The sequence below is a fragment of the Nonomuraea terrae genome (assembly GCF_044465245.1).
GTDB classification, from domain to species: domain Bacteria; phylum Actinomycetota; class Actinomycetes; order Streptosporangiales; family Streptosporangiaceae; genus Nonomuraea; species Nonomuraea terrae.
The window spans coordinates 394,819-846,942 of sequence record NZ_JBITLL010000001.1 but is presented as its reverse complement, the minus strand read 5'-3'; the positions used below and the strand labels follow the sequence as shown (position 1 = coordinate 846,942).

The following is a 452,124-nucleotide window of genomic DNA, read 5'->3' as shown; positions in this document are numbered from 1 at the left end:
AGGCGGGACAAGACGGCGTCGTCCAGCTGCCCTGGAGCGAGTGACGGCCGGGTCAGCGCTCGCGGTAGAAGATCATGCCGCCGTGGTGCAGCGTGTCGGCGTCGACGAAGACGCCGTCGGCGGTGAAGCCGGTGTCGTCGACGTAGTCGATCTTGTTGCCGGTGACGGTGTACCGGCCGGTGTAGGCGCTCTTGCGGGTGCCGCGCGCCTCGTCGTAGCGGCCGTCAGAGGTCAGTCCCTGGCGGATGTGGCCGTCGGCGGTGACCCACATGCCCACATACGGGTGGGCGGTCTGACCGGTGGGCGTCATGGAGGGCTCCTGAACGATGATGGCGGTACGGGGTGGGGCCGCGTCCCGCTGTGCGGAACACGCGGCGAGGGCGAGGGCTGAGGCGGCGGCCAGCGTGACCGAAAGGCCGCCCTTCATGCCTGCCGTTCTTCCGCAGGGCGGGCGGCCGGGAGCCGGTAGCTGCCCAGCACGGCCAGGGCGTCAGCCGAGGGGCTGCCCGGTTCGGCCTGGTAGACGAGCAGTTGCTGGCCCGGGCTGGAGTTGACGGTCAGCGACTGGTAGCTCAGTTCCAGGTCACCGACGAGATGGTGGTGGAAACGCTTGACCTCCGCGGTCTTGCCGCGCACGTCGTGGCGAGCCCACAGGCGGGCGAAGTCCGCGCTCTTCAGCGACAGCTCGCCGACCAGGGCGCGCAGGGCCGGATCGTCCAGATCGTCGCCGGCGGTGGCGCGCAGCGCGGCGACGCAGTTCTCGGCGGTCAGCTCCCAGTCGCGGTAGAAGGTCCGGGCCGCGGGGAGGAGGAACACCGAAGTGACCACGTTCGTCTCCTCGCCCATCCAGTCGAACAGCGCCTCGCCCAGCGGGTTGGCGGCCAGCTGGTTGAGGTAGCGGTCGAAGATGAGCGCCGGGGTGGTGTGCCAGCCGTCCATGAGGCGGATCAGAGCGGCGTCGGCGTACTCCGTGCGCTTGGCTCGTCTGCGCGGCGGCGCCGGGCCGGCCAGCGTGCGAAGGTGGTCGGCGGCGTCCGCGCTCAGGCCGAGCGCCCGGGCGAGCGCTTCGACGACCTGCGGCGAGGGGTGCTTGTCACGGCCTTGCTCCAGCCGGATGTAGTAGTCGGTCGACACGCCGGCCAGCATCGCCACCTCTTCGCGGCGCAGCCCAGGTGTGCGGCGCTGACCTACGGGCAGCCCGTGGTCCACGGGGTCGGCTGCGGCGCGGCGTGCGCGCAGAAATTCCCCGAGCCTGTTGGCGGTCATGAGAAGTCCTTCCGGTAATGCGCCGTTTCGACAGGACCTGATGACTTCACCGTACGAACGGCCGGCACACGCCGGGTAGCCCTGGCACTCCCACCCTCTCCCCGACGCTCGGCGGCGAAAACGGGCGACCTACACCAACGGCGGCGGCTCCCAGCTTCGCCCCCCACGCGGTCACTTCCTCGGAACGCCCGGCGCGGACGCCGTGGTCGTCGGCCCTCGTCCCGGCCAGAGCGGGCTAGCGCTCCGCGCCGAGCGCCCAGGAGGCGAGGATCCGCAGGCCGTCGTGGGAGGGCGTGCCGGGCTCGGCGGTGAAGGTGACGAGCTGCTGGTCGGGGTCGGGCGCGAAGGTGAGGGTGGACCAGTCGAGGGTGAGGTCGCCGGCGACCGGGTGGCGCAGCACCTTGGTGCCCATTTCCCGGACGGCGACGTTGTGGGAGCCCCACCACCGCCGGAAGTCCTGGTCCTGCACCGACAGTTCGCCCACCAGGTCCATCAGCCGTGGATCCTTCGGGTCGCGGGCGGCCTCCATGCGGAGTTGCGCCACACCGGCCTTGGCCATGTACTCCCATTCCGGATACAGCGCCCGCACGGCCGGGTCGGCGAATACCAGCCTCACGAAATTGCGCTTTCTCTCTGGAATCCGCGAGAAATCGGTGAACAATGCGGCGGCCATGGGATTCCACGCGAGAATGTCCGTGCGCCTGCCCAGGACCACGGCCGGGGTGGTGGCGAGGTCGTCCAGCAGTCGCCGCAGCTGCGGCTGGACTTTCTGGGTGACCCGCCGGCGCGGCCGGGCCGCGTCCTTGCCGGACAGCTCGAACATGTAGGCGCGTTCGTCGTCGCTGAGCCGAAGGACGCGCGCGATCGTGTCGAGCACCGGCGCAGAGGCCTGACGACGCCCCTGCTCCAAGCGGGTGTAGTAGTCGGTGCTGATCGAGGCGAGCATGGCCACCTCCTCCCGGCGCAGGCCCTTGACCCGTCGCCTGCCGCCGGCGTCGGCCAGCCCGACCATGGCGGGGCTCAGCTCCGTCCGCCGGGCCTTGAGGAAGTCGCCCAACTCGCTGGGGTGCGCGTTGCTGCTCATATGACCCAGTATCTCCACCGGGTGAACCTCTGAAGGGGGGCCCGGCCTGTCCCAGGACAATGCTGTCAGAGGACGAAAGTCTCCCCTTTTTTCCAGCGTGTGGCGCGTGCGAGCCTCGGATCGATCGCCCGAGAAATCCGTACCTGCCCGAGAATGCACGAGGACATGAAGACGAACGTCACCTTCCCCAGCAACGGCCTTGCCGTCGCCGGGATTCTGTTCACCCCCGACGACCACACCGGCGGCCCGCTGCCGGCCGTCGTGGTCTCCCATCCGGGGGGCGGCGTGAAGGAGCAGACCGCGAGCGTCTACGCCGAGCGCCTGGCCCGTGCCGGTTTCGCCGCGCTCGTCTTCGACGCCGTGTACCAGGGTGAGAGCGAGGGCGAGCCGCGCGGCCTGGAGAGCCCCTTCCAGCGCGCCGAGGACGTCAAGTCCGCCGTGACCTACCTGGCGGTCCGCGACGACATCGACGCGGACCGCATCGGCGCCCTGGGCATCTGCGCCTCCGGTGGCTACGTTCCCTACGCGGCGCAGACCGATCACCGCATCAGGTCCGTGGCCACCGTCAGCGCCGTGGACCTGGGCGGCGTGTTCCGTGACGGGCTCGGCCGTACGCAGGGGCCAGAGGTGCTCCAGGCGATGCTCGCCCAGGCCGGCGCCCTGCGTACGGCGGAGGCCCGCGGCGAGGCCCCGCACATGGTGCGCTGGATCCCCGAGAGCGCGGAAGGCGTGCTGAACACTCAGCTCCGGGAGACCCAGGAGTACTACCTCACCCCGCGTGGGCGGCATCCCCGCGCGAACAACGCCTGGTTGCTGCGCAGCATCGACCAGATCGCGCAGTACGACTCGTTCGCGTTGATCCGGCTCATCGCGCCCCGGCCGCTGCTGATGATCGTCGGCTCCGAGGCGGAGACCGCGTACTTCAGCCGTGAGGCGATCGACAAGGCCGGGCAGCCGAGCGAGCTGTTCGTCATCGACGGCGCCACCCATGTGGATCTGTACGACAAGGACGAGTACGTCACCCCGGCCGTCGCCAGGCTCGCAGACTTCTTCGGCGAGCACCTGACTCGCGCTGCCATGGAGGGCGTACGAGGACTCCGACGGCCACGCGGCGTCCGAGGCCGCTCTACCGGGAGTCCGACGCGGATCGGGTCCGCTTCCGCCGGCAGCTTCACGCTGCGGGGCTGACCAGCCGCCGGGCGCCTGACGGGGTTCAGCCGTCGAACCTGCGGCGCGACGCCTCGATGTGACCCAGGTACTGCTGGGTCCAGCCGCACATCACGTCGACGGTCGCGCGCAGGGCGCGTCCGGGCCCGGTCAGCGTGTACTCGACCCGCGGCGGCACCGTGGGGTGCACCTCCCGCTCGACCAGGCCGTTGCGTTCCAGCATCCGGAGATTCTGGGTGAGCATCTTGTGGCTGATGCCCTCAAGCCCGTTACGCAACTCGCTGAACCGCAGGGTGCGGTAACCCAGCGTCTCGATGATCAGAAGTGCCCACTTGTTGGCGACGTCCGAGAAGATCTCGCGCGCCAGGGAGTCCGCGCGGGAGATGTCGGCGTCCTGCGCCGAGCCGCTGAACTGCGTGGTCACCATGAGGTTCCTCCGTCACCGAAAAGTGCGTTCTTCCACGTCAGCGTTCACTCTCCTACGGTTTCCCAGTAACCGCAAGAAACCGCTGCCGAGGGCACCCGGCCCAGCGGTCACGGCATCGAGGAGACACCCATGGCCATCACCCTGATCAACCCCGACAGCCTCCCCCAGGTCGATGTCTACCGGCAGGTCGCCGTCGCGACCGGCACGAGGCACGTCTTCGTCGCCGGCCAGGTCGCCTGGGACGCCGACGGCGTCACCGTCGGCGCCGGCGACCTCGCCGCCCAGGTCGAGCAGTGCTACCTCAACGTCGCCACTGCCCTGGCGGGGGCCGGAGCCACCTTCGACGACGTCGTACGTCTGACCGTCTACGTCGTCGGCTGGACCCCCGACAAAATGGCCCCGTTCCTCGACGGCGTGGCCCGCGCGGCGGATCGCCTGGGCACGACGCCGGTGCCGCCCGCGACACTGATCGGCGTCGCCGCGCTGCACACCCCCGAGCACCTGGTCGAGGTGGAGGCGACCGCCGTCGTCGACTGACCGGGCACACGACCCCGCATCTCCCGGCACCCGGCCGACAGCGCGGCCCGCTGCTCTGAATCGTACCGGCTATATTCGGTTGACTGGTAGCACGTATGCATTTACGTTCGTGCTCAACAAGGGAAACCACGATGGTCGGCGCGATCTGGCTACCCTTATGACGCCGGACAGTGGTGGCCCGACCGAGGAGGCAGCGTGCGAGATCGATTCGGAAGCAAGACGGCGATCCTCACCCTGATCGCCCTGACCCTGGCCGTGTTCCTCTACGTGACCACCGAGGCGCTGCCGATCGGCCTGCTCCCCCTGATCGCGACGGACCTCGGGACCAGCGCGTCAGCGGTCGGGCTGCTGGTCACCGGGTACGGCTTGATCATCGTGGTGGTGTCCCTGCCACTCACGCGGCTGACTCGCCGGCTGCCTCGACGGCGGCTGCTGTGCGTCCTGTTGGCCGTATTCGTGGTGGCGACCCTGGTGTCAGCCGTGGCGTGGGACTACTGGCTGCTCATGGGTGCCCGGATGGTGACGGCGCTGAGCCAGGCGCTGTTCTGGGCCGTCGTGACGCCGGCCGTCGCCGGCCTGTTCCGGGCCGAGGTGCGCGGCCGGGCCCTGTCGATCCTGTACGCCGGCGCCTCCACCGCCACGCTGGCCGGCATCCCGGCCGGCACGTGGCTCGGCCAGCTGACCGACTGGCGGGTGGCGTTCCTGGCGCTCAGCGGCCTGGGCCTGCTCGTACTCGTCACGGTGGCCGCCGTACTGCCCGGCACGCCGCCCGGGCAGGGGGCGGCCGACCGGGGCAGCGCACCCGATCGCGGCCGGTATCTGTCGATCGTGGTCACCACGGCGGCAGCGATCACCGGCGCGTTCACGGCGCTCACCTACATCAGCCCGTTCCTGACCGGCGTGACCGGCTTCGCCGAGTCGTCGATCGGCCCGCTTCTGCTGGCGCGCGGGATCGCGGGCCTGGCCGGCGTGCTCGCGGTCGGCTGGCTCATCGACCGCCACGGCTGGCTCACCATGACGGGGCTCATCGGCCTGCAGGCGCTGGCGCTCGCCGGGCAGTACGCGTTCGGTGCCTCCCAGGTCGCGACCGTCATCATGATCTCCCTGTCCGGCTTCACGCTGGCGGGGCTGACCGCCGCACTGGGCTCGCGGGTGCTCGTGTACGCGCCGGGCGAATCCGTCATGGCGAGCGCCGGCAGCTCCACGGCGTTCAACGCGGGCATCACCGCGGGCGCGCTCTTCGGCAGCGTGCTGCTGGCCGGTCCGGGCGTGCACAGCACGGCACTCGTCGGGGCGCTGCTCAGTTCGGCGGCCTTCGTCATCGCGCTGGCCGAGCCACTCTTCTCCAGCCGGCGGAACACCGCGCCGGCGACCACCGCCGAGCCCTTGACCGAGGACACCCGGGTCACGTGATCCGATGCCCAGCTCGGCAACCTCCATCAACGCTTTAGGTGGTAGCGTTCCTGGTATGCCACTCGACGTGTGCCGGCTGCCGCTGGTCGGCGGGCACCCCGCACTCGACCTGGTCAACACCCTCGAACGAGGGTCACCGCTCGACGGCGACCCGCCCCACGACTTCCTGTCCGACATCTCCGCCCTACTGCGCTGGACGTCGAGGGTAGGCCTGATCAACGACGCGGAGGCCGACCGGGTGGGTCAGGCTTGGCGCGACGATCCCGCAGCGGCACACGCCGGACTCGCCGCCGTGCGAGACATCCGGGAGCAGCTGCACCTCGTCATGCTCGCAGCGATCCGCCCCGCCGACGGCGGAGCGACGGATGACCCGGGCTCCCCCGCCGAGGGCGACCCGATCGCCGCCGGTGCCGCGCTGGTCGGGCTGCACGAACGGTGGTCCGGGGCGGCCGCCCGAGCAACGCTGGTGCTCGACAGGGGTGACCCGCCGCGGATACGGCTCACCTACGGCACCGTACCGGCCCTGCTGATCCCCGACCGGGCCGCCGAAGCCGCCCTCGACGTGCTGCGGACGGCCGACCTGACCCGGGTGCGCCGCTGCCCCGTGGCCGAAGGCGGCTGCGGGTGGCTGTTCCTCGACCAGAGCCGCAACGGTTCCCGCCGCTGGTGCCGCATGGCGGACTGCGGCGCCACGGCCAAGGCCCGCCGTCTCACCGAACGCCGCCGCGCCGCGCGCACCGCCCCGTCAGCGCGTGCCGGCTCACCGGACAGCGGCCGGTGAGTCAGCCGCGGGTCTTCCGGTAGGCGTCCTTGAGGCAGATCTTCCCGTCGCTGAAACGCCACAGGTCGATGCCGTGCTCGCAGTACGGCGAGCCGTCATCGGCCACGAGGTGGTACGTCCAGGTGCACACGGCCCATTCGCCGTTCACGAGCGGCTCGCCCTGCTCGATGACCGCGCCGGCATCGTGCTCGAACATGGCACGGAAGCCGTCGGCCAGCTCGGCATGGCCGCGGAAGGTGCGGCCCGGCTCGGGGCCGACGGACGCGGCGTAGACCGCGTCCTCGGTCATCAGCTCCAGCAGACCGCCGACGTCGCGCCTGGCCCAGGCGTCGGCGAAACGTTCCAGGCATTCACGCGGGCTCTTCTCAGACATCGTCGTCGTACTCCTGCGCGAGGTAGGCGTCCAGGTCCGGGCCGCGGGGGTTGGCGAGGACGTGCGTGATCCAGGCGCGCCGCTCGAAATCGGTGACGCTCAGCTCCCACACGCACCCGGCCGCCTCGCTCGGGTGCGGCGCGAGGTGCTCAGGCCGGTCGGCCGGCGCGGACAGGATCCGCTGGTGGACCTCGTTCCGCTCGGCCCACCAGCAGGCCAGCGCATAGCAGAGCCGGGGCGCGTCATGGGCGATGACGAACCCGACGCCGTACCGGTCGGGCGCGACGGCAGGCGCGGGGAGCACCTCCCGGGCGGCACGCAACGCGGCCTCGGCGACTTCCGTGCGGGCAGGCCGCCCGTGCGGCGCGATCGTGTACAGCTTGACCACCCAGTCACCCAGCTGGACCCGGCGCTTGAAACGCACGCTGCGCGGCTGGTACGGAAGATCAGGCGATGGCGGGTGCACGCCGGCCTCCTTATTTAATAAGGTATTTTCAGATATATTCCTTATGTTCAGAGGCTAGCGGAGGATCCCATGTCTGTGCAGCCCCTCGACGCCATCAACCGCGTCCTGCTGGCGGAGCTCTCCCGCGACGGACGCAAGACGGTCCGCGCGCTCGCCGCGCTCGTGGGGCTGTCCGAGCCCTCTGTACGGGACCGGCTGGACAAGCTCTCCCGGGACGGAGTGGTCACCGGCTACCGCGCGATCGTCGAGCCGGCCGAGGTCGGCGCGGGAACGGCCGCGTTCGTCGCCCTGCGCTTCAGCTCCGTGGCCAAGGCGGAGGTCAGCGCGGCCCTGGAGCGGGAGCCGTGCGTACTGGAGGTGCACGAGGTGGCAGGTGAGAACTGCTACCTCATCAAGGTCAGAGTGGGCACCACCGTCGAGCTGGCCGACGCGCTCGACCGGATCCGCGCGATCCCGGCGATCTCGCACACCAACTCCACGGTCGTCCTGCGCACCATCTTCGAACGGCCCATCACCATCGAGACCGGACAGCCCCACTGAACAGAACCCTGGGACCCGATCAAAGGTCCTCAGCAGTGGCACGGCCGTGCACGCGAGCCGGCTCGTTCCTGGAGCGCTCACGGCGTCCGGAACTCGACCGATCGTCAGGGGACGCTGTGGGGGACGGTGACGACCAGGTGCCAATCGTCGTAGTAGGGGCTGCCGTCCATCCAGGCGATCACCGGTCGGCCACGTCCGTCGAGTGTCATGGCCAGGCCGAAGCCCGGGGAGTTGCGCATCTTCGCCACCGGCGTGTGCGTGCAGCGCGTCCCCGTGCAGGCGGCGACGACGAGTTGTTCGCGGTCCAGGTCCTGGTAGGCCACCAGCGCGCGCTCGGAGGCGTCCAGCACGAGGGCCGGTGCCAGGTGGTCCTGGCCGGGCGCGGACAGCACGGCCGTGTCGGCCTGCGAGCACGCCTGGTTACGGCAGTCGAGCAATCTGATCGATCCGTCGGCCGAATCCCGGTAGGCGATCACCGGGCGGCCGTCGTACCGGATCGCCATGGTCGCGCCGGAGCGATCGCGGTGTTCCTCGTGGCGCCAGGTCTCACCGCCCTTGACCGGCTGCTCCACCCGCATCCTGGCGCACTCGTGATCCTCACAGGTGATGACGGAGATGGCCCCCGTGTCCTCGTCGAAGCGCAGGACCACGGGATCGGCCACGGGGGCCACGCCGATCACGAGTCCGCGATCCTGGTAGGACGAGGTGCTGAAGGGCAGCTTGGCGACGTCCTTCGTGCGCGGGCTGGTACAGGCCGGATCGTCGCACCTGGTGACGGAGAGCATCTCGCCGTCCTGCCCCGGCAGCGGGCGCACCTGGGCGAGCATCAGGCCGCCGTAGGGATGTTGCGTCATCGCCACGATCCTGTCCTCGGTGTCCTGCGTCGCCTCCGCGATGGGCCTGCCACCAGGGGCCGGGACGCACCCGGTCGCGTCGCACATCAGCAGTCCGAGCCGGGCGCGCCAGTCCTCGTCGAACGGGTCCCCCTGCTGCGCCCACGTCGCGACGACGAGCCGCCCGCCGACCAGCCGGGCGGCGGGCGCCCTTGGCGTCTCAGCGGCGCCGACCGGCTCGGCCCAGGCGTAACGGGTGCGTGCGCAGGTGCTGTCGGTGCAGGTCAGCAGCTTGGCCTGGGCGAAGGAGTCCATCAGCATGACCATCCGCCCGCCCTCGCCCGCGTGAATGGCCTGCAGGTCCCACCCGCTGATGGCCGGCTTCGGACGGCCGTCCGGCTGCGGTTCCGCTGCCCCTTCGCGGCTCCAGGAGGCGGTGACGACCGTCTGGGTGACCTCCAGCCAGCCGAACGGATTGACCAGCATCGTGCCGCCGTACAGCAGGCCGGGCAACAGCAGCGCCGCCACTACCCGCACCGGCCTGAGCGGGCTCGGCCCGCACTCGGGCAGGCGCTCGACGATCTGCCCGAACTCCGTGACCAGGCGCCGGATCGCCAGGCGGTGCAGGAGCAGGCGGGCGATCACCATCCCTTGGAACGCCGGGGTGGCCAGGCCCAGGACGGAGGTCGCCACACCGTGCGCGAGGGGGTGTCCCGACGCGCCCCACAGCACCGCTTGCTGGGCCGCCGCGGGAAGGATCAGCACGCCGAAGGCCAGCGTGAACGCGCCCGACCAGAGGCCGCCGTTCGTCGGCCCCACCGCGCGCAGCAGCCGGTAAGCACGATGGAGCGCGCTCCCCGCGGATGCTCCCTCCAGGACCACGATCGCCACGGCCACCAGGCACGGCATCGCGAGCAGCGCCAGGGGCACCATCACGAGGAACGCCCCCAGCAGGTGCTCGATCCACAGCAGCATGCCGAGACCGGCCGCCGCGATCACCACGAACACCAGCGCGCCCAGCAGTGTGAGCGACAACAGCGGCGACCATCGCCGCATCGTGGCCCGCATCGCCGCGGACGCGGTGACGGGCCTTCCGGTCAGCAGCCCGGCGGCGAGCACCACGGTCGCGGGCACGACCACGGCCTGCCCGGCCAGCGAGGCGAGCAACGTCACCAGCGTCCACACCAGCAGGGGCCACCCCGGCTCGCCGAGCAGCTGGAACTCGCCGTTGACCTGGGCCGCCGACTCATCCGTCACCATCGCCAGCCCGGCCAGGCTGAGCACGCCGATCGGCACGAACACCAGCAGGCTCGGCACGACGAGCCGGAACAGGTGCCGCGCCGCGCCGGCGTAGGCCCGCCAGACCACCCCTGCCCGCCGCGCGGCGGCCATGGCTTCGTCGTGGCGGGTTTCGGTCCGTAGCGCAGCCTCGGACATGAAGGCCTCCAGCGCGGGGGGATCGCCTTGTGGCCATGAGCGTAGGGTCCTCGGCCTGCGGGGAAGGGAGGCAGGTCCAGGTCGGCATGGGATCGAACCCGCGGTGGAGCTCGCTGCGTACTCGTCGCCGAGCGAGGAGAGCGGCGCCGGCGAGTGGCGGCCGCCACGCGCCGACGCGTGGCTGCCGCCACCGTGGGCCGCTGCGGCTGATGCCGAGCGGCCGCGCCACGGCTCAGGGGTCGCCCACGCGGAGGGCGGCGTCGAGGTTGCGGCGGCGGCTCATGGCGGTGTGCGCGTACGCCCCGAGCACGGCGCACAGCCCCAGCCCGGCCGCCAGCGCCACGGGCGTGAGCAGGCCAGGCGGATGATCGGCGACGGGCAGGTCACCGGCGAACGCGGACATGTCCACGCCCGGCCCGAGCGCGGCCGGCAGGGCCAGCCCCAGAGCCAGGCCCACCGGCGCCGTGACGAGGACGACGGGCAGCGACTCCAGCAGGGTCAGCCGCCGGGCCTGCCGGTCGGACAGCCCGAGCGTACGCAGGAGTGACACCGCCCTGGCCCGCCCGGCCGCCCCGACGGCCAGCGACAGGACGATCGCGACCAGCGCGTACGCCCCCAGCGCCACCGTCACCACCACCATCGTCGTGCGGACCGTCCCGGTGAGCGGGTCGGCCTGGATGGCCGCCAGCGCCGCCTCCTGCGTCTCGACGGCGCCCGACGGGACCAGCCGCGCCAGCTCGGCGGGCGAGATGTCGCCCTTGATCAGCAACGTGTCAGCCGCCGGCCAGGGCAGCACCTCCCGCGACACGAGGACGAACTGCCCGCTGGAGTAGAAGCCGGGCACCGCGTCGATCACGCCTTGGGCGGTCAACCGCACCGGCGCCAGCCACATGATCTCGAAGGCGCCCCGGCTGCCCACGGCGGGCGAGAGCAGCGCGGAGGTGTCCCCGGACAGCGCGGGCAGGCTGATGGGCGCGCCCTCGTTGACCCGCCGCCACTGCTCCAGGTCCACGGCGACGGCGTACGGCCGCTCCCCGGTGGCCCCGATCTGCACCCGGCCCGTCAGCGCGAGCGCCACCTGCTCGACCCCGGGGGCCCGGCGTACCCGCTCGATGGCGTCGGGCGGGATGTTCGCGACCGACGTCAGCTTGATCGGCGCGCCCACCTCCTGCCAGGACGCGAGCCGCTGCGTGCTGGTGATCCCGTCGTGGACCACCGCGGCGAACACCGACAGGCTCAGTGCGGGCAGCAGGATCAGCACCGGCAGCGCGCCCGTGGACCGCTCTCTGGCCGCCCTGGTCAGGCCCAGGAACGGCAGGGCCGCCCGCCCCCGCGCGGTCAGCCGGACGAGCAGCCGCAGCGGGTACGGGTAGCACCGCAGGGTGATCAGCGCGGCCGCGAGCGTCAGCGCGACCGGGATCAGCAGCAGGAACGGATCCTGCTGCGCGGTGCCGGACGGCCCCCTGGCCCTCAGCAGGTACGCCCCCGCGAGCGCGAGCACGACGACCAGCGCCTCCACTGTCACCCGCCGCGCGGACGGCCGGGCGGTGACCAGGTCGGCACGGCGCTCCCGCAGCGGCGTGCGATGCGCGAGCGTCAGGCGTGCCATGGCGAAGGCCACGGCGGTGACGAGCACGAGCGCCGGTCCGAGGTGCACGATCGGCAGCACGGGCCCGGGCAGGAGGAACGACAGGGCGTACCCGGCCAGGGCCGCGGGCCCCACCGTGAGCGCGGTCAGCCCGGCCCCGGCCGCCGCCACCTGCCACAGCGAGGCGCCGCGCGCCCGCGCCAGGGCCATCGTGCGCTCCATCCGGTCCGTCAGCAGCCGCACGCCCAGCGCGATCACGCCGAGCGCGACCGTCAGCAGGCCGCCGAGCACCAGGTACATGACGGTCCGCGCGGCGGACGACGCGACCAGGAATGCGGCGAGCAACTGGGGCAGCCCGGTGACGAGGCGGTAGCTGGTGCTGCCCGTCCCCCGGATGTCCACCTGCCGCCGGAACTCGGCGACCGCGGCTTCGACGCCCAGCACGTCCAGGGCGCTCGCGGCCCGCCCGTCGAGGGGGAGGACCCAGCGGTAGGCCAGGGTACCGGCCTTGTTGGTCAGCGCGCTCAGCCCGTCGTCCGACATCAGCGTCGTCGTGTGGAACTCCTCCGGCCCGTCCACCGGCACGACCCTGGTGACGTGCAGGACGTCGGCGTCGTGGCTCCAGGAGCGGTCGGCCGGGTTCTTGGCCCTGAAGACGCCGACGATCTTCGCGGCGGTGTGCACGCTCTCGCCGAGCATCTTGGTCTGGCCGACGCGCAGCCCCATCCGGGCCACGGCCTCCTCCACGACGCCCACCTCGATGACCGGGATGGTCGTACCCAGGTACCGCATGGTGGACGGCTTGCCGGGCGCGCGGCCCCGCACCCAGTCCACGCGCCGGCCGGCGTCGGACAGCCAGCCGAGGTTGACGAAGGCGCGGGTCCAGCTCGTCTCGTTGACGGGCGTGCGGGCGGTCTTGGCGCTGATGTGGCCGCCGGGCCCGATCAGGGGCCGCAGCGCCGCCGGGAGGAGCCGGCGCCAGCCGAGGCCGCCGCCCTCGAACTCCGCGCGTGAGTGCAGCTCACCGGGGGGCAGCGCCGGAGCCCCGGTGACGGTCAGGTCGGTCCGCACCGCGGCGGCCTCGGTCAGCGACCGGCGCAGCGCCTCGTCGAACGACGCCTGCATCGTCCTGGGCAGCCCGGCGACGAGCAGGCAGGCGACCGCCGTCAGCACGACGAGCAGCGTCAACGTGCCCGCGTGCGCCCGGACGCCCAGGGGGATTCTCACCGCTCCTCCAAGGTCTGTCCCCGCCACCCGCGCCGGGCCGGCCCGGCGACGATCGCGACCAGCACCGCCGTCACCAGGGCCAGCGTCGCGGCGACGGCCGCCCACGGAATGTGGAACAGCACGCCCGGCGTGACCGCCGACGCCTGCCCGGTCAGTACGACGCGCGGGACCACCAGGTTCCCGACGACCGCGGCGAGCGCGGTGCCGGCCACGAGCGACGGCCCGATGACGAACGCCTGCTCCGTGGCCAGCATCCCGAGCACCTGGCGGGAGCCGGTGCCCAGCGCCCGCAGCACGGCGAACTCGGCCCGCCGCTCCCGCGCCGCGACCACGGCGTTCATCAGGAACCCGAGCAGCGCGAACCCCAGCGCCGCGGCGAACCCCAGGGTCAGCGCCCCCTGCAGCGCGCCGGCCAGCGGATCGTCGCGCAGCTTGGCCGCCAGCTCCCGCCGGTCGACCGCGGTCACGTCCCATTGGGGGTTGCGGCGGAGGATCTCCCGCGCGGGCGCGGTGTCGGCGGCGGCGAGCCACCATTCGGTGGCGGGCCGGGACGGCTGCGCCGCGGCCAGCTCGTACGCCTGCAGCGCCTCCCAGTCGGCGAGCACGGCCTGCTGGTCCGGGGCGCTCGTGGGCATGCTCGTCACGATGCCGGCGACCTCGACCCGCACGACCCGGCCGGCGAGGCGGACGGGCCCGCTCTGCCCGACGTCCAGCTTGAGCGTGGCGGCCAGGCCGGAAGTGAGCACCACGGGCAGCGGCCCGGGCTCCCGCGACGGCCCGAAGGCGATCACGCCCCGCGGGTGAGCGACGGCCCCGGCCGCCGGCACGTCCCGGCCGTCCGCGCTCAGCCCGGTCAGCCTCAGGCCGGCCTGCTCGCCCGCCACGAGGCCGCGTACCGACAGCGGGTAGGTGATCGTGCCGGCGCGTCCGGCCAGCGGGGCCAGGTCGAGCTCGATCCGGTTGCCACCCTCCCGCAGGTCGCCGAGCGGCAGGTCGCGCCAGACGCCCAGCGCGTCGGACAGCACCAGCCGGGCCGGCACGGCGGCGCGTGACTCGACCCGCACGGTGAGGGCGCGCGGCCGTCCGGGCAGCTCCAGCCGGCGCGCCCGATCTCCGGCGAGCGCCGCGGACAGCTGCTCCACCATCCGCGCCGACAGGTCGGGGCGCAGGCGGAACAGCTCGCCGAGCCTGCCCGCGTCCAGGGCGAGAAGCAGCGCGCTCTCGCCGCCCACCGCGGTCGGCGCCCGGAAGGCGGGGGAGGCGGCGGTGACGCCGGGCAGCGTCGTGAACGCCGTGCCCCGGCCGAGCGCCCCCAGCTCGGGCCCCTCGGACGGCCCCGACAGGCGCAGGTCGGCCGCCGCCTGGTGATCGGCCTGGTCGCGTTGCGAGGCCTGCCAGGTGGAGGTGGTGGCCATGGAGACGACGCCGATCGCGATCGCCATGGTGAGCAGCAGCGCGGGGCCGGCGTACGTGAGCGGCCGCCTGCTGACCTGCCAGGCGCCCAGCGCGGGGGCGAGGGTGGGCCGGCGCGAGGTCAGCCGCTCGGTCAGCCGCGACACGCGCGGCACCAGCCGCAGCCCCAGCAGACCGCCCGCGAGCAGGGCCAGGGCCGGGCCGGAGATGATCAGCGGGTCGATGCCGAGCCCGCCCGCCGCCGTCGCGGTGACCGGCGCGCCGTAGCGCTGGAGCTGCCAGATCGCCAGCGCGGCCACCGCCAGCAGCGCCAGGTCCGCACCCGACCCTTGGATCAGCCCGCGCCGGCCGCCGCGCCCGCGCGCCGACTGCTCCTCCACGTACGTGCGCCGCGCGCCCGCCACGGCCGGCAGCGCCAGCAGCACGGCCGCGGCGAGCGCCACGCCGAACGACACAAGGAACGTGCCGAGATCGGCCGCCGGCGTCAGGCGTACCCCCGAGGCCCTGATCCAGGGCAGCAAGCCGATCAACGCGAGCAGCGGCGGCCCGAGGAACGGCGCCACGATCGCGCACGGGACCGCCACCAGCAGCGCCTCACCACCCGCCAGCGTCGCCAGCCGCGCCGTGCCCGCGCCACGCGAGCGCAGCAACGCCACCTCCATGCGGCGGTGGTCGGCCAGCAGCCGCGCGGTGAGCATCAGCGCGTACGCGGCCAGCAGCAGCAGTTGCAGCACCGGGATCAGCACCATGGAGCGAGCCACCAGGGACGCGGTGTCGAGCCGGCTGAGATGCTCGGGCAGGTCGCCGGCGATCAGGCAGTTCACGCAGCCGGCCGTCGCCAATCGCTCGCCCACCCGGCCGATGGCCTCGGCCAGCGGGCGCAGCCGCTCGGGCGTCAGCGCGCCGAGATCCGGCTCGGCCGCCCAGACGGCCCTCACGCCGGTGGCGAAGCGCGCGACGAACGTCTCCTGCGTCACCATCACAGGCCCGTACGTGGTGTACTCGCCGCGCTCCACGCCCCTGCTCAGCAGTTCCTCACCGGCCCAGCGCTCACCCACGGGGTCGTCGAGCCGGAAGACGCCGACGACGCGGACCTGGACCGCGCGCCCGTCGAGCCGCGCCTTCGTGACCAACTCCCCGCCGAGCTCGAACCCGGTTGCCGCGGCCGCCGGCTCCGAGATCGCCGCCTCGACGGCCTGCCCGCCGGTCCGCGGCCACCTGCCCGCGACCAGCCGGGCGTGCCGCTCGAGCCCGTCGTGGCTGCCGAACCGCAGCAGCTCGGGCAGCTCCTTGCCGTCCTGCCCCGGCATGACGTACGAGTCCGAGCGCAGGCTGGTGGTGACGGCCGGCGGCGCTCCGTAGGCCGCGGCGAGCTCGTCGCGCACCATCCGGTCGTACCGCGGGAAGGTCTCGGCGTCGACATGGGCGCTGATCGTGGTGGTCGTCTGGCTGTACGAGGCCGTCTCCATCGCCCTGCGCACACCGGCGCCGGCGATGGAGGAGGCGTACATCGTCAGCGCCACCAGCGTGGTCGTCGTCAGCAGGATCGAGCCGAACGCGGCCAGGAGGAGCAACGGCTCGCCGAGCGCCCGCTTGACGACCAGCGGCCCCCGCATCGTTCGTCTCCTTCCCCGATGACTAGACCTTCGGGCCCGGCAGGACTGAGGGCAAGGGTGACGACGCACCTGATACGCGCATGTGATCCGCCGAGGGCGCCGCGGCCGAGGTGTGGAGTGGTTGCAGCGGGCACCTGCGGCGCACCCGTCTACTGCGGACCGGCGTAGCCCGCGGAAGACCGGGAGCAACGCAGGGCGATCATGGCCACGTCGTCGTCGGTCTTGCGCGGCAGGAAGCTCAGCAGGTCGTCGCAGAATGTGTCCAGCGGCACCGGGCCCAACGCCGAGGCTCGCTCGCGCAGCCGCTCGAAGCCCTTGTCGAGATGCTCTCCCCGACGTTCGACCAGGCCGTCGGTGTAGAGCAGCAGCGTGCTGTCCGGGGGCAACGGCTCCCGCGCCGACATGCACGGCGTGTCGTACGGGACGCCGAGCAGCGGGTTGCAGGCGGCGTCCAGCAAGCGCGTCTGGCCGCCGGCGGTGACCAGCAGCGGCGGCGGATGCCCTGCCACCGAGTAGTTCAGCTCGTACCCGCCCTCGCACCGCTCGACCCGGGCCAGCACGCACGAGGCCGTCTCCTCCGCGTAGAGGGCCTTCATCGCGGCGTTCATCCGGGCCAGGATCTCGCCGGGCGGCTCCTGACGGTCCACGACCAAGCCCCGCAGCATGTTGCGGAGCTGGCCCATCACGACGGCGGCCCGCAGGTCGTGGCCCGCCACGTCACCGATCACCAGCACGGTGGCGCCATCGGGCAGCACGAACGAGTCGTACCAGTCGCCGCCCACCTCCGCGGCGGTCGGGCTGGCCCGGTAGCGTGCGATGATCTGCAGGCCCGGCACGCGCGGCGGCTCCACCAGCAGGCTGTACTGCAGCGCCAGCGCGATCCGGTGGGTGCGCTGAAAACGCATCGTGCTGCTCAGCCGGTCCTGCATCTCGTCGATCAACTCGCGCAGCAGAGCCAGATCGCCCTTACTGATCGGCGGCCGGTCACCGGTGGTCGAGACGGTGAGCACCGCGGCAACCGTCCCGTCCACCACGACGGGGACCACCGCGACGCAGTTGCCTTCAGTGGCCTCGATCCACGTCCGGGTGCCCGTGGGCAGGAGGTCCGCCGGAGGCTGCCCGCGAGGGAAGGTCTCGTGGAACAGCCGGCGGCGGCGGATCGCCCGCGCCATCCCGCCGCCCGGCGGGTGGCGTTCCCCGCTGAACGGCGGCCACCGCGGCAAGCCGGGACGTACGGCCGTGGCCACGCGTTCCAGCAGGAAGTCGCCGCCCCGCGACAGGTCCTCCGACAGGTCGATCACCCAGTAGAAGCCGCACCCGTCGGCCAGCTCGGGCACGACGACGTTCGCGAGCGCGTCCAGCAGGTCATCGACGTTCGTCACGTCTGTGGTCGCCGCGGCGGCGGAGTCGAGCAACATCCTGCGGCGCTGTCCCCGCCATTGCTCCTCGATGTCGGTGACTGTGCCCACCCACTCCACCATGTGACCGTCCTGCCGCACCGGGACGCCCCGCGCCTCGAAATGCCGGAAAGAACCGTCCTCAGTACGTACGCGGTAGACGCACTCCCAGCACTCGGCCTGATCGCTGACCGCTCGCCGCCATGATGCGATGGTGGCCGGGAGATCGTCGGGGTGTATGGCGTCCAGCCAGCCGTGGCCACGGCTCTCCTCCCATGACTGGCCGGTGATCCGCTCCCATGCGCGGTTCGGCTCGGTCACCCTCCCCTGATGATCGGCCACCCAGATGACGTCCGCGCTGACGCGTATGAGGCTCTGATAGCGGCGCAGGAGGCGGCGCCGCTCGTCGGCGACCTGTTGCAGCCGTCGCGCCGTGGTGACCTGCTCGGTCGCGTCCATGACGATGATGAGCAGCCCATGCTCGCCGTCGTCGAAGGAGACACGGGAGAGGCTGGAGGTGATGTACTCCTCTTCCCCGGTCCGGCGGTTCGGCGCGGCGAAGATCGGTGCCCCCGTGCGCTCCTTCGGTGCGCCTGTCCTGTAGACCTCGTCGAAGACGGCGAAGTCGGCCTCCTTGGAAGGCCCGGCGTACGCCCGCCTGATCGGCGTCCCCATGGGGAACGTACCGACCCGCGCCCGGAGCATGGCGTTGGTGTACACCAGCCGGTGCTCAGGCCCCCTGGTCACCGCGATGGCGACCGGCACGGAGTCGAACAACTCCAATGCCGGCCCGCTGATGCCCGCGTCGTGGACGTCTTCCATGGCGTCTTCCCCCGATGACACCTCTTCACCGTGGTCGTCACTGTCCCCTGCCCCTCACCCAAGGCGGGAACCCGACAATCACGCCAAACCGGCACGAACGGCGCGGTCGGGGAGAACACCGGCCAGCTCAGCGGGTCGGGGCTCGCCAAGTAACCGATCTTCCCGTCTCAGCCCATCCGCACAGGTCGATTGCCTGGAAGGCCGACACCGGCCTACCTCAGGCCACCGACGGACAACCCTCCGCGCCAGTGCCGCTGAAGCGTGAAGAAGGCGATGACGAGGGGAACGACCGACACGAGCGCGCCCATGATGATGAGGCTCCAGAGGGAGGTGCTGCCCGCGTTGTTCGCCGAGGCGATTCCCTGCCAGAGGCCGAGGCCGAGGCCGAGGCCGACGGTGACGGGGAACAGACGGTTGTCGGAAAGCATGGCGAGAGGCAGGAAGTAGTTGTTCCAGGACGCCACGGCGGACAGGAGCAGCACGGTGACCACCGCGGGCCGCATCAGCGGGAATGCGACCTGCAGGAACGTTCGCACCTCACCCGCGCCGTCGGCCCGCGCCGCGTCCAGGATCTCGTCGGGAACCGCGTCGCGCGCGTATACGTGTATCAGGAACTTGACCTTGTGCAGCGGATTTGCCGAAAGCTCTGCCAGCTCCACGGCGTACTCAAGCGGCGGCGCGGCGCGCCGCCGTACACCCGGCCCTCCGCCCGCTGCAGTCCGTGCGTGCGGCCTGAGGGCCGGTCCCGGACGGCGGCGGGGACACCGGGCCGGGCGCCGCACGCCCGCCGCACCGCATGCACCGAACGCTCCGACCGAACGCCGCATGACCAGGTCAGTCGTCTGCATCGAGCGGGCGGTGATCCTCCCATCACTGCTCAACCCGTTCGGCGTCTACCGCAAGGCCGAGGTGAGCGGCGAGATCGATCGGCGCTCGGTGGTCAGCCCCAGGCAGGCGCGTGAACTGCTCACCGCGGTGACCTACATGGGGCGGTCACGAGCGCCGACGTTGGCCTGCGTGTACTTCGGCGGTCTTCGCCCTGCAGAGGTGGCAGGACTGGGGCAGAAGGACTGTCGGCTTCCAAAGAGGGGCTGGGGGCTGCTGACACTGGAGAAGACCAGACCACAGAGCAACAGGCGGTACCGACGCGGGGCAGACCCACGACGAGCGCGGGCTGAAGCACCGGGACGCGAAGCACACGCGCACCGTGCCCATCCCGCCCGAACTGGTGGCCGTCCTCCCGGAGCACATCGCGGCGTTCGAAGTCGGCGAGGACGGCCGGCTCTTCCGTACGCGCACGGGAGGCGTGATCTCGGGCTCGGCGTATGCGAAGGTATGCGGGATTCGAACCTGCGACCGTCGGATGAGAAGTCTGCCGTGTTGCGAATCGGATGATGTCACTCTCCGATGTCCGGGCAGATAGGCGAGAGCAGGTCGCATCGATCGGTGTCGGTCGTCCGGGGCGGAGCGCGAGACGTTCAGATCTGCCGGTTTCCCCTCGCTCTTCCACGAGTGGCCGACGGCACGGCGTCTCTACGCAGCCCTGGTCGGTCTCGAAGCGCCGCCCGTGTCCCCGGCCCACTGGGTGATTTCACAGCATGTCTGCAAGTGCCCCCGTGGTCGGGTTCTCAGCTTCGTGAGTCAGCGCCATGCACCACATCGACGAAGGCGGTGAGCGACATCATGAGCACGACCTCTCGCGGCCGGCCCCGTAAACGAGTCGTGGAGACCGAGGAGTAAGTCGCGATGCTTCACCGCATGGTGGACGCACTCACCCGGCGACTGGCCGATGACCCCGTTGGACTCGTCCACATAGAGCCGTTGCTGCAGCATCCGCGACGCGATGAACACCGCCATCGCGATCAACCACGACAAGCCACGCGGCTACTCCTTCGGCGAACCGGCACAGATACTCGGCATCACGCGGGAATCCGTCTACGAACGAGCCGTCAATGGCCGCACTACTCGCCGAAATGCGCACCCGCCTCGGTGTGGTCAGCCTGCGCGAGCGCCGTAAGACGCAACTCGATCGAACGGGTGTCCCCGAGCGTGGCGCCCAGGGCATCGGCGGCCGCCTTCACGAACTCCATCCCTTGGAGCAGGCCACGCCCGCGGCCGTCGCCGACGACGTCGAAGCGGTGGCGGAGCCGCGGCAGCCGGTCGGTGAGCTGACCGCCCGGCCGCGCGGCACGTTCCACCAGCTTGTCGCGTTCGATGACGTCGAGGACGGTCAGCGCGACGGCGGCCCCGGATGCGCATGACTTCCGCCGCACGTTCACCGGCGAACTCCTGGACGCCGGGGTGGACCTGGCCATCGCGCAGGCGCTCACATTGGTCCGTCCCCCATGGCCCGACGTACGCCAAAGCGGTCAGGCCACGAGCTCGAGGCGGACCAGGGTGCTGGCGTAGTCGCCGGTGAGCTGCGGAGTGATCCCGTGGCCCATCAGCAGCGCGCCGGACAGCACCGCGCCGCGGTCGATTCGGTACCTTCCTTCGGGGGCCAGGCCCCGCAGCCGGATCGGTGCCGGGTTGCTGTCGTACTGCTGGGCCTCCTGGTAGATGAGCACGACGGACTGTTTCCGGTCCGCCGTCACGTACTGCACCGCGGACGCCGACCTGCCTGGTTCGCCCAGCCGGTGCAGGCGGCCGTGCTGGACGATGTGGCGCATCTCCTTGTACTGCGCGATGAGCCGCCTGGCCTCCTCCGCCTGCTCGCCCGTCCAGGCGTTCAGGTCGCCGCCGATGCCGAGGACCCCGGCCATCGCAACGTGGAAACGGTACGTGAGCGGCACCCGGCGCTTGTTGATGAAGGTCGGCAGGTCCGTCACCCAGCACGACATGGTTCGCGCCGGGTAGAGGTGGCTGAAGCCGTGCTGAATGTGCCGCCGGTCCAGCGCGTCGGTGTTGTCCGATGGCCAGAACTGGTCCGTCCGCGCCATGATGCCGAAGTCGACCCGGCCGCCACCGCCCGAGCACGCCTCGAACGCCACGCCGGGATGCTTGCGGCGCAAGGCGTCGATCACGCCGTAGACGGCCGTCACGTGGTCGAGCCACAGCCGCCCCTGCCGGTCCGGTTGCTCCGGCCAGCCCGTGTCGGTGAACGGCCGGTTCATGTCCCACTTGACGAACTGGATGTCGTTGGCCGACAGCAGCGCGTCCAGTTGGCCGAATACCCACGCGGCGACGTCCGGCCGGGCCAGGTTCAGCACCAGTTGGTGCCGCATGGTGTGCGGTTCGCGGCCGGCGTAGTGGTAGGTCCACTCCGGGTGGGCGCGGTAGAGGTCGGAGTCGGGATTCACCATCTCGGGCTCGATCCACAGCCCGAAGCCCATGCCCAGCGCGTGCACCTCGTCGATCAGCGGCTTCAAGCCGTCTGGGAAGCGGTCGGTGTTGACCCACCAGTCGCCGAGACCGGCCCGGTCCCCGGAACGCCGGCCGAACCATCCGTCGTCGAGGACGAAAAGCTCGCAGCCGAGGTCGGCCGCCTTACGGGCCAGTGCCCGCTGACCCGCCTCGTCGACGTCGAAGCCGGTGGCCTCCCAGGAGTTGAACAGCACCGGCCGCAGGTCGCCGGAGTTCGGCAGGACGTGGCGCAGTGCGTATTCGTGCCACGCGTGGCTCATCGCGCCGAACCCGTCGGCGGTGAACAGGCCTGAGCTGACGGGGGTCCGTAGCACCTCCCCGGGTTCGAGGCGGCGTGGGCCAAAGCCTTCGTGCCCCCAGCCGAACAGCACCTGGGCGGGTTCGTCCAGTTCACGCTGGGCGAGCATCCGCCACGAACCGCTCCAGTGCAGCGTCGCGCTGTAGACGCGGCCGCTCTCCTCCGTGGCGGTCCCGTCGTCGATCGCGAACCAGGGATTGGCGTGGTGGCCGGTGATGCCGCGACGGCTCTCCAGGACGAGGTGGCCGTCCGTGAGGTCGGTCCGGCGTACCTGCGTCTCCGCCGCCCAGCGGCCGGTGAGGTGGGTCATCCGATGTCGCGGCTGCTCGGGGGTCACCCATGCGGCGGAGTCGAGGCGGTGCACGTCGACGGTGTCCACGGTCGAGTCGTTGCGCACGGTCACCCACCGGTCGATCACGTCGCTGTCGTCGTAGACCCGGTAGTGCAGGGTCACCGTCAGCTCCTGGTGCCGCGCCTGGAACCACAGCGCCAGCTCCTGGTGGCCCGGCTCGACGGTGATCTCGTGCCTGGCGAGCCGCCACGCGACGGTGCGCACCGCACCGGGGAACTCCACCGACAGCGCGGCCCGGCCGAACTGCAGGCCGCCGTGGAGGGGGTACTCCTCGTGCCGGTTCGCCGCCGAGCGGAAGCACACCCACTCCGACGCCAGCCGTTCGGCGGTCGAGGCCGACAGATAGGCCGCGTCCTCGGCGGTGATGGGCGGGCCCCAGTAGGTGTGGACAGGGATGTCGTCCTCGCGCCCGACATACGCCGAGTACGACGTGTGGGGGGTGTCGAGCAGCAGCACTCCGGTATCGGCGTCGAACGTCACCGCGGACGGGCGGGCCCTCACTTCACCGATCCCGCGGTCAGGCCGGCCACGAACTGCTTCTGCAGGGCCACGAAGAACAGCAGCACCGGAAGTGAGGCCAGGAACGAGAACGCGTACAGGGTGCCGAAGTTCGTGGAGTACTCCCCCACCGAGCGGTACACACCGACGGTGACCGTGGTGCCGGACTCGGGGCCGAGGATCACCAGGGGGCTGAGGAAGTCGTTCCAGACCCACACCCCGAGAAAGATCATCACGCTGGCGGCGGCGGGCCGCAGCGTCGGGAACACCACCTGCCAGAACATCCGCAGCCGGCTCGCGCCGTCGATGCCGGCCGCCTCCTCGATGTCCACCGGCACGGTGCCGATGAATCCGGCGAAGACGAACACGCCGAACGGCAGGTAGTAGGCGACATTGCTGAGCACCACGCCGGGCAGGGTGTTCATCAGGCCTACGGCGTCGAGGACCTGGGTGACCGGCTGCAGGATCACCGCCGGCGGAATCATCAGGCCGGCCAGCAGCATCAGCATCGCCGGCTTGGTCCAGCGGGCCTTCGAGCGCACCAGGTAGTGCGCCAGCATCGCCGAGGACAGGGTGAGCAGGAGCACGGAAAGCACGGTGATCTGAACGCTGTTCACCAGCGACGACCAGAACAGTCCGTCCGCACGCCCGAAGACGGCTTCGAGGTTCTCCCCCGTGAGCGGTGCGGGCAGCCCGAGCGGCGAGGACTGGATCTCGTCGGCGGGCTTCAGCATGCCCGTGACGACGATGTAGATGGGAAAGAAGAACAACGCGGTCAGCGCGACGGCGAACACCGGCCGCACGACCTGGAACCGGGATATCAAACGTGTACCTCTCGACGTTGCAGCAGCCGTAGGACGACACCGGTGATCGCGACGATGACGGCGAGCATGATCGTCGCCTCGGCCGCCGCAGCGCCTATCCGGTCGCCTCGCACGCCCTTCTCGATGACGTCGAAGGCGATGGACGCGGTGGCGTTGCGCCCGGGGCCGCCGTTGGTGAGCACCAGGATGTGCTCGTACACCTTGAAGCCGCTGATCAGCAGCATGACGGTGTTGATGGTGACCGAGGCCGCGATCATCGGCCAGGTGACCGATCGGAAGCGTCGCAGCGGGCCGGCGCCGTCCATGAGCGCCGCCTCGTGCAGTTCCTTGGGGACGGAGTTGAGGCCGGCGATGTAGACCACCACGCAGAAGCCCAGCATCTGCCAGCAGAGGATGCCGCTGATCGAGTACAGCGCGAGGTCGGGATCGGACAGCCAGCGCGGGCCGCTGTCCACGCCGAGGTCAACCAGGATCGCGTTCAGCACGCCGTCGGGCCGCAGCAGGCTCTGCCAGATGACGCTGACGACGATGCCGCTCAGAATGACGGGTGTGAAGAACACCGAGCGCAGCAGCCGGTAGAGCAGGCTCTCCCGGTTCAGCAGCAGGGCGATTCCGAGCCCCAGCACGTTCGGGACGATCACGACGATCAGCGTGACGACGAAGGTGTTCTTCAGCACCAGCCAGAACTGGTCATCCTGGAACAGCCGGCTGAATTGTGCTAACCCGGCCCAGCCGGTCTGCGGCTCGAACCGGGTCCGGTCGGTGAAGCCGAGGACGATGGTCCACACGATCGGCACCAGAACCAGCACGCCGTACAGGAAGAGTCCAGGCAGGGCGAATCCGGAGAACTCACGCGCTCTGCGCAGCCAGCCACCCTGGAGAGGGTGGTGGCGGGGTGAGCCGGGCATGGGAGAAGGGACCTCTCAATGAAAGGACGAGTGAGGGCGTACGGGGTTGTCCGCCCTCACGGGTGGTCGCCTACTGAAGAGCGGCGTATTCGTCGTTGAGCTTCTTCGCCACGGTGGCGGCGTCGGAGGTGCCGTCGAGGAGCTCGACCGCGATCTGCTGGATGGGCACGGTGAACTCGGCGGGCAGGCCGTTGTCGCCCTGCTCGATCGAGAAGGCCGGGGTCACCGTGCCGTCCTTGACCGCCTTGTCGTAGACGGCCAGCGTCTCCTGGAAAAGCGGGCCCATGTCCGCCGGCGGCTTGTAGCCTGCGACCGTGTTGAACGTGCCGTCCGCCTTGGTGAAGGCGTCGGCGGTCTCCTTGTCCTTGGTCCACTCCAGCGCGAACTTCTTGGCGAGGTCGAGGTTCTCGGCCTTCGCGCTGACGCTGATGCCGCCGCCGGTCAGGTTGGGCACCACGGCCTTGCCGTCGTCGCTCGGCCAGGCGAAGACGCCGACCTCGAACGGAGGCTTGTCGTTGTCCACGGAGGTGGCGAACCACGAGCCCATCGGGTACATCGCGGCCGAGCCGGCCCGGAAGGCCTTCTCGTGGTCGGCGTAGGACCGGCTGGTGCCCTCCTTGTCGAGGTAGCCGAGCTTGGACAACTGCGCGATCTTCTCGGTCGCCTTGACGAAGGCGGGGTCGGTGAAGTTCCTCGCCCCGGACTTGATCTCCTTGTTGAAGTCCGGGTCCTGCAGGAAGACGTCGGTCGCGAGGACGCCCGCCCACGCGTACATGCTGGCGAAGGTGTCCTGGCCGCCACCGCCGACCGCGATCGGGGTGATGCCGGCGGTCTTCAGCTTGCCGCAGGCGTCGAGGAGCTCGGCCCAGGTGGTCGGCACCTTGCCGATCCCGGCCTTGGCGAAGTCGTCCTTGTTGTAATAGAGGAGCGACTGGGGCTGGGCGTTGGTGGGCAGCTGGTAGACCTTGCCGTTGATCGCGCCGGACTCCGGATAGGCGTAGTCCTTCAGCTCCTCCGGGGTGAACTCGGCGAGCTGGCCGCCTTCGGCGAATCCCTGCGGGTTGACCGCCATCATGATGTCTGGGAGCTGGCCCGAACTGGCCAGCTGCTTGGCGTAGGTGGTGCGGTCCACGTTCGGGGTGACCAGCTTCTTGATCTTGATTCCCGGGACCTTGGCGGACACTCGCGCGATCGCCGAGTCCCACAGCGAGGCGGGCAGGTTGGGGGTCTCGAACGTGAGCATCGTCATCTCGACCGTACCGTCGGACGAGGATTCCGCGCTCGTACCACCGCTGGCGCAGCCGGCGAGAGCTAGCGTCGTGAGCGTCGCAGCGGCGACCGCTCCTCTCCAACGTGCTGCCATGAGTGTCCCTTCGGTGCTGCTGTCGCCGAGCGGTGGTGTTCCAGCGTCGTTGATCGCAAAACTGTAATATGAAGGCAAGTTAGCATTATTGCCGCCGCGAGCATAAGGATCCCTGATCGGATGAGTCAAGACAGACAAGCAGCCGCCCGGCTCGGAGACTCGTCGTTGTTGCGACGGCTGAACATGGCCGCCGCCCTCGGTGCCTTCATCAAGTCTCCCTCGCTCACGCTGCGTGAGCTCAGGGCGGTCATCGGTGTATCACGGCCGACCGCGGAGGATCTCCTCGCCGAGCTCCTCGAGAACGGCCGCGTGGAGGAGACCGTGCCGCCGCGGCAGGCGAACAGCAGGGGGGCGGGGCGCCCGGCCCGCCACTTCCGCTTCCGCGCCGAGTCCGGGTACGTCAGCGGGATCGACATCGGCGCCCACAAGACGCTGGCCGTGGTGACCGACCTGCGCGGCAACCCGCTGGCGTCCCATCGGCGGGAGCTGGACCCGGACCTGGACGCGCCGCAGCGACTGCAGGCGGCGGTGGAGACCGCGCGGGAGTGCTGGCGCGACGCGGGCCTCGACCCCAGCGAGATCACCGGCGCGGCCTGCGGCGTGACCGGAACGCTGCGGGCGCCGGAGGGCGTCCTGGACGTGGCCGCCGGCCAGGCCGGATCGGGGCTGACCCCCTACTCCCTGCCCGGGTTCACCGAGGTGGACGTCGCCGCCACGCTGTCGGAGGGACTGGGGCTGCCGGTGGCGGTGGCCAACGACGTCAAGCTGGCCGCGCTGGCCGAGCACTGGAAGGGCGCGGCCCAGAACCACCGGGACATCGTCTACATGTTCGCAGGTCACCGGGCCGGCGCTGGGGTCCTCCTGGACGGTCAGGTGCACCAGGGCAGGCACGGCGCGGCCGGAGAGATCGGAGCCCTGCCCATGCTCGGCTGGGAGTCGGCGGTGGCCCGGCTGCACGCTCGCGGCGCCGAACTGGCGGCGGGCAGCGCCTCCGCGGCGGGCCGCGAGGGCGAACTGGTCATCGCCTCCGCCGCCCGGCAGGATCCCGAGAGCCTCGCGGTGCTGATCGAGTTCGCCGAGGTCCTCGCGCGCGGCGCCGCCGTCCTCGCGCTGGCGGTGGACCCGGAGATCGTCGTGCTCGGCGGAGGCATGTCGCGCGGCGGAGCGATCGTCGCCGAGCCGTTCCGGCGCGAGCTGGCCAAGCTCACCCTGTTCCCGATCGAAGTGGTCACCTCCACGATGGGCGCCGACTCGGTGGCCCTCGGAGCAGCCCGGCTGGCCCTCGACACGGTGGTGAACTCGTTGCTGGGAGTGCCCGGGATTGATCCGAGGTCTTGACCGTCGGACACCGCCGTTGGATCATCGGGATTCCGATTAGGCAGTGTTGTTGACATTATTCGCCTGATCGTTCCAACGAGAAAGCCGATGGTCATGAACCTCCCCCCACCTACCCGAAGCGCCCCCGGAGGCCGGTGGTCGCCCGAGATCGCGTCCGGTCCCCGGCGCTTCGCCGGGATCGCCCTCGCTCTGGCCCTCTCCCTCGTGGCGGCGCTCTTCAGCGCGGTGCCCGCCGACGCCGAGGTCGAGCACCCGCGCCAGCAGTGGATGCGTGACAGCACGGCCGGACTGTTCCTGCACTGGGGCATGTTCACCGCTCCGCGTCACACCGACTGCGCCGCCTGGGAGCGCGACGTGACCGACGGCGGCTGGACCGCCGACTACTGGATCGACGAGGCGAAGAAGCTCCGTGCCTCCTACATCGTGCTCGCGACGTTCCACAGCCGGCTCGGCTATGCCCGGCCGTGGCCGTCCGAGATTCCCGGCAGTTGCTCGACCAAGCGGGACTACCTCGGCGAGCTCGTCGAGGCGGGCAAGGCCAAGGGCGTCCACATCCTGCTCTACATGACCGACGACCCGCAGTGGCACAACGAGGTAGGCGTCGAGACCCTCGACTCCGCCGCTTACTCCGCCTACAAGGGCCGGCAGGTGGACCTCACCACCCGCGACGGCTTCGGCATGTACAGCTACGACCTGTTCCACGAGGTCATGGACAAGTACCCCGACCTGTCCGGCTTCTGGATCGACAACGACAACGCCTACTGGGAGCGCAACAAGCTGTACGAGCAGATCCGTGAGAAGCGGCCGACCTGGTTGTTGAGCAACAACAACGAGGACACGCCGATCATGGACACCGTCAGCAACGAGCAGAAGACCGGCATGACCCCGGCCTACGACTATCCGCAGGCCACCTACACGCCGATGCCGCGCCTCACCGAGGCCGACTACAAGCTGCCGACCAGTGGCCAGTGGTGGTACGACGGCAAGGACAACGCGGTCGACTTCCCACTGAGCATCGGCCGGTACGTCTCCAACGCCGGCTCGTCCATCAAGTCGCTGATGGCTGAGACCGCGATGGTGAACGGCAAGTTCCCGCCGAGCCAGGAGAAGTTCAACACCTTCATGGACACCTGGCTGCCTCCCGTCTGGTCCTCCATCACGGGTACCGAGGGCGGCGGCTACATGTACGGCGGCATGCAGCCGGGCTTCTGGAACGACGGCGCTCATGGCGTCATCACCGTCGATGACGAGGCCAGGACCCAGTACGTGCACGTGCTCACCAAGCCGAAGAGCCAGGACATGGTCAGGCTGCGGGACAACGGCTACCGGGTGACGCAGGTCACCGACGTCCGGACCGGCACGCCCCTGCGGTTCACCCAGTCCGGCGGTTACCTCACGATCCTCGGCGTCACCGACTGGGACACCTACGACACCGTCTTCAAGGTCCGCACCTCCGGTCAACAGCACTTCCTCGCTTCCTCCGAGGTGAAGGCCACCGCCTCTGCCGAGAAGGAGGGCTTTCCCGCCTCCAACAGCGTGGACGGCGACTACACCACCTACTGGGACAGCGACGGCAACCAGCCGGTCTCGGTGACGCTGGACCTCGGTAAGCGCCGCAAGGTGGCCTACCTCACCGTCAACCAGACCGAATGGTCGCCCACCCACGCCCGCGAGTCGTTCGGCCGGCCGGAGGACTCCGCCCGGATCATGAACTACAAGGTCTACGCCGGCATGGACGGCAAGACCTGGGGCGAGCCGGTGCGCGCCGGCGCGATGCGCAGCGCCCGCGGCGTCCAGTTCATCGACCTCGGCAAGCAGAACACGCGCTACCTGAAGCTCGAGGTGCTGGACACCTGGAGCGGTCCCCAGGCGAAGCCGTTCTTCAAGCAGCTCAAGATCGACGAGATTCGGGTGGCGTCGGACTACCCGACCCGCAACGCCGACGGCATGCCGCTGGAGGCGGAGGCCTGGAACAACGACCAAGACGGCAGGGCGCGGGTCACCACCTGCGACGCCTGTTCCGGGTCCAAGCAGGTCACCCTGCTGGGCGGCGGCAGCGGCAACGCCGTCACCTACCGCGACGTCAAGGTCGCCGAAGCGGGCACCTACCGGCTCGAGCTGGACTACACCGCCGCCAGGGCCGGTTCCTTCTCGGTGAGCGCCAACGGCGCCGCGCCCCTCAAGGAGAACGTCGCCGCCACCGGCGTGGACGTCCCCATGGACGCCTCGATCGCCGTGCCGCTCGCCGCCGGAGCCAACACCATCAAGGTGTTCAGCGACGACGAGCAGGGCCCCGGCCTGGACCGGATCGCGGTCGGGCCGATGCCCTCGGTGTCGTACGTGCCCAAGACCACCATGACGGTGAACCCTTCCGGTGTGGTCTGGGTGGGTCCCGGCCGGCAGTCCATCACGATCTCCGCGAAGCTCCGCCTGGACGAGGACACGGTGGACAACGTCCAGATGTCACCCGTGGCCCCGGAGGGCTGGACCGTCGAAGGCGCGCCGGTGACTGCTGCCAACCTCCGTCTTGGTCAGTCGATCGAAGGCACCTGGACGCTCACCGGTCCGCCCGGCGGTCAGCAGGGTCCCGCCCAGGTGCCGGTCGAGGCGGACTTCCAGACGGTCGGCCTGCCGCACAGCGTGTCCAAGGTGGTGCCGGTGCAGGTCCGCCCCGCCGACCGCCTCTTCATGCGGGAGGCGGAGAGCTCGCAGAACGAGATCGGCAGCGCCGGTATCACGAACTGCTCGCGCTGCTCCGGCGGGCAGAAGGTGCGCAACATGGGCGGTTCCGCCGACGCGTCCGTGCGGTTCGACGACGTCGTGGTGGACCGGGCGGGCGAGTACCAGCTGTTCATCGACTTCACCGTCAACGGGAACCGCTCCTACTTCGTCACCGTCAACGGCAGCACCCCGATCGAGGTGCCGGTCAGCGGCGTGGGCAACGACACCGTGTACACGGTGGCGGTGACCGTCCCCCTCAACGCGGGAGGCAACAGCATCACCATCGGTAACGACGACGACTCCGCTCCCGACCTGGACAGGATCTCCCTGGGCTCGTAGCCGAAGGGCCTTCGGGCCGTGTACCCCAACCCGCGGCCGTCCGGTGGGAGCAGCAGTGCACCCACCGGACGGCCGCGGAAGACCCGCGGTCACTCGCCGGGAAACGCGACGCCAGCCGGCTTGTTGTACGTCATTGCCGCATAGCTCCGGCAAGCCCGCAAGCACCTACGGCTCTGGAGGATCCGGCCTCGCGGTGGCCTGAAGGGTGGGTAGGGGCCGGAGCGCATCGCCTGGCGCCACTCACGTTCGTCCATACGACGGCGCCGCAACTCGTCGACCTCACGAGCGGCCGCGGCCGCCCGCTGCGACCGCGACGGCACGCCTGGCGGTCCTCGCCCAGCCACGGGCCCAGCCGGAACGGCACCCAGCCCGGGATGTGCCGCAGTTCGTCCGCGCTCCCCCACGTGTGCGCTGAGGTGGTCGACCAGAACAGGCGTGATGTCGCGTCACCCATACGGCCGCGGTTGCCCAGGCCGTCGTCTTCCAGGCCCGCTCTGGTCACTGTGCGGTAGCGGACGGGTGCTGCCTGCTCGACGACGCCGAGCCAGCCGTGCTCACGCAGCCCGGCGTTAGGTCGTCTTCGTCTCGGAAACAGGAATGGGTGCACGAGATGGCGGACGCCGCAGTTGACCACATGTGGAGCCTGTGCGGTCCCGGTCCCTGAGCTGGTGAGGGACCGGCCGTCAGCGGATATGACCTCTGGCCGTGTGGACACGGCTCAGGGCAGACGCTGCGTCCGCAAACGGCAAGGGGGCAGCACGACCATGGAAATCCAGCGAAGCGACACTGGGGTCGTCTTCATCGACCCGCAGAACGACGTGCTGAGCGAGACCGGGACGACTTGGGCGATGGTCGGCGCGAGCGTCACCGAGAACGGCACGGTCGAGCACATGGAGCGGATCTTCAGGGCCGCGAAGCAGGAGGGCTATGAGGTGTTCATCTCCCCTCACTACTTCTATCCCACCGACAATGGGTGGATGTTCAACGGGCCGCTGGAGGCCGATGAGCTCCGGACCCGCACGTTCGCCCGGAGCGGCCCGCTGGATCTGACCGGTTTCACCGACTCCGGCGCTGACTGGCTGGATCGGTTCAAGCCGTACATCGACGACGGCGCGACGATCGTCGCCGCCCCTCACAAGGTGTTCGGGCCGCAGACCAACGATCTGGTCCTGCAGATGCGCAAACGCGGGATCAGCAAGATCATCCTCGGTGGCATGCTCGCGAACTTGTGCGTCGAATCCCACCTGCGCGAATTCCTCGAACAAGGCTTCCAGGTCGCGGTTGTCAAAGATGCCACCGCCGGCCCCCGGCACCCCGACTGGGGCGACGGCTACCAGGCGGCGATCATCAACTACCGGTTCCTCGCCCATTGGGTCCCGTCGACCAAGGAAGTGATCGACCGCATGGTCCACTAGCCAAGGCGGTGAACCACAGTCGCGCCTCGGCGACGTCGCCCGTCCGCATGAACAGGCCAGCGGGACGCCGGCGAACAGGTCCACGGTCGAGTTCGGCCTTGGAGGTGAGCCTGAGCTGCCGATCACAGTGAGCCCGCGCTGCGCGTCCGGCAACGAGATGTTCGCGAAACTGCAGCTCATCGTCGCCGAGATACTCGCCGGGCGGCACCACTACCGCCTGATGCCGCACCATCCACCCGAGCAGGCGTTGCAGTTGCACACCGACGTCACTCACGCGATCCAGCGACGCGACGGCGACGGGGCCCGGCAGGCCATGGTCGAGGTCATGGAGCAGGGCTTCGCCGAGATGAAGTCGATGTGGGGCAGGACCGCCGAGCCCGGCGGCGGGTGACCGGCACACGAAGGGTGCGGCCCCAGTGGGCCGCACCCTTCGGCTGTGGACGGCCGGGCGTCACGGGCGGCGACGAGGACGGGCCTGGATCGACGGTTACGAGCAGCGGGTGCGCGGGCGTTCCAGGTTGGCCACCAGACGGTCGAGCAGTGCGGGGTCGGTGGGCAGCAAGCCGTGGTTCACGCCCGGGTTGTCGGTCAGGCTGAAATGGTGGCAGCGCATGGCCCGCCAGACCAGGATGGCGGTGTTCGTGATGTCCTCCTGGTTGCCGTCGCCGCTCCGGTAGATGAACCCGTCGGGGTCGGCGATCTGCCCGGTGGCCAGGTTCTCCAGCCGCGCGCCGACGACCGTCGGCAGGCCGGAGCCCCGCTCCCCGTAGACGTCGACGTTCGGGAACGACCGGCGGTCGGCGAACTTGACGAAGCCGATGTAGTGGTCGGCGAGCCGCCTGGCCGTGCGCAGCCCGGCGTCGGCGAACAGGCGCGGGTAGTCGCGCGGGGTGTAGGAGCGGCCCGTCGAGGAGTCGTGGACGACCACCTCGCGGTCGCCGAACACCGCCGGGTCGGCGGCGCTCATGTAGGTGGAGGGGGCGCTCTGGTACATCAGCGCGCTGCTGCGCGCGTTCGCCCTGGTCGTGGGGTAGCTGAAGTCACGGATGTTCTGCCCGGTGAACATCAGCGAGTACATCGAGCCCTGCCCCGGCATGTTGCCCGCGATCGGGGTGAAACCGTGGATGTACCTGTCGCGCCACGCCTGGCTGGAGTGCGTGAGCAGGTACTGCGCGTACAGCGGGCCGTTGGAGTGGCCGACCAGGTGCACCGGCCGGTCGCCGTTGTCGTGGTAGGCGTCCTCGATGAGTTCGCGGGTCCGCTCGAGGAAGCCGCCCATGTCGGGGGTGAGCCGGGCGTCGTACCCGGCGACCCGGATGTCCTTGTCCCTCTTGTACCCGGCCTCCTCCAGCCTGCGGTACATCGCCTGGTAGTACGGCGCACTGCTGGTGCTGCCGTAGTCCATGATCTCGACGGTGACGCCGGGCTGCTCGGAGAAGCGCGCCGGCATCGGCACCGACGGGTCGTGGCGGTAACGCATTGTGAGCAGCTTGTCCTGGCAGACCTGGCTGAACCTGCTCGGCTGATTGTTCTGGAACCAGTCCTGGAAGGTGCCCGAGCGCGGGCAGTCGGGCGCGGTCGTCTGGTCGCGTACGGTCACCAGGAGCTTGGTGAAGTGGAATGCGGGAAACAGCACGACAGGGGTTTTCGCAGGCGGTGGAGGGGGTTTGGCCGGGCCCGCGAACAGCCCCAGCGGAAGCAGCGCCGCGAGGACACCGTGCATGTAGCGACCACCCACCATCGAAACCCCCTGAAGAGATCGTCACGCAAGATCCGAAGCGACCGTGAAGCACGATCACTCTCTGTGACCATCAAGGTAGTCCCGTTCTCCAGCTGTCGGAGGGAGGGCGTCGCTGGTGTGTCCCGAGCGCGCTGCTGCCGGCGTGGCGCGAGGTCGCCGCGTACTCCAGCCGGAGGTCAGTACCCGGGCAGCCGCCCCTCCCAACCGAGCGACCGCTCCACCAACCCCAACCGCTCCCGCGCGCGATCCTCCAGTGCTCTACACCCACGTAATAGAGGCACTCGAACATGCCACTAAGACTCTCGTCGCGGGTGCCACAGCCGCGACGACAGGAATCCGCTTCGAGCGCATCAGCGACCCACTTGCCCGCGGCACGAACTAGCCCAAACCACCGTTCCTCGCCCACTCATCGCAAGAAGAAGGCAGATTGATATGAATCTTGACAAGCTCATGAGCAAGCACCTCACCAGGTACTTCGACCCCTGCAAGACCATTCCGGAGGAAACCCTTCAGCAGCTGCTGAGGTTCCTGCGCTCCACGCCGTCATCGACGAACGTACAGCCCAACCACTTCTACGTCCTCGCCACGCCCGAAGGCAAAGAGCGGCTCGCCAACAACCTGGGCGAACGATTCCAGGACAACGCCGAGAAGATCCTGAACGCGTCGCACACCATCATCCTCACCACCCGGGCAGATCTGCCTGACAGCCACATCGAGGCGGTGTTCACGAAGGAGAGGGTCGACGGCCGGTTCCCTGACCCGTCAAAGCAGGAGCTGTGGGAATCAATGACCCGAGACTTCCTCAACCTGCGCAACTACGGGTACAAGGACCTGAACCACTGGATGGAGAAGCAGACCTACATGGCGATGGGCCTGACGATGATGGCGGCCGCTGAGCTCGGCGTCGAGGCAACGCCGCTGGAAGGGTTCGACCCGACCAGTGTCGACAAGGCGTTCAAGATCCGCGAGACCGGACACAGCACGACGGTGCTGCTGGCCCTCGGCTACCCCGACCCGGAGAGGGTGTACACCAACCCGATCTCGCGATTCGACGCCGACCAGCTGTTCACCTTCATCTGAACACCCACCCGGAAATCAAACCCACGCAAGAAGGGGGCAATCTCAATGAAGGCCATTGTGGTAACCGACCAGGCCGCGGGAACGGCCGGGATGACGCTGACGGAGCGGCCTGAGCCGGCCGCGGCGATCAACGACGTCATCGTTCAGGTTCATGCGTCGGGCTTCGTCCCGACTGAGATGGAGTGGCCATCGACCTGGACCGATCGCGCCGGCCGTGACAAGACACCGTCGATCCCCGGCCACGAGCTGGCCGGAGTGGTCACCGCCCTCGGCTACGGCACGACAGGGCTGTCGGTCGGGCAGCGGGTGTTCGGCCTCGCCGACTGGCACCGCGACGGCACCCTTGCGGAGTACGTGGCGATCGAAGCACGCAACCTCGCACCGCTGCCCGGCGACGTCGACTTCACAGTAGGCGCGTCCCTGCCGATCTCAGGTCTGACCGCGTGGCAGGGGCTGTTCCAGCACGGCCGCCTTCAGGCCGGCCAGACCGTCCTCGCCCATGGCGCAGCCGGGGCAGTCGGGACGATGGTGACCCAGCTCGCACGTGAGGCCGGCGCTTACGTCATCGGCACCGGACGCGCCGCTGACCGTGAGAAGGCACTCGACTTCGGCGCGCATGAGTTCGTCGACCTCGAGAACGACGCGCTGAAAGACGTCGGGGGCGTCGATCTGGTCTTCGATGTCATCGGCGGCGACGTTCAGAAGCGGTCCGCTGCCCTGATCAAGGCCGGAGGAACGCTGGTGTCCATCGTCGGCCCGGTCGAGGCACGGCCCACTGACGGCCTGGCGGTGGACTTCGTTGTCGAGGCCGATCGTGCCGAACTGGGCGAGATCGTGCAGCGGGTGCGGGACGGACGGCTGCGGACGAACATCGGTGACGTCGCGAGCCTCGATGATGCCATCGGTGCCCTCAACCCGACCACGCGACGCAACGGAAAGACAGTCATCCGCGTATGCCCGTAGGGAGCGGATGGCCGTAGGGAGCGAATGGCCGCAGTCCGACTGTCGGGGCATGCGCCGCCGTTCGTGGCGGCCATGCGGAAGACGTCACCTGGGTCCTTGGCCGGGCGGTCAGGGCACTCGGATCGATAGAGGAGCTGATCACCTTGGACGGACAGGGCCTGCAGAAGATCGCGGGCGACTGTGGTGTGGGACTGCCCGGCGCGGACCTGGAGCATCGTTCCGGCCCCGACTGGCACCTCTACAAGGTGCGCGGCAAGGTCTTCATGCTCATGACCGACCTGCCAGGGCGCCCCGTCGTGATCCTGAAAGCTGATCCGGACGACGCCGCAGCCCTGCGTGAGCAGTACGCAGGCATCACCCCCGGCTATCACATGAACAAGAGGCACTGGATCACGGTGGAAGGCGGGGGCACCGTCGACGAGAAGCTGGTGAAGGAGCTCGTGATCGACTCCTACCGTCTCGTGGTCGGCGGGCTTCCCCAGTCCGAGCAGCCCGTGGATCCGCGCACCTACGGCCGCCGCGCCTGACCTTCGTCATGTCCATCAACGGCGAGAAGCTCCAGGGCAGAGGGCGCGACCCGGCACTGGCGCGGCCCGGGGTCAGCCACGGGCGCTCGCTCACCGAGCAACTGGAGTACGGGCGGCTGCTGCAACACGAACACCCATCGATCGCCCCGGGCCTACCAGACATGGAGCGCGAGTACATCCGCGACCGCACCCTTGAAGGGCATGAGAGCGCCCGCAAGCGCGGCAAGATCTTGGGCGGCGCGGGCGTCACCGACAACGTTCTGTCCATGGCTCTCCACCTGCGGGGTCAGGACATGAGCCTGCGCGACCTCGACAACCGGCTCGTCATGACAATCGGCAAAAGCTCCTACGGGTACGACGGCCCGATCGGCGGAAACGTCAACCCGGAGGCCGAGGCCGCGTTCGCGCGCTACCCCGATGCCCTTGGCGACTACAGCTTGTGACAGCTGGCCGGGCTGTCACGGGGTGGCCCCGCGACAACCCGGCTGGGCGCGGGTCAGCACAGTCCAGTGCTCGATGAGTTCATCCATGCCAAGTGGCGGACGTTCCATACCCATAGGTCCGCGCCAGGCGCTTCGGCATTACAGAAGGTCAGGCTAGGGATCTTCGCGGTTTGGCGGCCCGTGACACATCGGTCAACGGCACCCCACCTCGACGAGCGCGCTGGCCTCATCACGATCTGGGTGGGCGCCCCGTAGCGGAAGTGCAGCAGCCCGGGCCAGTCCGGCGGCGGCCTTGACGGAGGCGTCTCTGCCCTCCTGGTCGACGGATCGACCGAACTCATCGGGCCAACCACCCGCGGCAACTCGAGGACGGAGCACACAGGAGCCGTCAGCCGCTGAACCGACTGCGCCGATGCTGAAGTAAGGCGGCGCGACGGATCTGACACTAACCAGGCAGAACAACCGTTCACGCACAAGAATCCGAGGAGGGCTGTCACGGTTAGTGAGCAGCTGGGCTTCATACCGAGTTCGCCAGTTACCAGCCTGCCCTTGAAGCCGTTCTCTCAAGACGAGTGGTCCAGTCAAGCCCTGGCCTCGTTCGCCGCGTCGGCCGCGCCGATCCTCACCTGATCGACAAATCGCAACCTTGCACGCCGGCACCGCGTACACGGCGCCTGCGGTGAACGCCGAAACTCGCAGAGAAAGAAGAAGATAGTGAACGACACCAAGCAGTCCAACAAAGATCCGGGCATCGGAAGAGGAAGGAACAACAGGTCCATCGCGCTCATCACGGCGTTGGCGGCTCTCCTGGTGGTCCCCGTGGCTTTGAGCTCTGGAGCATGGGCCGAGAGTCGCGAGCATGGCTCAGTGGCGGCGCAGTCGCCGTCGCCTTACCCGCAGTCTCGACCACCCGCTGGTTTTCGGTCCGAGTATGCGGAAGTAAATGGCTTTCGCATGCACTACGTGCGGGGTGGCAAAGGTTCACCTGTGGTAATGGTCCACGGGTTCCCCCAGGATTGGTCCGAGTGGCGGCAGGAGATGGTCCCGCTCTCCAAGACCCACACCGTGATCGCCGTCGACCTGCGTGGTGCCGGCAAGTCCCAGGTCACCAAGAGTGGTTACCAGGCAGCGCAGTTGGCGAAGGACGTGCATCAGCTGCTGACGCAGCTGAAGCTCAACAACGGCGTCCAGGTGGTCGCCCACGATATTGGCGTGTGGGTCGCCTACGACTACGCGGCGCAATATCGGTCGGAAGTGCGGAGCATGGCTGTGATGGAAGCTCCCATCCCGGATGAGAGCGTCTACAGCTACCCCGTGCTCAACGCCGACCCGAACAAGCCCGCGGCGTGGCACTTCGGCTTGTTCCAGCTGCCCCTCGCTGAACACCTCATCGCCGGTCACGAACGCGTCCTCGTCCACGACATGATCACCGAATACCTGGCGGGCAACAAGTCGCCGTTCACGGCGTCGGATTTTAATTACTACGCTCACTTTCTGAAGGAGCCCGGCCGCACGAAGGCCTGGATGAGTGTATACCGTGGGCTCCGCGCAGATGTTCAGCAGAACAAGGAATTCCTGGCTCAGGGCAAGTTGAAGATGCCCATCCTCGCGATCGGTGGCCAGGATTCCTTCGGTTCAATGGTCCCCGACCAGTGGCGTGAGTACGCCGAGAACGTCCAGGGACAAGTCCTGAAGAATACGGGCCACTTCGTGACGGAGGAGAGGCCGAAGGAAGTCACGGCCATGCTGCAGTCCTTCCTGCAGAAGTAGCTTTCACCGTCTAGGGATGAGCAACGACGATCCCTACAGACGGCGGAGAGCATTTCCGTAGATAGGGTCGCGCTGGTGGTTACGAGGATCTCCACCGGCGCGATCCGGCTGTTAGACGACCACGGCGCGGTGTAGGCCGGCAGCCAGCCGTTGCCCTCCATCAGCTCGCCGGTGGCGATCACCGCCAGCTTGCGTTGTGAGCCGTCCGGCCGCTTCAGCCGGGTGTTCACCGTGCTCTTGTGCGCCTCGGCGGCCAGCTTGCCGGCGCTCGGATGACGCCGCGCCGCATCGGGGGTGATGCGCGCGATGAGGTACTAGCGCAGGTCCTGCGGCAGGGCGTTGTAGGTGCCGTCCTGCGGGCGGGCCTCGGCCCGCTCGAGCGTGGCCTGGGAGGTGGGCGGGCGGGGTGTCGCCGTCGGTTACCTCGACGAAGCGGTAGTCGTTGGCCGGACGACCGAGGCCGACGAAACCGGGATCCACCATCACCGCGCTCCCGCATGATCGAGACGAACGCCGGCCACCCAACCACCGACGAGGTGGCAGGTAAGACCTGCCGTGAGCCCGTCACTCACCAAGACATACCCAGCAGGATCTCTGGTTCAGACGCCAACTGCGGCACGAGCCGCATCGCAAAGGAGTGAAGAAGCATGGGCGCTTTCGAAGGCCGCAAGCTGATCGCCGTCGGCGGCAGCAGCGGCATGGGACGGCAGAGTGCTGAAGACGTCGTCGCAGCCGGCGGCTCGGCCGTCATCATCGGCCGCGACCAGGCCCGAGTCGACGACACCGTCAACACCTTGTCCAAGAACGGGGAGGCATGGGGCATCACTGCCGATCTTGCCAACCGCGACGACGTCAGGCGGGTCCAGGACGCGCTGGCGGCCGAGCACGCTGACGCCACCCTCCTGGTGAACTCAGCCGGCTTCTTCATCCCCAAGGCTTACCTCGCCTACGAGGGCGCCGACTACGACGCCTACCTCGAGCTCGCCAGGTCAGCCTTCTTCCTCACCCAGACCGTCACCCGAGGCATGATCAGTGCCGGTGGAGGCGCCATCGTCAACATCGGCTCGATGTGGGCACACCAAGCCATCGCCGCAACCCCCGCGACCGGTTACTCGATGGGCAAGGCGGCCCTCCATGCGCTCACCCACAACCTGGCCATGGAGCTCGCGGAGCACCAGATCCGCGTCAACGCCGTGGCGCCCGCCGTTGTCGCGACCCCCTTGTACGAGGCCTTCGTACCCAAGGACCAGTTCGAGGCCACGCTCAACAGCTTCAACGGCTTCCACCCGCTCGGCCGTGTGGGAACGCCCAAGGACATCGCCTCTGCGGTGACCTACCTGCTCTCCGACGATGCCGGCTGGGTCACCGGCGCGATCCTCAACGTCGACGGCGGTGTCATGGCGGGCCGGAATTAGGCCTCACCCGGCCACGCGAGGTCCGGGCGCAGAGCAGCACGGACTCCTTGGCGAACAACACGAGAAGGCAACGCTCACAGCGAGGAGCTAGAACGATGGCACAGTTATACGAGCGCACGCCCGAGGCAGTCGAGCGACCGACGCCACGACAGCGGGCGCTCACCCAGGACGACGTCACTGAGCCGCGCTTCGAGAACGAGTTCTGGAACTCAAAGGAGCCGGGCGTCTACGTCGACGTGGTCTCAGGCGAACCGCTCTTCGCGTCGGTCCACAAGTTCGACCGTTACACGGGCGGGCCCAGTTTCACCATCCCGCTTCGAGCCGGGCAACATCGTAGAGCGCACCGACACCAGCCATGGGATGGCCGCACACGGCGACAGCCACCTGGGCCATCTTTCCCAGACGGCCCAGTCGATGCGGGTGGCATGCGCTACTGCATCGATTCTGCCTCGCTGAGTTTCATCGCCGCCAAGGACCTCGAGGCCGAAGGCCATGGCCAGTACGCGCACCTGTTCGACGCGACTCCCGGCCCGGCGGCATCCGGGGGAGGCGTCGCATGATCAACCAGCCCCAGACCGCGATCCTCGCCGGCGGTCGCTTCTGGGGTAGGCAGGACCTGCTGCGCAAGAAGGACGGGGTGTTGTCGACTCGGGCGGGATGCACTGGCGGCGAGAACACGTACCCCACCTATCGGAACCATCCCGGCCATGCCGAAGCAGTCGGGATCGCCTGAGTACCAGGACTACTTGATCAAGCATCCCCCGTTCGACCTCAGTGGCAGTTGCCCCACCAAGAACACGCCAGCTGATAGAACGAATTGCCCTTTGAGGAGGATCTGCATCCCGCTGGGCGCTGTTGAGGCAGACAGTCCAGCTGGTGTTCCCGGATGGAAGCCGTTGGGTAACCAGCTGGTGCGGCTCCTGAGTGCCTCACCCCGAGATCACTGCAATCGACAACCCCGGAACGACCAGGCCAGGAGCAGACTCCACGAAGATGCGGAGTGCTTCTCGTTGGCTGGACACTCTAGCTAGGCATCCAAGGTATGAGTCAACCAAGGTGGACGCGTGGAAATTGAAGCGCAGAACGCATCCGACGATCACCGGAGTGATCACTGGGCTCGACTGGACGCCTTTCTCCAGACCGATCCGCGCGACGCGGGCTGTGACGAAGCCATGGAGATGCTGGACGTCTACGTGGAGCTGCTTGCTGCGGGCAACGACCCGAGCGAGCGGTTCCCGGGCGTTCATGCGCACTTTCTGGCCTGCGGCCCATGCGCCCAAGACTTGGCGGGCCTGCTATCGGCGCTCACAGAGCCGGCCCCTTCTCGGCCCGACTCGCCGTAAGCACGAGTTGGTCTATTTAGTCCAAAATCCTCCTCAATCGAGGCGTAGTGGCGCATTTGTGTGGACTTAATCGTCCAGTATACGGTGACGTAGGCGTGATGTCGGGGGTGACCTGACCAGCGCGTACAAAGCTTGTGCTGCTCTGACGAAAGAGGTTGCAGTGGACGACGCGGAGATCGATCGAGAGAATCGCCGGTGGGTGCGGGATCTCGCCGCTGCGGGCCCACGGAGAGAGGCGACATGCGCCGAGTTGTATCCCCTGCTGCTCCGCGTCGCGACTTCCGAGGCTCGTCGACGCGCCCCCCTCCTCAAGCTGGACGGCCCAGAACTCGAGGACATCGCCCACCAGGCCGCCGCTGACGCGCTGATGGCGATCACCGAGCGTTTGGACAGATTTCGAGGTGAGGCACGGTTCACCACGTGGGCGAGCAAGTTCGCGATCTTCAACGTGGCCGCCATGATGAACCGCCACTTCTGGCGTCGCCACGAGGTCCCCTACGAACAAGAGGATTGGTCCAAGATCGCTTCGCGGTTCGACGTCGGCCCCGAGGACGAGGCACAAGTCCGCGAGTTCGCGGCCGCCGTCTCATCTGCGGTGAAAGAGAACCTGTCCGATCGCCAGCGGCTTGTGTTCGTTGCGACGGTCCTCAACGGCATGCCGATGGATGTTCTGGCCGACGAGCTGGGCTCCACCCACAACGCGCTGTACAAGGTGCTCTTCGACGCCCGGAAGAAGCTCCGCGTCGCGCTGGTGGCCGATGGCTACCTGCCCGAGGCATCTGCGGTTCGGTCGGCCTGAGTCGCCCGTTTCCGGACGCGACATCAGGTTGCCGACGGCCTCCGAGGGTGTCATGCCTGTCGGCGTCTTCTGGGCGGGAGCGAAACGCTCGCCACGGCGTTGCCGGTGCGTGAGCGGGCTCAGCGCGGAGGTGTAGCCATCTTGCTCGAGAACGACCAGGCGTGAACCGGGATCAGCGTTCGACGGGGCCTGGCTCAAGCGCGGAGGTGTCCAAGTCACCCTTGCGGAGCCGAAAGACCTGAAGACGCAGGTTGTAGTACTTCTCCGTTTCTCCGACCCACTCCATCCCGATGCGACGGGCGGCGTGTGTACCGCGATCGTTCTTGGGCCGTACAACGGCGAAGACCTCTTCCTCGCCGTTGCTGAAGGCATAGTGGGCCAGAGCGTGACCCGCCTCGGCCGCCAACCCCCGGCCCCACGCCCATGGAGCGAGCTGGTAGCCCAGCTCCAGGTCGTCGCCCTCCGGCGGCAGCGGAAGGATCTGCCCCGAGCCGGCGACACGCCCGCTCTCGGTCTCCTCGATCACCCACCGGCCACTCGGGCGCCCTTCGGATCCCACAGGTGCGGCGATCCATCGGGTGATCACCGCACGCATCTGGTCGAGATCCTTGACGCGATCCATTGCCGGGGCCAGCCACCGGGAGACCTCCGAGCTGCCGTATATGTCGAGCGCCTCGGCTGCGTCATCTTGATGCCACGGACGTAGCCGCAACCGTGGTGTGCTGATGGTCGAACCGACGATGGTGACCTCGTGAGTCAACGCTGCTCCTCGATGGGGACGGGACGCGCCCGATGGGGCGCCTAGCGGTTGATTACCCTACGCCGTATCGGACGAAGTGGTCCATCTTGACTCCCAGCCGAACTCCTGAGCACCTTCTCCTCCTCTCCCGTGAATGCTCCGGGCCCGAGGCAGACCCGAGGCATGGGGCGGACCACGAGCACACGCTTGCCATACGGTGCCGCGATAGCCTAATTTGGACGAAATCGTCCTGTTATCTCCTTGTCGACGGATCGCCCGAATTCATCAGGCCAACCATCCGCCGCAACCCGAGGATGGAGCACGCAGGAGCCATCAGCCACGGAACCGACTGCGCCGATGCTCGAGTAAGACGGCGCGACGGACCTGACACCAACGAGGCGGAACAACCGTTCACGCCGGCACCGCGTATGCGGCACGGAAACGGCAGCCCAGCCGCGGTGAACGCCGAACCGCATGAAGAAGGAGCGGGAGATGAACGACACCAAGCAGTCGGCCGAAGACCTGGCGATCCTCGAGCGACTCAACCTTGACTACAACCGTTCGGACCAGGCCGGCGACGCCAGGCGCCTCAGTGAATTCCTCGCTGAGGATTTCATCGTGCAGACACCGGGCGTCACTCGCAACCGTGAGGAGTACCTCGCATACATCGCCAAGCCCCGACCCTTCAAGGATCTGGTTCTGCGCGAAGCCAAGATCCGCATCCTCGGCGATGTCGCGCTGATCCACGGCAGGGCGACATACACCATGATCGCCGATGGAGTGGAGCAGGAAGCTCTGTACACGGACGTGTACCAGAAGCGTGAGGGCGCCTGGGTCTGCGTCTCGGCCTGCGCGATTGCCCCGGGCGCCTGACCCGCCGCCGCCATGTCTGATACTGCAGCCCGGGCGCGCTACGAACACTTCGTCGAACTCCACCGTGGCCCCGACACATTCATCATGCCCAACGCGTGGGACGGCCCGTCGGCCCTGCTCTTCAAGGAGGCCGGGTTCAAGTCCATCGCGACCTCTTCAGCGGCTTTCGCCGCGACACTGGGCCGGCTCGACGGCATCCACGCCGTCGGCCGTGACGAGCACCTGGACCATGCCGCCCTACTCACGACCATGAGTGGCCTGCCGATCAACGGCGACTTCGAGGACGGCTACGGCGAGACTCCGGAAGATGTCCGGGCGACTGTCGACGCTGCCGTTGCCCGCGGTCTCGCCGGCATCGGAGTCGAGGACACCACTGGTGACCCCTCCAACCCGATTCGTGACTTCGATGACGCGGTTCGCCGTATCGAGGCTGCCGCCGCAGCCGCGCACGGACGGATCGTTCTGACCGGTCGTACGGACAACTTGTTGTGGGGGATTTCCGACGTCGATGACACCATCCGCCGCCTCTCCGCTTACGCGGAGGCAGGAGCTGACGTCCTCTACGCACCGAACCTGCCGGACATGGCCTCCATCAGCGCAGTCATCAGGGCTGTCGCCCCCAAGCCGGTCAACCTCCTCGTCGGCCCCCAAGATGCGGCTACCTTCGCGGAACTCCAGACGATCGGTGTCCGCCGGATCAGCCTCGGGGTCGACCCCTACACGCACGCCCTCGCGGCTACACAGGCGGCTGCGGCGAAGCTTGCGAACGGAGACCTGACGGCACTCGCATCACATCTCAACTTCGGCCACATCATCGACCTCATCAAGGGCTGACACGGCCGCGCAGCCGCGCACCGGGCTCATGGAGCTATGACTGCCCGCGTGACTCGCGCACATACACCCTGGGGTGCTTACAGAGCAGATCCCGGCCAAGAGCGTGCAATGAGCGAGGAAATTACATGATCGAAAACGAAGAGGCGACGCTGACACACCGCGCACCGCAGGTGCGCGTGGTCACGGCATCGTCGTGCAGCGCGGCCGTCCCGACCCAGCCGGCAGCCACCCGCGCTGCCGCCGCTGCTGCGGAGCCCGGTAGCAGGCGGGGCTGGGCGTCCGTCGGTGCGGTCGCGCTCGGCGCGTTCGTCATCGTCATGACGGAGACGCTGCCCGTGGGGCTGCTGCCGCAGATCGCCGACGGACTGGATGTCTCGCTCGGCCTCGCGGGGCTGATGGTGCTCGTGCCGGGCTTCAGCGCCGCGGTGTCGGCGCCACTGTTCTTCCTCGGCTCCGGCCGCTTCAACCGGCGCTCGGTCATCGTCGTCCTGGGTCTGACAGTGCTGGTGTCGAACGCGGCCGTCGCGGTGGCGCCGAACTTCGTCCTGGTGCTGATCGCCCGTATGCTCTTCGGCGCCACCCTAGGAGCCTTCTGGACCGTGGTCTCACCGGTCGGACCCAAGCTGGTGGGCTCGGCCGGCGGCACCCGCGCCATCACCATCATCGCGGCCGGTATTTCGGGTGGGACGGTGGTGGGGCTGCCTGCGGGACAGTTCCTCGGCAACCTCGTCGGCTGGCGTGCCACTTTCGCCATTGCGGCGGCGGCGACACTGCTTGTCGTGGTTGTGCAGGCGGTCGTGCTGCCGGGTATTCCGCCGGACGGGCGTACGCACCTGCGTGATCTCGTGGGAGTCGTGAGGCGGCGGGCCGCCCGGTTCGGGATGGCGGCGGGCGCGATGGTGTTCATCGGACAGTTCGCCGCCTGGACCTATGTCACTCCGTTCCTGATGGACCACACGCGTCTGTCCAGCGGCGTGATCTCCCTGCTGTACGTCATCTACGGCTTCGGTGGCATCGTCGGCTCACTCATCGCCGGATCGCTGTTCAAGCGCGGAGTGATCGGCAGCTTCGCCGGGGCGGCGACGGTGGTGGCCGCATTGCTCATCGGGCTGGCGAGCTTGGGCACCATGCCCTGGCCGGCTGGCCTGTTGCTCGTGCTGTGGGGCTTGTTCTGGGGAATCGTGAACCCGGGAACGCTGGTCTGGATACTCGACGCGGCCCCGGAAACCCCGGAGGCCGCGTCGGCGGTGAATGTGACGAACCTTCAGGTAGCCCTGGCGGCAGGGTCCGGCCTCGGCGCGATCCTTGTTTCGTCGACAACCTTGCAGACGGTGTTCCTCACCGCGGGCTTCATCGTTCTCGCCTCCGCCGCGCTCGCCGCGGTGGCGGGGCGGTTCGTCACACTCGTCCGGAGGGGATGAGGAGACCGAAGCGAGGCAAGGGGGGTCGGGCGCTCAGCCCCCTGGGCACACTCGGGAGCCACAGTGATCGGGCTCGCTGGAACGGATCTCGCTGTGCACGACGTCAACATCCGCAGGTGACGTTGCTCTGATCCACGACCGCCGTACCTGCACGATGCTCGCGGATGGAGTGGAGCAGGAAGCTCTGTACACGGACACGTACCGGCGTAGCCGCCTCCTCGTGATCCTCCCCGGCACGCCCGGCTCCGGACGGTGGAACACCTCCCGAGGACTCAGCTGAGGAAGCGCGCAGGCGTGATGTGACGCCAGGACGCGCTCAAGCATGCCTGAGGGATCGCCTCAGTGCGGCCTGGCTCACCGCACGGTGCGCGGCTACGTCGACGTGCGCACCCCGAAACCTCCAGAAGCGCCGGCATGGTCCAGAACGAGAGAAAGACGGCTCGATGCAACACGTGATCCCAGCGACCAGCCTGGGCAGCCGGGACAGAACGCTCCGGCTGGCATTCGTTTCCGCGGTGGTCTCCCTGGTGGCCGTGTTCGCCGCAGTGGGCTCGACGATCCCTCTTTTCAACGTTTACCGAGCCGAGGACGGGTTCACCAACGCCGGCATCTCGCTGACCGTCGTCGCCTACTCCGCCGCCACTCTTGGCACACTGCTAGTGCTGGGACGACTGTCCAATCATGTGGGCCGACGGCCCACCGCGATCGCCAGCCTCGGGTTGCTGGTACTGGGTTGTCTGCTGCTCTTGAACGTGCACGACATCGGCATCTTGATCGCCGGTCGGCTCCTGATGGGGCTCGGCGCCGGGCTGGCCAGCAGCAGCCTCACCGCCTACATCGTTGACGCCGCACCCGCCAGGCCGGCCTGGCTGGCCTCCGTCGCCTCCAGCCAGACAGTCATGCTCGGTCTTGCCGTCGGCGCCATCGCCTCCGGAGCCCTGGTCCAGTTCGGCCCCTGGCCGCGCGAGCTCGTCTACCTGGTTGCCGTCGGTCTGCTCCTGCTGTCTGCCGCTCTCATCGCCATCAGCCCGGATACCGTCACTCCGGCGCGGGGCGGTTGGCGATCACTGCGCCTCAGCGTTCGCGTACCGGTCCGAGTCAGGCATCTGCTCCCCGTCGCCGCCGCGGTGTTCCTGGCCACCTGGGCGACCGGGGCGTTCTACCAGGCCTTCGTGCCCGCACTCGTCGGAGATCAACTTCGCACCACCAGCCCGCTGATCCTCGGACTGGTGTTCGCCGCCTACATGGCCCCCAGCGCCCTCGGCGCCCCCCTCGGCAGCCGGTTCACACCCGCGGCAGCCCAACGCCTCGGCATGATCGGCTTCCTGGCCGGATGGATCGGCATGATCACAGCGATCACCACCGGCGCACTGCCGTTGTTCATCGCCGCAACCATCGTTGCCGGGGCCGCTCAAGGCATCGCCATCAGCGCCGCCACCCGTGGCCTGCTCAGCGGCAGCAGGCTGATCGACCGTGCCCCGATCTTCGCCGTGGTCTATCTCCTCAGCTACAGCGGCGCGACCATTCCCAGCCTCATCTCCGCTCAACTCTCCAACGTCTTCTCAGTGCCGCACATCGCGCTCGGGTACGGCGCACTTGCCCTCATCGCCACCCTGTTCACCGTCATCGCCGCACGCGACCCGCACACGGCCACGACCAGCCCGCCAGATGAGTAAGCATGACAAACCTCACCGTCACTCAGACGTCACTCGACGCCGAGCAGCGCGCCGCCCGCACTCGTCCACGTTCGTCCATCGTCGCGCGGATCGCACGGGGCATGGCGAGTTTGCAGCGGAGTCAGCCGGCTGATGCGCCGGTTATGTGTCGCTTGAGGAACGTGTGCTCTTCGCGTCGGGCAGCCGGAGCACCCATTCGCCTTTGCCCTGATTTTCTGGGCCCTTGCGCAACATCGTCGTCTTCGCCGGGTAGGCAGCGCTGATGAGCACCACGCCCATCGCCGACCTCGCGTTGGTGTCCGATCGCCATTCCGCCGGCCTGATCAGCCGGGACGGATCGGTCGAGTGGCTCTGCTTTCCCCGGTTCGACGGGCCCTCCGTCTTCGCCCGACTGCTGGACGACGAGGCCGGGCACTGGGCGATCCGCCCGGCCGTCCCGTACGAGACGACGCGCCGCTATCTACCGCAGACGATGGTGCTGGAGACCACCTTCCGCACCAGGAGCGGCACGGTGGTCCTCACCGACGCCCTGCTCACCGGCCCGGACGACGGCGGCCACCGGCTCGGCGCCGGGGTACCGCACCTACTCGCCCGACGGGTGTCCGGTGTCGGCGGAGAGGTGCCGATGGAGATCGAGTACCGGCCACGGCCGGAATACGGCCTGATCCACCCGATCCTGTCCGTCGTCGACGGCGGCGTGACCGCCCGCGGGGGCGCCGAGTGGCTCGTGCTGACCACGCCGGTCCCCCTCGCCATCGGCGACTGCGGACACGGCGTGTTCACGGTGCGAGAGGGCGAGACACGGCACTTCGGGATGCACCGCTCGACGCTGCAGGAGACCCCCGCACGGGTGTGGGGCCAGGCGGAACTGGCGGCCCGGCTGGACGACACGATCATCGCCTGGCAGTCGTGGTCCAGCCTCCACCAGGCCTACGACGGGCCGTGGCGCGACCTGGTGCACCACAGCGGGCGGGTGCTGCAGGCGCTGACCTTCCAGCCCAGCGGCGCGATCGTCGCGGCCGCCACGACATCGCTGCCCGAATGGGCCGGCGGTGAGCGCAACTGGGACTACCGGTACACGTGGGTACGGGACGCGTCACTGACCATGTACGCCCTGTGGGTCGCGGCCTGCCCTGACGAGGCGAGCGACTTCTTCGCCTTCCTCACCACCGCGGCCCCGTCCCTGGGCAAGGACCGCGCGCTGCAAATCATGTTCAGCGTCTGCGGCGAGCACGACCTGAGCGAGCGCATCCTGCCGCACCTGCGCGGCTGGCGCGGCAGCCGACCGGTACGCGTCGGAAACGACGCGTGGGGCCAGCAGCAGATCGACGTGTACGGCGAACTGCTCGATGCGGCCATGCGCCTCGAACACCAGATCAGCGACATCGACGACGACGTCCGCCGCTTCCTCCTCGTCTGCGCCGACACCGCGGCCGAGCGCTGGATGGAAAAGGACCGGGGCATCTGGGAGATACGCGGAGAGCCGCAGCACTTCCTGTACTCCAAGCTCATGTGCTGGGTGGCGCTGGACCGCGGCATCGCCCTCGCCGGCCTTCTGAGGGGGCAGGAGCGTGTCGAGTCCTGGCGGCAGACCCGCGCCGAGATCCGCGAAACGCTGCTGTGCGAGGGCTGGAACGACCGAGTGGGGGCGTTCACGCAGGCCTTCGGTTCCGACGAGCTGGACGCCAGCGCGCTCATGGTGCCGATCACCGGTTTCCTTCCCGCCGACGACCCGCGAGTGCTTTCCACGATCGACGCCGTCGCGGACCGGCTCGCCGACGGCCAGGGCCTGATCTACCGCTACCGCACCGCGGGCGGCATCGACGGCCTCGCCGGCGAGGAGGGCGCCTTCCTGCTGTGCTCGTTCTGGCTGGCGCAGGCGCTCGCCATGTCCGGGCAGGTCGGCCGGGCCAGGGAGGCATTCGAACGAGCCGCCGCGCGCGCCAACGACGTGGGCCTGCTGTCGGAGGAGGTCGACTCCGGGAGCGGCGAGCTGCTCGGCAACTTCCCGCAGGCGTTCAGCCACATCGGGCTCATCAACGCCGCCTGGGCCATCGACGAAGCCGAACGGACCGCGCGGGCCGGCGCGGGTCGCGGGAACGGCAATGATCGGATGGCGTGAGGTCACCGCCGAGTTTGCCGGGACGGCGCTCCTGCTCATGCTCGTCGTCAGCGCGATCGTCGCAGGCTTCGCACCCGGCTCGCCGCTCGTCGATACGGTGCCGAACGAGGACCTGCGGCGGCTCGTGACGGGCGTCCTGTCCGCTACCGCGGCGGCGGCGATCGTCTACTCGCCGCTTGGCCGGATCAGCGGCGGCCACCTGAACCCCGCGGTCACGGCCGCGTTCTGGTTGCTGGACAAGATGACGTCCGGTTCGGCGCTGAAGTACGCCGCGGCACAGGTGGCGGGCGCGATCACCGGCGCGCTGGCGGCGCTTCTGGTGTGGGGCGGCGCGGCGGTCAGCGTGCGGGTCGGCGCGACCGTACCCAAGCTCGGCGGCGCGGCCACCGCGCTGGTCGTCGAGGCCGTGATGACGTTCCTGCTCCTCACGCTGATCCTCACCTTCGTCGACCGGCCGAGCCTCATGCCGTACACCGCGGCCGCCGCGTCATCGCTCGTGGCCGTACTGGTGTTCACCGAGGCGCCGGTGTCCGGCACCAGTCTGAACCCCGCCCGCAGCATCGGCCCCGCGCTGGTCGGCGCCACCTGGACGGGACTGTGGGTATACCTCGTGGCACCGACACTCGGCGCGCTCACCGCGGCGCTGCTGCACCGGCGCCTGTGGGGGACCGTGGCCTGCGCGAAGCTCATGCACGACCCCACCTACCCATGCCGCTTCCTGAACTGCGCCTACACCTCACCCGACGAGCGCATCCGGCGGCCCGTCCGCACCCGCTCCGCAGCTCTGTCGCCCCTCCTCGGCATCGGCCGGTGGCGACCGCGCGCCCGTCACCACCGCTCACGGAGGCACCGAAGATGAAGCCGATCGCCGTCTATCCCGGAAAGGTGAACAACACCCACGTCAGGGACGCCACCTGCCTGCAGACCAAGGCGGCACACGGCCAGGACGCCGCACATCGGGCGGCCCAGCGCTGTTCAAGATGATCGGAGGTTCCGACCGGCTGGGAACCGATTCCGAATGGTCACGATCACCTTCGTATCGGCGGGGAGGTGCCCGGTCGTGCCCACGTCGCCACTTCGGGGTCAAGGGTTGCGATCAGCAAAGCCAGCGCGGCTGTTCGCCGGCGGCGAGCGTAACCGGCTGAACCTCGCGCTCATCCTCAAGCAGGCGGCAATGTGCTGTTGCCAACGAGCCGGCCACCGCCCGCACCGAGTCATCCACCGTAAGCCGACCCGCTGCAACAGCCCGTGAAATCCGATAGCCGACCAGCACGGTGGTCGAGGGCCGATCCCTTGAGGACGAAGGCAGGCCCCCGCTTTCAGCACGGGGGGGCCGGCGGTTCGCCGGCTCATCCGCCGGGCACGCGAGCGGGCGCGGACCTTCAGGCTCCACCCTGTCCCTTGACGCCACGGCGCTGTACGGCTTCCGCCTGCGCGCCGCGGTGGGCGGACGAGTGCAGCCGGGTGAGGACGTCCTTGGCGGACGTGGCGTTCCGGGGCGTGGTGTCAGCGAGGGACGGGATCGGGACGCGGCCGGCGCTGCGCCCGGCCCACTCCCCCAGGGCGACGGCCATCAGCGAGGCGCCGGCGTTCACGAGTTGCCCCCGGTGAAGCGACGTCGCTTCGGGGCCCGCGATCACCAGCAGGCCGCCGACGACGGCCGCGGCGGCGCCGAGCCGTACGCCGTTGCGGCTGACGCGAACGGCTCTGGGCAGGCAGCTCAGGAGCAGATGGGCGCCGGTGAGGTCGCCGGCCACGTGGGCGTCCCAGGGCACGGTCCCTGACTGGTCCATCACGCCGACGCCGATGTCGGCATGAACCAGGCCCTGACAGGACCCTCGTGACACCACGACGACGCAGTGCCCCTCGGACTGCAGCTCGACAACCGCGTCACCGAGCTCGGGACCGCCGGGAACCAGCCGCTCGATGGCGAGCCGCTGGGCGAGCGCTTCGTCGTCTCCCGCGAGCATCACGGTCGTCGCCGCCTTGGCCATGTCGACGACGGCCTCCGCCATGGGGTCGATCTCGCGGGCCAGTCCGGCGACCGCGACCAGGCGGCCTTCCCTGGTCACTCCGATCGGCAGCAACCCTCGCGCTCGCCACTCGGGAGCCTCCGCCGGGAGGTGCTTGTCCAGATCGACGACCGGTTCGACAACCGCGTCCTCGCCGGTCCGAGTCCCGGACGGGTCGGCGAAGTCGATCAGCGAACAGCACCGGGCGTAGAGCTCGCCGGTGTCCAGGCCGGCGCTGAGAGGCACCAGCCGGTCGATCGTCCACGAACCGGTGGTGATGGCGTCGGCATCGAGGATCACCGTGTCGACGCGGTCCATGTGGCGCAGCGTTTCGGTTTCCAGGACGATGGAGCCGCGCCGCCCCAGCGCGCGGCTGACCGCGCACGCGAAGGCGTCGCGGCTGACGGCGGCGACCGTTGGCGTGGCCGAGATCAGGATGGCCAGAGCCCGCTGCTTGCTGCGCGTGGCGACCCGGGTGACGGCGTACCCGCCTGCCGCCGCCGGGCTCGCCACGTCCGCGTAACGCTCGATCGGGCCGTGGGGCCGGTGGCACGGCCGTGGCGGCGCCACCGTCTTGATGTGCCGGTAGGCGCCTGCCTGATGAGCGAGCCGCTCCTCCAGCAGCTCCCAGGCCTGCCGGCCGGCTCGCGCCTCGACGTAGTGGCCGGCGGACACGAGCGCGTTCACGACCAGCCCGACCGGACGCAGCGTCAGCGTCTGCGTGATCATGGTCGCCGAGGTGAACAGGGCGTTCGTGGCGCGGCGGCCGAGGAGCCGGTCCAGTTCCTCGCGCAGGATCGGCGTGGAGTCCGCCAGGTGCAGCAGCGCGGGGACGGCAGGGGTGAGACGCGGCAGCCTGGCTGCCCTGCCCGCGAACGCCAGTCCGATCCCCGTCACGCCGGCGGCCAGCCGTATCGTCGCGCGTACGTGCTCCTCGGCCAGCCGGATCGGCGTGTGGCGCGCCCGCTCCTCCTGTTCGTCGAGTTCGGCGACGATCGCCATCAGTTTGTCCTGGTCGACCTCATCTGGATCGCAGCCCACGAAAACGCAGCCGAGACGCCCGTTGACCTCCGCTCGATCGACTCCGGGTTGTTCGAGCAGCATTTCCTCGAGTCGCCCGGCCGCGGTCTCCGTACCGGGTCCGCCGATGCCGTGCAGGTCGATATGGAGCCCTCCAGGGCAGGTGGCCAGCCGCCGCGGGCAGGGGACCGCACCCCGCAGAGGGTCGGGCAACACCCCACGGAGCAGCGTCGCTGACGTCATGAGAACGCGGGTCAGCAACACGCTGTCATCCTCCTCGCGGACGAGGGGGGCGTCCTGATGTGCGTGATGGTGCCGCCGGCGTGTGAGGCACCTCTGGTGTGCGGCCTTGCCGCCGTCCCTCATAGCTCTTCCTCGATCAGGTACGCCGGAAACTCCAACGGCCCACAAAGAGGACAAGCGGGTCAATGCTTATGGGCGGCCACCGGTCGGCGTCGGTCGGTTTGCCAGGCTGGTCACGGTGACCAGCATGCCCACCGCGTACCTGATGCTGACCATCCCGATGTCGACCAGGCGCGAGCACGCTGCCGGTGGCCGGTCGTCACCCAAGCGTCGACCCATGGCACCGCCGGACCGCACCGGGATGTCGGGGGTACGCGACCTGCAGACGGTGCCCCCGCCCACGACAGCGAGCACGGCGGCTCCCGAGAAGGATCACAGACCTCACGATCCGTCTGAAGATTCGAGACGAGGCATCCCTCAACGCCGAGAAAACCACCATCAGGTGAAGCGGGCGAGGACGGGGCGAGCAACTGGCACACCCCGTCCCCGCCTTCGCCGGCATCGATCTCCTCCACGTGCGGACATGGCCGTGAGCACTACTCGTGCTCGGCGGTGACCGGATGGAGGGGAGCGGCGACGCGCTCGGAGCTTCCCTCCAGCAGTGGCAGCCGGAGAACGAACCGGGCGCCGCGAGGAGAGTCCTCGACGCGCAGAGTTCCCTGGTGGGCGTGGGCGATGTCGCGGGAGATCGCGAGCCCGAGGCCGCTGCCGCCGGCCTCACGACGACGTCCGTCCTCCAGACGTACGAACCGCTCGAAAACTCGCTCACGGTCGGAGGGTTCGATGCCGGCCCCGTCATCGGCCACCACCAGGACCGCTTGGCCATGGGTCCAGGTGACGCACACGGCGACGTGGGTCTCGGCGTGCCGCCGCGCGTTGGCCACCAGGTTGCTCACCAGCCGGATCAGTTGGATCCGTGAGCCACTCACCCATACGTCACCGACCACCCGAACCTGCACCGGCACATCGTGCGAAGGCATGCCCGCCTCCTGCTCGACCAGCGCACCGAGGTCGATCGGCTCGTACGGCGTCGGCTCACCGTCATGCAGCCGGGCCTGCAGCAACAGGTCCTCCACGATCGCCTCGAGCCGGTCGCCGGTCGACAAGGCCCCGCGAATCGCGTCACGAGGATTGACACGATCGGGGTAACGGAGCGCCTCCTCCAGTTGCAAGCGCAGGCCGGCGATCGGATTCCGGAGCTCGTGGGCGGTGGTGGAAGCGAGTTGGTACTGCTCCTCCACCTGGTGCAGAGCCCGGCTCGTCATCCGCCACGTCAGCCGCCCTCCCACTACGGTCATCATGAGTGCGGCCACCGCGATGACGTATTCGAGATCATGCGTCATCAGGTAGGAGGGCTCAGCCGCTCCCGCGTAAACGACGGAGGCGCCGGCAGACGGTGAGATCCTGTCGGCCATCAGCAGGACACACCTCTTCCTCGAACACTCGGTCCGCCGCTGCAGCGGATGGGTGGGCGTCGGCCTCAACCCGCTCAGCGGCGGCCGACCCGCCGCCTGAGGGCTGGAGCCGACGACTTTGCCCCGGGCATCCACCAGTTGGATGAGATCGATGCCGGCGGAAGGAGGGATGGGGTGCGGCAGCTCACCAGCCCGCGCCTGGGCACTCCACCGGTCGGCGACCTGCTCGGCGTTGAGGAACACCTCGTCCCGAACCTTGTACCGGATCGCCAGCTCCAGGCTCATGCCGACCACGGCCGCGACCACGAGCACGAGCAGCGTCACCGCCGCTGTGTAGCGCACCCGCATGGAGCGCAGCGGCAAGGTACTCGGCACCGCTCTTCCGGCGCGGCCGATCAGCCTGTCGGAGCGACCAGGGCCCTGCGGCCCGGGGCCGGTCTCGGCCTGCCGGCACATCCACGGCTTCGTCTTCCCAGTTGATCGCTGGCCCATACCGGCGTCGATGGACTCAGGAACAGCCATCTGCGAACTCCTTGTCGGGTGGCCGCCACGCACAACATTCCGAGGAACCGCCTGTCGGCCGCGTCAGCCTGGATATGGGCTGGAGGTCCGCCGGGGACATCTGTCAGAGCTGCGTGGTCCTGACCACAGAGGCGCCCTCTCACCTGGTCGAGGCATCGCACCAGGTTACATTTTGGACGATTGCGTCCAGTTTGCGCGATTTACCCAAACATGTCAAATGGAGTCAAGGTCGAGGCTGTGACGCGCCAGAGCTGCGCTGATGCGACGAAGGCCTCGGCAAGGCAGCTGGAGAGAACCACCCGTTGCTCGACCGCCTGCCCGACAGGCTGAACGGGGGCGTCGTAACGCGGCCGGCGAGAAGACAGGGTCGATCCCATCGCGCCTAAGACATCTCGATTCACTCGACCCCGGATCGCCCGACAGATCAGGACGAGCAGAATCGGAGCGGCGGGCGAGCTCGTCGGTCGACTGGGCATCGGTAGCCACCCTGGCCGTCGTCAGGTCGGCGACCAGCGCATCACGCCACTTCTCGAGCTCCTGCATCGAGCGCAGCTGCTCAAGCATCTGCTTCCGTGCACCCGGATGTATGCAGCCGTACGCGGCCTCCTTGGCCGGTGGTCCGATCCGCCCTCAAACTGGTCCAAATCGTCCCTTTTTACTCCAGAAGCGGTACAATCCCTGAAGCAAGTTCGCCCCTGCCGCGTTGAGGCATACGTAGCTGACACGCCGTGATGCTCGAGGGCAGCCGCCAAGGACACGTTGCCTGGCCAACCACGCAACATATGCAAAGGAGACCTCATGGACGACTACGTCCCAGGACTGCTGCCACCAGATGAGAGTCTCGATGACGAGGAACTCGGCGAGGACGGCGACGGCCCGGGTTACCTGCCGGTGGATCGCCCGATCGGAAGCCTGGCCTGGGGGTTGACCGCTGACGAAGCTCGCACCCACGAGCCCTTCAGTCAGAGGCTTGCCCACGAGGTTCCCGACATCGCGGCTGATGAGGTCGGTGACGGGATCGGTGACGCATCCGATACTGATGGTGAACTCATCGACGACCAAGTCGGCAACTGGAGGGCGGGTCGGCTCGTCTGGGCCATCCAAGATGCCGGCGACCCGTCGTCGGATCTTCGAGCCGAGGACGTCGGCATCGATCGGGCGGGTGCTTCCGCGGAGGAGGCGGCGATTCATATCGTCTCCGACGACCCGTTCGAGGTGTAGGAGCTCAGCGCAGGGTCGACCGGATCCGCCAGAACGACACATGAGCTGTGGACCATCGCTCGCGAATGGGAGAACATGACGTCCGGCACCACCCGAGGATTCGTCGGGAAACGGCGGGATCGCGGCCAGGATCTTCCACCGGGACAACACCTCACAGAAGCATTCCCGGTGCTCTCGACTGGACCCACGCCCCGAGTGAACAAGAATGATTGGGAGCTCTTCATTCGCACGGGTCCCGACACCTCGATGCGATGGACATGGCACGACTTCATGGCACTGCCCATCAGCGCTATCGTCGCCGACATTCACTGCGTCACAAGCTGGTCAAAACTAGAAACTCGATGGCGCGGAGTCTCGCTTGACGTACTCCTGAAGGATGTACAAACAAGTGATCACTACGTGATGGCGCACTCCTACGGCGGTTACAGTACGAACCTCGCGCTGGACGATCTTCGCGGCGACAAGGCATGGATCGTCTTCGAACACGATGGCGCTGATCTCACTCCTGAACATGGCGGACCGGCGCGACTTCTCGTACCGCATCTCTACTTCTGGAAGAGCGCGAAGTGGATTCATGGATTCGTTACGCAGGAGCGCAATATGCCCGGACTTTGGGAGCGTAACGGCTACCACCTGCACGCTGACCCATGGCGAGAGGAGCGGTACTCCCGTTGGTCGTAGAATCACCGCCGCCATCAGAGCTGGCACTGTTACACACCCTCCAGCGTTACGGCGGTAGCAGATGAACGGACACCCGACGAGAGGATCAAGCACATGGACGAAGGCTGGGATCAGGAGCTCGACACGCTGGTGAGGACGATCCCGGAGGGCTGGTCACGTGCGGAGATAACTGGACAAGCTTGGGGCGTTACGCGTACTACGCACGCAGGAGGCAAGGTGATCTCGCTTAATGCGGAGCGACTCAGTGACACCGAGCAACTCGGGGCAAACGTGTGGATCACCTCTGAGGGGCCGGTCCTCAGGCCGTGTGAGGTGCCAGCAGAAAAGGTCATGCGGTTCCTTCGTGCTGCGGCGAAGGTGTACACCGATTAGGCGACTGGGTCCCCCGAGTGGCCGCTACGATGCCGCGTCCCGCTTGCCGCTCAGCATGTGCAGGTGCGCTATGGCCATGTCGATGGCGGAAGCCATTCGTGTGACGTCGCGGGATGCTTGCGCTATCAGGTAGCCACCCTGTACGGCTGCCAAGAGACCTGTGGCGAGTTGTGCAACGTCGGCTTCCTGCGGAAGGATGCCCGCCTTCTGAAACCGCCGGAGGAGATCTTCAAAGAGTTCCTGCCACGCCGCAAACAGGTCGTCGAGCTTCTTGCGCGCGATCTCGTCCTGATCAGAAACCTCGTTGGCCAGCGAACCCAATGGGCACCCGTACCTGCCCTCGTGCAGGGCGTTGTTCTCGACGAGGGCATCCCGCCAACGCCGCAGGCCTGTGAACGTCATCACCTTGTTCAGGCGTTCCCGTTCAACGGCGATCGTGCGCTCCCCCACAAACTCGATGACCGCCCGCACCAGCGCTTGCTTGTCTTCGAAGTGTCGGTACAGCTGGGATTTGCTGACGTTGCTCGCAACGACGACGTCGTCGAGGGTCGTGCCCCCGACACCTCGTACGCGCATCAGGTCGGCTGCCGTAGCGATGATTCGAGACCTCGTCTTCGCACCACGCGCCGTCAACCGCGCGACCGCAGTCTCGCTCGACCCCTCCTCCACAGTGTCATGCTACTGAAAGTTCTGGTGTACGAATCAGTCCAGTCATCGGTACCGGCCGTTGTAGCGGACTCCGCTCCGGATATCAGTGAAGCTGACACCGACCGGCACTCCGGCCTCGACGATCCACTGGACCATGTACGTCGCCCGGTACGTCGGCGGCCAGAATGATGCGAAGGTCCCGTCACCTACGACAGACCACTCGCCAGCTGATGACAGACCCCTGTCGACGTAGGTCGTTCGCCCCTCCGCCGTGAACGTTTGGGTTGCACCGTCGGAGAACACGAACTGTGACGAGGTCAGGGCGGCGATCATGTCCACCGCATCGACCGGCTGGCCATCCGCAACGTTCCCATGGGAGGGAATGCAGTCCATCGAACTCTCCTGACATCGGGCACGACATGGGCTGAAGGGGCAACACGGGGCCACCCGGTTACGCGATTATCTTTGGACGATATCGTCCATTATATGCTTCGAGGAGGCGCCGGCCCGGACACCAGCGCATATGACGAGACTCCTCCTTGCTGGCGTCAAGATCTCGAACCATACGATGCTTGCCGAAGAAACCACGGCAGCCCACTTCGGACTCAATAGTCCGATTTGTAACACGGGCGCAAGCGTGGAAAGGTGTGGATGGCGGGAGCGCCCAGCCCAATGACCTCCGAGTCCGCAGGGTTGAGCGAACACGCCTCTATGAGGCCGTGCTCGCGGGCGAGGTGGTCGGAAATCGGCTTACGAGAGTGCAGGCGGAAGTCGGCCATGCCCTCCAGCACCTTGTCGGTGGATGATGGAGATGGTCTGCTTGGACACCTCGGCCCCATAGACCTCGGCCAGGGGCGCAGAGACCTCCCCGGTGGTCAAACCTTTGGCGGCCAGCGAGATGACCATCTGCCGCCTGCGCACGGTCTTCGGCTCGAAGCTGCCATCTCGATCCCGCGGAACGATGATCTCGACCGGGCCGACGTCGGTAGCACGGTCTTGGACCGACTGCCGTTACGGGTGTTGCCGGTCTCGCTGCCGGCCGGCCCAGCAGCACGGTCTATGTGCATCGCTGTGGAGGAGTGCACACCCTGTGACGCTCATGGTCCCTCTAGGAGCCGCTGATGTAGTCGGCGAGCCGACGCTCGAGCTCGGCCTTCGGGTGAGCGCCGAGGATCGTCTTCGCCAGGCTGCCGTTGTGGAACACCGCGATAGTGGGGATGGCCATGACGTTGTAGCGTGCGGCGGTCTTCGGGTTCTCGTCGACGTTGAGCTTGGCGACGGTGAGTTTGCCCGCGTGCTCGGCGGCGATCTCATCCAGGATCGGCGAGATTATCCGGCACGGGCCGCACCACGCAGCCCAGAAGTCGACGACGACAGGGAGATCTGCCGCCAACACCACCTTCTCGAACGAATCGTCGGTCACCGTGATCACCTGCGTTTCCATCAGGGTCTCTCCTCCGTTTCGGCCTTGGACATCTGCGGTGCGCAGAACCTCTACCTCGCTCGAATCTCACCGAGACGACACCTGCCGTTCGAGCGTGGCAGCGGGATCCGCGTCGCCCGCCTAGTTGGTGGCTGCGAGCTTGGACGGTCTTTCGTCCTGCGCCGCTTTCGTTGGCCGGGCTATGTCGCCGACAAACCACGCACGCCAGGGTCACGCCTTGTCGCTGGTCAACGCGAATGCCCGTCTCAGCCGTGTGCGGGATGAACGTCAGCGACTCCTCGAGGTAGAGCTGGATCTGCTCGGCGTCTGCTGCCCCAGTGCGAGTCGATACCGGCACTGTTGCTGTGACGCCGACTGATTGCTCGTCCGTCGTCGCGGTTGGTGGCAAGCAGAGCAACTGATGCATAACCCGAAGCAGAGGTCGGGACGGGTGGCTTGGATGTGGAAGAGCAGATCACCAGGAGGATCGCCTGGGCGAGGTTTTGGAGGTTCGCCTGTCGCATGTGCTGTTCGGTCATCGGCGTGGTCGGTCAGACCTCGATCCGAACCTGGCGCCCATCGAAAGCGACATAGCCACTGAAGTCGCGGCCAACACGAGCCGCCGCCGACTCGTTGACGTCCGGATAGGACCAAGCCCCGTCATTGAGCACCGTCTCGCCAACCAGGACGTCGTGATACTGCGCCCTTCCCTTCCAGGGACAGGTGTAGGGCGTTGCGCTGTCGCGGAGCACACCGGCCACAACTGAGTTCGGCGGGAAGTAGACATTCCCCTCCATCATGACTACCGCCTCGTTCGCGGCCTCGGCCACGACGGTCTCCCCTGCCACTGCCTTCATTCCGTTTCCCCTCATCGATCCATTCGCCCGCGTGACCGGCCGAGTGGACATCGGAAAGCACCCACCCCAGACCCCTCGATGGGCCTCTCCAAGTCGAGACCATCGCCGGAGGCGACAGGCCGTAGCCGAGCGCTCGAGTCACTGCAGTCAGAGTCAGCTTGCGCGTTCGACCTGACGTTGGTGTCGGAAAGGGCTCTCCTTCTTACCCGCGTCTTGAGAACGCGCAACCGGACGGATGAGCTCATCGCGTTGGCCGGCCGGCAGTCCCGATTAGACCGGACCTGGGGTGCGCGGAAACAACCACGAGCTGGAGCCCGAGATGTCGAGCCATGTGCCCCGTGGTGTGCGGGCCACTCGGGCGACCATCGCCTCACACTCGCGACAGCGCAGCACGGTTCCCGGTCCGCCCAGATAGGCCGGCAGCTGTCCGAATGCTTGTGTGGCGCCGCAGCTGCCGCAGCGGACAGTGACGGTGGTCGGGTCGCTCGCGAGGAGCCCGGCGAACTCGCCGGCAGCGGCGTTGCCGTCCAAGACTCCGCCTGAGTCAGCGCCGCCATCGGGCACGGCCGGGGTCGAGAGATCCGAGGTCATCGATCAACTCCTGTGGGTCCGAATCGTTCCGTACGTAGGCGATCGTCGGGGTATCCCGCCTCGTGGAGCAGGCCTGTGGCGTGGTCGACGAAGCCAGAGGGGCCGCACACGTAGACCCGGGCCGCCAAGGGCTCCGGCCACGCGGACGGAGGTTGGATGTCCTCGACCGCGAGATGTGAGGCGGGACGGAGGTGCCCGTCGGGGACCTTGCGCGTGTAGACGAGACGCACTTCGGCGGACCCTCGCGCGGACAGATCGGCCGACATCTCTTCCAGTTCAGGCCCGTACATGAGGTCGCGAGGGCCGCGAAGCGAATACACGAGCATCGTCGGCGCCGCATCGCCCGCTCGCTTCCGGGCTCGCAGCATGGTGACCAGCGGCACCACCCCTGATCCGCCGGCGATCAGCAGTACCGGGCCGTCCCCGATGGATGGGTCCCCCGGCTCCCAGACGAACCATCCACCGATGGGCCCGCGTACGTCGAGTTCGTCACCGATCTCCATGCTCTCCACCAGGTACGGCGAGACCTCGCCATGGGGTAGGAGGTCGACGGTGACCGCGACGCGGTCGGGCGTGGCAGGCTCAGCCAACGAGTAGCTCCGTTGGGCCGAGTAGCCGTCCGCGGCTGTGAGACGTATGTCTACGTGCTGACCGGGCAGATGTCCGGTCCAGCCGGGGACACGTAGAACAAGTGTCCGGGAATGCCAGGACTGCGAGTGCAGACCGATGAGCGTTGCCTTGCGCCAGTGATTCCCGGCTGACGGAGTCTCCTCTACGGAGCTGTCGGCCGGGTCGTCGGTCGTGTTCGTGTCAGTCACCGGCGTAACGCTCCTCGCGCCACGGGTTCCCGTAGTGGTGATAGCCGAAGCTTTCCCAGAAGCCCGGCTCGTCGAAGCGCTGCATCGTGATGCCGTTCACCCACTTCGCGGACTTCCAGAAGTAGAGATGCGGCACCAGTAGCCTGGCCGGACCACCGTGCTCGACGTGAAGCGGCTCTCCCTCGTACTCGTACACGATCCAGGCCTTGCCCCCCACCAGGTCCTCCAACGGGAGGTTCGTGGTGTAGCCCCCGTACGAATGCACCATCGCGTATTCGTTGTTGGTTGCGATGTCCTCGAAGAAGGTGTCGAGCGACACGCCCCGCCATTGGGTCCCGAGTTTCGTCCACCGGGTCACGCAGTGGATATCAACGTTGATCTCCTCGGAGGGCAAGGCCCTCATCTCATCCCAGCTCCACCGCCTCGGATTGCCCATCTCAGGCGTGATGGTGAAGCTCCATACGTCCGTCGAGATCAGCTGCGTCGGCCCAGCCGTCAGCACGGGAAATCCGTGGGTCAGATGCTGGCCGGGCGGCAGATCGACGGCACGCGGATCGTGATGGCCGAAGAAGCCACGCGAGACTGTCACCATGTGCTCTCTTCCAGACCCAACGGTCTCTAGTGGTGGGCGTCTCACGGTCGGGTCGAAGGGGGCAGCGACCTTGTAGTGGACGATTTCGTCCAACGTAAGGTTCCGCTGCAACTGGTGTCAACGCGCGCGCAGTACGTCGAGAGCTGCTGAACATCATCGTGCGCGACGCGGAAGCGGTCGGGCCGATCGTCGACCTTGAGGTTCAGGCCCGCATAGCCGCGGTCGCGCAGCCGGCGCTGCAGGACGTCGACGTTGAGCCCCGACGTAAGGCTCCGAGTGCACGCTCGGGCCACAGACGTTTCCCTCGCCCCGATCGACCACGAGGGGTCGTTGCGAGCGTGTTGGATTGCGAAAGTGGACTACATAGACCAGACTCCGGCAAGGCGACCGGGAGGAACAGGCCGTCGCCGTCAGCGGGCAATGTCGTGGTGCGACCAGGCGAACCGAGAAGGTGACCTCCATGGCTGATGGCAGATGTCCCGACGCGGTGCGATTCGGCGGCGACCTCGGACTGGCACCTGAACACCTTCAGGATTCGTTGGCCGCCCATCGGGCGGCGACGCCGGGAGCGGCGCCCTCCCGTCAGAAGCGCAGCCACATGCACCGGGCCTTGCTATGTAGATGCAGACCGTGTGAACGAGCAGAGCACCATCCGACCCGAGGAGGAGCATGTCATCAACAGCATCCGACCTTGAGCGTATCCGCTCCGAGATCACCGCGGATCCCGACAATGCCTGGGCTGCGGCGGCGAACTACCAGCCGATATACGTTGCCGACACCGCGGCACGCATAGCGATTGTGGGACAGGCGCCAGGACGCAAGGCACAGGAGTCGGGCATCCCGTGGAACGACGCAAGTGGAGCCCGTCTCATCGACTGGCTGGGAGTCGACGAGACAACGTTCCGCGACCCATCACGCTTCGCTCTCCTGCCGATGGACTTCTACTACCCCGGCAAGGGGCGCCACGGTGACCTTCCTCCCCGCCGGGACTTCGCAGCCCGATGGCACCCGCGGATCCTCCAGGCGATGCCCCACATTCAGCTGACACTGCTCATCGGCAGCTATGCGCAACAGCACTACCTGGGCACTCGTGAGTCGCTCACGGCGACAGTTCGACGGTTCGCGGACCATCTCCCGGCAGTCCTGCCGCTGGTGCATCCGTCCCCGCTCAACTTTCGATGGCTCGCGAAGAACCCCTGGTATGAGGCAGAGGTCCTCCCCCAGCTACGTCAGTGCGTACGAGCGGCCCTGGCGTAACAGGTGATCCAAGACCGGGCTGTCTCGGATCTCTGCGGTCGAGAGCCGCCGAACGCTCGGCGGTCTTCAGGCAGCCCTGTGCGTGGCCGCGGATGCCGTAGGCGTCCAGTGCGGTCTCGTGAAACAGGATCGCCTCGGGCACCCGAGTCCAGCTCCCCGGTGACCGGGTGCCCGGGTGCCCGGGTGCCCGGCAGTCACACGAGCATGCAGGCGTACGACGCCACCAACAGCACGGCACAGAAGGCGCTCAAAACTCGCTGCCCAGGGCGGAGACGGCTAGAGGTTGATCATATGGCCGGCGATGCCTTCGACGGCTTCCTTCATCGCCTCCGACAGTGTCGGGTGAGCGAAGATGTTGCGGGCCACCTCGTCGGCCGTCAGGTCCCACTGCTGGGCCAGCGTCAACGCCGGTAGCAGCTCGGTGACCTCCGGGCCGATCATGTGCGCACCGAGCAACTCGTTGTGAGTCGCGTCTGCGACGACCTTGACGAATCCGACGCCTTCAGCCATGCCACGGGCCTTGCCGTTGGCGGAGAAGGGGAATTGCGCGACCTTGACGTCGTATCCCTTCTCCTTCGCCTGGGCCTCGGAATATCCGAAGGAGGCGATCTGCGGCCGGCAGAACGTCGCCCGCGGAATCATGTCGAAGTTGATCTCCATGGTCTCCATGCCGGCGATCGTCTCCGCGGCGACCACTCCCATCGCCTCGGCGGTGTGAGCGAGCATCAGCTTGCCGGTGCAGTCACCGATCGCATAGACGCCCTCGACGTTGGTGCGACCGCGAGCATCGACCGCGATCGCACCACGGTCGGTGAGCGCGATGCCGGCAGCCTCCAGGCCGAAGCCCTGCGTCCGCGGCGCGAAACCAAAGGCTGCCAGGAACTTGTCAGCCTCGATCAACCGCTCGTCGCCGCCGCCGGACGGGGCCACCGTCACCCGCACGCCGGAGCCGGTGTCCTGGACACCCTTGACCGTCGTGGACAGCAGCACGTTGACGCCCAGCTTCTTGTACGCGCGAAGCAACTCCTTGGACACATCGGCGTCCTCGGTCGGCACCATTCGGTCCAGGAACTCCACGATGGTGACGTCGACCCCGAAGTTCTTGAGCACGTAGGCGAACTCCACCCCGATCGCGCCCGAACCGCCGATGACGATCGACTTCGGCAGCTGGTCGGTGAGGATCTGCTCCTCGTAGGTGACCACGTTCTCGGAGAGCGTCACCCCCGGAACCAGTCGCACCGTGGCACCAACGGCGATGATCAAGTTGCCGAAGGTGTACGACGAGGTCTGACCGTCCGTGGAAACGTCGATCGACGTGGGCCCGGTGAGCGTTCCCCAGCCTTCGATCTCAGTGATCTTGTTCTTCTTCATCAGGTAATGCACGCCCTTGGCGCTCGCCTCCGCGACACGGCGGCTGCGCCTGTGCGTGACGCCGAAATCCATGGTGGCATCACCCGTGATGCCGAAGGTGTCCTTCTCCTGGGTGATGATGTGGGCGATCTCCGCGTTGCGCAGCAGCGCCTTGGACGGAATACAGCCGACATTGAGGCAGACACCGCCCCAATACTTTTCCTCCACGACGGCGACCGACTTGCCGAGCTGCGCGGCGCGGATGGCGGCGACGTATCCCCCCGGGCCGGCACCGAGGACAAGGACATCGAAATAGGTCACGAGCTGAAGCCTAGACTGCCGCCGTTCGCACCATACGTCGCGCTGGCCCTCCGACGGCGATCTCTCGATGCATCGGGAACGGCAGCTCGGTGACGACGTGGCCGAGGTTTCGCAGCGCAGGGGATCGCCGCTGCCCCACCTACTTGGCCGCTGACTCACGTTCCTTGCCGGCGTCCGACCGGCCACGATCCTGACCACCCGCCGAGCCTTCAAGCCACCAGACGGGCCACCGAAGGGCAGGCAGAGCGGCGGCGACGCCTGGCCTCGAACCCAGCGCACCGGGGCCGCACTCCACGTCACAGATCGTTCCGCTCAGCCGGGTAAGAAACCGACATCCGGCGTCACTTAACGGGAGAACCGAAGTGCCGCCTCGGCGAGCGACTGATACGGAGAGGCGACCCAATGAAGGCGATTGTGGTGACGGATGAGGCCGCGGGAACGGCCGGGATGACGCTGGCGGAGCGGCCCGAGCCGGAGGCGACGGGAAACGATGTGCTCGTTGAGGTTCATGCGTCGGGATTCACCCCGGGCGAGCTGACGTGGCCCGGAACCTGGACCGATCGCCTCGGCCGCGACCGCACGCCTTCGATCCCCGGACACGAGGCAGCTGGCGTGGTCACCGCGCTCGGCTATGGCACGAGGGGGCTGTCGGTGGGACAACGGGTGTTCGGCCTCGCAGACTGGACTCGCGACGGCACCCTGGCCGAGTACGTGGCCATCGAGGCACGCAACCTAGCGCCGCTGCCGGGCGACGTCGACTTCACGGTGGGCGCGAGCCTGCCGATCTCGGGCCTGACCGCGTGGCAGGGGCTGTTCGTGCACGGCCGCTTCGAGGCGGGCCAGAGCGTCCTCGTCCATGGTGCGGCCGGCGGAGTCGGCTCGATGGTGGCGCAGCTCGCCAAAGAGGCCGGCGCCTACGTCATCGGCACCGGACGTGCCGCCGACCGACAGACCGCCCTCGACTTCGGCGTGCAGGAGTTCGTCGACCTCGACAACGACACGCTGGAAGACGTCGGCGAAGTCGATCTGGTCTTCGACGTGATCGGCGCCGACATCGCCAGGCGGTCCGCGGGCCTGGTCCGAGCCGGCGGAATGCTGGTGACCATCGCCGGTCCGCCCGAGGCGCAGCCGGCCGAGGGTCTGGCGGTCGACTTCGTCGTCGAGGCCGATCGCGCTCAACTGAGTGAGGTCGTCCAGCGGGTCAGGGATGGGCGGCTGCGGACGAACATCGGCACCGTCGCGACCCTCGACGACGCCGTCGCCGCCCTCAACGCGACCGAGCGAACCAGGGGAAAGACGATCATCCGTGTTCGCGCCTGAAGGACTCGGAACAAGACGAGCGGGCCCCGGCCGGCGAACGAACAATCAACGAATGGACACCCCCATGATCGACCCAACCCGCTACGCCTTCGAGCACTCCGATGGGAAAGACAGCCTCAGTAAGGACCAGGCCGTACTCATCGACGAGATGATCGACGACCCCCATGCTCCCGCGTTCGACTTCGCAGTCGTCAATGACGAGAAGGCCGGCATCTACGAGGCCATCGTCGGCGACCGCGAGATCGCCGGCCTGCCATACAGTGTCGCCGGCGACGACCGGCTGGTGTTGCTGGCGACCTCGGTGTACCCCGAATTCCGCAAGCGGGGCATCGCCACCGAGCTGATCAGACGCGTCCTCGACGACGTGCGCGCGCAAGGCAAGACGGTCACCATCATGTGCCCGGTCGTACGCACCTTCATCGAGCACAACCCCGAGTACGCCGACCTCATCGACGCCAAGCACCCAGGAGTGACCAAAGGCCACCGATGACCTCGGTTGCTCCGGGCCGTTGGTGGTCGGCGCCGTCGACGCTCACCAAGGTCTCCGAGTGCGCTGCGGGTGCTCGGGTTCTATGGCTGGTGCCGGCCACGTTCCGGCGCTGTTGGCCTCAGAGTGGCTGCTGAACCAGCGGGACCAGGCGCAAAAGGCTCATCTACGCGCTCGGCACTGGCAGCAGGAGTGACGCGTTGGCTCATGTGAGCAGGTGTTGAGCACGTGCGACTGGGCCGAGCCGCACGTCAGGCGTAGCCGTTCTGTCGCATTCCGATCGCTCCGTCAGAAGACCGAGTGGATGCGCACAGCCTTCGCCAAGCGGTCGCCGATCCGCTTACCAGCGAAGTTCGGTCAGTAGTGTCGCCCGAAGCATCACCCTCATCGGACCGGCTCGCGCCGACCCGCGCGGGCGGGTCGGCCGCGCCTGTACGCTTCCGTCCCGGAAGATCGTTGTACCAGTTCAGCGACACCCTCTCAGGGCCGAGAAACCGTGCCGGTGAGGGCACGCCCATGCTGAGATGCGCGCACCCTCTCAGCCGGGCGTTCAATCGGTGGTGGCGGTGCGTTTGGGGAGCACCCAGCCTGGGCGCGGGAAGTGGCAGGTGTACCCGCTCGGATACCTGATCAGGTAGTCCTGGTGCTCGGGCTCCGCCTCCCAGAATGGCCCTGGGGACTCGATCGTCGTGACGGCCTTACCTGGCCACAGACCCGACGCATCGACATCGGCGATCGTGTCACGGGCGACCTGCTCCTGCTCGGGAGTGAGCGGGAAGATCGCGGAGCGGTAGCTCGTACCGATGTCGTTGCCCTGCCGGTTCAGGGTGGTCGGGTCGTGGATCTGGAAGAAGAACGCCAGGATGTCGCGGTAGGTCGTCTGCGCGGGGTCGAAGACGATCTCGACCGCTTCGGCGTGGCCGGGGTGATTGCGGTACGTTGCGTGATCGTTCTCGCCGCCGGTGTATCCGACGCGTGTGTCCAGTACGCCTGGCTGCCGGCGAATGAGGTCCTCCATGCCCCAGAAGCACCCACCGGCCAAGACAGCCGTCTCGGTGCCCGGTTTGCGGGTGATCTGCCCGGTGTCATGAATCCCGTTGGTCACGATGCACGCTCCTCTGTGCTGGTGGTGTCGATGGTCTCGAACAGCGAGCGGTACTCGCCGTAGCCCTGCGTCTCGAGCTCGGCGACCGAAACGAAGCGCAATGCGGCCGAGTTTATGCAGTACCGCTGGCCACCGGCGTCGGCAGGACCGTCATCGAACAGGTGCCCGAGGTGACTGTCCGCCCCGGCGGACCGCACCTCCGTGCGGGTCATCCAGAGTGATCCGTCGGTCTTTGTGCGAACGGCATCAGCCTCTATCGGCTTGGTGAAGCTCGGCCACCCAGTGCCGCTGTCGTACTTGTCGGTCGACGAGAACAGGGGCTGGCCGGAGACCACGTCCACGTAGACGCCGGGCTCGTGATTGTTCCAGTACTCGTTGCGGAACGCTGGCTCCGTCCCGTCCTTCTGAGTGACGTCGAACTGGCTGTCGGTGAGACGGCTCAACGCCTCCGGAGTCTTGCGGTAGTCGTGCGACACGGTATCTCCTCTTCTGACGTCGGTGATTGCGGCAGGCGCTGGAAACAACACCGCACAGATACGATTTGGTCCTAGGTCCTGAGAGCTCACGGTGACTTTGATCTCAGGCTCGGATTGGCGGGTCAGGTTCGGAAGTCACGTGGGCGGGCACGTCGATGAGGTAGCTCTGATCACCCGAGCCCCGTAGCTACAGATCATGGCGCCGCACAGCGCCCGAAAGGCAGTACGCCCCCTCTGCGCACGTTCCGCACGCAGCAAGGTGCGATGCCGATCCCGGATAGTGTTCGGCGGCATCGGCTCCGGCCCGAGTAGCTCGACGTAGATCGCCACTACCTCTTGGTCAGTCGGCAGGGCAGCCATCGGCTCCCCTCCTGGATACCCGTTAGTGGTCAGGAAAGCGCGGATCTTACGGCGCGCATCGAAAACGGTCTTGTAGATCGCTCCCCCGCTTCGACCCAGACAGAGACCGCCGACAAGGGCTACGTCACCGCCGAACTGGACACCTTCCTGGCCGAACACGGGGCACGCCTGCTGCGCCCGTCCTACCGCAACCGCACACCACGTCCCGGCGAACACTTGCTCAAGCCGATCGGCCAGCTGATCGAGTCCGTCAACGACACCCTCAAAGGCCAATTCGACCTGGAATTCCACGGAGCAAGGACCGCCGACGTGGTCGATGCTCGCATCGCCCAGCGCATTCTGGCCTGACCGCGGCCATCTGGCACAACCGCGCTACCGGACAGCCCGTCACCCGGTCGCTGATCGCCTACGACCACTGACCCGACATAGGACTTACTCGTCTAGGTCATCACGTTCCGGTCCCCCGATACGAGCGCGCCGATGCGCCTCAGGGATCGCGACCAGCAACATCCTCCTCGGGATGGACATCTGCACCGGCGCGTAGCCGACCAGCCGGGCTCGCCGTCGGCGCGCCCGGCGGAATAGACGACCGCTTTCGCCCGTTGACAGGACTAAATAGTCCATTTATGGCCAGGAGCAGCGCCATGAAGTGTGGCGCCGATATCCGAGGGACAGAGATGTCGCACCAATATCGCAAGAACCCAGAGGCCGTCGCCCAGCTCACCGCCGAGCAGTATCGGGTGACCCAGGAGAACGGAACGGAATCCCGGTTCAAGAACGAGTTCTGGCACCACAAGGAGCCAGGCCTGTACGTCGACGTCGTGTCCGGCGAGCCGCTGTTCGCCTCGGTCGACAAGTACGACAGCTTGTCCGGCTGGCCCAGCTTCACCGCTCCGGCCGAGCCCGGCAACGTGGTCGAGAACTCCGACACCAGCTACGGCATGATCCGCACCGAGGTCCGGTCGAAGCACGGCGACAGCCACCTCGGGCACGTCTTCGACGACGGCCCCGCCGCGGACGGCGGACTGCGCTACTGCATCAACTCAGCCGCCCTGCGGTTCGTCCCTCTCGACGACCTCGAGCGCGAGGGCTACGGAGAGTACCGAAGGCTGTTCGACAACGCCGACGAAGGAGCATGACGATGACCACGACGCAGAAGGCCATCCTCGCCGGGGGCTGCTTCTGGGGAATGCAGGACCTGATCCGCAAGCTCCCCGGAGTGATCTCCACCCGTGTCGGCTACACCGGCGGCGACGTCCCCAACGCGACCTACCGCGACCACGGCACCCACGCCGAGGCCATCGAGATCGTCTACAACCCCAACCGGACCACCTACCGCGACCTGCTGGAGTTCTTCTTCCAGATCCACGACCCCACCACCCTCGACCGCCAGGGCAACGACATCGGCACCAGCTACCGCTCAGCGATCTTCTACCTCGACCAGGAGCAGAAGCGCGTCGCCGAGGACACCATCGCCGACGTCGACGCCTCCGGCCAGTGGCCCGGCAAGGTCGTCACCGAGGTAAGCGCCGCCGGGCCGTTCTGGAAGGCCGAGCCCGAGCATCAGGACTACCTGGAGCGCTACCCGGCCGGATACACCTGCCACTTCGTCCGCCCCGGCTGGAAGCTCCGCCGCGGGGACGCCCCCGCCGTCAGCTGACGTGCAACCGCCACAAGCGTGCACCTTGTCGCGTGTGTGGCTGTCTGTTTCCGCGGGTAGTGGTACGCCTCAAGATGGACGCGCACTCCGCACAGCGAGCAAACGTCGCGCCACTTCACCCCGTCGCACCACTTCACGCCGGGGACCGACAGCAGAAATGAAGCTGACGGCAGCGATCCCCCACGAATTGCCAGTGCGAGATCGCAAGGAAGCACCCAGCCCGCAGCGCCTTGACACCCGGAACGGAACCGATCATGAGTGAGATCTTGCATAGGCTTTCCGCCCAGGGCGTCTCCATCTGGCTGGACACCATCAGCCGGGAGCGCCTGCGCAGCGGCCATCTCGCCGCGCTGGTCCGCGACAAGAACGTGGTGGGGGTCACGTCCAATCCGACCATTTTCGCCGCGGCGCTGAGTGAGGGCGACGCCTACGACGACCAGTTGCACGATCTGCGGGTGCGCGGCGTCGGCGTCGGCGAGGCCGCGCGCGCCATCACCACCTACGACATCCGCTGGGCCTGCGACGTGCTGCGCCCCGTCTACGACGCGACCGGCGGCGTCGACGGCCGCGTGTCGATCGAGGTCGATCCACGCCTGGCCAAGGACACCGAGCGGACCGTCGCCGAGGCCCGCGCGCTGTGGTGGCTGGTCGACCGGCCCAACCTGTTCATCAAGATCCCAGCGACCGTCGAGGGGCTGCCCGCGATCACGGCCGCCCTGGCCGAGGGCATCAGCGTCAACGTGACGCTGATCTTCTCGCTGGAGCGCTACCGTGGGGTCCTGGACGCCTGGCTGTCCGGCCTGGAGGCCGCCAAGGCCAAGGGCGTCGACCTGTCCAGGATCGAGTCGGTCGGGTCGTTCTTCGTGAGCCGGGTCGACACCGAGGTGGACAAGCGCCTCGAGGCGATCGGCACCGACGCCGCCAAGCTTCTGGCCGGCAAAGCCGGCGTGGCCAACGCGCGGCTGGCGCACGCGACGTTCAACGAGATCACGGCGAGCTCGCGCTGGCAGGCCCTCAGTGCCGCCGGAGCGCGGCCGCAGCGCCCGCTATGGGCCTCCACCGGGACCAAGAACCCCGCCTACTCCCCGACGCTCTACATCGACGACCTGGTCACGTCGGGCGTCGTCAACACCATGCCGGAGAAGACCCTCGACGCCGCCGCGGCGCAGGCCACGGTCAACGGCGACACCGTCCGCCCCTTCTACGAGGACGCCTGGAACACCATGGCGGCCCTCAAGGAGGCCGGCATCGACTACGACGACGTGGTAAGGGTCCTCGAGGAGGAGGGCGTGGAGAAGTTCACGGCGTCCTGGAACGAGCTGATCGACACCGTGTCCGCCGAGCTCAACAAGGCGTAAAGGTAGGGCCTCATACAGTGCGACGACATGCCCACTCGCCGGTGAGGACCTGCCGGCGAGGGGCGCGGCCACCGAAAGAGGCCGGCGGCCCTCAGGCCGCACGGCCTGCCGCGGAGCGAATCCTGTACTGACCGCTTCGACGATGGTCGAACCATCGCGATTCGCAACATTTCTGCAATGCCACGCGGAAGCTCGGGCAAGACCCACCGGTTCCGGCGCCGGCGTTGCTCACACTCGGAAGGTTTCATCATGGCCCTCGTGTCACGAGGATTTTCTGGACGTCGCCGTGACGACGACGTGAAGCTGCCGCCGGGACAGTACCTCACCGAGGACTTCCCCGTGCTGTCGGCCGGGCCCACGCCGCAGGTGCGAACCGAGCGGTGGGAGTTCACGATCACCACGGAGACCGGCGAGGAACACCGCTGGGACTGGGCGGCCCTGCGCGCGCTACCCGCCGAGCATTTCACCACCGACCTGCACTGCGTCACCAAGTGGTCGAAGCTGGGCACCATGTGGGAGGGAGTCTCGCTCGACACGCTGTTCGCCGACGTCGAGACCACCGCCGACTACGCCCTGGCGCACTCCTACGGTGGCTACACCACCAACCTGCCGCTGGAGGACCTGCTCGACGGCCAGGCGTGGATCGCCTTCGGCTACGGCGGCGAGGACCTCACCGCTGAGCACGGCGGTCCGGCCCGGCTCCTGGTGCCCCACCTGTACTTGTGGAAGAGCGCCAAGTGGCTGCGGGGGATCCGGCTGGTGAACGAGGACACGCCGGGGTTCTGGGAGGGCGTCGGCTACCACAACTACGGAGACCCATGGCGCGAGCAGCGATACTGGGGCGACTGACCTGGCCGGTCGCCACGGTGACGGCCCTCCGCGAGGAGAGCCCGACCGCACGCACCATCGTGCTCCGCGTGCCCGGCTGGCCCGGCCACCTCGCCGGTCAGCACGTCGACCTGCGGCTCACGGCCTCCGATGGCTGCTCGACCCAGCGTTCCTACTCGATCGCATCGGCCGCCGACGGCGAACGGGTCGAGCTCACCGTGGAGGAGATCCCCCGGCGGAGAAGTCTCGCTTACCTCACCCGGGGTTTTGGAGGTGGGCGACCCGCTGGAGCTGCGCGGGCCGAGCGGCGGGCGGTTCCTGTGACGGCCGGGGCCGCCCACACCGGTGCAGCTCATCGCGGGCGGCTCGGGTCTGGTGCCGCTGATGGCCATGATCCGCGCCCGGCCCGCAGGGCCCGATCCCGGCATCGCGCCGTTTCGGCTGCTGTACTCCGTGCGCGAGCCTGGAGCTCTGCTGTATGCCGGGGAACTGGGGGAACGCGCCACGGACGGCACCGGCCTGGAGAGTGCCTACGCCTGCACCCGGCGGGCTCCGGAAGGGCACGAGCGTCCCCCGGGGCAGGTGGACGCGGCCCTGGTCCGCGCCGTCACCTGGCCGCCGGAAAGCATGCCGCTGACCTTCGTCTGCGGCCCTACCGGCTTCGTGGAGAGCGCCGCCGGCTTGCTGGTCGCCGCCTGCTACGACCCGGCCTTGATCCGCACCGAACGATTTGGCCCCACGGGAGGAAGCCAATGAGCACGAACGACGACCACCTCGACGCCAACGCGGCGGGCGGGGCGCTGCGCGAGCTCTTCAGCGTCGACCTGACCGCGGCCGGCATCTTGTGTGCCACCTGCGCGCGCAGCTTCACCTTCGCGGAGGCGCTTCTTTACGCGCGGGCCCCCGGTCTGGTGGGCCGCTGCCCGGCCTGCGGAGAGGTCGTGTTCCGCCTGGTCCGCGGGCCCGGCCGGGCCTGGCTCGACCTGCGCGGCAGCACCTGTCTCGCCATCCGCATGCCTGAGGGGCGGTGAGATGTGCGCGATGGGAGCGGATGTGATGTGCGAGGATCCGGCCGACGGCGCATGGGGTGGTTGAGGCGTCGATCCCGACGGCCCTCATGGGCCGCGGAGCGGCCCGGCTTCGAGTGGGTGGTGGGCATCCGCCCGCGTAAGGTCAGGCGTCACTGCTGCCGGCTTCATGTCCTGGCTGCAGGTGTGGATATTTCATGTCGAAGGCGGGCCGCTCGGACCTGACCCGGGGCAGCGAAGAGAAATTGTGCCGCGGCGGCGGGCAGGACGTGGCCCACTCCAGCGAGTTGCCGAACTCCCAAGGGTCGTCGACCGTCACCTTGGCCGCCACCCGGGACGTGCGCCAGATGTTGAAGAGGAACACCAGCGTGGAGGCGCCCAGCAAGAACGAGCCGGCCGAGGAGATCATGTTCAGGTCGGTGAACCCGTCGGCCGAGCCGTAGTCGGCATAGCGGCGTGGGAACCCGATCGCCCCGAGCCAGAACTGCACCAGGAACGTCGCCTCGAAGCCGATGAACAGCGGCCAGAAGTGCAGCTTGCCGAGCCGGTCGTTGAGCATCTTGCCGGTCATCTTCGGCCACCAGAAGTAGAACCCGGCGAACATCGCGAAGACCACCGTGCCGAAGACGACGTAGTGGATATGGGCCACCACGAAGTAGGTGTCGCTGACGTGGAAGTCGAGCGGCGGCGAGGCCAGAATAACGCCGGTCAGGCCACCGATGAGGAACGTGACCAGGAAGCCGATGCAGAACAGCATGGGCGACTCGAACGACAGGTGGCCGCGCCACATGGTGCCGATCCAGTTGAAGAACTTCACACCAGTGGGCACGGCGATGAGAAAGCTCGTCATCGAGAAGAACGGCAACAGCACCTGGCCCGTGACGAACATGTGGTGCGCCCACACGGTCATGGACAGCCCGGCGATCGAGATGGTCGCCGCCACCAGGCCGATGTAGCCGAAGATCGGTTTGCGGCTGAAGACGGGGATGACCTCGGAGATGATGCCGAAGAACGGAACCGCGATGATGTACACCTCCGGGTGGCCGAAGAACCAGAACAGGTGCTGCCACAGCATGGCTCCGCCGGTCTCCGGGTCGTAGACGTGCGTGCCGAACTTACGGTCGATCTCCAGTGCCAGCAACGCGGCGGCGAGCGTGGGAAACGCCAGGAGCGCCATCAACGCCGTGAGCAGGGTGTTCCAGGTGAAGATCGGCATCCGGAACATCGTCATGCCGGGCGCCCGCATGCAGGTGATGGTGGTGATGAAGTTGACCGACGTGAGGATCGTGCCCAGGCCGGACAGCACGAGCCCCATGATCCACAGATCGGCCCCGATTCCCGGGGTGAAGGTGGCGGTCGACAGCGGCGTGTAGGCGACCCAGCCGAAGGACGCCGCACCGCCATCCGCGAAGAAGCCGCTGACCACCATCAGCCCGCCGAGCAAGAACATCCAATAGCTGGCCGCGTTGAGACGCGGGAAGGCCACGTCGGGCGCGCCGATCTGCAGCGGCATGATCACGTTCGCGAACCCGGCGAACAGCGGGGTCGCGAACAGCAGAAGCATGATGGTGCCATGGATGCTGAACAACTGGTTGTACTGCTCGCGCGTGACGAACTGCAACCCCGGTCCGTACAGCTCTGCCCTTATCACCATCGCAAGCAGGCCGGCGAATAGAAAGAAACTGAACGACGTGGCGAGGTAGAGGTAACCGATCATTTTGTGGTCGGTCGTGGTCAACCAGGAAACGACCAGTCGTCCGGCGCCGCTCTGCCCGCGTGGCACAGGCATAGGCCGATCCCGACGAGGCTCGGTCCTAGCCATATACATATCTCCTGCCACTGGACACGCTAAGGGGATCTCAAGCCGGTTTTCCCCGTCCACTGTGTCGCCAACCGATCCGGGTGCGCCGGTTCCTTCACAAGTCCCGTACGGCGCCCCGCTCATGAACCATGAACGCCTGGCCGAGGGTGAAGTTGGTCCGTAATGGCACGCCCAAGGATCGGTCATGTGATTGCCATCCGCGAATCTCTTGAGTTCCTCCCGCCGGCGGTCAGGCAGCTCAGGAGCAAGCCGTTCCATCTCTCGTCCTGCGCGAGCACCTCGGTTTCACGCTTATTTTGAAACAGAGTTTGTGCCCCAGGTAATGACGCCTGAGCCGATGGGGCTGGGGCCGACTTCGGGGAACCGCCGACGACACGCACACGCAGACATTTTGCCAACGGTCGAAGCTCCCGTATCCCACACTAGAGCTACAGGTGCGCCGTGGATGATACGTTCGGCGGACGACCGTTTCGTTTCGCAGAACGACAAGCGTCCACGCCTTTTCAGGAGAAGAGAAGGCGGGGAATCGGCTTTGCGGGATTCCGACCCGCGATCGTGCGAAGACAACGAGGCAGAGCGAAGCGCGGAAAACGTCACCAACTGCGAGAGGGGATCGCAGCATGGGAACATGTCGCGCCACAGCCGACCGCATCCAATGCGCGGCCGCTGTGACACTGAGATACGGGCTGGTGCTCAACCTGCTGCTGATCGGGCGGCTCAAGTTCGAGGACTACGAGGTGGACAACATCCGTCCACTGCTCGTTGCCAGCCCTCCGTTCAGCCGTCTGGCTCGAAGATACGGTGAACGAAGGCTCGCCAGGTTCATCGGCGTCAGCGAAATCCTGATCGGTGCGCTGATCGCTGCCCGGCCGCTGGCTCCCAAAGCCTCCGCGCTCGGTAGCCTTGCCGCTACGGGGATGTTCGCCACCACGTTGAGCTTCCTGGCCACCACACCGGAAGCATGGCACCAACGCCGAACGGAACCCAAGCTGTCCCCCGCCGGACAGTTTCTGATCAAGGACATCGTGCTGCTGGGAGCGGCGCTCTTCACCGTCGCGGAATCTCTGCGGAACATCCGACAGCTCTGACGCCCCGCGGCACGCCGACGCCGGGATCGACCGTCGCCCTGCCCAGCGGCCGCACACGGCTGATCATCAGCACCTCGCTGGCCACAGAGGCCATCAGGCGGCACCGCCCACTTCGACTGGGCGGCGAGCCTGAAACTTCCCCGTGCCCGTCATGGGGCAGGCGGGGTCGGGTCCCCGCGGTGGCCGCACCCACCACGGGCACGGCAGCCCGAGAAAGGGACGATGATGAGCGACCGGTCGGCCCTGGATCCCCGCCGGCGAGGTAGGAAAGGGCGACCACACGTCCACCAGGCCGTGTCCTGGTCGCCTGGCTGACCACGACCGGCCACAAGGGTGATCAGGACCTTTACCTGATCACGTCAGTGGCCCTTTTTTCTGATCGGCGGCATGCTCGCGCTGGTGATGCGGGCGTTCGCCCGGCCCGGACTGCAGTCCGTGACGAACCAGCTCTTCACCACACACGGCACGATCATGCTCTTCCTGTTCGCGACTCCGCTGTTCGCCGGCTTCACCGACTCGGGTGGCGCGAGGTCATCCGGATCGCCCACGACCTGGGTCTGGACCTCGATCAGTTCGAGAAAGAACTCATCTCGGCCGAGGTCACCGGCCGGGTGCATGACGACATGCTCGACGCCGAGCCCTTGAATATCACCGCCGTTCCTACGCTCTCCGTCAACGGCTGGAGGCGCGTCGGCCCGTCCGACGCGCAATCGCTGCTACGAGCGCTGACGACCGCGACCGACCCACCGGTCGCCGAGACAACGGATGCCGTAGTGGCCCCACGATCTACGGCCACCCACGACCGGGCAGGTGATTCGCCTGCCGCTTTCGTGGATCGCGACTCACCGGACAACGCTTGCGTGCAGTCATCTGCGCGTAGCGGACTGAATCAAATTATGGACTAAAAAGTCCATATTACTTCGGGTCGCAACCTGCCTACCTGCTGCCCAGGCGGGCACATGGAACCTTGTCTAGTGGACTAAACAGTCCCATGACCGTGGCAGAATACGTGAGCGGTTCGACTGGCCGGGAGGGATCGATGAGGACATGCTTCGCGGAGGTCTTGGCCCGCGAAAGCGCTTCTCTGGCTGAAGTCACCGACGGGGTGATGCTGGCCAACTGGCGTCGCCGCGTCGTCAAGGAGCTCATGACCCCGCGATCACCGTACGCGTTGGCACTGCGACAATCGGGTGATGTGCCTGAGCGAGCCGACTTGCTCGATCGCTGGCGCGAGCTCATCGCCGAGACTTTGGAACGGTTGCTGAAGTCCGGCGCCGCAGGGAACGCACTCTGCTCTTCCGCGCAGACGCCGAGGGCCGACATCGACGCCCAGAAGGCTGCTGTGCTGATTCTTGCGGCGCTTCATGGAGGCAGCACCCTGAGTCAGATCGCACGAGACCCTTGGCCTCTCAACGCCGCGCTCGACTTCGCGCTCGCGCCCTTTGCGGCAACCGAGGATGACGGCCCCACAAGGACGAGGAACGAGTAGCCCGATATCAGTAACATGAATGTGTGATGACGACCGCTGACTCGCAGACTGGCAGACGCCTGACGGCGCGCGGCGCAAAGACGCGGGCAAGGATCGTCGCCGCAGCAGCCGAGCTGATGTACGTCCAGGGAGTCGGGGATACCACGCTCGACGACGTGCTCGCGGCGAGTGGAGTGAGCAAGTCGCAGTTGTACCACCATTTCGACGGCAAGGACGCACTCGTACGGGCCGTCATCGACCACGTGGGAGAACGCGTCATCGAGCGTGAGCGCGATGCCCTCGGCCACGTCTCGACGATCGCAGGCCTGCGACGCTGGCGGGATTCCTTGGTCCAGAACAACGCCCTTCGGCATGGCGCCTACGGCTGTGCACTCGGCTCGTTGGCCTCCGAGGTCACCGATCATGACACTCTCGCGCGCCAGGCCCTGTCCCACCTGTTCACCGAATGGCAGGGACTGCTGGCAGGCGTGTTGCGCAGGCTTCAAGACAGTGGTGTGCTTGCGCCCGAGGCGTCGGTCGACCAACTGGCAACGGGGCTCATGGCCGCCCTCCAGGGCGGGTACATGCTGGCCCAGACTGCGCGCGATGTCACACCGATGGCAACCTCAGTTGACATGGCACTCGCGCACATCGAGAGCCTGTCTGCCGGTTGAGTCCACCTTGCCGCTGGGCAGTTGGAGCGGTGCACCCACTCACCAAGAGCTTGGATTTGGTGTCGGAGTTCGAGTCAGAGGGCAGTCCGTGAGTCAACTGTCCCTTTGATCGGTTGCGCTGCATGTGGAGGGCTGGTCACGGGCTCAGCGTCCACACCCCTTCCAGCTTGCGGCGCGCGCGGTTGGCCGCCGGGACGAGCCGCCCGTTGACCCGGCCATCGACCGTAGTCCGGAGATGGCGTCGTCGTCGAGCTCACCAGTCGTCCAGCCCGTCTGGGTCATAGGAGTAGTCCAGCGAGATTCCGGGTCGGATCTTGTGGAGGTCGGCCCGGCCCATCCGCAGCACCTCGAGTCTTACGCCGTGGTGCGCCCAGTCGAAGTCATCGACGACTGTCATTCCGAGACGTTTGGCAACGGCGAGGCTGCCGGCGTTCTGCGCCGGCGCCGCAACGAAGACCTCATCGACGTCGGCGGTAAGAAATGCCTGGTGTGCCAGAGCATGCCCAATCTGGCCAGCCACACCGTGGCCACGGGCCTCGGGCCGCAGATGCCACCCCATCACAAGCTGGGGATCGCGCGGACTGAAGGGAAGCAGAGTCGCGCCGCCGAGGAGCCGGCCATCGTCAGCCGCCTCCACTGCCCACAGACCCTGTGGCACAGGGCTCCGTGACGACTGCAGCTCCCAGTCTCCCAACAACTCCCGCATCTCGGCGAGGTCACGCACAGGCTGTCGCCTGCCGATCGCCTTGGCAATTCTCGGATCCCCGTAGATCTCGAACGCCCCTTGGGCATCTTCGGTAGACCAGGACCGCAAGATGAGGGTCGGAGTGACGATGCGCTCAGGCTCGATGGAGACGTGCAGGTCGTCCATGATGTCAGCGCCCGCTGTTCGCGTCTCGTGCGGTGCGGGTGGCGGTGAAGGCCGAGCGACTGGTGTCGACGGTGTCGTTCCACCCGGGATGGGCCCGGGCGTAGTCGGCAGCAAACCCGCAAGAAAAGCCAACCTTGGTCCGACTCCGGCTGAGGTCTTCCAGGGCATGGCGGGCCAGCGCCGAGGCGATGCCCCGATGCCGTTGGTCTGGGTCCACGTACGAGTGGGTGAGCGTGACCCGTCCGCCGGGCGTCTCGTAAGCCAGCGTGCCGTCGGCCCGACCATCGGTCAGCGCCTCGTGGAGGCGGGTGGCCTCGTCCTTGCACACCTCAACGGCGGCTGGTGATGGCTCCATGTTCTCTTCTCACCTCGTCAGTCTTCGGTCGGTGGCCCGAGCAGCCTTCCTCAAGGGCACTAACGGACTATCAAGTCCAACGTATGCTACTCACGCTGCGCCACACACCCTGCAATGGGACTAAATAGTCCAATCAGAGCGTAGTGCGCGGTGTAATTACACGTTGGAAAGGGTGAGCCGATGAGCAGCGAAGAACAGGTGCCGGCAACCGAGGCGCTGATGGACAACACCGATCAAGGCCGCTTTGAGCTCCACCGCGACGGCGACCTGGTCGGCTGGCTCTACTACACCCACCTGAAGCCCAACCGGTATGCCCTACTGCACACCGAGGTGGAGTCGAGTCATCGACACCAGGGCGTGGCGGGCGCGATGGTGCGGCAAGTGCTCGACGAGATCCGTGCCCGCGCAGGCACGATCACCGCTATCTGCCCCTTTGTGGCCGACTACCTCTCGCGAACGACCACATATGCCGATCTGATCGACGCCCGACACCCCGGCTACTCCGACCGTGCTGCTGCCGAGTCAGCGCGCGAGAAGGGCGGCGGCTGAGACCACCAGACCGCGCTCAGCAGAGCCCTCGAAGGAGCACGCGCGCCGGCCCAGTTCCTCGATCGTTATCGAGGTGAGGGCCGTCGAGGCCACGGTCAGCCACCTGTGGTTCGCCACTCCCGTCTCCGTCCGTGCATGATCATGGCTTCTCATGTGAAGTGACAGATTCCGGGTTGATGCGCTGAACGGCGGGGTTGGGAGCGGCGGGCATACAACTCGCTCTTCGATGGAGGGCACCGCGAAGAAGGCTGAGCTTCTCGTCCGGTTGTGCCCGGCCGGTGGTACTCCGGTTTCCGGAGTACCACAACGCCGATGACGACGATCAAGATGTACACCGCCGGCGCCTCCCGGTCCAAACGTGGACAGGGTCGCCAGTGCCATCGCGGCCTGCATGACCGGCTCGTTCCTGATCGCTTATGTACGTGGCAATCGATCATTCTCACGTACGGCGGAGGCGATGGCAGTGGCACTGGTGAACGTGGACGTGCGAAGCCATCCAGCCGAGTCCGGACGATTCCGTCTCCTTTGGTCAACCGTCGATGTCCCCTGAGGCGCCCTGTCTGTCATCGTGCGCATTCACAGCGTCAGGCGTACCAGCCGCTGATCTCACCGCCAGGCGCTCGCTGATTGCCGGGCGACACGGCTAGGACTATTCTGGACGAATTCATCCAGTTGTAGTTGGGCCGTCCATGCCGCGGAGGCAAGGACTGGATGCAGGGGGTGCCGGATGAAGGCGATCGTGGCGAAGGACGAGACTGCGGGCACGGCGGATGACGCTGGTGGAGCGGCGCGGCCGGCGGAGTCGGATCGAGGGTTACCCACCTCGCGCGCGAGGCCGGCGCCTATGCCATCGGCACCGGACACGCCGCCGACCGTCAGCCGGCACTCGACTTCGGTGCGAAGAAGTTCGTCGACAACGACTCACTAGTAGACGTCGGCGGAGCCGATCTCTTGCCGGCCCGCCGGAGGCGCGGCCCGCGGACGGCCTGGCGATCGAGTTCGTTGTCGTGTGCGATCGTGCCAACCGGGTGAGATCGTCCAGCGGGTCGGACGACTGCGGACGAACATCGGCAACGTCGCGACCCTCGACGACGCCGTTGCGGCCTTCAACCCGACCGAGCGGATCGGAGGAAGACGATCATCCGCGTTCGCCCGTGAGGACTTGGCACACCTCAGCACGAAAATGACCTCGCAGAGCGAGAAGTACGTCGATGGCCCGGCCTTCACCTCCGTCGACGACATGCGGCGGAGTGAGTACGACTACCGCCACGGCCCGAGAGCGATCTGATGACCATCAACGAAGGGACACCCTCCATGATGGGTTCGGAGATGTTGTCCAGGGGCAAGGTTTTGTTGTCCAGGGGCATAACGTTGTTGTCCAGGGGCATGGCTTTGCTGCCCAGAGGCATACGTTCGGGCTCCTTCAACTCTGCTCTCGTGGGCGTGGCCGTGACCAGTGGCTCCGCTCACCGGCTGATCTACATGAACCATGAGTGCCGGAAGATCTTCGGCGAGGGCAAGCTCGGAGTGCCGATCAGGGAGGCGTTTCGTGACCTGTGTCAGCAGAGCTTTTTCGCACAGCTCGACCGGGTCCTGGAAACGGGCGAGGCCGTAAGCCTTGAGAAACTCCCGTTGGAACTCGGCGAGCGAGACCCGTCGGGACGCGAGAGTTTCGCCTCGGTCGGCATATCGAAGCTCTCGCTCGGGGACGGCGATGCAGGCCTGCTGATCATGACCATGGATGTCACCGACCGGGTCGCCACCGCCCGGATGATCGAACCCGTCAGCGAGGAGCGGCGCAGGTTCCTGCACCGCTATCAAAGTCTGGCCCGGCTCGGGACACAGGCGTTCTGGGTGAATGACCCCCAGGGCAGGCTGAACGAGCCGAGCCATGGCTGGGAGCGGTACACCGGGCAGAGCTGGGAGGAGTACCGCGGTCACGGCTGGCTGAAGGCCGTACATCCCGACGACCGCGAGCACACCGAGGAGAGCTGGTTCAAGGCGGTGGAGCAGCTGAGTCTCTGGAACTACGCCTACCGTTTGAAGGCGCCGGACGGCACCTACCGGCATGTCCGCGCGCGCAGCGTGCCCATCGTCGAGGGCGGCCAGGTCGTCGAATGGCTCGGCACCCTCGCTGACGTCGAGCAGGAGTGGCAGGAGGAACGGCGCAGGAAGCTGCTCGACCAGGCCGCCGCGGCGACCGCGGGCCTCGCGAGCCTGGACGAGGTACTGCGCGCGCTCTCCGAGGTGATCGTGTCCACCCTGTCCGACGGGTGCGGCATCTATGTGCTGCCGGAGTTCGAGGACCAATCGATCCCGCTGTCCTTTGTCGCCGAGCTCCTGGTGAGTATCGCGCGGACGCGGGAGGAGCCGCCGCCAACAGGCCACAAGGCGTTCGGCTCCGACTACAATTTCGGCCAGGTGGTCAGAACCCGTCGGCCGGTCCACTGGGAGTTCCCCAAAGGGAAGCCGCCGCCGGGTGTCGCGCCACCCGGCGTCATGGAGTGGTTCGTCGCCGCTCAGGTCAACAGTGTGACCCTGGTGCCGGTGGTCGTGGACGGCGCGGTGGCGGCGGTGGTGGCCGCCGTGGTCTGCGGGGATCGCGAACCGCTCTGCGCGGCGGACGTCGACCTGCTGGGTCAGATGCTGGATCACGCGCATGCCCATCTCAGCAACGCGATGCGCTTCCAGCGCACCCAACGCGTGGCCCTGGCACTGCAGAACTGCCTGCTCCCCGATCCACCGGAGGTGCCGGGAGTGGAGATCGCCGTTCGTTACCGGGCGTGTGCTATCGCGGTGGAGATCGGCGGCGACTGGTACGACTCCTTCGTGCTGCCTGACGGCTCCACGGTCTTGAGCATCGGGGACGTGGCCGGTCACGACCTGGCGGCAGCGGTCATGATGAGCCAGTTGCGCAGCATGCTTAGGGGGCTGGCGATGGACCGAAACGAGCCCCCCGGCGACACCCTGCGCCGCCTGAACATCGCCACCGAGTCGCTCTGCCTCGAATGCATGGCGACCTGCATCCTCGCCCGCCTGGAAGGCTCAGACGACGACGATGGCTGGAGGCTCAACTACTCCGTGGCCGGCCACCCGCCGCCCCTGCTCGTCACCCACCACGGCGAGGCACGCTACCTCGAAGGCGGCGCCAACCCGCTCCTCGGGGTGACCTACGACACGCCGCGCAGCAGCGCCGTCGCGGTCCTGCCGGCGCGCAGCACGCTGCTGCTCTACACCGACGGCCTGGTGGAAGTGCCCGGTGAGCACCTCGGCATAGGGCTGGAACGACTGCGCCGCAGCGGCGCTCGTCTGGCCCGCGAGCCCCTCGAGGCCTTCTGCGACAAGCTGCTCACCCTGCCACCCATGCCGTGCAAGGACGACATCGCCATGATCGCCGTGCGACTGCCGGCATTCTGAGCCCCACGGCTCCGGAAGCGGGGTGTCAATGACGCTCGTGCCGTCCCTCCGCGAACCTGCCCAGCGACGCGCTCGTCATCTTGAGTTGTCAAGCGAACCAGCTGGCGATGACTGCCGGGCCATGATCTTTGACGGTGGAGATTGCCCGGCGGGCCGAACTCGTCGAAGGCGAAGTTCCGCTCGGGGGCGTATTCCATCCAACCGGCACGAACCCGGTGATCGTTTCCGGTCACAGCACTAGAGCGAAGTGTCTTCCGCTGGGAGCGGGCGGACGGTGGCGCGGACGACGATGTGGGTGCCGAGCATCACGTGGTCGGCCACGCCCGACTTGGTGCGCTTGTGTTCGAGGGCCATGCGTACGGCGGTGCGGCCCAGCTCCTCGTGCGGCACGTGGACGGTGGTGAGGTCGATGTCGGCGGCCGTGGGCAGGTCGTCGAAGCCCACCATGGAGACGTCGTCGGGGATGCGCAGCCCGTGCTCGCGCAGCGCCTGGCGGGCGCCGGCGGCGATGAGGTCGTTGCCGGCGAAGACAGCGGTGAAGTCGCGCGGCCCCGCGTCGAGCCGCTCGCGGATCATGCGGTAGCCCTCGTGGCGCTCCATCGTGCCGTCCATCTCCAGACCGGGATCGTAGGGCACGTGGAAGTCGGCGAGGGCCTTGCGGTAGCCGGCGATGCGGCTGTCGGGGGTGGTGTAGCCCTCGCGCCGGCCGAGAAAGAGGATGCGCCGGTGGCCGACCGAGAGCAGATGGCTGGTGATGGCGTGGGCGCCGCCGGTGTTGTCGTACTCGATGACGAGGGCGGGCACGTCGGGGCCCAGCGCGGGGCGCCCGCACAGGACGAGCTGCGAGCCCGCGAGGGCGAGTGCACGGGCGTATTCGGCCATGCGCTCGCGGTAGGCGTCGTCGTTGACGACGTTGCCGACGAGGATCACGCATTCGGCCTGCTCCTGCCGCATGAGCTGGACCGTGGCGAGCTCACGCTCGGGGTCACCGCCGGTGGTGCCGACGATGCAGAGCTTGCCCTCGAGCGCGGCCTGGGCCTGGACGCCCTGTGCGACGTGCGCGTAGTGGGGCGAGACGACGGAGTTGACGATGATGGCGACGCTGCGACTGCTCGCGCCGGCCAGGCCGCGGGCGTTGGCGTTGGCCACGTAGTCGAGCTCGCGGACCGCCCGCATGACCTTGCTACGGGTGGCGGGGGCGCTGGGGTAGGTGCCGGACAGAATCCGCGACACGGTGGCGACGGACACGCCGGCGTGCGCCGCCACGTCGCGGATCGTGGTCGGCCGCCGCCCTTCGTCGTCGGACACCGCACGCCGAGCCATCCCGCCTCCACCTGACACTCGACTTCACTGGTAAACCGCTTACACGCGATGCTGCCGCTGTCTGACGTACCTCTTCGACACTGTACATGTGCTCAAAGCCGATGAGGAGCCACATCGGAGCGGTCTGCGGGGGGACACCTGTGGAAACGCATTCTGCGAATCACTGATCCTCTTGACAGTTCGATCACGTCATGCTGCCATCGGCGTTAGGTAAACGGTTAAACACCTGACCGTTTCCACCGCGTTACGCCAACCCGAGTGGAGCCCCCCATGGCGATGATGTCCCGACGGAACCTGCTCTTGAGCGCGGCGGCGGTCGGCGCCGCCGGGCAGATCGGCTGGTCCTCGAAACAGGCGCATGCCGAGGTCACCCGACCGGCCCGGGCGAGCGGCCTCCTCCAGGACGGCGTCCAGCTCACGTGGCTGGAGGGCGGCGCGCCGCGGCAGCTCGCCGGCGGATCCACGTGGGGGGTGGCGTGGCCGAAGGGCACCGTGCCCAAGGAGCAGGCCTTCGCGTTGCGCACCGCCGCCGGGCTGCAGGTGCCCGTCCAGACGTGGGCCACCGCGTACTGGCCGGACGGGTCGCTCAAGTGGACGGCGCACGCCATCGGCCCGGAGGTCCCCCCAGCCGAGCAGTACGTGCTCACGGCCGGCGCTTCCGCCGCCCCGGCGACGGCCGTGACGGTCAAGGACGGCCGGAACGAGGTCGAGGTGGACACCGGCGTCATCCGGTGCCGGATCCCGAAGAAGGGCGACCAGCTGGTGAGCTCCATCCGGCGCGGCGACACCGAGATCGCCCGCGGCGGCGAGCTGGTCTGCCTACGCCAGGACGATCCCGGCGACGACGAGGGCGGCTCGGGGAAGACGGAGAAGTTCACCGGCCGGACGGGCAAGGTGACGGTCGAGCAGTCCGGCCCGGTCCGCGCGGTGGTCAAGATCGAGGGCGAGCACCGGCACGGCAACCGGTCGTGGCTGCCGTTCACCGTGCGGCTGTACTTCTACGCCGGCGGCGACGGCATCCGCGCTGTGCACAGCTTCGTGTACGACGGCGACGCGAACGAGGACTTCATCCGCGGCCTGGGCATCCGTTTCGAGGTGCCGATGCGCGACGAGCTGTACAACCGGCACGTACGGTTCGCCGGCCCGGGCGACGGCGTGCTGTCCGAGGCGGTGCGCGGCATCACCGGGCTGCGCCGCGACCCTGGTGCGGCGGTCCGTCAGGCGCAGGTCGCCGGGCAGGCCACCCCGCCGGTGGAGACGTGGGACACCCGGGTCAGCTCCCGGCTGCACCTGATCCCGGCTTTCGGCGACTACTCGCTGCGCCAGCTCAGCGCGGACGGCTTCCAGATCCGCAAACGCACCAAGGCCGGGCACAGCTGGATCCCCGTCGACGCCGGCGGGCGGGCCTCCGGTCTGGGGTACGTCGGCAGCCCGAGCGGCGGCTTCGCGTTCGGCATGCGCAATTTCTGGCAGCTGCACCCCACCCAGCTCGACATCCGCGGCGCGGCGGGAGACAAGGCGGAGGTGACGGTGTGGCTGTGGTCGCCCGAGGCCGGTCCGATGGACCTGCGCTTCTACCATGACGGCCTCGGCCAGGACACCTACGCCGAGCAGCTCGAAGGGCTGGAGATCACGTACGAGGACTACGAGCCGGGCTTCGGCACCCCGTACGGCATCGCGCGGACGACGGAGCTGATGTTCTGGGCCCTGGAGGCCACTCCCGCCGCCGCACGCGTCGCGGAGCTGGCGGCGGCCGTGCGCACACCGCCGCTGGTCGTCGCGCCGCCCGCGCACCTGCACGCGGCCGGGGTGTTCGGCGACTGGGTGCCGGTGGACCGCTCCTCCCCTGCCAAGGCGCTGATCGAGGACCGCCTGGACCTGCTGTTCGACTACCACAACAAGCAGGTCGACCAGCGTTCGTGGTACGGCTTCTGGGACTACGGCGACATCATGCACAGCTACGACGAGGACCGGCACGTCTGGCGCTACGACGTCGGCGGCTACGCCTGGGACAACTCGGAGCTGTCCACCGACCTGTGGCTGTGGTACCACTACCTGCGCACCGGCCGGGCGGAGGCGTTCCGCTTCGCCGAGGCGATGACCCGCCACACGGGCGAGGTCGACGTCTACCACCTGGGCGAGTGGCGTGACCTGGGAACGCGGCACGGCGTGCAGCACTGGGGCGACAGCGCCAAGCAGGCCCGCATCAGCAACGCCGGCTACCGGCGCTTCCTCTACTTCCTGACCGCCGACGAGCGGATCGGCGACCTGCTGCACGACCTGGTCGACTCCGACAAGGCATTCCTCGTGCTGGACCCCCTTCGCAAGCTGCGCACCGAGCCGTACGAGCCTGACCCGCACGCCCTCCTGGTCAGCACCGGGACGGACTGGAGCGGCCTCGCGCTCGCCTGGCTGACCGAGTGGGAGCGCGGCGGCGACCCCGTCGCCAAGGAGAAGCTGCTCAACAGCATGCGCACCATCGCGGCGATGCCCAACGGATTCGTCCGCGGCAGCGGCCTGTACGACATCGACGACGGCACCTTCAGGCCGGACGACACCGCGGTCAGCGTGGGCTCGCTCAGCGCGGTGTTCGGGCTGGTCGAGGTGTGCAGCGAGCTCATCGGCCTGACCGGGGACGAGGCGTTCACCCGGGCGTGGCTGCAGTACTGCCGCCTGTACAACGGCACCGCCGAAGAGCAGCGCGCCGAGACGGGGCAGTCGTTCGGCAGCCAGAACCTGCGTCAGGCCCACTCCAGGCTCACCGCCTACGCCGCCGTCAAGCTCGGGGACGACGACCTGGCCGCGCGGGCGTGGCGGGAGTTCGACACCGGCCACGCCGGCTACCCGAAGAATCACACGTTCGAGTCCGTACGGATCGAGGGCTCAAAGGTGCTCAAGCCGGTGGACGAGGCGAACCTTTCGACCAACGCCTCCGCGCAGTACGGCCTGGCCGCCATCCAGTGCCTCGCCCTCATCGGCGACAAGCGGTAGGAGGAGGGCGGCCCGACTACTTCCAACGGCGCGGGCATGATCGAGCTGCGCCGGCCGAACACGAGAAGCTGATCCCAGGAGTCCCGCCATGCCACTGCGCCTCCCCCCACCCGACGAACGACTGTCCAGCCACACCGGCTGGACCCGGACGCACTGGGAAGCCCTGGCGGATCACCTGCTGGACTCCGTGGTGCCGTACGCCACCGACGGCTTCGCCCAGTTCCGCCTGCCGGGCAGGGCGAGCCGGTCGGGGCCGGTGAGCGACGGGCTGGAGGGTTTCGCCCGCACGTTCCTGCTGGCCGCCTTCCGCATCGCCGGCGCGGGCGGCGACGTGCCGGGCGCGCTGCTGGAGCGCTACGCCGCCGGCCTGGCCGCCGGGAGCGACCCGGCGCACCCGTACGCCTGGCCGGCGCTGACCGACATGTCGCAGCAGCTCGTCGAGGCGGCATCGGTGGCGCTGGCGCTGCACGAGACCCGTCCCTGGCTGTTCGACCGGCTGCCCTCGGCGGAGCGGGAGCGGGTGGTGGCGTGGCTGGCCGGGTTCGTCGGCCGGCGCACGCCGGACAACAACTGGGTGCTGTTCCGGGTGATCGTCGAGCAGTTCCTGGCCGAGGTGGGCGGGCCGTACGAACCGGGCGAGATCACCGGCGGGCTGGAGCGGATCGAGGACTGGTACGCCGGCGACGGCTGGTACTCCGACGGCAAGGGCAAGAACTTCGACTACTACGGCGGGTGGGCGCTGCATCTGTACCCGTCGCTGTGGGCGCGGATGGCCGGCGACGCCGCCCGCCAGGAGGTGTACGCGACGCGGCTGCGCCGCTTCCTGGAGCAGTACCAGCACTTCTTCGCCGCCGACGGCGGGCCGGTGCACCAGGGGCGCTCGCTCACCTACCGGTTCGCCACGGTGGCGCCACTGTGGCTGGGGGTGCTGACCGGCGCCTCTCCCCTGCCGCCCGGCCGGACCCGGCGCATCGCCGGCGGCGTGTTGCGCCACTTCGCCGAGCGCGGGGTGCCGGACGAGCGCGGCCTGCTCACCCTCGGCTGGTACGGCCCGTTCCGGCCCATCGCGCAGGACTACTCGGGCCCGGCGTCGCCGTACTGGGCGAGCAAGGCGTTCCTGGGCCTGCTCCTGCCTGCCGACCACCCCGTCTGGACGGACCCGGAGGAGGCGGCGCCGGTCGAGCTGGCCGACCAGGCGCTCGCCATGCCCGCACCCGGCTGGCTGCTGCACGCCACCCGCGCCGACGGCGTCGTACGGCTCGTCAACCACGGCAGCGACCGCGACCGCGTCCAGGACCCGAACGGCCCGCCCGATCCTCACTACCTCAAGCTCGCCTACACCAGCCACACCGGGCCCGAGCTCGGGGATGAGGCACAGGGTGTGGACAACCACCTGGCCGTCATCGCCCCGGACGGGACGGCCTCGCTCAGGCGGCGCATCGAGCCCCTGGCGGTCTCCGACCGGTTCGCCGCTTCGGCCTACCGGGACGGCCCCGTCAGGGTGGTCACCGCCTCGGTGGTCGACGGCGCCGCGGAGATCAGGATCCATCAGGTCACGGCCCCCGCCGGGCACCGGGTGCGCGACGGCGGACACGCCCTGGCCGCCGACGCCCCACTCGACCTGCGGCAAGGCGACGGCGTCGCGCTGGCCCTGCGTCCGGACGGACTGAGCAGCGCCGTGCGTGGCCTGCACGGCTACACCGGCTCGGGGCTGGTGACGGCCGAGGGGGCCAACGCCTTCGGCACGCGCTCGGCCACGCCGTACGTCATCGCCGGCGCCCACCCCGGCGGCACCGCGATCTACGTCAGCCTGGTGCGGCTCGCACGGACGGCGCAGGAGCCGCCCTCGCCGGGCGTGTGGGTCGAGGGTGACGTGGTCGTCCTGGCCCTGCCCGGCGGAGAGACGGTGACGGTCCGCCTGGGCGACGTCCCCGTGTGCGAGCGCCGTCGATGACCGGGGCTTCGGCGGCGGGCAGGCCACCGAAGCCGATCACTGGGCCGCCGCGTGCTCCTTTGCCAGTTCCTCGGCCATCCGGTCGCCGCCCGCCTGCCGCCACTGGGTGACGACATCCTTCCACGCCGACAGCGGCTTGCGGCCGAAGGCGATCGCCGCGATGCCGTCGCCGATGATCTGGTCGAGCTGGGCGCCCTTGCTCACCTGGATGGCCGAGCGCAGCCCCTGGCCTGGGTTGGCGACGCTCTTGGGCAGGCTCGCCTTCTGCCAGTCGTAGACGGCCTGCGCCGTGTCGGGGTAGCCGGGCAGGTAGAGGACCGACGGCGCGGCGCCGAGGTACTTCACGGGCAGGGAGGAGTTGTTCTCGGTGTCGAACAGGTCGGTGGGCTTGATGCCGTCGTCGTCCTTGGTGAAGTGCACCCCCTCGACGCCGTAGTTGGCCAGCTCGTACTCCTTCGTGCCGAAGGGCGCGCTGAGGTAGTTGCAGATGCGCAGCAGCAGCTTGATCCGCTCGGGGGACGCCTTTTTGAAGGTCACGTAGCCGAACAGGCCGGCGCTCCGCCAGGGCGTGGCCTGCGGGCCGTAGGGACGGCCCAGGTCGAGCTCGAACCTGCCGTCGATCTTGGAGAGCGTGGCCGGCGCCACCGAGCCGAAGCCGTCCTGGATCGAGGCGACCGTGCCGTTGTGGAAGTGGCTCTGCATGTCGGTGGAGCTGACCGTGAGGCTGTCGGGATAGACCGTCTTGGCCTCGACCAGCTTGCGCATGGTGTCGACGGCCTGCTCGAACTGCGGCGTGCTGATGGTGTGGACGAACTGACCGCCCGTGGCCGTCCAGGTGTTCGGCGCGCCCAGCGAGCCCGCGTGGTAGGTGATGGAGCCCAGGCCGCCGAAGAGGGTCTTGTACCAGCCGAGCCCCCACTTGCGGTCGCCGGTGAGCTCCCGCATCGCCTCCAGGTACTGCTCGGTCGTCCAGTCCTTCGGGATGCCCGCCTCGTCCATGGCGGTGCGGTTGACGAACAGGCTGTTGGCCGGGGTCGGCCGCTCCAGCGGGACGCCGTAGAGCTTGCCGTTGATCCGGCCCATGCCCTTCCAGGCGTAGGTCGGGATGTTGGCGAGGTTCGGGTACTCCTTGACGGCGTCGCCCCCGACGAACGCCGACAGGTCGGCACACTGCGCCTGGATGAATTCCAGGGAGTGCGGCAGCGCGAGGTTCGTGAACATGATGATGTCCGGCAGGTCGCTGCCCGAGGCCATCAGCGTGGTCATCTTCTGGCCGTACTCGGGGTCCGGCACGACGGTCACCTGGAGGTCGACGTTCAGCGCCTTGTTGATCTCCTGCCAGAAGCGGTTCTGCGCGACCGGCGCGGGCGGCGGCCCGAACGTCACCACCAGCGCGGTCACCCTGGAGCCGTCGCCCACGGTTTCGTTCACCGACTGCGTCAGCGTCTCGGGATACTTCAAGTAGAGCGGCTGCACGCCGGTCTCGTCGCCTGGGGCGTCCGGCTTGGGCCCGGCGAAGGGCGCGTACGTGGGCCACGGGACGAGCTGCTTGCCCGCGTTCGAGACGCTGCCGGTGGCTCCGCCGCTTCCGCCCCCGCAGGCGGTGATCAGCGGCGCGGCGGCCACGCCGAGCGCGCTCATGCCCGCCATCCTGAGCAGGCCGCGGCGGTTGATGCTGTTGTCCATGGCAATTCCTCGCTGGGGGGTCGGTGAGGTGTCACGCCTTGAGTGCGCCGGTGAGCACGCCCTTGGCGAAGTAGCGCTGCAGGAACGGGTACACGCACACGATGGGCAGGGTCGCCAGCATGACGACGGCCATCTGCACGGACTGCGGAGAGGCTGCGGCCAGCTCCCCGGAGGTCTCCGCGAGCGAGGCGCCGCCGGTGACGTACTGGCGCAGGACGGTGCCGATCGGCCATTTGGTCTGGTCGTTGAAGTAGATGATCGCCTCGAAGAAGCGGTTCCAGTACGCGACCGCGTAGAACAGGCCGATCACCGCGATGACCGCCTTGGACAGCGGCAGCACGACCTTGCGCAGGATCGCCAGCTCGCCGGCGCCGTCCATGCGGGCGGCGTCGAGCAGCTCCTGCGGGATCGACTGGAAGAAGCCCCGCATCACGACCAGGTTGAACACGTTGACCAGGAACGGCAGGATCAGCGCGGCGTACTGGTCGACCAGGCCGGTGCTCTGCACGACCAGGAACAGCGGCACCATCCCCGGCGGGAACAGGAAGGTGAACAGCACCAGCAGCAGCATCGGCTTGCCGCCGTAGACCTGCGGCCGGCTCAGCGTGTACGCCAGGCCGATCGTGCACGTCAGGCTCAGCGCCGTGCCCACCAGGGTGATGCCGGCACTGACCAGCAGCGCGCGGGTGATGATCCCGCCCTGGAGGATCTCGGCGTACGCGCCGAAGGAGAACTCCTCCGGCCAGATCACCCAGCCACCGTTCTCGATGACGTTCTGCGGGCTGGCCAGGCTGGTCGCCAGGACCGTCCACAGCGGGAAGATGACCAGCGCCACCACCACGGTCAGCGCCACCGCCTTGGCGGCGCGCACGGCCGGGCCGGGACGGCCCATCCAGGCCGGTGCACTCGCGCTCATGCCTTGTAAACCCCCTGCTCGCCCAGCCGATGCGCGACCTTGTTGGCGGTGTAGATGAGCACCACGCCGATCACGCCCTTGAACAGCCCGACCGCGGCCGCGTAACCGAAGTCGCCGCCCGCGAAGCCGGTGAAGTAGACGAACGTCTCCAGCACCTCGCCGGTTTCGGGGCCCACCGACTGGCGCTGCAGGAAGAACTGCTCGAACCCGATCGACAGGAACTCACCCAGCCGTAGCACCAGCAGCAGCACGATGACCGGCCTGATCGCCGGCAGCGTCACGTGCCACAGCCGGCGACCCCAGCCGGCGCCGTCCAGCGCCGCCGCCTCGTACTGCTGCTCGTCCACCTGTGACAGCGCGGCCAGGAAGATGATCGTGGCCCAGCCGCATTCCTTCCAGATGAGCTGCGCGACCACCAGCGGGCCGTAGGCGTCGGGGTTGCCGATGATCGAGATCTGGCCCGCGCCCAGGTCGGACAGCCAGCCGTTCACCACGCCCGCGCCGCCCAGCATCTGCTGGAAGAGCGCGATGACGATCACCCAGGACAGGAAGTGCGGCAGGTAGACCACGCTCTGCACGAACCGCCTGAGGGTGTCGCCCACGATGCTGTGCAGCAGCAACGCCAGGGCCAGCGGGGCGGGGAAGAAGAACACCAGCTGCAGGGCGGCGATGATCAGCGTGTTCTTGACCGCGTTCCAGAACGCGGGGTCGCCGAACATGCGCTCGAAGTGCGCCAGGCCGACCCACTCGCTGCCCGAGACCCCGAGGAACGGGATGTAGTCCTGGAAGGCCAGGACGTTCCCGGACAGGGCACCGTAGTGGAAGACGAGGAAGTACAGCAGGCCGGGGACCGCGAGAAGCAGCAGGACGCGGTCGGCCCTGATGCGCTGTAAGCGGCCGATGCGGGGGCCGCCGCCGACGGGCGGGCCCTGGGTCTTCTCGGTCGGAGGGCTGGTGCCACCAGCGCCGCGGCGGACCCGCGTCATGCTCACGTCCAAGGCCTCTCTTGCGGTGCCACGCCCGAAACAGAATGTTCATCAACATAAAACGGTTACATGCCTCCGTCAATAGCATGGCCGGGGGCGCGAATCCCGGATAAGGCGTCAGTTCAGCGGTAACGTCACAACGGTGGTCTCGCATGCGGCCGCCTCCTGTGGTGAAGTAGCCTCAGCGACGGAACCGTTTTCATCGCGCTCACTCGACGGATAGGAGCACACTCCGTGGCTCGGCGACCCGTTGCGGTCTTCGCCATCGCCCCCTGGGCGTTCGGCGGCGTCTTCCCCTCCGACCTCGTCACCCGGTTGCGGCAACTGGTCGACATCGACCCGGCGACGACGTTCACCTCGTTCGAAGGACCGGCCGCCGCCGCGGCGCTTGCGGAGGCGGAGATCCTGGTCACCGGATGGGGTTGCCCGCGCATCGACGACCGGGTGCTGGCGGCCGCCCCGCGGCTGCGCGCCATCGTGCACGCCGCCGGCACCGTCAAAGCCGGCATCGACACCGTCGTGTTCGAACGTGGCCTCGTCGTGTCGTCGGCCGCCGAGGCCAACGCCGTCCCCGTGGCCGACTACACCGTCGCCATGCTCGTCCTGGGTGCGAAGCAGGTCTTCACCCGCGCGCGGCGGTACGCCGCGGCCGTCGAGGGCGAGCCCAAGGACTGGCTCTCCGGGGACGGCACCGGACTGAACGGCCGCACGGTCGGGCTGATCGGCGCCTCCCGGGTGGGCCGCCACGTCCTGCGGCGGCTGCGCGCGTTCGACGTCGAGATCCTCCTGTACGACCCGTACGTGAGCGCCGCCGAGGCCGCGCGCCTCGGCGCAGAGCCGGTGAGCATGGACGACCTGTGCCGCCGCAGCGACCTTGTCACCGTGCACGCCCCCGCCCTGCCCGAGACCCGCCACATGCTCGACGCCCGCCGGCTGGACCTGCTGCCCGACGGCGCGATCGTCATCAACACCGCCCGTGGATCGCTGATCGACACCGAGGCCCTGACGCAAGCGTGCGCCACCGGCCGGATCTCCGCCATCCTCGACGTCACCGACCCCGAGCCGCTGCCGCCAGGCCACCCGCTCTTCGCCATGCCGAACGTGCTGGTCACCCCGCATCTTGCGGGAGCGCAGGGCCGCGAGCTCCGGCTCCTCGGCGAGTTCGCCGTCGCCGAGGTGAGCCGCCTCCTCGGCGGTGCGCCGCTGCTCGGACGCGTGGAGCCGGAGCAGCTCGCGTACATCGCCTGACACCCCGTCTTGCGGTCACCACTCCGGGTCACGAGATGACCACACCGCCACGGCAGAACACCGAGTACACCGGCTGCAGGGCTCGTACGGCGGCGGCCTTCGCCGCCAGAGGGGGAGTGCGAGGGCGGAGGCAAGAGCAAAGGCCGAGGTGGCAGAGGTGCCCGAGACCCGCGGTCTCCCTTCGGTCTCCCCTGCGGCCGTCGTTCCGCCGCCGTCGGAGCCCCGCCGAGAAAGGCCAGGAGCTTGAAAAAGGCGCGCCCTGCAGGATTCGAACCTGCGACCGTCCGATGAGAAGTCTGCCGTGTTGCGAATCGGACGGTGACGGAAGATGTCACTCTCCGACGTTTATGCAGAGAGGCGAGAGCAGGTCGCATCGATCGGTGTCGGTCGTCCCGGGCGGAGCACGAGACGTTCAGATCTGCCGGTCTCCCCTCGGTCTCCCACGAGTGGTCGAGGGCACGGCATCTCTACGCAGCCCTGGTCGGCCTCGAAGCGCCGCCCGTGCTCCCGGCCCACTGGGTGATTTCACAGCAGATGTCGCAAGCCGGGGCGGGCGCGGGCCGTGCAAGCACGTGCTCGCGACGCGCATGGTCCGGGAGATGACGGAAGAATCTGCCCAATGAACCTGATCGAACTCGTGGAGGCCGGCGACGTCGCGGGGGTGCTCAAGGAACTGGACGCGCTCACGCCGGAGCAGCGCGTCGCCCACGGCGCGGAGCTGACGGCTCGCCTGGACCCGATGAGCGGGCAGGAGTGGCACGAGCACACCAACGAGCAGAAGACCGCCCTGCTGACCGCCGAGCTGGGGTGTCGTGAGACGCCGGAGGCCGCGGCGGCCCGCATCGTGTGGCACAAGTTCAGGAACGACTACCCCAGATCGGCGACCGCCCCCATGGACTGGATGGTGGACGTGGTGAGCCTGCGTCCCGTCGAGTGGCAGGTCGAGCTGGTGGCGCGGATCGGCGAGCGGTCGGAGGAGATCGCCGTGGACAACGGCTGCTTCATCCTCACCGACGACCTCGTTCGCACCACCGGCGCTCCGGTGCCGACCTCCGACGCCTACATCAACGCCTGGCTGGAGGACCGCCGGTGCTACGTGGGTTCCCAGCGGCCGATGCACGCGCTGGACGGGGCGCGGGGCACGGAGCTGGTGGAGCGGCTGCGCAACGACGACCACAACGCCGCGCTGCTCCCACTGATCGTGACACGGCCGGGCGTCCGCATCGTCTCGGTGGCGGCGCTGGCGAGCCTGGCCGCCGAAGGCCTGGTCGACCGTACCGCGCTCGTCCGCCGCGTCTTCTCGGAGATCGACAGCCCGCACTACGGCAAGAGGGCGCTGGACGAGCTCGGCCTTACCCCGGACGAGCACGCCATGATGGCCGCGGAACGGGTCGCGTTGGCGGAGCCCGTGGTCGCGCGGCTGCTCCTCGGCGGCAGCAGGCACGAGCTCGCGCCGCACCTGGCGTTCCTGCATGCGCTCGCCCTCACCCCGGCCGAGTACGCGCCGTTCCTGCGGGACCACGTGGCCATGCTCGACCTGTCGCTGCCCGTGGCCGCCCACGGCCAGGAGGTCCTGATCGCGCTGGACGGGGCGGGGCTGCTGGAGGAGGACGTGCTCACCGAGGCGTGCGAGCGCGTCTTGCTGCGCCCGGAGAAGAAGCTGGTACGCGCCCAGCTCTCCTGGCTCGCCCGCGTCATCCGGCGGGACCCGGCGCGGGCCGGCCAGATCCTGCGCGATGCGGCGATCACCTTCCAGCACCGTGACGCGGACCTGCAAGAGCGCGCCCTCGACATGATCGCCAAGCACCTGCGGACGGCCGGGGACTCGGTGCTGCCGGAGCTTCGCGAGGCCGCCGAATCGCTCAGCCCGGGGCTCACCGCGCGGGCCGCTGAACTGTTCGGCCCGCCGGCCGCCGACGACACCGCCGAACGGTTCGAGGAGGTGCTGCCCGTCGTGCCGGTGCCCCTGCCGGTGCCAGGCCCCATCGAGACGGCCACCGAGGTCGCGCAGGAGGTCGCGGCGGTTTTCGCCGGCGACCTGAGCGTGGTGGTGTTCGAGCGGGCCCTGGACGGGCTGGTCCGCCACGCCCGCCTCGACCGGGCCGCGCTGTCGGCGGCGCTCGCAGTGGTCATGCGCAAGGAGCCGCACCACGGAAGGGACTACCTGCCGGCCGACCTGTACGACGTGGCGACGGCGGTGCGGGGCTCGGAACAGCGGCCATGGCACATCCGCCTGCGTGCCGAGCACCCTCTCGCCGTCCGGTGGCCCGAGTACGGCCCCCGGCCCTCGCTGGCGGGGGCGATGCTCAGGGCGCGCCTGGACGAGGCGATCGACCTGGTCGAGTCCGGCACGCAGCCGTTCCTGCTGGCCGTACCGACCCACTCCACCGGCGCGCTGGACGCGGCCGTGCTGGTGGAACGGATCGCCGAGCTGGAACGGCTGGGCGTCACCCCCGCTCCGATCGACCTGGCGCAGGCGTTGCTGCGCGTCACGCCGGAGGCGGACGATCAGGTACGGGCCGCGGCCGAGGCACTCGGTTCCGAGGCCGGGCGGCGGCTGGCGCGGTGGCTGCGCGAGGGTGGCCTGCCGCATCAGAACTCGACGCCGGAGGGATGGCCGGTGTGCGATCCCACGAGCGCCGCCCCGGGATGGTGGTACGCCGCCCACCCCGGCCCGGACCTCGACCCGGACCTTCCGCCGGTGGCCGCGGCCCTGGTCGGCCCGGACAAGTCCCCCGCATCGGCGGACACCTACGCCGCGCCCTACTGGGTGGCGCAGTTGCCGCATCACCGCGACGAGGTGGCGGCGCGCACGCACCATGGCGAGGTGCTGAGCCCCCGCCTGTTTCCGGCCCTCATGGAGTCAGGGGGTCCCGCGGGGTTCGCGGTGCACAGGCACGTCGCACGCGCCCTGCCCTATCGCGAGGAGGCGGTGGACGCGCTGCTCGTGCTCGCCGCGCAGGGACAGCTCGACAGCCGACTGCTGGCGGGGCAGCTACAGGTACTGATGCGCTACGGAAAGGCGAAGCGCTACGCCGACTCCCTGCGCGCGGCGGCCGAGACGGGCGCGTACGCCACCGTCTGGTCCGTGCTGGAGGCCCTCCTGCCCGCGTCGCTGCGCGACGAGCCGGTCCGGGAGGCGGGGGCGTTCCTCGCGCTCGCGGTCGAGTGCGCCTCGCGGTGCGGCGCCAAGGGGAGCATCGCGGAAGTCGACGCGATGGCGGCGCGTCGGGGGTCGAGCCAGATGGTGAAGCAGGCCAGGCTGCTGCGCGACGTGCTGCGCTGAGCCGTCCCGGCGGAGGGGCGGGACTCCTGGCACGAGCCCATAAAACGTGCTCGCCGAACCCGAGTGCGCTGCTGCCGCTCGTCGGGTGGTGCTGGTCGTTCTTCGTGGCCCTCGTCTTCTCCATCCCGATCATCCTGCTGGCGCTCAAGCTGCCCGAGTTTCCGACGTTCCTGGCCGTCAAGGAGGTCAAGCTCCGCCAGGAGCTGGGCGACCACGCCGGGGCGCGCGCCGCGGAGCAGGACCTCACCGAGCTCGTCGACGACAAGGCGAGCGGAGGTCTCCGCGCCGTACTGGCCCCGGGGCTGCGCCGCCACACGATCAGCCTGTCGCCGGCCTGGCTCACCAACCGGATGGGCATCCAGGTCTTCTCCGTTCTCGGCACCACCGTCCTCGTCGGGGCGAAGGACGTCTTGTTCGAGAGCGCGCTCATCGTTCTCGTCCTGTCCAACATCGCCGGCTTCGCCGGTTACCTCTTCCACGGCTGGCGCCGGCGGCGTCATCAGCATTTTGATGCTCTTCACCAAGACCACCAACCGGTTCGGGGAACGTTCCATCGAGGACAAGAAGGAGGCTCTGGCATGAACAGGGACGACGAGCTGGAAGGCAAGGTCGCCGTCATCTCCGGCGGAGCCAGCGGCATCGGCCAGGCTCTGGCCGTGGCCTACGCGCGGGCGGGGGCGCACTCGGTCGTCGGGTACTACCCCGGTGACCCGCACGACGTGGGCGAGACGGTCGCCGCCGTCGAAGCGGAAGGCGGCAGGTGCGAGGCCGTCGAGCTCGACGTCCGATCGTACGAGCGGACCGAGCGGCTCGCCCAGACCGCGCTGGACGCGTTCGGGCGGCTCGACATCGCCGTGGCCGCCGCGGGCATCCTGCGCCGCCAGTCGCTGTCGGAGATGACCGACAGCGCCTGGGACGACATGCTCTCTGTCGACCTCAGCGGCGTCGTCCGCGTCTTCCGCTCCTGCGCCGCGCGCATGGACGCGGGTGGGGCGATGGTGGCCGTCTCCTCCATCGCGGGCGGCGTCTACGGGTGGCAGGACCACAGCCACTACGCGGCCGCGAAGGCCGGTCTGCTCGGGCTGTGCCGCTCCCTGGCCGTAGAGCTGGCGGACCGGCGCATCCGGGTCAACGTGGTGATCCCCGGCCTGATCGAAAGCCCGCAGTCGCTTGACGAGGTCAACTCCCTCGGGCCCGAAGGCCTGCGCGAGGCAGGCAAGATCATCCCTGGCGGACGCGTCGGCACCGTCGACGAGGCGGCCCGGGTGATCCGGTTCCTCACCTCCGCCGACGCCGCGTACGTGACGGGCCAGAGCATCGTGGTGGACGGCGGCCTCACCGTGCGGTGGCCCAGCTGATGAGGGAACGCGAAATGGGAAAGCTCGAAGGTCAGGTCGCGGTCATCACGGGAGCGTCCGGCGGGATCGGGGCCGCGACGGCGCGGCTGTTCGCCCGGGAAGGGGCCCGGCTCGCGCTGCTCGACGTGGCGCCCGTACCGGAAGAACTCCAGAATCTGGGGACCGCTCACGTCGTGGACGTCACCGACGCCGGCGCCGTCGAGAGCGCGACGGCGAAGGTCGTGCAGGATCACGGCCGCCTCGACATCCTGGTCAGCGCGGCCGGGATCCTCGACGAGGTCCCGTTCCTGGAGATGTCTCCGGAGCGCTTCGACAGGACCATCGCGGTCGACCTGCGCGGCGTCTTCCTCGCCGCGCGGTTCGCCGCGCCCCACATGGTCGCGGCCGGCGGAGGGCGCATCATCAACATCGCCTCCCAGCTCGGCATCAAGGGCGGTACGAACCTCGCCCACTACGTCGCGGCCAAGGCCGGGGTCATCGGCCTGACGAAGGCGCTCGCCCTCGAACTCGCGCCGAAGGGGGTCCTGGTCAACGCGATCGCGCCCGGCCCGATCGTCACGCCGCTCATCGACGGGCTGTCCGAGGAGTGGAAGCGCAGCAAGTCCGCGGAGTTGCCCCTGGGCAGGTTCGGCCGACCCGAGGAGGTCGCACCGACCGCGCTGCTGCTGGCCGGTTCACCCGACGGCGACATCTACGTCGGCCAGACCCTCGGCCCCAACAGCGGGGACGTCATGCCATGAGCGGGTCGTCCCGCACCGCCCGCGTCGTGCTCATCGCCACCGGCGGGACGATCGCCTCCAGCAGCGGCCCCGACAGCGCCGCCGTGGCCAGCAGAACCGCGGGCGAGATCCTCGGCTCCGTCGGCCCGACCGACGTCGAGGTGGAGGGACGCGATCTCCTCAACGTCGGTTCCTACCTCCTCGGCCACCGCGAGCTCCGCGTCATCGCCGAGGCCGTGGCGGAGGAGCTCGCGCGGGACGACGTGACCGGAGTCGTCGTCAGCCACGGCACCGACACGATGGAGGAGACGGCGTACCTCCTGGACCTCGTGCACGACAGCGACAAGCCCGTGGTCCTCACCGGCGCGCAGAAGGCGGCGGACCGCCCCGACAGCGACGGGCCGCAGAACCTCCGTGAGGCCATCGCCTTGGCCGCCGCGCCGCAGGCGCGGGGCTGCGGCGCGCTCATCTGCTTCGCCGGCCGGATCTTCCCGGCCGGTCGGACGCGCAAGCAGCACACGATCGCGCCGGAACCGTTCCGGGCCGGCGACGGAGGGCCCATCGGACGGGCCGGCGCATCGGGGGTCCAGCTGACGGCCCGGCCGGTACGGCCCGCGCGACTCGACCGGCCAGGCCCCGCGTTCGACGAGACGCGGGTCGACGTCGTGACCGCCCATCCCGGCGCGGACGCCGCGCTCGCCCGCGCCGCCGTCGACGCCGGGGCCATGGCGGTCGTGCTCGCCGGCACCGGAGCAGGCAACGGCAACCACGCCCTGCTGGCGTGGGTCTCCGAGGCGGTGCGTACCGGAACGATTGTCGGCCTGTCCACGCGGGTAGCCGAAGGACCCGTCGTGCCCATGTACGGCAACGGCGGTGGGGCCGACCTCACGCGCGCCGGCGCGCTGAACCTCGGCGGCCTGCCTCTCTACCACGCGAGGCTGCTGCTGGCTCTGCTGCTCTCGCAAGGCGTCGCCGTCACCCAGCAGACCCTCGAACCGTACATCTGAGAAGTTCACCCGCAGAGAGGATGCATTGTGGCCAAGGAAATCTTCGTGGCGTTCGGTATCGACGTCGATGCCGTCGGCGGATGGCTCGGCTCCTACGGCGGTGAGGACTCCCCCGACGACATCTCGCGCGGCCTGTTCGCCGGTGAGGTCGGCGTCCCGCGGCTCAACGCCCTGATGACGAAGTACGACCTGCCCTCGACCTGGTTCTGGCCCGGCCACTCCATCGAGACCTTCCCCCAGCAGTTCGACGAGGTCGTGGCCGCGGGCCACGAGATCGGCGTGCACGGCTACAGCCACGAGAACCCGATCGCCATGACCCGGGAGCAGGAGTCGACGATCCTCGACTACTGCATCGGCCTCATCGAGCAGCGCACCGGCAGGCGCCCCACCGGCTACGTCGCCCCCTGGTGGGAGTTCTCGCCGGTGACCAACGAACTGCTGCTCGAACGCGGCATCACGTACGACCACTCGCTCATGCACCGCGACTTCGAGCCGTACTACGTGCGGGTCGGCGACACCTGGTCGAAGATCGACTACGACAAGGGCGCTCACGAGTGGATGAAGCCGCTCGTACGCGGCCACGAGACCGACCTCATCGAGATCCCGGCGAGCTGGTACCTCGACGACCTGCCCCCCATGATGTTCATCAAGACCAGCCCGAACAGCCACGGCTTCGTCAACCCCCGTGACATCGAGCAGATGTGGCGCGACCAGTTCGACTGGGTCTACCGCGAGATGGACTACGCGGTCTTCACCATGACGATCCACCCGGACGTCTCCGGCCGCCCGCAGGTGCTGCTCATGCTGGAGCGCCTCATCGAGCACATCAACCAGCACGAGGGCGTCCGCTGGTCCACCTTCGACGCCATCGCCGAGGACTTCAAGACCAGGAAGCCCCGGCAGTAGTCATCAGGAGAGGGGTGCGGTCGCATGTGCGGAGGCTGTGGAGGACTTCCCGCCGACTGGGCCGTACCCCTCGTCTCCGGGCACCGGCGGCGGTCGGCCATCGCCCGCTACGTCAGCGCCGTGTGCTCGGGGGTGGCCGTCAGGCCCGTCCCCCAAGGTTGGCTGGTCACCGGCGCCACCGGGGCGTCACGGGGTCGCCCTGGACGTGACCGAACGCGAAACGCCCTTCCGCCTGCTCGCGTCCTGGGCACCGACGGTGGGTGCCGTCACCACGGCCCAGGAACGACCCCGCACAGGTAAGTGGACTCCTCCAGCAGCTGCCGTGTCAGCCTGATCCCGGTGAGGCGCTCGGCCAGGACGAAGTGAAGGTCGCCGAGTGACGAGCATGTGGGGCCGACCCGCGCCATGGTCTCCACGAGTTCGTCCGGCAATCTCTCCGAGTAGCCCTCGTTGTTGGACTCGTACCGGATCGTTCCGTCTTCCACCCAGTAGAACCAGTCCAGCATCTTGACCTCAAGAAAGAACTGGGACACGAGGCGGGTGCCTGCCGACAACGGCACGATGATCTCTTCCGTGATGCCGGCCAGCCCGTTGGCCTCGACCATGAGCACCCAGTCTCCGACGGCGCCGGCGCCGACCATGCCGTTGCCGAAGCCCGCCTCCGTCAGCTCGCCAAGCGTCATACGAGAGCAGTCGTCAGCCCCGACGCCCAGCCGCGTCATCAGCTCTGCAGGCGTCAACCCGCGGACATAGGTGAAGCAGTAGGCATCCGCCAGCTCGGGGTAGCGCTCGCGGGAGAACCAGGCGTAGTCGTCCATCACCCCGCCATGTTTGCAGCCTCCACCGACACAATCGTTCCGGCACCTAACTCTCCTGATCAGTTAGCTGCGTGATGGTAGCCGCCACCGGCGAGGCGCCGTCTTCCTCCCGGCCGCTCGACGCGGCAGAGCGGTACGGGTCGCCTTCGGGCTCGTGCGGCCTCACACGCCGGCGGCGCCACCCTTGTTACGCAGCCATGGCCGACGACCGGTCTCCCATCTGCGAGACGGGGTTGCACCGGGGATCTGCGGCTTGGCGGGAAGTTCGAGCTGGACGGTGGTGAGCACGGTGAGATCCTCCGGTGCGAGGCGCCGCGTCTGCTGAAGGTGTCCTGGCTCTACGGGCCGGATGCCGACGCCTGGCCCGGCACGAGCGAGGTGGAAGTGCGCCTGGTCCCGGGCCCGACCGGCGACACCGAATTCGAACTGATCCACGCAGCGGCCGTCGAGGAGCCTCTCTTCCCGACCTACGGCCCCGGTGCCGGCGGCGTTGGCCGGGACCTGGCTCTCCTCGCTCTGGCCCGGCTGTTGGCCGGTGGCGAGACCGCCGACCACGAGGGGGTCCAGAAGTCGCCCGAAGGGCGCGAGCTCATCCGGCGCAGCGCCGCGGCCTGGGGCGAGGCTCACCTGGCCCCGGTGGCGAACCGGAGCATGTCGCGGCCACCACCAAGTTCTACTTGCCCGACCCGATCTGACATTCCTGCCGCGGTGGACTGACCGGCATCCTTGGCGCTCGTACCGCCGATGCGAATCGTCGATCGCGAGACGGATGGGAGATTCTCCGTCGAGGAGCAGACGAGTAGCACAAACGCCATGTTGTCCCACACCTGGAAGGAATGCGCGTCATGAAGTACACCAACTCGATCGAGATCGCCCTGCCGCGGGAGAGGGTGGCTCAGCTGCTCGCCGACCCGGCACACCTACCGAATTGGCTGCGGGGCTTGGTGCTGCACGAGCCGCTGAGTGGGATTCACGGGCAGCTCGGTACCAAGTCGCGGGTCGTGATGCAGTCAGGGCAACGGAAGATCGAGTGCACCGAGACGATCACACGGCGGGAGCCGGCAGACCTGCACGGGATCCCCAAAGGGATCGTCGTTCACTTCGACCGCGAGATCGTCGGCGCGGGCATGTGGAGCGTCGTTCGCGATCGGCTGACCGAGGCCGATCCGGAGACGACGCTCTGGGAGAGCGAGAGCGAATACCGGTTCAGCGGCCTGCTGATGCGGCTGGTGGGGCTCATGATGCCCGGTGCCTTCCACAAGCAGTCGCAGCAGCACATGCAGGATTTCAAGGCGTTCGCCGAACAGGGGAAGGATGTCCGCGAAGGGAGGAACTGACTGCCGCAATCATCAACGAGAATCTCCGACGGCGATCGGCGAACCGAGCAGCCGCTCCTGGCTGCGTTGCACCGTATGGGAGATCCTGCACGTCGCCGGGCAGGCCCGACCTGGCGGCAGTTCCTGACCACTCAAGCCCACGCGATCACCGCCTGTGACTTCCTCATAGTCGAGCCGATGCTGCTCAAACGGCTGTATGTGCTGGTCTTCACCGAGCACGGCACCCGGCGCCTGCACCTGGCCGGAGTAACCACACACCCGACCGGAGCATGGACCACGCAGCAAGCCCGCAACCTGGTCATGGACCTGGATGATGCTGCGCCATTCGCACGACCACTGCCTTGGCCGGCCGGCGGGTGCAAGGGTGTCCTGACAGTTCAGCGCGGATCAGCACGGTCAGCAGGCCGAACAAGCCCCTCACCAACCGGTGAGCCAACGACAACAACACCTCGAGATGGTCGCAGCCACCGCCCGTATCATGCAGCAAAACCCCAGCTCACAGCACGAAACCGTATTTTCGAGCGGGACAGGATCCGCCGGTGTGCCTGTACGTTCCGTGAGCGCGTGTCCGCCGCGTTCGCGGGGTACGGCGAAGCGAGAGGGGCATGCCGGTATCGGTGGATCGGCCGAACGAGTGGGGAGGGGCGATGGACGATGCCCGCGGGGAGGGCACCGCCAGGTTCGCTCTCGAGGCGTTGGACTCCGTGCCGGTCGCTGTCGCCTTGACCATCGGACAGGACCACCGGCTGGCCTACACCAACGCCGCCTACCGGGCGTACTTCGGTGACCGTCCGCTCGGCGAGCCGATCTCGGAGGCGTTCCGCGACCTGTTGCAGCGGGACCACCTTGGCCACTTCGACCATGTGCTGGCCACCGGGGAGCCCGTCACTCTCACCGAGACGCCGGTGACCTTGTCCCACCCCGCGACCGACGATGAGGAGCGCTTCTTCTCCTTTCGCCTCTCCCGGTTCACTCAGGAGCCTTCCGGTGTGCTGATCACCGCGGTGGACGTCACCGGGCAGGTCACAGCGGCCAGGCGTGCCACCCACACCGCCGAGCAGCAGCGCCGGATCCTGCGCAGGTACCAGAGCCTGGTCCAAGTGAGCGCGCAGCTCGTGTGGGTCACGGGGCCGACGGGTGAGACGATCGAACCGAGCCCGGACTGGGAACGGGTGACCGGGCAGAGCTGGGAGGAGTTCCGCGGGACGGGCTGGACGCGGGCCCTGCACCCCGACGACCGTGAACCCACGATTCGAGCGTTTGGCGAGGCGCGCCGGTGGCGCCGCCCCACGCGGCATGTGTGCCGGCTGCGGACCAAGGACGGGCAGTACCGGCGCTTCGAGATCTCCTCCACGCCGGTGTACGAGAACGACGTCGTCGTGGAGTGGTTCGGTACGTACACCGACATCGAGGAGCAGTGGCAGCGGCAACGCCGCCGGGAGCTGCTCGATCGCGCCGCCGGCGCGGCCGCCCAGCACACCGGGCTGCCGGAGACGTTCGGCGCGATCGCCGACGTGCTCGTGCCCGCTCTTGTCGACGGGTGCGGCATACACCTGCTGTCCGGATTCAGCGACCGGCCCAAGGGCGCACCAGTCATCGCCAAGCGCGTCGCCACGACCACCGTGCGTGAGGGCCTGGGGCCGGACCTGCCGTTCCGCGAAACCAAGTTCCCAGCCGACAGCGGGTTCACCCGCGCGGTGGAGCAGCGCCGCCCGCTGCACCGCACCTTCCCGCCGGGCGAGCCACCGGCCGACCTGCTGCCCGGAGAGTCGACGGCCTGGCTGACCGAGGTGGCCGCCAACAGCGTCGTGCTGCTGCCGGTGATGGTCGATGGGACCGTGGCGGCGGTGGTGACCGCCGCCACGGTCGGGGACCGTCCGCCCCTGAGCCCGGGCGACGTCGACCTCATCGGCCAGATGTTCGAGCACATCCACGACGCGCTGAGCACCATCGTCCGGTTCCAACGCACCCAGCAGGTGGCCCTGGCCCTTCAGCACAGCCTGCTCGCCGAACCGACCGACCACGCCGACCTGCGGATCGTCGCCCGCTACCTGCCGAGCCCCGCGGCCGCCGAGGTCGGCGGCGACTGGTACGACTCCTTCGTTCTCCCCGACGGCGCGACCGTGCTGGCCATCGGCGACGTGGCCGGCCACGACCTGGAGGCCGCCGTCCAGATGAGCCAGCTGCGGAACATGCTGCGGGCGCTGACCGTCGACCGCCCCGGCCCACCCGGCCAGATCCTGCGGCGGCTCAACATCGCCATGCAATCACTGGCCCCCGACGCGACCGCCACCTGCGCCCTGGCCCGCGTCGGGCAACCCCAGCCCGGCCAGTGGCAGCTCAACTACGCCGTAGCCGGACACCCGCCACCGCTCCTGGTCGCCCGCGACGGTGACTGCCGCCTGCTGGAAGAAGCCGCCAATCCCCTGCTGGGCGTGGTCTTCGACCAGCCCTACGACAGCGCCGTTGAGCCCCTGCCGCCGGGCTCCACCGTACTGCTGTACACCGACGGCCTGGTCGAACGTCCGGGCGAGGACCTGGGCCGGGGGCTGGAGCGGCTCCGCGAACAAGCCTCGGCATTCGCGCGTCGTCCCCTGGACGGCTTTTGCGACGGCCTCCTGAACACTCTCCTCGCCCCCACCAGCACCGACGACATCGCGTTGATCGCGCTCCGGGTACCCACCGGCTCCAAGCCAGGCCCCTGACGCGGCCGCGGACCCACGCCCGAGCACGAGCGGCCCACCCCGCTGGAGCACGTGGCCAGCCTTGACGCGCTGGTCGCCCGCTACGACACCGAGACGCACGTCCTGGGCCGGCTGCACGAAGGGGAACAGCGGTTCATGGCCGCGACCGAGGATCTGCGGCAGCGGACCCTGGCCACGCGAGACGGCCGCGCGGGACGACGCCGCGCGGCAGGCCGAGGACAGCCCGCGCGCGGTCCGGCAGCGGGCAGAACGCCGGCGTGAGCACGAGTCGGCCCGATCGAGAGATCGCGACGAGGAGGCGCGGGGCCGATGAGCCAGGAGCAGCCGGACAACGGCACCACGTTGGCGCATGCGCCGAGCGAGTTCGACCATGGGGCGAGTACTGCTTTCGCGACACCAGCTGGTCCGGTGACCCGCTCAAGGTGTCGCTCGTCTGCAAGCGGCGAGCCGGATTTCTTCGTGCTGGTCAAGCGCGAGGGGATGCCCGCCGCCGGCCTGTCGATCGTGAGCGCTCAGGCGTTGTCGGCGATGCTCGCCTTTACGGTGCCGTCGCCGCAGACGGCCGTTCTCGGCGTGGTGCTGCTGCGCGCGGCGGGGATCGCCTTCCGGCTGCTGGGACGGCCGGAGGTCGGCCCCGCCGAAAACGCGATCAACCCGTGGAAGTCCGATTGCTGAGAACACCGTCCCGGCGGGGCGCCTCGATTACGGCACTCGCGCGGGCCCATGGGGCCGGCTGGCGGCCATCCGAACCGCATTCGGCGATCTATGCCCGATGAGAGGATCCCATTCCTCGATCGTCCTCATCGCGAGAACACCCTGCTGGCCTATGGCAGTCCTTTGGAACCGTGTGGGTTCAGCGGACTCGGTCGTAGACCAGGGCCATCGCGCCGAGTTCGCCGGTCTCCTGGTGGGTGAGCTTCCACTTCGACGGCGGGAGGCCGTCGTCGAACAGCCGCAGCCCGCCTCCGGTGATCTCCGGGATGACGGTGAGGTACATCCGGTCGAGCAGGTCGGCCGAAAGCACCGCCTTGGTGACGCTGGGGCTGGTGTTGACGAGTATGTCGCCCTCGCCGTCGGCCTTGAGCTCGGCGACGAGATCGGCGACGGGGCCGTTCACCACGCGGGTGCGTTCCCACGGTGCCTCGGTCAGGGTGGTCGACAGGACCACCTTCTCGGTGTCGACCAGCCACTTGGCATAGGCGCGGTCGCGCGGATCGGCGTTGTCGTCGGCGGCGACCGATGGCCAGAACGCCATGAACCCTTCGGCGAGGACCCGGCCGAGCAGGGCCGTGGTCGCGTTCTCCCGCATCCGGGTCATCTGGTCGCGCGCCACGTCGGTGGTCGCGTAAGTGGCGAACGTGGCGAAGTCGGCGGGTCCGCCGGCGCCGTGGTAGCGCCCGTCGAGGCTGATGACCAGGTTGGCGGTGACTTTGCGTCCGGTGGTCTGCCCGGTCATTTCGTGCTCCTTGTGTCGGTGTCGTGCTCGGTGCTGTCGGTGGTGTGGGTATCGGCGGCGAGGGCCGCCGCGAGTCGGTCGAGGCTCTGGCCGAAGCCGATCTCGATGCCGGCGATGAAGTCGGCCGAGTCGGTGGTGCTGTCGGTGATCCGGTAATGGACCTCCAGGTCGGCGCCGGTGTCGGTGTGCCGGAGGTCGAAGTCGAGGTGGCCGGTGAAGGCGAGGCCGCCGTCGGGTAGCAGGGGGGAGAGCCGGTAGGCCAGGTGCTCGCCGGGGCGTACGTCGTCGACGACACCCTGTGCGCGCCCGACGACCACGTCGGAGCCGTCGAGGTCCTCGGTATCGCGGTATTCCAGGACGATCCGCCCACCCGGTCGCGCCTCGAACACGAACTCCGAGACGCGCAGGCCGTCGGGCGCCCACCAGCGGGCGAGCGGTGATGCGTCGGTCAGGTGGTGCCAGATCAGCTCGGGGGGCCCTGTCAGAGAGCGGCGGAAGCGGAACGCGCGGCCGTCGGCCCACCCAGGCTCCTGTGCGGCGTGCCGCTCGGCGTGGAGGCCGGCCCCGTAACGGTCATAGGTCTCGCGTGGCCCGCCGTCCCGGTCTGCGGTGTCGGCGAGCCGATTGAGCGCAGCCGCCAGATCCCGCAGGGAACCGGGCTGGAGCGCGTACACGCGACGCTGGCCGGTGCGCTGAGAGACGACGACACCAGCACGTTCAAGGGTCTGCAGATGCTTGGTCGTCTGCGGCTGACGCGCCTCGGCGAGCTGGGCGAGGACGCCGACCGACCGGGGCCGCTCGGCCAACAAAGTCACGAGCCGCCAGCGGGCCGGGTCGGCCAGTGCGGTGAGGAGTGCCTCCATGGAGATAAGTATTCTCTCTGGCGAATATTCGTGTCAAGGAATACTTTGACCCGCGACCACGAACCGCAATCGTGACCTTGGGGAGCGGAGGGCCGGTCGGGTTGTAGACGCAGGCATCCAGACCGTACTCACCGGTATCTGGATGCCGCGGATGAATCCGATCATGGAGCGATGGGTGCAGTCCTGCCGCCACGAACTCCTGGACCGCTGACCGATCTGGAACGAACGCCACCTGCGGCGCGCCCTACGCCAGTACGAACGGTTCGACAACCGGCATCGAGCCCATCAAGTCTGAACCAAGCCGCCCCGCTGCGTACCGTCCCGGACCCGATCACGGATCCAGAGCGAATGACCGGCCTGAACATACGCCGACGAGACCGGCTTGGCGGCGTCCTTCAGAGTACTTACATGCCGCTTGACCTGCATGGATGGATTTTCCGACAGGCGCCTACTGCACATTACCCAGGTCGAGGACGAGCGCCTTTTGTCGATTGTCAGGCAAAACTAGGACCCTGTCCGTCTTATCCTCCCGCGTTCAGGCCGTCACCGCCTGGTCGACCACATCGGGCGCCAATACATGCTCGATGACCATGACGGCCGCGCCGGTGACGCCGGCGCGGTCGCCGAGTTCGCTGGCCAGGATGCCGAGGTGCTGCGTGGCCAGGGGCAACGACCTGCTGTAGATCACCTCGCGGACCCCCGCGAGCAGATGCTCGCCCGCCTCGGCGATGTCGCCGCCGACGACGATGAGCGAGGGGTTGAAGAAGTTGACCACCCAGGCGAGCACCATGCCGATCTCCCGGCCCGCCTGCCGGACCGCCTGGACTGCCTGGACGTTGCCCGCGCGCACCAGGTCGACGACGTCGCGGCTGACGGAGGCGTCCTCGCCCGCCTCGCGCAGGCGGGCGGCCAGAGCCCCGCCGCCCGCCACGGCTTCGAGGCATCCGATGTTGCCGCACCGGCAGACGACCTCCTCGAACGACGGGACCCGGATGTGCCCGATGTCGCCGGCCGCTCCCTGGGCGCCGCGATGGATGCGGCCTTCGCTGATGATCCCGCAGCCTACGCCGGTGCCGACCTTGACGAAGATCATGTGTTGGACCTGCGATCTCACCGCCCAGTACTCACCCAGCGCCATGATGTTGACGTCGTTGTCGACCAGCACGGGGACGCCGAGCCGGGCGCTCAGCCACTGGGGCACCACGAATCGGTCCCAGCCGGGCATGATCGGCGGGTTGACCGGCGTGCCGGTGCCGTGTTCGACCGGCCCGGGGAGGCCGACGCCGATGCCGCAGACGTCGGCGAGGCTGCGGCCACATTCGCCGAGCAGCTCGCGAAAGGTCTCGATGAGCCAGGTCAGCACGGGCTCCGGGCCCCGGTCAATGGGCATCTCGGCACTGCGTTCGGCGAGCGGGATGGTCGCGAGGTCGGTGACGGCGAGCCGGGCGTGAGTCACGCCGAGGTCCGCAGCGAGCACGACCCGTGCGCTCTGGTTGAAGGTGAACGTGGTCGCGGGACGCCCGCCGGAGTGGATCGCGTCGTCGGTGGGCGCGACCAGGCGCTGGTGCATCAGGGCGTCCAGCCGAAGCGAGAGCGTCGAGCGGGCCCATCCGGTGAGCTGGGCCAGCTCGGCGCGGGTGCGCGGCCGCCCGTCGCGCAGGATCGAGAGCAGGGCCCCTGCTCCGGCGGCCGAGCCGCCGGCGTCGATCAGCGTGCTCTCAGTCAACACCTGCTCCGTTCGTTGAAAACCGGATCTTTCCGGTCACATCATAGTTATGCCGAAGCTACCCGCCAGTTTTGCTTGACCGTCGACATAAGGCGCCTTTAGCATCCGGCAACATGAGGGACATAAGCCAGAAACCGCCCGATGATCGGAGGATGCGCATCGTTGGGACAGGTTTCCTGGGGCGGGTGCAGGTCGGAGCCCCGCAGTCAGCAGGTGCGGCCACTCTCCGATTAGCCGGGTCGCCAGGCGAGAAGACGCAGCAGGGTGGTCTCGCCCGGACGGCGAGCCGGAGGTGGAGCCCGTGCTGAACATGCGCGGCATCGGCAAGAGCTTCCTCGGCGTACGGGTGCTGTCCGGCATCGACCTGGACGTGACCGCCGGCGAGGTGCACGCCGTCGTCGGAGAGAACGGCGCCGGCAAGTCCACCCTCATGAAGATCGTCTGCGGGGTCCACGCTCCGGACGAGGGCACCATCGAGATCGACGGGCGGCCGATCTCCTTCGGCCACCCCCTCGACGCGCAGCGCTCCGGCATCGCGATCATCTACCAGGAGTTCAACCTCCTGCCCGAGCGCACCGTCGCCGAGAACGTCTTCCTTGGACGCGAGCCGGTCCGGCGCGGCCTGGTCGACCGGACGGCGATGGAGCAGGCCACCGAACGGCTCCTCGACGAGCTCGGCGAAGGCTCCTTCGGTCCGCGCGAGGCCGTCAAGAGGCTGTCGGTGGCCCAGCAGCAGGTCGTCGAGATCGTCAAGGCGCTGTCGGTGAACGCCCGGCTCGTCGTCATGGACGAGCCCAGCGCCGCCCTCGCCGAGCACGAGGTCGAGCTCCTCTACCGGCTGATCGGCCGGCTTCGCGAACGCGGCGTCGCGGTGCTCTACATCTCCCACCGGTTACGAGAGGTGTTCGACCTCGCCGACCGGGTCACCGTGCTCAAGGACGGCTCCCGCGTCACCACCCGCCCGATCGGGGAGGTGACCTCCGACGAGCTGATCCGCCTGATGGTCGGCCGCGACCTCGGCACCTACTTCCCGCCCCGCTCCTCGGGCGTCGGCGAGACCCGGCTCAGCCTGCGCGGAGCGGGCAACCACAAGCTCCGTGGCATCGATCTGGAGCTGCGTGCCGGGGAGATCGTCGGCATCGCGGGCCTCCAGGGCTCCGGACGGTCCGAACTGGCCAAAGCCATCTTCGGCGCGGAGCCGTTCACGGAGGGCGAGATGACGCCGTCGCGGCCCCGATCGGTACGCGAAGGCGTGGCCCTGGGAATCGGGCTCGTGACCGAGGACCGCAAGGCCGAAGGGCTCGTCCTGCGCCAGTCGGTGCGGGACAACGCGCTGCTCGTCGCCCGCGCGGTGGGCGGCAAGGACCGCGACGGCGTCCGCGACCTGCTCGAACGCGTACGTCTGTCGCCGCCGCGCCAGGACCAGGAGGTCCGCTACCTGTCCGGCGGGAACCAGCAGAAGGTCGTGCTGGCCAGATGGATGATGATGGCGCCGCGCGTGCTGCTGTTCGACGAACCGACCCGGGGCGTCGACGTGGGGGCCAAGGCCGCCATCCATGATCTGATGCGCGAGCTGGCCGATGACGGCATGGCCATCATGATGATCTCTTCCGAGCTGCCCGAGCTCATCGGCATGAGCGATCGCATCGTGGTCCTGCGCGACGGCCGGATCGCCGGCACGTTGCCCGCCGGCCCCTCGGAGGAGGCCATCATGCGCCTGGCCGCGGCGGAGGTGGTGGCATGAACGGCATCCCGGTGGCGGCGCGACTACGCGAGCCCACCCAGGTGGTGTTCCTCGCGCTGCTCGGTCTGATCGCGCTCGGCTGGGTCCTCGTCGCGCTCGACGGCGGCCAGTTCCTGACCATGGAGAGCATCGTCGGGATCCAGCAGCGTTCCGCCGCCCTCGGCATCGTGGCCGTCGGGCAGACGCTGGCGATCCTGGCCGGGTCGCTCGACCTGTCGGTGGCGTACCTGATCAGCCTGACCTCGCTGGTCGCGGCGGAGATCATGGCGGGCCAGGACGGGAACATCGTCCCCGCGATCGCCGCGGTTCTGGCCGTCAGCGCTCTGGTGGGGCTGGTCAACGGGCTGGTCATCACCCGGCTCCGGGTCCACGCCTTCATCGCCACGCTTGGAGTCGCCCTGATCATCCGGGGCATCCTCGACCACCTGTACGACGGGCCCGCGGGCAAGGTGCCCGAGTCGTTCCAGGTCCTCGGCTACTCCCGGATCGGGCCGGTCCCCGTCTCCGCGCTGCTCTGGGCGGGCGTGGCCGTCGTGGCCTGGTTCCTGCTGAGCAGGACCCGGCTCGGATACCGGATCTACGCGGTCGGCGGGAACGAGGAGGTCGCCCGCCTGTCCGGGATCCGTACCGGGCGGATCGTCGTGCTCACCCATGTGCTGTGCTCCGTCTGCGCCGGCGTCGCGGGCCTGCTGCTGGCGAGCCGGCTCGGCGCCGGAGCGCCCACGGTGGGCACCGACGGCGGTTACGACCTTGAGTCCATCGCCGCGGTCGTGCTCGGCGGGACCGCGCTGGCCGGCGGCAAGGGCGGCGTGGCCGGAACCGTGGGCGGGGTGCTGCTGCTGGCCGTGCTGGACACCATCTTCAACCAGCTGGAGGTCAACTCCTTCGTCAAGGACGTGGTCCGCGGCGTGGTCATCGTCATCGCGGTGGCCGTCTACGCCCGGCGTGCCAAGGGGCGGTCGGCATGAAGCGGGCACTTCCCATCCTGGCGGTCCTCGTGGTGCTGCTGGCCGCGATCGCCTTCGTCAATCCCTTCTTCCTGGAGCCCGCCGGATTCCTGGCCTTCGCCAAGCGGGCCGCGCCGCTGGTGATCCTCGCGGCGGGGCAGTACTTCGTCATCGTCTCCGGCGAGTTCGACCTGTCGGTCGGTTCGCTGGTGACGGCCGAGGTGGTGATCGCCGCCCGCCTCATCGACGGCGAGGAGTCCGCGACCTGGCCGGTCATCGCCCTGCTGATCGTCATCGGGCTGCTCGTCGGGCTGGTCAACGGCGTGGTCACCACCAAGTTGCGGGTCCCGTCGTTCATCGTGACGCTCGGCATGCTGCTCGTCCTGTCCGGAGCGGTGTTCCTGTGGTCGGGCGGCGCGCCGCGCGGTGCGCTGTCGGAGGGGTTCCGCGCCTTCGGCCGTGGCGGGCTCGGGCCGGTGCCGTGGTCGGTGTTGATCCTCCTGGCGGTCGGCGCGGCGGCGATCTGGCTCATGCGCGCCGACTTCGGCAAGACGCTGATGGCCGCCGGCGACAACGAGCGTGCCGCGGCGCTGTCCGGGGTCCGGGTCCACCGGGTCAAGATCTTCGCCTTCATGCTCTCCGGCCTGGCGGCGGCCGTCACGGCGATCCTGCTCGGCGGCTTCGCCGGCGTCTCTGCCCAGGTCGGCCAGGGTCTGGAGTTCTCCGCCATCACCGCGGTCGTCCTCGGCGGCGTGGTGCTCGGGGGCGGACGCGGCTCCGTGCTGGCCGCCATGGCGGGGGCCTTCACGCTGGAGGCGCTGTTCACCCTGCTCAACCTGTACGGCATCTCGGGGGCACTGGAGTTCACCGTGCAGGGCGTCATCATCATCGTCGCGGTCGCGGCGGGAGCCGTCCGACTTCCCTGGAAGTTCACCCCCCGAAAAGGAGACGCACATGCCGCGTCGTAAGGCCACGGTCGCCGTGTTCGCCGCACTCGCCCTCGCGGGCTGCACCACCGACAAGCCGCCCGCCACCCAGAGCAGCGCGCCGGCCGCGAGCACCGACCAGACCGGCCAGGGGTCGGGCACGGGCACGCAGTCGAAGTTCTTCGTGCAGGCCGACTTCGACGCCCAGCTGGCCATGCGGTCGCAGACTCCGCAGGGCCCCGACGGGAAGCCGTGGGAGCAGGCCATCACCCCGCAGATGACCGACACCAAGGCGTTCAAGAAGGACGGGCCGTACCACCTGTGCTTCTCCAACGCCGCGGTCAACAACCCCTGGCGGCAGGTCGGCTGGAAGACCATGCAGGCCGAGGTCGGCCTGCACAAGGAGATCACCGAGTTCACCGCCCTGGACGCCGAGGGCAAGGACGACAAGCAGATCTCCGACATCGCCGAGCTGCAGGCCAAGGGCTGCGACGCGCTGATCGTCTCGCCCAACACGACCGCCACGCTGACGCCGGCCGTGAAAGGCGCCTGCGGGAAGGTGCCGGTCATCGTGTTCGACCGGGGTGTGGAGACCGACTGCCCGGTGACGTTCATCAAGCCCATCGGCGGCTACCTGTACGGCGCCGACGCCGCCGACTTCCTGGTGGAGAAGGTGCCGGACGGCGGCAAGGTCCTGGCGCTGCGCATCAGCCCCGGCGTTGACGTGCTGGAGACCCGCTGGTCGGCGGCCAAGACGGTCTTCGACAAGAGCCGGCTCCAGGTCGTGGGCGTGGAGTTCACCGACGGCGACGCCGCCAAGACCAAGAGCATCGTCAACGACTACATCCAGCGCTACGGCAAGATCGACGGCGTCTGGATGGACTCCGGAGGGACCGCCGTGGCCGCGGTCGAGGCGTTCGAGGACGCCGGCCTGCCGGTACCGCCGGTCACCGGCGAGGACCAGCAGGACTTCCTGCAGAAGTGGAAGGACGCGAAGCTCACCGCCATCGCGCCCACGTACCCGACGTACCAGTGGCGCACCCCGATCATCGCCGCACTGAAGATCCTCAACGGAGAGGAGGTGCCCAAGGTCTGGAACCTGCCCCAGCCCAAGATCACCGAAGAGACCCTGCCCACCTACCTCCAGCCGAACATGCCGCCCCTGCACTACGCCCTGTGCGGCTGCGAGGACCTGCCCGGGTTCCCGGAGAACTGGGGCGGAAAGCAGAGCTGAGCCGAGACGACGACGAAGAGGGACGCCATGTTCTCCATCGGAGTGAACACCTGGGTCTGGGTCTCCCCGCTGACCGACGACGACCTGGCGCGGCTCGCGCCGCGCGTCGCCGGGTGGGGCTTCGACGTCATCGAACTGCCCGTCGAGTGGCCTGGCGACTGGAACCCGGACAAGGCCGCGGCGGTGCTGGCCGAGCACGGGCTGGCCGCGTCGGTGGTGCTGGTCATGCCGCCGGGGCGGGAGATCGTGGCCGCGTCCCCGGAGGCGGTCCGTGACACCCAGGACTACCTGCGGCACTGCGTCGACGTGGCGGTGGCCGTCGGCTCCCCGGTGATCGGGGGGCCGGCGTACGCCTCGGTCGGGCGTACGTGGCGGCTCTCGCCGGACGAGCGCCGCAGCGCGTACGCCGAGCTGCGCGAGAATCTGCGGCCCGTCCTGGACCACGCCTGCGAGCGCGGGATCAAGCTCGCGGTCGAGCCGCTCAACCGGTACGAGACCAGTCTGCTCAACACCGTCGAGCAGGCGCTCGACGCGCTGCCGGAGGACTGCTACCTGGCACTGGACGTCTACCACATGAACATCGAGGAGAAGGACCCCGCCCAGGCGGTACGGGCCGCGGCGGGCCGGATCGGGCACGTGCAGGTGTGCGGCACCGATCGCGGCACGCCGGGGGCAGACCACTTCGACTGGCCCGGCTTCACCCACGCCCTGCGGGACGCCGGCTACACCGGCCCGCTCGTCATCGAGTCGTTCACCGCTCACAACCAGACCATCGCCACCGCGGCCTCCATCTGGCGGCCGCTCGCGGAAAGCCAGGACACGCTGGCCGTGGACGGCCTCGCCTACCTGCGCACACTCTGACGCCCGCCGGCGCGCCCCCCGCCGGGGCGCTTCCGGTCACCCCCTTCTCCCCACCCCGGAGATTCGCCATGCGACGATTTCTCGCTGCCCTCTTACTCCCAGCCTTGTTACTGGTGCTGTCGCCGGCTCCCGCCCAGGCGACCGGTGCCCTTCACGGGTTCCGCGCCCTGCTGTTCACCAAAGCGGTCGGGTACGTGCACGGCTCCATCCCGGCCGGCATCCAGATGGTGAACGACCTGGCCGCGGCCCATGCCTTCGAAGTGGTGCAGAGCGCCGACTCCTCCGTGTTCAACGACACCGACCTGGCCGGGTTCGACGTCCTGATCATGCTGCAGAACTCCGGCATGGTCTGGGAGAACGACGCCCAGCGTCAGGCGCTGCAGAAGTTCGTCCGATCGGGCAAGGGCGTCGTGGCGATCCACAACGCGCTCGACATGGGCGTCGAGAACGAGTTCCCCTGGTGGGACGATCTGATCAACGGCGGCGCCCACATGCCGGCGCACTCGCCGGGCGTCCTCCAGGGCCTCGCCAAGGTCGTCGACCGGGTGCACCCCTCCACGAAGAACCTCCCGCAGCGGTGGCAGCGCCCGGAGGAGTGGTACAACTTCTCGCCGAACCCGCGTGGCAACGTGCACGTCCTGGTCGCCGCGGACGAGACGACCTACGACCCCGGCTCCTCGGCCATGGGGGCGGACCACCCGATCTCCTGGTGCCGCCAGGCCGAGAGCGCCCGGGTGTGGGCCACCGCCATGGGACACGACGCGGGCGCGTACGCCGAGCCCGAGTTCCGCGAGCACGTACTCGGCGGCATCGAGTGGGCGGCGGGCGCCCAGCCGGGCGACTGCGGCGGCACTGTATGGAGCAGCTTCGAGAAGGTCACCCTCGACGACAACACCAGCAACCCGATGGAGCTGGACGTCGCCCCCGACGGTCGCGTGTTCTACGTCCAGCGCCAGGGCGAGGTGAAGATCTACAAGCCCGACACCCACCTGACCGTCACCGCCGCCACCCTCAACGTCTACACCGGCGGCGAGGACGGCCTGGTCGGCATGGAACTGGACCCGAACTTCGCCCAGAACGGGTGGATCTATGTGTACTGGTCACCGGCTGACAGCGCCGAGGACGTCAACAGGCTGTCCCGGTTCACCGTGCAGGGCGACACCATCGACCTGAGCACCGAAAAGAAGATCATCGAGGTCCCGGCCTATCGTGCCCGGACCTTCCCCGAGCCCGGCCACACCGGCGGCGCGGTCGAGTTCGGCCCCGACGGCAGCCTCTACCTGAGCGTCGGCGACGACACGCCGCCGAACCTGTCGCCCGACTGGCAGGGGTACGCGCCGCTCGACTGGCGTCCCGGCCAGCAGATGCTGGACGCCGCCCGTACCGCGGGCAACACCGACGACCTGCGCGGCAAGATCCTGCGGATCAAGCCGAAGGCCGACGGCGGCTACGACATCCCCGAGGGCAACCTGTTCCCGCCGGGCACCGCCAAGACCCGCCCCGAGATCTACGCCATGGGCTTCCGCAACCCGTTCCGGTTCACCGTCGACGCCAAGACCGGGTCCCTGCACGTGTCCGACTACGGCCCGGACCGGGGCGGCGCCACCACCGACCGGGGACCCGAGGGCCTGGTGGAGTACAACGTCATCAAGAAGGCGGGCAACTTCGGCTGGCCGTTCTGCCACGGTGACAACCAGCCGTACGCGCCGTACAACCCGGACACCAAGGAGATCGGCGCCAAGTTCAACTGCGCCGCCCCCGTCAACGAGTCGCCGAACAACACCGGCCTGACCGAGCTGCCGCCGATCGAGAAGCCGGTCATGTGGTACGGCTACGACACCTCTCCGGCCTTTCCCGAGCTCGGCTCAGGCGGCGCGGCGCCGATGAGCGGCCCGGTCTACCGGTACCAGGCCGACAACCCGTCGGAGACCAAGTTCCCGGCCTACTTCGACGGCGTGAACCTCTTCTACGAGTGGTCGCGCCACTACGTCAAGGAGATCCACCTCGACGCCGACGACAATGTCTTCAAGATCAACAGCTTCCTGGGGAACACGCCCTTCCTCAAGCCGATGGACATGACCTTCGGCCCCGACGGCTCGCTGTACCTGCTGGAGTGGGGCACCGACTTCGGCGGCGGCAACAACGACTCCGGCCTCTACCGGATCGACTACGCGGCCGGCGCCCGCTCGCCGGTGGCGAAGGCCACCTCCTCGCGGACCGACGGCCCGACCCCCCTGAGCGTCGAGTTCGACGCCTCCGGCAGCTACGACCCCGACGGCGACGCCCTCACCTACGCCTGGGACTTCGACGGCGACGGCACCGTCGACTCCACCGAGGTCAAGGCGAGCCACGTGTACCAGACCGCGGGCGAGTTCACCGCCCAGCTCAAGGTGAGCGACAGCAGCGGCAAGGAGGGCTTCGCCAACATCGACATCATCGCCGGCAACACCCGGCCCACGGTGACCATCGAGACCCCGCTGAACGGCTCGCCGATCCAGTTCGGCCAGGACGTGCCGTACAAGATCAAGGTCACCGACCCCGAGGACGGCGAGATCGACTGCTCCAAGGTGTTCGTCAACCCGGCGCTCGGCCATGACGACCACGAGCACGAGACCGTGGAGATCCCTGGCTGCGAGGGCGTCGTCAACACCGGCAACCTCGGCGGGCATCCCGACGGCGCCAACCTGTTCTACGTGCTCAACGCGCGCTACACCGACGGTTCGCAGGACATGCCGCTCACCGGTCACGCCAAGGCGATCCTGCAGCCGATGCGCAAGCAGGCCGAGTTCTTCAACGCCCAGTCGGGCGTGCGGGTCATCGAGGAGCAGGGCGCCGAGAGCGGCAAGCGCATCGGCGACATCAGCAACAACGACTGGATCTCGTTCACCCCGATGAACCTGCACGCCGTCAAGGGCGTGAACTACCGGCTGTCCAGCCCCACCGGCGGCGGGGCGATCGAACTGCACGCCGAGTCCCCCACCGGCCGGCTCCTGGCCAGGACCACGGTCCCCGGTACCGGAGGCTGGAACAACTACCAGCAGACCCAGACCGTCCCGGTGGCGGCGGACGCGACGACCTCGACGCTCTACGTGGTGTTCAAAAACTCCGCCGCCAACGCCTTCGACCTGGACGCCGTCCAGTTCGTGGGCGAGGCTCCGCCTCCCGTGATCGAGCCGGGCGTCTACACGGTCACCGCCCAGCACAGCGGCAAGAACGTGACCACGCAGGACGCCTCGACCGCCGACGACGCCCCGCTCGTCCAGTCGGGCGCCACCAGCGATCCGATCCAGCAGTGGGAGGTGATGCCCGCGCCCGGCGGCTACCAGCTCAAGAACGCCGGCAGCGGCAAGTGCGCGGACGTCCCGGGCGGCACCACCACACCCGGTACCCAGCTCGTCCAGTGGACCTGCCACGCGAGCGGCACCGGTGACGCGCCCAACCAGTACTTCACCCTGGTCCCGGCCGGCGGTGACGGCCTCTTCCAGATCGTCTCGGCCAAGACCGGGCTGTGCGTCGACGTCTTCGGCGTCTCCCAGGACGACGGCGCCGCGGTGATCCAGTGGAACTGCACGCTCGCCCCCAACCAGACCTTCCGCTTCACCAAGGCCGGTGGTGAGGCCGCCGACAAGACCGCGCCGACCACGACGGCGAAGCCGAACCCGGCCGAGCCGAACGGCAAGGAGGGCTGGTACGGCACCGCTCCGGTCGAGATCACCCTGACCGCGGCCGATGAGGAGGGCGGCTCCGGCGTGGCCGCCAGCGAGTACCGGATCGACGGCGGCGCCTGGACCGCCTACAGCACGCCGTTCACCGTGAGCGGCGACGGGACGCGCACCCTGGAGTACCGTTCGCGGGATGGCGCGGGCAACGTCGAGCAGGCCCGCTCGCTCACCCTCAAGATCGACGCGACCGCCCCGCAGACCACCGCGTCGTTCGCCCCACCCAACGAGAAGGGATGGAGCAAGGACTCGGTCCCGGTCGAGCTGGCCGCGCAGGACGCCCACTCCGGCGTCAAGCGCATCGAGTACGCGCTCGACGGCGGCGCCTGGACTCCCTACGCGGGAACGCCCGTGGTGGTCGACGGCGACGGCGAGCACGAGCTGCGCTACCGCACGGCCGACGCGGCAGGCAACGTCGAGGAGGAGAAGGCCGCGGTGTTGAAGATCGACGGCACCAAGCCAACCCTGTTGGTGTCCGGCGTGGCCGACGGCGAGACGTACGGCGACCACCAAGACGTGGCGATCACCTGGGAGGCCGTGGACGCCACCTCGGGCGTCCGCAGCACGACCGGCACCCTCGACAACGCCCCGTACACATCGGGTTCGGTGCTGCCGCTGTTCACCCAGACGCTGGGCACGCACACGGTCGCGGTCACGTCCACGGACAACGCCGGCAACGCGGTGACCACGTCGGTACGGTTCGGCGTCACCACGTCGCTGCAGGACATGCAGAACCTGCTCGACAGGTTCCGTGCCGGCGGCTGGCTGTCGCAGGGCGCGCACGGCAAGCTGACGAAGAGGCTCACCCAGGCCCGCAAGGCCGAGGCGTCCGGCAAGGACGACCAGGCGGTGCGGTTCCTCGATGAGTTCAAGGAACGCGTCGCGGACGCGACGCTCGTCCCCCGCGCCGACGTTCGTCAGGTGCTCACCCGCGACGCCGACAAGGTGATCTCGGTCATCCGTGGCTGAGAGAGCTGAACACCTCCCGGGCCGCCGTCTCGCCACACGCGGGGCGGCGGCACGGGCCTGCCTTCACCGAGAGACCGAACGCCGGCCACGTTGCCGGCCTGGCGTCGCAAACTCGCGGCGAAGAAGTGGGACTACAGCAAACGTCGCAGTCCCGGACGGCCACCCACCGCCGCTGCGGTCAAGGCCCTCACCCTGCGCATGGCCGCGGAGAACCCTCGCTGGGTCACCGGCGTATCCACGGTGAACTGCCCCGCCGCGGCCACAAGATCTCGGCTTCTACTGTGTGGAACATCCTGAACCGGGCCGGGATCGACCCCGCTCCGCGCCGCAGCGGGCCGACGTGGAAGGAGTTCCTGACAGCCCAGGCCGAGCACATCGTCGCCGTCGACTTCCCGCACGTGGACACCGTCAACCTCACACGCCTGTATGCCCTGATCATGCTCGAACACGGCAGCCGCCGCGCCCACCTGCTCGGCGTTACCGCCAACCCCACCGGCCCATGAACTTCCTGATGAACACTGACATCGACACGACAAAGCTGAAGGCCCGTTCACCGATGCCTTCGACGCGGTCTTCGTCAACGCCGGCCTACGGGTCATCAAGAGCCCACCGCAGGCTGCGAAGGCGAACGCTCACCGCTACCTGGCGCACTACAACACGGCCCGACCTCACCGCGGCATCGGGCGGTGGTCCCATCGCAAGCCGAAACAAGCCCGCCAACCCCGATTGACCTGGCCGACCACCGAGTCCACCGCAGAGCCATCCTCGGCGGCCTCATCAACAAGCACCGGATCGCCAGCTGATCAGATGGCCAGCTGACACCACCCGAGAACCGGCAGGTCAGACACCGCATCCCATCGATGAGCCCCACAGCATAACCGCAGGTCAGGCCATGATCAAAGCGCACCCTGCAGGATTCGAACCTGCGACCGTCGGATTGTGGAACGCCTTCTGTACGGCGCATGCGGTCGCGGCCTGGGGTTTTGTTACTCGCCAGCCATGACAGGCGGAGCCCATTCCGTGCATGTTCCGGATCTTCAGTCGTTGGTCACCGAGAACAGCAGCCACTCGACGCCGGGCACCACGAAGCGAGCATGGGCCGTCTTGGCCGCGATTCCTTCGAACTCAAGACGATCATCTTGCATCTGGCATCCAACGGACCACGGGCCACCGAGCCGCCGAACGGCGAGGAGTGTACGGAACACGGCATCCTGCGGCTCCCGAGCGCCGAGAGGAGAGGTCAACCGCACTTCGGCCAGTTCGGGGATCTTCCAGTAACGCTCGTAGGACAGGAGCGTGAAGGTGTCCCCCAGAACCCGGCCCATCCTGTTGATCACTCGCTCGGCTCCTACCTGCTTGTTGACGCGCAGGTAGCCTCTCCAGTGGATCAACTCGAACATGGCGTCATCGTGGCACGTCCTGAGCAAATGTGGATACCTGGATCGAGCGCAAGATAGGCGCGTGAGGCCGTCAGACGATCCCGAGGGCGGCGCTGTCTACGGAGACGTAACCCTTGGAGTGACGGGCATCCGACTATCAACGGTTTTACAGCTCGTGCCCGATCGGACTGTGGGCCGGCCTCCCACCTGCGGCGCGACCACATCAGGGGAGCAGGGGAGTCATGATCATTGCACGCATATTGCACGCCATGGCGGACGTTGCCATGGATCCAGCCAACGCGCAATCTGCTCTCACTGGCCGACCACCCCGGCCGGAAGAAACGCAACCGGGCAACGCCACCTCGATGAGATGATGCCCATCATGGTGGCAGACATCGAGTTGATCGGCGGACAGGAGAAGCGCGACATCAGAGTCGTCCCGTACGACAAGGCGTGGCCAAGGCGCTTCGCACACGAGCGAGACCGCATCAGCGCCGCTCTGGGACCGCTGGCCTGCCGTGTCGACCACATCGGCTCAACCGCGGTTCCCGGCCTGGCAGCCAAACCGATCATCGACATCGACCTGAGCGTGCCCAACGCCGACGATGAGGACACTTACCTTCCACAACTCATCGCCGCCGGCTACCACCTGCGCATCCGCCAGCCCGGCCACCGCATGGTGCGCACCCAGGACCTCGACGTCCACGTCCACATCTGTACCGCTGGCAGCGATTGGGAACGCCGCCATCTCCTCTTTCGTGACTGGCTGCGCCACGACGCCGACGACCGCGAACTCTACAGGAAGCTGAAACAGCAGCTCGCCAGTCAAGACTGGCCGGACATGAACGCCTACGCGGCAACCAAGAGCCCACTCATCGCCGAAATCACGGAACGCGCTGAAGCCTGGGCCCACTCCACCCAGTGGGATTTTAACCGGCCAAGGGCTTAAGACCTGGCCTGGAAAGAGGCGGTTGGCCTGGTAGGGGCCCCCACGATTCGACTACCGAACCTACGGATTAAAAGATCCAGTTCGAGCCGTTCCAGATCGTTCGATGCAGGCCAGTGGCCGTGTGCGGTCTTCCCTTAACGATCCTGGACGACATGGAACTGCAACGGAAACTGCAACTGGCGACGCCCTACCCTTCACGCCGCCCTGATTTTCATCTACTACACATCGAGCATTGCCCAGCTGGTGTTGCGGCGCCCTACGCCTCACGCAAAAGGTCAGTCGTGGCGGATACCGTCACCCTCCATGAGTACCGCGTACGCATGGTCGAATCTCTTACCGGAGGATGAGCCGGTGGCCGAAGGCCCCGACCGTCCGCCGTTGCCGCCGGGTCACGGTCTCCACCCTCCGGCTAGTGAATTTGCAGTCAGTCAGCTCGAAGAGCGGTTGGGTGTGAGCCTGCCGCCGAGCTATCGGCAGTTGCTCCTGTTCTCCAACGGCTGGGGCGTCGAGGAGTACTCCCTGGCGCCAGTCGCGGAAGTCGGCTGGCTCCGTGACGTCTGGCCCTCAGCGGTCGAAGCCCGGACCTCGCCCATGGATGAAGAGCGCCCGAGCGTGCCCGATGACCTCTACTTCGTCTACGGAAAGGAGCAGAGCAGCCACGACATCAGAAGCGAATATATGCCTGACACCCTTCTGGTCGGGCTGTGGGACGGACTCCTTCTTCTCAACCCCCACGTTATGACCTCTGATGGCAAGTGGGAGGCCTGGCTTCTCGCGGGCTGGCTGGCCGGCGCTAATCGTCACAGGTCCTTCAGGGACCTGATGAAAGACCGTTGTACCCCTTGAGCCCTCCGGCGGCAGGGAAGGATGGCATCCATCCCCACCCGGCTGCACCTCTCCACACGCGCTGATGTAAACCCGGCGAGCGCGGCACCCAGAGGCGCTTCGGCGGAGTTTGGCATCCGAGAGCAACCACGTTGCTCGGTGCGCCAGGGTTAGGCACGAACCCTGGATCGTCGATCGCCCCCGACCACGTATGACGACCGGCCATGCAGTGGCGATCGTAGGGCTGCATCTGTGCGGCGGCGCGGCAACCCCGGTCGGCGCGTTCGGTTGGTAGGGCGGGGCCGGCGTGCGGTGCCCGACCCGGTGTCCCGCCGCCGTCCGAGACCGGCCCCCAGGCCGCACGCCCGGACGGCGGGCGGGCGGAGGGCCGGTGCTACGGCGGCGCGCCGCGCCGCCGTGCGTGACTTCCGCCAGAGCCAACCGGTATGGCTCGCGTGGCCATGTGACCTCTCCGGCTTCCCAGCGGCGTATCCGTTCCTCGTCGCAGCTCAGGCGGTACTTGATCCCGCTCTTGGTGAGGTTGACGGTCCCAGCAGGGCAAGGGCCGGTTCGTGCGCGGTCGTCCTGCGACGGCGTCGGTGGAGTCCAACCGGCGTGGGCAGGCGTACCTGACCAACCCTGAAATCGACTCCCCCGGCGAGTTGGTAGAGGCGGGCGCGGTCGCGCTGCCCAACCGTGTGGCCACATTGCTGGACGCACAGCCTAAGAGCAGAGCGTTCCTGCGCCGACACATCGTCATCCGCGATGGCGAGCCAACCGAGTTGGTGTCGCTGTGGCTGCCCTTGGAACTGTCGGAAGGCACTGATCTCACCAGCGGCGAGCCGCTGCCACAAGGCATCCGTGAACATTTGCAGGCGCGCAAGAGCGTGCGCTTCGATCACATCGTGGAGCAGATCACCGCGCGCATGCCCACCGCTGGCGAGGCGAAGCAGCTCGGCATGCCGAAGAACGTCCCGCTCCTGGCGGTGTTCGGGGCCGTCCGGAATGCCTCCGGCCGGCCTCTGGTGGTGGTGGAGGCGCTGCTTCCAGCCGATCGTCACGAGCTGGAGGACGCCTACCCCGTTACGTGACCGTGCGGGCGTCTATGTGCAGCTCAAGTTCCAGTCGCTGGGGGTGATGTCACTGAACTCCACAGTGACCTCTCTACTGTTCCTGTTGTCCTCGCTGAAGCGCAGAGAGGCCCGTACCCGATCTTTGTTGTCGGGGCCTGCGATGGCGGCCCTGCCGTAATGGGCATGGATGTCCTTCTGCGACAAGACGGTCTCAAGCTCCAGCCGGACGCTGTACTCGCAGTAGTCTCCGCTTCCGCCGGAGTTCTTGCCGAAGGTGGCGCTGTCGCCCTTGATGCGGGTCTCCGGTGGTAGCGGAAAGGCCAGCACTCGCTCATGGAAGTCATCGAGACGGGCATTGTCCCGCCACATCGGGATCATGATCAGCAAGGCAAGGCCGACGAGCGGGACAACCACAACAGTGGCTAAGCAACCCACAAGGGTCCGCATGAGATCCTCCCGACACTCCCCCGTCACATTTACGGATGACTGTCTATCGGACCAGTGACACCGAAGTCACCTTTACCCGGACACTTGACCCAGCAAGTCAGCAACCTCCTCTCGGAGAACCATTTGATAGGTCAAGTGGCATGAGAGGAAAACCGTCATGGCTCTGCAAGGACCCATCCCCGTCACCTTCGCCATGGTCTTCCTGCACGGCTGCTACATCGTCGGCGAGGTGGAGCCGGTCAGGGACTCCGACGCCTCGTCCAACGGCCGGTTCGTGCAGGCCCGCGACAAGCAGACCGGAGAGCTGGTCTGGCAGGTCGCGGTCATGGACGGTGACCGGACCCTCAAACCCGCGCAGAAGACGGTCGCGGTCAAGATCCTGGCCCCGGTCCAGCCGGTGCCGCCGCAACCGATGCCGGGCCTGCCGTTCACCCCGGTCGCCTTCGACGGCATCACCATCACGCCGTACGTCAACGCCGCCGGCCGTCTCGCGTACTCCCCACGCCCGAGAATGCCTGCGTCACCGGTACAACATTCCTAGATTCGGTGGGAGTGGGTCGCCGCGTTGCCGATAGCGGATGGTCAGCGCTTTTGGTGAAGCTGCCGGAGATCGGACCAGGCCAGGACGTGATCAATGGCATTGGCGGCTCCTCACGATCGAGGGTGTAGTTGCGGCCTGAATCCTCCGGTCTCGAGCAGTGGCCGTTCTTGAAACGGCCGGACTGAAATCCCGTCTGATCATTGCGATCGGGCGGGATCTTGTCGTTTCAGAGGTTTCCGAATCGGGTTCGTCCTGGTTTTGGAACCGCAGCGCGGGTGTCTGGGAAGGCCCGGGTGGTGTCAGGCCGCGGTGGAGGACCGAGATCCGGCCGTTGGCATGGCGAAGCCGATGGTGGGCTTGGAGCGGGCCGAGGAGGCCGCACGGCAGCAATCGCTGAGCTATCCGGGCAGATGGAGGAGCTGCAGGAACAGCTGGCCGTGGCGCAGCGGCGCCTGGAACGGTTGTCCATCGCGTGCGAGGAACTGACCGCGCTCTCCGACCTCCTTGTGGTCGCGCACGCGCCTCCCGCTTAGGAAGCTATCGCGCCGGCCTCGGACCTCGCGTCGTGCTCGCTGCCCGGCTCGCTGTGCTTCTCGATGTCAGCTGGCCAACGTGATCAGCGTCGATCGCTACTGGGTGCCTGTTCCCGAAGCCGGAGGGCAGCACCGACCAGCCAGCCGCTTGCCCTGGCCGGCTTGCCGTAGCGTGACTGGCGTAGTTGCCGAATGCACGCAATCAGCAGTGTATGAGACGAAGTGATCCCCGCTGAAGCCTTGGCACTGGACATGCTGGCGGGCGGTTTCCGTTCCTACGCCTGCCTTTGTGGTCAGGTGCTTGCTGACTGCGCCGCCGCTCAACTTCACGCCATCGAGACAGCGCAGTGCTCGGTATGTCTGCGGCGGACGCGGTTCTCGCTGGTCCCTGAACTGAGCACGGCTCCCGCTCCTGCTGGGACATCTGACCCTCCCTCCCGCCTGCCTCACGGGACGCCCTGCCGGGTGCAGCGGAATTGAGCGAGGCGGGGCAGGGAGGTGAGACCTCCATGGCTTGCGCCGGAGGGCCCATCTCGTACCGCGTTCAGCGCGAGGCGCCGCCTCCAGCGCGGCCGTCGGTCCGGCCTCGCTGCGCCACCACGTCGATCGCCGTCCACGCCAGCGCCGTCGCGGCGTCGCGGATCGCGTGCTCGGCCGCCGCGCCCACGCAGTGGGCGGCGAACTCCTTCTGGTGGTTCAGGGCGGGCAGCGAGCCGATGCCGATGTAGGGGTGGATGGCCGGCACCACCTGCGACACGTTGCCCATGTCGGTGGAGGCCCGGTTCATGCGGGCCGCCATCCCGTCGCTCGCGAACTCGCGTCCCAGGGCCACGGCGTTACGGCGGTACGCCGCCAGCGCGGCCTCGTCCGCGCGGAACTCCGCGTACGGCTTGCTCTCGGGGACGATCTCCAGCTCGCACCCGGTCGCCAGCGCGCCGGCCTCGAAGCAGCGCCACACTCTCGGCTCCACCTCGGCCAGCTCGGCCAGCGTCTCGGCGCGGACGTACCATCGGCCCTCGGTGCGCTCGGGGATCGCGTTCGGCGCCTCGCCGCCACGGGTCATGACCCCGTGCACCCGCACCGTGTACGGGAGCTGCTGGCGCAGCAGGCCGATCGCCACCTGCGCGACCGTGAAGGCGTCGGCGGCGTTGACGCCCTGCTCGGGGTAGGCCGCGGCGTGCGCTGCCTTGCCCTGGTAGGACACGTGGGAGTGCGAGACCGCGAAGGGACGCGCCTCGGCGACGTCCACCGGCGCGGGGTGTGCCATCATCGCCAGGTCGAGGCCGGCGAACGCGCCGCGGTCGAGCAGCTCGATCTTGCCGCCGCCGCCTTCCTCCGCCGGGGTGCCGTAGACCTCGACGGTCAGCCCCAGCTCGTCGGCCAGCGGCGCCAGCGCCGCCGCGGCACCCACCGAGGTGGCGGCGATGAGGTTGTGCCCGCATGCGTGCCCGAGCCCCGGCAGGGCGTCGTACTCGGCGCAGATGCCGAGCCGGAAGGGGCCGGACCCCGCGGTCGCGTGGAACGCGGTTTCCAGGCCCAGGTAGCCGGCGGTCACCTCGAAGCCCGCCTCGTCCAGCGCGGCCGCGACCCAGCGGGCCGCCTGGTGCTCCTCCCAGGCCGTCTCGGGGTGCGCGTGCAGCCGCTCCGACAGCTCGGTGAGCCCGTCATGCCGCCTGGCGACGGCGGCCGCGGCCGCCTCCTTGACGCTCATTCGTCTCCCGGCACCCCGTAGCTCGGCGCGTCCTGCGGGCGCAGCGCCCGGGTCACGTAGTCGTCCCGCTGCGGCAGCCACAGCTCCACCAGGCGCCGCAGCTCCGCGATCGGCTCGTCGCTCCAGTCGACGCGCAGGTCGGTCTCGCGCCACGGCACCGCCCGGACCACGGACAGTCCCGCCGAATGGAGCGGGCCGGCCTCGCCGCCGGCCGACAGCCCGGCTTCGAGCCCGGCGAGGAGCCGCAGCTCGAGCTCCCCCTCCGCCGACTCGAACCCCCGGACCACGGCGTCGACGACGTCCGGCGTGGCGAGCATGTTTCCGGCCGCGACCACCGACCGGCCGCGGCGCTCGGCGACGACGCCGAGGGCCCGGGCGCCGGAGAACACCGCGGACTCTCCCGCCAGGTTCAGCACCGTCAGCTGCCGGTGGGCGGCCTCCGGGGTGGCCGCGACGACCTCGGCCAGCGCCTTGTCCGGCGCGAGGCCGCTTTCCAGCGCGTCGAGAAGCGTCGTGCCCAGGCGGGGGTCGGTGACGTTCTGCGACGCCGCCCCGCCGACCCCCGCACGGAGATGAACGCAGCGCGCCGCCACGGCCGGGCTGGAGGAGCTGACGGCGATGCCGACGGCGCTGCCGTCGGTGCCGAGCACGGAGAAGGTCACCGCTCCTCCTCGGGAATCACGGCGAGGGCGTCCACCTCGACCAGCCACTCGGGGCGGGCGAGCGCCGAGACGACCAGACCGGTCGAGATCGGGTGCACGCCCCGCGTCCACCGGCCGATGGCGCGGTAGACGGGCTCGCGGTAGCGCGGGTCCACGATGTAGATCGTGAGCTTGACCAGGTGCTCCATCCGGCTGCCCGCCTCTTTGAGCAGCAGGTCGATGTTCGCCATGGCGCGCTCGGTCTGGGCCTCGACGTCGCCGATGCCGACGGACTCGCTGGTGTCGAGGTCCTGCCCGATCTGCCCCCGGACGTAGACCGTGTTGCCGGCCACGACGGCCTGGCACAGGTCGTTGTCCAGGTTCTGCTCGGGATAGGTGTTCTTCGTGTTGAACGGCCGGATACGGGTGTGCCCGCCGGCGACAATGCGGTCGCCTGTCGTGCGCTCCCCCGCGACGGGCTCTCCGGCGCCCTGGCCCGCCCGCGGAGTCGGGTGGCTCATCGGAACCTCCTTGTGGTCACTGCCTGGGACAAGTCCATCGGAGGCCAGCCCATCTGTCCAGCGAATGATTCCGGCCCAGGGCATCGGAATCATTGATGCCAGGAGGTGCCCCGGATGAGGTCGGCCGCGCGTTCGGCGATGAGCATGACCGTCACCACGGGATTGACCGACGGAATGGTGGGGAACACCGACGCGTCGGCCACGCGCAGCCCTTCCACGCCCCGCACCCGCAGCTGCGGGTCCACGACGGCCGCAGGATCGTCCGGGGCCCCGATCCGGCAGGTGCCGCAGACGTGGTAGACGGTCTGGTGCGTGGCCCGGGCGATCTCGGACAGCTGCTCGTCGGTGACGACGTCAGGGCCGGGGAACACCTCGCGGACCAGGTGCGAGCGGAACGGCTCCTCCTGGGCGACGCGCCGGGCGGCGCGCACGCCCGCGACCAGCATGCGCTCGTCGTGCCCGCCGGGGTCGGTGAAGTAGCGCGGGTCCAGCAGCGGGGGCTCGTCGGGATCGGCCGAGACGATCGCGACCCGGCCGCGGCTGGCCGGCTTGGCCACGTTGGGCGCGATCGAGACGATCCGCTCGGGCAGCTCGGCGCCGTGGTTCTCGGCGTGCACCGCCCACGCCTCGACGGGGAAGTGCATGAGCACGTCCGGCCGGCGCGGGTCGCCCTCGAGGGTCAGCATCGCGCCAGCGTCCCATCCGCTCGCGCAGGTCGGGGGCGGCGAGTCGCGCGACTCCCACACGACGAGCCCCTCGGCGTGGTCCTGGAGGTTCTCCCCCACCCCGGGCAGGTCGGCGACCACCTCGACGCCCGCCTCGTCGAGCACCCGCTTGGGCCCGATGCCGGACAGCTGCAGCAGCCGGGGCGAGTCGATCCCGCCGCAGCACAGCACGACCTCGCGGGCGCAGCGGATGATCCGCCTCTCCCCGCGCGCGTCGCGGGCCTCCACGCCGGCCGCGCGGCCGCCCTCGATCAGGACGCGGACCACGCGCAGGCCCGTGAGCACCGACAGGTTCGGCCGGTCCCAGGCCGGATGCAGGTAATGGTGGGACGTCGAGCCGCGCTGGTTGGACTCGGGGGTGTAGCCGACCTCGAAGAAGCCCGCTCCCTGCGCCGCCTCGTCGAGCCGGCCGTCGTTCCACCGCTCCCGTACGGGCACGCCGAGGGCCTTCGCGGCGGCGGCGACCACGTCGGCGACGTACGGATTGCGGTCCTGCGGCGCGACCGGCTGGATCGGCACCTGGAGCCGGTCGTAGTAGGGCAGCACGGTCGCGGCGTCCCAGCCTTCCGCGCCGAGCGCGACCCACTCCTCCAGATCGGCCGGCAGGGGTCGCCAGGAGATCATCGTGTTGGCGTTCGAGCACCCGCCGAGGATCCGCATCCGGGCGTGCCGGATGTCGGAGTTGCCCCTTTCCTGCGGGGCGCTGCGGTAGTCGAGGTCGTACTCGCCCTCCAGCATCTCCGCCCAGCGCCGCAGGAACCGCGCGCGGGGCTCCTCGCGGTCGTCGGGGCCCCACTCCACCAGCGCGACGCTACGGCCGGCGTCCTCCGACAGCCGGGCGGCGATCAGCGAGCCCGCGGTGCCGCCTCCGACGACGACGTAGTCGTACTGCTCGCCGTCGTGCTGGCCGGGGCCGTACTGCGAGCCGTCGTGCTGCCCGCTCATGCGTACCTCACCCAGGTCGTCTTCAGCGCCGTGAACTTGTCCATCGCGTGCGGGGACAGGTCACGGCCGAAGCCGGACTCCCCGAAGCCGCCGAAGGGCGTCGTCACGTCGAGCGCGTCCACGGTGTTCACGGAGACCGTCCCGGCCCGCAGCCGGCCGGCGACCCGGTGAGCCTGGCGCAGGTCGTCGCTCCACACCGACGCGGCCAGGCCGAAGGCGGAGTCGTTGGCCACCGCCACCGCCTCCTCCTCCGAGTCCACGCCGATCACGGCCAGGACCGGGCCGAAGATCTCCTCGCGGGCGATCCGGGCCGTCGGCGCGACCTCGTCGAACACCACCGGCGCCACGTAGGCCGCGGTCGGCGCGCCCTCGACCGGGCCGCCTCCGAGGCGGAGCACCCCCTCGCCGCGGCCGACCTCGACGTACGCCCGGACCCGGCCGGCCTGCTTGTCGCTGACAAGGGGCCCCATCGCGGTGGCCGGGTCGAGCGGGTCGCCGGGACGGATCGCGGCCGCGCGCTCCAGCACCTTCTCCAGCAGCTCGTCCTTGACCGAGCGGTGCACCACCAGGCGGGAGTTCGCCGAGCAGACCTGGCCCGCGTTGGTGAAGACGCCGAAGCAGACCCCGTCGGCGACGGCGTCGAGGTCGGCGTTCCTGTCGAGCACCACGTTGGCGCTCTTGCCACCGCATTCGAGCCAGACCTGTTTCATGTTGGAGGCGCCGGCGTACTGCAGGAACAGCTTGCCGACCGGGGTGGAGCCGGTGAAGGTGACCACGTCCACGTCGGGGTGCAGCCCGAGCGCCTTCCCGGCGACCGGGCCGTCGCCCGTGACGACGTTCAGCACGCCCGGTGGCAGCCCGGCCTCGGCGGCGAGCTCGGCCAGGCGCAGTGCCGACAGCGGCGACTCCTCGGCGGGCTTGAGCACCACCGAGTTGCCGGTGACCAGGGCCGGCGCGAGCTTCCACATGGCCATCTCAAGCGGGTAGTTCCAGGGCACGACGGCCGCGACCACGCCGAGCGGTTCGCGGGTGACCAGGGCCAGGTCGCCGGTGCCGGTCGGCGCGATCTCGCCGTACGTCTTGTCGGCGGTCTCGGCGTACCACTGCAGGATCGCGGCCGTGCCGGGGACGTCGACGGCCGAGGTGTCGGTGACGAGCTTGCCGGCGTCCAGGCTGTCCAGCACGGCGAGCTCGTCGGCGTTCGCGCGGATGAGCTCCGCCAGGCGGAGCAGCACCTGCTTGCGCTCGCCCGGCGCCTGGCCGGCCCACCGGCGGTCGGCGAAGGCGCGCCGGGCGGCGGCCACCGCGCGGTCGACGTCCCGCGCGTCGCCGGCGGCGACCTCGGCGAGGACGCGGCCGGTCGCCGGGTCGATCGTCGGGGACCGGCGCCCGGAGAGCGCGTCGGCGAACCCGCCGTCGATCCAGAGCCGGTCGCGGGGCGTGATCGCGGCGGCGACCTTGCGCCAGTGTTCCGCGGTGGGCGCGGCGGCGGGCTGGTGGCTCACTTGGGCTCACCTCCGGCGAGTACGGTGTTCGTCGCGGGCACGGGCGTGCGGACCGGCATCTTGCCTGCCTTGCGCATCCAGGCGTAATAGAGCGGGCAGATCACGACCAGCCCGACGATCCACGAGATGTCCACCCCGCCGATCGCCTCGGCGATCGGTCCGGTGTAGATCGTCGTGCTGAGGAACGGGACCTGCACCGCGATACCGAGGAAGTAGCAGGCGATCGCGATGGGGTTGTACCGGCCGTAGACGCCGCCGTCGCGGCGGAAGAGCGCGTCGATGTCGTAGTCGCCGTGCCGGATCACGTAGTAGTCGACGAGGTTGACCGCGGTCCACGGCACCAGCACGCACATCAGCAGGAGCATGAAGTTGGTGAAGTTGACCAGGAAGTTGTCCTTGCCCGCCAGAGCCATCGCCAGCGCGCACAGGAACAGCGCCGTGGAGACCACCGCGCGGACACCGGCGCGGGGCACCCACCGCGGGAAGATCGTCTGCCCGACGGTGATCGTCGACAGCGCGCCGCAGTAGAGGTTGAGGGAGTTCGTGCACGCGATGCCGATGCCGAACACCGCGATCACCAGGCCGCCGATGCCCTTGGTGATCGAGCCGAGGCCGGTGACGGTGTCGGCGTCGGGGAAGGCGGCGCCGACCAGCGTGCCGAGCACCATCGGCAGCAGCGAGCCGAGCACCGCCCCGGAGTAGGTCGCCCAGAAGGCGGGGCGCACGCCCGTGTCACGCGGCATGTAGCGGGTGTAGTCGGAGACGTACGGCGCGTACGCGATCTGCCACAGGGCGGCCAGGGACAGCGTGCCCATGAACCCGAGCCAGCTGAACTCGCCCGACGACAGCACGCCGGCGGGCAGGCCGTTGACCGCGAAGGCCCAGATGAAGGCCAGGACGAGGGTGACGCCGGCGATCACAGTCATCAGCGAGGCGAGGCCGTGGATCAGCTTGTACCCCACGCTGGCGCCGGCGACGCTGAGGAGCCCGATCAGGATGATCGCGACCGTCTCCGGCACGCCGAACAGCGTGGAGATCGCCTGGCCGCCGAGGACCATGTTGGAGGCGAAGAACCCGACGTACATGAAGACCACGAGCACGACCACCAGCAGGCTGCCGAACGAGCCGAACTGGGCCCGCGTCTGCAACATCTGCGGCACGCCCATCTGGGGGCCCTGGGCCGCGTGCAGCGCCATCACCACGCCGCCGGCGATGTTGCCGAGCGCCAGCGACAGCAGCGCCGCCCACAGGGGAAGGCCGTAGACCGCGGTCGCGACGACACCGGTGGCGACGGTCAGCAACATGATGTTGGAGCCGAACCAGATCGTGAACAGGTTGCGCGCCCTGCCATGGCGCTCGGTCACGGGTATGTGGTCGATCGTCCGTCGCTCCAACTGGAACGGTTCAACGCTCATAGGCTCAGCCATGGAACGGTGGCCTCCTCGGGGTGCAACTAGCTGGCCGGCGCTCCAGCCGACGACAGCAGTCTCGACGGGGCTCTGACCACACGACAAGCGCAGAATGCTGGCGCAGGTCATCAACAAAAGCGATGCAGCGGCCGTATACGTCCGTTCCGGCTCATGCCATTCTCGAACTTCCCACCAGCCGTTCGCGCCAGCCCCAGCGAGGAGGAGCCGATGACCACCCGCCGCACGGCCCGGATCGGGATCGCCCAGTGGCGGCCGGAGCCGGGGCGGTCGCTGTCCAACGCGGCCACCGCCGGGCGCCTGGTCGCCGCGCTGGCCGCGCGGGGAGCCGACCTCGTGGTGCTGCCCGAGCTGTGGCCGTCCGGGTACGACGCCCGCACGCTCGCCGCGGATGCCGGGGCCGCCGCCGAACCGCTCGACGGGCCCCGTGACCGGCTGCTGCGTGACCTGGCGCGCGAGCACCGCCTGTGGCTGTTCGCTGGGAGCGTGCCCGAGCGCGCGGAGGGTGTCCTCTTCAACACCGCACCGGTCTACGCGCCGGACGGTGAGCGCGTCGCGGCGCACCGCAAGGTGCACCTCTACCCCACCACCGGGGAGGCCGCCGTCTTCGCGGCCGGCGCGACGGCGACCGTGGTCGCCACCCCGTGGGGGCCGGTGGGGCTGAGCATCTGCTTCGACGGCGACCATCCCGGCTACGCGCGGGCCCTTCGCTCGCGCGGGGCCCGCGTCGTCGTCTCGATCTCGGCGTACGAGACCGGCGCGGCCCGCTGGTGGGACCTGCTGTATCCGGCGCAGGCCCTGGCGAACGGGCAGTGGTGGCTGATGGCGAACCAGTGCGGCGGCGCGGGCCCGTCCGGTCTGCTCGGCGGAAGCCGGGTGATGGCGCCCGACGGCCGGACCGTCGCCGAGGCGCCGCGGGCCACGACCGGCACGGCACCGGCACCGGCACCGGAGGAGCATCTGCTGGTCGCCGACCTCGACCTCGCGGCCGGGATCGAGGCGGCCGACCGGGACGCGGCTCCCCTGTGGGAGGGTGCCCGCCCGGAGGTCTACGCGTAACGGCCACCGGCCGACGAACCCCGAACGAAGGAGGCGCCCATGGCGGGCGGAGGAGCAGCGGACTGGATCTTCTACGGCGGCCGGATCCACCCGATGGACGGGACCGCGGCGACGTCCGCGCTGGCGGTCCGCTCGGGGCGCATCGCCGTGCTCGGCCCCGGCGCCCACGAGCTCCGCGGGCCCCGCACGCGGGCGGTGGACCTGCGCGGCGGCGCCCTCCTGCCCGGTTTCCAGGACGCTCACCTCCACGCCGTCGCGGGTGGGCTGCAGCTGCTCGGCTGCGACCTGTCGCACGTGCACGACCGGGACGGCTACCGCGCCCTCGTGGCGGCCTACGCCGAGCGGAACCCCCACGTGGAGTGGATCCAGGGATCGGGCTGGTACGGCGACGTCTTCCCCGGGGGCTTCCCGCACCGCGCGGACCTCGACGCCGTGGTTCCCCACCGGCCGGTGGTGCTCACCAGCCATGACTTCCACGGCGTCTGGGTGAACTCCGAGGCCCTGCGGCGCGCCGGCGTCACCGCCGCGACTTCGGATCCGGAGGGCGGCCGGATCCACCGCGGAGCCGATGGCGAGCCCACGGGGCTGCTCGTCGAGGCCGCCGCCGGGCTGGTCACCTCGCTCGTCCCCGCGCCGGACGCCGCCCGTCTCGACGCGGCGCTGATGGCCGCCCAGACCTTCCTGCACCAGCTGGGTATCACCGCGTGGCAGGACGCCGCCGTGGGCGAGAGCGCGCTGTTCGACGACTCCTACGACACCTACCTCTCGGCGGCGGAGTCGGGGAGGCTGACCGCGAAGGTGACCGGCGCTCTGTGGTGGCGCGCCGACGAGGGGCCCGCCCAGCTCGACTTCCTGCGCCGGCGTCGGCGGCGGGCGGGCGGCCGGTTCCGCGCCACCGCGGTCAAGATCATGCAGGACGGCGTGTGCGAGAACCACACGGCCGCGCTGTTGTCGCCGTACCGGGGGCTGGGCGAGGAGGTGGGGCTGAGCTTCATCGCGCCCGGCGAGCTGGCCGAGGCCGCCGCGTGCCTGGTGGCCGACGGGTTCGACCTGCACATGCACGCGGTCGGCGACCGCGCGGTGCGCGAGTGCCTCGACGCCGTCGAGGCGGCCGGGCCGGCCGCCGGGGGCCGGGCCGCGCGGCACCAGCTCGCCCACCTCGACCTGATCGACCGCGGCGACATCGACCGGATGAAGCGGCTCGGCGTGCTCGCCAACGTGCAGCCCCTCTGGGCGCGCGAGGACAAGGTGCTGGTGGAGACCAAGCTGCCCTACCTGACCGACGATCAGCGGGCCCGCCACTTCGCGTTCGGCAGCCTGGCCCGTGCCGGGGTCGAGCTGGCGATGGGGTCGGACTGGCCGGTCTCCAGCCCTGACCCGCTGTGGGGCATCCACGTCGCGGTCAACCGGACCGCTCCCCCTGCGGACGTGCACGCCCGTGACGAGCACGCCCGGACGGTGCCGTTGCTCGCCGGCGAGGCGATCGGCGTGCGGGCCGCCGTGCACGGCTACACCGCCGGGGCGGCGCTGGCGAACCGGACGGAGCACGACAGCGGCACGCTCACCCCTGGCAAGGCCGCGGACCTCGTGCTGCTGGACGGCGACCCGGTCGCGGTCGATCCCCGGGAGCTGTCGTCCCTGCGGGTACGCGCCACGTTCGTCGACGGCGTGCCCGTGCACGAGGCCTGGTAGCCCGCTCCCCCGGGCCGGAGCCGGTCAGCGGCCCCGGGCGCGCCTGGCGGACCTGATGAAGGCCTGGGCGCGCCGGGTCAGGCGCACGCCTCGCATCGAGGCCAGGACGACGTCCAGCGGCTCCAGCTCGTCGAGGATCTCCAGCTCGGCGACCTCCTCGCCGTCGTACGTCGTGGGCGAGGCGGGCTTCTGGTTGAGCACCGACCAGCCGAGGCCGTTGGCCACCAGTGCCCGGACCGTCTCGAACCCGGTGGTGCGGTGGCGCACATCGGGCGTGAATCCGGCCGACGCCACGAGATGCTCGAAGTAGTCCCTGCTGTGCGGCAGGTCGAGCAGCACCATCGGCTCCCCCGCGAGGTCGGCCAGCCGGACCTTCCCGTGGCGGGCCAGCGGATGGTCCTTGGCGACCAGCGCATACGCCGGAGCCGTGCCCATGCGGACCGACTCGATGTCGTCGTCGAGGTCGTAGCCGTACATCAGCGCGAGCTCGCAGCGGCCCGCGCGCAGCGCCTGCTTGAGCGTGGCGTGTTCGGCCTCGATCACCGACACCTCGATCTCGGGGTGGTCGCGCTCGCACGCGCTCAGCAGCCGCGGCAGCTCGAAGGGCCCGAGCGTGGCGAAGCAGCCGATGGTCAGCCGGCCGATCAGGACCTGGCCGGCCGAGCGGGCGGCCTCGGCCAGCTCCTCGGTGTGGGCGAGGTAACCGCGCAGCTCGCGCAGGAACGCCGCGCCCGCCGCGGTCAGGCTGAGGCCCCGGGCGTGGTGCCGCAGCAGCAGTTGCACGCCGAGCTCCTTCTCCAGCTGCGCCACCGCCGTGGAGACCGCCGACTGGGACACCATCAGCTCGCGGGCCGCGCTGGTCATGCTGCCCAGCTCGGCCGCCGCCGCGAAGTACCGCAGCTGCACCAGCGTGAAGCCTGGGTCGCTCATTCCCGCATCTCCGCCCTTCCTGGTCCGGGCCGCCGGGCGGGCCTTCCCCGCCCGGCGTGCCACGCTTCGAGGTCGCAGCCCGTCACGGCCGACAGGTAGGCGCGCACGAGCCGTCTCGCTTCCAGGGGGGCCACCGCGGGGTTGCGGCCCACGATGTGCAGGCCGTAGGCATCCTCGAGCGCCACCGCGTTCATCGCCACGCCCCGCAGGTCGTCGATCGGGGCGAAGACGCCGCCGCTCACGCCGAACGCGAGCACCGTCGCGTAGAGCGACACCTCGCGATCGTAGAGGCCCGACATCAGCACCGCGTGCGCCTTGTTCCGGGAGGCGTTGAGATGCAGCTCGTAGAGCACGAGCCCCATCCCGTCGGGGGCGTCGTCGGGGATGCCCTGCTCGACAAGGCCGAGCAGCTTGTCACGCGGGTCGTCCGACTGCTCGACCACCCGCATCCGCAGCCAGTAGTAGCGGTCGACCGCGTGGTGGTGGACGTCGAGCAGCAGGTCGTCGAGGTCGGGGAAGTAGTAGGACACCGAGCCGGGCGAGAGCCCGGCTGCTTGCGCGACGTCCCTGACGCGCAGGCCCGCCAGGCCGCGCTCGGCGATGACCCGGGCCGCGGCCTCGACGAGCTGGCGGCGGCGTTCGGTCTGGTTACGCGGACGTGCCATGTCACAAATTTTGATGCCGGTCATCAAAAAAGGCCATGACTTATCCTCTGGTCAGAAAGCACGTACCCGACCATTATTTCACGTCAATCGCAAAGAATAGCTCCGGGCCCGCGCGCCCGCCCCCCGGAAGGCATCTCGCCCATGAGCGATCGCCAGCGGACCGACCTGCTCGACGAGCAGACCGGCCGTCTCCAGAAGGCCCTCAAGAGGTTCGACATCCTCTTCCTGATCATCGCGGCCGTGATCGGTCTCGAGACCCTCGGCCAGGTCTCGGTCTTCGGGGCAGAGGCGCTCACCTGGCTGGTGATCCTCGCCGTCACCTTCCTGATCCCGTACGCGCTGATCTTCGCCGAGGTGGGTGCCGCGTTCAGCGAGGAAGGCGGCGCCTACACGTGGGTCCGCAACGCCTTCGGCCGGGTCGCCGGGGCGATCGCCGCGCTGCTCACCTGGGTCACCCAGCCGATCTGGGTCGGCGGCTCGATGGCGTTCCTGGCCGCGGAGACGGTGAACACCTACCTCCTCCACCTGCCGCACGGCTCGGCCGCCGACTACGTGTTCAAGATCGCCTTCATCTGGTGCACCGTGCTCGCCGCCATCGTCAGCCTGCGCAGGGGGAAGTGGCTGCCCACCAGCGGCGCGATCCTCAAGATCGTGCTGCTCGCCTTCTTCGTGCTGACCACCGTGCTCTACGCCGCCCAGCACGGAGTCGAGGGTCTCAGCGGCAGCGGCTTCAGCCCCACCCTGGCGGGCCTGCTCGGCCTGGCCCCGGTCCTGCTGTTCGCCTTCCTCGGCTTCGAGTCCTCCAACAGCGCCGCCGGAGAGATGGAGAACCCCGCCCGCGACGTGCCGATCTCCATCGCCCGCTCCTCGGGCGCCGCGGCCCTGTGCTACATCCTGCCCGTGCTCGCCATCCTGCTCGTGGTGCCGAAGGACGACATCACCGGTATCTCCGGGCTGCTGGAGGCCGTCGGCGTGGTGTTCAGCGTGTACGGCCCGGCCGCCGAGACCCTGCGCACCATCACGGCGATCGGGTTCGTCTACATCCTGATGAGCCAGGGCGCCGCCTGGATGATCATCTCCGACCGCATGCAGGCGATCGCGGCGGCCGACGGGGCCTTCTTCGGCGGTTTCTTCGGCCGCTTCCACCCCCGGCTCGGCACCCCGGTCCGCGTCAACCTGCTGTCCGGGATCGTCTCCACCCTCTTCATGCTGGCGGCGATGCAGGTGACGGGAAGCAGCGCCGCGCTGTTCACCGTGGTCCTGACCATCTCGATCTCGACGTTCCTGCTCAGCTATCTGATCGTGATCCCCGCGGCGATCCGGCTGCGCACCACGTACCCGCACGTGGAGCGGCCGTTCCGGGTTCCGCTGCCGGACCGGGGCTACGCCGTGCTTGGCGCGATCGCCTTCGCGTGGGTGCTGCTCGGCTCCTGGGTCGCCGTCTTCCCCGGCACGCTGGAGGGGCTCTTCGGCCTCCCGTACGACTTCGAGGAGACGTGGGGCGTCAGCCACCTGCAGTTCCAGGTGCTCACCCTGGGCACCCTCGCCGTCCTGCTCGTCCTCGGCGTCATTGGCTACGTACGGGGGGCCAGGGTCCGCGCCGGCGGCTCCGCCCCCGCCGAAGGCGGCGTCACCCCGGTCATCGCTCCAGAAGGGACCAGCTCGTGACCCCTCACCCGCTCGACCGCCTCACCTCGGAGGAGATCGCCCGCAACCGCGACATCCTCCACCGGGCCGGCCTGATCGGGCCCGCCACCCGCTTCCCCCTGGTGATGCTCGTGGAGCCGCCGAAGCATGAGGTGCTCGCCTGGAAGGAGGGAGACCCGTGGGACCGGTGCGTACGCACGACGCTGCTGGACCGCGACACCGGCGAGGTGTCGGAGGCCGTCACCTCCCTCACCCACGGCAAGGTCGTCTCGCGGCGCGAGGTGGACGTCTCCGCCGAGGGACAGCCGCCGATCATGGGGGAGGAGTTCGCCCTGGTCGAGAAGATCCTTTGGGGGGACAAGGCCTGGTGCGCCGCGATGGCCCGGCGCGGGCTCGACCGGCCCGAGCGGATCCGGGTCTCCGCCCTCAGCGCCGGCTGCTTCGACCTCCCGGGAGAGCAGGGCCGGCGGCTGGTGCGCTGCCTGTCCTTCCTTCAGCTCGACGACAGCGACAACGTGTGGGCGCATCCCATCGACGGGGTGGTGGCCTACGTCGATCTGATCACCGCGGAAGTGGTCGAGCTCATCGACGACGGCGTCTTCGAGCTGCCGACGGAGCGGGCCGACTTCGAGCTCCGCGCCGAGGACCGCCCGGTGCGCGACACCCAGCGGCCGATCGAGATCATCCAGCCCGAGGGGCCCTCGTTCACGGTCGAGGGCGACGTCGTGAGCTGGGAGAAGTGGCGGTTCCGGATCGGCTTCGACCAGGTGGAGGGCCTGACCCTGCACCAGATCGGCTTCGAGGACGGCGGCCGGCTGCGGCCGATCGTCTACCGCGCCTCGGTCGCCGAGATGGTGGTTCCGTACGGCGACCCCTCCCCCGTGCGGTTCTGGCAGAACTACTTCGACGCCGGCGAGTACTCCCTCGGCAAGGACGCCAACGCGCTGGAGCTGGGCTGCGACTGCCTGGGCGAGATCCGCTACTTCGACGCCGCCGTCGCCGACGACGACGGCTGCCCGCGGACGATCCGCAACGCGATCTGCATGCACGAGGAGGACTTCGGGGTGCTGTGGAAGCACACCGACATGTACAACGGCAGCAGCTCCACCCGCCGACAGCGCCGGCTGGTGATCTCCTTCTTCATCACCGTCGGGAACTACGACTACGGCTTCTACTGGTACCTCTACCTCGACGGCACGATCGAGCTGGAGTGCAAGGCGACCGGCGTCGTGTTCGCGTCGGCCTACCCCGGCGACCGGCCCGACGGCACGCCGTACCCGTGGGCCTCGGAGATCGCGCCAGGCGTGGGGGCGCCGTTCCACCAGCACCTGTTCTGCGCGCGCCTGGACATGATGGTCGACGGGGTGGGCAACGCCGTCGACGAGGTGGACGCCGTCCGCGTACCCGTCGGACCGGACAATCCCTACGGCAACGCCTTCACCCGCAGGGCCACCCGCATCCGCCGGGAGCGCGAGGGTGCCCGGCTGGCCGACGGCGCCGCCGGCCGCACGTGGCACGTCGTCAATCCCGGGCGCGCGAACCGGATGGGGCAGCCGGTCGGCTACGCCCTCCTGCCGGAAGGGCAGCCCACGCTCCTCGCCGACCCCTCCTCGTCGATCGCCAGGCGCGCGGCGTTCACGACTCGGCACCTGTGGGTCACGGCGCAGGACGATTCCGAGCGCTACCCGTCGGGCCAGTACGTCAACCAGAACCCCGGCGACTCGGGGATCGACACCTGGATCCGGGCAGACCGGGACCTGGACGGCCAGGACCTCGTCCTGTGGCACACCTTCGGCCTCACCCACTTCCCCCGGCCCGAGGACTGGCCGGTCATGCCGGTCGACCGCACCGGCTTCGTGCTGAGGCCGGTGGGGTTCTTCGACCGGAACCCGGCCCTTGACGTACCGGCTCCGAAGGCGAAGCACTGCCACACCGCCGCGGGGACCTCTGCGGGAGGCTCCCCGACGTGCTGCTCGACCGGGACGCCGGCGGCGGCCCGCGACGGCGGCGCTTGTCACTGACCGGCGGACGGCCTAAGGGCGGCCCGCGGGCCGGGCACGGCCTCATGCATCAGCAGAACAGATGTAGAAGGTCGACAACATCTGTTGGACACGGCTTCGGCGACGCATGAGGATTTCACGGACACGGTCCTGCGCGTCACGAACATCAGGACATTTCCCCATTCGGAGCAGGAGGTTCGGATGTCGAGCGAAGAGATAGAGGTCCTCGTCGTCGGCGGGGGCCAGGCCGGCCTGGCGATGAGCGAGCACCTGAGCGCCGCCGGCGTCCCGCACCTCGTCCTGGAGCGGCAGCGCATCGCCGAACGCTGGCGCTCCGAGCGGTGGGACTCGCTGGTCGCCAACGGACCCGCCTGGCACGACCGTTTCCCCGGCCTGGAGTTCGTCGACCTGGACCCCGACGCCTTCGCCTCGAAGGACGAGGTGGCGGACTACTTCGTCGCCTACTCCGAGAAGATCGCCGCGCCGATCCGGTGCGGCGTGGAGGTGACCTCGGTACGCAAGAACGCCGGCCATCCCGGCTTCCACGCCGAGACGTCCGACGGAGTGGTGAACGCCCGTTTCGTCGTCGCCGCGACCGGACCGTTCCAGCGGCCCGTCATCCCGCAGGTCGTCCCCGGCCAACCCCGGCTCGTACAGATCCACTCCAGCGGCTACCGCAATCCACGTCAGCTCCCCGACGGAGCCGTCCTGGTCGTCGGCGCCGGGTCGTCCGGGGTGCAGATCGCCGACGAGCTCCGGCGATCGGGCCGGACCGTCTACCTCTCCGTCGGCCCGCACGAGCGGCCGCCCCGCAGATACCGCGGCCGCGACTTCGTCTGGTGGCTCGGAGTCCTCGGCAAGTGGGACGCCGAGACGCCTCCCCGCGGCGCCGAGCACGTCACGATCGCGGTCAGCGGTGCCCGCGGCGGCCGGACCGTCGACTTCCGCACGCTGGCCGCCCAGGGCGTCGAACTGGTCGGCATGACCGTCTCGTTCGACAACGGCATCCTGCGGTTCGCCCCGGACCTCGCCGAGAACATCGCCCACGGCGACGCGAGCTACCTGTCGCTGCTCGACGAGGCGGATGCCTATATCGCCCGCAACGGCCTCGACCTCCCGGAGGAGCCGGAAGCCCGCGTCCTGGGACCCGTCCCCGCGTGCGTGACAGACCCGGCGCTGGAGCTCGATCTCGCCGCGGCCGGCGTGCGCTCGATCGTGTGGGCCACGGGCTACGCGGTCGACTACGGCTGGCTGCAGGTCGACGCGTTCGACGAGGCCGGCAGGCCGAAGCACCGGCGCGGCGTCTCCCCCGAGCCGGGCGTCTACTTCCTGGGCCTGCCGTGGCTCTCGCGGCGCGGATCCAGCTTCATCTGGGGAGTCTGGCACGACGCCAGGTACGTGGCCGACCACATCGCGACCCAGCGGGCCTACCTCACCTACGGGGCATAAGGGGCACTCGCGTAATCGCGGCCGGCGAAAGCCCTGGCAGGGCGGCCCTCTGCCGGGGGACGAGCGGACGACCGCCTGGCCCGGAGCCCGGAAAATCATCTTGCGGGCGGGCGCCAGCTCCGGCTAGACCCGTTTTCCGCATGTGAGTGATCTTCAGCGGAGGTCTCGTGGATCGATGCTGCCGCGCTTCAGCACGATCGCCCTGTGATGCTTCATCGCGGTCGCCCTCTCCTGGACGACCAACGCCTGGGTACGCATGCGCTCGGTGAGCGACCTGTGGAGCATTCCTACGGGCAGTTCGTGCTGGCCAAGACTGCGGTGTTGGGAGTGCTCGCCCTCTTCGACTGGAACCATCGGCGCCGTACCGTGGCTCAGGCCGGGCTGCATCCCACGCGGCGTACTTTCACCCGCCTGGCGGCGGGCTCGGCGGAGCACGTCACGACCTCGACGCCCGCATCGACCGGCCGGCCACACCGCGCGCTTCGTGGCCGCCGCGCCTGCTGCTCCTGGCCCTCGCCCTGTCGGTGGTGAGCACCCCGATCAGCCTGTTCCTGCTCCCGCTGTGAACGTCACAGCAGCACGGTGGCCACACCGAGTACGGCGCAGATCCCGAGGATACGCAGCATCGGCCACTCCAGGACGAAGGTCATGACGAGCGCGGCCACGGTGATCACTAGCGCGATCGGGCTGATCGTCCCCGTCTCAGGGAGCTGGATACTGAACGGGCCCCAACCCCAGGTGAAGGTGCGGGCGAACATGGTGTGCTCGGCGAAGTAGAGGGCCAGGTTGGCGATGACCCCGACAACAGCGGCGGTGATACCCGTCAGCGCGGCGCTGATGGCGATTTTGTGCCGCAGCCGCTCGACATAGGGGGCGCCTGGAAAGATGAAAGACAGTGCGTGCCACGGACGAGGCCTGCGTCTCGTCGACCAGATGGCGCAGCGGTGGGGCGTACGCCTGAATGCTCGCGGGTGGAAGACCGTATGGGCAGAGGTACTCACAACGGAGGATTCCCCGATCGGGCTGCTGGACGCAGCGTCGTACCTTGAGGAGTTGCATTGATGAGCGAACTCCGGGGAGTGGGGAGGCCGAGTCGAGATCTCACGGCTGGATCGCCAAGGGGTGCCTGCGTGTTCAGGCGCGTGCTGGGGGCAGCAGCGCGGCGGCGGCCACGATGAGCGGGTCCAGCCGGCCGTCGGCTGTGCCGGCGTCGGCGAGCAGCCTGGCGCGCATCCGTGGATCCCAGAAGGCGCGGATGTGCTCGGCGATCTGCTCGGCCGCCCAGGCCGGGTCGCGGTTCCTGAACTGCACGGCGATCTCGTTCGCCATGCGGATGTGCGGGGGCGTCTGCGTCGCGGTCACGTGATCACCTCACCACCGCGGGGGCCGGGTGCTTCAGCGACACCTGGACCGCGGTCACCTTGTACTCGGGGCAGTTGGTCGCCCAGTCGGAGTTCTCCGTGGTCACGACGTTCGCGCCGGTCACCGGGTGGTGGAAGGTCGTGTAGACCACCCCGACCGGCATCCGATCGTCGATCTTGACCCGGAGGCTGGTCTCCCCGACCCGGCTGGTCAGCGCCACGGTGTCGCCGTCGCGGATGCCGCGCACCTCGGCGTCGTGCGGGTGCATCTCCAGCAGGTCCTCCGGATGCCAGGCGGTGTTGCCGGTACGCCGGGTCTGGGCGCCCACGTTGTACTGCGACAGGATGCGTCCGGTCGTCAGGATCAGCGGGTACTTGCGCGTGCTGCGTTCCCGGGTCGGCACGTAGTCGGTGAGCATGAACCGGCCCTTGCCGCGGACGAACTCGTCGATGTGCATGATCGGGGTGCCTTCGGGCGCCGCGTCGTTGCACGGCCACTGGACGCTGCCGACCTCGTCGAGCTTGGCGAAAGACACCCCCGCGAAGGTGGGCGTGGTCATCGCGATCTCGTCCATGATCTGCGCGGAGTCGTCGTACTTCATCGGGTAGCCCATCGCCTGCGCGATCTCGCAGACGATCTCCCACTCGTGCTTGCCGGTCCGCGGTGCCATCACCGGGCGGACCCGGTTGATCCGGCGCTCGGCGTTGGTGAACGTGCCGTTCTTCTCCAGGAACGAGGTGCCCGGCAGGAAGACGTGCGCGTACTTCGAGGTCTCGTTGAGGAACAGGTCCTGCACGACCACCAGCTCCATCGCCGCCAGGGCGGCGGTGACGTGCTGGGTGTTCGGGTCGGACTGGACGATGTCCTCGCCCTGCACGAACAGGCCCATGAACGTGCCGTCGATCGCGGCGTCGAACATGTTGGGGATGCGCAGGCCCGGCTCGGGGTCCAGCACCCGGCCCCACAGCGTCTCGAACGTGCCGCGCACCACGTCGTCGGAGACGTGCCGGTAGCCGGGCAGCTCGTGCGGGAACGAGCCCATGTCGCACGAGCCCTGCACGTTGTTCTGCCCGCGCAGCGGGTTCACCCCGACGCCGTCGCGGCCGATGTTGCCGGTCGCCATGGCCAGGTTGGCCATGCCCATGACCATGGTGGAGCCCTGGCTGTGCTCGGTGACGCCGAGGCCGTACATGATGGTGGCGTTGCGCGCGCTCGCGTACAGGCGGGTCGCGGCGCGCAGCTCGGCCGCGGGGATGCCGGTGATCGACTCGACCGCCTCGGGGCTGTGCTCGGGCGCGGAGATGAACCGCTCCCATTCGGCGAAGTCCTCGCAGCGCTCCTCGACGAACTCCCGGTCCACCAGGCCCTCGGTCACCACCACGTGGCTCATGGCGTTGATCAGCGCCACGTTGGTGCCGGGCTGCACCCGCAGGTGGTGCTCCGCCTGGATGTGCGGGGATCGGACCAGGTCGATCCGGCGCGGGTCGGCGACGATGAGTTTGGCGCCCTGGCGCAGCCGGCGCTTGATCCGCGAGCCGAACACCGGGTGGGCGTCGGTCGGGTTCGCCCCGATGATCAGGATGACGTCGGCCTTGTCCACGGACTTGAAGTCCTGGGTGCCGGCCGACGTGCCGTACGTCTGCTTGAGGCCGTAACCGGTCGGCGAGTGGCAGACGCGGGCGCAGGTGTCGACGTTGTTGTTGCCGAAGGCGGCGCGCACCATCTTCTGGACGACGTACACCTCCTCGTTGGTGCACCGGGAGGAGCTGATCCCGCCGATCGCGCCGGCGCCGTGCCTGGCCTGGATCCGCATCATGCGGCCGGCGACGTAGCCGATCGCCTCCTCCCACTCCACCTCGCGCCAGGGGTCGGTGATCCGCTCGCGCAGCATCGGCTTGAGCTGCCGGTCGGGGTGTGAGGCGTAGCCGAAGGCGAACCGGCCCTTCACACACGAGTGTCCCTCGTTGGCCTTGCCGTCCTTGTAGGGCACCATGCGGACGACCTCGTCGCCGCGCAGCTCAGCCTTGAACGAGCAGCCCACGCCGCAGTAGGCGCAGGTGGTGAGCACGCTGCGGTTCGGCATGCCGAGCTCGACCACCGACCGCTCCTGCAGCGTGGACGTCGGGCAGGCCTGCACGCAGGCGCCGCAGGAGACGCAGTCGGACTCCATGAACGTGCCGCCGGCGCCGGCGGCGACCTTCGAGGCGAATCCGCGGCCCTCGATCGTCAGGGCGAAGGTGCCCTGGACCTCGCCGCAGGCGCGCACGCAGCGGGAGCAGGCGATGCACTTGCTCGCGTCGAAGTCGAAGTAGGGGTTGGTGCTGTCGGTCGGCAGGTCGAGATGGTTCTCGCCGTCGAAGCCGTAGCGGACCTCCCGCAGGCCGACCACGCCGGACATGTCCTGCAGCTCACAGTCGCCGTTGGCCGGGCAGGTCAGGCAGTCCAGCGGATGGTCGGAGATGTACAGCTCCATGACGCCGCGGCGCAGCTCGGCGAGCTTCGGCGTCTGGGTGCGCACCTTCATCCCGTCGGCCACCGGGGTGGTGCACGACGCCGGGGAGCCCTTGCGGCCGTCGACCTCGACGAGGCACAGGCGGCACGAGCCGAAGGGCTCCAGGCTGTCGGTGGCGCACAGCTTCGGGATGTCGATGCCGCACTCGGCGGCGGCGCGCATCACCGAGGTCCCCTCCGGGACCAGCACCGTCTTGCCGTCGATCTCCACGGACACGGTCGCCTCGCCGGAGCGCGCCGGAGTGCCGTGGTCCTTCTCCTTGATCAGGCTCATCGCCGTTCCTCCGTCGTCACTCCGAAGTCGCCGGGGAAGTGGGTGAGGGCGCTCTGCACCGGCATCGGTGTCAGGCCGCCCATCGCGCAGAGGGAACCCTCGGTCATCAGGTGGCACAGGTCGTCGAGCAGCTTCAGGTCGGCGGTCCTGTTCTGGCCCGCGACGATGCGGTCGATGACCTCGACGCCGCGTACCGCGCCGATCCGGCACGGGGTGCACTTGCCGCACGACTCGGCGGCGCAGAACTCCATGGCGAACCTGGCCTGCCCCGCCATGTCCACGGTGTCGTCGAACACCACCACGCCGCCGTGGCCCACCATCGCGTCCGCCGCGGCGAACGCCTCGTAGTCCATGGGCAGGTCGAACCGGGACGTCGGCAGGTAGGCGCCGAGCGGCCCGCCGACCTGCACGGCCCGCACCGGGCGGCCCGATCGGGTGCCGCCGCCGTACTCCTCCACGAGCTCGCCGAGGGTGATGCCGAAGGCGGTCTCCACGATGCCGCCGCGGGCGACGTTCCCGCCGAGCTGGAAGACCTGGGTGCCGCGCGAGCGGCCCACCCCCAGCGCGGCGAACGCCTCCGCGCCGTCGGCCATGATCATCGGCACCGAGCCCAGGGTCAGCACGTTGTTGACCACGGTGGGCTTGCCGAACAGGCCCTCCAGCGCCGGGATCGGTGGCTTGGCCCGCACCATGCCGCGCTTGCCCTCCAGGCTCTCCAGCATGGAGGTCTCCTCGCCGCAGATGTACGCTCCGCCGCCGACCCGGACGAACAGGTCGAAGCTGAAGTCGTGGTCGAGGACCCGCTTGCCGAGCCACCCCTTCTCATAGGCGGCGTCGATCGCCGCACGTAGCGTGGCCACGGCGTCGGGGTACTCGGAGCGGACGTAGATGTAGCCCTCGCTCGCCCCGACCGCCCAGGCGGCGATCGCCATGCCCTCGATGAGGGTGAACGGGTCGCCCTCCATCAGCATCCGGTCGGCGAAGGTGCCGCTGTCGCCCTCGTCGGCGTTGCAGCAGACGAACTTGGGCTCCGACGCGGCGCCGAGCACCGTCTTCCACTTGACGCCCGCCGGGAAGCCCGCGCCACCGCGGCCGCGCAGCCCGGAGTCGGTGACCTCGGCCACCACCTGCTCGGGGGCCAGGGACAACGCGCGCCTCAGCCCGTCGAGCCCACCGTGCGCTACGTAGTCGTCGGGGGAGAGCGGGTCGACCACGCCGACCCGGGCGAACGTCACCCGCGTCTGGTCGCGCAGCCACGGGATCTCCTCGGCCGGGCCGAGGCACAGGCGGTGCTCAGCGCCGTCCAGCAGCCCCGCCGCGAGCAGGTCCTCGACGTCGTCCGGGGTGACCGGGCCGTACGCCACCCGGCCGGCCGGCGTCGCCACCTCGACCAGCGGTTCCAGCCACAACATGCCGCGAGATCCGTTGCGCACGACGCGGGCCCTGGGGCCGGCCGTCTCCGCGATCCGCTCGGCGACCTGGTCGGCGCCGACGGAACGGGCGGCCGAATCCCGCGGGACGTACACGGTCATCGGCTCGCCCGTCACGCGGCCTCCCCCAGGAGGCGATCGAGCTCCTGCGCCCCCACCCTGCCGTACAGCCGGTCGCCGACCTGGACGGACGGGCCGAGAGCGCAGTTGCCGAGGCAGAAGACCTGCTCCAGGGTCACCGCTCCGTCCGGTGTGGTCTCCCCGAGGCCGACGCCGAGCCGGCTCCTCGCCCGGTCGACCAGCTCCGCCGCGCCGACCGCCTGGCACGCCTCCGCCCGGCAGATCCGCACCGTCGTACGCCCCGGCGGTGTCTGGCGGAAGTCGTGGTAGAAGGTGACGACGCCGTGCACGTCGGCTCTCGACAGGTTCAACGCGTCGGCCAGGATCGGGATCGCCGCCGGATCGATGTGACCCAGTTCCTCCATGAGGCTGTGCAGGATCGGCAGCAGAGCGCCCCGGTCGTCACGGTGCCGCGCGACGACCGAGCGCACTCGATCTTCAAGAGACTGCGCAGACGACGACGTCATGACCAGCCTTTCGGTGGGGGGATCTATCTGCACGGTCGTGCATCCCCGGCCGGCGCGTCCAATCGTTTCTTTCTCTCGCTTGATAGGCGGCTTCTATCAGTGCAGGAGAGCGATCGACCGCCATCGGCCGATCAGCACCGTCGAGGCCGCGACGAGGTAACCGTGGCTCGCGGTTGATCTACGATCTCGTGGATCCGTGACAGCGCAGGCTGGGATGTGGAAGGCAGGGTGAACGTTGTGGCGACGTTTCGGATCAGCGAGGCCGCGGCGTTACTCGGGGTCAGCTCCGACACGGTTCGCCGGTGGGTGGACGCGGGCCGTCTGCCGGCCGAGCGGGACGAGCACGGCCACCGGCAGGTGAACGGCGCTGAGCTGGCCGCCTTCGCCCGAGCTCAGGTGCACGTGGTCGACGACGCTGGCCGTTCGTCGGCGCGTAATCGCTTCCGCGGGATCGTCACCGAAGTGATCCGGGACGCGGTGATGGCGCAGGTGGAGATCGCCGCAGGACCGTTCCGGGTGGTGTCGCTGATGAGCCGCCAGGCGGCTGACGAGCTGGGGCTGGAGGTGGGAGTGGTGGCGGTCGCGGTGATCAAGTCCACGAACGTCGTCGTGGAGATTCCCGGTCACGAGCGCACGGCCGGGTAATGTCGTCGCGGCGCCGAAGACCTGGATGACGCTGCTTGAGCTGCACTTCGTCGGCGCATGGGCGCAACATGAACGCGGCTGTCGGCATCAGGCAGATGGCTGCTCGCCCACATTCCCTCGCGGCGCAGTCTTGATCGGCTGCCCGAAAGCGGTATCTCATGGATCCGAACGCTCGCCGTACATGGAACGCCGCAGCGGGCGGCGTAGGCCAGGCCGGCGTTGTCGGAGCCGAAGTTGTTCGGCCGTGAAGCCCGTCCACAGGAAGTCAGGGCGCGGTCGATGCCGGGTGTTCGCATTTCCTGAGCAGGAGTGACGATGACGTATGAGCAAGCTCCGGAACTCCCGGGACACCGCGTGCCGCCGACGGGCCTTAGCCGTCGGGAAGGCGCGGTGAAGGTGCGCCCGGGTCCGACGACCCCTGTTCGGATCAGGCGGTTCTCCGGCTCGACGGCCAGGGACCGCCGCGACGACCTGGCCACGGAGGAGCCGCTGGAGATCCGCATGTCCGCCCCGGACGGCTCGCGCCGTACGGCGGCCATCACCATGCGCACGCCGGGGCACGACTTGGAGCTGGCGGCCGGGTTCATGAGCGGGGAGGGCCTGGCGGGGCCGGGGGACATCGCCGCGATCGCGTACTGCACCGACGACGACATCCCGCCCGAGGCCCGCTACAACACGGTGACCGTGCACCTGAAGGGGCCCATCCCCGACCTGCCCGCGCTCGACCGCCACTTCCTCACCTCCAGCGCGTGCGGCGTCTGCGGCTCGGCCAGCCTGGAGTCGCTGCACGACCGCTGCCGCTCCCTGCCTCGGGGCGAGCTGGAGCTCACCCCCGAGCTGCTGTACGGGCTGCCGGGCGCGCTGCGTGACGCCCAGGGCGTGTTCGGCAAGACGGGCGGGCTGCACGCCGCCGGGCTGTTCTCGGCGTCGGGGGCGCTCGTGGCGGCGCGCGAGGACGTCGGCCGGCACAACGCCGTCGACAAGCTGGTCGGCTGGGCGGCGATGAGCGACCGGCTGCCGCTGAGCGACCACGTGCTCATGGTGAGCGGCCGGACCAGCTACGAGATCATGCAGAAGGCCCTGTCGGCGGGCATCCCGGCGGTGTGCGCGGTGTCGGCGCCGTCCTCGCTGGCGGTCGACCTCGCCAGGGAGTTCGGCATGACGCTGGTCGGCTTTTTGCGCGGCGAACGCTGCAACGTCTACGCGGGTGGGGAGAGGGTCGTCGGCTCCGCGGAGGGATGCAGATCTGCTGGTGCCGGCCAGAAATGATCACCGGATCGGGTGATGTCCCAGGCTGCACGTGCGAGTCATAGGCGGCGTCCATGCCAGGTGCTGCCCGCCCGCGAAGGCCGCTCCCAGCGGCTCGCCGACCTTGCGTGGGTGACGGGCGCGACAACGTACCTGTGCGGAACCGGCGGGATGAGGTACTTGGATCTGGACCTGTTCCGGGGCTGCGCGATCGATGTCATTCCGTTTCAGGTACCCGGCAGCGGTCTCTGGAGCTCTGCGCGCGAGGTGAGCGCTGTGGACGCCCTACTGCTCGTCGGACCACGCACCCTACGACGGGAGCTGATGGCTCTACGCCCGGCTCGGAACGTGCATTCAAGGCCTGGTGCAGCGTACCCGACTGGTCTGCTGCCCCAGGCCTTAGCAGAGCCGCCGAATGTGTGAATACGCCGGCCGGCGACTGGCCAGTCGCCGGCTCCGCCCACACCATCACCGAGCGGCTTGACCAAGACCACCGCTGGCCCCTGACCGCGGCGAGCGTCAAGCCCTCCTCCAACTCGGTGCTCTCAACGAACGCACCGGCCACCACGAACGCGCCCTCGAGATCTATGACCAGGCCAGCTCCCTCGACCCCGACCAGGAAAAAGCTGCCAGATCAGCCATCCGCCTGCTGCTCCACCTCGACCGCACAGACGAAGCCGCCTACGCCCCACCAGCTCAAAACCCGCCTCGACGCCCTGAGCCTCAACTGTTCCCCAGAAACCCAGGCTGTATTGGATCTCATGTAAGACCCACTAAGAGGCCTAACAAAATGATCTTTGTCCATGCCCGGGCAGGCTGTTGAGCGTCGACCTGCACGTGAGGAAGGGTGAACAGCCGCCATGGAAATGCAGGTCCGCGTACGGCAGTTCGGTCTCGCCCTCGACGCCATAGGCGTGCGGCGTCCGCCGGCCGCGCGGGCTCGGTCAGCGGCCGCTCGGTGGTGGCCAGTCCCTGTCGCGACAGGCTAAACGTGGCATATGCCGCGCTGTAGCGATCGGGGAGATGTATGGCTTCTCGGCCGGTTCGCCTCAGGAGGGGGCAGGGGCCGCGAGCATCCCGGCGGCCATGACGCGCAGCGACGCAGCCAGCCGCGGCGCCTCTCCGCGCTCCAGAAGCCGCAGGACCGGTTCGCTTTGAAGGCTGCCCAGCAGAATGTGCGCCAGCAGCTCCCCGTCCAGGTCGGGACGCCGCGCGGCGATCAACGCGCTGGTATGGCCGTGCCAGAACCGGTAGACGGGATGGTCGTCCCGCGAGTCCGGAACGTGGTAACCGCCTTCGCCCCGGTGCTCACCGCGCCCCTTCCACTCCGGCCTGGGCGCCGCCGTAGCGGCGTGGCCAAGCGCCGCGAGGAGCCCTTTGTTACGGCCGACGACGTCGACGATCGCGTCCAGAAAGGCCATCAACCGCTCCTCGGGTGGGGCGCCGGGCCCCAGCGGCGGAGGTCCGCTCGCCACGGCCTCCTCCAGGGCGTAGGCCCGCTCCTGCATCAGCGCGACCATCAGCCCCATCCGGCTGCCGAAACGGTGGAACACCGTGCCCTTACCGACCCCGGCCGCGGCGGCGACCTGTTCCATGGAGATCTGCTCGGGCCGGTGCCGGGCGAGAAGGTCCTCGGTCGCCCGCAGAATGGCGCGACGGTTGCGTGCCGCGTCCGCGCGTTCGCGACGCTCCTCGATCATCGGCTCCTCTTTCCCGTGGACAACTGGACCAGCGGTCAAGTACGCTCTCATCGAACTTGACCGCAGGTCCACTTTAGCCTCAATGCAGGAGGACGACATGCGCCGAATCCGTTACCACGCCTACGGCGGCCCCGAGGTGCTCACCATGGAGGAGACAGAGATCCCCAGCCCGGGCCCCGGCCAGGTGCGCATCCGCGCCGAGGCGATCGGCGCCAACTTCGTCGACGTGAAGTTCCGCCAAGGACCGGAGACCGGCGGGATCTACCGGCGCAACCTGCCCGCCGTACTCACCGGCGACGTGGTCGGCACGGTCGACGCGGTGGGGCCCGGCGCCGACCCCGGCCTCACCGGCCGGCGGGTCGCCGCGCTGGCCGAGGACGCCTTCGCCGACCACGTCCTCGTCGACGCCGAATGGCTCGCACCCGTGCCGGAGGGAATCGACGACGCCACCGCGAGCATGCTGCCGATGGGCGCCCCCGTGGCGCTGGGCACGTTGCGCGCCGCCCGGCTGGCTCCCGGCGAGACCGTGCTCATTCACGCCGCCGCGGGAGGCATCGGCCACCTGGCCGTGCAACTCGCCAAGATCTCCGGCGCCGGCACCGTGATCGCCACAGCCAGCTCCCCCGCCAAGCTGGACTTCACCCGCACGCTCGGCGCCGACGCGGCCGTCGACTACTCCACGGAGGACTGGCCCGAACGAGTGCGCGAAGCCGCGCCAGGAGGAGTCGACGTCGTCCTGGACTCCGTCGGCGGCCGCATCCTGCTGCGCAGCCTCGACCTCCTGGCACCGTTCGGCCGGGCCGTCGTCTACGGAGCAGCCGGCGGCGAGGCAACCGACATCCCGCTGACCAACCTTTTCGCAATGAGATCGGTAGCGGGGTTCTCACTGCTCGCCTGGCGCGCCGCCGCACCGAAGCAAGCACGCGAGGACATGGACCAGGTCACACAGCACGCGGTCGAGGGGAGACTAGGCGCCAGGCTGCACGCCCGGCTGCCGCTCGACAAGGCGGCCGAAGCGCATCGGATCATGGAAAGCCGCTCCCAACTCGGCCGCGTCCTCCTCATGCCCTGAGTCCACCACGAACTTCCCACTAAATCATCAACGCGTACCAAGCCCGGAGCCGTGCGGGGTGCGACGGCGGGGCCGTTCGCTTACGCCCCCGGGGGCGGCGCTGCCGCTCCACCTTCGGCAACAGCCGCTCGATCTGCTCCCACAACTCGTCCGGCACGATCCACGGCGGCTGTTCACCCTTACGCGCAGATCGACGTTCGGCAGCCTGCCCGGGTACGGGCAGAGATCATTTTGTTAGGACCTCTAATACTCCAGCATCACTTTGTGATCTCTGGCTGTCTCCGGCGGTAGTGGCTGATCTTGGCGGTGTGTTGGTGGCGACGACGCCAATGCGACCACGCCCGGATTTGATCAAGGTCCGATGGGCGTGTGATCATGTGTGCCAGTAGACGCCGGACCTCTCCCATCGAGAGGGGGACGAGGCCGTCCTGATCCGTTCCGGTCGACTGTTTGCCGCAGTCACGGCGAGATAGGCGTGGGCGAGCATCGCCAAGGTGACCTGCCGATACCAGGCGTCATAGCGGCGGACTTGGTACTGATCCAGGCCAACCTCGGTCTTGGCGCTCTGGAAACACTCCTCAACAGCCCAGCGGCTCCCGGCGACCTTCACCAGCTCGTCGATGGTGGTGTCGGCCGGGCCGAAGCCGAGATAGAAGGCCACCTCCTCAGGGTGGGCGATGCTGCGGCGGATGAGGATCCACCGCTCATACCCCTCCTCCGGTTCGCGAATGATGGGCAAGGTGGCCATCGCCCAGTCATACAGGCGCGGCCCTTTGGCGCCCTGGCCGGCCGAGATGCGCTTCCAGCCGGATGCGGGCACCTCGGCCACCAAGCTTTCGGCACGTGCGCGTGGACCGAGGCCCCCGCTGATCGCCTGACTGCGCGGTACCGCCACCACGTAGCCAATGCGGTACTGCTCGAGAAAGACGCGGAACTTGTAGTCCTGGCCGTAGGCCTCATCGGCGGTCACCCACGCCGCCGGCACCCCCGCCTCTAATGCCCGCGTCAGCATCCGGCGGGCCAGCACCTGTTTGGTGGCGAACTCCACCTCGGGACCGATGCCCGCCTCGGCGCACCGGTCGCGATCGGCGATCCACGACTTGGGCAGATACAGCTCCCGATCCATCAAGGTGCGGCCGGCGCTGGTCGCATACGCCAGGAACACCCCCAGCTGGCAGTTCTCGATCCGGCCGGCCGTTCCGGAGTACTGGCGCGGCACCGGGGTGAACACCTCACCGGCGAACGTTTTCCAACTGTCGGCGGACGTGCGCGAGCTGTTGTGGGGTCACACCCGCATCGGAAAACCTTCCGAACTGGGTAGACCAGCCACAACAGGCTGACCTAACAAAGCACTGATAGGGCGTGTTTCCTGGATCTTGAACTGGCTGTCCTGCAAGTCCTGATGTGTGCTGGATCGACATGACCTCCTGGATGAGGAGTGGGAGCGGTTGGAGCCGCTGCTGCCGCGCAATCCGGGCCGTGGCGGCCGGTGGGCCGACCACCGGCGCACGATCAACAGGGTGTTGTGGCGGACCCGGACTACCAGGGAACCATCGACGTCGCGTCCATCAAGATCTGGCTCCGCGACCCGGTTCGGCGATCAAGAACATAACCTGAACCGCATGAGTGTGTGCCCCGGGTGCCGCCTTGAACTGCCCGACGAACGACGGACGAGCAACGAAACCCGATACAACGCCTCGCCCGAGTGCTTGCGGCTTTCTGGCGAGGTCGCCGCGTTCAACCATGCCCATCCCGCCCGGCTCGCCATCTGGCACCAAACTTGTGTGGACGCCTACGGCGCCCAACACGTCAGCGCAGGCACCAAACCGATCGCCGTGGCGTTCGCGCTGAACGGCCTCTACCTGGTCTTTGAACGCGGATTCACCGGTCTGCAAGCTCGCAACGCCCACGGCTACCTGGCCAACACCGTCCCGTCTTGGCCCCGCTTCACCCCGCCAGACAACGTCGGCAAGGTCACGGTCTTCGACGTCACTATGGCCTCCTCCGTGGGCGAGCACATCGACCTGGTCCAAACCTGGGGCCGCAGCGTATGGGCCGCCTGGAGCCACGTCCACAACGAGATCGCCACCATGACCGACGCCCAGCTCGGTTCCTGGCACCCACACTCCTGATCCGAGCAGATCCTGCACAGAGCCGAATCCAGCCACCGTCAACTCCGGGAAACACGCCCTGAGGCCGTATCGTCTACTGGGACCATGCCGGTCCAGGATGATCGCTTGATGGTCATGGTCTCCCTTTCTCAGGCGTGGATCGGGAACGGTGGCTGGTGCCGGTGGCCAGGTCCCGGACGGCGCCCTCGAATGAATAGTCCGCCGAGCGCTTCGACTTGCCGCGGGTGCGCTCGTCGTAGGCGATGTGCCGGTAGTCGCTGCCGAGGTCAGCGATGACGCGCCGCCGGTGCGACTGGTCGGCATAGGCGCCGTTGAGGTAGACCACCGGATGGCCGGGCCCGCCGGTGTCGCGCACGTACAGCGCGGTGTCATCTACCGGCGCCATGCCGGTCCAGGTGGATTGCTGGCTGGTCATGGTTTCCCCTTACTCGCAGAAGACACGCAGATGGCCATCGGGCGCCTCCATTTCCACGATCGTCTCGTCTAGGTGCTCCACGAGCGCCTCGAGCTGTGCGGGCTTGAGCTGGGTCAGGTCGATCGGAACGCCCGCCTTGACGAGCTCGGCGTTGGCCCGATCCAGCGCCCGCGGCGGGATCAGGGCGACGAGTTGTACACCGGCCCGCAGCAGTTGCAGCGGCACCCGCACGTTGAGCCGCCCTGACTCGCCGTCCTCGAGGAACTCCATCTCCAGCCGCAGGTACTTCGCCCTGCCTTTCGGCCGGGGCGCGAGGCGCGAAGCCGCCGGCGACTGGTCTCGTTCGAGCGCGACGAGGAGCCGCTCCGCTTCCTCTGCAGTGATCTTGCCCTCGACCAGCATGTCGAGGACGTCCTTGCGCTGTTCGTTCATCGAAGCCTCTCCTACTGGATGGATACGAGCACCGTCGTACGGCTGTATTCGACGTCGACCCGGGTGCCGGGCAATGCCGAGACGATGCGCCAGCCGGTGCCGAGCGCGCGCACCAAGCTGATGCTGAACACGAGGCAGGCCACGGCCGCACCCAGAACGGCTAGGACCATGACCGGTGAAAGGACGAGTACCACGGGCAGGACCGGCACCCAGATCCGGATGGCACGATGGTCTGGGCGTTTGACCTGTACGGTCACCAACTGCGGCATCACGCGGGCCCTTCCAACTCGGACAGTGCCTGCTGTGCGGTGATCTCGCCGCGGCGCAACCGCTCGATGATGTCGGCCCGCGACGGCGCCGGATCGGTCTCGACGAAGTCAAGCATCTGTGTGATCCGGTTCAGCCGCGCCTTGATCGTCGGATAACTCACCCCGAAGATGCGTTCCATCTCCTTGATGGAGCCGTGGCACCGTACGAACGCCGTGATGAAGACCTGATCCTCGACGTTGAGCTGAGCCAGTTGTGGTAGCTCGAAGTCGCCTTCGATCGCGACGCTGCTGCCTGCCAGGCGCACCCGCTCGACGACGAAGGGCTGGCCTTGGGTCAGGTTTGTAAGTTCCTGCCAATCCATTCCAAAGATATACCTGACAAACCTTCATTATTTCAAGATTAATATCAATTTTCTTAAGCTGGAGCTCGTTTGATCTCAATCAACTCGCGCGAGGGTTGACAACTACGGAGGGAGGGGTCGGTGGGCGGCTGCGCGGACGGCGACTTCTACGTCTCACTAGTCGCCACATGCTCGGCGTCGACCTGGATTCCGAACTGCAAGCCCTCTCCCAGGTCCTCACCGCCGCCGGATGTGAGGTGGCCGCCGGGCGTCATCGCCCGCCTCGCCCCCGCGGGCTGACCCGGCAGTCCGGCCTGTCGGGATTGGGCGATTTCCCGACACCCTGCCGGCCCAGCCCTAGACAGCCCGGAAACCCTGCGGCGCGGGGCGGCTTGTAGCGTTGCCTTCGGGCTCGACGAACGCGCCGAGAGTGGGATCCACGGTGTCCGGCAGGTGGTGCAGGGCCGTGGCGGGCACCGCTCGCTGCTCGGCCAGCGCGCCTGGGGGGCCGATCTCGGCAAGGTCGGCGCACACGTGGTGGCCGGCTCGGCAGCGGTCGCAGTGACCGCAGCCGAGCATGCGTCGCCGGTGACTCGCTGCCCGAGCCATGAAGGGTCCACGCCCTCGCTCACCGCGCTGACGTGTCCGCACCACTCGTGGCCGGGACGGAGCGGGTACCAGAAACGGCCGCCGGTCTGTTGATCCCGGTCGCATACATCTGCGGGATGCTCGTGCAGCTCAGGACGCCGCCCAGTCCCGTGCTGGAGATCGTCTTCGCGCCGCTGGGCCGGATGGCGCTGACCCAACTACCTGACCGCCACCGTGCTCGTGCTGATGGCCGCCCCGCTGGCGGGTGGGCCGCCGCAGGAATGGCCCGCCGCCACGGTCCCGATCATCGCGGCCGCCATCCTCCTCGTCCAATGGATCTGGTCCACCCTCTGGCTCAACCGCTACCTCCAGGGACCGATCGAGTGGCTGTGACGATGGGTCACCTGGGCCCGCCCTCCGTCCTGCGCGCATCGTGACGGCGACCGACCACCACCCGATCGACGAGCTGGCCGCTGCCGCCCGGCCGCTCATCACCTGAGCGGCGCTCCGCCTCACGGCCACCAGGTCGCAAGGACTGTTTCCGACCCGCACTCTCTGCCCCAGGCCGCGCGAGGGCTTCTCCTCAAGCCGGCCTTCCCACCGAAGAAATGGACACCTTCATGAGTCATACGCCCGAGCCGAAGAGCGCGGCACGCCGCAGATGAGAATCAATGGACCACAGCTCCTCGCCGAGCAGGGCCAGCACCACACGCCCGCCCGACGGGACAGGGCCGATACGGCGCCGTCCGATCCTTCGCGGCAGCCTGTCCGCCGCCGCCGGGCTGGTCACCCTCACCGCGTCCGCCTGGTTCACACCCTTCCCCGGCGGCCAGGGCACCACGTGGGATCGTGACTGGAAGCACCTGGCCGGGTGGAAACGCTGGCTCGTGGTGCAGGGCACGGTGCACCCGTCCTTCACCGACCTCGACATGCTGGCCGGCCAGATCGGCGTCAACCTCAGCGGCGGCCTGACGGGAACCCGCTCAGTGGACATCACCCGCCGGTACGTCGCGGCCTTCTTCGACCTGCACCTGCGCGGCAAGCGGCAAACCCTGCTCGACAAGCCCTCCCCGCGCTACCCCGAGGTTGCCTTTTGCTCACCGCCGGCGGCGACCTGCCACTAGCAGATCGCCCGCACGAGTCATCCCACCGATCAAGAACCTCACCCCCCTCCTGGGCGGGCTGGGCAACACTTCCTGACTTGGTATCGCAGAGCGGGAGGTCGAACTCCAGGCCACCCGGCGCACGATCGGATCCATCCGCCAGGCGGCGCCCTCAAAAGACGGTTCGAGCCCATTGAGGTGCCGGCTGGCGCAGGCCTCCGAGGCGAAGTTGCCCGTTGGGGTGCCGGCGGTGTCGGTGCCCGGTTACTGCGCTTGGGGCGCCCGCCCGTCTTCGCCGCAGGCGATCCGGCACGCCGGACTGACCTGCCGGATCGGGCAGCTTCTCCGCAGCACTCCCCGCTCAACGACCTACGAGCCGTCCGCCGGAACCCGTAGCCGCAAGCGTCATCGTTGGATACCGCCACGCCGCCTTACCACAGCTCGGGCCACGTAGCTCAGGATGCGGGCCGGACAAGATCTCCAGTTGTAGCGCTTTGACACTTCGCTTGGATAACCGCTATCTATGGACTAACCGTTAGGGAGTGCCGTGCAAGACGCAGTGCTGGCGATGCTCGCCAAGGAGCCGTCGCATGGGTACGTCCTGCGCGCCCGGCTGCGCAAGAGCCTGGGCCCGCTGGGCGAGTCGATGAACCCCGGCCAGATCTACGTGACCCTGTCCCGGCTGGAGAAGGCCGGGCTGGTCGTCTGCGAGCGCGCTGACGGCCTGCCCGAGCGGCCGGACCGCAAGGTCTACGCGCTGACGCCGGCCGGGCAGCAGCGGGTGACCGCGTGGCTGACCGAGGTGGGCTGGCCCAAGCCGGACCAGGCGGAGTTCCATCTCAAGCTCGTCGCGGCGGCCGCGGCCCGGCTCGCCGACCCGGTCGAGCTCGTGGCGGCACAGCGCCGTGAGCTGCTGCGCCGCCTGCGCGAGGTGCAGCAGGCGATCCTCGCCGAGCCGGCGGGCTCGAAGGCCGTGCTCCTGCTGGAGGGCGTCGTGCTGCGGCTGCAGGCGGACCTGCGCTGGCTCGAAGCCTGCGAGCGAGCCTGGTCCAGGGCCGACGACCTGCGGGCCGACGACAGAGTTGAGGGTGCGTGAACGAGTCGAGTGCCGTGGTCCGGATCCGTGGCCTGGTGAAGGAGCACGGTCAAAGGGAGAGCCGGGTCCGGGCGGTCGACGAGGTCGACCTGGAGGTCCCCGAGGGGCAGATGCTGGCGGTGATGGGGCCGAGCGGCTGCGGGAAGTCGACCCTGCTGCACCTGCTCGGCGGCCTGGAGCGGCCCACCCGCGGGGAGGTGTGGCTGGCCGGGCAGCGCATCGACACCTTGAGCGAGCGCGCTCTGGCGCGCATGCGGCGCCGGTCGGTGGGGTTCGTCTTCCAGGCCTTCCACCTGGTGGAGGAGCTGTCGGCGGCGGAGAACGTGGAGCTGCCCGCGCTGCTGGCCGGCCGTTCGCTGCGGGAGGCCAGGCGGCGCGCGGGCGTCCTGCTGGAACGGGTGGGGCTCGCCGGCCGCGCCCGACATTTGCCTTCCGAGTTGTCCGGCGGGCAGCGCCAGCGGGTCGCCATCGCCCGCTCGCTGGCCAACCAGCCGCTGGTGGTCCTGGCCGACGAGCCGACCGGCAACCTCGACAGCGCGGCGACCCTCGACGTGCTGAGGATCTTCGAGGAGCTGCGTTCCGCAGGGCAGACCCTGGTCATCGTCACGCACGACGAGCGGGTCGCGGCCACGTCGGATCGACTGGTCTCGATGCGTGACGGGATGTTCGTCGACGACACCAGGCTGGCCGGCTCCCACCCGCGCGGCCTCGGCGGGCTCGGCGGGCTGGAGGGCTGAACGGCATGGGCTCCATCGTGCTCATGGTGCGCCTGGTGCTCGCCGACCTACGCCGGCACCGGGCACAGGCCATGATGCTCCTGCTGGCGGTGACCATCGCCACGGCCACCCTGGCCCTCGGCCTGTCCCTGAGCGGGGCGAGCCGGACGCTGTACGAGCAGACCCGCGCGGCCACCGCCGGTCCGGACGTGGTGGCGCTCTCCGGCGACACGGGCGCCGCCGTGACCTCGGCCCTGTCCGAGCTGGCGGACGCTCCCGACGTGGTCGGCCACCACGGCCCCTATCGCATCGTCTACGCCGAGCTCACCACGGGCGACGCCACGGCGTCCCCGGTGGTGGTGCACGGCTTCGCCGAGAAGCTCGGCGCGCTCAACCGGCCGCTGGTGACCTCGGGCCAGTGGGTACGCTCCGGCGGCACCGTCCTCGAACGCGGCTTCGCCACCGTGCTGGGCGTCGGCGTCGGCGACCGCGTCACCATCGCCGGCCGGCGGTACCCCGTCGTCGGGATCGCCGTCACCGCGGCCACCTCCATCTACCCCTGGGCGGCCCAGATCGGCCCGGGCGGCGGCCCCAGCGACTACACCGGCCTGGCCTGGATGACCCGGTCGGACGCTGTCGCGCTGGCGTCGTCCCAGGATCTGCCTGTGACCACGGCCCTGGACCTCAAGCTGCGCGACCCGGCCGCCACCGAGGCCTTCCGCGAGGCCCACCGCGACTCCGACGTCAGGATCAACTTCCATTCCTGGCAGCTCAAGGCCGAGCAGGACGCCGTCATTCTCAGGGGCACCCAGCCGATCCTGTTGCTCGGAAGCTGGCTGCTCAGCTTCCTGGCCGTCGCCGGGGTGGCGGCACTGGCCGCGGGCCGTGCCGTCCAGCAGACCCGGCGGGCCGGGCTGCTCAAGGCCGTGGGCGCCACCCCCGGTCTGATCGGCGCCGTCCTGCTCACGGAGTACCTGGCCGTGGCGCTGCTGGCCGACGTGCTGGGGCTGGTGATCGCCCGCCTGACCGCGCCCGTCGTGGCCAGCCCCACCGCCAGCAGGATCGGCGACGTCGGGGGCCCGACCGGCTCCGTCATCGCCGCGACGACCGTCCTGGCCGTGGCGGTGGCGGTGCTGTCGGCGCTGCGTCCCACGCTGCGGGCCCTGCGCACCGCGACCGTCAGCGCGCTGGCCGACACCGCTCACCGCCCCCGGCGCCGCCCGTGGCTCACCGCGCTGTCCGCGCTGCTGCCCACGCCGTTCCTGCTCGGGCTGCGGCTCACCGCGCGCCGTCCGGGCAGGGCCGCGTTGCAGGCGTGCTCCACCGCCACCACGCTGATCGCGCTCACCGGCCTGCTGTCCCTCTCCTCGCAGCCGTCCAGGGGCTACGGCCTGAACGGCTCCTCCGCCCTGGCGAACCTGCGGGCCGAGAACGCCGGCCACCTGCTGATCGCGGTCTCCGCCCTGCTGATCGCGCTGGCCGTGGTGAACACCATCACGTTCACCTGGACCACGGCCATGGAAGCCCGGACGAGCATGGCCATCGCGCGTGCGCTCGGCGCCACCCCCGGGCAGGTCTCCGCGGGGTTGTCCATCGCCCAACTCCTGCCCTGCCTGCCCGGCGCCGCCATCGGCGTCCCCCTGGGCATCGGCGTGTTCTCCGCCTTCAGCGCCAGGAACGCGGTCCTGGCGCCGTTCTCCTCGATGCTCGTCGCCGCGCTCGCGACCTTCCTGGTGACGGTGGCGCTCACCGCCCTGCCCGCCCGCCTGGCGGCCCGCCGTTCCGTGGCGCCGGTCCTCAGTGCCGACACAGCGTGATCGGCCGGCAGCGTACTGAGCCACCAGCCTTGCATCGGTTCGTAGAGATCGACGGCGAGCGCTGACGGGCGCCCGGCGCACCGGCCTTCCGGCATGAATCGAATTGATCGACGCAAAGGAATCTCGAAGTGGCATCTGACTTCGCCGGCACTCGGCGACTCATGGCCGGCACGAAAGAGCCCCGCGCGTGGGTGTCTCCCCGGACGGACCTGGTGACGGCGCTGCTCGGCGTATGGTTCGGGGTCGGCCTGATGATCGACGCCTGGGCGCACGCCAACCTGGCCGAGCTGGAGACGTTCTTCACCCCCTGGCACGCGGTGTTCTACTCCGGGTTCGCTGTGGTCTCCGGCTGGATCATCTGGCAGGTGTGGCGCAACGTACGCGGCGGACGACAGGGGCTGGCAGCCGTCCCCACCGGCTATCTCGCCGGGCTGTTGGCGATTCCCGCGTTCGCCGCCTTCGGACTCGCCGACCTGACGTGGCACACCGTCCTCGGCATCGAGACAACCCTCGACATCTTCTTCAGCCCCTCCCACCTCGGCCTCATCGTGACGATGATGCTCATCATCACAACGCCGCTGCGCTCGGCGTGGAAGGCCCCCGACGTCGGCACCCGGCCGCGGCTCGGCCGCCTGCTGCCCACCCTGATCGGGCTCGCCTTCGCCACCGCCCTGGTGTCGCTGTTCCTGTCCTACGGCGACGCCTTGCAGTACCGGCCCCACGCCATCGTCCAGGCGTTGTCCATGGCGCGGGACTCGGGCGCCGCGCCACGGGGCGCCGGTCCCCGGCCTGTCGCTCTCGGTGCCGATCGAGTGGCCGTCGCGATGGTCGTCACCAACGTCGTGATGCTCAGCCCGGTGCTGTTCCTGCTGCGCCGCTGGCTGTTGCCGTTCGGGTCGGTGACGATCATGTATGCCGTCATCGCACTCATGCCGGCCGCCCGGACAAACTTCGGCAACGTGCCGATCCTGCTGGCGTTCCTGGCCGCCGGGCTCGTGAGCGACCTGTTGATCCGCTGGCTGCGCCCGTCGGCCGGGCGGCGGGCCGCCTACTGGGCCTTCGCCGGGCTGTCGGCCTTCGTCACCTGGTCGCTGTACCTCGCAGTCGCCTCGGCCACCGGGGGCGGCCTGCCCGCCGTGCCCGAGCTGTGGACCGGCGCGCCGATCGTCGCCGGACTGATCGGACTGGCGCTCGGGGCGCTGTTTCTGCCGAACGCGGCCACCGCCGAACCGGACGCGCCCGGCACTGGGCGGGCATGATCCGAGTCCTGTGCCTGGCTGCCGCCCTCGTGCTGGCGCTGGCGCCCCCGCCGCTGGTGGCTCATGGAGAGCGCCGAGCGTGTGCACCAGCAGGAAGAGCCAGGCCCGGCAGATGTTCCCCGACGCTCACGCTCGCTTCCAGACGCCCTGCAGACGCTGCCGCCGGACATGCGGGCTGATCGTTTGAGCTGGGCGAGGGCGGAGGCGTCCCAACCTCCGTAGAACCGTCCCGCAAACCGTTTCCGGGACGGCCCTTTTTCCGGGTCGGCACCGCCGGGGCGGCCGTCTCCGGGCGGTCTCGGCCTCGGTGGCGGTCTCGGTGGCGGTCTCGGCGGCGGCTGCCTTCGCCTTCAGCGCGGCCTGCTTGGCCCACAGCTTGGCCAGCCCGCGCAGGCCGGCGTTGACGTCGCCGCGGTCCCACTTGGCCGGGTCCCACCGCGTGGAGCCGAGAACGTGCTTGGCCACCCGGTACTTCCAGCCCTTGCGGTGCCGCAGGGGCGCGCATGTGCTCGGCGTATCCTTCCGGGCCTCCGCGGGAACATGAACATCACCGATCTGGCCGTGAACGACGACGTGGTCGACATGATCACCTGCCCGCAGACCACCTTGGACGTCGGCGACACGATCACCTGCCGCGGCACCTACACCGTCACGCAGCAGGACGCCGCACGCGGCTCGGTCACCAACACCGCCAGGGCGACCGGCATGGCGGACGCCAACGAGGTCACCTCACCGGAGGCGTCGGTCACGATCCGCGTCACCGATGACGGCGACGGAAGGCTCAAGCTGGTCAAGAAGGTCGACAACTCGCACCCCTACCAGCCTGGCGACACGGTCACCTACCGATACCTGGTCACCAACAACTCCTCCGGCACGGTGAACGACGTGCGGATCGAGGACAGCCGCGTACCGGGCGTCACCTGCCGACCCACGACCCTGGCCCCGGGCGCCTCCGCCACCTGCACGGGCACCTACACCGTGCCCGAACGCTCAGCAGGCAAGGCGAAGTGCAAGGGGGGAAGCTGTTACTTCTCCATCACCAACACCGTCGTGGCCAGCGCTGAAGACCTGACCTCCGCGCCGGATACGGTCACGATCAAGGTGGTGCAGAAGCCGCATCACTGCCGGCCGGGCAAGAAGAGCAGCACCACCCCCGGATGTCCGGCCAAGGCACGGGATCGGGGTGTGGTCCGGTAGCTGGGAACGAGAGCCGCGATGCTGATCGTCGGCTCTCTGGGCCTCGCCCGCTGGACGTTATCGGCTGGTAAGAGCCACCTCGCTGGCGAGGCGCTGGCTCCAGACCTTTCTCTGTATCTGCTGCCCATGCCGTCGCTCGCCCCAGGTCCACGCAGTTCAAGGTTGACCTCAAGTGCAGTTGAGCTTCTAGGGTCGTCACCAACGAAGGGAGATGAACGGTGACGACACTGGTTACGGGGGCCACGGGGAACACTGGCCGGCACGTGGTGGCGGAGCTGGTCCGCCGAGGAGAGCGTGTCCGGGCGCTGACGCGGAATCCGGCCGGCGCCGAGGGCAGGTTTCCGGCCGAGGTGGAGCTGGTGGCAGGCACGCACACGGAACCGGAGAAGCTGGACGCCGCCCTCGACGGCGTCAGCCGGTTACACATCACGGTGACTGCGGGGCTCGCCGAGGTCGCGCCCGAGCTGGTACGGCGGGCGGTCGGCGCGGGTGTGCGACGCATCACCGTGGTGTGGGGTGGTGACCTGGGGCCGGCCGAGCAGGCTGTGGCGGACTCGGGTGTGGAGTGGACGCGCCTGGAACCGCAGGAGTTCATGTCCAACACGTTGACCTGGGTCGAATCCATTCGGGCCGAGGAGGTCGTGCGGGAGCCGTACGACTTTCGCAGCGCGATCGTCCATGAGGCCGACATCGGGGCGGTGGCGGCGGTCGCGCTGCTCGACGACGGCCATGCGGGGCGTGTCTACAACCTCACTGGGCCCGAATCGCTTACCCCGCGGGAACGGATCGCGATCCTGTCCAAGGCGATCGACCGCGACATCGCCTTCGTCCAGATCACGCACGAGCAGGCCGTCGACAGGCTAACGGCCACCGGTGTCTCCCGGGCGGACGCCGAATATGTCATCGGCTGGTACGCCGCTCCCGACGACGCCTCCGCAACCGTCGTCGACACCGTCGAGCAGGTGACCGGCCGCCCGGCGCGCACGTTCGCCCAGTGGGTGGCCGAGCACGCGGAACGCTTCTAGACAAATCGCGCCGGACTGGGCAGGGGTGGTCCGGAAAGCACCGCCTCCGCCCATGTAGGCCCTCCACTCGGGTCGACGCCACCAGCCGCAGAGTAGCTACGAGTGATCGACTTCGTTATCTAGTGCCCCGTCAGGCCACGTTTGCCTTGTTGACGATCCTGCGTAGCCGCTCGTCGTTGGTGTGGCGGTTGCGCCAGGCGATGTAGCGGCGGATCATGCCGCGCTCGGGGTCCTTGTTCTTTCCGCCGACGTCGGTCCACTGCTTGTCCGAGCGCGGTTGCAGGTTGAGCGGCCCGAACTCGTCCACACAGAAGATGGCCGAGGGTTCGCCGTCGTCGGGGATGACCTGACCGTCAGCGATCGCGTACAGATGCTCGATGCGGGCCTTCTGGACCGCATAATCCGGATCGCGAGAGCCCTTCCACGTCTTTATGGCTTGAAATGACACCATTTCCGCACGCAGAAGCTCGCGCAAGCCCTCATGGCTGATGTCCTCGACCACCCCCTCGGCCACCAGGAAGCCGGCCAGCTTGACCAGGCCCACCGGGAAAACGGCAGGCCGTGCTCGGCAGGCTTGGACTTGGCGATCTTCTTGATCTCCACCCGCTGGGCCAGGGTGAACTTCGGCTGCCGCCCGCCCTTGTATTCGGGATACAACGAGCCGAACCCGTCGGCGTTGAAGTTGTGGATCACATCGCGAACCCGGTCTTCGCTGGTGAATGCCAGCTCCGCGATCTTCTGGACGGTCATGCCCTGCGCGGACCACAGCGCCATCTGCGCCCGCCGCCAGGTGACCACGGAATTGGAGCCCCGCCGCACGATCCGTAGCAACCGGTCGCCTTCGTCATCATCGATCTCGCGTACGCGAACTCGCTCAGCCATGCCCGCATTCTGAAGTGATCACGCCCGACGACCCGGGAGGCCGGCCTCGCCGCTCTCCGCGAACCACTCTGGACAGGAGAGTGACGAGGGCGCGCGAAAATTCTCCGGTTCCGGGCGAAATGATCGGGGCGCCTCCATCCATGAAGAGAGCGTTCGTGCCCGTACCGGAAGTGGAGGATGTCACGATGGGAACCGCCTGTGTCAGATGACACTCACAGGTTCGAAGCGGTCTACCGGGCGACCTACGACCAGATCACCGCCTACGCCGGACGCCGCTGCGACTCGCCGCAGGACGCGGCCGACGTGGTCGCTGAGACCTTCGTCATCGTCTGGCGCAAGATCGAGGGACTGCCCCCGGGCGCGCAGGCGAGGCTCTGGGTCTACGGAGTAGCCCGCAACGTGCTGGCCGACCACCGCCGCAGCGCGCTGCGCCGCCAGGCGCGGCACCGGTACCTCGACGCGGAGATGGCCGACCTCTACGGTGATCTCGCCGACCGCAGCGTCGAGAGGAACGCGATCGCCCAGGCGTTTGCGACGCTTCCCGAGGACGACCGCGAGCTGCTCGCGCTGGTCGCGTGGGAGGGCCTAGACCGCGGAGAGATCGCCGTGATGCTGGGGCTGTCCCGCAACGCCGTCCGTATCCGGCTCCACCGCGCGCGCAGACGCCTGTCCCGTGCGCTCGAAGTAGCCGACGTTCGATTCACGCCGACCGACGCGGTCGTTCCCACGGGGAGATCACTATGAGGGACATCGACGAGATCAACGAGCTGCTGAGGCCGCTGGCCCGGATCAGTCCGGACGAACCAGGCGGGCGTGCTGGCGGCGCCCGCGCGCAGGCGCTGTTCGCCGACATCATCGCTCAGGAGCGGGACACGACGACGGCGGCGGCGGCGCTCCTACGCCGCCCGCGCGGGCGGCGCTTCGGGCATCGCGCGCTGCTCGGGCTCGCCGCCTCCGCCGTCCTCGCCCTCGGCGTCGTCCTTGGACCGAGCTTGCTCGGCGGCGTCGCGACCTCCTACGCCAACTCCGCGGTGGAGATCCACGAGGAGGCCGACACCTACGTCGCCCGGATCAAGGATCCCTACGCGGACCAGCGGAGGTTCTCCGAGGCGTTCCGTTCCCTCGGCCTCAACGTCGAGCTCAGGGTGATCCCGGTCTCGCCCAGCGCGGTCGGCGAGATCGTGAGCCTGGGTGGCGGCAACGCCCCGGTGAACGTGCCCATCGGGGCCCGCAAGGAGCCGGCGGACTGCGATCTGGCCGACAGCGGCTGCTTCATGGTGGTGACCGTCCCGGCGGCGATCAAGAACACGCCCGAGGTGGTGCACTTCGAGCTGGGCAGGCCGGCCAAGCCGGGGGAGTCCTACGAGAACGACTGGCAGTCGGCCACCCGTCCCGGAGAGCCGCTGGCCGGCGTCAAGGTGAGCGGCCGGACCGTCGACGATGTGCTGACCGAGGTCGGCAAGCACGGCCTGAGTACGGAGTTCCGCCGCGTCGTGGTCCATGAGGGCGGGTACACGGTCGAACCACTAGCCGCGGATCAGGTGGGCGGCGACTGGATCGTGTTCAAGGTCATACCTGCGCGTGAGGGCGTGGTCGGCCTGGAGGTTACCGCCGAGCGCCAGACGGGCCTCGAGTACGCGGACTGAGCACCGGAGCGCCGCCGTTCCATCGCCTGGCGCAACCGCCACACCAACGACGAGCGGCTACGTAGGATCATCGGGAGGCAACATGGCCTGACGCAGCACTACGTGCTGGACGGCAGTCGCTGCTGCCTGACGTGCTATCGCAAGTCCAACTCCGCGCCCTGCGGGCACTGCGGCAAGGAGAGGGCGGTCGCGACCCGACACCCGGATGGGACCCCGCTGTGTTCGGTCTGCATGCGTCACGAGGCCGACCGGGTGATCACCTGCGTTCTGCGACCAGGTCCGTCCCGTCGGGTGACGGACCAAGGACGGTCCCCTCTGTCGCGCTTGCTTTCGGCCGACCCTGCGGATCTGCTCGTTCTGCGGCAAAGGGCCGTGACGCTGCTACCGGCCGCGACCGAGATGCCCCGCTGCGACACCTGCTCACGCGCCCCCGGACCTGCCTGGGCTGCGGCAAGAACAAGCACGCCGCGGCCCGGACCGAGGACGGTCACCTCTGCGAGACCTGCTGGCAGAAGAACCCGATCTCCTTCAACCCCTGCCGGATCTGCGGGACGGTCGAGTATCTGCACAGCTACGGCCGCTGCCACTCTTGCCTCCATGACCAGCAGGTCCGTCAAGCGCTCTCCCGCGACGAAAGACGCCGGTCACCTCGACCCAGGCGACAGCGGTCCGGGCCAGCATCCGCGCCGCTGTCGCCCTGCTCATCTGGCTGGGCGAACATGGCACCGACCTCCAGTACTGCACCAAGGTTCACCTGGACGAGTGGATCGACGGCGGAACCACAACCCGCTACGACGCCCGCGGCTTCCTCGAGTGGTGCCGCAGGAACCGTCACATCGGCAAGGGCCTGCAGCTTCCGGCCCGCGAGAAGCTGAGCCATGTCCGGCCGACAGACGAAGACGAACGCTGGGCGGTCAGCCGTCGCCTGATGCACGACGACGACCTCGCGATCGAGGACCGGGTCGCGCGGGCTCCTCATCCTGCTCTACCACCTGACCGTTCACCTCCCCGTTGCCACCCGATCGGGACGAATGCGGCAAAGTAGGTCCTGGTGTGGACCAAACCCCGCGTCGAGGCGTTCAACCAGGCCTTCCAGGAACGCCTCCGAGCGATCCGGGCCGACCCCGAGCTGCCGCCGATCTCAGCCGTCAGGGTGTGGGTCGCCACCGACCTGCGTCCCTCCCCTGTCATGGTGTGGACGCCCGCCCAACTCGGCGCGTTCCTGGACCACGCCGTCAGCGACCGCCTGTACGCCCTGTTCCACCTCATCGCCTTCCGCGGCCTGCGCCGGGGCGAGGCCTGCGGCGCCCGCTGGGTCGACCTCGACCTGGACGAACGCGTCCTGACCGTGGCCAAGCAGCTCACCATCGTGGGCCGCCAGATCGCCCAGGGCGGCCCCAAGACCGACTCCTCCGACGGCGTCGTCGCCCTCGACACCGGCACCATCGCCGTCCTGTGCATCCACCGCAAACGCCAACTCGCCGAGAAACTGCGCTGTGGGGCGGCCTGGCGCAACACCGGCCGCGTCTTCACCCAGGAGGACGGCTCGGAGCTGCGGCCGGACTGGGTGAGCGAGCACTTCGAACGGCTGGCCTACGCCGCCGGCGTGCCACCCATCCGGCTGCACGACCTGCGCCACGGCGCCGCCACCTTGTCGCTGGCGGCGGGCAACGACATGAAGATCACCTCGGCCATGCTGCGGCACTCCAGCCTCGCCATCACCTCGGACCTGTACACCGCCGTGCTGCCGGACGTCGCCACGCCGCGGCCGAGGCCAGCGCCAGTCTGGTGCCGCGGGCGGCCGAGGTGGCAGAGGTGTCCGAGACTCGCGGTCTCCCTTCGGTCTCCCCTGCGGCCGTCGTTCCGCCGCCGTCGGAGCCCCGCCGAGAAACACCAGGTCAGAGGCCCGAAAAAAGCGCGCCCTGCAGGTTCGAACCTGCGACCGTCGGATGAGAAGAATGATTATATCATTGTCGGCTCGGGCAGCCCGAACTCTTGTTCGTAATAAGCGCTCGCACATTGAGGATCAGCAACGCAGCCCGCACCGGCAAAGACGAAGACCAGATCGCCCAGGGCGCCTAACGCATTGCCTAGCCAGGGACGGTTGATGCAAGCAGCCGCACCGGACGGGGACCCCGCCCCGCTGACGGGCTTCAGCGACGCTCAGCGCCTGGAGGCGATCGAGCGCTGGCGGCTGCTGCGGCCCCACCTCGAAGACCATGTCCCGCTGGCCCAGGTGGCCGGGTTCTGCGGGGTCCCCGAGCGGACGTTGCGCCGGTGGCGTGCCGCCTTCCAGGCCGGCGGCCTAGGCCGTGTCTTCAAATGATCACAGCCAGAGCATCAGGCACGCGATAGTGACGACCGCGGTGTAGGACGTCGCGGTCTTGTCGTAGCGGGTGGCCAGAGCGCGGAACTGCTTGAGCCGGTTGAAGCAGCGCTCGACGACGTTGCGGCGCCGGTAGAGGGCTCGGTCGAAGCGTGGTGGCCGGCCACCACGGCGCCCGCGCCGCTTCCGGGCTGCGATCTGGTCGCTGCGCTCAGGGATGGTGTGCCCGATGCCCCGCCGGCGCAGGTACGCCCTGATCTTCCGGGTGCTGTAACCCTTGTCCGCCACCACCTGATCAGGGCGGGTGCGGGGACGGCCGCCGGCGGGGCGGGGGACACGGATGCCGGCCATGACCTGCTCCAGCTGGGTACAGTCGTTGACGTTGCCGCCGGTCAGGCAGAACGCCAGCGGTCGTCCGGCGCCCTCGCATGTCAGGTGGATCTTGCTGGTCAGGCCGCCGCGGGATCGGCCGAGGGCGTGATCCTCCTGCGAGCCGAGACTGAGCCCCCTTTTCGGGCGCCGGCCGCGTGCTGGCGCGCACGCACGATGGTCGAATCCACCGCCACCAGCCAATCGATGTCGCCACGGGCATCGGCCTCGGCCTGCACCGCCTGCAGCATCGCGGTGAACGTGCCGTCCTTGGCCCAGCGCCGAAACCGCGTGTACAGGCTCTGCCAGGACCCGTACCGGGGCGGCACATCCCGCCATGCCACACCGGTACGAATCTTCCACACGATGCCGTTCAATACCCGCCGGTCATCCTCACGTGGACGACCTAACCGCGAGACAGGCAGAAACGGCCGCAGCCTGTCCCACTCCTCATCAGTTAGCTCATGACGCCGGATCACCACACCATGATCCACCACCTAGATCAATTTGAAAACACGGCCTAGGAATGTCCTGAAGATCTTGGTGGTCTGGCCAGATCGGGCTCGGGACTTCAGACTCGGGTCATGATGGGGGTGTTCACGAATGCGTGTGGCATGCGGTTAGACAGAGGGCTGGAAGATCGCTTCCCGACGACGCGTTGATCGTTTCCCGGCAAGCGAACGGTGTTTGCGGTCACCCGGCGGCTGGGATACGGGTGAGTTTCCAGAGCCATCCGATGTTGCGAAGCCCGAGTCGTTCGGCCACACGCTGGGAGGAGCGGTTATCGGCGCTGGTGCTGTAAAACAGAAAGGGGCAACGAGATAGCAGGTCCACCCAGGCTGCGGTGGTGGCAGCGGCGTAGCCACGACCACGGAACGGCTGAGCGGTCCATGTTCCCGCCTCGGCGCCAGCCGACGTTCTACTCGGGGTGTGGCAGATAGAGACCACCTGATCGCTGTCGACAATCATCGACCAGGGAGCCCCCGCACCGCCGCCGATGAGTTCCTCCCATTCCTCCAGTTGCCAGTTGCTGGGCCGCATCGGGCCGACACGTTGGGCGTCGTTCAGGTTGTCCGATCGAAGGACTGCGGTGGAAAGGTCGAGCTGCACGGGTGGAGATGCCAGATAGCTGGGTCCTGCAGACACCGTCGAGGGCCCCCGAATGGACTGATCCAGGAGTGTTTGGCATTCCTGGGTGCGGCTCTCCCTCAGTGAGTGCCTGAGCTGGGCTTTTGTAGAAATGACTGTTTGATCCGGGAACCGCCTTTTACTGTGAGTGCAGACCCGTGAGGCGGTGGGACGATGAGCTCGTTGCTCGAGGAACTGGCACGGCGCGAAGCCGCTGCCCGCCAGCGAATCGAGGAGATCCGCGAGCAGATCGCCGCGCTCACCTCACAGATGCAGGACAAGCAGGATCGCTTGTCATGGCTGACGATCACACGGGAGACCGTCGAGGAAATTCTGGGCGAAGCGGCCCAGCTGCTCGATGAGCCCGATGGACAGGCCGAGGTCGCCAACGCGGGCGGCACCGCGTCGTCGGCACAGCCGCCGGTGCTGGGTGTGGTGACGGTGCCGCACTGGCAACCCGGCATGAATACGGCGGTGCTGCCGCGCGCGTACCGGGACGCGGTGGAGATCATGGCCGATGCGGGGCGGGCGATACGGGCCGGGCAGATCGCGGTGGCGATGGGACTGCCGGATGAGGCCGCCAAGCGGGAAGGGCTGCGCTCCAAGCTGAAGCGGCTGGTGGAACGCGGCTGGGCGAAGGAAGAAGGGCCGGGACTGTTCACGGTGACCGATCCGGTGGCCCGCGAGATGGCCGGGCAGGATGGCGTGGCGTCACGGGACGCAATCGCGTCGTCACCGGGCGGGTGATTGTGGCGGGGCTCTCCCGCCGTCGGGTTCGAAGGTGCCACCCAATCGACCCCGGCGAAGGAAGAGCCCTGTGCAGGCACCGTACGACACCGACGCCACCGCTGACGTCTTTGCGAAGGCGAGGAACAGCTTCAACTGGCTCATCGGACACCTCACCGATGCGCAGACCGGGACGCTTGCCCATAACCGTCTGGAGGAGACCATCACCGAGCAGGGCCGGGAGCTGCAGCGCCTGCTGCTGCAGGCCCACCTTGACCTGCGCGCGCTGGGCGAGCTGGAGCAGGTACGCCACGCCCGCCACCAGGACGGTGGCGCCGCGGGTGTGATCGGTGCGGACGGGGTGCCGCGGCGGCGGGTGGAGCTCGGGCACCACCGCCTGCTCGCCACGGTGACCGGGACGGTGACGGTCACCCGGTGCGCGTGGCGGGCCCCGGGCGTCCGCAACGTGTATCCGGCGGACGCGGCGTTATCGCTGCCGGCGGTGCGGCACTCGGCCGGGCTGGCGGAGCTCGCGGTCATCGAGACGGTGCGTGGCTCGTTCGACGCCGCCCTGGCGGCGATCACCACGCGGTGCGGTCAGGTGATCGGCAAACGGCAGATCGAGCAGCTGGTCGCCCAGGCCGCGGCCGATGTCGACGCCTTCTACGCCGCGCGGACCGTGCTGCCGTGCACGGCGTCCACGGTGCTGGCGATCAGCGTGGACGGCAAGGGCATCGCGATGCGCCCCGAGGCGCTGCGGCCCGCGACCGTGAAGGCCGCCGCCCGCGCCCGGGCCACGTTCCGGACGCGGCTGGCGGCCGGGGAGAAACCGGCGCGCAAACGGATGGCGACGCTAGGGGTGGTCTACGACGCCGAACCGGCGCCGCGGCGGCCGCATGATGTGATCGCCGTCCCGGGCGGGCGATCCGGCCGGCGCCTGCCACGGGCTCGGCCGAACGCGACGCGCAAGTGGCTGTGCGGCTCGGTCGTCACCGGCCCCGGCCCTGTGACCGCCAAGGTGTTCGACCATGCCGAGGCCCGTGACCCCGCGCACGCCCGTCCCTGGGTCGTGCTCGTCGACGGGGCCCGCCACCAGCTCGACCTGATCACCGCCGAAGCCGCCCGGCGCCGCATCCGCGTCCACATCGTGATCGATTTCGTGCACGTGCTGGAGAAGTTATGGGCTGCTGCGTGGAGTTTGCACCCGCCCGCGGCGCCGGCCGCGGAGGACTGGGTCGCCGGGCATGCCCTGGCCCTGCTGGCCGGGCACACCGGCCAGGTCATCACCACGCTGACCACACAGGCCGCCACAGCCGGCGCGCAGCACCGTGACGGCATCGACGCGTGCATCCGCTATCTGTCCAACAACGCCGGGCATCTGCGGTATGACCAGGCGCTGGAGGCGGGATGGCCGATCGCGACCGGGGTGGTCGAGGGCGCGTGCCGTCATCTGATCGCCGACAGGTTCGACCTGGCCGGGGCGCGGTGGGGCCTGGCCGGAGCCGAGGCGGTGCTGAAGCTCCGCGCGCTGGCCGCCAACGGCCATCTGGAGGAGTACTGGACTTTCCATCTCGCCCGACAACACGAACGCGTCCATCAGACCGGCTACCAGGACGGATACGCCCTTACAGCTTGATCGCTTCAGTCACTCAGGAGGAGCCGCCCCTTCAATTTCGATGCCACAGCCATGGCTGAGCCGCCAACAGGCCGAACACGATCACCACCCCAGCGGCCACGGCGTACGCCAGGTGGTGGCCGGTCAGTACCCGTTCCGGGCCGACGGCCGCGGCGATTCCGGCCAGCACCGCGGGGCCGACGCCGCTGCCGATCTGCAGCGCGGTGACCGTCACCGCAGAGGCAGTGCCGTGGGCGGCGACGGTGACCTGTCCCAACCCCGAGGAGGTGATCGCAGGGAATGCCAGTCCCTGTCCGATCCCCGTGGCGATCAGTCCGGCCAGGACCGGCCACCAGTAGGAGGTGTGCGTACCGGTCAGGCACCACAGCAGCACGCCGCCCCCGGTCGCTGCCATCCCTACCACCAGCAGGGGACGCGGGCCGAACCTCGGCAGCAACCGCCCTGAGACGAGCGCGGTACCGGCCACCGCGAGACTGACAGGGAGCACTCCGAGGCCGGAGGCCGCGGCGGACATGCCCTGTACTCCCTGGAGATAGAGCGGCAGGAAGAACAGGGAGCCGCTGACGCAGAAGTAGAAGGCGACGGCCGCGAGAGCGGCCAGCCGCACCGTGCCGAACCTGAGCAGCGCCGGATCCAGCAAGGCCGTGCCATCAGCGCGGCCGCGCGCCCGAAGCCACCACACGCAGCCGGCCAGCAGCGCACCCGCGCCCACGGCGGCGGCGAGCAGGCCGTTGCCAGGCCGGGCCGCCAGATCCGCGCTGAGAATCAAAAGCGCCATCATGGCCACGAGCGCGCTTGAGCCGACCAGATCCAGGCGCCGCGTCCGGTCCGACGACCCCGCCGGTAGCCGGCGGATGCCCGCAAGGGCCGTGAGCACGGCCGCCAGGATCTGCACGACGAACACCCATCGCCACCCGGCCACACTGGTCAGCACCCCACCCAGCACCAGACCGAGACCGTAGCTGCCGGCCTGGGCGGAGGCGAACACGCCGAGAGCCCGCGCGTGCTGACGCCCGCTCGGATACACATCTGCGAGCAGGGCGGTCGCCGCGGGCATCGTGATCGCCGCGCCCGCCCCCTGAACGACCCGCCCCACCGCGACCAGCCAGAAGTCGCCTGCGACGAGCGCCAGTGCGCCGCCGGCCATCAGCACCGTCAGCCCGGCGGTAAGGACGCGCCGCCGAGGGAATCGGTCGGCCATCGCTCCTCCGCACAACAGCAGTCCAGCGAAGGCCAGCGCGTAGCCGGTCACCGCCCAGGACAGGTCCTGCGGGGTTGCGCCCAGTTCGGCGCCCATCGCGGGCAATGCGCTGTTCAGTACAGCGACGCTGCCCGCATCCAGCCCGGCTGCCGCGCTGAGGACGAGCAGCGGCATGCAAGCGAGCGCCGGTGGTGGTGGCTGCATGATCGACTGGACAATTTGGGCATGGGGAACTCCGGGTTCGGCTGAGTTTCGGGGGCTCTGGATGTACGGCTTGGCACCCAGCTTCGGTGAGTTCCTGACGCTCCACCAGACACCGGCTGGGGGTGGCCCTGGCAGGGCCCCCAGCCGGTGAACAAGGGGGGATACTCGAGAAGTGACATCACCTGACACGCTGCCCGAGCTGGCACACTTCCTGCGGAGCCGCCGAGCCAGGTTGTCTCCGGAGAGCGTCGGCCTGCCACGCACCCAGACACGGCGGTTGCCGGGCCTGCGGCGAGCGGAGGTTGCCGCACTGGCGGGCATCAGCCCCGAGTACTACACCCGGCTGGAGCAGGGAAGGCAGCGCCGCCCTTCCGCGGAGGTCGTCGCGGCCCTGGCGGGCGCATTGCGGCTGGATGCTGACGGCCGTCGGCACCTGCATCGGCTCACCACATATCCGGTCCGCCCCGCCATACCTTCGGACAATCCGGGCACCGCCTTGGTGCCCGACGCGACGCGGCGGCTGCTTCGCTCGATGACCACCTGGCCCGCCTATGTGGTGAGCCCGATGCGAGACGTCCTGGCCTGGAACGAGGCCGCGGCCTGGCTTCTCACCGGGTTCGCCGCCCTACCCGAGCATCAGCGCAACCTGGCCTGGTTCGCCTTCTGCGCTCCAGAGGCGCAGGAGCTCTACGCCGACTGGGCGGGCGTGGCGCGCGGAAATGTGCACCGGCTACGGGACGCGCTGGCCGCCGATCCGCACAACGCGCGGGGCAATCGGCTGGTGACCGAGCTGAGCGCACACAGTGCCAGGTTCGCCGAGAGCTGGGAGGAGCACGACGTGCGCGGCCCGAACATCGGGGGCAAGAAGTTGACGCACCCGCAGGCAGGCGCCCTCACCCTGGACTACGCCGGTTACGTGCTTCCGGGGCCGCACCGGCTCGAACTGGTGGTGATGACGGCAGAGGAGAATTCTCCGACGCATCAGGCGCTCGTACACGCCTCGGAGAGCCGGACCTGATCGGCAGCTCTTCGCCCGTTCGCCAAGACGACCGGCGACCGACGAGGGACCTCGCGGTGCCCGCGCGCGAGAATGAACTCTGCGGGTACCATCGGTGGCCACCAGCGGCCCCGAAGAGATGGTGCGCCAGGCAGGGCCGGTGGTCTTGTTGGTGAAGGAGGAGGCGGCTACTCCCTCAGAAGGAGCCGCACCCGGCATTCCTTCAGCACATGTGGTGGTCGGTCGGGGCTCGATGGCGTGTTCTGTGTGACGAGGTCGAGCAGGTGGCTGGCTAGGTCGTCGGGCACGGTGTGGGCCACTGCCGCAGTGATGCCCTCAGTGGCCACGGCGAGAACCAGTTCTTCAGGGCCGTGGAGGCGGCCGTGGTCATCCTGATGCCACAGAACTTTCATCTCGATTTCGAGAAGCTCGAGATGCCAAGGGCCGTTCACGAATAGGCCCGACCTTGGGAGGAAGAGGGGGTGAGAAGATCGCTTCCCGGATTCGATGTGATCGTTTCCCAGCCGATCCTCTGGGGATTCAACGTGCCGCGTCGGGTATGCGGACCGAGTTTCAGCGGATCTCGTCCGGGACTCGCAGGTCGGCGCTGTGGTACAGCCGGTCGACGTCGCTGGGGATGTCTGCCGCGCAGGTTGCCGCGACCTCGTCGATCAGCAGGTCGTAGTCGGTGTCGGTCTTGCCCTCATAGGAAGCGGTCATCCGCCCCCACTCATCCCACGGCAACGTCTCCATCTTCATCAGCGCCGCCAGGTCGCGGATCGCATTGCCGCGGATCTCGGCCGCTCCCCAGGCGTGTGTCGTGCCCGCGACCCCGAACGTGTTCGGATCCGCGGCACCTTGCCGATACAGGCTCCACGCCTCTCCACCGGTCAGGAACTCGCCAGGGGCCAAGTCTTCTGGCTGTGCGGCCCGTTCATCGCCGAGGAGTTGGCTGTCGATGCGGACCCACCGCTGCTCGTCGACGTGCCAGTATTCGGTGATCCAGTGGTCGAGGTTTTGCCCCGCGGCGAAGTAGGTGGCGAACCCGCATCGCGCCCGGGCCCGGAAGCCGCGCAGCCGGAGTAGGGCACAGCTCAGCGTGGCGAAGTGGCGGCAAGTGCCTACCACCCGCTGATGCGCCGGGCGAGTGAGGTGCAGCGGTGCCGAGTCGAGCCGGAGCAACGCCCGAACGATGGCACTGGTGGGACGCAGGTTCTTCTCCGCCATGCGTTCTTGGGGCAGTGTGGCCGCGTCGAATGGATGGAGGAGGAGTCCGTTGGCGGCGCGGCAGATCTCCACTGGGTCAGTCGGCAGATCGGCGGCCAGGGGGAACTGATCGGTGTCCAGAGTGGTGAAGACTCCGGGGCTGGCGTAGTCGATGACCATGCCGCCGACCTTACAAAATTGGTCGGCCGCAGGCCCGTCGATGATTCCCGCGACTATGGCGCCCGGCGGTCGGTATGACTGGCCCCCTGTGTTGGTCATACTGTCGCTTTCCCCGCCGCTGTCGGGCGGGTCGGAATTCGCTGGAGATCTTGCGGTCTTGCGGGCATGCAGTGATCCCGCATCCTACAGTGTGGAGTTGCACACATACGTGGAGTGAATGCAGCAGTACTGCGGGCGCTGCTGCGCACTGGGGAGGCGATGATGTCGCCACTGTTAGAACGGCTGGAACACAAGGAAGCGGCCGCCCGGCAGCGGCTGGAGGAGCTGCTGGAGCAGGTGGAGGCGGCCCAGCAGGACGTGGAGCGGTTCCGCATCACGCGCGAGACCATGGCCGCGCTGGCGGCCGAGGACGACGAGGACGGTGTGGTCGACTCCGGCGACGACACATCTGATGATCATGATGGTGCGGAGCGGCCGCGGCTTCGGGGGTTGCGGGAGCAGGCGGTGGTGCTGCTGGCCAGCGCCGAGGAGCCGATGCGGGCGCGGGATGTGGTGCGGGCGATGGGCAAGCCGGATACCCGCTCGCAGGTGGAGGGGATGCGTTCGCGGCTCAAGCGGCTGGTGGAGGACGGCTGGCTGGCCGAGCGTGCGCAGGGTCTGTACACGATCGCGTCCGGGGTGAACGGCTCGGCCGGGAAGGGAGCCGCGCCCAGGCGATAGAGCGTCTGCGGTGGGCATGGCCCCAGATGAGAGGTGCCGCCGAGCGGGAACTCGACGGCACCGGGTTGCGTGAGCACCCAGCAGGCGTTAACTGACCGTTGCTCGCGCGCTTCTGAGCGTAACGCGCCATGTGGTCGCTTGGGGGCCGTCGAGCCTATTTCGCCTGCCCCAGGGACGGACAGCCCGCCCGGGGCGGGAGGCAAGGACGACGATGTCGCGCACGTCTTCACCCCGCCCCCAAGCTCTTGCCCCGGTTGCCGGTCGGCGCGGTGACCGGCCACAGCCGAACCCCGAGGTCGGCTTCCAGCAGGGCGATGGTGGCCACGTCGGGCCAGGAACGGCCGGCCAGCAGGTCGGCGATGGCTTGGCGGTTGACGCCGGAGCGGGCGGCCAGGCCGCGCAGGCTCAGCCTTCGGTCGGCCAGGATGCCCGCCAAGGTGGCGGCGATGTCCTGCACGACGGCCGCGGCCGGGTGTCCGGCGAGGTTCGCGTGGGGCCAGGCATCCGGGTTGTCGGCCAGTTGCCGCGGGGCGGCCGAGCGGGCGCGTCCTCCCACCATGACGAAGTTCTCCTATCGGTGGATGTCGTCCAGCACCGTAACGGCTGCTTGTCCAGCCGCTATGTGTGGGGTGTGACCCTCGACGCAGGCACCTCGGCGACGATCACCAGCTACCGGCCGCGCCACAACCCGCCCGGCTGGGACACGGTGGCCGAGCAGGTCCAAGCGACCGTCGCGGCGGCCGCGCCGATGGCCGGTTACCGGGTGGAACGGCTGCTGCATGTGGTCGGCCGGCTGGCGCTGTGGTGTCAGGGCCGCGGGTTGCCCGCCGACCCGGAGGTCTGGCTGCGGCACGAAACCATCGACGCGTTCGTGCTGGCTGGCTGCGCCGGCCTGTCGCCGCGCACCGCGCAGACCTACCGCTCCTGGCTGCGCCAGGTACGGGCCGCGCTGGCCTGGGCCGAACGCGGCGAAGCCACCCCGCCCGCGCTCAGCGCACCCGACGAGCGCACCGCCCCCTACACCAGCGCCGAACTGGCCCGGCTGACCGACTGGGCCGACCAGCAGCCCGGGCAGGTCCGCGCCGATGCGCTGGCGCTGCCCTCGGCGCGAGCCTGATCGACCAGCCGGGCCACCAACTCCCGGTCCGACTCCTCGGCTTTGGTCTCCTCGGGCTTGCGGGCCACTCCGGCGTCCTCCAGGTCGATCTCCGTCGATGCCTGGATCCACAGTACTCATCAGGTGCGTTCTTCTTGATCAGGAGTTACACCAGCGACCGTACAGACCCTCGTGGCCCTGTTCACGAGAATCGGATCTGGCATCGCCGAGGGCAGGCGCGCGCGATCACTCGCGATCGGTGGCCGAGGTCCGGAATCCATCCAGTCCGAAGGCCAGTAGCCGCTCTCCCTGGGGTGGGGAGCTCTGCTCGCCCGCCCATGCCGCCGCGTTGACCAGCGCGTACAGGTCCGGGGCGGTGACATCCGGCCGTACTTCACCGGCCGTTCGCGCCCGGGCCAGCAACTCCTCTCCGGCGGCGAGCACCGCTTTGCACGCCGCGTGCAGTTCGGAGGTTTCATCCTCGACGGCCTGCATAAGCGTGGCGCCGAGCCCTCGGTAGATCGTCGTGTGCACCATTGCCGCCCGGGCCCAGATGGCCAGGCCATCGAAGGGTGAGCACGCGGTGAGCAGTTCAGCGCCGGTCGCAGCCAAGGCCTGCATCCGATCACCCATCAGCGCCTCCAGTAGGGCCCGGCGGGTGGGGAAGTGGCCGTAGAGCGTGCCGTTGGCCACCCCGGCCCGGCGCGCGATCGCCTCCAGGGGGAAGTCCGCGCCGTGCTCGGCGAACGCGGCCGCCGCCTCGGTCAGCAGCCGTTCGTAGTTGCGGTGTGCGTCGGCCCGCATGCGACGGCGGGGTGGCGGTGTGCCGGCGTTCATAAGCAGAACCCTCGCTTGAAAAGTTGAGACTATCTCGATATTTTTCTCGGGACAGTCTCAACTTTACCGTTTCCGGAGGTCCCTCACATGACCACACCCGTGAAGCATTCGCTCTCCTCCACCGCCGCCGCGAGCAGGGCCGGCAAACCTGTCCTGGTCACCGGCGCCACAGGCCGACAGGGCGGAGCCACCGCCGCACGCCTGCTGGCCGACGGCTGGCCGGTCCGCGTTCTGGTCCGGGAGCCCGTCGCCACGGCCGCCCGCGGACTGGCCGCAACGGGCGCCGAGCTGCTGGCGGGTGACCTGGACGATACCGGCAGTCTCAAGGCGGCCATGGCCGACGCCTACGGCGTCTTCGCCGTCACCCCCGACGACCTGGACAGCGAACGCGAGATCCGGCGCGGCCGTCACCTGGCGGAGGCTGCGGCTGCGGCTGGTGTCGCCCACCTGGTCTTTGCCTCCGTCGGCGGTGCCGAGCGAGGCACCGGTATCTCCTACTGGGAGAGCAAGTGGGCCATCGAGCAGCACATCGCTGCCCTCGGACTGCCGGCCACCATCCTGCGACCGGTGCGCTTCATGGAGAACCACGCCATCCCCGGGCTTGAGCTGGGCGGCATCTCCACCGACGGAGTCCTGCGCCACCTGTTCGCCCCCGATGTGCCCGTGCAACTCGTCGCCGTGAGCGACATCGGCGCCTTTGCCGCCCTCGCCTTCGCCGACCCCGCTGCCTATCTCGGCCAGGCCCTGGAGCTGGCAGGCGACGAACTGACTCCCGAGGCCACCGTGCGCCTGCTCAGCCGGCATCTCGGGCGCCGGATCACCTACCAGCAGGTCGCCGGCGAGGAGTTGAACCTGAGCAAGGACGCCACTCGGGCCTTCACCGCCCAACGCGGCCTATGGCGCGCCGACATCCCCGCCCTACGCCACCGCCACCCGGACCTGCTGGACTTCCCAAGCTGGCTGGACCAAGGCGGCGCCGAAGCCATCGCCACACTCCTCGAAGGCTGACCCGTCCGATCCGCCAGGAACCGGTGCGGCCGCTCGTCTGCGCGTCGAACTATGAAATCGCGATCACTCACGATCGCGACATGACCACAGTTCGTGAAGCGGTTACGGATGGTGGTCCAGGGTTGGAGGAGCAAGTGACTGGTCAGCCTGCGTCCTGGCATCCGGCCGTCCCCTCCGATCCAGTCGTCAACCTTTGCAACGGCTCTCGGCGTGCATTAGCCGGCAACATCGTTGATTCTGCGTTACCGCGATGCCAAGCTCGCCGCGCATGACCACGATCAAGAGACCGCGCCGTACGAGTGGTGCGGAACTCGTGAACATCCACCCGCACCTGATCCGGGCGGTGCTCGGACTCCCGAACATGTGGCGCCGAAACTCGCGGACGAAGCCAAAGCCACCCTCGCCGCGGTTTAGGTGAGAGTTCGGCGGCCTGGGTGATGTGTTCGTGGGGGAACTACCGGGATGGCGGGCCCGCCTGGACGTGCCGTCAGGTGTTCAGGCCAATCCGGCCGCAGAGCTACCGGGCCTTGTCGCCGGCGTTCATCAACAGCATGGTCGCGGCGTAGCGTTAGCAGACTTGGTCATGTGGTGATTGGTCCCACAGTGTTCGTTACTCGCCGGCACCGCCAACGACTCCTGCCAGTCCCGAACACCTACTTTGGGGCTGGGACCAGCTTCGGGAGCGGAGGGCCGGGTCAGCGAGCGCGGCTTGCGCCGCCTGCGGGCGACCAAGCCGAGCTCGGCCATCCGCGCCGCGACCGTGTTCTCCGAGACCCGCCGACCCGCCTCGTGCAGGTCACGGGTGATCCGGGGGCGAGCCATAGGTTCCGCCGGATGCCTCGAAACAGCGGGTGATCTCGGCGTCCAGGCCCGCCGTTGCTGACGAGCGGTGGGTGCGTCCTGGCCGATGCGGTTCTTCCACTTGGAGAACCACGCCTGCGACACCCCCAGCGCCCGGCAGGAGGTGCTGTGGTCAATGTCGTGCTCGGTCTTCTGGGAGCTGATGAAGGCCGCCACGCTTACCGGCCCATCGCCTCTTTGACCCACAAGACCACGGAACGCTTGAGGACATCACGCTCGTCTTCCAGCTGGGCGCGTTCCTTCTCCCACGCCGTCCGCTCCTTGGGCGTGCTGCTTGACCAGCTCGGCCTTCTCCCGCCGCAGCCGGGCCAGCTCCTCCTGCTCGGACTCCTCCAGCGTCTTGCCTCCGTCGCCGTTGTACTGCTCGTTCAGCCGGTTCATCTGAACCCAATTGTGCAGCGTGTACGGGTTGATCCCCAGATCCCGCGCACCTGGGCCACGGGCTTGCCAGTCTCCTTCACGATACGCACCGCACCCGCCCGGAACTCCGGATCAAAGCGCCGCCGCGTGACTCCTGCCACGACCAAACCTCTCCCAGTTCGGTCTCCACGCTACGAGGGGAAGCGCATCGAGAAGCACCGTCATCACCATGTATTGCGTCGTGGAATGTGGTGTGGGGCGGCCAGGCCGGGTGGAACGCGTACTGTGCCGCCAGGTCGGGATGACCAGGTCGGCAAGCACGGCATCGAGCGTCGTGATCGCTGCGACAGCCGCCCTTACGATTGGTGCGCAGGAGGCGCGGTGCTGGTGGCGCCGGGGTTGAGGGCGGTGGATGCGGCGTCGCGTACCAGGTCGATCAGTGCGCGGTCCGATGCGCCGGTCCTCAGAGCGCGGTCAGCAACGGCGAGGATCGCGCCGATGACGGCACCTGTCAGGACGTCTGCCGCGAAGCCGTCGAGTTGCTTCGGAAAGGCCGCCACCAGGTCGGCGCTCCAGCGTTCTTGCAGCTCGGTGATCTCAAGCAGGGAGCGGGCGCGCAGCGTGGGAACGGAGGCGACGATGCGGGCCCGTGCCAGGACGAGGTGGCGGGCTTTGGGGTCCATGGTCCACGAGGTTGACTCCAGAATCTCGTGCACTGCCCGCTGCAGGCACTGTGCGGGCGTCTCCCCGGGACGTCGCTCGTTGAGGCTGCCGGCCAGCGCCTCCGCCTGCACCAGCCGATCCGGGAAGATCACGTCTTCTTTACTCGGGAAGTAGTTGAAGAACGTGGCGGGTGACACCTCCGCGGCGGCCGCGATCTGGGCCACGGTCGTCTGCTCGTACCCCTGCTTCTCGAACAGCAGCAGCGCCACCTCCATCAGTGTGCGGCGTGTCCGGATCTTCCGCTGTTCTCGCAATCCCATAACGCTATCTTAGATGGTATCTAAACTTAGAGAATCTCTAACTTCGTGTTACGATGCGGGCATGGAACTCAGCGGAGCCACGTCTTTCATCACCGGCGCAGCGCAAGGCATCGGCCTCGGCATCGCCCGCGCTCTGGCTCGCCAGGGCGCCAAACTGGCCCTCACGGACATCGACGACACCCCCCTGAGCGAGGCCGCCGCCGAGCTGGCCGAATTGACCGAGGTGGCCGCCTTCCATCTCGATGTACGTGATCGAGCGGCCTACGCGAGGGTGGCCGAGGAAGCCGAGGAACGACTCGGCCCGGTCACCGTGCTGTGCAACAACGCCGGCTTGGCCTTCCCCGAGCAGCCGCAGGACATGAGTTATGAGCTGTGGGACCTCGCCCTGGACATCAACCTCGGCGGCGTCGTCAACGGCGTCCAGAGTTTCCTGCCCCGCATGCTCCGCCACGGCCGGCCCGCGCACATCGTCAACACCGCCTCCGCCGCCGGGCTGATCGGCGCGGGCGTGGGTCCCATGTACACCTCGTCGAAGTTCGCCGTCGTCGGCTTGTCGGAGTCGCTGCGCCACCAACTCGAGGCCGCCGGCCACCCCATCCGTGTCACGGTCCTGTGCCCCGGCGCCGTTGCCACGAACATCGCCCGATCCTCTCAATCCCTGGTCGCCGCCCAAGAAGGCGGCCCCGAGCTGAGGCGGGCGCAAGCCGGCATCGAACAGCTGACTCCCAGAATCGATGCCGCCGTTGCGCACTTCGGTATCCCCGCCGACACTTTCGGCGAGCTCGTGGTCGAGGCGGTCAAGGCCGACCGCCTCTACGTGCTCAGCGACCGCGCCGGGATCGACCTCATCACCGCCCGGACACAGGCCATCCTGTCGGCCATGCCCGAGCACCATCCCGTCGAGGTCGAGGGCGAGGGCGAGGGCGAGGCCGATCTGGAGGAACTCCGCCGCGCGGTTCGCAAATCGTGAGCATGTATTCCAGCTCGGGTGCGGCCGATCTCCAGTCGGCGGCCCGCGCATCGCGGCGCGTACGTTCTCGGGGGCTCGCCACAGCTCCACACGCGTGAGCGCTGCGTGCTCACGTCCAGTCGTCCATGAGCTAAGCGGGCGCGTGTCCAGGCGTATCCCGTCACGTGCCGAGCAGTTCCGCGGCGTCCGGGTTCAGGGCGGTGCCCAGTTCGAACTCGGCTTCGAAGCTTGCTTCTCCGAGTGCCGCGCGTAGCGCCGCGGTGATCCGGTCCACGTCACCGCGTTCGGCAGCCGGCAGCGGCGCGTCCACCGAGACGCGGGCCGCGGAGGCCACACCGAGCAAGCGTGTGGCCCGCAGAGGGTGGCCGGCGAGTGCCCACGCCCCGGCGAGGCCCTCCAAGGCCAGGGCGATCGCCCGAGGATCGCCGGTGTCCCGGGCCGCGACCAGCCCTTCCCGATGCAGCTCCAGCGCCGTCTTCGCGTCCCCGCGCAGTTCCGCGACGAAGCCGAGCTCGGCCAGGATCAGCGCCGCCCCGTACTCTGCGTCGAACTGCCGGTTCCACTCCAGCCACCGGCGCAGATACGACTCCGCCCGGTCGAGCCGGCCCTGCCGGCGCGCCCCCAGGGCGAGCCCGAGCTCGGCGTACTCCTCGGCCGGTTGGTCTCCCTGCTCAAGGGCGAGGCGCCTGGCCCGCTCGTGGAATTCCTCGGCCCCGGCGTGGTCGCCGGTCAGCAGGGTGATCCTGCCGAGCTCGGACCAGCGCATCGAGGCGTCGGTCCACAGCCCCAGCTCCTCCGCCATCCGCGCCCCCTCCCGGTGCAGGCAGGCGGCCCGCGGATAGTCGCCCTCGATCTCCGCCAGACGTCCCAGCACGGCCGTGGCCTGCAGTTGCCCCCACCGGTCACCGGCCTCGTGGAAGAGCTCGAGACTCTCCTCGCCGTCACGCCGGGAAGCGTTCAGATCGCCGCAGACGTAGGTCTGCATGCCCCGGGTGCTGAGCCCCGCGGCGAGGCCCCAGCGATCGCCGAGCGCACGGGACTCAGTGAGCATCCGGTTCAGCAGTTCCGTGCCCACCGCGGAGTCGCCGAACCTGGTGACCGCGTAAGCGAGCAGCCAGCCCGCCCTGACCCGCTCATGGGGGTCGCGGATGCCCTCGTACACTTCTAGGACGGCCTGACTGTGGCGTGCCAGTCCGTCCGGGGCGCCGGACAGCAGGCTCATCCCGGTGTGCCAGGCCACGGTGCCCGACCGGTCCGGTACCCGGCCGGCCGCAGAGTCCGCCTCGCCCTCACCACCGCCGGAGGAATCGCCGGGCAGGGCGAGGGCTATGGCGAGGTAGCGCTTGGCCTCGCTGAGACGACCGCGCAGGAACCAGTACCAGGCCATCGCGTGGACGAGCCGGCGCATCAGGTGGCCGTCGCCGTCCGCGGCGGCGCTGTCGAGCGCTCTGCGGATATTGGCGCTCTCGGCGTCCAGAAGCCGGAGCCGGCGCTGCTGATCGGCGCCGCGCAGTAAGGGATCCGTCCATTCGGTGAACGCCACGTAGTAGTACGCGTGAGCGCGCCGTACCCGCTCATGCTCGGTTTCCCGCAGCCGCTCCAAGAGGTACGCCGACACCGACTCGAGCAGCCGGTACCGGGTGCCGTCCGCATCGTGGGCGACCAGCACAAGAGAACGGTCGACCAGACGGGTCAGCAGGTCCAGTACCTCGGCGGGCTTCACACCGGCACCGGCGCAGACTGCCTCGGCGGCCTCCAGCGTGCAGCCATCGGAGTGGACGGCGAGCCGGCGCAGCACTGCCTGCTCGGCCGCGGTGAGCAGTTCCCAGCTCCAATCGATCATCGCGCGCAAGGTCTGCTGCCGTGCGGGGGCGCCCCGATGACCGCCGGTGAGCAGCCGGAACCGGTCGTCCAGACGCTTGGCCACCTCACGCACCCCGAGGACCCGGACCCGGGTCGACGCCAGCTCCAGGGCCAGCGGAATGCCGTCGAGCCGGCGGCAGATGGAGGCGATCGCACGGGCGTTGTCGTCGGTGAGGGCGAAGCCGGGCGAGGCCGCCGCAGCGCGGTCGACGAACAACCGCACCGCGCTCGACGCGAGCAGTACCGCCTGATCATCCGAGTCCGGGGGCAGATCAAGCGGGGGCACCGGCCAGACCTGCTCGCCCGAGATGCTCAGCGGTTCCTGGCTCGTGGCGAGGATCCGTACGCCCGGGGCGTCCCGCAGCAGCGCCTGGGCCAGGCCGGCGGCGGCCTCGATGACGTGCTCGCAGTTGTCGAGGACCAGCAGCAGGCGTTGGGTGCGGAGCGCGTCGGACAGACGGTCGGGCAGCGTGCGCGGCAACGGGCCGGAGCGGCCAGCGTCGTCCCGGACCCCCAGCGTCGCGGCCACGACCTCGGCCAGTTCGTCACCCGTGGTGGTGGCGCCGGACTCGGTGGAGAAGGTATGGGCGGCCAGCTCCACCAGCCAGACACCGTCCGGGTGGGAACCGGTCAGGCCGGACGCCACCTCTACCGCCAGCCGCGTCTTGCCGACTCCGCCGGGCCCGGTCAACGTCACCAGGCGGCCCGCCGCGACCAGGGCGCGGACCTCTGGCACGGAGTCCGACCGCCCGACCAGGGCGGTGGCCGGGACAGGCAGGTTGGTGTGGCGGTGCGGCGCGGACATGGGTGCCGGGACGGCCCGCAGGGTCGGGTCCTGCCGCAGGATCTCCCGTTGCAGGGCGGCCAGTTCAGGACCCGGCTCAAGGCCCAGTTCCTCCTCCAGGCTGCGGCGCAGATCCTGGTAGCTGTCCAGGGCCTCGCTCGCCCGGCCCGCGCCGTACAAGGCTCGCATATGGGCCGCGCGCAGCCGCTCCCGGAGCGGGTGACGGCGGGTCAGGTCGCCGAGCTCCCCGGCGAGAAGACCGTGCTCGCCCAGTTCGAGGCGGGCCTCGGCCTGTTCCTCCAGGGCCAGCAGGCGCTGCTCCTCCAAGCGCGTGATAGCCGGGCGCGCGAACTCCTCGTCGGCGAAGTCGGCGAAGGCGGGGCCCCGCCACAACGCCAGCGCCGCGGTGAGCAGTTCGGCGCGTTCGCGGGGGTCCGTGGCGGTACGGGCCCGTGTGGTGAGTGCGGTGAACCGACCTGCGTCCATGGCGTCGTCCGCCACGTCGAGGACGTAGCCGAGGGCCCGGTGCACCAGCACGCCCTGGCCCCCGGCACGGCCAAGCACCCGCCGCAGCCGCGACGCCAAGGTCTGCAGGGCACCCGTGGGATTCGCCGGCGGCGCCTCTCCCCACAGTTCGTCCACGAGCCGATCAGCGGAGACCACCTGCCCCGGGGCCGTCAGCAGAGCAGCGAGCAGTGAACGCACCTTCGTCTCCGGCACCACCACGGCTTCACCGTCCGGCGACCAGACGGCCAGAGGACCCAACACCCCGAAACGCATGAACTCACCGTACGGCCACGCGGTCATCCTCCGGCGTGTCAGCGCACCGCAAGCAGACCGACAGAAAACCGCGAGCCCAGGCCCGCACTCTCTGTGGTGCACCGGTCGGAGCCGGCGCACCACACACCCTTGTAGGAGTCAATGATGAGCAAGTTCGCAGGCAAGAGCGCCGTCGTCACGGGCGGTACCCACGGAATGGGCCTGGCTATCGTCGAAGCGCTCTTGGACGGCGGGGCCGAGGTCGTCCTCACGGGCCGCAATGAGACGAACATCGAGGAAGCGCGTACCGAGCTGAAGCCGCACTCCGCGCACGTCGTACGCTCCGACGCGGGCAGCATGGCCGACATCCGAGCCCTCGCCGGCACCGTGCGGGACAGGCTCGGCCGGATCGACTACCTGTTCGTCAACCACGGTATCGCCGAGGTTCAGACGCTTGAGGAGGTCACCGAGGACTCCTGGGACCGGCACTTCGCCGTGAACGCCAAGGGCGCCTTCTTCACGGTGCAGAGCCTGTCGCCGCTGATCAACGAGGGCGGGGCGATCGTCTTCACCACCGTCGCCAACGATCTGATCTTTCCCGGCCTGAGCGCCTACTCCGGCTCCAAAGAGGCGGTACGGGCGATCTCCCACGTCCTCGCGGCCGAGTTCCTGCCTCGCAAGATCCGCGTCAACGCCGTGGCCCCCGGCTACATCAAGACCCCGACCATGGGTGTCGCGGGGCTGACCGAGGAAGAACGCCGCGAGTTCGAACGGCAGGGCAGCCAGACCACTCCGCTCAAGCGCAACGGCACCGTCGAGGAGGTCGCCGCGGCCGCGCTCTTCCTGGCCGCCGACGCGACCTTCACCACCAACGTCGAGTTCCCTGTCGACGGAGGGTTCGCCCAGGGCCTCAGCAGCGCGCACTGAGGCAAGCCCCGCTTCCACCGCTGCCCCGCCCATGTGCGGGACAGCGGCCCATGAACGAAGAACCGAAAGGTCAGATCCATGACGTCGAGTAGTGCCGTCGGCAGCAAGGCATCAGGGCGTGAGCTCGCGGTCGATGCGGGGTTCGCCCAGGGCATCACGGCGGGAGACCAGTGATGTGGGACGACGCCGCTGACAGCCCCGACCGCTCGGTCGCCGAACATGTCCGCCGCTACCTGGCCACGGACGGCCGTGACGGTCACCTGGAAGGAGGGGTGACGAACCTTGTCCTCACCGTCAGGGGCAGGAAGTCGGGCCGGTGGCTGCGCACGAGGCTGTTCTTCGGGGAGGACGACGGCCGCTACAGCCTGGTCGCGTCCGACTCGGCCGTCACGCAGACGCATCCCGCGTGGTATCTCAACATCGTGGCCAACCCGGAGGTCGGCGTGCAGATCCTCGGCGAGCGCTTCACCGCCCGCGCGCGTACCGCTGAAGGGCCGGAACGGGAGCGGCTCTGGCGCATGATGACCGAGCTCGCGCCGGTCTACCACACCTACGAGGCCAGGAGCCGCAGGCAGATCCCCGTGGTCGTCCTGGAGCACATCTGACCAAGGCAGGCGGATCCGGCCATCCGGCGACAGTGAGCACGATCTTTCCGGTGGTGCGGTTGTCTCGCCGAGCTCAGGTGCCTTGGCCGCTTGCTCGAACGGCAGGACGGTGCCGACCTCGACGCCAGCTTTCCTGCCTCGACCAGCTCGGCGATCGTCGCCATCGCGGCGTTGTCCAGTTCTACGAGGACGAAGCCCACCCAGATGCCGCGCTCCCCGGCCTGGCGAAGGGCGTCCTCGTCAGGCTCCGGATTGAGCCGGGCAAGAGTGCCACCGTCCGGGAGCATTCAGCGAGTCCTCCGGGACTGGCTGGGTGCCGACCCCGAAGCGCATCTCGGGACCGTGTCGGCCGAAGACATGGAAGCCGTACGCGACATGCTCGCCGCTGTCTTCGACCTGTAGAGCCTGGATCCGCGTTCCCAGGGGAAGGAGAACCATGACCTCCAGCAAACAGCGGACGCGGCCTGGCTGTACTACATTGACGAGCCGCTGGTCGACTGAGCCGCGCACAAGCTCGAGCTCCATCCCGACCTCGAGGGCGAAGGCCTTGGCTACTGCTTCGGCACCTGCTCGTGCGGCGAGTTCCTGACGCTGGCCAGCCCGATACGGCTCCACCTGATGTGGCTGATCACCCACGCCTCCTACGACGTCAGCACGCTGGCCACGCACGCGGGCATCAGAATCGCCACGGTCTCCCAGCACCTGGCCAAGCTCCGCCTGGCCGGCCTGATCATCGCACGCCGCAACGGCCGCCGGACGCTGTACGCGGTGGAGAACCCCCACGTGATCACGCTGATCGGCCAGATCTTCGATCCCATCGCCCCCGACGGAAGCCTGGCACCCGATCCTCCCCGGTAGCGTGCACCGGCCGCGGTTGGCCCGCCCCGGGCGTGGTCCGCTGGGAATCAGCACGGGGTCACAGGTCCTCGATGTAGCCGGCCGCGATGTCGTCGGGCGGGTTGGTGTACAGGCGCAGGTAGCGGTCGTTGGCGTGGCCCAGGCGGCGTTCGACCTCGGCGCGGTTGTGGCCGGAGGCCTGCGACAGGCTGAAGGCGAAGGTGTGGCGCGCGTCGTGCGGGCGCAGCGTGCCGAGCCTGCGCTCCAGGTTGGGCATCTGGGCGTCGTGCAGGCGGCCGATCTCGCCGACGATGGTGTTGATCGAGCGCGGCGACAGGCGGCCGTCGGGGCGGCGATGGAGGCGGCCGACAGCAGCAGCGCGGCCGCCGCGGTGCCGGGGCGCGCAACTGGCGTCAAGCCGAAGCGCGGCAGCCCGAACAGCAGGCGCGCGGAGAAGCTGACCAGGCCACGACCGCCGACCGGGTGGTCGTGGCCTGGAGCATGGCCGGATAGTGGAGGAGGGCCGGCGTCGAGACCTTCTCACCGCGGGCGGCCGGTACGTGTGCTCTGGCGCCTGGGAGCGACACTCCCCCACGTCCTCGTCACGCTTGAACCGGGCCTCACCGGGCGGCGCGGTGAAGGGCAAGCGAGGCCGGGAGGCGCACCGAGTGGCCCTGGCCACGGCCGGATGATCTGCCCGGTGGTGAGGCTTGGCGGACGGGGCCGTCGCCGGCGGCGCGCAGGTGGTCGGCTCCAGCCCGGACACGACCACAGTCGCACTCGACGGTGTCTCGGGCGACATGATGACCGGTTCGGTCCGCTTCCTGGCGCTGGCACGGGCCGTCGCCGACGGCGGCAGCGTCAGCAGTTCCGGCGGCACCCTGCTGGTCAGGGCCGCCGACCAGCGTGACGGTGCTGGTCTCCATCGGGGGCCAACCCGGAGCACACGCACGAGATCTGGCGCAATGCCACGTGCACGGCAAACGAGCACGGCCACGGGCGGGCGGACGCCAATCTGGCGGCCAACATGTTCGACATCCTGCGCAGCGAATTCTTCCGCGACAAGACCTTCGCCTCGCCCTATTCCGCTTGCACCGCCTGGTACAGGCGTAGGGCGAGGTCCGCCTGGTCGTCACCCCCTGACTCGCCTGCCCGCTCGCACCGCTCAAACGGTGTTACAAATCTTCGACGTAGCCGGTGGCGATCTCCTCGGGCGGTCAGCACGCGGACGGCGATGAAGCAGGGCACCGCCTTACGTGCGGATCGTACTGCTGTGCGTGGTGACGGCGATGGTGGTCAGGTTGGGCTGGCACCAGTTCGGCTGAGGCCAGCCGGCGGCGCCGTCGTACGAGTGCGCAGGGCTGTGGCGGCGAGCGCCACGAAAGCGGCCAGCAACACCCGGACGATCAGCGCCAGCGGCAGCCTGACCAACTCCCGCTTCGCGAATCCCTCGATGACGATCGGCCCGGGCAGGAACCCCCCTGATGCCCGCCGAGCAGCGCCAACCCCAGGGCCGCCAGCAGCCCGCAGCAGCGCACCAGCGGCACCTCCCCGAACGTGGCCGCCAGCCGCCCCGCCGTCATCATGATGGAGAACGCGGCGTACCCGGCCGCGGCGAACTCCGGCGCAGCGGCTCGATGCGGTCCGCTGCGAGGGTTCCGCTACCGGAGACGGCTGGTTCCGCTGCCGGTGCCAACCTGCCCGTGCGCGGGGAGGTCAGCCGGCTATGGGCTGGGTGGTCTGGTAGATGGTGGTGAGCCAGATGTTGAGCAGGACGTCGATCACGTCGGACTCGGGCACCGCGGGCTCGTCGCCGGTGAAGGTGGAGTAGAGCACCCGGTCGTTCATCAGGTTGAGTGCGATGGCGAGATCGCGGGCTCGTGGCCCGGGTGGTGCGGCACCGCGGGCGCGCTCGGCCTCGATGGCCTGCGAGATGCGGGTGACCCACGTCTCCGCCCGGTCGGCACGCCAGCGATGGATCTCGGCGTTGGTGTGCTGAACCTGAACGGTGGCGGTCAGCACCGCGCGGTGCGCGCTGAAGGTCGTGTAGGTCGCTTCGAGACACTCGCGCCAGTAGCGCACCGGATCTTCGCTGAGCCGCTCGCTCGGGCCGACCACGGCCTGGTCCAACTTCTGAATGACGCGGTCGAGCAGGGTGAGCAGCACCGAGTCCTTGGACCGGAAATAGAAGTAAAAGGTCGGGCGGGAGATCCCCGCGCCGCGCGCGAGGTCGTCGATCGAGATCTCGCTCAGCGCGTGCTGCTCGAGCAGCTTCTCCGCTGTGGACAGGATGGCCAGCTCTCGATCGTCGCCCGTGGGCCGGGAAGGCCGGCGACCACGGCTCGCGCGCGGCTTCGCAGTGCTGTCGAGCGTCATGCGCCTCACCCTAGCGGACCCGGCAGCAGGCTATCGACATCTAGTCGGCGTACTCGACACATTGTTGACAGAATCGACATAGAGTCGATACCTTCAGTGCCGTACACGCGGCCACCGGCGGCTGAAGGGCGAGAGCCATGACACTCGAACACGTTGACGTGCTGATCGTGGGGGCGGGCCTGTCCGGCATCGGCGCCGCCTGCCATCTGCAAAAGAATCGCCCAGGCAGGACGTACGCCATTCTCGAAGCCCGCGCGGCGATCGGCGGCACGTGGGACCTGTTCCGCTACCCCGGCATCCGCTCCGATTCCGACATGTTCACCCTGGGCTACCGGTTCAGCCCTTGGCCCAAGGCCAAGGGCATCGCCGACGGCGCGTCGATCCGCGAATACGTGTGGCGCACCGCGCGAGAGCACGGCGTCGCCGGCAAGATCCGGTTCCACCACCGCGTCACCCGGGCCGAATGGTCTACGGCCAAGGCATGCTGGACGGTCCAGGCCGAACGCCTCGACACCGGCGAGACCATACGGCTGACCTGCGGCTTTCTCTTCGCCAACACCGGCTACTACCGCTACGACCAGGGTTTCGCACCGGAGTTCCCGGGCGCCGGGCGTTTCACCGGACCTGTCGTGCATCCCCAGCACTGGCCGCAGGATCTCGACTACACAGACATGCGCGTCGTGATCATCGGCAGCGGCGCCACGGCCGTGACGCTTGTTCCCGCGATGGCGCACGCGGCCGAGCACGTCACGATGGTGCAGCGCTCACCGGGCTACGTCGTGTCGGCGCCGTCCACGGACCCGGTCGCCGACGTGCTGCTCGGCATGTTACCCGCAAGGGCCGCCGCATCGATCGTGCGGTGGAAGAACGTGCTGACGGGCCTGCTGTTCTATCAGTTGAGCCGGCGACGGCCCCGGCTGGTGAAGCGGTTGCTGCTCAAGCGCGTCCGTGGTCAGTTGCCGCAGGGCTACGACGCAGACCTCCACTTCGGGCCGCGCTACGACCCGTGGGACCAGCGGCTGTGCGTCGTGCCGGACGGCGATCTGTTCAAGGCCCTACACGAGGGGAGCGCGTCGATCGTGACCGACAGAGTCGACACGTTCACCGAGAACGGGATCCGGCTCGCGTCCGGAAGGGAGCTACCGGCCGACGTCGTAATCACGGCCACCGGCCTGAACCTGATGTTCGCCGGCGGGATGACGCTGAGTGTCGACGGCGCGGCCGTCGAGATCGGCGCGACGACGACCTACAAGGGCATGATGCTCTCCGGCGTCCCGAACTTCGCGTTCACCATCGGCTACACCAACGCGTCCTGGACGCTCAAAGCCGACCTCGTTTCCGGTTACGTCTGCCGGCTGCTCAATCACATGGACAAGCGGGGCTACCGATTCTGCGCGCCGATCACGTCCGTGCCGCCGACCGAACCATTCATAGGTCTCAAGTCCGGATACGTCACGCGCGGCATCGACGCGTTACCCAAGCAGGGGCCCGCGGCACCGTGGCGGCTGCATCAGAACTACCTGCGGGATGTGCTGCTGATGCGCCACGGATCGCTGGAAGACGGCGCCATGCGATTCTCTCGGTCGGTGTCCGCCCTCAAAACGCCTGTCGCCTGACGCGCGACGAAGCCCCGACCTTGACGGCTTCCGTCTCCCGCCTGGGCCGAAGCCGTCGCCCTGGCGGCTCCGCACCCCGCCAGGACAAGCCGTCGCCTTGATGGCTCCGCGCCTCGCCACTTCTGAAGCACACCCTGGCACGTGAAGCACAACCACGGCCGCCGAAGAACAGGAGCACGAGAAATGACCTTGCACCTTCCCGCGATGGAGAACGACGGCGATGGCGGCAGCAGATTGAGCTCGGTGACACTCGAACAACACGAGACCGACCTGGGTCCCGGTGTGCCGCCCATGCTGTCCACCACCCCTACCGAAGTGGTCTCGCTGCAGTTCATCGATCTTCTCGCCGACATCACCATTCCGGCGCATCCGGCGCCTGCCCGCCAGTTCGTCGTCGTCTTGCGCGGAGTGATCGAGGCCGAGGACACCAGCGGGCAGACGCGGCGGCTCGGCCCCGGCGACACCGCCTTCGCCGCGGACATCAAGGGAGGCCACATCACCCGCATCGTCCAGCCCCCGGCACGCTTGTTGTTCGCCGTGCTCCCCGACGACGCACCCGACCCGGCCTGACAAACTTCCCGGTACGGCGGTGCCGTATACCTGCTCAAGTCGATCTCAGCGCACGCCGCATGGTGCAGGAGGGCACCGGCATGACCAAAAATGCCCGCCGGCCTGTTCGCCTCCGCCAGTAAACTGGCCGAGCGAAGTGTTCCCGTGGCCAACGCGTCTGCCCGGCAGGCGCGTAGAACGGCCGCGACAGCCAGCAGTGGCGCCTCAACGGCACGGGCAACAGCCGCCACTAGATCATTAACCGGAGCACCGACACCTCACTGGACGGCAAGGGCAACAGCACCGCCGGCTCCACCCTGGCCAAGCGGACACCGAACACAACATCAACAACCAGTGGACGATCGCCGGCATTTGACATCTTCCACCCGCGGGCGACCCGACCTTAGGAACCGAACCCGGTGAAGCCCTCGGCGGCCGGGTCGGTGGCCGGCATGGCGGCCAGGATGGCCTCGGTCCGCGCGGTGATGAGGCCGAGGCCGGCGCGGTCGGTGAGGACGTACGGCCGGTCGGCTTTGATGGCCTCGACGACAAGCTCGCCCACGGCGTCTGCGACGGGCTGAAAGGCCTGCCGCAAGCCGTCGAGCAGACCTGGCCGCAGACGATCGTGCAGACCTGCGTGGTGCATCTGCTGCGCGCCTCGTTCCGGTATGCCGCCCGCCAGCAGGGCATCGACACCTCCACGCCGGGTGGACGCCTGCAGTTCCACATGTTCGGCGCCTTCGACGAGTTCCTCCGCGAACTCATCGTCGAGGGCACCCTCGAAGGCCTGGCCTCGGCCCGAGCACGCGGCCGCGTCGGCGGGCGGCCGGCGGCCCTGGACGCCCTGGGGGTGGAGATGGCCCGCGCGCTGTACGACATGAAGGGCGATGACGGCAAGCGCCGCTACACCGTCCAGCAGATCGCCGACCGGCTCGGCGTCAGCCGCGCCACGATCTACCGCCACCTCGATCCGGACAAGGCGGTCTCGGCGTAGGAGGAGCACGGTGTTGCCCCCGGTCACCTCCTACGGCGGCAAGGCACGCTGAGCTTGTTCTTGAGAAATCTGGGGCGATCTCGCAAGCGCCAAGGTTGCAGATCAAGTTGGCGGAGCGGCGCGGAGCCTTACCACCACAAAGGCGAGCAGCCCGAGGGCGGCCAGCCCGAAGACCGCGTTGCCGATGAGGTCCACATGCGCGGGTGCGGGGAGACTCGGCGGCTGCGGGAAGCCGTGCCAGGCGTAGGTGACCAGGCCGGCGGCGCTCAGGGCGAGCCTGTGCCAGGGGCCCCACCCCATGCGTCGGGACCAGCGCAGGATGAGCAGCGTCATGGTGGCGTAGAGCGCGAGGTAGAAGCCGACCGTGATCCACGCGGGCACGACGGACTCCAGCTTGATTCCCACCAGGGCGAGCAAAGTGGGGAGCCAGAACGCCAGCCCGGCCACGATGGTGATCGCGAAGACGGTCCACGGGCTGGGCGGCGTGGCCGAACGGAGGGGCGGCGGAATCGAGCGGACAGGAACGCGGCGATGATCAGGGCGACGGCCGTGATCAGCGTCCAGGTGATCTGAGCGGCCGACAACGGGTAGATGGCAGCCGGACTGGCCAGGGCGATGGGCACCGCGCCGCCCAGCAGGAACAGGACGGCTGAACCGGTGAGGGCGGCCTTGCCGAGCCAGGGGGTGTCCGGACGGCGTGAGCCCGCCTCTACCATCGAGATCGGCACCGCGATACTCCATACCCCATGGATGGCCAGGACGAACACGGTCCAGTAGGCGCCGATGCCCAGCGCGGATGAACCCGTAGTCGAGCAACCGCAGCCCGACATAGTCGGGATCGAACAGCGACCGGGTGAGCAGGCCCTCTTCGATCACGGCATAGGCGAGCCCGAACAGGATGATCCCCGGCCACCCCAGCCGCCACCGGCGGGCCACCTCGCGGATCAGCAGCGCGCCACCGCCGTACAGCGGAATCAGCCCGATGATCATCGGTAGGGCGTTGATGGCGATGTTGCCGAGCAGGTACTCGCCGACCAGCGGTGCGAGAACCAGCAGGCCAAGTGCTGGAAAAATGCGTTTGAACACGCCTGTCCTTACCGGTTGTAGAGCCTGCGTGCCCACAGGTATCCGCCCAGCGCGATGGCCGCGCTCCAGAGTGCCGCCGCCGCGAAGCTAGATCCCGCGGGCTGCCCGGCCAGCAGCGCGCGCATGGTTTCGATGACCGGTGTGAACGGCTGGTGTTCGGCGAACCAGCGCAGCGGGCCCGGCATCGACTCCGGCGGGACTACGCCGCTGCCCAGGAATGGCAGCAGCATCAGCGGCATCGGCTGGTTGCTGGCCGTGGCCACGTTCTTGGTCACCATGCCCAGCGCGGCCGACAGCCAGGTGACGGCGAAGGTGAACATGGCCAGCACGCCGATCACCCCGAGCCAGTCCAGCGCGGAGGCGGCGGGGCGGAAGCCGATCAGCAGGGCCGTCAGCGTCACCGTCGTAATCGCGATGAAGTTCTGGACCAGCGCGCCGAGCACGTGCCCGGTCAGGACCGAGACGCGGGCGATGGCCATGGTCTTGAATCTGGCGACAATGTCCTCGGTCATGTCCACGGCCACCTAGATCGCCGTCCACTGCGCGGCGCTCGCGATCGTCATGATCATGATGCCGGGGTGATGTAAGCGGCGTAGGCGGCGCGGTCGCCGCCGATCCTGGCGCCCATGATGCCGCCGAGGACGTAGACGAACAGCAGCAGGAGCACCACCAGGACGCCCGCGAAGGCGAGGATCAGTGTGGGGTAACGCCACATGTGCCTGATCTGGCGCCGCAGCATCGTCGCGGAGTCGGTGATCGCTCTCATCCGGAGGACTCCTCGATCAGGGCGAGGAAGACGTCGTCCAGGTCGGGTGTGTGCACCGACAGCTCGGCGACGTCGATGACCTGTGCGTCGAGCCATTCCAGGAGTTCGCGCAGCGTGCTGACGCCGGTGTCGGGGATCTGCACCGTGAGGGCTTCCTCGTCGCGCGAGGTGGCCTTCAGGTGGGAGGCCGCCCTGAGGTAACCGTCGGGGTCGGCGAAGCGTACGACGACGTGTCCGCCGGGGACCATACGCTTGAGTTCCGCAGGGGTGCCCTCGGCCACCAGCCGCCCCTGGCTCAGCAGGGCGATGCGGTCGGCGAGTTCGTCGGCCTCGTCCAGGTATTGGGTGGTCAGGAAGATGGTCACGCCGTCCTGCTGGACGAGGTCGCGGACGATCTGCCACATGGTGCGGCGGCTGCGCGGGTCCAGGCCGGTGGTCGGCTCGTCGAGGAAGATGAGCCGGGGCGTGCCGACCATGGTCATGGCGAGGTCGAGCCGGCGGCGCATGCCGCCCGAGTAGGTGGCAGCGGGCTTGCGCGCGGCGTCGGTAAGGTCGAAGCGCTCCAGCAGCTCGCGGGCGCGCTCACGTCCGCGGGAGCGACCGAGGTGGAGTAGGTCGGCCATGAGCCGCAGGTTCTCCTCGCCGGTGAGGAAGCTGTCGACCGCGGAGAACTGGCCGGTGACGCCGATCGCCGCCCGCACCTTGTCGGGTTCTGTGGCCAGGTCGTGCCCGGCCACCCGGATCTCGCCGGCGTCGGCCTTGACCAGGGTGGACAGGATCTGCACCGTGGTGGTCTTGCCCGCGCCGTTCGGGCCGAGCAGCGAGAAGACGGTGCCCTGCGCGATGGTGAGGTCGATGCCGTCCAGGACGCGGTGGGCGCCGTAGGACTTACGCAGCCCCGTCACCGAGACGAAGGATCGCATCGCGTTCACCCCCGATCCCAGGTGACGGGCAGGCTGTGCACGCCGTACACCTGCGAGGGGTCGGTGCGCAGCGAAAGCTCCTCGGCCGGTACGGCGAGCCGCAGCGTCGGGAAGCGGATGAGCAGCGCGGGAAACGCGACACGCATCTCGACGCGGGCGAGCTGCTGACCGAGGCACTGATGGACGCCATGGCCGAAGGCCAGGTGCCCGGCGGCCGAGCGGCGCAGGTCGAGCAGGTCGGGCTCGGAGAACTTGGCCGGATCCCTGTTGGCGGCGTTGATCGCGATCACGACCGTGTCGCCCGCCTTGACCCGCACGCCGTCGAGGTCGACGTCCTCCAGCACGCCGCGCAGCCCGGTGGCGGCGATGGACAGGTAGCGCAGCAGCTCCTCCACGGCGCTGTCGGCCAGGCCGGGGTCGTCGCGCAGAGCGGCGAGCTGCGCCGGGTTGCGCAGCAGGGCGAAGGTGCCGAGCGCGAGCATGTTGGCTGTGGTGTCGAGGCCGGCGCCGAGCAGGAAGGCGGCCACGCCCCCCAGCTCCTCGTCGGTCAGGTCGCCGCCCGTGGCCAGGTCGCTGAGCAGGTCGTCGGTCGGCTTGGCACGCTTGGCGAGCGCGAGTTCCCGCAGATACTCGCCGAGCTCGATGAATGCGGCGTACTGCGCCTCAGGCTCCCCGGCCTCCGAGAGGTTTCGCGTGGAGGCCTGGAACTGGTCGCGGTCCGCGTACGGCACGCCGAGCAGCTCGCAGATCATCAGGGCGGGGACGGGCTGGGCGAAGACCTCGACGAGGTCGGCGGGCGGCCCCTGCCGCTCCATCGCGTCGAGCCGTTCACGGGTGATCTCGGTGACCCGTTCGGTGAGCAGGTTCATCCTGCGGACGGTGAACTTGCCCGTCAGCATCTTGCGGACGCGGGTGTGCTGGGGCGGGTCCATGCCGGTCAGGTCGCCGACGGGGGCGGGCGGCAGGTGCCCGCCCGCCATCGGGTAGTACTGGGTCTCGTAGCGGGAGCTGAAGCGTGGGTCGGCGAGGACTTGGCGGACCAGGTCGTATCCGGTGACCATCCAGACGCCCGGAGCGCCCTCGGGCGCGGCCAGGCGGGCGATCGGCTGCGAGAGGGAACGGCGGCCACCCGAGAAGGAACTCACAGATGGCCGCTCCTGAGCCACTCGACGTCCGTGTGAATCGGCGATCAGCTTGGAAACACACAACCGCGATGAAACAGCCGACCGAGATCGCCCATGACGGACGGATCCACTTGACGACAACTTCGTCCATCACAGGCATCGGCGGCCACCGCGGCGTGGCCTCATCCGCCGAGCTGATCGGCGTAGTCGCGAGCGAACTGGGCGAATGTCCTGCCCGGACGGCCCGTCACGGCGGTGTACGTGGGCGTGGTGTAGTCGCCCCAGCCCGCGTCGTAGGCCGTCATGTACTCCTTGGTAACCTCCGCGTCCCACTCCTTCATCCCGGCCTTCAACAGCACGTGGTAGGCGTCGTCCGGGCTCACCGGCTGGTAGGTGATCGGCCTGCCGTACACCTCCGACAGCGTGTCCGTCGTGTCCCGCAGCCTGATTCTCTCCGGTCCAGTGATCGTGTAGGTTTCCCCCTGGTGGCGTGAGGGGTCACGAAGCACGACGGCGGCGAAGTCGGCGATGTCCCGCACGTCGATCATGCCGACCCGGCCCTCCCCGGGAGCACCGTAGAAGGTGTCGCCGTTGACCGAGCCGAGAATGTTCTGCATGAAGTACGCCGGGCGGATGACGGTCCAGCCGACATCCGAGGCCGCGAGCTCGATGTCCGACAGCACGTGCAGCCGGCCGTTGCGGGTCGGCGCGTCGTGCCCCGCGCCGATGGCCGACATGCGGACGATGTGCCGCACGCCCGCCTTCCTGGCCGCCCACAGCGCGTTGCTGCTGGCGTGCGTGGAGTCCGGGCCCATGGCGACCAGCAGCCACACCGTGTCCACGCCCTCGAACGCCTGGTCCAGCGTCTCCGGGTGGTGGAGGTCGCCGACCGCCACCTCGACACCTGACGGCGCCTTGGCCCTGTCGCGTACCAGCACCCGCAGGTCCGCCGTGCCCCGCAGCGAGCGCAGTACCTCGCTGGAGACGGTGCCGTTGGCACCGGTGATCAGGATGGTCATCGCAATGTCCCCTCTTCTGTGGAAACGAGTTCGTCGATCAGGGCGAAGAAGGCCCGGATTCCGGGCAGATTGCCGCCCTTGGTGCGGGAGGCCGCGAAGTCGGCCGGCGAACGCCATTCCACGATGTCCAGCCATTCGCCGTCGGGCAGCTGGACCAGCTTGGCGCCCAGGAATCCGTCCCGGTCGGCCTGGAAGTCCGCGATCATCGGGCCACGGGCGGCCACGAGGTCCGTCGCATGCTCGGCGGAGACGCGGAACCTGGTGAGTTCTACTGTCGTCGTCATGCGATGACGATATAGTAAGTATTTGTGACAGTCAAGATTTATGACTAAATGGGAGTGTGCAGTGCACAGAAGCGAGCGCAAGCGTGAGCTGCCCGACCTGGGGATCCTGTCCAGCCGGACGCTGTTCAGCCTGCAGAAAGAGCTGTTCTCCCGGCTGTCGGAGATGGGCCACCCCCAGGTCAGGCCGCGGCACGGGGCCGTGCTGGCCTACCTCGACGTGGAGGGCAGCCGGGCCTCCGACCTGGCCGTGCGGTCGGGCCAGCACAAGCAGGTGATCGGCACCCTGGTGGACGAGCTCGTGGCGCTCGGGTACGTGGAGCGGCAGCCGGATCCAGCCGACCGTAGGGCGAAGCTCATCGTGCCGACCGAGCTCGGCCGCGATCACATGGTGAAGTCGGACGCCCTCCTCGCGGAGATGGAGGCCGAGCACGCACGGGCGGTCGGCGAGGAGGCATACACGGAGTTCAAACGCGTCTTCAAACTGGTCGCCGAGCGCCAGACTGGGACTAAGTAACCGTTGTTGGGGTCCCGGTAGTATCGGCGATATTTTCAACGGATATGCAGGTCAGAGCTTCCTCAAGGGGTGGGACCGGAATACGAACGAAACGTGCCACAGACCAACGGCCAGTACGTCAAGGCGCGAACCGGTGTCGTAGGCGGTGGCGAGGACTTCCGCCGACTCGAAGAGACGACAACGCGGACACTGAGGTTGTTTCATCGGTGACCGCCTGTGAAACAGCAGCCCGGGCACGGGCAGGGCCTCTAGACGCAACGCCGTTCAGTTCAGGGAGAGGGCTGTTCGTCAAGACCGGTGAACAAAGCAGCGGAGCCGCTGTAGAAGAGGTCTGTCACTCCAAGACATCCTCACCACAGGAGCTCCGCTGTTGGAACAGATTGCCACAGTCAGAACGGTCGGGGTAGCCGCGGGGGTGTTCGCGCCGGGGCATCTGGGCGAACTGACCCGGATCGTCCCGTTCGAGATGGTCGATGAGGTGCTGGCGCAGACGCATGCGCTGCAGCGCAGGGTCCGGCTGGTGCCGGCGCGGGTCACGGTGTACCTGCTGCTGGCCGGGACGGTTGTTCACCGGGCTGGGCTACCTGCAGGTGTTCGACCGGTTATGCGCGGGATTGTCGGGTCTGGCGCCGGTACGGCCCAGCGGCAGCGCTCTTCGCCAGGCCCGCCAGCGGCTGGGAGCAGCACCGATGAAGGCGTTGTTCGACCTGGTGAGCGGCCCTGCGGTGACGACTGCCGGCGCTGGATGGTGGCGGGGACTGCGGGTGGTCGCCGTCGATGGCACCCTGCTGCCGGTCCCGGACTGTCCGGCCAACCTTACGGTCTTCACCCGCCAGCGGCTCGGTAACGGGATCTCGGGTTACCCGCAACTACGTCTGACCGCGCTGCTGGCCTGCGGCACCCGGTCGGTCATCGGGGCCGTGTTCGGCCCCGCCACGATCGGTGAGCTGGACTACGCCCGTCGCCTGGCCGCGCATCTACAGGCCGGGATGCTCCTGCTGGGCGACCGGAACTTCGCCGCCACCGATCTGCTCAACCAGCTGGCCGCCACCGGCGCCGACCTGCTGGTGCGCTGCAAGTCCGGCCGGAACCTGCCCGCCTTGGCCCGCTGCCGGGACGGCTCGACCCTGGCCCGGCAGCTCGAGACCGGACACCCGGATCTGTTGCGATCCATGGTGAAGACCATGGCCGAAGCGTTGATGTCTGCCGAGGCCGACAACGCGTGCGGCGCCGGCTACGGCGAACGCAGCCAGGAGCGGACCAACCGGCGCAACGGCTACCGCACGCGGGAGTGGGACACCCGGGCAGGCACGATCGACCTGGACATCCTGAAACTGCGGCAGGGCTCCTACTTCCCGGACTGGCTGCTGGAACGCCGGCGACGGGCCGAACAGGCGTTGATCAGCGTGGTGGCCACCAGCTACCTGCTGGGCGTCTCGACCCGGCGCGTCGACAAACTCATCGAGCAGCTCGGGATCAAGTACATCTCCAAGAGCCAGGTCTCCCAGATGGCGGCCGAGGTGGCAGAGGTGCCCGAGACTCGCGGTCTCCCTTCGGTCTCCCCTGCGGCCGTCGTTCCGCCGCCGTCGGAGCCCCGCCGAGAAACACCAGGTCAGAGGCCCGAAAAAAGCGCGCCCTGCAGGATTCGAACCTGCGACCGTCGGATTAGAAGTCCGGTGCTCTATCCAGCTGAGCTAAGGGCGCTCCCGCCTTATTGTGCATGATCCGGCGACATGTCACGCACACGTTTCCGGTGTCAGTCTGTCAGGCCGGTCACAACTCTTGGGGGCAGGGTGGTCGGGGGCATGGGTGTCGCAGTGGAGGGTGGGTGCTTCGTGGCGGTGCGGGCGGGGGTGCGGGTGGGGGATCTATTGGGGGGAGAGGGAAAAGTGGGGCGCGGGTGGGGGGAACGGGTTTAAGCTCTCGTGGCATGGTCGCGACGCTCCTGCATGAGATTCCCCTGCAGGGCGGGGATGTGACGGATGGAGTGGTGCGCGTCGGGGACACCGTGCGCAGACCGGCCAGTGCGTCGACGCCCGCCGTGCATGCCCTGCTGAAACATCTGGAGGCCGTCGGGTTCGACGGGGCGCCTCGGGTGGTGGGGATGGACGAGTTCGGGCGCGAGGTCCTCACCTTCGTCCCGGGGACGACCGGGTTGCGGGTGGGCAGCGCGTCGGATGAGGCGCTGGTGGGGTTGGCCGGGTTGTTGCGCAGCTATCACGATGCGACCGTCGGGTTCCCGCTGAGCCTGGACGGGTGGGAAAGCGGGTCGAACGACGACAGGGCGCCGGAAGTCATCGGGCACTGTGATCTGACGCCGGAGAACGTGGTTTTCCGCGGCCAGGGCCGTCCGGTGGCGTTGATCGACTTTGAGCTTGCGCGGCCCACGACACGGCTCTTCGACGTTGTCACCGCGCTGCGGCACTGGGCGCCCATCTCTGATCCCGTCGACCGGCCGCCGCTGCTGCGCACCGTCGACGTGGGCGCACGGCTCCGCCTGTTCTGCGACGCGTACGGCGTCCCGGCCCGTGACCGTCGCCGGCTTCTCGACGTGGCCCGGCTGCGCTTCCACCGCTCGTACGCCGCCATGCACGCCCGCGCCGCCGTCGGCGGGAACTGGGCGAAGATGTGGGCGGGCGGCGCGGGCCAGCGCATCCGCCGGGCGAGCGCATGGCTGGACGTACACGAAGATGAGCTTTATGCCCATTTGGTGTGATCCTCTGGGCCTCGCCCTCGGCGTGGCCCTTGACCGGCTCGTGGCCGACCCGCAGAGTCCCGCCCACCCGGTCGCCGTGTTCGGACGGGCCGCCGCCCGGTTGGAGAAGTCCCTGTACGCCGACGACCGTGCGCGCGGCGTCCTGCACGTCGCGCTCTGCGTCGGGGGTGCCGCCGGGCTCGGCCTGCTGGCGGTGAAGGCGCCGGGGCGGGCCACGCGTACGGCGGTCACCGCCGTGGCCACCTGGGCGGTGCTGGGCGGCACGACGCTGGCTCGCGAGGGCACGTTCATGGCCGACGCGCTCGAAGCCGGGGATGTCGAACGCGCCAGGGCCCGTCTCCCCCACCTGTGCGGCCGGGACCCGTCGAACCTGGACGCCAAGGAGCTGGCCCGCGCCACGGTCGAGTCGCTGGCCGAGAACACCTCCGACGCCGTCGTGGCCCCGCTGCTCTGGGGTGCGGTGGCGGGGGTGCCGGGGCTGCTGGCGTACCGGGCGGTCAACACGCTGGATGCGATGGTGGGTCACCGTTCGCCGCGGTATGAGCGGTTCGGGTGGGCGGCGGCGCGGCTGGACGACGTCGCGAACTACGTCCCCGCCCGGGTGACCGGTGTGCTCACCGTCCTGACCGGGCCGGACCCGGCGGGGGCGCGCGCCATGCTGCGGCGGGACGGCCACCGGCATCCCAGCCCGAACGCCGGCCGGTGCGAGGCCGCGTTCGCCGGGGCGCTCGGGGTCACGCTGGGCGGCGAGAACGTCTACGGCGGGCGCACGGAGAGCCGTCCCACGATGGGCGACGGACCGCGGCCGGACGTCCAGGACATCCGCCGAGCCGCCCGCCTGACCAGCGCGGTCAGCCTCGCGGCGGCGGGGGTGGCGGTGGTCACCGCCTGGGGCCTCAGACGCGCCTTCAGCCGCAGGGCCGGTGGCGCGTCGTAGGTGCCGCGTGGGTCTCGGACGTGCCGTTCTCGACGGCTCGGGACTGCGGGCGTGCGTCCAGCAGGCGCTTGAGGCTTCGACCAGCGCCGGGGCGGTCGAGTTGGCTGCTCGTCCAGCCGGCAGTGCACACCGACCGGTTGGCGTCTGACGGCTTCGCCTGGACTTTCAGAGGGTGAGGGGGTCCAGGTCGATCACGATGGGGGCGTGGTCGGAGGGGGTCTTGCCCTTGCGGGCCTCGCGGTCGACGTAGGCCGAGCGGACGCGTCCGGTCACGTCGGCGGTGGCGTAGACGAGGTCGATGCGCATGCCCATGTTCTTGTGGAACATCCCCGCCCGATAATCCCAGTACGTGAACGGGTGCGGCCCCTTCATCGGCGTCGGCACCACGTCATGCAGCCCGAGCGCGCGCAGCCCGGCCAGGGCCTCCCGTTCGGCGGGCGTGACGTGGGTGGAGCCGACGAAGAGCGCCGGGTCCCACACGTCGGCGTCGGTCGGGGCCACGTTGAAGTCGCCGCACACCACGAGCGGCCCGGCCGCGATCTCGGGCGCGAGGGCGTCCCGCAGCGCGGCGAACCAGGCCAGCTTGTACGCGTAGTGCGGCGAGTCGACCGTACGGCCGTTGGGCGCGTACACGGACCAGACGTGCAGGCCGCCGCAGGTCGCGCCGATCGCGCGGGCCTCGGGGCGGGCGGCGCCGACCCCGTCGAGCTCCGCGAAGCCCGGCTCGCCGGGGAAGCTCAGCGTCACATCGTCGAGCCCGAGCCTGGACAGCAGCGCGACGCCGTTCCACCGCCCGTCGCCGTGGGCCGCGGCGGCGTACCCGAGCGCGCTCACCTCCGCGGAGGGGAACGCCTCCGCGGGGCACTTCGTCTCCTGCAGGCACACGATGTCGGGCTTGACCTCGGCCAGCCAGTCGAGCAGGCGGGGCAGCCGTGCCTTGACCGAGTTCACGTTCCAGGTAGCCAGGCGCATCTCTCTAGCCTGCCATCGCGGCTCCCGGTTCGGGTCCGCGACCCAGCCCGCGGTGAGGACCGTTCCGCCGCGGCGCTCGACCGCGAGGAAGCCGAACGGGCGGCCGTACACGGCCTGCACCCTTTTGATCCGGTACGGCTCAGGCGGCGGCGCGCCCCCGGCGACGGCCTCGAACGCCGTGACCGAGGCCGACTCGAACCCGGTCGCGCTGAAGACGGCGACGGCGGCCTGCGCGGCCTGGCCGACCGCCAGCGGTTCGGGGCTGATGCCCGGGTGACCGTGGCTCATGTCGCTGACCGTGGCCAGGCCGAACACCTCGGGCAGGCGCAGCAGGTCATGCGTGGAGGCGACGGTGAAGCGGGGCACGGTGACGTCAAGCCGGTCGCCGGGCTCGGTAGCGCGGACGTAGGCGACGCTCACCCCGGGTCCCTCCTCCAACGGGAGGAACTGGGCGCCGTCGTCGAGGACCCGGATGGCGGCGGGGAGCACCTCGCCCGGCTCGTCCCGTACGCCGAGCACGAGGTGGACGTCGACGCCGCCCGTGCCCATGACGCGCAGCATGGTGAGCGGGCCCACGGGGGTGGCGGCGACGCGGAGCCGGTCGAGCACAGCCGTGCGCCGGTACAGGACGGCGAGCTCGCGTCCGGCCCAGGGACCGTCGGGGAACTCCCCGGCACCTTCCAGGAACGGACGCAGCCACCTCGTCGCGACGGCGAGCGCCGCGGCCGGCACCAGCAGCGTGTCCTCGGACACCGCGATCGGCATGGCGGGGACGAGGCCGCCGGTCCGCTCGGCCGCCCAGGAGTCGAGGGCCTTCCCGTCCACGACGGGGTCGCCGGTCAGCTCGCCGCGCAACCCCGCGGGCAGCGCGGCGAGCCAGGACGGCCGCAGCGGCAGGTCACGTGCGGACCACAGTCCGATGGCCGAGCGTACGGCCGGGCCCTGCACGGTGGTCAGGACATCGGCGGCCGCCTGGGCGGCGTGGCGGGCCGGGACGCCGACGGCGTCCTCTAGTTCGGCTCGTCCCGGTCCGGCGGCGGCCGAGGCGAGGTAGGCGAGCAGCGGCCACACGCCCGCCCCCGACATGACCGCCGACTCCCCCGAGCAGGCCGCCGACCAGCGTGTGGTCAGCACGTTCACCGGATGCCGCATCGGCCCAGCATTCCGCATCTCTGCCGCGAATGCCGACTATTTGGTCGTCAGCGGAAGCCTCTGGGCGGCACCCCGCCGCCGGACGCGAAGGTCAGCGGCTGGTCCAGAGGGGCTTGTTGGCGCGGCTGTAGATGATGATCCGGCCGTCGTTGGCGACCGCCAGCCACGCGCCCGGGTTGCCGGCCGTCTTCGTGGACCACAGGGCCTTGTCGTTCCGGTCCACCACGACCCAGTTACCCTCCTCCTGCATGATCGAGCGCGCCCCCGGGTGCCCGGCCGTCGGCGTGGTGAACAGCGCGCGCCGGCCGTCGTACAGGACGGCGTTGCCCTCGTCCTGCTGGAGCAGCCGGTAGCGGCCGTTGGCCGACTGGACGACCTGGCCGGGGCGCAGGACGTGCCCGGAGGGCAGCTTGCCGATGTACGCCTGCGACGACCACAGCGGCCGGTTGTCGCGGGCGTAGATCACCAGGTTGCCGCTCGACCCGGGGCAGCTGCAGGTACGCGCCGGGGTTGCCGGCGGTCGGCGTCGACCACAGCGGCTTGTTGTCGGCGCCGTAGATGACCAGGTTGCCCTCCTTCTGCATGGTCGTGCGGGCGCCGGGCCTGCCGGCGGTGGGCGAGGTCCACAGGGCCTTGGTGCCGTCGTAGAACACGAGGTTGCCCTGGGCCTGCTGGATCAGCTTGAACCGGCCGCCCCCGGAGGTGAGCGACTGGCCGGGCAGCAGCCACTCGCCCGGCCCGAGCCGGTCCTTGGCCTGGATGCCGACGGTCCGCATGCCGGTCTCGGCTGTGGCGCCGGCGACCGGCGCCAGGGCGATGGTGGCCATCGAGCCCGCGAGCAGCGAACCGGCCATGACGGCGATCGCGGCCTTTTTCGTGATCAAGGTGGGTCTCTTCCTGTGTAGGAGCCGATCGTGAAGCAGAGACCCTGACAGATCCCGTTGGCGTTCCGTTGGTGCGGGAGCGGTTTAGTGGTGTTTTAGTGCGAGACGGCATGCTGTGACAGATGGATCATTTGGAGTTTCGCCTGCTCGGGTCCATCGATGCCTATGTCAGGGGACGCCGCCTGGATCTCGGGCCGCGCAAGCGTCGTTACGTGCTGGCCGCGCTGCTGCTGGACCTGAACCGTCCGGTGCCGGTGGAGCGGCTGATCGACGCCGTATGGGAGGGCGATCCCCCGGACAGTGCGCGGATGACCGTGCAGGGACATGTGTACCGGCTGCGCCGCGTCCTGGAGGGCACGCGGGTGGAGACGGTCCCGTCGGGGTACGTGCTGCGCGCCGACCCCGGGCGGGTGGACGCGCTGCGCTTCCAACGGCTGGTCGACGGGGCCGCCGGCCAGGGGGACGAGGCCGGCGCCGACCTGCTGGAGGAGGCGCTGTGCCTGTGGCAGGGCCCGGCGCTCGGCGGATCGGGGGGTGGCAAGACGCTGGAGGTGGCGGCAGTCGCGCTGGAGGAGACGCGCCTGCGAGCCGTGGAGGAGCTGGCCCGCAGGCGGCTCAGGCTGGGCCGGCCGGAGCGCGTCCTCCCGCGGCTGCGCGCGATCGTGACGGCCGCGCCGCACCAGGAGCGGCTGGTCTCGCTGCTGATGACGGCCCTCTACCGCGTGGGCCGCCAGGCGGAGGCGCTGGAGCTGTACGACCGCACCCGTCGGCTGCTGGCCGAGCAGCTCGGCGTGGACCCGGGGCACGAGCTGCGGGCCACGTTCGAGAGTCTCCTGGCGGCCCGTACGGCCGGGTCATGATGCGAGCACGGCCAGCGCGGCGGCCTCGTCGAGCCGGTGGCCGAACTCGCGGTGCAGCTCGACGGCCCTCTTGGCGTAGTCGCGGCGGTCGGGGTGGATGCGGGCGAGCAGGGTGAGCGCCTGGCCCTCCAGCCGCCGCATGCCGTACCGGATGGCGGCGTCGCGGGCCTGCCTGGCGTGGGCGGCGGCGGCCTCCCGCCGCCCGCCTTCGAGGAGCACCTCGGCCAGCCACACCCGGGTGCGCGTGTCGAGGTGCGGGTATGTCCTCTCCTGGTACGCGCCCAGCACGCCCTCCAGCAACCGGACGCGTTCGGCGAGGTCGAGCGAGGTGTCCACGCGGGCGAGCGTGCCGCGCGCCTCGTCGTACTCGCTGCCCAGGCCCCGGGCGCGCGCCACGTGCACGGCCTGCCTGGCCAGGTCGGCGGCCCTCGCGCAGTCGCCCTTGAGGTGGTGGGCGAGGGCGGCGCTGGACAGCGTCCCGGCGAGCCGGCCGTCCTCGGCCGTGCTCAGCCCCTCCCCGAACGCCTCCAGCGCGGCCTCGACGTCGCCCAGCGCGAGATGGATGTCGCCGACGACGGAGTACGCGCGGGCCTTCCAGACGGGCGGCTCGCCGAGGTCGAGCCGGATGCGGATCGAGCGCAGCTGCCGGGCCAGCGCCTCGCGGGGGCGTCCGGCCCACAGGAGCTTGATGGCGTAGTTCTCCAGGGTCGCGGCGAGCTTCGTGGACGGCTCGAAGGACTCCCACAACTTGATGATGTGCTCGTGGCCGGCCGTGCTCTGCTGGAGGTCGCCGAGGTTGGCGCTGATCACGACGAGGTTCGTGAGCGTCACGAGGGTGCCGGTCCGCCAGCCGACCTCCTCGTAGAGTTCGGCGGCGATCTGGCAGTGCCGGATGGCCGGGCGCGGCTCGTTCAGCACGAACCGGGCGTTGGCCAGCGTGTGGTGCATGCTGGCCTGGCCGGCGCGGTCGTCCGCCCGCTCGGCCTCGGACAGTGCGCGGGCGGCGAGCGACATGACGACCTCGGGATGGTAGCCGCCGTACATGAAGGCGCGCAGCGTCTCCACCAGCCGCCAGCACAGCCGGCCGCGGGCGTTGTCGATCATCGCGAGCAGGTTGTGCTGCTCGGCGCGGAACCAGGCCTGCGCGGCCTCGGCCCCGTCGAACTCCTCCCCGTCGCGGGGCGGGTCGTCTGCCGTCAGCGGCAGCAGGTCGATGGAGGGTGCGAGCAGCGGCGCGGCGGCCCGCGCGGTGTGCAGGTAGTACGCGTGCAGCCGCGCCGGGTCGTCCTCGCCGGGCGTGCACCGCTCGCGGGCGTAGAGGCCGACGAGGTCGTGCAGCCGGTAGCGGCCGGGCGCGTGCTCCTCGACGAGGTGGGCGGAGACGAGCCCGGACAGCAGCCGCCGGGCGGCGGCCGGCTCGACGCCGGCCATCCGGGCGGCGGACTGGGCGGTGAAGTCGCAGCCGGGCACCAGCCCGAGGCGCCGGAACAGCCGGCGCGCGTCCGGGGAGAGCGCGGCGTACGAGCGGGCGAACGCCGTGGCGACCGCGGCCTCCTCGTCTCCCTCGACGGCCAGCGTGCTCCAGCGGTCGGCGTGCAGCTCCTTGATGTAGTCGCGCAGGCCGGCCCTGCCGATGAGGTTGGCGCCCGCGATGGCCAGGGCCAGCGGCAGGTGGCCGCAGAGCTCGGCCAGCTCGGCGACGGCCTCCGGGGCGGCCCGGACGAGGTCGTCGCCGACCAGGTCGGCCAGCAGGTCTCGGGACTCATCCGGGGTGAGCGTGCTCAGCCGGACGATCTGCGCGCCCTGCAGGGCCAGGCCGCGCAACGTGTCGCGGCTGGTGACCAGCACCGCGCAGGAGGAGCCGCCGGGGAGCAGCGGGCGTACCTGCTCGACGTGGGCGGCGTTGTCGAGCACGAGCAGCACGCGGCGGGTGGCCAGCGTGGAGCGGTAGAGGTCGAGCTGCTCGGCGGCGCCGTTCGGGGCGGGCACGCCGAGCGCGCCGAGCAGACGGGGCAGCACGCGGGCGACCGTCAGCGGCTCCCCCTGGCCGTAGCCGTTGAGGTCGACGTGCAGCTGGCCGTCGGGGTAGTCGGCGGCGACCTGGTGGCCGACGTGCGTGGCCAGCGTGGACTTGCCGACGCCCGCCACCCCGGTGACCACGGCGATCCGGCCGCCGCGCAGCAACGTCCGCAGGCGCTCGGCCTCGGCGCGGCGGCCGACGAAGCCGGCGACGTCCCTCGGGAGCTGGCGCGGGACGACCGGGCGGTGGCCTTCGACGATGCGCTGGTGCAGGTCGCGCAGACGCGGACCGGGGTCGACGCCCAGCTCGGTCGCGAGCAGCCGCTGCACGTCGTGGAAGAGCTCCAGCGCCTCGGCGGTGCGGCCGTCGTGCCAGAGCGCCGTCATGACGAGGGCGTGCGGCGTCTCCCTGAGCGGCTCCTCGTCCCTGATCTCCTGGAGCAGCGCGGGGACCTCGCGGTGGCGGCCCAGCTCGATCAGGGCGGCGGCGTGCTCCTCGATGAGGTCCCAGCGTTCACGCAGCAGGGGGACGCGGACGCGCTGCTCGACCCAGGCGGTGCCGAGGCCCTGGAGCGGCTGGCCGCGCCAGAGCGCCAGCGCGCGCTGCCAGGCGTCCGCCGCGAGCTCGGGGCGTCCGGCCGCGCGTCCTTCGGCGGCCAGGCGGCGGAAGCGGGCCAGGTCGACCTCCTCGGCCGGCACGTCGAGCGAGTAGCCGGCCGTGGTGCTGGCGATCCGGCCGCCCAGCGTCTTGCGCAGCTGCGACACCTTGAGCTGGACGATCGTCTTGGCGGTCTTGGGCGGATCGTCCTCCCACAGCGCCTCGATCAGCCGGTCCACCGGCACGTACGCGCCGTGGTGAGACGCCAGCAGCCCGAGGACGCACTGCTGTTGCGCCCCCTCGATCGGAATCCGGGCGCCGTCGTCGCACACCTCGACAGGGCCGAGTACGCGGATGTCCATTGCGGACGAGCATAATGCGTCATACCGCCTTCATCAGCGCATTTGACACCTCCAGTAAACCGCTCACCCCCTCGTCCATGGCCGCCTTGGCGTGCCGGACGGCGTCGAGGGCGTTGCCGGCGGCGCTGGGCGAGTCCTCGACGACCATGCGCAGCTCGACCTCCAGCGGGGAGCCGCCGAAGCCCTCCCCGTCCAGCCGGATGTAGGCGACCTTGCGGTCTTCCATGAACGGCACGTACTGCGCTCCGACGTGCGTGGACGCGCCGGCGCCCGTCTCCTTGGTCGCCTTCTTGGCCGCCATGCGGGAGGCGTCCTCGAGGTTGACGAAGTCCATGTTGCCGCCGCCGAGCAGCTGGTGGCCGCCGGTGAGGGTCACCCCGCCGCCGGCCAGGGCGTCCACCAGGGCGCGGTGCACCAGCGTCGCCCCGAACGAGCTCTTCAGGTCGTCGCCCACCAGCGGCAGCCCGGCCTCGGCGAAGCGCCGCCGCCACTCCGGCGAGCGGGCCAGCCGGGCCGGCATGCCGTTGACGAACGCGCAGCCGGCCTCGATGGCCGCGCCCGCGTACAGCTCGGCGGCGCGCTGGGCGCCGGTCGGCAGGAAGTTGAGCACGACGTGGGTGCCCGTGGCGCGCAGGTGCTCGGCGATCTCGGCGGGCGTCGCGCCGCCGCGCGGCTCCACCAGGGCGGCCGAGCCGGGGCCCACGCCGTCGGCCAGGACGCCTTCCACCACGGGCACGCCGAGACGGGGCACCTCGGCGAAGGCACGGGCGTTGTTCGGCGGGGCCCAGATCGCCTCCGACAGGTCGCGGCCCAGCTTGGCCGCGCCGACGTCGAAGGCCGCGGTGAAGCGCACCTGCGAGACCGCGTACCCGGCGCAGACCGGGTTGCGCAGACCGGGGGCCGTGCCGGCGCGGTAGTACTCGACGCCCTGGACGAGCGAGGAGGCGCAGTTGCCGATGCCGATCAGGGCGACGTTCACAGAAGTCATGGCGGGATTAGACCAGGCGGTGCGGGATCACGTGATCTCACCCCGCGACGACGCTCATCCCGCCGTCCGCCATCACGATGGAGCCGACCAGGTAGCGGGCGCGGTCGGAGGCGAGGAACGCGATCACTTCGGCGATCTCCTCGGGTTGCGCGGCCCGCCCGATCGGGGTGCTTCTCCCGTGCTCGGCGAGGAACTCGCGGCCGTTTTCGCGTACGTCGTCGAGGATGTTCGTCACCACGTCCCCGGAGCTGACCGCGTTGACGCGGATGCCGTTCTCGATGGCCTCCAGCGCCAGGGTCCGGGTCAGCTGGGCGAGGGCTCCCTTCGAGGCGGCATAGGCGCCGATGGTGGGGAACGTCTGGAAGCAGGCGTAGGAGCCGACGTTCACGATGGCGCCTGATCCTTGGGCGGACATGGCGCGTACGGCTTCGCGGGAGTGGAGGAAGGCGCCGGTGACGTTGACGGCCAGAATCGACTCCCAGTCCTGCAAGGTCATGTCGAGGACAGGCTTGTAGATGATGATCCCGGCGTTGTTCACCAGGATGTCGAGCGTGCCGAATTCGTCCCGTGCGAGGGCGACCGCCCGCCGCGCGCTGTCCTCCTTCGACACGTCGGCCACCAGAGGGACGATGCCCGGTCCGGCCAGCGCCTCGACGTCAGGGTTCCGGTCCTCGGCGACCACCCTCGCGCCGCGTGCGCGCAGCAACTCGGCGGTCGCGCGGCCGATGCCGCTGGCGGTGCCCGTGACGATGGCGACCTTTCCGGCGAACTCGTTGTCCGAAGAGGGTGCGGCGGTCATCGGCACGTACTCCTTACACGGTGAGATTTCGCAGAATGCCGTGAGTGCGGCGATGACCGTCGTGCGCTGCCCTGGGATGTGCATGCCAAACTCACGGGCCGGCCGTTCGAGCCCTCTCCTGGATGCCGTCTCCGGGTCAGGCGCGCGGGGTGCGTTCGACGGCGACGGCGATCTCGTTGCCGAGGCGGCGGCCGGTGAGCAGGTCGAGGTCGTCTCCGCTCCAGAAGCGGCCCGGGTCGTACCAGTTGGGGCGGCGGCCGGACGGCAGCAGCCCCATCGCCTCGTAGGTGACGGCCACGATCTCGGCGCAGTAGGCGCTCTCCAGGGTCTGCTCCCTGCGGCTCCTGCGCGGGATGCGGCCCCTGGCCCAGCGGGCGGCCAGCCGGGCGGTGGACGGGAACGGGGTGCCGTCGAGCCTGGCCACCGTACGCAGGGCGGCGTCCTCCATCTCGGGCGTCACCTCGGGGTCGAGCTGGCGCAGCCAGGCGCGCTGGCCGTACCTGTCGGCCCACACCGTCACCGCGTCGCGCAGGTCGTGCAGCTGGACGCCGCGGTGGTGGGTGCCGGACCACAGGTCGGGCAGCGACTTGCCGAGCTCGGCGTGCCACATCATGGGTGGCAGGTCCTCGATCACGATGGCCATGCCCACGTGGTTGACCGGGCTGTTGGTCATCGTCTGGATGGCGCGGTCGGGGGCCGAACGGCCGCGGAAGATCCACACGTCGCCGGTCCGCGTCACCTTCACGGCCTCGTCGAGAGTCAGCACGAGGCTAGCCTAGGCACATGCGCTGGTGGAAAATGCTGGGTCTGGCCGGAATCATGGGGGTTGCCGCCACGGGGGTGGTGATCGCCCGCGCCGAACGGCGCCGCCGCTCGTACACCCCGGAAGAGATCAAGACCCGACTGCGGGAACGGGTCGAGGGCGCCTGACTCCGCCGCCGCCGGGAAAAGGCAGGATACGCGGCCGCGTATCCCTAGGCCGAGGGGCGGAGGGTGTGGATGAAGACGACGTCCGGGTAGGCGGGGTTGTCGTCGTAGCCCTGGACGCCGGCGAAGTACGCGCGGCGCGCCGTGGCGACCCAGGGCAGCGCGGCGGCGGCGCGCTGGTCGAGCACCCGCTCCGTGGCCTGTTCGTACGCCCGCTGCGCCGCCGGGCGGTCGGTCACCGTCAGCTCGGGCAGCGTGTCGAGCAGCGCGTCCAGTCCTTGGTCCCGCAGGTAGGCGAGGTTGAGCTCCGGCGGGTCGGCGCTGCGGAAGACGTTGCCGAAGTAGGAGTAGCCGTCGGCGTAGTCGGGCCACCAGTACATGACGAAGATGTCCTGACCGCCCTTCTTGCCCAGCTCCCACTGCTCGTTCCACGGCATGGCGCGGGCCCGGAGGGTGACGTCGAGCCGCCGCAGCGTCGCGCGCAGCCGCCGGACGAGCGCCTCCTGGTCGGCGTCCCCTGCGGCGTACGTCAGCAGCAGCCGCAGCGGCCGTCCGCCGGGGCCGTAACCGGCCTGCCGGAGCAGGCGGGCGGCGGCGTCCAGGTCCTGCCGGGGCACCCGCCCGGGCACGTGGCCGAGCAGCCCTTCCGGGATGACGCCGCCGGCCGACATCACCGAGCCCTTGAGCTCCCGCACCAGGCCTCGGTAGTCGATCGCCCGCTGCACGGCGCGGCGCACCCGTACGTCCCGCATCGGCCCGTCCGCGGTGTTGAACAGCAGCATCGCGGTCGTGAACGACGGCCGCTCCGAGGTCCGCACGCCGGGCGCGGCCGACGCCTGGCCGAACAGTGTCGCGTCGAGCCGGTCGACGAAGGTGGCCGCGCCGCGCCGCAGCATCTCGTACGCGCGCTCGGGATCGCGCACGACCTTGAACGTGACCGTGGTGTAGTGCGGCCGCCGCCAGCCGCCCCAGTAGTCGCCGTACGCCTTGAGGCTGAGCTCGTCCTCCTGGCCCCGCTTCCAGCCGGCCACGGTGTACGGCCCTGAGCCCGCGTCCCTGCCCTGCCGGAACCACGCCGCCAGGTCGGGGGCCGCCTTGGTGTCGTAGATGTAGGCGGCGTACCCGGCGGAGGCCACCAGGTCCAGCGGGACGGGGTACTTCAGCGCGAACGTCACCGTGAGCGGGTCGTCGGCGCGGATGGAGGAGACGGCGTCCCAGATGTAGGAGGCGCCGGTCTCCGAGCGCATGGTCCGCTCGATGGACGACTTGACCGCGGCGGCGTCCAGCGTCCTGCCGGTGTGGAAGGTGACGCCGGGGCGCAGGGCGAACGTCCACGTCCGGCCGTCGGACGACGCGCGCCATGACGTGGCCAGCCGGGGCGCGGCCTTCTTGGTGACCGGGTTCCAGAGTGTGAGGGTCTCGTAGACGTTCTGGAAGGCGACGATCTCACTGGAGTAGGAACGGCTCGGGTCCCACTCGGTGATGATGTCGGTGTTGCGGACGTACACGAAAGGGGACTCCCCCACGGGCGCCCGTTGCGGCTCCGGGGGCGGGGAGCAGGCCATGAGGAGGAGCAGCGCGACGGCCGCGGCGAATCGACGGCGCAACGCGTCTCCCTCTCTCACGGATGTACGCGGGAACGCTACTCCAAGATCACCCTGGACGCCGCAACCTGTCCAAAAGTCCCGAAAAATTGGGCATTTGGGTGATCGAATTGCTATCCTCGGGGCTTGTCCCGTCCGGGGTTGCCAGCAGGGGACCGACCGGAGTGAGGTGCCATGGGTCGTAGCCGAACGATCCGCATGAAGATCATCGGACTCCTCCTGGTGCCGCTGGCCTCCATGGTGGTGTTGTGGGGGGTCATCACCGCCGTCACCGCAACCGAGAGCTTGGAGCTGCGTCAGTACAAGACAGTCTGGACGAACCTCCGTCTTCCCGCGTACAAACTGATCAGCGAAATCCAGCGTGAACGCCTGGTGTCGGCCCAGCTGCTGCGCAGCGCGGCGGAAAAGTCCGCGGTCAACGCGCAGCGTCTGCGCACCGACGCGGCGGGCGACGCGTTCAAGCAGTTCTCGGGCAACTCCAAGGAGCGATCGGAAGAGATCCGCACGCAAGTGGACGCGGTGTACACGCAACTCGACAGGCTCGACGCGATCCGTGGTGAGATCGACACGGGCCTGTCAGACCGTCTGCACACCGTGGAGTCCTACAACGGCATCGTCGACGCCCTGTTCGGCCTGCACCGGCGGGTCGCGCTGATCGACGACATCCCGATCTACGAGCAGTCTCGCCTGGTCATCGACATGGGCTACGCCAAGGAGCTGCTGACGCGGGAGCAGGCCCTCGGCATCGGCCGGGCCGACGCGGCGGAGCGCAGGCTGTTCGGCCAGCTCGTCGGCAACCGGCGCTTCCTCGTCGACCAGGCGCTCGCCGACCTCGACCCCGCCCTGCGCGACCCCCAGATCGCCCTCATCACCTCCCGCGACTACCAGCGGATGCGGATGATGGAGGACCAGATCGTGGCCGGCGGCGTGCCGCGGGACTGGCTCGCCACGACGGAGTCGCTGGCCGAGGCCTTCGACGACGCCCAGCTGCGGGCCAGCGCGATGCTGAACGAGCGGGCCGACCCGATCGCCGACCAGGTGCTGGCGCGGGCGTTCCTGCTGGCCGGCACGGCGCTGGCGCTGGTCGTCGTGTCGATCGCGTTCTCGCTGCGCATGGGCACGCGGCTGTCGAAGGAGCTGGCCACGCTCCGGCAGGCCGCGCTGGAGGTGGCCGAGGAGCGGCTGCCGGACGTGGTGGCCAAGCTGCGCAAGGGCGAGAAGGTCGAGATACCGGAGCTGAAGGTGGCCAGCACCACGGCCGAGATCGACGACGTCGGCCAGGCGTTCTCCACCGTCCAGCAGACCGCCGTCGAGGCCGCGGTCGGCCAGGCGCAGCTCAGCGAGGGCGTCGGCCACGTCTTCCGCAACCTGGCCCGGCGCAGCCAGACGCTGCTGCACCGCCAGCGCATCCAGCTCCAGGACATGCAGCACCGCGCCACCGACCCGGAGGCGCTGGACGACCTGTTCAAGCTCGACCACCTGACCACCCGGATGCGCCGGCACGCCGAGGGCCTGATCATCCTGTCGGGGGCGACGCCGGGGCGCGGCTGGAGCCGTCCGGTGCCGCTGCTCGACGTCGTACGCGGCGCGGCGGCCGAGGTGGAGGACTACCAGCGCGTCGTCGTCGAGCCGATGCCCGGCCAGCGGCTGACCGGGCCGGTGGTCGGTGACATGATCCATCTGATCGCCGAGCTCATCGAGAACGCGACCGTCTACTCCCCCGCGCACACGCCAGTCATCGTGCGCGGCGAGGCGGCGGCCCGCGGCTTCGCCATCGAGGTGGAGGACCGCGGGTTCGGGATGAGCGAGGAGGAGCTGGCCGACTACAACGAGCGGCTGGCCAGCCTCCCGGAGTTCGACCTGGCCGACAGCGACCGGCTGGGCCTTTTCGTCGTCTCCCGCCTGGCCGCCAGGCACGACATCCGCGTTACCTTGCGCGGTTCACCATATGGAGGGACCACCGCGATCGTGTTGATCCCGGAAGAGCACGTGGCCGAACCAGAGGCCGAGGCTCCGGAGAGCGAGCCTGTTCGCCCCATGCGGGTGGTGCGAAGTGACTGAAGAACGCTGGCTGGACGAGGACGCCGGTCCGATCGTCCCGGCCTACCTGCTGACCAGGGGCCGTACGGTGCCCGCGAGCGAGGCCATCGACCTCATCGCGGTGATCATCACGTCCGGCGGCCTGGCGCCGCCGCGCGGGCTCGATCCGGAGCATCTGATCATCCTGCAGAAGTGCACCCAGCCGACCCGGCTGGTGGACGTCGCCGCCGAGCTGAATCTGCCCATCGGTGTGGTGCGGGTGCTGGTCGGCGACCTGCACGCCCAGCAACTCGTGCAGGTCGAGCTGCCGCCGCCCGCTCCCGACGCCAAGGTGCTGCTGGAGGTGATCAGCGGCCTGAAGGCCCTGTGACCGGCCCAGTGATCGGCCCAGTGATCGGCCCAGTGATCGGCGCTGTGATCGGCCCAGTGATCGGCGCTGTGATCGGCCTGCGGTTCAGGGCGCCGTACACGGCCGCGAACACCGCCGCCACGAGGCCGGCCGCCGCGGCGACGCCGAAGACCCACTGGTAGCCGCGCACGCCCGGCTGGGCGGCCAGGATGGCGGCGATCACGGCGCCCGCCGTGCTGCCGCCCACGATGCGCACCAGCGCGTTCACGCCCGCCGCCACGGCGGTCTTGCCCGGGTCCACGTGCTCGACCGCCATCGTGCCGAGCGCCGCGTAGCCGACGCCGAGGCCGACGCCCATGAGCGAGGACGCGACGTACAGGTGGGCAGGGGTGCTGTGCTCGAGGACGAGCCACAGGCCGGCCAGCGCGGTGACCGCCGAGCCCGTCGCCACCATGGACGACGCCGCGAACCTGCTCATGATCCGGCCCGCGAACAGCGAGATCACCAGCATGAACAGGGTGCTCGGCAGCAGGAAGAGACCGACCTGCAAGGTGGAGGCGCCGAAGCCGTAGCCGGTGCTCACGGGCACCTGGGCGAAGCCCGAGACGCCGGTCATGATGGTGAAGAACGAGAAGCCGAGCAACATCGAGGCCACCGTCGCGCCGACCGTGCCCCGGTGGGTCAGCATCGACATCTCCACCAGCGGTTCGGCCACCCTGCGCTCCACCAGGACCCAGACCGCCGCCAGCACCACCGCCGCGGCGAACAGCCCGAGCACGCCGGGCGAGGTCCAGCCCCAGGCGCCGCCCTGGCTGATGGCGACCAGCAGCGCGACGAGCCAGGTGGCCAGCAGGGCCGCACCGAGCAGGTCGGGGCGGGCGTTTCCGGCCGGCCCGGAGTCGCGGACGAGGAAGGCCACGACGACGGCGGCGACCAGCGAGATCCCGGCGATGATCCAGAAGAGCTGGTGGAAGTCGCCGGAGGCCGGCCCGGCCAGGATCATCCCGCCCCCGCTGCCGAACCCCATCGTCGCGCTGAGCACGCCGATCCCGGTCGCGAGCTGGTTGCGCGGCAAGGTGTCACGCACCACCCCGATCGACAGCGGCACCAATGCGGCCACCGCCCCTTGGAGCACGCGGCCCACGATCAGCCAGGTCAGTGACGTCGCCAGAGCGGCCACCACGGAGCCGATCACCAGGAGGGCGAGGGCTCCGAGGATCATGCGGCGCCTGCCGTACATGTCGCCGAAGCGCGACAACAACGGTGTGGCCACCGCGCCGACCAGCAGGCTGAGCGTCAACGTCCAGGTCACGGCGGCGAGCGAGACGTTCAGCTCTCGCTGCAGCACGGGAAGCAGCGGGACCACCGCGGTGTTCTGCAAGGCGGCGATGGACGCCGCGAAGGCCAGGGAGATCACTCCGGGCCAGGGATTTCTGGTAGGGGTCGTCTCGTTGGTCGTGGATACGGCCACGGTCGCCACGTAGGGCTCCTTTAGCTAACTTAGGTAACTAACGAGACAGCATCATACATACGTAAGTTAGGTAAGCAAATCCATGGACGACGACCTCTACACGACGGTGGCGGCCTTCCGCACTCTCGTGACCACGCTCAACCGCGCCAAGACCCATGAGCGGCTGACCGAGGCGGCGGGGATCCGGCTGGACAAACCCGATGTGCAGGTCCTCGTCCACCTGCTGGACGCGGGCGAGCCGCGCAGGATCGGCGCGATCGCGGAAGGGTTGCAGGTGGAGAGCCCCCACGTGACCCGGCACGTCTCCGCGCTGGAGCGGCGCGGGCTGGTCGAGCGGGTGCGCGACCCCGACGACGGCCGGGCCTGGCGCATCGCGCTCACCGACGACGGCGCCGAGGCCGCCGCCCGATGCCGGAAGGTGACGACCGACTGGTTCGAGGGCGCCCTGGCCGACTGGTCGCAGGGCGACCGGGCCGAGCTGTCACGGCTGATGGTGAAGCTCTCCGACGACCTCGGCGAGTACTTGAGGACCCGCCTCAGCTGACCGGCACGTCCTCCGCGCGGTGGCAGGCGACGTGGCGGCCGTCGAGCTCCCTGAGCGGCGGCGGCTGCTCGCACATGGGCGCCGCGAGCGGGCAGCGCAACCGGTACGCGCAGCCCGTCGCCGCCGGCACGGCCTCCGTGCGGCCTCTGGCCTCGGGCGGCGGGCCGCCGAGCTTCGGCACGGCGTCGCGCAGCGCCCGGGTGTAGGGGTGGGCCGGCTTCGCCAGGAGGTCTCCTGTCGGGCCCGACTCGACCACCCGGCCGGCGAAGAGCACGTACGAGGTACGGCAGAGGCGTTCCACGACCGCCAGGTTGTGCGTGATGAGCAGGCGCTCGGTGTCCAGGCCGGTCAGCAGGTCGAGGATCCTGGCCTGGACGGTGACGTCCAGGGCGCTGGTGGGCTCGTCCAGGATCAGCAGGCGCGGGCCGACGGCCAGGGCTCTGGCGATCACCACGCGCTGGCGCTGGCCGCCGGAGAGCTCGTGGGGCCTGCGGGCAGCCAGGATGGGGTCGAGGCCGACCTGTTCGAGCAGCTCGGCCACGCGGTGCCGGGCGTTCCTGGGCAGGGCCTCGGCGACGGAGCGGCCGACGCGCATGCGGGGGTCGAGGGACTCGGCCTGGAAGACCGGCTGAACGTCCTTCCTGAACGCCCTCAAATCCGCATTTTTCAAGGTCTGGTCGCCGTACCAGATATTTCCGGAGATGGGGGTGAGGAGGCCCAGGAACGCGCGCGCCAGGGTCGTCTTGCCCGAGCCGCTCTCCCCGATCAGCCCCACGCCGCCCTCGGTGATGTCCAGGGTCACGTCGTGGACGACCGGGCGGCGGCCGTACCCGAGCGTCACCGCTTCCGCCCTCAGCAGGGTCACGGCAGCGCCTCCAGCAGCTCGCGGGTGTAGGGGTGGGCCGGCTCGGCCAGCACCCGCGCGGCCGGGCCCGACTCCACGACCGCGCCGTCCTTCATGACCAGCACCCGGTCGGCGATGGTCGAGACCAGGGCCAGGTCATGGGAGACGAGCAGCAGCGCGAGGTCCCGCTCCGCGCGCAGCCGGCGCAGCACGCCGACCACCTCAGCCTGGACGGTCACGTCGAGCGCGCTGGTCGGCTCGTCGGCGAGGATCACCTCGGCGCCCAGGGCGATGGCCAGCGCGATGGCGAAGCGCTGGGCCTGACCGCCCGAGACCTCGTGCGGATAGCGGCGCAGGATCGCGGGGTCGAGCAGCACCGCCTCCATCGCCTGCGCCATGGCGGGCTCGCCGTCGTCGCGGCCGTGCAGCCGCAGCGCGCGGCGCATCAGGACGCCGAGGCGGGTGGCGGGGCTGAGCGCGGCCTGCGGCGACTGCAGCACCAGCGCCGCCCTGGCGCCCCTGACCCTCCTGAGCTCGCGCGGCGGTGCTTCGAGCACGTCCACGCCGCAGACCCGGACGCGCCCCGACACCTCGGCGCCCTCGGTGAGGCCGAGCAGAGCGAGGAGCGTCGTGGACTTGCCCGAGCCGCTCTCCCCCACGATCGCCACGCACTCCCCCGCGCCCACGTCCAGCTCGGGGACGTCGGCCACCGTCCGCCCCGCGTAGCGCACCTTCAGGTCGCGTACCTCGATCACTGACACTCCTTCGTGTTCATGGTCGCGGCCGCTCGGCACTCGCGGGCTCCTGGGTCGCTCTCTCCTGCCGAGCTCCTCCGCTCCGGACGTCGAGCGCGCCGCGCAGCCCTTCTCCGAGCACGTTGAACGCGAACGCGGTCAGCAGGATCGCCAGGCCGGGGAAGGTGACGACCCACCAGTTCGTGGTGAACAGCGTCTGGCCCTGCTGCACCATCAGCCCCCACTCCGCCGTCGGCTCCTGCGCCCCGAGGCCCAGGTAGGACAGCGCCGCCGCGGTGAGGATCACCCCGCCCGCGTCGAGGGACAGCTGCACCAGGACGGGTGTGAGCGAGTTGGGCAGCACGTGCCGCAGGATGATCAGCGGGGCGGGCACGCCGAGGCAGCGGGCGGCGTCCACGTAGGGGCGGGTCGCGATCGAGGCGGCCACCGAGGCCGACAGGCGGGTGTACCACGGCCACCAGGTCACCGCGATGGCCAGGATCACCGTGTGCACACCGGGCTGGAGCACGACCGCCAGGGCCAGGGAGAGCAGCAGCGCGGGGAAGGCCAGGAAGACGTCCGTGACCCGCATGATCACGTCGCGCAGCCGGCCGCCCGCGTACCCGGCGACCACGCCCAGCGTCACGCCGGCCAGCGCCGAGACGGCCAGCACGGCCGCGGCGATGAACAGCGAGGTGCGCCCGCCGTACAGGATGCGGGTGAGCACGTCGCGGCCCACCTGGTCGGTCCCGAACCAGTGCTCGGCGCTCGGCGGCCGCAGCCGCTCCAGCGGCCTGACCTCGTCCAGCGGGTACGGCGCCAGCCACGGCGCGAGCACCGCGGCCAGCACGACCAGCACGATGAGCACCGCACCGAACGCGGCGAACCGGTCGGGGAGCAGCCGGGGCAGGCTGCGGCGCAGCGGGGGCCCGTGGTGCGTCATCGGGCCCTCACCCTCGGGTCCACGAGCCCCTGCAGCAGGTCCACCACCAGATTGGCCAGCACGTACACCAGGGCGACCAGCAGCGTGACGCCCGCGATGGCCGGGGTGTCCAGCGAGCGGATCGACTCGGCGGCGTAGCGGCCGAGGCCCGGCCAGTTGAAGACCGCCTCGACCAGGAAGCCGTTGACGAGGGCGTACGCGAAGACGAGCGCGATCAGCGACAGGACCGGGTTCAGGGCCGGGCGCAGGGCGAACCTGGTCAGGACGGACGTCTCGCCGAAGCCGAGCGCGCGTCCCATCCTGGCGTGGTCCTGGCCCGCCTCCTCGATGAGGGCGGCCCTGGTCATCTGGGCGATGACGCCGGCCGGGTAGGCGGCCACGACCAGGGCGGGCAGCACCAGATGGTGCAGGGTGCTGGTGAGGATCGGCCAGTTGCCGGTGATGAGGGCGTCGACGGCGGTGATGTTCGTCCAGAGGGTGAGCGGGCTCGTGGTGTCGAGCTCGGCGTCGTACTCGCCGGCGACGGGGAACCAGCCGAGGGCGCCGGCGAAGAGGGTCTGCACGGCGAGAGCGAGCCAGAAGACGGGGACGGAGACGGCGAGCATGCTGCCGATCCGTACCCCAAAGTCGGGAAATTTCGTCTTGTAGCGGGCGGCGAGCACCCCGAGCGGGATGCCCACCGCGATCGCCAGCAGCAGGGCCGCGCCGACCAGCTCCAACGATGCCGGGAAGGCGAGGGCCAGGTCGTCGCGCACCGGCTGCCTGGTCCGCAGGCTGATCCCCCAGTCGCCGGTGACCAGGTCGCGGACGTAGGCGAGCAGCTGCGCGGGCAGCGAGTCGTCCAGCCCGAACCGCTCGCGCGCCTCGGCGAGCTGCTCGGGCGTGGCCTTCGGCCCGGCGAACGCCACCGCCGGATCGCCGGGCACCACCCGCATGACCGCGAACGTGAGCACCACCACGCCGGCCACGACCAGGAGGGCCTGGCCGAGCCGGCGGGCCAGATAGCGCAGCACGGCCTAGCTTGCGAGGGTCAGGTCGTAGAAGAAGACCACGTTGGGATAGGCGGGATTGTCCACATATCCTCGGACATTTGCTGACAGCGCCCGCTGGTACTTCTGCACGTACGGCACCGCCACCGCGGCCTGCTCCTCGATGATCTTCTTTTGCAGGTCCGTGTAGTCGTCCGAGGCCGCCGACTTGTCCGTGGCGGTCAGTTCAGGGAGCTTGTCGATGGCGGCGTCGATGTCGGCGTTCTTCAGGTACGACAGGTTGAGCTGCGGCTCGTCCGTGCTCCTGAAGACGTTGAGGAACCACGAGTAGGCGTCCGGATAGTCCGGATACCAGTACATGACGAGGATGTCCTGGCCCTTCTTCTTGCCGAGGTCCCACTGGGCGCCCCAGGTCATCGGCCTGGCCTGCAGCGTCACGTTGAGCTGCTTCAGCGCCGAGCTGAGCAGGGTGACCAGCAGCTTCTGGTCCTCGTCGCCCTGGGCGTAGGTCAGGGAGAGGGTGAGCTCGGGGTTGTCGGGGCCGTACCCGGCCTCGGCCAGCAGCTCCTGCGCCTTGGCGAGGTCCTGCTCGGGCTCCATGCCGGGCGTGTGGCCGAGCAGGCCCTGCGGCACCAGGCCACTGGCTTTCTGCGCCGAGCCCTCCAGCGCCGCCACCAGGCCGTCGTAGTCGACGGCGAGCTGCAGCGCCTGGCGCACCTTCGGGTCCCTGGTCGGGCCGTCGGCGGTGTTGAACAGCACCAGCAGGTTCTGGAACGACGGCGACTCCGCGGTCTGCACGCCGTCGGCGCTCCTGGCCTGCTGGAACAGCTGCGGGTTCAGCCGCTGGACGAAGTCCACCTCACCGCGCTGCAGCAGCTGCCACGCCGTGGTGATCTCCGGGGTGACGCGGAAGGCGACCTTCTTGTACTGCTCCGGCTTCCAGCCGCCCCAGTAGTCCTCGAACGCCTTCAGCGTCAGCTCCGTCTCCTTGCCCTTCTGCCAGGAGTCGATCGTGTACGGGCCGGTGCCGGCGGTGGTCTTGCCGTCGGCGTCCACCGCGTCCACGTCGTAGATCCAGGCGGCGTAGCCGGAGGAGGCGATCAGGTCGAGCGGGGCGGCGTACTTGAGGGTGAATTCCAGCGTGCCGGCGTCGACCGCCTCGATCTCCTCGACCGGGTCCCAGATGTAGGCGGCGCCGCCCTTCTTCTCGATCGTCCGCTCGATGGCCTTCTTGGCGGCCTCGGCGTCCATCGTGGCGCCCGAGTGGAACGTCACCCCCTGGCGGAGCTTGAACGTCCACCGCCGGCCGTCCTCCGAGGACGTCCACTCGGTGGCGAGGCGGGGTTCGGCCTGCCTGGTCTCGGAGTCGTAGCGGGTCAGGCCCTCGTAGATGTTGGACAGGGCGACGATCTCGTTGGAGTACGAGGTCGCCGGGTCCCAGTCGCTGACCACGTCGAGGTTGGGGACGTAGACGAACGTGCGGTCGTTGGCCTGCGCGGCCGCCGGGGTGCCGCCGCTCGCCCGCGGCTGGGGCGTCCCGCCGGCGCCGCGCACCTGTCCGCCCGCGCACGCGGACGCGGTCAGGGCGAGGACTCCGGCGACCCCGGCGACGAGCAGACGCTTGTGCCAGCGCATGGTGGGGGGATCCTTTCGCTGTTCACCCGGCGAGGGGACCGGCTGCTTTGACGTGGACGCGCACGGCGGGCTCGGACAGGTAGCTCAGCGGAACCTCGAGAAGGTCCACGACCTCGACACCGGTGGGATCGGCTCCCGCCGCCACGGCTCGCGCCCTCGCCTCCTCTTTGGCTCGTTCGATGGCATCTGTCCTGTTTTCTCCTGCCGGCAAGATCGTATCGACTCTGCCGCTCGCGAGGGCGATGGCGGCGCCCACGGCGTTGGCCACCTCGGCGTGCTCAGGGCGGATCACCCGGCTCGCGCCGGGGATGCGGGCCGGCAGCACGAACGCCCCTCCTCCCACCACGACCAGCGGCCGGTCGGCCCTGCCGAGCGCCATCCGGTCCACGGCGTCGGCGATCATCTCGTCGGCCCTGGCGAGTGCGCTCTCCAGGACGTCCGCGATCGTGCGCGCGTTCGCGTCGGACCGGGCGTCCTTCAGGCGTTCCCGCCACCCTTCGGCGTCGTGCGGGACGCGGCCCGCGGCCGTGGCGGCGTCGGTCAGCGTGGGGGTCGAACCGCCGAAGACGAGCGCCTCCTGGGCGATCCGGTAGCCGACCGAGTCGGGGCCGATGCCGTCCGCCCGCGCCACCGTGCCGCCGCCGAGCGCGATGGCCAGGATGTCCGGCATGCGGAAGTTGGTGAGCACGCCGCCGATCTCGACCGCCGCCGCCGACTCCCTCGGGAAGCCCCCGACGAGCACGCCGAGGTCCGTGGAGGTGCCGCCCACGTCCACCACGATCGCGTCGTCCACGCCCGACAGGTACGCCGCGCCGCGCAGCGAGTTGGCCGGGCCCGAGCCGATCGTGGAGACCGGCAGGCGGGCGGCGTGCTCCAGCGTCATGAGCGTGCCGTCGTTCTGCGCCAGGTACGGCCGCGCGCCGAGGCCCCGCTCGGCCAGAGCGGAGACCAGGGCGTCGGTCACGTGGGCGGCCACGCCGTACAACGCGGCGTTGAGCACGGTGGCGTTCTCGCGTTCGAGCAGGCCGAGCGAACCGATCTCGCGGCTGACCGACACCCGCAGCCCGTACTCGGCGCGGACCAGTTCCTCGACCCGGCGTTCGTGCTCGTCGCTCGCCGGGCTGAACACGCCGGTGACGGCCACGGCGTCGGCCTTGACGCCGTCCAGGAAACGGCGGATGGCGTCGAGGCCGAGCGGGGCGATCTCGCGGCCGTCCACGTAGTGGCCGCCTGGCACGATCGCCTCGCCCGCCGAGACGGCCGCGCGCAGGCCGGCGGGCCAGTCGCCGAGCGGGGGCACCGAGGTGGTGGCGGGCGCGCCGAGCCGCAGCACGGCGACCCTGCCGAGGCCGCGCCGCTCCAGGATCGCGTTCGTGGCGTGCGTGGTGCCGAGCATCACCCGGCCGATCCGGCCCCGCACGTCCTGCTCGTCTTTTCCTTCGAGCTCGGTCAGGACGGCGTCGAGGGCGGCGCACAGGCCGCCGGTCACGTCCGGGGTGGTCGGGCGCTTGGCCTTGGCGATCACCCGGCCCTCGCCGTCGAGCACCACCGCGTCGGTGTTGGTGCCGCCGACGTCGATCCCGAGCCGCAGGTCAGTCATGGGTGAGCTCCTCGACCGGTACGTAGTCCAGGTCGTACCCGAAGGCCCGGGGGCCGGCCGTCGCCAAACCTTTCCTGGTGCGCCAGAGCGGGTCGCAGGGCCAGGCGAGGACCGTGACGCGCTGGCCGTACCTGAGGGACTCCGTCTGGACGGCGGCGGCCGTCTCGGTGTCCACGACCGTGATGAGGTCGGGCACCATGGCGCGCACCCGGCCGTCCTCGACCGCCACCAGGTTCTCGTTCTGCAGCTCCAGGGACAGGCGGCGGCCGCGGTCGTCGCCGGTGCCCTCGACCACGGCCGTCCCGCGGACGAACCCGCCCGTCGTACGCCGTTCCACGTCGGTGAGCTTGCCGGTGACCAGGCGGAACGCGCCCAGCCGTGCCCGCAGGGCGGCCAGCGGGTCGGCGGCGCCCTCGGTGGAGCGGCCGATCTCCAGGGCGCGGGTGACCGTGCCCTCGATGACCGCTCCCCCGGCCCGTGCGGCGGTGAGCACGTAGTCGGCCATGAGGGCGTGCGAGCCCGCCGCCACGCAGACGGCCCGCGCCAGGCGTTCGGACCACAGGCCGTCGACGGGGCGGATCGTCACCACGTTGCCCGCGACGTCCGACATGATCACGAGGTCGGCGGGCAGCCCGGCCACGTACATCGAGACCATCTGGACCTCGGGGAACGCCCGTCCCATGCCGTCGGCGTCGAGCAGCGGCAAGCCGAGCTGGGCGGCCCAGGCGACGGGCGCCACGCCGTTGGAGCCGCCGATCTCGGACGACATGATCGCGGTCGGCGGCCGGCCGAAGATCCGCTCGACCTCCTCGGCGATGCGTGCCGGCTCGTCCTCGCCGTGGATCATCTCGTGGCTGACCGTCGGCGCCCCGATGCCGGACAACGGCACCACCAGGGCGTCCTCCGCGAGGTCGGCCAGCTTCACCAGCGGGACCGCGCCGTACTCGCGGATGGCTCTCATCGCCGCCAGCGACCCGGTACGGACGTCACCGCCGCCTCCGGTGCCGAGGACGGCGCATCCCCGGGCGAGCGCGGGGATGTCGTTCACGTCAATGTTCATATGGCGCGCCAACTAAGCACATACCGCCTCAATGTGCCAGTCGGCTGGTAGATGTGGAAGTGAGCAACGGGAGGGTCGCATGCGGTTTTCGGTGGCCGCCGACAGCAAGGACGGCGTGGCGGAGCGGGTCGTGGCGGAGCTGCGCGGGCGGGGGCACGAGGTCGTCACCCACGGCGCGCTCAACGACGGCGAGCGCGACGACTGGGCGTGGGCGTCCGAGCGCGCCGCGCGCGACGTCAGCGAGGGCCGCGCCGACCAGGCGGTGGTCTGCTGCTGGACGGGCACGGGCGCGTCGATCGCGGCCAACAAGGTGCCCGGTGTACGGGCCGCGCTGTGCGTCGACGCCTACACCGCCGACGGGGCGCGCAAGTGGAACGACGCCAACGTGCTGGCGCTGAGCCTGCGGCTGACGTCCGACGTGGTGCTGGCCGAGATCCTCGACGCCTGGCTGGCGGGCCGCCCCAGCACCGACACCGCCGACGTGGCCAACGTCACCCACCTCGACGACATCTGAGGGTCCGGAACACTCACACCGCAGGGCACGGAAAACGTCGGTGGCGGCCCATAGGGTGCTGGGCATGACCGACGTGCTGCTCCGTGGCGGGCTCCCCTGGGGGCTCGGGGTGCCTGCCGACATCCTCGTCCGCGACGGGCTGATCCACCAGGTCGGCGCGGGCGTCGACGCGCCGGGCGCGCGGTCCGTCGACGTCTCGGGGCAGCTCGTCCTGCCCGGCCTGGTGGAGGCCCACTGCCACCTCGACAAGACCCTCTACGGCGGGCCGTGGGTGCCCCACTCCGCCGGCGACACGCTGGCCGGGCGCATCGGCAACGACCTCGCCCGCCGCGCCGAGCTCGGCGTGCCGAGCGCGGCGCGCATCCGCGCCCTGCTGGAGCGCATGAGCGCGGCCGGCACGACCCACGTCCGCACCCACACCGACATCGACCCGCTCGTCGGTCTACGCGGCGTCGAGGCGGTGCGCGAGGCGGCGGCCGGCTGCCCCGTCGACGTGCGCCAGGTCGCCTTCCCCCAACACGGCGTGCTGACCGAACCCGGCACGGCCGAGCTGCTCGAAGAGGCGCTCAAGAGCGGCGTGGAGGCGGTGGGCGGGCTCGACCCCGCGGGCGTCGACCGCGACCCGGTCCGCCACCTCGACCTGGTCTTCGGCCTGGCCGAGCGCTACGGCGCCCACCTCGACCTCCACCTCCACGACGGCGGCTCGCTGGGCGGCTGGGAGCTGGAGCTGATCATCGAGCGCACGAAGACGCTCGGGCTGGGCGGGCGGGTGGCGGTCAGCCACGCGTACGCGCTGGGTCAGCTCGACGACGCCCACCAGGATCGCTTGGCGGAGGGTCTGGCCGAGGCGGGGGTCGCGATCGTGACCGCCGCCGTCTACAACTTCCCCGTGCCGCCGATCAAGAAGCTGCGCGCCGCCGGGGTCACCGTGGCGTGCGGCCACGACGGCATCCGCGACCTGTGGGGCCCGTACGGCAGCGGCGACATGCTGGAGCGGGCCATGCACGTCGCCTACCGCAGCACGTTCCGGAGAGACGACGACATCGAGCTGGCGCTGGAGGCCGCCACCAGCGGCGGGGCGCGGCTGCTCGGGCTGGAGGGCCACGGCCTCGCGCCGGGCGACCGGGCCGATCTCGTCGTGGTGCCCGCGGGGAACCCGGCGGAGGCGGTGGTCGTTCACCCTCCGCGCACACTGGTCATGAAAGACGGCGTCGTCCTGCACAATTGACCGGCGGGACCATCGAAAGGCAGGCAAGTGCTCTCTATTCACCAGCGGATCGCCGCAGAGCTCGGCGTGCGCGACGGGCAGGTGCAGGCCGCCGTCGAGCTGCTCGACGGCGGCGCGACCGTGCCGTTCATCGCGCGCTATCGCAAGGAGGCGACCGGCGCCCTCGACGACGCGCAGCTGCGCACCCTCGAGGAACGGCTGCGTTATCTGCGCGAGCTGGAAGAGCGCCGCACGGCGATCCTGGAGTCCATCGAGTCCCAGGGCAAGCTCGACGACGCGCTGCGCGAGCAGATCATGGCGGCCGAGACCAAGGCCCGGCTCGAAGACATCTACCTGCCCTACAAGCCCAAGCGGCGCACCAAGGCGCAGATCGCGCGCGAGCTCGGCCTTGAGCCGCTGGCCGACCAGCTGCTGACCGACCCCACGCTCGACCCGGTCGCCACGGCCGAGGGTTTCGTCACCGAGGGCGTGGCCGACGCGGGCGCGGCGCTCGAAGGCGCCAGGGCCATCCTGATCGAGCGCTTCGCCGAAGACGCCGACCTGATCGGCGCCCTGCGTGAGCAGTTCTGGACGCGCGGGCGGCTGGTGTCGAAGGTCCGCGAGGGCAAGGAGGAGGCGGGGGCCAAGTTCGCCGACTACTTCGAGTTCGGCGAGCCGTTCACGAAGCTGCCCTCCCACCGCATCCTGGCCATCTTCCGGGGCGAGAAGGAGGAGATCCTCTCCGTCACCCTGGAGCCCGACGACAGCCCCGACTACGAGGTGCGCATCGCCTCCCGGTTCGGCGTCTCCGACCAGGGGCGGCCGGCCGACAAGTGGCTGGCCGAGACCGTCCGCTGGGCCTGGCGCACGCGCATCCTCGTCCACCTCGGCATCGACCTGCGGATGCGGCTGTGGCAGGCGGCCGAGGACGAGGCGGTGCGCGTGTTCGCCGCCAACCTGCGTGACCTGCTGCTCGCCGCCCCGGCCGGCACGCGCACCACGATGGGGCTCGACCCCGGCCTGCGCACCGGCGTGAAGGTCGCCGTGGTCGACGCCACCGGCAAGGTCGTCGACACCGCCACGATCTACCCCCACGAGCCCAAGCGCCAGTGGGACGAGTCGCTGGCCGTCCTCGGGGCGCTCGCGCAGCGCCACGGCGTCGACCTGATCGCGATCGGCAACGGCACGGCCTCGCGCGAGACCGACAAGCTGGCCGGCGAGCTGGTCAAGCTCATACCGTCGCTCACCAAGATCGTCGTTTCCGAGGCGGGCGCCTCGGTCTACTCCGCCTCCGCCTATGCCTCGCAGGAGCTGCCCGAGCTCGACGTGTCACTGCGCGGCGCGGTCTCCATCGCCCGCCGGCTCCAGGACCCGCTGGCCGAGCTGGTCAAGATCGACCCGAAGTCGATCGGGGTCGGCCAATACCAGCACGACCTGGCCGAGTCCAAGCTGTCCCGCTCGCTCGACGCCGTCGTCGAAGACTGCGTCAACGCGGTCGGCGTCGACGTCAACACGGCCTCGGCGCCGCTGCTCACGCGGGTGTCGGGCATCGGCTCCACGCTCGCCGAGAGCATTGTCCGCCACCGCGACGCCAACGGCCCGTTCCGCACGCGTGCGGCGCTGAAGAGCGTGCCACGGCTCGGGCCGAAGGCGTTCGAGCAGTGTGCGGGCTTCCTGCGCATCCGGGGCGGCGACGACCCGCTCGACGTGTCGAGCGTCCACCCCGAGGCTTATCCGGTGGTGCGGCGCATCCTCACCTCCGCCAAGACCGACCTGAAGTCGCTGATCGGCAACACCGCGGCGCTGCGCTCGCTGCGGCCGGAAACCTTCACCGACGACACCTTCGGCCTGCCGACGGTCACCGACATCCTGCGCGAGCTGGAGAAGCCGGGGCGCGACCCGCGTCCCGCCTTCAAGACGGCCACGTTCAAGGAGGGCGTCGAGAAGTTGTCCGACCTCCAGTCGGGCATGATCCTGGAGGGCGTGGTCACCAACGTGGCCGCCTTCGGCGCCTTCGTCGACGTCGGCGTCCACCAGGACGGCCTGGTGCACGTGTCGGCGATGTCGCGCACCTTCGTGAAGGACCCGCGTGACGTGGTCAAGCCGGGCGACATCGTCCGCGTCAAGGTCCTCGACGTCGACATCCCCCGCAAGCGCATCTCCCTGACCCTCCGTCTCGAAGACGAGACCACCGCGGCCGCGCCGGGTGAGGGCCCCCGCCGGGGTGCCCGCGGCGGTCAGGCCAACGGCGGTGACGGCGGCCGAGGCGAGGGCCGAGGAAACGGCCCGCGCGGCGACGGCCGCGGCAACGCCCCCCGGGGCGACGGCGGCCGGGGCAACGGCTCGCGGAACGACGGCGGGCGCGGCGACGGCGGGCGGGGTGACGGCGGGCGCGGCGACGGCGGGCGCGGCAGGTCCGGCGGCGGCCGGGGCAACGGCTCCGACGGCGCCCAGCGCGGCCGCGACAACGGCTCCGAGCGGGGCCGCGGCGCCCGCCGCCAGGACCGCCCGGCTCCGACGGGCGCCATGGCCGAAGCCCTCAGAAAGGCCGGCCTCACCGACCGCTGATCACCACTCGACCACGCCGTTCTGAGTCGGGAGCCGACCGGCTCAGAACGGCAACCGCTGAACACGCACGGCCACCACGACGTGAGCCGGAAGCGGACCGGCTCAGCAGGGACGGCTGGACACCAGTCGAGTGCACCGACCTGCGCCCCGGCCTGGGCCGGCTCAGACCAGTCCCTGCCCGGCTCCGGGCTCACCAAGATCGTCGGCGTGCTGTTCGAGGTCACCGACGTCGACGATGATCAGGCGATCGACGCCGAGGAATACCGCAACCTGTCCCGTACGGCCTTCCACCGAGACCTGGCCGACAGCGGCGGCAGCTACTCCCGCGCCGCGTTCGTCAGGCAGCTCCTCGCCTTCATGTCCGGGCAGCAGCACTCCGGCGCCTACGCCTCGCTCCTGTCCCAGGCATGAGCGGGCACGGGCAGCCGGAGCGTGAAGGTGGAGCCGTTGCCGACGACGCTGGACGCGCTCAGCGACCCGCCGTGCGTCTCGGCGAGCTTGCGGGCGATGGGCAGGCCCAGCCCGCTGCCTCCGCTGCTCCTGCTGCGCGACTTCTCCACCCGCCAGAACCTCTCGAAGACCAGCGGCAGGTCCTCGGGCGCGATCCCGCTGCCGGTGTCGGTGACGTCGATCACCACGTCGTCGCCGACGCGGCGGGCGAGCAGGCTGACGGTGCCGCCGGGCGGGGTGTGCCGTACGGCGTTGGAGACCAGGTTGCCCACCGCCTGGCGCAGCCGCACCGGGTCGGCGACCAGCCGGGGCCGGCCTTCGGCCCGGGTCAGCAACGTCACGTGGGCCGCCTCCGCGCCGCCCCGGTGTGCGGTGGCGACCTGGGCCAGCAGGTCGGTCACGTCGACGGGCTCCGCGCGAAGTCTCAGCTCGCCCGCGTCGGCCACCGCCAGGTCCTGCAGGTCGTTGATGACGTGCTGCAGCAGCAGCGCCTCCTCCAGCAGTGACGACACGAGCTCCGGATCGGGGTTGGCCAGTCCGTCCTGGGCGGCCTCCAGCCAGCCGCGGATGTTGCTGAGCGGTGTCCGCAGCTCGTGGGCGACGTCGCCGACCATCGCCTTGCGCAGCTCCTCCAGCCGTTCGCGCCGCTCGGCCATGGCGTTGAAGGCCGCGGCGAGCATGCCGATCTCGTCCTTCCCCCTGACCTCGACCCGGGCCGCGCGCCCTTCCTCCATGTTCCGTACGGCGTCGGTGAGGGCGCGCAGCGGCCGGCTCAACCGGCTTCCGGCCATGACCGTGGCGGTCACGGTGATCAGCAGCACGAGGGCCGCCACGCCCGCGACGCGCGCCTGGTTCGCCGGCGACAGGTCGAAGACCGTCGACCTGTCGTCGTCGCGACTGCTGATGAACAGCAGCGCGGGCGAGGCGACGTACGGCGACAGCTGCTCGCGGCGGCTGCTGGTGACGCATTCCGAGACGACGCCACCGCGGGAGGCGTCGTCCGCCGCCGTGCCGGCCTCCGCCGGGACGGGCGCGGCCACCCGCGTCCAGGTAAAGTCCAGGTTGAGCCGCACCTCCGGTTCGTGCCGCCTCGCCAGGCAGCTGCTGACGCGCTTCTGGAGCACCGCGAGAGCCTTGCGCTCCGTGGCGGTCGGCCGGTCGAGGACGGTGCTCGCACACCGGGCCTCGGAATACGGGCGCGCGCCCCTGGTGTCCAGCACGGGCCGCCCGCTCGGGCCGTAGGCGATCGTGGCGACGGCGCCGAAGTTGTCACGCAGGCAGGCCGCGCGCCGCTCAGCGGCGGAGCGCAGCGCGTCACGCTCGTTGCGGGGCAGCAGGAAGGGGCCCACGGCGCGGGGGTCGATATGGTCAGGCGTGGCCGTGTCGACGTGCAGCGGATCAATAGACGCGGTCGGCCTCGCGGGCAGCGTCGCGGGCGGCCCGGCGTCGGAGTCCGCGAGCGGCGCGCGCCGCTCCGTGGTGACCGTGATCCGGCGACCGGTCTCACGCGCCAGCCGGTGCACGACCTCCCCCACGCCGTCCCAGCCGGGGTGGGTGGCGGCGTAGCCGAGCAGGGTGTCGTACGTACGCGCGTCGTCGGCGAGTGCCTGTCCCTGCTCCTGCCTGATCGCCACGGTGGTGCTCCGGACGGTCAGCCAGGCCGTCGCCGCGATCGAACAGACGGAAACCAGCACGGACACCGCGAGCAACCGCAGCAGCAGGCTGCGGTGCAGCGGCACGTCAGCCCGCATCGCGCGAGTCCCGCCCGTCCGGGCGGCCCGGGGTCTCGTCGGCGAGCTTGTAGCCCACCCCGTAGACGGTGACGAGCCGTACGGGCCTACGCGGCGTGGGCTCGATCTTCCGGCGCAGGTTCATCACGTGGACGTCCACGGTGCGGGAGGTGATGTAGCGGTCGAACCCGTGCAGGCGGGCGAGGATCTGCTCGCGGGTGAACACCCGTCCGGGCTGGGTGGCGAGCAACTCCAGCACCGCGAACTCGCCAGGGGTGCACTCGACACGCGCGCCGTCCACGCTGACCTCGTGGCGGTTCGGGTCCACGACCAGCCCGCCGGCCCTCAGCACCGGATCGGGCGACAGGTCCGGCGCGGCGGCCGTACGGGTGCGTCTGAGCAGCGTGCGGACGCGCGCCATCAGCACACGGGGGCTGTAGGGCTTGGTCATGTAGTCGTCGGCGCCGAGGTCGAGGCCGAGCAGCAGGTCGTCCTCGGTGGAGCGGGCGGTCAGCATCAGGACGGGGATGTCCGACTCCGCGCGCAGGACCCGGCAGACGTCCAGGCCGTCGACCCGGGGCATCATCACGTCGAGGACCAGCAGATCGGGGGCGCGCCGGCGTACCGAGTCGAGGGCCTCCCGCCCGTCGTGCACGGCGACGACGTCGTGGCCCTCACGCTCCAGATAGCGGCGGATGAGCTCGGCCTGCTTCACGTCGTCCTCAGCTACCAGGACGTATGCACCCACAGCTGGCGATAATAGGTCGGCGTGGAGACCACCTCACCCCCGCTCATCTGTTGACCAAGAGTTCCTGACAAGTTTCTGACATTGCTCGACCATCCTCTCCGCATGAACAACCCAACCGATCACCGCGCGCGGCACGCCGCGGCACTGTCCATCGCCGCGCTCGCCTGCGGCCTCCTCACCGCCTGCGGAGCCGCCGAGGCGGCGAGCGGCCCCGGCACTCCCGCGCCCGTCCCGCCTGGCAACGTGTCAGCCGACCGACCGGCCACGGCACCGGTCGAGTCCGGGGCCACCCGCGCGGCCGCGGCACCGGCCAAGACGGGCTCGGCGAGGTCCGGCCGCCCGCAACTGCGCCTGGACAGCACGCCGGCCGAGGTGCGGAAGTTCCGCGCCGCGTACGCCGGCTGCCTGGGGGAGCACGGCATGCCGAGCAAGGGAACCTGGACCAAGGCGGCGGAGAAGTCCGCGCGGGCCGCCTGCGAGCACCTGCGCCCGCTGCTGCCGCCCGAGCTCGACCCCGCCAAGAACCCGAACTACGCCAAGAGCGTCCGAATCGAGGTCAAGTGCCTGCAGGACCACGGCTTCGACGTCCACCTCGTCAAGGTCAGCGGTCCCGCCAAGCTCGGCTGGCGGTACGCGAGCGTCCCCGGGCCTGACGTCGACATCTCGAAGATCCAGGACGACTGCCGCGTGAAGGCTTTCGGCGGCGGCCGGGCGATTCGGCCGGGCCCGCAGTAGCGGCCGGATCTCAGCGGTGACGCCCGGCCTCCAGGCGTCACCGCTGCTGGACGTACCGCAGCTTGAGGGTATCGACGTGTCCTGACCAACGCAGCGTCAGATGCCAGCAGCCCGCCTCCGGCAGGTCGACGCCCGACGGACCGGGACCGCCCGGCACCTCGCGGGTGACAGGCGTTCCCGAGCCGTCCAGGCGGGCCTCGATCAGCAGCGGGTCTCCGTCCTGTGACACCCGCGAGACCCAGAGGATCTTGTTACCGCGCTCCTGGTCCGGCGGCGACAGCAACGGGTCGCCGAACACCACGGCCGCGATGTCCCCCCGGTCCCCCACGACGTACGGCATCGCCTGATCCGGCGGCTGAAACCCCGTGCGGGCCCAGGTGGGGAGCGGAGCCGGCGACAACCTCTCGGCGCATCCGTCCGGCGGCTCCGAGGATGCGCATCCGGTGACGAGGCACCAAGCCAGAAGCGCTGTCAGAGTGCTGCGAAGCATGTGCGGCCCCCTCAGGTAAGTGGTCGATACCACTACACCGCCGAGCCCCCACAGGTTCCCGACGGCAGGGCAGGCACCTCACAGCCCTGTGCCCCGGACGATCCGCCCGGGGCATCATCATTACTCGTCAGGCAGCAGGTACCTCCAGGAGAGCGCGAAAAGCGCTCCGGAACTCGTCTTGAACAGTGACGTGCCGTACTCCTGCCCGGCAGGCACCGCCTTGGTGATCGCCGCCACCGCCACCCCGTCGAGGTCCTTCTGCCAGACCGGGTCCACCGAGCCCGAAGGCTCCTCGACCCCCGCGGGCCACGGCGCCGGCTTGCCCTCCGCCGACGCGGCACCTTCGACGACCAGGCGGACGCGGGTGCCGGCATAGTCGGTGCCCGAGGCGGCGGCTCGCACCGCCAAGCCGTCCATCAGCTCCTTCGCGTCCGGGAGCTGCTTCGGGTAGAAGCTCGCGACCTGGTCCAGGGCCGGGACCCGGACCTCCAGCATCGTCCCGTCCTGCCCCCGCACCCCGAGGACGGTGGTCGGTACGTCCGACACCGTCGGCGCGTCCGGCCTGGGCTGCGCGGTCGGCGGTTGCCCGGTCAGGTACGTCCGCATCGACGCGACGATCTTGCTCACCTCATCCTCGGTGAGCTTGAGCTGCTTGCTCGCGTCGGCGATCACCACGCCGTCGCTGTAGACCACTACCCTCGGCGGACGCAGGGCGTTCATGGTCGCGGTCACGAACCCGTCCTCGGCGCCCCACAGGGCGACCCGTTTCGCCGGCGCGTCGGCCACGGCCGTCGATATCTCCGATCCCGCTCCACCACAGGCCGCCGTCAGCGACAGCAGCGCTACGAGCAGGGTCAATCGCACTCTCATGCCACCCCAACGTACGCGGCCGCCAGCCAGTTCAATCCGCCCTGACATTCACCGGCCGTTCGCCTTCGGCGGTCACCGGCGGAGCCCGGGCACCCGGCGGGTTCAGCGGCCGGGAGTGACACGCGCAGCCGGCTTCCCGTCCGGCTGGCGGCGTACGACCTGGGCCTGGGCGCCCGCCGCCGAGCAGGTGCACATCAGCCAGTCGGGAGGCAGCGCCCAGATCCGCCGGCTCGAACGCGAGTTCGGCGCCGAGCTGGCCGCCGCCGGCGCCGTCGGCCAGGCGGTCGGCGAGGTCACCGGTCTGCTCACGGGACGCTTCACGGCCCAGACGAGCGATTTGCAGCAGGAACTCGCCGGCAAGGGGCGGCACCAGCACCAACGCGCCTCTCCGGTCGATCTCCCCATGGCGGTGACGGCTCGGCCTCACAAGCTCACCGTGCTGCATGCCGGCCCGACTTCGCGACCTCGTCTGACCGGGTAACCGGTGCGCTGGATCAGTGAGTTACCTCAACCGCCACAAGCGGTCGCCGCAGTACGAGCGCTCCGCATCGCGCGCGCTGGTTGCTGACCGGCGGCTGTTGTGGTGGCGCAGAGCAGTGGATAATTTGGCCACCGTGCAGTACGTGGAAGTGACCTGCCGGCTTTTGCTCGTGGCGGTTTTCATCACGGCGGCCTTCACCAAGGTCTCCGGAAAGGCCGCCTGGCTCGCCTTCGTCCGTTCGCTGCGCCAGTTGAAACAGATTCCGAGTCCTCTCCTTCAGCCGGTGGCGCTTGCTGTAGTGGCGATCGAGGCAATCGTCGCGGTGCTGCTGCTCGTCCCGGTACGGGTGGCGGGTTGGATCGGCTTCGCCCTGGCAGGCTGCCTCCTCCTGTCCTTCACTCTGGTGATCGGACGAGCGCTGTCGCACGGCAACCGCGCTCCCTGCCGGTGCTTCGGGGCATCAAGCACACCTTTGGGCCCTATTCACATCATGCGGAACGTGATGCTCGTCTGTGTCGCAGTTCTAGGGTTGGCCGGCGCCTCGGCATCGGGCACGCTTGACGCACCGTACGCTCTGCTCGCCGGTGCCGGCGGACTGGTCGCCGGCATTCTGATCACGGCGTTGGAGGACATTGTCACGTTGTTCGGGCCAGCCGGATAGCAGCGTTGGCCATTGGTCGCCCGCCCCAAGAGGCGATCTGCACAACCGGACAGTTGGGACGGAACCGCCCTATTTTTTCTGCCCCGTTGACGCGATGTGCGCAGAACATGTCCCGCTGAGCACTATGGGCCGCGTCGCGCGGCTGTACTATCCTGACCGCTTCGGTATGGACCAAACGTTGAGGATTTCGCCATGCCAGTCTTATGGGCCGTATTAGCGATTGTCTGCGCCATCTGCCTGCTTAATCTCTTGCTCACCCTCGCAGTGATCCGGCGCCTTCGACAGCACACGGAGCTGATCAACCGAGGAGGCGCGCGGCCCTCCGCGCAGGGCGAGATCACCCTGCCCGCCGGAGCTCGGGTCGGCGACTTCCGCGTCGTGACGGTCGACAACCGGGAGGTGACCCGCGATGATCTCCGGGAGGGCATGCTCGTGGCTTTCTTCTCGCCGCGCTGCCCGTCCTGTGAGGAGCAGAAACCCGCCTTCGTACGGTACGCCTCCGGCTTGTCAGGCGGGCGCGACGATGTGATGGCGGTGCTGCTGGGCTCTCCCGAGGAGTTGGGGGGCCTTCGCGAGGAGCTGAGCGGGGTCGCGCAGATCGTCATCGAGGCGGACGTCGACGGTGACATGTCCAAGGCGTACGGCCTCGGCGGATACCCGGCCTTCTGCCTCATGGGCCAGGACGGTGTCCTGGCGGTGACAGGTTTCCGGGTCGACGTCCTTCCTGGGTCCGTCGCCCGGTGACCGCCGGCATGCGGGTGGCTATTGCCGCCTGGCAGCTGGCCTGGCGGGTCGCGGCGCGTACGACCATCGCGCAGCTCGTACTGACGGTGCTGGGCGCAGGCGCTCCAGTCGCCGTGGCGTGGCTGACGAAGCTCGTCTTCGACCAGCTGAGCGCCCCTGGCAGACCCACGAACCTGATGTGGCCGATCATCGGCCTGGTCGCCGCAAGCGTCATGACGGCGGTGCCGGCGCAGGTGCTGCGCTACCTGCGGGCCGAGCAGGGACGGATCGTGGCACTCGCCGCCCTCGACCAGCTCTACGCCGCGGTCAACAGGTTGGTCGGCCTGGGACGGTTCGAGGACCCGCAGTTCGCGGATCGGCTGCGCTTCGCCCGTCACGCCGGCGGGTCCGGACCGGCCGAGATCATGGCCGTGAGCATGAACCTGCTCCAGCAGATCCTGGTGACCGCGGGGTTCGTCGTCTCACTGGTCACCGTCAGCCCCGTTCTGGCGATCATCGTCCTGGTCGGTACGCTCCCCGCCGTCGGCGCCGAGTTCGCTCTCGCGCGCCGGCGAGCCGAGGCGATGAACACCGTGGGACCGACCGAGCGGCGCGAGTTGTTCTACGGCCAGCTGCTCTCCGATGTCGACGCTGCTACCGAGATCAGGCTGTTCGGCGTCGGCTCCTTTCTCAGGGAACGGATGCTCCGCGAACGCCGTACCGCGAACCGGGTGCAGCGGGCGATGGACCGGCGGGCCCTGAGCACGGAGGCGCTGCTCACCCTGCTCTCGACCGGGGTGGCGTGCGGCTGCCTGATCTGGGCGGTCAACGCCGCGGCTGACGGAACGGTGACCCTCGGTGACGTGGCCATGCTGGTCGCCGCGGTCGCCGCGGTGCAGACGGCTCTGCTCGGCATGGTGCGAGATGCGGCCGGAGCGCACACCCAACTGCTGATGTTCAGTCACTACCTCGCCGTCGTGGAAGCGGAGCCGGATCTGCCGGTGCCGGCCCACTCCCGTCCGGTGGCACCGTTGCGGCACGGCATCGAGCTGCGTGACGTCTGGTTCCGGTATCGAGAGGATCTCCCGTGGGTGCTGCGCGGCGTCACCATAACGATCCCCAAGGGCCAGGCGGTCGCCCTGGTCGGTTACAACGGTGCCGGTAAGACCACGATCATCAAGCTCCTGTGCCGCTACTACGACCCGGATCGTGGCGCGATCCTCTGGGACGGTGTCGACCTGCGGGACCTCGACCCGGTGCAGTTGCGCGCCAGGATCGCGGGCGTCTTCCAGGACTTCGTCTCCTATGAGTTGTCGGCCGCCGAGAACATCGGCATCGGTGATGTCGAGGCCTTGACGGATCGGTCACGCATCGAGACCGCCGCGCGGAACGCGGGTGTGCACGACATCGTGCGCATGCTCCCCCATGGGTACGACACGCTGCTCAGCCGCATCTACTTCGCCGGCGACGACCTGAACGGAACCACACCGGGCACCATGCTCTCCGGCGGACAGTGGCAACGGGTCGCCATCGCGCGCAGCTTCCTGCGCGGCGGTCGTGACCTGCTCATCCTCGACGAGCCGAGCGCGCGCCTCGACGCCGAGGCAGAACACGAGATCCACAAGGGCTTCCAACGGCTACGCAACGACGGCACAAGCCTGCTGGTGTCGCACCGGCTCGGCACGATTCGGGAAGCGGACCTGATCCTCGTGCTCGACGCCGGCACCGTGGTGCAGGCCGGGCCACATGACGAGCTGGTCGAGGCACCAGGGCCCTACGCCGAATTGTTCTCCCTCCAGGCCGCCGGTTATCGCGATTGACCGGAACCCGGATGTGATCTCTAATGTAAATCAAACGGGTCAAGGCCAGACGATGTCTACCGGCTCTCCAAAATCGGCCCGTCATCCATGAGGGAGTGAAGCATGCTGCGGCTCTTCAACGCGCTCGGCGACCGGATGTTGTCGGCCTTCGTCCCGAAAGTCACTGCTCAAGCCGCCTGCACGACCTGGAAAGAGTTCTGCTACTGCAGCGGCGTCTATTCCATCTCCCGGTGGTGCGACCGCGGCTGCGACAGCAACCAGACGACCTGCGGGCCCTGCAACGTGCGGGGGGAACGCTACAGCTGCTAGCTGACACGTGGGCTGAATGGGCCGTCGGCCGAGTCGGTGGCCCATTCAGCCATCGTCTTTCAATCTGCCGCCTGTCATGGCGCTCCGAATACTCGCGCGATCAGTGAGGCGCTTTTCCGTGCAGGCTGTGATTGCAGTGCTCCTGGCAGTTTCCGGCGTGGCGGTACTCGTCGCGGTGCTGCGGCACAAATTCGTACTGGCCACTGTTGCGGGCTTCAGCATGGCGCCCACTTTGCATCCCGGCGACCGCCTGCTGGTGCGCCGGACATCCCTGTCGCGCCTGAGAGTGGGCGACATCGTCGTGGTCGTGCCGGACGCGCGAATGGCCGGCCCGCGGCCGCATACCGGCTACGTGATCAAGCGGCTGGCTGCGATACCAGGGGATCTCGTCCCGCAGCACGTACCGTCGCCATCGAACGCGCACGTTCCTCCGGGTTGGATGGCGATCCTGGGAGACAACCCCGACGCCAGCCGCGACTCGCGGGAGTACGGCCTGGTCACTCAGCAGCGGCTCGTCGGCGTTGTCGTACGCGCCATCAGCACCTGGGACCGCCCCCGCCAGGACGATTGCCGCACAGGGCTGGCTCATCATCCGGACTCCACTCAGCGCAGGTCATAGGCGGCGGTGAAGTCCCGCCGCCTGGCCGGCCGACACGCGATCCGTCGCCGCGCTGGAGGTCATGGTCACTGTGGTGGATGGCCCGTTCTCGTCCCGCGTATGACAGCCGAGCGCCTCGGGCAGGTCGACGATGCCGATGGAGGCCGGCATGCCGAGGTGTGCGGTGCCGTGCGGGCCGCCGCGTACCTCGTCCACGGCGTGGTGGGCGGCGGCGAGCGTGGCACGGGCCCGAGGGAGGAACGCGGCGCCCGCGTCGGCCAGTGGTCCAATCCCCTCAGATCGAGATGTTGATCATGCGCAAGCATCGTTGGACACGCATGAAGGCGCCGTTGCTATGGTCGAAGGAGAGCCGAAAGACCAGAGGTCACGGGGACGTCGACCTCCATGGTCGGAGGGGACGGTCTCCATGCGCGTCGTAGTCGACCTCACCAAGTGCCAGGGTTACGGCCAGTGCGTCTTCGCCGCACCAGACGTCTTCCGGATGCCACACCACGAAGCGCTGATGTACGAGCTGGACCCTGACGAGTCCAAACGCGACCAGGTGCTGCGGGCCGCGGCCGCCTGCCCCGTCCGGGCCCTCCTGCTCGACGAGGCGATCACGGAACGGCAGGAGAAGACCTCCGCCGCCGGCGATACCGGCATCGGCCGGATCGTCATCGTCGGCGCCTCGCTGGCCGGCCTGCGCGCCGCGGCGACGCTGCGCAGGGAGGGCTACGCGGGGGCGCTCACGCTGATCGGTGACGAGCCGGGCGAGCCGTACGACCGGCCGCCGCTGTCCAAGCAGGTGCTGAGCGGCCAGATCGCCGCGGCGGACACCATGCTGCCCCGGCGCGACGAGCTCGACGCCGAATGGATCCGCGGGGTCGCCGCGGTCGGGCTGGACCTGGCCGCCAGGCAGGTCAGACTGGCCGACGGGCGCGCGGTCGGCTACGACCGGCTGCTGATCGCCACCGGCGTACGCGCCCGGCCCTGGCCGGATCCGCAGGAGGCCGCCCTCGACGGGGTGAGCGTGCTGCGCAGCCGCCAGGACGCCGCGGAGTTGCGGCGGCGGCTGGCGTCCGGGCCGCGCGTTCTGGTGATCGGCGGCGGTTTCACCGGCTCGGAGATCGCCTCCGTCTGCCGCGAGCTGGACCTGCCGGTCACCGTCGCCGAGCGAGGACCGGCTCCGCTCGTCGGCGCGCTCGGCGGCGTGGTGGGCCGGATCGCCGCGGACATGCAGCGCGAGAACGGCGTCGACCTGCGCTGCGGGGTCACGGTGACCGCACTCGAAGGGGACCGCGATGGGCGGCTGCGCCGCGCCCGGCTCTCCGACGGCAGCGTGCTCGACGTCGATCTGGCCGTCGCCGCCCTCGGCGCCGTGCGCAACGTCGAATGGCTGGACGGCTCGGGCCTGGCCGCCGGCGCGTGGGGCGTGGGCTGCGACGCCGGCTGCCGCGCCTTCGACGTGAACGGCATCGTCTGCGACGACGTGTTCGTGGCGGGCGACGTGGCCCGCTTCCCCCATCCGGTCTACGGCTACCAGTTCCTGACGCTGGAGCACTGGGGCAACGCGGTGTCCCAGGCACACGTGGCGGCGCACAACATGATCAGCCCGTCGGGCCGGCTCCGGCCGCATCTTTCGCTGCCGGTCTTCTGGTCGGCGCAGTTCGGCGTCAACATCAAGTCGGTCGGGGTGCCGACGTTCGCCGACGAGGTGGCCATCGTCCAGGGCTCGGTCGAGGAGCGCAGGTTCGTCGCCGTCTATGGCCACCGTGGCCGGATCACCGCCGCGGTGACGTTCGACGAGGCGATGTGGCTGGACTTCTACCGCGACCTCATCGAGCGGGCGGCGCCGTTCCCGCCGGACTTCGCCATGGTCGGCCGGTCGGCCCCGCCCCGCGCCGTCCCGGCGGAGATCCCCGCACGCATCCCGGCCATCCACGACGCGACTGTCGTGGTGACCGGCCACAACCCGGACGAACGGCGCGCCACGCTGATTCCGGCCGGCGCCAGGTGAGGGGGACAGTGAGATGACCACGACCTACGAGACGTTCCTCGACTACGCCAACCGCGCCGACCCGTACCCGCTGTTCCCGCAGTTGCGCCGGACGCCGGTGGCACGCCAGCCGGACGGCAGCTACGTGGTGAGCACCTACCGGGAGATCGTCGCCCTGCTCCACGACCCCCGGGTCAGCTCCGACCTGCGCAACCTGCCGGAGATCGCGAACATCCGGATCGCGCCGGACGACGCCGCCCCGCAGCTGCCGCCGGAGTTCATCCGCCGCGACCCGCCCGACCACGACCGGCTGCGCGCCATGGTGATGAAGCACTTCGGACCGCCCGGCGCCCCGGGGCGGGTCGCCGGGATGGAGCCCCGGATGCGGGAGATCATCACCGAGCTGATCGACGGCCTCGCCGGCCGGAGCAGGATCGACGTCGTGGACGACTTCGCCTACCCGCTGCCGGTCACGGTCATCTGCGAAATGCTCGGAGTGCCGCGCCCTGACGAGCCGCTCTTCCACAAGTGGTCGCAGATCGCCGTCGAGACCAACGACCCGACCACGGGGACCATCGTCGAGCGGAACCGGCGCAGGTTCGAGACCCTGGCCAAACTCGGCCAGTACCTCAACGGGCTGGCGGACGCGCACCAGCGAGAGCCGGGCGACGACCTCCTCTCCGCCCTCGTCACCGACGGCGAGATGGCCCGGCCTGACGTGCTCAGCACCGCGGCACTGCTGCTCATCGCCGGCCACGAGACCACCGTCAACCTCATCGCCAACGGCATGCTCACCCTGCTGCGCCACCCGCACGTGCTGGAACGGCTGCGCCAGGATCCCGGATACGCCGTCGACGTGGTCGAGGAACTGCTCCGTTACGAGCCGCCGATCCACATGCCGGGCCCGCGCCGTACCGCTCTGGCGGACATCGAGATCGCCGGCACCACCATTCCCCAGGGTTCGGTGATCGTGCTGGTGCTCGCGTCCGGCAACCGCGACCCGGCCCGGTTCGCCGATCCGGACCGCTTCGAGCCCGACCGCCGTGACAACCAGCACCTGGGATTCGGCGGCGGCATCCACTACTGCTTCGGCGCCCCGCTCGCCAGGCTGGAGACCCGGCTCGCGCTGACCGAACTCACCCGCCGGCTGGTGGAGCCGCGGCTGGTCGCCGACCCACCGCCGTACCGGCACACGCCGAACCTGCGCGGCCCCCTGCACCTTCTCCTCGACATCGACGGCATCCGCCCCACCCATTCAGCCAGTACTCAATAGGCGAGAACTGTCGCCCCGTGCCGCCGTTTCGCAGGCGCGGAATGTGGCACTTCATCGCTCTTCTGAGAGACTTGTGTGCCGCGCACCGGCGTGGTGTTCGCGGGTCACCGGACAGCGTCGATCGCCGGCATCGTGCCGACGATCGACGTCATCACCGAAAGGCGTGAGCCCAGACGTCCGGAACGGCAGCCCCTCACCCCGAGTCCCCGGCGGACGCCGCTCACCAGCGCAGCATCGCAGCCACTCCGCCGGCCTCGGCGAGCTCCTCCGCCGCTCGGGTCTCCAGCACGGTGACGTCGCCTCCGTGCTCGAAGGTGAGCTCGATCATCTCCTCCTCCAGCTCCTCGGGGCTGACAGCCATGGGCTCGGCGTTCCACCCGCCCGCCGGGTCGAGCAGCAGGTGCTCGACCCGGCCCTGCCGCAGCAGGGAGCGGATGTCGTCGAGGCCGACCGCGCCGTTACCGCCCGACAGGGCCAGGTCCCGGGCGCGTACGGTCAGGGCGGCGTCATGCCTGGCCCGCACCTCGTCGAGAGTAGGGCGGACGAACTCCAGCACCTCCGACGGCGACAGGGCGGGATCGAGCACGGCGTCCACCTGGACGATCTCCCTGTCCGCCGGCAGCGCCTCGCTCAGCACCGAGGTGTCGCGGGGGTCGCCCACCAGCAGCAGCGTCTCCCAGCCCAGCCGCCGGGCCTGCCCGGCCACGTGCGGGGCCGACTCGCGCAGGAACTTCGTGAGGTGCTCCTCGACGCGCCGGTCGAAGCGGTCGGGGTGGATGCCGCGCCGGGAGAGCCCGGGCAGCGTCGCCGCCCCCTCTCTGGACCAGCCCGAGGTCGCCAGGTTGAAGCTGACCGGCTCCAGCTCCTCGGCCAGGCCGTACCGGCAGTCGAACAGCCGTACGCCGTCACGCCCCACCCTGGCCACCCCGGCGGGCTTGTCGGCCTGTACGGCGGTGACGAGCGGCAGCAGATAAGCGTGCTCCTTGAGGACGGCGAGGTCACCCACCGGGAGCTGAACCCACTCGGTACGTACCTCGTCACCGGCCACCTGCGCGAACAGGACCCGCCCGAGACCGGGACCGGCCGGGTCGAGCAGCTCGGTGATCCGCGGCTCCAGCACGTCGAGGCGGAGGCCCGCGAGCCTGGCCCGCTCCTGGTCGGGGCCCGCGGCCAGCTCCTGGCGCAGTGCGGCGATCTCGTTGCGCAGCCGGGTCCGCCCGGCCTGCGTGCCCGGCTCCATCGTGGTGTAGAGCGACAGCACACCGACCTCGTCGCCGAAGGCCGCCAGCTCGCGTAGATCTGCCTGGTCGAACACCATGACGCGCTCACCTCCGTAGGCGGGAGCCCTTTGCCAGGGCCCCGGCGGTGCGGGGGTCTGTTCATTTTACCCGCGCTGCCCGTCGTCGCTCGTCAGCGGCCTCCAGGAGCGCTGCGCTGCCCGGTGCCGAGCTCAGCGACCCGCCCCTTTCCGGGGCCTGCGGGCGGCAAGCTCGACTCGGGCGAACACGACGGCCAGTACGGCCAGCACGGCCGACGGGGCCAGGAGCCACAGCCAGCGCTGAGCCCACCAGCCGGCGGTCGGCTCCGCCGCCAGGTCGCCCCCTAGCCCTTCATAGGCCCACAGCACCACCAGGTAGGCGGTCATGTGCCAGAGAAAGATGGTCAACGCGACCACGTTGAGGGCCACCACCGGTTTCCAGGCGGCCGGCCGGCGCAGCAGGCGCTCGGCGGCCGGCGTGACCAGGACCAGCAGCCCGAGTTGGAAGACGGCCAGGGCGGCGATGGTGGCGTTGGTCGGGAAGATGTTGGATTCGGCGACGCCGGTGGTGGACACCATCGAGAGGGGGTAGCCCACTCCCACCGTCAGCCCGACCAGCCCGGCCAAACCGGCCCCGGCGACCGCCAGCCGCTGCGTCAGCGGCCGCCGCCCCAGCTCCCAGCTGCGCCAGGCGTAGCCGAGCTGGTGGCAGAACAGCCACACCAGGGCGGCGGTCACCCAGCCCGCCCAGGCCAGGCCGGCACCGCGGTGCGCCACGCTGCCGAGGGTGATCAGCAGCACGAGCGCCACCAGGACGCCGGCTCCGTAGCGGTCGTTCAGGCTCGCGGTGATCGGCACTGCGGCGATCAGCAGGCCGTACACGCCCAGGAACCACAGCGGCGTCAGATAGCCGGGGAACCACTCCCACATCCATCGGTGCGGGCCGGGCAGGGCGGCCGCGAGCAGCTCACCGGCGAGCCAGACCACGGCCCAGACGGCGGTCGGCCAGAGCAGCCGGCGCAGCCGGTCCCGGACGAACCGGCCGGCGGTCGTCCCGCGTTCCTGCGCCCGCTGCCAGCCGACCAGGTTGGCGTACCCGCCGACCAGGAAGAAGACCGGCATGATCTGCAGCACCCAGGTGGCCAGCCAGCCACCGGGCACGGCATGGATCGGGTTGGGCATGGTCAGGCTGCCGTCGGCGGTGCGGTGGGTGACGGACAATGTCCAGTGCCAGAGGGTGACGACCACGATGCACAGCGCACGGGCGGCGTCGACCACCCGGTCACGGGACGCCGGCGTGGCCGCCACCAGCCGATCCAGCGTCGATCGCGCGCCCGCGACCTGGCGCCGCCGGTCTTGGCGTCTGGTGCTCAGCGGTACAGCTCCTCGATCTCGGCCGCGAAGTCCTTGTGGACCAAGGCACGTTTGACCTTCATGGTCGGGGTCAGATATCCGTTCTGCTCGGTCAGGTCCACCGGAAGGATCCGGAACCTGCGGATCGACTCGGCCCGGCTCACCGTCGTGTTGGCCTCGTCCACGGCCGTCCGCAGCCTGGCCAGCAGGTCCGGATCGTCGCGAAGCTCGGCCGGGCCGGCGTCCTCGGGCCTGCCGGCGGCCCGCTTCCATGACGCCAGTGCCTCGGCGTCCAGGGTGATCAGCGCGGCGGTGTACGGCCGCCGGTCGCCGACGACCACCGCCTGACTGATGAGCGGGTGGGTGCGCAGGCGGTCCTCGATCGGTTCCGGGGCGAGGTTCTTGCCGCCGGCGGTGACGATGATCTCCTTCTTGCGGCCCGAGATCGTCAGGAACCCGTTCTCGTCCAGGGCGCCGACGTCGCCGGTGCGCAGCCAGCCGTCGGCGGTCAGGGTCTCCCTGGTCGCCTGCTCGTTGCGCCAGTAGCCCTGGAACAGGATCGGGCCCTTGATCAGGATCTCGCCGTCGTCGGCGATCCGGACCTCGACGCCGGGGAGGGGCGGCCCCACCGTGCCGATCTTCTGCGCGTGGGGCAGGTTCACGGTCGCGGCGGCGCTGGTCTCGGTCAACCCGTAGCCTTCCAGCACGGTGATGCCGGCTCCTCGGAGGAAGTGGCCCAGCCGGGCGCCCAGCGGCGCTCCGCCGGAGATGGCGTGGCCGACCCGGCCGCCGAGCGCGGCCCGCAGCCGCCGGTACACCAGCCGGTCGGCCAGGCGGTGTGCCAGGCGCAAGCGCCGGCCTGGCCGCCCATCGTCCAGTGCCTGGCTGTAGGCGACGGCGGTCCGGTCGGCCCAGTCGAAGATCCTCCCCTTGCCCTCCGCATGGGCCCGCTGCCGGGCATCGTTGTAGACCCGTTCGAACACCCTGGGCACCGCCAGCAGGAACGACGGTCGCAGGGCGGCCAGGTCCTCGGTCAGCGTGGCCCGGTCGGCGTTGTGCGCCAGGCACACACCCCGCTCCACGCAGGCCACCTGGATCACCCGCGCGAAGACGTGCGCCAGCGGGAGGAACAGCAGGGTCGAGGCGTCCTGGCCGAAGATCCGCTCCATGCTGTCGATCGCGATGCGCGCCTCGTACAGCAGGTTGCCGTGACTCAGCATGCAACCCTTCGGGCGGCCGGTGGTGCCCGAGGTGTAGACGATCGTCGCCAGGTCGTCGGCCGACACCCCCCGGCGGCGCTCACGCAGCTGGGCGTCGTCCACGTCCAGCCCACCCTCGCGGAGACGGTCCAGCCCGCCGCCGCCGATCTGCCACACCCGCGGCGGCCTGGACAGGCCCGCGGCCACGTCCTCGACCAGGCGGCGATGCGTCTCGCGCTCGACCACCACGGCGACCGGGCCGGCGTCCTCCAGCACCCAGCGGACCTGCTCGGCGGAGGAGGTCTCGTAGATCGGGACCGGCAGCGCCGCCACCGTCCACAGGGCGTAGTCCACCAGCGTCCACTCGTAGCTGGTGGCGGACATCAGCGCCACCCGATCGCCGGGCTGGATCCCGGCGGCGAGGAAGCCGGCCGCCAGGCTGTGAACGTCGGCCGCGAACTGCCTGGCCGTCACCGGACGCCAGCTGCCTGCCGACCGGCGCTGGAACAGGACCATGTCGCTGTGCACCCGGTCGTCGGCGAACACCACGTCGGCGAGCTGGGCGTCGGAGGCGACGGTCATCGGGGCCGGGATCGCATGGACACGCATCGCTCATCTCCCGTGTGCGGAAAAGGCCAACCGGGTGGCGTCGGTGTACTGCGGCACCGGGCGGCGCATGTACGACGGCGTAAAGCAGCCAATTGGCCTGCTTCCCCAGGTCACCAGGCGCACACCTGACAGGCGAAGGCCCGACGGCGGCGCCGCCGTCCTCAATGACGTCGGCCTGCGAGTCGCTCCGGGACCGGCTCGTCGACAACCGCGGCCGAGGGACCGCGCGGACAAGGGGCCCTCGTGCGCCGTCCCCACCGGCAAGACGAGCGACAAGGGGAATGACGTCCGTTACCTGGGGAACTACCTGATTTCCCAGAGGACAACGTGAGCGCCGACCTTCTGGTGGATGGAGACTCTCGTGGCAACCACCGAAACCGGCCGCGCCGGACCGCCACCCGTGGACCTGGTGAACCGGCTCGCCCATCCCACCGACGCTGACGTGGCCGCGGTCGACGCGTGGTGGCGCGCCAACAACTACCTGACCGTCGGCCAGATCTACCTGATGGCCAACCCGCTGCTGCGCGAGCCGCTGGCCGGCGAGCACATCAAGCCGCGGCTCCTGGGACACTGGGGCACCAGCCCCGGCCTGGCGCTGGTGTACGCGCACGCGTCCCGGTTGATCCGGCACACCGGCCAGCAGATGATCTACCTGGCCGGCCCAGGACACGGCGGCCCGACGCTGGTCGCGGCCGGCTACCTGGAGGGCACCTACACCGAGACCTACCCGCACGTCACCCTGGACGAGGAGGGGCTGCTGCGGCTGTTCCGCCAGTTCTCCACACCCGGTGGGATCCCCAGCCACGCGTCGGTGCCGACCCCGGGCTCGATCCACGAGGGCGGCGAGCTCGGCTACGTGCTGCTGCACGCGTTCGGCGCGGTGATGGACAACCCGGATCTCATCGCACTGGCGGTGGTCGGCGACGGAGAGGCGGAGACCGGTCCGCTGGAGGGGTCGTGGAACGGGATCTCCTTCCTGAACCCGGTCCGCGACGGCGCGGTGCTGCCGGTTCTCCACGTGAACGGCGCGAAGATCGCCGGGCCGACGCTGCTGGCCCGCAAGGACCGGGACGAGGTCCGGTCCCTGCTGACCGGGCACGGATATGACGTGATCGAGGTCGAGGGTGACGACCTGCCCGGCATGCACCACCGGTTCGCCGACGCGTTGACGCGGGCGTGGGCGTCGATCAAGGCGATCCAGGCGGCGGCCCGCGGCGGAGACTGGGACGGCACCCGGCCCCGGTGGCCGGTGATCGTGCTGCGGACGCCGAAGGGCTGGACCGGACCGGACGTGGTGGGCGGGGTGCGGGTGGCGGGCACATGGCGCTCTCACCAGGTGCCGCTGGCCGGCATCAAGGACAACCAGGAGCATCTGCGGATCCTCGAGGACTGGATGCGCTCCTACCGGCCCGAGGAACTCTTCGACGAGCACGGCGCCCCCGATGCGCTGGTGCTGTCGATCAATCCCGAGGCAGGGCTGCGGATGAGTGGCAGCCCGCACGCCAACGGGGGCCTGCTCACCGTCGACCTCGACCTGCCCGACTTCCGCGAGTACGCGGTGCCGGTGGAGGCGCCGGGCCGGGACCGGCTCGAGTCGACCCGCAAGCTCGGCGAGTTCATGCGCGACACCTACGAACGCAACCCGGACCGGTTCCGGCTCTTCTGCCCCGACGAGACCAACAGCAACCGGCTCGGGGCGGTGTTCGAGGCGTCCGACCGGGCGTTCGCGGAGCGCGTGACCGAGGACGATGTCGCGATATCGCGGGACGGCCGGGTGATGGAGGTGCTGTCGGAGCACGCCTGCCACGGCTGGCTCGAGGGGTACACGCTGACCGGCCGGCACGGCTGGTTCGCCACCTACGAGGCGTTCGCCATGGTGTCGGCCTCACAGACCGTGCAGCATGCGAAGTGGCTGCAGGAGGCGCACCACCTGGCGTGGCGGGTGCCGGTCCCGAGCCTGAACATCCTGCTGACCTCGACCGCCTGGCGCCAGGACCACAACGGTTTCAGCCACCAGGGGCCCGGCCTCATCCAGAACGTGATCACCCACCGCGGCCCGATCGGCCGGGTCTACCTGCCGCCGGACGCGAACACGCTGCTGTCGGTGGCCGACCACTGCATGCGGTCGCGGTCGCGGGTGAACCTCGTCGTCATCGACAAGCAGCCGCAACTGCAGTGGCTTCCCATGGACGAGGCGGTGGTCCACTGTGCCCGGGGTGCCGGGGTGTGGCCGTGGGCAGGCACCGAGGACGGGCGGTCGGACCCCGACATCGTGCTCGCGTGCGCCGGGGACGTGGTCACCATGGAGACCGTCGCCGCGGCGAACATCCTGCGCGAGCGGCTGCCGCACTTCGCCACCAGAGTGGTCAACGTGGTCGATCTGATGACGTTGCCCCTGCGTACGGTCCACCCGAACGGCATGGACGACATCCTGTTCCGGGAGCTGTTCACCGACCACGTCGACGTGCTGTTCGCCTTCCACGGCTATCCGGGTGCGATCCACCAGCTGGTGCACGGCCGGCCGGACCCGGACCGGTTCCATGTGCGCGGGTTCGTCGACGAGGGCACGACCACGACCCCGTTCGACATGGTGGTGCGCAACCGGGCATCCCGGTACCACCTGGTGATCGACGCGCTGAACGCCGCGCGGCGGACCCCGGCAGGGGCGAGCGAGCTGATGGCGTGGTGCGAGCAGCAGCTCCTCCGCCACGAGCGGTACGTGGTCGAGCACCTGCAGGACATGCCGGAGGTGCGGGATTGGTCGCTGGGCGACTGGGCAGAGCAAGGCTGAGTGCGCCGGTCTCACCCAGCGGATGCGCGTTCTTGACGAAGGGGATCGCCGTGTCGCCCTCGATCGCACTGCACAACGCCGTCCTGCTCGACCTCGACGGCGTGCCGCAGGTCAGTCGAACTCCTCGATGTACTCCTCCGGCGGCCCGAGTTCCGGGCGGTCGCGGAGTTCGAGGGTGGAGCCCAGGTGCTCCAGCTCCAGGACGGTCACGGTGTTCTCGCCCTCGCGCAGCAGCGGGGCCGGGCAGTACAGCGTGACCTGCGGGCCGATCTCCCAGTAGCGGCCGAGCAGGAAGTCGTTGACCCAGACGAGGCCGCGGCGCGAGCCCGGGAGGGCGAGGAAGGTGTCCGCGGGCGTGTCGACGTGCACGGTCGCCACGGCGAACCCGGCGTTCGTGGTGGCGGGGCCGGCGGCGACGGCGCGGGCCAGGTCGGCGGCCGACCAGTCCTGCAGGGCGATCGGTCTGCTGTCCCAGCCCTGCACCATCCGCCGGTCCACGAGGACGGGCCCGAGCAGGCCCTTGTGCCCGCCGATGCGGGGCCCGTAGTTGACCCGGCCGAGGTTCTCGACCAGGACCTCCAGGCGCACGCGTTCGCCGGTCCCGCGTACGCGCAGGTCGTCGAGCGCGGCGCCGTCGGCGAAGACCGTGGCCCGGTCGCGGACGTCGGTGAGGACGAGCCGGTGCTCGCCCTCCGGGACGCGCGGGTGCGCGGTGTGCAGGACCATGCCCGCGTCGAGCCCGAGCTGCTCGAACGACGCCGGCCGCGGCCCGGTCAGGGTGGGCGCCGGCACGGCGCGCAGCCCGGGCAGCAAGTCGGCGCGGTGGACAAGGGGAACGCGCCCGGGCGGCAGGGCCGGCATGCGCTCGGCCACCCGTACGGGCCCGCGCGCGCCGAGGACTTCGCGTACGGCGAAGAACTTGGGCGTGAGCGTGCCGTCCTCGGCGATGGGGGCGTCGGAGTCGTAGCTGGTCACGGTGGGCTGCAGCCGGCCGTCGTCCTCGTTGGCGCCGGCCCAGAGCCCGAAGTTGGTGCCGCCGTGGGCCATGTAGAGGCTGACGCTGCCGCCGTCGGCGACGATCCCCTCCAGGGTGCGCACGACGCTGTCCACCCCGCGGACGTGGTGCGGCTCGCCCCAGTGGTCGAACCAGCCGTTCCAGAACTCGGCGACCACGAACGGCTCGTCGGGCCGCCGCGTGCTGAGGAGCTTGCGGGCGGCGTCGGGCTTGGAGCCGAGGGTGACGGCCGTCAGGGTGTCCGGCAGGGTGCCGCCGTCGAGCATCAGCTCGGTCGGGCCGTCGGCGGTGAACAGCAGCTCCCGGATGCCGCGCGCGGCCAGCGCCTCGCGGTTCCAGCGCACGTAGGCGTGGTCGTCGCCGAAGCTGCCGAACTCGTTCTCGACCTGCACCGCCACGACGGGGCCGCCCTCGGCGGCCTGGAGCGCGGCGACGCGCGGGATCAGCTCGTCGAACCAGCGGCCGACGGCGGAGGTGAAGGCGGGATCCGAGCTGCGGACGGCGACGTCGCGGGCGGTGAGCCAGCTCGGCAGGCCGCCGTTGGACCACTCCGCGCAGATGTACGGGCCCGGCCGGACGACGACGTCGAGCCCTTCCTCGCCGACCAGGCGGATGAAGCGATCGAGGTCGCGCCAGCCGTCGAAGCGCGGGGCCTCGTCCTCGCGGGGCTGGTGGAAGTTCCACGGGACGTATGTGTCGACCGTGTTGAGCCCGAGGTCCGCGAGCCGGCGGATGCGGTCGCGCCACAGGTCGGGATGAACGCGGAAATAGTGCAAGCCCCCGGCCAGGATGCGGTGGGGGACGCCGTGACGGTACAACCTCCGCCCGCGCCAGGTGAGCGCGCTCGCTTCGGTCGGGGTCGTCGGGGCCGGGGTATCCGGCGCGGGCAGCTCAGTCACGGCGGTGAGCTTATGTTATCGATGACATACGTAACAAGGCCGATATGATCGGTGCTGATGAAGGCCGCCAGAGAGGAGCGCCATGACCGAGGCCACCGAGCGGCCCAGCCGACAGGTCACGAGACAGCCCAGCATGGCCGACGTGGCCAGGACCGCCGGCGTGTCGGCGCAGACCGTCTCGCGTGCCCTGCGCGACTCGCCGAACGTCACGCCGGAGACGAAGAAGCGCGTGCTCGCGGCCGTGGAGCAGCTCGGCTACCGGTTCAACAACGCCGCCCGGGTGCTCTCCTCGGGGCGCAGCCACACCATCGGCCTGGTGCTGCTGCAGTCCGGGGGCTACTACTCGCGTTCGGCGGTGACCGCGGGCGTCGAGGCGGCCGCGGGCGAGGCCGGCTACGCGGTCAGCATCGCGACCATCGCCTCGCTCGACACCGGCCTGATGGAGCGCTCCCTGTCGAAGCTGGCCGACCAGGGCGTCGAGGGCATCATCATCGCCGTCCCGCTCATCTCGGTGACGCGGAAGATGGAGGACATCACCCGCGACATCCCCACGGTCACGCTCGACGGCTCCCGCACCGCCAGCGCCCGCGCGCTCGGTATCGACCAGAAAGAGGCCGGCCGCCTGGCCACCCAGCACCTGCTCGACCTGGGCCATCGCCAGGTCTGGCACGTCTCGGGCCCCGACGAGTGGATCGAGGCGCGCAGGCGGCGCGAGGGCTGGCAGGAGTGCCTGGCCGCAGCCGGGATCGCGGCGCCGCCGCCGCTGGAGGGCGACTGGTCGCCCGACTCCGGCTATCTCCAGGGGCAGATCCTGGCTCGCATCCCCGACGTGACGGCGGTCTTCGCCGCCAGCGACGAGATGGCCTTCGGGTTGATCCGCGCGCTGCGCGAGCACGGCAGGAAGGTGCCGGACGACGTGTCCATCGTGAGCGTCGACGACATCGCGCTGGCCGCCTACTGCTGCCCGCCGCTGACCACCGTGCGCCAGGACTTCTACCGCTCCAGCGCGGCCGCGGTCGCCCTGCTGCTGACGGGCGACGACGCCGGCGCGGCCGAGGTCGTCGTCCCGGCGTCGCTGGCGGTGCGCGACTCCACGGCGCCGCCCCGCTCGCCCTGACGGTCCCCACCGTGGGCGACAGCTCGTAAACTGCCTCTTGCATCTTTCATGTTATCGATGCCACTGTAACAAGGTCCGGAATGCAGACCCCTGCGCGACGCCCTTCGGCGTGCCCTCCGACGCGGGTGCGGCCCGGACTTCGTTCTTCCGCTCGCACCCAGGTGGGCAGACATCCACGGGAAGGATCACCAGAACCATGAGGAGATCACTCGTCCTGGCGGGCGCCGCGGTCACGGTCCTCGGGCTGCTCACCGGCTGCTCCGCCGGCGGGGACGGCGCTGACTCCGGCAAGACGACCCTGAGCGTCGCCGCCCTCGAAGGCGGCTACGGCCGCGACATGTACACGCAGGTCATCCAGGCGTACGAGGCCGCGCACCCCGACGTCGACGTGCAGCTGCAGATCTCGAAGAGCATCGAGGACGAGATCACGCCCAACATGAAGGCGGGGCGCTACCCCGACGTCGTCGTGCTCGGACAGGGTCGTAAGGCCGCGCTCACCGAGACGCTCGTCAAGGACAAGGCCCTGGAGGACCTCACGCCCGTCCTGCAGGCGAACGTCCCCGGCGAGAGCCAGACGGTGAGCGCCAAGCTCATCGACGGCATCGTCGGCAACCTCAACACCAACCCGTACGGCGACGACAAGACGTACCTGATGCCGATGTACTACGCGCCGACCGGGCTGGTCTACAACAAGGGCCTGTTCGAGGAGAAGGGCTGGGAGGTCCCGGCCACCTGGGACGAGATGTGGGCGCTCGGTGACAAGGCCAAGAAGGACGGCATCGCGCTGTTCACGTACCCGACGGCCGGGTACCTCGACTCCTTCTTCTTCGCCCTGCTGGCCGACGTCGGCGGTGAGCAGTTCTACAACGACGTCATGACGTACAAGCAGGGCGTCTGGCAGACGCCGCAGGCCAAGCAGGTCCTCGACATCGCCACCAAGCTGCTGAGCTACGCCGCGCCGACCACGGTCGGATACGCCAACGAGCAGGACTTCACCAAGAACCAGCAGTCGATCCTCGACAACAAGGCGCTGTTCATGCCGAACGGCACCTGGATCGTCGGCGAGATGGCCGACGCGCCGCGCGAGGACGGCTTCGCGTGGGGCCTGACGCCGCTGCCCGCGGCCGGCGAGGGCGGCAAGCGTTACATCACGACCTCGGTCGAGTCGGTCTGGGTGCCCAGCGCCGCCAAGAACAAGGACGCGGCGAAGGACTTCGTCGCCTACCTGTACTCCGACGCGGCCGCGAAGACCTTCGCCCAGTCGAACGCGATCCAGCCGATCAAGGGCATCGTGGACAGCCTGTCCGGCGAGAACGCCGAGTTCTACAAGGTCTACGAGGACCCGTCGGTCACGGCGCTCGTCGGCGGCTTCGCCAGCACCGCGCCCGTCCCGGGCGTGGACATCAAGGCCACTCTCTTCGACACCGCCAACAGCGTCATCAGCGGCGACAAGACCCAGGACCAGTGGCAGAGCGCGCTGAACGACGCCAGCGAGAAGCTCCGCCAGGCGGGCAGCTGACGCACCGGCGGCGGCCCGCCGCATCGGGCCGCCGCCTCCCCGACCACACGTCCTGAGCGACCCAAGGACCCGGCATGGCGACGACTACCTCCTCCCCACCCTCGGACACATCGGCACCGGCGCGACCCGCCGGGCGCTCGGCACGGCGGCGCGGCGACGGCCGCTTCGTGCTGGCGTGCCTGCTGCCCGCGCTCGTGCTGTTCGTGCTGTTCATGGTCGTCCCCACCGTGAACGTGTTCCGGATGTCGTTCTACACCTGGAGCGGCTTCTCCCCGGACATGCGTTTCGTCGGGTTCGACAACTTCACCCAGCTCTTCGAGGACGCGCAGTTCGTCCGCGCGTTCCAGAACACCGTCGCGCTGCTGGTCGTCGTGACCGTCGTGACGATGGGCATGGGGCTGTTCCTCGCCGCGATCATGACCCGGCAGCGGCTGCGCGGGCGGAACTTCTACAGGTTCGTGCTCTACGTCCCGAACGTGCTCTCGGTGGTGGTCATCGCGGCGATCTTCTCCGCGATCTACGACCAGCAGAACGGCCTGCTCAACGGGACCCTGCGGCTGCTGTCGCTGGACGGCCTCCAGCAGGTCTGGCTCGGCGACCAGGGCATCGTGCTCTGGTCGGTGGCGATCGCGATGGTCTGGCAGTCGCTCGGCTACTACATGGTGCTCTACATGTCGAGCATGGCGAGCATCCCCGAGGAGCTGTACGAGGCCTCCGGGCTCGACGGGGCGTCACCCACCCGGCAGTTCTTCTCCATCACCCTGCCGCTCATCTGGCAGAACCTGCGTACGACGCTGACGTTCTTCGTGATGAGCGCCGTCAACCTCAGCTTCGTCCTCGTCCGCGCGATGACCGGCGGCGGCCCCGACGGCTCCTCCGAGGTGCTGCTGAGCTACATGTACAAGCAGGCGTACACGAACTCGTCGTACGGCTACGGCATGGCCATCGGCGTCGTGATCTTCGCCTTCTCGTTCCTCGTCTCGCTCCTGGTGAGCCGGGCGACGCGGCGCGAGCCCCTCCAGTTCTGAGGACAGCCCCATGACCACGATCACCACACCTCGCAACCGCGGCGACCGGCCCAGAGCCGGCCGGGTGCTGACGTACCTCCTTGTCATCGCGATCGCGCTGGCCATCGCGGTGCCGGTCGCTTGGGTGCTGCTCGCCTCGCTGAAGCAGAAGAGCGAGTTCTACGGCAGCCCGTGGACGCTGCCCGAGGGCCTGCACCTGCAGAACTACGTCGACGCGTTCTTCACCGCCCACATGGGCCAGTACTTCTTCACCTCGGTGCTGGTCACCCTGCTCGGGCTGGCGTTCGTGCTGGCGGTCTCTGTGCCGGCGGCGTACGTCATCGCGCGGTACGAGTTCCGCGGGCGCGCCTTCATCGAGGTGGCGCTGCTGGCCGGGCTGTTCGTCAACGTCAACTACATCGTCGTGCCGATCTTCCTGATGCTGGTCGGCTGGGACCGGGCGCTCGTGGACGTGCTGCCGGGGGGCTTCTTCATCGACAACCCCGGGGTGCTGTCACTGGTGTACGCGGCCACGTCGATCCCGTTCTCGATCTATCTGCTCACCGCGTACTTCCGGTCGATCCCGACCTCGTACGAGGAGGCGGCCGCGCTGGACGGGGCGTCCCGCTTCCAGATCATGACCAGGGTGATGCTGCCGATCGCCCGCCCGGCGGTCGTGACCGTGATCCTGTTCAACTTCCTGGCCTACTGGAACGACTTCATCATCGCGCTGACCCTGCTCCCGGGCGAGGGCAAGACGTTGCAGGTCGGCCTGCTCAACCTGATGACCGCGCAGAAGGCGGCGGCGGACTACGGCCGCCTGTACGCCGGCATGGTCATCGTCATCGTCCCCGTCCTCATCCTCTACGCGCTCATCCAGCGCCGGCTCATCGCAGGCATGTCGTCCGGCGGCGTGAAGGGCTGACAGGAGACCCTCATGAAGGAATCCACGCGCGGGGCGCTCGTCGTCACCGCCCGGACGCTCGTCGCGGCCGTGTGCGTCGTGGTCGTCGTCGCCGTCCGTACGACCGTCGGCTGGGGCAGCCTCGCGATCATGCTGTGCGCGCTGCTCGTCCTGCTGGGCGTGCTCGCCTCGTACAACCGGAGGTTCCACTGATGGACGGACGCGCGCTGGCCGCGGTCAGGCCGAGCGAGCGCCAGCTCGTGTGGCAGGAGATGGAGTTCTACGGGTTCATCCACTTCGGCATGAACACGATGACGGACCGGGAGTGGGGCGAGGGCCACGAGGACCCGGCCCTCTTCGACCCGGCCGGTCTCGACGCCGACCAGTGGGTCAGGGCGCTGAAGAACGCCGGGATGACCGGGGTGATCCTCACCTGCAAGCACCACGACGGCTTCTGCCTGTGGCCGAGCGACGTCACGACGCACTCGGTGGCCTCCTCGCCGTGGCGCGGGGGCCAAGGCGACGTGGTCGCGGAGGTCGCCGACGCGGCGCGGCGGCACGGACTGAAGTTCGGCGTCTACCTGTCGCCGTGGGACCGCACCGAGGCGTCGTACGGCGGCGGGACCGCGTACGACGACTTCTACGTCGCCCAGCTCACCGAGCTGCTCACCCGGTACGGCCCGGTGTTCACCGTGTGGCTGGACGGCGCGAACGGCGAGGGCCCCAACGGCAGGCGACAGGTGTACGACTGGGACCGCTACTACGCGGTGGTGCGCGAGCTGCAGCCGGACGCGGTCATCAACGTGTGCGGGCCCGACGTCCGCTGGTGCGGCAACGAGGCCGGGCAGACCCGCCCCGACGAGTGGAGCGTGGTCCCGAGGGAGCTGCAGGACGCCGAGCGGATCGCCGACCGTTCGCAGCAGGCCGACGACGGGACGTTCGCCCGGCTGGTCCGCAGCGACGACCTCGACCTCGGCAGCCGCGCCGCGCTGGCGGGACACGAGGACGACCTGGTCTGGTACCCGGCCGAGGTGAACACCTCGATCCGGCCCGGATGGTTCCACCACCCGGCCGAGGACGGCGCGGTCCGGTCCGTGGACGAGCTGTTCGGCATCTACCTGAAGTCGGTCGGCGGCAACTCCTGCTTCCTGCTCAACGTCCCGCCGGCCCGCGACGGGCTCGTCCACGACGCCGACGTGACGGTGCTGGAGGAGCTCGGGCGGCGCATCGAGGGCTTCCGGGCTCGGCGCGTGGAGGCGAGCGCGACGGTGACGTCCGGCACGCCGGGCGACGTCGCGACCGCGTGGCCCGGGCTGGCGCGTACGCCGTGGCGACCGGACGACGCCGACCCCGTGCCCGGGGTGACGCTCGCGTTCGACCGGTCGCGGGTGGTCGAGGCGGTCGTCGTGGGCGAGGACATCACGCAGGGGCAGCGCGTCGAGCACGTCGTCGTCAAGGGCCGCAGGGCCGGGCGTTGGACGACGCTCGCCGAGGCGAACGCGGTCGGCTACCAGCGTGTCCTGACGTTCCCGCCGGCCGAGGCCGACGCCGTCCGGGTGGAGATCACCGAGACCCGCGACACGCCCGTGGTCGCCCGCGTGGCGGTGATCGAGACGGCGGCCCCGTGAGAGGCGGCGGGCAGCGACCCGGGAAGCATCCGGCGAAAAGCACAGCGAAAGGCCCGGCTCGAAGCACCGCGAAGCAGCGCGGGGGAAGCGCCGCTCAGAGCCCCCCGAAGCAACGCGGGGGAAGCGGCGGCGCCGAGCGGGACGGGAAAGGCGGGGCGGGGCGGCGGTCGAGGCGGCTGGCCGTGCTCGTCACCGGCGTCTGCGTCGCACTCGCCGCGCTGGTGGCCACCGGGATGGCGCTCGCGCAGCGCACCGACGAGGTGGCCGCCATCGACGGGCACGCCGTCACCCGCGACGAGCTGCTGTTCCACATGCGGCGCCTCGCGCCCGCCGTGCAGAACGAGCTGCGCAACCAGTACCACTTGACGGGCGCGATCGACTGGACGGCGCGAGCCGGCGACCGTACCGCGCTCCAGCGGCTCGCGGACCGCGCGCTCGACGAGATCCGGCAGGACAAGGCCACGCTCGTCCTCGCCAAGGAGCAGGGGCTGATCGGCTCCGTCGACCACGCCGCCTTCCTCACCGAGCTGGAGGAGGAGAACGCGCGGCGCACCGACGCCATCGCCAGGGGCGAGGTCGTCTACGGGCTGGCGGAGTTCTCGCCCGAGGAGTACTACTCCCACCGCCGCGCCGAGCTCACCACGCTGCTGCAGCAGCGGCTCAGCGCGAAGGCGGGCGACCCGCTCTGGGTCACCGACGCCGAGGTCAGGCAGGCGTTCGACGCCGACAAGGACGCGTGGAGCGCGAACGCGACCACGTACACGTACACGAAGCTCGTGGTGCCCGTGCCCGAGGGCGCCGGGCCGGACCACGCGGCCGCACTCCAGCGGCGGGTGGCCGCCGCGGACGGGCTGCGGGACGTCGCGAAGCGCGAGCCCGGCGCGAAGCTCACCACGGACACCTACCACGGCGGCGGCACCGCCGCCCATCAACAGGACCTCATGGCCGTGCTCGGCACTCTCGCACCGGGACGGATCTCCGACCCGGTGCCGAGCGCCGGGCAGATCACCTTCTACGAGCTCACCGGCAGGACCGTCGACGAGAAGGCGGCGTTCGCCGACTACTCCCGCCGGATCCGGCAGTCGCTCGTGGAGGAGAAGTTCCACCAGTTCCTCCGGCGCCGCGTGGACGGCAGCGACATCACGGTCGACACGGCGGCGGTGGAATCCGTCAATCCAGAGGATGTACAGCATTGAGATTCCAACCACCCCCCGTGGCGCGGATGTTGCGCGTGGGTCTGACCGCCGTGCTGGCCGCGCTGGTCGCCGGATCGATCGCGCCGGCCGCGTCCGCCGCGTCCGTTCCTGACAACGTCGCCAGCGCCGAGCGGGACCTGCCGGGCAACTCGCCCAACCCGACCGGTGGCCAGGACTACTTCGTCGACGCCACGAACGGCAAGGACGACGCCTCCGGCACCTCGCCGGAGCACGCCTGGCGCACCCTCGCCAAGGTGAGCGCGACGACGTTCCAGCCGGGCGACCGGATCCTGCTCAAGGCCGGCGAGCAGTGGCATGACGAGCAGCTGTGGCCGAAGGGCTCCGGCAGCGACGGCAAGCCGATCACCATCTCGGCGTACGGCGACCCGAAGGCCCGGCGGCCGTACATCGCGGCCAACGGCAAGGTGCCGAGCCCGTTCCGGGCCGACGGCACGAAGAACCCCGAGACGGTCGGCCTGACCGGCGCCATCGTGCTGCGCAACCAGCAGTACTACGAGATCGACAACGTCGAGCTGTCCAACGACGACGACTTCGCGACGAACATCACCACCGGGTCGTACGTCCGCGACGGCATCGCGGTCACGATCAACGCCGACCTGCTGCCGGCCGGCGCCGACAGCGTCATGGACCACTTCCGCATCTCGAACGTGTACGTCCACGACCTCGACGGCCCCAGCACCTGGCAGAAGATCCACTACGGCGGCGTCAGCTTCCAGGTCTTCGGCGAGAAGAGCTACAAGGCGTACGGCACCGGCGGCTACCACTTCAAGGACGTCCGGATCGAGGACAACACCTTCGACAAGGTGGAGCTGCACGCCGTGCAGTTCGCGTTCAACTGGTTCAACGCCGACGGCCGCGACGCCGGCCAGTACGACGAGAGCGGCAAGTTCCACGAGGGCTGGGAGCAGCTGTGGGTGCGCACCCGCGACCTGTACAGCCGTGACGTCTACATCGGTCACAACTACGCCGAGAGCGTCGGGCAGGGCGCGATCCAGCTCGCCAACACCAAGAACATGACCGTCGAGTACAACGAGGTCAACGGGTTCCTGGAGCGCTACGACGCGGTGTCGTGCGGGCTCTACCTGTGGGCCGGCGCGGACTCGGTCATGCAGTACAACGAGGTGTACGGCGGCCCGAACAACGAGTTCGACGGCACGCCGTGGGACCTGGAGTACACGAACTTCAACGTCACGTACCAGTTCAACTACTCGCACGACAACGCGGCGGGCTGGATGGCGTACATGGGCAACAGCTCCAACTCCGTCGCCCGCTACAACCTGAGCGTCAACGACAACGGCGTGCTGGTGAAAAACATGTTGTCGACGAACTACTCGCCGACGTACTTCGTCAACAACACCTTCGTGTACGACGGCGCGGACCTGGACACCTTCCACGACGAGACGTTCCTGAGCCCGGTCTACTTCCTGAACAACATCTTCTACAACACCTCGAAGACGGACTCGACGCCGTGGTACCGCAGGACCGGCGCGCTGCGTCACGCCGTGTTCTCCAACAACGACTTCTACGAGGCGAGCGGGCAGCACTCCGACCAGGAGCCGGCCGACCCGAACAAGCTGCGCGTGGATCCGAGGTTCGTCGGCGACCCGGCGAAGTACGTCACCGGCGCGGGCGTGGACCGCATCCGCAAGGCCGCGGCGCACTTCAAGCTGCGCGGTGACTCGCCGCTCATCGACGCCGGCCGCTACAACCCGCACCTGGGCACCGAGGACTTCCTCGGCACCCACATCTACTACGGCGACGCGCCCGACATCGGCATCGCGGAGCACCGGCGCGGCCAGAAGGTCGACAACCCGGTGGACGAGAATCCGATCGAGGAGGAGCCCGGCGACGACCGGGAGAACCTCGCCCTCGGCAAGCCGGTCACCGCGAGCTCGACCCACCCGGGCGCGAACGGCACGCTCGGCGCGGTGAACCTGACCGACGGCGACCCGGCGACCCGCTGGGCGGCGGCCGACGACGCGGCGTACCCGATCACGGTGGACGTCGACTTCGGCGCGGACACCACCTTCGACGAGGTGTACCTCGACGAGTACACCGACTCGGGCACCAACCCGCGGGTGCAGTCGTTCGAGCTGCGGCGCTGGGACGCCGCGACCGGCGCCTGGGTGACGTTCGCGAGCGGTGACCAGGGCATCGGCCACGACCTGTCCGTGACGGGCTTCGGCGACATCACGACGTCGAAGCTCCGCGTCGCCCTCACGGCGCAGATCGCCACCGAGCAGTACACCCCCACGCTCACCGAGATCGCCGTCCACAAGGGCTAGCACGTATCGCCAGGCCCTCCGGAGGCACGCCCCCGGAGGGCCTTCGCGGTTCGATGAACCGGGGGCGGCTCGCTCAACGGCCGTGCCGGCCACTACCGGATCCGCGTCCACCACGACTGTCGCCGACGTCGGCTCTCAAGGCGGCCGACCGTCATCTAGTCTTCCGCTCATGCCGACACGTCTGTCACCTCGCCTCGCCGCGGTCGTGAACGCGCTTCCCCTTCAGCCACACTCGCGTGTCCTCGAAATCGGGTGCGGGCCCGGCGCGGCCGCACGAGCGGTCGCAGCCCGGCTCACCACCGGCCACATCCTGGCCATCGACAGATCCGCCACCGCCATCGCGCAGGCCGAAGCCGCCGCGACGGACGAGATCGCATCCGGCCGCATGAGCGTCCGCCGGAGCGCGGGCGAAGACTTCGTCCTGCGGCCTCACGAAGAGCCGTACGACATCGTGTTCGCCGTCCGGGTCGGCGCCCTCGACGGGCGACATCCCGAGGATGGCCGGCGGGTGCTCCAGCGCATCGCGGCGGCGACCACGGCAGAGGCCCGGCTCTTCATCGACGGCGGCGATCCGCTTCGTGAACTGCTCATCCCGCGGGCTTGAGCCGACCGGTCGCCGCGTCGGGGCTCGAACCCGATCGACGCCGGAAGCCGAGGGACCGCGACCGCGCGGTCAGCCGGTGAGGATCTCGGCGAGTTCCGCGGGGTGGGCCAGGTGGGGGAAGTGGCCGCTGTCCGGCAGGACGTTGACGGCGACCTCGGGCAGGGCGGACTCCAGCCAGCTCCGGTAGGCCGGGGGCAGCGGGTTGCCGCTGACGTGGTGATAGGCGATCCCGCGTTCGCGGATGGCCGCCAGGTCACGGGTGCGGAGCCGGGTCAGCTCCTCCGCGGGTGTGTCGAGCAGCTCGGCCCAGTAGCCGAGCAGCAGGTCCGGCCTGGGGGTCGTGGCCGTCCGCACGAGCTCGCGCGCGGCGGGCGGCAGGAGATCGGCGTGCATCCCGGCGACCATGGACTCCCACACCTGCCGCCAGCCGGGGCCGCGCAGCCGCGGTTCCGCCTGGAGCAGCACGTCGCGGAAGCCGCCGACCAGCAGCGGCTGGTCCACGTTGACCACGCCACGAGCCGGATGGGTCGCGGCGTAGACCGTCGCCAGCGCGCCGCCGAGCGAATGCCCCACGATGATCGGCGCGTCGAGCCCGGCGGCGGTCACCGCCTGGTGCACCACCTCGACGACCTCCTCGGAGTGGTAGGAGTCGCGGCGTGGCGAGCCCCCGTGTCCCGGCAGGTCGAAGGCGAGCGCGCGGCGCCCCGGATCGATGTCGGCCAGCTCGCGCAGGACCGGTACCCACTGCCGCCGGTCATAGGTCAGACCGTGCAGGAAGACCAGCGGCGGGCGGTCATCGGCTGTGCCATGGCTGTCGGCCGCGAGGCCCCCGAAATACTCCGGCATGTACGTCTCCCGTTCGTGAAACTCCACCAGGGAGGCGTGACCTCACGGTGCACGAATCGTTCGTGGCGCGCGTCACAGGCGCCAGCGGCCCGGCCCGCCGGGTGCCGGCTGATACCGGAAGAACCGGCCGGTGCGCAGCGACGCCCTCAGATGGGCCCCCGCCAGCGGTGCCGCCGGCTCGATCCGCTGCACGGTCGCCCACAACGCCCGCGTCGCGTTCACCCGCGCCCGTTCGGTCTCGGCGTCATGGACCCGGGGCCGGCCGCCGAGCCCGGTGGCGCGCCGCAGCTCGGCCAGCAGCGCCGTTCTCTCCGCCTGCAGCGTGGCGGCCCGTCCGGCGTCGCCGGCACGGTCGGCCCCGTCGAGCTGCTCGTCGAGCTGCCGCACCCGCCGCCGGTACGCCGCACGCGCGGCGGCGTCCAGGACCGGCTCCCCGGCGGACGCCCGCAACCCGGGCCCGCCCGCCACGAGGTCCAGCGCCGGGATCTCCTGCCCGGGTGCGGCCAGCAGCGTCCGCAGATACCGCACGCCTCGCCCGTCGCGGAGCCGTACCGTCTCCGGACCGGCGTCGAGCCGCCAGTCGTCGCCGTCCCTGGTCAGCCGCCACTCGTCGGGGGGCGGCGCGAGCTCGGCGAGCAGTCCCGCCAGGCCCAGACGCTCGGCGATCGAGCGTGCCCTGGCGAGATCGTCGCCGGCCCGGTCTCCGGCGGCCGACGCCCGCGCGACCAGGGTGTGGGCGAGCCAGGGCAGGGCCCCGATCCGCTCCTCCGTCTCGACCGCGCGGTCGAGGTGGGACAGCGCGTCGCCGGTACGGCCCAGCCGGGCCGCGAGGCGGCCGAGATAGTCGTCGACCGGGCCGGCGATCGTGTTGGCGCCGCCCCAGACGACCAGGCGCCCTCGGTACGGAAGCAGCGCGGCGTACAAGGCCTCGGCGGCCGCCGGCTCACCGGCTCCGGAGGCCACGATCGCGAGATCGGCCACCGCGCCGATCCACCGCGGCCCGGATCCGGCGAGTACGGCGGGCAGCAGCCGCTCCAGTTCGAGACCCGCCTCGACGCCCCGGCCGGACTCGGCCAGCGCCCTGGCCGCCGTCGCCTCGAAGAAGTGCCCGGGCAGCCGCCGGGCGAGGTCCTGCCACACCCCCACGTGGGCCGCGACGTCACCCCGCATCACGTCGATCGCGCTGCGCAGCGACCCGACCAGGCGCTCGGTGTCGGCCAGCCCGGCCCGCCGGCCGCGCACGGCGACCTCCTCGGCGAGCACCGCGGCCGTGTCGAAGCGGCCGCGGACGGTGGCGAGCATCGACTGCCGAGCCAGCACCATCACCGCCGCCTCGGCGTCTCCGGCCAGCTCGCCGGCTCTGGAGTACGCGGTCAGCGCGGCCTCGGCACTCGCGAGCTCGCCGAGCTCGGCCAAGGCCACGAAGCGCCAGAACAGCCCGCGCCGCTCGGCCTCGCCGTCGCCTGTCAGCCGCGCCTGCTCCACGATCTGGGCGGCCGTGGTCAGGCGTTCCTGAGCGGCGGCCGGATCCCACAGCGCGTGGAGCCGGGCGTCGAGCACCTCGGCGACCGCGCCGGGGTCGGCCGCCGTCCGGGCGGCGGCCGACGCGTCGTCGATCAGTTCCCGCCGGCGTGCCGCGGCCGACGGGTCGCCCAGCAGCTCGCGGGCGAGCCGGGCCAGCACCCTGGCTCGGGTGGCGGGGGGCGACGGACGCCCGGCCGCCGCCTCCAGCAGGCGGACCAGCCCGGCGTCGAGGTCGAGGAACGCCGCGCGCGACGGCGTGGACAGAGCGAGGTGGATCACCGGGTCAGCGGCGGGGTCGAGCCCGGCCAGCTCGTCCGCCAGGGTGAGGGCGGCTCCGGGGAGCCCGCCCGAGGCCAGCCACACCGCGTGAACCGCTCCGGCCGGCAGATCGGGAACCAGCTCGGCGAGCTGGCCCTCCGTGAGGCCGCGCAGGCGCAGCTCCGGCGTCAGCCCGAGGGGGTCGGAGCCGGCCGCGAGGAGCCCTGCTCCCGCAGCGGACGTGAGGTCGGCGAGACGTTCCGCGGCCTGTGGACCGGCACGGTCGACGTCGTCGATGAGCATGAGGCGCGGGCCGTCCCGGGCGATCGACCGCCCGTCGGGGTCGGTGCGGGAGACCGACGGGCCGTCCCGGGCGATCCACTGCCCGTCGGGGTCGGTGCGGGAGACCGACGGGCCGTCCCGGGCGATCAGCCGGGAGAGGTCGTCGGCGTCCATGCGGGAGACCGGGATGGCCCGCGCGCGGGCGAGTTCCGCCGCCGCGTCGAGCAACGCCGTCTTGCCGGCTCCGGCAGGCCCCGTGACGAAGAGGTGCCCGCCGGACCCCGCGGCGACCCGGTCGAGCAGTCGCTCCACCGCCGCCAGTTCCCTGCGGCGTGCGATCAGGCTCACGAGCGCAGCGTATCGACCGCCGCACGAGCCGCCCCCATCTGCCCCGTACGCGACGGACCCCTCGATTGTTGACGGGAACGGGAGGAAAGGATACGTTCCGGTAGATTTCACGGTTGCCCGAGGGAAATCCGGTGAGAAGCCGGTGCGGTCGCGCCACTGTATCCGGGACATGGATCCCGGGAGCCAGGTCGCTCGGGCCCCTGTGACCTCAACAGATCGGGACGCGTCATCCCTGAGGAGGCATGTATGAGTGACCTGACCACTCCTTCGTCCGTTTCTTCCATCCCCTTCCCCCGCCTGCGCCCATGGCTGGCGGTCGTGCCGCTGCTGCTGATCGTCGGCTACCTGGTGCTCATGGACAACGGCGCCCTCTCCCAGGCGGGGCCGTTCCTGCACGAACTCATGCACGACGGGCGTCATCTGCTCGGCGTTCCGTGCCACTAGGGACGTCAGATGGTACGCACCCTGCTGGTCAGGGGCCTGCTCGCGGGCCTGCTGGCCGGGATCGTCGCGGGCGGGTTCGCGTTCGTCTTCGGTGAGCCGCACCTGGACGCCGCGATCGCGCTGGAGGAAGGGGCGGCGGCTCCGGCCGCCGCGCACGTACATGACCATGAGCACGGAGACGAAGGGGCGCTCGGCAGGCCGGTGCAGAAGGCCGGGCTGTTCCTCGCCACCGGGCTCTACGGGGTCGCCGTCGGCGGGGTCTTCGCCCTGGTCTTCGCTGGACTGCGTGGGCGGGTCGGCCCGCGATCGGACGGCGGGCTGGCGCTGGCCGCCGCTGGGACGGCGTTCGGGGCGATCATTCTCGTGCCGTTCGTGAAATATCCGGCGAACCCGCCGGCGGTGGGCGACCCTGCCACGATCGACCAGCGGACCCTGCTCTACGTGGTGATGATCCTCGTCGGCCTGGCCGCGACCGCGGTCGCGGTGGCCACCGGGCGTCGCGTCACGGCGGGCCCGTGGGCGCGGTGGGGCATGGCCGCCGCCGCGTTCCTGGTGCCGGTCGTCGCGGCGTGGGTGCTGCTGCCGGGGATGGACGAGGTGCCCGAGGGGTTCCCCGCCACGTTGCTGTGGGAGTTCAGGGTCGCGTCCCTGGGGACGCAGCTGGTGTTCTGGACGGCGTTCGGCGTGCTGTTCGGCTTGCTGAGCGACCGGGCGGCGCGCCGGTCCGCCGTGGCCGCCGTAGCGGGCTGAGCAGGTGCTGTTCGTCCGTCATGCCGGCACGCCGGGAATGCGAGCGGCCCGCTTCCCGGCGAACGAGGACCCCGACCCCTCCAGCCTCTCCCGGGCCCCCGCCCTGCGGGCGGACCGCGTGTGGTCCGCGCCGAGCACGGCGGCGGTGCGGACTGCCGTCGCCATGGGGCTGGAGCCCGTGGTGGCGGACGTGCTCGCGGAGGCGGACTGCGGGCGGTGGCGCGGGCTCGCGTACGCGGAGGTCGCGGAGCGGGAGCCGGAGGCGCTGGCGCGGTGGCTGTCGGATCCGCACGCGACGCCGCACGGCGGCGAGAGCCTGGCCGCGCTGGCGGCGCGCGTCGCCGGCTGGCTGGAGGGGACGCGCGCGGAGCCGTCCGGCGTCGTCGTGTGCGACGTGGGCGTGATCCGCGCCGCGCTCGGCCACGCGCTGGGGTTGCCGCCGCTCGCCGCCGCCCGCTTCGACCTCGCGCCTTTGTCCACCACCGAGCTGACCGCCACGCGGGACGGCTGGCGGGTGGCCCATGTCAATCGGAAGGTCCCGTCTTGATCGTCACGTATCCGTTCAGCGCCGTCGTCGGGCTCGACGACCTGAAGCTGGCGCTGGTGCTCAACGCCGTCTCGCCGCGGACCGGCGGCGTGCTCGTACGCGGGGAGAAGGGCACCGCCAAGTCGACCATCGTGCGGGCGCTGGCCGCCCAGCTGCCGCCCGTACAGGTGGTGGCCGGGTGCCGCTTCGCCTGCGACCCGGCCGCGCCCGATCCGGGCTGCCCCGACGGGCCGCACGAGCCCGGCTCGGCGGTCCTGCGCCGTCCGGCGGCGCTGGTCGAGCTGCCGGTGGGCGCGTCGGAGGACCGCCTGGTCGGCTCGCTCGACGTCGAACGGGCGCTCACCGAGGGGGTGAAGGCGTTCGAGCCGGGCCTGCTGGCGGCGGCACACCGTGGCGTGCTGTACGTGGACGAGGTCAACCTGCTCCACGACCACCTCGTGGACCTGCTGCTCGACGCCGCCGCCCTCGGCACCTGCTACGTGGAGCGCGAGTCGGTGTCGGTACGGCACGCCGCCCGCTTCCTCCTGGTCGGCACCATGAACCCGGAGGAGGGTGAGCTGCGCCCGCAGCTGCTCGACCGGTTCGGGCTGACGGTGGAGGTGCGGGCCTCCCGTAACCCGGACGAACGCGCCGAGGTCGTACGGCGGCGGCTCGCGTTCGACGCCGATCCCGAGGCGTTCGCCGTCCGGTGGGCCGCCGAGGAGGCGGCGCTGGCGGCGCGGATCGCGCAGGCCAGAGCCCGGGTGCCCGGCGTCCGGCTGCCGGACGCGCGGCTGCGGCAGATCGCCGCCGTGTGCGCCGGGTTCGAGGTGGACGGCCTGCGCGCCGACCTGGTCACGGCCAACGCCGCCATCGCGCACGCGGCCTGGCACGGGCGCGAGGCCGTGACGACCGACGACGTACGCGCCGCGGCCCGCCTGTCCCTGCCGCACCGCCGTCGCCGCGACCCGTTCGACGCGCCGGGGCTGGACGAGTCGTTGCTGGAGGAACTGCTGGACCGGACGAGCGGCGAGGACGACCCGCCCGAGGGCCCGTCCGGCGGCGGGCCGGGCGGCCCGTCCGGCGACGGCTCCTCCGGCGACGGCACGGACGCGGCTCCCGGTGGCGGACGGTGCGACGGCCCCGGGGGTGAGGCGGACGGCTCCGCCGACCAGGGCGGCACAGGCCGGGACGCCACCGATGGCTCAACTCGAACCGGCGCGGATGGCGCGGGCCGCGATGGCACAGGTCTCGATGGCGCAGGTCTCGATGGCGCAGGTCTCGATGGCGCAGGTCAAGGTGGCACGGATCCGGATGGTCCGGGCGCGGATGGCGCGGATGGTGCCGGCCCGGATGGTGCGGGTGGCCGGGGTGGCGCGGTGGCGGTGGCGGCGGCGCCGTACCGGGTGCCGTTGCTGGACGTGCCCGGCGTCGGTGACGGTGTGGCGGGACGGCGGTCAAGGTCCAGGACGGCGCACGGCCGGGCGACCGGCGCCCGCCGTCCCGCCGGCCGCGTGCGCGACCTGCACCTCACGGCGACCGTGCTGGCGGCGGCGCCGCACCAGGCGGCGCGCGGGCGGACGGGCCCGGGGCTGGTGCTGCGCGAGGACGACCTGCGTGAGGTCCTGCGCGAGGGCAGGGAGGGCAACCTCGTGCTGTTCGTGGTGGACGCGAGCGGCTCGATGGCGGCCCGCAAGCGGATGAGCGCGGTGAAGACGGCGGTGCTCAGCCTGCTGCTCGACGCCTACCAGCGACGCGACAAGATCGGCCTGGTGACCTTCCGCGGCGCGGGCGCCGAGGTGGCGTTGCCGCCGACCTCGTCGGTGGAGGCGGGCGCGGCCAGGTTGCGCTCGTTGCCGACCGGAGGGCGGACGCCGCTCGCGGCCGGGCTGGTACGCGCGGCGGAGGTGCTGCGCGTGGAGCGGCTGCGCGACCCGGCCAGGCGTCCGCTCCTGGTGCTGGTGACCGACGGCCGCGCCACGGCGGGCGGCGACGTGGACCGGGCCGCCGCCCTGCTCACGGGCACGACGAGCGTGGTGGTGGACTGCGAGAGCGGCCCTGTGCGGCTCGGCCTGGCGGTCCGGCTGGCCGCCCGGCTGGGAGCGCGGCTGGTGCCCCTCGACTCCCTGGACGCCCGTTCGGGCCGCGGCTCCGATCTCGGGGCGGTCGTCCGCGACCACAGGAACGCGACCGACCGCGACCGCAGAAGCCCGGCGGCCGGGGGCGACGGGGGCTCGCGAGCCCGCGACTACGGCGGCTCGGGAATCCGTACCTACAGGAAGGCGGTTTGACCATGCCGCAGGGGAAGCCCGCCGTCGTGCCGGACGACGGCCTCACCACGCGTCAGCGCCGCACGAAGCCGCTGCTGATCGTGCACACCGGCCCGGGGAAGGGCAAGTCGACGGCGGCGTTCGGGATGGCGCTGCGGGCGTGGAACCAGGGGTGGCCGATCGGGGTGTTCCAGTTCGTCAAGTCGGCCAAGTGGCGCATCGGCGAGGAGCGGGCGCTGAAGGTGCTCGGCGGGACGGGCGAGGGCGGCACGGTGACCTGGCACAAGATGGGCGAGGGCTGGTCGTGGATCCAGCGTCCCGGCACCGAGGAGGACCACGCGGCCGACGCCAGGGAGGGCTGGGAGCAGATCAAGCGGGACCTGGCGGCCGAGACGTACCGGTTCTACGTGCTGGACGAGTTCACGTACCCGCTCAAATGGGGGTGGCTGGAGCTGGACGACGTGCTCGCGACGCTCACGTCGCGGCCGGGCAACCAGCACGTGGTGATCACTGGCAGGGACGCGCCCGAGCGGCTGGTCGAGGTCGCCGATCTGGTGACGGAGATGGGCAAGGTACGCCATCCCATGGACGCCGGCCAGAAGGGCCAGAAGGGCATCGAGTGGTAGTTCCGCGGCTCGTGGTCGCCGCGCCCGCGTCCGGCAGCGGCAAGACGACGGTGGCGACGGGGCTGATGGCGGCGCTGCGGGCGCGGGGGCTGCGGGTCTCGCCGCACAAGGTGGGCCCCGACTACATCGACCCCGGGTACCACGCGCTGGCCGCCGGGCGTCCCGGCCGGAACCTGGACCCGTGGCTGACCGGCGAGGAGCTGGTGGCGCCGCTGTTCCTGCACGGGGCCGCCGGGTGCGACGTCGCCGTGGTCGAAGGCGTGATGGGGATGTTCGACGGCAGGGGGGAAACGGACTTCGCCTCCACCGCGCACGTCGCCAGGCTGCTGGACGCCCCGGTGGTGCTGGTCGTGGACGCGGCGCGGCAGAGCCGGTCGGTGGCGGCGGTGGTGCACGGGTTCGCCACGTTCGACCCTCGCGTGCGGATGGGCGGGGTGGTGCTGAACCGGGTCGGCTCCGACCGCCACGAGGCGCTCTGCCGGGCCGCGCTGGCACAGGCCGGGGTGCCGGTGCTCGGCGCGATCCGCCGGGACGACGCCGTCTCGGCACCGTCCCGGCACCTGGGGCTGGTGCCCGCGGCCGAGCGTGAGCCCGAGGCGGTGGCCGCCGTCGACCGGCTGGCCGCGCTGGTGGCGGACTCCTGCGACCTGGAAGCGCTCGTACGGCTGGCCCGCTCGGCCCCGCCGCTGCCGGCCGAGGCATGGGACCCCGCGCGGGCCCTCGGTGGGCCGGCGGCTGGCAGGCCGGTGGTGGCCGTCGCCGGTGGGGCGGCGTTCACGTTCGGGTATGCCGAGCATGCCGAGCTGCTGCGGGCCGCGGGTGCGGAGGTCGCGGTGTTCGACCCGCTCAGGGACGATCGGCTGCCAGAAGGGACGGCCGCGCTGGTCGTCGGCGGGGGCTTTCCCGAGGTGTACGCGGCCGAGCTGGCGGCCAACGACCCGCTGCGCGCCCAGGTGGCGGCCTTTCGCGGGCCGATCGCCGCCGAGTGCGCCGGCCTGCTCTACCTGTGCGCGGAGCTGGACGGGCGGCGCATGTGCGGCCGGGTGCCCGGCGTCGCGCGCATGACCGACCGGCTGACGCTCGGCTACCGCGAGGCCGTCGCCCTCGGGGACTCTCCGCTGACGCGGGCGGGCGAGCGTTACCGGGGGCACGAGTTCCACCGCACCGCCGTCGCGTACGAGCGGGCGCCGCTGTTCCGCTGGGACGGCGGCGCCGACGGGTACGGCGACGCCCAGGTGACCGCGTCCTACCTGCACCTGCACTGGGCCGGGCGGCCGGAGCTGGCTCAGCGGCTGGTGTCGTCCTCCAGGTCGCCCTCGGTCTTGAGGTAGACCTCCTGCAGGCCGCGCAGGAGGTCGGGGTCCGGGTGCTCCCACATGCCGCGCTCGGCCGCCTCCAGGAGGCGTTCGGCGATGCCGTGCAGGGCCCACGGGTTCGATTCGGCCAGGAACGCCCGGTTCTCCGGGTCCAGCACGTACGTCTCGGCCAGCTTGTCGTACATCCAGTCGGCGACCACCCCCGTGGTGGCGTCGTAGCCGAACAGGTAGTCGACGGTGGCGGCCAGCTCGAACGCGCCCTTGTAGCCGTGCCTGCGCATCGCCGCGAGCCAGCGCGGGTTGACCACCCGGGCGCGGAAGACGCGGGAGGTCTCCTCCGACAGGCTGCGGGTGCGTACGGCGTCGGGGCGGGTGCTGTCGCCGACGTACGCGGCCGGTGCCCGGCCGGTGAGCGCCCGGACGGTGGCGATCATGCCGCCGTGGTACTGGAAGTAGTCGTCGGAGTCGGCGATGTCGTGCTCGCGGGTGTCGACGTTCTTGGCGGCCACGGCGATCCGGCGGTAGGCGTCCTCCATCTGCGGGCGGGCGGCGACGCCGTCGAGGTCGCGGCCGTAGGCGTAGCCGCCCCACACCGCGTACACCTCGGCCAGGTCGGTGTCGTCGCGCCAGTTGCGGCTGTCGATCAGCGGCAGGATCCCGGCCCCGTACGCGCCGGGCGCCGAGCCGAAGATGCGCATCGTGGCCTGGCGCTCGTCGCCGCCGTCGGCCCGGACGTGGGCTTTGACGTAGTTGTCCGTGTCGGGCTCGTCCAGGCCGGCGGCCAGGCGTACGGCGTCGTCGAGCATCGCGACCACGTGCGGGAAGGCGTCCCGGAAGAAGCCGCTGATGCGAATGGTGACGTCGATCCTCGGCCGGCCCAGCTCGGCGAGCGGGATCGGCTCCAGGGCGGTGACGCGGCGGGAGGCCTCGTCCCATTCGGGACGGATGCCGAGCAGGGCCAGCACCTCGGCCACGTCGTCGCCCGCCGTGCGCATGGCGCTGGTGCCCCAGACGGACAGGCCGACCGAGCGCGGCCACTCGCCGGTGTCGGTGCGGTAGCGCTCCAGGAGCGACTCCGCCATCGCCTGGCCGGTCTCCCAGGCCAGGCGGCTGGGGACCGCGCGGGGGTCGACCGAGTAGAAGTTCCGCCCGGTCGGCAGCACGTTGACCAGCCCGCGCAGCGGCGAACCGCTCGGCCCGGCGGGGACGTAGCCGCCGTCCAGGGCGTGCAGCACGTGGTCGATCTCGTCGGTGGTACGCGCGAGGCGCGGCACCATCTCGGTCGCCGCGAACCGCAGGATCCGACCCACCAGCCGGACACTCTCAGGGGCGGTCGGCGAGAGGATCGTCTCGGCGGTCTCTTCCGCCGCGTCCGGGGACCATCCGCGTTCCTCCATGGCTTCCACCAGGGCGCGGGCCGTCGCCTCCGCTCGGTCCACGGCGCCGAGACCCGCCGTGCCGTCCTCGGCCAGGCCGAGGGCCTCGCGCAGGCCGGGCAGCGTCTCGCGGCCCGCCCACATCTGACGGGCCCGCAACATCGCGAGCACCAGGTCCACCCGCGCCGCCCCGGCCGGCGCCTGGCCGAGGACGTGCAGGCCGTCGCGGATCTGCGCGTCCTTCACCTCGCACAACCACCCGTCGACGTGCAGCAGGAAGTCGTCGAACTCGCTGTCGTGCGGCCGGTCCGCCAGCCCCAGGTCGTGGTCGAGCCGGGCGGCCTGGATCAGCGTCCAGATCTGCGCCCGGATCGCGGGGAGCTTGGCCGGGTCCATCGCGGCGATCGTGGCGTGCTCGTCGAGCAGCTGCTCCAGCCGCGCGATGTCGCCGTACGATTCCGCCCGCGCCATCGGCGGCACCAGGTGGTCCACCAGCACGGCGTGCGCCCGCCGCTTGGCCTGCGTGCCCTCCCCCGGGTCGTTCACCAGGAACGGGTAGACCAGCGGCAGGTCCCCGATGGCCGCGTCGGGGCCGCAGGCGGCCGACAGGCCCGCCGACTTGCCCGGCAGCCACTCCAGGTTGCCGTGCTTGCCGACGTGCACCATCGCGTGCGCGCCGAACTCCTCGGAGAGCCAGCGGTAGGCGGCCAGGTAGTGGTGGCTGGGCGGCAGGTCGGGGTCGTGGTAGATCGCGATCGGGTTCTCGCCGAAGCCGCGCGGCGGCTGCACCATCACCACGACGTTCCCGGCCCGCAGCGCGGCCAGCACGATGTCGCCCTCGTGCACGAACAGCTCGCCCGGCGGCGGCCCCCAGTGCCGTTCCATCCCGGCCCGCAGCTCCTCGGGCAGCGTGCGGTACCAGCGTTCGTAGGAGGCGGCGGAGATGCGTACCGGGTTGGCCGCGAGGGCCTCCTCGGTGAGCCAGTCGGGGTCCTGGCCGCCGGCGGCGATCAGGGCGTGGATCAGCGCGTCGCCGTCCTGCGCGGCCACGCCGGGGAAGCCCTCGCCCACGTCGTACCCGGCCTCGGCGAGCCGGGTCAGCAGCCGGACGACGCTGGCCGGGGTGTCCAGGCCGACCGCGTTGCCGATCCTGGAGTGTTTCGTCGGGTACGCCGACAACATCACCACCAGCCGCCGCTCGGCGGGCGCGGTGTGGCGGAGCAGCCCGTGACGTACCGCGATGCCGGCCACCCGTGCGGCCCGCTCGGCGTCGGCGACGTAGACGGTGAGCCCGTCGCGGTCGATCTCCTTGAACGAGAACGGCACGGTGATGATCCGCCCGTCGAACTCGGGGATCGCCACCTGCGAGGCCGCGTCCAGCGGGGACAGGCCGTCGTCGTTCTCCTCCCACGCCTGCCGGGAGGTGGTCAGGCAGAGACCCTGCAGGATCGGCACGTCCAGCGTGGCCAGCGCGCCGACGTCCCACGCCTCGTCGTCGCCGCCCGCGCCCGCCGTGGCCGGGCGCGCGCCGCCCGCCGCCAGTACGGTCACGACCAGCGCGTCAGCCGTACGCAGGGTCTCGATCAGCTCGGGCTCGGCCGTGCGCAGGGACGAGCAGAAGACCGGCAGCGCCTGACCGCCGGCGTCCTCGATGGCCGCGCAGAGCGTCTCGACGAACGCGGTGTTGCCCGCCAAGTGGTGCGCGCGGTAGTAGAGCACGCCGATCACCGGCCCGCGCGTGGACCGGGCTTCGCGCGCCGGCCGCCCCCACGACGGCGTCGGGGCGGGCGGGGCGAACCCGTGCCCGGTCAGCAGCACCGTGTCCGACAGGAACGCGTGCAGCTCGGTCAGGTTGTCCGGCCCTCCGTGCGCCAGGTAGGCGTGGGCCTGGGCGCACACACCGCCGGCGACCGTGGACAGCTCCATCAGCTCGGCGTCCGGAGCCTGCTCGCCGCCCAGCACCACGACCGGGCGCGGCCCGGCCAGCAGCGCGTCGAGGCCCTCCTCCCAGGCGCGCCGGCCGCCGAGGAGCCGTACCACGACGAGGTCGACGCCCTCCAGCAGCTCGGGCAGGTCGTCAGGGGCGAGCCTGGCGGGGTTGCCCAGGCGGTAGGCCGCGCCGCCGGCGCGGGCGCTCAGCAGGTCGGTGTCGGAAGTGGAGAGCAGCAGGACGGTACGGCTGTCGCCTGGCACGGCGCAATCCTCCCTCGGGGTCCTCGCCCCAGTAGCGGGTGACGCGACGGCAGGAGTCTCCTGGCTCCCGGATCAGCGCTCACCCCGACCTTCCCACCCGTCGCCGGGCAGTGGCCTTGCGGTGGGGTTCGCTCCCCAGTCACAGTGGCGGGACCGCGCCGGTTTCGCACCGGCTTCCTCCCTTTGCCATCGCCTACCGGGAGCCTACGGCAGAACTGCCGCTTCACAGAAGTGGCGTTACCATCCTCCTCGTGCCCATAGCCGACTATTCCGGGCAAGCGCCTCCCGCCGCCGGCCCGGGACCGCTCCAGCCGCACACCCCCGTCCCTGGCCACCTCGACGTCCCGGAAGCAGGCGAAACCACCCCCGAGCGTGTGCGTCCCGATGCCTGCCCGGGCGCTCTGCAGGTGCACGAGGCCGCCGACGGCGCGCTCGCCCGCGTCCGCGTGCCCGGCGGCGCGATCTCCGCCGCCCAGCTCAGGGAGCTGGCCGCGTGCGCGGCGCGGCTCGGCTCGGGCGTGATCGAGCTGACCTCCCGGGCGAACGTCCAGGTGCGCGGCCTGCGCTCCCCCGGGGACTTCGCCGCGCGGATCGCCGCCGCCGGCCTCCTGCCCTCCCCCGCCCACGAGCGCGTACGCAACATCGTCGCCTCACCCCTCGGCGGACGCGGCCCGCACGGCCTCCTCGACCCGCAACCCCTGGTGGAGGCCCTGGACCGCGCCCTGTGCGCCCGCCCCCGCCTGGCCGACCTGCCGGGCCGCTTCCTGTTCGCCGTGGACGACGGCACGGGCGACGTCATCGGCCTGAACGCCGACATCACGTACGTTCCCGGCCACGGCCTCCTCCTGGCCGGCGCCGGCACCGCGCTCCCCGCCGACGCCCGGACCGCCGCCGGCCTCATGCTCGCCGCCGCCGAAGCCTTCCTCGACGAACGCGCCCAGTCCTGGCGTCTCGCCGAGATCCCGGACGGCGCCGCCCGGATCGCCGCGCGCCTCGGCCTGGACGGCTCCGCCACGGTGCCCCGGCCCTCCGGGGAGTCCGGCGCGCGGCGGGCCGGGGTCGTCCCGCAGCGGGATGGGCGGGTGGCGCTGGAGGCCGTCGTGCCGCTCGGGCGGCTCAGCGGCGCGCAGGCGGTGGCGATCGCCGCACAAGGCGCGCCCGTGCGGCTGACACCGTGGCGCAGCGTGATCCTGCTGGACCTGGCCCCCGAGGCGGCCGACCACGCGGCCGAAGCGCTCAGCGCGGCCGGGCTGGTCACCGACCCGGCCTCCCCCTGGATCGGCGTGACCGCCTGCACCGGCCGTCCGGGATGCGCCAAGTCACGCGCCGACGTGCAGGAGGACGCCCGCCGCTGGGTGGCCGCCCTGGACGCTCCCCCACCGACGCCCGTGCACTGGGCGGGCTGCGAACGCCGCTGCGGACTCCCCCGCGGTGATGTCGTGCAGATGGTCGCCACCGGCGACGGATACGAGGAAAGGCACCCTTGACCGACTACATCCGCGACGGAGCCGAGATCTACCGGCGTTCGTTCGCCACGATCCGCGCCGAGGCCGACCTCGACGGGATGCCGCCCGAGGTGGCGCAGGTGGCGGTACGCATGATCCACGCCTGCGGCATGACCGACCTCGTGACGGACCTGGACTGGTCGCCGTCCGTGGTCGTCCGCGCGAGGCAGGCGCTGCGCCGGGGCGCGCCCGTGCTGTGCGACGCGAACATGGTCGCCGCCGGCGTCACCCGGCGCCGCCTGCCCGCCGACAACGACGTGGTCTGCACGCTGACCGATCCGAGCGTGCCGGACCTGGCCGCGAGGCTCGGCACCACCCGCAGCGCCGCCGCACTCGAACTGTGGCGCGACCGCCTCGACGGCGCGGTGGTCGCGGTGGGCAACGCGCCGACGGCCCTGTTCCGGCTGCTGGAGCTGGTCGCCGAGGGCGCGGGCCGACCGGCCGCGGTGCTCGGCATCCCGGTCGGCTTCATCGGGGCGGCCGAGTCCAAGCGGGCGCTGGCCGACAGCGACCTGGATCACCTGGTGGTGCACGGCCGCCGCGGCGGCAGTGCCATGACGGCGGCGGCGGTCAACGCCATCGCGAGCGAGGAAGAGTGAACGCGGTGACGGGACGGCTGTACGGGGTGGGGCTCGGACCGGGGGATCCGGAGCTGGTCACGGTGAAGACGGCGCGGCTGATCGGCGCGGCCGACGTGCTCGCCTACCACTCGGCCCGGCACGGGCGCAGCATCGCCCGCTCGATCGCGGAGCCGTACATGCGGGACGGCCAGATCGAGGAGCTGCTGCTCTACCCGCTGACCACGGAGACCACCGACCATCCGGGCGGCTACCAGGGCGCGCTGGACGACTTCTACGCCGACTGCGCCGAGCGGCTGGCCGCCCACCTGGACGCCGGGCGGACCGTGGTCGTGCTGGCCGAGGGCGACCCGCTGTTCTACGGCTCGTACATGCACATGCACAAGCGGCTCGCCCACCGCTTCCCGACCGAGGTGGTGCCCGGGGTGACCTCGGTCAGCGCCGCCTCCGCCGTGCTCGGCCGGCCGCTGGTCGAGCGGGACGAGGTGCTCACCGTGCTGCCCGGCACGCTGCCCGCCGACGTGCTGGCCGAGAAGCTGGCCGGCACCGACTCGGCGGCGGTGCTCAAGCTGGGGCGGACGTTCGGCAAGGTCCGCGACGCCCTGGCGCAGGCCGGCCGGCTGGACGACGCCTGGTACGTCGAGCGCGCCACCATGGCCGCCCAGCGGGTCGCGCCGCTGAAGGACGTGGACCCGGACGGCGTGCCGTACTTCTCGATGGCCCTGCTCGCCAGCCCGTCCGAACGGACGTTCGTGCCCGAGCCCGCGCCCGCCGCGACCGCGGGCGAGGTCGTGGTGGTCGGGCTCGGCCCGGCGGGGCGGCCGTGGCTGACGCCGGAGGCGCAGGAGGCGCTGGCGGCGGCCACCGACATCGTCGGCTACGGCCCGTACGTGGACCGGGTGGCGCCGAACCCGCGCCAGCGGCGGCACCGTACCGACAACCGGGTGGAGGCCGAGCGGGCCCGGCACGCGCTGGAGCTGGCCCGCGAGGGCGCCCGGGTGGCGGTGGTGTCGTCCGGGGATCCGGGCGTGTTCGCCATGGCGAGCGCGGTGCTGGAGGTCGCGGCGGACTTCCCCGACGTGCCGGTGCGGGTGGTCCCCGGGCTGACGGCCGCGCAGGCGGTGGCCAGTCGGGTGGGTGCGCCGCTGGGGCACGACTACTGCGTGCTGTCGCTGTCGGACCTGCTCAAGCCGTGGGAGGTGGTGGCCGGCCGGCTGGAGGCCGCCGCCCGCGCGGACCTGGTGCTGGCGTTGTACAACCCGGCCTCGCGCAGCCGTACGTGGCAGCTGCCCGCCGCCCGCGACATCCTGCTGCGGCACCGCGACCCCGCCACCCCGGTGGTGATCGGACGGAACGTCGGCGGCGCGGAGGAGACCGTCACCGTCACCACGCTCGGCGAGCTGGACCCGGACCAGGTGGACATGCGCTGCCTGCTGATCATCGGCTCCTCCACGACCCGCCTCACCCCCCAGGGCACCGTCTACACCCCCCGCCGCTACCCCTGAGCCGCCCAGGCCGCCGCGGCCTCGACGGTGTCCACCAGGTGGACGCCTCGGGGCAGTGGCGGCCGGTTCACCATGATCACCGGTAGGCCGAGCTCGCGCGCCGCGACGAGCTTGGCGGTGGTCATCCCGCCGCCGCTGTCCTTGGTGACCAGCACGTCCAGGCGGTGCCCGCGGATGAGCTGCCGTTCGCCTTCCACGGTGTACGGGCCCCGGTCGAGCAGCACGTGCACGTTGCCGGGCACGGGCGGCTCCGGCGGGTCCACCGACCTGGCCAGCAGCCACACCCCCGCCACTCTGGTGAAAACGGGCAGGCTCCGCCGCCCGGTGGTGAGGAACACCCGCACCGGCCGGTCGGCGGGCAGGTGGTGACCACCGTCGGGGGCGCTCCTCCAGCGGGCCAGGCGGCCGGCGGCCTCCTCCAGCGAGGCGACGCGATGCCAGCGGTCGTCCGGGCCCTCCTGCCAGCCCGGCCGGCGCAGGACCAGCAGCGGCACGCCGGTCCTGGCCGACGCCTGCGCGGCCGAGGCCGTCATCCGGGCGGCGAACGGATGCGTGGCGTCCACCAGCGCGTCGATGCGTTCGTCGGCCAGCCACCGGGCCAGCCCGTCCGGACCGCCGAAGCCGCCCTCGCGGACCTCCCCCACCGGAAGCCGCGGGTTGCTCACCCGCCCGGCCAGCGACGACACCACGTGCGGCCCGCGGCCGGTCAGTTCGGCGGCGAGGGCCCGCGCCTCGGCGGTGCCCCCGAGGATCAGGACCCGCCGCACGCCCGCTCCGGTTCGTCGAGCCCCTGTTCAGGGCGGCCCTGTCCCGCTCCGTCCCGTACGGACCGGTCCGGTTCCGCCGGGTTCCGTTCGGGTCGGGTGCGGGCGGCGCTGTAGAGGTGGCTGTCGGGGAACTGGGTCGCGGAGAGCACGCGGCCGACGACGATCACCGCGGTACGGCGGATGCCGGCCTCGTGGACCTGGCCGGCGATGGTCGCCAGCGTCCCGCGCAGGATCACCTCGTCGGCGCGGCTGGCCCGGGCCACCACCGCCGCCGGGCAGTCCACCCCGTACGACGGGAGCAGCTCGGCCACCACCGCGTCGATCCGCTGCACGGCGAGGTGCAGCACCATCGTGGCCCCGCTCGCGCCCAGGGTCCGCAAATCCTCACCCGGCGGCATCGGGGTGGCGCGCGCCGACGTGCGGGTCAGGATGATCGTCTGCCCGACTCCGGGCACGGTCAGCTCCCGTCCCAGCGAGGCCGCCGCCGCCGCGAACGCCGGCACCCCGGGCACCACCTCGTACGGCACCCCGAGCGCGTCCAGCCGCCGCATCTGCTCGGCCACCGCGCTGAACACCGACGGGTCGCCGGAGTGCAACCGCGCCACGTCGAGCCCGTCGGCGTGGGCGGCGGCGAGCCCGGCCACGATCTCGTCGAGCGTCAGGTTCGCGGTGTCCACCAGCCGTGCCCCAGGAGGGCAGGAGTCGAGCAGCTCCCGGGGCACCAGCGACCCCGCGTACAGGCAGACCGGCGACGACTCCAGCCGGCGCAACCCGCGCAAGGTGATCAGGTCGGCGGCGCCGGGGCCCGCCCCGATGAAGTACACGGTCACAACGAGTCCTTCCAGATGACCGACCACACGGTCATGGCGAGTCCTTCCTGATGTCCGGCCCGGTCACGGCGAGCCTCGCTCCGGCGACCGGGTCACAGCGCGTCCCTCCTGGTGACCGACCACACGGTCACCGGCATCGCGGCTCGCCAGCCGGTGAACGAGCCGACGGGCGAGGCCCGCTGCACGGCCAGCCGGACGAGGTCGCCGCCGACCCGGGCGTACCACCCGGCGACGACGGCCTCCGACTCCAGGGTGACGGCGTTCACCACGAGCCTGCCGCCGGGACGCAACGCGTCCCAGCAGGTCTCCAGCAGCCCGGGCACGGTCGCGCCACCGCCGACGAACACCGCGTCCGGCGCCGGCAGGCCCGCCAGCGCGGCGGGCGCCCGGCCTTCGACGACCCGCAGCCCGGGCACGCCGAGCCGGTCGGCGTTGCGGGCGATGGCGGCGGCGCGGTCGGCGCGGCTCTCGATCGCCACGGCCGCGCAGGACGGATGGCCGCGCATCCATTCGACGGCGATGCTGCCCGCCCCGGCGCCCACGTCCCACAGCAGCTCGCCGGGCAGCGGCGCGAGCCGGGACAGGCTCACCGCGCGGACCTCCCGCTTGGTGAGCTGCCCGTCGTGCTCGTACGCCGCGTCGGGCAGGCCCGGCACGCGGGCGAGCGGTTCGGCCTCGGGCCCGGGGACGCATTCGACGGCGATCACGTTCAGCGCCGAGCGGGCCGGGCCCGTCCAGGTGTCGGCGGTCGCCGCCGTGACGGATTCGCACGCCGCCCCCAGGTCGCACAGGACGGTCATCGGGCTGGGGCCGTACCCGAGCCCGGAGACCAGCCCCGCCACCAGGGACGGAGAGTCGACCCCGGAGCCCAGCGCGACGACCCGCCGCCCCGGCACGACGGCCGCGTTCAGCGCGGCGGCGGGCCGGCCGACGAGGCTGACGACGTCCACCTGCTCGACCGGCCAGCCGAGCCGGGCGCACGCCAGCGACAGCGACGACACGTGCGGCAGCACCCTGACCTCGCAGGGCCCGAGGAGCCGGACCAGCGTCGAGCCGATGCCGTGGAACATCGGGTCGCCACTGGCCAGCACGCAGATCTCACGTCCGGCGTAGCGCTCCATGAGCGCGGGCAGCGCGGGCAGCAGCGGCGACGGCCAGGCCACCCGCTCGGCGGCGGTGGCGGGCGACGCGGGCACGAGGTCGAGCTGCCGGGCAGCCCCCATGAGGACCTCGGCCGCCTCGACCGCGCGCCGGGAGCCGGGCGCCAGCCCGTCCCAGCCGTCCGCGCCGATCCCGACGACGGTGATCAAACGTTGCCCAGCACGCGCGTCACCTGGATCTCCAGGACCACCCGGGACGGGTTCGGCCGGGGCGGCTTGTAACGGGCGGCGTAGCGGCGCTCGGCGTCGGCCACCTGCTCCGGTTCGGTACGCACCACCGCCCAGCCCTCCAGCGTCGACCAGCGGCGGCCGTCCACCTGGGTGAGCGCGACCGGCGCGCCGGACTCGCCGATGAGCCGGGCCTTGACGGAGGACCCCGAGGTGATCACCCGGGCGGTCGCGGTCGTCAGGTCCAGCGTCGCGCCCACCGGCACCGCGTGCGGCGGGCCGCCGGGGCGCGCGGTGGAGAGCGTGCACAGGTGCCGCTCCTGCCAGAATGCGGCGAAGGCGTCGCCCTGCTCGGCCAGGTTCACAGTCCTCCTCGGTGGAATACGCGCCGCACATCGTATATCTGCTGCTTTAGCGCGATTTATGCGTCCCTACACTCTTACGAGTGAAGCGTCTCCTCATCATCGGCATCGGCGCCGGGGATCCCGACCATCTCACCCTCCAGGCCGTCAAGGCCATCGCGGCCACGGACGTGTTCTTCATCGTGGACAAGGGCGAGGTCAAGCACGATCTGGTGCAGCTGCGGCTGGACCTCATCGCCGAGCACGGCCGGCCGCCGTACCGGATCGCCGAGGCGCGCGACCCCGACCGCGACCGCACCGCGCCCGCGTACGCCGCCGCCGTGGACGACTGGCGCGCCCGCCGCGCGCGGGCGTGCGAGGCGCTGATCCGCGACGAGCTCGGCGACGGCCGGACCGGCGCGTTCCTGGTGTGGGGCGACCCCGGCGTGTACGACAGCACGCTCGCCATCGTCGAGGACATCCTCGCCCGCGGGAACGTCGCCTTCGACTACGAGGTCATCCCCGGGGTCAGCAGCGTGGCCGCGCTGACCGCCCGCCACCGCACGAGCCTGACGCGGGTCGGCCGCCCTGTGCACCTCACCACCGGCCGCCGCCTGGCCGAGCAGGGCCCGACCGCGGACGACGTGGTGATCATGCTGGACGCCCACTGCTCGTTCACCGGCCTCGACGACCACCACATCCACTGGGGCGCCTACCTGGGCACGCCCGACGAGATCCTCATCTCCGGCCCGGTGTCCGAGGTCGGCGAGCGCATCCGCGAGGTACGCGCCGAGGCCCGCGCCCGCAAGGGCTGGATCATGGACACGTACCTGCTGCGCCGCCTGGAGGAGTGATCACAGGAGCGCTCCGGCGAGCTCACGCCAGTGGGGCATCGCCGTCTCCCCCGGCCGGAGCCCGATGACCTGTACGGCGACGTGGTCGGCGCCGGCCGCGACGTGGGCGTGGAGCTTGCGGACGACGGTGTCCAGGTCGCCCCAGAACACGAAGTCGTCGACGAGCCGGTCGCTGCCGCCGCCGGCGAGGTCCTCGTCCGTGTACCCCAGCCGGCGGAACTTCGCCACGTTGTAGGGGGTGCTCAGGTAGCGCGCCAGGTGCTCGCGCGCGACCGCGCGGGCCTCGGCGGGATCGGGCTCGAACACCACCGGATGCTCGACGGCCAGGAACGCGTCCGGGCCGAGGATGTCCCGCGCCTGCGCGGTGTGCGCCACGTTGACGTGGTAGGTCTGGGCGCCGGCGGCCCGGTCGCGCGCCAGTTCGAGCATCTTGGGCCCGTACGCGGCCAGGATGCGGCGCATCGGCGCCTTCGGCACGGGGTTGACCGTCTCCAGCGCGTCCATCTCGTCCAGGTACGCGCTCATGGCCGCGAGCGGCTTGGTCTCCGGCCGCCGCTCCCCGCCGAACCCCAGCCCGAGCACGTGCCGATCGGGGTAGGCGTCGGCCAGCAACAGGGCGGCGCCGTACGTCCACCGGGCCCCGCGCGACCAGATCCGCGCGATGCCGTTGACGACGTGCATACGCTCGGTGCAGGAGAGCAGATAGCCCGCGTGCGTGAACGCCTCACGCCCCAGCAGCTCGGGGATCCAGAACGCCCGCCATCCCAGCGCCTCGAGCTCCTGGATCGACTCGCGCATCAGCGCGGCCGGCTGCTGCTCGAAGTCGAAGGTGTAGATCCCGAACGTCCCCAGATCCATGCCGTCCATGCCCATGACTTACCTCTCCCCCGAAACGGACATATCGAAATATCGCGTATTTCCGATATGTCGGGCAACACGACACCGCGTTCCCTCCCGTCCCGTCCCGTCCCGTCCCGTCCCGTCCCGTCCAGGAGGCGACTACAACGTCTGCCCGAGCGTGGCGACGAGCTGGGCGATGCGCTGCTCGTCACGCCTGTAGTGGGTCCACTTGCCCACCCGCGTGGCCCGCAGCAGCCCCGCCCGCTGCAGCTCGGCCAGGTACGCCGACACCGTCGACTGAGCGAGCCCCACTTTGGCCTGGATGTGGCTCACGCACACCCCGACCTCCACCGGGTCGGCGATCGCGCCCTCCAGCGAGAAGTGCCGCTCAGGCTCACGCAACCACGACAACAACCGCAACCGCGTCGGATTCGCCAGCGCCCGCAACGCCTCGGACAGCTCGGAATCGGTCATAGGTGCAGGCTCAGCCATGAATCAGATCATATCGACGGTTCGGATTTCCTCGATGCGACGGCGACGCACCCGGTGGCCAGGGAGAACGGGGCCGGCCGGCCGGCGACCGAGGTCGCCGCGGCAGGGTCGAGCGAGCGCCCGCGCGGCGGGCGATACGGTCGGAGGGTGAGCACACCAGCGTTCGACACCGTGATCACCCAGGCGCGCGACCTGCTCAGGTGGCGCTCTCCGCTGCGCACCGAGCTGTGGGCCGCCCGGCTCACGGCCGAGCTCCAGGAGAGCGGGCAGGCGGAGCCGTTCCTGCGCCGGCTGCGCGAGGACGGCGGCCAGGAGGCGCGCCTGACCCTCGCCGCCCTGGCCGCGGTCGGCGGCGCCGAAGGCCCCGACGCGGCGCGGGCCCTGCCCGGCTGGGTGCACAGGATGGGCCGGGTGACCTGCGAAGGCGGCTGGTACGGCAAGGCCGACGCCTACGGCGAGCAGGTCCTGGCCGTGCTGTCGTTCCGCTACGAGAACGGCAAGGAGCCCCACATCCTCGTCGTCGGCCTCGGCCAGCCCCAGGGTGGCCTGGCCGTGGACGCGCTGGTCGAGGAGACGACGTTCCTCGACGACCTGGGGCTGCGGCCGGCCGACCCGGGCGTGGCCGCGGGCCGCATCCTCGACGCGCTCGAGCTGGGCGACCAGATCATGGGGGCGGCCGTCGCCGGCACGCTGCCGGGCGTCCGGCCGCTGGCGACGGCCCGCGCGCTCACGGTGCCGGGGCTCGTGCGCGGGGCCCCCGACGACACCGTGGCCCGGTTCGAGGAGGTGCCCGACCTGCCGGGGGCGCGGGAGGCGTTCGCGAAGCTCGCGGAGTTCCTCGGCGACCGGCCGCTGTGGTGGAGCCCGGCGCGGGTCTCGCAGTTCCTGACGTCGTGGCTGCCCAGGGAGGCGATCCTGTCGGAGGCCGCGATCGAGGCCATGCCCGAGGTCGTCCGCGCCTGGACCCGCTACTGCGGCGACCAGCCGGCGGTGCTGCGCCAGATCGACGAGGACGCGCCCCGCCTGCCCGCGCTCATGGCCGACGAGTCGCTCGCCGGCCTCGGCAAACGCCTCGCCCTCCGGCGCGCCTGACCGCCGTCACGCGCCCACCGCCCGCAGTTGGGCGGCGGCGCTGCTCAGCAGCATGTCGAGCGCGGTGGGGTACGCGCTGTCGTTCATCCTGGCCACCAGCAGCGGCGCGGTGGCGGCGATGTTCGGGTGGGTCTCGGCCGGCAGCCGCGCGTACGTGTCGCGCCACACCTCCTCGTCGCCCTCCCGCGCCGCCTTCGGCAGGGCGAGGGTGGCGGCGTCGAGGATGGCGAAGGCCAGGCTCTGGTCGATGAAGGCGTGGTAGATCCGCACCGCGTCGGCGTCGGGGAACCCGGCCGCGCGCAGGACGCCGAGGATCGTCTCGTCGCTGGCCACCTCGTTCGGCCGCCCGGTCACCCGGCTCGCGGTGAGCACGGCGGCCTGCGGGTGCGCCAGGTACGCATGGTGGATCCGCAGCCCGAGATCCCGCAGGTCGGCCCGCCAGTCGCCGGTGGGCCGCCAGTCGGCCATCGCGTGCCCGAACAGCTCGTCGGCGATCGCCAGGATCAGGTCGTCCATGCCGCGGAAGTAGCGGTAGACGGCGCTGGCGTCCGCGCCGAGCGCGAGGCCGAGGCGGCGCGCGGTCAGCCCGTCCGCGCCGTGCTCGCGCAACATCCGCAGCGCGGTCTCGACGATGAGCCCGTGCGTGAGCACCTGCCCCTGCTTGGTCGGACGCCGCCGCCGGCGGTCCGCCTCCGGCACCACCCGCTTGGCCATGAGCACGTCTCCTTATGCCAACGCCATTGACGTTGATCAGCTTACTGGCATTGGATGTATGACACACCCCCCAAAACCTGCATAAAGGGGATTTATCGTCATGCGCATCCTTCTTGTGGGAGCGGGCGGGGTCGGCACCGCCATCACCCGGATCGCCGCACGCCGCCCGTTCTTCGATCACATGGTCGTCGCCGATTACGACCTCCCCCGCGCCAAGGCGGCCGTCGCCGCGCTCGGCGACAAGGCCCACCGCTTCACCCCCATCAGGCTCGACGCCGCCGACGAGGCGGCCGTCACCGCGACGCTCCGCGAGCACCGCTGCGACGTGCTGCTCAACGCCACCGACCCGCGTTTCGTGCTGCCGCTGTTCGACGCGGCGCTGGCGGCCGACGCCGACTACCTCGACATGGCCATGTCGATGTCGAAGCCGCACCCCGACCGCCCGTACGAGAAGGTCGGGATCAAGCTCGGCGACGAGCAGTTCGCCAGGACGGCCGAATGGGTCAACCGGGGCCGGCTGGCCGTGGTCGGCATGGGCGTGGAGCCCGGCCTCGCCGACGTCTTCGCCCGCTACGCCGCCGACGAGCTCTTCGACGAGATCGAGGAGATCGGCATCAGGGACGGCGCCAACCTGACCGTCGACGGCTACGACTTCGCGCCGTCGTTCTCCATCTGGACCACCATCGAGGAGTGCCTCAACCCGCCGCTGATCTACGAGAAGGAGCGCGGCTGGTACACCACCGAGCCGTTCAGCGAGCCGGAGGTCTTCGACTTCCCCGACGGGATCGGCCCCGTGGAGTGCGTGAACGTCGAGCACGAGGAGGTCGTCCTGGTGCCGCGGTGGATCCCGGCCCAGCGGGTGACCTTCAAGTACGGCCTCGGCGAGGAGTTCATCGGCACCCTGAAGACCCTGCGCGCGCTCGGCGTGGACCGCACCGAGCCGGTCGCCGTCCGCACCGACCGGGGCACCGCCCAGGTGTCGCCGCGCGACGTGGTGGCCGCCGTCCTGCCCGACCCGGCGGAGCTGGGCGACCGCATGCGCGGCAAGACCTGCGCGGGCACCTGGGTGAAGGGCGTCAAGGACGGCCGCCCGCGCGAGGTGTACCTCTACCACGTGGTCGACAACGAGTGGTCGATGCGCGAATACGGCTCCCAGGCCGTGGTGTGGCAGACCGCCGTCAACCCGGTGGCCGCCCTGGAGCTGATGGCGCAGGGCGTCTGGAAGGGCGCCGGCGTGCTCGGCCCCGAGGCGTTCGAGCCCCGCCCGTTCCTGGACCTCCTGGTCGAGTACGGCTCCCCCTGGGGCCTGCGCGAGCAGTGACGCCCGCGGGCCGGGGCCGTCGGGCCCCGGCGCCGGGGCGCGGAACCGGCCGATGGATCATTGAGTTCCAGGACCCGTACACCGGAGGAGCCCCTTGAGCATCGCCGACGACCCCGACCGCGCACCGGCCCGCTCCCATCTGTACGCCATGGGCATGACCGATGAGGAGATGCGCCGCCCCGTGGTCGGCATCGCCTCCACCTGGACCGGCACCATGCCGTGCAACCTGAACCACCGCGAGCTGGCCGCCCAGGTGGCCGAGGGCGTGCGCGCGGCGGGCGGCACGCCGATGGAGTTCAACACCATCGCGGTCTCCGACAACCTCACCATGCACACCCCCGGCATGCGCACCTCGCTGATCAGCCGCGAGGTCATCGCCGACTCGATCGAGCTCATGGGCCGCGCCCACGGCTTCGACGCGCTGGTGGCCATCGTCGGCTGCGACAAGACGGTGCCCGCGGCGATCATGGCGCTGGCCCGGCTGGACGTGCCGTCGGTCGTCCTCTACAGCGGCAGCATGATGCCGGGCCGCTGGCGCGGGCGCGACGTCACGATCCAGGACATGTGGGAGGCGCTCGGCGAGCGCGAGGTGGGCCGGATGGACCAGGCCGACCTCGACGACCTGGCGCGGCACGCCTGCCCCGGCGCCGGCACGTGCGCCGCCCAGTACACCGCCAACACCATGGGCGCGGTCGCCGACTTCCTGGGCCTGGCGCCGTTCGGCGTGGGGGACATCCCGGCGGTGGCGGAGGAGAAGGACGCCGCGGCGCGGCGCGTGGGCGAGATCGCCATGGAGGCGCTCGCCCGCGACGCCCGCCCGTCGCGCGTGCTCACCGAGGACGCCCTGCACAACGCGATCGTCTCGGTGGCGGCCATGGGCGGCTCCACGAACGCGGTGCTGCACCTGCTGGCCATCGCCCGCGAGGCAGGGCTGCCGCTGGAGATCGACCGGATCGGCGAGGTCTGCCGTCAGGTCCCGATCATCACGGGCCTGAAGCCGAGCGGCGGCGACGCCACGGCGCTCGACCTGTGGCGGGCCGGCGGCACCTCGCTGGTGGTGCGCCGCCTGCTGGAGGCCGGGCTGCTGCGCCAGACCGTCACGCTGGTGGACGGCCGCACTCTCGCCGAGGTGGCCGCCGGCGCGCGGGAGACGCCCGGCCAGCGGGTCGTGGCGAGCGCGGACAAGCCGTTCAAGCAGCGCGGCGCGCTGGCGATCCTGCGCGGCTCGCTCGCGCCGGACGGCTGCGTGCTCAAACTGGGCGGCAAGGAGGACTTCCGCCACGAGGGCCCCGCCAGGGTCTTCGACTCGGAGAACGACTGCTACACCGCCATCATGGACGGCCGCATCGTGCCGGGCGACGTCATCGTGGTCCGGTACGAGGGCCCGGCCGGCGGCCCCGGCATGCGCGAGATGCTCTCGATCACCGGCCCGCTGGTCGGCCGGGGCCTCGGCGGCTCGGTGGCGCTGGTCACCGACGGCCGCTTCAGCGGCGTCTCGCACGGGCTGGTGATCGGGCACGTGGCGCCGGAGGCGTACCACGGGGGGCCGATCGCGCTGGTGCGCGACGGCGACCCGGTGGTGATCGACAGCGCGGCCGGCACGCTCGACGTGCTCGTGCCGGAGGCCGAACTGGCCGAGCGCCGGGCCGCGTGGCGGCGACCGGAGCGGGTGGTCGAACGCGGCGTGCTCGCCAAGTACGTCACCACGGTCGGCTCCGCCTCCGACGGCGCGGTCACGGTCTGATACCGGGGTCGGAACAGCCGGTAAGGGCAGCTATGCTGCCCATTGACGTTTGCGGTGCCCACATGGGCGTTCCTGAGGAGACTGACGCGATGTACAAGGAGTTCGCTGTCGAGGTCGTGATGTGGCTCGTCCCGGTCGCGGTGCTGATCGGGGTAGCACTCCTCGTCACCCAATGAACCCCTCTGAACACCGAACAAGCACCATCTGAGCACCGTACGAACGAAGGGGCCGGCCGTCCGCCGGCCCCTTCGCCTGGTCAGCGGTAGTACCGGTAGTTGACGGTGGTGTTCGTGTACTGGTTGAAGTCGGCGAAGCCGTCCAGATACCTGTTGTAGGCGTTGGACAGGCTCCTGGAGCGCACGGTGCAGGAGGCCCACTTCGTCTTCTTGGCCCTGATGCTGCCGACGTGGTCGTAGCAGGTGCCCACATTCCTGCCGTTGATCCTGAGGCGGGCGTTGAGCCGGACGTCGAAGATGTTGGTCCGCGAGACATTCCTGATGCGGACCTTGATCTGGCAGGTGTCCCGGCAGCGGCCGAAATACACCTTGGTGCGGATGAGCTGAGCCGACGCGGTGGTGGCCGTCAGGCCGGACGATTCTGCCGACGCGGCGGCGGGCGCCGCCATGAGCGAGGCTGCGGCAGCAGCGACTAAGACCGTTCCGGCCAGGCTTTTAACCATATTTCCCCCAGTTCGACGCGGTCGCTTCCCCCTGTTGGCCGCGACCGGTATTCGACTTCTAACAAAATGTCGGAGAAAGCGAAATTTCCCACGCGTCGACTGATATGGAACGGTTATCTACTTATATCCGCCTTATCCGCCAAAGCTGTGACCCCAGCACGCCCTCACGACGCCCACGCGAGCAGCGGGCCGCCCTGCTTGAGCCGTCTCAGGCCCTGCTTCTCCAGCTGCCGGATGCGTTCCCTCGTCAGGCCCAGCCGCGCCGCGATCTGCGCGTAACTCTCGGCCTCCCGCCCGGCCAGCCCGTACCTGAGCCTGATCACGTACGCCTCCCGCGGTGGCAGCTCCGTGAGCAGCCGGCGCAGCTCCTCGCCGAGCAGTCGCCGCTCGGCCACCTCGTGCACCTGGAGCCCGTCGTCGTCGGCGATCATGTCGCCGATCCGGCCGTCGCCGTTCTCACCGACCGGGATGTCCAGGCTGACGACGTCCTGGGCGAGCCGGCGTAAGACGGCGATCCGCGCGGGCGAGCGTTCGGCGGCCGTGCCCAGCTCGGCGTCCGTCGGGGGGCGCCCGAGGTCGGCGGCGAGCCGCCGCTCGATCCTGAGCAGCCGCGAGAGCTCCTCCCCCATGTGCACCGGCAGCCGGACCGTGCGCGCCTTGTCGTGGATGCCGCGCTCGATCGCCTGCCGGATCCACCACATCCCGTACGTCGAGAACTTGTAGCCGCGCCGGTAGTCGAACTTCTCCACCGCCCTGATCAGCCCGAGGTTGCCCTCCTGGATGAGGTCGAGCAGCGGCAGCCCGCGGTGGGAGAAGCGCCGGGCGGCGGCGACCACCAGCCGCAGGTTGGCGCGGATGAGCAGGTCCTTGGCCCGCCGCCCGTCGCGGACGAGGGCTTCGAGCTCAGGGGTGCCCTCGCCGTGGTCGACGAGATGGCGCGCGTACAGACCTGCCTCGATGCGCCGGGCGAGGTCCACCTCGTCCGCGGCGGTGAGCAGGGGGGTCCTGCCGATCTGCTCCAGGTACATGCCGAGCAGGTCGGGGTCGTCGGCCGGCATGCACCCGCACTACCCGGTAAACGGCGGCGAATTCCCGGGTTCGTTGAGTTCGGCGATGGCCAGCTCGGCCGTGCTGCGGATGTCGAAGAACTTGTCGAGCGCGGTGATCGCGAACAGGTGCTTGCAGCGGCCGTTGAGCCCCGACAGCAGCAGCCGCCCGCCGGAGGCGGTGACCGCCTTGTGCAGGTAGACGAGCACGGACAGGCCCGAGGAGTCGCAGACGCTGACCGCCTGCATGTCGATGACGAGCAGCGGGGGCTGGGTGAGGTCGAGGGCCTTGGTGACGCGGTCGCGCACCTCCGCGGCCGAGCCGAAGTCGAAATCCCCCGTCAACCGCGCGATGACGCAGGGTCCTTGGAGCCCGAGGCTGATCGACAAGGCCTGCTCCGAAGTCACCCAGTTCCACCTACCCGCATCGCTGTCCCGACCCCCACTTTACGAGAAGTAGCGCTTCGGGTTGAACACCAGCATCTGCTCGATCTGGCCGTCGGTCACACCGGAGTCGCGCAGTGCGGCCAGGACGTCGTCGTGAATGTGATCGTAGCGCCAGTCGGGAAGCAACGTGGAGCGGGTCTCGTCCCAGGCGCCGCCGTAGTAGTCCATGAAGCAGGCGGTGTCGTGGCTGAGGACCATCCGGTCGGCGTACCCACGCCGGCACAGCTCGGCGATGGTGGCCACGCGCCGCTCGCCCGGGTTGTAGACGTCGAGGCCGAAGCGGTCCATGCCGAGGACGGCGCCGGTGTCGGCCAGGCGCATGAGGTAGTCGAGGTCGTTGCTGTCACCGGCGTGCCCGACGACCACCTTCGTCAGGTCGACGCCCTCCTTGGCGAACAGGTCGAGCGCGAGCGGCGCCGTCCTGGCGTGGGAGTTGGTGTGGACGGTGATCGGCGCCCCGGTGCGTACGTGGGCCTGCGCCACAGCCCGGCAGATACGCTCGACCCCGGGCGTCAGGCCCTTCTCCTCGACCACGCACTTGAGGAACGCGGCCTTCACGCCGGTGTCGGCGATGCCCTCGGTCAGGTCGCGGACGAAGTCGTCCACCATCGGGTCGGGACCGTCGAAGATCGTGCCGGGCCCGCGGAACCGGTACTGGTGGGGCAACTCCTCGAAGGCGTAGATGCCGGTGGCGGCGATGATGTTGAGGCCAGGCACCTGCTCCGCGATCCGCTGGATGCGCGGGATGTAGCGGCCGAGGCCCCACACCGTCGGGTCGGCGATCGTCCGCACGCCCTTCGCGGCCACCGCGTTGAGCTTGGCGACGGCGTCGGCGACCCGGAACTCCTCGTCCCACCAGGCGCCTCTGCCGTAGTTGTCGAGGTGTTCGGTGGCCACCACGAAGACGTGCTCGTGCATGAGCGTCTGCCCGAGCTCGTCGACGGCGACGGCGCCGCGCACGGTTTCGACGGCCGGCATGCTCACCTCCGTACCATCTGGTTTGTTGGCAAACCTAGGGTGGTCGCGGATCTCCGTCAACCAGCGCGCCTTCCCCGGCGGGCCCGGAGCGGCCGAGCCGGCCGCGCAAGGCCGGAGTCGTCATCGACCGTTCACCATCCCGACAGGATTTTCCTTCCCCTATAGACATATTTGTGGCTAAATATGGTCTCAACAGTAGTTATGACCGATGAGGTAGAGAATTGTCCGAGTTCCTGGCCTCCCTGCTCGCCAAGGCCGCCATGATGCTCCTCGAGGCGCTGCTGATGCGCCTCATCCAGACCTTCGCCGCGTCCCTCCTCCGCCCGGCCGGCCTCCGCCCGGCCTGAGAACGGCGGCCGGGCGGCCGGATCACGGAGCCCGGCCCTCGCCGAGCCGGGGGAACAGCGGTTCCGAGCGGGACAGCCGCGTGCCCCCGACCGCCGCCGCCACCCGCGCCGCCGCCGTCGGCAGGAAGGGCTCCAGCTGTACGGCCAGCGCCCGGCAGGCGTGCACCAGCGTGCCGAGCGACCGCTCACGCCCGGCGGTGTCCTGTTGCCACGGCCGGGTGAGCTCGACGAACTTGTTGGCCTCCGCCACGAGCCGCCAGACGGCCCCGGCCGCCCGCCGGAAGTCGAAGTCCTCCAGCGCCTCGTGCACCGGCTCCGCCACCTCGGCCAGCGGCTCCCCCGCCGGGGGCACGTGACCGTCCAGGAACCGGCCGACCATGACGGCCACCCGGCTGACCAGGTTGCCGAGGCCGCCCGCGAGGTCCTGGTCGGCCCTGGCGACCAGGCGGGCCTCGGTGAAGTCGGCGTCGCCCACGCGCGGCACCTCGCGCAGCAGCCACCACCGCACGGCGTCCACCCCGTACGCGTCCACGAGCGTCACGGGGTCGGCGGCGTTCCCCGACGACTTGCTGATCTTGCGGCCGTCCGCGGTGAGGTAGTCGTGCACGAAGATCGCCGTGGGCAGCGGCAGCCCGGCCGACAGCAGCATCGCCGGCCAGTACACCGCGTGGAACCGGATCACGCCCTTGCCCACGAGATGCACCTTGCGCGCCTCGCGCTCCCACCAGCGCTCGTAGTCGCCGCCGCCGAGGGCGGTGACGTAGTTGGCCAGCGCGTCCCACCAGACGTAGACGACCTGGCCGGGGTCGCCGGGCACCGGGATGCCCCAGCCGCGCGCCCGGGCGGCCGAGCGGGAGACGCTGATGTCGTCCAGCCCGGCCCGCAGGAACGCGAGCACCTCGTTGCGCCGCGCGGCCGGCTCGACGCGCAGCCGCCCGCCGCCGATGAGGTCGAGCAGGGCATCCCGGTAGCGGGAGAGCCGGAAGAACCAGTTCACCTCGGACACCGGCTGCAGCGGCGCCTCGTGCCCGTCGGGACAGGGGCCCTGCGGGTAGAACTGCTCGCAGCCCACGCAGTAGAGGCCCTCGTAGTGGCGGGTGTAGAGGTCGTGCGCGGTGGCCCGCCAGACGCGCTCGACGCCGGGTCGGTGGCCGGGATGGGCGCTCGTCCTGATGAAGGAGTCGAACGACAGGTCGAGCGGGCCGCGCAGGCCCTCGAAGGCGGCGGCGTTGCGGTCGACCAGCTCCCGCACCGGCACGCCCGCGGCCTCGGCGGCCAGCACGTTCTTCAGCGAGTTGTCGTCGGTGCCGGTCTGGAACCGTACGGGCTCGCCGCGCCGCCGGTGGTGACGGGCCAGCACGTCGGCCTGGACGAGCTCCAGCGCGTGGCCGAGATGGGGCCGGGCGTTGACGTAGGGAATGGTCGTCGTGATGTACATCGGATGCCTCCCGTGGGGCCCCGGCACGACGAGAGGCCCCGGCTAGCAGGGCCTCGACGTGCGGAAGAAAGCCCCTACAGGGCCGTCATCAGCGCGCACGTCGTCATGGCGTTCATGGTAGCCGCCGGAGTGGGCGGCGGCGTACCAGATAAATCGCCAGCCCGACGGCGAAGACGGCGAGGCCGGCCAGCACCGAGGCGGTGGGCAGCGTGGCGGCCAGCGTCAGGCAGAGCACCAGCCCCAGCACCGGGACGGCGCGCGGCGGCGCGCCCTCGTCGCGGCCCAGCGTGAGCGCGGAGGCGTTCGCGATGCCGTAGTAGACGAGCACACCGAACGACGAGAACCCGATCGCCTCGCGCAGGTCGGCCACCAGCAGCAGCACGATCACCGCGACGCCGACCGCGGCCTCGGCCCGGCGGGGCACCTGCCGCACCGGGTCCACCGCGGCCAGCACGCCCGGCAGGTCGCGCTCGCGGGCCATGGCCAGCACCGTGCGGGAGACGCCGAGCAGCAGCGCGAGCAGCGCGCCGAGCGCCGCCACCGCCGCGCCGGCCTGCACCACGGGCGCGAGCCATCCGGCCCCCGCCTCGCGCACCACGTCGGCCAGCGGAGCGGTGGAGCGGGCCAGCAGCTCCGGCTTGAGCGCGCGCAGCGCGGCCAGGGCGACCAGCAGGTAGACGACGAGCGTGACGCCGAGCGCGATGCCGATGGCCCGCGGGATGGTGCGGGCGGGGTCGCGGACCTCCTCGCCGAGCGTGGCGATCCTGGCGTACCCGGCGAAGGCGAAGAAGAGCAGGCCGCCCGCCTGCAGGACGTCCCAGGCGGTGACGGCGCCGCCGGGGTACGGCGTGTTCGCGAACCAGCCGAAGCTGACGCGATCGTCACCGAACAGCCCGGCGACGATCACGGCGGCGAGCACGGCCAGCACGAACGTCACGATCACCCGGGCCAGGCCGGCCGAGCGCTGCACGCCGAACAGGTTGAGCAGGGTCAGCGCGGCGACCGCGGCGACGGCGACCGGGCGTTCGTGGCCGGGAGCGACGTAGGCGGCGAACGTGAGCGCCATCGCCGCGCAGGAGGCGGTCTTGCCGACGGTGAAGCCCCAGCCCGCCAGGTAACCCCACAGGGGTCCGAGGCGGCGGCGACCGTAGACGTACGTGCCGCCCGACTCGGGGTGGACGGCGGCCAGGCGGGCCGAGGAGGTGGCGTTGCAGTACGCCACGACGGCGGCCAGGGCCAGCGACAGCAGCAGCCAGCCGTGCGCCGCCGCGGCGGCGGGCGCGAACGCGGCGAACACACCCGCGCCGATCATCGCGCTCAGCCCGACGACCACCGCGTCGGTGGTGCCGAGCCGCCGCGCCAGTTCGTCGCGCAAGGCCCTCCGCCTCCTCTTTCACCCAGGAGGACCTACTTTGCCGCATTCGTCCCGAGCGGATGGCAACGGCGAGGTGAACGGTCAGGTGTCCTTGTCCGGGCCGGGCACCACCAGGACCGGGCGGTGCGCGTGGTGCAGCACCCGGTCGGACGTGCTGCCCAGCAGCAGCGAGCGCACCCCACCCAGGCCCCTGGTGCCGGTCACGATCAATTCGGCGTCCAGTTCGTCGGCCACGTCCACGATCGTGGACCAGACCGCCACGGAGTTGACGTCGCAACGCGGCTCCGCGTCCAGCCCCGCCTGGCGCGCCAGCTCGGCCCCCTGCTGGGACAACTCGGTCATCGCACGCTCGATCGCCGCGTCCTCCGCGCCGGTCTGGTCGAGCGCCACCATGAGCCCGGCCGAGGCTCGGGCCGCGGTCATCGCCACCCGCTCCCACACCGTCAGCACGACCGCGTCCCTGCCGCGGAACATCTGCCCGGCGAAGGCGATCGCCGTCTTGGCGTCGTCGGAACCGTCATACGCGATCAGTATCGTCATGGGCTCCCCCTATCCCCGGCGGCGGCTTTCACGCCTGCGCCAGGGCGCGGACCGCGCGGGGAGCGGGCCTCAGCATCGACAGCCCGGCCAGCGCCAGCACGCCCAGCTCGGTGACCACGACGATCCGCTGGGTCAGCCCCGCCGGGATGTCGTCGTTGGTCAGCGGGACGCCGGCCATACGCACCACGTACGGGACGACGACCAGCACCAGCGCGGCCAGCGCGAGGCCGCTGAGCACGCGCACCGCGCCGGCGTACCGGATCCGGGCGCGGGCCAGCAGCAGGCCCGCCGGCGGCATCACCGCGAACGCGGCGAAGGCGGCGTAGCGGTGGATGCCACCCGACAGCGACAACGGCACGCCGGGCCGGTCGGTCGGGAAGGCGCCGATCAGGAACATGCTCGCCGCCCACGCCAGCAGCAGCACCACGACCCAGCGGCCGGCGCCGGCCCGGCGCAGGGCCTCGGCGATCAGCACACTGCCGACCGCGAACGACGTCAGCGACGCCGGCAGCAGCCAGCCGGCGGGCTGGAAGGCGTACTCGCTGATCACGCTGTGCAGCGGGTCCAGGTCCGAACCGGCGTGCAGCGCGAGCATGGCGGCGCTGCCGGCGCCGATGGCCGCGAACCCACTGACGAGCAATCCCCTCATGCCTCCAAGCTCGCGGCAGGCGGACCCGGCGGCCATCGGAGATCATCCCGAACCGGCCCTGAGACATCCCTTACGCCTTTGGTCGGGCCAGGCCCCGGCCACGCGCGCTGACCTGGCCCAACCCCACCCCTGATAGGGCCCGCCCCCTCAGGGGTGGTACGGCACCCGCGACCAGGGGAAGGGGAACCGCGAACCGGGGACTCTCACAAGGAGATGACTATGCGCAAGCGCACGCTCGGCACGGACGGCCTGCGGGTCTCGGCGCTCGGCCTCGGCTGCATGGGCATGTCCGACTTCTACGGCCAGGGTGACGATCAGGAGTCCGTCGCCGTCATCCGCCGCGCCCTCGACCTCGGCATCGACTTCCTCGACACGGCCGACATGTACGGCAACGGCACCAACGAGGAGCTCGTCGGCCGGGCCGTCAAGGGCCGGCGCGACGAGGTGGTGCTCGCCACCAAGTTCGGCATCAAGCGCGAGGGCGGCACCCGCACGATCGAGAACAGCCCCGACTACATCAGGGCCGCCTGCGACGCCTCGCTGCGCCGCCTCGGCGTCGACCACGTCGACCTCTACTACCTGCACCGCCGCAACCCCGGCGTGCCGGTCGAGGAGTCGGTCGGAGCCATGGCGGAGCTGGTCGAGCAGGGCAAGGTGCGCTACCTCGGGCTGTCGGAGGTGAGCGCCGGCACGTTGCGCCAGGCGCACGCCGTACATCCGATCACCGCCCTGCAGAGCGAGTACTCGCTGTTCACCAGGGGGCTGGAGGCGGAGATCCTGCCGGCCGCCCGGGAGCTCGGGATCGGGCTGGTGGCGTACTCGCCGATCAGCCGCGGGCTGCTGACGGGCGCGTTGCCGCCGCCCGAGGAGCTGCCGGAGGGCGACTTCCGCCGGAGCCTGCCGCGCGTCACCGGCGAGAACGCCGCGCACAACAGGGCGCTGGTGGCCGAGGTCCAGCGGATCGCCGAGGCGGCCGGCGTCACGACGGCGCAGCTCGCGCTGGCCTGGGTGCTGGCCCAGGGCGACGACATCGTGCCGATCCCGGGCACCAAGCGGCTGAAGTACCTGGAGGAGAACGCCGCCGCGGCCGACATCACCCTGACGCCCGAGCAGCTCGCCGCGCTGGCCGAGGCCGTGCCGCCGGACGCCGTACGCGGCGACCGCTACGCCAGCATGGCCGACGTCGAGCGTTGAGCCTCCGGACGGGCCGTCAGAGACGGGCCGTCAGAGACGGGCCGTCAGAAGGGCCGCCGGGAGTCGAAGTAGACGCGGACCGTGGTCGCGCCCGGCCGGGTGTACACACGGACGAGGTCACTGAGCAGGTTGACGATGAGCAGGCCGCGCGAGCCCGGGCACTGCGGGTCGACCGGCCGGCGGCCCGCCAGCGGGTCGGTGATGTGGCCTCGGTCGGCGACCTCGCACACCAGCACGCCGTCGGCGTCCCACACCCGGACCGTGCCGGAGCCGCCGCCGTGGTCGAGGCTGTTGGCGGCGAGCTCGGCCACCACGAGCCGGATGTCGTCGAGGCGGTCGCCGCGGAAGCCCAGCTCCGCGCCCTCCCGCGCGGCCAGCACGCGCGCCGCCGACAGGTTGGTGCGGTCGAACCGCAGCGAGACGACCTTCTCCGGCTCGTCGAACGGCCGGTTGTGGTGCTGGAACACCACCTCGGGAGCGTAGTCGCCGCTGGGCCGCTCCCCCGCGCCGGCGCGCAGCACGGGATGGGTCCGCGCCGCCTCGCGCAGCACCTCCTCCGGCAGGCCCCCGGCGTCGTACGGGCACACGATCGTCACCGGCCGGCCGGCGAACGACGGGTTGATGAGCGCCTCGTGCTGGACGCAGGCCGGGTATTCGAGCGCGGTGCGGCCCGGCCAGATCGGCTCGCCGATGATGCGGACGTGGCGGCCGGGATGCCGGTCGGCGAAGTCGCGCAGCACGGCCGGCAGGATCCGGCCCGGGTTGCGCCCCGCCTCGGCCATGTCGAACAGGCAGACCGCCTCGGCCTCGGGGCCGAGCGCCGACCTGATGAGCGCGAGCCGGGCGGCCGGGACGGCCACCGCGACGGGCTCGCCCGCGGCCAGCCCCGCGCGCAGGAAAGCGGTGGTGGCAGCCACGTACTCGCGGTCTCCTCGGTAGAAGAGAACCGCGTGGTGGAAGGGCTCGGCCGGCATCGCTCATCACGCTACCCAAGGGCGAGGAGTTCACGGCACTCCACGGGGTACCTCATATCTTGTGAAAAGAGTCCAGGTCATTCACCGTCCCCGTCCAAGCCGCCCCAAAGAGCCCACCCTCGATCTGCGCACTCCTTCCGGCCGACGCCTCCCGTTCTGATCGGCGCGTCCCTATGCTCGGGATATGTCGGAAATGCAGATGCGCGTCTCGGATGGGGATCGCGAGCGCACCGCGCAGCAGCTACAGCAGGCGTTCACCGAAGGGCGCCTCACCCACCTGGAGCTCGAAGACCGCCTGGAGATCGCGCTGACCGCGAAGACCTACGCCGACCTGCAGGGCCTGGTCACCGACCTGCCGGTCGAGCGGGTCGACGAGGTGATCGACCTGGAGTCGAAGTCGGGCAACATCAAGCGCTCCGGAGACTGGGCCGTCCCCCGGCGGCTGCGCGCCGCCTCCAAGTACGGCAGCGTCGAGCTCGACCTCTCGCAGGCCGTCATCACCCATCAGGTCGTGGACATCGAGCTGGACCTCAACTACGGCTCCGCCAAGATCATCCTGCCCGAGGGCGCGGTGGCGAACGTGGACGCCTTCCAGTCCGACTGGGGCAAGGCCTCCTCCGACGTGCCCGGCCGGCCCCGTCCCGGCTCCCTCTACGTGGTCATCACCGGCCAGGCGAAGTACGGCGGCCTGACCGTGCGCTATCCGCGCAGGCGCAGGTTCACCCACTGATGGAAGAGGGCGATGTGGTGCTCGCTCGGCACGAGTACCCCGCCCTCGCGGTACGCCCGCGACGCCATGCCCGGCTGGGTCCGTTCGCAGGCGTCGAAGTCCTGCTCGTTGACCCGGTGGAAGAGCTCGACCGACCGTGACAGATCGGCGCCGGAGGCCACCACCTCCGGGTGGTAGAGCCAGTCGCACTCCACCACCGTCCGGTCCACGGCCATGGGGTACATCCGGTGCAGGATCACGTGGTCGGGCACCAGGTTGACGAACACCTGCGGCTTGACGGTGATCGCGAAGTAGCGGCGGTCCTGCTCCTGCGCCACGCCGGGCAGCCGGTCGAAGCCCGGCCCGCCGTCCACGGTGAAGCCCTCCGCCCGTTCGGCGAAGGCGGCGCCGTGGCCCACGTAGTACTGCGCCGCGTAGCCGCCGGCGAACTCCGGCAGCACGGCGGTCAGCTCGGGGTGGATGGTGGCGCAGTGGTAGCACTCCATGAAGTTCTCGACCAGGAGCTTCCAGTTGGCCTTGACGGTGTAGACGATGCGGCGGCCCAGGACCAGCTCGTCCACGCGGTAGCGGTCGATGGCCCCGGGGTCGCCGAGGCGTTCGGTGACCGCGTACGTCACGGTCTGCTCGAACGACGGCGGCTCGGCGGCCAGGCAGACCCAGGCGTAGCCCAGCCACTCGCGCAGGTGGACGGGAACGAGCCCGTACGCGGCCCGGTCGATGTCGGGCATCTTGGCCAGGTTGGGCGCGGCGGCGAGCCGGCCGTCGAGGTCGTAGGACCAGGCGTGGTAGGCGCACCTGAGCGTGCGGCCGACCTGGCCCGCCTGCTCGACGCACAGGCGGGCGCCGCGGTGGCGGCAGACGTTGAGGAAGGCCCGCAGCCGCTCGTCGCGCCCGCGCACGACGATCACGCTCTCCCGCCCGACCTGCACCGTACGGAACGCGCCCGGCTTCGGCAGGTCCTGCACGCGGACCGCGCAGAACCAGAGGCTTTCGAAGATCTTGGCCTGCTCGCCGGCGAAGATCTCGGGGTCGGTGTAGGAACGGCCGGGAAGCGTGGGGATCAGGCTCGACGTGCTGGTCAACCGACACCGCCTTGTTGCGTATTACGCGCAAAGTTGCGCTATATGCGGCATGGTGCGGCGGCGCTCAGGACACTGTCAAGAGGTAGTTGCTGGCGCCGCGCAGCCACGCCGTGTACATCCTGGTCGCGAGCCGGTCGGGGATCAGCCCCGCGAAGAACTGCTGCACGTTGGTGACCTCCGTCGCGGCCAGCCGCGCGGGCCGGCGCACCACCTTCGTCCTGGCCCGCTCGTAGGCGCGCAGGTCGCCGATCGAATGGCTGAGCGCCCAGGCGTCCTCCAGCGCCTGGTTGGCGCCCTGGGCCATGGTGGGCGGCATGGTGTGCGCCGAGTCGCCGGCCAGCGTCGTCGGGCCCTTCCCCCAGGCCACGGGGACGTGATGGCGGTGGTGGGGGAAGAAGTCGGGCTCCCCGAGGCTCTCCAGGACGGCGGGCACCGGGTCAGGCCAGCCCGCGAACCGCTCGCGCAGCCGTTCCGCGATGCGGGGGTCGTCCTCCCAGAAGGGCCGGCCGGGGGCCGACCTGACGTCGAACCACCACAGCAGCCGGCCCCTGCCCGCCGGGATCAGCCCGCACAGGCCCTGCCCGCCGGGGATCATCACGGCGCGGCGCTGCTCGGTCAGCGTGGTGGGACTGCTGGTGAAGCCCTGCCAGGTGACCCAGCCGCTCAGCCGGGCCGGGTCGTCGCCCCACAGCGCGGCGCGCACCGCCGAGCGGCGGCCGTCGGCGCCCACGAGCACGTCGCCGCGGACGGTGCCGCCACCGGCCAGCCGCACCTCGGCCCGCTCGGGCACGACGTGCTCGGCCCGCGCGCCGTACGTCACGGGCACGCCGTCGGCGAGCACCTCGACCAGCTCACTGCGGGCCACGTGGACGGTCGGGTGGCCGTAGCGGCGTTCTGCGGCCGTCAGGTCGACGGTGAACAGCGGGCGGCCGTCGCCGGACCAGGACTCCATGGTCTCCAGGCGGCGGCCGACACCGACGAGGTCGACCTTGAGCCGCTCCAGGATGGCCGTGCTGCCGGGCCAGAGCGAGACCGAGCCGCCCGCCGTACGCGGCTCGGGGGCCTCCTCGTACACCTCGACGTCGTGGCCCGCGCTCAGCAGGCCGCGCGCCAGGGCGAGCCCCGCGACGCCGGCGCCGATCACCACTACCCTCATTACCGTCCTCGTCTCATGAGACCCTCAGTATCAGATACTTGGAGTATCACAATGTCTGCACGCGGCCGCAAGCCCGACCCCGCGGTCGGCGAGCGCATCCGGCAGGCCGCGGCGACACTGGTGCTCACCCATGGCCTCGACTTCACCATGGACGACGTCGCCACCGCGGCCGGCGTCGGCAGAGCGAGCGTCTTCCGCCGGTACGGCAGCAAACGCGACATGCTCCTGGAGGCCATCGCCGGTTTCATGGACGCCCACGTCGCCGTCCCCGACACCGGGTCGCTGGCGGGCGACCTGCACGTGGTGGTCACCGACACGCTCGCCCTCTGGCGGCTGCCCGGGATCGCGCGCCTGGCCAAGCAGGTGTACGGCGAGGCCGGCCGAGACCCCGCCGTCGCCGAGATCGTCCGCACCGGCATGCGGACGCGCATGGAACGCTCGTGGGTCGTGTACGAGCGCGCCATCGAGCGCGGCGAACTCTCCCCTGACGCGGATCTGTGGTTGCTCACCGACCTGTTCACCGGATTCGTCGCCTACCGGGGGCTGCTGGACCTCCCCCTACCCGAACCGGAGGAAGTCGTTCGAGCGCTCTTGCAGGGCTTTACCTCCACTTGACACTGTTGGTGCTACTGGGGTGCAAGTGACGGTTAAGTCGTGACTTCTACCGTGCTTTTCGTTCGCCACACCTACGAAGGGCATGGAAATGACACCCCCTCGCCGTCGCCTGGCCGTCACGGCCGCGACGCTGACTCTTGCCGTCCTCGGCGTCACCTCCTGCGGCGCCGTCGGGCAGGCCGTCGACTGCAACACCGCCGCCGGCGAAGCCAGCAAGATCGCCACCGAGTGGAGCAACGCCATCACATCGAACCCCACGGACCAGGATGCCCTCGGCGAGGCGTCGAAGACCGCGGCGGGCCAGGCCAAGGAGCTCGCGGGCAAGTACGACGGCGAAGTCGCCGCCGCGCTGAACGACCTCGCCGACGGCTTCCAGACCATGGAGGGCGGCGACCTCAGCAGCGCCACGGAGTTCACCGGCAAGCTGAACGGCTTCACCAGCAAGATCACGGCTGCCTGCACCTGACGGGCCCGCGGTCGCCGTCCCCCTGTGGGGGGCAGGAGTGGGCGGCGGCCGCGTCTAGGGTTGATCACCGTGACGGGTGAGACGCCGGCGGTGCGGCCGGGGGGCCGCGCCGCGCCCTCCCTCCGGCGGATCAAGCTGACCGGCCACCGCGCGGGCGTGGGCGCGATCACGCTGCTCGCCGCGGTGGCCTGTTCCGCGCTCGGCCTGGTCAGGCTGGCCACCTTCCGCGCCACCACGTTCGACCTGGTGATCGTGGACCAGGCGGTGCGCAACTACGCGGCCTTCCGTCCGCCGTACGTGCCCGTGGTCGGCGCCTTCCACGGGCGGGGCACCGACTACCTGCAGCTCGCCGACCACTTCTCCCCCGTCTACGCGCTGCTCGCGCCGCTCTACTGGATCCACGACGGGCCCGCGACGCTGATCCTCGCGCAGGCCGCGCTGTTCGCCGCGGCGATCCCGTTCCTGTGGCGGTTCACCCGCCGGGTGCTGGGCGTCACGCCCGCCTACCTCGTCGGCCTCGCGTACGCGCTGTCGTGGCCGATCGCGCAGGCCGCCGCGTTCGACGCGCACGAGGTCATGTTCGTCCCACTGCTCACCGCGATCATGATCGAGCGCTACCACGCCGGCCGCGCCACGCCGGCGCTCCTCGCCGCGATCGGGCTCCTGCTGGTCAAGGAGGACATGGGGCTGATCGTGATCGGCTTCGGGCTGTGCCTCGTCGTCATCGGCGACCGGCAGCGCGGCCTGCTGGTCATGACGTTGGGGCTCGGCACGGTGCTGCTCGTCCGCGGCGGGCTGATCCTGTACTTCGGCGGCGACACCAAGGACTTCTGGGCCTACGAACACCTCGGCCCCGACGCCCCCAGCGCGCTCCTGGCGCTGGTGAGCGACCCGATCGGCGCCGTGCAGCTGCTGCTCGGGGCCGAGGCCAAGATCGACACGCTGTTCCTGCTGGTGTGGCCGACACTGCTGCTCTGCCTGCTCTCGCCGCTGTCGCTGGCGGCCGCGCCGCACGTGCTCGTACGCATGCTGGCCGACCGTGAGCAGTGGTGGCAGGCCGACTTCCAGTACAGCGCGTTCACCGTGGTGATCCTGTTCTGCGCGGGCGTGGACGGGCTGGCCCGGCTGCTGCGCCGGACCCGGCGCTCCGGCGACGCCTCGCTCACGCTCGCCTGGGCGGTGGCCGTCTGCGTGGTCGCGCTCACGCTGGTGCCTCGGTTCGCGTTCGATCGGCTTCACCACGCCGACTTCTACCGCGAGTCCAAGGCGACCGCCGCGGCCGAGGCCGCCGCCGCGGTGCCGCCGGGCGTGACGGTGGAGGCCGCCAACTCGATCGGGCCGGCGCTCACCTCGAAGGCCACCGTGCTCCTGTGGAGCGGCGCGCCGCACGGCTCGCCGTGGGTGGTGGCCGACGTGGCCCGCTGGGAGTTCCCGTTCGGCTCGCTCGACGAACAGGCCGCCGAGGTCGTGGAACTGCTCGCCGGGGGCTACGTGAAGAAGTTCGAACGCGACGGCTACGTGGTCCTGCACCGCGAGTGACACGCGACCGTCACGAGACCTGCGCTACCGCCTGACATCCGCCGTCACGAGACACGGGCCTCCGCTCACCGCGTGACACCCGCCGTCACGTGGCGCGGGGCGAGGGCGCGTGTCTGTCCCGGGCCTGGCGGTACGCCCGGCCGAAGCCCTCCAGGACCGTGGGCCACGCCCCGGCGGTGGGCGGTGTCGCGCGGTTGTGCGCGGCGATCGAGGCGCGCAACTCCGCGTCGGAGCACAGCCGCGCCACCGCCCGCGCGAGATCGTCCAGCGAACGGCCGAGCAGCCCCTCCGTGCCGTTCGTGACGAAGTCGGCGACCCCGCTCTGCGCCCTGGCCACCACGGGCAGGCCAGCCGCCCGCGCCTCCAGCGCCGCGATCCCGAACGACTCACGTGGCGCGGGCGCCACGAACACGTCGGCCGACTCCAGCACCTTCGCGATCTGCTCACGGGTGTAGCGGCCGGGCAGCGACACCCAGTCGGCCATGCCGTGCCGGGCCAGATAACGCTCCATCTGCCCGCGCGCCGGGCCGTCGCCGACGATCGTCGCCCGCATCGGGATGCGGGCCGGCACCCGGGCGCGGGCCGTCCGCAGCAGCCGCAGCAGCCGTACGGGCTGCTTGCGCGGCGCCAGCCGGCCCACCGCGACGATGTGCACCTCCGCGCGCCGGTCGGGCGGCCCCGGCGGCGGCGCCCAGCCCGACAGGTCGAGCCCGTTGGACACCACCCGCACCGGCACCGTCGGCCCCGCCACCGCCCTGATCGGCGCCGCGGCGGCGTTGCTCACCGTGGTCGCCACCAACCGCCACCGCTGCCAGCCGTACGCCAGCCGCAGCAGCCGGTAGAGCGCCCGCGTGCCCGGATCCCACATGCTGTGCACCGTCACCACGCACGGCACCCCCGCACGGAACGCCGCCCGCACGCCCATCCACGCGAACGGCGAGACCGCCCCCGTGTGGACGTGCACCACGTCGGGACGCGACGAGGTGATCCAGCGCGTCAGATGACCTACACCGAACGGATGCACCGGCAGGTCGAACGGCATCCGCGCGACGATGCGGCGCACGCCCTCGATCGGCTCCCCCCGGGTCGCCGTGGCCACCGACACCTCGTGCCCGGCCGCGCGCTGCATGCGCACGAGATCGGCCACCTGGACCTCGATCCCCCCGAGTCGTGGCAGGTAACAGTCACTCACGTGAAAGATCCGCACCCCTCCCAGACTAATCTGGGCCTGTGCCTCCACGTACCGCTGTGTTCTTCCATGCCCACCCCGACGACGAGGCCCTGCTGACGGCGGGCACCATGGCGAAGCTCGCGGCCGAGGGACACCGCGTGGTCCTCGTGGTCGCCACCGCGGGCGAGCGCGGCCTGGCCGAGATGGAGCCGGGCGAGGCCCTCGGCGAGACCAGGCTCAAGGAGCTCTACACCTCGGCCGCGCTGCTCGGGTGCGCCCGCGTCGAGTGCCTCGGCTACGGCGACTCGGGGCTGAGCCCCAAGGGCGGGGTCGCCGACGAGCGGCCCGACAACGCCTTCATCGACGCCGACACGGAAGCGGCCGCCAAGGCCCTCGCCGAGATCCTGCTGGAGGAGAAGGCCGACCTGCTGACCATCTACGACCCGGCGGGCGGCTACGGGCATCCCGACCATGTGCAGGTCCACCGCGTGGGCAGGCGGGCGGCGAAGATCGCGGGCACCGGGATCGTGCTGGAGGCGACGGTCAACCGCGACCCGCTGGTCCGGCTGCTGAGGCTGGCCGGCCGCTTCTACCGGTTCCCGCCGGAGTTCGACGTACGCACGTTCGAGAGCGCGTACTCGCCGGGCGAGACGATCACGCACCGGGTGAACGTCCGGAGATATACGAGACAGAAGCGCGCCTCCATGGCCGCGCACGCCTCCCAGGCCAGCGGCGGCGACAGCGACCGCACCCTCGCCGTCATGCTGAAGGTCCCGCGCCCGCTCTACCGCCTCGTCTTCGGCACCGAGTGGTACGTCCGCCGTGACCTGCCGCCCGGCGCCCGCCTCGGTCATCCCTTCGACGGGTGGCCGAAGTAATCCCTCCGGACGACGGTCCGGCACCCGCCGCACGGCAAACTGGACCCACGATGAAGAACAAGTGGCTCCAGATCACCCTGTCCGTGCTGTCGCTCGGGCTCGCCGTGCTGCTCGTGGTCTACCTGCCGCAGATCGTGCGCGCCCTCACCGGCAAGCCGGTCTCCTGGCACGAGATCGGCGCGGTCTTCGGCAGGCTCGACGCCGGCGAGATCGCCCTCATGGCCGCGCTGTGGCTGCTGAGCCTGCTGGCGTACTCGTTCGTGCTGACCAACTCCCTGCCCGGGCTGAGCAACCTGCAGGGCCTGACGCTCAACGCGGCGGGCAGCGCGGTGAGCAACCTGCTGCCGTTCGGCGGCGCGCTCGGGGTGGCGCTGTCGTTCGCGATGACCAAGGGCTGGGGCTTCGGCAGCCGGGCGTTCGTGGTCATGACGCTGGTCAGCGGCATCTGGAACACGTTGTTCAGGTTCGTCCTGCCGGCGGTCGGCATCATCGCGCTGCTCCTGGCGGGCGAGGTACCCGACTCCACCGTCGCCAACGCGGGCTGGACGGGCGCGATCTCCATCCTCGTGCTGTGCGCGATCGTGGCGGTCGCGCTCTACTGGGAACGGGCCGCCGTCGTGCTCGGGCGCGTTCTCGACGCGGTCACCCGGCTGCTGCGGCTGAGGCTGCACGCCTCCGAGGCGTTCCACCGGCTGCGCGCCGACACGGCCGGCCTGGTGCACACCCGGTGGCCGGGGCTCTCGCTCGGCATGCTGTTCTTCCTGGGCTTCCAGTGGGCGATCATGGCGGTCTCCATGCACGCCACCGGCGCCTGGCCCGGCCTCGCGCAGTCGATCGCCGTCTTCGCGCTGTCGCGTGTGCTCACCAGCGCACTGATCACGCCGAGCGGCGCGGGGATCATGGAGGGCGGCGTGGTGCTGCTGCTGACCACGGCGTTCGGCGTGCCGGTCGCACCGGCGACGGCCACCGCACTGATCTTCGGATTCTGGACTTACACTGTCGAGATCCCGTTCGGCGGCCTGGCACTGGGCGCTTGGGCACTGCTGCGCAGGCGCAACGGCCGGAACGCCGGCGCGGAGCCCCCATCCGCGATATCGAAGGCTTCTCCGTGATAATCCCGAACCCATCGCGTGTTAGTGAACCCCGGGCCTTGTGCGTGGTTCCCGGGCGCGCATAGCGTGGCGGCTGACATGGTGGCGTTCCGAGTTCTGGGGCCAGTCGAGGCGTACGAACACGACGACGAACTCGACCTCGGCGGTCTGCGGCAGCGGGCCGTCCTCGCCCGGCTTCTCGTGGCCAGAGGCCAGGTCGTTCCTGTTGACACGCTTCTTTACGATCTGTGGGACGACGACGCGGCCAAGGGCGCGCAGTCGGGCCTGCAGGTCTACATCTCGCGCCTGCGCAGGGTGCTGGAGCCCGGCCGCCCGCGCGGCGGCCCCAACCGGCTGCTGGTGACGGTCGCCTCCGGCTACGCGCTGCGCGTGGCCCCCGACCAGGTCGACGCCCTCCGGTTCGAGCAGCTCGTACGCGCCGCGGGCGAGCATCTGGAGGAGGGCGACCCGCAGTCCGCCCGCGCCCGCCTGGAGAAGGCCCTCGGCCTGTGGCGCGGCACCCCCTACTCCGACTTCGCCGACCAGGCGTGGGCCGAGGCCGAGGTCAACCGGCTCACCGAGCTGCGCCTGGTGGCCCGCGACCGCCACGCCGACACCGGCCTGCGGCTCGGCATGCACGCCGAGACCGTGCCCGACCTGGAGGCGCTCACCACCGAGCACCCGCTGCGCGAGGAGGGCTGGCGGCTGCTGGCGCTCGGCCTCTACCGCTGCGGCCGCCAGGGCGACGCGCTGGCCGCGCTGCGCCGGGCCCGGACGATCCTCGCCGACGAGCTGGGCATCGACCCGGGGCCCGCGCTGCGCAAGCTCGAATCCGACATCCTGGCCCAGTCGCCCGAGCTCGACCTGGCGCCGCCGGCGCGCGCCCCGAGGGCCGCGGCGCCGGTCACCGACACCTGGCCGCCCCGGCCGGCCCAGCCCGTCGAGCCGCCGCCGCTGGAGCCGGAGCCGTTCGTCGGCCGTGACGCCGAGCTGGCCCGGCTGACCACCGCGGCCTCCCGTACCGGACGGTTCCAGGTCGCCGTCGTGACCGGTGTGGCCGGCGCGGGCAAGACCACGCTGCTGCGCCAGCTGGAGAGCCGGCTGGCCGCCGACGGCTGGACCACCGCCTCGGGCGCCTGCCCCGACTCCAGCGCCACCCCGCCCGGCTGGGCGTGGGTCGAGATCCTGCGCACGCTCGTCGGCATGACGGGCGCCGGCGAATACGCCCAGCTGCTCGCGCCGCTGCTCGACGACGCCGCCCCCGATCCCGACGAGGACGAGGTCTCCGGCGGCTTCCGCCTGCACCGCGCGGTCGGCGGCTACCTCGCGGGGGTGGCGCGGCGCGGCCCCGTGCTGCTGACGCTCGAAGACCTGCACTGGGCCGACGACCAGACGCTGGCCTTGCTGCGCGCGCTGCCGAGCCTGCTGGCGACCAGCCGGGTGCTGCTCGTGGTGACGTGCCGGGAGAGCGAGCTCGACGACCGCCAGTCCGACGTGCTGGCCGCCCTGGCCCGGCTCGGCCCCGTCCGCGTGGGCCTGTCGGGGCTCGACCCGAAGGCGGTGGCCGAGCTGGTCAAGGCCACCTGCGTCCGCGAGATCGACGAGGACGCGGTCGAGTCGATCGTCGAGCGCACCGGCGGCAACCCGTTCTTCGTCCGCGAGACCGTGCGGCTGCTCGACTCCGAGGGCGCGGCCGACCGGGCCAGCGCCACCGAGGTGCTCTCGCAGGTGCCCTCCGGGGTGCGTGACGTGCTGCGGCGGCGCATCTCACGGCTGCCGTCGGGCGCCCAGCAGATCCTGCTGCAGGCGGCGGTGATCGGCCGCGACGTCGATCTCGACGTGTTGATCGCGGTCGCCGGCGACGAGGACGCGGTGATCGAGGCCGTCGAGGCGGCGCTGCTGGCCGGGCTGGTGACCGAGCCGGGGCCCGGGCTGCTCAGGTTCGACCACGACCTGGTGCGCGACACCATCTACTCCGACGCCTCCCGGCTGCGCCGCACCCGGCTGCACGCGGCAGTGGCGGCGGTCATCGAGCAGCGGGCGCCGTCCGACGTGGCGGCCCTGGCCCACCACTACTACCTGGCCGACGCGGCCGGCAAGGCGGTCCACTACGCGGGTCTGGCGGCCGAGCAGGCCGAGCGGCGCTTCGCCCACCGCGAGGCGGCCATGCTGTGGGAGCAGGCCATCGCCGCGTTCGACCGGTCCCGCGGCGACGAGCGGGGCGACCTGCCGGAGCGCGCCAAGGAGCGGCTGCGGCTGATGCTGCGCCAGATCCGGGCGCTCGCGCTGTGCGGCGACATGCATGCGGCCCGGCTGCTGCGCCGCCAGGCGATGGACGCCGCGCTGCCGCTGGGCGACCTGGAGATCACCGCGAAGGTGGCGGCGTCGCTGGCCGTGCCGCACAAGGGCATGGCCCGCGACTTCACCCGTACGGCGTGGGAGATCGTCGACGTCACCGAGAAGGCGCTCATGGAGCTGCCGCCGGGCGAGCAGCGGCTGCGGGCGAGCCTGCTCACCACGCTGGCGCTGGAGCTGGAGGGCTCCTCCTCGCCCGAGCGCGGGCGGCAGGCGTCGCTGGAGGCGCTGGAGCTGGCCCGGCAGAGCGGCGACCCGGCGCTGATCGCGGCGGCGCTGAGCGGGCGGCTGCGGCAGTCGTACGACATCCCGGCGGTCGACTCGCGCGAGAGCATCGGCCGGGAGCTGCTGGAGGTCGCCCAGCGTTCGGGCCAGATGGCCACCCAGGCGCTGGCCCACCTGGTGCTGCTGGAGTGCGCGGCGGCCAGGGGCGAGTTCGCGGTGGCCGACGAGCACGCCGCGGCGGCCCACAGCCTGGCCAAGCAGTACGACCTGTCGGCGCCCGCCGCGGTCGTGGTGTGGTACTCGGGTCAGCGGCTGATGATCGCCGGCGACTACGAGGGCGCCGAGCGGGCCTACCGCGAGGCGGCCCGCATGACGGCGCGGGCCGGCATGCTGGAGGGCCGCCAGGACCTGCCGCTGATCACGACGTTCTGCCTGCACCTGGTGGCGGGGCGGGCGGCCGAGACGGTCGATCTGCTGGCCGAGAAACACCTGCGCGGCGCGAAGTGGACGCTCGACGCGTACGCGCTGGCGCTGGCCTCGGCGGGCCACGTCAACGACGCCAAGGCGGTGGCCGCCACCCGTCCCCCGGTGCGGCCCGACTTCCTGTACGAGCTGGCGATGACCTGGCGGGCGCTGGCCGGCATGCTGCTCGACGACCGCGAGCGGATGGTCGACTGCTACGACAAGCTCAAGCCGTTCGCCGACCGGGTGGCGGGCGCCGGCACCGGCGTGGTCGCGCTGTGGCCGGTGGCGCTGACCCTCGGCGACCTGGCGGTCCGCCTGGGCCAGCCCGAGGCGGCGCGCGAGCATTACGAGAAGGCCCTGGAGGTGGCCGAGCGGGTGGGCGTGCCGCGCTGGGTCGAGGCGGCCAGGCAGTCGGTCAGCAGCTCACCTGGAAACGCTCGCTCGTGACGGCCTTGCCCCGGCCGGCGGTCAGTTCGACGCGGTACCACCCGGCGTTGCCGGTGATCTCGGCGCGCCACTCGGCCGTGCGCTCGGCGCCGACGAAGCCGTCGTGGCCGCGCAGGTACGTCCGCCAGGTCTCGGTGCCGGGGCTCCAGCGGGCGAGCCGCCAGCCGTAGCGCAGGCTCTGGCCGGGCTCGGGGTTGACGAGGAGGCTGTGGGCCGCGTACGAGCGGGCGCAGCCGTCGCCGGCCACGACGCTCACGATGATCTCGCCGGCCTTGGCGGTGGGAGCCTCGGTGGCGGTGGCGGTGGCGGTGGCGGCCCCGGTGGCGGGGGCGGTGGCGGGCAGCTCCCGGGCCGACAGGGTGATCGGCTCGGGCCGGGTGCCGGCGGCGCCGTAGGCGGAGAAGCCGACGTACGCGCTGGTGAAGGCCAGGGCCGCGACGAACATCCGGGCGGCGCCCGCCGTGCCGGTCAGGACGGCCGCGCTTCTGGTCGGCATGGTCACCACCTCTTCCTGCTCCCACTTAGAGTGAGGCGGAGAGGTTGAGTACTACTTGTCGGCCGGTTGCAGGTGGTTGTAGCACAAACATCCACTTTTGACTAAGGTAAGGCTGACCTAAGGATAAGGGGGGATGAGCAGCATGCGGCTCGCGACGTTCGCCGTCCCCGCCCCCACCGATCCGTTCTGGCTGGGGCTGCCCTACTGGCTGGTCGGCGCCATCCTGATCCTGGCGTTGTTCGCGGCTTTCCAGGTCTACTACTGGGTCGGCCGCAGGCTCGGCGAACGTCTCTACGAGTCCCGCGTCGGCGTCAGGCTGGGCCGCGAGCGGATCGCGAAGATCGAGCAGGTCGTCGAGAAGTGGGGCGCGCTGGCCGTCTACGGCTGCTTCTGGGTGCCCATGCTCCGCCACACGCTCCCGTGGGTCGCCGGGGCGCTGCGCGTCTCCTATCCCTGGTACGTCGTGGCCAGCGCGCTGGGCTGCCTGACCTGGGCGCCGATGTGGTGGTTCGGCATGACGGCGGTCGTGTGGGGCTGGCTGGAGCTGGCCGCGCGCTCGCCGTTGGCGGCCGGAGCCGTGGCCGTCGCGGTCGTCGCCGTCGTGGCCTGGCTCTCGGTACGCCGCCGGCGCAGGAGGCGCGCGGCCGAGGAGCAGGTGCCGGTCTCCTAGCGTTTGCTCGCGCTCAGGTCCTCGATCACGGCCTCGGGAGCGTTCCTGCGTACGGTCTCGATGCCGTTCACGCATGCCATCTTGGACGGGAAGCCGCTTCCGACGGCGAGCGTCTGCCCGTTGTTCGCGACGAGAGCGAAACGGTATCCGCCCTGTTCATCCTCACTAATGATGAATTTTCCTGCCATGACTGTCCCCCGCCATATCGGATCTATGAATGATTTACCCCCGTCTGATAGCGACTCATAGCTGAATTAAGCAAACGAAACCTTGATCGCCTGTCACCATGATTGTCATGCGTATTGGGGGTTTCATCAGCTCTGTCGTGGTCGCCGTACTTGTGGGGTTCTCGTCCCCTGCCGTCGCCGCCGTGGAGGCCCCGCGTGTCGGGGCGAAGTCCGCGTACGTCATCGACTCCGCGGGAACGGTCCACTACGGCAAACGGCACACGAAGCGCATGCCGGTGGCCAGCCTGGCCAAGGTCATGACCGCGTACGTCGTGCTCAGCGAGGCGCAGCTGAGCGACGTCATCAGGGTCGACGCGATCGACGTCAGGTACGCCGCCCGCGGCGGCGCCGCCACCGCCGGTCTGCGCGCCGGCGAGCGCTTCACCGTCAGGGACCTGCTGTACGCCCTGATGCTGCCGTCGGGGGCCGACGCCGCGAACGTCCTGGCCCGGCACTACGGGCCCGGCAAGACGGCGTTCGTGGCCAAGATGAACCGGGCCGCCCGCGCGCTCGGGCTCTCCGACACCCGCTACACCAACGCCGACGGCATGCCGACACCCGCCGACGGCGGCTACTCCACGGCCGCGGACCAGGCCAGACTGGCCCAGCACGCGATGCGCGGCAGCGTGTTCAGGACCGTCGTCGGCAAGTCGGCGCACCGGGTGGCCAAGACGGCCGTGCATCGGGCGCACGTCTGGCACAACACCAACAAACTGCTCACCCGGGCCGAGGACGTGCTGGGCGTCAAGACGGGCTTCACCCGGGCGGCCGGCTACTGCCTGCTGTTCGCGGGTGAGCGCAACGGCCGGGAGGTGGTGGGCGTGCTCCTGGGCGACCAGGACGAACGCCGCTTCAGCACGGCCGAACGCCTCCTCGACTACGCCGGCGACCGGATCGCGTTCAGCTGACCCGAAGCGCGCCCCTCACGCGGCCCGTGGCGGCGGTCAGCCGAACGTGCCCGGCCCGTGCCGGCGAAGGCGGTCAGCCGAACGTGACCCGGCCCGTGCCGTGGAGGGCGGCGGTGCCGTGGGTGGCGCAGCCGAGAAGGGTGGCGGGAGCGGCGAGGACGCCGCGCACACGCGCGCCGGACAGCCGTCCCGCCGTGACCGCGCCGTCGAGCAACGCGTCGGCCGGATGGCGGGCGACCAGGCGGTCGGCGCGCAGACGTACCTGCGAGGTGCCCGCCGGACGGCCGGTCACGTCGAACCAGGTGACGAGGACGCTGCCCCGCACCTGCCGAACGCTGGTGCACGACGCCTGCGCGGTGGCCCTCAGCACCGCCCAGCCGGAACGCGGCGACGCCGCCGACCGGCGGGACGAGGCACAACCGGTGAGCTCGAAATTGCCCCGGACAGCGACCCGACCGGGCACGAGCCGCACCGGAGGCGTGAAGCCCAACGGGCGCACCGACGGCGTTGCGACCTCACACGCCAGCACCGGAACCCGCGCACGAGCCCCCTCCCGAACGGGCACCCCACCGGCCGACGACCCGCCGACCTGGGGATGGGATGGAGGAGTGGCGGGAGCGAGGACCGCCGTCACCCGGGCATGGGGATGAGGTGCGGGGCCTGCGGCAGGAAGGGCGGCGACCATCCAGGCGGCGATCAGCCAGGCCGTGTGCATGGGAGCCCCCGGACAGCGCTACGTCATCGGTCGCTCACATTCTGCAGCATCATTCGACGGCCGGCACGGCGTCCTTCGAGGCGGTCGCTTTCGTGGTGACCTGGCCGGCGGCGACCCGGCGGTCCCAGGGCAGTGCGCGGATGAGGAAGGCGATGACGATGAAGGAGGAGTAGGCCCACCACGTGTGGGCAGCCCAATAACCCATGCCGATGACCTCGTACAGGCGCAGGTAGCCGAACGCGGCCCACAGGCTGGCCAGAGTGATCGCGGGCCATGCGCCGCGGGTCGGCCGGGCGAGCAGGAAGGGGACCGGCCACAGCAGGTATTGAGCGCCGAGCCGGTGGGTCACGATGAGGAAGACGAGCAGCAGCACGAGGGTGAGGTCGACCGGGTCGGCCCGGCGCCACCACCACGCCGCCGCGGCCAGGCCGAGGACGAGCACGATCATGCCGATCCGGCCCAGGATCGGGGAGTCGGTCTGGGCGCCGCCCGTGGCGAGCGCCGTCCAGCCCCAGTCGCCCACGACCGGCCTGGTCGACATGATGCGTTTCGCCAGCTCGGGCAGCTGGCTCAGCGAGGTGTCCAGGAACACCGTGCCGGACAGCAGGACCGCCGCGGGCACCCCGGCCGTCCAGCCGAGCACGGTCAGCCGCCCCCGGACCCCGGCCACGGCCAGCACGACCCCCGGCACGATGAGCACCGACCAGTGGGTGCACGCGATCGACAGCCCGATGAGCAGCCCCGCCGCGTGGGCGCGCTGGGAGCGCGCGCAGACCAGCGCGGCCACGCCGAACAGCAGCGTGATCGGCGGGAACTGGCCGTGCAGGCCGCTCACCATCACGCCCAGCGGGATGAGCGCGTACTGGAAGGCGCGCAGGTTGCCTCGCTCGGCTCCGGCGAGCTTGGCGATCAGCGGGATGAGCACGAGGTCGGCCACGACGGGCACGATCCGCCCCGCGATCCCCCACGACAGGCCGAGGATCTCGCCCAGCCTCAGCTGGCCGGCCAGCACGTACGCGAGAAAGGGCAGGAAGTGCCAGCCGCCCTCGCGCAGGTGCATGGTGGGGTTCTGGCCGTTCAGCACGGCATTGCCCGCGTCGACGAAGTCGTGGCCGAAGTCGTACGGCACCGCGGTGTCGTTCGCGGCGGTCAGCATGACGGCGAGGCGCAGCACGGCACCGGCGGCGAGCGCCACCCACAGCGGGGGAGCCCATCCACGGCGCCCGGCGATCACCGCCAGCACCAGGCCCACCACCAGCGGAGGTCCCATCACCACAGCAGGACTCACGCCTCTCCCCTCGTCGCCTGGCCGCCGCATGCCGGAGGTCGGTTGCCGGAGGCCAGTAGCCTATGGGATCGGCGAAAGCACTCCGCGCACGGCCGGCGACAGCCGGGCTCATGCGTTCGAGGGCTCCGCCAAGGCCGGTAAGGTCGGTTGTGACCTAAGTGAAAGGAAACGCCGAATGCCGGAGCTTGACGGGACCCGCGTACTCGTCACCGGAGGATCGGGATTCATCGGCAGGCGTCTCGTGTCGGCCCTGCTGGCCGGCGGGGCCGAGGTCGTGGTCGCCGACCTGGTGGAGCACCCTGACAAAGCGGTGGAGTGCGTCGTCGGTGACCTGTGCGATCCGCAGGTGAGACAGAAGGTCGTCACGCCCGGCCTCGACGCGGTGGTGCACCTGGCGGCGGTGACGTCGGTGCTGAAGTCGGTCTCCGACCCGGCCGGCACGTACCGGCTCAACGTCGAGGCGACCGCCGACCTGCTGGAGCTGGCGCGTGAGCGGGAGGTGCCCGCCTTCATCCTCGCCTCGACCAACGCGGTCACCGGTGACGTCGGCACGGCGCAGATCAGCGAGGATCTGCCGCTGCGGCCGCTCACGCCGTACGGCGCGACCAAGGCGGCGGGCGAGATGCTGCTGAGCGCGTACGCGCAGTCGTACGGCATGCACGCGGCCTGGCTGCGGTTCGCCAACGTCTACGGCCCCGGCATGCGGCACAAGGACAGCTTCGTGCCGCGCCTGATGCGCGCGGCCGCCGCGGGCACGGGTGTCCAGGTGTACGGAGACGGCATGCAACTGCGCGACTATGTGCACGTCGACGACATCGTCCAGGCCGTTATGCTCGCCTGGCGGGTGCGGCACACCGGGCCTCTGGTGGTCGGCTCCGGCCGTTCGGTGAGCGTCAACGACCTCATCGACGCGGCCCGGCAGGTCACCGGGCAGCCCATCCCCGTCGAGCACGTGCCCGCGAAGCAGGGCGAGATGCCGGCGGTCGTCCTGGACATCTCCCGGGCCAGGGCGCTCGGATACGAGCCGCGACACGACCTGACCGCAGGAATGGCCGGAGTATGGCCCGACTTCTCGGGCGACGAGGAACACACATGACCCCATCAGAGACGACGCAACAGGACATCGACGCCGCCGCTTCGGCGGCGTTCACGGCCGAGCACGGCGCGGACCTGCCGCCGATCGCGATCGTGATCGCCGCCTACAACGAGGAAGACGGCATCGGCGACGTCGTGAAGTCGCTGCCGACCCAGATCGACGGACACGACTGCACGACCATCGTGGTCGTCGACGGCGCCACCGACGACACCGCGGCGGTCGCCCGCAAGGCGGGCGCGATGGTCTGCGACGTCCCGGTCAACCGCGGCCAGGGCGCGGCGCTGCGGCTGGGTTACCGCATCGCGCGGGCCGGCGGTGCCGACTACATCGTGACGACCGACGCCGACGGCCAGTACGACCCGGCCGACATCCCGCGGGTGCTGGCGCCGGTGCTGCGGGGCGAGGCCGACTTCGCGACCGGTTCGCGCGTGCTGGGCCGCCAGGAGACCTACGACCGGGTGCGCCGCGCCGGGGTCCACGTGTTCGCCTGGCTGATCAGCCGGCTGACCGGGCAGAGCGTCACCGACACGTCGTTCGGGCTGCGGGCGATGCGCGCCAAGGTCACGGGTGCCGTCGAGCTGCGCCAGCCGCAGTACCAGTCGTCGGAGCTGCTGATCGGCGTGATCGCGCGCGGCTACCGCGTCGCCGAGGTGCCCGCGACGATGCGGCTGCGCACCGCCGGGAGCACCAAGAAGGGCGGCAACCTGGTCTACGGCTACCGCTACTCGCGCGTGGTGCTCGGCACCTGGTGGCGAGAGCGGCGGCGGCCGGAGCCGCTGCCCGAGCCGGTCTCCGAGCGCGACTTGCCGGCGAAGACGAAATAGTGGAACAGGGCGAACTTCGCCACGAACAGTAGCGCGTAGACGCCGAGGAACACGGCCCCCACCAGGATCACCCGGGGGCCGTGGTCCAGCGGCGCGGCCAGCCCCGCCGCGACCCCGGTAGCCCAGGTCGACAGCGCCAGGGCGGCCAGCGAGGTCAGCCAGAAGCCCAGCACCTCGCGCACCGGCTTCGGCTGCTCCCGGTGACGGAAGACCCACCACCGGTTGAGCACGAAGTTCAGCACCGCACCGCTCGCCCACCCCGCCGCGGACGCCTGTCCCGGCGTGAGCAGATGGGTGCCGTACGCCGTCAGCAGGGTTGCCTCGCTGGCCACGCCGGCCGCCACGGACGCGGTGGTGTACCGCGTGAAGACGCGTGGCAGCCGGCCCAGCAGACGGCGCAGCAGATCAGTCACGCCGCGCATGCCCGCTCTGCGGTACCCGGAAGACCCCCAGCACCGACTGCCCGAAGGGAATCGGCAGGACGCGGTCGAGGACCTTGGTCACCGGGACGATCACGCGGTCGTACAGGCCGACCACGCCGGCCTTGGGGGTGCCGGCCCGCCCCAGGCGGACCGCCGCCCACCACGCCACGCCGCCGAGCAGGTTGACCGGGCGGGAGACCAGCACCTCCAGGCCGGCCCGCTGGGCGACCTGGCGCATGGTGGCGGGGGTGTAGCGGCGGAAGTGGCCGACCCTGCGGTCGAAGTCGCCGTACAGCGCCATGTAGGCGGGCACCCACAGCACGACGGTGCCGCCCGGGCGGACCGAGCGGGACAGCAGGCTCAGGACCGCGGCGTCGTCCTCGAAGTGCTCGAGGACGTTCATGGCGACCACGGTGTCGACCGGGTCGTCCAGGCACGCCCCCGCGCCGAGGTCGAACTGCAGGGCCTGCACGTTCGGCTGGGAGGCGAAACGGGCCTTCATCACCTCGACGGCGTCGGGGTCGACGTCGCTCACGACGAGGCGCCGCCGGTCGGTGAACTGCGCCGCGAACTCGCCCAGCCCCGCGCCGACCTCCAGCATGCTGGGCCCGCAGAACGGCGAGATCAGCTCGTACTGGTAGCGACGGTAGCGGGGCTTGTCGGCCCCGCCCTCCTCCGCCTCGCGGCCGGTGGCGCGGGCGAAGGCGCCCTCACCGCCGCTCGTCACCGCCGCTCACCGGCGCCGCGCCAGTTGACCCGGGGCCGCATGGCCTCCAGGTTCGCCCGGTCGCCGTAGCGCTTGGCGATGTCGAACAGCGAGGTGATCAGCGTGTCGGACAGCAGGTGCGGCTTGAGGCCGAGCTCCACCAGCGCCGTGTGCGTGACGTTGTAGTAGTGCTTCTCGAACTCGACGCGCGGGTTGTCCAGGTGGTCGATGGTCGCCGTGCCGGGGAAGGCCTCGGCGACCGTGTTGGCGATGTCGAGCACCGACATCGACTCGGTCATCTGGTTGAACACGCGGAACTCGCCGGGGTCGGCCGGGTTGTCGCAGGCCAGCTCGATGCAGCGGACGGTGTCGCGGATGTCGATGATGCCCCGGGTCTGGCCGCCGCTGCCGTAGACCGTCAGCGGGTGGCCGAGCACGGCCTGGATGACGAACCGGTTGAGCACCGTGCCGAAGACCGCGTCGTAGTCGAAGCGGGTGGCCAGGCGGTCGTCGAGCGCGGTCTCGGCGGTCTGCTGGCCGTAGACGACGCCCTGGTTGAGGTCGGTGGCGCGCAGCCCCCAGATCCGGCAGGCGAACTCGATGTTGTGGCTGTCGTGCACCTTGGACAGGTGGTAGAAGGAGCCCGGTCGCTTGGGGTAGAGCACCCGGTCCTTGCGGCCCTTGTACTCCAGCTCCAGCCAGCCCTCTTCGATGTCGATGTTGGGCGTGCCGTACTCGCCCATCGTGCCGAGCTTGACCAGGTGGATGTCCGGGTCGATCTCCTTGATCGCGTACAGCAGGTTGAGCGTGCCGACCACGTTGTTGACCTGCGTGTAGACCGCGTGCTTGCGGTCGATCATCGAGTACGGCGCCGCACGCTGCTCGGCGAAGTGCACCACCGCCTCAGGACGGAAGTCCTTGATCATCTGGTACGTGAACTCCGCGTCGCAGAGGTCGCCGATGAACGTCTCGATCGACTTCCCCGTCACCTGCCGCCAGGTCTCGACGCGGACCTGCAGTGACTCGATCGGGACCAGACTGTCCGCACCGAGCTCGAAGTCGTACTGGCGACGCACGAAGTTGTCGGCGACCGCGACATCATGACCGGCCTGTGACAGGTAGAGCGCCGTCGGCCAGCCAAGATAGCCGTCACCGCCCAGGACCAACACCCGCATAAAACTGATCTCACTTTCACTACGAGGTACTGCCGACACCCACGGAATGTCCTGGACTGTACCGAGGTTTGACGAGTGCACCGGCAACAGACTTATGTAAAGTCCTAGCACAGCTACGGGCCCACTCTCATTCAGCGGGCCACTTCTTCAGCTGTTCCACAGGTAGTGCTGAGCGTATCTGGAACTTCTCCAGGGGGGTCCCGCCCGGGGGACGGACGGACACACCCACGGCGCTAACTATGTACGCTTTCCTCCGTGAAGTCCGACCTCCTCGCCCGGTTCCGCACCTTGGGCGAAGGCTCTACCCCTCTGTCAGAAGGACACACCCCATGGGGGAATTCACCGAGGTCCGCACCACGATCGACGGCCACGAGCGGGCGGCGGAGCTGGCGCACGCCATCCTGACCGCGGGCCTGGCCGCCTCGATCGACATCTCCGAGGTGCCGGTGCCGCACCGCGCCGAGCCCGCCTGGCAACTCACGCTGGTCACGACGGCCAGGGAGCTGCCGCTGCTGGAACGCCACATCAGGGAGACCGGGGCCGACCTCGTCAGCGAGCCGGTCGACCTGCCTTGACTCACGCTCCCGGAGCCGTGGACCTCATCAGGCCGTGGCAGGCGATCGCCGCGGCGGCCACCACGTTCAGCGAGTCGACGCCCGCCGCCAGGGCCGAGGCGCTCATCGGGATGCACACCGCCTCGTCGGCCTCCTCCAGCCAGTGGGACGACAGCCCGTCGCCCTCCGCGCCGAGCAGCAGCGCGACCCGTTCGGAGCGGGCGGCGGCCTCCAGCGGGGTGGCGCTCTGGTCGGGGGTCAGGGCAAGCGTGCGGAACCCGCCCTCGCGCAGCTGCGCCAGGCCGCGGAACCAGTCGTCCATCCGCGCGTACGGGATGGAGAAGACCGCGCCCATCGAGACCTTGACCGCCCGCCGGTAGAGCGGGTCGGCGCAGCGGGGCGACAGGACGACGGCGTCGACGCCCAGCGCGGCGGCCGAGCGGAAGATCGCGCCGACGTTGGCGTGGTCGACCAGGTCCTCCAGCACGAGCAGCCGGCGCGGGCCGCCCTTCAGGCCCTTGAGCAGGGTCTCCACCGAGGGGAGCGGCAGGCGTTCCATGGAGGCGAGCGCGCCGCGGTGGACCGGGAAGCCGGCGACGCCGGACATGATCTCGTCGCTCACGACGTAGACGGTCGCGTCGCCGAGGACGTCCTGCAGCGCGGTCAGCCAGCGGCGCGTGGTGAGGACAGAGCGGATCGGGTAGCCGGCGCCGACGGCCCGCCTGATCACCTTCTCCCCCTCGGCGAGGAACAGGCCGCGCTCGGCTTCGAGGCTCTTGCGCAGCTCGACGTCCCGCAGCCGGGTGTAGTCGGACAGACGGGGGTCGCCGGGGTCGGTGACGTACTCAAGCACCTTCCGATACTGCCATGCGCCGCCTGACCTGCCAGACGGCCGCATAACAGACGAGGACCGCGCACAGCCCGATCACCGTGCCGATTCCGGTCTTGGTGGTGAGGCTGGGCAGGCCGAGTGCGGGGCTGGGCTCGTCCACGAGGGGCCACAGCAGGCCGCCCGTCACGAAGCCGGCGGCGCCCGCCACCAGGGTGAGCCGGCGGGCGCACGACGAGACGCGCAAGCGCTCCGGCACGGGCACCGCCTCCATTTGCGACAGCCGGTGCCAGGCCCACCAGACCACCACGGCCAGCCCGATCGCCGACGAGGCGTACTGGGGCAGGCGGAAGAGACCGATCCCGAAGACGGAGGCCGACAGCCAGGGGCCCCACTCGATCACTCCCGTGTGGTGGGTGAAGGAGTCCCACAGCACGTGGGTGGCGGCCCCGATCACGGCCCCGACGGCCATGGGCGCGGCACCGGTGAGCCGCTCGGGAACGAGCCGCGCGGCCCGGCCGGCCAGCGCGGGCGGCAGCAGCGCGATCAGCGGGTCGCGCAGCACGGCGTGGAAGAACGGCAGCAGGACGACGACCGCGAGCGGATTGAGCGTCAGCACCCCCTGCCAGGAGTGCCAGACGGTGTAGTCGGGCAGGGCCGGCAGGAAGAGCGGCAGGTCCGGCGCCATCGCGCCGAGCGCCAGCGCCCAGGGGTCGGCGAACCTGCGCACCCGCCGCGACGCCATCAGCGGCAGCACCGCGGCGATGTGACTGGGTGTGAACGGCAATGGCCCTCCCCCGTGCCCGACGACCCTGACGATCATTATGCGCGGCGAATCTTGACCATGCTTTGCCGCCGCCGGACGGCGTCACGGTGCGCAGCGGGTACGGTACGTAGCGCTGTCGACGGCCGGATAGCCGGAGGTTCGGGGTTCATGGTGCCTGACCAGCGGATTCGGGAGCGTCCGGCCGCGTCAGCGGAATGGCTGCGGGCCGCACGGGCCGCCCGTACGCTCTCGCTGGTCACGCTCGTCTGGCTGGGTGTGGAGAGCGGGCTGGGCCTGGCCGCCGGACTGGCCGCGCATTCGGTGGCGCTGATCGGGTGGGGGCTCGCGGCGCTGGTGGAGGCGGCGGCCAGCCTGATCGTGGTGTGGCGGTTCACCGGCGCGCGTACGCTCTCGCCGAGCGCCGAGACCACCGCCCGGCGCGCGGTGGCGGTGAGTTTCTGGCTGCTGGCCCCCTATCTCGTCCTGCACGTGGCGCACGATCTGGACGCGGGGCACCGGGCGGAGCCGAACCTGCTCGGGATCGTGGTGACGTCACTGAGCCTCGTCGGCATGCCGGCGCTGGGTCTGGCCAAGCGGCGGCTGGGTGCGCGGCTGGCCTCTCCGTCCACGTCCGGCGAGGGCACGCAGAACCTCATCTGCGCGGCCACGGCGGCCTGCGTGCTGGCCGGGCTCTGGCTCGGCACGCTGGGCTGGTGGTGGGTGGATCCGCTGGTCGCGGTGGTGCTGGCGGTGGTCGCCGTACGCGAGGGGTCACGGGCATGGCGTGGTCACGCATGTTGTCATTGACGCCACAGTAGGTAATCGGCGCACCAAAACGGCGGTTTTGCCACAGAGACCGCACCGAGTATCGTTCCCGGAGTATTGCGGAGCTTCTCCCGCTAGGGTCTCCGGAAGGTCTCGAGCAACCTAAGAGGACATCGTGGGGCGACACCGCACAGACGATCTCGACGGCGGATATCAAGCCAGCGAGCCGCCACCCCGCAGACGAACGAAGAACAGCCGCGGGCGGGTGCTCGTCCCGTTGGCCGGCGCTGTGGCCATGGCCGTGCTGCTCGGTGTCGCCGCGTTCGTCATCTTCAACCGCGACCACGACTGCTCGGGCGGCAGGCTGCCGCTGCGTGTCGTGGCGACCCCCGAGATCCAGCCCGCGCTGAACAAGATCGCCGCGGACTACAACAAGGCCATGCACTCGATCGACGACAAGTGCGTCGAGGTGACGGTGGCCGAGGAGGAGTCCGCCAGGACGGCTAACGCCGTGGCCGCGGGCAAGGCCACCGCCGACTTCTGGGTGGCCGACTCCAGCCTGCTCATGGAGAGCATGCGCGCGACCTCGGCGGGCGAGGAGCTGCCCCAGGTGGAGGGGTCGATCGCGACCTCCCCCGTGGTGCTCGCGGCGGCCAAGTCGGCCGCCTCGCGGCTGACCGACACGCTGCAGCCGAGCTGGTCCGCCATGATCTCCGCGGCGAACGTCGCCAACGTGGACGGCCCCGGCAGGAAGGTGCGCGTGCTCGCCCTCGACCCGCAGAAGAGCTCCGCGGGCCTGGCGGCGCTGCTGGCCGCGGCCGGCACCGCGAGGGAGGCGGGCCAGGACAAGGAGCTGGTGGGGGCGCTGAAGGAGCTGTCGGGCCAGCTCGCGAGCGACCCGGCGGCGCTGCTGGCCAGCCTCACGGTGAAGTCGGGCAGCAAGGTGCCGATCGGCGTCAGCTCCGAGCAGGCCATCTACATCCACAACACCGAGAAGCCGCAGTCGCAGGTGGTCGCCCTCTATCCCAAGGAGGGCACGCTCAGCCTCGACTACCCGGTCACCATCCTGACCGAGGACCCGGGCGTGCTGAAGGCCGCCGCCGACTTCAAGCAGGCCCTCGCCACCGAGTCCGCCAAGAAGGCCCTGCGGGCCGCGGGCTTCCGCACCGACGAGGGCAAGGCGGGCGAGGTGCTGACGAAGGCCAAGGGCTTCGACCCGGAGAGCCCGGCGGCCCTCGACCCGCCGGACGGCGCGACCGTGACCCGGGTCGTGCAGACCTGGTCCCGGCTGAACCTCGGCAGCCGCCTGCTCGCCCTGCTCGATGTCTCCGGCACGATGGCACTCCCGGTGCCCGGCACGGGCATGACCCGCATGCAGGCCATCAACAAGATCGCCACCGAGGGTCTCTCGCTCTTCCCGCCCGACTCCGACATCGGCCTGTGGTCGTTCTCCACGCACCTCGACGGGCAGGGCAGGGACTACAAGGAGCTCGTCTCCGTCGGCCCGCTGGCCGAGACGACCGACGGCGTGCTGCGCAAGGACCTGATGGGGCAGACCCTGGCCACGCTCCAGGCCAAGGCCACGGGCGACACCGGGCTGAACGACACGATCAAGGCCGCGTACACGGAGATGACCAAGACCTACAAAGAGGACAAGGTCAACACGCTCCTGATCCTCACGGACGGCGCCGGCAACGACGACCCCGACGGCGGGGTCACCAACGCCCAGCTGCTGCAGTTCCTCAAGAAGACCTACAACCCGAAGCGGCCGATCAGCATCCTGCTCATCGCCTTCGGGCCCGAGGCCCGCAAGGGCAAGCAGCAGATGGACGCGCTGGCCAAGGCGGCGGGCGGCGAGGCGTACATCGCCGACGACGTCCTGCAGGTCCGCGACTTCTTCCTGCAGGGCATGGAACGCCGCATCTGCATGCCCAACTGCGACGGGTGACAGAACCGGCCGCAAGGAGCACGAACCATGCCCGTTGGGCATGGCGGGCGAACCTGGACAATTGACGCCGCGTCCTCTCCGCGTGGGGCTTGAGTGCCCGTTCTACCCGCGGGGAGGGAATCCGTGCCCGGATGGCCGACCGTCGACCGTGCCGACGACCAGGAGCTGGCGGAGGCTCTGCGGCGCGCGGTCACCGATGCTCCCGCCAAGCTCTACGACGCCTACGCCGAGCGTCTGTACGACTACGCGTTCTCGCTCTGCGCCGAACGCGACCTGGCCACCGACGCCGTGCACGACGCGGTGGTCACCGCGCAGGGATGCGTGGACCGGCTGAAGGAGCCGGCCCGGCTGCGCCCCTGGCTGTACGCGCTGACCAGGTTCCAGGTGCGCGCCCGCCTCGCCCACCGCGGCGCAACCCCCGCGGCCGGCCTGCCGCTGCCCGACCCGTCCGAGCACGACGACCCCGAGCTGGCCGACCTGGTGCACGAGACGCTCGGCGAGCTGAGGAACGGCGAGCGCGAGGTGCTCGAACTGTCGGTACGCCATGGCCTGACCCCCGCGGAGGTCGGCGCGGTGCTCGGCCTGACCTCCCGGCAGGCGGCGGCCAGGCTCGGCAGGGCCCGCGACCACCTGGAGAACGCCGCCGCGGCGGTGCTGCTGGCCAGGACCGGCAGGGCGCACTGCCCCGACCTGTCGGCGATGGTCGACTCCTGGGAGGGCCCGCTGACGCCGCTGCTGCGCCGCCGGTTGTCGGGCCACATCGGCGGCTGCGAGGTCTGCACCGAGGGACGCCATCGCCAGGTCTCGGCCGCGCGGCTGCTCGACCTGGTGCCGATCGCGTACCCGGGGATCTCGCTGCGCCGCCGGGTGATCGAGACCTGCGTCAACCCCGAGCTGGACCAGACCAGAACCCTCATCACCGACCGCGGGGACGACTTCGACCGCACGGGGTTCCCCGTGGTGGTCGAACGCCGCGCCCGCCGTCGCCGGCCGCGCCGTCTGGCTCCGGTGCTGCTGGCGGGGGCGTGCCTGGTGGCGGCGACGGGCGCCGTGGTCGTGATCAACGGCCGCGGCGCCTCCGACTCCACCGCGCTGACGCTGGCCCCCGTCCCCACCGCCTCGCCCTCGTGGGAGGAGGACGGCACGCCGGAGGCGGTGATCGAGGACGAGGAGCCGACGCCGTCGCCCTCGTCCACGCCGTCCGCGACGCCGGCCCCGCGCCGTACGCCGACGGCCGCGCCCGTCCCCGCGCCGAGCGGGCGGCCGGCCGCGTCGCGGCCGAGGACCCGGCCCGCCGCCGCGCCCACCGCCACCCGCCGCAGGGCCGCGCCCGGCGCCCGGCTCGCCGCCTCCTGCCCGCGCGGGATCGACGGCGCGGAGCGGATCGCGCTGAGCGCCCGCAACGCCTCGGTCTCCTGGGTCGCGACGGCCTCGCAGGGCCTGGACGTGCAGCCCGCCAGCGGGTCGGTCAAGGCGGGCGGCTCGGCGACGGTCTGGGTGACGGTGGTGGACCCGACCGAGCCGGGCACGGGCCGGGTCGCCTTCACCTCGAACGGCGGCACCGCGACCTGCTCGCTCTCCTGGGCCGGCGCCGACGTCCACGTGCCGGAGCCGCCGACGGAGGAGCCGCCGACGGATGACGACCCGGCCGCCTCCCCCAGCGCCCACGCGGAGATCGGCACCGGAAGCGCTCTGGACCGTTCCGCATCACACGACCTGTCAGAGGTCCGGTAAAGGGAGCCCCAACTCGACGGAGATCGAGTTTGTAACCGACAAACGTGGATATATCGGACCCTGACTCGAAGATGCCCCGCCACATAGGGCATTCTGGTGTGCTTGGGGACCGCGTCGGGACCGGCGCTCACTTGACCGTGTGCTGAACGTCACACGAAAAATCTTTGCCTCCCGGTAAACCGGAGCGCGTCGCCAAGCGTCGGCATTGACGTGTCCAGGCACGGATTGGTCCCATGAACAGGCGATCAATCTTGCGTTTCGACCAGCAAGAGCAGGAAGAGAGAGACAGGAGATGCTCAAACAGCACCGCAGAGCGCTCGCCTGGCTGGTGGCGCTGGCCTGCATAGCAGGTGCGGTAGTCGCGCTGTTCGATATCGAGACGCCACTGCGTCCCTTCCTCATCTCCCTGTTCCTTCTGGTCGTTCCAGGAGCGGCAGTGGTGGGACTGTTGCGTGATCGTGACCCCCTTGCCGCACTATCAGTGGGAGCGGCGGCAAGTCTTGTGCTCAACGTGCTCCTTGCTCAGGCCATGCTGCTCTTCGATGCGTGGTCGCCCCGAGCCGGGGTCGCGACGGTCGCCGTGCTCGGAGGGTTCATGTACGTGCTTCGGGTCTTGTACCGGGGGAAGAGCATGCAGACCGAACAGGGGGCCAGGGCAAGGTGAACATCCAGGTAGTCCGGCCGGGAGAACTCGGCGACTCCGAGCGGGCCCGCTGGCGGGAGTTGCAGAAGGCCGACCCGAGTCTGGACAACCCGTTCCTGTCGGTCGAGTTCGCCGTGGCGATGGACCGTCTGCGCGACTACGTGCGGGTGGCCGTCATCTCGGACGGAAGCGGCATCCAGGGCTTCTTCCCCTACGAACGGCACAGTTTCGGCATCGGCAAGCCACTCGGCGGCTTCCTCACCACGTGTCACGGTTTGATCTCGATCCCCGAGCTCAAGCTCGACGCGAAGGCGCTGCTGCGCGCGTGCAAGCTGAGCGTGTTCGACTTCGACCATCTCGTGGCGGGGCAGCCGACGTTCGCGCCGTACGAGACCGATGTCCGGCCGGCGCCGGTCATGGACTTCACCGCCGGGTTCGACGCCTGGCTGGAGCAGGTCAAGTCCAACTCGCCGAAGAATCTCAAGACGGTGCGCTACAAGGAGCGCAAGTTCGGCCGTGAGCAGGGCGAACTGCGCCTCGAGTGGGCCTCGGCCGATCCCGAGGTGCTGCGCACACTCCTCGCCTGGAAGTCCGACCAGTACCGGCGTACCGGCCGGGTGGACAGATTCGCCCAGCCGTGGATCGTCGAGCTGACGGACATGATGCATGCGGAGAGCTCCCCCGACTTCGCGGGAGTCCTCACCATGCTCTATGCCGGAGACGTACCGGTGGCCGGCCATTTCGGCCTCCGTACGGCTACCACGCTCGTGGGGTGGTTCCCCGCATACGACACCGAGTTCGCCCGGTACTCGCCAGGCATCGTCCACCACCTGCAGATGGCCGAGGCAGCCGCCAAGGCCGGCCTGCACATGGTGGACATGGGCAAGGGCGGCAAGGAGTACAAAGACTGGCTCAAGAGCGGGGTCCTGTACGTCGCCGAAGGCCGCATCTCACGACCGTCGCCCACCGCGGCGGTCCACTGGATCGGCCGAACTCCTTTCAACAAAGCCCGAACAATTGTCATGGATCGGCCGTCTCTCTATAGAGCGGCCGACCGTGTCCTCAAGGGCTTCGGTCGGGTGCGCACCTCGATGCAGCAGCAGGAGGAGTCACCCAACGGAGTAGTCAAAGAACCGACCGGAGCGAGCTAACCCCTCACTCACCCCCCGGCACAGTACATACACCCTCACACTTCACAGCAGGACCCTTCGATGCACCGTCCGCCGGCGGCGCCGCTCCCACCAGCACCCGGGAGCGGTCCATCGGCGCGCAGCGCGGGGTCCCGGAAGGATTCTCCTCGCCATGAGTCCCGAGATCACCAAGCACAACGGCAAGGTCCAGACCTCGCCCCCCTTGCGGTCGATGCCGCCACCGTCGAGCTTCACGCCGGTGACGCCGCATCTGGCCATCTCACCGACGGTCAGCGTGGTCGTGCCCGCGATGAACGAGGCCGAGAACCTGCCGCACGTCTTCGCCACCATCCCGCAGTGGGTGGACGAGATCGTGCTCGTCGACGGCAACTCCGTCGACGACACGGTCGCCGTGGCCAGGCGGCTGCGCCCCAACGTCAAGGTGGTGACGCAGACCGGCAAGGGCAAGGGTGACGCCCTGGCGGCCGGGTTCGCCGCGTGCACCAGCGACATCATCGTGATGATCGACGCCGACGGCTCGACCGACGGTCGCGAGATCATCAACTTCGTGGGCGCGCTGGTGACCGGCGCCGACTTCGTCAAGGGCTCGCGCTACGCCTCGGGTGGCGGCAGCGACGACCTGACGCTCAACCGGCGTCTGGGCAACAAGGTCCTGACCGGCATCGTCAACGTCATGTACAACACCAAGTACACCGACCTGTGCTACGGCTACAACGCCTTCTGGGCCCGCCACCTCGACGTGCTCAACCTCGACTGTGACGGCTTCGAGGTCGAGACGCTGATGAACGTGCGTGCCGCCAAGGCCGGGTTGAAGGTGCACGAGGTGCCGAGCCACGAGCGCAACCGCATCCACGGCGAGAGCAACCTGCACGTCGTCCGCGACGGCTTCCGCGTGCTCAAGACCATCCTGAAGGAGTGGCGCCGTCAGCCCACTCACCCGCAGCCCGAGCCCACCGCCGCGCCTGCCGCCGACCGAGGCGTGGCGTAAGAAGGAACCTTGTGAACACGTCTGTTGTCATCTGCGTCTACACCGACGAACGGTGGGAGGACATCAGGCAGGCAGTCGAGTCGGTCGAGAACCAGACACGCCCGGCACACGAGCTGATCCTGGTCGTCGACCACAACCCCGACCTGCACCTGCGGCTCAAGCGTGAGTATCCACAGGCCATCGTGGTGGAGAACACGCACGAGAAGGGGCTGTCGGGGGGGAAGAACACCGGCGTCGCCACGGCCAACGGCGAGATCGTCGCGTTCCTCGACGACGACGCCGTGGCCGATCCCGGCTGGCTGGAGGCTTTGGAGGAGGGCTTCCAGGAACCGGGTGTGGTCGGTGTCGGCGGCCGTACCGACCCCTTGTGGGCGTCGGAGCGGCGGCCGCGGTGGTTCCCGTACGAGTTCGACTGGACGGTCGGCTGCACCTACCGCGGCATGCCCGCGGTCAGGGCGCCCATCCGCAACGTGATGGGCGGCAACGCCGCGTTCCTGCGCGACGTCGTGGCCGAGGTTGGCGGTTTCCACAGCGGCATCGGGCGCAGCGTGCAGGGGCGCAAGTCGCGCCCGCTGGGGTGCGAGGAGACCGAGTTCTGCATCCGGCTGACGCAGCGGAAGCCGGGCTCGGTCATGCTGTTCGAACCGCGCGCGGTGATCGGGCACAAGGTGTCCCGGCAGCGCGAGCGGTTCGCGTACTTCAGGTCCAGGTGCTACGCCGAGGGGCTGTCGAAGGCTCTGGTGACGCGTGAGGTCGGCACCCAGGACGGGCTCGCCAGCGAGCGGGCCCACGCGATGAAGACGCTGCCGCTCGGTGCGCTCCGCGGGGTCGGTGAGGCCCTGCGGGGCGACCTCGGCGGGCTCGGCCGGGCCGGCGCGATCGTCGTCGGCCTGGCCTGGACGGTCTGGGGTTACGTCGTCGGTTCCGTACGGCTGAAGGTGGCACGGTCATGATCCGCGTTCCGATCCTGATGTACCACTCGGTCAGCGACACGCCCAACGACGAGACGCGGCCGCACGCGGTGCGGCCGTCCGACCTGGAGGAGCAGCTGGCGTACCTGTCGGAGAGCGGCTTCACGCCGCTCACGCTGGGCGACCTGGTGGCCTCCTTCAACAAGAACAACGGCCGCTCGCTGCCCGGCAAGCCCGTCGTGCTGACGTTCGACGACGGCTACGCCGACTTCCACAGCCACGCGCTGCCGTTGCTCGAGCGCTACAAGTTCCCCGCCACGGTCTTCCTGACCAGCGGCTGGGTGTCCGACGCGGGCAATGACGCCGCGGGCCGGCCCCTCGACGCCATGCTGTCGTGGGGCCAGGCCCGTGAGGCCGCCCAGACCGGCATCGAGATCGGCGGCCACAGCCACAGCCATCCCCAGCTCGACCAGCTCCGCACCGACGACCTGCGGCAGGAGCTGCGCAGGAACAAAGGGCTGCTGGAGGAGAAGATCGGCGCGCCGGTCGCGACCATGGCCTACCCCTACGGCTACTCCAGCGCCCGCGTCCGCCAGGAAGTACGCAAGGCCGGCTATTTCGCCGCTTGCGCCGTGAGCAACGCGATCGCCGCCGATCGCCATGACATGCTCGCCATCCCCCGGTTGACGGTCGGCAAGGGCACGACCGTCAACATGTTCAAGCGCGCCGTCGAAGGCAACGCCGTGCCTCTCATCTACCTGCGCGAGCGCATCCTGACCAAGGGGTACGCCGTCGTGCGCAGGACGAGGTACGGGCTGCAACGGGTGCGCGGCAATGTCTAACCTCTGGGGCAGAGTCCTTCACGATCTCCGTAACCCGCTCTTCCGCCAGGGCTACGCGCTCATGGCGAACACGGTGATCACCGGCGTTCTCGGCATGGGCTACTGGCTGCTGGCCGCCCACTACTACACCGACGAGGAGTTCGGCCGCGGGCAGGCGGTGATCACGGCGATGCGGCTGTTCGCGTCGCTGACCGCGCTGGGCTTCGTGGGCGCGCTGGCCCGGTACCTGCCGGTGTCGGGCCGCCGTACCCCCGAGGTCATCCTGCGCGGGTACGGCCTGGCCGCCGCCACCGGCGGGGTCGCGGCGGTCGGCTTCCTGCTGACGCTGCCGCTGTGGGGCGAGACGTACTCCGTGCTGGCCGGGTTCGGGCCTGGGCTGTTCTTCCTGGGCTCCGTGGTGGTGTGGGCGGTCTTCACGTTGCAGGACGTGGTGCTGACCGGCCTGCGCCGGGCCACGTTCGTGCCGCTGAACAACCTGATCTTCGGCCTGGTGAAGATGGGGCTGCTGGTCGCGCTGGCCGGCGCGCTGCCCGAGGGCGGCATCTTCGTCTCCTGGGTCATCCCGACCGCGCTCGCCCTGATCCCGGTCCAGTGGCTGATCTTCGGCGTGGTCGTGCCCCGGCACGTCCGGCAGGCCGACGCGGGGCAGGACCCGCCGCGGCTGCGTGAGATGGGCAGGTTCCTGGCCGGTGACTTCCCCGGCACGCTGTCCATCCTGGCGATCGTCTACCTCGTGCCCGTGGTGATCGCGACGCAGGTCGGCGAGGCCACGTTCGGGCGCTTCGCGATGGCGCACACGCTGGCCAGCATGATCGAGCTGCTGGCCATGAACATGGCGGTGTCGCTGACCGTCGAGGGCTCCTTCGACCGTGCCAGCCTCGCCCAGAACTGCCGGCGGGCGCTGCAGCGGGCGTTACTGATCGTCACGCCGATCATCGCGGTGGCGATCCTCGGGGCGCCGCTGATCCTGCGGATCTTCGGCACGGAGTTCGCCGACGAGGGCACGACGCTGCTGCGGCTGATGTCGCTGGCGGTGCTGCCGCGCGTGCTGATCGAGGTCTACCTGAGCACGCTGCGGGCGCGGAGCAAGGCGCGCGCGCTGGCGGTCGTCCAGATCGGGCTGGCGGTGCTCGTCCTGGTGTCCACCGTGGTGCTGTTCCCTCACTTCGGGGTGAACGCGGTGGGGTACGGACTGCTCTTCAGTGAGCTGCTCGTGGCACTTTTGATCTTCGGAAATCTGCGCAAAATACTCAAGTACGGCGAAACTGCAAGGTCGACTGTCACCCAGGGGTCGTCCGGGGCCGCATGATGGTCAGCGTGACGCAACGGGACGGCGATGGCATGGCAACGGGGATGACCGGCTCCTCGGATGAGAACAAGGAGAAGTCAGAGGTGCCCTTCGATCCGGACGCGACGGGAGTCATCCCCAAGTTGACGTTCGACCCCCCGGAAGAAGGGGGCGACGCGGCCAAGGACGCGCCGAAGGGCGCGCCCAAGGGCGCGGCTGAGAAGGACGCCCAGGCGGACGCCGAGACGACCACGGCCGTCCGCCTGCCCGCCCCTCTCCACATCGGCCAGCCCCCCACCGCAGATTCCCCGGCCGACCCCGCCCCGGCCAAGGAGACCCCCGCGCGCCCTGGCCCCGCCGCCCCTGGCCCCGCTGCCCCTGGCCCCGCTGCCCCGGGCCCCGCTGCCCCGGGCCCCGCTGCCCCGGGCCCCGCTGCCCCGGGCCCCGCTACCCCGGGCCCCGCTACCCCGGGCCCCGCTGCCCCGGGCAGCGCCAAGGAGGCCGACAAGGACGCCGCCAAGCGCCCGGCCTCGTCCGCCGCCACGGGCACGCCGGTTCCGTCCGTTCAGAAGGACACCAAGCCCACCCCGGCGGCTCCGAAGGCCCGCAAGACGACCACGCCGGAGACCGCGGGCGCGCCGAAGGCGGCCGCCGAGGACGCCGCCGAAGCGCCGGCGGCGGACCCGGAGACCACCACCAAGGTTCCGCCCCGCCCGGCTCAACCGAAGGCGTCTCAGAGCCCCTCGGTCGCCCCCAAGCCCGCCTCCCGTCCCCAGCCGACCGGAGGGACGGGTGCGGCGCCGACCGGTGCGCGTCCGCAGCCCTCCAGCGGCCCGCAGAGCGCCGGTACGCCGCCCAAGGGTCACCAGAGCGGTTCCAAGACGCCCGGCGGGGCGCCGGCGAGCACAGAGCCTCAGCGGCCGGGCGCACGGCCTTCGGGCAACGCGACGACGGACACCCAGCCGCAACCCACCGCAGGGAAGGAGGCGGCGGGCGGTACGCGTCCGCAGCCCGCCGGCGGCTCTCAGCCTGCCGGCGGCTCTCAGCCTGCCGGTGGCCCTCAGCCTGCCGGTGTGACGCAGGCGGCCAATCCCTCGCAGGCTCCCACTGTGCCGCAAGCACCCAGCGGTCCTCAGCGGCCGAGCGGGACGGGCCAGTGGCCCGGCCAAGCGGCGGGGACGGGTCAGGGGCCCGGCCCTGCCGGGCCGGGTCAGGCGGCCGGTGCCGGACAGGCGGCCAGTCCCGCCGGTGCCGGACAGGCGGCCGGTCCTGCCGGGGCCGGACAGGCGGCCGGGCAGGCGGCCGGACAGGCGGCCGGGCAGGCGCATGGGGCTGTGGGGTTGTTGCAGCCTGCTCCTGGTGAGCCGCAGGCCGCGCCCGGTGGCGTGGCGGCGCAGGGCGTGGCGGCGCAAGATGTGGCGGCGCAGGTGCCGTACGGGGTGCCGCAGGAGGCCGGGAAGCCGGTCGGGTTGCGGGCGCGGCTGAGCCGGCTGCTCGCCAGCGCGCCCCAGTGGCTGCCCGCGCTGCTCGTCGTCGAGGGCCTGATCATGTACGTCCTCGCCATCAAGGCGCCCGTTGGGCCGATGCGCGGCGTGGATCCGTCCGACATCGACGGGCTCGGCCTGATCTCGGCGCTCCCGGCGACGGCGTTCATCGCCCTCCTCATCATGATCGTGTCGTTCTTCGTCACGGTCGCCCAGAGCACCGACCGCAAGTTCCTGCTCCTGTTCCAGATCGCCGCGATCACGTTCGCCCTGCACGGCGTCGGCTCCCTCGTGGCGGAGGAGCCGCGCTTCCCCACGGCGTACATCCATGCCGGTTTCGTGGAGTTCATCGGCAGGACCGGCGAGACGGCGATCAACATCGACGCCCGCATGGGCTGGCCGGGCTACTTCGCGCTGTTCGCGTTCGTGACGAAGGCCGCCGGCATCACCGACATGTCCACGATCCTGCTGTGGACGCCGCTCCTGTCGAACCTGCTCTACCTGCTGCCGTTCGTGCTGATCCTGCGCCAGGTGGTGGCGACGACGCGGGCGCGGTGGTTCGCGGCGCTGCTGTTCGTGCTGGTGCAGTGGATCGGTCAGGACTACTTCTCGCCCCAGGGCTTCACGTTCGCCCTCTATCTGGCGTTCGTGGCGATCCTGCTGAGGTGGTTCGGAAGGGTGGAGCCGCGCACGAAGCCCGTCCCGCCCAAGGGCCTGCGCAAGCTCATCGCCCGCCTCGACGCGATGACGCCGGGCGAGCTGGCCAACACCGGCACCTATCGGGCCGACAAGCTGCTCATGCTGATGGTGCTGCTGACGCTGTTCTTCGCGTCGGTGGCCTCCCACCAGATCACGCCGTTCATGATGCTCGGCGTGGTGACGGCGTTCCTGCTGTTCAAGCGCACGTCGCTGACGTGGGCGCTGCCGTTCTTCCTCGGCCTGGTGACGCTGGCCTGGATCAGCTACATGACGGTGGGCTTCTGGGCCAGCCAGATCGACACGATCTTCGGCGGCCTCGGCAACGTCTTCGCCAACCTGCGCAGCAACACCGGCGACCGCATCGAGGGCACCGACCCGGCGCACGCGATGGTGCTGCAGGCGCGCCTCGGCATCCTGGTGGTGATCCTCAGCCTGGCGGCGACGGGCCTGTTCCGGCGGCTGCGGCGCGGGGTGTTCGACCGCTCGGCGCTGATCCTGCTCTGTGTGCCGGTGATGGCGCTGGCCCTGCAGAGCTACGGCGGCGAGATCGGCCTGCGGATCTACATGTTCGCCCTGCCGGGCGCCTGCCTGCTGGCCGCGTACGCGTTCTTCCCGAACCTGCCGGCCGACAGCGCGGACGTGCGCGAGGAGACCGTGCCGCTCCGCAAGCGGAACGTGCGCTTCAATCCCGAGCTCACCAAGCGCATCTCGGTCGTGGTGGCGGCCGCCTTCGCGATCGTGTTCGCGATGGCGTTCTTCCTCGCCCGGTACGGCAACGAGCAGTTCGAGCGGGTCACCACCGGCGAGATCGCGGCCCTGCACTACATCTACGACCACGACAAGCCGAGCGCGCGCGTGCTCTACCTGGTGCCCAAGGAGGGCCCCGAGGTCACGCCGACGCTGCCGTGGGGCGAGCGGGACGTCGAGCTGGTCAACTTCAACGTCCAGGCGCTCGTGCACAAGGATCCGACGAAGATCTCCGACGCGGTGGACGCGCTGAAGGAGCAGCCGCGCAACTCGTACCTGATCGTGAGCCGGGGGCAGGTCAGCTACCTGCAGCTCAACCAGGGCTTCCCGGCCGACTGGGGCGAGAAGTTCCGGGCGGCGCTGGACGCCTCGCCCGACCTGAAGCGGGTGTACTCCAACGAGGACGCGGCCCTGTACACCTGGAAGAACTTCGTCCGGGGCACCGAGATCCCCGAGCCGAACCCGTACCAGGGGCGGGGCGATCCCACCACGCCGTGGACACCGGTGGGGATCGGCGCGCTGGTCGTGACGTGGGTGGCGCTCTTCGGCTACGAGGTCATCCGGCTGAACGGCCCGAACCGGGCGCCGAAGGCCCGCAGGCGGCTGCTGTACCTGGCGGTGCCGTCCTTCGCGGTGGCGCTGGCGGTCATCGTCGAGCGGTTCATCTACATCGCGCAGAACAACATGTGAGGCGCGCTCTCCCCGGCGGTGCCGGGGAGAGCGTCATCCCGTCGGCGGACGCCATCCCCGGCCCCGGCCCGGAGGCGGCGGACGGGGGTGAATAAGATCAGCGGACGTCAGGTCAGCAGCCCCCGGCGCCCCCCAGGCAGTCCGAAGGACGGATCACATGATGTCTCAGAGCGCGGCCTTCTCGCAGGCGCGCCGTCCGGCCGCACCCAGTGTTCTGCTGACCGACCCGGCCGGGCTGTTCGCGGAGCTGGCCCGGCTCGGCCTGCCGGCGGGCGACTACGTGGTGTGCGGCTCGGCGGCCCTCTACGTCCGCGGCATGCGGGCCCGTATGGGCGATCTGGACGTGCTGGCCCGGGGTGCGGCCTGGCAGAAGGTGCTCACCCTCGGCACGCCGCAGCCGGCGTTGTCGGGTCACGGGCTCAGGGTGGTGCACCCGTCGGTGGCGATCGAGTTCGTGGACCGGTGGACGCCCGGGTGGCCGACCGACGACCTGATCGACAACGCCGACGTCATCGACGGCATCCCGTTCATGCGGCTGGGTGACGTACTGGCCTGGAAGGAGGCCGCCCGCCGGCCCAAGGACCTGCCTGACATCGCGGCGGTCCAGCACCTGCGGCACATGTGGAGCCGGCGCTCAGCGCGCGGCCAGGCCGCCGCCAAGCCGGCCGCGGAGCGCGGCCGGCCGGGCTACGCGGTCGCGGCGCACTACTGGGGCGTCGGCACCAAACCCTCCGGGGAGTGACCGACGCCCTGAGGCCGTCAGGTGCCGCCGCGCCCCGACCATCTGATCTCGTACGGCCCGAGCCCGACCTCGCGGCCGTCCACGGTGGCCGTGACGGGCTCGCCGGCGGTGTTGACCATGACGACCTGGCGTTCCTGGCCCAGCGCCTTGATCCGCGGGTCGGAGGAGCGCACCTCCTGCGCCTGCACCCCCGCGGGGAACCACCGGGTGAACCCGCTGAGCAGCCCCGCCATCGGCATCTCGCCGCCCACCTGGGGCGCCCACAGGCATCCGGGACACTCGCCCTCGCCGTCGAGCTGCGGGTTCCAGTACAGGGCCGTGGTGACGCCGCTCTTGGCGAACTCGATCAGCGCGCTGGCCTGTACGGCCGTGCGCTGTTCCTCGCTCCAGCCGGAGTTCTCCGGCTCGACGTACCATTCGGCCCACCAGACCGGCATGTCGCCGCTCTGCTGCCGCAGCCACGCGGTGATGGCGCTGAACTTGCCCTGGGCGGCGAAGGGGTCGGGCATGTTGCCCTTGTCCTTCGTCATCGTGGCGCTGTCGACGACGATGAAGTCGGCGCCCTTCTTGTGGTCGATCCAGTACTTGATGGCGTCCAGCGCCCGCTGGTCGACCGTGCCCCACGGCCCGCTCAGCTCCGAGGCCGGGCCCGAGGCGTAGCTCTCGATCGACACGTACGGCCCGCCGACCTGGATCTCGGGGTTCACGTTCTTCAGCGCCGTGTAGACCTTGTTGTACATCTCCGTGTAGCCCTCGGCGTCCCACGTGTTGGTGTCCGCGTTCCAGAAGCCCTTGAACTCGTTCCACACCATGTAGTGCTTGACCGTGGGGTACTGCTTGGCCACCCGCGCCGCCAGGTTGGCGAAGTCGTCGAAGTGCTCGGGCTCGGGGGCGACGGTGTGGTTCTTGCTCCAGTCCGTACGCCCGGCCTGGCCGCCCTTCATCCAGTCGGGGGCGCAGCACAACGTGATCACCGGCAACGCCCGCGACGACGCCATGAACGTCAGCCGCCGGTCGAGGTCGCGGAAGTTGAACTGCCCGGGGCTCGGCTCGGGGTTGCCCACGCCCCAGCCCATGATGTGCTGGTTCTGCAGCATGGGGACGCGGCCGAGCACGCCTCTGGCCTCCTCGGCGACCTGCTCCGGCTCGTTGTCGGCGCTGAACTGGGTGTGCGTGATGCCCCAGCGCGGCCAGTCGGGCAGCGCGGGCGGCTGCTCCAGGGTGGGCGGGGGCTGGGCCGGCATGGCGGTGGCCACGTCGCTGCCGCTGAACGCCTGGCGGTCCTGGCTGCGGAGCGAGGCGTAGACCATGATGCCCGCCACGAGCACGACCGCGACGATGCCCGCTCCCAGTGCGATCGGCCACGGCGATCGCCGGCGCGCGTGCCGGCCCTCGGTGGGGATCACCGCGACCCCGCCGGGAGGCGTCGCCGCCCGGGGCGGCGGGGGACGGCCATTTTCCAGGACTGGGAGGATGTCAACGAACGCTCCTCATCCTTCTCGCGAGACGGGCTGACCTGCACGGGGGCCGCGAACCTCGAAGGCTCGCGAACGCACAGAGGCCGGGCGGCGGCCCGGCCCCTCTTACGCTAATCGACCCGCCTGCCAAGCGACGTGCCGTCACTCCGAGCGAGGTGGCCGCTGGCCGCCGGCCGGGCCGGGGACCCCGGCATAACGGTACGGCATCGGCTGCCTCCCCGGCTGCACGACCAGAAGAGTGCCCGGGGTCTCGGCGTAGAAGGCCGATTCGACGGCGGCCGCGACGTCGTCCGCGGTCAGCAGCGGGAACCCCGAATTGACGAACATCTCCCGCGCGGCGGCCACAAGCGGCGTATCGGTGAAGCCAGGGCAGACCGCGCCGATACGGATGTTGTACGCGGCCAGCGGCTCGGCCAGCGACCTGACCAGGCCCACGACGGCGTGCTTCGTCATGGTGTAGACGGGGTCGCCGGCGTAGCCGACGAGACCGGCCAGCGAGGCGGTGGCCACGATGGCGCCGCCGCCCGAGCGCTTGAGCAGCGGGACGCTCGCGCGTACGCCGAAGACGACGCCGTCGACGTTGACCCCCATCACCTTGCGATAGCGCTCGACGTCGAAGTTCTCGAGGTCCACCCCGCTGGTGACGCCGGCGTTGAGATGGACCAGGTCGAGGCGCCCGTAGCGCCGTTCGGCGAGCGCGACGGCCTCCAGCGAGGCTTCCTCGGAGCTGACGTCGGCGGCCAGCCACGCGCCGTCGAGCTCCTTGGCCAGGCGCTCGACGCCCTCGCCGTCGCGGTCGACGAGGACACACCGGACGCCGCCCGTCGACAGACGGCGTGCCACGGCGGCCCCGATGCCGCTGGCCGCTCCGGTGATCAGTGCAACTGTGCTCATGACGCTCCTTGCGGGGCTCGGGCCCCAGGTCGAGGGGGGTGGTCGAGATCAGTGCTGGTCGAGCATGCGGTGGGCGCGGGAGATCAGCGTGGGTACGGCGCCGCCGATACGGTCGAATCCCTCCCCAACGGTCTTACCTTGCCGGAATCGGGCATGGATACCCTCCACGATGACCGCGAGCTTGAAATTCCCAAAAGCCACATAAAACCCAAGGTCCGAAATTTCGCGACCTGACACCTTTGTGTAGTAATTGGCGAACTCGGCGGCGTTGAGGAACCCCGGTGTCGCCGTCACGTCGCCCGACACCGGGATGCTCGCCCGCTCCTCGTCCCCCCGGTCGGCCCAGTACGTCAGCGTCAGCCCCAGGTCGGTCAGCGGGTCGCCGAGCGTGGACATCTCCCAGTCGACCACGGCCATGATCTCCAGGTCCTCGCGCCGGACCAGCGTGTTGTCCAGCCGGTAGTCGCCGTGCACCAGCGTGCCGGAGGCCTCGGCGGGCAGCCGCTCGCGCAGGCGCTCGACCAGCCGGTAGTAGTCGGGCCGGTCCTCGGTCTTCGACCGTTCCCACTGCTGGCACCACCGGTCGAGCTGGCGGGCCAGGTAGCCCGCCGGCCGGCCGAAGTCGCCGAGCCCCACCTCGCGGTAGTCGACGGCGTGGATGGCGGCCAGCACCTCGGCCAGGCGTTCCGACAGCCGCCGGGTCTGCTCGGGCGCCGGGTCGCCGAGCTGGTCGCGTGTCCGCACGGCGTCGCCGGGGACGTACCCCATGAGGTAGAACGGGGCGCCGATCACGTCCTCGTCAGGGCAGAAGGCGACCGGCTCCGGCACCGGGACGGGCGTGGGCGCGAGCGCGGAGATGACCCGCCACTCGCGCCGCATGTCATGGGCGGTCGGCAGCACGTGGCCGAGCGGCGGCCGGCGCAGCACCAGGCGGCGCTCGGCGGCCTCGACCAGATACGTCAGATTGGACCTGCCGCCCGAGATGAGCGAGACGGACAGGGGCTCGCCGGCGTCGGGCACATTCCGGGCCATCCATGCGACCAGGCGGGGGTGGTCGATGCCAGGTACGGTCATGCACACACATTAGAACGTCACTCTGTTCTGAATACCACCTGAGAGTTGTGTAACGTTCCGAACCTGCGTCTATGCCACGGCGCGAGATCCTTTACTCTGGCAGTACACCTCTGCCCTCATGCTGGGCGGTGAGTGGCATGCTGACAGTAGGAGCCCATGCGCGTCACCCTTGCCCTCCCTCGTGAACTGGGCCAAGCAGAAGTGAGCCGATGGCGGGCGCTCCAGGAAGCGGACACCGCCTTCGACAATCCCTTCTTGTCCCCGGAGTTCACCCTCGCGGTTGGGGAACTCCGAGATGTCGTTCGGGTCGCCGTCCTCCATGACGGTCCCGACATCGTGGGGTTCTTTCCGTTCGAGCGACATCCGCTCGGCATCGGCAAACCGGTCGCGGCGGGGCTGACCGACGCGCAGGGCCTGGTGTACGCCCAGGGGCTCCGGATCGACCCGGTCCGGCTGATCAAGGACTGCGGCCTGTCGGTGTACGAGTTCGACCACCTCGTCGCCGGGCAGCCGCTGCTCAACGCCCGCCACGAACGGCACCCGTCGCCGATCATCGACCTGCGCGACGGCTTCGACCGCTACGCCGAGACGCTGCGCGCCAACTCCGGCAAGACGTACAAGTCCACGCTGGCCAAGCAGCGCAAGCTCGACCGCGAGGCCGGGGGCGTACGCCACGACTACGGCATCACCGACGTCGAGCCGCTGCGCACGCTGCTCGGCTGGAAGACCGACCAGTACCGCCGCACCGGGCGCACCGACCGGTTCGCCCACAAATGGATCGTGGAGCTGGTCGAGCGGCTGCTCGCGACCCAGTCCGCCAGCTTCGCGGGCGTGCTCGACATGATCTACGCCGGCGACGAGCCGGTGGCCGGCCACTTCGGGTTGCGCACCCGCACGACCCTCGTCGGCTGGTTCCCCGCCTACGACACCCGGTTCGCGAAGTACTCCCCCGGTCTCATCCAGCACCTGGCGATGGCCGAGCAGGCCGCCAAGACCGGCATCCAGGTGATCGACATGGGCCGGGGCCAGAAGGAGTACAAAGACAAGCTGAAGACCGGCGAGTTCGAGGTGGCCGAGGGGCGCGTGGCCAGGGCGAGCGCGGCGGCCGGCGTCCACTGGATGGTCAGGGTGCCGGCCCGCAAGACACGCGCCACGGTCATGAGCAACCCACTGCTCCTTAAAACGGCTGACAAGGCATTGAAAACCTACGGACGACTGCGTACTGTCCTCCAAGGGTGAAATACATCGCAGAGCGAACAGGTCGCTACTGCCTATCGCTACCGTCCAACCGGCTCGGCCTCTACCTGGCGCTGCGCCACTGGTGCACGCCCGGGCAACGGTTGCTCATGTCGCCGATCTCGGCCGACGAGATCCTCTTCCTCGTGCTGGCGGCCGGGCTGCGCCCGGTGATCGCGCCGCTGTCGCCGCGTGACGGCAACATCGACGTCGCGCGGGTCGACCTCGGCACCGTGGACGCGGTCCTCACCACCAACCTGTACGGCCTGCCGGACGACGCGCCCGCCTTCGCCGGCAAGATCCTCGTCGAGGACGTCGCGCACGCCATGGAGAGCTCCATCCAGGGGCGGCCGCTGGGCACGTTCGGCCAGGCGGCGGTCTTCAGCCTGTCCAAGCACCCGAGCGCCGGCTCGGGCGGTGTGCTGGTCGTCGACGACGTCTCCGACCTGGAGGCCCTGGCCCGGGCGCGCGACGAGCTGACGGTCCGCGGCTCGCTGCGGGCCGACCTGTGGAGCGTGGCCGGCTCCATGGTCCGCCACGCGGCGCTCAAGTTCGACCTCGTACGCCCCACGCTCAAGCTCGCGCGGGCCCTCGGCCTGCAGGAGAAGCGCGAGGGTTATCGGATCGCGCTCGACCCCGACGGGCTGAAGTCGGCGCTCAAACAGGCGCCGTCGCTGCCGCCGTTCGACCGCTGGGTCCATGCCGACCTGCACCGTTATCGCGCCCGGCGGGGGCGGCTGGCCCGGTGGTACCAGGACAGGCGGGTGACCGGGGTGCCCGAGGGCCGGGCGCGGCGGCTGGCCGGCGTGCAGCGGCTGGCCGAGTTGCCGACGGTCGCGCCGGCCGTGCTCGACGACCTCAGCCGGCCGTTGTTCCGGGTGCCGCTGCTGGTGCGCGACCGCGACGCGGCCATCGCCGAGCTCGAACGCCACGGGGTGGCCACCGGCTACCTGTACGACCCGCCGTACGACGACTACGCGCCCGGCTTCACCGAGCCGTCGCCCGATCCCGAGCCGGCCCGCTGGTGGGCTCGGCACGTGCTGCCGGTCGACCCGATGTACGCCGCCCGCGCGTTCCCGATCCTGCGTCGGCTGGAGCCTCCGGACGGCCCGCCCGGGTGTCGCTGATCAGGGCGGCCAGGATCCGGCAGCCGCGCCGGACGTCGGGGAGCGAGGCGGAGCCGTACCCGATCACGAGGCCGTGCAGGTGAGCGGCGCCATGGTGGTGGCGCTCGGTGGAGTCGAGCAGGACGCCCGCCCGCGCGGCCCGCGCGACCACGCCCGGCACCAGAGACGCGGGCAGCTCGGCCAGCACGTGCAGCCCGGCCGTGTCGCCGCGCAGGCGGCAGACGGGGCCGAGGATCTCGACGACGGCGGCACGGCGGCGGGCGTACTCCAGGCGCATCCTGCGCAGGTGGCGGTCGAGGTCGCCGTGCTCCAGCAGGGTGGCCACGGCCTGCTGGACGGGGCCGCTGGTGCGGTCGGCGACCGTGCGGCGCAGGCGGGCGATCCGGCCGACCAGCTCCGGGTCCCCGACCAGCCAGCCCACGCCCACGTCGGGCGCGAGGGTCTTGGACAGCGTGCCGAGCAGCACCACCCGCGAGGGGTCGAGGCCGTAGAGCGCGGGCAGCGGGGCGACGTCGTAGCGGAACTCGGCGTCGTAGTCGTCCTCGACGACCGTCGCGCCCGTCTTCCTGGCCCAGGCGAGCAGCCGCTCGCGGCGCGGGATCGGCAACCGGCCGCCGAGCGGGTACTGGTGGGCCGGGGTCGTGTAGAGCACGCGCAGGTCGCCGGGAAGCCCGTCGACGATCACGCCGTCCTCGTCCACCGGGCAGGGCACCACCTCGGCGGCCCGCGCCGCGAACACCGTGCGGGCCACGTGGTAGCCCGGGTCCTCCACGCCCGCGCGGGTGCCGGGGCCGAGCAGGGCGAGCGCGCACAGGTCGAGGCCGTTGCCGGTGCCCCGGGTGACCAGGATGTTCTCCGGGCCGACGGCCATGCCCCTGGCCCGGCGCAGGTGCTCGGCCAGCAGCTCGCGCAGGCGCGGCAGGCCGTACGGGTCGGGTGAGTCGCCGGGCGGCAGGTCGGCGGCGCGGCGCCAGGCGCGCTTCCAGGCCGCGTGGTCGTAGTCGCGCACCCAGGGCTGGCCGGGCGTGAGGTCGATCGCGTCGGCGGGGGGCAGCGGCGGATCCGGCTGGTACGCGCCGCGCCCCGGCGGGCGGGGCGGCTGCTCCATCTCGGCCACGAACGTGCCGGAGCCGTGCCGGCCGTCGAGCCACCCCTCGGCGTAGAGCTGCTGGTACGCCTCCATCACGACCGTACGGCTGACCTCGAGCTGGGCCGCCAGCGCCCGCGTGGACGGCAGCCGCTCGCCGGGCGCCAGCGCCCCGTCGAGCATGGCGTGGCGCAGCCGGTCCGCGAGCTGCGCGATGAGCGGCTCGGCGGAGTCGCGGGACAGGGATATGGGCAGGTCGACAGCGGTGCGCACCGGAAGTGGTCTCTATGAACAGGTTGATAGTGGCCCTACAGGATAGGTCCACTTTGTCGTTAGGGTCCAATCATGCTGTCCACCACTCCCCGCACCACGCTGGGCCGCGAGAAGCAGCGCGGCAGCACCGACAGGAACGATCTCTACGACGTGCTCGACACCGGGCTGGTCTGCCACCTCGGCGTGGTCGTGAACGGCTGCCCGATGGTCGTGCCCACCGGCTACGGCCGCATCGGCGACACCCTCTACCTGCACGGCTCGACCGGGGCCTCCTCGCTGCGGGCGGCCGACGGCGCCGAGGTGTGCGTCACGGTCACGCACCTCGACGGCGTCGTGCTGGCCCGGTCGGTCTTCCACCACTCGGTCAACTACCGTTCGGCGATCGTCTACGGCCGGGCCCGGCTGGTGACAGACCCGGACGAGCGCCTGGCCGGGCTGCGCGCCCTGTCGGAGCAGCTGGCCCCCGGCCAGTGGGACTATGTCCGCCTGCCCAGCCGCAAGGAGCTGGCCGCCACGGCCGTGCTGGCGCTGTCGCTGGAGGAGGCGTCGGTCAAGACGCGGCGCGGCGGGCCGAAGGACGACGAGGAGGACTACGCGCTGCCGGTGTGGGCGGGCGTGTTGCCGCTGGTCACGACATGGGGTGAGCCCGAACCCGATTCGGTGCTCCCAGAAGGTATCGAAACCCCGGTTCACATCCTCCATCGGGAGTAGTTCCATGAAACCGGGCCACCTGGAAAACCCTGCTCCTTGATCACACGTCTCATCAGGTGGGCCGCCTCCTGATGGGAGAGGCGTATGCAGTGGAGTGCCCCCGGATACACGGAGATCAGGCAGCTCGGGCGGGGTGGGAGCGGTCGCGTCGCGCTGGGCGCGCACGACGCGACCGGGATCAGGGTGGCGATCAAGTACCTGTCCGAGGAGCTGCGGCACGACGGCGCGGCGCTGGCCAGGTTCCAGTCGGAGGCGCGGCTGCTCGTCACCCTGCGCGATCCGAACATCGCCACGATGTGGGAGTACATCCAGGACGCCTTCGGCGCCTGCATCGTGATGGAGCTGGTGAACGGCGTCTCGTTACGGGCGCTCATGCGGGAGCACGGCCCGGCCGGGCCCGAGGCGGCGCTGGCCGTGCTGAAGGGCTCGCTGCTGGGGCTGGCCAAGGCGCACGAGCTCGGGCTGGTGCACCGCGACTACAAGCCGGAGAACGTGCTCGTCCGCGACGACGGGGTCAGCAAGCTGGTCGACTTCGGCATCGCGGTGCGGCATGGCACGGTGGCCCGTCCTGAGGGGACGCCGCCGTACATGGCGCCCGAGCTGTGGGCGGGGCTGCCCGCGACGCCCGCGACCGACGTGTACGCGGCCACCGTCGTGTTCTTCGAGTGCCTGACCGGGCACCGGCCCTACCGGTCCACCGAGCCGAGCGTGCTCGGGTACCAGCACGTGCACGCGCCCGTGCCGATCCACGAGGCGCCTGCACCGGTGCGGGAGCTGGTGCGGCGCGGGCTGGCCAAGGACCCGGCCGCGCGGCCGGGGAGCGCTCCGGCGTTCGTCGGCGAGCTGGAGAGTGCGGCGCGGGCGGCGTACGGGGAGGACTGGGAGGAACGGGGACGGCGGCGGCTGTCCGGACTCGTGGCCCTGCTCGCACTCTTGCTGCCGGAGCCGGCCCCGCCCATGCCCGAGACGTCCACGTCGCTGGCCAGGACGGTGTTCCATGACCTGCGCTCGATGGCGCGGCGGGTGGGGCGGTCGAAGGCGGCCACGGGAGCGGACGGGCCGGACGCGGTAGGCGCGGCGCGAGCGGACGCGCCTGCGGTGGCGACGGCGGCGACGGGGCCGGACGTGCGGCGGCCGGCCGGGTCGAACGTGCGGCGCATGGCGACGGGAGGTGCGCTCGCCACGGTGGCGGCCGTGACGGCGGTGATCGTCCTGGTTTCCAGCCGGCCGGTGCCCGAGCAGCCGATCGGCGCAGCGGCGGCCGTCCCGCCGAGCCGAACCCCGACCGAGCCGGTCTCCGCCCCACCTGGGACGCCGGGACCGAACACGGACCCTGGGAACACGCCCGCGGGCTCACCACAGGCGGCCATCCCCCTGGACACCGGGCCGCCGGGCTCCCCCGAAACATCCGGCCCCGACCGAGACCCCGTGGACGACGCGGCAAACCCCGACACCCCACCCGACCCGGACCCCGCCGACCCCGGCAACCCGGACCCCGCTGATCCCGGCAACCCGGACCTCGACGAACCGGCGGACCCGGACCCGGGTCAACCGGGAGACCCAGACACGGGCAATCCCGGCAACCCCGGCAACCCAGACCCAGGCCAACCGGGAAACCCGGACCCCGGCGAACCAGGCAATCCCAGCGACCCGGACCCGGGCGAACCGGGAGGTCCGGACCCAGACCCGGGCGCACCCGGAGATCCAGGTCCCGGAGATCCAGGTCCCGGTGACCCGGGGAATCCTGGGGAGCCTGGTCCGGGTGAACCGGGGAACCCCGGCACTGGTGATCCGCCTCCCGGGGAGGAGCCGCCGTCCGGCACGCCGGTGCTCGCGGCGGACGTCGGGGCGATCACCGTGAACGCCCGCGGCGTCGCCTCCGCAACGGTCACGCTGCGCACCGGCGACGCCGGCCCCGTCACCGCCACCGCGACCTGGAGGGCGGCCGGAACGGGCGGACACACCCAGCGCGTACCGCTGCGCGGTTCGACCCGCTACACCCGCACGCTGACCTGGGCGATGGGCGAGCGCCCGTGCGGCAGGACGGTCACGCTGACCTTCACGACCGCCCCCGCCTCCCCCGGGGGTCCGGCGAGGGCCTCCCTGTCCGTGCCGCCGTGCCCGGCGCGGGTGACGGGCCTGGACGTCCGCCTGGCTCTCCCCGAGACGCCGAGGCGAGCCGCCGCCGTCACCGCGACCACCGCCCCCGCCACCGCCACCGCCACCGCCACCGCCACGATCCGGGTGACCACGAGCGGCACCGGCGAGATCCCGGTACGGGCGTGGTTCGCGGTCGGCGACAATCCGGCGGGGACGCGCGACACCACCCTGTCCGGACGCCGGTCCTACACCAAGCGGTTCGCCTTCCCCCTCAGGTCCCGCCCGTGCGGCTCCTGGCTGTCGGTACGGGTGAGCGCCGGCAGCCGTACGGACACCGCCCGGACCCGGGTGGTCTGCCCGCCGCAGGTCCGCCGGGTGGCGATCGTCGAAGCGGCGGCGGGTCGCGGCGTCAGCGCCCAGGTCAGGGTGACCGCGGCCGACACCCGCCCGGTACGGCTGACGGTCAGGTTCGCCGCCGGCCGGCGGGTGGACACGCGAACCGTCACGCTGTCCGGCGAGACCTCGTACAGCATGGCCCTGTCGTCGCCGCTGCGCCTGACGTGCGGCACGAGGTGGTCGGTGACGGCGCTCACGACCCCCGCCGCGGCGAACGGCCCCGACCGCCGCACCGGCGCCACCCCCGCCTGCCCGGACACCCCACGCGAGCCCAAGCCCGACGAGAACTCCCCCGAACGGGACGAGACCACGCCCAAGCCCTCCGAGGGCACTCCCACCCCCACCCGGAACGCTCCCACCCCCTCCGAAAGCGCTCCGGCACCCGGCCGGAACCCGGCGCAAGACTCCCCCGACCCCGACGAAGGAGGCCCTGAGCCGCCCGAGAACTCCTGAGCTGTCCGAGCGCTGCCGATCCGGAAAATGGAGCTCGGGGCCGGAGCAGGAGAGCCGGTGGCCGTGTCGCGGGAGCCCCGGAGCCGGAGCGCAACGGCCGGCGGCCGGACCGCGAAAGCCCCGAAGCCGATCACGAGGGCACCGACCCTCAAGCCGGTGCACGAAGGGCGGGGCTTGATCGGGCCCGGCTTGATCGGGCCGGGCTTGATCGGGCCGGGCCGCTCGGCCGGGGACCGGGCCGGTTGGCAGGCGATATTTCTGCCTTATCGGCACTTCGGGGGTCAGAACGTGGTCCGCTGTGGTTAAGCTACGGACCGTTTGGTGCGGGTGGGGGCCCAAGTACTCCAGAGGAGACCGTTATGTACGGTAATGGGCCATGGGGGGTCCCCGGCTACACCGGGGTGCGCGAGCTCGGCTCGGGCGCGGCCGGGCGGGTCGTGCTCGCCAGACGCGACTACGACGGCGCCGAGGTGGCCATCAAGTACCTCAGTGACGAGCTGAGGTCCGACGTCGGGTTCGTCGCCCGGTTCCGGCACGAGGCCCGCTTATTGGGCACACTGCGGAGCTCCCACCACGCCAGGCTGATCGACTACGTCGAGTCCGGCCAGGGTGCGGCGATCATCATGGAGCTGGTCAACGGGGTGTCGCTGCGCGAGATCCTCAAGTCCGAGGGTCCCACCGGCGCCGAAGCCGCGCTGACCGTGCTCAAGGGCTCCCTGCGGGGCCTGGCCGCGGCGCACGCGATCGGCGTCGTGCACCGCGACTACAAGCCCGAGAACGTCATGGTCCAGGCCGACGGCATCAGCAAACTCGTGGACTTCGGCATCGCGGTGCGGGCCGGCGAGGACGCGGAGGCGGCGGGCACGCCGCCGTACATGGCGCCCGAGCAGTGGTCGGGCGCGCCGGCCGGGCCCGCGACCGACGTGTACGCGGCCACCGCCGTCTTCTTCGAGTGCCTGACGGGCACGCGTCCGTTCCGCGCCTCGAACGTCATGGTGCTGGCCCACCAGCACCAGACCGCTTCCCCGCCGGTCGAGGAGGTGCCGGCGGCGCTGCGCGGCCTGGTCGGGCGGGGTCTGGCCAAGGACCCGGCCGAGCGCCCGCCGTCTGCGGAGGCGTTCCTCACCGAGTTGGAGGCGGTCGCGGCCGAGGCGTACGGGCTCGACTGGGAGGAGCGCGGACGCCGCCGCCTGGCCGCTCTTGCGGGCCTGCTGGCGCTGCTCTTCCCGATCCGGCTGGACGAGCCGGCCGAGACGGAGACCGCGCTCGCCGAGACCCGCTTCGGCGAGCCGACGCGCGGTCTCGGCAGGTCCGCACGCGCGCTGGGCAAGCTGCCCGCCAAGATCGCCGTCACCGCGTCGGTCGTCGGCGTGCTGGCCGCCGCCGCGGTGATCATCGTGAACGCGTCGTCCGACGAGGCGGTGCTGCAGGCGCAGACCAGCCAGGGCACGCCGGCGACACCGGTGCCCGGCACCTCCGCGCCCACGGATCCGCTCGATCCGGACGAGGAGCCGTCGCCGGAGGACACCACGCCGGAGACCGAGCCGGAGACCGAGACCGAGCCGACCGCGAGCGACGCGCCGCCGCCGTCCGTCCAGCCGGTCGCCTCCCAGCCCGTACAGACCGCCACGCACGTCCCCAGGCCCGCCAGGACGTCCGCGAGGCCCAGGAAGCCCGCCCGCACCACCACCCCGTCGCCGTCCGCCTCCCTGAGGCTGACCGGCGACGTAGGCACGCCCGAAGAGGCCTCCGAGTCGACGCCCACCCCCACCCCCACACCGACGTCCACGCCCTCGGCGCCGCGTCCGGCGCCGACGCGGCCCACGTCCTCGCCCGCCCCGACCACCTCCTCACCCGTCCCCACCGATGACGGCGATCCCTCCCCCACCGGAACACCCGGCGAGGGCGAGTCCCCGGACCCAGAGCCCACAGACACGGACCCCACAATCGGCGGCCCGAAGGACGGAGACACCGACGACGGGCCCGGGGAAGGGCCGATCCTGACGTCCGCCCCCACGGCAGCACTCGTGGCGCTGGGCCTCGTGACGTCCGGCGCGATACCGGCCACACTTGCGGTGAGGCGACGCATGGCCGGTCGTCACAGAAGGACGCGTTAGACGCGCCGGGGGGCGACGGCGATGGACAACACTGGACCCGGCATCGCCGGATTCCGGCTCACCCAGCACACCTGGCTGACCGAGCTCGGACACTGGATCGACGCCATCTCACCCGACGGACGCCGGGCGGGCGCGCTGCTGTTCGACCGGGCGGTCATCGGCCTGCCCGGCGTGCGCGACCGCGTGGTGCGAGCCGTCATGACCGACCAGCGGCTCGTGCTCGGCGGCCTGACCGGCCTGGTCCCGGTGGCCGACGTGGTCGCGGCGGGCGACCAGGTCTGGCTGCTCACCGCCCAGGCGGTCACGCCCACCCTGTCCGGCCTCCTCACCACCACCGGGCGGCGAGCGAACCCGGCCGTCGTCGGCGTGGAGGCGGGTGGGGCGGCGTGCGTGCTGGTGGAGACGGCTCAGACGCTGCTCACGCTGCACGCGGCGGGGGTCACGCACGGCTCGGTGCATCCGCGTACGGTCGTGATCACCGCCGAGGGGGCCGCTCTGCTGTCGGAACGGGGGCTGGCCGACGCCGTGCGTGACCGGGCCTCGGCGCCTGCGCATGACGTGGCGGGATGGGCGGCGCTGGCCCGGGTGCTGGCCGCGTCCTTCGGGGCGTCCGCGGTGGCCGAGCTGTTCGAACGCGCGGCCGCCACCGCCGGCGGCCATGGCCTGGCCGCCGCCCGCGACGTGCTCATCGACGGGCGCGGCGTGCTGCCCGGCGGCCGGATCGGCAGGGACACGCTGTCACGGGCGGCCCGCGACCGGTCCGCCTTCGCGCAGGCACCCCCACACGCGACCTCGCCGTACGGGATGGCCGACGAAGGGGACATCGTCACCTTGCGCCGCGTTCCAGAAGGGACCGGGGTGGATGAGGGCGACATCGTCACCCTGCTGCACGTTTCCGAAAGGACGACCGGGCCGGCGCGGTTCGCCCCGACCACCGCCCCCACCACCGGCCCGGCGCGGTTCGGGCCGGGGGTCGGGGCGCAGGAGCAGGGCGGGGAGACGGCGGCGCAGCGGATCTGGCGGTCCGGCGGCGACGAGGTCACCCTGCAACGCGCCGGGCGGGCGGCCAGGCGTTCGCGGGCCCGGCGCCGGCGGACGATCCTGTCCACGGCCGGGTTCGCGGTGATCATCGTAGGTGCGGTCCTGGCCTGGCTCCGGATGGGCGACGCTCCGAAGCTCGCGGTCGGCTCGGTCGACGTGGTGGCGCCGAAGAGGACGCAGGGCTGCGACAGCGCCGTCGTCATCACCGGCACGGTCGTCACCAACGGCGCCCCAGGCGAGATCACCTACGAATGGCGCAAGAACCTGGACGAGGACGTCATCAGGGGGACGTTACGCACGCGTTCCGACCAGACCTCCTACACCCTGCCGCTACGGTGGACGCTGCGCGGCGAGAGCGATGTCAGGGCCACGGCCACGCTGCGGATCGTCACGCCCGGCCCCGTACGCACCGGTAGGGCAAGCTTCAGGTACAAGTGCTGAAGCAGCAATGCATATCAAAGCGGTTCTTATTAACCTGGCGAACATGACCACGCAGACCCCCGCGGGATGGTATCCGGACCCCTACGGAGAGCCCCACCTCCGCTGGTGGGACGGCAAACAGTGGACGGATGCCATCCACGCCCACCAGCAGGGGGCACCAGAGGAGCAGCCGCCCTCCGGACCACAGCCGCAGGCGAAACCGCAGCCGCAGTCCGATCCCGGCTGGTCCGCGACGCCCGCGAACCCCACCCTCCAGTACGGCCGGCCGACCCACGGCCAGTCCGCCTACGGTCACCCGGCGCCGGCCCAGCCGCAGTGGAGCGGCCCGCCGCCCAAGCAGCGCAGCCCGCTGCCGTGGGTGTTCGGCGGCCTGTCGGCGCTGGTGGTGCTGACACTGATCGTGGTGGCGGTGGTCTTCGTCAACCGGCCCGTCACGCAGAGCGCGTCCCCCGAGCCCCCGGCGCCGAGCGACAGGTACATCCCGCCCTCCCAGGAGCCGCCGTCCCTGCCGCCCAGCCAGGACGCCGGCGCGTTCCCCCAGCCGTCGGGCGACCAGATCACCGATCCGCGCAGCGGCCTGTCGTTCGAGGTGCCCGACGGCTGGACGGTGCCGCCGTACGCGTCGGTCAACAGCGGCGACCCGAGCCGGCAGCTGTGGACGGCCGCGGCGCAGGCCACCGCGCAGCAGAACTACGACGGCCGGGACCACGACTGGATCGGCAACGTCTACACCGGCCCGCTCCACGAGCTCTATCCCTACTCGGGCGTCTCGGGGATGGGCGACACCGCCAAGGCGGTCTACGTCGACTTCTCCAGCCGGTACTACACGCTCGCCCACGAGAGCCGGATCGTCGAGGACAAGGCGATGAAGATCGGCGACAGGGACGCGTGGGTGCTCCGGTTCGAGCTCGACTTCAGCAAGATCTCCGAGGAGAACGGCTACGCGTGGAAGAAGGAGAACGGCGCGATCGTGCTGATGGACCGCGGCGAGGGGCAGAGCCCGGCCATGCTGTACGTCTCCGTTCCCGACAATCTCGGCACGGATGTGGTGAGCCAGGTTCTCGGCTCGCTCGAGCCGGCCTGACCCGTGGCACTAGGCTGGTGGATGACAAGCGGGCGGATTGGAGTGCTCCGAGCCGCTGGGCGAGGAGATCGAATGAGTGACTTGCTGGTCTGGATCGACTGCGAGATGACCGGGCTCGACCTGGGTCGCGACGCGCTCGTCGAGGTGGCATGCGTCATCACCGACAGCGAGCTGAATCAGCTGGACGAAGGCGTCGACGTGGTCATCAAGCCACCGCCCGAGTCGCTGGAGCAGATGTCGCAGGTCGTACGCGAGATGCACACCGCCTCCGGGTTGCTGCCCGAGCTGGCGGGCGGGGTGACGCTGGCGGAGGCCGAGTCGCTCGTGCTCGACTACATCCGCCGCCACATCCCCGAGCCGAAGAAGGCGCCGCTGTGCGGCAACTCGATCGGCACCGACCGCACGTTCATCGCGCGCGACATGCCCGGGGTGGATGCGTATTTGCACTACCGGATGATCGACGTCTCGTCGATCAAGGAACTGGTCCGCCGGTGGTACCCCCGTGTCTACTTCGCCGCGCCCGAGAAGCAGGGCGGGCACAGGGCTTTGGCCGACATCACGGAGTCGATCAGGGAGCTCCGCTACTACCGCGCGGCCATCTTCGTGGGCCAGCCCGGGCCCGATTCGGCGACCGCCAGAGCACTCGCCGAGCGTGTCACGGGCTAAAGGTGTGGCGTAAAAGCTCCCGAACCCCGCTACACTTTTCCTGTCGCCACCACTCAGGTGGTGGCCGCGGTGGGTGTAGCTCAGTTGGCAGAGCGCCAGGTTGTGGTCCTGGATGTCGAGGGTTCAAGTCCCTTCACTCACCCCACGGGCAACGGCCGGTTCCTTTGGGACCGGCCGTTGTCGTTTTTCCCGACAACCGCCCCAAATCGCGACATTGCGGGTTATGCTCACTGTCTACCGCTAACGCCGGAAGCACGGGGGCATCGGCGATCTGACCGACTGCGCGCCACCCGGAGGCCGGATGAGAGTCGAAGACGCCGCGTTCGACAGCGTGTTCACGTCTCTGAGCAAGCGTGAAGCAGAGGTCATGGACCTGATCGCCACGGGGCAGTCCAACGGCGAGATCGCGCAGCGACTGTTCCTCAGCGAGAAGACCGTGAAGAACCACGTCAACCGTATCTACGCCAAGCTGGGGGTCGACTCGCGCGTCCGCGCCATCGGCCTGTGGCGCTCCCGCCAGGAGTGACGGGTGTCATCCTGAACCGGACCTCCTGCGCCGTCGCGTGGACCTGGCACTTTCCGGGTGGTTCCCGGCATAGGGGTTTAAGAGATGCTGAGAGTGCCAGAGGCATCCTTGACGTCGTTCAAGGGGAGTGACTTGGCATGGTGCAAAGAGCGCGGGTCGTCGTCGTGGGCGCGGGTTTCGCCGGGCTGGCCGCCACACGCGAGCTGGCCAAGGGCGGCGCCCTCGTGACGCTGGTCGACCGCCATCCGTACGCGACCTTCCAGCCACTGCTCTACCAGGTCGCCACGGCCGGGCTGGGCACGAGCGACGTGTCGTACCCGGTCAGGACGTACACCGCCAAGTGGCCGAACGTGCGGGCGCGCCGGGCCGCGCTGAGCAAGGTGCTGCCGGACGAGCGGCGGGTGGAGTTCGAGGACGGCACCGGCCTCGACTACGACTACCTGGTGCTGGCCACGGGCGTCACGACCAACTGGCTCAACGTGCCGGGCTCGCGGGAGAACGCGCTGCCGATCTACTCGCTCGGCGACGCCGCGGGGCTGCGGCGGCGGCTGCAGCACTACCTGGAGGACACCGCGGCGGGCCGGCGCAAGAGCATGCACGTCGTGGTGGTGGGCGCCGGGGCGACCGGCGTCGAGATGGCCGGCACGCTGGCGGAGCTGCGCCGGCGCACGCTGCCGCTCACCCATCCCGAGGTGCGTCCCGCGCAGACCAGCGTGACGCTGGTGGAGCGGTTCGACTTCGTGCTGGCGCCGTACAAGCCGCGGTTGCGGGACGCGGCGGCCAAGGCGCTGCGCAAGCGGGGCGTGAACCTGCGGCTGGGCTCCACGGTGGCCTCCGTCGAGCCGGACGCCGTGGTGCTGCAGGACGGCACGCGGCTGCCGAGCGACGTGACCGTGTGGGCGCTGGGCGTCACCGCGCCCCCTGAGGTGGGCTCCTGGGGGCTGCCGCAGGGCAAGGGCGGCAGGGTGACGCTCACGGAGGCGCTGAACGTCCCCGAGCATCCCGAGATCTTCGTGGCCGGCGACCTGTCCGGGCCGCCCAGCCCGCTGCCCCAGCTCGCCCAGCCGGCGATCCAGATGGGCAAGCACGTGGGCAAGCAGATCATCGCGGCCTCGAAGGGGCTGCCGGTGCGGTCGTTCTCGTACCGTGATCCGGGGATCATGGCGACCGTGGGCAAGGCGGAGGCCGTGCTGCAGCTGCCCAACGGGATGACGATGCGCGGGCTGCCCGCCTGGCTGGCGTGGATCTTCATCCACGTCGCGTACCTGCTGGGCGGGCGCAACCGCGTCAGTGTCCTGCTCAACTTCCTGTGGCGCTACGCCGGTCCCCGGCGCACCGCCACCAGCGTCACCCAGTAGAAAGGGCGGCGTCCACGGCCGCCAGGCCGTGCTCGACGTCGGTCTCCGCGATGTTCAGCGCCGGGCGCAGCCGTACGGAGCGGGGCCCGCAGGGCAGCACCAGGACGCCGTGCTGCTCCCTGAGCCGGGTCACCAGCGCGTCGCGGGCGGCCTGGTCGGGCAGGTCGAACGCGCACATCAGGCCGCGGCCGCGGACGTTCGACAGGGTCTCGGGGTGCCCGGCCTCCAGTTTGGTGAGGCGTTCGAGGAGCATGGCGCCGACCGTGCCGGCCCGTTCGATGAGGCCGTCGCGTTCGACGATCTCCAGGATGCCGCGGCTGCGCACCATGTCGACCAGGCCGCCGCCCCACGTCGAGTTGATCCGCCCGCTCTGCTGGAACACGTTGTCGGGCACCTCGTCCACCCGGCGGCCCGCCATGATCCCGCCGACCTGGACCTTCTTGGCGAACGCCACCACGTCGGGGGCGAGGCCCAGCTGCTGGTACGCCCACGGCGTCCCGGTCGTCCCGCCGCCGGTCTGCACCTCGTCGAGGACGAACAGGGCGTCGTACTCGTGGCACAGGTCCTGCATGGCGCGCAGGAACTCGGGCCGCATGTGGTTGTCGCCGCCCTCTCCCTGGATGGGCTCGGCGATGAAGCAGGCGATGTCGTGCGGGTGGCGTTCGAAGGCCTCGCGGGCCTGGGCGAGCGCGCGTTCCTCGGCGGTCTGGACGTCACCGAGGTGGATGGCGGGCACGTCGATGCGCGGCCAGTCGAAGCGGGGGAAGCGGTCGGTCTTGGCCGGCTCGGTGTTGGTCAGGCTGAGGGTGTAGCCGCTGCGGCCGTGGAAGGCCCTGGTCAGGTGCATGACCTTGGTGCCGAGGTCGCGTGACCTGCCGGCGGCCTCGTTGCGGCGGCTCTTCCAGTCGAACGCGGTCTTGAGCGCGTTCTCGACGGCCAGGGCGCCGCCCTCGACGAAGAACAGGTGGGGCAGCTCGGGGTCGCCCAGCACGCGGACGAAGGTGTCGACGAAGTCGGCCAGGTGCTCGGTGTAGATGTCGGGGTTGGCCGGCTTGTTGCGCGCGACCTGGCCGAGCAGGCGGACGAAGTCGGGGTCGAAGGGCGGGTTCACGCCGAGCGGCGCGGAGGCGAAGAACGTGTAGAAGTCGAGGTAGCGGCGGCCGTCGCGGGCGTCGACCAGCCAGGAGCCGCGGCTGAGCTCCAGGTCCAGCACGAGGCGGTATCCGTCGACGAGGAGGTGGCGGGCAAGGCGGGCGTGTACGTCCATGGCGCCTCCACGGCATTCCTACGGTGGAATACAGGTATATACGTAAAATTTATGGGACATCTACCCTGCTGGAGAAGTTCTTCACCCGAAACGCCACGGCGATCATGGCGATGCCGTAGAGGATCGCGAAGACGCCGACGAGCCAGGCGAGGCTGACCAGGCCCGCGCCGGGCCGGATGATCAGCAGGACGCCGACGAGCACCGACAGGGCGCCGGCCACGATGAACGCCCACTCGTTGTCGATGACCTTGCGCAGATGGATTCCGGCCGCGATCTCCGCCACGCCGCTGAAGACGGCCCAGACGGCCACGACGTAGAGCAGGGCGAGGGAGGTGATGCCCGGCCAGACCAACGCCACGATGCCGGCCAGGATCCCGATGACGCCGGTGACGATGAGCCAGGCCCTCGATCGCGTCGCGTGACGGAAGCCGGCGAACAGCGCGAAGATCCCGCTGACCAGGGCGTACGCGCCGAAGAAGGCCACCAGGGCGAGCACGGTGATCCCGGGCCAGAGCAGCGCGAGGAAGCCGAAGACGACGGCCGCGAGACCGCGGAGCAGCAGCGGCCACCACGACCGAGAGACATCTACCATGCTGGTCTGCCTTTCCGGGACGCACCCGAAAAGAGCCCAGTACGGGGTCAAATATCAGCGATCTGGACGCCCGTACGCCGGCGTCATCCGTGCGAGTAGACCACGATCGACACCGCGATGTACTGCACGAGGTAGGCGGCGATGGTGAAGGCGTGGAAGATCTCGTGGAAGCCGAACCAGCGGGGTGAGGGGTCGGGCCGGCGCAGGCCGTACACGACGGCGCCGGCCGAGTAGAACACGCCTCCGACGGCCACCAGCACCACGGCGGCCACGCCCGCGCCGTCCAGCAGCTGCGGCATGACGAAGATCGCCGCCCAGCCCAGCGCCAGGTAGAGCACGGTGTAGAGCCAGCGCGGGGCGCCCATCCAGAGCATCCGGAACAGCACCCCGGTCAGGGCCCCGCCCCAGATCACCGACAACACCGCCACCCGCGCGACCCCCTCCAGGGCCAGCAGCGCGAACGGCGTGTACGTGCCCGCGATGATCAGGTAGATGTTCGCGTGGTCGATCCTGCGCAGGAACTCGGCCAGCCGGGGGCCGAGCGTGCCGCGGTGGTAGGTCGCGGAGATGCCGAACAGCAGGGCCGACGTGATCGCGTAGACGGCGCTGGCCAGGCGGGCCTGCACAGTGGGGCCGAGCGCCACGAGCACGAAGCCCGCGACCAGCGTCACGGGCAGCGCCCCGGCATGCAACCAGCCACGCAGCCTCGGCTTCACGGTGATGGTCGTCATAGAAACCTACGGTACCGTAGGTTACGGTTTCCGCCGCTTGGCCGAGACCGAGATCACACGCCGTTCAGGAAGCGGGCGGCGATCGGCGCGGCCGTGGCCCGCCCCGATCCGCCGTGCCGGACGAACACGCAGAAGGCCAGGTCCTCGCGGAAGCCGATGAACCAGGCGTGCGAGGTCTCCCCCTCGACCTCGGCCGTGCCCGTCTTGCCCGACACGTCGGGGGGAAGCCCGGCGTCACTGGCCGTGCCGTGGTCGACCACGGCCCGCATCATGTCCCTGAGCGCGGCCACGATGCCGGCGTCCATCGGGGCGTCCTCACCCGGCACGCCGTCGAGGCGGCGTACCTGCTCCTCCGACAGCAGCCGGGGCGAGCGCCAGACGCCGCTCTCCACGGCGGCGGCCAGCGCGGCCATGCACAGCGGGCTCGCCACGACCTCGCCCTGGCCGATCGCGTCGGCGGCGAGCACGTCGAGGTCGGCGGCCGCCGGAACGGCTCCGCAGGTGCCGCCGATGCCGGTCGCGACCGACCGGCCGAACCCCCATTCGTCCGCCGTCCTGCTCAGCTCCTCGCCGGTGAGCCGGGTCGTGACCTGCTCGACGAACGTGGTGTTGCAGGAGTGGGCGAAGGCGTCGGTGAACGTCACGACCCCGCGGTCCACCTCGCCGTCGTTGGTGAAGGAGCGGTGGAACGGGATCGTGTACGCACCGGGGCAGCCGACCTGCGCCGCCGGGTCGAGACCGCTCTTGAGCAGCGCCGCCGCGGTGATCGTCTTGAACACGGAGCCGGGCGGGAACACGTCGCGCACGGCGCTGTAGTTGTCGCGCAGACGGTCGGCGAGCGCCAGGATCTCGCCGGTGCTCGGCCGGATGACGACGATCGCGGAGTCGTCCACGGCGTCCAGCGCGCGGGCCGCCGCGGCCTGCACCGGGCGCGACAGGGTGGTGCGCTCGACGTTCGCCTCCGGCCGGCGGGTGATCAGCTGCCGGTCGGGCTGCCCCGGCAGCTTCGACACCAGCGCCCACCCGTGGTTGGCCTCGGCGAACTCGGGCCTGAGCGGTTCGAGGTAGGCCTCGGCGTAGCTGTCGTTGGGGATCTTCTCGCCCTCGCTGGTGACGAGCTCGGCGGCCGAGGCGTCGACCTCCGTCAGCTCCAGCGTGCCGCCGTCCTTGAGCAGCGGGTGCAGCGTCTCGGGCGTCCACAGGACCTTCCAGGCGCGGTCGCGCACGCCCAGCCGCAGGACGCCGTCGAACGGCCAGGGCCCCAGCTCGGCGAGCTCGCGCACCCCCGCGAACGGCACCTCGACGCTCTCGTCCCCGGTCTCACGCGGACTGCCGGGAGTGAGCCGGAGCGAGTCGACGTGCAGGTCCTCGCTCAGCGCGCGGTGCCGCTCGGCGAAGTCGGACGGCGGCTGGTCCACCAGCCTGACCATGGCCATCACGTCACCCCTGCGCCAGGCGTCGAAGTACTCCTCGGCCGTCTGCTCGGCGCTGCCCTTGACGCGGTTGGCGGACGCGACGGCGAAAGCACCGGCCCCGACTATCGCGACAAGCGCGATGACGAGCACAATCAGCCTTCGTCGTCGCATACGGTTCTCCCAGGGAGGGATCTGACGTGGTACGTGGACAGCGGGAACCGATGCCCGGCCTGTATCCGGTGACGTTCGGCGAGGTCGAGCTTCTCCGGGACCTGGACAGGCAGGACGGCTGGATGTTGTCCAAGGATGGCGTACCTCAGTCGTACGTAGACCTACAAGACCCGACATTTCTGGAATTTGAGTATGTACGGCTCATGGCGGACGTGATCGACCTCCTCTCCGAGGGTCCGCTGAGCTGTGTCCACGTCGGCGGCGGCGCCTGCACGATCCCCCGTTACGTCTCGGCCACCCGGCCCGGGTCACGCCACATCGTCATCGAGCCCGACGGCCTGCTGGTCAACCTCGTACGCGAGCAGCTCGGCCTGCGGTCGGTGCCCAAGCTCAAGGTCATCGTCGCGGGCGGGCGTGAGGGCACCGCCAAGGTCTGGGACGCCACGGCCGACCTGATGGTGCTCGACGCGTTCGTCGGGGCGACGATGCCGGTGGAGCTGGCGACGGCCGAGTACATGGGCGATCTGGCGCGCGTCCTGCGTCCCGGCGGGACGCTGCTGATCAACATGGCCGACGGCAAGGGGCTGGCCTTCGCCAAGCGGCTGCTGGCCACGGTGACGGGCACGTTCGGCCATGTGGCGCTGCTGGCCGAGCCGGGGATCATGCGGGGGCGGCGCTTCGGCAACCTCATCGTGGCGGCCTCCCGCACGGAGCTGCCGGTCGACCTGCTCACGCGGCGGGCGGCGGGCGGGCTGACGCAGGCGCGCTGCGTGCACGGCGAGGCGCTGACCCACTTCATCGCGGGCGCGGCCCCGATCAGGGACGGCGACCCCGTCCTCGCCCCCGTCCCGCCTCCGGCCGTCTTCGACTGACACGGCGCAAGGTCGCGTGGGCGCTGGAACGCGGCGTCCGCGGCCCTCTCCGACGGGAGCGGGAGGCCGCGGGCCGGGTGGTGCGTGTCCGCCTGTGACCTGGCGGCTCAGCTGACGTACGCGTCCGCCGCGAGCAGGACGATCACCAGGAGCGAGCCCGCGGTGGTGAGGACGAACCGCACCACCACCAGCGGCCGCAGCCAGGAGGGGAAGCCGGAGCTCGCGGCGGCGATCACCCGGCGGGCGTCGAGGGCCCGCGCGGCCGGGTCGCCTGACTTCGCGAGGGCGGCCTCGGTGTAGCGGGTCGCGAACACCTGGCTCGTGGTGACGAAGCCGGCGCCGGCCAGGACGAGCGGCGTGACGACCCATGACAGCAGGCGGCCGGTCTCGTCCCCGGCGAGGTTGAGCGCGCCCAGCGTGCCCAGGACCGCGCCGATGGCGAGGGCCAGCCCGAACTCCCAGGCCCGCTCGGCGAAGCGGATGCCGTGACGGGCGAGGACGCCGGGCGCGTGGCCCTGGCGGGCCACCTCCGCCTCGGCGGCCCGCTGTGCGGCCTCTCCGGTGAACCAGACCGTGACCGGAAGGACGAGGAAGGTCGTGGCGAGCAACAGCTGCAGTGCGGCGATCAGGGCGGTCATGGCGTCCGCCTTTCAGGCCGTGGCGGTGAGGGCGAGGGCGAGGAGTGAGGCGCCGAACACCACGACGTGGCGGGCGTTCGCCAGCTTCCACGTCCAGGACGGGAAGCCGGACTCGGCCGCCTTCAGCAGGGCCACCACGTCGATGCGGGCCAGCGTCGGGTCGCCCTTGCGGGCGAAGGCCGACCGTACGGACGAGACCGCGGTGACCTGGCTGTAGACGACGAGGCAGTTGACGACCAGGACGAGCGACTGCACGATCCACGTCACCGTGCCGGCCCAGGAGACGGCGGTGACGTTCAGCACGGCCGCCGCGACCATCACGGCGGCGATGCCCCCGGGGGCCCACGTCTCGTGCCCGCCGGCGTCGAACCTCATCCCGTTCTCGGCGAGCACGGAGCCGCGCGCGCCCTGGCGCTCCAGCTCGGCGTGGGCGCCGGCGGTGGCGGCGGCTCCGTAGCGGTGGCGGACGAGCGGGATGCTGACGAATGCCAGGGCGACGAGGACCTGCATCACGGCGACGACGACGTTCATGGGGGGACTCCTTCGTGCCGGCCGCTGCCGGCGCTTGAACTAAGTACAAGAGGAAGGTAACCCGAGACTTGAACTAAGTGCAAGAGCGTTCCTGAACTTTGTGCAACTGCGGGTCGATGCCCTATCGTTCGGGCATGCCGCGTGACACGCTGAGCCGCGACCAGATCGTCAGGACCGCCGTCGAGCTGCTCGACGAGGAGGGCCTCGACGGCCTCAACATGCGCGACCTCGGCAAGCGGCTCGGCACGGTCGCGACGGCGGTCTACTGGCACGTCAAGAACAAGGACGACCTCATCCTGCTGGCCGGCGACCAGGTCTGGGACGAGGTCGAGCTGCCCGACCTCGACGCCGTCGACTGGCGGACGGCGGCGACGCGGATGGCCGGCAGCCTGCACGCCATGCTCGCCCGGCACCCGTGGCTGGTGCAGGCGTTCGGGTCCCACCTGTTCTACGGCCCCGCCAAGGCGCGGCACGACGACCACAGCCTCGCGGTCTTCGAGGCGGCGGGCTTCCGGGGCGCGGCGGCCGATCTGGCGTCGGCGGCCGTCTTCACGTACGTGCTGGGCAACGTGCTCGGCATGTCGGCGCTCGACTCGCTCACCAAGCGGCTGAGCCGTACCGGCAAGGATCCCGAGGAGCTGATCGGCGCCACCATGGCCAGGGCGCGCGAGATCGCCGGCGACTTCCCGCGCCTGCGCGCCCGCCTCGGCACGTCGTCGGACGACTACAACGCCACCCCGGAGCACACCTTCGAGTACGGCCTGCGCGCCCTCCTCGACGGCATCGCCGCCACCCTCCCCTGACTCGGCGGCGCATCACCGTCCGTGTCGATCCGGGCTGCCGCCTCCGGCGGCGGTGCAGCCGGGCGGTCTGAATTCCAGCGATCCGGCACGCGCCGGCCGTCCGACGCCCGCACGTGCCGGGGCAGCCGATCGGCCTTGAACGGCCCCGGGACGGTCAGGGTGCCGAGCGCGTACGGGGCCATGAAGCCTTCGGCGGCATGGACGCGGCAGGCCGACCTTGCCGAGATCCGCCTGCCGGCCGTTCTCCAGCACCCGGAAGCCGATGATGTGGCTCGTCCCGTGAAGTACGCGGGCACGAGATGGGTCACCGCCATCGCCCTCGCGGCACTCGCGGGGCCGCCGGCACGGCAAGCAGCAGCAGGACCGCCGTTCGCGTGATGAACGTCCGCATGCCACCCCTGCGCCGGACGGCGCCGATCGGTTCCGCCGGAGGGGTGGCGGGAGCGGCTCAATGGGCTTACCGACTGCGACCGCGGGTATCCCCGTGCGCGAAAAAGTGATATCACTTTGCTAGCAAGATGAAGTCATAGGGAAGGGGAGAGGCGATGACGGAGACGTCGAGCGGTGTCGCGATCGAAGCGGCGGTCGTCGACATGCCCGCGCCGCGCATCGAGGAGCGGCCGGTACGGGCCGCCAACGGGTTCGTGATGCTGGGGATCTCGCTGGTGCTGGTCCTGGCCGGGATCGCGCTGCTCATCATGGGGATCGTCATGCTCGCCCGGGGCCAGGGCGGGTTGTGGCTGGTCGCGCTGACCATCCTGGCGATCCTCGCCGGGCTGGTCCTGAGCTTCGGGCTGACCGCGGTCGCGCCCGGCGAGGCACGGGTCGTGCAGCTGCTCGGCCGCTACGTCGGCACCCTGCGCACCCCCGGCTTCCAGTGGGTCAACCCGATCACGTTGCGCCGCCGGGTGTCCACGAGGATCCGCAACCACGAGACGGACGTGACGAAGGTCAACGACGCCGACGGCAACCCCATCCAGATCGCGACCGTGGTCGTCTGGCAGGTGCGCGACACCGCGCAGGCGGTCTTCGAGGTCGACGACTTCGTGGAGTTCGTCGCGATCCAGGCGGAGACGGCCGTGCGCCACATCGCGGGCAGCTACCCGTACGACTCCCACGGCGACCCCCGGCTGTCGCTGCGGGACAACGCCGACGAGATCAACGAGCAGCTGTCGGCCGAGATCGCGGCCCGGGTGGCCGCGGCGGGCGTGAAGATCATCGAGTCGCGCATCGTCCATCTGGCGTACGCGCCGGAGATCGCCCACGCGATGCTCCGCCGCCAGCAGGCCGGCGCGGTCGTGGCGGCCCGCCAGCGGATCGTCGAGGGCGCGGTCGGCATGGTCGAGATGGCCCTGGCCAAGCTCGCCGAGCACGACGTGGTCGAGCTCGACGAGGAGCGCAAGGCCGCCATGGTCAGCAACCTGCTCGTCGTGCTGGTGGGCGACCGCGACACCCAGCCCGTGGTCAACACCGGCACGCTCTACCAGTAAGCACCGTGGAGCGCAAGAAGATCCTCCTGCGGCTCGACCCGGTGGTCCACGACGCGCTGGCCAGATGGGCGTCCGACGAGCTGCGCAGTACGAACTCCCAGATCGAGTTCCTGCTGCGCAGGGCCCTGTCCGAGGCCGGGCGCCTGCCCGACAACGTCGGGGGGATGCGACCCCGCGGACGCCCTCGCAAGACCCCGCAGGACGACGAGCACGACGAGGGAGCAGACGATGCAGACGCTGGTGCACCAGGATGAGCCGCTGACCCGATCGGCCTTCCTGCTGGCCTTCGACCTGCGCAAGCAGAAGCTGGTCAACCGCGGCCGACTCGGATACCTGCTGCGCGCGGCGGCCCTGGCCGAGCTGCTGCTGGCCGGCCATCTGGCCGACGACGCGGGCAAGGCGCGGGCGGTCAGCCCGCCCAAGGCCCGCGAGGGCTCCCTGCACGCGGCCCTCTGGAAGGACGTCAACGCCTCGCGGCCGCGGTCCTGGGGGCGATGGATCAGCAAGGAGCACGCCCAGGCGTTCCGCCTGGTGCGCGACGACCTGGCGGCCGCCCGGCTGATCCGGGTGGAGCGCCGCCGGATCCTGCTGTTCCCGATCGAGCACATCACGCCGCGCAAGCCGTACGTGTCGCGCCGGCTCACCGAACAGGTGGGCAGGGCGCTGCGCAGCGGCCGGCCCGTGGCCCGGATGGACGGCCGCGTCCGCGTGCTGGCGGCGCTGTCCGCCTCCGCCGGGCTCAAGACGGTCATGCCCTCGCGGGGGGAGTCGCGGCTGCGCGAAGACCGGATCCACCACCTGTCCACGCCCGTCGAGCCGATCGCCACGGCGCTGCGCAAGATCGTGGAGGCGGCCACGGGGGCGCACACGCACGGAGGCGGCGGCTGACGACACTGCCTGCCCGCCCTGACCCGGAGGAGACCACCGTGAACACCTCGACCCCTGCACCGACCCGCGCGCCCGGCCCGTCCGGCGCGCCCACCGGGCGGGCGCCGGCCCCCGACCTCGCTCGCGGCGTGATGCTGCTGGCCATCGCGTTCGCGCACGCCCCGCTGTTCGTCACCGACGCCGGCCGCGGGCCCGGCCTGGCGAACGAGATCACGAGCTTCTTCCACATGGTGTTCGTCAACAACCACGCCCGGCCGCTGTTCGCCTTCCTGTTCGGCTACTCGCTGGTCCAGCTGCTGAACCGGCGGCTGGCGCGCGGCGACGAGTGGGTGAGCGCCCGCAAGCTGCTGCGCCGGCGGGGCTGGTGGCTGGTCGCCATCGGGTTCGCCCACGTCGTGCTGCTCGTCCCGATCGACATCCTGGCCACGTACGGGCTGGCGGCCGTCCTGCTCGTGGGGCTGTTGCGGCGCTCGGACCGGGCGCTGCTGTGGATCGCGGGGCTCGTCATGGTGCCGGCGACGATCATGGTCGGCGGCGCGATGGGCTTCCCGCTGTCGCAGGGCATCCCGACGTTCGCCAAGGGCAGCATCGCCACGGACGGCGCCGGCTTCGGCGAGTTGCTGAGCGGGCGCGTCACGAGCTGGCCGGTCACCCTGGCCGTCGGTCTCCTCATGGTGGTGCCGGGCGTGCTGATCGGCATGTGGGCGGGCCGGCGGGGCTACCTCGACGAGCCCGAGCGGCACCGTTCCTTCCTGGTCCGCGCCGCGGTGATCACCACGGCGCTGTCCGTGGCCGGTAGCGTCCCGGCCGCTCTCCTCCAGGCCGGGTGGTGGACGCATCCCTCCGGGGCGGCGCTGTGGCCGGCGTCGTTCGCGCAGCCGCTCACCGGCTACGCCGGCGGCATCGGCATGGCGGCGATCGTCGCACTGGTGGCGATCCGGGCGGCCCGCGGCCGGTTCAGGACGGCCGTGGAGGCGCTCGGGCAGCGCTCGATGACCTTCTACCTCTTCCAGTCCGTCGCGTTCCTCCTGGTCTTCTCCCCCTACGGGCTCTGGCTGGAGGACGACCTCGGCCTGGCGGCGGCGACCGGGGTGGGCGCGGCGACGTGGCTGGTCTCGCTGCTGATCGCCGAGTTGATGCGGCGTGCCGGGCACCGCGGCCCGGCGGAGATCCTGCTGCGCCGCCTGGCGTACCGGACCCGTCAGGACGTGTCGGGCCCCAGGTAGGCGAGGACGGCGGCGACGCGCCGGTGCACGTCGCCGCTGTTCTCCAGGCCGAGCTTGGTGAAGATGGCGTTGACGTTCTTCTCCACCGACGAGACCGACAGGTGCAGGGCGCGGGCGATGGCCGAGTTGGACAGCCCGTGGGCCATCTCGCGCAGCACGTCCCTCTCGCGGGCCGTCAGCGCGTCGCGCTGGCCGCGCACGTCGTGCCTGGCCAGCAGGCCCTCCACGACCTTCGGGTCGATGACCGACCCGCCGGAGGCCACCGCCCTGATCGCGCCCAGCAGCTCGTCGAGGTCGCCCACCCGGTCCTTCAGCAGGTACGCGTAGCCCTCGGTGCCGTGCTTGAACAGCTCGAACGCGAACAACGCGTCGGAGAACTGCGACAGCACCACCACTCCGACCTTCGGGTGCGCGGAGCGGATGCGGTGGGCGGCGTCGATGCCCTCGAAGCCCTGCCGCCACTCCCCGCCGGGCATCCGGATGTCGGTGACCACCACGTCGGGCCCGAGGCGGCGGACGGAGTCGAGCAGCTCGTCGGCGCCGCCCACCGCGCCCACGACCGCCACCTCGCCGGACATCTCCAGCAGCCTTCGGGTGCCCTCGCGCACCAGGTAGTGGTCGTCGGCCACCACCGTACGGATTCGCTCATCCATCGACCGGCACCCACGCGTTCACCCGTGTCCCCTCTCCTGTTCCGCTGTGCACCGTCAGCCCGCCGCCCAGCGCGTCGAGCCGGTCGGCGAGGGTCGCAAGGCCCCTGCGGCCCGTCGTCGCCGGGTCGAAGCCCTTGCCGTCGTCGCTCACCGTGGCCTGCAGCCGGCCGTCGTGGTGGACGAGGTGGACGTCGATGTGCGCCGCCTCGGCGTGTTTGAGGGCGTTGGCGACGGACTCGCTCACGGTGAAGTACATCGCGCCCTCGACGCGGTCGGCGAAGCGCCTCGTGCGCAGCGACGGCGACGTGGTCACCGTCGTGCGGACGGGCAGGCGGGAGCAGCGTTCCTCCACCGCGTCCACCAGACCGCCCTGGCTGAGGGACGACGGGTGGATGCCGGCCGCCAGCTCCCGCAGGTCGGCGAGCGTCTGGCGGGCCTGCTCGCGCAGGTCGGCGAGCATGCCGGGGTCGGCCCCGCCGGTTGCCCTGGCGAGTTCGAGGCCGGCGATGAGGGCGACGAGCTGCTGCTGCACGCCGTCGTGGATGTTGCGCTCGATGCGGCGGCGTTCGGCCTCCTGGGCGTTGACCAGGCGGGAGACCAGGGCGGCGTTCTGGATGGCCAGCCCGGCGGGCACGGCCAGGGAGTGCAGGAGGCGCCGGTCGACGCGGTTCAGCGGGCCGGCGATCTTGGGCCCGCACTCGATGCGGCCGGGGCCGCCGCCCACCAGCACCTCCAGCGCCGGCGGGCCGTCCTGCCGTCCGGCGACCACCCGCGTGCCGTCGGGCAGCGCCACGGCCGCCCATGTGACCTCCAGCCCCGACCGCACCGCGGCGGCCAGCCGGCCGAGCTGCTCCACCGGCTCGGCGGCCTCCTCCAGCGCCGTGCCGAGATCGGACAGCACCTCGTCCACGGTCGGGCGCACGTCGAAGACCATGTGCAGGCGTGATCCGCGGATGCCGACGCGGATGTCGAGCAGCCGATGCCGCACGATCGCCACCGCGATGGCGCCCGGCAGCGACCCCACCACGAACAGGATCCCCGTCATCGCGGCCGCCCCGTACATCGAGGTCCCGAGCACGCCGGTGACCGAGAGGGCCGCGATGACCATCCCCGCCAGGGTCGCGCAGTGGCCCGCGACCATCAGCGCGTACTGACCGCGCTCACCCTTCGCCCGCCGCCAGCGGCTGACGAGCCCGGCGAGCACGATGAAGCCCATGATCCACGTGACGATCTGGCCGAGCCCGCTCAAGGCGGACACGACCAGCAAGGCGGCCGACACCCCCGCCGGATTCCGGTACTGGCTGATGTCGATGACGAACCCGGTGGAGTGGATCGCGATCGCGACACCGGAGATCCACGCCACGACCGGCCACCGACGCCCCGGCGGCAGCCGGCCGTCGGGGAACAGCAGCGGCACGAAGATCAGGGTCAGGCCGTAGAAGGGTCCGTACATGGCGGCGAGGAGGCTGGTGAGCAGCGCCGGGGCGTCGGTCGTGCGCAGTCCGGCGCCGAGCGCGCCGAGGCCGAAGGACAGCCCGGTGATCAGCAGCAGCCAGCCGTAACGCAGCTCAGGACGCCGGTCGGCGAGCAGCCAGCCCAGCCCGGAGAAGCCCCAGGAGACGATGATGAACACCCAGCCGCCGGCCGCGAATGGTTGCTCGCCGGCCAGCACCGACCCGGTCGTGGTGGCGGCGGCCGCGGTCAAGGCGAGCGACCCGGCCAGCAGCCTCGATCTCATAGGGCCTCATGGTGTCGGGCGAGGTGCAGGGCGTCTATGAGGTTATCCGCATATTTGTTACGGCCATCCGCCCCGCTCGGACGGCGGCCCACCCGGTGGTCCCGATCACGCCGCGGCGGGTCTCCTGGGGTTCGGGAACGCACCGGCGCTCCCGGTGAACTCCGAAGGAGACCTCATGAATCCCTCGTCGAAGCCCGCCCGGCTCCTCGCGGTGGCCGCGGTGGCGATCAGCATGTCGGCCTGCGCGAGCGCCCCCGCCCCGGCATCCGCGGCCCCCGCCACACCTGGCAGGACCGCAGCCACACCCGCGGCCGGCACGACCGCCGTCGCCGCGGCGGAGATTCCGGACACGCCTGCCGGCCGCCAGCTCCGCTGGCTGTTCGACGCCGTCACCCGCACGCCGCTCTCCGAGAGCGAGCTGTCCGGGCACTTCGAGGCGGCCTTCCTCGCGAGCGTCCCGCCCGCGCGGCTCAACCAGACGCTGGCGTCGCTCGCGGACATGCGGCTGGAGGAGCTGCTGCAGTCGCGGCCGAACGCTGTGGTCGCCCGCGTCACGGCCGCGGGCACGCCTTTCACCGTCCAGCTCGACGTGAACGCCGCCGGGCTGATCAACGGCCTGCTCTTCCAGCCCGTAACCCCACCGCCCGCCACGCCGCGAAGCTGGGACGAGATCGACGAGCGGCTGTCCAGGACCGCGCCTCAGACCGGTTTCCTGGCCGCCGAACTGACCAGGAACGGCACGTGCGTCCCCGTGCACGCCGTCGCCGCCGGCCAGGCGTTCCCCCTCGGCTCCATGATCAAGCTGTACGTGCTGGGCGCGGTGTCCGAGGCCGTCGGCAAGGGCCGGTTCGGCTGGGACACCGAGCTCACGATCACTCCGGAGCTGCGGAGCCCGGGAACCGGAGGGCTGGCGGACCGTCCCGACAACAGCAGGGTCACCGTACGGGAGGCCGCCAAGCTGATGATCTCCATCAGCGACAACACCGCCACCGACCTGCTCATCCACCAGGTCGGCCGCAAGGCGGTCGAGCGCACCCTGCGGGCCTGGGGCGCCCACGACAAGCGCAACGTCCCCCTCATGACGACGAGGGAGCTCTTCCTGCTCAAGGGCGTGGACTACCCGAGCCGCGCCGAGCACTACCTGTCGCTGGGCGACGCCGAACAGCGCGCCTACCTCGATGACGTGGTGGCCGAGTGGCCGCTGTCGCGGATCGAGCCGTGGACGAAGCCCCGCGAGCTGGACAGGCTCGAGTATTTCGCCTCCCCCACCGAGATCTGCCGGGCCTACGCCGGGCTGGTGAAGCTGCGTGACGATCGCGTCGGGGAGATCATGTCGATCAACGACGCCGGGCTCGGGCTGGACCGGAACACGTGGCCGCGGGTGTGGTACAAGGGCGGCTCGGAGGTGGGCCTCAACGACATGAGCTTCCTCGCCCGCACCTCGGCCGGGAAGTCGTACGTGGCGACCGTGATGGCGGTGAACACGGACGCGGCCCTCCCCCCGCAGGTGGGTCAGGAGCAGGTGGCTCTCGCCCGCGGGGCCTTCCAGCTGGCCGGTGAGTCCTGATCCGGTCGTCCCGAACACCAGGTTCCGTCCGGTGTCTATGAGGTTGTCCGCATACTTCCTGCGGTCATCCTCCCGGCCGGACGGCGGCCCGCATGGTGGCTCCGAACAGGGCCGATAGGGTTTTCTGGAGATCACGCCCCCGCAGACCCCCGAAGGAAGTCCCCCATGAACCCCTCGTCGAAGCCTGCCCGGCGCCTCGCGGCGGCCGCGATCACGATCACCCTGCCGGCCTGTGTGGCCCTGCCCGCCTCGGCCCAGTCCACGGCCCAGTCCACGGCCCAGTCCACGGCCACGGCGGGCCCCGTGGCGCGGAGCGTGGCCGCCGCGCCGGAGATCCCCGACACCGCCGCGGGCCGGCAGCTGAGCTGGCTGCTCGAGGCGGTCAACCGCACGCCGCTCCCGGAGAGCGAGCTGGCCGGGCACTTCGAGGCGGGCTTCCTCACGAGCGTGCCGCCCGCGCAGCTCAACCAGGCGCTGGCCCAGTTCGCGGGCATGCGGCTGGAGCAGCTGGCGCAGCCGCAGGAGAACACGCTGGTGGCCCGCGTCACGGTCGCCGGTGTGCCCTTCGCCGTCCAGCTCTCCGTGAACGCCGCCGGGCTGATCAACGGCTTGCTCTTCCAGCCGGTCACCCCGCCGCCCGCCACCCCGAGCAGCTGGGACGAGATCGACGAGCGGCTGTCCAGGACCGCGCCTCAGACCGGCTTCCTCGCCGCCGAGCTGACCGCGAACGGCACGTGCGTCCCCGTGCACGCCGTCGCCGCGGAGCAGGCGCGTCCGCTCGGCTCCATGGTCAAGCTGTACGTGCTCGGCGCGGTGTCCAAGGCGATCGCGAACGGAAAGTTCGGCTGGGACACGGAGCTGACGATCACGCCCGAGCTGAAGAGCCTGCCGTCCGGCCAGCTCCAGGACCGTCCCGACGGGAGCAAGGTGACGGTGCTGGAGGCCGCCCAGCTGATGATCTCCATCAGCGACAACACCGCCACCGACCTGCTCATCCACCAGGTCGGCCGCAAGGCGGTCGAGCGCACGATGCGGGCCTGGGGCGCCCACGACAAGCGCAACGCGCCGGTCATCACGACGCGGGAGCTGTTCGTGCTCAAGGGCGTGGACCATCCGCGCCACGCCGAGCGCTACCTGTCGCTGAACAACGCGAAGCAGCGCGCCTATCTGGACGACGTGGTGGCGAAGGCGCCGCTGTCCCGGTTCGCCATGTGGACCGCGCCGCGTGACCTGGCCGAGCTCGAGTGGTACGCCTCCCCCACCGAGATCTGCCAGGCCTACGCCGGCCTGGTGAAGCTGGGTGACGAGCACATCGCCCAGGCCATGTCGATCAACGACGCCGGGCTCGGGCTGGACCGGAAGGAGTGGCCGCAGGTGTGGTTCAAGGGCGGTTCGGAGCCCGGTGTGTCAGATCTGTCCTTCCTCGCCCGCACCTCCGCCGGCAAGACGTACGTCGTGACCACGATGGCGATCGACCCGGGCGCGCCGCTCGACCCGATGGTGGCGCAGGAGCAGGTGGCTCTGGCCCGCGGCGCCTTCACGCTGGCCGGCGGCTCCTGACTCCCCCGAGGGCCGGGACCGTGGAATAGTTGAAAACTAAATCGGGTTGAGGCGGGCAGATCCCGCTGGAAGGAGCGCGACATGCCCGCCGTGACCGTCGAGAACCCGTTGACCCTCCCCCGCCTGCCCGAGCCGGTGGCCGCGGCCCCGGAGAGGAAGGTGCTCGCCGTCGAGACCGCGCCCAGCGGATTCGAGGGCGAGGGCTTCCCGGTGCGCCGGGCGCTGGCCGCCATCAAGCCCGAGTACCTCGACCCGTTCGTGATGATGGACCAGATGGGGGAGGTCGACTACGCGGCCGGCGAGCCCAAGGGCACACCGTGGCACCCGCACCGCGGCTTCGAGACCGTGACATACATGATCGACGGGGTGATCGACCATCTCGACTCCAACGGGGGCGGAGGGACGATCACCAACGGCGACACGCAGTGGATGACAGCCGGCGCGGGCATCCTGCACAAGGAGGCGCCGCCGGAGTGGCTCGTGCAGCAGGGCGGCCTCTTCCACGGCATCCAGCTCTGGGTGAACCTCCCGGGCGCCCAGAAGATGATCGCGCCGAAGTACCAGGACATCGGGAGCACCAGCGTCGTGCTGCTGAGCAGCCACGACGGTGGCGCGCTCGTCCGGCTCATCGCGGGCGACCTGGCCGGGAACGTCGGGCCGGGCAGCACCCACACACCGATCACGCTGCTGCACGCCACCCTCTCGCCTGGGGCGCGGCTGGTCATGCCGTGGCGCAAGGACTTCAACGCCCTGGCGTACGCGCTGTCCGGCCGCGGGACGGTGGGGAGCGAGCGGCGGCCGATCGCCGACGGGCAGCTCGCGGTGTTCGACGGGTTCGGGAACCGGCCGGGCCTCGCCACGGCGGCCGAGACCATCTCGATCACGGCCAAGGACACCCTCGACGTGATCGTGCTGGGCGGTCAGCCCATCGGCGAGCCGGTGGCGCACTACGGGCCGTTCGTCATGAACACGCGGGAAGAGCTGGTGCAGGCGTTCGAGGACTTCAAGGCCGGCCGGCTCGGCACCGTGCCGGCCCATCACGCCTGACCCCTCGCACGACCGCGTCGCCCGGGATTCCCGGGCGACGCGGTCGACATCGTGGGCGGACGCGCTACTTCAGGGTCAGGCAGGCGACGCGGGCGCCGGCGTCGCCGACCTTCGGCCCCGAGGTCACCGTGGGGTCGGCGTGGATCACCAGGGAGCCCGGGAGCTTGGCGCGGGTGAGCGTCCATTCGTTGCGCGAGCTGGAGCGGCCGGCGCCCTCGGCGTCGGTGGTGAAGTCGAGCCAGACCTCGCTGGACGGGTTGATCTGGCCCGCGTGGTGCTGGAAATGCGGGCCCGCGGCCTCCGGCTTCTTGCCGCAGGGGTTGGCGTGCAGGTGGGAGCCGTAGCGGCGGTTGGGCAGCAGGCCCTCGACCACCAGCGAGGTGCGCGTCTGGCCGCCGGAGGACTCCACGGTGACGCTGGCCTGGGAGCCTTCGGGGGCGAGCTTGCGGTCGTAGACGATGGCCGAGGTGTCGCCGGTGGTGAACTCCCCCGCGCCGGTCAGCTTGATCGAGTCGCCGGGCGACGCGATGCCCTTGGCGTTCGTCGCGTCCTGCGCGGGGCCGGGCGGGCCCGCGCAGGCTGCGGTGAGAAGGACGAGCAGAAGTGCGGGCACGCGCATGGAATGACCCCCCAAGATCCGAGCCCCCTCCGGATCGAGGGCTCCGAGAGGCCACCCACTCTAACCAGTGACCGAATGACTACGGACGGCTATCGCGGCCTAGGTGCCATGTTTTGCCGCGATGTCATCGATCAGGGCCGCGAGCGTGAAGTCGAGATCGGTCAGGCCGCCCTTGTCGTGGGTGGTGAGCGCCAGGTGCAGCGTCCGCCAGCGGATGTCGATGTCGGGGTGATGATTGAGCTCCTCCGCCTTCACCGCGATCTCGTCGACGATGCGGATCGCGGTGGGGAAGTCGGGCGCGTCGACCGTGCGCCGGATCTCGTCACCCTCGCGCCGCCAGGCGGGCAGATCGCTGAGTCTGCTTTCGACGTCCATGCCGCCCACGTTACTTCAGTGCTCCCGAGCTCAGCCCGGACTGGATCTGCCGCTGGAAGACGACGTAGACGACCATCACCGGCAGGATCGTGATGGACAGCGCGGCGAACAGCGCCGGCCAGTCGGCCTCGTAGCCGGCCAGCGTCGAGATGCGGGCGATGCCCTGGGTGAGCACCCATGTGTCGGGGTCGCCGGCCAGCAGCACCAGTGGCAGGAGGTACTGGTTCCACTGGCCCAGCACGTTGAAGATCGTGATGCTGACCAGGCCCGGCCTGGCCATGGGCACCATGATCTGGACGAACGTCCTGGTGTGGGAGGCGCCGTCGATCATGGCGGCCTCGGCGACGGCCTCCGGCAGCGTACGGAAGAACGCCGCCAGGAAGAACACGGTGAACGGCAGCGAGTAGGCGATGTAGACGAGCACGAGGCCGACGTGCGAGTTGAGCAGGCCCACCTGCCGCACGACGAAGAACAGCGGCCCCAGCGCCAGGAACACCGGGAACGCCAGCCCGGCCACGAAGTAGTAGTAGATCAGCCGGTTGCCGGCGAACGAGAAGCGCGCCAGCACGTACGCCGCCATCGAGCCGAACACCATCGTGCCGGCCGTGCCGAAGAAGACGACGATGACGGTGTTGAGCATGTACCGCCCGATGTGCGCGGTGTCCCAGGCCCGCCCCCAGGCGTCCAGGCGCAGCTCGCCGGGGAGCTGCAGCGGGTCGCCGAAGATCTCGGTGTTGTTCTTGAACGACGCCAGGAACGTCCACAGCAGCGGCGCGATGATCAGCAGCGCCCAGACCGCGAGCGCCATGTGGGACAGCCCGCTCAGCACGCCGGGCCTCGGCCTTTCACGCATGTCTAGAGCTCAACCCTCTCACGCCGGGTCGTCCGCAGGGTCAGCACGGCGAACGTCACGGTCAGGAAGAACAGCGCCACGCCCATCGCGGAGGCGTACCCGACTCTCTGGTAGGAGAAGGCGGTGTTGTAGATGGTGACCGGCAGGACGGTCGTGGCGCCGTCCGGCTCGCCCTTGTCGCCCGCCAGCACCTGGATCAGCGCGAAGCCGTCGAGGGCGGCGATGCCCAGGTAGATCCAGCCGACCTGGACGGTGTCGCGCAGCAGCGGCAGCGTGATCGAGAAGAACAGCCGGACGCGGCCGGCGCCGTCCAGGGCCGCCGCCTCGAAGTAGTCCTTGGGGATGGCGGCCATGCCGGCCGAGAAGAGCACCACGTAGAAGCCGACGCCCTGCCAGACCATGACGGCGATGACGGACCACAGGGCGAGGCTCGGCTCGATGAGCCAGCCGACCGGCTCGACGCCGAGCCGGGCCAGCACGCCGTTGATCACGCCGACCTCGTCGGGCCGGTAGATGGCCTGGAACAGCACCCCGACGACGGCGACGGCGAGCACCTGGGGGAAGAAGAACACCACCCGGTAGAACCGGGAGCCCCACAGGCCGCGCATGCCGTCGCCGCCGGGTCCGCCGCCGAGGTTCAGCAGGAAGGCCAAGAAGAGCGCGATGGCGATGGTGACGACGGGCAACGTCAGCAGCATGATCCCGTGGTTGCGCAGGGCCTGCCAGAACACCTCGTCGCCGAGCAGCCGGCCGAAGTTGTCCAGCCCGACGTGGGTCACGACCGAGCTGTAGCCGTTCCAGCTGGGCAGGGAGAGCTGGAAGGCCTGGACGTACGGGCTGATGACGAAGACCGTGTACAGCACGAGGGGGACGGCCAGGAACGTGGCCACGAACCCGTACGTGCGCCACCGCCGCATGGGCTACCGGCTCCGCGTCTGCTTGGGAACCGATGCGTCGTTCTTGACGGCGTCGGCCTTCTCCTGCAGGTCGGCGCAGAAGCGTTCCGGGGTGATGCGTCCGGCCATGACCGCGTTGGTCTGCGCCGTGCCGTAGTCGAAGAGCTCCTTGTACCAGCCTTCGAACCTGGCCTCGGTGATGATGTTCGCGCCGGCGCTGTCCTGGGCCCTGGCCGCGCTCATCAGGCCGGCGGGCAGGTCGAGGCCCTCAGCGGCGCCGTTGACGACGGTGAGGTTCCGCGTCCGCTCGGTGAAGCCGCGGGCGCCCTCCTTGGAGAGCATGATCCGCAGGTACTCCAGGCCGCCCTGCGGGTTCTCGCCCTTGGCGCCGACCACGAAGTTCTCGCCGACGCCGACCTGGATGGCGCCGTACGGCATGGTGTCGGCCGCGGTGACGTCGGGGATGGGGGCGATGGCGTACTCGAAGTCGTCCGGCTTGTCCTTGGCCATCTCGTTCTCGATCCAGGAGCCGACCGGGTAGAACAGCACCTCGTGGCGCAGGTGTTTGACCTGGGTCTGGGTGTGATCGAGGCCGAAGTACGATTTTTCGCCGTATTTGGCCTGGATCTCCGCCCAGGCGGTGACCGCCTGCTTGACCGGCCCGGCGTTCCAGGCGCCCTCCGCCAGGTTGTCGATGTCGACGATGACCTGGTTGCCGCCGATCTTGGCGGCGGTGTAGAGGAGGTTCCAGAGCTGGTAGTACGGGCCCTTCTGCCCGGGATACGCGAAGAGCGCGATGCCCTCCTTCTTCGCCTGCTCCCCCAGCGCCGTGAACTCCGCCCAGGTCGTCGGCACCGCCCAGCCCATCGAGGCGAAGAGCGCGGCGTCGTACCAGAGCGCCCGGTGCGACACGGTGTAGTTGAGGACGAGGTCCTTGCCGTCGATCTTGGCGTTGTCGATCACCGCGGGCGTGATGGTGTCGCGCACCCGCCTGGCGGGGTCGTCGATCGAGGGCGCGTCGAACAACGGGGTCAGGTCGGCCAGGTGGTTCTCGGCGGCCAGCGCGGCCAGGTCCATCGACTCGGGCCCGGAGTTGTTGAGCACGTCGGGCACGTCGCCGGCCACGAAGCGCGGGCGGAGCTGGGTGCCGATCTGCTGGGTGGCGTTGTGCTCGATCGTGACGCCGGGGAACGCCTTCTTGTAGAGCTCCTGGTGCAGCTCCCTGGCGTAGGCGTCGCCGTACCCGCCGCTGAAGATGACCACCTCCAGGGGCTTCCTCGCGTCGACGCCGAACGGGTTCCGCGCGTCGGCGGAGGCCGTGATCGAGGGGGCGGGGGCGGGCTCGGCGCCCGTGCCCGCGGTGGCGCAGGCGCTCAGCAGGCCCGCTCCGGGCCCGGCGACGAACGCGGTCAGGCCGATGCGGCGCAGCAGCCCGCGCCGGGTGATCTCGCCCGGATGGGTCATGGCGGCTCCCGAATTAGGAAAGTTTCCTAAACGTTTCCCGCAACGTACGAACGTGGCCGACACCCGTCAAGGGGTGGCCGCCGAGACGTGACCGGGCCGTGATGCCTTGCGCAGAACGATGTTCTGGACGGAGAGTGGGGCGCATGATTGTCGAGTACGCGGACCGCGTGTGGCGCGGCGAATCGGACGACAGCATCGTGGACGCCGGTGAGAGCGGCAAGGGCGTCCACACGGTCGCGGACGGCGTGGGCTGGTGGCCCGGATTCGGAAATGTCATCACCTTCGAGACCGAAGGGGAGCTGGTGTTGTTCGACACCAGCAGCCCGTTCTCGGCGGCGCAGTTGCACGAGGACGTACGGGCCTGGACCCGGGCGCCACTGACGACGGCGTTCTACTCGCATGGGCACATCGACCATGTCTTCGGGACGGGGCCGTTCGAGGAGTCGGGGCCGCGGGCCACGATTTATGCCCACAAAGCGGTCGTGGACCGCTTCGAGCGATATTTGTTGACCAATGGCTATAACGCGGTGATCAACCAGCGGCAGTTCCAGGCCCCGAACCTGCGCTGGCCGTCCTCCTACCGCCACCCCGACGTCACCTACACCGACGCGCTCACCGTGCGGCGCGGCGGGCTGACGTTCGACCTGCTGCACGCCAAGGGCGAGACCGACGACGCGACCATCGGCTACGTGCGCGAGCACAGGCTGCTGCTGCCCGGCGACCTGTTCATCTGGGTGACGCCCAACTGCGGCAACCCGCAGAAGGTGCAGCGTTATCCGCGGGAATGGGTGCACGCGTTGCAGCGGATGGCCGCCATGGACGCCGAGATCATGCTCCCCAGCCACGGCGCCCCGATCTTCGGCCGCGACCGCATCCGGCAGGCGCTGCTGGAAACCGCGGAATGGCTGGACTCGCTCGTCACGCAGACGCTTGACCTGCTCAACGCGGGCGCGCGGCTCGACGAGATCGTCCATTCGGTGAGACCCCCCGCTCACCTGGCCGACCGCCCCTACCTGCGGGCCCGCTACGACGAGCCGGAGTTCGTCGTACGGAATCTGTGGCGTCTGTACGGCGGCTGGTACGACGGGAACCCGGCCGAGCTCAAGCCCGCACCCGACGCCGTGGTGGCGAGATCGGTGGCCGAGCTCGCGGGCGGCGCGGCGGCCCTCGCGGACGCCGCGCTGAAGGCCCTTTCGGACGGCGACGAACGGCTGGCCGGCCACCTGGCGGAGATGGCCGCCCTGGCGGCTCCCGACGACCCGGGCGTGCACCGCGTACGCGCCGAGGTCTTCTCCGCCCGCGCGGCCGGCGAGCTGTCGCTCATGGCGAAGGGTGTCTTCTCCTGGGCCGCCGCCGAGTCGAAGCGCCGCTCATGACATCGGGAAGAACGGGCGAGCCGGCCGACCACCTGGTACAGCTCTTGCCGTGACGGCCCGGCAACCTCCCGAATCATGGGAGCCGCCCGTGGTCAGTCCTTCCACCATTCCGGGCGCGGTGGGGGGCTGATCTGTGGCAGGGAGTCGGCGGGTACGTCATCGGGCGCGAGGATGTCGAGCGTGACGGCGTCGGAGGCGGTCCTGTTCACGTTCTCGACGGTCCAGTCGTCCCCGACGTGCTGCGGCTCGACATGGTAGCCGTGTCCGCTGCCGTCCGGCTTCAGCCACATCACCACGTAGTCGATCTTCATCCCGGCGCGTTCCATGTCCGCCCTGACGCGGGCGACCGGCTTGCCCCGGGGCTTGTAGCCCGCGAGCACGCCGCCGTCCGGGTCGAACTCGACCTGTACCGGCCCGGCGTAGCGCTCCCCCGGCGCCGCGGGCCTGCCGATGCCGAAGACGACCTTCCCGGTGAAGCCGACCGGCATGGAGACCTTGCCGCACCAGGCGGAGGCGCAGCCGTCCATCCGCGTGGAGACCGTCACCCCGGTGCCGGGCGGGAAGTCCCCGTCCGTGATCGGGCCGACCAGTCTGCCGACGTCACCGGGCGCCACCGGGGCCTTGCGGACCTCCGCGTCCAGCCCGACGGCCCGGAACGCCTCGGTGAACTCCTCCGCTTCGGCCTCGGGGTCGTTGATCACGACCTCGATGAAGTCGTCGCCGGACTTGAGCGAGACGGCGGCGTTGGCGTACTCGGTGGCGGGGCCGCCGAACGGGGACCAGACGACGAGCGCGGCGGCCAGGGCGGCGGCCACCACCCCGAGCCCGGCACTCCGCCGTGCCCGGACCCGCCTCCGCACGGGCTCGCGCGCCTCCTCCTTGATCGACTCCATGAGCGCCCGCGCCCCCGCGCCGGACGCCTGCCCCACGGGCTCCCCGGCCAGGTCCTCGTCGCGTACGCGGGCGAGATCGGCGATGTTCACGGCTGGCTCCCTTCGAACGCGACGGTGTGCGAGTGATCGATACCGGCTCCGGCAAGGCCGCGGGCGAACCGCCTGCGGGCGCGGAAAAGCCTGACTCTGACCACGTTGCTGGAAACGCCGAGGACCTTGGCGATCTGTCCGGGGCTCAGCCGCTCCCAGGCGACCAGGGCGAGCAACTCCCTGTCGTCCCCGGGCAGGGCGCGGAACACCTGGCCCATCGCGGTGAAGTCCGCGCCGGTCGGCTCGGCGGCGAGCGGCGTGGCGGCCAGCTCCGCGCGCAGGGCGGCGGTGCGGCGCTCGTGCCGCAGCTCGCCGCGCCGGTGGTTCGCCAACACCTTCCTGGCCACGCCGTAGAGCCACAACCTGGCCTCGTCGCCCTTCGGGACCTCCTCGATCCGGCGCCAGGCGATCAGGAAGGTCTCGGCCACGACGTCGGCCGCGTCGTCCGGGTCCGGACAGCGGCGCAACGCGTACCCGAGGAGTAACCGGTACGAGGAGGCGTAGATCTCCTCGAACCGGCTTTCTGGGTCGACTCCCACATGGGCTCCTTAATCCGATGCGACGCTAAGCCCATGTCCGTAATGTCGGGGGCATTACGGGTCGAGGAGGGAGCTTTTTCGGATGGCCGGCGATCGCATCATCGGAGTAGGCGTGGTGCTCACCCAGGCGGACGGGCGGATCCTGCTGGGTGAGCGGATCAAGGCCGGTGAGCAGCCGTCGTGGTGCCTGCCGGGCGGGGCGGTGGAGCCCGGGGAGACGTTCGAGGAGGCGGCCGTCCGGGAGCTGGCCGAGGAGACGGGCGTGCGCGACGGCGGTCCGCCCCGGGTGACGGCCGTGGTGCTGGACCACCCCGGGGGCGCGGTACGGGTGACGGCGGCGGTGAGCGTGGCCGCGGGCACGGCGGACCCGGTGGTGACGGAGCCGCACGTGTTCCGGTCATGGCGCTGGTTCGCGCCGGACGACCTGCCCGAGCCGCTGTTCCCGGCCACCGCCCGCGTCCTCGCGGCGCGGGACGACGGCGGCCGCCACCCCACGATGCCGGTTGGTTGACCAGCCTCAGCCGGTCAGGACGGTGGTGGCCGCGAACACCCGTGCCGCCTCCGGCAGCCCTGCCGGAGGCGGCGAGGTCGCATCACGCGACGGCGGTCCCCTCAAGCTCGACCATCAGGTCGGGGATCGCCAGCCGGGCCACCCCGAGCATCGTGGTGGACGGTGCCACCCCGGCGGCGCCCAACCGCGACGCCAGCACGCCGTAGTGCTCGAAGAGCCGATCGACGTCGGTGGTGTAGACGTTGAGCCGGACGAGGTTCGCGAGGGACATGCCGGCCTCGGCGAGCACGGCCTCCAGGTTGTCGAGGCTCAGCGCCAACTGCGCCGCCATGTCGTCGGCATGCTGGGGCTTGCCGTCACCGCTCATCGCGGTCTGCCCGGCGCAGTACAGGGTGCGGGTGTGCCCGGAGACGAGCGCCCCCTGGTCGTATCCCATCTCCCCCGACCACGCCCACGGGTTGACCGCCGTTCGCTCCATTGCCATATCGGCTCCCTTCGATTCGTCGACCTTGCTTACGTGCATCGGCTCGGTGGCCACCGACTTTTCGCCGCGTTGACAAGCCTCCCGGCAAATCACGACATCCTGTGTCGTGTATTTCGGTAAGGTCGCCGTATGCGCGCCGACCGGTTGGTCTCGCTGGTGCTGTTGCTGCGGCAGCACGGTCGGCTGTCAGCGGCGGCGCTGGCCCGCGAGCTGGAGGTCTCCACCCGTACCGTGCTGCGCGACATCGAGGCGCTGTCGGCAGCCGGCGTCCCGGTCTACGCCGAACGCGGCCGGCACGGCGGTTTCGCGTTGTTGCCCGGTTTCCGGACGGAGCTCACCGGGCTCAACCACGACGAGGCCCTCGCCCTGCTGGTCGCCGGGTCGCGGCGCGGCGCGCAGGCCTTCGGCCTCGGCTCGGCGCTCGCTTCGGCGATGCTCAAGGTGGTCGACGCGCTACCAGAAAGCTATCGGGACACCGCGGCCGGCGCGGCCGAGCGATTGCTCATCGACCCGGAGACCGATCTCCTGTCACGTCGGCTGGTCGCCGAGGAGGTGCCTGACGCCATCGTGGCCGAGGTCCTGCGCGCGGTGTTCGCCGGACACAGGCTGCGCATCCACTACGCGGCTGTGAACCAGGCCCCGAAGTGGCGCACGGTGGATCCGATCGGCCTGGTCACCGTGCGCGACCGGGGCTACTTGTTGGCCACGCGGTCTGGCGCGGACCGCACCTACCGGCTGTCCCGGGTCCTGGCCGCCGAGGGACTCGCCGAACCCGCACAGCGACCGGACCGGGTCGATCTGGACCGGGCCTGGCAGGAACGCAGCGCCCGGTTCCGGACCGGCGGCGACCAAGTCACCGTGCTGGTGCGGGTGCACCCGGCGCGGCGGGAGGACCTGGTGGGCACCGCGCTGGCCGTCCGCGCCGAAGAAGCCGGCTCGAACGGCTGGCTGCGGCTGGAGGTGACCTTCCAGGATCCGAGACACGCCGAATGGGCGCTGTGGCAGCTCGCCACGAACGCGGAAGCCCTGGCCCCGCAGTGGTTGCGCGACTCGCTGCGCGACCGCGCCACCGCGATCGCCGCCCGCTACGGAGCGTCGTCCTGAGAGTTGTCGTCTTCCGCGGGCCGGGCGGCCCGGCCGGTCAGGCGAAGTGGGCGCGGGTTTCGGCGAAGGCCTGGTCGGTTCCCTCCAGGGCCTTGGCGACGTCCTCCTCGGTGTGGGCGGCCGACAGGAACCAGTTGTGCCACGGGTGGACGTAGACGCCGTGCCGCAGGCAGGCGTCGCTCCAGTACATGGCCACCGACAGGTCGGCGTCGCCGTCGAAGCTGAGCCAGGGGACCGTCACCGGGCCCGTCTGGTTGACGACGAAGCCGTGCGCCTTGGCCTGGGCGTACAGGCCCTCGCGGAGCTGGGTGCCGGTGCGGTGCATGGCGGCGATGCCGTCGGTGTCGCGCAGGGTCTCGATGGTGGCCTTGGCCGCGGCCATCGCCACCGCCGAGAACCAGAACGACCCCGTCGAGTACAGCGTCTGGGCGGCCCCGCGCAGCGCGTCGGTGCCGGTGACGGCGGCGATCGGGTGGCCGTTCGCCATGGCCTTCGACCAGGCCGTCAGGTCGGGCCGCACGCCGTACGGCTCCCACGACCCGCGCAGGTCGACGCGGAACCCGGCGCGCACATCGTCGATCACCAGCGCGGCGCCGATCCGGTCCGCCAGCGCCCGCGCGCCGCGCGCGAAGGCGGGCTCCACCAGCTCCTGGTCCTCGAACGAGTCGTGCTTGAACGGCGTGACGATGATCGCCGCCACGTCGCCCTCGGCGGTCGCCGCCGCGGCCTCCAGCGACTCCAGCGAGTTGTAGCCGAACTCCACCAGGTCGGCCCGCTCGTTCGGCGTCGTGCCCGACAGGGAGGGCGTGCACCACGGGTCGGCCCCGTGGTAGGCCCCGTGCGCCCGCAGCACCTTGGTGCGCCCCGTGGCGGCCCTGGCGACCATGAGCGCCTGGGTGGTGGCGTCGGTGCCGTTCTTGGAGAACATCGCCCAGTCGGCGCTCGGCACGGTGTCCACCAGCAGCTCCGCCAGCTCCACCATGATCGGCCCCGGGCCGTTGAGGCAGTCGCCGAGCGCGGCCTGGCGGGCGGCGGCCTCCTCCACGCGCGGGTGCCGGTGCCCGAGGACGACGGGGCCCCAGCTGCACATGAAGTCGATGTACTCGCGGCCGTCCACGTCCCACTGGCGGCAGCCTTCGCCGCGGGCGAAGAACTGCGGGTAGCCGGGGGCGAAGAGGGCGGCGTTGAGGTGGCCGTACATGCCGCCGGGGACGACCTTCGAGGCGCGGCGGCGGAGGTCAGCGTCGTTCATGGGGGGTCCTTCAGAGGAGGCTGAGGGTGGAGGCGAGGTCGGTGAGCCCGGCGTCGGAGCCGAGGCCGGTCGCGACGCGGGCGGCGGCGGCCGTGCCCCAGCGGGCGGCGACCGGCACCTCCTGCCCGTGCAGCAGCCCGGTGAGGAACCCGGCGCAGTACGCGTCGCCGCAGCCGGTCGTGTCGGCGACCTCGGTCTTGATGGCGGGCACCCGCTCGGTCAGGTCACCGGTCACGACGAGGCTGCCGGACTCGCCGAGGGTGACGAGCACGCCGCGCGGCCCGTCGGCCAGCAGGGCGCGGGCGGCCTCGGCCGTGCCGGTGGCGCCGGTCATGAGCAGGGCCTGCGCCTCGTTGGGCAGCACGTAGTCGACGTGCGGGAGGAACGCCCTGGCCAGGCCCAGCAGGTCGGGCATCTCCGACAGCAGGTCCATCGTGACGATCGTGCCGGACGCCCGTAACTCATCGAGCAGCGCGAAGAACGCCGGGTCGCCCAGCCCGAAGGTGACGTCCATGCCGCCCAGGTGCACCGCGCGGGCCCCGCGCAGCACGCCGGCGTCGAGGTCGGCGTACGTCAAGGACAGGTTGGCGCCGGGCACGTGGAAGCTGGGCCGCCCGCCGTCGCGCCGGATGGGCAGGATGGACGCGGACGTCTGCTCGCCCGTCCTGCGGACCAGGTGAGAGACGTCCACGCCGCGCTTGGTGAGGAGCGCCAGCAGGAAGTCGCCCAGCTCGTCGTCACCGAGCGCGCCCATGGTGACCACGTCGTTGCCCAGCTTGACCAGGTCGACGGCCGTCCCGGCGGCGGCGCCCGCGGCGGTGATGCGGATCTGGTCGACCAGCACGGTGTCCTGGTTCTCGGGGATGTACGAGACGGGCCGGGCGAGGATGTCGACGATGTGCACGCCGACGGTGACGACGGTCATAGGACAAAGAGACAGACGCTCGGATGAAAAGTCAACAACTAAGATCAATTGCTGCTTTCCGGGTGTTACATTCCACCGCATGAGCCTGCGCGAGCAGTTGTGCGAGTACGGACGCCGCGCCGTCGACCTCGGCCTGGTCATCGGCACCTCGGGCAACCTCAGCGTGCGCGACGGCGACCGCGTCGCGGTGACGCCGTCGGGGGCCGCGCTCGACCGGCTGACGCCCGAGATGTGCCCGATCGTGGACATGGCGGGCCGGCTCGTGGCGGGCGACCTGCGTCCGTCCAGCGAGACCCCCATGCATCTGGCGATCTACGAGACCACCGACGCGCGGGCGATCGTGCACACCCACGCGGTGTTCGGGACGGTCGTGGCCACGACGATGGCCGAGCTGCCGCCCGTGCACTACAACGCGCTGCTGCTGGGCGGCATGGACGGGGTCGTCAAGGTCGCCGAGTACGCCACGTACGGCACTCCCGAGCTGGCCGCGAACGTGCGGGCCGCGCTGGAGGGCCGGCGGGCCGCGCTGATGGCCAACCACGGCGGGGTGACCGTCGGCGCGACCCTGGAGGAGGCGTTCGAGGCCACCCGCCTGCTGGAGTGGCTGTGCGAGGTGTACGTCCGGGGGCTCGGCGTCGGCAGGCCGGCGATCCTGACGAAGGAGCAGCTCGCCGCCGTCGTCGAGCGGACGCTGAACCCGCCGGACTTCCCCCGCCTATGACGCGAGGGCGGCCTTCTCGGCCAGCCCGAGCGGCAGCCCGCCCGACCCGGCGATCCGGTCGTGGAACTCCTTCAGCGACCCCTGGAACGACTGCCGGATGCGGTCGATCTCGATGGCGCCCGTGAGGTACGAGGGCGCCTGCGTGGGCCAGGCGCAGTAGCGGTTGACCTCGCCCTGCGCGGTGCCCGGCGACAGCGACGCCTTGGTGGCCATGAACGTCTCGGCCTCCTCGATCGGCATGTCCTCGCAGTGCAGGGCGGTGTCCACGACGATGCGGGCGGCGCGGAAGATCCGGCAGTCGAGGTGGGCCAGCTCGGTGGCCGGGGTGTCGAAGTAGCCCTGCTCGTGCAGCATCTTCTCGACGTACAGGGCCCAGCCCTCGGTGAAGTACGGCGTCCTGAAGACCTTCCGGACGGTACGCGGGTTGCCCGCCATGTACGACAGGTGCCAGTGGTGGCCGGGGTAGGCCTCGTGCACGCTGATCGAGGGCATCTGGGCCCGCGAGTTGGTGCGCAGGCGCTGGCGTACCTGCTCGGGGGTGAAGTCGTCGGGGGTGTAGGGGACGAAGAAGATGCCCGTGCGGGAGGCGCTCAGCGGCGGCGGCGACAGGTAGTGGGCGACCGACAGGACAGGGCGGGTGTACTCGGCCGAGGGCAGCACGTGGCACTCCTCGCCGTCGGCGAACGTGACCAGGTCCCGCTCGCGGACGAACGCGCGGGCGCGCTGGGTCTCGGCGTCGTACTCCTCGCGCATGGCCTCAAGAGTCGGCGGGTGGTCGTCCATGAGCGACTCCATGGCCGCCCGCCAGTCCTCGGTGCCGTTGACCTTGATCGCCACCTCCCGCATGCGCGCGTCGAGCTCGGCCCAGGCGGCCCTGCCCTTCTCGTGCAGCTCGGCGGCGCCGTAGCCGAGCATCTCGCGCTCGCGCAGCAGGGTGGAGTAGAGCTGCTCGCCCATGCGCCAGGTGCCGCCGCACTCGAAGCCCTCGAGGAACGTCACCAGCTCGTCGAACGCCCGCGCGGCCGGCTCGGCGGCCTCGGCGATCCGCGCCCGCAGGCCCTCGTCGCGGACCATGGACGGGATCGTGCGGGTCAGGAAGTTACGACCGGTACGGGCCTGGCCGAGGCCCCGCTTGACCAGCAGTGGCGCGGCCAGGCCGGGGTCGAGGTTGGCGCGGCAGGCGGCCAGCACGCCGGGCACCTCGGCCAGCCGCAGCAGCGCCGACTCCACCAGCTCGGACTCCGGCTTCAGGCGGCGCTGGAAGGGCGCGTACATCGAGTTGAAGATCGGCCCGAGGTAGACGCTCGGGTCACGGCGCCACTCGGGCCACGCCGCGAGCGCGATGGAGCCGCGCAGCTGCGACAGGACGAGGTCTCTGTCGATCGCGTCGTCCAGGGTGGGGGCCTCCAGGGCCGACAGTCGTTCGAGCCAGCGGGTCTCTTCGCGTTCGCGGTCGGCCCAGGCGGTGGCGGAGAAATCGCCGAGCGTGTGATCGTAGCCCTCGGCGCCCAGGGAGCTCGCGGCAACGGGGCGGTCGGAAAAGTACCACTTGAGAAACTCGTCCACCGATGCACCATATCCTGATGAAATGCCCCTGCAGATCACCGGCGCGCTAGGCGATCCTGACCTCATCCGGCTCCCCTGGGACGTCCCGCTGGAAGACTGGCCCGAGCACCACCTCGTCGATCTGCCACGCGGCATCTCCCGCCATGTGGTGCGCTTCGCCCGGCTGTCCGGCAAGGTCTACGCGATCAAGGAGATCAGCGAGCGGTACGCCAAGCGCGAGTACCAGCTCCTGTGGGACCTGGCCCGGCTGGACGCCCCCGCCGTGGAGCCGGTCGCGTACGTCACCGGCCGCGACAACGGGCTGGACGCGGCGCTGGTCACCCGGCACCTGCAGTTCTCCCTCCCCTACCGCGCGGTCATGTCGGGCACCCTGCGCCCCGACACCCTCACCCGCCTGCTGGACGCCCTGGCCGTGCTGCTGGTGCGGCTGCACCTGAACGGCTTCTACTGGGGCGACTGCTCGCTGTCGAACACGCTCTTCCGCAGGGACGCGGGGGCGTTCGCGGCGTACCTGGTGGACGCCGAGACCGGCGAGATGCATCCGATGGTCAGCGAGGGCCAGCGCCGGGCGGACATCGAGACGGCGCAGACGAACCTGTTCGGCGAGCTGCTCGACCTGGAAGCCGGCGGGCTGCTGCACCCGTCGATCGACCCCATGGAGACCGCGGAGGACGCCGTCGCCCGCTACCACCGCCTGTGGAGCGAGATCAACGAGAGCGAGATCATCGACGAGGTCGACTGGCACCGCGTCGAGCAGCGCATCAGGCGGCTCAACGTGCTCGGCTTCGACGTGGCCGAGATGATGGTGCGGCGCAAGGTCGGCACCGGGCGGCTCATCGTCCGGCCCAAGGTCGTCGACGCCGGCCACCACCAGCGGCGGCTGCTCCGGCTGACCGGGCTCGACGCGGAGGAGAACCAGGCGCGGCGGATGCTCAACGACCTCGACGGGTTCCGGGTGGCCAAGGGGCTGCGGCACGAGGACGAGGCCGTCGTGGCGCACCGGTGGCTGGCGGAGGTGTTCCAGCCGACGGTCGAGGCCATCCCGGCCGAGTTGCGCGGCAAGCTCGACCCGGCGCAGCTCTTCCACGAGATCCTCGACCACCGGTGGTACCTGTCGGAGGAGGCGGGCGCCGACGTGGGCCTGGCCTCCGCGGTGAAGTCGTACGTGGCGAACGTGCTGGTCCACAAGCCCGACGAGAGGGCGTTGCTGCCGAACGACGCCTCTGAGTAGATCACCAGAGTTACGCGCTGTCACCGGACTGATTACTCATAAGTGAGAATTCTTCGCATATCGCACACTTATCCATAGCAGAGGTGTTTTTCTACGCCTTAGCCGTATAAAAGATTAACGCCAGTTTTTCTGGCCACATCAGGTGCAATTTCCTCCCTCTACGCTGTCCCCGTTCCGTACGGGAGAGGGAGGAGACGTGCTCGGAGTCGACAGCTGCCTGGCAGAGGTCATGGCCATACCGGGGGCGTTGGACGCCATGCTGGTGGACCACACCAGCGGCATGGCGGTGGCGTTCAGCAACTCGTCGGGCATGGACGCGGATCGGTCCGCCGCCGCCCTGACCGAGGCCCTGCGCGCCACGACCGACGGCCTGGCGCGCACGTGCCCGGGCGACGTCGTACGCATCGACGACATGCTGGTCACCACGGACAAGGGCCACCACCTGCTGCGGCTGATGGAGACCGTCTTCGAAGGCCCGCTCGTCCTGTACGTACGCCTTGACCTGGACCGATCGAACATCGCGCTGGCGCGGCACCGGCTCCAGTCCATCTCAAGCCGCTTGACGACGTGACCCATGACGCAGCTGGACACACTCCTCGCCTCGCTCGCGCGCGAGCACTCCACGGGCGCGCTGCGGATCGGCAGGAACGGCACCGTCTACCTGGACGACGGCCGCGTGACGTACATGGAGTGCGCCCAGACGCCCGGCGTCGAGCGGCTGCTGGCGACGCGCGGCCTGATGAGCGAGACGAAGTTGCGCGCCCTGCAGGCCGAGGGCGGCTTCGAGCGGCTGCTCGCCGAGGGGCCCGTCACGGCCGGCGAGCTGCAGTACGCGGTGCTCTCGGTGGTGCTGGACGCCGCCTTCTTCCTGCTGCCGGCCACCGGGTCCCGGCCGAAGTTCCGGCCCGGGGAACGGCACTGGCTGGGCGGGCAGTGGTTCTTCGACGTGGCGGGGCTGGTGCGGGAGTGCGCGCGACGGCGGGCGCAACTGGCCCAGACCTGGCCGGCCGCGGACGTGGACACCCTGCCCGTACGCCCGTCGCCGCGGCTGCCCGGGCACGGCGTGACGCTGAGCCGGATCCAGTGGGAGGTCGTCGTCCGCTCCGACGGCAAGGCGACGCCGATGGAGCTGGCCAGGCAGATCGGCCGGCCGTGCTATCCGGTGCTGCTGGCCGTCCGGCGGCTCGCCGCGGCGGGCCTGCTGGAGCCGCCGGAGCCGTCGCGCCCGCCGCCCGCGGAACGGCGTACGGGAACGGGCCGGAAGGCCGGCGGCGCAGCGGTCGCCGCCGAACCCGAGGCGGCCGAGGGCGGGCTGCCCAAGCGGACGGCGCGGCAGGCGGCCACCGCGCGTCCCCCACACGACCCAGAAGCGGCACCGGCCCAGTCCCTGGGCCCGCCGGTGACGGGCGATCCAACCGATCTGGCGCTGCTGATGCGGCTGAAAAAGGCGCTCGAGGAGCTGTCGTGAGGTTCCCCTCACTCAGGAGGAGGCCACGAGTGGAGCAACGACAAGAGGTTCTGGAGGAGATGGCGCTCCTGCGTGAGCGCACACCTGACGTGACCGGGAGCGTCGCCTGCACCGTGGACGGCCTCCAGATCGCCTGCGACCTCGACGAGGAGACGGGCGAGAAGGCGGCGGCGCTGTCGGCGGCGCTGATCGCGATGAGCCGGCGGATGCTGGCCATGACCAGCCGGGGGTCGTTCGAGGAGACGATCATCTCCGGCACGGCCGGCTTCGTGGCGTTCTACGCCGCCGGCCCCTCCATCGTCCTCACGGTCCTCGCCAGGCCCGGCACGAACGTCGGCCTGCTGCGACTGGAGGGCAGAAAGACGGCTGCCGCGCTGGCCGCCGTCGCGGAACGCAAGCACTGACCCCTTTCCGGGCGCGGCCCGGAGGAAGCGAGGAAGAACATGGCCGGCATGGACGTCTCTCTCAAGGAGATGATGCAGATCGACGGTGCGCTCGGCGTGGCGATCGTCGACTACGGCAGCGGCATGGCGCTCGGCACCCTGGGCGGGTCGAAGGATCTCGACCTGCAGATCGCCGCCGCGGGCAACACGGAGGTGGTCAAGGCCAAGCTCCGCACGATGGACTCGCTGGGGCTCAAGGAGGCCATCGAGGACATCCTCATCACGCTGGGCGGCCAGTACCACATCATCCGCCCCATCTCGGGGCGTGGCGGCAAGGGGCTCTTCCTGTACCTGGCCCTCGACCGCAACCGCGCCAACCTGGCGATGGCCCGCCACCAACTGCGGGGCATCGAGGAGAAGCTGGAGGTCTGACGGGGGAGGGTGGCCCGCCCATCGGCGGACGGGCCACCCGGTGGATCAGCCCTTGGTGAGTTTGGTGATCTCGGCCACGATGTCCGGCCACAGCGCTCGGGGCAGGTCGTGGCCCATCCCCGGATACGTCACCAGCCGGGCGCCGGGGATGGCCGCAGCCGTGGCGCGCCCGCCGGCCACCGGGACGAGCGGGTCCTCCTCGCCGTGCAGCACCAGCGCGGGCACCCGAACCTTCGCCAGCGCCTCGGTACGGTCGCCCGAGGCGTTGATGGCGGCCAGCTGACGGCCGGTGCCCGCCGGGTCGAAGCAACGGTCGTAGGCCAGCCCGGCCCGCGCCCTGATCAGCTCCCGGTCCAGCTCGTAGCCGGGCGACCCGATGACCGACCAGGTCACCACCGACTGGTCCATGACGCCGTCGCGGTCGGACGGCGGCCGGGACAGCAGCGCCCCCATCGCGGCCTCCGTGGGCGGGGCGACGCCGGGGCCGGGCGTGGACATGATCGAGGTCAGGCTCAGCACCCGCTCGGGGTGGCGGATGGCGAGCGTCTGGGCGATCATGCCGCCCATCGAGGCGCCCACCACGTGGGCGCGGGCCCAGCCGAGGGCGTCCATGAGCCCTGCGGTGTCGTCGGCCATGTCGTCCAGCAGGTACGGCGCGGGCTCGCTGCGGGCAGGCACGCCCGCGTCGTGGAAGTGCGTGGACAGACCGGCGTCGCGGTTGTCGAACCGGACGACGTGGTGTCCCTGCTCGGCCAGGAGCCGGCAGAACTCTTCGTCCCATTGGATGAGCTGCGCGCCGAGCCCCATGACGAGGAGCAGGGGCCGGCCGTCGGGGGAGCCGAAGCTCTCGTAGGCGATGTCGATGCCGTTGGCGGGTACGCGGGTGGTCACGCGCACCAGAATGACATTCTGGTGCGCGTGCGTAAAGCCGTCAGCCCGTCGCCGCGGGGGTGCCGGCAGGAGTCGTCGTGGGGGTCGCCGTGGGGGTCGCCGTGGGCTCGGGCTTCGGCGGCTTGGCCGGGTTGTTGTCGCGCTCGGCCCAGGCGCGGGTGGAGAACGGCACCGGGTGGTTCTTCTTGCCCAGGCCGGGGCCCCACTTGGTGATGACGTAGTCGATCTTGATGTGGCCGAGCCCGCCGTTGCCGTTGACGTACAGCGTGTTCGGGTTGAACCGGCCGCCGGTCAGCTCGGCGAAGGTCTTGCCGTCGAGGTCCAGCATGATGCCGCGGCTGGAGGGCTCGCCGGGACCGCGGTCTCCGACGAAGAACGGCATCTTCTTGCCCTTGTAGATCACGTAGCCCTCGGTCATCAGCGGCCAGCTCGGGCTGGCGGCCATGCCCTTCTGCATGGGCTTGCCGCTGGCGGGCAGGCCGGTGTCGCCGGCGCGGCCGGAGGCGTCGTCCCAGAAGTACGACGCGGTGGTGGAGCCCTTGAGCAGGATCTTCTCGGGCGTGTCGCCCGTGTCGCACGTGTCGGCGTGGGCGGCGGCCGTGCCCGAGAAGGTCAGTGCGGCGCAGAGGCCGGAGGCGGTGAGCAGGGCGAAGGAGCGCATGCCGGATCGAGCAGTCATGAAAAGGTAGAACCCTTCACGAGGAGACGGGGGAATTGCGCTTTATCGGGAAGCGCGCAGCAGGGCAGAACGCCTGAAGTGGGGATGCTGCGCGGAGCGCAAGGTTCGAGCCTGGGGAAGGGGACCGCTCAGCGGTCGGCCGTCACTACGTGGCCTGGGGGTACGACGCGGTGATGCATGAAATGGTGTGTCCTCTCCATCACGCCTACCGGGTTAGCTGACGGGTTCGGACGTGGAGATGCCCTACCGGCGCGGCGGCCGGATTCACCCCAGATGGTGGGTCCCCGGTTCCCGGAACGTCCGGGATTCGGCGCCAGCCGGTCGTCCCTTTGGGTAAGGACAAGGTCACCGGCTGGTAGTGCGTAAGACTTTAACCATTGATCACGACACAGGCAAACGAATCGTCATGAATCGGAAGAAGATCTACCTAATGGGACAAAAGGAAAGGGGGCGCGGACTCGCCGCACCCCCGGTGAATTCGGGCCTCAGCCGCCGCTCTTGCGCCTGAACGATCTTTTACTCGCGGCCGGACCGTGCGCCCCGTGGATCTTGGACGCGTCGCCGCCCCTGCCACCTGCGCCGCCGCTCGCGTTCTGGTTGCGCTTGCGCTCCAGTGCCTCGCGGAACCTGCGCTTCATCTCGTCCTCGGGAGTTTCGCTGACTTCCGGCTCCGGTGTATCCGCCATGAGGACCTCCAAGCTGTTGGGGACACTCACAGCTTCGCACGGCATGGCGTACGGCGCGAAACCGGCCTCCCAGACGGACGAGCCCGCCCGCGTACCGCCGCGATCGCCATCAAACGGGCTTATTACCGCAAATCGGTAGTAATCCGACAGCCTGCGGAAGGGTGTCGTCGCGCGGACCCGGTCACGTCCGGGAATGTGGCCCGCATCGGATCGCCCAGTTCGGGACCGCTCACCTGGACGCCTTCCTGCGGCGGTGCAGAGGATGGACATGGAGCCGCAATCGCCACGGGCGAGTGCGGAGATCAGAGAGGAGGCGTACATGTACGCCGAGCTTTTCGCACTTCCTCCTCCTCGAAGACGCCGTCGCCGCCGCCGTGAGCGCGACTGGTACCGCTACCGTCGGCGTCGCCGCCGCGACCGCGACCACTACGGCTACTACTACTGAGGGAGACGAAGCGGCTGGCTCGGCGTGCCCGGCCGCTTCATGCCGGAGCCGCGCGTTAAGACCCGGCGGAAGGCCAGCAGACGGAAGACCGGATCCGGCCCGGCGCCGCCCTGACCGTGCCCCGTGAACGTGGCCTCACCGCTCGCCCGCAGCCCGTGCCGCGCCGCCTCGGCGACGACCGTCCCGGCCCGGTCGGACGGATCCGGCCGCCCCCCAGGCCCGTGGGAAGCCCGTTTGTCCACGGTCGTCACGAACACTCCCCCGTGCCGCAGCACCCGCCCCGCCTCGGCGATCACCGGCCGGGCGTCGTCGAGCAGGTGCAGCAGCCAGATCGTGGTGACCGCTTCCACCGCGCCGTCGCGTACGGGAAGCCGCCGGGCGTCGCCCAGCGCCACGCCGACCCGACCGGCCGCGATACGCGCCATCCCGGCCGAGGCGTCCACCCCGAGCACGCGCAGCCCCCGCGCGGCCAGCTGCGCGCTCACCAGCCCGGTGCCGCAGGCGACGTCGAGCAGGGTGCCGCCGTCGGCGACCCCGCCGACCAGGCCGTGCACGGCCTCGGCGGCGGCCCTGGCGCGCGGGAGCCCGCCCCGGGTCTCGTCGTAGCGCGCGGCCTCCAGGTCGTAGTCCAGCATGGTCGCCACCTCCGCGATCGCACCGTACGCGGGCGGCGGTGTGCGGGTAAAGGGGATGCGCGTCGTTCCTGGTGTTGTGTTGGGAAAGCGCCGGAAAGAAAGGACGCATGACGCACAAGCCCCATTTCGGACAATGAGTATCCTCGGCCGCGACCTGGCGGTGGACCTGGGGGCGGCGCGTACCCGGATCTACGCCAAAGGCAAAGGCATCGTGCTCGACGAGCCCTCGGCCGTGCTGCTCGACGGCCGTACGGGCAAGGTCATCGCGTACGGCGCCGAGGCCGTCGACGACGCCCGCGGCCAGACGCGCTGGCCGGTCAGCGGCGGCCTGCCGGCCGACGTCGAGCTGGCGCGCGTCCTGATCCGGCACCTCATGCGCAAGGTGCACCGGCTCCGGTTCGCCCGCCCGCGCCTGGTCATGGCGCTGCCCGGCGACTCCACACCGATCGACCGGGCGGCGCTGCACGACATGGCCTACGAGGCCGAGGCCAGGAACGTCGTGCTGGTGCCGCACGCGCTGGCCGCGGCGCTCGGCGCGGGCGTGGCGGCCGGCGAGCACGCCGGGCAGATGGTGATCGACATCGGCCGCGACGCCACGCGTGTCGCGGTGGTCTCCGGCGACGCGGTGGTGGCCCACGGGTCCGTCCCGTACGGGGGGCAGGCCATGGACCGGGCCATCGCCCGCCTCGTCGAGAACGAGCACGGGCTGGCCCTCGGCGAGTCGGAGGCCGAGGCCGCCAAGATGCGGGCGAGCGCCGAGCCGGAGCCGCTGGACGGCCAGGTCGTCCCCGTGCGGGCCCGCGACCGGGACACCGGCGGCGAGCACGTGGTGCCGCTGGCCGTGCGGCGGCTCTGCGAGGCGGCGGCGCAGCCGGTCGAGCCCATCGCCCGCGTGGCGGTGGAGACCGTCGAACGCTGCCCCGCCGAGCTGGCCGCCGACCTCGGGGAACGCGGGGTCGTCCTGGTCGGCGGCGGCGCACTGCTGCCGGGCCTCAACCGGCGGCTGCGCGAGCACCTGCGCATGCCGGTGCGGACGGCGGACCGTCCGCTGGACTCCATGGCCCTGGGTCTGGGCCGCTGCCTGGACCGCCTGGGCCTGATCGGCAGGCTCCGGGGCGGGCGCGCGTGACCTGCGCCCCGGCGAGAACTGGAGGCGGCCCATGACGGTACGCGGCATCGACCACATCGGGGTGACCGTGCCCGACCTCGACGCGGCGACGGAGTTCTTCACTCGCGCGTTCGGGGCGGAGGTGCTCTACGACACGCTGCCGCGCGAGCGGGGCCCGAAGGGCGGCTGGGCGACCGAGCGGCGGCTGGGCGTCCCGCAGGGAACCGAGGAGGTCGCCGTGCGCATGCTGCGCCTGCCGAACGGCCCCGGGATCGAGCTGTTCGAGTTCTCCGGGCCGCGTCAGGCCGATCCGGCCGTGCCGTGCGACCTGGGCTGGCAGCACGTCGCCCTGTACGTCGACGACGTGGACGAGGCGCTGCGCCGGGTGACCGGGGCGGGCGGGACGGCGCTGTCGGAGCCGGTCCCGCTGCCGGGGCCGGAGGCGGGCGAGCACAACCGGTTCGTCTACTGCCGGACGCCGTGGGGGGCGACGGTGGAGCTGGTGTCGTACCCGGATCCGCAGGCGTACGAGAAGGAGACGGACCTGCGGCGCTGGCGGCCGTAACCGGGCGTTTCCCGGTGTTTCGGCCGTGGTCCGCGGCGATCCCGGATAGGGTCGCGTCGTGCTTTTCCGCCGTCATGCCGTGTCCGCGGCGCTGCTCTGCGCCGCGGCGGTGACGGCGTGCGCGGCCTCCGGGGCGCCGACGCTCCAAGAGGCCGCCCAGCGCCTCGACGCCGACGCCGAGGCGTTGATCGGCCAGTCGCACCTGTCGGCCGTGGAGCGGGCCGAGGACCACTCGTGCCTGCCCGGGCAGGTCAGGCGGTTCGTCCGGGCCGAGAGCGACCTGACGGACGACTTCGCCGGGCTGCTCGACCGGCTGCAGGCCATGGGCTACGCCAAGATCGCCGACGACCGGGACCTGCGCGACGGCGACGAGGACGTCTCGGTGCTGCGCGACCCGCGCACGCGGGTCACGTTCGAGCTGACGCTGCTGTCCGGCGACCACCCGGGCGTGCAGGTGGTGGGCAAGACGATCTGCTACGCGACCGACTAGCACGCCCGGGTGTGCCACCTCAGGGGCTGGACAGCGCCTCGGTCGGGGAGAGCCGTGAGGCACGGATCGCCGGGTAGAGCCCGGCCACGGCGCCGATCGCCAGCGTGGCCGCGAAGCCGCCGGCCGTGGCCCAGACCGGCACCACGGATGGCCAGCCGCTGTAGAGCGCGTAGCCCATCGTGACCCCCGTCCCGAGCAGGACGCCGCCGGCTCCGCCGAGCGCGGACAGCAGCAGCGACTCCGCGAGGAACTGGGTGCGGATCTGCCCGCGCGTCGCCCCGAGCGAACGGCGCAGACCGATCTCCGCCCGCCGTTCCAGCACCGAGATCACCATCGTGTTCGCCACCCCGACGCCGCCGACGAGCAGCGCCACCGCGCCCACGCCGAGCAGCAGGTTCGCGAACGCCTGGCTGGTCGCCTGCTTGGCGGCCAGGGCGTCCGACGGGCGGGAGACGTCCATCTCGTTCGGAGCCTCCGGGTTGGCGGTGCCGGCCAGTACCGCGCGGACGGCCTCCAGCCGGGACTCCTCCGAGCGGGTGTAGAGCGTCGTCGGATGCCCGTCGAAACCCAGCCGCTGCTCGGCCACCGGCCAGCCGACGAGCACCCCGCTGTCCAGGTCCGCGGCCAGCGCCACGGGCTCCAGCACGCCGACGACCGTGAACCGGACGCCGCCGACGACGACCTGCGTGTCCGGCCCGGCGGCGCCGATGCCGAGCCGGCCGGCCGCGTCCGCGCCGAGCACGGCCGCCGGGTAGCGTTCGGTGGCCGCGTTCAGCCACGTGCCGCTGCGCAGGGTCGCGCCGATCGTGGCGGGCAGGTCGAGACGGGCGGCGTACGTGCTGATGCCGCCGGTCTGGGCCTCGGGGATGCGCTCGGAGCGGTAGACCTTGGCCTCACCGACCGCGCCGATCGCCGAGGCCTGCCGCACCGGGCCGATCCGCTCGACCATCACCTCCGCGTCCACCGGCATCTGGGCCGCCTCGCCCGTGAGCGTCGTACCGGACGAGACCGTCAGCAGGTTGGTGCCCAGCGCGGAGAGCTGTCGGTCGAGCTCCGCTCCCGACGAGGACGAGATCCCCACCACGGCCACCATCGCGGCGATGCCGATCGCGATGCCCAGCCCCGACAGGAACGCCCGCAGCGGGCGGGTCCGCAGGCCGACCGCGCCGACCCGCATCACGTCGCCCGGCCGCAGCCGCGCCGGGGACGGCTTCGGCCGCACCCCTTCGACGACCGCCATCAGCGCACCCCCGAGTGCTCGGGCAGCGGCCGGCGCTCGGCGGCGGAGTCGGCGACCAGCTCACCGTCGCGCATCCGCACCTGCCGGGGCAGGCTCGCGGCGATCTCCCGGTCGTGCGTGATGATCACGATGGTGGTGCCGCCGGCGTTCAGCTCGTGCAGCAGCTCCATCACCCCCGCCCCCGAGACCGAGTCCAGGGCGCCCGTCGGCTCGTCGGCCAGCAGCAGCGGCGGGTCGCCCGCCACGGCCCTGGCGATGGCCACGCGCTGGCGCTCGCCGCCCGACAGCTCGTGCGGCTCGTGGTCGAGGCGGTGGCCGAGCCCCACCCGTTCCAGCGCCGCCGCCGCGCGCTCGCGCCGCTCGGCCCTGGCCAGGCCCGTGTAGACGAGACCGTCGGCCACGTTGTCCAGCGCCGGGACCTTCGCCGCCAGGTGGAACGACTGGAAGACGAACCCGATCCTGGTCGCCCGCAGCGCCGCGAGCTGGTTGTCGGTCAGCTCCGAGACGTCGTACCCGTCGATGCGGACGGTCCCGGAGGACGGCCGGTCGAGGGTGCCGACGACGTTCAGCATGGTGGACTTCCCCGACCCGGACGGGCCCACGATCGCGACGAGCTCGCCGTGGCCGATCCGCAGCGACACCGACCTCAGCGCCGCCACCCCGCCCGGGTACGTCCTGGACACGTCCGTCAGCTCGATCATCGGGTGCGTCATCGCGGCATCCCCACGGTCATGCCCTCGGTGAGCCCGTCGCCGGTGACCTCGACCCTGCCGCCGGCGAACAGCCCGGTCTCGACCCCGAGGTAACGGGAGCGGCCGTTCTCCACGACCTCCAGGCCGAAGCCGCCCTCCTGCAGCGCCACCAGCGCCACCACCGGCACGGTCAGCACGTCCTCGCGCTGCGAGGCGATGAACGTCACGTCCACTGCGGCCTTGTCGAGCCCGCGGGTGGCCTTGGCGTCGCCGATCGTGACGAGCGCCTCCACCCTGGTCTCCGGCTCGGCGTTCTGGCCCTCACCCGGCACGACGACGGTGGCGACCTCGGTGACCTCACCGTCGACGCTCTTGCCGTCCGGCAGCGTGACGTCGACCTTCGCGCCCTTCTTCGCCATCCGCTGGTCCTCCGCCTCCAGCTGCACGGTGACGACCTTGGAGGTGCCCGTGTACGTCAGCACCTTCTGGCCGGGCGCGGCCGGCTGGCCCTCCTCGGCGTCGAGGCTCTCCACACGCACCTTGCCGGGGGCGAAGACGACCCGGCCCAGCTCGACCACGCCGGTCTCGTCGAGGCCGCGGTCGTCCTGCCACCGCATGACGGCCTCGGCGGTGTCCCAGGTGTACTCGTCGTCCACGGTGAAACCGTCGTAGCCGAGCTTGCTGAGGTTGCGCTCCAGGTTCTCGACGTCCTGGCCCTCCACCCCGATCTTGAGATCGCGGTAGGCGGGAGTGTCGCCGTACATGAGCGTGACCGGCCGGGCGTCCAGGCGGTAGAGCGGCCTGCCGCGGGTGACCGTGGCGCCGCTGTCCGGCAGCCAGGTGATCGTGCCCGGCCTGCGGGCCACGGCCGTGGTGACCGGGCCGTAGCCGAGCTCGCCGTCGGCGTCCGCGGTCTCGTTCAGCGTCTCCCGGGTGACGGTGGCGGTGGCCGGAGGCAGCGCGGCCGCCGAGCTGGTCGGGCCGGCGTTCCCGTCGAGCAGCCCCGTGCTGTTCACCGCCACGAGAGCGGCTCCGGCCGCGGCCACCACCACGATGAGCGCCGCGGCCGGCCCGCCCCGGCCGCGGCGGCGGCGCGGCCGGGGCGGCATCGCCTCCGTCCGCTCGTGGTCGGCACCCATCACATGCCTCCCATGCCCGCCTCGGCGGACTCCTTCTGGCACTTCTCCCGCGCCGACTCGAAGTCGGAGTCGCCGCTGACCTCGCCCGTGATGCGCATCATGCCGCCCTCGGGGTCGGGGTAGCTCTCGACGCCGTTGTCGCGCATGCACTGGGCGAGCTTGCGCAGCGCCTCCCCGCGCTTGGGGTCGCCGCCGCCCGCCCGCTGGCCGCTCGGGGCGTACTGCTTGCACGCCTCCTGGGCCGCCTCGACCTTCTCGCGCGGCACGCTCCCGTCGAGCCTCATCATCACGCCCTTGCCGGGCTCCGGATCCGGGATGTCCACGCCGTTCTCACGCATGCACTGGGCGAACTTCAGCGCTCTGGCGTGCGGGTCTTCGCTGGGCTGTGCGCCGGCGGAGGTCTGACCGCCGGCGCCGGTCAGCGTCGCCACGTCGGCCTCTCCCCCGTCGCCCGCCCCACAACCGGTCACGGCGAGGGTGAGCGCGGCCAGGGCGCTGAGGACTCGTCCTCTCATGGAACTCTCCTCTGTCGGATGAACCTCGTTCGAGAGGAGATGCAATAGGCCGCGCCGTTTCCTCAGCGTTTCCGCCGGTCGTTTACTTCGAGCACATGCCGCCTCCGCCACACTCGGCTCCGTAACCACGAGGGAAAGGGCATAGAGGACGAGCCATGCGGGTGCTGGTGGTGGAGGACGAGCCGTTGCTCGCCGACGCGATCGCCGAGTGGCTGCGTGAGGAGACCCACGCGGTGGACCTGGCGCACGACGGCGAGGCCGCGCTGGAGCGGATCGCGGTCAACGACTACGACGTGGTCGTGCTGGACCGGGATCTGCCGCGCGTCCACGGCGACGACGTGTGCCGGTCGCTGGTCGCGTCCGAGTCCGACGCGCGGGTGCTCATGCTCACGGCCGCCGCCCAGCTCGACGACCGGGTGACCGGCCTGTCCATGGGGGCCGACGACTACCTGTCGAAGCCGTTCGCGTTCCCCGAGCTGGCCGCGCGGGTGCTGGCGCTGGGGCGGCGCTCGCGGCCGGCCGCGCCGCCCGTGCTGCGGCGGGCCGGGATCACGCTCGACCCGGCGCGCCGGGAGGTGTTCAGGAACGGGCGGTACGTGCCGCTGTCGAAGAAGGAGTTCGCTGTGCTGGCCGAGCTGATGCGGGCCGACGGGAACGTCGTCTCCTCCGAGCAGCTCCTGGAGAAGGCGTGGGACGAGCACGCGGATCCGTTCACGGGCGCCGTGCGGCTCACCGTGCTCAAGCTGCGCCGCAAGCTGGCCGACCCGCCGGTCGTGGAGACCGTGCCCGGAGTGGGTTACCGGATCGCATGAGCCTTCCGCGGTGGTTGACGCCGGTGCAGCCGACGCTGCGGCTGCGGCTCACCCTCGTGTACGGCGCCGTCTTCCTCGCCGCCGGGCTGCTGCTGCTGGGCGTCACGTACGTGCTGTTCGACCAGCAGCTCGACCGGTCGTTCAACGACCGGTACACCACCGAGCCCGGCCGCACGAAACAGGTGTTCTTCGTCCACGACGGCGTCAGGCTGAGCGGCGACGCGGCGATCGAATGGCTGCGCCGGCAGGAGCTGGAGCTGCGGGGCGCCGCGGTCACCTCCTTGCTCACGCAGGGCATGATCGCGCTCGTCATGGTCGGCGGCGTCGCCATGGGGCTGGGCTGGGTGGTGGCCGGACGCGTGCTGGCCCCACTCCGGCTGGTCACCGAGACCGCCCGCAAGATCGCCGCCGCGCCGATGGCCGAGCGCGGTCTGCACGAGCGCATCGCGCTGGACGGGCCGCCCGACGAGGTCAAGGACCTGGCCGACACCTTCGACACCATGGTCGAGCGGCTCGACCACTCCTTCGACGGGCAGCGCCGTTTCGTCGCCAACGCCTCCCACGAGCTGCGCACGCCGCTGACGCTGAACCGGGCGCTGGTCGAGCTGGCCATGCACCGCCGTACGGCCTCGGCCGACGTCAAGGAGCTGGGCGAGAGCCTGCTGGAGATCAACGGCCGGCACGAGCGCCTCATCGGCGGCCTGCTCCTGCTGGCCAGGTCGGAGCAGGAGGTCGCGGACCGCTCGCCGGTCGACCTGGCCGACGTCGTGACGCACGTGGTCGCCCAGACCGCCGCGGACGCCGCCGCGGCCGGGATCGCCGTGTACGAGGTCACCGCGCCCGCCCCCACGACCGGGGACGCGCTGCTGCTCGAACGGCTCGTGCACAACCTGGTGGAGAACGGCGTCCGCTACAACGTGGACGACGGCACCGGGTGGGTGCGGGTGGTGAGCCGTACCGTGCCGGGCGGGCGGGTCGAGGTGGAGGTGAGCAACACCGGGCCGAGCGTGCCGCCGTACGACGTGCCGCTGCTGTTCAAGCCGTTCCACCGCAACAGCTCCGAACGGCCGCTGACCGGGACGAGCGCGGGGCTCGGGCTGTCGATCGTCCGCTCGGTCGCGACGGCGCACGGCGGCGACGTGCGGGCCCGCCCCCGTGACGGCGGCGGCCTGATCGTGGTCGCCTCACTCCCAGCTTCCCCCGACCTCTTCACCCCCTGACCCGCGACCCGTCGCCCCCTCCCCGCGCCAACTCTCCCCGCGCCGAACGGCCGAGCGCCCCGCCCCACAGACCCGTCGCCCCCACGCACGCCAACTCGGCCCAGACCGAACGTCCGAGCGCGCCGCCCCACCACCCCTTCGCCTCGCACACCCTCCACCCCACGGACCCGTCGCCCGCGCGCCCGCGCGAACTCGCCCCGCACCGCAGGGCCAAGCGCCCCACCCCACAGACCCGTCGCCCCCGCGCACCCACGCGAACTCGCCCCGCACCGAACAGCCGAGCGCCCCGCCCCACAGACCCGTTGCCCCCGCGCACCCACGCGAACTCGGTCCGCACCGAACAGCCGGGCGCGCCGCCCCTTCGCCTCGCACGCCCTCCACCCCACAGACCCGTCGCCCCCGCGCACCCACGCGAACTCGCCCCGCACCGAACAGCCGGGCGCCCCGCAAGCCCCTCCACCCACAGACCCTTCGCACCTCGCGCGCCCCGATCCAGGGCGGGCCGTGAAGCGGGTGGTCAGGCGGGCAGGAGGCGGCGGAGCTCGTCGTTCAGGCGGCCGGGGTCGACGGTGACGATCTCGTAGGCCGCCACGCCCGCCACCGCGAACGGGTCCTCGGCCGCCGCCTTCTCCACGTGCTCCCGCGACCCGACGGCCAGGATCACTCCGCCCAGGTCGTCCGGCACGGTCTGCCCGGACAGCAGGAAGGTGCCGTCGGCGTGCCGGCGCTCCAGGTAGGCCACGTGTCCGGGCACGTGGGGAGTCACGTCGTCGAGGGGCGCGGTGTAACGGACCAGAAGCACATGCAGCATGCCGGCATTCTTCCGTTTCTGACCCTTATATAAGCGATTGACCCTTATATAAGGCGACTGGCCCTTGTAAGGCGACTGGCCCTTGTACAAGAACGGGTCGCCCTTCATAAGGGCGTGGTCCGCGAGGCGCCCGCGGATCCGGCGGAAGGAGCCGCGGTCCGGGACGCGGAGCGTGCCTCTTCCCTCCGGATCCGCCATACCGAGGGGACGGCCAGCGCCGCACCCGTGGACACGACGGCGACCACGGCACAGGCGACCAGCACCGGGCGCGTCCCGAACGCCTCCGCCACCGGACCGGCGAACCCCATGCCGAGCGGCGCCCCGACCAGCGACCCCAGCACGGCGACGGATGTCACCCGCGCCACGAACCCCTCGGGCACGTGCTGCTGGATCGCGGTCGTCTGGAGCACGTTGTAGACGACGAGTTGCAGGCCGGCCGCCACCCCCGCGAGGACCAGCGCCCAGACGGCCGCGGGCACCGCGAGCAGCGCCGGCAACGGCGCCATCAGCAGGAAGGACATCATCCCCGCCACCATGGGACGCCCGGGCCGCCACCGCGCCGCGATCACGCCCCCGGCGACGCCGCCTGCGGCGTAGGCGATGCCGATCGCCGACCAGGCCGGGGCCCCGCCGAGGTGCAGGTCGGCGACGTAGGGGCCGAGCACCAGGATCGGGGAGACCACGATCACGTTGGTGAGCGCGGAGTGCACGATCCACACCCGCAACCACGGCCGCCGGCCCACCTCGGAGAGACCGCCGCCGATGCTCGCCAGCAGCCCGCCGCCCGCCGGGGGCCGATCGCCGGCGAGGGCCCGGGGCAGCAGGAAGATGAAGAACGCGCTCACCAGGAACGTCAGCGCGTCGATCAGCACCGCCCACCCCGACCCGACCAGCGCCACCAGCGCCCCGGCCGCGCCCAGCGCCAGGATCGAGGCCGCGCTGCGGGAGATCGAGATGAGGGAGTTGGCCGCCTGCAGCCGCTCCTTGCCGGCCAGCGAGCCGACGAGCCCCACGGCGGCCGGATTGAAGAACGCCGACCCCGCCCCCGCGACGAGCTGGAGCGCCACCAGCATCCAGATCTCCGCCACGCCGGCCAGCAACAGCACCGCCGTGACAGCGTGCGCGACGAAACGGACCAGATCGGCCACCAGCATCACCGTACGGCGCTGGAAACGGTCACCGGCCGCCCCGCCGAGCAGGGTCAGCACGATGATCGGCAGCCGCGTGCTGAGCACCACCACGCCGAGGTCGACCGCCGACCCGGTGAGGTGCAGCACGGCGAACGCCATCGCGAACGGCGTCAGCGAGTCACCGAACGCCGAGGCCGTCTGGCCGATGTAGTAGCGGCGAAAGTCACGGATCGCCAGCGGCGCGAAGATGACAGCCCCCTCCCCCGAGTGCCCCGGCCCAGCCGGTGAGATTCAGCGGCCAGCCTGTCAGTCCCCACCGACAATTCCAGCGGGACCTCTGCTGCGGATGAGGCGGGCTTGGGTACCTCGTGTGGATCACGCGTCTGTCGGCTCGGGCCCCGGCGGAGAACCGCCTGGGCCGGAGCGGGCTGCGTTCAGGTCCTCACGTGGCCGGTTTCTGTCTCCTCGTGGAAGCCGATCTCCCGGTGGGTCCCGTCGCACAGCGGTTTGTTGCCGGAGTGGCCGCAGCGGCACAGCGTCATCCTGTTGCGGGTCTCCAGCGGTCGGCCGTCCGCCCGCAGGACCGGCACCCCGCCGGTGACCCACAGCGCGCCGGCCAGTCCGCCCTCTTCTTCCAGGACCGAGACGGCCTGTGGGAGGTCGGGCTCGATCGTGTCGCCACCGCGTTCCAGGGCGTAGCTGTACGACCCGGAAGGGCAGTGGTCGATGCGACCCATGACGTCAGAGCGCACGTCGCTGTCGCCGGTGTCGGCCAGCATCTCGGCGATCGGCCTGGTGCGGCCGATGCAGAAGGCGGCGTGCACGCACAGTTCTCCGACCCGTCGAGCCGAGATGCCCACACCGTCGTGCACGTGCTGCAGTTCCTCGTACGGCCGGACGCCGGCGGACTCCGTGCCGTCGAACCCGATCACGGCGTGCGTCCCGTCGCAGAACGGCTTGGCGCCCGAGTGGCCGCAGCGGCACAGCGCGTAGGTGTCCTCGGTTTCCAAAGGCTCCCCGGTCTTCCAGGTCAGCGCGTCGTTCTCCGATGAAACGATCTTGCGTTTGCGTCGGAGCGGGACTCCGCCGTACACGACGTACGGGCCGTCGCGGAGCACGACGATCCGCCGCCGGTCACCGACGCTCCATCGGCGCAGCTCGGGCGGCACGTATGCGAAGGTGGGCCCCGCCGTGGTGCCGTCCTCGTCGGGCATCCGCATGAGGGCCTGAGCTTGCGCCTTGAGCGCGTACATGGTGCCGGTGGCGACCGCGAGCAGCTTCGGGCTGCCGTTGAAGGCCTGCTCCAGCAGATGGAGGACGGCGCAGTAGGTGTGGTTGAACTTCTTCTGGGCGGCGCGGACGGCGCTGCCTGGAGCGTGGTCGGCGACTCGCGGGTTGCGCCGCATCGGACGTACGCCGGCCAGGTCCACGGAGATCGCCTCGCCGGTGGGCCCGGACCGCGGGGTGTCGCCCCGCCGGTACCGTCGGCCGGCCTTGAGTTCCTGGAAGCGGTAGTAGTGCGCGACCTCGTCCCGTTCCGGGTGAAAGACGTCCTGGTCGCCGTCCCAGACCTCGGCGCGTGAGGTGCCTTCGCCCTGCTCGACGATCTCCTCCAGCGCCGCCAGCGCGGAGTCCAGACCGTCCACGGCGATCAGTCGTCCGGCGGTGTGGCGGAAGTGGGCGGCGCTGACCTGGCGGGCGGGATCGCCGCAGAAGACTTCGCGCTCACCGAACCGCTCGCACAGGTGGCGCAGGCCTTGCTCGACGGCGGCGTAGAACTGTCCGATCGTCTCGTAGCCGTCGCCCTCCGCCGGAGCGCCGGGCGGCGCCGGCCGTTCGAGACGCAGGAACAGCTCAAGTGCCTCCGTGCCGAACGGGAGCAGCGAGAGCTCCAGGGAGCGGTCGCCGTGCGGCAGGGGCCGGGGATGCGGCGGCAACATGCGCGGCGCGTCGAGGCGCGGCCGGCCGCCTACGGCGTTGAGCAGGTTCGCGGCCAGTGCCAGGTGCAGCATCTCCTCGGCGAAGACGCTGCTCACCACCTCGACGGCGTCCGGGTTCCGCTCCGGATCGAGCGAGTACAGCGCGCACAGGTACGGCGGCAAGGTCGCGTGTTCCAGCTCGATCGCCCACTGCAGATGCTCACGAAGGCTCTCGAGCGTGGTCACCGGCGTGGCGGCGGTCTGGCGCTGTTCTGGGTGATTCATGCTGCTTCCGCTTCGACGTCGGGTGGTCGGTCCGGGCGTTCTCAGGCACGTCCCGCGTGCGGGTCGTCGGGACGGGAGTCACCCTCCAGCGCCTCGACGGCGCCGAGCAGACCCCGCAGGCCGATCTCCTCGCGCTCGACGTCCGTCGGATCGAACAGCCAGTCGGTGACCGGCAGGTCGGCGACCTGCTCCGGGTGGCTCGACTCGGCCAGAGTCAGCTCGATCTCGACCTCGGCCTTGAGCTCGTACAGGAAGTCGTCGCCGTCCGAAGTGCTCATCTTTCCTCCATGCGTGATTTGAGTGGATTCAGACCGATATGGTCATCCGCGCTGAGACTGTCCGCCAGGGCACGTGATCGCCACCCGGTCGCCAGCTAGGACAGGGAAGCCTGCGGGTTTGTGACCGCTGCCTCGCTCTTTTTCCTCGGCGCGGCCTTACTCCTGGAGTCCGATGATCGCCACTGGGCAGCTGGCGTGGTGCACGACGGCCTGGCTGACCGAGCCGTGAATCAGCGCGCTGAGCTCGTGGCGGTGGTGAGAGCCGACCACGAGGAGGGACGCCTGGGACGAGGCCCGCATCAGCGCCTTGCCCGGGTGGCCGGTCAGAGTCTTCTGGACGACCGTGACCGAGGGACAGCGCTCCTTCCACCGGTCCAGGACGTGCCCCGGCAGGACCGCGCTGTCCGTGTCGACCGACTGGTCGGGGGCGGCGTGCACGAGTGTCAAGGTGTTGGTCGTCCGGGCGGCGTGCGCGAACGCGAAGGGGAGCAGCCTCTGGCTCTCGTCGGGGTCGGCGACGCCGACCACCACAGGTCCGCCTGGCCTGACGAGCCCGCGTACGACGACCACAGGGCAGGCGACCTCGGCCCCCAGCCGGGCGCCCACCGCTCCCAGGAGGAGACCGCCCACTTCGCCGAGCCCGCGGCTGCCCACGACGACAAGCTCCGCCTGGCGGGAGTCGTGCAGCAGTGCGGTGACGGGCTCGCTCTCCGGCAGGCTGGTGGTCACCTTGACGTCAGGCGCGACCGCCCGCGCACGGGCCAGCGCCGTGGCCAGGATGCGTTCGGCGTCGTGCCGGAGGCCGCCTTCCGGCGGCGCCCCCGGTGCGGGTCCGAGGGGCGCTCCCAGGAGGGGCCAGATGAACGCGTGCACGATCCGCAGTGGCCGCCGGCGACGTTCGGCCTCGCCCGCGGCCCACTCCACAGCCCGCAGGCTCGCCTCGGAGTCGTCCACGCCTACCACTACAGGGCTCATTGTCGATGTCCTTCGGAAGGGATACGTCACGGTGTGCCGGGGTTGCTACTCGACGAGCTTTCCGACGGTCGAGACCTCGCGCATGAGCGCCGCGATCTCGTCGGGGATCGGCGGGATGGCCTGCCTCTCCACTGATCCGGGGCCGGACCACACGAGGTTGACCTGCAGTGCCGGATCGAGCTCGGGGTGATCGGAGCGGTTGTGGCAGCCGCGGGTCTCGCGACGCTCGAGAGCGGCCTCCATCGTCGCGCGGGCGGCGAGCGCCGCGGACTTCAGGTCGAAGGCGTGGGCCAGGTCCTGGAAGCCCGCGATGTCCGGGTGCACGCCGACGTCCTTCATGCGCGCCTCTACCGCGGTCAGTTCGGCGAGGCCTCTTCGCAGGCCGGTCCCGTCACGTACCACGCCGGCGTGCTCCGTCATGATGTCGCGGACGGCTCGCTGCAGCGAACGCACGTTCTCGGGACCGTCGGCGGCGAGGAGCTCATCCACCTCCGCCCGTGCCGCGTCGAGCGCTTCGGCCGAGCGGCGCTGGGCGTCGAGGCCCGCGGAGTGCTCGGCCGCCGCCTGCCCGGTGATGCGGCCGTAGACGAGGAGCTCGATGAGGGAGTTGCCGCCCAGCCGGTTGGCGCCGTGCAGGCCGCTGGCCGCCTCGCCGATCGCGTACAGGCCGTCGACGCCCGTGCCGTGGTCCTCGGGTCGCACCCAGACTCCGCCCATCGAGTAGTGCGCGGTCGGTGCGATCTCGATCGGCTTCTGGGTGATGTCGAGCATCTGCAGCTCCAGGAGTGTCTGATAGACACGGGGCAGCCGCGTCATGATCGTCTCCCTCGGCAGATGCGACACGTCCAGCCAGACGCCGCCGTCCGGTGTCCCGCGCCCTTCTTTGATCTCCGTGTACGCGGCCAGCGCGATGCGGTCTCGCGTCGACAGCTCCATCCGTTCCGGGTCGTACCGGGACATGAACCGCTCGCCGAGCTGGTTGCGCAGGATCCCGCCCTCGCCCCGAGCCGCCTCGGAGACGAGCGTGCCGGCCGCGCTCTCGGGCGCGATGAGACCGGACGGATGGAACTGCACCAGCTCGGGGTCGCGGATGCGGCAGCCGGCCAGGACGGCGAGGCGGAACGAGTCACCGGTGTTCTCGTCACGACGGGAGGAGGTACGCCGCCAGATCCGGGTGTGTCCTCCGGCGGCCAGGATCACCGCGTCGGCATGGATGACGTAGCGGGTGCCGTCGGTCAGGTCGAACCCGTACGCGCCGAAGACCGTGTTGTCGCGGACGAGGATGCGCGTGATGTAGACGGTGTCGAGGATGGGGACGTCGAGCTGCGCCGCCCGGTTGATCAGCGTGCGCTGGATCTCGAGCCCGGTGTAGTCCCCGGCGTACGCGGTGCGCCGGTAGGTGTGGGCGCCGAAGAAACGCTGCGAGATGCGCCCGTTCCGCTCGCGGGCGAACGGCATGCCCCAGCGCTCCAGGTCCTCGATGCCGCGCGCCGCCCCCTCGGCGACGACGCGCACCGTTTCCGGGTCGGCAAGGAGGTAGCTCTCCTTGAGGGTGTCCGCCGCGTGTTGTTGCCAGGTGTCCTCGGGGTCCATCGTGGCGAGCGCCGCATTGATGCCTCCCGCCGCGAGCGAGGTGTGCGTGTCCGCCTTCGGCCGCTTGCCCACCGCGAGGACGCCGACCCCCCGCTCGGCGAGTTCGATGGCGGCCCGCAGCCCGGCTCCTCCTGTGCCGATGACCAGGACGGACGTGGCGATCCGGTTCTCCTGCGCATGCATGGTGCTCCTTCGAGGGCATGGGTGAAACCCCTTCCGAGAGCAAGACCGGGTAGCGGTGCGATTTGTGACACCCACTTCTTGTGCGCGATGTGCGGGGCTCTGTGGCGCCGTACACGCATCTCACACCCCCCGTGGCGGGGTGAGATCATCGCGGTTACCGCCGGGACCGGTCCGCGGAAGGCTGGGTCCTGCCGCGACCCGCTCCAGCGGCCGCAGTCGTGATCGTGACGGCGACCAGAACGACGCAGAGGCCCGTGATCGCCGCGACCACGGCCGCCATGCCGATCTGTGGCGTCGCGAGCGGCAGCAACAGGATGAGGGTGACGCCGCCCAGGACCGCCGCGAGACGGATGACCGTCTCCGCGGCGACGAGCGCGTGCACCGCCCAGAGCAGAGTGAGGAACACACAGACGGGGACGGCGACCGCGTAACCGAGTGCCGGCGTCGACACCTCCACCCCGTGCCCGGTCTGCCCCACCACCGCTTCGAGCCCGGCGCCGAGGGCCGCCAGGGCCGCGAAGATGCCGTAGTGACCGTATCCCCACAGGAAGCACCGATGACGGCGGTCACTGAGGCCTTTCCCGGCGTCCACGAGGAAGTAGAGCCACCAAAGAGCGAACAACAGGACGAGGCCGCAGCCGGCGATCACGACGAAGTGCCCGCCGATCTCGCCGGTCTCGAGCGCCTCTTCGACTCCCCGGCTCGCGGCCAGGACGCTCTCGCCGAGCAGAATGATCGTGAACAGACCGTAGCGCTCGGCGATGTGGTGGGGGTGCCAGGCGGTGGGCCCGGCCCGTTCCGCCCACCGTGGGACCGCGAGCTCCAGGACGTCCAGGCAGATGAAGATCAGCAGCCCGGAGAAGGAGGGCAGGAGGCCCGCTTCGGCGAGCGGGACGCGAAGCATCCATCCGGCCGTCACGAGGCCGATGCCGGCGGCGTAGCGCATCGCGGTGCGGCGGCGGGCCGGGTCTTCGAGGCCGGCCCGCAGCCATTGGGCGACGAGCCCGATCCTCATGATGACGTAGCCCAGGGTGATGATCCCGAAGTCGGAGTGAGCGGCCGCGGCGGGAACGCCGGCGGCCAGGACCAGCACGCCGGCCATCTGGACCATGGTCAGCAGCCGGTAGGGGACGTCGTCGGTGTCGTAGGACGAGGCGAACCACGTGAAGTTCATCCACGCCCACCAGATCGAGAAGAACACCTGAAGGAACGGGACCAGTCCGGTGAGGCCGTGACCGTCGGCGACGCTGTGCGCGAGCTGCGCGGTGACGCCGGCGACCGCCACCACGAAGGTCAGGTCGAACAGCAGCTCAAGCTGACTCGAAGCGCGGTGCGGCTCGTCGATGGGGCGCGCGCTCATCCGGGCTCGGATTCGGATGGTGGTGCCGGGCAGTGGCAAGATCTCGCTCCTGTCGCTCCGCGATGTCGTTCGCTGGAAAGACAGGACGGCAGTCCGATCTGTGACAAGGTGCGGCTGGTCGCGCTGCACGATCTCCGTGAGCGCCGCTCACCGCGAACGTCAGCTGAGGGCGTAGGACGAGTCGACGGCGGGCCGGCCGGTGTAGTCGGGGCCGGCCCGGTCGTCGGCGCCGAGGTAGCGACAGGGCAGGTCGAGGGTACGGCGGCCGTTGCAGCGGACGCGCCTGGTGCGGGTGTCGCCCACGTAGTGCAGACCGTGGACGCACGTGATGAGGTCGAACGGCGCGTCGGGCCGCCAGACGGGCACCGAGGCGGTGAAGAGGCGCAACCGGGGCGGGTCGGGCGGGCAGGCGAAGAAATCGACCAGGTCCACGCCGACGATCTCGGCCTCGTCGCCCGGCAGCCCGGCCGCCTCGCCCAGGGCGTACGCCGCCCCGCAGCACAGATCGAGCCGGCGAACCGGCCGGGTGGTCACCGCCCGCAGCACGCCGAGCAGGTCGAGACCGAGCTCGTCGTCGTACCCGCGCAGGCGCCGCTCACGGTTCATCCGGTTGGCCACCACCGGGGACTGTTCCAGCTCGGCGTCCGCGCTGAGAGGCATGATCCGGCCACCCTACGGCCGGCGGGGTTCATCCGCGGATGAGGTGAGCACACTGATCTGGGACCCTCTGGCGGGTTCCGTGCCCCTATCCGGAAAGGACCCTCCTCATGACCGAGTCGCCGCTGCCCCGCTTCCACCTCGCCGTTCCCGTCGACGATCTGGACGCCGCGCGCCGCTTCTACGGCGAGCTGATCGGCTGCGCCCAGGGCCGCAGCTCCGACAGGTGGATCGACTGGAACCTGCACGGGCACCAGTTCGTCACCCACCTGGCGCCCGCGCGTGCCGAGCGGGCGCACAACCCGGTGGACGGTCACGACGTGCCCGTCCCGCATTTCGGGCTGATCCTGACAATTCCGGAATTTCACAAGCTGGCGGACCGGTTCCGCGAGGCCGGCACCACCTTCGTCATCGAGCCGTACCTGAGGTTCGAGGGGCAGCCCGGTGAGCAGTGGACGATGTTCCTGCTGGACCCGGCGGGCAACGCGCTGGAGTTCAAGGCGTTCGCGGACGACTCGCAGGTGTTCGCCGTCTAGCCGGCACGGCGCGGGAACAGCTCCTCCAGGCCCGTGGCGGGGCGGCCGGTGAGGGCGGGGACGCCGTCGCCCACCTCTTCGAGCTCCCCCGCCGCGATCGCGAGATACGTCGACACCCACGCCTCCACCTGCCAGGCGGGGGCGCCGAGGGCGCTTCGGGACGCGTACGCCTCCTCGACCGTCTCCCCGTGGTAGGAGAAGACGCGTCCCGTCGCCCGGGTCAGCACGGCCGCGACCTCGTCGAGCGTCACCGCGCGCGGCCCGGTGAGGTTGTACGTCACGCCCTCGTGCTCCTCGGGCCGCAGCAGGACGGCGGCGGCCGCCTCCGCGATGTCGTCCTGGGCCACGACGGAGACCCGCCCCTGCCCGGCCGGTCCGCGGATGACACCGTCGTCTCCCGCCAGGTACGGCAGGAAGTCGGCGTACAGGTTGTCGCGCAGGAACGTGAAGGGGATGCCGCTGTCACGGATGTACTGCTCGGTCGTCCAGTGGTCGCGCGCCAGCGTGAACGTGGCGTCCGGCGCGGCGCCGTAGAAGGAGACGTAGACCAGGTGCGTCACCCCGGCGGCGCGGGCCGCGTCCACGAACGCGCGGTGCCGGCCGAACCGTTCGGGGCCCTCCTTCGCCGACACGAACAGCACGGTCGAAGCCCCGTCGAGCGCCCGCCGCACGGCCGCGGGGTCGCCGTAGTCGGCGCTGACCGCCGTGGCGCCCTCCAGCGGGGCGGCGCGGTCGGCGCGGCGGGAGACGAGCCGCTGTTCGACGCCGGCGTCGGCGAGCCGCGCGGCCACCCGCGAGCCGAGCCGCCCGGTGGCGCCCGTGGTGACGATGAACGACATACCGGCACCCTAGTTCGGCCCCGACCCCTGGACCGGGAAGAACCGCCGCGGACCAACCCGGAGGGACCGCCGCGATCGCCGGTGTCCGCGCTGGAGGCATGCCCTAGGGTGCCGTTCATGATCGGCTACGTCGGCCCGGCACCGTCCTCATGGCGGGGCTCCTCACGGGGTGCGCGCTGCCTTCCGCCACGTACCGTCGTGCGACTTCCTCGGCGGCCCCGGCCACGTGCGGATCTCGTGTGACGACCCGGAGCGCGAGGAACGGGTGAAGGCCAGGGCACTCACCGACGAGGAGGCGCGGGCGATCGGCTGCCCGTCCCTCACCTGGCCGGACGAGCCCGCGCCCGCCGAACGCACGTACACCGCCCGCAAGCCCGGCCCGGCCGTCACGGCCCGGGTCACCCGCGCGTGGGAGCGCATCGAACACCGGCTCGCCGCCCACGCCGCCGGAACCCTGCGCGACCTGGGCCCCGGGGCCGAACCGGAGCGCCTGGCCGCGTGGGAGGCCGGCGCGGAGCGCATGCCCGACGACCTGTACGCGTCTTCCTGCGCCACGACGGCGGCCACCCGTGGTTCCCGCTGCCGGACGGGTACGGACTGCTGAGCCTGGACGCACTCCAGCAGCGGCACTGGGGTGCCTGCCAGGAGGCCGTGCCGGCGGGCGATGCCGACGCCCGCGTCACGCTGACGATCGGCGAGGACGGCGACGGCCGGGAGTTGTCCGTCGATCCGCGTACGGCGCGGGTGGGCGAGGCCGCGCCGGGTGAGCCCCCGCGCTACGACGGCCCCATGGGGTGGCCCTCGTACGTCGCGATGCTGGAAGCGGTGGCCGGCGCGCTGGAGGCCGGGCAGCCGCTGCGCGACCGGCACCCTACGGTCACCGCAGCCTGCGAACACCGCTGGTCGGACAGGCCGTCCGTGCTGCCCGCAGGCTGCGCGGCGGGTCAGCGCTCGCCGGGGAGCACCGCGACCGCCTCGACCTCGACGAGCTGATCGGTGTATCCGAGGACGGTGACACCGAGCAGCGTGCTCGGCACGTCGTGGGCGCCCATGTGGTCGCGGTAGACCTCCCAGGCGGCCACCAGGTCGGCCTGGCGGGTGGAGACGACGTACACGGTGGTCTTGACGACGTCGGTCAGCGCGGCTCCGGCGCCTTCGAGCGCGGTGACGAGGTTGCGCATCACCTGCTCGGTCTGCCCGGCGTAGTCGCCCACGGCCACGGTTCTGCCGGAGGCGTCCAGGGGGCACGCGCCCGCGACCCAGATCGACCGCAGCGGCGCGTCCGTGGCGGCCGCGTACGCGTACTCCACCGGGGCCAGCTGATCGTTGCGGATGAGCCGAACGCCTGTACTCATGGACGCCCCTCGTAGACATTTAGCTGGATGCAAACCGATTGTCCCGGATCGCCGTCTTGTCTTGCGCCACACCAGCCCAAGGAGCCTCAGTGCGCATCCTCCCCCTCGCCACCGCCGCGATCTTTCTGTGCGCCGCCGCTCCGGCGGCTCACGGGGCCGTCAGTGTCGTGGCGTACGAGTGCACCATCACCGCCACCGGAGAGACCCAGGATGTCAGCATCGACGTCGAGCTCACCGTGCCCGAGCAGGCCCCCGTGGACGAGCAGATGACGATCGGCTGGCAGGGCGCCTACGTCCCGGGCGCCGAGCTGATCGCCCCTGACACGGGCTTGGACGGCGAGATCACCATGTACGCCTATGCCGGCATCAGCGGCATCGAGGGCCTGACCTCGGCCACCGGTGTCGCCCCGCTCGGCACGATCGTCGCCGGAGAGCCCATCCCGCTCCCGCAGACGACGGTGGACCTGCTGACGACACCGGGCACGCCGGATTCCGGCACGGTGCACGCGGCCTCCGTCAACTTCGGCACGAGCCCTCAGGAGCGGCTGATCGAGTGCGAGATCAAGGACACGGAGTCCCTGACGGAGTATCCGCTCACCGTCGTCGGCGCCGACGGTTCCCCCAGCACCACCCCGACCCCGGACGCCTCGGACACCGAGACGCCGGAGACCGAGGACACGGAGGACACGGAGGACACGGAAGACACAGAGGACACCGACGCCACGGAGACCCCGGAGCCCGAGGACACCCAGAACACCGAGGAGACCGAGGACACCGGCACCGAGGACGCCGAAACCCCCTCGGGCGGCGCCGCCACGGGAGCCGGCGGCGCCGCGGGACCCGACGGCCGGGTGCTGCTCGCCACCGGCCTCCTGATCACCCTCGCCGCCGTCACCGGCCTGGCCATCCGCAGGCCACGCCCGCGTTCCTAGCTCCGCCCGTACCTCTCCATCTCCTTGACGAACGAGGTGTGGGCCTCCTCCAGCCGGCGTTCCATCGCGGCGAAGGCGGCCTCGTCCACGACCTCGCCCACTCCCGCGCCCGCCAGCAGCTCGCGTGCCTGGCGCGCGCAGTCGTCCTGGGCGGCGTTGACGGCGCGCAGCAGCTCGTCGGCCAGGTCCTGGCTGGCCAGGCGCATCGCGCGCGGGTTCAGCTCGATCTTGTCGATGCGGCCGGAGCTGTCGGCGTTCACCACGACGTGGCCGTCGGCGGCCGTGCCGCTGCCCCGGATGGCGGCGAGCCGCTCCTGGACGTCGGCGAGCCGGGCCAGCGTCTGCTCGGCCTCCCGGCCCACGCGTTCGAGATCGTCCGGGCCGATGGAGCCGGGATCGAGCAACATCATTACCTCAAGATTCACTCTAGACTCGGAAAATATACGAGATACCCTCATCTCACGTTAATCATCATTTTCACCGCTCGCCATCGGGTGGCCAAGGGGAGGGGCCATGGGCCAGGACATTCACGTCACTTCCAAGACCATCGCCGACATCCAGCGCAACCTCCGCGAGTACGTCATCCCGGGCCTCGAACGGCTCAAGACCTCCGTGGACAGCACCGACGTCCCCTTTCCGGGGTTCGGCACCCTGGGCGTGGTCCTGATCGGCAAGTACGACGGCATCCGCGACGACGTGCGTGCCCACGCCAGCGAGGCGATCGACACCATCGAGAAGTGGATCGACGCCCTGGAGACCATCAAGAAGAACTGGCGGGCCGCCGAGGACGCCAGCACCGTCGTCTACCAGTGACCGGCGACAGGAGGACCTGACCCGATGCCGTACGCCATGCTCCACGCCAAGGCCGCCCTCGACGAGCTCAAGATGGCCGCCAGGTCGGCCCCCGGCATCATGGTCGGCCTGACCATCGCGACGACCGCGCTCGCGAACGTCCAGGGCATGGGCGAGGCCAAGTCGAACTGGAACTCCCTGGCCAAGGCCCTGGAGGTGGAGTATCCCGGGCTCATCGGCAACGCCGTCTTCCTGTCGCGGTCCGGCTGGATCGCCGACGACCGGGAGGCGTTCCTCGACGCCGCGTCGGTCTTCTCCGGCGATCTGCAGAAGCTCAGCGGCCTCTGCTACACCATGGAGGGCCAGGTCGACCAGGTACGCGACGCCTACGCCGTCTACTGGATGGAGATCGGCGTGCTGGCCGCGACCGTGGTCGGCTACGTCGTGGCCTGCCAGGCGATGAGGATGACGCCCCACCTGCGGGCGCCCGGCGAGGTGCTGCTGCAGCGCCTGACCATGCTGACCAACGCGATGATCGCCAAGAAGACCCAGTTCCTGTACGGGTTCCTCGCGGTCGCGGGCGGCACGCTGGCGACCAGCGCCCAGTCGATGGGCCAGCTCTTCAGCGTCCAGCCGACGGGGAGCGCCGCCATCGACTTCGAACGCGCCGTCATCAGCACCGCCCCGCCCTCCCTCTACATCGCCCCGAAGCGCGAGCAGCCGGCCACCCCCGCGCCCGAGGGCGCCTCCGCCGAGTGAGCCCGGGTCACACGAGCTGCCGGGTGATCGACGGGTCGGTGATGCCGGTGTCGGCGGCCAGCAGGAACGCCTTCGACAGGATGACCGACAACATGCCGCCGCCCTCCTCGAAGGGCAGAAACACGTCGGGGGCGTGGCCGGGCACGATGCCCAGGTAGGCGTCGTTCGGCTCCATGAGGATGTTGCCCGACCCCAGGTGGATCTTGTATGTCCGCAGCTCGCCACGCACGCGCAGGAACCTGTCGGTCAGCTCCGCCCGGTCGGCGATCGTGAGCCGGGGCAGCAGCCGGGCCAGCACGTCGTGGCGCGTCCGCGCGGTCTCGGACAGCTCGCCGAACCCGTAGGCTTGCCAGTAGTCCTCGTGCCCATGGACGACCTCCTGGTCGAGCCCGACCGAGGCGACGCCCACGGCGAGGTCGGCGTCGCGCAGCACCTCCGACAACACCAGCGGCGGCACCTCGGTCAGCGGCACCCCCTCGCCGGCGTTCCAGCCCCGGAAGCCTGGCGCGTCCACCGGGGAGAAGCGGAGGTCCTCGGCGGCGCAGAACGAGGCCGTGCCCCAGCCGTCGGTGTGCGGGTCGCCGACGATGTGCATGCCCCAGCGGGCCCGCCAGCCGGACAGCTCCTTGATCGCCTCGCCCTGGTCGCCGCCGCACTCGTAGTCCCAGTGGCCGATGGACAGGTCGGTCCAGCCGCGCTGGTTGAGCAGCGCCTTCGCCTGGCCGTAGCGCAGCACGTGCCCGGTGAAGCGACGGGAGCGCGTACGCGCGCTCTCCTCGGCGGGCGTGAGGAGGTAGACCTCACGGAAGGCCTGCTTGTACGGCTGCCGCACCCCCCGCTCCAGCAGGAAGTCCCGCCAGGCCCGCACGTCGCCGGCCGTCTCCCTGATCGGATGCCACAGCAGCACGGGCGTGTCGGGGTGGGGCTGGACGCGCCGGCCGAGCGGATCGGTGAGCTCCCAGCCGGTCTCGGTCCTGACCGGCAGCCCGGCGGGCCCCTGCGGGATCTGCCAGATGAGGTCACGTGCGTACAGCCCGGTGACCGGGTGGTCGAGGAAGAACTCGGTGACGTCGTGCCAGCGCCACCGGCGTTCCTCGATCAGCGCCCGCTCCAGCCGGAACCGCTCGGCGGGCAGCGCCTGCCGCAGCTCCTTCAATCCGGCCCTCAGCTCGGCGAGCACCGGCTCGCGCTTGATCGCCTGCGGCACGGACTTGACCGTACGGCCCGCCGGGTTGACGAACGTCAGCGCCGGGCCGGCGGCGTCCAGTCGCAAAACGTAGTCGCCGGCGCGTTCCTCGCGCACCCCGCCCCGCCCGAGCCCGAACGTGGGCACCGTGCGGTCGAGCAACTGCTCGCGACCGAGCCCAGCGGCCAGTGCCACGGCGTCGAGCGTGCGCGCCACGTTGTTCAGCACCGACTTCTTGCGCACCTTGGCCTGGACGCGGGCCAGGGCCGGCACCGTGTCGAGCCCGCCGCGCCGGGCGAGGGCGTTGACGGCCGCGTTGGCCAGCAGCTCGCTGCGGCAGTTGGCGCCCGTGCCGCCGAGGCCGACGCCGCAGGTCACCGCCAGGTCGCCGAGCAGCCCGACGGCCCACGGCTCGTCGATCAGCGCGCACGTCCACACCATGCCGCGCGCCGCGATCGCGGTGCGCTCGGCGAGGAAGACCGTCTGCGACCATTCCTGCCCGTCGTCGGTGACCTGCGTGACCGGGCCCTCCCGATGAGCCGCCACCACAGCGAGCAACTCGCGGACGAGCGCGGCGGCCTCGTCGGTGAGCAGCGCGCGGGCGGTCCTGAGCCACCTCTCGCCGGGCTTGCTGGAGCGGGCGGTCGTCCAGTGGCGCAGCAGCGGGAGCACCTCGGGGGCGGTCAGCCGCTCGGCATGGTCGTCGGCCATGGCCCGGGCGACAGGGTCGCCCTCCCAGATCAGGGTGCGCACGGCACCGGCCGGGCCGTGCTCGGGCGGCTCGGTCAGCACGGCGTCGAGCTGCTCGTGCAGCGCGTCCCACACCGGACGGTGGTAGGTCCTGAACCACCACATCCTGTTGTGGAGGACACGGCGGCGCTCGGGGTAGCCGACCCGCTGGACGGCCGCCAGCGGGATGCGGTAGAGCTCCGCGTGGTCGGCCTGCTTCCACAACATCAGGGAGTCGGCGACCGACCACAGGAAACGGACGTCCTTGAGCGTCCACGGGATGTCGTCCCCGGCGACCGCGCGGACGGTCGCGAGGAGGGTTTCGTCGTAGCGGCGCGCTCTGTCGGCGACCTGACCGAGCCGCATCTGCACCCACCAGCCGTGGATCCGCCGCTCCTCCGGATCGCCGGACGGCCGCAGACCGGCGTCGAACCCGGCGAACAACGCGCGGGCCGCTTCGTCCAGCTTGTGGACGGGGCTGTCGTACGTCTCCGGGAAATTCTCGATGACGCCCATCGTCACCCTCCGACCAGCGGCACGAGCTTGACGAACGACACGACGGGATCGACAGTGAGGTCGATCGTCTCCGACAGGTCGCCGATCTGCCGGTCGCCCACCAGCAGCAGGAACCCGTTGCGCCGGAACGCCGCCTCGGCCAGGTCGGCCTGCCGTTCCCAGTCGATCCGCCGCACGGCCTTCATGCGGTAGCCGTTCAGCTCCGTCTCCGCGTCGAGAGGCCGCACCAGCCCACGGAACCGCGCGGCCGGCGCGGCGTTGTACCGCGCGACCTCCTCCCGCACCCGCAGCCGCACGAGCTCCCGCGCCGAGACGCGCTCGGGCAACCCGGGCAGCGTGAACTCGTCGAGCGGCCTGCCCGTGGCGCTCTCGTCCCTGAAGGTGACCGTGGTCATGGGGCTCCCGTGTCCGTGGATCAGCGTGTCGAGCCATGGATAACAGCCCGCGCCGACAAAACCCGCGGCGCCGCGTCGAACGCATGAGCCGGGAGTCACGGTTCAGCCGGCCGACGACGTGCTGACGCGGTCGGTCACCTCACGGCCCCTCGGGCGTCCGAGGGGCCGGCGTCCCTCAGCCGAGGATCACGTACGGCTCCGGCGGCTCGCCCGGGAAGACCAGCGGCGCGTACGGGACCGGGTTCTCGACCACCGGGATCGGCTGATTCGCCGGGATCAGGCGGTCCGCCACCACGTCGCCGTGGCGGTCCACGGTGCCGAAGCAGTAGCCGAGCTCGCGCGCGGCGTCGATGAGCAACGCCAGCGCTCCGTTCGTGCCGGGGCCGGCCGGGGTGTCGTACGGGCCGTCGTGCAGCGAGATGATCGCGCCGGGGTGCAGTTGCGCGACGAGCGCGTCGCTGATCTGCCGCGCTGTGCGCTCCGGCACCCAGTCGTCGGTGCCGATGCGGGTCATGTAGGCGGTGTAGCCCATGTCCGCGATGATCCGCAGGACCTGTGCGTTCGCGGCGCCGAACGGCGGGCGGATGCCCTTGAACGAGATCGGCGCCCCCGCGGCGGCGAACGCGGCCTCAGCGGCCAGGATCTCCCGGCGGACGCCGTCGGGGCCTTCAGCGGCCAGCACCTGGCTGAGGTTCGCGTGGCTGTGGGTGTGGTTGAGCAGTTCGTGCCCCTCGGCCAGCTGGAACCTGGCGAACTGCGGGTTCGCCTCGACCCTGGTGCCGGTGTCCATGAAGACGCCGGTCACCTGCTTGTCGCGGAGGATCCGGAGCGTCTCGGTGCGGTAGTGCGACGGGCCGTCGTCGAACTGGATGGCCAGCCGGCGGTCACAAGTGTTCGGGACGGACGTGTCGCGCGGGCCGCCGACGTGGGTGCGGGCGGCGGCCGCGACGACGCGGTCCCGCTCCGTGCCGTTGAGCAGCCCGGCCGCGGCGAACGTGTCGGCGGCGGCGCGGGCGGCGGACACGAAGGCGCCATGGGTGGCGAACGGCTCCCGTTCCCAGACCCGGTCCAGCAGGGTGCAGCCGTCGGGGCCCTGCGGGTTGGGAATGCCGGTGTCGACACGCGGCGGCCCGAACCAGACCGTCTCCTCAGGTGACCACCCGTTCGGGCAGGCGTCTGAGACGGCGTTCGTGGCGAGGGTTGCCGGGCTCCCGGATGCGGGGCTTTCCGCCGTGAACGCGGCGTTCGCCGCTGTCACGGCGCCCGCGGCGCTTACGGCGTTCGCGGCCGGGGCGGTGGTCGTCGCGGCCGGGGTGATCGGCGTCGGGGTGATGATCCTGTACGGCTCCGGCGGGTTACCGCCGCCGAACAGCAGCGGCAGATACGGCACCGCGTTGACGACCGACGGGATGGGCTCACCACTGGAGACGTACCGGTCGGCGACGATCGCGCCGGTGCTGTCGAACGTGCCGAAGCACAGCCCGGCCGCCCGGATGTCGTCGATGATCAGCGGCAGCGCCTCCATCAGCTCCGGGCCGGCGACGGTGTCGATGGGGCCGTCGTGCAGGAAGATGTTCCGCCGGCCGTCGGCGATGCCCGCGGCCACGTCGGCCCGTAACTGCTCGGCCGGCCGGTCCGGCAGCCAGTCCGCCGCGTCGATGTCGCCGCTGACGACCGTGAACCCCAGCCGCTCCAGCTCGGCCCTCACCTGGGTGTTCGCGGCGAGGAACGGCGGCCGCATGCCGACGAACGGCCGTTCGACGCCGGCGCGGTCCAGTGCCTCCTCCGTGGTGCGCATCTCGGTCTGGAGCCTCGGCACGGTGACCTGGTTGAGGTTGGGGTGCTCGTAGGTGTGGTTGAGCACGAGGTGCCCCTCGCGCCGCTCGAACGCCGGAAGCCGCGGGTTGGCGTCGATGCGCATGCCCACGTCGAAGAACGTCGCGGTGACCTGCTTCTCACGCAGGATCGCCAGGGTCTGGGAGCGGTAGAAGGAAGGGCCGTCGTCGAACGTCAGCGCCACGCGGTCGGTGCAGGTGTTCGGCACCGAGTCGTCGGCCGGGCCGCCGACGTCCGAGCGGGCCGCGGCCGATCGGATGGTGGCCGCCTCGCGCTCCTCGAGCAGGCCGAGGTCGCGGAACTCGCGCGTGGCCCGGGCGACGGTGGAGACGAACTCACCATGGGTGGCGAACGGCTCCTCCTGCCAGACGACGTCGAGCAGCGTGCACCCGTCGTCCCGCCCGGGGTTGGGAATGCCGGTGTCGATACGCGGCGGCCCGAACCAGACCGTCGCCTCGGTGGACCACCCACCCGGACAGGCATCCGCCGCTCCCCCCGTGCCCGATGAGGCACCTGACGTGCCCGCGGCGGCGGGTGGAGTCAATGTCGTTCCGAGCAGTGCGGCCACCAGCGCCAGCGTTCCCGCCGTCACCGAGCGTCCTGTCACCGTCCTGGCCATGGCCCCTCCTTCGGGGTCGAGGGCATGCCGAACGAGAGATCCGCTCACGGCGCCGCGAGACGCCGTGACAGATCACTGATCTCTGTGAACGTACCTGCGACCGATCGTCATCGGAACCTTTGGACGCCAGACTTTTTCATCGTGGTGAGAAGAAACTTTCCGATGAGTCAGCCCGCGACGGCGGCGGCCAGCGCTCCGGCGACCGCCGCCCGAGGGCCGAACGTACTGGCCCTGACCTGCAGCGACTCCCCCTCGGTGACGCTCAGCCAGCGCCGGGTGGCGGCCAGCGTCTCCGGCCGCGACCCGATCCCGCCGCCCAGCACGAACGTCGCCGGGTCCACGACCGCCCGCACCGCACGCAGCGCCAGCGCCAGCATCCGGCCCAGCTCGTCCAGCACCTGCGCCGCCGCCCCGTCACCGCCCGCCGCGGCTGCGAACACCTCCGGCGCCGGACGCCGCAGACCGGCCAGCTCGTGGTAGCGACGCTCGACGCCACGCCCGCTGACCTGCTGCTCCAGCGGCCCGTGCACGAGGTTGGCCGGGTCGAACGGGTCCGCGCCGAACGGCAGGTCGGCCACCTCGCCGGCCAGCCCGCGGCTGCCCGCGTACATCCGGCCGTCGAGCACCAGGCCGAGCCCGATCCCCGTACCGACCGCGACGAACGCGAGGTCACCCCCGCCCGGCCGCCAGACGTGCTCACCCCAGGCGGCCAGGTTGGCGTCGTTGTGCACCAGGGGCCGGGCGCCGAGGCGGGCCTCGAGGTCGGCGAGCACGTCCATCCGGTCCCAGCCCGGGATGTTGGGCGCGTGCCCGACCGCGCCGCTGGCCGGATCGGGAGCCCCTGGACAGCCGACGGCCACCCGCGGCGACCGCTTCCCACCGACCGCGTCCGCCGTCAGCGACGCCACCATCCGGGCGATCTGGCTGGTCACGGCCGTGCCGCCGCGCGGATCCGTACGTTCGACCCGATCCAGCAGCCGGTGCCCGGCGGGATCGTAGAGCACGGCGTGCAGCTTCGTCCCGCCCAGGTCGACCCCCACGACCGGCTCGGCCGCGCCCGCCACGGCCGCTGCGGCCGCCTCGCCGCCGGCCGTGCCGGCGTCGCCCGACGGCAGCCAGCCGGCCTCGGCCAACGCCCGGCGCAGCGATCCGGCCAGGCCGGTACGGTCGGTTCCTGGCATCACCACGGGCTGCCTCTCCAGTCTTCAGCGGGATCCGGTTCGAGGGGGCTGCGACGAGTACAGTATCAGCCTGATAGAAAACTCCAGGGAGCAGCAATGTCCGGTCCGACCTCCTCGACGGCCAACGCCGGCACCGTCTCGCGGGTGAACCAGACCGTGATCCTCGACGTGCTGCGCCGGCACGGGCCGCTGTCGCGGCAGGAGATCGGCGCCCGTACGGGCCTCAGCGCCGCGACCGTGAACCGGCTGGCCGGCCAGCTGCTGCGCAAGGGCCTGGTCGTGACCGACGGGCACCAGCCGTCCACCGGCGGGCGGCCGTCGATCCTGCTGCGCTACAGCGGCAGGGCGCACCTCGTGTCGGTCGTCCACGTGGGCGCCACCCGCACCGAGGGCGCGCTGGTCGACTTCGACGGCACCATCGTGCACCGCGTGCGGCCCCCCATGGTCCCCGGCGTGCTGCACGCCGCCGACCGCGCGACCATCCGCCTGGAGGAGGCGCTCTCCGTCGTCACCGAGCTGGGCGCCGCCGCGGCCGAGCGGGGCCAGCCCGGCCAGGCCGTCGGGGTCGCCGTCCCCGGCGTCGTCGACGGCGCCGAGGGCCGCGTGACGTGGGCGCCGGCGCTCGACTGGCGCGAGGTGCCGGTCGGCTCGCTGCTGCACGACCGCACCGGCCTGCCCGTCGTGGTGGAGAACGACGCCAACCTGCTGGCCGTCGGCGAGCACCGCCGGGGCGCCGGCCAGGGCGTGCAGGACCTGGTCGCCGTCGTGCTGGGCACCGGCATCGGCGTCGGCATCGTCACCGGCGGCCGGCTGCACCGCGGCTCGCGCGCGGCGGCCGGCGAGATCGGCTACATGCTGATGGAGCGCTCGTCGCTGACCCGGTTCTTCCCCGGCTTCGGCGACCTGGAGAGCCGCGTCGGCTCGGCCGGGCTGACCCGGCAGGCCCGCGAGCGCGGCATCGCCGCGCCGACCGACCGGCCGCTCACCGCCGCCGACGTGTTCGACCTGGTCAGGAACGGCAGCGCCGAGGCGCGGGCGCTGCTGGAGGAGACGCTCGACCACGTCGCGCTGGCCGTCGCCAGCCTGTGCACGGTGCTGGACCCGGAGTTGGTCATCGTCGGGGGCGAGATGGGCGGCGCGGCCGACCTCATCACGCCCGGCCTGCGCGACCGGCTGGTCGGCCGGATCCCGCACGTGCCGCGGATGGCCGCGTCCGCGCTGGGTGACGACGCCGCGATCGTCGGCGCCGCCGAGCTGGCCGCACGCCTGGTGAGCGACTTCGCCTACGTCCAGGCCACCCCCTGACGCGACCGCTCGCCCCGGCGGGAAAGCCGGAACGGCCCAGAAAAGGGCGTCGAAAGGTCGCCGCCAACGGTAGACGGCACCCCCGGCCGTGGGGCACCATTGGGCCACTTATTGCTCGCGCTGGATGAAAAGTTCGCCGAGAAAGGGTGTGGTCCCGATGCCGAGACCGAGTCGAAGGTGGCGAGCGGGTGCCGCGGCCGGCGCCATGGCGGTGCTCCTGGCAGCCTGCAGCTCCGGCGACGGCGGTGCCGGCGGGGGTGGCGGCGGCGAGGGCGCCTCCAGGCCGTTCACCATCGGGCTGAGCAACGGCTTCGTCGGCAGCGAGTGGCGCACCCAGATGGTCGAGGGCGTGCAGGCGGCGTTCGCCGAGTACAAGAACGAGGGCGTCGTGGACGAGCTGGTCGTCGAGAGCGCCGACACCGACGTCAACGGCCAGATCCAGCAGATCCGCAACCTCATCAACCGCGACGTCGACGCGATCATCGTGAACCCCAACTCCGAGACCGCGCTCGACGCCGTCTTCCGCGAGGCGTCCCAGCAGGGCATCGAGGTGTTCGCCATCGACCAGGCGGTCACCTCCCAGGACGTCACGAACGTCGTCATCGACCAGGCCGAGTGGGCCCGCATCTCCGCCGAGTGGCTGGCCGAGCAGGTCGGCAGAGGCGGCGACATCGTGGTCGTCAACGGCATCGCCGGCCACCCGGCCAACGAGATGCGCTGGGAGGCCGCCCAGAAGGTCTTCACCGACGCGGGCGTCAACGTGCTCAGCGTCGCCGACGGCAACTGGGACCAAGCCACCGGGCAGCAGGTCATGACGAACCTGCTGGCCACCTATCCCGACGTCGACGGCGTCTGGACGCAGGACGGCATGGCGCAGGGCGTGTTCCGCGCCGTGCAGGCGGCCGGCCGGCTGGACCAGATCAAGATCTCCGGCGAGGCCCGGGTCGGCTTCATGCGGCTGTGGAACGGCGCCCGCGCCGACGGCTTCGAGAGCGTCGGCGTGGTCAACCCGCCTGGCGGCGCCGTCTCCGCGCTGCACATGGCCGTCAACGTGCTCGACGGCCGGCAGTTCGCCTCCGGGCGCATGAGCGGCAACACCGTCCACGTCCCGATCCCCTACACCGTGGACGAGGGCAACTTCGAGGAGCACTGGGGCAGGGTCAGCGGCGAGAGCGACGCCTACAGCCTGGACGGCTCGCTGACCCGCGACGAGGCCGCGGCCTTCTTCCAATGAGCGCGCTGCTGGAGATGACCGGCGTCCGCAAACGGTACGGCGGCGTCCAGGCGCTCGACGGAGCGAGCCTCACCGCCGTGCGCGGCGAGGTGCACGCCCTGCTCGGCCCGAACGGCTCCGGCAAGAGCACCCTGGACAAGACACTGGCCGGCACCGTCGTCCCGGACTCCGGCGAGATCCGGATCGACGGCGCCGAGGCGCGCATCGGCGGCCCGCGCGACGCGCACGCGCTCGGCATCGCCGCCGTCTACCAGCAGCTGAGCGTCGTCGGCGACCTGACGGTGACGCAGAACGTGGTGCTCGGGCTGGAGCCGGCGCGCCGCCTCGGCTTCCTCGACCACCGCGCCGCCCGCGTCCGCGCCGCCACGGCTCTGGAACGGTTCGCCGCCGCGTTCTCCGGCCGGCTGCCGCTGGACCGCCCGGCCGCCTCCCTCGGCCCCGGCGAACAGCAGATCGTCGAGGTCGCCAAGGCGCTGGCCCGCGAGCCCCGCGTCCTCGTGCTGGACGAGGCCACCGCGTCCCTGCACAAGGAGCAGGTCGAGGTGCTGTTCGAGGTGGTCGGGGAGTTACGCGCGGCGGGCGTGCTGGTGGTGTTCACCTCCCACCGGCTGGACGAGGTGTTCGCCCTCTGCGACCGCGCCACCGTCCTGCGCAACGGCCGCACCGTCGCCACCGTCGACCTGTCCTCCACCACCGAAGACGCCCTGGTCCAGCTCATGGTCGCCGCCCCCGCCCAGACACCCGTGGAAACGCCGGACGCACCGCAAGGGGCCTCCCGCCCCGTGGAAGCACCGGTTTCCGGCCGTACCGCGGCGTCGGGGGCGGTGGCTCTGGAGGTGCGTGGGCTCACCACCGACCGGCTGCGTGACGTCAGCTTCACCGTCCGCGCCGGTGAGGTGCTGGGACTGGGCGGGCTGCAGGGCCAGGGCCAGTCCGAGCTGCTGCTCGCGCTGTTCGGCGCCGCCCGGATCACCGCCGGCGACGCGCTGCTGGACGGCAGAGCGCTGCCGCTGACCTCGCCGGCCGGGGCCGCCCGCGCGGGGGTCGCCCTGGTGCCCGGGGACCGGGCGCGGCAGGGCATGTTCGCGTCCCGGCCGATCCAGGAGAACCTCTCGCTGGCCAGCATGCGCCGCAGGGCCCGGCTGAAGCTCGCGCTCAGCGCTGCGGCCGAGCGGCACGCCGCCCGGTCGATGGTCGAGCGTCTGAGCATCAAGATCGGCTCGCTGAACGACCCGGTGGCCACGCTGTCGGGCGGCAACCAGCAGAAGGTCGTCATCGGCAAGTGGCTGCTCGACCAGCCGCGGGTCGTCCTGCTCGACGACCCCGCCAAGGGCGTCGACGTCGCCGCGAAGGAGGAGATCTACGCGATCGTCCGCGGCCTCGCCGCCGAAGGGGCCGTCGTCATCCTCAACTCCAGCGACAACCGCGAGCTGACCGAACTGAGCGACCGCGTGCTGGTGCTGTTCGAGGGCTCCGTCGCGGAAGAGCTGACCGCGGCGTCGATCACCGAGAACCGGCTGGTGTCCAGCGCGCTGCGCCTCGCCCCGGGAGAAACCCTGTGAGCCTCTCGACCCGGCCACCCGGCCACCGCCCGCGCGGTGACCGGCCGCCCGGAGCCCGACCGGCCGACGGGCCGGCCGGTAGGCGAGCGATCGGTGGTCGAACGGGCCGCGGGCCGAGGGTCGCGGTGGGAGGGGTGCTGTGAGCGGGACGTTCTCGTTACGCGGGGTGCGGTTGCCCGCGGTGCAGTTGTCGGGGGCGGCGACGGTGGGGATGCTGGTCGTCGCCGTGATCGTCAACTCGGCGTTGCAGCCGAACTTCTGGAGCGGCTACGCGCTGACGTCGAACTTCGCGACGTTCGTGCCGCTGGTCGCGATCGCCGTCGGGCAGACGATCGTCGTGCTGAGCGGCGGCATCGACCTCTCGCTCGGCGCGCAGGTCACGCTGGCGAGCGTCGTCGCCGTCCAGGTCGTCGACGGCCAGCTCGACCGGCTCCCGCAGGCCGTGGCCGCCGCCCTGGGCGTCGGGCTGGTCTGCGGCGCGCTGAACGGGCTGGTGGTCGCACTCGTACGGCTGCAGCCGATCGTCGCGACGTTCGCGACCAGCTTCGTGTTCTCGGGGCTGGCGCTGGTGGTGCTGCCGACGCCGGGCGGCTCGGTGCCGCTCGAAGTGACGACCGCCTACCGTGCCGCCGTGCTGGGGCTGCCGGTCGCGCTGCTGGCGATCCTCGGGCTCGCGCTGCTGTGGTGGGCGCTGCGCCGGCACCGCGTGCTGCGGCACGTCTACGCCGTCGGCGGCGACCCCGAGGCCGCCTACGCCTCGCTGGTGCCGGTCGCCAGGACGCGGGTCTCGGCGTACGTGCTGGGCGGGCTGTTCGCGGCGCTGGCGGCGCTGGCGGTCCTGGCCAACACCGGGTCCGGCGACCCGTTCGTGGGCAACGAGCTGACGCTCGCGTCGGTGGCCGCGGTGGTGATCGGCGGGACGTCACTGGCGGGCGGGCGCGGCGGCGCGGGCGGGTCGATCCTCGGCGCCATCGTGCTCGCGCTGGTCACGAACATCGTGTTCTTCGCCGACGTGCCGACGACGTACCGGCAGCTGGTCAACGGCGCCGTGATCATCCTGGCGCTGGCCCTGGCCGGCATCCCGGCGTTGCAGAAGAGGAGGCCGGCGGCATGAGCGCACCGACCGTGGAGGCGCCGCGTCGCGCTCTCGCCTGGCGGCCGGGGCCGGTGGCGCTGGCCGGCGCGGTCGCCGTCGTCCTGGTGATCGCCGGCGAGCTCGTCTCACCCGGGTTCGCCGGGTACGGCCAGCTGGTCAACCTCATGCGGGTGGCGGCGTTCCTCGGCGTCATCGCGATCGGCCAGACCATCGTGATCATCGCGGGCGGCGGCGGCGTCGACCTGTCGGTGGGCAAGGTGGCGACGTTCGCGGCGATCATCGGGTCGCGGGTGATGGCGGGCGACGACGCGAACATCGTGCCTGCCGTCGCCCTGGCGCTGCTGGTCGCCGCCGCGATCGGGCTGGTGAACGGGCTGGGCGTCACCCTGCTGCGGATCCCGCCGTTCGTCATGACGCTCGGCATGATCGGCGTGGTGCAGGGGCTGATCCTCGCCTACACCGGCGGCCAGGCCAGCGGCCGGGCGGCGCCGGCGCTGACGTCGCTGGTCAACGGCCGGATCGTGGTCGACCTGCCGGGGCTGCTGTTCCTGTGGCTGCTGCTCGGCCTGCTCGCCGTCTGGCTGCTGCGCCGCACCACGTTCGGCTGGAACCTGTACGCCGTCGGCGCCAACCGCGCCGCCGCCGAGCTGACCGGCGTCCGGGCCGGCCGCACGCTGATCCTGGCGTACGTGCTGTCCGCGACGTTCGCCGGGCTGGCCGGCATCCTGCTGCTCGGCTACACCGAGTCGGTCTTCCTCGACCTCGCCGACCAGTACATGCTGCCGTCCGTGGCGGCCGTCGTCATCGGCGGGACGCTGCTGGCCGGCGGCATCGGCGGCTACGCCGGCACCGCGGTCGGCGCGATCGTGCTGACCGTCCTGCAGGGTCTGCTCACCACGCTGGACATCGGCGGCGCCTGGCGGACCATCGTCAACGGCGTCGTCCTGCTCGTCCTGCTGTCGCTCTACGGGCGGCAGCGACGCCTTCGGAGTTAGGGGCCTGGAGAAACGATGGAGAACAGCGAACGGCTCGGCGTCGGCATCGTCGGCGCCGGATTCATGGCGAACTTCCACGTCACCTCGTGGACCGGCGTCCGCGACGCCGACGTCGTCGCCGTCCAGAGCCCGCGGGCCGAGAGCGCGCAGGCGCTGGCCGACCGCTGCCGCGAGCTGCGGGTGGGTGACGCGCGCGCCTACACCGACCTGCGAGAGCTGGTCCGCGACCCGCGGGTCGACGCCGTCTGGGTGGTGGCGCCGAACCACGCGCGGCTGGCCGTCATCGAGACGATCGCCGAGGAGGTCATGTCCGGGCGCGCCTCACTCATGGGCGTCGCCGTCGAGAAGCCGCTCGGCCGCACCCTCGCCGAGGCCCGCCGGCTGCTGGAGGTGGTCGAGCGCGCGGGGCTGCGGCACGCGTACCTGGAGAACCAGGTGTACGCGCCCGCCGTCACCCGCGGCCACGAGCTGGTCTGGGCCCGGGGCGCCGCGTCGGCCGGGTCGCCGTACCTGGCCCGCTGCGCCGAGGAGCACAGCGGCCCGCACGCCGCCTGGTTCTGGGACGGTACGCGGCAGGGCGGCGGCGTGCTCAGCGACATGATGTGCCACTCGATCGAGGCCGGGCGCTACCTGCTGACGCCGCCCGGCGCGAACCAGTCGGACTGGCTCACCCCGGTGGCGGTGAGCGCGCAGATCGCCTCGCTGAAGTGGTCGCGCAAGCGGCACGCCGCGCAGCTGGCCGAGCGGTTCGGCGACGCCGTCGACTACACCCGGCGGCCGGCCGAGGACTACGCCCACGCGACCATCACGTTCCGCAACGGCGACGGCGACGAGGCGGTCATCGAGGCCACCACGTCGTGGAGCTACGTCGGGCCGGGGCTGCGGCTGACGTTCGAGCTGCTCGGGCCGGAGTACTCGATGAGCGCCGGCACGCTGAGCACGGAGGCGCAGCTGTTCCTCAGCAGGGAGATCCGCTCCCCCGAGGGCGAGGACCTGGTCGAGAAGCAGGGCGCGGAGCAGGGGCTGCTGCCAATCGTGTCCGACGAGGCCATGACGTACGGCTACACGACGGAGAACCGGGTGGTGACCGGGGACTTCCTGGCCGGGCGGCAACCCCGGGAGAGCCTGAAGCACGGGGTCGAGGTGACCGAGCTGATGATGGCCGCGTACCTGTCGGCCGAGACGGGCCAGACGGTGCGCTTCCCGATGACCGGTCTCGACGGGTTCGTGCCGCAGGTGGCCCAGGGCACGTGGCGGCCCGGCCAGGCGTGAGCCGCGCGCGGGAGTCGGAACCGGTGCAGGAGTACCGCCGTCTGCTGGAGCGGCCTGGCGTCACCTGGGCGAGGAGCTGATCCCGTACGTGGGAGAGGTCGGCACGAGCGCCTACTCATGAACGGCCACGACTACTGGGCCGCCTGCTTCCGCCAGCTCGGCGGCGCGCGCCGGGACATGGACGCGCGGATGCGCGAGCTCGACCTGGACCGCGTGGCGCGTGACGCGCTGGGCGGCGACGTCCCGGGCAACCTGGCGGCGCTCCGCCTCACCCCCGGCGGCAGCCGGCTGGCGGCCAGGATCCGGGCCGTGCTGGACGACACACCGCTCAGGACGACGCTGCTGCTGGACTCCTCGCTGGCCGAGCCGGTGACCGTCACGGTCGACGGGGTCGGCCACGAGGTCCCGGCGGGGGGCGCGAGGCTGGTGGAGATCACGAGCGCCAGCACGGTGATCGCCGAGAACCGATCGACCTCTCCGCACTCACCAGGCGATCACGCGGCGCGGCACCGCGTCGAGCCCACCGGGGTGGGAGCGGATGTTCGCCCGAGTCGAAGGACCGCTGACAGCGCGCTCCTTCACGCAAGCCGTACGGCACGGCCGTACGTTCGCCACCACCGGCCCCTGGCTGGGTCAACGTCGGCGGCGGCGGGCCGGGCGACACGGTGCGGGCGGCCGAGGGCGACACCGTCGTGATCACGGCGCGCGCCGTCGGCCCCGAGGTGGAGTGGCTGCAGATCAGGACCGCCGACGGGATCCTCGCGGAGGGCGGCCCGGGAACTCGCGGCCGAGCTCAGGGTGCGCGAGCCGAGTGGTCGCCGTGGCGGGCGCCCGGCCGCATCCGCGCTCTCTGCATCCCCAGGACGTGTACGCGCACACGAGCCCCGTCCACGTCGGCGGCCCCGTGGACAGGCGGGAAGACGTCGCATGGTGCCTGCGCCGGCTGGGGCTGCTGGACGAGCTGCTCACGTCGGACGGCACGTTCGCGTCCGGCAGGCAGCGCGCGGCGCACCGTGAGCTGCACGAGCGTGCCCGTCTGGTGTACGAGGCCCGGCTCCGCAGCACCTGAACGCGTCAGGGCCGGCCTCCCTCGTGGAGGCCGGCCCTGATCAGGCAGGGTGCGCCGGGTTCACATCACCCCGGTCAGGCTTCCGCGCACTTGACCCACGGGGTGAAGGTGGCGGTCCCTGGTCCCGTGGCCGGTACGTTCACGGTGAACTGCCACTCTCCCGAACCCAGCTGAGCTGCGCTGGTCACGGTGATGTTGTCGCGATCTGCGGCGTCACCGCCGATGGCGTACCCGAAACCCATCGCGTCCGCCGGGCAGCTGACGGTGTAGGTCGACTCGCCGGGAGGCGGGGCGACCGTGCCGCCGGGAGCCGCGAGCTCCTGGACGGCTGATCGGTCTGCCGGCGCCTGCTCGCCTGCGACGCCTTGCGGGCTCGCGGGCCCGGTGGTGTCTTCACGACCGGTGGCGTCTTCTTCGGGCCCGGTGGCGTCTTCACGACCGGTGGCCCCTTCTTCAGGACCGGTCGGGCCCGCGGGCCCCGTCGGTCCAGGCCGGCCGCCGGACTGGCCGGCCTCGTCGGACTGGTCGGGCTGGCTGGACCGGTCAGGCTGGCTGGACCGGTCAGGCTGGCTGGACCGGTCGGGCTGGCTGGACTGGTCAGGCTGGCTGGACTGGTCAGGCTGGCTGGACTGGTCAGGCTGCACCGGTGGTGGTGCGCAGGGCACGGCCGCGGAGAGCGCGGTCTGCCGGCCTTCAAGGACATTGTTCTGATTCACGCATTGCGTGGAGCTGGACAGGGCGCTGGAGAACGGCGTGGCGGGCGCGAACGTCAACAGCGCCGCCAGCGCGTGAGCGACTACTTCCATGAAGCCAGCCTGCGTGCCGACCGGCGAAATGATCTCGGATGACGCGCCACCGGACGGTAATCAGGGTTCTAAGATCATATAACCCGTTGTGCGCACGCACGCCCGTTTGAAGACCCCATCCGATGCGGCGGCCACGAGAATCCGACAAGAGACGGCCATCAGCCCGCCAAGCCCGGACAATGCCGGCCCCGCCGCTCGCCAACGACACGTACGGCGCGATATACGGTATCGCCCGATCGCTCGGCCGGCAGACGGGGGTCCGATGAGCGCGAACGCCACCCTGCGTTCTCAGACGCGTTTTCCGCATGAAAGAGAGTTCAAGAAAGCAGGGATATTCGGCAGGCATCGCTGGGGGTGGCTCCTGGCCGCCGGCTGGCTCGCCCAGGTGGCGTTCCGCCTGCTGCTCTCCATGCACACGTCCGCCCCGCTCTTCATCCCCGACGAAACGGGCTACCTCCTCGCCGCACGCCTCTTCGCCGGCGGCGAACCGGGCGACCTGTCCGGGCGTACCTTCTACCAGGGCGCTTATGCGCTGCTCATCACCCCGGCGTTCTGGCTGAGCGACGATCCGGCGACGAGTCACCGCATCGCCCTGGGCATCAACGCGCTGATCAGTTCGGCCATGCTGATCCTGGCCCACGCCTCGCTGCGCCGGCTGGGCATATCGAGCGGGCCGGCCTGTCTCGCCGGACATCTCATCGCGCTGCTCCCCCTGGTCGTGTATTACGCGGGTTTCGCGCTCACCGACGCGGTGCTCCCGGTCGTCGTCCTGGCCTGGCTTTTCGCGATCCACGAAATGCTTTCACGCGGAAACAGCCGCGCGTACGAAACAGCGGCGAGTGGACTTGCGGTCCTCGCTCTTTCCCTGCATCCGAGGGGTTACGTCATCGCCGTCGTCCAGGCGGCATTTCTCTGCGTGTTCGCCGTGCGACGCTCACGCATACCGAGATACGCGACAGGAACGCTGCTCATCGGCGCGTTCGCCGCCTGGGCGATGAACGGCCTGCCGGCCGCTCGCCCATATCCCCACGGCGCGCTTCCCCTCGGCGACCACCTGCTCACCCGGCTGACGACGCTCGACGGGCTGGCCTGGACGTTCGGCCTGAGCGCCGGGAAGCTCTGGTACCTGTCCGTCGGCACCTGGGGGCTGGGCGGCGTGGGGCTGATCGTGCTCGCCACCCTCGCCTTCCGGCGCGGCACGGCGGAGCCGCTGCGGGTGCTCGCCGTGATCGTCCTGGTGACCGTGGCCGGCATCGCCCTGGCCACCTCCGCCGCCACCCCGGACGAGGGGACCGTGGCCACCTTCGTCTACGGCCGCCACCTGGCGTGCATGGCGGCGCCGCTGATGATCGCCGCCCTGGCGTTCGCCCTGCGAGCCCGCCCCGACCTGCAGCTCAGGACGGTGCTCGGGGCGGTGCTGCTGACCTGTCTCACCGCCGCCGGGACTCAGCTCTACGCGGGCGAGCGCCTCTGGACCGCCTCCTTCGGGCCCTTCGACTTCCCCGAGATCAGCTTCCTCGTCGCGGACCGGAGCAACCTGCGGCTGTGGTCGGCGACGTACGCGGCGCTCCTGCTGCTCGCGCTCGCGGCGCTGCTGGTCAGGCTGGGAGGGAAACTCAGGCTCATCGCCGCCGCCGGGATCATGGCCGTCGAGGTGGCCGCCTGCCTGACGGCGGCCACGCAGATCGTCCGGCCGTGGAGCGAGCAGCTGACGAACGCCACCACCCTGAGCAGAGGTGACGCTCGTCATCCTGCCGTGGGCCGAAGACCGGTCGCCGCAGCAGAGCTGGCCCGCCGCGCCGAAGGGCCGGCACGTCGTGACGGCGAACCGCACCTTCGCCGGCGACCGGGTGGCGTGGCGCCGGTCGTAGAGACGACTGAGGGCTCCCCCGCGTGAGCGGGAAAGCCCTGGTCGAACATCGGGTGCGCCGCCAGGGACTCGAACCCCGGACCCGCTGATTAAGAGTCAGCTGCTCTGACCAACTGAGCTAGCGGCGCTGGCACGAAGGAATATACCGGTGATCCGCATCCCGGTCGAATCGGAATCCGTCGGACACCACCCGCTAGAATAAAGTTCGGCCCGAACGACAGGAGCATTGATGTTCGACTCCCCCGCCGACGTGACACAGCGGCTCGCCGCCGTCGACTACCTCTCCGACGACGCCATCTCCACCTCGGTGTTCATCGCCGCGGCGCTGGGCAAGCCGCTGCTGGTGGAAGGGCCGGCGGGAGTCGGCAAGACCCAGCTCGCCAAGGCCGTGGCGCTGGCCACCGGCTCCGACCTGATCCGCCTGCAGTGCTACGAGGGCCTCGACGAGGCCAGGGCGCTGTACGAGTGGAACTACAAGAAGCAGCTGCTGCGCATCCAGGCCACCAGCGCCGACGACGACATCTTCGGCGAGGAGTTCCTGCTGGAGCGGCCGCTGCTCAAGGCCATCAGGGCCGAGGGCCCGACCGTGCTGCTCATCGACGAGATGGACAAGGCCGACATCGAGGTCGAGGGCCTGCTGCTGGAGCTGCTGTCGGACTTCCAGGTGACGATCCCCGAGCTCGGCACCATCGTCGCCAGGCGGCGCCCGTTCGTCGTGCTGACCTCCAACGCCACCCGCGAGCTGTCGGAGGCGCTCAAGCGGCGCTGCCTCTACCTGCACATCGAGTACCCGACGCCGGAGCGGGAGCGCGACATCGTGCTCGCCCAGGTGCCGACCATCCGCGCCGACCTCGCCGAGCAGCTCGCCCGCACCGTCGCCACGCTGCGCTCGCTGGAGCTGAAGAAGGCCCCGTCGGTGGCCGAGACCGTCGACTGGGCCAACACGCTGCTGGCGCTCGGGCGCGAGGAGCTCGACGAGGCGACGGTGGCGGGCACGCTCGGCGTCGTGCTCAAGCACTCCTCCGACCAGGAGCGGGCGATCAAGCAGCTGGGGCTCCCCAGTGCCTGAGACCGGTTCGCTGGTCGACCGGCACGTCGGCTTCGTGCACGCGCTGCGCGAGGCCGGGGTGCCCGTGTCGCTGGCCGAAGGGCTGGACGCCGCGCAGGCCATGCGCGTGATCGAGCTGGCCGACCGCGAGTCGCTGCGGGCCGCCTACGCGGCCACGCTGGTCAAGAAGCCGGCCTACCGGCCGGGCTTCGACGTGCTGTTCGACCTGTGGTTCCCGGCCTCCACCACGGGTCTGGCCGCCGCGCGCCCCGACCGCGACCTGGATCCGCGTACGGCGTCCGTCAGCGAGCTGCGCGCGTACCTGGCGGGGCTGCTGACCGAGTCCGGCGACCAGGAGCTGCGCGAGTTCGCCCAGGACATGGTGGAGCGCTTCGGCCGCCAGCAGGCGGGCCCCGGGCGGCAGAACTGGTTCTCCTACAGCGTCATGCGCGCCCTGTCGCCCGAGACGCTGATGGCCACCATCCTGCGCGCGGTCCTGCAGGGCCGCGAGCGCGGCGGGCTGGCCGAGAAGAACGTGCGCCAGCGGGTCGAGACCAACCTGCGGCGCTTCGAGGACGCCGTCGCCACCGACGTGCGCCGCCGCATCGCCGAGGACTCCGGGATCGAGCGCATCGCCCGCTCGGCCGTACGCCCGCCGCTCGACCAGATCGACTTCCTCCGCGTCACCAAGGCCGACCTGGCCCGGCTGCGCAAGGAGGTGCACCCGCTGGCCCGGCGGCTGGCCGCCCGCCTGACGATCAAGCACCGCAAGGGCAAGCGGGGGCGGCTCGACTTCCGCAAGACCGTACGCGCCTCGTTGCAGAGCGGTGGCGTGCCGCTGACCACCCACTTCAAGCCGCCGCGCCCGCACAAGCCGGAGCTGGTGATCCTCTGCGACACCAGCGACTCGGTCTCGTCGTTCGCCCACTTCACGCTGCTGCTCACGTACGCGCTGCGCGAGCAGTTCACGAAGGTGCGGGCGTTCGGGTTCGTCGACACCGTGGACGAGATCACCCGGTTCTTCCAGCCGGGGGCCGACGTCGTGGAGGCCATGACCCGGCTGGTGAACGAGGCCGACATGGTGCGCTTCGGGCGGACGAACTACGGGCACGCGCTGGAGCGCTTCGCCGAACGCTACGGCGACGCGATCGGCCCCAAGACCTCGCTGCTGATCCTGGGCGACGCGCGCTCCAACTACCAGCCGCCCGCCCTCGACGTGCTCAAGTCGCTCGCGAAAGGCTGCCGGCACGCGTACTGGCTCAATCCCGAGCCGCGCCAGCAGTGGGACACCGGCGACTCCGTCGCGAGCGACTACGGCACGGTCGTCCCGATGTACGAGTGCCGCAACGTCGCCCAGCTGAGCGCGTTCATCGAGACCCTCGCCTGAGCCTCAGACGCGCTGCAGCTCCCTCGCGGCGGTGCGGGCGAGCAGCTCGATCTGCTCGGCGGTGAGCACGTCACGGTCGGCGGCCTTGATCAGCTTGGCCGCCGTCCGGGGCCGCAGCAGCGTCAGGCCCTCGGCCCGCACGATCCCGCCGCGCCTGGGCAGCACCCCGCAGTGCACGGCCAGCATGGGCGTGATCGACACCGGGACGCCGGTCTGCCGCGACAGCAGCTCGGAGAACGCCTCGGCCTGCTCGACCAGGGGCTTGGCGGTCCTGGTGCCGTACTTCTCACCCAGGAACAGCCGGCCGGCGTAACACGCGATCTCGGTGTCGGGACTCCACGACTCGTTGTCGACGATCCAGACGCCGCCGGGGCCGATCACCAGGTGGTCGATGGACGCCTGGCCGCGGATCGCCCGCCCGTCGAGGACGCGGTAGCCGAGGCGGCCGAGCGACCGGCGCAGGATGCGACCCGTGATCGCCTCGCCGCGCCGCGCACCCCGCCACACCGCGGTCGCGTGGAACGAGCGCCAGTCGAGATACCAGTCCGCCGCCGCCACGACCACCGCGAGCGCCAGGCCGACCAGCGCCGAGCCGCCGGTGAGACCGAACCTCAGCCCTAACGCGACTCCGACCACGAAGCCCACGGCGGCCTTGGCATACCGGTACTTGCGCCGGTTCGGGGCGTCCTCACGCCAGAACTTCTCGTACCACCACTGCGGGGAAGACCCTGTGTACTTCTCGTTGGGCTGCACGTAGATAGAGCCACTGGGCACCGCAAACTCCCCGAGAGAGAGTAGAAGATTGCGGGATCTGCCACGCCGAAGATCCCTCGCCGGTCAAGTGATACCCGCTCACCAACCAAGGCGAGCCTAAGGTGACGGAATTAGAACCCGCAAGGGCATCAACCGACTAGTCGGTATGCTAAAGCCGGTGACAAGGGGGACAATGTGAAGGACGAACCGGTACGGCAGCGGATTCTCGCCGAAGCGACCCGGCTGTTCGCCGAGCGCGGGTTCGAAGCGACCTCGGTGCAGGAGATCGTGGTGTCCGCGGGCGTCACCAAGGGCGCCATGTACCACTATTTCGACTCCAAAGACGACCTGCTGCACGAGATCTACGCCCGTGTCCTGCGCATGCAGATGGAACGGCTGACCCGCATCGCCGACGGCCCCGGCACCCTGAAGCAGCGCCTGCACCGGGCCGCGGCCGACGTCGTGGAGACGACGGCCGCCAACCTCGACGACTCCAAGATCTTCTTCCGGTCGATCCACCTGCTCGCCCCCGAGACGCAGAAGAGCGTGCGCGCCGACCGCCGCCGCTACCACGAACGCTTCCGCGACCTCGTGGTGGAGGGCCAGCGCGCCGGCATCTTCAGCGACCGCGTCCCGGCCGACCTCGTCGTCGACTACTTCTTCGGCTCGGTGCACCACCTGGGCACCTGGTTCCACGCCGACGGCCCGCTCACCGGCGCCCAGGTGGGCCGGCACTTCGCCGACCTGCTGCTCACCTCACTCGGGGCCGGGAACGTCAACGAGTGAGGCCAGCGCCTCCCGATGGTCGCCGGGCGTGCCCAGCGCGATCTCCGTGGCCTTCGCGCGCTTGAGATACAGATGCACGGGATGCTCCCACGTCATCCCGATCCCGCCGTGCAACTGCAGCGCCTCCTCGGCCGCGTGCAGCGCCACGCCGGCGTTCCACGACTGGGCCACCGCCACCGAGATCGACGACGGGTCGGAAGCCGCGTTCCTGGCGGCCGCCCTCGCCCGTACGACGTCGAGCCAGAGGTCGGCCAGCCGATGCTTGATCGCCTGGAACGAGCCGATCGGCCGGGCGAACTGGTGGCGCTCCTTGACGTAGGCCAGCGTCGTGTCGAGGCACCACTCGGCCACCCCCAGCTGCTCCGACGCCAGCAGCCCAGCCCCGAACCGCAGCACCGCCGCCAGGTCGCAGGTGCCCACCCGGCGCGCCCGCGTCCGGTCGAACGTGACCGTCGCGATCGGCCTGGTCAGGTCGAGCGAGGGCGCGACCCGCACCGACGCGCCCTCGACCGCGTACAGATCGCCGTCCACCGGCACCAGCAGCACGTCGGCCACGTCCGCCCCGGCCACGCCGGTGACCGTGCCCGACAACCGGTCACCGTCCACGGTCACCGACGCGCCGCGCGACGGCGCGTACGGCGCGTACGGCGAGGCCGTGAACGACACGACCAGCGCGGCGGTCCTGCGACCCTCGGCCAGCTCGCCCAGCAGCGCGTCACGGGTCGGCAGCAGCGCCCGCGTGGCCAGCACCGAGCTGGTGAAGAACGGCACCGGCGCGACCGCCCGCCCCAGCTCCTCCAGCACCACGGCCGCCTCGCTCGCCGTGGCCCCGGCGCCGCCCAGCTCCTCGGGCACCAGCAGCCCCGCCACGCCGATCTCCCCGGCCAGCGTCTTCCACAGATCCAGGTCGTGCGGGTCGGACTCCACACGCTTCAGCACCGCGGCGGGCGGACAGCGGTCGGCGAGCAGATCGCGCACGGAGGACCTGAGCTCCTGCTCGATCTCCGAATAAAGAAGGGTCATCGCGGCAGGTCCTTCCAGGGCACGTCCTTGTCGACGCGGGGCTCTGAGGGCAGGCCGAGCACGCGCTCGGCGACGATGTTGCGCAGGATCTCCGACGTGCCGCCCTCGATGGAGTTGCCCTTGGCCCGCAGGTAGCGGTAGCCGGGGCCGCGACCGTAGAAGTCGACGCTCTCCGAACGGCGGAACGCCCAGTCGTCGTAACCCAGGTCACGCCGGAACTCCAGGTCGAACCCGGTCACCGCCTGGTTCAGCCTGGCGAACGACAGCTTCATCCCCGACCCCTCGGGGCCCGGCTGACCGGCCGACAGCTGCTCGCGCAGCCGCGCCCCCGACAGACGGGTCACCTCGGTCTCCACCCACAGCTCCAGCAGCCGCTGGTGCAGATCGTGGGTGCGCAGCTCGGGGTGCTCCCGCCACGCCTCGACCACGGGCGCGACCATGCCGCCCCCGCGCCGCGCCGGGCCGCCGCCGATGGCGACGCGCTCGTTCATCAGCGTGGTCTGCGCGACCCGCCAGCCGTCGCCGACCGCGCCCAGCCGCAGGTCGTCGGGGAGCCGTACGCCGGTCAGGAACACCTCGTTGAACTCGGCCTCGCCGGTGATCTGCCGCAGCGGCCGCACCTCCACGCCGGGCGCCTGCATGTCACAGATGAAGTACGTCAGCCCGCGGTGCTTGGGAACGTCGGGATCGGTGCGGGCGACCAGGATGGCCCACCGGGAGTGGTGGGCGCCGGACGTCCACACCTTCTGCCCGTCGACGACCCACTCGTCGCCGTCCCTGACCGCCCTGGTCGCCAGCGTCGCCAGGTCGGAGCCCGCGCCGGGCTCGCTGAACAGCTGGCACCAGACCTCCTCGCCGGTCCACAGCGGGCGCAGGAACCGGCGCTTCTGCTCCTCCGTGCCGAACGTCAGGATCGTCGGCGCGGCCATCCCGAGCCCGATGGCCAGCATCCCGGCGTGCAGCTGACGCGGGGTGTCGGCCAGCTCCCGCTCCACGACCTGCTGCAGCTCCCGCGGCGCCCCGAGCCCGCCGTACCCCTCGGGGAACCACACCCAGGCCAGCCCGGCGTCGAACCGCGCCCGCAGGAACTCCAGCCGATCCCCGGCCGGATCCTGCTCCGCCAGAAACGCCGCCACCCGCTCCTTGATCTCCGCTTCGTTCACATCCACCTCTTGATCTCGCGATAGGCCAGGGATCGTTTGTGCACCTCGTCGGGGCCGTCGGCCAGGCGGAGGGAGCGGGCGCCGGCCCAGAGACCGGCCAGGGGGAAGTCCTGGGAGACGCCGCCCGCGCCGTGCACCTGGACGGCCTTGTCCAGGATCCACTCGACGGTGATGGGAGTGGAGATCTTGATGGCCTGGATCTCGGTGTGGGCGCCCTGGTTGCCCACCGTGTCCATGAGCCAGGCGGTCTTGAGGACGAGCAGCCGGGCCTGCTCGATCTTGATGCGGGACTCCGCGATCCAGTCCTGGACGACGCCCTGCTCGGCGACGGGGCGGCCGAACGTGGTGCGGGCCAGGGCCCGCTTGCACATCAGCTCCAGGGCGCGCTCGGCCATGCCGATCAGGCGCATGCAGTGGTGGATGCGGCCGGGGCCGAGGCGGGCCTGGGCGATGGCGAAGCCGCCGCCCTCCTCGCCGATGAGGTTCTCCGTGGGCACGCGTACGTCCTCGAAGAGGATCTCCGCATGGCCGCCGTGGTCGGCGTCGGTGTAGCCGAAGACGTGCATGCCGCGCTTGATCTGCACGCCCGGGGTGTCGCGGGGCACCAGGATCATGCTCTGCTGGCGGTGTTTGGGGGCGTCGGGGTTGGTCTTGCCCATGACGATGAGGATCTTGCAGTTGGGGTTCATCGCCCCGGAGATGAACCACTTACGGCCGTTGATGACGTATTCGTCGCCGTCGCGGACGATGGAGGTCGCGATGTTGGTGGCGTCGGAGGAGGCCACCTCGGGCTCGGTCATCGCGAACGCCGAGCGGATCTCGCCGTCGAGCAGCGGCTGCAGCCACTCCTTGCGCTGCCATTCGCTGCCGAACATGGCCAGCAGCTCCATGTTGCCGGTGTCGGGGGCGGCGCAGTTGGTGGCGACGGGGGCGATGGAGGGGCTTCGGCCCATGATCTCGGCCAGCGGGGCGTACTGGAGGTTGGTCAGTCCGGCGCCGTGGTCACCGGGCAGGAACAAGTTCCACAGGCCGCGCTTCCTGGCCTCGTCCTTGAGGTCGTCGAGCAGCGGGGGCGGGCTCCAGCCGCTGGTGGCGGCCTGTTCCTCGAAGGCGGCCTCGGCGGGATAGACGCATTCGTCCATGAAGCGGAGCAGTCGCTCGCGCAGGTCCTCGGTGACGCTGTCAAAGGCGAAGTCCATGCGGTGAGCCTACCGACCGGCCGGTATGAGTGTCGACCATGGAGTCAGGTGGTTCCCCGCAAAAAGGGGCAGGTGGCCATCAACGGGACACCATGCGGCTCCCTAGGGTGGCCGTCATGACCGAGAAGCTGCCCGCGCCCGTGGTGCTCCAGGACGACGTCGTACGCCTGGAGCCGCTCTCCCTCGACCACGTTCCCGCCCTGTTCGAGGCCGGGGGCGGGGACGAGGAGGTCTGGCGCTGGATGCCCGCCGCGGCGCCGGGCACGGAGGCCGAGCTGGCGAAGATCGCGCGGGGCCTGATGGACGACGACCGGCATGTGCCGTTCGCGGTCGTGTCCAAGGCAAGCGGCCGGGCGGTGGGCTGGACGACGTACGGCGACGTGCCGGGGTTCGAGGCGAGCGTCGAGATCGGCTGGACGTGGTACGGCCGGGCGGTGTGGCGCACGGCGGTGAACACCGCCTGCAAGGTGCTGCTCGTCGACCACGCCTTCGCCTGCGGCTACAACCGCGTGCTGCTCAAGACGGATGTGCGCAACGTCCGGTCGCAGAACGCCATCAGGCGCATCGGCGGCGTGCACGAGGGCACGCTGCGCCGCCACCGCAGGCGGCTGGACGGCACCTGGCGCGACACGGTCTGCTTCGGCATTCTCGACGACGAGTGGCCGGCGCACCGCGCCCGGCTGCGGGAAGGCCGCTGACCTCAGGGCAGAATGCGAACATGAGCCTGGATCATCTCGTCTACGCCACCCCCGACCTGGAGGCGACCTCGGCCGAGCTGGAGCGGCTGCTGGGGGTACGCGCCGCGCCGGGCGGGCGGCACCCGGGCTTCGGGACCCGCAACCGGCTGATCGGACTGGGCGGCCGGAGTTACCTGGAGATCGTGGGGCCCGATCCCGGGCAGCCGGCGCCTGCCGGGGCGAGGCCGTTCGGGATCGACGGTCTGGCGGCTCCGCAGCTGGCGGGCTGGGCGGTGGCGGTGCGGGACATCGACGCGGTGACGGCCCGCGCGCGGGAGCACGGCTACGATCCGGGCGAGCCGGAGGAGATGTCGCGCCGTACGCCGGAGGGCGAGCTGCTGAGGTGGCGGCTGACGCCGCCGCAGCGGGCGGGGCACTCCGGGCTGGTGCCGTTCCTGATCGACTGGGGCGGGACGCGGCACCCGGCGGACGGCGGGCTGGCGGTGGTCGACCTGATGTCGCTGCGCGCCGGCCACCCCGACCCCGAGGCGGTGCGGCGGGACCTGGCGGCCCTGGACGTCCAGCTCGACCTGGACGAGGGCCCGAACCCAGGGCTGACGGCCCTGCTCCGCGGGAAGAACGGCCCCGTCACCCTGGCCTGACCCGGCTACGTGAGCGGTCCACGCCGGGCCGGCCTGACCCCGGCTACGCGGGCGGGCGCTGGGGGCCGAGCATGCCGGCGAGGAGGTCGTCGAGGGCGGCGCGGATCTCCTCCAGGGCCGGCACCGCGCCGGCGCCGCAGACGGCGTCGAAGATGAGCCCCTCGGCGTACACGACGAGCTGGCGGGCGTGGCGCACCGGGTCACGCGAGCCCAAAGCGGCCAGGATCGCCACGGCCGGGTCGCGGAAGCGGCGGCCCGCGCGGTCGTAGATCTCGCGCAGCTCGGGGCGGCGGGTCGCCTCCAGCGCCAGCTCGTAGCGGGCGAGCGTGCGTCTGCTGTCCCGCACCTGGATGTGCACCGCCTCGGCGATGCGGGCGGGCAGCGTGGCCAGGTCCTGCGTCTCGTACGCCACCGCCAGGGCCGCCGTCTCCAGCTCGCTCAGCCGTGACAGGGTGAGCTCCAGGAGGGCGGCGCGGGTGCGGGCCAGGTTGGAGGTGGAGCCCGGCGGCAGCCCCGCGGCCTCGTCGACGGCCCGGTGGGTGAGGCCGCGCATGCCTCGCTCCGCCAGCAGGGTGATGGCCGCGTCGGCGACGAGGTCTGAGCGTTTCACGGAAGCCGATACTACAGGGGTAGTCGAACCGCACTACAGCCGTAGTATCGTGCAACTACAGACGTAGTGAAGGAGGGGCGCGATGGCCAGGGCCGTGGTGATCGGCGGAGGTGTCGGCGGGCTGGCCGCCGGGGTGGCGCTGCGGCGCAAGGGGTGGGAGGTGACCGTCCTGGAGCGCGCCCCGGCGATCGAGCCGGTCGGGTCGGGGCTGGCGATCGCGGCCAACGCGCTCAAGGCGCTCGACGTCCTGGGCCTCGGCGACGACATCCGCAAGCTCGCCACGGCGGACGGCCCCATGGCGCTGCGCCGCTCCGACGGCCGTTCGCTGGTGCAGACCACCGAGGAGCAGGCCGACGCCGAGTACGGCGACTCGGTGGTGGTCCTGCTCCGGGCCGCGCTGCTGGAGGTGCTGGCCGGCGCGCTCGGCGGCGACCGCCTGAGCCTCGGCACCACCGTGACGGAGGTGGACGCCGAGCGGGGCGTGGTCAGGACCGACGCGGGTGATCTCGACGCCGACCTCGTCGTGGCGGCCGACGGCATCCACTCGGCGGCCCGCAGGGCGCTCTTCCCCGGGCACCCGGAGCCGGCGTACTCGGGGGTGACCGCGTGGCGCGCGCTCATCCCCCGCGGTGGGCTGAGCGTCCCGAGGTCGGAGAGCTGGGGCAGGGGCACGGTGTTCGGCATCCACCAGCTGGCCGGCGACGTCGTCTACGTGTACGCGACCGACGTGCTGCCCGCGGGGGCGGTGCTTCAGGACGAGCGGGAGGAGCTGCTGCGCCGGTTCGGCGACTGGCACGATCCGATCCCGGCGCTGCTGCAGGCGGCCGACCCGGCGCGGATCATCCGCGGCGACATCTACTCCTTCGCCGAGCCGCTGCCGGCCTACCACCGGGGCAGGGTGGCGCTGGTGGGCGACGCCGCCCACGCCATGGCGCCGAATCTCGGGCAGGGCGCGTGCCAGGCGATCGAGGACGCGGTCGTACTGGCGCACCACGCGGACGGCGACCTGGCCGCCTACACCGCGGCCCGCCTGGAGCGGACGATGAAGGTCGTCCAGCGGTCGATGACGCTGTGCCGGTTGTCCAAGCTGCGTAACCCGCTGACCGTGTGGCTGCGCGATGCCGGCGTCGCGACGGCGGCCCGCGTCAGGCCAGATCTGATGCTGCGGTCGATGGACGAGGTGCTGCGCTGGCGTCCACCGGCGGAAGCGTGACCGTACGCTCCAGGGGCGGCGCGACCGGCCGGGCGTCGGGGGCGCCGTGGTCGGGGGCGAGACGGCCCAGGGTGATCGTGCCGGCCACGGTCAGGGCGGCGGCCAGCAGGGCGGGCACGGCGGTGGACGGGCTCGTGGGCAGCGGCTCGCCGAGCAGGATCGCCCCGGCGAGCACGGAGGTGATGGGGTCGATGACCTGGACGCCGGCGTAGGCGATGCCGAAGTAGCCCACGGCGTACGAGCGTTGCAGCAGCACCACCGCGCACACCAGCAGCACGGGGACGGCGAGGGTGAACCAGTGGATCAGCCGCCCCCAGTCGCCCTGCATCCCGCCGCCGACCACCCGGACGAACGTGGACACGCTCGCGGTCATGACGCCCGCCCCCACGGACAGCAGCATGGCCTTGGCCGCGCCGTGAACGCGGCCGGCGAGGAGCTGCGTGACCAGCGCGATCACGGCGATCACGGCCACGAACGCGAGCGCCGCGCCGTTGCCCAGGTGGGGCGGGACGTTGTGCGAGGGCACCAGCAGCATGAGCCAGAGCAGGCCCACGGCCACGGCGACGGACCCGAGGATCTCCGCGCGGTACGGCCTGCGCCCGTACATGAACGCGGCCAGCGGCACGGCGAACACGAGCGTGGCGACGCTGATCGGCTGGACGACCACCAGCGGGGCCAGGCTCAGCGCCACGGCGTGCAGACAGGCGCCGGAGAAGCTGATGACGCCGCCGACCCACCAGCGCGGACGCCGGACGAGCTTGAGCGAGGCGCCCTCGGCCACGGCCTCGTACTGTTGCAGTGCCGCGCCGAGCGCGTATCCCAGCGCCCCGACGAGGGCGATCAGCATGCCGGCCCAGGTCATCGCGGCCCGCGCAGGTGCAGGGATCCTTCCAGGAGCATTGCCCCAGCTTATGAGGTCACTGAGGTTCCTGAATCATCCTTTAGATTGATAAATCGGGTTAAGTTGGTCGCGACCTGCACGGACACGTGGCCCATCTTTGGCGTCCGGCAGACGCCGGAAGGGCTACGACGTCTCCGGGCAGACGCAGAAGACGTGACCCTCCGGATCGCGCAGAACGACCCACCGGGTGCCCTCCTCGCTGACCCCCGGCTGGAACTCGGGCCTGGTGGCCCCCAGCGCGAGATAGTCGGCCACCGCCCGCTCCACGTCGGGCACCCGGAAGTCGAGGTGGAACTGCTTGTCGGGGCTCGGCCACTCGACCGGCGCGCGGTCGGGGACGCGGCCGAAGTAGATGCTGGTGGTGCCGTCGGTGATGGCGGCGTACTCGTCCTCGGCGTACGTGATCTCCATGCCGGTCACGTCGTGGTAGAAGGCGGCCAGGCCCTTGGGGTCGGCGCAGTCGATGGTGAAGGCCAGCAGGCGTGCTTTCGTCGTCATGCGGCCCAGACTCCCAGGCTTACCTGACACCTAGTGTCACGTACGCGGAAGGGCCGCGCCCGATGTGGGCGCGGCCCTCCTCGCCGGACGGGATCACCCGGGGAAGCGGCCGTAGTAGTCGCCGACCCGCGTGCGGTACTCGGTCTCCTTGAACTGCGCCGCGTCGAACTCCGGCGCGTCCTTGATCTCGGCCTTCGTACGCGACACGAACACGTTCCGCTCCTGCGGATCGATGTTCGTGATCAGCCGGGCCGGGAGCAGGACCTTCTTCCCGAAGATCCACGGACCGGTGTCGACGATCACGTAGCTCTCGCCGACCTCGTACGTCGCCTCATCGACGGAGCCGATCTTCCCGTCGGTGGCCTGGACGTGGTAGCCCACGAGGTCCAGTGCGTGCCCGCGGTCATAGACGTCAGGACGGTAATCCCAGAGCTCCATGTGGGCTCTTCCTCTCTGTTCCGTCTTGCTCGGGCAAAGACTCCGCTACCCTGGTCAATCGTTGTAAACCGGGACACCTGGTCACCGTCACCTTGATGCAGTCCGCTCGGCGGACCCGGAAAGAGCATGCGAAACCGGACTGAGCGTCTCTACGAAATCGACGGGCTGCGTCTGCTTGCGGCACTGGCCGTCGTCCTGTTCCACTACCTGTTCTCGGGATGGGCCGGTGGCAAGACCACCGTGACCTTCGCCGCCGAGAGCGCCTGGGCCAAGTACGGCTACCTGGGCGTCGACCTGTTCTTCCTCATCAGCGGCTTCGTGGTGCTGATGAGCGCGTGGGGCAGGACCCCGCGCCAGTTCGTGGTGTCGCGGGTCGTGCGGCTCTACCCGGCGTACTGGCTGGGCATCGCGGTCACCGCGGTCGTCACCGTGGCACTCGGGCAGGGCCTGTTCCAGGTGTCGTTACCGCAGGTGCTGGCGAACCTGACGATGTTCCAGGCGCTGCCGAACATCGAGAACGTGGACGTCGTCTACTGGACGCTCTGGGCCGAGATGCGCTTCTACGTGATCGTCTTCGCGCTCGTCCTGATCGGGATGACGCGGGGCCGGATCATGGCGGCGCTGTGGGGCTGGCTCGGGCTGACGTTCCTGGTCGAGGCGGGCGTGCTGCCGCAGGTCGTGGACCTGGTCGTGCAGTCGGAGTTCTCGCACTACTTCATCGCCGGGATGGCGCTGTTCATGCTCTACCGGTTCGGGCTGAACGTGCAGATCGCCCTGATCGTCCCGATCTGCCTGGGCAACGCGGTCTACCGGGCCATCGGGTACGCCGAGGCGGTCGGCGAGCGCTACTCCGTGACGTACTCGCCCGCCGTGATCACCGCCCTGGTCGTGCTCATCTTCCTCGTCATGACCTTCATCGCGCTGCGGGTGACGCGCGTGCTGGCCAGGCCGTGGCTGGTGACGGCGGGCGCGCTGACGTACCCGCTGTACCTGCTGCACGCGCACATCGGGTTCATCCTGTTCGCCCGGCTGGGCGAGACGGTCCCCAAGTACGTGCTGCTGGTCGCGGTGATCGCGGTCATGCTGGGCGCGGCCTATCTGGTGCACCGGTTCGTGGAGCGGCCGCTCGCGCCCCGGCTCAGAAGCCTGCTGTCCGGACGGCAGCCCGCCCACAAGCGGAAAGTCGCCGCTCCGGTCGGCTGAGAAATCCCGAGGCGGCCGCCGACGTGCGGCCGCTAGGGTGTCTCGCGTGCCGCGACGTCTGATCTGCTCCCCGCCGCCCGCCCACTAGCGGGCGGCCTTTCCTGAAATTTCCGGGTCTGACAGATCCGGGGGTGGTTGCTGCCCGCACACCGGGCCCATTCCGACCACTCCTTCCGGAGAACCCCTGTCATGACCCATGTCTCCGCCCGGCGGGGCGCCGTCTACATGTCCGTGTCCGCCGCCGCCTGGGGCACCGGCGGCGCCGCCGGCTCACTGCTCTTCGAGACCGCCGGCCTCGGCCCGATCGCCGTCTCCCTCTGGCGTTACCTGCTCGCCGCCGCGTTCCTGCTCGTCTGCGTTCCGTTCCCGCGCCGGTTCGGCGGCCGTACGCTGCTGGTCGGGCTGGGGATGGCCGTCTACCAGACGGCCTACTTCGCGGCCATCGCCCACTCCGGGGTGGCGCTGGCCACCGTGGTGACGATGGGCGCCACCCCGGTCCTCACCGCGCTCGGCAGCCGGTACCTGCTGCGCGAACGGCTCGGCGGGGTGGCGCTCGGCGCGCTGGCCGTCGCCCTGGCGGGGCTGCTGCTCCTCACCGGTGAGCAGGCCCTGCAGTCCCGTACGGCCTCGCTCGCCGGCCTGGGATACGCCCTGGCCTCCGCCGCCGGGTACGCCGGCGTGACGCTGTACTCGCGCCGCCACAAGGACGACGACCCGGGCGCGGCGGCCGTCGGCGGGTTCGTCGTCGGGGCGGCCTGCCTGGCGCCGTTCGCGCTCGCCGAAGGGGCTCTGCCCGAGGTCAGCTGGACGTCGCTGGCGCTGCTGGCCTACCTGGGCGCGGTGCCGACCGCGCTGGCGTACGCGCTGTTCTTCCGCGCGCTGACCGCCCTGCGCGCCACCACGGCGTCGGTGATCTCGCTCGGGGAGGCGGTGGGCGCGGCGGTGCTCGGCGTCGCGCTGTTCGGCGAGCGGCTCACGCCTGTGGCCTGGGGTGGCTGCGTGCTGCTGCTGGCCGCCGTGGCGGTGCTCGCCGCCCGCTCCGACGCGGGATGATGTGACGGCGCGGACGACGGGATGAGTTAAGGTCCGGTACGGCGGCGCCTGCCGTATCGTCGCTCCGTTCCCTCGACACGGGGGCCTCGGCCGAGGCATCGCAGGGAACGGTGGCAGCGAAAGGTGCGTTGGAGGGACTGTGGCCTCAATCAAGGGAATAGTGCGGAACCTCCTGGACCGGCCGGGAGGCGTCCCCCTGGCGCCGTACCAGAAGATCGTCAAGGCGGCGGGCGGCCGGGCCGAGCGCGTGCGCGGGCTCGACAAGCTGCCGGCGCCCGACATGACGGATCTGGCGGAGTTCTGCGCGGTCGCGCGCGAGGCCGCCGACCGGACCCTGGGGCTGCGCCCCTACGACGTGCAGCTGCTGGGCACGCTCGCCCTGCTCGACGGCAAGGTCGCCGAGATGGCCACCGGTGAGGGCAAGACCCTCTCCGGGGCCATGGCGGCGGCCGGCTACGCGCTGCAGGGCAAGCGGGTCCACGTGATCTCGGTCAACGACTACCTGGCCCGGCGCGACGCCGAGTGGATGGCCCCGTTCTACGAGGCGCTCGGCGTCAGCGTGGGCTGGATCGACCAGAACTCCACGCCCGAGGAGCGCCGCGAGGCGTACGCGAAGAGCGTGACGTACGGGCCGGTCAGCGAGATCGGGTTCGACGTGCTGCGC

424 protein-coding genes, 3 tRNA genes, 10 pseudogenes and 3 riboswitches (1 of these 440 only partly in view) are annotated in these 452,124 nt (G+C 70.5%); of the genes and pseudogenes, 236 read left to right on the top strand and 201 right to left on the bottom strand.

The window, feature by feature from the left end; translation table 11 throughout:
- Window positions 1-52: 52 nt before the first annotated feature.
- From ACIBP6_RS04045 to ACIBP6_RS04035, 3 genes are all read right to left on the bottom strand, one after another.
- Window positions 53-310, bottom strand: a complete 258-nt coding sequence (locus ACIBP6_RS04045; RefSeq protein WP_397048519.1) for an Atu4866 domain-containing protein — start codon at window positions 308-310, stop codon at window positions 53-55.
- Between the two features lie 113 nt (window positions 311-423).
- Window positions 424-1,266 (bottom strand): helix-turn-helix transcriptional regulator, encoded by an 843-nt coding sequence (locus tag ACIBP6_RS04040; protein WP_397048517.1) that lies wholly within the window; start codon window positions 1,264-1,266, stop codon window positions 424-426.
- 235 nt (window positions 1,267-1,501) lie between these two features.
- On the bottom strand, window positions 1,502-2,350 hold the full coding sequence (locus ACIBP6_RS04035; RefSeq protein ID WP_397048515.1) for a helix-turn-helix domain-containing protein: 849 nt from the start codon (window positions 2,348-2,350) through the stop codon (window positions 1,502-1,504).
- Window positions 2,351-2,515: 165 nt separating this feature from the next.
- Here ACIBP6_RS04035 and ACIBP6_RS04030 point away from each other — a divergent pair, with 165 nt between their 5' ends.
- On the top strand, window positions 2,516-3,538 hold the full coding sequence (locus tag ACIBP6_RS04030; protein ID WP_397048513.1) for an alpha/beta hydrolase: 1,023 nt from the start codon (window positions 2,516-2,518) through the stop codon (window positions 3,536-3,538).
- A 25-nt stretch (window positions 3,539-3,563) separates the two neighbouring features.
- Here the strand turns inward: ACIBP6_RS04030 and ACIBP6_RS04025 are convergent, their stop codons facing one another.
- A complete protein-coding gene (locus tag ACIBP6_RS04025; protein ID WP_397048511.1) occupies window positions 3,564-3,944 on the bottom strand; it encodes a winged helix-turn-helix transcriptional regulator in 381 nt (126 codons plus the stop codon).
- Between the two features lie 129 nt (window positions 3,945-4,073).
- On the opposite strand from ACIBP6_RS04025, the gene ACIBP6_RS04020 reads away from it, so the two are divergent.
- From ACIBP6_RS04020 to ACIBP6_RS04010, 3 genes are all read left to right on the top strand, one after another.
- Window positions 4,074-4,481, top strand: coding sequence for a RidA family protein (locus ACIBP6_RS04020; protein ID WP_397048509.1), 408 nt, complete (start codon window positions 4,074-4,076; stop codon window positions 4,479-4,481).
- Window positions 4,482-4,676: 195 nt separating this feature from the next.
- The gene (locus ACIBP6_RS04015; RefSeq protein WP_397048508.1) at window positions 4,677-5,894 is read left to right on the top strand and encodes an MFS transporter; all 1,218 of its coding nucleotides are present in this window, start codon (window positions 4,677-4,679) and stop codon (window positions 5,892-5,894) included.
- A gap of 55 nt (window positions 5,895-5,949) precedes the next feature.
- Entirely contained in the window at window positions 5,950-6,675 is a 726-nt protein-coding gene (locus ACIBP6_RS04010; RefSeq protein WP_397048506.1) for a CGNR zinc finger domain-containing protein, read from the top strand.
- Between the two features lies 1 nt (window position 6,676).
- Here ACIBP6_RS04010 and ACIBP6_RS04005 read toward each other — a convergent pair whose 3' ends face one another.
- Complete coding sequence (locus ACIBP6_RS04005; protein ID WP_397048504.1) at window positions 6,677-7,048, bottom strand: nuclear transport factor 2 family protein; 372 nt, start codon at window positions 7,046-7,048, stop codon at window positions 6,677-6,679.
- Complete coding sequence (locus ACIBP6_RS04000) at window positions 7,041-7,514, bottom strand: hypothetical protein (protein ID WP_397048502.1); 474 nt, start codon at window positions 7,512-7,514, stop codon at window positions 7,041-7,043. The genes ACIBP6_RS04005 and ACIBP6_RS04000 overlap by 8 nt, the downstream gene beginning before the upstream one ends.
- A gap of 69 nt (window positions 7,515-7,583) precedes the next feature.
- On the opposite strand from ACIBP6_RS04000, the gene ACIBP6_RS03995 reads away from it, so the two are divergent.
- Complete coding sequence (locus ACIBP6_RS03995; protein ID WP_397048500.1) at window positions 7,584-8,054, top strand: Lrp/AsnC family transcriptional regulator; 471 nt, start codon at window positions 7,584-7,586, stop codon at window positions 8,052-8,054.
- A gap of 104 nt (window positions 8,055-8,158) precedes the next feature.
- On the opposite strand, the gene ACIBP6_RS03990 is transcribed toward ACIBP6_RS03995, so the two are convergent.
- From ACIBP6_RS03990 to ACIBP6_RS03945, 10 genes are all read right to left on the bottom strand, one after another.
- Entirely contained in the window at window positions 8,159-10,324 is a 2,166-nt protein-coding gene (locus tag ACIBP6_RS03990; RefSeq protein WP_397048498.1) for a hypothetical protein, read from the bottom strand.
- 232 nt (window positions 10,325-10,556) lie between these two features.
- On the bottom strand, window positions 10,557-13,139 hold the full coding sequence (locus ACIBP6_RS03985; protein WP_397048496.1) for an FtsX-like permease family protein: 2,583 nt from the start codon (window positions 13,137-13,139) through the stop codon (window positions 10,557-10,559).
- Window positions 13,136-16,168, bottom strand: coding sequence for an ABC transporter permease (locus ACIBP6_RS03980; RefSeq protein WP_397048494.1), 3,033 nt, complete (start codon window positions 16,166-16,168; stop codon window positions 13,136-13,138). Before ACIBP6_RS03980 ends, ACIBP6_RS03985 begins: the two co-directional genes overlap by 4 nt.
- Window positions 16,169-16,317: 149 nt before the next feature.
- Window positions 16,318-18,387, bottom strand: coding sequence for a SpoIIE family protein phosphatase (locus tag ACIBP6_RS03975; RefSeq protein WP_397048492.1), 2,070 nt, complete (start codon window positions 18,385-18,387; stop codon window positions 16,318-16,320).
- Between the two features lie 212 nt (window positions 18,388-18,599).
- On the bottom strand, window positions 18,600-19,046 hold the full coding sequence (locus tag ACIBP6_RS03970; RefSeq protein ID WP_397048490.1) for an ABC transporter permease subunit: 447 nt from the start codon (window positions 19,044-19,046) through the stop codon (window positions 18,600-18,602).
- Between the two features lie 1,302 nt (window positions 19,047-20,348).
- Window positions 20,349-20,666 (bottom strand): aminotransferase class III-fold pyridoxal phosphate-dependent enzyme, encoded by a 318-nt coding sequence (locus ACIBP6_RS03965; protein WP_397048488.1) that lies wholly within the window; start codon window positions 20,664-20,666, stop codon window positions 20,349-20,351.
- A gap of 90 nt (window positions 20,667-20,756) precedes the next feature.
- Complete coding sequence (locus ACIBP6_RS03960; protein WP_397048486.1) at window positions 20,757-22,901, bottom strand: alpha-galactosidase; 2,145 nt, start codon at window positions 22,899-22,901, stop codon at window positions 20,757-20,759.
- Complete coding sequence (locus ACIBP6_RS03955; protein WP_397048484.1) at window positions 22,898-23,722, bottom strand: carbohydrate ABC transporter permease; 825 nt, start codon at window positions 23,720-23,722, stop codon at window positions 22,898-22,900. Before ACIBP6_RS03955 ends, ACIBP6_RS03960 begins: the two co-directional genes overlap by 4 nt.
- Entirely contained in the window at window positions 23,719-24,630 is a 912-nt protein-coding gene (locus ACIBP6_RS03950; RefSeq protein WP_397048482.1) for a carbohydrate ABC transporter permease, read from the bottom strand. The genes ACIBP6_RS03955 and ACIBP6_RS03950 overlap by 4 nt, the downstream gene beginning before the upstream one ends.
- A 70-nt stretch (window positions 24,631-24,700) precedes the next feature.
- Window positions 24,701-25,879, bottom strand: coding sequence for an extracellular solute-binding protein (locus tag ACIBP6_RS03945; protein WP_397048480.1), 1,179 nt, complete (start codon window positions 25,877-25,879; stop codon window positions 24,701-24,703).
- 234 nt (window positions 25,880-26,113) lie between these two features.
- On the opposite strand from ACIBP6_RS03945, the gene ACIBP6_RS03940 reads away from it, so the two are divergent.
- The 4 genes from ACIBP6_RS03940 to ACIBP6_RS03925 all read left to right on the top strand — a co-directional run bounded on the left by ACIBP6_RS03940 (window position 26,114) and on the right by ACIBP6_RS03925 (window position 32,197).
- A complete protein-coding gene (locus ACIBP6_RS03940) occupies window positions 26,114-27,331 on the top strand; it encodes an ROK family transcriptional regulator (protein ID WP_397048478.1) in 1,218 nt (405 codons plus the stop codon).
- A gap of 87 nt (window positions 27,332-27,418) precedes the next feature.
- Window positions 27,419-30,391 carry a discoidin domain-containing protein gene (locus ACIBP6_RS03935; RefSeq protein WP_397048476.1) on the top strand — a complete coding sequence of 991 codons (2,973 nt, stop codon included), beginning with the start codon at window positions 27,419-27,421 and terminating at the stop codon, window positions 30,389-30,391.
- Window positions 30,392-31,098: 707 nt separating this feature from the next.
- Window positions 31,099-31,806 carry an isochorismatase family protein gene (locus tag ACIBP6_RS03930; protein ID WP_397048474.1) on the top strand — a complete coding sequence of 236 codons (708 nt, stop codon included), beginning with the start codon at window positions 31,099-31,101 and terminating at the stop codon, window positions 31,804-31,806.
- 127 nt (window positions 31,807-31,933) lie between these two features.
- Window positions 31,934-32,197 (top strand): FCD domain-containing protein, encoded by a 264-nt coding sequence (locus tag ACIBP6_RS03925; protein ID WP_397048472.1) that lies wholly within the window; start codon window positions 31,934-31,936, stop codon window positions 32,195-32,197.
- A gap of 96 nt (window positions 32,198-32,293) precedes the next feature.
- On the opposite strand, the gene ACIBP6_RS03920 is transcribed toward ACIBP6_RS03925, so the two are convergent.
- Window positions 32,294-33,442: a lipase/acyltransferase domain-containing protein gene (locus ACIBP6_RS03920; RefSeq protein ID WP_397048470.1), complete on the bottom strand. Its 1,149-nt coding sequence runs from the start codon at window positions 33,440-33,442 to the stop codon at window positions 32,294-32,296.
- A 537-nt stretch (window positions 33,443-33,979) separates the two neighbouring features.
- On the opposite strand from ACIBP6_RS03920, the gene ACIBP6_RS03915 reads away from it, so the two are divergent.
- From ACIBP6_RS03915 to ACIBP6_RS03870, 10 genes are all read left to right on the top strand, one after another.
- On the top strand, window positions 33,980-34,627 hold the full coding sequence (locus ACIBP6_RS03915) for a nitroreductase family protein (RefSeq protein WP_397048466.1): 648 nt from the start codon (window positions 33,980-33,982) through the stop codon (window positions 34,625-34,627).
- A gap of 45 nt (window positions 34,628-34,672) precedes the next feature.
- On the top strand, window positions 34,673-35,590 hold the full coding sequence (locus tag ACIBP6_RS03910; protein ID WP_397048464.1) for an NADP-dependent oxidoreductase: 918 nt from the start codon (window positions 34,673-34,675) through the stop codon (window positions 35,588-35,590).
- Between the two features lie 143 nt (window positions 35,591-35,733).
- Complete coding sequence (locus ACIBP6_RS03905) at window positions 35,734-36,117, top strand: MmcQ/YjbR family DNA-binding protein (RefSeq protein ID WP_397048462.1); 384 nt, start codon at window positions 35,734-35,736, stop codon at window positions 36,115-36,117.
- 8 nt (window positions 36,118-36,125) lie between these two features.
- Complete coding sequence (locus ACIBP6_RS03900) at window positions 36,126-36,560, top strand: hypothetical protein (protein ID WP_397048460.1); 435 nt, start codon at window positions 36,126-36,128, stop codon at window positions 36,558-36,560.
- A gap of 714 nt (window positions 36,561-37,274) precedes the next feature.
- Window positions 37,275-38,330 carry an alpha/beta fold hydrolase gene (locus ACIBP6_RS03895; RefSeq protein WP_397048456.1) on the top strand — a complete coding sequence of 352 codons (1,056 nt, stop codon included), beginning with the start codon at window positions 37,275-37,277 and terminating at the stop codon, window positions 38,328-38,330.
- Window positions 38,331-38,977: 647 nt separating this feature from the next.
- On the top strand, window positions 38,978-39,745 hold the full coding sequence (locus tag ACIBP6_RS03890; protein ID WP_397048454.1) for an SDR family NAD(P)-dependent oxidoreductase: 768 nt from the start codon (window positions 38,978-38,980) through the stop codon (window positions 39,743-39,745).
- 95 nt (window positions 39,746-39,840) lie between these two features.
- Complete coding sequence (locus ACIBP6_RS03885; RefSeq protein ID WP_397048452.1) at window positions 39,841-40,305, top strand: peptide-methionine (R)-S-oxide reductase; 465 nt, start codon at window positions 39,841-39,843, stop codon at window positions 40,303-40,305.
- Entirely contained in the window at window positions 40,302-40,478 is a 177-nt protein-coding gene (locus ACIBP6_RS03880) for a peptide-methionine (S)-S-oxide reductase (RefSeq protein WP_397048450.1), read from the top strand. Before ACIBP6_RS03885 ends, ACIBP6_RS03880 begins: the two co-directional genes overlap by 4 nt.
- Window positions 40,479-40,809: 331 nt before the next feature.
- Complete coding sequence (locus ACIBP6_RS03875; RefSeq protein ID WP_397048448.1) at window positions 40,810-41,088, top strand: hypothetical protein; 279 nt, start codon at window positions 40,810-40,812, stop codon at window positions 41,086-41,088.
- A gap of 160 nt (window positions 41,089-41,248) precedes the next feature.
- On the top strand, window positions 41,249-41,887 hold the full coding sequence (locus tag ACIBP6_RS03870; protein WP_397048446.1) for a sigma-70 family RNA polymerase sigma factor: 639 nt from the start codon (window positions 41,249-41,251) through the stop codon (window positions 41,885-41,887).
- Between the two features lie 172 nt (window positions 41,888-42,059).
- On the opposite strand, the gene ACIBP6_RS03865 is transcribed toward ACIBP6_RS03870, so the two are convergent.
- Window positions 42,060-42,647, bottom strand: coding sequence for a GNAT family N-acetyltransferase (locus tag ACIBP6_RS03865; protein ID WP_246074530.1), 588 nt, complete (start codon window positions 42,645-42,647; stop codon window positions 42,060-42,062).
- Between the two features lie 471 nt (window positions 42,648-43,118).
- Here ACIBP6_RS03865 and ACIBP6_RS03860 point away from each other — a divergent pair, with 471 nt between their 5' ends.
- From ACIBP6_RS03860 to ACIBP6_RS03835, 6 genes are all read left to right on the top strand, one after another.
- Window positions 43,119-43,499, top strand: coding sequence for a nuclear transport factor 2 family protein (locus ACIBP6_RS03860; protein WP_397048444.1), 381 nt, complete (start codon window positions 43,119-43,121; stop codon window positions 43,497-43,499).
- Window positions 43,500-43,511: 12 nt separating this feature from the next.
- Entirely contained in the window at window positions 43,512-44,333 is an 822-nt protein-coding gene (locus ACIBP6_RS03855) for an isocitrate lyase/phosphoenolpyruvate mutase family protein (RefSeq protein WP_397048442.1), read from the top strand.
- 125 nt (window positions 44,334-44,458) lie between these two features.
- Window positions 44,459-45,754 (top strand): MFS transporter, encoded by a 1,296-nt coding sequence (locus ACIBP6_RS03850; RefSeq protein WP_397048440.1) that lies wholly within the window; start codon window positions 44,459-44,461, stop codon window positions 45,752-45,754.
- Window positions 45,755-46,197: 443 nt separating this feature from the next.
- Window positions 46,198-47,430 (top strand): MFS transporter, encoded by a 1,233-nt coding sequence (locus ACIBP6_RS03845; protein WP_397048438.1) that lies wholly within the window; start codon window positions 46,198-46,200, stop codon window positions 47,428-47,430.
- A gap of 262 nt (window positions 47,431-47,692) precedes the next feature.
- Window positions 47,693-49,552 carry a glycoside hydrolase family 15 protein gene (locus tag ACIBP6_RS03840; protein WP_397048436.1) on the top strand — a complete coding sequence of 620 codons (1,860 nt, stop codon included), beginning with the start codon at window positions 47,693-47,695 and terminating at the stop codon, window positions 49,550-49,552.
- Window positions 49,536-50,411: an MIP/aquaporin family protein gene (locus tag ACIBP6_RS03835; protein ID WP_397048434.1), complete on the top strand. Its 876-nt coding sequence runs from the start codon at window positions 49,536-49,538 to the stop codon at window positions 50,409-50,411. Before ACIBP6_RS03840 ends, ACIBP6_RS03835 begins: the two co-directional genes overlap by 17 nt.
- A gap of 523 nt (window positions 50,412-50,934) precedes the next feature.
- Here ACIBP6_RS03835 and ACIBP6_RS03830 read toward each other — a convergent pair.
- Window positions 50,935-52,848: a hypothetical protein gene (locus ACIBP6_RS03830; RefSeq protein ID WP_397048432.1), complete on the bottom strand. Its 1,914-nt coding sequence runs from the start codon at window positions 52,846-52,848 to the stop codon at window positions 50,935-50,937.
- A gap of 575 nt (window positions 52,849-53,423) precedes the next feature.
- Window positions 53,424-54,857: a sensor histidine kinase gene (locus ACIBP6_RS03825; RefSeq protein ID WP_397048430.1), complete on the bottom strand. Its 1,434-nt coding sequence runs from the start codon at window positions 54,855-54,857 to the stop codon at window positions 53,424-53,426.
- Between the two features lie 765 nt (window positions 54,858-55,622).
- Between ACIBP6_RS03825 and ACIBP6_RS03820 the strand changes: the two genes are divergently transcribed.
- Both ACIBP6_RS03820 and ACIBP6_RS03815 read left to right on the top strand, forming a co-directional pair.
- Window positions 55,623-56,045, top strand: coding sequence for a DUF5709 domain-containing protein (locus ACIBP6_RS03820; RefSeq protein ID WP_397048428.1), 423 nt, complete (start codon window positions 55,623-55,625; stop codon window positions 56,043-56,045).
- Window positions 56,046-56,120: 75 nt separating this feature from the next.
- The gene (locus ACIBP6_RS03815) at window positions 56,121-56,726 is read left to right on the top strand and encodes a molybdopterin-dependent oxidoreductase (protein ID WP_397048426.1); all 606 of its coding nucleotides are present in this window, start codon (window positions 56,121-56,123) and stop codon (window positions 56,724-56,726) included.
- A 396-nt stretch (window positions 56,727-57,122) separates the two neighbouring features.
- On the opposite strand, the gene ACIBP6_RS03810 is transcribed toward ACIBP6_RS03815, so the two are convergent.
- From ACIBP6_RS03810 to ACIBP6_RS03775, 8 genes and pseudogenes are all read right to left on the bottom strand, one after another.
- A complete protein-coding gene (locus ACIBP6_RS03810; RefSeq protein WP_223189643.1) occupies window positions 57,123-57,767 on the bottom strand; it encodes a TetR/AcrR family transcriptional regulator in 645 nt (214 codons plus the stop codon).
- Between the two features lie 42 nt (window positions 57,768-57,809).
- The gene (locus ACIBP6_RS03805; RefSeq protein WP_397048423.1) at window positions 57,810-58,139 is read right to left on the bottom strand and encodes a hypothetical protein; all 330 of its coding nucleotides are present in this window, start codon (window positions 58,137-58,139) and stop codon (window positions 57,810-57,812) included.
- Window positions 58,140-58,519: 380 nt separating this feature from the next.
- A pseudogene (locus ACIBP6_RS03800) lies at window positions 58,520-58,786 on the bottom strand (transposase); the annotation flags it as partial.
- A 68-nt stretch (window positions 58,787-58,854) separates the two neighbouring features.
- Window positions 58,855-59,190, bottom strand: coding sequence for a thioredoxin (trxA, locus tag ACIBP6_RS03795; protein ID WP_132609875.1), 336 nt, complete (start codon window positions 59,188-59,190; stop codon window positions 58,855-58,857).
- 530 nt (window positions 59,191-59,720) lie between these two features.
- The gene (locus ACIBP6_RS03790; protein ID WP_397048421.1) at window positions 59,721-60,026 is read right to left on the bottom strand and encodes a DUF427 domain-containing protein; all 306 of its coding nucleotides are present in this window, start codon (window positions 60,024-60,026) and stop codon (window positions 59,721-59,723) included.
- Window positions 60,027-60,296: 270 nt separating this feature from the next.
- Entirely contained in the window at window positions 60,297-60,617 is a 321-nt protein-coding gene (locus ACIBP6_RS03785; protein ID WP_397048419.1) for a DUF6510 family protein, read from the bottom strand.
- On the bottom strand, window positions 60,614-61,435 hold the full coding sequence (locus ACIBP6_RS03780) for an FAD-binding oxidoreductase (protein WP_397048417.1): 822 nt from the start codon (window positions 61,433-61,435) through the stop codon (window positions 60,614-60,616). The genes ACIBP6_RS03785 and ACIBP6_RS03780 overlap by 4 nt, the downstream gene beginning before the upstream one ends.
- On the bottom strand, window positions 61,428-62,027 hold the full coding sequence (locus tag ACIBP6_RS03775; protein ID WP_397048415.1) for a molybdopterin-dependent oxidoreductase: 600 nt from the start codon (window positions 62,025-62,027) through the stop codon (window positions 61,428-61,430). Before ACIBP6_RS03775 ends, ACIBP6_RS03780 begins: the two co-directional genes overlap by 8 nt.
- Window positions 62,028-62,696: 669 nt before the next feature.
- On the opposite strand from ACIBP6_RS03775, the gene ACIBP6_RS03770 reads away from it, so the two are divergent.
- Window positions 62,697-63,284 carry a uracil-DNA glycosylase family protein gene (locus tag ACIBP6_RS03770; protein WP_397048413.1) on the top strand — a complete coding sequence of 196 codons (588 nt, stop codon included), beginning with the start codon at window positions 62,697-62,699 and terminating at the stop codon, window positions 63,282-63,284.
- 276 nt (window positions 63,285-63,560) lie between these two features.
- Here ACIBP6_RS03770 and lpdA read toward each other — a convergent pair whose 3' ends face one another.
- On the bottom strand, window positions 63,561-64,955 hold the full coding sequence (gene lpdA, locus ACIBP6_RS03765; protein WP_397048411.1) for a dihydrolipoyl dehydrogenase: 1,395 nt from the start codon (window positions 64,953-64,955) through the stop codon (window positions 63,561-63,563).
- Window positions 64,956-65,357: 402 nt separating this feature from the next.
- Here lpdA and ACIBP6_RS03760 point away from each other — a divergent pair, with 402 nt between their 5' ends.
- Together ACIBP6_RS03760 and ACIBP6_RS03755 are read left to right on the top strand one after the other, a co-directional pair.
- Window positions 65,358-66,275 (top strand): NADP-dependent oxidoreductase, encoded by a 918-nt coding sequence (locus tag ACIBP6_RS03760; RefSeq protein ID WP_397048410.1) that lies wholly within the window; start codon window positions 65,358-65,360, stop codon window positions 66,273-66,275.
- A gap of 52 nt (window positions 66,276-66,327) precedes the next feature.
- Window positions 66,328-66,765, top strand: a complete 438-nt coding sequence (locus ACIBP6_RS03755; RefSeq protein WP_397048408.1) for a GNAT family N-acetyltransferase — start codon at window positions 66,328-66,330, stop codon at window positions 66,763-66,765.
- Window positions 66,766-67,312: 547 nt separating this feature from the next.
- Here ACIBP6_RS03755 and msrA (ACIBP6_RS03750) read toward each other — a convergent pair.
- Window positions 67,313-67,867, bottom strand: coding sequence for a peptide-methionine (S)-S-oxide reductase MsrA (gene msrA, locus ACIBP6_RS03750; RefSeq protein ID WP_449593658.1), 555 nt, complete (start codon window positions 67,865-67,867; stop codon window positions 67,313-67,315).
- Window positions 67,864-68,343 carry a peptide-methionine (R)-S-oxide reductase MsrB gene (gene msrB / locus ACIBP6_RS03745; protein WP_132609891.1) on the bottom strand — a complete coding sequence of 160 codons (480 nt, stop codon included), beginning with the start codon at window positions 68,341-68,343 and terminating at the stop codon, window positions 67,864-67,866. The genes msrA (ACIBP6_RS03750) and msrB (ACIBP6_RS03745) overlap by 4 nt, the downstream gene beginning before the upstream one ends.
- A 468-nt stretch (window positions 68,344-68,811) precedes the next feature.
- Here msrB (ACIBP6_RS03745) and ACIBP6_RS46820 point away from each other — a divergent pair.
- From ACIBP6_RS46820 to ACIBP6_RS03710, 7 genes and pseudogenes are all read left to right on the top strand, one after another.
- Window positions 68,812-69,122: pseudogene (locus ACIBP6_RS46820) on the top strand (IS982 family transposase); the annotation flags it as partial.
- A gap of 258 nt (window positions 69,123-69,380) precedes the next feature.
- Window positions 69,381-69,842: a peptide-methionine (R)-S-oxide reductase MsrB gene (msrB, locus tag ACIBP6_RS03735; protein WP_397048404.1), complete on the top strand. Its 462-nt coding sequence runs from the start codon at window positions 69,381-69,383 to the stop codon at window positions 69,840-69,842.
- 2 nt (window positions 69,843-69,844) lie between these two features.
- Window positions 69,845-70,363 (top strand): peptide-methionine (S)-S-oxide reductase MsrA, encoded by a 519-nt coding sequence (gene msrA / locus ACIBP6_RS03730; protein WP_397048402.1) that lies wholly within the window; start codon window positions 69,845-69,847, stop codon window positions 70,361-70,363.
- A gap of 254 nt (window positions 70,364-70,617) precedes the next feature.
- Complete coding sequence (gene tal / locus ACIBP6_RS03725) at window positions 70,618-71,721, top strand: transaldolase (protein WP_397048400.1); 1,104 nt, start codon at window positions 70,618-70,620, stop codon at window positions 71,719-71,721.
- 249 nt (window positions 71,722-71,970) lie between these two features.
- On the top strand, window positions 71,971-72,570 hold the full coding sequence (locus ACIBP6_RS03720; RefSeq protein WP_397048398.1) for a sulfite oxidase-like oxidoreductase: 600 nt from the start codon (window positions 71,971-71,973) through the stop codon (window positions 72,568-72,570).
- Between the two features lie 324 nt (window positions 72,571-72,894).
- Entirely contained in the window at window positions 72,895-73,305 is a 411-nt protein-coding gene (locus tag ACIBP6_RS03715) for a hypothetical protein (RefSeq protein WP_397048396.1), read from the top strand.
- A complete protein-coding gene (locus ACIBP6_RS03710; protein WP_397048394.1) occupies window positions 73,302-73,580 on the top strand; it encodes a DUF6510 family protein in 279 nt (92 codons plus the stop codon). Before ACIBP6_RS03715 ends, ACIBP6_RS03710 begins: the two co-directional genes overlap by 4 nt.
- Before the next feature lie 142 nt (window positions 73,581-73,722).
- Here the strand turns inward: ACIBP6_RS03710 and ctaD are convergent, their stop codons facing one another.
- The gene (gene ctaD / locus ACIBP6_RS03705) at window positions 73,723-75,366 is read right to left on the bottom strand and encodes an aa3-type cytochrome oxidase subunit I (protein ID WP_397049300.1); all 1,644 of its coding nucleotides are present in this window, start codon (window positions 75,364-75,366) and stop codon (window positions 73,723-73,725) included.
- A 722-nt stretch (window positions 75,367-76,088) separates the two neighbouring features.
- Between ctaD and ACIBP6_RS03700 the strand changes: the two genes are divergently transcribed.
- On the top strand, window positions 76,089-76,487 hold the full coding sequence (locus ACIBP6_RS03700) for a DUF417 family protein (protein WP_165969620.1): 399 nt from the start codon (window positions 76,089-76,091) through the stop codon (window positions 76,485-76,487).
- A gap of 359 nt (window positions 76,488-76,846) precedes the next feature.
- Here ACIBP6_RS03700 and ACIBP6_RS03695 read toward each other — a convergent pair whose 3' ends face one another.
- Window positions 76,847-77,104, bottom strand: a complete 258-nt coding sequence (locus ACIBP6_RS03695; RefSeq protein WP_397048392.1) for a hypothetical protein — start codon at window positions 77,102-77,104, stop codon at window positions 76,847-76,849.
- A 374-nt stretch (window positions 77,105-77,478) separates the two neighbouring features.
- Here ACIBP6_RS03695 and ACIBP6_RS03690 point away from each other — a divergent pair, with 374 nt between their 5' ends.
- Together ACIBP6_RS03690 and ACIBP6_RS03685 are read left to right on the top strand one after the other, a co-directional pair.
- Window positions 77,479-77,976, top strand: coding sequence for a hypothetical protein (locus ACIBP6_RS03690; RefSeq protein ID WP_397048390.1), 498 nt, complete (start codon window positions 77,479-77,481; stop codon window positions 77,974-77,976).
- A 26-nt stretch (window positions 77,977-78,002) separates the two neighbouring features.
- Window positions 78,003-78,629, top strand: coding sequence for a TetR/AcrR family transcriptional regulator (locus tag ACIBP6_RS03685; RefSeq protein WP_397049298.1), 627 nt, complete (start codon window positions 78,003-78,005; stop codon window positions 78,627-78,629).
- A gap of 253 nt (window positions 78,630-78,882) precedes the next feature.
- Here the strand turns inward: ACIBP6_RS03685 and ACIBP6_RS03680 are convergent, their stop codons facing one another.
- Both ACIBP6_RS03680 and ACIBP6_RS03675 read right to left on the bottom strand, forming a co-directional pair.
- Window positions 78,883-79,500 carry a GNAT family N-acetyltransferase gene (locus tag ACIBP6_RS03680; protein ID WP_397048388.1) on the bottom strand — a complete coding sequence of 206 codons (618 nt, stop codon included), beginning with the start codon at window positions 79,498-79,500 and terminating at the stop codon, window positions 78,883-78,885.
- Window positions 79,501-79,504: 4 nt separating this feature from the next.
- Window positions 79,505-79,855 carry a GNAT family N-acetyltransferase gene (locus tag ACIBP6_RS03675; RefSeq protein WP_397048386.1) on the bottom strand — a complete coding sequence of 117 codons (351 nt, stop codon included), beginning with the start codon at window positions 79,853-79,855 and terminating at the stop codon, window positions 79,505-79,507.
- Window positions 79,856-80,035: 180 nt separating this feature from the next.
- On the opposite strand from ACIBP6_RS03675, the gene ACIBP6_RS03670 reads away from it, so the two are divergent.
- The 3 genes from ACIBP6_RS03670 to ACIBP6_RS03660 all read left to right on the top strand — a co-directional run bounded on the left by ACIBP6_RS03670 (window position 80,036) and on the right by ACIBP6_RS03660 (window position 83,821).
- Window positions 80,036-80,404, top strand: a complete 369-nt coding sequence (locus ACIBP6_RS03670; protein ID WP_397048384.1) for a GNAT family N-acetyltransferase — start codon at window positions 80,036-80,038, stop codon at window positions 80,402-80,404.
- A gap of 1,009 nt (window positions 80,405-81,413) precedes the next feature.
- Entirely contained in the window at window positions 81,414-81,692 is a 279-nt protein-coding gene (locus ACIBP6_RS03665; protein WP_397048382.1) for a hypothetical protein, read from the top strand.
- Window positions 81,693-81,841: 149 nt separating this feature from the next.
- The gene (locus ACIBP6_RS03660) at window positions 81,842-83,821 is read left to right on the top strand and encodes a SpoIIE family protein phosphatase (RefSeq protein ID WP_397048380.1); all 1,980 of its coding nucleotides are present in this window, start codon (window positions 81,842-81,844) and stop codon (window positions 83,819-83,821) included.
- 237 nt (window positions 83,822-84,058) lie between these two features.
- Here the strand turns inward: ACIBP6_RS03660 and ACIBP6_RS03655 are convergent, their stop codons facing one another.
- A complete protein-coding gene (locus ACIBP6_RS03655) occupies window positions 84,059-85,144 on the bottom strand; it encodes a LacI family DNA-binding transcriptional regulator (RefSeq protein WP_397048378.1) in 1,086 nt (361 codons plus the stop codon).
- Between the two features lie 270 nt (window positions 85,145-85,414).
- Between ACIBP6_RS03655 and ACIBP6_RS03650 the strand changes: the two genes are divergently transcribed.
- Both ACIBP6_RS03650 and ACIBP6_RS03645 read left to right on the top strand, forming a co-directional pair.
- Window positions 85,415-88,135, top strand: a complete 2,721-nt coding sequence (locus ACIBP6_RS03650) for an exo-rhamnogalacturonan lyase family protein (protein ID WP_397048376.1) — start codon at window positions 85,415-85,417, stop codon at window positions 88,133-88,135.
- 88 nt (window positions 88,136-88,223) lie between these two features.
- Entirely contained in the window at window positions 88,224-90,089 is a 1,866-nt protein-coding gene (locus tag ACIBP6_RS03645) for a DUF2264 domain-containing protein (RefSeq protein WP_397048374.1), read from the top strand.
- Between the two features lie 36 nt (window positions 90,090-90,125).
- Here the strand turns inward: ACIBP6_RS03645 and ACIBP6_RS03640 are convergent, their stop codons facing one another.
- The 3 genes from ACIBP6_RS03640 to ACIBP6_RS03630 are packed head-to-tail and all read right to left on the bottom strand — an operon-like array spanning window position 90,126 to window position 93,677.
- On the bottom strand, window positions 90,126-91,775 hold the full coding sequence (locus tag ACIBP6_RS03640) for an extracellular solute-binding protein (protein WP_397048372.1): 1,650 nt from the start codon (window positions 91,773-91,775) through the stop codon (window positions 90,126-90,128).
- Between the two features lie 31 nt (window positions 91,776-91,806).
- Window positions 91,807-92,691 (bottom strand): carbohydrate ABC transporter permease, encoded by an 885-nt coding sequence (locus tag ACIBP6_RS03635; protein ID WP_397048370.1) that lies wholly within the window; start codon window positions 92,689-92,691, stop codon window positions 91,807-91,809.
- Window positions 92,688-93,677, bottom strand: a complete 990-nt coding sequence (locus ACIBP6_RS03630; protein ID WP_397048368.1) for an ABC transporter permease — start codon at window positions 93,675-93,677, stop codon at window positions 92,688-92,690. The genes ACIBP6_RS03635 and ACIBP6_RS03630 overlap by 4 nt, the downstream gene beginning before the upstream one ends.
- 234 nt (window positions 93,678-93,911) lie before the next feature.
- On the opposite strand from ACIBP6_RS03630, the gene ACIBP6_RS03625 reads away from it, so the two are divergent.
- From ACIBP6_RS03625 to ACIBP6_RS03600, 6 genes are all read left to right on the top strand, one after another.
- Window positions 93,912-94,925: a hydroxyacid dehydrogenase gene (locus tag ACIBP6_RS03625; RefSeq protein ID WP_397048367.1), complete on the top strand. Its 1,014-nt coding sequence runs from the start codon at window positions 93,912-93,914 to the stop codon at window positions 94,923-94,925.
- 619 nt (window positions 94,926-95,544) lie between these two features.
- Window positions 95,545-98,211: a DUF7824 domain-containing protein gene (locus ACIBP6_RS03620; protein ID WP_397048365.1), complete on the top strand. Its 2,667-nt coding sequence runs from the start codon at window positions 95,545-95,547 to the stop codon at window positions 98,209-98,211.
- Between the two features lie 104 nt (window positions 98,212-98,315).
- Window positions 98,316-99,569 carry an SDR family oxidoreductase gene (locus ACIBP6_RS03615; protein ID WP_397048363.1) on the top strand — a complete coding sequence of 418 codons (1,254 nt, stop codon included), beginning with the start codon at window positions 98,316-98,318 and terminating at the stop codon, window positions 99,567-99,569.
- A 14-nt stretch (window positions 99,570-99,583) separates the two neighbouring features.
- Window positions 99,584-100,309 (top strand): SDR family NAD(P)-dependent oxidoreductase, encoded by a 726-nt coding sequence (locus tag ACIBP6_RS03610; protein WP_397048361.1) that lies wholly within the window; start codon window positions 99,584-99,586, stop codon window positions 100,307-100,309.
- Window positions 100,306-101,295, top strand: coding sequence for an asparaginase (locus ACIBP6_RS03605; protein WP_397048359.1), 990 nt, complete (start codon window positions 100,306-100,308; stop codon window positions 101,293-101,295). Before ACIBP6_RS03610 ends, ACIBP6_RS03605 begins: the two co-directional genes overlap by 4 nt.
- A gap of 27 nt (window positions 101,296-101,322) precedes the next feature.
- A complete protein-coding gene (locus ACIBP6_RS03600; RefSeq protein WP_397048357.1) occupies window positions 101,323-102,201 on the top strand; it encodes a polysaccharide deacetylase in 879 nt (292 codons plus the stop codon).
- A 266-nt stretch (window positions 102,202-102,467) separates the two neighbouring features.
- Here the strand turns inward: ACIBP6_RS03600 and ACIBP6_RS03595 are convergent, their stop codons facing one another.
- The gene (locus tag ACIBP6_RS03595) at window positions 102,468-103,019 is read right to left on the bottom strand and encodes a DUF6461 domain-containing protein (RefSeq protein ID WP_397049297.1); all 552 of its coding nucleotides are present in this window, start codon (window positions 103,017-103,019) and stop codon (window positions 102,468-102,470) included.
- Between the two features lie 246 nt (window positions 103,020-103,265).
- Here ACIBP6_RS03595 and ACIBP6_RS03590 point away from each other — a divergent pair, with 246 nt between their 5' ends.
- From ACIBP6_RS03590 to ACIBP6_RS03570, 5 genes are all read left to right on the top strand, one after another.
- Window positions 103,266-103,736, top strand: a complete 471-nt coding sequence (locus tag ACIBP6_RS03590) for a hypothetical protein (protein WP_397049295.1) — start codon at window positions 103,266-103,268, stop codon at window positions 103,734-103,736.
- A 128-nt stretch (window positions 103,737-103,864) separates the two neighbouring features.
- Complete coding sequence (locus tag ACIBP6_RS03585) at window positions 103,865-104,356, top strand: SRPBCC family protein (RefSeq protein ID WP_397048355.1); 492 nt, start codon at window positions 103,865-103,867, stop codon at window positions 104,354-104,356.
- Between the two features lie 647 nt (window positions 104,357-105,003).
- Window positions 105,004-107,061 (top strand): SpoIIE family protein phosphatase, encoded by a 2,058-nt coding sequence (locus ACIBP6_RS03580; RefSeq protein ID WP_397048353.1) that lies wholly within the window; start codon window positions 105,004-105,006, stop codon window positions 107,059-107,061.
- A gap of 51 nt (window positions 107,062-107,112) precedes the next feature.
- Window positions 107,113-107,322 (top strand): hypothetical protein, encoded by a 210-nt coding sequence (locus ACIBP6_RS03575; protein ID WP_397048352.1) that lies wholly within the window; start codon window positions 107,113-107,115, stop codon window positions 107,320-107,322.
- A 48-nt stretch (window positions 107,323-107,370) separates the two neighbouring features.
- Complete coding sequence (locus tag ACIBP6_RS03570; protein ID WP_397048350.1) at window positions 107,371-107,736, top strand: hypothetical protein; 366 nt, start codon at window positions 107,371-107,373, stop codon at window positions 107,734-107,736.
- Window positions 107,737-107,914: 178 nt separating this feature from the next.
- Here ACIBP6_RS03570 and ACIBP6_RS03565 read toward each other — a convergent pair whose 3' ends face one another.
- The 3 genes from ACIBP6_RS03565 to ACIBP6_RS03555 all read right to left on the bottom strand — a co-directional run bounded on the left by ACIBP6_RS03565 (window position 107,915) and on the right by ACIBP6_RS03555 (window position 111,106).
- Window positions 107,915-108,517, bottom strand: coding sequence for a dihydrofolate reductase family protein (locus ACIBP6_RS03565; RefSeq protein ID WP_397048349.1), 603 nt, complete (start codon window positions 108,515-108,517; stop codon window positions 107,915-107,917).
- On the bottom strand, window positions 108,514-109,380 hold the full coding sequence (locus tag ACIBP6_RS03560) for a metalloregulator ArsR/SmtB family transcription factor (RefSeq protein WP_397048347.1): 867 nt from the start codon (window positions 109,378-109,380) through the stop codon (window positions 108,514-108,516). The genes ACIBP6_RS03565 and ACIBP6_RS03560 overlap by 4 nt, the downstream gene beginning before the upstream one ends.
- 535 nt (window positions 109,381-109,915) lie before the next feature.
- Window positions 109,916-111,106: an ROK family protein gene (locus ACIBP6_RS03555; RefSeq protein ID WP_397048345.1), complete on the bottom strand. Its 1,191-nt coding sequence runs from the start codon at window positions 111,104-111,106 to the stop codon at window positions 109,916-109,918.
- A gap of 310 nt (window positions 111,107-111,416) precedes the next feature.
- Between ACIBP6_RS03555 and ACIBP6_RS03550 the strand changes: the two genes are divergently transcribed.
- From ACIBP6_RS03550 to ACIBP6_RS03520, 7 genes are all read left to right on the top strand, one after another.
- Window positions 111,417-112,850 (top strand): sugar ABC transporter ATP-binding protein, encoded by a 1,434-nt coding sequence (locus tag ACIBP6_RS03550; RefSeq protein WP_397049293.1) that lies wholly within the window; start codon window positions 111,417-111,419, stop codon window positions 112,848-112,850.
- Entirely contained in the window at window positions 112,847-113,818 is a 972-nt protein-coding gene (locus ACIBP6_RS03545) for an ABC transporter permease (protein ID WP_397048343.1), read from the top strand. The genes ACIBP6_RS03550 and ACIBP6_RS03545 overlap by 4 nt, the downstream gene beginning before the upstream one ends.
- Window positions 113,815-114,765: an ABC transporter permease gene (locus ACIBP6_RS03540; protein ID WP_397048341.1), complete on the top strand. Its 951-nt coding sequence runs from the start codon at window positions 113,815-113,817 to the stop codon at window positions 114,763-114,765. The genes ACIBP6_RS03545 and ACIBP6_RS03540 overlap by 4 nt, the downstream gene beginning before the upstream one ends.
- Entirely contained in the window at window positions 114,752-115,957 is a 1,206-nt protein-coding gene (locus tag ACIBP6_RS03535; protein ID WP_397048339.1) for a substrate-binding domain-containing protein, read from the top strand. Before ACIBP6_RS03540 ends, ACIBP6_RS03535 begins: the two co-directional genes overlap by 14 nt.
- Before the next feature lie 27 nt (window positions 115,958-115,984).
- Complete coding sequence (locus ACIBP6_RS03530) at window positions 115,985-116,818, top strand: sugar phosphate isomerase/epimerase family protein (protein ID WP_397048338.1); 834 nt, start codon at window positions 115,985-115,987, stop codon at window positions 116,816-116,818.
- Window positions 116,819-116,931: 113 nt separating this feature from the next.
- Window positions 116,932-121,506: a ThuA domain-containing protein gene (locus ACIBP6_RS03525; protein WP_397048336.1), complete on the top strand. Its 4,575-nt coding sequence runs from the start codon at window positions 116,932-116,934 to the stop codon at window positions 121,504-121,506.
- A 281-nt stretch (window positions 121,507-121,787) separates the two neighbouring features.
- On the top strand, window positions 121,788-122,009 hold the full coding sequence (locus ACIBP6_RS03520) for a hypothetical protein (protein ID WP_397048334.1): 222 nt from the start codon (window positions 121,788-121,790) through the stop codon (window positions 122,007-122,009).
- 534 nt (window positions 122,010-122,543) lie between these two features.
- Here ACIBP6_RS03520 and ACIBP6_RS03515 read toward each other — a convergent pair.
- Window positions 122,544-122,906, bottom strand: coding sequence for a hypothetical protein (locus ACIBP6_RS03515; RefSeq protein WP_397048332.1), 363 nt, complete (start codon window positions 122,904-122,906; stop codon window positions 122,544-122,546).
- Between the two features lie 361 nt (window positions 122,907-123,267).
- Here ACIBP6_RS03515 and ACIBP6_RS03510 point away from each other — a divergent pair, with 361 nt between their 5' ends.
- From ACIBP6_RS03510 to ACIBP6_RS03500, 3 genes are all read left to right on the top strand, one after another.
- Window positions 123,268-123,834: a GrpB family protein gene (locus ACIBP6_RS03510; protein ID WP_397048330.1), complete on the top strand. Its 567-nt coding sequence runs from the start codon at window positions 123,268-123,270 to the stop codon at window positions 123,832-123,834.
- A 303-nt stretch (window positions 123,835-124,137) separates the two neighbouring features.
- Entirely contained in the window at window positions 124,138-124,680 is a 543-nt protein-coding gene (locus ACIBP6_RS03505; RefSeq protein WP_397048328.1) for an SMI1/KNR4 family protein, read from the top strand.
- Between the two features lie 578 nt (window positions 124,681-125,258).
- Window positions 125,259-125,750, top strand: a complete 492-nt coding sequence (locus ACIBP6_RS03500; protein WP_397048326.1) for a UTRA domain-containing protein — start codon at window positions 125,259-125,261, stop codon at window positions 125,748-125,750.
- Between the two features lie 12 nt (window positions 125,751-125,762).
- Here the strand turns inward: ACIBP6_RS03500 and ACIBP6_RS03495 are convergent, their stop codons facing one another.
- Window positions 125,763-126,179: a hypothetical protein gene (locus ACIBP6_RS03495; protein WP_397048324.1), complete on the bottom strand. Its 417-nt coding sequence runs from the start codon at window positions 126,177-126,179 to the stop codon at window positions 125,763-125,765.
- Window positions 126,180-126,336: 157 nt separating this feature from the next.
- Here ACIBP6_RS03495 and ACIBP6_RS03490 point away from each other — a divergent pair, with 157 nt between their 5' ends.
- Together ACIBP6_RS03490 and ACIBP6_RS03485 are read left to right on the top strand one after the other, a co-directional pair.
- Window positions 126,337-126,720, top strand: coding sequence for a plasmid replication, integration and excision activator (locus tag ACIBP6_RS03490; protein ID WP_397048323.1), 384 nt, complete (start codon window positions 126,337-126,339; stop codon window positions 126,718-126,720).
- A gap of 410 nt (window positions 126,721-127,130) precedes the next feature.
- Window positions 127,131-127,253, top strand: coding sequence for a hypothetical protein (locus ACIBP6_RS03485; RefSeq protein ID WP_397048321.1), 123 nt, complete (start codon window positions 127,131-127,133; stop codon window positions 127,251-127,253).
- 544 nt (window positions 127,254-127,797) lie between these two features.
- Here ACIBP6_RS03485 and ACIBP6_RS03480 read toward each other — a convergent pair.
- From ACIBP6_RS03480 to ACIBP6_RS03455, 6 genes are all read right to left on the bottom strand, one after another.
- Window positions 127,798-128,964 (bottom strand): M20 family metallopeptidase, encoded by a 1,167-nt coding sequence (locus tag ACIBP6_RS03480; protein WP_397048319.1) that lies wholly within the window; start codon window positions 128,962-128,964, stop codon window positions 127,798-127,800.
- Complete coding sequence (locus ACIBP6_RS03475; protein ID WP_397048317.1) at window positions 128,961-129,626, bottom strand: DUF1028 domain-containing protein; 666 nt, start codon at window positions 129,624-129,626, stop codon at window positions 128,961-128,963. The genes ACIBP6_RS03480 and ACIBP6_RS03475 overlap by 4 nt, the downstream gene beginning before the upstream one ends.
- Window positions 129,623-130,126: a RidA family protein gene (locus ACIBP6_RS03470; protein ID WP_397048315.1), complete on the bottom strand. Its 504-nt coding sequence runs from the start codon at window positions 130,124-130,126 to the stop codon at window positions 129,623-129,625. The genes ACIBP6_RS03475 and ACIBP6_RS03470 overlap by 4 nt, the downstream gene beginning before the upstream one ends.
- An 89-nt stretch (window positions 130,127-130,215) precedes the next feature.
- Window positions 130,216-131,796, bottom strand: coding sequence for a GMC family oxidoreductase (locus tag ACIBP6_RS03465; protein ID WP_397048313.1), 1,581 nt, complete (start codon window positions 131,794-131,796; stop codon window positions 130,216-130,218).
- Window positions 131,793-133,301, bottom strand: coding sequence for an aldehyde dehydrogenase family protein (locus tag ACIBP6_RS03460; RefSeq protein WP_397048311.1), 1,509 nt, complete (start codon window positions 133,299-133,301; stop codon window positions 131,793-131,795). The genes ACIBP6_RS03465 and ACIBP6_RS03460 overlap by 4 nt, the downstream gene beginning before the upstream one ends.
- Window positions 133,298-134,665 carry a purine-cytosine permease family protein gene (locus tag ACIBP6_RS03455; RefSeq protein WP_397048309.1) on the bottom strand — a complete coding sequence of 456 codons (1,368 nt, stop codon included), beginning with the start codon at window positions 134,663-134,665 and terminating at the stop codon, window positions 133,298-133,300. Before ACIBP6_RS03455 ends, ACIBP6_RS03460 begins: the two co-directional genes overlap by 4 nt.
- 273 nt (window positions 134,666-134,938) lie before the next feature.
- Between ACIBP6_RS03455 and ACIBP6_RS03450 the strand changes: the two genes are divergently transcribed.
- Window positions 134,939-135,787, top strand: a complete 849-nt coding sequence (locus tag ACIBP6_RS03450) for a carbon-nitrogen hydrolase family protein (protein ID WP_397048307.1) — start codon at window positions 134,939-134,941, stop codon at window positions 135,785-135,787.
- A 39-nt stretch (window positions 135,788-135,826) separates the two neighbouring features.
- Window positions 135,827-137,479, top strand: coding sequence for an amidohydrolase (locus ACIBP6_RS03445; protein ID WP_397048305.1), 1,653 nt, complete (start codon window positions 135,827-135,829; stop codon window positions 137,477-137,479).
- Between the two features lie 24 nt (window positions 137,480-137,503).
- Here ACIBP6_RS03445 and ACIBP6_RS03440 read toward each other — a convergent pair whose 3' ends face one another.
- Both ACIBP6_RS03440 and ACIBP6_RS03435 read right to left on the bottom strand, forming a co-directional pair.
- Window positions 137,504-138,409, bottom strand: coding sequence for a LysR family transcriptional regulator (locus ACIBP6_RS03440; RefSeq protein WP_397048303.1), 906 nt, complete (start codon window positions 138,407-138,409; stop codon window positions 137,504-137,506).
- Window positions 138,406-139,074, bottom strand: a complete 669-nt coding sequence (locus ACIBP6_RS03435) for a TetR/AcrR family transcriptional regulator (protein WP_397048301.1) — start codon at window positions 139,072-139,074, stop codon at window positions 138,406-138,408. The genes ACIBP6_RS03440 and ACIBP6_RS03435 overlap by 4 nt, the downstream gene beginning before the upstream one ends.
- A 141-nt stretch (window positions 139,075-139,215) precedes the next feature.
- Between ACIBP6_RS03435 and ACIBP6_RS03430 the strand changes: the two genes are divergently transcribed.
- From ACIBP6_RS03430 to ACIBP6_RS03420, 3 genes are all read left to right on the top strand, one after another.
- Window positions 139,216-140,742: an APC family permease gene (locus tag ACIBP6_RS03430; RefSeq protein WP_397048299.1), complete on the top strand. Its 1,527-nt coding sequence runs from the start codon at window positions 139,216-139,218 to the stop codon at window positions 140,740-140,742.
- Complete coding sequence (locus tag ACIBP6_RS03425; RefSeq protein ID WP_397048297.1) at window positions 140,739-142,742, top strand: primary-amine oxidase; 2,004 nt, start codon at window positions 140,739-140,741, stop codon at window positions 142,740-142,742. Before ACIBP6_RS03430 ends, ACIBP6_RS03425 begins: the two co-directional genes overlap by 4 nt.
- Before the next feature lie 180 nt (window positions 142,743-142,922).
- Window positions 142,923-144,170 carry a flavin-containing monooxygenase gene (locus tag ACIBP6_RS03420; protein WP_397048295.1) on the top strand — a complete coding sequence of 416 codons (1,248 nt, stop codon included), beginning with the start codon at window positions 142,923-142,925 and terminating at the stop codon, window positions 144,168-144,170.
- A 569-nt stretch (window positions 144,171-144,739) separates the two neighbouring features.
- Here the strand turns inward: ACIBP6_RS03420 and ACIBP6_RS03415 are convergent.
- From ACIBP6_RS03415 to ACIBP6_RS03395, 5 genes are all read right to left on the bottom strand, one after another.
- Window positions 144,740-145,171, bottom strand: a complete 432-nt coding sequence (locus tag ACIBP6_RS03415; protein ID WP_397048293.1) for a chromate transporter — start codon at window positions 145,169-145,171, stop codon at window positions 144,740-144,742.
- Window positions 145,172-145,304: 133 nt separating this feature from the next.
- Window positions 145,305-145,532 (bottom strand): formate dehydrogenase subunit delta, encoded by a 228-nt coding sequence (locus ACIBP6_RS03410; RefSeq protein WP_397048291.1) that lies wholly within the window; start codon window positions 145,530-145,532, stop codon window positions 145,305-145,307.
- Between the two features lie 4 nt (window positions 145,533-145,536).
- Window positions 145,537-148,317 (bottom strand): formate dehydrogenase subunit alpha, encoded by a 2,781-nt coding sequence (gene fdhF / locus ACIBP6_RS03405; protein WP_397048289.1) that lies wholly within the window; start codon window positions 148,315-148,317, stop codon window positions 145,537-145,539.
- Window positions 148,314-149,864 carry a formate dehydrogenase beta subunit gene (locus ACIBP6_RS03400; RefSeq protein WP_397048287.1) on the bottom strand — a complete coding sequence of 517 codons (1,551 nt, stop codon included), beginning with the start codon at window positions 149,862-149,864 and terminating at the stop codon, window positions 148,314-148,316. Before ACIBP6_RS03400 ends, fdhF begins: the two co-directional genes overlap by 4 nt.
- Window positions 149,861-150,334 carry a formate dehydrogenase subunit gamma gene (locus tag ACIBP6_RS03395; protein WP_397048285.1) on the bottom strand — a complete coding sequence of 158 codons (474 nt, stop codon included), beginning with the start codon at window positions 150,332-150,334 and terminating at the stop codon, window positions 149,861-149,863. The genes ACIBP6_RS03400 and ACIBP6_RS03395 overlap by 4 nt, the downstream gene beginning before the upstream one ends.
- A 237-nt stretch (window positions 150,335-150,571) precedes the next feature.
- Here ACIBP6_RS03395 and ACIBP6_RS03390 point away from each other — a divergent pair, with 237 nt between their 5' ends.
- On the top strand, window positions 150,572-150,979 hold the full coding sequence (locus tag ACIBP6_RS03390; RefSeq protein ID WP_397048283.1) for a molybdopterin-binding protein: 408 nt from the start codon (window positions 150,572-150,574) through the stop codon (window positions 150,977-150,979).
- A 390-nt stretch (window positions 150,980-151,369) separates the two neighbouring features.
- The gene (gene fdhD, locus ACIBP6_RS03385) at window positions 151,370-152,248 is read left to right on the top strand and encodes a formate dehydrogenase accessory sulfurtransferase FdhD (protein WP_397048281.1); all 879 of its coding nucleotides are present in this window, start codon (window positions 151,370-151,372) and stop codon (window positions 152,246-152,248) included.
- A gap of 1,028 nt (window positions 152,249-153,276) precedes the next feature.
- Here fdhD and ACIBP6_RS03380 read toward each other — a convergent pair.
- Complete coding sequence (locus ACIBP6_RS03380) at window positions 153,277-153,927, bottom strand: TetR/AcrR family transcriptional regulator (RefSeq protein WP_397048279.1); 651 nt, start codon at window positions 153,925-153,927, stop codon at window positions 153,277-153,279.
- A gap of 97 nt (window positions 153,928-154,024) precedes the next feature.
- Here ACIBP6_RS03380 and ACIBP6_RS03375 point away from each other — a divergent pair, with 97 nt between their 5' ends.
- Window positions 154,025-154,999: a zinc-binding alcohol dehydrogenase family protein gene (locus ACIBP6_RS03375; protein ID WP_397048277.1), complete on the top strand. Its 975-nt coding sequence runs from the start codon at window positions 154,025-154,027 to the stop codon at window positions 154,997-154,999.
- 373 nt (window positions 155,000-155,372) lie between these two features.
- Here ACIBP6_RS03375 and ACIBP6_RS03370 read toward each other — a convergent pair.
- Window positions 155,373-156,218: pseudogene (locus tag ACIBP6_RS03370) on the bottom strand (IS701 family transposase); the annotation flags it as partial.
- 229 nt (window positions 156,219-156,447) lie between these two features.
- On the opposite strand from ACIBP6_RS03370, the gene ACIBP6_RS03365 reads away from it, so the two are divergent.
- On the top strand, window positions 156,448-157,131 hold the full coding sequence (locus tag ACIBP6_RS03365; protein WP_397048273.1) for a DUF5946 family protein: 684 nt from the start codon (window positions 156,448-156,450) through the stop codon (window positions 157,129-157,131).
- Between the two features lie 112 nt (window positions 157,132-157,243).
- Here ACIBP6_RS03365 and ACIBP6_RS03360 read toward each other — a convergent pair whose 3' ends face one another.
- The 6 genes and pseudogenes from ACIBP6_RS03360 to ACIBP6_RS03335 all read right to left on the bottom strand — a co-directional run.
- Window positions 157,244-157,546, bottom strand: a complete 303-nt coding sequence (locus tag ACIBP6_RS03360) for an alpha/beta fold hydrolase (RefSeq protein WP_397048271.1) — start codon at window positions 157,544-157,546, stop codon at window positions 157,244-157,246.
- Between the two features lie 9 nt (window positions 157,547-157,555).
- On the bottom strand, window positions 157,556-157,978 hold the full coding sequence (locus ACIBP6_RS03355) for an SHOCT-like domain-containing protein (RefSeq protein ID WP_397048269.1): 423 nt from the start codon (window positions 157,976-157,978) through the stop codon (window positions 157,556-157,558).
- An 11-nt stretch (window positions 157,979-157,989) separates the two neighbouring features.
- A complete protein-coding gene (locus ACIBP6_RS03350) occupies window positions 157,990-158,247 on the bottom strand; it encodes a hypothetical protein (protein ID WP_397048267.1) in 258 nt (85 codons plus the stop codon).
- On the bottom strand, window positions 158,247-158,609 hold the full coding sequence (locus tag ACIBP6_RS03345) for a DUF2089 domain-containing protein (RefSeq protein ID WP_138720157.1): 363 nt from the start codon (window positions 158,607-158,609) through the stop codon (window positions 158,247-158,249). Before ACIBP6_RS03345 ends, ACIBP6_RS03350 begins: the two co-directional genes overlap by 1 nt.
- Before the next feature lie 336 nt (window positions 158,610-158,945).
- Window positions 158,946-159,197, bottom strand: coding sequence for a hypothetical protein (locus ACIBP6_RS03340; RefSeq protein WP_397049327.1), 252 nt, complete (start codon window positions 159,195-159,197; stop codon window positions 158,946-158,948).
- A gap of 26 nt (window positions 159,198-159,223) precedes the next feature.
- Window positions 159,224-159,394, bottom strand: a pseudogene (locus ACIBP6_RS03335) (hypothetical protein); the annotation flags it as partial.
- 16 nt (window positions 159,395-159,410) lie between these two features.
- Here ACIBP6_RS03335 and ACIBP6_RS03330 point away from each other — a divergent pair.
- The 8 genes from ACIBP6_RS03330 to ACIBP6_RS03295 all read left to right on the top strand — a co-directional run bounded on the left by ACIBP6_RS03330 (window position 159,411) and on the right by ACIBP6_RS03295 (window position 167,389).
- Window positions 159,411-159,569: a DUF418 domain-containing protein gene (locus ACIBP6_RS03330; RefSeq protein WP_397048265.1), complete on the top strand. Its 159-nt coding sequence runs from the start codon at window positions 159,411-159,413 to the stop codon at window positions 159,567-159,569.
- A gap of 278 nt (window positions 159,570-159,847) precedes the next feature.
- Window positions 159,848-160,300, top strand: a complete 453-nt coding sequence (locus tag ACIBP6_RS03325; protein ID WP_397048263.1) for a hypothetical protein — start codon at window positions 159,848-159,850, stop codon at window positions 160,298-160,300.
- A gap of 526 nt (window positions 160,301-160,826) precedes the next feature.
- A complete protein-coding gene (locus ACIBP6_RS03320) occupies window positions 160,827-161,375 on the top strand; it encodes a PadR family transcriptional regulator (RefSeq protein WP_397048261.1) in 549 nt (182 codons plus the stop codon).
- Entirely contained in the window at window positions 161,372-162,112 is a 741-nt protein-coding gene (locus ACIBP6_RS03315; protein WP_397048259.1) for an ABC transporter ATP-binding protein, read from the top strand. The genes ACIBP6_RS03320 and ACIBP6_RS03315 overlap by 4 nt, the downstream gene beginning before the upstream one ends.
- A 5-nt stretch (window positions 162,113-162,117) precedes the next feature.
- Entirely contained in the window at window positions 162,118-163,908 is a 1,791-nt protein-coding gene (locus ACIBP6_RS03310) for an ABC transporter permease (protein WP_397048257.1), read from the top strand.
- 191 nt (window positions 163,909-164,099) lie between these two features.
- Entirely contained in the window at window positions 164,100-165,167 is a 1,068-nt protein-coding gene (locus tag ACIBP6_RS03305) for a hypothetical protein (protein WP_397048255.1), read from the top strand.
- Window positions 165,168-165,707: 540 nt separating this feature from the next.
- Window positions 165,708-166,364 (top strand): DUF7507 domain-containing protein, encoded by a 657-nt coding sequence (locus ACIBP6_RS03300; protein WP_397048253.1) that lies wholly within the window; start codon window positions 165,708-165,710, stop codon window positions 166,362-166,364.
- A 218-nt stretch (window positions 166,365-166,582) separates the two neighbouring features.
- Window positions 166,583-167,389: an NmrA family NAD(P)-binding protein gene (locus tag ACIBP6_RS03295; protein WP_397048251.1), complete on the top strand. Its 807-nt coding sequence runs from the start codon at window positions 166,583-166,585 to the stop codon at window positions 167,387-167,389.
- Window positions 167,390-167,519: 130 nt separating this feature from the next.
- Here the strand turns inward: ACIBP6_RS03295 and ACIBP6_RS03290 are convergent, their stop codons facing one another.
- The gene (locus tag ACIBP6_RS03290) at window positions 167,520-167,864 is read right to left on the bottom strand and encodes a hypothetical protein (protein WP_397048249.1); all 345 of its coding nucleotides are present in this window, start codon (window positions 167,862-167,864) and stop codon (window positions 167,520-167,522) included.
- Window positions 167,819-168,271, bottom strand: coding sequence for a transposase (locus ACIBP6_RS03285; protein ID WP_397048247.1), 453 nt, complete (start codon window positions 168,269-168,271; stop codon window positions 167,819-167,821). Before ACIBP6_RS03285 ends, ACIBP6_RS03290 begins: the two co-directional genes overlap by 46 nt.
- 198 nt (window positions 168,272-168,469) lie before the next feature.
- Between ACIBP6_RS03285 and ACIBP6_RS03280 the strand changes: the two genes are divergently transcribed.
- From ACIBP6_RS03280 to ACIBP6_RS03270, 3 genes and pseudogenes are all read left to right on the top strand, one after another.
- Complete coding sequence (locus ACIBP6_RS03280) at window positions 168,470-169,015, top strand: RNA polymerase sigma factor (protein ID WP_397048245.1); 546 nt, start codon at window positions 168,470-168,472, stop codon at window positions 169,013-169,015.
- Entirely contained in the window at window positions 169,012-169,917 is a 906-nt protein-coding gene (locus tag ACIBP6_RS03275) for a hypothetical protein (protein WP_397048243.1), read from the top strand. The genes ACIBP6_RS03280 and ACIBP6_RS03275 overlap by 4 nt, the downstream gene beginning before the upstream one ends.
- Window positions 169,918-170,048: 131 nt before the next feature.
- Window positions 170,049-170,501, top strand: a pseudogene (locus ACIBP6_RS03270) (double zinc ribbon domain-containing protein); the annotation flags it as partial.
- 29 nt (window positions 170,502-170,530) lie between these two features.
- Here ACIBP6_RS03270 and ACIBP6_RS03265 read toward each other — a convergent pair.
- Window positions 170,531-170,896 carry a hypothetical protein gene (locus ACIBP6_RS03265; RefSeq protein ID WP_397049326.1) on the bottom strand — a complete coding sequence of 122 codons (366 nt, stop codon included), beginning with the start codon at window positions 170,894-170,896 and terminating at the stop codon, window positions 170,531-170,533.
- A gap of 72 nt (window positions 170,897-170,968) precedes the next feature.
- Here ACIBP6_RS03265 and ACIBP6_RS03260 point away from each other — a divergent pair, with 72 nt between their 5' ends.
- Together ACIBP6_RS03260 and ACIBP6_RS03255 are read left to right on the top strand one after the other, a co-directional pair.
- Complete coding sequence (locus ACIBP6_RS03260) at window positions 170,969-171,922, top strand: site-specific integrase (protein WP_397048241.1); 954 nt, start codon at window positions 170,969-170,971, stop codon at window positions 171,920-171,922.
- Window positions 171,923-172,024: 102 nt separating this feature from the next.
- Window positions 172,025-172,243, top strand: coding sequence for a helix-turn-helix domain-containing protein (locus tag ACIBP6_RS03255; protein WP_397048239.1), 219 nt, complete (start codon window positions 172,025-172,027; stop codon window positions 172,241-172,243).
- Here the strand turns inward: ACIBP6_RS03255 and ACIBP6_RS03250 are convergent.
- Together ACIBP6_RS03250 and ACIBP6_RS03245 are read right to left on the bottom strand one after the other, a co-directional pair.
- Window positions 172,244-173,088 (bottom strand): annotated as a pseudogene (locus ACIBP6_RS03250) (IS5 family transposase).
- A gap of 217 nt (window positions 173,089-173,305) precedes the next feature.
- Complete coding sequence (locus tag ACIBP6_RS03245; protein WP_397048237.1) at window positions 173,306-173,722, bottom strand: GNAT family N-acetyltransferase; 417 nt, start codon at window positions 173,720-173,722, stop codon at window positions 173,306-173,308.
- A 192-nt stretch (window positions 173,723-173,914) separates the two neighbouring features.
- Between ACIBP6_RS03245 and ACIBP6_RS03240 the strand changes: the two genes are divergently transcribed.
- Both ACIBP6_RS03240 and ACIBP6_RS03235 read left to right on the top strand, forming a co-directional pair.
- Window positions 173,915-174,487 (top strand): hypothetical protein, encoded by a 573-nt coding sequence (locus ACIBP6_RS03240; RefSeq protein WP_397048235.1) that lies wholly within the window; start codon window positions 173,915-173,917, stop codon window positions 174,485-174,487.
- 70 nt (window positions 174,488-174,557) lie between these two features.
- A complete protein-coding gene (locus tag ACIBP6_RS03235; protein WP_397048233.1) occupies window positions 174,558-176,102 on the top strand; it encodes an ISKra4 family transposase in 1,545 nt (514 codons plus the stop codon).
- A gap of 31 nt (window positions 176,103-176,133) precedes the next feature.
- Here the strand turns inward: ACIBP6_RS03235 and ACIBP6_RS03230 are convergent, their stop codons facing one another.
- Window positions 176,134-177,477, bottom strand: a complete 1,344-nt coding sequence (locus tag ACIBP6_RS03230; protein ID WP_397048231.1) for an MFS transporter — start codon at window positions 177,475-177,477, stop codon at window positions 176,134-176,136.
- Between the two features lie 202 nt (window positions 177,478-177,679).
- On the opposite strand from ACIBP6_RS03230, the gene ACIBP6_RS03225 reads away from it, so the two are divergent.
- Window positions 177,680-178,525 (top strand): helix-turn-helix domain-containing protein, encoded by an 846-nt coding sequence (locus ACIBP6_RS03225; protein WP_397048229.1) that lies wholly within the window; start codon window positions 177,680-177,682, stop codon window positions 178,523-178,525.
- Window positions 178,526-178,692: 167 nt separating this feature from the next.
- Here ACIBP6_RS03225 and ACIBP6_RS03220 read toward each other — a convergent pair whose 3' ends face one another.
- Window positions 178,693-178,956 (bottom strand): hypothetical protein, encoded by a 264-nt coding sequence (locus ACIBP6_RS03220; protein ID WP_397048227.1) that lies wholly within the window; start codon window positions 178,954-178,956, stop codon window positions 178,693-178,695.
- 121 nt (window positions 178,957-179,077) lie between these two features.
- On the bottom strand, window positions 179,078-179,890 hold the full coding sequence (locus tag ACIBP6_RS03215) for a transglutaminase-like domain-containing protein (RefSeq protein WP_397048226.1): 813 nt from the start codon (window positions 179,888-179,890) through the stop codon (window positions 179,078-179,080).
- A gap of 213 nt (window positions 179,891-180,103) precedes the next feature.
- Between ACIBP6_RS03215 and ACIBP6_RS03210 the strand changes: the two genes are divergently transcribed.
- Complete coding sequence (locus ACIBP6_RS03210) at window positions 180,104-180,610, top strand: hypothetical protein (RefSeq protein WP_397048224.1); 507 nt, start codon at window positions 180,104-180,106, stop codon at window positions 180,608-180,610.
- Window positions 180,611-180,836: 226 nt separating this feature from the next.
- Here ACIBP6_RS03210 and ACIBP6_RS03205 read toward each other — a convergent pair whose 3' ends face one another.
- Window positions 180,837-181,169: a helix-turn-helix domain-containing protein gene (locus ACIBP6_RS03205; RefSeq protein ID WP_397048222.1), complete on the bottom strand. Its 333-nt coding sequence runs from the start codon at window positions 181,167-181,169 to the stop codon at window positions 180,837-180,839.
- A 72-nt stretch (window positions 181,170-181,241) separates the two neighbouring features.
- On the opposite strand from ACIBP6_RS03205, the gene ACIBP6_RS03200 reads away from it, so the two are divergent.
- A complete protein-coding gene (locus tag ACIBP6_RS03200) occupies window positions 181,242-181,727 on the top strand; it encodes a hypothetical protein (RefSeq protein ID WP_397048220.1) in 486 nt (161 codons plus the stop codon).
- Between the two features lie 225 nt (window positions 181,728-181,952).
- On the opposite strand, the gene ACIBP6_RS03195 is transcribed toward ACIBP6_RS03200, so the two are convergent.
- Complete coding sequence (locus tag ACIBP6_RS03195) at window positions 181,953-182,510, bottom strand: TetR/AcrR family transcriptional regulator (RefSeq protein WP_397048218.1); 558 nt, start codon at window positions 182,508-182,510, stop codon at window positions 181,953-181,955.
- A 120-nt stretch (window positions 182,511-182,630) separates the two neighbouring features.
- On the opposite strand from ACIBP6_RS03195, the gene ACIBP6_RS03190 reads away from it, so the two are divergent.
- Window positions 182,631-183,551, top strand: coding sequence for an NmrA/HSCARG family protein (locus ACIBP6_RS03190; RefSeq protein WP_397048216.1), 921 nt, complete (start codon window positions 182,631-182,633; stop codon window positions 183,549-183,551).
- A gap of 543 nt (window positions 183,552-184,094) precedes the next feature.
- Here ACIBP6_RS03190 and ACIBP6_RS03185 read toward each other — a convergent pair.
- The 3 genes from ACIBP6_RS03185 to ACIBP6_RS03175 form a co-directional block, all read right to left on the bottom strand.
- On the bottom strand, window positions 184,095-184,373 hold the full coding sequence (locus ACIBP6_RS03185) for an IS3 family transposase (RefSeq protein WP_397049291.1): 279 nt from the start codon (window positions 184,371-184,373) through the stop codon (window positions 184,095-184,097).
- Window positions 184,374-184,622: 249 nt separating this feature from the next.
- Entirely contained in the window at window positions 184,623-184,793 is a 171-nt protein-coding gene (locus tag ACIBP6_RS03180; protein ID WP_397048214.1) for a hypothetical protein, read from the bottom strand.
- A gap of 335 nt (window positions 184,794-185,128) precedes the next feature.
- Window positions 185,129-185,704 (bottom strand): TetR family transcriptional regulator, encoded by a 576-nt coding sequence (locus tag ACIBP6_RS03175; protein ID WP_397048212.1) that lies wholly within the window; start codon window positions 185,702-185,704, stop codon window positions 185,129-185,131.
- Window positions 185,705-185,816: 112 nt separating this feature from the next.
- Between ACIBP6_RS03175 and ACIBP6_RS03170 the strand changes: the two genes are divergently transcribed.
- On the top strand, window positions 185,817-186,725 hold the full coding sequence (locus tag ACIBP6_RS03170) for an SDR family oxidoreductase (protein WP_397048210.1): 909 nt from the start codon (window positions 185,817-185,819) through the stop codon (window positions 186,723-186,725).
- Between the two features lie 160 nt (window positions 186,726-186,885).
- Here ACIBP6_RS03170 and ACIBP6_RS03165 read toward each other — a convergent pair whose 3' ends face one another.
- Window positions 186,886-190,152 (bottom strand): BTAD domain-containing putative transcriptional regulator, encoded by a 3,267-nt coding sequence (locus ACIBP6_RS03165; RefSeq protein ID WP_397048208.1) that lies wholly within the window; start codon window positions 190,150-190,152, stop codon window positions 186,886-186,888.
- A 144-nt stretch (window positions 190,153-190,296) separates the two neighbouring features.
- On the opposite strand from ACIBP6_RS03165, the gene ACIBP6_RS03160 reads away from it, so the two are divergent.
- From ACIBP6_RS03160 to ACIBP6_RS03150, 3 genes are all read left to right on the top strand, one after another.
- Window positions 190,297-191,058, top strand: a complete 762-nt coding sequence (locus ACIBP6_RS03160; protein WP_397048206.1) for an SDR family oxidoreductase — start codon at window positions 190,297-190,299, stop codon at window positions 191,056-191,058.
- 173 nt (window positions 191,059-191,231) lie between these two features.
- Window positions 191,232-191,663, top strand: coding sequence for a nitroreductase family deazaflavin-dependent oxidoreductase (locus ACIBP6_RS03155; protein WP_397048204.1), 432 nt, complete (start codon window positions 191,232-191,234; stop codon window positions 191,661-191,663).
- A gap of 585 nt (window positions 191,664-192,248) precedes the next feature.
- The gene (locus ACIBP6_RS03150) at window positions 192,249-192,521 is read left to right on the top strand and encodes an ArsR/SmtB family transcription factor (RefSeq protein WP_397049289.1); all 273 of its coding nucleotides are present in this window, start codon (window positions 192,249-192,251) and stop codon (window positions 192,519-192,521) included.
- A gap of 58 nt (window positions 192,522-192,579) precedes the next feature.
- Here the strand turns inward: ACIBP6_RS03150 and ACIBP6_RS03145 are convergent, their stop codons facing one another.
- Entirely contained in the window at window positions 192,580-193,302 is a 723-nt protein-coding gene (locus ACIBP6_RS03145) for a tyrosine-type recombinase/integrase (protein WP_397049287.1), read from the bottom strand.
- 914 nt (window positions 193,303-194,216) lie between these two features.
- Window positions 194,217-194,876 carry a TetR/AcrR family transcriptional regulator gene (locus tag ACIBP6_RS03140; protein WP_397048202.1) on the bottom strand — a complete coding sequence of 220 codons (660 nt, stop codon included), beginning with the start codon at window positions 194,874-194,876 and terminating at the stop codon, window positions 194,217-194,219.
- A 137-nt stretch (window positions 194,877-195,013) separates the two neighbouring features.
- On the opposite strand from ACIBP6_RS03140, the gene ACIBP6_RS03135 reads away from it, so the two are divergent.
- Both ACIBP6_RS03135 and ACIBP6_RS03130 read left to right on the top strand, forming a co-directional pair.
- Window positions 195,014-196,492 carry a flavin-containing monooxygenase gene (locus tag ACIBP6_RS03135; RefSeq protein ID WP_397048200.1) on the top strand — a complete coding sequence of 493 codons (1,479 nt, stop codon included), beginning with the start codon at window positions 195,014-195,016 and terminating at the stop codon, window positions 196,490-196,492.
- A 204-nt stretch (window positions 196,493-196,696) separates the two neighbouring features.
- The gene (locus tag ACIBP6_RS03130; RefSeq protein ID WP_132608991.1) at window positions 196,697-197,062 is read left to right on the top strand and encodes a cupin domain-containing protein; all 366 of its coding nucleotides are present in this window, start codon (window positions 196,697-196,699) and stop codon (window positions 197,060-197,062) included.
- Between the two features lie 382 nt (window positions 197,063-197,444).
- Here ACIBP6_RS03130 and ACIBP6_RS03125 read toward each other — a convergent pair whose 3' ends face one another.
- Window positions 197,445-197,603 (bottom strand): hypothetical protein, encoded by a 159-nt coding sequence (locus ACIBP6_RS03125; protein ID WP_397048199.1) that lies wholly within the window; start codon window positions 197,601-197,603, stop codon window positions 197,445-197,447.
- Window positions 197,604-197,609: 6 nt separating this feature from the next.
- Between ACIBP6_RS03125 and ACIBP6_RS46815 the strand changes: the two are divergent.
- A pseudogene (locus tag ACIBP6_RS46815) lies at window positions 197,610-197,843 on the top strand (transposase); the annotation flags it as partial.
- A gap of 54 nt (window positions 197,844-197,897) precedes the next feature.
- Window positions 197,898-198,035 (top strand): helix-turn-helix domain-containing protein, encoded by a 138-nt coding sequence (locus ACIBP6_RS46810; RefSeq protein WP_449593820.1) that lies wholly within the window; start codon window positions 197,898-197,900, stop codon window positions 198,033-198,035.
- Window positions 198,036-198,137: 102 nt separating this feature from the next.
- Here ACIBP6_RS46810 and ACIBP6_RS03110 read toward each other — a convergent pair whose 3' ends face one another.
- The 7 genes from ACIBP6_RS03110 to ACIBP6_RS03080 form a co-directional block, all read right to left on the bottom strand.
- Entirely contained in the window at window positions 198,138-199,121 is a 984-nt protein-coding gene (locus tag ACIBP6_RS03110) for a hypothetical protein (protein ID WP_397048198.1), read from the bottom strand.
- An 8-nt stretch (window positions 199,122-199,129) separates the two neighbouring features.
- Complete coding sequence (locus tag ACIBP6_RS03105; RefSeq protein ID WP_397048197.1) at window positions 199,130-199,633, bottom strand: ABC transporter permease; 504 nt, start codon at window positions 199,631-199,633, stop codon at window positions 199,130-199,132.
- 53 nt (window positions 199,634-199,686) lie between these two features.
- A complete protein-coding gene (locus ACIBP6_RS03100) occupies window positions 199,687-199,887 on the bottom strand; it encodes a hypothetical protein (protein WP_397048196.1) in 201 nt (66 codons plus the stop codon).
- Window positions 199,884-200,810: an ATP-binding cassette domain-containing protein gene (locus tag ACIBP6_RS03095; RefSeq protein ID WP_397048195.1), complete on the bottom strand. Its 927-nt coding sequence runs from the start codon at window positions 200,808-200,810 to the stop codon at window positions 199,884-199,886. Before ACIBP6_RS03095 ends, ACIBP6_RS03100 begins: the two co-directional genes overlap by 4 nt.
- Before the next feature lie 5 nt (window positions 200,811-200,815).
- Window positions 200,816-201,955 carry a cytochrome P450 gene (locus tag ACIBP6_RS03090; protein ID WP_397048194.1) on the bottom strand — a complete coding sequence of 380 codons (1,140 nt, stop codon included), beginning with the start codon at window positions 201,953-201,955 and terminating at the stop codon, window positions 200,816-200,818.
- Between the two features lie 161 nt (window positions 201,956-202,116).
- Complete coding sequence (locus tag ACIBP6_RS03085; RefSeq protein ID WP_397048193.1) at window positions 202,117-202,953, bottom strand: SDR family oxidoreductase; 837 nt, start codon at window positions 202,951-202,953, stop codon at window positions 202,117-202,119.
- Window positions 202,950-203,237, bottom strand: coding sequence for an antibiotic biosynthesis monooxygenase family protein (locus ACIBP6_RS03080; protein WP_397048192.1), 288 nt, complete (start codon window positions 203,235-203,237; stop codon window positions 202,950-202,952). Before ACIBP6_RS03080 ends, ACIBP6_RS03085 begins: the two co-directional genes overlap by 4 nt.
- A 61-nt stretch (window positions 203,238-203,298) precedes the next feature.
- Between ACIBP6_RS03080 and ACIBP6_RS03075 the strand changes: the two genes are divergently transcribed.
- From ACIBP6_RS03075 to ACIBP6_RS03065, 3 genes and pseudogenes are all read left to right on the top strand, one after another.
- Window positions 203,299-203,751: a MarR family winged helix-turn-helix transcriptional regulator gene (locus ACIBP6_RS03075; RefSeq protein ID WP_397048191.1), complete on the top strand. Its 453-nt coding sequence runs from the start codon at window positions 203,299-203,301 to the stop codon at window positions 203,749-203,751.
- 415 nt (window positions 203,752-204,166) lie between these two features.
- Window positions 204,167-204,316, top strand: a pseudogene (locus ACIBP6_RS03070) (transposase domain-containing protein); the annotation flags it as partial.
- Window positions 204,246-205,271: pseudogene (locus tag ACIBP6_RS03065) on the top strand (transposase); the annotation flags it as partial. The pseudogenes ACIBP6_RS03070 and ACIBP6_RS03065, both read left to right, overlap by 71 nt.
- A 110-nt stretch (window positions 205,272-205,381) precedes the next feature.
- On the opposite strand, the gene ACIBP6_RS03060 reads toward ACIBP6_RS03065, so the two are convergent.
- Window positions 205,382-205,455 (bottom strand) — tRNA-Arg (locus tag ACIBP6_RS03060).
- Window positions 205,456-205,681: 226 nt separating this feature from the next.
- Between ACIBP6_RS03060 and ACIBP6_RS03055 the strand changes: the two genes are divergently transcribed.
- A complete protein-coding gene (locus tag ACIBP6_RS03055) occupies window positions 205,682-206,467 on the top strand; it encodes an aminoglycoside phosphotransferase family protein (protein WP_397048189.1) in 786 nt (261 codons plus the stop codon).
- A complete protein-coding gene (locus ACIBP6_RS03050) occupies window positions 206,451-207,404 on the top strand; it encodes a cobalamin biosynthesis protein (RefSeq protein WP_397048187.1) in 954 nt (317 codons plus the stop codon). The genes ACIBP6_RS03055 and ACIBP6_RS03050 overlap by 17 nt, the downstream gene beginning before the upstream one ends.
- Window positions 207,405-207,569: 165 nt before the next feature.
- Here ACIBP6_RS03050 and ACIBP6_RS03045 read toward each other — a convergent pair whose 3' ends face one another.
- Window positions 207,570-209,528 carry an exodeoxyribonuclease III gene (locus tag ACIBP6_RS03045; RefSeq protein WP_397048185.1) on the bottom strand — a complete coding sequence of 653 codons (1,959 nt, stop codon included), beginning with the start codon at window positions 209,526-209,528 and terminating at the stop codon, window positions 207,570-207,572.
- Window positions 209,529-209,619: 91 nt separating this feature from the next.
- Window positions 209,620-209,994 carry a hypothetical protein gene (locus tag ACIBP6_RS03040; RefSeq protein WP_397048183.1) on the bottom strand — a complete coding sequence of 125 codons (375 nt, stop codon included), beginning with the start codon at window positions 209,992-209,994 and terminating at the stop codon, window positions 209,620-209,622.
- Between the two features lie 293 nt (window positions 209,995-210,287).
- On the opposite strand from ACIBP6_RS03040, the gene ACIBP6_RS03035 reads away from it, so the two are divergent.
- On the top strand, window positions 210,288-210,446 hold the full coding sequence (locus tag ACIBP6_RS03035; protein ID WP_397048181.1) for a hypothetical protein: 159 nt from the start codon (window positions 210,288-210,290) through the stop codon (window positions 210,444-210,446).
- Between the two features lie 88 nt (window positions 210,447-210,534).
- Window positions 210,535-211,272 carry an AfsR/SARP family transcriptional regulator gene (locus tag ACIBP6_RS03030; RefSeq protein ID WP_397048179.1) on the top strand — a complete coding sequence of 246 codons (738 nt, stop codon included), beginning with the start codon at window positions 210,535-210,537 and terminating at the stop codon, window positions 211,270-211,272.
- Here the strand turns inward: ACIBP6_RS03030 and ACIBP6_RS03025 are convergent.
- The 4 genes from ACIBP6_RS03025 to ACIBP6_RS03010 all read right to left on the bottom strand — a co-directional run bounded on the left by ACIBP6_RS03025 (window position 211,267) and on the right by ACIBP6_RS03010 (window position 216,801).
- Window positions 211,267-214,251, bottom strand: coding sequence for an AfsR/SARP family transcriptional regulator (locus ACIBP6_RS03025; RefSeq protein ID WP_397048177.1), 2,985 nt, complete (start codon window positions 214,249-214,251; stop codon window positions 211,267-211,269). The genes ACIBP6_RS03030 and ACIBP6_RS03025 overlap by 6 nt on opposite strands.
- Window positions 214,252-214,270: 19 nt before the next feature.
- On the bottom strand, window positions 214,271-215,239 hold the full coding sequence (locus ACIBP6_RS03020; protein ID WP_397048175.1) for an inositol-3-phosphate synthase: 969 nt from the start codon (window positions 215,237-215,239) through the stop codon (window positions 214,271-214,273).
- 37 nt (window positions 215,240-215,276) lie between these two features.
- Window positions 215,277-216,038 (bottom strand): SDR family NAD(P)-dependent oxidoreductase, encoded by a 762-nt coding sequence (locus tag ACIBP6_RS03015; protein ID WP_397048173.1) that lies wholly within the window; start codon window positions 216,036-216,038, stop codon window positions 215,277-215,279.
- A 136-nt stretch (window positions 216,039-216,174) separates the two neighbouring features.
- Entirely contained in the window at window positions 216,175-216,801 is a 627-nt protein-coding gene (locus tag ACIBP6_RS03010; RefSeq protein WP_397049283.1) for a hypothetical protein, read from the bottom strand.
- A gap of 20 nt (window positions 216,802-216,821) precedes the next feature.
- Here ACIBP6_RS03010 and ACIBP6_RS03005 point away from each other — a divergent pair, with 20 nt between their 5' ends.
- The gene (locus ACIBP6_RS03005) at window positions 216,822-216,968 is read left to right on the top strand and encodes a hypothetical protein (RefSeq protein ID WP_165969980.1); all 147 of its coding nucleotides are present in this window, start codon (window positions 216,822-216,824) and stop codon (window positions 216,966-216,968) included.
- Between the two features lie 44 nt (window positions 216,969-217,012).
- On the opposite strand, the gene ACIBP6_RS03000 is transcribed toward ACIBP6_RS03005, so the two are convergent.
- Window positions 217,013-218,572, bottom strand: coding sequence for an ABC transporter substrate-binding protein (locus ACIBP6_RS03000; RefSeq protein WP_397048171.1), 1,560 nt, complete (start codon window positions 218,570-218,572; stop codon window positions 217,013-217,015).
- 195 nt (window positions 218,573-218,767) lie between these two features.
- Between ACIBP6_RS03000 and ACIBP6_RS02995 the strand changes: the two genes are divergently transcribed.
- Both ACIBP6_RS02995 and ACIBP6_RS02990 read left to right on the top strand, forming a co-directional pair.
- Window positions 218,768-220,630: a sensor histidine kinase gene (locus ACIBP6_RS02995; RefSeq protein ID WP_397048169.1), complete on the top strand. Its 1,863-nt coding sequence runs from the start codon at window positions 218,768-218,770 to the stop codon at window positions 220,628-220,630.
- The gene (locus ACIBP6_RS02990; RefSeq protein ID WP_111180280.1) at window positions 220,623-220,979 is read left to right on the top strand and encodes a DUF742 domain-containing protein; all 357 of its coding nucleotides are present in this window, start codon (window positions 220,623-220,625) and stop codon (window positions 220,977-220,979) included. Before ACIBP6_RS02995 ends, ACIBP6_RS02990 begins: the two co-directional genes overlap by 8 nt.
- Here the strand turns inward: ACIBP6_RS02990 and ACIBP6_RS02985 are convergent.
- A complete protein-coding gene (locus ACIBP6_RS02985) occupies window positions 220,957-222,438 on the bottom strand; it encodes an MFS transporter (protein WP_397048167.1) in 1,482 nt (493 codons plus the stop codon). The genes ACIBP6_RS02990 and ACIBP6_RS02985 overlap by 23 nt on opposite strands.
- 73 nt (window positions 222,439-222,511) lie before the next feature.
- Here ACIBP6_RS02985 and ACIBP6_RS02980 point away from each other — a divergent pair, with 73 nt between their 5' ends.
- On the top strand, window positions 222,512-222,973 hold the full coding sequence (locus ACIBP6_RS02980; protein ID WP_397048165.1) for a MarR family winged helix-turn-helix transcriptional regulator: 462 nt from the start codon (window positions 222,512-222,514) through the stop codon (window positions 222,971-222,973).
- Here ACIBP6_RS02980 and ACIBP6_RS02975 read toward each other — a convergent pair.
- From ACIBP6_RS02975 to ACIBP6_RS02945, 7 genes are read right to left on the bottom strand one after another with little or no spacing between them, the layout of a single operon-like run.
- Window positions 222,966-223,838: an ABC transporter ATP-binding protein gene (locus ACIBP6_RS02975; protein WP_397048163.1), complete on the bottom strand. Its 873-nt coding sequence runs from the start codon at window positions 223,836-223,838 to the stop codon at window positions 222,966-222,968. The two genes, ACIBP6_RS02980 and ACIBP6_RS02975, sit on opposite strands and share 8 nt — an antisense overlap.
- Window positions 223,835-224,572 carry an ATP-binding cassette domain-containing protein gene (locus ACIBP6_RS02970; RefSeq protein WP_397048161.1) on the bottom strand — a complete coding sequence of 246 codons (738 nt, stop codon included), beginning with the start codon at window positions 224,570-224,572 and terminating at the stop codon, window positions 223,835-223,837. Before ACIBP6_RS02970 ends, ACIBP6_RS02975 begins: the two co-directional genes overlap by 4 nt.
- A 16-nt stretch (window positions 224,573-224,588) precedes the next feature.
- The gene (locus tag ACIBP6_RS02965; RefSeq protein WP_397048159.1) at window positions 224,589-225,494 is read right to left on the bottom strand and encodes an ABC transporter permease; all 906 of its coding nucleotides are present in this window, start codon (window positions 225,492-225,494) and stop codon (window positions 224,589-224,591) included.
- Window positions 225,491-226,507 (bottom strand): ABC transporter permease, encoded by a 1,017-nt coding sequence (locus ACIBP6_RS02960; RefSeq protein WP_397048157.1) that lies wholly within the window; start codon window positions 226,505-226,507, stop codon window positions 225,491-225,493. Before ACIBP6_RS02960 ends, ACIBP6_RS02965 begins: the two co-directional genes overlap by 4 nt.
- Before the next feature lie 3 nt (window positions 226,508-226,510).
- Window positions 226,511-228,118: an ABC transporter substrate-binding protein gene (locus ACIBP6_RS02955; protein WP_397048155.1), complete on the bottom strand. Its 1,608-nt coding sequence runs from the start codon at window positions 228,116-228,118 to the stop codon at window positions 226,511-226,513.
- A 22-nt stretch (window positions 228,119-228,140) separates the two neighbouring features.
- Window positions 228,141-229,718: a hydantoinase/oxoprolinase N-terminal domain-containing protein gene (locus tag ACIBP6_RS02950; RefSeq protein WP_397048153.1), complete on the bottom strand. Its 1,578-nt coding sequence runs from the start codon at window positions 229,716-229,718 to the stop codon at window positions 228,141-228,143.
- A complete protein-coding gene (locus ACIBP6_RS02945) occupies window positions 229,711-230,766 on the bottom strand; it encodes a DUF917 domain-containing protein (RefSeq protein WP_397048151.1) in 1,056 nt (351 codons plus the stop codon). The genes ACIBP6_RS02950 and ACIBP6_RS02945 overlap by 8 nt, the downstream gene beginning before the upstream one ends.
- A gap of 91 nt (window positions 230,767-230,857) precedes the next feature.
- Here ACIBP6_RS02945 and ACIBP6_RS02940 point away from each other — a divergent pair, with 91 nt between their 5' ends.
- The 4 genes from ACIBP6_RS02940 (at window position 230,858) to ACIBP6_RS02925 (ending at window position 235,478) form a co-directional block, all read left to right on the top strand.
- Window positions 230,858-231,292, top strand: coding sequence for an RpiB/LacA/LacB family sugar-phosphate isomerase (locus ACIBP6_RS02940; RefSeq protein WP_132617889.1), 435 nt, complete (start codon window positions 230,858-230,860; stop codon window positions 231,290-231,292).
- A 64-nt stretch (window positions 231,293-231,356) separates the two neighbouring features.
- Entirely contained in the window at window positions 231,357-232,520 is a 1,164-nt protein-coding gene (locus ACIBP6_RS02935) for an amidohydrolase (RefSeq protein ID WP_397048149.1), read from the top strand.
- Window positions 232,521-232,547: 27 nt separating this feature from the next.
- Window positions 232,548-235,067: a Tex family protein gene (locus ACIBP6_RS02930; protein WP_397048147.1), complete on the top strand. Its 2,520-nt coding sequence runs from the start codon at window positions 232,548-232,550 to the stop codon at window positions 235,065-235,067.
- A gap of 207 nt (window positions 235,068-235,274) precedes the next feature.
- A complete protein-coding gene (locus ACIBP6_RS02925) occupies window positions 235,275-235,478 on the top strand; it encodes a hypothetical protein (protein WP_397048145.1) in 204 nt (67 codons plus the stop codon).
- Here ACIBP6_RS02925 and ACIBP6_RS02920 read toward each other — a convergent pair.
- Window positions 235,451-237,268 carry a HAMP domain-containing sensor histidine kinase gene (locus ACIBP6_RS02920; protein ID WP_397048143.1) on the bottom strand — a complete coding sequence of 606 codons (1,818 nt, stop codon included), beginning with the start codon at window positions 237,266-237,268 and terminating at the stop codon, window positions 235,451-235,453. The genes ACIBP6_RS02925 and ACIBP6_RS02920 overlap by 28 nt on opposite strands.
- Window positions 237,258-237,995: a response regulator transcription factor gene (locus tag ACIBP6_RS02915; RefSeq protein WP_397048141.1), complete on the bottom strand. Its 738-nt coding sequence runs from the start codon at window positions 237,993-237,995 to the stop codon at window positions 237,258-237,260. The genes ACIBP6_RS02920 and ACIBP6_RS02915 overlap by 11 nt, the downstream gene beginning before the upstream one ends.
- A gap of 102 nt (window positions 237,996-238,097) precedes the next feature.
- Between ACIBP6_RS02915 and ACIBP6_RS02910 the strand changes: the two genes are divergently transcribed.
- Window positions 238,098-238,730, top strand: a complete 633-nt coding sequence (locus ACIBP6_RS02910) for a hypothetical protein (RefSeq protein WP_397048139.1) — start codon at window positions 238,098-238,100, stop codon at window positions 238,728-238,730.
- Window positions 238,731-238,767: 37 nt separating this feature from the next.
- Here the strand turns inward: ACIBP6_RS02910 and ACIBP6_RS02905 are convergent, their stop codons facing one another.
- Together ACIBP6_RS02905 and ACIBP6_RS02900 are read right to left on the bottom strand one after the other, a co-directional pair.
- The gene (locus ACIBP6_RS02905; RefSeq protein ID WP_397048137.1) at window positions 238,768-239,070 is read right to left on the bottom strand and encodes a hypothetical protein; all 303 of its coding nucleotides are present in this window, start codon (window positions 239,068-239,070) and stop codon (window positions 238,768-238,770) included.
- Window positions 239,071-239,340: 270 nt separating this feature from the next.
- A complete protein-coding gene (locus ACIBP6_RS02900; protein ID WP_397048136.1) occupies window positions 239,341-240,090 on the bottom strand; it encodes a hypothetical protein in 750 nt (249 codons plus the stop codon).
- Between the two features lie 115 nt (window positions 240,091-240,205).
- Between ACIBP6_RS02900 and ACIBP6_RS02895 the strand changes: the two genes are divergently transcribed.
- The 9 genes from ACIBP6_RS02895 (at window position 240,206) to ACIBP6_RS02855 (ending at window position 247,951) form a co-directional block, all read left to right on the top strand.
- A complete protein-coding gene (locus ACIBP6_RS02895; protein ID WP_397048134.1) occupies window positions 240,206-240,571 on the top strand; it encodes a LysR family transcriptional regulator in 366 nt (121 codons plus the stop codon).
- Window positions 240,572-240,587: 16 nt separating this feature from the next.
- Window positions 240,588-241,232, top strand: coding sequence for a MauE/DoxX family redox-associated membrane protein (locus ACIBP6_RS02890; RefSeq protein WP_397048132.1), 645 nt, complete (start codon window positions 240,588-240,590; stop codon window positions 241,230-241,232).
- A 264-nt stretch (window positions 241,233-241,496) separates the two neighbouring features.
- Entirely contained in the window at window positions 241,497-241,976 is a 480-nt protein-coding gene (locus ACIBP6_RS02885; RefSeq protein WP_165969989.1) for a redoxin domain-containing protein, read from the top strand.
- A gap of 8 nt (window positions 241,977-241,984) precedes the next feature.
- Window positions 241,985-243,775 carry an ABC transporter ATP-binding protein gene (locus ACIBP6_RS02880; protein WP_397048129.1) on the top strand — a complete coding sequence of 597 codons (1,791 nt, stop codon included), beginning with the start codon at window positions 241,985-241,987 and terminating at the stop codon, window positions 243,773-243,775.
- A gap of 102 nt (window positions 243,776-243,877) precedes the next feature.
- A complete protein-coding gene (locus ACIBP6_RS02875; RefSeq protein WP_111180297.1) occupies window positions 243,878-244,084 on the top strand; it encodes a hypothetical protein in 207 nt (68 codons plus the stop codon).
- Between the two features lie 127 nt (window positions 244,085-244,211).
- Complete coding sequence (locus tag ACIBP6_RS02870) at window positions 244,212-244,703, top strand: S26 family signal peptidase (RefSeq protein ID WP_397048127.1); 492 nt, start codon at window positions 244,212-244,214, stop codon at window positions 244,701-244,703.
- Window positions 244,704-244,802: 99 nt separating this feature from the next.
- A complete protein-coding gene (locus ACIBP6_RS02865) occupies window positions 244,803-244,994 on the top strand; it encodes a hypothetical protein (protein ID WP_397048125.1) in 192 nt (63 codons plus the stop codon).
- Window positions 244,995-245,109: 115 nt separating this feature from the next.
- Window positions 245,110-246,699 carry an FAD-dependent oxidoreductase gene (locus ACIBP6_RS02860; RefSeq protein ID WP_397048123.1) on the top strand — a complete coding sequence of 530 codons (1,590 nt, stop codon included), beginning with the start codon at window positions 245,110-245,112 and terminating at the stop codon, window positions 246,697-246,699.
- 13 nt (window positions 246,700-246,712) lie between these two features.
- Complete coding sequence (locus tag ACIBP6_RS02855; protein WP_397048121.1) at window positions 246,713-247,951, top strand: cytochrome P450; 1,239 nt, start codon at window positions 246,713-246,715, stop codon at window positions 247,949-247,951.
- A gap of 220 nt (window positions 247,952-248,171) precedes the next feature.
- On the opposite strand, the gene ACIBP6_RS02850 is transcribed toward ACIBP6_RS02855, so the two are convergent.
- The 3 genes from ACIBP6_RS02850 to ACIBP6_RS02840 form a co-directional block, all read right to left on the bottom strand.
- Window positions 248,172-249,269 (bottom strand): VLRF1 family aeRF1-type release factor, encoded by a 1,098-nt coding sequence (locus ACIBP6_RS02850; protein WP_397048119.1) that lies wholly within the window; start codon window positions 249,267-249,269, stop codon window positions 248,172-248,174.
- Between the two features lie 132 nt (window positions 249,270-249,401).
- Window positions 249,402-250,517 carry an acyltransferase gene (locus ACIBP6_RS02845; RefSeq protein WP_397048117.1) on the bottom strand — a complete coding sequence of 372 codons (1,116 nt, stop codon included), beginning with the start codon at window positions 250,515-250,517 and terminating at the stop codon, window positions 249,402-249,404.
- Window positions 250,518-250,579: 62 nt separating this feature from the next.
- A complete protein-coding gene (locus ACIBP6_RS02840; RefSeq protein ID WP_397048115.1) occupies window positions 250,580-252,370 on the bottom strand; it encodes an AMP-dependent synthetase/ligase in 1,791 nt (596 codons plus the stop codon).
- Window positions 252,371-252,776: 406 nt separating this feature from the next.
- Here ACIBP6_RS02840 and ACIBP6_RS02835 point away from each other — a divergent pair, with 406 nt between their 5' ends.
- Window positions 252,777-255,161 (top strand): phosphoketolase, encoded by a 2,385-nt coding sequence (locus ACIBP6_RS02835; protein ID WP_397049281.1) that lies wholly within the window; start codon window positions 252,777-252,779, stop codon window positions 255,159-255,161.
- 111 nt (window positions 255,162-255,272) lie between these two features.
- Here the strand turns inward: ACIBP6_RS02835 and ACIBP6_RS02830 are convergent, their stop codons facing one another.
- Window positions 255,273-257,075: a glycoside hydrolase family 35 protein gene (locus ACIBP6_RS02830; RefSeq protein WP_397048113.1), complete on the bottom strand. Its 1,803-nt coding sequence runs from the start codon at window positions 257,073-257,075 to the stop codon at window positions 255,273-255,275.
- 82 nt (window positions 257,076-257,157) lie between these two features.
- Here ACIBP6_RS02830 and ACIBP6_RS02825 point away from each other — a divergent pair, with 82 nt between their 5' ends.
- The 9 genes from ACIBP6_RS02825 to ACIBP6_RS02785 all read left to right on the top strand — a co-directional run bounded on the left by ACIBP6_RS02825 (window position 257,158) and on the right by ACIBP6_RS02785 (window position 267,356).
- Window positions 257,158-258,192, top strand: a complete 1,035-nt coding sequence (locus tag ACIBP6_RS02825) for a LacI family DNA-binding transcriptional regulator (RefSeq protein ID WP_397048111.1) — start codon at window positions 257,158-257,160, stop codon at window positions 258,190-258,192.
- Between the two features lie 196 nt (window positions 258,193-258,388).
- Entirely contained in the window at window positions 258,389-259,711 is a 1,323-nt protein-coding gene (locus tag ACIBP6_RS02820; protein WP_397048109.1) for a carbohydrate ABC transporter substrate-binding protein, read from the top strand.
- A 74-nt stretch (window positions 259,712-259,785) separates the two neighbouring features.
- Window positions 259,786-260,739: a carbohydrate ABC transporter permease gene (locus tag ACIBP6_RS02815; protein WP_397048107.1), complete on the top strand. Its 954-nt coding sequence runs from the start codon at window positions 259,786-259,788 to the stop codon at window positions 260,737-260,739.
- Between the two features lie 10 nt (window positions 260,740-260,749).
- Window positions 260,750-261,643 (top strand): carbohydrate ABC transporter permease, encoded by an 894-nt coding sequence (locus ACIBP6_RS02810; RefSeq protein ID WP_132618074.1) that lies wholly within the window; start codon window positions 260,750-260,752, stop codon window positions 261,641-261,643.
- 12 nt (window positions 261,644-261,655) lie between these two features.
- Window positions 261,656-261,835 (top strand): DUF6903 family protein, encoded by a 180-nt coding sequence (locus ACIBP6_RS02805; protein ID WP_397048105.1) that lies wholly within the window; start codon window positions 261,656-261,658, stop codon window positions 261,833-261,835.
- A complete protein-coding gene (locus ACIBP6_RS02800; protein ID WP_397048103.1) occupies window positions 261,835-263,250 on the top strand; it encodes an alpha-L-fucosidase in 1,416 nt (471 codons plus the stop codon). Before ACIBP6_RS02805 ends, ACIBP6_RS02800 begins: the two co-directional genes overlap by 1 nt.
- A gap of 182 nt (window positions 263,251-263,432) precedes the next feature.
- Window positions 263,433-264,446, top strand: a complete 1,014-nt coding sequence (locus ACIBP6_RS02795) for a hypothetical protein (protein ID WP_397048101.1) — start codon at window positions 263,433-263,435, stop codon at window positions 264,444-264,446.
- Window positions 264,447-264,472: 26 nt separating this feature from the next.
- Window positions 264,473-266,752 (top strand): discoidin domain-containing protein, encoded by a 2,280-nt coding sequence (locus ACIBP6_RS02790; RefSeq protein WP_397048099.1) that lies wholly within the window; start codon window positions 264,473-264,475, stop codon window positions 266,750-266,752.
- 169 nt (window positions 266,753-266,921) lie between these two features.
- A complete protein-coding gene (locus ACIBP6_RS02785) occupies window positions 266,922-267,356 on the top strand; it encodes a methyltransferase domain-containing protein (RefSeq protein ID WP_397048097.1) in 435 nt (144 codons plus the stop codon).
- 69 nt (window positions 267,357-267,425) lie between these two features.
- Here the strand turns inward: ACIBP6_RS02785 and ACIBP6_RS02780 are convergent, their stop codons facing one another.
- Both ACIBP6_RS02780 and ACIBP6_RS02775 read right to left on the bottom strand, forming a co-directional pair.
- The gene (locus tag ACIBP6_RS02780; protein ID WP_397048095.1) at window positions 267,426-268,229 is read right to left on the bottom strand and encodes an alpha/beta fold hydrolase; all 804 of its coding nucleotides are present in this window, start codon (window positions 268,227-268,229) and stop codon (window positions 267,426-267,428) included.
- 45 nt (window positions 268,230-268,274) lie between these two features.
- Window positions 268,275-270,614, bottom strand: a complete 2,340-nt coding sequence (locus ACIBP6_RS02775; RefSeq protein WP_397048093.1) for an AAA family ATPase — start codon at window positions 270,612-270,614, stop codon at window positions 268,275-268,277.
- A 95-nt stretch (window positions 270,615-270,709) separates the two neighbouring features.
- Window positions 270,710-270,858: riboswitch (adenosylcobalamin (AdoCbl) riboswitch) on the top strand.
- A gap of 2 nt (window positions 270,859-270,860) precedes the next feature.
- Here ACIBP6_RS02775 and ACIBP6_RS02770 point away from each other — a divergent pair.
- Genes ACIBP6_RS02770 through ACIBP6_RS02745 form a run of 6 tightly spaced genes read left to right on the top strand, consistent with a single transcriptional unit; the run spans window position 270,861 to window position 276,561 of the window.
- Window positions 270,861-271,058 (top strand): CbtB domain-containing protein, encoded by a 198-nt coding sequence (locus ACIBP6_RS02770; protein WP_111182096.1) that lies wholly within the window; start codon window positions 270,861-270,863, stop codon window positions 271,056-271,058.
- Window positions 271,059-271,067: 9 nt separating this feature from the next.
- The gene (locus tag ACIBP6_RS02765; protein WP_397048091.1) at window positions 271,068-271,808 is read left to right on the top strand and encodes a CbtA family protein; all 741 of its coding nucleotides are present in this window, start codon (window positions 271,068-271,070) and stop codon (window positions 271,806-271,808) included.
- Between the two features lie 4 nt (window positions 271,809-271,812).
- Complete coding sequence (locus tag ACIBP6_RS02760) at window positions 271,813-272,355, top strand: histidine phosphatase family protein (protein ID WP_397048089.1); 543 nt, start codon at window positions 271,813-271,815, stop codon at window positions 272,353-272,355.
- Window positions 272,352-274,625, top strand: coding sequence for a VWA domain-containing protein (locus tag ACIBP6_RS02755; protein WP_397048087.1), 2,274 nt, complete (start codon window positions 272,352-272,354; stop codon window positions 274,623-274,625). The genes ACIBP6_RS02760 and ACIBP6_RS02755 overlap by 4 nt, the downstream gene beginning before the upstream one ends.
- A gap of 2 nt (window positions 274,626-274,627) precedes the next feature.
- A complete protein-coding gene (gene cobO, locus ACIBP6_RS02750) occupies window positions 274,628-275,230 on the top strand; it encodes a cob(I)yrinic acid a,c-diamide adenosyltransferase (protein ID WP_397049279.1) in 603 nt (200 codons plus the stop codon).
- Complete coding sequence (locus tag ACIBP6_RS02745; protein WP_397048085.1) at window positions 275,224-276,561, top strand: cobyrinate a,c-diamide synthase; 1,338 nt, start codon at window positions 275,224-275,226, stop codon at window positions 276,559-276,561. The genes cobO and ACIBP6_RS02745 overlap by 7 nt, the downstream gene beginning before the upstream one ends.
- Here the strand turns inward: ACIBP6_RS02745 and cobN are convergent.
- The gene (gene cobN / locus ACIBP6_RS02740; RefSeq protein ID WP_397048083.1) at window positions 276,516-280,115 is read right to left on the bottom strand and encodes a cobaltochelatase subunit CobN; all 3,600 of its coding nucleotides are present in this window, start codon (window positions 280,113-280,115) and stop codon (window positions 276,516-276,518) included. The two genes, ACIBP6_RS02745 and cobN, sit on opposite strands and share 46 nt — an antisense overlap.
- Window positions 280,116-280,150: 35 nt before the next feature.
- Window positions 280,151-280,349: riboswitch (cobalamin riboswitch) on the bottom strand.
- 17 nt (window positions 280,350-280,366) lie between these two features.
- Between cobN and cobG the strand changes: the two genes are divergently transcribed.
- The 3 genes from cobG to ACIBP6_RS02725 are packed head-to-tail and all read left to right on the top strand — an operon-like array spanning window position 280,367 to window position 283,703.
- Window positions 280,367-281,602: a precorrin-3B synthase gene (gene cobG / locus ACIBP6_RS02735; protein ID WP_397048081.1), complete on the top strand. Its 1,236-nt coding sequence runs from the start codon at window positions 280,367-280,369 to the stop codon at window positions 281,600-281,602.
- A complete protein-coding gene (locus tag ACIBP6_RS02730; RefSeq protein ID WP_397048079.1) occupies window positions 281,599-282,219 on the top strand; it encodes a precorrin-8X methylmutase in 621 nt (206 codons plus the stop codon). Before cobG ends, ACIBP6_RS02730 begins: the two co-directional genes overlap by 4 nt.
- A 5-nt stretch (window positions 282,220-282,224) precedes the next feature.
- Window positions 282,225-283,703 (top strand): precorrin-2 C(20)-methyltransferase, encoded by a 1,479-nt coding sequence (locus ACIBP6_RS02725; RefSeq protein WP_397048077.1) that lies wholly within the window; start codon window positions 282,225-282,227, stop codon window positions 283,701-283,703.
- Here ACIBP6_RS02725 and ACIBP6_RS02720 read toward each other — a convergent pair.
- The 4 genes from ACIBP6_RS02720 to ACIBP6_RS02705 all read right to left on the bottom strand — a co-directional run bounded on the left by ACIBP6_RS02720 (window position 283,694) and on the right by ACIBP6_RS02705 (window position 286,993).
- The gene (locus ACIBP6_RS02720; RefSeq protein WP_397048075.1) at window positions 283,694-284,470 is read right to left on the bottom strand and encodes a cobalt-precorrin-6A reductase; all 777 of its coding nucleotides are present in this window, start codon (window positions 284,468-284,470) and stop codon (window positions 283,694-283,696) included. The genes ACIBP6_RS02725 and ACIBP6_RS02720 overlap by 10 nt on opposite strands.
- Complete coding sequence (gene cobM / locus ACIBP6_RS02715) at window positions 284,455-285,300, bottom strand: precorrin-4 C(11)-methyltransferase (protein WP_397048073.1); 846 nt, start codon at window positions 285,298-285,300, stop codon at window positions 284,455-284,457. The genes ACIBP6_RS02720 and cobM overlap by 16 nt, the downstream gene beginning before the upstream one ends.
- 92 nt (window positions 285,301-285,392) lie before the next feature.
- The gene (cbiE, locus tag ACIBP6_RS02710) at window positions 285,393-286,610 is read right to left on the bottom strand and encodes a precorrin-6y C5,15-methyltransferase (decarboxylating) subunit CbiE (RefSeq protein ID WP_397048072.1); all 1,218 of its coding nucleotides are present in this window, start codon (window positions 286,608-286,610) and stop codon (window positions 285,393-285,395) included.
- Complete coding sequence (locus ACIBP6_RS02705; protein ID WP_397048070.1) at window positions 286,607-286,993, bottom strand: pyridoxamine 5'-phosphate oxidase family protein; 387 nt, start codon at window positions 286,991-286,993, stop codon at window positions 286,607-286,609. Before ACIBP6_RS02705 ends, cbiE begins: the two co-directional genes overlap by 4 nt.
- An 80-nt stretch (window positions 286,994-287,073) precedes the next feature.
- Between ACIBP6_RS02705 and cobF the strand changes: the two genes are divergently transcribed.
- Complete coding sequence (gene cobF, locus ACIBP6_RS02700) at window positions 287,074-287,823, top strand: precorrin-6A synthase (deacetylating) (RefSeq protein WP_397048068.1); 750 nt, start codon at window positions 287,074-287,076, stop codon at window positions 287,821-287,823.
- Here the strand turns inward: cobF and ACIBP6_RS02695 are convergent, their stop codons facing one another.
- Together ACIBP6_RS02695 and ACIBP6_RS02690 are read right to left on the bottom strand one after the other, a co-directional pair.
- Window positions 287,824-288,690: a TIGR03620 family F420-dependent LLM class oxidoreductase gene (locus tag ACIBP6_RS02695; protein WP_397048067.1), complete on the bottom strand. Its 867-nt coding sequence runs from the start codon at window positions 288,688-288,690 to the stop codon at window positions 287,824-287,826.
- Between the two features lie 132 nt (window positions 288,691-288,822).
- Window positions 288,823-289,137 carry an ArsR/SmtB family transcription factor gene (locus ACIBP6_RS02690; RefSeq protein WP_397048065.1) on the bottom strand — a complete coding sequence of 105 codons (315 nt, stop codon included), beginning with the start codon at window positions 289,135-289,137 and terminating at the stop codon, window positions 288,823-288,825.
- 165 nt (window positions 289,138-289,302) lie between these two features.
- Between ACIBP6_RS02690 and ACIBP6_RS02685 the strand changes: the two genes are divergently transcribed.
- Window positions 289,303-290,247 (top strand): hypothetical protein, encoded by a 945-nt coding sequence (locus ACIBP6_RS02685; protein WP_397048063.1) that lies wholly within the window; start codon window positions 289,303-289,305, stop codon window positions 290,245-290,247.
- 6 nt (window positions 290,248-290,253) lie between these two features.
- On the opposite strand, the gene ACIBP6_RS02680 is transcribed toward ACIBP6_RS02685, so the two are convergent.
- A complete protein-coding gene (locus ACIBP6_RS02680; RefSeq protein ID WP_397048061.1) occupies window positions 290,254-290,961 on the bottom strand; it encodes a TetR/AcrR family transcriptional regulator in 708 nt (235 codons plus the stop codon).
- A 100-nt stretch (window positions 290,962-291,061) separates the two neighbouring features.
- Between ACIBP6_RS02680 and ACIBP6_RS02675 the strand changes: the two genes are divergently transcribed.
- Window positions 291,062-292,282, top strand: coding sequence for a saccharopine dehydrogenase family protein (locus tag ACIBP6_RS02675; RefSeq protein ID WP_397048059.1), 1,221 nt, complete (start codon window positions 291,062-291,064; stop codon window positions 292,280-292,282).
- Window positions 292,283-292,376: 94 nt separating this feature from the next.
- On the top strand, window positions 292,377-294,026 hold the full coding sequence (ilvD, locus tag ACIBP6_RS02670) for a dihydroxy-acid dehydratase (protein ID WP_397048057.1): 1,650 nt from the start codon (window positions 292,377-292,379) through the stop codon (window positions 294,024-294,026).
- Between the two features lie 256 nt (window positions 294,027-294,282).
- On the opposite strand, the gene ACIBP6_RS02665 is transcribed toward ilvD, so the two are convergent.
- The 4 genes from ACIBP6_RS02665 to ACIBP6_RS02650 form a co-directional block, all read right to left on the bottom strand.
- Window positions 294,283-294,651 (bottom strand): hypothetical protein, encoded by a 369-nt coding sequence (locus ACIBP6_RS02665; RefSeq protein ID WP_397048055.1) that lies wholly within the window; start codon window positions 294,649-294,651, stop codon window positions 294,283-294,285.
- Between the two features lie 218 nt (window positions 294,652-294,869).
- Entirely contained in the window at window positions 294,870-295,763 is an 894-nt protein-coding gene (locus tag ACIBP6_RS02660; protein ID WP_397048053.1) for an RNA polymerase sigma factor RpoD/SigA, read from the bottom strand.
- A gap of 9 nt (window positions 295,764-295,772) precedes the next feature.
- Window positions 295,773-296,159, bottom strand: coding sequence for an STAS domain-containing protein (locus tag ACIBP6_RS02655; protein WP_103963562.1), 387 nt, complete (start codon window positions 296,157-296,159; stop codon window positions 295,773-295,775).
- 39 nt (window positions 296,160-296,198) lie between these two features.
- On the bottom strand, window positions 296,199-297,176 hold the full coding sequence (locus tag ACIBP6_RS02650) for a phosphotriesterase (protein ID WP_397048051.1): 978 nt from the start codon (window positions 297,174-297,176) through the stop codon (window positions 296,199-296,201).
- Between the two features lie 221 nt (window positions 297,177-297,397).
- On the opposite strand from ACIBP6_RS02650, the gene ACIBP6_RS02645 reads away from it, so the two are divergent.
- A complete protein-coding gene (locus ACIBP6_RS02645) occupies window positions 297,398-297,523 on the top strand; it encodes a hypothetical protein (RefSeq protein ID WP_397048049.1) in 126 nt (41 codons plus the stop codon).
- A 22-nt stretch (window positions 297,524-297,545) separates the two neighbouring features.
- Here ACIBP6_RS02645 and ACIBP6_RS02640 read toward each other — a convergent pair whose 3' ends face one another.
- The 4 genes from ACIBP6_RS02640 to ACIBP6_RS02625 form a co-directional block, all read right to left on the bottom strand.
- A complete protein-coding gene (locus tag ACIBP6_RS02640) occupies window positions 297,546-298,961 on the bottom strand; it encodes a methionine--tRNA ligase (RefSeq protein WP_397048047.1) in 1,416 nt (471 codons plus the stop codon).
- Window positions 298,962-299,073: 112 nt separating this feature from the next.
- Window positions 299,074-300,336, bottom strand: coding sequence for an APC family permease (locus ACIBP6_RS02635; RefSeq protein ID WP_397048045.1), 1,263 nt, complete (start codon window positions 300,334-300,336; stop codon window positions 299,074-299,076).
- 81 nt (window positions 300,337-300,417) lie between these two features.
- Window positions 300,418-300,876, bottom strand: a complete 459-nt coding sequence (locus ACIBP6_RS02630; RefSeq protein WP_132613434.1) for a universal stress protein — start codon at window positions 300,874-300,876, stop codon at window positions 300,418-300,420.
- Between the two features lie 28 nt (window positions 300,877-300,904).
- On the bottom strand, window positions 300,905-301,525 hold the full coding sequence (locus ACIBP6_RS02625) for a DUF998 domain-containing protein (RefSeq protein WP_397048043.1): 621 nt from the start codon (window positions 301,523-301,525) through the stop codon (window positions 300,905-300,907).
- A gap of 219 nt (window positions 301,526-301,744) precedes the next feature.
- Here ACIBP6_RS02625 and ACIBP6_RS02620 point away from each other — a divergent pair, with 219 nt between their 5' ends.
- Window positions 301,745-302,719, top strand: a complete 975-nt coding sequence (locus ACIBP6_RS02620) for an aldo/keto reductase (protein ID WP_397048041.1) — start codon at window positions 301,745-301,747, stop codon at window positions 302,717-302,719.
- A 44-nt stretch (window positions 302,720-302,763) separates the two neighbouring features.
- On the opposite strand, the gene ACIBP6_RS02615 is transcribed toward ACIBP6_RS02620, so the two are convergent.
- The gene (locus tag ACIBP6_RS02615) at window positions 302,764-303,693 is read right to left on the bottom strand and encodes an anti-sigma factor RsbA family regulatory protein (protein ID WP_397048039.1); all 930 of its coding nucleotides are present in this window, start codon (window positions 303,691-303,693) and stop codon (window positions 302,764-302,766) included.
- Window positions 303,694-303,877: 184 nt separating this feature from the next.
- On the opposite strand from ACIBP6_RS02615, the gene ACIBP6_RS02610 reads away from it, so the two are divergent.
- Window positions 303,878-304,423: a DUF1707 SHOCT-like domain-containing protein gene (locus ACIBP6_RS02610; RefSeq protein WP_246074907.1), complete on the top strand. Its 546-nt coding sequence runs from the start codon at window positions 303,878-303,880 to the stop codon at window positions 304,421-304,423.
- Here the strand turns inward: ACIBP6_RS02610 and ACIBP6_RS02605 are convergent.
- Window positions 304,393-305,505: an aromatic ring-hydroxylating oxygenase subunit alpha gene (locus tag ACIBP6_RS02605; RefSeq protein ID WP_397048037.1), complete on the bottom strand. Its 1,113-nt coding sequence runs from the start codon at window positions 305,503-305,505 to the stop codon at window positions 304,393-304,395. The genes ACIBP6_RS02610 and ACIBP6_RS02605 overlap by 31 nt on opposite strands.
- Window positions 305,506-305,569: 64 nt before the next feature.
- Window positions 305,570-306,661 carry an FAD-dependent oxidoreductase gene (locus ACIBP6_RS02600; protein WP_397048035.1) on the bottom strand — a complete coding sequence of 364 codons (1,092 nt, stop codon included), beginning with the start codon at window positions 306,659-306,661 and terminating at the stop codon, window positions 305,570-305,572.
- A 51-nt stretch (window positions 306,662-306,712) separates the two neighbouring features.
- On the opposite strand from ACIBP6_RS02600, the gene ACIBP6_RS02595 reads away from it, so the two are divergent.
- The 3 genes from ACIBP6_RS02595 to ACIBP6_RS02585 all read left to right on the top strand — a co-directional run bounded on the left by ACIBP6_RS02595 (window position 306,713) and on the right by ACIBP6_RS02585 (window position 309,281).
- Window positions 306,713-307,276 (top strand): TetR/AcrR family transcriptional regulator, encoded by a 564-nt coding sequence (locus ACIBP6_RS02595; RefSeq protein WP_397048033.1) that lies wholly within the window; start codon window positions 306,713-306,715, stop codon window positions 307,274-307,276.
- A gap of 88 nt (window positions 307,277-307,364) precedes the next feature.
- On the top strand, window positions 307,365-307,742 hold the full coding sequence (locus ACIBP6_RS02590; RefSeq protein WP_397048031.1) for a hypothetical protein: 378 nt from the start codon (window positions 307,365-307,367) through the stop codon (window positions 307,740-307,742).
- Between the two features lie 69 nt (window positions 307,743-307,811).
- Entirely contained in the window at window positions 307,812-309,281 is a 1,470-nt protein-coding gene (locus tag ACIBP6_RS02585; RefSeq protein ID WP_397048030.1) for a DUF2079 domain-containing protein, read from the top strand.
- An 85-nt stretch (window positions 309,282-309,366) separates the two neighbouring features.
- Here ACIBP6_RS02585 and ACIBP6_RS02580 read toward each other — a convergent pair whose 3' ends face one another.
- Window positions 309,367-310,473 carry a glycosyltransferase gene (locus ACIBP6_RS02580; RefSeq protein ID WP_397048029.1) on the bottom strand — a complete coding sequence of 369 codons (1,107 nt, stop codon included), beginning with the start codon at window positions 310,471-310,473 and terminating at the stop codon, window positions 309,367-309,369.
- Window positions 310,474-310,511: 38 nt separating this feature from the next.
- Between ACIBP6_RS02580 and ACIBP6_RS02575 the strand changes: the two genes are divergently transcribed.
- The 3 genes from ACIBP6_RS02575 (at window position 310,512) to ACIBP6_RS02565 (ending at window position 315,913) form a co-directional block, all read left to right on the top strand.
- Window positions 310,512-311,330 carry a PIG-L deacetylase family protein gene (locus tag ACIBP6_RS02575; protein ID WP_397048028.1) on the top strand — a complete coding sequence of 273 codons (819 nt, stop codon included), beginning with the start codon at window positions 310,512-310,514 and terminating at the stop codon, window positions 311,328-311,330.
- A gap of 50 nt (window positions 311,331-311,380) precedes the next feature.
- Window positions 311,381-312,442 (top strand): lysylphosphatidylglycerol synthase domain-containing protein, encoded by a 1,062-nt coding sequence (locus tag ACIBP6_RS02570; protein WP_397048026.1) that lies wholly within the window; start codon window positions 311,381-311,383, stop codon window positions 312,440-312,442.
- 78 nt (window positions 312,443-312,520) lie between these two features.
- A complete protein-coding gene (locus tag ACIBP6_RS02565) occupies window positions 312,521-315,913 on the top strand; it encodes a BTAD domain-containing putative transcriptional regulator (protein ID WP_132613454.1) in 3,393 nt (1,130 codons plus the stop codon).
- On the opposite strand, the gene ACIBP6_RS02560 is transcribed toward ACIBP6_RS02565, so the two are convergent.
- Complete coding sequence (locus ACIBP6_RS02560; protein WP_397048023.1) at window positions 315,882-316,409, bottom strand: hypothetical protein; 528 nt, start codon at window positions 316,407-316,409, stop codon at window positions 315,882-315,884. The genes ACIBP6_RS02565 and ACIBP6_RS02560 overlap by 32 nt on opposite strands.
- A gap of 133 nt (window positions 316,410-316,542) precedes the next feature.
- Here ACIBP6_RS02560 and ACIBP6_RS02555 point away from each other — a divergent pair, with 133 nt between their 5' ends.
- Window positions 316,543-317,079 (top strand): DedA family protein, encoded by a 537-nt coding sequence (locus tag ACIBP6_RS02555; protein WP_397048022.1) that lies wholly within the window; start codon window positions 316,543-316,545, stop codon window positions 317,077-317,079.
- Here ACIBP6_RS02555 and ACIBP6_RS02550 read toward each other — a convergent pair.
- Window positions 317,076-317,267 carry a YegP family protein gene (locus tag ACIBP6_RS02550; RefSeq protein WP_397048020.1) on the bottom strand — a complete coding sequence of 64 codons (192 nt, stop codon included), beginning with the start codon at window positions 317,265-317,267 and terminating at the stop codon, window positions 317,076-317,078. The two genes, ACIBP6_RS02555 and ACIBP6_RS02550, sit on opposite strands and share 4 nt — an antisense overlap.
- A gap of 107 nt (window positions 317,268-317,374) precedes the next feature.
- Here ACIBP6_RS02550 and ACIBP6_RS02545 point away from each other — a divergent pair, with 107 nt between their 5' ends.
- Window positions 317,375-318,214, top strand: coding sequence for a D-alanyl-D-alanine carboxypeptidase family protein (locus ACIBP6_RS02545; RefSeq protein WP_397048018.1), 840 nt, complete (start codon window positions 317,375-317,377; stop codon window positions 318,212-318,214).
- A 73-nt stretch (window positions 318,215-318,287) separates the two neighbouring features.
- Here the strand turns inward: ACIBP6_RS02545 and ACIBP6_RS02540 are convergent, their stop codons facing one another.
- Window positions 318,288-318,539 (bottom strand): hypothetical protein, encoded by a 252-nt coding sequence (locus ACIBP6_RS02540; protein WP_397048016.1) that lies wholly within the window; start codon window positions 318,537-318,539, stop codon window positions 318,288-318,290.
- 439 nt (window positions 318,540-318,978) lie between these two features.
- On the bottom strand, window positions 318,979-320,217 hold the full coding sequence (locus ACIBP6_RS02535) for a hypothetical protein (RefSeq protein ID WP_397048015.1): 1,239 nt from the start codon (window positions 320,215-320,217) through the stop codon (window positions 318,979-318,981).
- 175 nt (window positions 320,218-320,392) lie between these two features.
- Between ACIBP6_RS02535 and ACIBP6_RS02530 the strand changes: the two genes are divergently transcribed.
- Window positions 320,393-321,313, top strand: a complete 921-nt coding sequence (locus tag ACIBP6_RS02530) for an NAD-dependent epimerase/dehydratase family protein (RefSeq protein ID WP_397048013.1) — start codon at window positions 320,393-320,395, stop codon at window positions 321,311-321,313.
- Complete coding sequence (locus ACIBP6_RS02525) at window positions 321,310-322,137, top strand: glycosyltransferase family 2 protein (protein WP_397048011.1); 828 nt, start codon at window positions 321,310-321,312, stop codon at window positions 322,135-322,137. The genes ACIBP6_RS02530 and ACIBP6_RS02525 overlap by 4 nt, the downstream gene beginning before the upstream one ends.
- On the opposite strand, the gene ACIBP6_RS02520 is transcribed toward ACIBP6_RS02525, so the two are convergent.
- From ACIBP6_RS02520 to ACIBP6_RS02510, 3 genes are read right to left on the bottom strand one after another with little or no spacing between them, the layout of a single operon-like run.
- Complete coding sequence (locus ACIBP6_RS02520; RefSeq protein WP_397048009.1) at window positions 322,035-322,550, bottom strand: GtrA family protein; 516 nt, start codon at window positions 322,548-322,550, stop codon at window positions 322,035-322,037. The two genes, ACIBP6_RS02525 and ACIBP6_RS02520, sit on opposite strands and share 103 nt — an antisense overlap.
- Window positions 322,543-323,286: a class I SAM-dependent methyltransferase gene (locus ACIBP6_RS02515; RefSeq protein WP_397048007.1), complete on the bottom strand. Its 744-nt coding sequence runs from the start codon at window positions 323,284-323,286 to the stop codon at window positions 322,543-322,545. Before ACIBP6_RS02515 ends, ACIBP6_RS02520 begins: the two co-directional genes overlap by 8 nt.
- Window positions 323,283-324,440: an NAD-dependent epimerase/dehydratase family protein gene (locus tag ACIBP6_RS02510; RefSeq protein WP_397048005.1), complete on the bottom strand. Its 1,158-nt coding sequence runs from the start codon at window positions 324,438-324,440 to the stop codon at window positions 323,283-323,285. The genes ACIBP6_RS02515 and ACIBP6_RS02510 overlap by 4 nt, the downstream gene beginning before the upstream one ends.
- Window positions 324,441-324,769: 329 nt before the next feature.
- Between ACIBP6_RS02510 and ACIBP6_RS02505 the strand changes: the two genes are divergently transcribed.
- The gene (locus ACIBP6_RS02505) at window positions 324,770-325,015 is read left to right on the top strand and encodes a hypothetical protein (RefSeq protein ID WP_397048003.1); all 246 of its coding nucleotides are present in this window, start codon (window positions 324,770-324,772) and stop codon (window positions 325,013-325,015) included.
- Window position 325,016: 1 nt separating this feature from the next.
- Here ACIBP6_RS02505 and ACIBP6_RS02500 read toward each other — a convergent pair whose 3' ends face one another.
- Together ACIBP6_RS02500 and ACIBP6_RS02495 are read right to left on the bottom strand one after the other, a co-directional pair.
- The gene (locus ACIBP6_RS02500; RefSeq protein ID WP_397048002.1) at window positions 325,017-325,847 is read right to left on the bottom strand and encodes a TrmH family RNA methyltransferase; all 831 of its coding nucleotides are present in this window, start codon (window positions 325,845-325,847) and stop codon (window positions 325,017-325,019) included.
- The gene (locus ACIBP6_RS02495; RefSeq protein WP_397048000.1) at window positions 325,840-326,610 is read right to left on the bottom strand and encodes a DUF4184 family protein; all 771 of its coding nucleotides are present in this window, start codon (window positions 326,608-326,610) and stop codon (window positions 325,840-325,842) included. Before ACIBP6_RS02495 ends, ACIBP6_RS02500 begins: the two co-directional genes overlap by 8 nt.
- A 147-nt stretch (window positions 326,611-326,757) precedes the next feature.
- Between ACIBP6_RS02495 and ACIBP6_RS02490 the strand changes: the two genes are divergently transcribed.
- The 11 genes from ACIBP6_RS02490 to ACIBP6_RS02440 all read left to right on the top strand — a co-directional run bounded on the left by ACIBP6_RS02490 (window position 326,758) and on the right by ACIBP6_RS02440 (window position 341,221).
- Window positions 326,758-327,396, top strand: a complete 639-nt coding sequence (locus ACIBP6_RS02490) for a cation transporter (protein ID WP_397047998.1) — start codon at window positions 326,758-326,760, stop codon at window positions 327,394-327,396.
- Between the two features lie 223 nt (window positions 327,397-327,619).
- On the top strand, window positions 327,620-329,302 hold the full coding sequence (locus tag ACIBP6_RS02485; RefSeq protein ID WP_397047996.1) for a substrate-binding domain-containing protein: 1,683 nt from the start codon (window positions 327,620-327,622) through the stop codon (window positions 329,300-329,302).
- Window positions 329,303-329,425: 123 nt separating this feature from the next.
- On the top strand, window positions 329,426-331,036 hold the full coding sequence (locus ACIBP6_RS02480; protein WP_397047994.1) for a sigma-70 family RNA polymerase sigma factor: 1,611 nt from the start codon (window positions 329,426-329,428) through the stop codon (window positions 331,034-331,036).
- A 292-nt stretch (window positions 331,037-331,328) separates the two neighbouring features.
- The gene (locus tag ACIBP6_RS02475) at window positions 331,329-331,700 is read left to right on the top strand and encodes a hypothetical protein (protein ID WP_397047992.1); all 372 of its coding nucleotides are present in this window, start codon (window positions 331,329-331,331) and stop codon (window positions 331,698-331,700) included.
- Window positions 331,697-332,830: a GNAT family N-acetyltransferase gene (locus tag ACIBP6_RS02470; protein WP_397047990.1), complete on the top strand. Its 1,134-nt coding sequence runs from the start codon at window positions 331,697-331,699 to the stop codon at window positions 332,828-332,830. The genes ACIBP6_RS02475 and ACIBP6_RS02470 overlap by 4 nt, the downstream gene beginning before the upstream one ends.
- A gap of 151 nt (window positions 332,831-332,981) precedes the next feature.
- Window positions 332,982-333,818 carry a glycosyltransferase family 2 protein gene (locus ACIBP6_RS02465; protein WP_397047988.1) on the top strand — a complete coding sequence of 279 codons (837 nt, stop codon included), beginning with the start codon at window positions 332,982-332,984 and terminating at the stop codon, window positions 333,816-333,818.
- An 11-nt stretch (window positions 333,819-333,829) separates the two neighbouring features.
- Window positions 333,830-334,771, top strand: coding sequence for a glycosyltransferase family 2 protein (locus tag ACIBP6_RS02460; RefSeq protein ID WP_397047986.1), 942 nt, complete (start codon window positions 333,830-333,832; stop codon window positions 334,769-334,771).
- Window positions 334,768-335,571 (top strand): polysaccharide deacetylase family protein, encoded by an 804-nt coding sequence (locus ACIBP6_RS02455; RefSeq protein ID WP_397047984.1) that lies wholly within the window; start codon window positions 334,768-334,770, stop codon window positions 335,569-335,571. Before ACIBP6_RS02460 ends, ACIBP6_RS02455 begins: the two co-directional genes overlap by 4 nt.
- Window positions 335,564-336,880 carry a lipopolysaccharide biosynthesis protein gene (locus ACIBP6_RS02450; RefSeq protein ID WP_397047982.1) on the top strand — a complete coding sequence of 439 codons (1,317 nt, stop codon included), beginning with the start codon at window positions 335,564-335,566 and terminating at the stop codon, window positions 336,878-336,880. Before ACIBP6_RS02455 ends, ACIBP6_RS02450 begins: the two co-directional genes overlap by 8 nt.
- Window positions 336,881-338,193: 1,313 nt before the next feature.
- Complete coding sequence (locus ACIBP6_RS02445; RefSeq protein WP_397047980.1) at window positions 338,194-340,479, top strand: hypothetical protein; 2,286 nt, start codon at window positions 338,194-338,196, stop codon at window positions 340,477-340,479.
- 157 nt (window positions 340,480-340,636) lie between these two features.
- Window positions 340,637-341,221 (top strand): hypothetical protein, encoded by a 585-nt coding sequence (locus tag ACIBP6_RS02440; RefSeq protein ID WP_397047979.1) that lies wholly within the window; start codon window positions 340,637-340,639, stop codon window positions 341,219-341,221.
- Between the two features lie 17 nt (window positions 341,222-341,238).
- Here ACIBP6_RS02440 and ACIBP6_RS02435 read toward each other — a convergent pair whose 3' ends face one another.
- From ACIBP6_RS02435 to ACIBP6_RS02425, 3 genes are all read right to left on the bottom strand, one after another.
- A complete protein-coding gene (locus tag ACIBP6_RS02435; protein ID WP_397047977.1) occupies window positions 341,239-342,627 on the bottom strand; it encodes a GH39 family glycosyl hydrolase in 1,389 nt (462 codons plus the stop codon).
- Window positions 342,628-342,840: 213 nt separating this feature from the next.
- Entirely contained in the window at window positions 342,841-343,593 is a 753-nt protein-coding gene (locus ACIBP6_RS02430; RefSeq protein WP_397047975.1) for an SDR family oxidoreductase, read from the bottom strand.
- 48 nt (window positions 343,594-343,641) lie between these two features.
- Window positions 343,642-344,667 (bottom strand): phosphotransferase family protein, encoded by a 1,026-nt coding sequence (locus tag ACIBP6_RS02425; RefSeq protein ID WP_397047973.1) that lies wholly within the window; start codon window positions 344,665-344,667, stop codon window positions 343,642-343,644.
- Window positions 344,668-345,003: 336 nt separating this feature from the next.
- On the opposite strand from ACIBP6_RS02425, the gene ACIBP6_RS02420 reads away from it, so the two are divergent.
- Both ACIBP6_RS02420 and ACIBP6_RS02415 read left to right on the top strand, forming a co-directional pair.
- Window positions 345,004-345,906, top strand: coding sequence for a GNAT family N-acetyltransferase (locus ACIBP6_RS02420; protein ID WP_397047971.1), 903 nt, complete (start codon window positions 345,004-345,006; stop codon window positions 345,904-345,906).
- Window positions 345,903-346,334: pseudogene (locus ACIBP6_RS02415) on the top strand (DegT/DnrJ/EryC1/StrS family aminotransferase); the annotation flags it as partial. The gene ACIBP6_RS02420 and the pseudogene ACIBP6_RS02415, both read left to right, overlap by 4 nt.
- Window positions 346,335-346,890: 556 nt before the next feature.
- Here ACIBP6_RS02415 and pdxR read toward each other — a convergent pair.
- Window positions 346,891-348,390, bottom strand: a complete 1,500-nt coding sequence (gene pdxR, locus ACIBP6_RS02410) for a MocR-like pyridoxine biosynthesis transcription factor PdxR (RefSeq protein ID WP_397047969.1) — start codon at window positions 348,388-348,390, stop codon at window positions 346,891-346,893.
- Window positions 348,391-348,462: 72 nt separating this feature from the next.
- Here pdxR and ACIBP6_RS02405 point away from each other — a divergent pair, with 72 nt between their 5' ends.
- The 9 genes from ACIBP6_RS02405 (at window position 348,463) to ACIBP6_RS02365 (ending at window position 359,283) form a co-directional block, all read left to right on the top strand.
- The gene (locus ACIBP6_RS02405) at window positions 348,463-349,101 is read left to right on the top strand and encodes a pyridoxamine 5'-phosphate oxidase family protein (RefSeq protein WP_397047967.1); all 639 of its coding nucleotides are present in this window, start codon (window positions 348,463-348,465) and stop codon (window positions 349,099-349,101) included.
- Between the two features lie 84 nt (window positions 349,102-349,185).
- On the top strand, window positions 349,186-352,050 hold the full coding sequence (locus ACIBP6_RS02400) for a serine/threonine-protein kinase (protein ID WP_397047965.1): 2,865 nt from the start codon (window positions 349,186-349,188) through the stop codon (window positions 352,048-352,050).
- A 359-nt stretch (window positions 352,051-352,409) separates the two neighbouring features.
- Window positions 352,410-354,167, top strand: a complete 1,758-nt coding sequence (locus tag ACIBP6_RS02395) for a serine/threonine-protein kinase (protein ID WP_397047963.1) — start codon at window positions 352,410-352,412, stop codon at window positions 354,165-354,167.
- 21 nt (window positions 354,168-354,188) lie between these two features.
- Window positions 354,189-355,649 (top strand): hypothetical protein, encoded by a 1,461-nt coding sequence (locus tag ACIBP6_RS02390; RefSeq protein WP_397047961.1) that lies wholly within the window; start codon window positions 354,189-354,191, stop codon window positions 355,647-355,649.
- 43 nt (window positions 355,650-355,692) lie between these two features.
- On the top strand, window positions 355,693-356,733 hold the full coding sequence (locus ACIBP6_RS02385) for a DUF2510 domain-containing protein (RefSeq protein ID WP_397047959.1): 1,041 nt from the start codon (window positions 355,693-355,695) through the stop codon (window positions 356,731-356,733).
- A gap of 72 nt (window positions 356,734-356,805) precedes the next feature.
- Window positions 356,806-357,399, top strand: a complete 594-nt coding sequence (orn, locus tag ACIBP6_RS02380) for an oligoribonuclease (protein ID WP_132620027.1) — start codon at window positions 356,806-356,808, stop codon at window positions 357,397-357,399.
- A 69-nt stretch (window positions 357,400-357,468) separates the two neighbouring features.
- Window positions 357,469-357,544: transfer RNA gene (locus ACIBP6_RS02375), tRNA-His, on the top strand.
- A gap of 156 nt (window positions 357,545-357,700) precedes the next feature.
- On the top strand, window positions 357,701-357,925 hold the full coding sequence (locus tag ACIBP6_RS02370) for a helix-turn-helix domain-containing protein (RefSeq protein ID WP_132620029.1): 225 nt from the start codon (window positions 357,701-357,703) through the stop codon (window positions 357,923-357,925).
- Between the two features lie 137 nt (window positions 357,926-358,062).
- The gene (locus ACIBP6_RS02365; protein WP_397047957.1) at window positions 358,063-359,283 is read left to right on the top strand and encodes an NAD(P)/FAD-dependent oxidoreductase; all 1,221 of its coding nucleotides are present in this window, start codon (window positions 358,063-358,065) and stop codon (window positions 359,281-359,283) included.
- Here the strand turns inward: ACIBP6_RS02365 and lat are convergent.
- The 4 genes from lat to ACIBP6_RS02345 form a co-directional block, all read right to left on the bottom strand.
- Window positions 359,273-360,550 (bottom strand): L-lysine 6-transaminase, encoded by a 1,278-nt coding sequence (lat, locus tag ACIBP6_RS02360; protein WP_397047955.1) that lies wholly within the window; start codon window positions 360,548-360,550, stop codon window positions 359,273-359,275. The two genes, ACIBP6_RS02365 and lat, sit on opposite strands and share 11 nt — an antisense overlap.
- A gap of 49 nt (window positions 360,551-360,599) precedes the next feature.
- Window positions 360,600-361,142, bottom strand: coding sequence for an HdeD family acid-resistance protein (locus tag ACIBP6_RS02355; RefSeq protein WP_397047953.1), 543 nt, complete (start codon window positions 361,140-361,142; stop codon window positions 360,600-360,602).
- Between the two features lie 83 nt (window positions 361,143-361,225).
- Window positions 361,226-361,873, bottom strand: a complete 648-nt coding sequence (gene trhA / locus ACIBP6_RS02350) for a PAQR family membrane homeostasis protein TrhA (RefSeq protein ID WP_397047951.1) — start codon at window positions 361,871-361,873, stop codon at window positions 361,226-361,228.
- A 53-nt stretch (window positions 361,874-361,926) separates the two neighbouring features.
- On the bottom strand, window positions 361,927-363,459 hold the full coding sequence (locus tag ACIBP6_RS02345; protein ID WP_397047949.1) for a penicillin-binding transpeptidase domain-containing protein: 1,533 nt from the start codon (window positions 363,457-363,459) through the stop codon (window positions 361,927-361,929).
- A 50-nt stretch (window positions 363,460-363,509) separates the two neighbouring features.
- Between ACIBP6_RS02345 and ACIBP6_RS02340 the strand changes: the two genes are divergently transcribed.
- Complete coding sequence (locus tag ACIBP6_RS02340) at window positions 363,510-364,331, top strand: spermidine synthase (protein WP_397049277.1); 822 nt, start codon at window positions 363,510-363,512, stop codon at window positions 364,329-364,331.
- 107 nt (window positions 364,332-364,438) lie between these two features.
- Here the strand turns inward: ACIBP6_RS02340 and ACIBP6_RS02335 are convergent, their stop codons facing one another.
- Together ACIBP6_RS02335 and ACIBP6_RS02330 are read right to left on the bottom strand one after the other, a co-directional pair.
- Complete coding sequence (locus ACIBP6_RS02335) at window positions 364,439-364,969, bottom strand: hypothetical protein (RefSeq protein ID WP_397047947.1); 531 nt, start codon at window positions 364,967-364,969, stop codon at window positions 364,439-364,441.
- A gap of 12 nt (window positions 364,970-364,981) precedes the next feature.
- Entirely contained in the window at window positions 364,982-365,500 is a 519-nt protein-coding gene (locus tag ACIBP6_RS02330; RefSeq protein WP_397047945.1) for a hypothetical protein, read from the bottom strand.
- 134 nt (window positions 365,501-365,634) lie between these two features.
- Between ACIBP6_RS02330 and ACIBP6_RS02325 the strand changes: the two genes are divergently transcribed.
- From ACIBP6_RS02325 to ACIBP6_RS02305, 5 genes are all read left to right on the top strand, one after another.
- Window positions 365,635-366,303 carry a TetR/AcrR family transcriptional regulator gene (locus ACIBP6_RS02325; RefSeq protein WP_397047943.1) on the top strand — a complete coding sequence of 223 codons (669 nt, stop codon included), beginning with the start codon at window positions 365,635-365,637 and terminating at the stop codon, window positions 366,301-366,303.
- A gap of 545 nt (window positions 366,304-366,848) precedes the next feature.
- Window positions 366,849-367,793, top strand: a complete 945-nt coding sequence (locus ACIBP6_RS02320) for an SPFH domain-containing protein (RefSeq protein ID WP_397047941.1) — start codon at window positions 366,849-366,851, stop codon at window positions 367,791-367,793.
- Between the two features lie 5 nt (window positions 367,794-367,798).
- On the top strand, window positions 367,799-368,047 hold the full coding sequence (locus ACIBP6_RS02315) for a hypothetical protein (RefSeq protein WP_397047939.1): 249 nt from the start codon (window positions 367,799-367,801) through the stop codon (window positions 368,045-368,047).
- Complete coding sequence (locus tag ACIBP6_RS02310) at window positions 368,022-368,681, top strand: GOLPH3/VPS74 family protein (RefSeq protein ID WP_397047937.1); 660 nt, start codon at window positions 368,022-368,024, stop codon at window positions 368,679-368,681. The genes ACIBP6_RS02315 and ACIBP6_RS02310 overlap by 26 nt, the downstream gene beginning before the upstream one ends.
- Window positions 368,682-368,719: 38 nt before the next feature.
- Window positions 368,720-369,907 (top strand): DUF418 domain-containing protein, encoded by a 1,188-nt coding sequence (locus ACIBP6_RS02305; RefSeq protein WP_397047935.1) that lies wholly within the window; start codon window positions 368,720-368,722, stop codon window positions 369,905-369,907.
- Here the strand turns inward: ACIBP6_RS02305 and ACIBP6_RS02300 are convergent.
- Both ACIBP6_RS02300 and ACIBP6_RS02295 read right to left on the bottom strand, forming a co-directional pair.
- Window positions 369,883-370,560, bottom strand: coding sequence for a response regulator transcription factor (locus tag ACIBP6_RS02300; protein WP_397047933.1), 678 nt, complete (start codon window positions 370,558-370,560; stop codon window positions 369,883-369,885). The genes ACIBP6_RS02305 and ACIBP6_RS02300 overlap by 25 nt on opposite strands.
- Window positions 370,553-372,298, bottom strand: coding sequence for a sensor histidine kinase (locus ACIBP6_RS02295; protein ID WP_397047931.1), 1,746 nt, complete (start codon window positions 372,296-372,298; stop codon window positions 370,553-370,555). Before ACIBP6_RS02295 ends, ACIBP6_RS02300 begins: the two co-directional genes overlap by 8 nt.
- 175 nt (window positions 372,299-372,473) lie before the next feature.
- On the opposite strand from ACIBP6_RS02295, the gene ACIBP6_RS02290 reads away from it, so the two are divergent.
- The 3 genes from ACIBP6_RS02290 (at window position 372,474) to ACIBP6_RS02280 (ending at window position 376,472) form a co-directional block, all read left to right on the top strand.
- The gene (locus ACIBP6_RS02290) at window positions 372,474-373,865 is read left to right on the top strand and encodes a serine hydrolase (RefSeq protein ID WP_397047929.1); all 1,392 of its coding nucleotides are present in this window, start codon (window positions 372,474-372,476) and stop codon (window positions 373,863-373,865) included.
- Between the two features lie 165 nt (window positions 373,866-374,030).
- Complete coding sequence (locus tag ACIBP6_RS02285) at window positions 374,031-375,425, top strand: serine hydrolase (protein WP_397047927.1); 1,395 nt, start codon at window positions 374,031-374,033, stop codon at window positions 375,423-375,425.
- 81 nt (window positions 375,426-375,506) lie between these two features.
- Entirely contained in the window at window positions 375,507-376,472 is a 966-nt protein-coding gene (locus ACIBP6_RS02280; RefSeq protein ID WP_397047925.1) for a pirin family protein, read from the top strand.
- A gap of 64 nt (window positions 376,473-376,536) precedes the next feature.
- Here ACIBP6_RS02280 and ACIBP6_RS02275 read toward each other — a convergent pair whose 3' ends face one another.
- The 5 genes from ACIBP6_RS02275 to ngcE form a co-directional block, all read right to left on the bottom strand.
- Window positions 376,537-377,085: a superoxide dismutase family protein gene (locus ACIBP6_RS02275; protein ID WP_397047923.1), complete on the bottom strand. Its 549-nt coding sequence runs from the start codon at window positions 377,083-377,085 to the stop codon at window positions 376,537-376,539.
- A gap of 105 nt (window positions 377,086-377,190) precedes the next feature.
- Window positions 377,191-377,466 (bottom strand): 4a-hydroxytetrahydrobiopterin dehydratase, encoded by a 276-nt coding sequence (locus ACIBP6_RS02270; protein ID WP_397047921.1) that lies wholly within the window; start codon window positions 377,464-377,466, stop codon window positions 377,191-377,193.
- A 10-nt stretch (window positions 377,467-377,476) separates the two neighbouring features.
- The gene (locus tag ACIBP6_RS02265; RefSeq protein WP_397047919.1) at window positions 377,477-378,319 is read right to left on the bottom strand and encodes a carbohydrate ABC transporter permease; all 843 of its coding nucleotides are present in this window, start codon (window positions 378,317-378,319) and stop codon (window positions 377,477-377,479) included.
- 2 nt (window positions 378,320-378,321) lie between these two features.
- Window positions 378,322-379,236 (bottom strand): carbohydrate ABC transporter permease, encoded by a 915-nt coding sequence (locus ACIBP6_RS02260; protein WP_397047917.1) that lies wholly within the window; start codon window positions 379,234-379,236, stop codon window positions 378,322-378,324.
- A gap of 3 nt (window positions 379,237-379,239) precedes the next feature.
- Window positions 379,240-380,679 (bottom strand): N-acetylglucosamine/diacetylchitobiose ABC transporter substrate-binding protein, encoded by a 1,440-nt coding sequence (ngcE, locus tag ACIBP6_RS02255; RefSeq protein ID WP_397047915.1) that lies wholly within the window; start codon window positions 380,677-380,679, stop codon window positions 379,240-379,242.
- Between the two features lie 143 nt (window positions 380,680-380,822).
- On the opposite strand from ngcE, the gene ACIBP6_RS02250 reads away from it, so the two are divergent.
- Window positions 380,823-382,055 carry an alkyl sulfatase dimerization domain-containing protein gene (locus tag ACIBP6_RS02250; RefSeq protein WP_397047913.1) on the top strand — a complete coding sequence of 411 codons (1,233 nt, stop codon included), beginning with the start codon at window positions 380,823-380,825 and terminating at the stop codon, window positions 382,053-382,055.
- 92 nt (window positions 382,056-382,147) lie between these two features.
- On the opposite strand, the gene ACIBP6_RS02245 is transcribed toward ACIBP6_RS02250, so the two are convergent.
- A complete protein-coding gene (locus ACIBP6_RS02245) occupies window positions 382,148-383,038 on the bottom strand; it encodes a hypothetical protein (RefSeq protein WP_397047911.1) in 891 nt (296 codons plus the stop codon).
- Entirely contained in the window at window positions 383,035-383,577 is a 543-nt protein-coding gene (locus ACIBP6_RS02240; protein ID WP_397047909.1) for an RNA polymerase sigma factor, read from the bottom strand. The genes ACIBP6_RS02245 and ACIBP6_RS02240 overlap by 4 nt, the downstream gene beginning before the upstream one ends.
- Window positions 383,578-383,659: 82 nt before the next feature.
- Here ACIBP6_RS02240 and ACIBP6_RS02235 point away from each other — a divergent pair, with 82 nt between their 5' ends.
- On the top strand, window positions 383,660-384,088 hold the full coding sequence (locus ACIBP6_RS02235; protein ID WP_397047907.1) for an NUDIX hydrolase: 429 nt from the start codon (window positions 383,660-383,662) through the stop codon (window positions 384,086-384,088).
- 82 nt (window positions 384,089-384,170) lie between these two features.
- Here ACIBP6_RS02235 and ACIBP6_RS02230 read toward each other — a convergent pair whose 3' ends face one another.
- On the bottom strand, window positions 384,171-384,566 hold the full coding sequence (locus tag ACIBP6_RS02230; protein ID WP_397049275.1) for a RidA family protein: 396 nt from the start codon (window positions 384,564-384,566) through the stop codon (window positions 384,171-384,173).
- Window positions 384,567-384,701: 135 nt separating this feature from the next.
- Between ACIBP6_RS02230 and ACIBP6_RS02225 the strand changes: the two genes are divergently transcribed.
- Window positions 384,702-385,676 carry a helix-turn-helix transcriptional regulator gene (locus ACIBP6_RS02225; protein WP_397047905.1) on the top strand — a complete coding sequence of 325 codons (975 nt, stop codon included), beginning with the start codon at window positions 384,702-384,704 and terminating at the stop codon, window positions 385,674-385,676.
- Window positions 385,677-385,713: 37 nt separating this feature from the next.
- Here ACIBP6_RS02225 and ACIBP6_RS02220 read toward each other — a convergent pair whose 3' ends face one another.
- A complete protein-coding gene (locus tag ACIBP6_RS02220) occupies window positions 385,714-386,928 on the bottom strand; it encodes an aminotransferase class III-fold pyridoxal phosphate-dependent enzyme (RefSeq protein WP_397047903.1) in 1,215 nt (404 codons plus the stop codon).
- Window positions 386,929-386,938: 10 nt separating this feature from the next.
- Window positions 386,939-387,853: a carbohydrate kinase family protein gene (locus ACIBP6_RS02215; protein ID WP_397047901.1), complete on the bottom strand. Its 915-nt coding sequence runs from the start codon at window positions 387,851-387,853 to the stop codon at window positions 386,939-386,941.
- Window positions 387,854-387,932: 79 nt separating this feature from the next.
- On the opposite strand from ACIBP6_RS02215, the gene ACIBP6_RS02210 reads away from it, so the two are divergent.
- A complete protein-coding gene (locus tag ACIBP6_RS02210) occupies window positions 387,933-388,574 on the top strand; it encodes a class II aldolase/adducin family protein (protein ID WP_397047899.1) in 642 nt (213 codons plus the stop codon).
- Here the strand turns inward: ACIBP6_RS02210 and ACIBP6_RS02205 are convergent.
- Window positions 388,569-390,140: a DUF885 domain-containing protein gene (locus ACIBP6_RS02205; protein ID WP_397047897.1), complete on the bottom strand. Its 1,572-nt coding sequence runs from the start codon at window positions 390,138-390,140 to the stop codon at window positions 388,569-388,571. The genes ACIBP6_RS02210 and ACIBP6_RS02205 overlap by 6 nt on opposite strands.
- A 22-nt stretch (window positions 390,141-390,162) precedes the next feature.
- Here ACIBP6_RS02205 and ACIBP6_RS02200 point away from each other — a divergent pair, with 22 nt between their 5' ends.
- The 5 genes from ACIBP6_RS02200 to ACIBP6_RS02180 all read left to right on the top strand — a co-directional run bounded on the left by ACIBP6_RS02200 (window position 390,163) and on the right by ACIBP6_RS02180 (window position 393,654).
- Window positions 390,163-391,371, top strand: coding sequence for a DUF4032 domain-containing protein (locus tag ACIBP6_RS02200; RefSeq protein ID WP_397047895.1), 1,209 nt, complete (start codon window positions 390,163-390,165; stop codon window positions 391,369-391,371).
- A gap of 196 nt (window positions 391,372-391,567) precedes the next feature.
- Window positions 391,568-391,942: a roadblock/LC7 domain-containing protein gene (locus ACIBP6_RS02195; protein ID WP_132617813.1), complete on the top strand. Its 375-nt coding sequence runs from the start codon at window positions 391,568-391,570 to the stop codon at window positions 391,940-391,942.
- A 3-nt stretch (window positions 391,943-391,945) separates the two neighbouring features.
- Window positions 391,946-392,839 (top strand): hypothetical protein, encoded by an 894-nt coding sequence (locus ACIBP6_RS02190; protein ID WP_397047893.1) that lies wholly within the window; start codon window positions 391,946-391,948, stop codon window positions 392,837-392,839.
- Window positions 392,840-392,868: 29 nt separating this feature from the next.
- Window positions 392,869-393,243, top strand: a complete 375-nt coding sequence (locus ACIBP6_RS02185) for a roadblock/LC7 domain-containing protein (protein WP_132617809.1) — start codon at window positions 392,869-392,871, stop codon at window positions 393,241-393,243.
- Window positions 393,244-393,282: 39 nt separating this feature from the next.
- A complete protein-coding gene (locus ACIBP6_RS02180; protein ID WP_397047891.1) occupies window positions 393,283-393,654 on the top strand; it encodes a hypothetical protein in 372 nt (123 codons plus the stop codon).
- Window positions 393,655-393,699: 45 nt separating this feature from the next.
- Here the strand turns inward: ACIBP6_RS02180 and ACIBP6_RS02175 are convergent, their stop codons facing one another.
- The 3 genes from ACIBP6_RS02175 to ACIBP6_RS02165 all read right to left on the bottom strand — a co-directional run bounded on the left by ACIBP6_RS02175 (window position 393,700) and on the right by ACIBP6_RS02165 (window position 395,910).
- Window positions 393,700-394,545: an alpha/beta fold hydrolase gene (locus ACIBP6_RS02175; RefSeq protein WP_397047889.1), complete on the bottom strand. Its 846-nt coding sequence runs from the start codon at window positions 394,543-394,545 to the stop codon at window positions 393,700-393,702.
- Window positions 394,546-394,585: 40 nt separating this feature from the next.
- Entirely contained in the window at window positions 394,586-395,224 is a 639-nt protein-coding gene (locus ACIBP6_RS02170; RefSeq protein WP_397047887.1) for a hypothetical protein, read from the bottom strand.
- Window positions 395,225-395,411: 187 nt separating this feature from the next.
- Window positions 395,412-395,547: riboswitch (cyclic di-AMP (ydaO/yuaA leader) on the bottom strand.
- A gap of 162 nt (window positions 395,548-395,709) precedes the next feature.
- Window positions 395,710-395,910, bottom strand: a complete 201-nt coding sequence (locus ACIBP6_RS02165; RefSeq protein WP_132617801.1) for a DUF5302 domain-containing protein — start codon at window positions 395,908-395,910, stop codon at window positions 395,710-395,712.
- Between the two features lie 319 nt (window positions 395,911-396,229).
- Here ACIBP6_RS02165 and ACIBP6_RS02160 point away from each other — a divergent pair, with 319 nt between their 5' ends.
- On the top strand, window positions 396,230-396,355 hold the full coding sequence (locus ACIBP6_RS02160) for a hypothetical protein (RefSeq protein ID WP_397047885.1): 126 nt from the start codon (window positions 396,230-396,232) through the stop codon (window positions 396,353-396,355).
- Here ACIBP6_RS02160 and ACIBP6_RS02155 read toward each other — a convergent pair.
- Window positions 396,349-396,990 (bottom strand): class I SAM-dependent methyltransferase, encoded by a 642-nt coding sequence (locus ACIBP6_RS02155; RefSeq protein WP_397047883.1) that lies wholly within the window; start codon window positions 396,988-396,990, stop codon window positions 396,349-396,351. The two genes, ACIBP6_RS02160 and ACIBP6_RS02155, sit on opposite strands and share 7 nt — an antisense overlap.
- A 133-nt stretch (window positions 396,991-397,123) precedes the next feature.
- Between ACIBP6_RS02155 and ACIBP6_RS02150 the strand changes: the two genes are divergently transcribed.
- The 3 genes from ACIBP6_RS02150 to ACIBP6_RS02140 are packed head-to-tail and all read left to right on the top strand — an operon-like array spanning window position 397,124 to window position 399,153.
- Window positions 397,124-398,119, top strand: a complete 996-nt coding sequence (locus ACIBP6_RS02150) for a rod shape-determining protein (RefSeq protein WP_397047881.1) — start codon at window positions 397,124-397,126, stop codon at window positions 398,117-398,119.
- A gap of 31 nt (window positions 398,120-398,150) precedes the next feature.
- Window positions 398,151-398,663 (top strand): VOC family protein, encoded by a 513-nt coding sequence (locus tag ACIBP6_RS02145; RefSeq protein ID WP_397047879.1) that lies wholly within the window; start codon window positions 398,151-398,153, stop codon window positions 398,661-398,663.
- A gap of 58 nt (window positions 398,664-398,721) precedes the next feature.
- Window positions 398,722-399,153: a hypothetical protein gene (locus ACIBP6_RS02140; RefSeq protein ID WP_397047877.1), complete on the top strand. Its 432-nt coding sequence runs from the start codon at window positions 398,722-398,724 to the stop codon at window positions 399,151-399,153.
- Window positions 399,154-399,172: 19 nt separating this feature from the next.
- On the opposite strand, the gene ACIBP6_RS02135 is transcribed toward ACIBP6_RS02140, so the two are convergent.
- Genes ACIBP6_RS02135 through ACIBP6_RS02120 form a run of 4 tightly spaced genes read right to left on the bottom strand, consistent with a single transcriptional unit; the run spans window position 399,173 to window position 402,739 of the window.
- On the bottom strand, window positions 399,173-400,393 hold the full coding sequence (locus tag ACIBP6_RS02135) for an ABC transporter permease (protein WP_397047875.1): 1,221 nt from the start codon (window positions 400,391-400,393) through the stop codon (window positions 399,173-399,175).
- The gene (locus ACIBP6_RS02130) at window positions 400,393-401,106 is read right to left on the bottom strand and encodes an ABC transporter ATP-binding protein (protein ID WP_397047873.1); all 714 of its coding nucleotides are present in this window, start codon (window positions 401,104-401,106) and stop codon (window positions 400,393-400,395) included. Before ACIBP6_RS02130 ends, ACIBP6_RS02135 begins: the two co-directional genes overlap by 1 nt.
- Window positions 401,103-402,224, bottom strand: coding sequence for a peptidoglycan-binding protein (locus ACIBP6_RS02125; protein ID WP_397047871.1), 1,122 nt, complete (start codon window positions 402,222-402,224; stop codon window positions 401,103-401,105). Before ACIBP6_RS02125 ends, ACIBP6_RS02130 begins: the two co-directional genes overlap by 4 nt.
- On the bottom strand, window positions 402,224-402,739 hold the full coding sequence (locus tag ACIBP6_RS02120; protein ID WP_397047869.1) for a hypothetical protein: 516 nt from the start codon (window positions 402,737-402,739) through the stop codon (window positions 402,224-402,226). Before ACIBP6_RS02120 ends, ACIBP6_RS02125 begins: the two co-directional genes overlap by 1 nt.
- Before the next feature lie 155 nt (window positions 402,740-402,894).
- Here ACIBP6_RS02120 and ACIBP6_RS02115 point away from each other — a divergent pair, with 155 nt between their 5' ends.
- Window positions 402,895-403,551 carry a response regulator transcription factor gene (locus tag ACIBP6_RS02115; protein WP_397047867.1) on the top strand — a complete coding sequence of 219 codons (657 nt, stop codon included), beginning with the start codon at window positions 402,895-402,897 and terminating at the stop codon, window positions 403,549-403,551.
- Window positions 403,548-404,771: a sensor histidine kinase gene (locus ACIBP6_RS02110; RefSeq protein WP_397047865.1), complete on the top strand. Its 1,224-nt coding sequence runs from the start codon at window positions 403,548-403,550 to the stop codon at window positions 404,769-404,771. The genes ACIBP6_RS02115 and ACIBP6_RS02110 overlap by 4 nt, the downstream gene beginning before the upstream one ends.
- Window positions 404,772-405,288: 517 nt before the next feature.
- Here the strand turns inward: ACIBP6_RS02110 and ACIBP6_RS02105 are convergent.
- From ACIBP6_RS02105 to ACIBP6_RS02070, 8 genes are all read right to left on the bottom strand, one after another.
- Complete coding sequence (locus ACIBP6_RS02105) at window positions 405,289-405,582, bottom strand: YciI family protein (protein ID WP_397047863.1); 294 nt, start codon at window positions 405,580-405,582, stop codon at window positions 405,289-405,291.
- 104 nt (window positions 405,583-405,686) lie between these two features.
- Window positions 405,687-406,949: an MFS transporter gene (locus tag ACIBP6_RS02100; RefSeq protein ID WP_397049273.1), complete on the bottom strand. Its 1,263-nt coding sequence runs from the start codon at window positions 406,947-406,949 to the stop codon at window positions 405,687-405,689.
- A 197-nt stretch (window positions 406,950-407,146) separates the two neighbouring features.
- Window positions 407,147-408,916: a ferritin-like domain-containing protein gene (locus tag ACIBP6_RS02095; RefSeq protein ID WP_397047861.1), complete on the bottom strand. Its 1,770-nt coding sequence runs from the start codon at window positions 408,914-408,916 to the stop codon at window positions 407,147-407,149.
- Between the two features lie 41 nt (window positions 408,917-408,957).
- A complete protein-coding gene (locus ACIBP6_RS02090; protein WP_397047859.1) occupies window positions 408,958-409,194 on the bottom strand; it encodes a hypothetical protein in 237 nt (78 codons plus the stop codon).
- A gap of 156 nt (window positions 409,195-409,350) precedes the next feature.
- Entirely contained in the window at window positions 409,351-410,169 is an 819-nt protein-coding gene (locus ACIBP6_RS02085; RefSeq protein WP_397047857.1) for a universal stress protein, read from the bottom strand.
- Window positions 410,170-410,214: 45 nt separating this feature from the next.
- On the bottom strand, window positions 410,215-411,945 hold the full coding sequence (locus ACIBP6_RS02080) for an L-aspartate oxidase (protein WP_397047855.1): 1,731 nt from the start codon (window positions 411,943-411,945) through the stop codon (window positions 410,215-410,217).
- 154 nt (window positions 411,946-412,099) lie between these two features.
- Complete coding sequence (locus ACIBP6_RS02075) at window positions 412,100-413,305, bottom strand: low temperature requirement protein A (RefSeq protein WP_397047853.1); 1,206 nt, start codon at window positions 413,303-413,305, stop codon at window positions 412,100-412,102.
- A gap of 159 nt (window positions 413,306-413,464) precedes the next feature.
- Window positions 413,465-413,965 carry a class I SAM-dependent methyltransferase gene (locus tag ACIBP6_RS02070; protein ID WP_397047851.1) on the bottom strand — a complete coding sequence of 167 codons (501 nt, stop codon included), beginning with the start codon at window positions 413,963-413,965 and terminating at the stop codon, window positions 413,465-413,467.
- A gap of 107 nt (window positions 413,966-414,072) precedes the next feature.
- On the opposite strand from ACIBP6_RS02070, the gene ACIBP6_RS02065 reads away from it, so the two are divergent.
- Entirely contained in the window at window positions 414,073-414,498 is a 426-nt protein-coding gene (locus ACIBP6_RS02065) for a VOC family protein (protein WP_397047849.1), read from the top strand.
- On the opposite strand, the gene ACIBP6_RS02060 is transcribed toward ACIBP6_RS02065, so the two are convergent.
- Window positions 414,495-415,337 (bottom strand): SDR family oxidoreductase, encoded by an 843-nt coding sequence (locus ACIBP6_RS02060; RefSeq protein ID WP_397047847.1) that lies wholly within the window; start codon window positions 415,335-415,337, stop codon window positions 414,495-414,497. The two genes, ACIBP6_RS02065 and ACIBP6_RS02060, sit on opposite strands and share 4 nt — an antisense overlap.
- 169 nt (window positions 415,338-415,506) lie before the next feature.
- On the opposite strand from ACIBP6_RS02060, the gene ACIBP6_RS02055 reads away from it, so the two are divergent.
- Complete coding sequence (locus tag ACIBP6_RS02055; protein ID WP_397047845.1) at window positions 415,507-415,941, top strand: hypothetical protein; 435 nt, start codon at window positions 415,507-415,509, stop codon at window positions 415,939-415,941.
- Between the two features lie 47 nt (window positions 415,942-415,988).
- The gene (locus ACIBP6_RS02050; RefSeq protein ID WP_397047843.1) at window positions 415,989-416,330 is read left to right on the top strand and encodes a hypothetical protein; all 342 of its coding nucleotides are present in this window, start codon (window positions 415,989-415,991) and stop codon (window positions 416,328-416,330) included.
- Here ACIBP6_RS02050 and ACIBP6_RS02045 read toward each other — a convergent pair.
- Window positions 416,282-416,692 (bottom strand): RidA family protein, encoded by a 411-nt coding sequence (locus ACIBP6_RS02045; RefSeq protein WP_397047841.1) that lies wholly within the window; start codon window positions 416,690-416,692, stop codon window positions 416,282-416,284. The two genes, ACIBP6_RS02050 and ACIBP6_RS02045, sit on opposite strands and share 49 nt — an antisense overlap.
- 89 nt (window positions 416,693-416,781) lie before the next feature.
- Between ACIBP6_RS02045 and ACIBP6_RS02040 the strand changes: the two genes are divergently transcribed.
- Complete coding sequence (locus tag ACIBP6_RS02040; RefSeq protein WP_397047839.1) at window positions 416,782-417,624, top strand: hypothetical protein; 843 nt, start codon at window positions 416,782-416,784, stop codon at window positions 417,622-417,624.
- Here ACIBP6_RS02040 and ACIBP6_RS02035 read toward each other — a convergent pair.
- A complete protein-coding gene (locus tag ACIBP6_RS02035) occupies window positions 417,621-418,049 on the bottom strand; it encodes a YbaB/EbfC family nucleoid-associated protein (RefSeq protein WP_397047837.1) in 429 nt (142 codons plus the stop codon). The two genes, ACIBP6_RS02040 and ACIBP6_RS02035, sit on opposite strands and share 4 nt — an antisense overlap.
- Window positions 418,050-418,137: 88 nt before the next feature.
- Between ACIBP6_RS02035 and ACIBP6_RS02030 the strand changes: the two genes are divergently transcribed.
- Both ACIBP6_RS02030 and ACIBP6_RS02025 read left to right on the top strand, forming a co-directional pair.
- Window positions 418,138-418,437, top strand: a complete 300-nt coding sequence (locus ACIBP6_RS02030; RefSeq protein WP_397047835.1) for a hypothetical protein — start codon at window positions 418,138-418,140, stop codon at window positions 418,435-418,437.
- A 24-nt stretch (window positions 418,438-418,461) separates the two neighbouring features.
- Entirely contained in the window at window positions 418,462-419,175 is a 714-nt protein-coding gene (locus ACIBP6_RS02025) for a hypothetical protein (RefSeq protein WP_132613121.1), read from the top strand.
- Window positions 419,176-419,182: 7 nt separating this feature from the next.
- On the opposite strand, the gene ACIBP6_RS02020 is transcribed toward ACIBP6_RS02025, so the two are convergent.
- From ACIBP6_RS02020 to ACIBP6_RS02005, 4 genes are all read right to left on the bottom strand, one after another.
- On the bottom strand, window positions 419,183-421,606 hold the full coding sequence (locus ACIBP6_RS02020; protein WP_397047833.1) for a DUF4132 domain-containing protein: 2,424 nt from the start codon (window positions 421,604-421,606) through the stop codon (window positions 419,183-419,185).
- Between the two features lie 2 nt (window positions 421,607-421,608).
- The gene (locus tag ACIBP6_RS02015) at window positions 421,609-422,001 is read right to left on the bottom strand and encodes a hypothetical protein (RefSeq protein ID WP_397047831.1); all 393 of its coding nucleotides are present in this window, start codon (window positions 421,999-422,001) and stop codon (window positions 421,609-421,611) included.
- Between the two features lie 175 nt (window positions 422,002-422,176).
- On the bottom strand, window positions 422,177-424,456 hold the full coding sequence (locus tag ACIBP6_RS02010; RefSeq protein ID WP_397047829.1) for a polysaccharide deacetylase family protein: 2,280 nt from the start codon (window positions 424,454-424,456) through the stop codon (window positions 422,177-422,179).
- 167 nt (window positions 424,457-424,623) lie between these two features.
- Window positions 424,624-425,637 (bottom strand): ROK family protein, encoded by a 1,014-nt coding sequence (locus tag ACIBP6_RS02005; RefSeq protein WP_397049271.1) that lies wholly within the window; start codon window positions 425,635-425,637, stop codon window positions 424,624-424,626.
- A 96-nt stretch (window positions 425,638-425,733) separates the two neighbouring features.
- Here ACIBP6_RS02005 and ACIBP6_RS02000 point away from each other — a divergent pair, with 96 nt between their 5' ends.
- The 8 genes from ACIBP6_RS02000 (at window position 425,734) to ACIBP6_RS01965 (ending at window position 434,170) form a co-directional block, all read left to right on the top strand.
- Window positions 425,734-426,942, top strand: coding sequence for an ROK family transcriptional regulator (locus tag ACIBP6_RS02000; RefSeq protein ID WP_397047827.1), 1,209 nt, complete (start codon window positions 425,734-425,736; stop codon window positions 426,940-426,942).
- 205 nt (window positions 426,943-427,147) lie between these two features.
- A complete protein-coding gene (locus ACIBP6_RS01995) occupies window positions 427,148-428,176 on the top strand; it encodes an ABC transporter substrate-binding protein (protein WP_397047825.1) in 1,029 nt (342 codons plus the stop codon).
- Window positions 428,173-429,738 (top strand): sugar ABC transporter ATP-binding protein, encoded by a 1,566-nt coding sequence (locus ACIBP6_RS01990; RefSeq protein ID WP_397047824.1) that lies wholly within the window; start codon window positions 428,173-428,175, stop codon window positions 429,736-429,738. The genes ACIBP6_RS01995 and ACIBP6_RS01990 overlap by 4 nt, the downstream gene beginning before the upstream one ends.
- Window positions 429,739-429,877: 139 nt before the next feature.
- Entirely contained in the window at window positions 429,878-430,852 is a 975-nt protein-coding gene (locus ACIBP6_RS01985) for an ABC transporter permease (protein WP_397047822.1), read from the top strand.
- The gene (locus ACIBP6_RS01980) at window positions 430,849-431,829 is read left to right on the top strand and encodes an ABC transporter permease (protein WP_397047820.1); all 981 of its coding nucleotides are present in this window, start codon (window positions 430,849-430,851) and stop codon (window positions 431,827-431,829) included. The genes ACIBP6_RS01985 and ACIBP6_RS01980 overlap by 4 nt, the downstream gene beginning before the upstream one ends.
- Before the next feature lie 15 nt (window positions 431,830-431,844).
- Entirely contained in the window at window positions 431,845-433,101 is a 1,257-nt protein-coding gene (locus ACIBP6_RS01975) for a Gfo/Idh/MocA family protein (RefSeq protein WP_397047818.1), read from the top strand.
- A gap of 117 nt (window positions 433,102-433,218) precedes the next feature.
- A complete protein-coding gene (locus ACIBP6_RS01970; protein ID WP_397047816.1) occupies window positions 433,219-433,797 on the top strand; it encodes a hypothetical protein in 579 nt (192 codons plus the stop codon).
- Between the two features lie 169 nt (window positions 433,798-433,966).
- Complete coding sequence (locus ACIBP6_RS01965; protein WP_397047814.1) at window positions 433,967-434,170, top strand: hypothetical protein; 204 nt, start codon at window positions 433,967-433,969, stop codon at window positions 434,168-434,170.
- A gap of 74 nt (window positions 434,171-434,244) precedes the next feature.
- Here ACIBP6_RS01965 and ACIBP6_RS01960 read toward each other — a convergent pair whose 3' ends face one another.
- Entirely contained in the window at window positions 434,245-434,976 is a 732-nt protein-coding gene (locus ACIBP6_RS01960; RefSeq protein WP_397047812.1) for a hypothetical protein, read from the bottom strand.
- Between the two features lie 262 nt (window positions 434,977-435,238).
- Between ACIBP6_RS01960 and ACIBP6_RS01955 the strand changes: the two genes are divergently transcribed.
- Window positions 435,239-436,873 (top strand): hypothetical protein, encoded by a 1,635-nt coding sequence (locus ACIBP6_RS01955; protein WP_397047810.1) that lies wholly within the window; start codon window positions 435,239-435,241, stop codon window positions 436,871-436,873.
- A 27-nt stretch (window positions 436,874-436,900) separates the two neighbouring features.
- On the opposite strand, the gene ACIBP6_RS01950 is transcribed toward ACIBP6_RS01955, so the two are convergent.
- Window positions 436,901-436,974: transfer RNA gene (locus ACIBP6_RS01950), tRNA-Lys, on the bottom strand.
- Window positions 436,975-437,075: 101 nt separating this feature from the next.
- Here ACIBP6_RS01950 and ACIBP6_RS01945 point away from each other — a divergent pair.
- Window positions 437,076-437,915: an AAA family ATPase gene (locus tag ACIBP6_RS01945; RefSeq protein WP_397047808.1), complete on the top strand. Its 840-nt coding sequence runs from the start codon at window positions 437,076-437,078 to the stop codon at window positions 437,913-437,915.
- Window positions 437,908-439,281, top strand: a complete 1,374-nt coding sequence (locus tag ACIBP6_RS01940) for a VWA domain-containing protein (RefSeq protein ID WP_397047806.1) — start codon at window positions 437,908-437,910, stop codon at window positions 439,279-439,281. The genes ACIBP6_RS01945 and ACIBP6_RS01940 overlap by 8 nt, the downstream gene beginning before the upstream one ends.
- A gap of 3 nt (window positions 439,282-439,284) precedes the next feature.
- On the opposite strand, the gene ACIBP6_RS01935 is transcribed toward ACIBP6_RS01940, so the two are convergent.
- Window positions 439,285-440,055 (bottom strand): nuclease-related domain-containing protein, encoded by a 771-nt coding sequence (locus tag ACIBP6_RS01935; protein ID WP_397047804.1) that lies wholly within the window; start codon window positions 440,053-440,055, stop codon window positions 439,285-439,287.
- A gap of 174 nt (window positions 440,056-440,229) precedes the next feature.
- Between ACIBP6_RS01935 and ACIBP6_RS01930 the strand changes: the two genes are divergently transcribed.
- Entirely contained in the window at window positions 440,230-440,820 is a 591-nt protein-coding gene (locus tag ACIBP6_RS01930; RefSeq protein WP_397047802.1) for a TetR/AcrR family transcriptional regulator, read from the top strand.
- Here ACIBP6_RS01930 and ACIBP6_RS01925 read toward each other — a convergent pair.
- Genes ACIBP6_RS01925 through ACIBP6_RS01915 form a run of 3 tightly spaced genes read right to left on the bottom strand, consistent with a single transcriptional unit; the run spans window position 440,791 to window position 444,205 of the window.
- Window positions 440,791-441,843: an acyl-CoA dehydrogenase family protein gene (locus ACIBP6_RS01925; protein WP_397047800.1), complete on the bottom strand. Its 1,053-nt coding sequence runs from the start codon at window positions 441,841-441,843 to the stop codon at window positions 440,791-440,793. The genes ACIBP6_RS01930 and ACIBP6_RS01925 overlap by 30 nt on opposite strands.
- Window positions 441,840-443,006, bottom strand: a complete 1,167-nt coding sequence (locus tag ACIBP6_RS01920) for an acyl-CoA dehydrogenase family protein (RefSeq protein WP_397047798.1) — start codon at window positions 443,004-443,006, stop codon at window positions 441,840-441,842. Before ACIBP6_RS01920 ends, ACIBP6_RS01925 begins: the two co-directional genes overlap by 4 nt.
- The gene (locus ACIBP6_RS01915) at window positions 443,003-444,205 is read right to left on the bottom strand and encodes an acyl-CoA dehydrogenase family protein (RefSeq protein WP_397047796.1); all 1,203 of its coding nucleotides are present in this window, start codon (window positions 444,203-444,205) and stop codon (window positions 443,003-443,005) included. The genes ACIBP6_RS01920 and ACIBP6_RS01915 overlap by 4 nt, the downstream gene beginning before the upstream one ends.
- A 116-nt stretch (window positions 444,206-444,321) precedes the next feature.
- On the opposite strand from ACIBP6_RS01915, the gene ACIBP6_RS01910 reads away from it, so the two are divergent.
- On the top strand, window positions 444,322-444,903 hold the full coding sequence (locus tag ACIBP6_RS01910) for a GNAT family N-acetyltransferase (RefSeq protein ID WP_397047794.1): 582 nt from the start codon (window positions 444,322-444,324) through the stop codon (window positions 444,901-444,903).
- A gap of 20 nt (window positions 444,904-444,923) precedes the next feature.
- Window positions 444,924-445,544 carry a VOC family protein gene (locus ACIBP6_RS01905; protein WP_397047792.1) on the top strand — a complete coding sequence of 207 codons (621 nt, stop codon included), beginning with the start codon at window positions 444,924-444,926 and terminating at the stop codon, window positions 445,542-445,544.
- Window positions 445,545-445,587: 43 nt separating this feature from the next.
- Here ACIBP6_RS01905 and ACIBP6_RS01900 read toward each other — a convergent pair whose 3' ends face one another.
- Window positions 445,588-446,154: a TetR/AcrR family transcriptional regulator gene (locus tag ACIBP6_RS01900; protein ID WP_397047790.1), complete on the bottom strand. Its 567-nt coding sequence runs from the start codon at window positions 446,152-446,154 to the stop codon at window positions 445,588-445,590.
- Between the two features lie 82 nt (window positions 446,155-446,236).
- Between ACIBP6_RS01900 and ACIBP6_RS01895 the strand changes: the two genes are divergently transcribed.
- Window positions 446,237-447,367 carry an FAD-dependent monooxygenase gene (locus ACIBP6_RS01895; protein ID WP_397047788.1) on the top strand — a complete coding sequence of 377 codons (1,131 nt, stop codon included), beginning with the start codon at window positions 446,237-446,239 and terminating at the stop codon, window positions 447,365-447,367.
- Here the strand turns inward: ACIBP6_RS01895 and ACIBP6_RS01890 are convergent.
- From ACIBP6_RS01890 to ACIBP6_RS01880, 3 genes are all read right to left on the bottom strand, one after another.
- Entirely contained in the window at window positions 447,300-448,214 is a 915-nt protein-coding gene (locus tag ACIBP6_RS01890; protein WP_397047787.1) for a DMT family transporter, read from the bottom strand. The genes ACIBP6_RS01895 and ACIBP6_RS01890 overlap by 68 nt on opposite strands.
- A 177-nt stretch (window positions 448,215-448,391) precedes the next feature.
- Window positions 448,392-448,766 carry a VOC family protein gene (locus ACIBP6_RS01885; RefSeq protein WP_397047785.1) on the bottom strand — a complete coding sequence of 125 codons (375 nt, stop codon included), beginning with the start codon at window positions 448,764-448,766 and terminating at the stop codon, window positions 448,392-448,394.
- Window positions 448,767-448,859: 93 nt separating this feature from the next.
- A complete protein-coding gene (locus ACIBP6_RS01880) occupies window positions 448,860-449,204 on the bottom strand; it encodes a PRC-barrel domain-containing protein (RefSeq protein WP_397047783.1) in 345 nt (114 codons plus the stop codon).
- A 126-nt stretch (window positions 449,205-449,330) separates the two neighbouring features.
- Between ACIBP6_RS01880 and ACIBP6_RS01875 the strand changes: the two genes are divergently transcribed.
- The 3 genes from ACIBP6_RS01875 to secA2 all read left to right on the top strand — a co-directional run.
- A complete protein-coding gene (locus ACIBP6_RS01875; RefSeq protein ID WP_397047781.1) occupies window positions 449,331-450,407 on the top strand; it encodes an acyltransferase family protein in 1,077 nt (358 codons plus the stop codon).
- A 189-nt stretch (window positions 450,408-450,596) separates the two neighbouring features.
- Window positions 450,597-451,460: a DMT family transporter gene (locus tag ACIBP6_RS01870; RefSeq protein ID WP_132613168.1), complete on the top strand. Its 864-nt coding sequence runs from the start codon at window positions 450,597-450,599 to the stop codon at window positions 451,458-451,460.
- 160 nt (window positions 451,461-451,620) lie between these two features.
- Window positions 451,621-452,124, top strand: the start of a protein-coding gene (gene secA2, locus ACIBP6_RS01865) for an accessory Sec system translocase SecA2 (protein WP_246074893.1). Its footprint extends 1,677 nt past the window's final position; 504 of the gene's 2,181 nt are visible here — the first part of the coding sequence; its start codon is at window positions 451,621-451,623; the stop codon falls past the right edge of the window.

Excerpts from the sequence above, each read along its gene's own strand:
- ACIBP6_RS03345 (WP_138720157.1), bottom strand. The coding sequence starts at position 158,609 with ATGGATTGGCAGGAACTTACAAACCTGACCCAAGGCCAGCCCTTCGTC.
- ACIBP6_RS03805 (WP_397048423.1), bottom strand. The coding sequence starts at position 58,139 with ATGGACTGCATTCCCTCCCATGGGAACGTTGCGGATGGCCAGCCGGTC.
- ACIBP6_RS03890 (WP_397048454.1), top strand. The coding sequence starts at position 38,978 with ATGGGCGCTTTCGAAGGCCGCAAGCTGATCGCCGTCGGCGGCAGCAGC.
- ACIBP6_RS03100 (WP_397048196.1), bottom strand. The coding sequence starts at position 199,887 with ATGAGAGCGATCACCGACTCCGCGACGATGCTGCGGCGCCAGATCAGG.
- ACIBP6_RS02995 (WP_397048169.1), top strand. The coding sequence starts at position 218,768 with ATGAAGATCATCGGACTCCTCCTGGTGCCGCTGGCCTCCATGGTGGTG.
- ACIBP6_RS02440 (WP_397047979.1), top strand. The coding sequence starts at position 340,637 with ATGATGTCTCAGAGCGCGGCCTTCTCGCAGGCGCGCCGTCCGGCCGCA.
- ACIBP6_RS02405 (WP_397047967.1), top strand. The coding sequence starts at position 348,463 with ATGCTGTCCACCACTCCCCGCACCACGCTGGGCCGCGAGAAGCAGCGC.
- ACIBP6_RS03720 (WP_397048398.1), top strand. The coding sequence starts at position 71,971 with ATGGCCCTCGTGTCACGAGGATTTTCTGGACGTCGCCGTGACGACGAC.
- ACIBP6_RS02865 (WP_397048125.1), top strand. The coding sequence starts at position 244,803 with ATGACAGCCGAGCGCCTCGGGCAGGTCGACGATGCCGATGGAGGCCGG.
- ACIBP6_RS04035 (WP_397048515.1), bottom strand. The coding sequence starts at position 2,350 with ATGAGCAGCAACGCGCACCCCAGCGAGTTGGGCGACTTCCTCAAGGCC.
- ACIBP6_RS03860 (WP_397048444.1), top strand. The coding sequence starts at position 43,119 with ATGAACGACACCAAGCAGTCGGCCGAAGACCTGGCGATCCTCGAGCGA.
- ACIBP6_RS03465 (WP_397048313.1), bottom strand. The coding sequence starts at position 131,796 with ATGAGCGGGCAGCACGACGGCTCGCAGTACGGCCCCGGCCAGCACGAC.
- ACIBP6_RS02660 (WP_397048053.1), bottom strand. The coding sequence starts at position 295,763 with ATGCCGGCCGACGACCCCGACCTGCTCGGCATGTACCTGGAGCAGATC.
- ACIBP6_RS03340 (WP_397049327.1), bottom strand. The coding sequence starts at position 159,197 with ATGGCTCGGGCAGCGAGTCACCGGCGACGCATGCTCGGCTGCGGTCAC.
- ACIBP6_RS01870 (WP_132613168.1), top strand. The coding sequence starts at position 450,597 with ATGACCCATGTCTCCGCCCGGCGGGGCGCCGTCTACATGTCCGTGTCC.
- ACIBP6_RS03845 (WP_397048438.1), top strand. The coding sequence starts at position 46,198 with ATGCAACACGTGATCCCAGCGACCAGCCTGGGCAGCCGGGACAGAACG.
- ACIBP6_RS03940 (WP_397048478.1), top strand. The coding sequence starts at position 26,114 with ATGAGTCAAGACAGACAAGCAGCCGCCCGGCTCGGAGACTCGTCGTTG.
- ACIBP6_RS03080 (WP_397048192.1), bottom strand. The coding sequence starts at position 203,237 with ATGACGACGACAGTAGAACTCACCAGGTTCCGCGTCTCCGCCGAGCAT.
- ACIBP6_RS02250 (WP_397047913.1), top strand. The coding sequence starts at position 380,823 with ATGATTGTCGAGTACGCGGACCGCGTGTGGCGCGGCGAATCGGACGAC.
- ACIBP6_RS03485 (WP_397048321.1), top strand. The coding sequence starts at position 127,131 with ATGGAGGAGCTGCAGGAACAGCTGGCCGTGGCGCAGCGGCGCCTGGAA.
- ACIBP6_RS01975 (WP_397047818.1), top strand. The coding sequence starts at position 431,845 with ATGGAGAACAGCGAACGGCTCGGCGTCGGCATCGTCGGCGCCGGATTC.
- ACIBP6_RS03545 (WP_397048343.1), top strand. The coding sequence starts at position 112,847 with ATGAACGGCATCCCGGTGGCGGCGCGACTACGCGAGCCCACCCAGGTG.
- ACIBP6_RS02810 (WP_132618074.1), top strand. The coding sequence starts at position 260,750 with ATGACCACGATCACCACACCTCGCAACCGCGGCGACCGGCCCAGAGCC.
- ACIBP6_RS02675 (WP_397048059.1), top strand. The coding sequence starts at position 291,062 with ATGCGCATCCTTCTTGTGGGAGCGGGCGGGGTCGGCACCGCCATCACC.
- ACIBP6_RS02155 (WP_397047883.1), bottom strand. The coding sequence starts at position 396,990 with ATGCTGGACTACGACCTGGAGGCCGCGCGCTACGACGAGACCCGGGGC.
- ACIBP6_RS02345 (WP_397047949.1), bottom strand. The coding sequence starts at position 363,459 with ATGCGACGACGAAGGCTGATTGTGCTCGTCATCGCGCTTGTCGCGATA.
- ACIBP6_RS02840 (WP_397048115.1), bottom strand. The coding sequence starts at position 252,370 with ATGCGTGTCCATGCGATCCCGGCCCCGATGACCGTCGCCTCCGACGCC.
- ACIBP6_RS02475 (WP_397047992.1), top strand. The coding sequence starts at position 331,329 with ATGCTCAAACAGCACCGCAGAGCGCTCGCCTGGCTGGTGGCGCTGGCC.
- ACIBP6_RS03535 (WP_397048339.1), top strand. The coding sequence starts at position 114,752 with ATGCCGCGTCGTAAGGCCACGGTCGCCGTGTTCGCCGCACTCGCCCTC.
- ACIBP6_RS02620 (WP_397048041.1), top strand. The coding sequence starts at position 301,745 with ATGCGCAAGCGCACGCTCGGCACGGACGGCCTGCGGGTCTCGGCGCTC.
- ACIBP6_RS02805 (WP_397048105.1), top strand. The coding sequence starts at position 261,656 with ATGAAGGAATCCACGCGCGGGGCGCTCGTCGTCACCGCCCGGACGCTC.
- ACIBP6_RS02565 (WP_132613454.1), top strand. The coding sequence starts at position 312,521 with ATGGTGGCGTTCCGAGTTCTGGGGCCAGTCGAGGCGTACGAACACGAC.
- ACIBP6_RS02950 (WP_397048153.1), bottom strand. The coding sequence starts at position 229,718 with ATGACTGACCTGCGGCTCGGGATCGACGTCGGCGGCACCAACACCGAC.
- ACIBP6_RS03630 (WP_397048368.1), bottom strand. The coding sequence starts at position 93,677 with ATGACGCGGGTCCGCCGCGGCGCTGGTGGCACCAGCCCTCCGACCGAG.
- ACIBP6_RS03635 (WP_397048370.1), bottom strand. The coding sequence starts at position 92,691 with ATGAGCGCGAGTGCACCGGCCTGGATGGGCCGTCCCGGCCCGGCCGTG.
- ACIBP6_RS01875 (WP_397047781.1), top strand. The coding sequence starts at position 449,331 with ATGCGAAACCGGACTGAGCGTCTCTACGAAATCGACGGGCTGCGTCTG.
- ACIBP6_RS03755 (WP_397048408.1), top strand. The coding sequence starts at position 66,328 with ATGGACACCCCCATGATCGACCCAACCCGCTACGCCTTCGAGCACTCC.
- ngcE (WP_397047915.1), bottom strand. The coding sequence starts at position 380,679 with ATGACCCATCCGGGCGAGATCACCCGGCGCGGGCTGCTGCGCCGCATC.
- ACIBP6_RS03155 (WP_397048204.1), top strand. The coding sequence starts at position 191,232 with ATGTGGGACGACGCCGCTGACAGCCCCGACCGCTCGGTCGCCGAACAT.
- ACIBP6_RS04005 (WP_397048504.1), bottom strand. The coding sequence starts at position 7,048 with ATGTCTGAGAAGAGCCCGCGTGAATGCCTGGAACGTTTCGCCGACGCC.
- trxA (WP_132609875.1), bottom strand. The coding sequence starts at position 59,190 with ATGGAAACGCAGGTGATCACGGTGACCGACGATTCGTTCGAGAAGGTG.
- msrA (WP_397048402.1), top strand. The coding sequence starts at position 69,845 with ATGACCACGACGCAGAAGGCCATCCTCGCCGGGGGCTGCTTCTGGGGA.
- ACIBP6_RS01955 (WP_397047810.1), top strand. The coding sequence starts at position 435,239 with ATGAGCGCGAACGCCACCCTGCGTTCTCAGACGCGTTTTCCGCATGAA.
- ACIBP6_RS03190 (WP_397048216.1), top strand. The coding sequence starts at position 182,631 with ATGACCACACCCGTGAAGCATTCGCTCTCCTCCACCGCCGCCGCGAGC.
- ACIBP6_RS02130 (WP_397047873.1), bottom strand. The coding sequence starts at position 401,106 with ATGACGCACCCGATGATCGAGCTGACGGACGTGTCCAGGACGTACCCG.
- ACIBP6_RS02295 (WP_397047931.1), bottom strand. The coding sequence starts at position 372,298 with ATGAGATCGAGGCTGCTGGCCGGGTCGCTCGCCTTGACCGCGGCCGCC.
- ACIBP6_RS02260 (WP_397047917.1), bottom strand. The coding sequence starts at position 379,236 with ATGCGGCGGTGGCGCACGTACGGGTTCGTGGCCACGTTCCTGGCCGTC.
- ACIBP6_RS03790 (WP_397048421.1), bottom strand. The coding sequence starts at position 60,026 with ATGAAGGCAGTGGCAGGGGAGACCGTCGTGGCCGAGGCCGCGAACGAG.
- ACIBP6_RS02545 (WP_397048018.1), top strand. The coding sequence starts at position 317,375 with ATGCGTATTGGGGGTTTCATCAGCTCTGTCGTGGTCGCCGTACTTGTG.
- ACIBP6_RS03975 (WP_397048492.1), bottom strand. The coding sequence starts at position 18,387 with ATGGAAGACGTCCACGACGCGGGCATCAGCGGGCCGGCATTGGAGTTG.
- ACIBP6_RS03470 (WP_397048315.1), bottom strand. The coding sequence starts at position 130,126 with ATGAGCCACCCGACTCCGCGGGCGGGCCAGGGCGCCGGAGAGCCCGTC.
- ACIBP6_RS03695 (WP_397048392.1), bottom strand. The coding sequence starts at position 77,104 with ATGCACCCGGCCGGTGACCTCGGCCGAGATGAGTTCTTTCTCGAACTG.
- ACIBP6_RS03775 (WP_397048415.1), bottom strand. The coding sequence starts at position 62,027 with ATGGTGACAGTCTCGCGTGGCTTCTTCGGCCATCACGATCCGCGTGCC.
- ACIBP6_RS03170 (WP_397048210.1), top strand. The coding sequence starts at position 185,817 with ATGGAACTCAGCGGAGCCACGTCTTTCATCACCGGCGCAGCGCAAGGC.
- ACIBP6_RS03655 (WP_397048378.1), bottom strand. The coding sequence starts at position 85,144 with ATGGCTCGGCGTGCGGTGTCCGACGACGAAGGGCGGCGGCCGACCACG.
- ACIBP6_RS03565 (WP_397048349.1), bottom strand. The coding sequence starts at position 108,517 with ATGACCGGGCAGACCACCGGACGCAAAGTCACCGCCAACCTGGTCATC.
- ACIBP6_RS02910 (WP_397048139.1), top strand. The coding sequence starts at position 238,098 with ATGAACAACCCAACCGATCACCGCGCGCGGCACGCCGCGGCACTGTCC.
- ACIBP6_RS01905 (WP_397047792.1), top strand. The coding sequence starts at position 444,924 with ATGAGCCTGGATCATCTCGTCTACGCCACCCCCGACCTGGAGGCGACC.
- ACIBP6_RS03140 (WP_397048202.1), bottom strand. The coding sequence starts at position 194,876 with ATGACGCTCGACAGCACTGCGAAGCCGCGCGCGAGCCGTGGTCGCCGG.
- ACIBP6_RS03990 (WP_397048498.1), bottom strand. The coding sequence starts at position 10,324 with ATGTCCGAGGCTGCGCTACGGACCGAAACCCGCCACGACGAAGCCATG.
- orn (WP_132620027.1), top strand. The coding sequence starts at position 356,806 with ATGAGTGACTTGCTGGTCTGGATCGACTGCGAGATGACCGGGCTCGAC.
- ACIBP6_RS03005 (WP_165969980.1), top strand. The coding sequence starts at position 216,822 with ATGCGCTGGTGGAAAATGCTGGGTCTGGCCGGAATCATGGGGGTTGCC.
- trhA (WP_397047951.1), bottom strand. The coding sequence starts at position 361,873 with ATGACGACCATCACCGTGAAGCCGAGGCTGCGTGGCTGGTTGCATGCC.
- ACIBP6_RS02550 (WP_397048020.1), bottom strand. The coding sequence starts at position 317,267 with ATGGCAGGAAAATTCATCATTAGTGAGGATGAACAGGGCGGATACCGT.
- ACIBP6_RS02630 (WP_132613434.1), bottom strand. The coding sequence starts at position 300,876 with ATGACGATACTGATCGCGTATGACGGTTCCGACGACGCCAAGACGGCG.
- ACIBP6_RS04040 (WP_397048517.1), bottom strand. The coding sequence starts at position 1,266 with ATGACCGCCAACAGGCTCGGGGAATTTCTGCGCGCACGCCGCGCCGCA.
- ACIBP6_RS04020 (WP_397048509.1), top strand. The coding sequence starts at position 4,074 with ATGGCCATCACCCTGATCAACCCCGACAGCCTCCCCCAGGTCGATGTC.
- ACIBP6_RS03650 (WP_397048376.1), top strand. The coding sequence starts at position 85,415 with ATGGCGATGATGTCCCGACGGAACCTGCTCTTGAGCGCGGCGGCGGTC.
- ACIBP6_RS02650 (WP_397048051.1), bottom strand. The coding sequence starts at position 297,176 with ATGCCGGCCGTCGAAACCGTGCGCGGCGCCGTCGCCGTCGACGAGCTC.
- ACIBP6_RS03240 (WP_397048235.1), top strand. The coding sequence starts at position 173,915 with ATGAGCTCGTTGCTCGAGGAACTGGCACGGCGCGAAGCCGCTGCCCGC.
- ACIBP6_RS02615 (WP_397048039.1), bottom strand. The coding sequence starts at position 303,693 with ATGCCGGCCGAGCCCTTCCACCACGCGGTTCTCTTCTACCGAGGAGAC.
- ACIBP6_RS02365 (WP_397047957.1), top strand. The coding sequence starts at position 358,063 with ATGGTGCAAAGAGCGCGGGTCGTCGTCGTGGGCGCGGGTTTCGCCGGG.
- ACIBP6_RS02570 (WP_397048026.1), top strand. The coding sequence starts at position 311,381 with ATGAAGAACAAGTGGCTCCAGATCACCCTGTCCGTGCTGTCGCTCGGG.
- ACIBP6_RS03420 (WP_397048295.1), top strand. The coding sequence starts at position 142,923 with ATGTCGAGCGAAGAGATAGAGGTCCTCGTCGTCGGCGGGGGCCAGGCC.
- ACIBP6_RS03560 (WP_397048347.1), bottom strand. The coding sequence starts at position 109,380 with ATGGAGGCACTCCTCACCGCACTGGCCGACCCGGCCCGCTGGCGGCTC.
- ACIBP6_RS03675 (WP_397048386.1), bottom strand. The coding sequence starts at position 79,855 with ATGGAGCCATCACCAGCCGCCGTTGAGGTGTGCAAGGACGAGGCCACC.
- ACIBP6_RS02525 (WP_397048011.1), top strand. The coding sequence starts at position 321,310 with ATGACCCCATCAGAGACGACGCAACAGGACATCGACGCCGCCGCTTCG.
- ACIBP6_RS02800 (WP_397048103.1), top strand. The coding sequence starts at position 261,835 with ATGGACGGACGCGCGCTGGCCGCGGTCAGGCCGAGCGAGCGCCAGCTC.
- ACIBP6_RS02965 (WP_397048159.1), bottom strand. The coding sequence starts at position 225,494 with ATGACGCACCACGGGCCCCCGCTGCGCCGCAGCCTGCCCCGGCTGCTC.
- ACIBP6_RS03490 (WP_397048323.1), top strand. The coding sequence starts at position 126,337 with ATGGCTCTGCAAGGACCCATCCCCGTCACCTTCGCCATGGTCTTCCTG.
- ACIBP6_RS02170 (WP_397047887.1), bottom strand. The coding sequence starts at position 395,224 with ATGACTGCTCGATCCGGCATGCGCTCCTTCGCCCTGCTCACCGCCTCC.
- ACIBP6_RS02610 (WP_246074907.1), top strand. The coding sequence starts at position 303,878 with ATGTCGGAAATGCAGATGCGCGTCTCGGATGGGGATCGCGAGCGCACC.
- ACIBP6_RS02320 (WP_397047941.1), top strand. The coding sequence starts at position 366,849 with ATGACGGAGACGTCGAGCGGTGTCGCGATCGAAGCGGCGGTCGTCGAC.
- ACIBP6_RS03045 (WP_397048185.1), bottom strand. The coding sequence starts at position 209,528 with ATGCGGCATCCGGTGAACGTGCTGACCACACGCTGGTCGGCGGCCTGC.
- ACIBP6_RS03605 (WP_397048359.1), top strand. The coding sequence starts at position 100,306 with ATGAGCGGGTCGTCCCGCACCGCCCGCGTCGTGCTCATCGCCACCGGC.
- ACIBP6_RS01885 (WP_397047785.1), bottom strand. The coding sequence starts at position 448,766 with ATGACGACGAAAGCACGCCTGCTGGCCTTCACCATCGACTGCGCCGAC.
- ACIBP6_RS02505 (WP_397048003.1), top strand. The coding sequence starts at position 324,770 with ATGGGGGAATTCACCGAGGTCCGCACCACGATCGACGGCCACGAGCGG.
- ACIBP6_RS03880 (WP_397048450.1), top strand. The coding sequence starts at position 40,302 with ATGATCAACCAGCCCCAGACCGCGATCCTCGCCGGCGGTCGCTTCTGG.
- ACIBP6_RS03285 (WP_397048247.1), bottom strand. The coding sequence starts at position 168,271 with ATGGCTGAGCGAGTTCGCGTACGCGAGATCGATGATGACGAAGGCGAC.
- ACIBP6_RS02600 (WP_397048035.1), bottom strand. The coding sequence starts at position 306,661 with ATGAGGGTAGTGGTGATCGGCGCCGGCGTCGCGGGGCTCGCCCTGGCG.
- ACIBP6_RS02400 (WP_397047965.1), top strand. The coding sequence starts at position 349,186 with ATGCAGTGGAGTGCCCCCGGATACACGGAGATCAGGCAGCTCGGGCGG.
- ACIBP6_RS03995 (WP_397048500.1), top strand. The coding sequence starts at position 7,584 with ATGTCTGTGCAGCCCCTCGACGCCATCAACCGCGTCCTGCTGGCGGAG.
- ACIBP6_RS03355 (WP_397048269.1), bottom strand. The coding sequence starts at position 157,978 with ATGAACGAACAGCGCAAGGACGTCCTCGACATGCTGGTCGAGGGCAAG.
- ACIBP6_RS02235 (WP_397047907.1), top strand. The coding sequence starts at position 383,660 with ATGGCCGGCGATCGCATCATCGGAGTAGGCGTGGTGCTCACCCAGGCG.
- ACIBP6_RS02200 (WP_397047895.1), top strand. The coding sequence starts at position 390,163 with ATGCCCCTGCAGATCACCGGCGCGCTAGGCGATCCTGACCTCATCCGG.
- ACIBP6_RS03130 (WP_132608991.1), top strand. The coding sequence starts at position 196,697 with ATGGAGAACGACGGCGATGGCGGCAGCAGATTGAGCTCGGTGACACTC.
- ACIBP6_RS02790 (WP_397048099.1), top strand. The coding sequence starts at position 264,473 with ATGTTGCGCGTGGGTCTGACCGCCGTGCTGGCCGCGCTGGTCGCCGGA.
- ACIBP6_RS02120 (WP_397047869.1), bottom strand. The coding sequence starts at position 402,739 with ATGAGAGGACGAGTCCTCAGCGCCCTGGCCGCGCTCACCCTCGCCGTG.
- ACIBP6_RS01910 (WP_397047794.1), top strand. The coding sequence starts at position 444,322 with ATGACCGAGAAGCTGCCCGCGCCCGTGGTGCTCCAGGACGACGTCGTA.
- msrB (WP_397048404.1), top strand. The coding sequence starts at position 69,381 with ATGTCGCACCAATATCGCAAGAACCCAGAGGCCGTCGCCCAGCTCACC.
- ACIBP6_RS03505 (WP_397048328.1), top strand. The coding sequence starts at position 124,138 with ATGAGTACCGCGTACGCATGGTCGAATCTCTTACCGGAGGATGAGCCG.
- ACIBP6_RS01945 (WP_397047808.1), top strand. The coding sequence starts at position 437,076 with ATGTTCGACTCCCCCGCCGACGTGACACAGCGGCTCGCCGCCGTCGAC.
- ACIBP6_RS03915 (WP_397048466.1), top strand. The coding sequence starts at position 33,980 with ATGAATCTTGACAAGCTCATGAGCAAGCACCTCACCAGGTACTTCGAC.
- ACIBP6_RS02025 (WP_132613121.1), top strand. The coding sequence starts at position 418,462 with ATGCCGTACGCCATGCTCCACGCCAAGGCCGCCCTCGACGAGCTCAAG.
- ACIBP6_RS03095 (WP_397048195.1), bottom strand. The coding sequence starts at position 200,810 with ATGCGATCCTTCGTCTCGGTGACGGGGCTGCGTAAGTCCTACGGCGCC.
- ACIBP6_RS03570 (WP_397048350.1), top strand. The coding sequence starts at position 107,371 with ATGAGCCAGGAGCAGCCGGACAACGGCACCACGTTGGCGCATGCGCCG.
- ACIBP6_RS02010 (WP_397047829.1), bottom strand. The coding sequence starts at position 424,456 with ATGGCCAGGACGGTGACAGGACGCTCGGTGACGGCGGGAACGCTGGCG.
- ACIBP6_RS01895 (WP_397047788.1), top strand. The coding sequence starts at position 446,237 with ATGGCCAGGGCCGTGGTGATCGGCGGAGGTGTCGGCGGGCTGGCCGCC.
- ACIBP6_RS02825 (WP_397048111.1), top strand. The coding sequence starts at position 257,158 with ATGACCGAGGCCACCGAGCGGCCCAGCCGACAGGTCACGAGACAGCCC.
- ACIBP6_RS03610 (WP_397048361.1), top strand. The coding sequence starts at position 99,584 with ATGGGAAAGCTCGAAGGTCAGGTCGCGGTCATCACGGGAGCGTCCGGC.
- ACIBP6_RS03255 (WP_397048239.1), top strand. The coding sequence starts at position 172,025 with ATGCAAGCAGCCGCACCGGACGGGGACCCCGCCCCGCTGACGGGCTTC.
- ACIBP6_RS02310 (WP_397047937.1), top strand. The coding sequence starts at position 368,022 with ATGCAGACGCTGGTGCACCAGGATGAGCCGCTGACCCGATCGGCCTTC.
- ACIBP6_RS02695 (WP_397048067.1), bottom strand. The coding sequence starts at position 288,690 with ATGGACGGCATGGATCTGGGGACGTTCGGGATCTACACCTTCGACTTC.
- ACIBP6_RS03550 (WP_397049293.1), top strand. The coding sequence starts at position 111,417 with ATGCGCGGCATCGGCAAGAGCTTCCTCGGCGTACGGGTGCTGTCCGGC.
- ACIBP6_RS02165 (WP_132617801.1), bottom strand. The coding sequence starts at position 395,910 with ATGGCGGATACACCGGAGCCGGAAGTCAGCGAAACTCCCGAGGACGAG.
- ACIBP6_RS03055 (WP_397048189.1), top strand. The coding sequence starts at position 205,682 with ATGGTCGCGACGCTCCTGCATGAGATTCCCCTGCAGGGCGGGGATGTG.
- ctaD (WP_397049300.1), bottom strand. The coding sequence starts at position 75,366 with ATGCCTGTGCCACGCGGGCAGAGCGGCGCCGGACGACTGGTCGTTTCC.
- ACIBP6_RS03820 (WP_397048428.1), top strand. The coding sequence starts at position 55,623 with ATGGACGACTACGTCCCAGGACTGCTGCCACCAGATGAGAGTCTCGAT.
- ACIBP6_RS03215 (WP_397048226.1), bottom strand. The coding sequence starts at position 179,890 with ATGGTCATCGACTACGCCAGCCCCGGAGTCTTCACCACTCTGGACACC.
- ACIBP6_RS01990 (WP_397047824.1), top strand. The coding sequence starts at position 428,173 with ATGAGCGCGCTGCTGGAGATGACCGGCGTCCGCAAACGGTACGGCGGC.
- ACIBP6_RS02935 (WP_397048149.1), top strand. The coding sequence starts at position 231,357 with ATGACCGACGTGCTGCTCCGTGGCGGGCTCCCCTGGGGGCTCGGGGTG.
- ACIBP6_RS02060 (WP_397047847.1), bottom strand. The coding sequence starts at position 415,337 with ATGTCGTTCATCGTCACCACGGGCGCCACCGGGCGGCTCGGCTCGCGG.
- ACIBP6_RS03710 (WP_397048394.1), top strand. The coding sequence starts at position 73,302 with ATGAGCACGAACGACGACCACCTCGACGCCAACGCGGCGGGCGGGGCG.
- ACIBP6_RS03160 (WP_397048206.1), top strand. The coding sequence starts at position 190,297 with ATGAGCAAGTTCGCAGGCAAGAGCGCCGTCGTCACGGGCGGTACCCAC.
- ACIBP6_RS02030 (WP_397047835.1), top strand. The coding sequence starts at position 418,138 with ATGGGCCAGGACATTCACGTCACTTCCAAGACCATCGCCGACATCCAG.
- ACIBP6_RS02390 (WP_397047961.1), top strand. The coding sequence starts at position 354,189 with ATGGACAACACTGGACCCGGCATCGCCGGATTCCGGCTCACCCAGCAC.
- ACIBP6_RS03445 (WP_397048305.1), top strand. The coding sequence starts at position 135,827 with ATGGCGGGCGGAGGAGCAGCGGACTGGATCTTCTACGGCGGCCGGATC.
- ACIBP6_RS02070 (WP_397047851.1), bottom strand. The coding sequence starts at position 413,965 with ATGCCTCTCAGCGCGGACGCCGAGCTGGAACAGTCCCCGGTGGTGGCC.
- ACIBP6_RS01970 (WP_397047816.1), top strand. The coding sequence starts at position 433,219 with ATGAACGGCCACGACTACTGGGCCGCCTGCTTCCGCCAGCTCGGCGGC.
- ACIBP6_RS01880 (WP_397047783.1), bottom strand. The coding sequence starts at position 449,204 with ATGGAGCTCTGGGATTACCGTCCTGACGTCTATGACCGCGGGCACGCA.
- ACIBP6_RS03325 (WP_397048263.1), top strand. The coding sequence starts at position 159,848 with ATGGACCACAGCTCCTCGCCGAGCAGGGCCAGCACCACACGCCCGCCC.
- ACIBP6_RS03785 (WP_397048419.1), bottom strand. The coding sequence starts at position 60,617 with ATGACCTCGGATCTCTCGACCCCGGCCGTGCCCGATGGCGGCGCTGAC.
- ACIBP6_RS02125 (WP_397047871.1), bottom strand. The coding sequence starts at position 402,224 with ATGGGTGCCGACCACGAGCGGACGGAGGCGATGCCGCCCCGGCCGCGC.
- ACIBP6_RS02860 (WP_397048123.1), top strand. The coding sequence starts at position 245,110 with ATGCGCGTCGTAGTCGACCTCACCAAGTGCCAGGGTTACGGCCAGTGC.
- ACIBP6_RS01995 (WP_397047825.1), top strand. The coding sequence starts at position 427,148 with ATGGCGGTGCTCCTGGCAGCCTGCAGCTCCGGCGACGGCGGTGCCGGC.
- ACIBP6_RS03450 (WP_397048307.1), top strand. The coding sequence starts at position 134,939 with ATGACCACCCGCCGCACGGCCCGGATCGGGATCGCCCAGTGGCGGCCG.
- ACIBP6_RS02820 (WP_397048109.1), top strand. The coding sequence starts at position 258,389 with ATGAGGAGATCACTCGTCCTGGCGGGCGCCGCGGTCACGGTCCTCGGG.
- ACIBP6_RS02355 (WP_397047953.1), bottom strand. The coding sequence starts at position 361,142 with ATGGTAGATGTCTCTCGGTCGTGGTGGCCGCTGCTGCTCCGCGGTCTC.
- ACIBP6_RS02135 (WP_397047875.1), bottom strand. The coding sequence starts at position 400,393 with ATGGCGGTCGTCGAAGGGGTGCGGCCGAAGCCGTCCCCGGCGCGGCTG.
- ACIBP6_RS03300 (WP_397048253.1), top strand. The coding sequence starts at position 165,708 with ATGAACATCACCGATCTGGCCGTGAACGACGACGTGGTCGACATGATC.
- ACIBP6_RS04025 (WP_397048511.1), bottom strand. The coding sequence starts at position 3,944 with ATGGTGACCACGCAGTTCAGCGGCTCGGCGCAGGACGCCGACATCTCC.
- ACIBP6_RS02210 (WP_397047899.1), top strand. The coding sequence starts at position 387,933 with ATGAGCCTGCGCGAGCAGTTGTGCGAGTACGGACGCCGCGCCGTCGAC.
- ACIBP6_RS03275 (WP_397048243.1), top strand. The coding sequence starts at position 169,012 with ATGAGGGACATCGACGAGATCAACGAGCTGCTGAGGCCGCTGGCCCGG.
- ACIBP6_RS02980 (WP_397048165.1), top strand. The coding sequence starts at position 222,512 with ATGGACGACGACCTCTACACGACGGTGGCGGCCTTCCGCACTCTCGTG.
- ACIBP6_RS03015 (WP_397048173.1), bottom strand. The coding sequence starts at position 216,038 with ATGACCGCCGCACCCTCTTCGGACAACGAGTTCGCCGGAAAGGTCGCC.
- ACIBP6_RS02325 (WP_397047943.1), top strand. The coding sequence starts at position 365,635 with ATGCCGCGTGACACGCTGAGCCGCGACCAGATCGTCAGGACCGCCGTC.
- lat (WP_397047955.1), bottom strand. The coding sequence starts at position 360,550 with ATGGACGTACACGCCCGCCTTGCCCGCCACCTCCTCGTCGACGGATAC.
- ACIBP6_RS03815 (WP_397048426.1), top strand. The coding sequence starts at position 56,121 with ATGACGTCCGGCACCACCCGAGGATTCGTCGGGAAACGGCGGGATCGC.
- ACIBP6_RS03840 (WP_397048436.1), top strand. The coding sequence starts at position 47,693 with ATGAGCACCACGCCCATCGCCGACCTCGCGTTGGTGTCCGATCGCCAT.
- ACIBP6_RS02075 (WP_397047853.1), bottom strand. The coding sequence starts at position 413,305 with ATGAGCGCGCGCCCCATCGACGAGCCGCACCGCGCTTCGAGTCAGCTT.
- ACIBP6_RS02340 (WP_397049277.1), top strand. The coding sequence starts at position 363,510 with ATGCCCGGCCTGTATCCGGTGACGTTCGGCGAGGTCGAGCTTCTCCGG.
- ACIBP6_RS03480 (WP_397048319.1), bottom strand. The coding sequence starts at position 128,964 with ATGAGCGTCAAGGAGGCGGCCGCGGCCGCCGTCGCCAGGCGGCATGAC.
- ACIBP6_RS03835 (WP_397048434.1), top strand. The coding sequence starts at position 49,536 with ATGATCGGATGGCGTGAGGTCACCGCCGAGTTTGCCGGGACGGCGCTC.
- ACIBP6_RS02920 (WP_397048143.1), bottom strand. The coding sequence starts at position 237,268 with ATGCGGGCTGACGTGCCGCTGCACCGCAGCCTGCTGCTGCGGTTGCTC.
- ACIBP6_RS01890 (WP_397047787.1), bottom strand. The coding sequence starts at position 448,214 with ATGCTGATCGCCCTCGTCGGGGCGCTGGGATACGCGCTCGGCGCGGCA.
- ACIBP6_RS02590 (WP_397048031.1), top strand. The coding sequence starts at position 307,365 with ATGACACCCCCTCGCCGTCGCCTGGCCGTCACGGCCGCGACGCTGACT.
- ACIBP6_RS02785 (WP_397048097.1), top strand. The coding sequence starts at position 266,922 with ATGCCGACACGTCTGTCACCTCGCCTCGCCGCGGTCGTGAACGCGCTT.
- ACIBP6_RS46810 (WP_449593820.1), top strand. The coding sequence starts at position 197,898 with ATGGCCCGCGCGCTGTACGACATGAAGGGCGATGACGGCAAGCGCCGC.
- ACIBP6_RS03850 (WP_397048440.1), top strand. The coding sequence starts at position 44,459 with ATGATCGAAAACGAAGAGGCGACGCTGACACACCGCGCACCGCAGGTG.
- ACIBP6_RS02880 (WP_397048129.1), top strand. The coding sequence starts at position 241,985 with ATGCGGGTGGCTATTGCCGCCTGGCAGCTGGCCTGGCGGGTCGCGGCG.
- ACIBP6_RS02005 (WP_397049271.1), bottom strand. The coding sequence starts at position 425,637 with ATGCCAGGAACCGACCGTACCGGCCTGGCCGGATCGCTGCGCCGGGCG.
- ACIBP6_RS02080 (WP_397047855.1), bottom strand. The coding sequence starts at position 411,945 with ATGCATGCGCAGGAGAACCGGATCGCCACGTCCGTCCTGGTCATCGGC.
- ACIBP6_RS02020 (WP_397047833.1), bottom strand. The coding sequence starts at position 421,606 with ATGGGCGTCATCGAGAATTTCCCGGAGACGTACGACAGCCCCGTCCAC.
- ACIBP6_RS01925 (WP_397047800.1), bottom strand. The coding sequence starts at position 441,843 with ATGACCCTTCTTTATTCGGAGATCGAGCAGGAGCTCAGGTCCTCCGTG.
- ACIBP6_RS03310 (WP_397048257.1), top strand. The coding sequence starts at position 162,118 with ATGGGCTCCATCGTGCTCATGGTGCGCCTGGTGCTCGCCGACCTACGC.
- ACIBP6_RS02290 (WP_397047929.1), top strand. The coding sequence starts at position 372,474 with ATGAATCCCTCGTCGAAGCCCGCCCGGCTCCTCGCGGTGGCCGCGGTG.
- ACIBP6_RS01980 (WP_397047820.1), top strand. The coding sequence starts at position 430,849 with ATGAGCGCACCGACCGTGGAGGCGCCGCGTCGCGCTCTCGCCTGGCGG.
- ACIBP6_RS03690 (WP_397048390.1), top strand. The coding sequence starts at position 77,479 with ATGACCGTGGCAGAATACGTGAGCGGTTCGACTGGCCGGGAGGGATCG.
- ACIBP6_RS03645 (WP_397048374.1), top strand. The coding sequence starts at position 88,224 with ATGCCACTGCGCCTCCCCCCACCCGACGAACGACTGTCCAGCCACACC.
- ACIBP6_RS02560 (WP_397048023.1), bottom strand. The coding sequence starts at position 316,409 with ATGCCGACCAGAAGCGCGGCCGTCCTGACCGGCACGGCGGGCGCCGCC.
- ACIBP6_RS04030 (WP_397048513.1), top strand. The coding sequence starts at position 2,516 with ATGAAGACGAACGTCACCTTCCCCAGCAACGGCCTTGCCGTCGCCGGG.
- ACIBP6_RS02455 (WP_397047984.1), top strand. The coding sequence starts at position 334,768 with ATGATCCGCGTTCCGATCCTGATGTACCACTCGGTCAGCGACACGCCC.
- ACIBP6_RS02335 (WP_397047947.1), bottom strand. The coding sequence starts at position 364,969 with ATGACCGCCCTGATCGCCGCACTGCAGCTGTTGCTCGCCACGACCTTC.
- ACIBP6_RS02045 (WP_397047841.1), bottom strand. The coding sequence starts at position 416,692 with ATGAGTACAGGCGTTCGGCTCATCCGCAACGATCAGCTGGCCCCGGTG.
- ACIBP6_RS02160 (WP_397047885.1), top strand. The coding sequence starts at position 396,230 with ATGTACGCCGAGCTTTTCGCACTTCCTCCTCCTCGAAGACGCCGTCGC.
- ACIBP6_RS02815 (WP_397048107.1), top strand. The coding sequence starts at position 259,786 with ATGGCGACGACTACCTCCTCCCCACCCTCGGACACATCGGCACCGGCG.
- ACIBP6_RS03135 (WP_397048200.1), top strand. The coding sequence starts at position 195,014 with ATGACACTCGAACACGTTGACGTGCTGATCGTGGGGGCGGGCCTGTCC.
- ACIBP6_RS02395 (WP_397047963.1), top strand. The coding sequence starts at position 352,410 with ATGTACGGTAATGGGCCATGGGGGGTCCCCGGCTACACCGGGGTGCGC.
- ACIBP6_RS03950 (WP_397048482.1), bottom strand. The coding sequence starts at position 24,630 with ATGCCCGGCTCACCCCGCCACCACCCTCTCCAGGGTGGCTGGCTGCGC.
- ACIBP6_RS03595 (WP_397049297.1), bottom strand. The coding sequence starts at position 103,019 with ATGGACGACTACGCCTGGTTCTCCCGCGAGCGCTACCCCGAGCTGGCG.
- ACIBP6_RS03585 (WP_397048355.1), top strand. The coding sequence starts at position 103,865 with ATGAAGTACACCAACTCGATCGAGATCGCCCTGCCGCGGGAGAGGGTG.
- ACIBP6_RS03495 (WP_397048324.1), bottom strand. The coding sequence starts at position 126,179 with ATGCGGACCCTTGTGGGTTGCTTAGCCACTGTTGTGGTTGTCCCGCTC.
- ACIBP6_RS02115 (WP_397047867.1), top strand. The coding sequence starts at position 402,895 with ATGCGGGTGCTGGTGGTGGAGGACGAGCCGTTGCTCGCCGACGCGATC.
- ACIBP6_RS02665 (WP_397048055.1), bottom strand. The coding sequence starts at position 294,651 with ATGGCGGCGCCCGCCGCCGCGTCGGCAGAATCGTCCGGCCTGACGGCC.
- ACIBP6_RS03670 (WP_397048384.1), top strand. The coding sequence starts at position 80,036 with ATGAGCAGCGAAGAACAGGTGCCGGCAACCGAGGCGCTGATGGACAAC.
- ACIBP6_RS02555 (WP_397048022.1), top strand. The coding sequence starts at position 316,543 with ATGAGCAGCATGCGGCTCGCGACGTTCGCCGTCCCCGCCCCCACCGAT.
- ACIBP6_RS02855 (WP_397048121.1), top strand. The coding sequence starts at position 246,713 with ATGACCACGACCTACGAGACGTTCCTCGACTACGCCAACCGCGCCGAC.
- ACIBP6_RS02510 (WP_397048005.1), bottom strand. The coding sequence starts at position 324,440 with ATGCGGGTGTTGGTCCTGGGCGGTGACGGCTATCTTGGCTGGCCGACG.
- ACIBP6_RS03760 (WP_397048410.1), top strand. The coding sequence starts at position 65,358 with ATGAAGGCGATTGTGGTGACGGATGAGGCCGCGGGAACGGCCGGGATG.
- ACIBP6_RS02530 (WP_397048013.1), top strand. The coding sequence starts at position 320,393 with ATGCCGGAGCTTGACGGGACCCGCGTACTCGTCACCGGAGGATCGGGA.
- tal (WP_397048400.1), top strand. The coding sequence starts at position 70,618 with ATGAGTGAGATCTTGCATAGGCTTTCCGCCCAGGGCGTCTCCATCTGG.
- ACIBP6_RS02265 (WP_397047919.1), bottom strand. The coding sequence starts at position 378,319 with ATGCGTGAAAGGCCGAGGCCCGGCGTGCTGAGCGGGCTGTCCCACATG.
- ACIBP6_RS03205 (WP_397048222.1), bottom strand. The coding sequence starts at position 181,169 with ATGGTGGGAGGACGCGCCCGCTCGGCCGCCCCGCGGCAACTGGCCGAC.
- ACIBP6_RS02230 (WP_397049275.1), bottom strand. The coding sequence starts at position 384,566 with ATGGAGCGAACGGCGGTCAACCCGTGGGCGTGGTCGGGGGAGATGGGA.
- ACIBP6_RS02900 (WP_397048136.1), bottom strand. The coding sequence starts at position 240,090 with ATGAGAGTGCGATTGACCCTGCTCGTAGCGCTGCTGTCGCTGACGGCG.
- ACIBP6_RS03685 (WP_397049298.1), top strand. The coding sequence starts at position 78,003 with ATGACGACCGCTGACTCGCAGACTGGCAGACGCCTGACGGCGCGCGGC.
- ACIBP6_RS02015 (WP_397047831.1), bottom strand. The coding sequence starts at position 422,001 with ATGACCACGGTCACCTTCAGGGACGAGAGCGCCACGGGCAGGCCGCTC.
- ACIBP6_RS02875 (WP_111180297.1), top strand. The coding sequence starts at position 243,878 with ATGCTGCGGCTCTTCAACGCGCTCGGCGACCGGATGTTGTCGGCCTTC.
- ACIBP6_RS02105 (WP_397047863.1), bottom strand. The coding sequence starts at position 405,582 with ATGCTGCATGTGCTTCTGGTCCGTTACACCGCGCCCCTCGACGACGTG.
- ACIBP6_RS02770 (WP_111182096.1), top strand. The coding sequence starts at position 270,861 with ATGAGTGACCTGACCACTCCTTCGTCCGTTTCTTCCATCCCCTTCCCC.
- ACIBP6_RS03900 (WP_397048460.1), top strand. The coding sequence starts at position 36,126 with ATGTCCATCAACGGCGAGAAGCTCCAGGGCAGAGGGCGCGACCCGGCA.
- ACIBP6_RS03945 (WP_397048480.1), bottom strand. The coding sequence starts at position 25,879 with ATGACGATGCTCACGTTCGAGACCCCCAACCTGCCCGCCTCGCTGTGG.
- ACIBP6_RS02270 (WP_397047921.1), bottom strand. The coding sequence starts at position 377,466 with ATGGACGTCGAAAGCAGACTCAGCGATCTGCCCGCCTGGCGGCGCGAG.
- ACIBP6_RS03375 (WP_397048277.1), top strand. The coding sequence starts at position 154,025 with ATGCGCCGAATCCGTTACCACGCCTACGGCGGCCCCGAGGTGCTCACC.
- ACIBP6_RS03185 (WP_397049291.1), bottom strand. The coding sequence starts at position 184,373 with ATGGCTCGCCCCCGGATCACCCGTGACCTGCACGAGGCGGGTCGGCGG.
- ACIBP6_RS03530 (WP_397048338.1), top strand. The coding sequence starts at position 115,985 with ATGTTCTCCATCGGAGTGAACACCTGGGTCTGGGTCTCCCCGCTGACC.
- ACIBP6_RS01915 (WP_397047796.1), bottom strand. The coding sequence starts at position 444,205 with ATGGACTTCGCCTTTGACAGCGTCACCGAGGACCTGCGCGAGCGACTG.
- ACIBP6_RS02300 (WP_397047933.1), bottom strand. The coding sequence starts at position 370,560 with ATGGATGAGCGAATCCGTACGGTGGTGGCCGACGACCACTACCTGGTG.
- ACIBP6_RS02955 (WP_397048155.1), bottom strand. The coding sequence starts at position 228,118 with ATGCGCTGGCACAAGCGTCTGCTCGTCGCCGGGGTCGCCGGAGTCCTC.
- ACIBP6_RS03020 (WP_397048175.1), bottom strand. The coding sequence starts at position 215,239 with ATGACTTCTGTGAACGTCGCCCTGATCGGCATCGGCAACTGCGCCTCC.
- ACIBP6_RS03025 (WP_397048177.1), bottom strand. The coding sequence starts at position 214,251 with ATGGACATCCGCGTACTCGGCCCTGTCGAGGTGTGCGACGACGGCGCC.
- ACIBP6_RS03145 (WP_397049287.1), bottom strand. The coding sequence starts at position 193,302 with ATGTCGCCCGAGACACCGTCGAGTGCGACTGTGGTCGTGTCCGGGCTG.
- ACIBP6_RS02490 (WP_397047998.1), top strand. The coding sequence starts at position 326,758 with ATGGTGCCTGACCAGCGGATTCGGGAGCGTCCGGCCGCGTCAGCGGAA.
- ACIBP6_RS02765 (WP_397048091.1), top strand. The coding sequence starts at position 271,068 with ATGGTACGCACCCTGCTGGTCAGGGGCCTGCTCGCGGGCCTGCTGGCC.
- ACIBP6_RS02385 (WP_397047959.1), top strand. The coding sequence starts at position 355,693 with ATGACCACGCAGACCCCCGCGGGATGGTATCCGGACCCCTACGGAGAG.
- ACIBP6_RS03360 (WP_397048271.1), bottom strand. The coding sequence starts at position 157,546 with ATGACCAGCCAGCAATCCACCTGGACCGGCATGGCGCCGGTAGATGAC.
- ACIBP6_RS02220 (WP_397047903.1), bottom strand. The coding sequence starts at position 386,928 with ATGAACGACGCTGACCTCCGCCGCCGCGCCTCGAAGGTCGTCCCCGGC.
- ACIBP6_RS02640 (WP_397048047.1), bottom strand. The coding sequence starts at position 298,961 with ATGTACATCACGACGACCATTCCCTACGTCAACGCCCGGCCCCATCTC.
- ACIBP6_RS02095 (WP_397047861.1), bottom strand. The coding sequence starts at position 408,916 with ATGAATCACCCAGAACAGCGCCAGACCGCCGCCACGCCGGTGACCACG.
- ACIBP6_RS02000 (WP_397047827.1), top strand. The coding sequence starts at position 425,734 with ATGTCCGGTCCGACCTCCTCGACGGCCAACGCCGGCACCGTCTCGCGG.
- ACIBP6_RS02330 (WP_397047945.1), bottom strand. The coding sequence starts at position 365,500 with ATGAACGTCGTCGTCGCCGTGATGCAGGTCCTCGTCGCCCTGGCATTC.
- ACIBP6_RS02450 (WP_397047982.1), top strand. The coding sequence starts at position 335,564 with ATGTCTAACCTCTGGGGCAGAGTCCTTCACGATCTCCGTAACCCGCTC.
- ACIBP6_RS02225 (WP_397047905.1), top strand. The coding sequence starts at position 384,702 with ATGCGCGCCGACCGGTTGGTCTCGCTGGTGCTGTTGCTGCGGCAGCAC.
- ACIBP6_RS02680 (WP_397048061.1), bottom strand. The coding sequence starts at position 290,961 with ATGGCCAAGCGGGTGGTGCCGGAGGCGGACCGCCGGCGGCGGCGTCCG.
- ACIBP6_RS03440 (WP_397048303.1), bottom strand. The coding sequence starts at position 138,409 with ATGAGCGACCCAGGCTTCACGCTGGTGCAGCTGCGGTACTTCGCGGCG.
- ACIBP6_RS03515 (WP_397048332.1), bottom strand. The coding sequence starts at position 122,906 with ATGTTCGAGTTGATCCACTGGAGAGGCTACCTGCGCGTCAACAAGCAG.
- ACIBP6_RS02285 (WP_397047927.1), top strand. The coding sequence starts at position 374,031 with ATGAACCCCTCGTCGAAGCCTGCCCGGCGCCTCGCGGCGGCCGCGATC.
- ACIBP6_RS02065 (WP_397047849.1), top strand. The coding sequence starts at position 414,073 with ATGACCGAGTCGCCGCTGCCCCGCTTCCACCTCGCCGTTCCCGTCGAC.
- ACIBP6_RS02595 (WP_397048033.1), top strand. The coding sequence starts at position 306,713 with ATGTCTGCACGCGGCCGCAAGCCCGACCCCGCGGTCGGCGAGCGCATC.
- ACIBP6_RS03980 (WP_397048494.1), bottom strand. The coding sequence starts at position 16,168 with ATGCGGGGGCCGCTGGTCGTCAAGCGGGCGCTCGGCGAGCCGTTGCTC.
- ACIBP6_RS02090 (WP_397047859.1), bottom strand. The coding sequence starts at position 409,194 with ATGAGCACTTCGGACGGCGACGACTTCCTGTACGAGCTCAAGGCCGAG.
- ACIBP6_RS03180 (WP_397048214.1), bottom strand. The coding sequence starts at position 184,793 with ATGAACCGGCTGAACGAGCAGTACAACGGCGACGGAGGCAAGACGCTG.
- ACIBP6_RS02085 (WP_397047857.1), bottom strand. The coding sequence starts at position 410,169 with ATGAGCCCTGTAGTGGTAGGCGTGGACGACTCCGAGGCGAGCCTGCGG.
- ACIBP6_RS03395 (WP_397048285.1), bottom strand. The coding sequence starts at position 150,334 with ATGACGTCGTCGTCTGCGCAGTCTCTTGAAGATCGAGTGCGCTCGGTC.
- ACIBP6_RS03680 (WP_397048388.1), bottom strand. The coding sequence starts at position 79,500 with ATGGACGACCTGCACGTCTCCATCGAGCCTGAGCGCATCGTCACTCCG.
- ACIBP6_RS02425 (WP_397047973.1), bottom strand. The coding sequence starts at position 344,667 with ATGACCGTACCTGGCATCGACCACCCCCGCCTGGTCGCATGGATGGCC.
- ACIBP6_RS02190 (WP_397047893.1), top strand. The coding sequence starts at position 391,946 with ATGACGCAGCTGGACACACTCCTCGCCTCGCTCGCGCGCGAGCACTCC.
- ACIBP6_RS03435 (WP_397048301.1), bottom strand. The coding sequence starts at position 139,074 with ATGGCACGTCCGCGTAACCAGACCGAACGCCGCCGCCAGCTCGTCGAG.
- ACIBP6_RS02215 (WP_397047901.1), bottom strand. The coding sequence starts at position 387,853 with ATGACCGTCGTCACCGTCGGCGTGCACATCGTCGACATCCTCGCCCGG.
- ACIBP6_RS03510 (WP_397048330.1), top strand. The coding sequence starts at position 123,268 with ATGGTGGCAGACATCGAGTTGATCGGCGGACAGGAGAAGCGCGACATC.
- ACIBP6_RS03035 (WP_397048181.1), top strand. The coding sequence starts at position 210,288 with ATGCCGACGGTCCGCATGCCGGTCTCGGCTGTGGCGCCGGCGACCGGC.
- ACIBP6_RS02370 (WP_132620029.1), top strand. The coding sequence starts at position 357,701 with ATGAGAGTCGAAGACGCCGCGTTCGACAGCGTGTTCACGTCTCTGAGC.
- ACIBP6_RS01960 (WP_397047812.1), bottom strand. The coding sequence starts at position 434,976 with ATGGAAGTAGTCGCTCACGCGCTGGCGGCGCTGTTGACGTTCGCGCCC.
- ACIBP6_RS04010 (WP_397048506.1), top strand. The coding sequence starts at position 5,950 with ATGCCACTCGACGTGTGCCGGCTGCCGCTGGTCGGCGGGCACCCCGCA.
- ACIBP6_RS02940 (WP_132617889.1), top strand. The coding sequence starts at position 230,858 with ATGCGGTTTTCGGTGGCCGCCGACAGCAAGGACGGCGTGGCGGAGCGG.
- ACIBP6_RS03050 (WP_397048187.1), top strand. The coding sequence starts at position 206,451 with ATGCCCATTTGGTGTGATCCTCTGGGCCTCGCCCTCGGCGTGGCCCTT.
- ACIBP6_RS02150 (WP_397047881.1), top strand. The coding sequence starts at position 397,124 with ATGAGTATCCTCGGCCGCGACCTGGCGGTGGACCTGGGGGCGGCGCGT.
- cobO (WP_397049279.1), top strand. The coding sequence starts at position 274,628 with ATGCCGCAGGGGAAGCCCGCCGTCGTGCCGGACGACGGCCTCACCACG.
- ACIBP6_RS03085 (WP_397048193.1), bottom strand. The coding sequence starts at position 202,953 with ATGACCATCCTGATCACCGGTGCCAACGGCACCGTCTCCAGCGAGGTA.
- ACIBP6_RS02430 (WP_397047975.1), bottom strand. The coding sequence starts at position 343,593 with ATGAGCACAGTTGCACTGATCACCGGAGCGGCCAGCGGCATCGGGGCC.
- fdhF (WP_397048289.1), bottom strand. The coding sequence starts at position 148,317 with ATGAGCCTGATCAAGGAGAAGGACCACGGCACTCCGGCGCGCTCCGGC.
- ACIBP6_RS03350 (WP_397048267.1), bottom strand. The coding sequence starts at position 158,247 with ATGCCGCAGTTGGTGACCGTACAGGTCAAACGCCCAGACCATCGTGCC.
- ACIBP6_RS03620 (WP_397048365.1), top strand. The coding sequence starts at position 95,545 with ATGAACCTGATCGAACTCGTGGAGGCCGGCGACGTCGCGGGGGTGCTC.
- ACIBP6_RS02465 (WP_397047988.1), top strand. The coding sequence starts at position 332,982 with ATGAGTCCCGAGATCACCAAGCACAACGGCAAGGTCCAGACCTCGCCC.
- ACIBP6_RS02145 (WP_397047879.1), top strand. The coding sequence starts at position 398,151 with ATGACGGTACGCGGCATCGACCACATCGGGGTGACCGTGCCCGACCTC.
- ACIBP6_RS03770 (WP_397048413.1), top strand. The coding sequence starts at position 62,697 with ATGTCATCAACAGCATCCGACCTTGAGCGTATCCGCTCCGAGATCACC.
- ACIBP6_RS03265 (WP_397049326.1), bottom strand. The coding sequence starts at position 170,896 with ATGAGGAGCCCGCGCGACCCGGTCCTCGATCGCGAGGTCGTCGTCGTG.
- ACIBP6_RS03540 (WP_397048341.1), top strand. The coding sequence starts at position 113,815 with ATGAAGCGGGCACTTCCCATCCTGGCGGTCCTCGTGGTGCTGCTGGCC.
- ACIBP6_RS03195 (WP_397048218.1), bottom strand. The coding sequence starts at position 182,510 with ATGCGGGCCGACGCACACCGCAACTACGAACGGCTGCTGACCGAGGCG.
- ACIBP6_RS03105 (WP_397048197.1), bottom strand. The coding sequence starts at position 199,633 with ATGACCGAGGACATTGTCGCCAGATTCAAGACCATGGCCATCGCCCGC.
- ACIBP6_RS03910 (WP_397048464.1), top strand. The coding sequence starts at position 34,673 with ATGAAGGCCATTGTGGTAACCGACCAGGCCGCGGGAACGGCCGGGATG.
- ACIBP6_RS02180 (WP_397047891.1), top strand. The coding sequence starts at position 393,283 with ATGGCCGGCATGGACGTCTCTCTCAAGGAGATGATGCAGATCGACGGT.
- ACIBP6_RS03030 (WP_397048179.1), top strand. The coding sequence starts at position 210,535 with ATGGATCATTTGGAGTTTCGCCTGCTCGGGTCCATCGATGCCTATGTC.
- ACIBP6_RS03165 (WP_397048208.1), bottom strand. The coding sequence starts at position 190,152 with ATGCGTTTCGGGGTGTTGGGTCCTCTGGCCGTCTGGTCGCCGGACGGT.
- ACIBP6_RS03855 (WP_397048442.1), top strand. The coding sequence starts at position 43,512 with ATGTCTGATACTGCAGCCCGGGCGCGCTACGAACACTTCGTCGAACTC.
- ACIBP6_RS04045 (WP_397048519.1), bottom strand. The coding sequence starts at position 310 with ATGACGCCCACCGGTCAGACCGCCCACCCGTATGTGGGCATGTGGGTC.
- ACIBP6_RS02625 (WP_397048043.1), bottom strand. The coding sequence starts at position 301,525 with ATGAGGGGATTGCTCGTCAGTGGGTTCGCGGCCATCGGCGCCGGCAGC.
- ACIBP6_RS03230 (WP_397048231.1), bottom strand. The coding sequence starts at position 177,477 with ATGCCGCTGCTCGTCCTCAGCGCGGCAGCCGGGCTGGATGCGGGCAGC.
- ACIBP6_RS03935 (WP_397048476.1), top strand. The coding sequence starts at position 27,419 with ATGGTCATGAACCTCCCCCCACCTACCCGAAGCGCCCCCGGAGGCCGG.
- ACIBP6_RS03885 (WP_397048452.1), top strand. The coding sequence starts at position 39,841 with ATGGCACAGTTATACGAGCGCACGCCCGAGGCAGTCGAGCGACCGACG.
- ACIBP6_RS03580 (WP_397048353.1), top strand. The coding sequence starts at position 105,004 with ATGGACGATGCCCGCGGGGAGGGCACCGCCAGGTTCGCTCTCGAGGCG.
- ACIBP6_RS02905 (WP_397048137.1), bottom strand. The coding sequence starts at position 239,070 with ATGCCGTACGTCGTGGGGGACCGGGGGGACATCGCGGCCGTGGTGTTC.
- ACIBP6_RS03430 (WP_397048299.1), top strand. The coding sequence starts at position 139,216 with ATGAGCGATCGCCAGCGGACCGACCTGCTCGACGAGCAGACCGGCCGT.
- ACIBP6_RS02690 (WP_397048065.1), bottom strand. The coding sequence starts at position 289,137 with ATGACCGATTCCGAGCTGTCCGAGGCGTTGCGGGCGCTGGCGAATCCG.
- ACIBP6_RS02850 (WP_397048119.1), bottom strand. The coding sequence starts at position 249,269 with ATGGTGTTCGACCAGGCAGATCTACGCGAGCTGGCGGCCTTCGGCGAC.
- ACIBP6_RS02110 (WP_397047865.1), top strand. The coding sequence starts at position 403,548 with ATGAGCCTTCCGCGGTGGTTGACGCCGGTGCAGCCGACGCTGCGGCTG.
- ACIBP6_RS03640 (WP_397048372.1), bottom strand. The coding sequence starts at position 91,775 with ATGGACAACAGCATCAACCGCCGCGGCCTGCTCAGGATGGCGGGCATG.
- ACIBP6_RS03380 (WP_397048279.1), bottom strand. The coding sequence starts at position 153,927 with ATGATCGAGGAGCGTCGCGAACGCGCGGACGCGGCACGCAACCGTCGC.
- ACIBP6_RS02280 (WP_397047925.1), top strand. The coding sequence starts at position 375,507 with ATGCCCGCCGTGACCGTCGAGAACCCGTTGACCCTCCCCCGCCTGCCC.